Annotated in this window: 312 protein-coding genes, 1 tRNA gene and 4 pseudogenes; 173 read left to right on the plus strand and 144 right to left on the minus strand. The window is 29.3% G+C overall.

Annotated elements, in window-relative coordinates:
* Window positions 1-28: 28 nt before the first annotated feature.
* From Q0731_RS01000 to Q0731_RS01035, 8 genes are all read right to left on the minus strand, one after another.
* Window positions 29-946, minus strand: a complete 918-nt coding sequence (locus Q0731_RS01000) for a tryptophan 2,3-dioxygenase family protein (RefSeq protein WP_299058795.1) — start codon at window positions 944-946, stop codon at window positions 29-31.
* Window positions 947-1,307: 361 nt separating this feature from the next.
* A complete protein-coding gene (locus Q0731_RS01005; protein ID WP_299058797.1) occupies window positions 1,308-1,814 on the minus strand; it encodes a ferritin in 507 nt (168 codons plus the stop codon).
* Between the two features lie 109 nt (window positions 1,815-1,923).
* Window positions 1,924-2,211, minus strand: a complete 288-nt coding sequence (locus Q0731_RS01010; protein ID WP_299058799.1) for a hypothetical protein — start codon at window positions 2,209-2,211, stop codon at window positions 1,924-1,926.
* Between the two features lie 197 nt (window positions 2,212-2,408).
* Window positions 2,409-2,645 (minus strand): NifU family protein, encoded by a 237-nt coding sequence (locus Q0731_RS01015; protein ID WP_299058801.1) that lies wholly within the window; start codon window positions 2,643-2,645, stop codon window positions 2,409-2,411.
* Window positions 2,646-2,650: 5 nt separating this feature from the next.
* The gene (locus Q0731_RS01020; RefSeq protein ID WP_299058803.1) at window positions 2,651-3,790 is read right to left on the minus strand and encodes an Mrp/NBP35 family ATP-binding protein; all 1,140 of its coding nucleotides are present in this window, start codon (window positions 3,788-3,790) and stop codon (window positions 2,651-2,653) included.
* Between the two features lie 148 nt (window positions 3,791-3,938).
* The gene (locus tag Q0731_RS01025) at window positions 3,939-4,274 is read right to left on the minus strand and encodes an MGMT family protein (RefSeq protein WP_299058805.1); all 336 of its coding nucleotides are present in this window, start codon (window positions 4,272-4,274) and stop codon (window positions 3,939-3,941) included.
* A gap of 166 nt (window positions 4,275-4,440) precedes the next feature.
* Window positions 4,441-5,112, minus strand: a complete 672-nt coding sequence (trmB, locus tag Q0731_RS01030; protein WP_299058807.1) for a tRNA (guanosine(46)-N7)-methyltransferase TrmB — start codon at window positions 5,110-5,112, stop codon at window positions 4,441-4,443.
* A gap of 10 nt (window positions 5,113-5,122) precedes the next feature.
* Window positions 5,123-5,344 carry a hypothetical protein gene (locus tag Q0731_RS01035; RefSeq protein WP_299058809.1) on the minus strand — a complete coding sequence of 74 codons (222 nt, stop codon included), beginning with the start codon at window positions 5,342-5,344 and terminating at the stop codon, window positions 5,123-5,125.
* Between the two features lie 41 nt (window positions 5,345-5,385).
* Between Q0731_RS01035 and Q0731_RS01040 the strand changes: the two genes are divergently transcribed.
* The 8 genes from Q0731_RS01040 (at window position 5,386) to Q0731_RS01075 (ending at window position 12,697) form a co-directional block, all read left to right on the plus strand.
* Window positions 5,386-6,315 (plus strand): DUF6427 family protein, encoded by a 930-nt coding sequence (locus Q0731_RS01040; protein ID WP_299058811.1) that lies wholly within the window; start codon window positions 5,386-5,388, stop codon window positions 6,313-6,315.
* Between the two features lie 98 nt (window positions 6,316-6,413).
* Complete coding sequence (locus Q0731_RS01045) at window positions 6,414-7,310, plus strand: DMT family transporter (RefSeq protein WP_299058813.1); 897 nt, start codon at window positions 6,414-6,416, stop codon at window positions 7,308-7,310.
* Window positions 7,311-7,346: 36 nt separating this feature from the next.
* A complete protein-coding gene (locus Q0731_RS01050) occupies window positions 7,347-8,213 on the plus strand; it encodes a YicC/YloC family endoribonuclease (protein ID WP_299058815.1) in 867 nt (288 codons plus the stop codon).
* 94 nt (window positions 8,214-8,307) lie between these two features.
* Entirely contained in the window at window positions 8,308-8,886 is a 579-nt protein-coding gene (gene gmk, locus Q0731_RS01055; protein WP_299058818.1) for a guanylate kinase, read from the plus strand.
* A 186-nt stretch (window positions 8,887-9,072) separates the two neighbouring features.
* Complete coding sequence (gene nadD, locus Q0731_RS01060; protein WP_299058820.1) at window positions 9,073-9,654, plus strand: nicotinate (nicotinamide) nucleotide adenylyltransferase; 582 nt, start codon at window positions 9,073-9,075, stop codon at window positions 9,652-9,654.
* Between the two features lie 48 nt (window positions 9,655-9,702).
* Window positions 9,703-10,569 (plus strand): M23 family metallopeptidase, encoded by an 867-nt coding sequence (locus tag Q0731_RS01065; protein ID WP_299058822.1) that lies wholly within the window; start codon window positions 9,703-9,705, stop codon window positions 10,567-10,569.
* Complete coding sequence (locus tag Q0731_RS01070; RefSeq protein ID WP_299058824.1) at window positions 10,569-12,068, plus strand: GH3 auxin-responsive promoter family protein; 1,500 nt, start codon at window positions 10,569-10,571, stop codon at window positions 12,066-12,068. The genes Q0731_RS01065 and Q0731_RS01070 overlap by 1 nt, the downstream gene beginning before the upstream one ends.
* 179 nt (window positions 12,069-12,247) lie before the next feature.
* Window positions 12,248-12,697: a 6-carboxytetrahydropterin synthase gene (locus Q0731_RS01075; protein WP_299058826.1), complete on the plus strand. Its 450-nt coding sequence runs from the start codon at window positions 12,248-12,250 to the stop codon at window positions 12,695-12,697.
* An 11-nt stretch (window positions 12,698-12,708) separates the two neighbouring features.
* Here Q0731_RS01075 and Q0731_RS01080 read toward each other — a convergent pair whose 3' ends face one another.
* From Q0731_RS01080 to Q0731_RS01100, 5 genes are all read right to left on the minus strand, one after another.
* Complete coding sequence (locus Q0731_RS01080; RefSeq protein WP_299058828.1) at window positions 12,709-13,455, minus strand: hypothetical protein; 747 nt, start codon at window positions 13,453-13,455, stop codon at window positions 12,709-12,711.
* Window positions 13,456-13,461: 6 nt separating this feature from the next.
* Window positions 13,462-13,950 (minus strand): hypothetical protein, encoded by a 489-nt coding sequence (locus Q0731_RS01085; protein ID WP_299058830.1) that lies wholly within the window; start codon window positions 13,948-13,950, stop codon window positions 13,462-13,464.
* A 79-nt stretch (window positions 13,951-14,029) separates the two neighbouring features.
* Window positions 14,030-14,596: an aminoacyl-tRNA hydrolase gene (pth, locus tag Q0731_RS01090; RefSeq protein ID WP_299058832.1), complete on the minus strand. Its 567-nt coding sequence runs from the start codon at window positions 14,594-14,596 to the stop codon at window positions 14,030-14,032.
* A gap of 154 nt (window positions 14,597-14,750) precedes the next feature.
* On the minus strand, window positions 14,751-15,356 hold the full coding sequence (locus Q0731_RS01095) for a 50S ribosomal protein L25/general stress protein Ctc (RefSeq protein WP_299058833.1): 606 nt from the start codon (window positions 15,354-15,356) through the stop codon (window positions 14,751-14,753).
* Between the two features lie 65 nt (window positions 15,357-15,421).
* The gene (locus Q0731_RS01100) at window positions 15,422-16,363 is read right to left on the minus strand and encodes a ribose-phosphate pyrophosphokinase (protein ID WP_299058835.1); all 942 of its coding nucleotides are present in this window, start codon (window positions 16,361-16,363) and stop codon (window positions 15,422-15,424) included.
* Between the two features lie 124 nt (window positions 16,364-16,487).
* Here Q0731_RS01100 and Q0731_RS01105 point away from each other — a divergent pair.
* Window positions 16,488-16,569: transfer RNA gene (locus tag Q0731_RS01105), tRNA-Leu, on the plus strand.
* 172 nt (window positions 16,570-16,741) lie between these two features.
* Here Q0731_RS01105 and Q0731_RS01110 read toward each other — a convergent pair.
* From Q0731_RS01110 to Q0731_RS01160, 11 genes are all read right to left on the minus strand, one after another.
* Window positions 16,742-17,359 carry a PIN domain-containing protein gene (locus Q0731_RS01110; protein WP_299058836.1) on the minus strand — a complete coding sequence of 206 codons (618 nt, stop codon included), beginning with the start codon at window positions 17,357-17,359 and terminating at the stop codon, window positions 16,742-16,744.
* A 13-nt stretch (window positions 17,360-17,372) separates the two neighbouring features.
* A complete protein-coding gene (locus Q0731_RS01115) occupies window positions 17,373-17,696 on the minus strand; it encodes a DUF4325 domain-containing protein (RefSeq protein ID WP_299058838.1) in 324 nt (107 codons plus the stop codon).
* A 48-nt stretch (window positions 17,697-17,744) separates the two neighbouring features.
* A complete protein-coding gene (locus tag Q0731_RS01120) occupies window positions 17,745-18,587 on the minus strand; it encodes a hypothetical protein (RefSeq protein WP_299058840.1) in 843 nt (280 codons plus the stop codon).
* Between the two features lie 62 nt (window positions 18,588-18,649).
* Window positions 18,650-21,595 (minus strand): DEAD/DEAH box helicase family protein, encoded by a 2,946-nt coding sequence (locus Q0731_RS01125; RefSeq protein WP_299058841.1) that lies wholly within the window; start codon window positions 21,593-21,595, stop codon window positions 18,650-18,652.
* Window positions 21,588-22,874: a restriction endonuclease subunit S gene (locus Q0731_RS01130; protein ID WP_299058843.1), complete on the minus strand. Its 1,287-nt coding sequence runs from the start codon at window positions 22,872-22,874 to the stop codon at window positions 21,588-21,590. The genes Q0731_RS01125 and Q0731_RS01130 overlap by 8 nt, the downstream gene beginning before the upstream one ends.
* A 195-nt stretch (window positions 22,875-23,069) precedes the next feature.
* Window positions 23,070-24,977: a class I SAM-dependent DNA methyltransferase gene (locus Q0731_RS01135; RefSeq protein WP_299058845.1), complete on the minus strand. Its 1,908-nt coding sequence runs from the start codon at window positions 24,975-24,977 to the stop codon at window positions 23,070-23,072.
* 6 nt (window positions 24,978-24,983) lie between these two features.
* Window positions 24,984-25,775, minus strand: a complete 792-nt coding sequence (locus Q0731_RS01140; protein WP_299058847.1) for a nucleotidyl transferase AbiEii/AbiGii toxin family protein — start codon at window positions 25,773-25,775, stop codon at window positions 24,984-24,986.
* Window positions 25,772-26,563 carry a type IV toxin-antitoxin system AbiEi family antitoxin gene (locus Q0731_RS01145; protein ID WP_299058849.1) on the minus strand — a complete coding sequence of 264 codons (792 nt, stop codon included), beginning with the start codon at window positions 26,561-26,563 and terminating at the stop codon, window positions 25,772-25,774. Before Q0731_RS01145 ends, Q0731_RS01140 begins: the two co-directional genes overlap by 4 nt.
* A 357-nt stretch (window positions 26,564-26,920) precedes the next feature.
* Window positions 26,921-27,943 carry a UDP-glucose--hexose-1-phosphate uridylyltransferase gene (locus Q0731_RS01150; RefSeq protein WP_299058851.1) on the minus strand — a complete coding sequence of 341 codons (1,023 nt, stop codon included), beginning with the start codon at window positions 27,941-27,943 and terminating at the stop codon, window positions 26,921-26,923.
* A gap of 14 nt (window positions 27,944-27,957) precedes the next feature.
* Complete coding sequence (locus Q0731_RS01155; protein WP_299058853.1) at window positions 27,958-29,106, minus strand: galactokinase; 1,149 nt, start codon at window positions 29,104-29,106, stop codon at window positions 27,958-27,960.
* 60 nt (window positions 29,107-29,166) lie between these two features.
* Complete coding sequence (locus tag Q0731_RS01160) at window positions 29,167-30,165, minus strand: GntR family transcriptional regulator (protein WP_299058855.1); 999 nt, start codon at window positions 30,163-30,165, stop codon at window positions 29,167-29,169.
* A 95-nt stretch (window positions 30,166-30,260) separates the two neighbouring features.
* Here Q0731_RS01160 and galE point away from each other — a divergent pair, with 95 nt between their 5' ends.
* On the plus strand, window positions 30,261-31,292 hold the full coding sequence (gene galE / locus Q0731_RS01165) for a UDP-glucose 4-epimerase GalE (RefSeq protein WP_299058857.1): 1,032 nt from the start codon (window positions 30,261-30,263) through the stop codon (window positions 31,290-31,292).
* A 125-nt stretch (window positions 31,293-31,417) separates the two neighbouring features.
* Here galE and xylA read toward each other — a convergent pair whose 3' ends face one another.
* The 20 genes from xylA to nirB all read right to left on the minus strand — a co-directional run bounded on the left by xylA (window position 31,418) and on the right by nirB (window position 59,101).
* Window positions 31,418-32,734: a xylose isomerase gene (gene xylA / locus Q0731_RS01170; protein WP_299058859.1), complete on the minus strand. Its 1,317-nt coding sequence runs from the start codon at window positions 32,732-32,734 to the stop codon at window positions 31,418-31,420.
* Between the two features lie 216 nt (window positions 32,735-32,950).
* Window positions 32,951-34,438 (minus strand): FGGY family carbohydrate kinase, encoded by a 1,488-nt coding sequence (locus tag Q0731_RS01175; RefSeq protein WP_299058861.1) that lies wholly within the window; start codon window positions 34,436-34,438, stop codon window positions 32,951-32,953.
* Window position 34,439: 1 nt separating this feature from the next.
* Entirely contained in the window at window positions 34,440-35,441 is a 1,002-nt protein-coding gene (locus Q0731_RS01180) for a GntR family transcriptional regulator (RefSeq protein WP_299058863.1), read from the minus strand.
* A 219-nt stretch (window positions 35,442-35,660) separates the two neighbouring features.
* Window positions 35,661-36,455 (minus strand): prolyl oligopeptidase family serine peptidase, encoded by a 795-nt coding sequence (locus Q0731_RS01185; protein WP_299058866.1) that lies wholly within the window; start codon window positions 36,453-36,455, stop codon window positions 35,661-35,663.
* 504 nt (window positions 36,456-36,959) lie between these two features.
* Entirely contained in the window at window positions 36,960-37,142 is a 183-nt protein-coding gene (locus tag Q0731_RS01190; RefSeq protein ID WP_299058869.1) for a family 20 glycosylhydrolase, read from the minus strand.
* A gap of 32 nt (window positions 37,143-37,174) precedes the next feature.
* Entirely contained in the window at window positions 37,175-38,767 is a 1,593-nt protein-coding gene (locus Q0731_RS01195; RefSeq protein ID WP_299058871.1) for a solute:sodium symporter family transporter, read from the minus strand.
* Window positions 38,768-39,456: 689 nt separating this feature from the next.
* A complete protein-coding gene (locus Q0731_RS01200; protein WP_299058873.1) occupies window positions 39,457-40,104 on the minus strand; it encodes an HAD family hydrolase in 648 nt (215 codons plus the stop codon).
* A gap of 137 nt (window positions 40,105-40,241) precedes the next feature.
* Window positions 40,242-41,543 carry a hypothetical protein gene (locus Q0731_RS01205; protein WP_299058875.1) on the minus strand — a complete coding sequence of 434 codons (1,302 nt, stop codon included), beginning with the start codon at window positions 41,541-41,543 and terminating at the stop codon, window positions 40,242-40,244.
* Window positions 41,544-41,655: 112 nt separating this feature from the next.
* Window positions 41,656-42,486, minus strand: coding sequence for an ABC transporter ATP-binding protein (locus tag Q0731_RS01210; protein WP_299058877.1), 831 nt, complete (start codon window positions 42,484-42,486; stop codon window positions 41,656-41,658).
* Window positions 42,486-43,343, minus strand: coding sequence for an ABC transporter ATP-binding protein (locus Q0731_RS01215; protein ID WP_299058879.1), 858 nt, complete (start codon window positions 43,341-43,343; stop codon window positions 42,486-42,488). The genes Q0731_RS01210 and Q0731_RS01215 overlap by 1 nt, the downstream gene beginning before the upstream one ends.
* A gap of 90 nt (window positions 43,344-43,433) precedes the next feature.
* Complete coding sequence (locus tag Q0731_RS01220; protein ID WP_299058881.1) at window positions 43,434-44,540, minus strand: ABC transporter permease; 1,107 nt, start codon at window positions 44,538-44,540, stop codon at window positions 43,434-43,436.
* A gap of 138 nt (window positions 44,541-44,678) precedes the next feature.
* Window positions 44,679-46,064: a CmpA/NrtA family ABC transporter substrate-binding protein gene (locus tag Q0731_RS01225; protein ID WP_299058883.1), complete on the minus strand. Its 1,386-nt coding sequence runs from the start codon at window positions 46,062-46,064 to the stop codon at window positions 44,679-44,681.
* A 708-nt stretch (window positions 46,065-46,772) separates the two neighbouring features.
* A complete protein-coding gene (locus Q0731_RS01230) occupies window positions 46,773-47,501 on the minus strand; it encodes a Crp/Fnr family transcriptional regulator (protein WP_299058885.1) in 729 nt (242 codons plus the stop codon).
* A gap of 10 nt (window positions 47,502-47,511) precedes the next feature.
* Complete coding sequence (locus Q0731_RS01235) at window positions 47,512-48,945, minus strand: rubredoxin (RefSeq protein ID WP_299058887.1); 1,434 nt, start codon at window positions 48,943-48,945, stop codon at window positions 47,512-47,514.
* A complete protein-coding gene (locus Q0731_RS01240; RefSeq protein WP_299058889.1) occupies window positions 48,942-52,463 on the minus strand; it encodes a nitrate reductase in 3,522 nt (1,173 codons plus the stop codon). Before Q0731_RS01240 ends, Q0731_RS01235 begins: the two co-directional genes overlap by 4 nt.
* 218 nt (window positions 52,464-52,681) lie before the next feature.
* The gene (locus Q0731_RS01245; RefSeq protein WP_299058891.1) at window positions 52,682-53,341 is read right to left on the minus strand and encodes a response regulator transcription factor; all 660 of its coding nucleotides are present in this window, start codon (window positions 53,339-53,341) and stop codon (window positions 52,682-52,684) included.
* Window positions 53,342-53,581: 240 nt separating this feature from the next.
* On the minus strand, window positions 53,582-55,393 hold the full coding sequence (locus tag Q0731_RS01250; RefSeq protein ID WP_299058893.1) for a type IV pili methyl-accepting chemotaxis transducer N-terminal domain-containing protein: 1,812 nt from the start codon (window positions 55,391-55,393) through the stop codon (window positions 53,582-53,584).
* 56 nt (window positions 55,394-55,449) lie between these two features.
* A complete protein-coding gene (locus tag Q0731_RS01255; protein ID WP_299058895.1) occupies window positions 55,450-56,034 on the minus strand; it encodes a DUF4202 domain-containing protein in 585 nt (194 codons plus the stop codon).
* Between the two features lie 18 nt (window positions 56,035-56,052).
* Entirely contained in the window at window positions 56,053-56,430 is a 378-nt protein-coding gene (nirD, locus tag Q0731_RS01260; protein WP_299058897.1) for a nitrite reductase small subunit NirD, read from the minus strand.
* Window positions 56,431-56,587: 157 nt separating this feature from the next.
* On the minus strand, window positions 56,588-59,101 hold the full coding sequence (gene nirB / locus Q0731_RS01265; RefSeq protein ID WP_299058899.1) for a nitrite reductase large subunit NirB: 2,514 nt from the start codon (window positions 59,099-59,101) through the stop codon (window positions 56,588-56,590).
* Window positions 59,102-59,324: 223 nt separating this feature from the next.
* Between nirB and Q0731_RS01270 the strand changes: the two genes are divergently transcribed.
* From Q0731_RS01270 to sufD, 9 genes and pseudogenes are all read left to right on the plus strand, one after another.
* Window positions 59,325-59,906, plus strand: a complete 582-nt coding sequence (locus Q0731_RS01270) for a HupE/UreJ family protein (protein WP_299058901.1) — start codon at window positions 59,325-59,327, stop codon at window positions 59,904-59,906.
* A gap of 250 nt (window positions 59,907-60,156) precedes the next feature.
* Window positions 60,157-60,582, plus strand: a complete 426-nt coding sequence (locus Q0731_RS01275; RefSeq protein WP_299058903.1) for a dCMP deaminase family protein — start codon at window positions 60,157-60,159, stop codon at window positions 60,580-60,582.
* Window positions 60,575-62,146 (plus strand): S41 family peptidase, encoded by a 1,572-nt coding sequence (locus Q0731_RS01280; RefSeq protein WP_299058905.1) that lies wholly within the window; start codon window positions 60,575-60,577, stop codon window positions 62,144-62,146. The genes Q0731_RS01275 and Q0731_RS01280 overlap by 8 nt, the downstream gene beginning before the upstream one ends.
* A 361-nt stretch (window positions 62,147-62,507) precedes the next feature.
* Window positions 62,508-62,837 carry an iron-sulfur cluster assembly accessory protein gene (locus Q0731_RS01285; protein ID WP_299058907.1) on the plus strand — a complete coding sequence of 110 codons (330 nt, stop codon included), beginning with the start codon at window positions 62,508-62,510 and terminating at the stop codon, window positions 62,835-62,837.
* 105 nt (window positions 62,838-62,942) lie between these two features.
* Window positions 62,943-63,263 (plus strand): annotated as a pseudogene (locus Q0731_RS01290) (four helix bundle protein); the annotation flags it as partial.
* Between the two features lie 48 nt (window positions 63,264-63,311).
* The gene (gene sufB, locus Q0731_RS01295) at window positions 63,312-64,757 is read left to right on the plus strand and encodes a Fe-S cluster assembly protein SufB (RefSeq protein WP_299058909.1); all 1,446 of its coding nucleotides are present in this window, start codon (window positions 63,312-63,314) and stop codon (window positions 64,755-64,757) included.
* Between the two features lie 116 nt (window positions 64,758-64,873).
* Window positions 64,874-65,623, plus strand: a complete 750-nt coding sequence (gene sufC / locus Q0731_RS01300; RefSeq protein ID WP_299058911.1) for a Fe-S cluster assembly ATPase SufC — start codon at window positions 64,874-64,876, stop codon at window positions 65,621-65,623.
* 38 nt (window positions 65,624-65,661) lie between these two features.
* On the plus strand, window positions 65,662-66,051 hold the full coding sequence (locus tag Q0731_RS01305; protein ID WP_299058912.1) for a four helix bundle protein: 390 nt from the start codon (window positions 65,662-65,664) through the stop codon (window positions 66,049-66,051).
* Between the two features lie 46 nt (window positions 66,052-66,097).
* Window positions 66,098-67,411, plus strand: a complete 1,314-nt coding sequence (sufD, locus tag Q0731_RS01310; RefSeq protein ID WP_299058914.1) for a Fe-S cluster assembly protein SufD — start codon at window positions 66,098-66,100, stop codon at window positions 67,409-67,411.
* Between the two features lie 58 nt (window positions 67,412-67,469).
* Here sufD and Q0731_RS01315 read toward each other — a convergent pair whose 3' ends face one another.
* Entirely contained in the window at window positions 67,470-67,919 is a 450-nt protein-coding gene (locus tag Q0731_RS01315; RefSeq protein ID WP_299058916.1) for a nucleoside deaminase, read from the minus strand.
* Window positions 67,920-68,027: 108 nt separating this feature from the next.
* Between Q0731_RS01315 and dxs the strand changes: the two genes are divergently transcribed.
* Window positions 68,028-69,794: a 1-deoxy-D-xylulose-5-phosphate synthase gene (gene dxs, locus Q0731_RS01320; protein WP_299058917.1), complete on the plus strand. Its 1,767-nt coding sequence runs from the start codon at window positions 68,028-68,030 to the stop codon at window positions 69,792-69,794.
* A gap of 338 nt (window positions 69,795-70,132) precedes the next feature.
* On the opposite strand, the gene glmS is transcribed toward dxs, so the two are convergent.
* Genes glmS through Q0731_RS01335 form a run of 3 tightly spaced genes read right to left on the minus strand, consistent with a single transcriptional unit; the run spans window position 70,133 to window position 74,497 of the window.
* The gene (gene glmS / locus Q0731_RS01325; RefSeq protein ID WP_299058919.1) at window positions 70,133-71,989 is read right to left on the minus strand and encodes a glutamine--fructose-6-phosphate transaminase (isomerizing); all 1,857 of its coding nucleotides are present in this window, start codon (window positions 71,987-71,989) and stop codon (window positions 70,133-70,135) included.
* A 14-nt stretch (window positions 71,990-72,003) separates the two neighbouring features.
* Entirely contained in the window at window positions 72,004-73,677 is a 1,674-nt protein-coding gene (locus tag Q0731_RS01330; RefSeq protein WP_299058921.1) for a DUF4270 family protein, read from the minus strand.
* A gap of 10 nt (window positions 73,678-73,687) precedes the next feature.
* Entirely contained in the window at window positions 73,688-74,497 is an 810-nt protein-coding gene (locus Q0731_RS01335; RefSeq protein ID WP_299058923.1) for a glycogen/starch synthase, read from the minus strand.
* Between the two features lie 96 nt (window positions 74,498-74,593).
* Here Q0731_RS01335 and panC point away from each other — a divergent pair, with 96 nt between their 5' ends.
* The 4 genes from panC (at window position 74,594) to radA (ending at window position 78,331) form a co-directional block, all read left to right on the plus strand.
* The gene (gene panC, locus Q0731_RS01340) at window positions 74,594-75,442 is read left to right on the plus strand and encodes a pantoate--beta-alanine ligase (protein ID WP_299058925.1); all 849 of its coding nucleotides are present in this window, start codon (window positions 74,594-74,596) and stop codon (window positions 75,440-75,442) included.
* Between the two features lie 27 nt (window positions 75,443-75,469).
* Entirely contained in the window at window positions 75,470-75,820 is a 351-nt protein-coding gene (gene panD / locus Q0731_RS01345) for an aspartate 1-decarboxylase (protein ID WP_299058927.1), read from the plus strand.
* Between the two features lie 3 nt (window positions 75,821-75,823).
* Entirely contained in the window at window positions 75,824-76,768 is a 945-nt protein-coding gene (locus Q0731_RS01350; protein ID WP_299058929.1) for a lysylphosphatidylglycerol synthase transmembrane domain-containing protein, read from the plus strand.
* Window positions 76,769-76,969: 201 nt separating this feature from the next.
* A complete protein-coding gene (gene radA, locus Q0731_RS01355) occupies window positions 76,970-78,331 on the plus strand; it encodes a DNA repair protein RadA (protein WP_299058931.1) in 1,362 nt (453 codons plus the stop codon).
* 130 nt (window positions 78,332-78,461) lie between these two features.
* Here the strand turns inward: radA and Q0731_RS01360 are convergent, their stop codons facing one another.
* From Q0731_RS01360 to Q0731_RS13170, 5 genes are all read right to left on the minus strand, one after another.
* Window positions 78,462-78,674, minus strand: coding sequence for a DUF2892 domain-containing protein (locus Q0731_RS01360; protein WP_299058933.1), 213 nt, complete (start codon window positions 78,672-78,674; stop codon window positions 78,462-78,464).
* Window positions 78,675-78,750: 76 nt separating this feature from the next.
* Window positions 78,751-79,377 (minus strand): Crp/Fnr family transcriptional regulator, encoded by a 627-nt coding sequence (locus tag Q0731_RS01365; RefSeq protein WP_299058935.1) that lies wholly within the window; start codon window positions 79,375-79,377, stop codon window positions 78,751-78,753.
* A gap of 95 nt (window positions 79,378-79,472) precedes the next feature.
* On the minus strand, window positions 79,473-80,003 hold the full coding sequence (azu, locus tag Q0731_RS01370; RefSeq protein ID WP_299058938.1) for an azurin: 531 nt from the start codon (window positions 80,001-80,003) through the stop codon (window positions 79,473-79,475).
* Between the two features lie 179 nt (window positions 80,004-80,182).
* Entirely contained in the window at window positions 80,183-80,929 is a 747-nt protein-coding gene (locus tag Q0731_RS01375; RefSeq protein WP_299058940.1) for a uroporphyrinogen-III synthase, read from the minus strand.
* A 16-nt stretch (window positions 80,930-80,945) separates the two neighbouring features.
* Complete coding sequence (locus Q0731_RS13170) at window positions 80,946-81,587, minus strand: DUF4271 domain-containing protein (protein WP_366915391.1); 642 nt, start codon at window positions 81,585-81,587, stop codon at window positions 80,946-80,948.
* Between the two features lie 80 nt (window positions 81,588-81,667).
* On the opposite strand from Q0731_RS13170, the gene Q0731_RS01380 reads away from it, so the two are divergent.
* From Q0731_RS01380 to Q0731_RS01390, 3 genes are all read left to right on the plus strand, one after another.
* Entirely contained in the window at window positions 81,668-82,387 is a 720-nt protein-coding gene (locus Q0731_RS01380) for a polyprenol monophosphomannose synthase (RefSeq protein ID WP_299058942.1), read from the plus strand.
* Window positions 82,388-82,458: 71 nt separating this feature from the next.
* Complete coding sequence (locus Q0731_RS01385) at window positions 82,459-83,799, plus strand: dihydroorotase (RefSeq protein ID WP_299058944.1); 1,341 nt, start codon at window positions 82,459-82,461, stop codon at window positions 83,797-83,799.
* A 1-nt stretch (window position 83,800) separates the two neighbouring features.
* A complete protein-coding gene (locus tag Q0731_RS01390; RefSeq protein ID WP_299058946.1) occupies window positions 83,801-84,280 on the plus strand; it encodes a DUF4296 domain-containing protein in 480 nt (159 codons plus the stop codon).
* On the opposite strand, the gene Q0731_RS01395 is transcribed toward Q0731_RS01390, so the two are convergent.
* On the minus strand, window positions 84,249-85,247 hold the full coding sequence (locus Q0731_RS01395; protein WP_299058948.1) for an NAD-dependent epimerase/dehydratase family protein: 999 nt from the start codon (window positions 85,245-85,247) through the stop codon (window positions 84,249-84,251). The genes Q0731_RS01390 and Q0731_RS01395 overlap by 32 nt on opposite strands.
* A gap of 62 nt (window positions 85,248-85,309) precedes the next feature.
* Between Q0731_RS01395 and tyrS the strand changes: the two genes are divergently transcribed.
* Window positions 85,310-86,602, plus strand: coding sequence for a tyrosine--tRNA ligase (gene tyrS / locus Q0731_RS01400; RefSeq protein WP_299058950.1), 1,293 nt, complete (start codon window positions 85,310-85,312; stop codon window positions 86,600-86,602).
* Between the two features lie 84 nt (window positions 86,603-86,686).
* Here the strand turns inward: tyrS and Q0731_RS01405 are convergent, their stop codons facing one another.
* Window positions 86,687-87,472 (minus strand): alpha/beta hydrolase, encoded by a 786-nt coding sequence (locus tag Q0731_RS01405; protein WP_299058952.1) that lies wholly within the window; start codon window positions 87,470-87,472, stop codon window positions 86,687-86,689.
* A 455-nt stretch (window positions 87,473-87,927) separates the two neighbouring features.
* On the opposite strand from Q0731_RS01405, the gene Q0731_RS01410 reads away from it, so the two are divergent.
* The 12 genes from Q0731_RS01410 to Q0731_RS01465 all read left to right on the plus strand — a co-directional run bounded on the left by Q0731_RS01410 (window position 87,928) and on the right by Q0731_RS01465 (window position 98,883).
* Entirely contained in the window at window positions 87,928-88,767 is an 840-nt protein-coding gene (locus Q0731_RS01410; RefSeq protein ID WP_299058955.1) for a helix-turn-helix domain-containing protein, read from the plus strand.
* Between the two features lie 275 nt (window positions 88,768-89,042).
* Window positions 89,043-89,357, plus strand: coding sequence for a thioredoxin (gene trxA / locus Q0731_RS01415; protein ID WP_299058957.1), 315 nt, complete (start codon window positions 89,043-89,045; stop codon window positions 89,355-89,357).
* 124 nt (window positions 89,358-89,481) lie between these two features.
* Window positions 89,482-89,796 carry a thioredoxin gene (gene trxA / locus Q0731_RS01420; protein ID WP_299058957.1) on the plus strand — a complete coding sequence of 105 codons (315 nt, stop codon included), beginning with the start codon at window positions 89,482-89,484 and terminating at the stop codon, window positions 89,794-89,796.
* A 261-nt stretch (window positions 89,797-90,057) separates the two neighbouring features.
* The gene (locus tag Q0731_RS01425; RefSeq protein WP_299058959.1) at window positions 90,058-90,606 is read left to right on the plus strand and encodes a carboxymuconolactone decarboxylase family protein; all 549 of its coding nucleotides are present in this window, start codon (window positions 90,058-90,060) and stop codon (window positions 90,604-90,606) included.
* Window positions 90,607-90,644: 38 nt separating this feature from the next.
* Complete coding sequence (locus Q0731_RS01430) at window positions 90,645-91,013, plus strand: cupredoxin domain-containing protein (protein ID WP_299058960.1); 369 nt, start codon at window positions 90,645-90,647, stop codon at window positions 91,011-91,013.
* Between the two features lie 138 nt (window positions 91,014-91,151).
* The gene (locus Q0731_RS01435; protein WP_299058962.1) at window positions 91,152-91,940 is read left to right on the plus strand and encodes an alpha/beta hydrolase; all 789 of its coding nucleotides are present in this window, start codon (window positions 91,152-91,154) and stop codon (window positions 91,938-91,940) included.
* A 262-nt stretch (window positions 91,941-92,202) separates the two neighbouring features.
* A complete protein-coding gene (locus Q0731_RS01440) occupies window positions 92,203-93,207 on the plus strand; it encodes a sugar kinase (protein ID WP_299058964.1) in 1,005 nt (334 codons plus the stop codon).
* Window positions 93,208-93,331: 124 nt separating this feature from the next.
* Complete coding sequence (locus Q0731_RS01445) at window positions 93,332-93,697, plus strand: hypothetical protein (RefSeq protein WP_299058966.1); 366 nt, start codon at window positions 93,332-93,334, stop codon at window positions 93,695-93,697.
* Window positions 93,698-93,979: 282 nt separating this feature from the next.
* Window positions 93,980-94,903 (plus strand): hypothetical protein, encoded by a 924-nt coding sequence (locus tag Q0731_RS01450; protein WP_299058967.1) that lies wholly within the window; start codon window positions 93,980-93,982, stop codon window positions 94,901-94,903.
* 4 nt (window positions 94,904-94,907) lie between these two features.
* Window positions 94,908-96,890, plus strand: a complete 1,983-nt coding sequence (locus Q0731_RS01455; protein ID WP_299058969.1) for a TonB-dependent receptor — start codon at window positions 94,908-94,910, stop codon at window positions 96,888-96,890.
* Window positions 96,891-96,919: 29 nt separating this feature from the next.
* Window positions 96,920-97,795, plus strand: coding sequence for an MbnP family protein (locus Q0731_RS01460; RefSeq protein ID WP_299058971.1), 876 nt, complete (start codon window positions 96,920-96,922; stop codon window positions 97,793-97,795).
* Window positions 97,796-97,860: 65 nt separating this feature from the next.
* Window positions 97,861-98,883 carry a cytochrome c peroxidase gene (locus Q0731_RS01465; protein WP_299058973.1) on the plus strand — a complete coding sequence of 341 codons (1,023 nt, stop codon included), beginning with the start codon at window positions 97,861-97,863 and terminating at the stop codon, window positions 98,881-98,883.
* 32 nt (window positions 98,884-98,915) lie between these two features.
* Here the strand turns inward: Q0731_RS01465 and Q0731_RS01470 are convergent, their stop codons facing one another.
* The 4 genes from Q0731_RS01470 to Q0731_RS01485 form a co-directional block, all read right to left on the minus strand.
* Window positions 98,916-100,208, minus strand: coding sequence for an aminopeptidase P family protein (locus Q0731_RS01470; RefSeq protein WP_299058975.1), 1,293 nt, complete (start codon window positions 100,206-100,208; stop codon window positions 98,916-98,918).
* Between the two features lie 486 nt (window positions 100,209-100,694).
* Window positions 100,695-102,014: a DEAD/DEAH box helicase gene (locus Q0731_RS01475; RefSeq protein WP_299058977.1), complete on the minus strand. Its 1,320-nt coding sequence runs from the start codon at window positions 102,012-102,014 to the stop codon at window positions 100,695-100,697.
* Between the two features lie 148 nt (window positions 102,015-102,162).
* A complete protein-coding gene (locus Q0731_RS01480; protein WP_299058979.1) occupies window positions 102,163-103,101 on the minus strand; it encodes an ABC transporter ATP-binding protein in 939 nt (312 codons plus the stop codon).
* A 505-nt stretch (window positions 103,102-103,606) separates the two neighbouring features.
* Window positions 103,607-105,745, minus strand: coding sequence for a prolyl oligopeptidase family serine peptidase (locus Q0731_RS01485; RefSeq protein ID WP_299058981.1), 2,139 nt, complete (start codon window positions 105,743-105,745; stop codon window positions 103,607-103,609).
* A gap of 164 nt (window positions 105,746-105,909) precedes the next feature.
* Here Q0731_RS01485 and trxA (Q0731_RS01490) point away from each other — a divergent pair, with 164 nt between their 5' ends.
* The 16 genes from trxA (Q0731_RS01490) to Q0731_RS01560 all read left to right on the plus strand — a co-directional run bounded on the left by trxA (Q0731_RS01490) (window position 105,910) and on the right by Q0731_RS01560 (window position 119,158).
* Window positions 105,910-106,269, plus strand: coding sequence for a thioredoxin (gene trxA / locus Q0731_RS01490; RefSeq protein WP_299058983.1), 360 nt, complete (start codon window positions 105,910-105,912; stop codon window positions 106,267-106,269).
* Between the two features lie 208 nt (window positions 106,270-106,477).
* The gene (locus tag Q0731_RS01495; RefSeq protein WP_299058985.1) at window positions 106,478-106,816 is read left to right on the plus strand and encodes a helix-turn-helix transcriptional regulator; all 339 of its coding nucleotides are present in this window, start codon (window positions 106,478-106,480) and stop codon (window positions 106,814-106,816) included.
* An 11-nt stretch (window positions 106,817-106,827) separates the two neighbouring features.
* A complete protein-coding gene (locus Q0731_RS01500) occupies window positions 106,828-107,526 on the plus strand; it encodes a hypothetical protein (RefSeq protein ID WP_299058987.1) in 699 nt (232 codons plus the stop codon).
* A gap of 202 nt (window positions 107,527-107,728) precedes the next feature.
* Window positions 107,729-109,948 carry a tetratricopeptide repeat protein gene (locus tag Q0731_RS01505; RefSeq protein ID WP_299058989.1) on the plus strand — a complete coding sequence of 740 codons (2,220 nt, stop codon included), beginning with the start codon at window positions 107,729-107,731 and terminating at the stop codon, window positions 109,946-109,948.
* Between the two features lies 1 nt (window position 109,949).
* Complete coding sequence (locus Q0731_RS01510) at window positions 109,950-110,363, plus strand: polymer-forming cytoskeletal protein (RefSeq protein WP_299058991.1); 414 nt, start codon at window positions 109,950-109,952, stop codon at window positions 110,361-110,363.
* Window positions 110,329-110,547: an AtpZ/AtpI family protein gene (locus Q0731_RS01515; RefSeq protein WP_299058993.1), complete on the plus strand. Its 219-nt coding sequence runs from the start codon at window positions 110,329-110,331 to the stop codon at window positions 110,545-110,547. The genes Q0731_RS01510 and Q0731_RS01515 overlap by 35 nt, the downstream gene beginning before the upstream one ends.
* Window positions 110,540-110,929 carry a DUF6168 family protein gene (locus Q0731_RS13175; RefSeq protein WP_366915392.1) on the plus strand — a complete coding sequence of 130 codons (390 nt, stop codon included), beginning with the start codon at window positions 110,540-110,542 and terminating at the stop codon, window positions 110,927-110,929. Before Q0731_RS01515 ends, Q0731_RS13175 begins: the two co-directional genes overlap by 8 nt.
* An 80-nt stretch (window positions 110,930-111,009) precedes the next feature.
* Window positions 111,010-112,143, plus strand: a complete 1,134-nt coding sequence (gene atpB / locus Q0731_RS01520) for a F0F1 ATP synthase subunit A (RefSeq protein WP_299058995.1) — start codon at window positions 111,010-111,012, stop codon at window positions 112,141-112,143.
* Window positions 112,144-112,267: 124 nt separating this feature from the next.
* A complete protein-coding gene (atpE, locus tag Q0731_RS01525; protein WP_004569351.1) occupies window positions 112,268-112,456 on the plus strand; it encodes an ATP synthase F0 subunit C in 189 nt (62 codons plus the stop codon).
* A gap of 85 nt (window positions 112,457-112,541) precedes the next feature.
* Entirely contained in the window at window positions 112,542-113,042 is a 501-nt protein-coding gene (locus Q0731_RS01530; protein WP_299058997.1) for a F0F1 ATP synthase subunit B, read from the plus strand.
* Between the two features lie 7 nt (window positions 113,043-113,049).
* Window positions 113,050-113,607, plus strand: a complete 558-nt coding sequence (gene atpH, locus Q0731_RS01535; RefSeq protein ID WP_299058998.1) for an ATP synthase F1 subunit delta — start codon at window positions 113,050-113,052, stop codon at window positions 113,605-113,607.
* Between the two features lie 67 nt (window positions 113,608-113,674).
* Window positions 113,675-115,252, plus strand: coding sequence for a F0F1 ATP synthase subunit alpha (gene atpA / locus Q0731_RS01540; protein ID WP_299059000.1), 1,578 nt, complete (start codon window positions 113,675-113,677; stop codon window positions 115,250-115,252).
* Between the two features lie 72 nt (window positions 115,253-115,324).
* The gene (atpG, locus tag Q0731_RS01545) at window positions 115,325-116,191 is read left to right on the plus strand and encodes an ATP synthase F1 subunit gamma (protein WP_299059002.1); all 867 of its coding nucleotides are present in this window, start codon (window positions 115,325-115,327) and stop codon (window positions 116,189-116,191) included.
* A gap of 104 nt (window positions 116,192-116,295) precedes the next feature.
* On the plus strand, window positions 116,296-116,766 hold the full coding sequence (locus Q0731_RS01550) for a hypothetical protein (RefSeq protein WP_299059004.1): 471 nt from the start codon (window positions 116,296-116,298) through the stop codon (window positions 116,764-116,766).
* Window positions 116,767-116,864: 98 nt separating this feature from the next.
* Window positions 116,865-117,812: a hypothetical protein gene (locus Q0731_RS01555; protein WP_299059006.1), complete on the plus strand. Its 948-nt coding sequence runs from the start codon at window positions 116,865-116,867 to the stop codon at window positions 117,810-117,812.
* A gap of 206 nt (window positions 117,813-118,018) precedes the next feature.
* Window positions 118,019-119,158: an ATP-binding protein gene (locus Q0731_RS01560; RefSeq protein ID WP_299059008.1), complete on the plus strand. Its 1,140-nt coding sequence runs from the start codon at window positions 118,019-118,021 to the stop codon at window positions 119,156-119,158.
* 41 nt (window positions 119,159-119,199) lie between these two features.
* Here Q0731_RS01560 and Q0731_RS01565 read toward each other — a convergent pair whose 3' ends face one another.
* The 5 genes from Q0731_RS01565 to Q0731_RS01585 all read right to left on the minus strand — a co-directional run bounded on the left by Q0731_RS01565 (window position 119,200) and on the right by Q0731_RS01585 (window position 123,790).
* The gene (locus Q0731_RS01565; RefSeq protein WP_299059010.1) at window positions 119,200-120,390 is read right to left on the minus strand and encodes a DUF1501 domain-containing protein; all 1,191 of its coding nucleotides are present in this window, start codon (window positions 120,388-120,390) and stop codon (window positions 119,200-119,202) included.
* Between the two features lie 12 nt (window positions 120,391-120,402).
* Window positions 120,403-121,776, minus strand: a complete 1,374-nt coding sequence (locus Q0731_RS01570; protein WP_299059012.1) for a DUF1800 domain-containing protein — start codon at window positions 121,774-121,776, stop codon at window positions 120,403-120,405.
* Window positions 121,777-121,913: 137 nt separating this feature from the next.
* Entirely contained in the window at window positions 121,914-122,258 is a 345-nt protein-coding gene (locus tag Q0731_RS01575) for a hypothetical protein (RefSeq protein WP_299059014.1), read from the minus strand.
* 351 nt (window positions 122,259-122,609) lie between these two features.
* Entirely contained in the window at window positions 122,610-123,311 is a 702-nt protein-coding gene (locus Q0731_RS01580) for a hypothetical protein (RefSeq protein WP_299059016.1), read from the minus strand.
* A 98-nt stretch (window positions 123,312-123,409) separates the two neighbouring features.
* Window positions 123,410-123,790, minus strand: a complete 381-nt coding sequence (locus Q0731_RS01585; protein ID WP_299059018.1) for a hypothetical protein — start codon at window positions 123,788-123,790, stop codon at window positions 123,410-123,412.
* Between the two features lie 81 nt (window positions 123,791-123,871).
* Between Q0731_RS01585 and Q0731_RS01590 the strand changes: the two genes are divergently transcribed.
* Window positions 123,872-124,846 (plus strand): acyl transferase, encoded by a 975-nt coding sequence (locus Q0731_RS01590; RefSeq protein ID WP_299059020.1) that lies wholly within the window; start codon window positions 123,872-123,874, stop codon window positions 124,844-124,846.
* Between the two features lie 25 nt (window positions 124,847-124,871).
* Here the strand turns inward: Q0731_RS01590 and thiL are convergent, their stop codons facing one another.
* Entirely contained in the window at window positions 124,872-125,921 is a 1,050-nt protein-coding gene (thiL, locus tag Q0731_RS01595; protein ID WP_299059022.1) for a thiamine-phosphate kinase, read from the minus strand.
* A 105-nt stretch (window positions 125,922-126,026) separates the two neighbouring features.
* Between thiL and Q0731_RS01600 the strand changes: the two genes are divergently transcribed.
* The 12 genes from Q0731_RS01600 to Q0731_RS01655 all read left to right on the plus strand — a co-directional run bounded on the left by Q0731_RS01600 (window position 126,027) and on the right by Q0731_RS01655 (window position 139,895).
* On the plus strand, window positions 126,027-127,943 hold the full coding sequence (locus Q0731_RS01600) for a M1 family aminopeptidase (RefSeq protein WP_299059024.1): 1,917 nt from the start codon (window positions 126,027-126,029) through the stop codon (window positions 127,941-127,943).
* A gap of 404 nt (window positions 127,944-128,347) precedes the next feature.
* Complete coding sequence (locus Q0731_RS01605) at window positions 128,348-129,112, plus strand: UDP-2,3-diacylglucosamine diphosphatase (protein ID WP_299059026.1); 765 nt, start codon at window positions 128,348-128,350, stop codon at window positions 129,110-129,112.
* Window positions 129,113-129,228: 116 nt separating this feature from the next.
* Window positions 129,229-130,218, plus strand: a complete 990-nt coding sequence (locus Q0731_RS01610; protein ID WP_299059028.1) for a MoxR family ATPase — start codon at window positions 129,229-129,231, stop codon at window positions 130,216-130,218.
* A 68-nt stretch (window positions 130,219-130,286) separates the two neighbouring features.
* Complete coding sequence (locus Q0731_RS01615) at window positions 130,287-131,156, plus strand: DUF58 domain-containing protein (protein ID WP_299059030.1); 870 nt, start codon at window positions 130,287-130,289, stop codon at window positions 131,154-131,156.
* 20 nt (window positions 131,157-131,176) lie between these two features.
* On the plus strand, window positions 131,177-132,097 hold the full coding sequence (locus Q0731_RS01620) for a BatD family protein (RefSeq protein ID WP_299059033.1): 921 nt from the start codon (window positions 131,177-131,179) through the stop codon (window positions 132,095-132,097).
* Window positions 132,084-133,088, plus strand: a complete 1,005-nt coding sequence (locus Q0731_RS01625) for a VWA domain-containing protein (protein ID WP_299059036.1) — start codon at window positions 132,084-132,086, stop codon at window positions 133,086-133,088. The genes Q0731_RS01620 and Q0731_RS01625 overlap by 14 nt, the downstream gene beginning before the upstream one ends.
* Before the next feature lie 167 nt (window positions 133,089-133,255).
* Window positions 133,256-133,621 carry a four helix bundle protein gene (locus tag Q0731_RS01630; protein WP_299059039.1) on the plus strand — a complete coding sequence of 122 codons (366 nt, stop codon included), beginning with the start codon at window positions 133,256-133,258 and terminating at the stop codon, window positions 133,619-133,621.
* A gap of 73 nt (window positions 133,622-133,694) precedes the next feature.
* Complete coding sequence (locus tag Q0731_RS01635) at window positions 133,695-134,741, plus strand: VWA domain-containing protein (RefSeq protein WP_299059041.1); 1,047 nt, start codon at window positions 133,695-133,697, stop codon at window positions 134,739-134,741.
* A gap of 2 nt (window positions 134,742-134,743) precedes the next feature.
* Entirely contained in the window at window positions 134,744-135,583 is an 840-nt protein-coding gene (locus Q0731_RS01640) for a tetratricopeptide repeat protein (protein WP_299059043.1), read from the plus strand.
* 55 nt (window positions 135,584-135,638) lie between these two features.
* On the plus strand, window positions 135,639-137,402 hold the full coding sequence (locus tag Q0731_RS01645; RefSeq protein WP_299059045.1) for a BatD family protein: 1,764 nt from the start codon (window positions 135,639-135,641) through the stop codon (window positions 137,400-137,402).
* Between the two features lie 4 nt (window positions 137,403-137,406).
* Window positions 137,407-138,156, plus strand: a complete 750-nt coding sequence (locus tag Q0731_RS01650) for an SH3 domain-containing protein (protein ID WP_299059046.1) — start codon at window positions 137,407-137,409, stop codon at window positions 138,154-138,156.
* 185 nt (window positions 138,157-138,341) lie between these two features.
* On the plus strand, window positions 138,342-139,895 hold the full coding sequence (locus tag Q0731_RS01655; RefSeq protein ID WP_299059048.1) for a SulP family inorganic anion transporter: 1,554 nt from the start codon (window positions 138,342-138,344) through the stop codon (window positions 139,893-139,895).
* On the opposite strand, the gene Q0731_RS01660 is transcribed toward Q0731_RS01655, so the two are convergent.
* Entirely contained in the window at window positions 139,892-140,854 is a 963-nt protein-coding gene (locus tag Q0731_RS01660; RefSeq protein ID WP_299059049.1) for a sodium-dependent bicarbonate transport family permease, read from the minus strand. The genes Q0731_RS01655 and Q0731_RS01660 overlap by 4 nt on opposite strands.
* A gap of 89 nt (window positions 140,855-140,943) precedes the next feature.
* Here Q0731_RS01660 and Q0731_RS01665 point away from each other — a divergent pair, with 89 nt between their 5' ends.
* Window positions 140,944-141,873 (plus strand): LysR family transcriptional regulator, encoded by a 930-nt coding sequence (locus tag Q0731_RS01665; protein ID WP_299059050.1) that lies wholly within the window; start codon window positions 140,944-140,946, stop codon window positions 141,871-141,873.
* A 142-nt stretch (window positions 141,874-142,015) separates the two neighbouring features.
* Here Q0731_RS01665 and Q0731_RS01670 read toward each other — a convergent pair whose 3' ends face one another.
* Window positions 142,016-142,819, minus strand: coding sequence for an SDR family oxidoreductase (locus tag Q0731_RS01670; protein WP_299059051.1), 804 nt, complete (start codon window positions 142,817-142,819; stop codon window positions 142,016-142,018).
* A 125-nt stretch (window positions 142,820-142,944) separates the two neighbouring features.
* Here Q0731_RS01670 and Q0731_RS01675 point away from each other — a divergent pair, with 125 nt between their 5' ends.
* Window positions 142,945-143,259 (plus strand): helix-turn-helix domain-containing protein, encoded by a 315-nt coding sequence (locus Q0731_RS01675; RefSeq protein WP_299059053.1) that lies wholly within the window; start codon window positions 142,945-142,947, stop codon window positions 143,257-143,259.
* A gap of 95 nt (window positions 143,260-143,354) precedes the next feature.
* On the opposite strand, the gene Q0731_RS01680 is transcribed toward Q0731_RS01675, so the two are convergent.
* A complete protein-coding gene (locus Q0731_RS01680; RefSeq protein ID WP_299059054.1) occupies window positions 143,355-143,870 on the minus strand; it encodes a CvpA family protein in 516 nt (171 codons plus the stop codon).
* 85 nt (window positions 143,871-143,955) lie between these two features.
* Here Q0731_RS01680 and Q0731_RS01685 point away from each other — a divergent pair, with 85 nt between their 5' ends.
* The 3 genes from Q0731_RS01685 to Q0731_RS01695 all read left to right on the plus strand — a co-directional run bounded on the left by Q0731_RS01685 (window position 143,956) and on the right by Q0731_RS01695 (window position 146,235).
* Window positions 143,956-144,309, plus strand: coding sequence for a hypothetical protein (locus Q0731_RS01685; protein ID WP_299059056.1), 354 nt, complete (start codon window positions 143,956-143,958; stop codon window positions 144,307-144,309).
* A 73-nt stretch (window positions 144,310-144,382) separates the two neighbouring features.
* Window positions 144,383-145,738, plus strand: a complete 1,356-nt coding sequence (locus Q0731_RS01690; protein ID WP_299059057.1) for a TlpA disulfide reductase family protein — start codon at window positions 144,383-144,385, stop codon at window positions 145,736-145,738.
* Between the two features lie 26 nt (window positions 145,739-145,764).
* Complete coding sequence (locus Q0731_RS01695; RefSeq protein WP_299059058.1) at window positions 145,765-146,235, plus strand: TlpA disulfide reductase family protein; 471 nt, start codon at window positions 145,765-145,767, stop codon at window positions 146,233-146,235.
* A 6-nt stretch (window positions 146,236-146,241) separates the two neighbouring features.
* Here Q0731_RS01695 and Q0731_RS01700 read toward each other — a convergent pair whose 3' ends face one another.
* Entirely contained in the window at window positions 146,242-147,141 is a 900-nt protein-coding gene (locus Q0731_RS01700; RefSeq protein WP_299059060.1) for a DMT family transporter, read from the minus strand.
* A 124-nt stretch (window positions 147,142-147,265) separates the two neighbouring features.
* Window positions 147,266-147,625 carry a YraN family protein gene (locus tag Q0731_RS01705; RefSeq protein ID WP_299059062.1) on the minus strand — a complete coding sequence of 120 codons (360 nt, stop codon included), beginning with the start codon at window positions 147,623-147,625 and terminating at the stop codon, window positions 147,266-147,268.
* A 244-nt stretch (window positions 147,626-147,869) separates the two neighbouring features.
* Between Q0731_RS01705 and Q0731_RS01710 the strand changes: the two genes are divergently transcribed.
* Complete coding sequence (locus tag Q0731_RS01710) at window positions 147,870-148,556, plus strand: hypothetical protein (protein ID WP_299059064.1); 687 nt, start codon at window positions 147,870-147,872, stop codon at window positions 148,554-148,556.
* 343 nt (window positions 148,557-148,899) lie between these two features.
* Here the strand turns inward: Q0731_RS01710 and Q0731_RS01715 are convergent, their stop codons facing one another.
* Window positions 148,900-149,901, minus strand: coding sequence for an LD-carboxypeptidase (locus Q0731_RS01715; protein ID WP_299059065.1), 1,002 nt, complete (start codon window positions 149,899-149,901; stop codon window positions 148,900-148,902).
* 90 nt (window positions 149,902-149,991) lie between these two features.
* Between Q0731_RS01715 and Q0731_RS01720 the strand changes: the two genes are divergently transcribed.
* The 5 genes from Q0731_RS01720 (at window position 149,992) to Q0731_RS01740 (ending at window position 155,647) form a co-directional block, all read left to right on the plus strand.
* Entirely contained in the window at window positions 149,992-150,594 is a 603-nt protein-coding gene (locus Q0731_RS01720; RefSeq protein ID WP_299059066.1) for a Uma2 family endonuclease, read from the plus strand.
* A gap of 208 nt (window positions 150,595-150,802) precedes the next feature.
* Window positions 150,803-152,857 carry a methionine--tRNA ligase gene (metG, locus tag Q0731_RS01725; protein WP_299059067.1) on the plus strand — a complete coding sequence of 685 codons (2,055 nt, stop codon included), beginning with the start codon at window positions 150,803-150,805 and terminating at the stop codon, window positions 152,855-152,857.
* Between the two features lie 30 nt (window positions 152,858-152,887).
* Window positions 152,888-154,195: an AAA family ATPase gene (locus Q0731_RS01730; protein ID WP_299059069.1), complete on the plus strand. Its 1,308-nt coding sequence runs from the start codon at window positions 152,888-152,890 to the stop codon at window positions 154,193-154,195.
* Entirely contained in the window at window positions 154,188-154,736 is a 549-nt protein-coding gene (locus tag Q0731_RS01735) for a hypothetical protein (RefSeq protein ID WP_299059071.1), read from the plus strand. The genes Q0731_RS01730 and Q0731_RS01735 overlap by 8 nt, the downstream gene beginning before the upstream one ends.
* A gap of 8 nt (window positions 154,737-154,744) precedes the next feature.
* Entirely contained in the window at window positions 154,745-155,647 is a 903-nt protein-coding gene (locus Q0731_RS01740) for a histone deacetylase (protein WP_299059073.1), read from the plus strand.
* 197 nt (window positions 155,648-155,844) lie between these two features.
* On the opposite strand, the gene Q0731_RS01745 is transcribed toward Q0731_RS01740, so the two are convergent.
* Complete coding sequence (locus Q0731_RS01745) at window positions 155,845-155,997, minus strand: PspC domain-containing protein (RefSeq protein WP_299059075.1); 153 nt, start codon at window positions 155,995-155,997, stop codon at window positions 155,845-155,847.
* A 94-nt stretch (window positions 155,998-156,091) separates the two neighbouring features.
* Entirely contained in the window at window positions 156,092-156,523 is a 432-nt protein-coding gene (gene dut / locus Q0731_RS01750) for a dUTP diphosphatase (protein WP_299059077.1), read from the minus strand.
* 165 nt (window positions 156,524-156,688) lie between these two features.
* On the opposite strand from dut, the gene Q0731_RS01755 reads away from it, so the two are divergent.
* The 3 genes from Q0731_RS01755 to Q0731_RS01765 all read left to right on the plus strand — a co-directional run bounded on the left by Q0731_RS01755 (window position 156,689) and on the right by Q0731_RS01765 (window position 159,708).
* A complete protein-coding gene (locus Q0731_RS01755; RefSeq protein ID WP_299059078.1) occupies window positions 156,689-157,684 on the plus strand; it encodes an NAD(P)H-dependent glycerol-3-phosphate dehydrogenase in 996 nt (331 codons plus the stop codon).
* 94 nt (window positions 157,685-157,778) lie between these two features.
* Window positions 157,779-158,438: a hypothetical protein gene (locus Q0731_RS01760; RefSeq protein WP_299059079.1), complete on the plus strand. Its 660-nt coding sequence runs from the start codon at window positions 157,779-157,781 to the stop codon at window positions 158,436-158,438.
* 1 nt (window position 158,439) lies between these two features.
* Window positions 158,440-159,708 carry an MFS transporter gene (locus Q0731_RS01765; protein WP_299059081.1) on the plus strand — a complete coding sequence of 423 codons (1,269 nt, stop codon included), beginning with the start codon at window positions 158,440-158,442 and terminating at the stop codon, window positions 159,706-159,708.
* A gap of 95 nt (window positions 159,709-159,803) precedes the next feature.
* On the opposite strand, the gene Q0731_RS01770 is transcribed toward Q0731_RS01765, so the two are convergent.
* A complete protein-coding gene (locus Q0731_RS01770; RefSeq protein ID WP_299059083.1) occupies window positions 159,804-160,565 on the minus strand; it encodes a DUF547 domain-containing protein in 762 nt (253 codons plus the stop codon).
* A gap of 23 nt (window positions 160,566-160,588) precedes the next feature.
* Between Q0731_RS01770 and Q0731_RS01775 the strand changes: the two genes are divergently transcribed.
* A complete protein-coding gene (locus tag Q0731_RS01775) occupies window positions 160,589-161,293 on the plus strand; it encodes a TIGR04283 family arsenosugar biosynthesis glycosyltransferase (protein ID WP_299059085.1) in 705 nt (234 codons plus the stop codon).
* Between the two features lie 11 nt (window positions 161,294-161,304).
* Here the strand turns inward: Q0731_RS01775 and Q0731_RS01780 are convergent, their stop codons facing one another.
* Window positions 161,305-162,963: a glycerol-3-phosphate dehydrogenase/oxidase gene (locus Q0731_RS01780; protein WP_299059087.1), complete on the minus strand. Its 1,659-nt coding sequence runs from the start codon at window positions 162,961-162,963 to the stop codon at window positions 161,305-161,307.
* A 132-nt stretch (window positions 162,964-163,095) separates the two neighbouring features.
* On the opposite strand from Q0731_RS01780, the gene Q0731_RS01785 reads away from it, so the two are divergent.
* Window positions 163,096-163,530, plus strand: coding sequence for a TerB family tellurite resistance protein (locus Q0731_RS01785; RefSeq protein ID WP_299059089.1), 435 nt, complete (start codon window positions 163,096-163,098; stop codon window positions 163,528-163,530).
* 8 nt (window positions 163,531-163,538) lie between these two features.
* Here Q0731_RS01785 and Q0731_RS01790 read toward each other — a convergent pair whose 3' ends face one another.
* Window positions 163,539-164,078, minus strand: a complete 540-nt coding sequence (locus tag Q0731_RS01790; protein WP_299059090.1) for a pyridoxamine 5'-phosphate oxidase family protein — start codon at window positions 164,076-164,078, stop codon at window positions 163,539-163,541.
* A 119-nt stretch (window positions 164,079-164,197) separates the two neighbouring features.
* Between Q0731_RS01790 and Q0731_RS01795 the strand changes: the two genes are divergently transcribed.
* Genes Q0731_RS01795 through Q0731_RS01810 form a run of 4 tightly spaced genes read left to right on the plus strand, consistent with a single transcriptional unit; the run spans window position 164,198 to window position 166,720 of the window.
* The gene (locus Q0731_RS01795) at window positions 164,198-164,443 is read left to right on the plus strand and encodes an AbrB/MazE/SpoVT family DNA-binding domain-containing protein (protein WP_299059091.1); all 246 of its coding nucleotides are present in this window, start codon (window positions 164,198-164,200) and stop codon (window positions 164,441-164,443) included.
* Window positions 164,434-164,757, plus strand: coding sequence for a type II toxin-antitoxin system PemK/MazF family toxin (locus Q0731_RS01800; RefSeq protein ID WP_299059092.1), 324 nt, complete (start codon window positions 164,434-164,436; stop codon window positions 164,755-164,757). The genes Q0731_RS01795 and Q0731_RS01800 overlap by 10 nt, the downstream gene beginning before the upstream one ends.
* Before the next feature lie 17 nt (window positions 164,758-164,774).
* On the plus strand, window positions 164,775-166,250 hold the full coding sequence (locus Q0731_RS01805) for a Na+/H+ antiporter NhaC family protein (protein ID WP_299059093.1): 1,476 nt from the start codon (window positions 164,775-164,777) through the stop codon (window positions 166,248-166,250).
* A 23-nt stretch (window positions 166,251-166,273) separates the two neighbouring features.
* A complete protein-coding gene (locus Q0731_RS01810; protein WP_299059094.1) occupies window positions 166,274-166,720 on the plus strand; it encodes a hypothetical protein in 447 nt (148 codons plus the stop codon).
* On the opposite strand, the gene Q0731_RS01815 is transcribed toward Q0731_RS01810, so the two are convergent.
* Window positions 166,673-167,068 (minus strand): hypothetical protein, encoded by a 396-nt coding sequence (locus Q0731_RS01815; protein WP_299059095.1) that lies wholly within the window; start codon window positions 167,066-167,068, stop codon window positions 166,673-166,675. The genes Q0731_RS01810 and Q0731_RS01815 overlap by 48 nt on opposite strands.
* Window positions 167,069-167,152: 84 nt before the next feature.
* On the minus strand, window positions 167,153-168,172 hold the full coding sequence (gene pheS, locus Q0731_RS01820; RefSeq protein ID WP_299059096.1) for a phenylalanine--tRNA ligase subunit alpha: 1,020 nt from the start codon (window positions 168,170-168,172) through the stop codon (window positions 167,153-167,155).
* Window positions 168,173-168,380: 208 nt separating this feature from the next.
* Here pheS and gdhA point away from each other — a divergent pair, with 208 nt between their 5' ends.
* Window positions 168,381-169,724 (plus strand): NADP-specific glutamate dehydrogenase, encoded by a 1,344-nt coding sequence (gene gdhA, locus Q0731_RS01825; protein ID WP_299059412.1) that lies wholly within the window; start codon window positions 168,381-168,383, stop codon window positions 169,722-169,724.
* 66 nt (window positions 169,725-169,790) lie between these two features.
* Here gdhA and Q0731_RS01830 read toward each other — a convergent pair whose 3' ends face one another.
* The gene (locus tag Q0731_RS01830) at window positions 169,791-170,456 is read right to left on the minus strand and encodes a hypothetical protein (protein ID WP_299059097.1); all 666 of its coding nucleotides are present in this window, start codon (window positions 170,454-170,456) and stop codon (window positions 169,791-169,793) included.
* A 4-nt stretch (window positions 170,457-170,460) separates the two neighbouring features.
* Complete coding sequence (locus Q0731_RS01835; RefSeq protein WP_299059098.1) at window positions 170,461-171,504, minus strand: LacI family DNA-binding transcriptional regulator; 1,044 nt, start codon at window positions 171,502-171,504, stop codon at window positions 170,461-170,463.
* Window positions 171,505-171,672: 168 nt separating this feature from the next.
* Between Q0731_RS01835 and Q0731_RS01840 the strand changes: the two genes are divergently transcribed.
* The 24 genes and pseudogenes from Q0731_RS01840 (at window position 171,673) to Q0731_RS01955 (ending at window position 194,693) form a co-directional block, all read left to right on the plus strand.
* Window positions 171,673-172,752 (plus strand): isocitrate/isopropylmalate family dehydrogenase, encoded by a 1,080-nt coding sequence (locus Q0731_RS01840; RefSeq protein ID WP_299059099.1) that lies wholly within the window; start codon window positions 171,673-171,675, stop codon window positions 172,750-172,752.
* 4 nt (window positions 172,753-172,756) lie between these two features.
* Entirely contained in the window at window positions 172,757-173,398 is a 642-nt protein-coding gene (locus tag Q0731_RS01845; RefSeq protein ID WP_299059100.1) for a cyclase family protein, read from the plus strand.
* The gene (locus Q0731_RS01850) at window positions 173,398-174,783 is read left to right on the plus strand and encodes a four-carbon acid sugar kinase family protein (RefSeq protein ID WP_299059101.1); all 1,386 of its coding nucleotides are present in this window, start codon (window positions 173,398-173,400) and stop codon (window positions 174,781-174,783) included. The genes Q0731_RS01845 and Q0731_RS01850 overlap by 1 nt, the downstream gene beginning before the upstream one ends.
* Window positions 174,780-176,048, plus strand: a complete 1,269-nt coding sequence (locus tag Q0731_RS01855) for an MFS transporter (protein WP_299059102.1) — start codon at window positions 174,780-174,782, stop codon at window positions 176,046-176,048. Before Q0731_RS01850 ends, Q0731_RS01855 begins: the two co-directional genes overlap by 4 nt.
* Before the next feature lie 10 nt (window positions 176,049-176,058).
* Window positions 176,059-177,087: a Gfo/Idh/MocA family oxidoreductase gene (locus Q0731_RS01860; protein ID WP_299059104.1), complete on the plus strand. Its 1,029-nt coding sequence runs from the start codon at window positions 176,059-176,061 to the stop codon at window positions 177,085-177,087.
* A 78-nt stretch (window positions 177,088-177,165) separates the two neighbouring features.
* Window positions 177,166-177,786: a LysE family transporter gene (locus tag Q0731_RS01865; protein ID WP_299059105.1), complete on the plus strand. Its 621-nt coding sequence runs from the start codon at window positions 177,166-177,168 to the stop codon at window positions 177,784-177,786.
* A gap of 7 nt (window positions 177,787-177,793) precedes the next feature.
* Window positions 177,794-178,633, plus strand: coding sequence for an alpha/beta fold hydrolase (locus tag Q0731_RS01870; RefSeq protein ID WP_299059106.1), 840 nt, complete (start codon window positions 177,794-177,796; stop codon window positions 178,631-178,633).
* 94 nt (window positions 178,634-178,727) lie between these two features.
* Complete coding sequence (gene dinB, locus Q0731_RS01875) at window positions 178,728-179,810, plus strand: DNA polymerase IV (RefSeq protein WP_299059107.1); 1,083 nt, start codon at window positions 178,728-178,730, stop codon at window positions 179,808-179,810.
* Window positions 179,811-179,988: 178 nt separating this feature from the next.
* Window positions 179,989-181,155: an NAD(P)/FAD-dependent oxidoreductase gene (locus Q0731_RS01880; RefSeq protein WP_299059109.1), complete on the plus strand. Its 1,167-nt coding sequence runs from the start codon at window positions 179,989-179,991 to the stop codon at window positions 181,153-181,155.
* Window positions 181,155-181,868 (plus strand): methyltransferase domain-containing protein, encoded by a 714-nt coding sequence (locus tag Q0731_RS01885; protein ID WP_299059111.1) that lies wholly within the window; start codon window positions 181,155-181,157, stop codon window positions 181,866-181,868. The genes Q0731_RS01880 and Q0731_RS01885 overlap by 1 nt, the downstream gene beginning before the upstream one ends.
* A gap of 146 nt (window positions 181,869-182,014) precedes the next feature.
* Window positions 182,015-183,067 carry a type III polyketide synthase gene (locus Q0731_RS01890; RefSeq protein ID WP_299059112.1) on the plus strand — a complete coding sequence of 351 codons (1,053 nt, stop codon included), beginning with the start codon at window positions 182,015-182,017 and terminating at the stop codon, window positions 183,065-183,067.
* Between the two features lie 55 nt (window positions 183,068-183,122).
* Window positions 183,123-183,563, plus strand: coding sequence for a 3-hydroxyacyl-ACP dehydratase FabZ family protein (locus Q0731_RS01895; RefSeq protein ID WP_299059113.1), 441 nt, complete (start codon window positions 183,123-183,125; stop codon window positions 183,561-183,563).
* A 122-nt stretch (window positions 183,564-183,685) separates the two neighbouring features.
* Complete coding sequence (locus Q0731_RS01900) at window positions 183,686-184,963, plus strand: beta-ketoacyl-[acyl-carrier-protein] synthase family protein (RefSeq protein WP_299059115.1); 1,278 nt, start codon at window positions 183,686-183,688, stop codon at window positions 184,961-184,963.
* 355 nt (window positions 184,964-185,318) lie between these two features.
* A complete protein-coding gene (locus Q0731_RS01905; protein ID WP_299059117.1) occupies window positions 185,319-185,570 on the plus strand; it encodes a phosphopantetheine-binding protein in 252 nt (83 codons plus the stop codon).
* Complete coding sequence (locus Q0731_RS01910) at window positions 185,563-186,135, plus strand: 4'-phosphopantetheinyl transferase superfamily protein (protein ID WP_299059119.1); 573 nt, start codon at window positions 185,563-185,565, stop codon at window positions 186,133-186,135. Before Q0731_RS01905 ends, Q0731_RS01910 begins: the two co-directional genes overlap by 8 nt.
* Window positions 186,136-186,157: 22 nt before the next feature.
* Window positions 186,158-186,697, plus strand: coding sequence for a YceI family protein (locus tag Q0731_RS01915; RefSeq protein ID WP_299059120.1), 540 nt, complete (start codon window positions 186,158-186,160; stop codon window positions 186,695-186,697).
* Window positions 186,678-187,136 (plus strand): 3-oxoacyl-ACP synthase, encoded by a 459-nt coding sequence (locus Q0731_RS01920; RefSeq protein WP_299059121.1) that lies wholly within the window; start codon window positions 186,678-186,680, stop codon window positions 187,134-187,136. Before Q0731_RS01915 ends, Q0731_RS01920 begins: the two co-directional genes overlap by 20 nt.
* A gap of 138 nt (window positions 187,137-187,274) precedes the next feature.
* Window positions 187,275-187,568 (plus strand): annotated as a pseudogene (locus tag Q0731_RS01925) (chondroitinase-B domain-containing protein); the annotation flags it as partial.
* A gap of 67 nt (window positions 187,569-187,635) precedes the next feature.
* The gene (locus Q0731_RS01930) at window positions 187,636-188,250 is read left to right on the plus strand and encodes a hypothetical protein (protein ID WP_299059123.1); all 615 of its coding nucleotides are present in this window, start codon (window positions 187,636-187,638) and stop codon (window positions 188,248-188,250) included.
* Window positions 188,251-188,419: 169 nt separating this feature from the next.
* The gene (locus tag Q0731_RS01935) at window positions 188,420-190,282 is read left to right on the plus strand and encodes an SLC13 family permease (RefSeq protein ID WP_299059125.1); all 1,863 of its coding nucleotides are present in this window, start codon (window positions 188,420-188,422) and stop codon (window positions 190,280-190,282) included.
* A gap of 490 nt (window positions 190,283-190,772) precedes the next feature.
* Window positions 190,773-191,447 (plus strand): succinate dehydrogenase cytochrome b subunit, encoded by a 675-nt coding sequence (locus tag Q0731_RS01940; RefSeq protein WP_299059127.1) that lies wholly within the window; start codon window positions 190,773-190,775, stop codon window positions 191,445-191,447.
* Window positions 191,448-191,459: 12 nt separating this feature from the next.
* On the plus strand, window positions 191,460-193,457 hold the full coding sequence (locus tag Q0731_RS01945) for a fumarate reductase/succinate dehydrogenase flavoprotein subunit (protein WP_299059128.1): 1,998 nt from the start codon (window positions 191,460-191,462) through the stop codon (window positions 193,455-193,457).
* Between the two features lie 52 nt (window positions 193,458-193,509).
* A complete protein-coding gene (locus Q0731_RS01950) occupies window positions 193,510-193,887 on the plus strand; it encodes a four helix bundle protein (protein WP_299059130.1) in 378 nt (125 codons plus the stop codon).
* Between the two features lie 65 nt (window positions 193,888-193,952).
* Window positions 193,953-194,693, plus strand: coding sequence for a succinate dehydrogenase/fumarate reductase iron-sulfur subunit (locus tag Q0731_RS01955; RefSeq protein WP_299059131.1), 741 nt, complete (start codon window positions 193,953-193,955; stop codon window positions 194,691-194,693).
* A gap of 374 nt (window positions 194,694-195,067) precedes the next feature.
* Here Q0731_RS01955 and Q0731_RS01960 read toward each other — a convergent pair whose 3' ends face one another.
* On the minus strand, window positions 195,068-195,703 hold the full coding sequence (locus tag Q0731_RS01960) for a ribonuclease H family protein (protein WP_299059133.1): 636 nt from the start codon (window positions 195,701-195,703) through the stop codon (window positions 195,068-195,070).
* The gene (locus tag Q0731_RS01965; RefSeq protein ID WP_299059135.1) at window positions 195,696-196,268 is read right to left on the minus strand and encodes a phosphoribosylglycinamide formyltransferase; all 573 of its coding nucleotides are present in this window, start codon (window positions 196,266-196,268) and stop codon (window positions 195,696-195,698) included. Before Q0731_RS01965 ends, Q0731_RS01960 begins: the two co-directional genes overlap by 8 nt.
* A 172-nt stretch (window positions 196,269-196,440) precedes the next feature.
* Between Q0731_RS01965 and Q0731_RS01970 the strand changes: the two genes are divergently transcribed.
* The 6 genes from Q0731_RS01970 (at window position 196,441) to Q0731_RS01995 (ending at window position 201,315) form a co-directional block, all read left to right on the plus strand.
* Window positions 196,441-196,677: an acyl carrier protein gene (locus Q0731_RS01970; protein WP_004569249.1), complete on the plus strand. Its 237-nt coding sequence runs from the start codon at window positions 196,441-196,443 to the stop codon at window positions 196,675-196,677.
* A 6-nt stretch (window positions 196,678-196,683) separates the two neighbouring features.
* Window positions 196,684-197,937: a beta-ketoacyl-ACP synthase II gene (gene fabF, locus Q0731_RS01975; RefSeq protein ID WP_299059137.1), complete on the plus strand. Its 1,254-nt coding sequence runs from the start codon at window positions 196,684-196,686 to the stop codon at window positions 197,935-197,937.
* 6 nt (window positions 197,938-197,943) lie between these two features.
* Window positions 197,944-198,681, plus strand: a complete 738-nt coding sequence (gene rnc, locus Q0731_RS01980; protein ID WP_299059139.1) for a ribonuclease III — start codon at window positions 197,944-197,946, stop codon at window positions 198,679-198,681.
* Window positions 198,682-198,793: 112 nt separating this feature from the next.
* Entirely contained in the window at window positions 198,794-199,243 is a 450-nt protein-coding gene (locus Q0731_RS01985; protein ID WP_299059141.1) for an IPExxxVDY family protein, read from the plus strand.
* A 2-nt stretch (window positions 199,244-199,245) separates the two neighbouring features.
* Window positions 199,246-200,673, plus strand: a complete 1,428-nt coding sequence (gene pyk, locus Q0731_RS01990) for a pyruvate kinase (RefSeq protein WP_299059143.1) — start codon at window positions 199,246-199,248, stop codon at window positions 200,671-200,673.
* 171 nt (window positions 200,674-200,844) lie between these two features.
* Window positions 200,845-201,315: a CBS domain-containing protein gene (locus Q0731_RS01995; RefSeq protein ID WP_299059144.1), complete on the plus strand. Its 471-nt coding sequence runs from the start codon at window positions 200,845-200,847 to the stop codon at window positions 201,313-201,315.
* Window positions 201,316-201,354: 39 nt separating this feature from the next.
* Here the strand turns inward: Q0731_RS01995 and Q0731_RS02000 are convergent, their stop codons facing one another.
* Window positions 201,355-201,708 carry a hypothetical protein gene (locus Q0731_RS02000; RefSeq protein ID WP_299059414.1) on the minus strand — a complete coding sequence of 118 codons (354 nt, stop codon included), beginning with the start codon at window positions 201,706-201,708 and terminating at the stop codon, window positions 201,355-201,357.
* A 405-nt stretch (window positions 201,709-202,113) separates the two neighbouring features.
* On the opposite strand from Q0731_RS02000, the gene Q0731_RS02005 reads away from it, so the two are divergent.
* The gene (locus Q0731_RS02005) at window positions 202,114-206,265 is read left to right on the plus strand and encodes a hybrid sensor histidine kinase/response regulator transcription factor (RefSeq protein ID WP_299059145.1); all 4,152 of its coding nucleotides are present in this window, start codon (window positions 202,114-202,116) and stop codon (window positions 206,263-206,265) included.
* Window positions 206,266-206,558: 293 nt separating this feature from the next.
* Here the strand turns inward: Q0731_RS02005 and Q0731_RS02010 are convergent, their stop codons facing one another.
* The 7 genes from Q0731_RS02010 to bglX form a co-directional block, all read right to left on the minus strand.
* Window positions 206,559-207,995, minus strand: coding sequence for a T9SS type A sorting domain-containing protein (locus Q0731_RS02010; RefSeq protein ID WP_299059147.1), 1,437 nt, complete (start codon window positions 207,993-207,995; stop codon window positions 206,559-206,561).
* 278 nt (window positions 207,996-208,273) lie between these two features.
* Complete coding sequence (locus tag Q0731_RS02015; RefSeq protein WP_299059149.1) at window positions 208,274-210,901, minus strand: glycoside hydrolase family 3 C-terminal domain-containing protein; 2,628 nt, start codon at window positions 210,899-210,901, stop codon at window positions 208,274-208,276.
* Window positions 210,902-211,072: 171 nt separating this feature from the next.
* Window positions 211,073-212,434 (minus strand): endo-1,4-beta-xylanase, encoded by a 1,362-nt coding sequence (locus tag Q0731_RS02020; protein ID WP_299059151.1) that lies wholly within the window; start codon window positions 212,432-212,434, stop codon window positions 211,073-211,075.
* A 37-nt stretch (window positions 212,435-212,471) separates the two neighbouring features.
* Entirely contained in the window at window positions 212,472-213,632 is a 1,161-nt protein-coding gene (locus tag Q0731_RS02025; RefSeq protein ID WP_299059153.1) for a hypothetical protein, read from the minus strand.
* 17 nt (window positions 213,633-213,649) lie between these two features.
* Complete coding sequence (locus Q0731_RS02030; protein WP_299059155.1) at window positions 213,650-215,176, minus strand: RagB/SusD family nutrient uptake outer membrane protein; 1,527 nt, start codon at window positions 215,174-215,176, stop codon at window positions 213,650-213,652.
* A 24-nt stretch (window positions 215,177-215,200) separates the two neighbouring features.
* Complete coding sequence (locus Q0731_RS02035; protein WP_299059156.1) at window positions 215,201-218,350, minus strand: TonB-dependent receptor; 3,150 nt, start codon at window positions 218,348-218,350, stop codon at window positions 215,201-215,203.
* A 528-nt stretch (window positions 218,351-218,878) separates the two neighbouring features.
* On the minus strand, window positions 218,879-221,161 hold the full coding sequence (gene bglX / locus Q0731_RS02040) for a beta-glucosidase BglX (RefSeq protein WP_299059157.1): 2,283 nt from the start codon (window positions 221,159-221,161) through the stop codon (window positions 218,879-218,881).
* Window positions 221,162-221,556: 395 nt separating this feature from the next.
* Between bglX and Q0731_RS02045 the strand changes: the two are divergent.
* The 3 genes and pseudogenes from Q0731_RS02045 to ssb all read left to right on the plus strand — a co-directional run.
* A pseudogene (locus Q0731_RS02045) lies at window positions 221,557-221,724 on the plus strand (single-stranded DNA-binding protein); the annotation flags it as partial.
* A 40-nt stretch (window positions 221,725-221,764) separates the two neighbouring features.
* Complete coding sequence (locus Q0731_RS02050) at window positions 221,765-222,010, plus strand: helix-turn-helix transcriptional regulator (RefSeq protein WP_299059159.1); 246 nt, start codon at window positions 221,765-221,767, stop codon at window positions 222,008-222,010.
* Window positions 221,997-222,332, plus strand: coding sequence for a single-stranded DNA-binding protein (gene ssb / locus Q0731_RS02055; protein ID WP_299059161.1), 336 nt, complete (start codon window positions 221,997-221,999; stop codon window positions 222,330-222,332). Before Q0731_RS02050 ends, ssb begins: the two co-directional genes overlap by 14 nt.
* A 71-nt stretch (window positions 222,333-222,403) precedes the next feature.
* On the opposite strand, the gene Q0731_RS02060 is transcribed toward ssb, so the two are convergent.
* Together Q0731_RS02060 and Q0731_RS02065 are read right to left on the minus strand one after the other, a co-directional pair.
* On the minus strand, window positions 222,404-223,075 hold the full coding sequence (locus Q0731_RS02060) for a response regulator transcription factor (RefSeq protein WP_299059163.1): 672 nt from the start codon (window positions 223,073-223,075) through the stop codon (window positions 222,404-222,406).
* A 4-nt stretch (window positions 223,076-223,079) separates the two neighbouring features.
* A complete protein-coding gene (locus tag Q0731_RS02065) occupies window positions 223,080-224,936 on the minus strand; it encodes a hypothetical protein (RefSeq protein WP_299059165.1) in 1,857 nt (618 codons plus the stop codon).
* 174 nt (window positions 224,937-225,110) lie between these two features.
* Here Q0731_RS02065 and Q0731_RS02070 point away from each other — a divergent pair, with 174 nt between their 5' ends.
* Genes Q0731_RS02070 through Q0731_RS02085 form a run of 4 tightly spaced genes read left to right on the plus strand, consistent with a single transcriptional unit; the run spans window position 225,111 to window position 233,893 of the window.
* Window positions 225,111-226,166, plus strand: a complete 1,056-nt coding sequence (locus Q0731_RS02070; RefSeq protein ID WP_299059167.1) for a hypothetical protein — start codon at window positions 225,111-225,113, stop codon at window positions 226,164-226,166.
* Between the two features lie 21 nt (window positions 226,167-226,187).
* The gene (locus tag Q0731_RS02075) at window positions 226,188-227,258 is read left to right on the plus strand and encodes a hypothetical protein (protein WP_299059169.1); all 1,071 of its coding nucleotides are present in this window, start codon (window positions 226,188-226,190) and stop codon (window positions 227,256-227,258) included.
* A 3-nt stretch (window positions 227,259-227,261) separates the two neighbouring features.
* Window positions 227,262-231,884 carry an RHS repeat-associated core domain-containing protein gene (locus tag Q0731_RS02080; RefSeq protein WP_299059171.1) on the plus strand — a complete coding sequence of 1,541 codons (4,623 nt, stop codon included), beginning with the start codon at window positions 227,262-227,264 and terminating at the stop codon, window positions 231,882-231,884.
* Window positions 231,881-233,893: a CARDB domain-containing protein gene (locus Q0731_RS02085; protein WP_299059173.1), complete on the plus strand. Its 2,013-nt coding sequence runs from the start codon at window positions 231,881-231,883 to the stop codon at window positions 233,891-233,893. The genes Q0731_RS02080 and Q0731_RS02085 overlap by 4 nt, the downstream gene beginning before the upstream one ends.
* Before the next feature lie 48 nt (window positions 233,894-233,941).
* Here Q0731_RS02085 and Q0731_RS02090 read toward each other — a convergent pair whose 3' ends face one another.
* The 3 genes from Q0731_RS02090 to Q0731_RS02100 form a co-directional block, all read right to left on the minus strand.
* Window positions 233,942-234,451 (minus strand): replication protein, encoded by a 510-nt coding sequence (locus tag Q0731_RS02090; protein WP_299059174.1) that lies wholly within the window; start codon window positions 234,449-234,451, stop codon window positions 233,942-233,944.
* The gene (locus Q0731_RS02095) at window positions 234,438-234,650 is read right to left on the minus strand and encodes a hypothetical protein (protein ID WP_299059176.1); all 213 of its coding nucleotides are present in this window, start codon (window positions 234,648-234,650) and stop codon (window positions 234,438-234,440) included. Before Q0731_RS02095 ends, Q0731_RS02090 begins: the two co-directional genes overlap by 14 nt.
* Window positions 234,651-234,958: 308 nt before the next feature.
* A complete protein-coding gene (locus Q0731_RS02100) occupies window positions 234,959-235,840 on the minus strand; it encodes a tyrosine-type recombinase/integrase (protein WP_299059178.1) in 882 nt (293 codons plus the stop codon).
* Between the two features lie 459 nt (window positions 235,841-236,299).
* Between Q0731_RS02100 and Q0731_RS02105 the strand changes: the two genes are divergently transcribed.
* Genes Q0731_RS02105 through Q0731_RS02145 form a run of 9 tightly spaced genes read left to right on the plus strand, consistent with a single transcriptional unit; the run spans window position 236,300 to window position 240,902 of the window.
* Window positions 236,300-237,400: a hypothetical protein gene (locus Q0731_RS02105; protein WP_299059180.1), complete on the plus strand. Its 1,101-nt coding sequence runs from the start codon at window positions 236,300-236,302 to the stop codon at window positions 237,398-237,400.
* Between the two features lie 19 nt (window positions 237,401-237,419).
* The gene (locus Q0731_RS02110; RefSeq protein WP_299059182.1) at window positions 237,420-237,893 is read left to right on the plus strand and encodes a RadC family protein; all 474 of its coding nucleotides are present in this window, start codon (window positions 237,420-237,422) and stop codon (window positions 237,891-237,893) included.
* Window positions 237,894-237,909: 16 nt separating this feature from the next.
* On the plus strand, window positions 237,910-238,698 hold the full coding sequence (locus Q0731_RS02115) for a DNA adenine methylase (RefSeq protein WP_299059184.1): 789 nt from the start codon (window positions 237,910-237,912) through the stop codon (window positions 238,696-238,698).
* A 21-nt stretch (window positions 238,699-238,719) separates the two neighbouring features.
* Entirely contained in the window at window positions 238,720-238,923 is a 204-nt protein-coding gene (locus Q0731_RS02120; RefSeq protein WP_299059186.1) for a hypothetical protein, read from the plus strand.
* A 15-nt stretch (window positions 238,924-238,938) separates the two neighbouring features.
* A complete protein-coding gene (locus Q0731_RS02125) occupies window positions 238,939-239,154 on the plus strand; it encodes a hypothetical protein (RefSeq protein WP_299059188.1) in 216 nt (71 codons plus the stop codon).
* Window positions 239,151-239,750: a hypothetical protein gene (locus Q0731_RS02130; protein ID WP_299059190.1), complete on the plus strand. Its 600-nt coding sequence runs from the start codon at window positions 239,151-239,153 to the stop codon at window positions 239,748-239,750. Before Q0731_RS02125 ends, Q0731_RS02130 begins: the two co-directional genes overlap by 4 nt.
* A 30-nt stretch (window positions 239,751-239,780) precedes the next feature.
* Window positions 239,781-240,278 carry a hypothetical protein gene (locus Q0731_RS02135; protein ID WP_299059192.1) on the plus strand — a complete coding sequence of 166 codons (498 nt, stop codon included), beginning with the start codon at window positions 239,781-239,783 and terminating at the stop codon, window positions 240,276-240,278.
* Window positions 240,271-240,702: a hypothetical protein gene (locus tag Q0731_RS02140; RefSeq protein ID WP_299059194.1), complete on the plus strand. Its 432-nt coding sequence runs from the start codon at window positions 240,271-240,273 to the stop codon at window positions 240,700-240,702. The genes Q0731_RS02135 and Q0731_RS02140 overlap by 8 nt, the downstream gene beginning before the upstream one ends.
* Entirely contained in the window at window positions 240,699-240,902 is a 204-nt protein-coding gene (locus Q0731_RS02145; protein ID WP_299059196.1) for a hypothetical protein, read from the plus strand. The genes Q0731_RS02140 and Q0731_RS02145 overlap by 4 nt, the downstream gene beginning before the upstream one ends.
* Before the next feature lie 112 nt (window positions 240,903-241,014).
* Here the strand turns inward: Q0731_RS02145 and Q0731_RS02150 are convergent, their stop codons facing one another.
* From Q0731_RS02150 to Q0731_RS02195, 10 genes are all read right to left on the minus strand, one after another.
* Window positions 241,015-241,563, minus strand: coding sequence for a hypothetical protein (locus tag Q0731_RS02150; protein WP_299059198.1), 549 nt, complete (start codon window positions 241,561-241,563; stop codon window positions 241,015-241,017).
* Window positions 241,564-241,603: 40 nt separating this feature from the next.
* Entirely contained in the window at window positions 241,604-242,536 is a 933-nt protein-coding gene (locus Q0731_RS02155) for a DUF1566 domain-containing protein (RefSeq protein ID WP_299059199.1), read from the minus strand.
* A gap of 7 nt (window positions 242,537-242,543) precedes the next feature.
* Window positions 242,544-243,077: a T9SS type A sorting domain-containing protein gene (locus tag Q0731_RS02160; RefSeq protein ID WP_299059202.1), complete on the minus strand. Its 534-nt coding sequence runs from the start codon at window positions 243,075-243,077 to the stop codon at window positions 242,544-242,546.
* 711 nt (window positions 243,078-243,788) lie between these two features.
* Window positions 243,789-246,926: a type I restriction endonuclease subunit R gene (locus Q0731_RS02165; protein WP_299059204.1), complete on the minus strand. Its 3,138-nt coding sequence runs from the start codon at window positions 246,924-246,926 to the stop codon at window positions 243,789-243,791.
* Window positions 246,923-248,287, minus strand: coding sequence for a Fic family protein (locus Q0731_RS02170; RefSeq protein ID WP_299059206.1), 1,365 nt, complete (start codon window positions 248,285-248,287; stop codon window positions 246,923-246,925). Before Q0731_RS02170 ends, Q0731_RS02165 begins: the two co-directional genes overlap by 4 nt.
* Before the next feature lie 66 nt (window positions 248,288-248,353).
* Window positions 248,354-251,434: a TrlF family AAA-like ATPase gene (locus Q0731_RS02175; RefSeq protein ID WP_299059208.1), complete on the minus strand. Its 3,081-nt coding sequence runs from the start codon at window positions 251,432-251,434 to the stop codon at window positions 248,354-248,356.
* Between the two features lie 8 nt (window positions 251,435-251,442).
* Complete coding sequence (locus Q0731_RS02180; RefSeq protein WP_299059210.1) at window positions 251,443-252,648, minus strand: restriction endonuclease subunit S; 1,206 nt, start codon at window positions 252,646-252,648, stop codon at window positions 251,443-251,445.
* The gene (locus tag Q0731_RS02185; RefSeq protein ID WP_299059212.1) at window positions 252,632-254,221 is read right to left on the minus strand and encodes a class I SAM-dependent DNA methyltransferase; all 1,590 of its coding nucleotides are present in this window, start codon (window positions 254,219-254,221) and stop codon (window positions 252,632-252,634) included. The genes Q0731_RS02180 and Q0731_RS02185 overlap by 17 nt, the downstream gene beginning before the upstream one ends.
* 166 nt (window positions 254,222-254,387) lie before the next feature.
* Window positions 254,388-260,765 (minus strand): CARDB domain-containing protein, encoded by a 6,378-nt coding sequence (locus Q0731_RS02190; RefSeq protein WP_299059214.1) that lies wholly within the window; start codon window positions 260,763-260,765, stop codon window positions 254,388-254,390.
* Window positions 260,740-262,002, minus strand: coding sequence for a hypothetical protein (locus Q0731_RS02195; protein ID WP_299059216.1), 1,263 nt, complete (start codon window positions 262,000-262,002; stop codon window positions 260,740-260,742). The genes Q0731_RS02190 and Q0731_RS02195 overlap by 26 nt, the downstream gene beginning before the upstream one ends.
* A gap of 387 nt (window positions 262,003-262,389) precedes the next feature.
* Between Q0731_RS02195 and Q0731_RS13180 the strand changes: the two genes are divergently transcribed.
* The 5 genes and pseudogenes from Q0731_RS13180 to Q0731_RS02215 form a co-directional block, all read left to right on the plus strand.
* On the plus strand, window positions 262,390-262,785 hold the full coding sequence (locus Q0731_RS13180) for a LytTR family DNA-binding domain-containing protein (RefSeq protein WP_366915393.1): 396 nt from the start codon (window positions 262,390-262,392) through the stop codon (window positions 262,783-262,785).
* Between the two features lie 148 nt (window positions 262,786-262,933).
* A complete protein-coding gene (locus Q0731_RS02200) occupies window positions 262,934-263,482 on the plus strand; it encodes a hypothetical protein (RefSeq protein ID WP_299059218.1) in 549 nt (182 codons plus the stop codon).
* A gap of 14 nt (window positions 263,483-263,496) precedes the next feature.
* Window positions 263,497-266,520: a DUF87 domain-containing protein gene (locus tag Q0731_RS02205; RefSeq protein ID WP_299059220.1), complete on the plus strand. Its 3,024-nt coding sequence runs from the start codon at window positions 263,497-263,499 to the stop codon at window positions 266,518-266,520.
* A gap of 63 nt (window positions 266,521-266,583) precedes the next feature.
* On the plus strand, window positions 266,584-268,074 hold the full coding sequence (locus Q0731_RS02210; RefSeq protein ID WP_299059221.1) for a recombinase family protein: 1,491 nt from the start codon (window positions 266,584-266,586) through the stop codon (window positions 268,072-268,074).
* Window positions 268,059-268,238, plus strand: a pseudogene (locus Q0731_RS02215) (single-stranded DNA-binding protein); the annotation flags it as partial. The gene Q0731_RS02210 and the pseudogene Q0731_RS02215, both read left to right, overlap by 16 nt.
* A 97-nt stretch (window positions 268,239-268,335) precedes the next feature.
* Here Q0731_RS02215 and Q0731_RS02220 read toward each other — a convergent pair.
* Entirely contained in the window at window positions 268,336-269,643 is a 1,308-nt protein-coding gene (locus Q0731_RS02220) for a dicarboxylate/amino acid:cation symporter (protein WP_299059222.1), read from the minus strand.
* Window positions 269,644-269,902: 259 nt separating this feature from the next.
* Between Q0731_RS02220 and Q0731_RS02225 the strand changes: the two genes are divergently transcribed.
* The 6 genes from Q0731_RS02225 to Q0731_RS02250 all read left to right on the plus strand — a co-directional run bounded on the left by Q0731_RS02225 (window position 269,903) and on the right by Q0731_RS02250 (window position 276,540).
* The gene (locus Q0731_RS02225; RefSeq protein ID WP_299059224.1) at window positions 269,903-271,144 is read left to right on the plus strand and encodes a PAS domain-containing sensor histidine kinase; all 1,242 of its coding nucleotides are present in this window, start codon (window positions 269,903-269,905) and stop codon (window positions 271,142-271,144) included.
* Window positions 271,141-272,190 carry a response regulator gene (locus Q0731_RS02230; RefSeq protein ID WP_299059226.1) on the plus strand — a complete coding sequence of 350 codons (1,050 nt, stop codon included), beginning with the start codon at window positions 271,141-271,143 and terminating at the stop codon, window positions 272,188-272,190. The genes Q0731_RS02225 and Q0731_RS02230 overlap by 4 nt, the downstream gene beginning before the upstream one ends.
* Before the next feature lie 89 nt (window positions 272,191-272,279).
* Complete coding sequence (locus Q0731_RS02235; RefSeq protein ID WP_299059228.1) at window positions 272,280-273,122, plus strand: universal stress protein; 843 nt, start codon at window positions 272,280-272,282, stop codon at window positions 273,120-273,122.
* A gap of 191 nt (window positions 273,123-273,313) precedes the next feature.
* Window positions 273,314-273,616 (plus strand): HPF/RaiA family ribosome-associated protein, encoded by a 303-nt coding sequence (locus Q0731_RS02240; RefSeq protein ID WP_299059230.1) that lies wholly within the window; start codon window positions 273,314-273,316, stop codon window positions 273,614-273,616.
* Window positions 273,617-273,841: 225 nt separating this feature from the next.
* Window positions 273,842-274,303 (plus strand): (2Fe-2S)-binding protein, encoded by a 462-nt coding sequence (locus tag Q0731_RS02245; RefSeq protein ID WP_299059232.1) that lies wholly within the window; start codon window positions 273,842-273,844, stop codon window positions 274,301-274,303.
* A gap of 20 nt (window positions 274,304-274,323) precedes the next feature.
* Window positions 274,324-276,540 (plus strand): molybdopterin cofactor-binding domain-containing protein, encoded by a 2,217-nt coding sequence (locus tag Q0731_RS02250; protein ID WP_299059233.1) that lies wholly within the window; start codon window positions 274,324-274,326, stop codon window positions 276,538-276,540.
* A gap of 99 nt (window positions 276,541-276,639) precedes the next feature.
* On the opposite strand, the gene recA is transcribed toward Q0731_RS02250, so the two are convergent.
* Window positions 276,640-277,647: a recombinase RecA gene (recA, locus tag Q0731_RS02255; RefSeq protein ID WP_299059235.1), complete on the minus strand. Its 1,008-nt coding sequence runs from the start codon at window positions 277,645-277,647 to the stop codon at window positions 276,640-276,642.
* Window positions 277,648-277,747: 100 nt separating this feature from the next.
* Between recA and dinD the strand changes: the two genes are divergently transcribed.
* From dinD to Q0731_RS02270, 3 genes are read left to right on the plus strand one after another with little or no spacing between them, the layout of a single operon-like run.
* On the plus strand, window positions 277,748-278,587 hold the full coding sequence (gene dinD, locus Q0731_RS02260) for a DNA damage-inducible protein D (protein ID WP_299059238.1): 840 nt from the start codon (window positions 277,748-277,750) through the stop codon (window positions 278,585-278,587).
* Window positions 278,584-279,378 carry an aldose 1-epimerase gene (locus Q0731_RS02265; protein WP_299059241.1) on the plus strand — a complete coding sequence of 265 codons (795 nt, stop codon included), beginning with the start codon at window positions 278,584-278,586 and terminating at the stop codon, window positions 279,376-279,378. The genes dinD and Q0731_RS02265 overlap by 4 nt, the downstream gene beginning before the upstream one ends.
* Before the next feature lie 4 nt (window positions 279,379-279,382).
* Window positions 279,383-279,949 carry a pseudouridine synthase gene (locus Q0731_RS02270; RefSeq protein ID WP_299059416.1) on the plus strand — a complete coding sequence of 189 codons (567 nt, stop codon included), beginning with the start codon at window positions 279,383-279,385 and terminating at the stop codon, window positions 279,947-279,949.
* A gap of 160 nt (window positions 279,950-280,109) precedes the next feature.
* Here the strand turns inward: Q0731_RS02270 and Q0731_RS02275 are convergent, their stop codons facing one another.
* From Q0731_RS02275 to Q0731_RS02300, 6 genes are all read right to left on the minus strand, one after another.
* Complete coding sequence (locus Q0731_RS02275) at window positions 280,110-280,529, minus strand: hypothetical protein (protein WP_299059244.1); 420 nt, start codon at window positions 280,527-280,529, stop codon at window positions 280,110-280,112.
* A 4-nt stretch (window positions 280,530-280,533) separates the two neighbouring features.
* Window positions 280,534-280,974: a GNAT family N-acetyltransferase gene (locus Q0731_RS02280; RefSeq protein WP_299059247.1), complete on the minus strand. Its 441-nt coding sequence runs from the start codon at window positions 280,972-280,974 to the stop codon at window positions 280,534-280,536.
* A 92-nt stretch (window positions 280,975-281,066) separates the two neighbouring features.
* Window positions 281,067-281,501, minus strand: a complete 435-nt coding sequence (rpiB, locus tag Q0731_RS02285) for a ribose 5-phosphate isomerase B (RefSeq protein WP_299059250.1) — start codon at window positions 281,499-281,501, stop codon at window positions 281,067-281,069.
* Window positions 281,502-283,159: 1,658 nt separating this feature from the next.
* Window positions 283,160-283,921, minus strand: coding sequence for a T9SS type A sorting domain-containing protein (locus Q0731_RS02290; protein ID WP_299059253.1), 762 nt, complete (start codon window positions 283,919-283,921; stop codon window positions 283,160-283,162).
* A 375-nt stretch (window positions 283,922-284,296) separates the two neighbouring features.
* Entirely contained in the window at window positions 284,297-285,103 is an 807-nt protein-coding gene (locus tag Q0731_RS02295) for a hypothetical protein (RefSeq protein WP_299059257.1), read from the minus strand.
* A 78-nt stretch (window positions 285,104-285,181) separates the two neighbouring features.
* On the minus strand, window positions 285,182-286,012 hold the full coding sequence (locus Q0731_RS02300; RefSeq protein WP_299059260.1) for a T9SS type A sorting domain-containing protein: 831 nt from the start codon (window positions 286,010-286,012) through the stop codon (window positions 285,182-285,184).
* 315 nt (window positions 286,013-286,327) lie between these two features.
* Between Q0731_RS02300 and rnr the strand changes: the two genes are divergently transcribed.
* The 4 genes from rnr to Q0731_RS02320 all read left to right on the plus strand — a co-directional run bounded on the left by rnr (window position 286,328) and on the right by Q0731_RS02320 (window position 290,892).
* Window positions 286,328-288,553 carry a ribonuclease R gene (gene rnr / locus Q0731_RS02305; protein ID WP_299059419.1) on the plus strand — a complete coding sequence of 742 codons (2,226 nt, stop codon included), beginning with the start codon at window positions 286,328-286,330 and terminating at the stop codon, window positions 288,551-288,553.
* A 440-nt stretch (window positions 288,554-288,993) separates the two neighbouring features.
* Entirely contained in the window at window positions 288,994-289,182 is a 189-nt protein-coding gene (gene tatA / locus Q0731_RS02310; RefSeq protein WP_299059263.1) for a twin-arginine translocase TatA/TatE family subunit, read from the plus strand.
* A 240-nt stretch (window positions 289,183-289,422) separates the two neighbouring features.
* Window positions 289,423-290,361, plus strand: a complete 939-nt coding sequence (locus Q0731_RS02315) for an OmpA family protein (protein WP_299059266.1) — start codon at window positions 289,423-289,425, stop codon at window positions 290,359-290,361.
* A 24-nt stretch (window positions 290,362-290,385) separates the two neighbouring features.
* A complete protein-coding gene (locus tag Q0731_RS02320) occupies window positions 290,386-290,892 on the plus strand; it encodes a hypothetical protein (protein ID WP_299059269.1) in 507 nt (168 codons plus the stop codon).
* A gap of 72 nt (window positions 290,893-290,964) precedes the next feature.
* On the opposite strand, the gene Q0731_RS02325 is transcribed toward Q0731_RS02320, so the two are convergent.
* From Q0731_RS02325 to Q0731_RS02340, 4 genes are all read right to left on the minus strand, one after another.
* Window positions 290,965-291,894: an SPFH domain-containing protein gene (locus tag Q0731_RS02325; RefSeq protein WP_299059271.1), complete on the minus strand. Its 930-nt coding sequence runs from the start codon at window positions 291,892-291,894 to the stop codon at window positions 290,965-290,967.
* A 150-nt stretch (window positions 291,895-292,044) separates the two neighbouring features.
* Window positions 292,045-292,584: a hypothetical protein gene (locus Q0731_RS02330; protein ID WP_299059273.1), complete on the minus strand. Its 540-nt coding sequence runs from the start codon at window positions 292,582-292,584 to the stop codon at window positions 292,045-292,047.
* A 42-nt stretch (window positions 292,585-292,626) separates the two neighbouring features.
* A complete protein-coding gene (gene gltX / locus Q0731_RS02335) occupies window positions 292,627-294,147 on the minus strand; it encodes a glutamate--tRNA ligase (protein ID WP_299059276.1) in 1,521 nt (506 codons plus the stop codon).
* 292 nt (window positions 294,148-294,439) lie between these two features.
* Window positions 294,440-295,279, minus strand: a complete 840-nt coding sequence (locus tag Q0731_RS02340) for a hypothetical protein (RefSeq protein ID WP_299059279.1) — start codon at window positions 295,277-295,279, stop codon at window positions 294,440-294,442.
* 112 nt (window positions 295,280-295,391) lie between these two features.
* Here Q0731_RS02340 and Q0731_RS02345 point away from each other — a divergent pair, with 112 nt between their 5' ends.
* From Q0731_RS02345 to Q0731_RS02360, 4 genes are all read left to right on the plus strand, one after another.
* Window positions 295,392-298,766 carry a DUF4175 family protein gene (locus tag Q0731_RS02345; protein ID WP_299059282.1) on the plus strand — a complete coding sequence of 1,125 codons (3,375 nt, stop codon included), beginning with the start codon at window positions 295,392-295,394 and terminating at the stop codon, window positions 298,764-298,766.
* A gap of 2 nt (window positions 298,767-298,768) precedes the next feature.
* Window positions 298,769-299,185 carry an rRNA maturation RNase YbeY gene (gene ybeY / locus Q0731_RS02350; RefSeq protein WP_299059285.1) on the plus strand — a complete coding sequence of 139 codons (417 nt, stop codon included), beginning with the start codon at window positions 298,769-298,771 and terminating at the stop codon, window positions 299,183-299,185.
* 37 nt (window positions 299,186-299,222) lie between these two features.
* A complete protein-coding gene (gene mnmG, locus Q0731_RS02355) occupies window positions 299,223-301,100 on the plus strand; it encodes a tRNA uridine-5-carboxymethylaminomethyl(34) synthesis enzyme MnmG (protein WP_299059288.1) in 1,878 nt (625 codons plus the stop codon).
* 124 nt (window positions 301,101-301,224) lie between these two features.
* Complete coding sequence (locus tag Q0731_RS02360) at window positions 301,225-302,082, plus strand: class I SAM-dependent methyltransferase (RefSeq protein WP_299059291.1); 858 nt, start codon at window positions 301,225-301,227, stop codon at window positions 302,080-302,082.
* Between the two features lie 142 nt (window positions 302,083-302,224).
* Here Q0731_RS02360 and Q0731_RS02365 read toward each other — a convergent pair whose 3' ends face one another.
* From Q0731_RS02365 to panB, 6 genes are all read right to left on the minus strand, one after another.
* Window positions 302,225-302,623: a DoxX family protein gene (locus Q0731_RS02365; protein WP_299059294.1), complete on the minus strand. Its 399-nt coding sequence runs from the start codon at window positions 302,621-302,623 to the stop codon at window positions 302,225-302,227.
* A 3-nt stretch (window positions 302,624-302,626) separates the two neighbouring features.
* Window positions 302,627-303,073: a hypothetical protein gene (locus Q0731_RS02370; RefSeq protein ID WP_299059297.1), complete on the minus strand. Its 447-nt coding sequence runs from the start codon at window positions 303,071-303,073 to the stop codon at window positions 302,627-302,629.
* Between the two features lie 72 nt (window positions 303,074-303,145).
* Window positions 303,146-303,604 (minus strand): DUF1801 domain-containing protein, encoded by a 459-nt coding sequence (locus Q0731_RS02375; protein ID WP_299059301.1) that lies wholly within the window; start codon window positions 303,602-303,604, stop codon window positions 303,146-303,148.
* 123 nt (window positions 303,605-303,727) lie between these two features.
* Window positions 303,728-304,684: a 2-hydroxyacid dehydrogenase gene (locus tag Q0731_RS02380; RefSeq protein ID WP_299059304.1), complete on the minus strand. Its 957-nt coding sequence runs from the start codon at window positions 304,682-304,684 to the stop codon at window positions 303,728-303,730.
* 26 nt (window positions 304,685-304,710) lie between these two features.
* Window positions 304,711-305,064, minus strand: a complete 354-nt coding sequence (locus tag Q0731_RS02385) for a four helix bundle protein (protein ID WP_299059307.1) — start codon at window positions 305,062-305,064, stop codon at window positions 304,711-304,713.
* A 128-nt stretch (window positions 305,065-305,192) separates the two neighbouring features.
* Window positions 305,193-306,011, minus strand: coding sequence for a 3-methyl-2-oxobutanoate hydroxymethyltransferase (panB, locus tag Q0731_RS02390; RefSeq protein WP_299059310.1), 819 nt, complete (start codon window positions 306,009-306,011; stop codon window positions 305,193-305,195).
* A gap of 177 nt (window positions 306,012-306,188) precedes the next feature.
* On the opposite strand from panB, the gene Q0731_RS02395 reads away from it, so the two are divergent.
* From Q0731_RS02395 to Q0731_RS02405, 3 genes are all read left to right on the plus strand, one after another.
* A complete protein-coding gene (locus Q0731_RS02395) occupies window positions 306,189-306,755 on the plus strand; it encodes a sigma-70 family RNA polymerase sigma factor (RefSeq protein WP_299059311.1) in 567 nt (188 codons plus the stop codon).
* A 3-nt stretch (window positions 306,756-306,758) separates the two neighbouring features.
* A complete protein-coding gene (locus Q0731_RS02400) occupies window positions 306,759-307,022 on the plus strand; it encodes a hypothetical protein (protein WP_299059314.1) in 264 nt (87 codons plus the stop codon).
* A 469-nt stretch (window positions 307,023-307,491) separates the two neighbouring features.
* Window positions 307,492-308,133, plus strand: a complete 642-nt coding sequence (locus Q0731_RS02405) for an O-methyltransferase (RefSeq protein WP_299059317.1) — start codon at window positions 307,492-307,494, stop codon at window positions 308,131-308,133.
* A gap of 286 nt (window positions 308,134-308,419) precedes the next feature.
* On the opposite strand, the gene Q0731_RS02410 is transcribed toward Q0731_RS02405, so the two are convergent.
* From Q0731_RS02410 to mutS, 3 genes are all read right to left on the minus strand, one after another.
* Window positions 308,420-308,701, minus strand: a complete 282-nt coding sequence (locus Q0731_RS02410; RefSeq protein WP_299059320.1) for a twin-arginine translocase TatA/TatE family subunit — start codon at window positions 308,699-308,701, stop codon at window positions 308,420-308,422.
* A gap of 41 nt (window positions 308,702-308,742) precedes the next feature.
* Window positions 308,743-309,207, minus strand: coding sequence for an RNA methyltransferase (locus tag Q0731_RS02415; protein WP_299059322.1), 465 nt, complete (start codon window positions 309,205-309,207; stop codon window positions 308,743-308,745).
* Window positions 309,208-309,351: 144 nt separating this feature from the next.
* Entirely contained in the window at window positions 309,352-311,982 is a 2,631-nt protein-coding gene (mutS, locus tag Q0731_RS02420; RefSeq protein WP_299059325.1) for a DNA mismatch repair protein MutS, read from the minus strand.
* A gap of 125 nt (window positions 311,983-312,107) precedes the next feature.
* Between mutS and Q0731_RS02425 the strand changes: the two genes are divergently transcribed.
* Window positions 312,108-312,638: an RNA methyltransferase gene (locus Q0731_RS02425; RefSeq protein ID WP_299059328.1), complete on the plus strand. Its 531-nt coding sequence runs from the start codon at window positions 312,108-312,110 to the stop codon at window positions 312,636-312,638.
* A 44-nt stretch (window positions 312,639-312,682) separates the two neighbouring features.
* Here the strand turns inward: Q0731_RS02425 and Q0731_RS02430 are convergent, their stop codons facing one another.
* Both Q0731_RS02430 and Q0731_RS02435 read right to left on the minus strand, forming a co-directional pair.
* Complete coding sequence (locus tag Q0731_RS02430) at window positions 312,683-312,925, minus strand: MoaD/ThiS family protein (protein ID WP_299059331.1); 243 nt, start codon at window positions 312,923-312,925, stop codon at window positions 312,683-312,685.
* A gap of 100 nt (window positions 312,926-313,025) precedes the next feature.
* Window positions 313,026-315,470, minus strand: coding sequence for a DUF5686 and carboxypeptidase regulatory-like domain-containing protein (locus Q0731_RS02435; protein ID WP_299059334.1), 2,445 nt, complete (start codon window positions 315,468-315,470; stop codon window positions 313,026-313,028).
* A gap of 236 nt (window positions 315,471-315,706) precedes the next feature.
* On the opposite strand from Q0731_RS02435, the gene Q0731_RS02440 reads away from it, so the two are divergent.
* The 8 genes from Q0731_RS02440 to Q0731_RS02475 all read left to right on the plus strand — a co-directional run bounded on the left by Q0731_RS02440 (window position 315,707) and on the right by Q0731_RS02475 (window position 328,861).
* Complete coding sequence (locus Q0731_RS02440) at window positions 315,707-317,992, plus strand: NADP-dependent malic enzyme (protein ID WP_299059336.1); 2,286 nt, start codon at window positions 315,707-315,709, stop codon at window positions 317,990-317,992.
* A 156-nt stretch (window positions 317,993-318,148) separates the two neighbouring features.
* Window positions 318,149-318,730: a Holliday junction branch migration protein RuvA gene (gene ruvA, locus Q0731_RS02445; protein WP_299059338.1), complete on the plus strand. Its 582-nt coding sequence runs from the start codon at window positions 318,149-318,151 to the stop codon at window positions 318,728-318,730.
* Between the two features lie 4 nt (window positions 318,731-318,734).
* A complete protein-coding gene (gene sprA / locus Q0731_RS02450) occupies window positions 318,735-325,985 on the plus strand; it encodes a cell surface protein SprA (RefSeq protein WP_299059341.1) in 7,251 nt (2,416 codons plus the stop codon).
* A 20-nt stretch (window positions 325,986-326,005) separates the two neighbouring features.
* The gene (gene gcvH, locus Q0731_RS02455; RefSeq protein ID WP_299059344.1) at window positions 326,006-326,386 is read left to right on the plus strand and encodes a glycine cleavage system protein GcvH; all 381 of its coding nucleotides are present in this window, start codon (window positions 326,006-326,008) and stop codon (window positions 326,384-326,386) included.
* A gap of 58 nt (window positions 326,387-326,444) precedes the next feature.
* Window positions 326,445-326,732, plus strand: a complete 288-nt coding sequence (locus Q0731_RS02460; RefSeq protein ID WP_299059347.1) for a VanZ family protein — start codon at window positions 326,445-326,447, stop codon at window positions 326,730-326,732.
* A gap of 63 nt (window positions 326,733-326,795) precedes the next feature.
* Window positions 326,796-327,515 carry an energy transducer TonB gene (locus Q0731_RS02465; protein WP_299059349.1) on the plus strand — a complete coding sequence of 240 codons (720 nt, stop codon included), beginning with the start codon at window positions 326,796-326,798 and terminating at the stop codon, window positions 327,513-327,515.
* Between the two features lie 130 nt (window positions 327,516-327,645).
* A complete protein-coding gene (locus Q0731_RS02470; protein ID WP_299059352.1) occupies window positions 327,646-327,999 on the plus strand; it encodes a DUF1304 domain-containing protein in 354 nt (117 codons plus the stop codon).
* 55 nt (window positions 328,000-328,054) lie between these two features.
* On the plus strand, window positions 328,055-328,861 hold the full coding sequence (locus Q0731_RS02475) for a mechanosensitive ion channel domain-containing protein (protein WP_299059355.1): 807 nt from the start codon (window positions 328,055-328,057) through the stop codon (window positions 328,859-328,861).
* Here the strand turns inward: Q0731_RS02475 and tsaB are convergent.
* From tsaB to Q0731_RS02545, 14 genes are all read right to left on the minus strand, one after another.
* Window positions 328,858-329,535, minus strand: coding sequence for a tRNA (adenosine(37)-N6)-threonylcarbamoyltransferase complex dimerization subunit type 1 TsaB (gene tsaB / locus Q0731_RS02480; protein ID WP_299059358.1), 678 nt, complete (start codon window positions 329,533-329,535; stop codon window positions 328,858-328,860). The genes Q0731_RS02475 and tsaB overlap by 4 nt on opposite strands.
* Before the next feature lie 96 nt (window positions 329,536-329,631).
* A complete protein-coding gene (locus Q0731_RS02485) occupies window positions 329,632-330,963 on the minus strand; it encodes a TolC family protein (protein WP_299059360.1) in 1,332 nt (443 codons plus the stop codon).
* A gap of 115 nt (window positions 330,964-331,078) precedes the next feature.
* Window positions 331,079-331,300 carry a hypothetical protein gene (locus Q0731_RS02490; protein ID WP_299059363.1) on the minus strand — a complete coding sequence of 74 codons (222 nt, stop codon included), beginning with the start codon at window positions 331,298-331,300 and terminating at the stop codon, window positions 331,079-331,081.
* Window positions 331,293-331,832 (minus strand): DUF420 domain-containing protein, encoded by a 540-nt coding sequence (locus tag Q0731_RS02495; protein WP_299059367.1) that lies wholly within the window; start codon window positions 331,830-331,832, stop codon window positions 331,293-331,295. Before Q0731_RS02495 ends, Q0731_RS02490 begins: the two co-directional genes overlap by 8 nt.
* 66 nt (window positions 331,833-331,898) lie before the next feature.
* Window positions 331,899-332,603, minus strand: a complete 705-nt coding sequence (locus Q0731_RS02500; RefSeq protein WP_299059371.1) for an SCO family protein — start codon at window positions 332,601-332,603, stop codon at window positions 331,899-331,901.
* 5 nt (window positions 332,604-332,608) lie between these two features.
* Entirely contained in the window at window positions 332,609-333,274 is a 666-nt protein-coding gene (locus Q0731_RS02505; protein ID WP_299059374.1) for a hypothetical protein, read from the minus strand.
* A 75-nt stretch (window positions 333,275-333,349) separates the two neighbouring features.
* Complete coding sequence (locus tag Q0731_RS02510; RefSeq protein WP_299059376.1) at window positions 333,350-333,691, minus strand: cytochrome C oxidase subunit IV family protein; 342 nt, start codon at window positions 333,689-333,691, stop codon at window positions 333,350-333,352.
* A gap of 88 nt (window positions 333,692-333,779) precedes the next feature.
* On the minus strand, window positions 333,780-334,814 hold the full coding sequence (locus Q0731_RS02515) for a cytochrome c oxidase subunit 3 (protein WP_299059378.1): 1,035 nt from the start codon (window positions 334,812-334,814) through the stop codon (window positions 333,780-333,782).
* A 56-nt stretch (window positions 334,815-334,870) separates the two neighbouring features.
* On the minus strand, window positions 334,871-335,458 hold the full coding sequence (locus tag Q0731_RS02520; protein WP_299059380.1) for a cytochrome c oxidase subunit 3: 588 nt from the start codon (window positions 335,456-335,458) through the stop codon (window positions 334,871-334,873).
* Window positions 335,459-335,533: 75 nt separating this feature from the next.
* The gene (gene cyoE, locus Q0731_RS02525) at window positions 335,534-336,436 is read right to left on the minus strand and encodes a heme o synthase (RefSeq protein ID WP_299059382.1); all 903 of its coding nucleotides are present in this window, start codon (window positions 336,434-336,436) and stop codon (window positions 335,534-335,536) included.
* Window positions 336,437-336,638: 202 nt separating this feature from the next.
* Window positions 336,639-338,723: a gliding motility protein RemB gene (locus Q0731_RS02530; RefSeq protein WP_299059385.1), complete on the minus strand. Its 2,085-nt coding sequence runs from the start codon at window positions 338,721-338,723 to the stop codon at window positions 336,639-336,641.
* A gap of 1 nt (window position 338,724) precedes the next feature.
* The gene (locus Q0731_RS02535) at window positions 338,725-339,297 is read right to left on the minus strand and encodes an acyltransferase (RefSeq protein ID WP_299059387.1); all 573 of its coding nucleotides are present in this window, start codon (window positions 339,295-339,297) and stop codon (window positions 338,725-338,727) included.
* 189 nt (window positions 339,298-339,486) lie between these two features.
* Window positions 339,487-340,227, minus strand: a complete 741-nt coding sequence (locus Q0731_RS02540; protein WP_299059389.1) for an energy transducer TonB — start codon at window positions 340,225-340,227, stop codon at window positions 339,487-339,489.
* A gap of 388 nt (window positions 340,228-340,615) precedes the next feature.
* On the minus strand, window positions 340,616-341,935 hold the full coding sequence (locus Q0731_RS02545; RefSeq protein WP_299059392.1) for a serine hydrolase: 1,320 nt from the start codon (window positions 341,933-341,935) through the stop codon (window positions 340,616-340,618).
* Between the two features lie 100 nt (window positions 341,936-342,035).
* Between Q0731_RS02545 and Q0731_RS02550 the strand changes: the two genes are divergently transcribed.
* The gene (locus Q0731_RS02550; RefSeq protein ID WP_299059393.1) at window positions 342,036-343,250 is read left to right on the plus strand and encodes a cysteine desulfurase; all 1,215 of its coding nucleotides are present in this window, start codon (window positions 342,036-342,038) and stop codon (window positions 343,248-343,250) included.
* Between the two features lie 125 nt (window positions 343,251-343,375).
* Here Q0731_RS02550 and Q0731_RS02555 read toward each other — a convergent pair whose 3' ends face one another.
* Both Q0731_RS02555 and Q0731_RS02560 read right to left on the minus strand, forming a co-directional pair.
* Window positions 343,376-345,103 (minus strand): G-D-S-L family lipolytic protein, encoded by a 1,728-nt coding sequence (locus Q0731_RS02555; RefSeq protein ID WP_299059395.1) that lies wholly within the window; start codon window positions 345,101-345,103, stop codon window positions 343,376-343,378.
* 20 nt (window positions 345,104-345,123) lie between these two features.
* Window positions 345,124-347,793, minus strand: a complete 2,670-nt coding sequence (locus Q0731_RS02560; protein WP_299059398.1) for a TonB-dependent receptor — start codon at window positions 347,791-347,793, stop codon at window positions 345,124-345,126.
* A 198-nt stretch (window positions 347,794-347,991) separates the two neighbouring features.
* On the opposite strand from Q0731_RS02560, the gene Q0731_RS02565 reads away from it, so the two are divergent.
* Window positions 347,992-348,930 (plus strand): bifunctional riboflavin kinase/FAD synthetase, encoded by a 939-nt coding sequence (locus tag Q0731_RS02565; protein WP_299059400.1) that lies wholly within the window; start codon window positions 347,992-347,994, stop codon window positions 348,928-348,930.
* The last annotated feature ends 332 nt before the right edge of the window (window positions 348,931-349,262 follow it).

The following is a 349,262-nucleotide window of genomic DNA, read 5'->3' on the forward strand; positions in this document are numbered from 1 at the left end:
CAACGTTTTAAAATTGAATTTTATGAACTTAAAAAGTTCCCCAATTTTTTAATTCATCTTCATTCCATAAATATGGAAAAAATATTCTACGTTGGTATTTTGGGTGCATATATTTACGCCAACTACTGCCTCCTGTTGCTTCTAAATCTTTCTCTTTTCCTCCTAAATATTTACCTGCAGCATTGTAATGAGCCATTACCCATTTTACATTTACAGTATAATCATAATGACGCATTGCTTTTATTAAATCTTGGTTTTCTTGTACTTTTTTTGGAAGTTGTTGAAATTTTTTAGAAAGATTAATATCATCATAATCTTCCATAAAATCGATAAAATCTCCTAAATATTTTTTTTCAAAAAGATTTAATAGGGTCGATTTTTGACCTGTTGTATAATTTTTACCTGCAGCTTGCCAATACAAATGATTGTATGCATTTTTAAATGAAGAATTTTTGTTGATAGAATCTCTATAACGTACATCTATTAAATTGATGATTTCTGTGGATGCAAATTCAATTTTACGATATTGTGCTGATTGAAAACCACTTGCAGGAGTTAATGTATTTCTAAATTTTAAGTATTGCTCTTTTTCCATGCCATTTGCCATAACGTTGAAAGAATTACACAGCATATCAAAATAGTTGCTAATTCTAGCTAAATGCATAGAAAATTTATCTGCAGAAACTTTAATTGTTTTAGCTACTTGGTCTATTTCCCACAAAACCATTTTAAACAACAACTCATTTACTTGATGATACATGATAAATACCATTTCATCTGGTTGTGTTGTTCTTGGTGTTTGTAAACCTAAAAGAGCATCTGTTTGTATATAATCCCAATAGGTAATTGGTGTACTCCAAAGCAAACCCTCTAACATAGAATCTACAGGAACGCCTAAGGTATCGTACTTTTCTTCTATTGCTTTTAAAATTTCGTCTCTTTTCATTTTACTCTTTTCCTTCTAGGTTTCTAAAACCTAGTTGGTATATTTTTTATAATTGATAAATAATTGTAATCTTTTAAAGGCAATAAAACTACTATTCTTTTTGTAATTACTAAAGTACAAAATAAATAAAGACCTTTTAGTTTTTAAAAATTTGAAAGTCTGAAAAAGAACAAATATGAAATAGAACTCATTTAAGATTACGTTTTATAAAAAATAGTAAAACAACTAATTTATAAATCTTTGAATTGATTTTTTTGAATTAGAAAATTATATAAGAAATGTTTGTTAACCTGACATTAAAAATTGAACAAAAAAAACCGAAACTAAAAAGTTTCGGTTTTTCAATAAGTGAATCAGTAAATTATTCTGTAGGGATTCTTTCATCTATCATTTTTAATGGCATATCTCCCATTAAATCGATCATGCCTAAAATACTTCTTAAAGTGTCTTCTTCTTCTACTTGTTCAGTTACAAACCATTGTAAAAATACTTCAGAAGCATAATCACCTGTATTTCTTGCCGCTTTAAAACATTTATAAATAGACTCTGTAACTTTAATTTCTTGTTCTAGAGAAGCTTCAAAAATTTGTGTTAAACTTTCAAAATCGTTATTTACTGTTGGTATAGATGGAGAAATTGCAGCACCACCTGTTGTATTTACAAAGTTAAAAATTTTCATACCATGTGCTCTCTCTTCTTCTGCTTGGTTATAGAAAAAAGTTTTACTATTTGTATAATCTCTTTGATCGCACCAAGAAGCCATAGCTAAATAAGTGGCAGAGGCATGCATTTCTAATGCTATTTGTTGGTTTAACAAATCCATAACTTCTGTTTGGATTGTCATTTCTTTTCTTATGGCTGTTTTCATATCATTGAGGTATTTAACTACCCAAAGATACAGAAAAATAGTGTTAAAAAGTTGTTATAAAAGTATTTATAGGTAGTCTAAATAAAAAGGAATAGTAGTTTAACTACCTTTAAAGAGAACTGAAACAAAAATCTAATTCTTCTTTTAAATCTATTAATTTTGGTATTTCTAAAAAAAGTAAATGTTTTCTATCTGCTACAAACAACAATACAAAATTTTCATTTTGAATACTATTTTCTAACGCTTCTGAAGTTGTTAATGCTCTTACTTTATCTCTTAATTGTAGTATTTGTGGAAAAGTTAATTGCATAATTTTATCATCTACCTTTAATTGATAGCTGCAAAAAGTATGTTTTTTAAGTTGAATGTTAAAAGTTACATCACATAGTAAATCCATGTTGCAAATATAATTATTATTTAGAATAATTAAAAATAAATATTTGATCAATTTTAACTCTAAATCTCATTAAAATTATAATGTGTTTTTATAATCTCAATATTCGCGTTAGGGATTGAAACGGCATCCTTTTTTTGAGGTACGAAAAAAAAGATATAGTGAAAAGCCCGACCTTTTTAGGGAACGCCCAAAATATTTTAAGCTACGTTAATAACCTCTTCTATTTGTGGTGCATACTTTTTAATGGTTGCCTCAACGCCATTTTTTAAGGTCATTTGGTTTACAGAACAACTGTTGCAAGCCCCAACTAATTGTACTTTTACAATGGTATCTTCTATTGATAAAAGGTTGATATTGCCTCCATCGCTTATTAAAAACGGGCGAATTTCATCTAATGCTTTTTCAACATTACTTAATGTTTCTTGTGGTGTCATAATTTCTATTTTTTCACGGCACTACATCCACTCATTGTTGTAATTCTAACAACTTCTGTTGGAGGTAAATTTTCGTTTCTTTGTATCAACTCTGCAAGCATTTCTTTAGAAATATCATGAAATGACTTTTCTAAAATAGTTCCGTTTTGTAGTGCTACAGGATGACCAACATCACCAGCTTCTCTAATACTTTGTACTAAAGGTATTTCGCCTAAAAACTTGGTATTAATATCTTCTGCTAAGTTTTTTGCACCATCTTTACCAAAGATATAGTATTTATTGTTTGGTAATTCTTCAGGTGTAAAAAATGCCATATTTTCTACAATTCCTAAAACGGGTACATTAATATTTTTTTGTTGAAACATAGCAACACCTTTTTTAGCATCTGCCAAAGCAATATTTTGCGGTGTACTTACTACTACTGCACCATTTATTGGTAAGGCTTGTACAATTGATAAATGTACATCTCCTGTTCCTGGAGGTAAATCTATTAGTAAAAAATCTAACTCGCCCCAATTACCATCAAAAATTAGTTGTTTTAGTGCTTTTGATGCCATTGGTCCACGCCAAATTACAGCTTCGTTAGGATTTGTAAAAAAGCCTAAAGACAATAATTTGACTCCATAATTTTCTACGGGTTGCATTTTAGAACGCCCATCTACTTGTACAGAAAGTGGTTTTGCCTTTTCTACATCGAACATAATATGTTGCGATGGTCCATAAATATCTGCATCTAAAACCCCTACATTAAACCCCATTTTTGCTAATGAAATTGCAAGGTTTGATGTAATTGTAGATTTACCAACACCTCCTTTACCAGAAGCAATAGCAATAATATTTTTAATATTAGGTATTGGTTTACCTTTAATTAAATTTGGGTTTTCTTTAGGAGCTGGCTTTGCTACTTTTACGTTTACTTTTACAGTAATTTGCTCACCAACATTGGTTTTAATTGCTTTGCTAATTTCTGTTTCTATTTTCTTTTTTGCTTGTAAAGTTGGGTTGTTAATAGTCACATCTACCTCAACTTCATCGCCAAAAGTAACAACGTTTGTAACATTATTATTTTCTATTAAACTTTTACCTTCTCCAGGAGCAGTAATTGTTTCTAATGCCTTATATATGTCTTGCTTTTTAAAACTCACGTCTTATTTTTATTTAATCTTGATTGCAAAGATACGTCTAACTATTCAAAAAATAAAGCTTGTAGATTATGATTATTGATGTGTTTATAATTGGAAATTATGGACACTATTTGTGATTATTTGTAAATTTTTAAAAAATTAGGAAATATTAGGGTAACTCCTTTATAGGATCCCAAAATACTGTTTCTAAATCTTGAATTTGGTTATCTATAACAACAATCCCTTCATTTTCTAGTAATTGTTGCATTAAATTAGTGCCATTAAAATGATGTTTGCCAGTAAGTAATCCTTTTTTGTTTACAACTCTGTGTGCAGGAACTTCTTCTAGTTGTGTATGTGAATTATTCATTGCCCAACCCACCATTCTTGCAGATCTTGCTGCTCCTAAATAAGTGGCAATTGCTCCATAACTGGTTACTTTTCCAAAGGGAATTAAACGTGCAACTTGATACACTTTTTCAAAAAAATTATCTGATTCTTTCACTTTGTGAAGATAGTAGTTATTTCTCAGAGATTCAAAGAGGTAAAAAGCAGAATTTCTCGAAGTCTAAAAAAAAGTGACACAGATTTCAAGGAATCTCACTGGTAATTTTATTGGAAAAGAATAAAAATTCATTAATAGATTACTTGGTTCCTAACAATAACTTAAATTAATATTTTAATTTAAATTTAATATAGGTAATTGGCTTATCTACTTCTAAATATTGCTTTTCGTAAAAAGTTTGGGTTTCTGTAACTTCAACGGGTGCTCCTTCGTTTTTATAAACGGTATGATTTGCATACAGAACCTCATGACCTTCTCCATGTAACAAACCTAAAGTATAACCATGCATAAATTCTGAATCTGTTTTCAAATTCATAATTCCGTTTTCATTTAAAATATGATGGTATTTTTTTAGAAAACTAGCATTGGTCATTCTGTGTTTTGTTCGCTGAAATTTTATTTGTGGATCTGGGAAAGTAATCCAAATTTCTGAAACTTCATTTTCAGCAAAAATAAAATCGACCAACTCAATTTGAGTTCTTACAAAAGCAACATTATCTAAGTTTTCTTCAATAGCAGTTTTTGCACCTCGCCAAAAACGTGCCCCTTTAATATCGATGCCAATATAGTTTTTATTTGGATTTTTTTGAGCCAGAGCAATGGTATATTCTCCTTTACCACAGCCTAACTCTACAACAATAGGGTTGTTGTTACCAAAAAAAGAATGCCATTTACTTTTTAAAGAAAAGTTAGTGACAACTTCTTCTCTAGTTGGCTGAATGACATTTTTAAACGTTTCATTTTCTTTGAATCGTTTCAGTTTATTTTTGCTTCCCAAAAGTGTAGTATTATGCTCTGTCTTCTGTACCTTCTTTTACAAATTTTCTAGATTGCCCCATCCAATATGCAAATAAAACTAACAAAACTACTAAAAACCCCCAGTTTACTGCATTAGAAATCCACCATCCAAAATCTGCATGTGCTACACTTTTGCGTAACATATCAAAAGGAAGAAATAATAAATCTGTAAATAAACTACCAATTATTCTAAAAATATTGCTTGCTATCATAACTTAATTATCTTTACAGTGCAAAAATAACAAAAGAAACAATGCTAGCCAATTTTTTAGCGAAATCTAAACCAATCAATTTTATAATTTATTTTATATTATTTCTTTGTTTCTTTTTAATCACAGCTTTTTCATATCTTTTGAATGAGCAATTTGAGTGGTACAAAGTGTTTGAGTGTGTTTCTTACTTTATACTTTTTCTATTTATTTTTTTTATTTATCATCTTTTAGTGTCAAAAAACAGGTTAACATTTGATCATTCTTATGCTTTTTTCCTTTTTATTTTAACAATAACACTTTTTATTTTTAAGTTATTCGATTTTAAAGCCTTATTTGCCCTCTTATTATACTTGTTTTTTTTAAGAAAAGTTTACAACTTACAGTATTCAAAAAATATCATAAAAAAAGTGTTTGACAGTGGTTTTTGGCTTGGTATTTTGTTTATTATAGAACCTTTTTCAATTTTCTTTTTTATTTTAATATTTACGTCCATTTTATTACATCAAAGAGCTACAATAAATACCGTTTTTACTGCTATAGTTGGTTTTGCTTCGCCTTTAATTATATATTTAGCTTATTTATTTTGGAATGATTCACCTGAAAAATTTATACAATCATTTCGTTTAGATATTTTTAATCATGCTATTTTTTATATAGAAAGTTATTCTTTCTGGATTTTTTGCGTGCTTCTTTTATTAACCATCTACTCTTTATTTGCAAAATCTTTACGAGCATTTTCTGTAAATAATTTGTTTAAAAAAAGCTGGCTAATTTTAATTGTAAATTTAATTATTGCTGTTATTTTTACTTTATTCATTTCTCAAAACAATGGATATGAAATTACCTTCTTACTAGTACCTTGTTCTATAATTATTGCAAACGGATTTGAAACTATTAAAAAAAATAGTATTAAAAGCGTATTGATTACTTTATTGTTGTTAGCAACTTTATTAACTTTTTTCTTTTCTTAGTTTTTAAAAAACGCTGAAAATATATTTTGATTTTTTTTACACCCTAGATTAAAATTTATCATCAACTTTGCTTATTATTTAGTAGCTATAAATCTTTTATGAATCAAAGAACATTAGCATTAATTGCTGTTTCTATAGGCACTTTAATTTATGGTGTTAATTATACAATTGCCAAAGAAGTAATGCCTCTTTATTTAAAACCATTTGCTTTTATTGTAATAAGAGTTAGTGGTGCTACAATCATATTTTGGCTTTTAGGTTTATTTGTAAAAAACGAAAAAATAGATAAAGTAGATTATAAGAATATTTTATTTGCTTCTTTTTTTGGCGTTGGGTTAAATATGCTTTCTTTTTTTAAAGGTTTAAGTTTAACTACCCCAATAAGTGCCTCTGTAATTATGGTAATTACACCAATTATGGTGCTTATTTTTTCTAGTATCATAATTAAAAAAGCAATCGGTAAACAAAGAATTTTAGGAATTATTATAGGACTAATTGGAGCAGTTTTATTAATTACTTATGGCAATGCCTCTAATGGAAGTGCTACAAATAGTAACTTGGGTAACTTTCTAGTTTTTGTAAATGCTACTTCTTATGGTTTGTACTTAGTATTAGCCAAAAAATTAATTACAAAATATCATCCTATTGTATTTGTAAAATGGTTTTATTTATTCGGATTAATTTTTGTAATTCCTTTTGGTTTTAGTGAATTAAATGAAGTTGTATGGCAAAAAATACCGACTAATATTTATTGGAATATTGGCTTTGTAATTATTTTTACCACTTGTATTACTTATCTTTTTAACTTGTATGGTTTGTCTAAATTAAAACCAACAACAGTTAGTGTTTTTACTTATTTACAACCTGTAATTGCAACAATTTATGCATTAATTGTTGGCAGTGATTCGTTAAATTTTATAAAAGTTGGGGCAACATTACTCATCTTTTTAGGCGTCTATTTAGTTACCAAACAAGTAGAAAATTCTGTTAAATAAAAACTATATTTGCCCTTCATTAAAAATGTATCTTTTATGATTCAATCTATGACTGGTTATGGTAAAGCTGTATTGCAATTACCAACAAAAAAAGTAACCATAGAAATTAAATCTTTAAACAGTAAAAACCTCGATTTAAACGTAAGAATTCCATCTTACTACAAAGAAAAAGAATTATCTGTTCGTAAAAAATTAGCAAGTGCTTTAGTTCGTGGAAAAGTAGATTTTTCAATTTTTGTTGAAATGACTGCTGATGAAACTTCAACTACAGTTAATAAAAGTGTTGTAAAACAATATATAGAGCAACTTAAAAATACAGTTGAAACTGGTAGAGCATCTGATGTTGAGTTGTTAAAAATGGCCATAAGAATGCCCGATGCTTTAAAAACAGAACGTGAGGAATTAGATGAAAACGAATGGAATAGCATCAACCAAAACATAGATATTGCTATAAGAGATATTGTACAATATAGAGTAGATGAAGCTGCTTCTTTAGAGGTTGATTTTAAAGAAAGAATTGCAAACATAAAAACCTATTTAGATGAAGTAAAAGCGTTAGATGCTGATAGAATTGAAAACGTAAAAACCCGTTTAAGAAAGGCAATTAACGATTTAAAAGTAGATATAGATGAAAATCGTTTTGAACAAGAATTGATTTATTATCTAGAAAAATTAGATATCAATGAAGAAAAAGTGCGTTTGGCAAATCATTTAGATTATTTCTTACAAACTTTAGCTTCAGAAGATTCTAATGGTAAAAAATTAGGGTTTATTATGCAAGAAATGGGACGAGAAATAAACACAACTGGTTCTAAAGCCAATTTTGCTCCGATGCAAAAAGCAGTAATTCAAATGAAAAATGAATTGGAGCAGATTAAAGAGCAAATTTTAAATGTGCTTTAAGCTTTGCTTAAATCAAGCTGAACTTGTTTCAGCTTTTTAGTATTAAATAAAAAAGATGCTGAAATAAATTCAGCATGACAAATAATAAAATTATATGTCAGATTTTAAAGGAAAATTATTCGTATTCTCAGCACCTTCTGGTTCTGGTAAAACAACTATTGTTCGTCATTTATTAAAACAAAAACGTTTTAATTTAGAGTTTTCTATTTCTGCTACTTCTAGACAACCTAGAGGAGAAGAAAAACATGGAGAGGATTATTATTTTATCAATTTAAGAGAATTTAAAGATAAAATTAAAAGCGATGAATTTTTGGAATGGGAAGAAGTATATAGAGATAATTTTTATGGAACTTTAAAAAGTGAAGTAGAACGAATTTGGGCATTAAAAAAACACGTTATTTTTGATATTGATGTTGTTGGTGGATTAAGAATTAAGCATAAATTTCCAAACGAAACACTAGCCGTTTTTGTAAAACCCCCAAGTGTAGACGAATTAAAAATTCGTTTAAAAAAACGTTCTACAGAAAGTGAAGACAAGATAAATATGCGTATTGCAAAAGCTTCTGTAGAATTAGCAACTGCACCTCAGTTTGATAAAATAATAAAAAATTATATTTTAGAAGATGCTTTAAAGGAAGCTGATGATTTGGTTAGTGGTTTTTTAGAGCTGTAAGGAAAACAGAATTAAAAGGAAACTAGAAACAAAAATAAGTTTTTAAAAAGTTTGTCATCCTGAAAAGATCTTTTAATAGTAACATTATTTTCATGTAAATTGTTGTCAAAATTCTGTCAGTTCAAGTGATTTTAACTCTTTTTTGTTGAAATTGTATCGAGCACATTCTGTAATTAAATAATAAAAATGAAAATTGGTTTATATTTTGGCACTTTTAACCCAATACATATTGGGCATTTGATTATTGCCAATCATTTAGTTGAAAATTCTGATTTAGATGAAGTTTGGATGGTGGTTACACCTCACAATCCGTTTAAAAAGAAAAGCTCTTTGCTAAACAATCATCATCGTTTAGAAATGGTTTACAGAGCTACAGAAAAATATCCGAAAATAAAACCTTCTGATATTGAGTTTAAATTACCACAACCAAACTATACTGTGCATACTTTAGCCCATATTTCTGATGTTTATCCAGACAAAGAATTTTGCTTAATTATGGGAGAGGACAATCTAAAAAGTTTACATAAATGGAAAAATTATGAAACTATTTTAGAACATCATCACATTTATGTGTATCCAAGAATTGCAAAAGGAATGGCAGATCATCAATTTAAAAATCACCCTAAAATTCATAAAGTAGAAGCTCCTATTGTACAAATTTCTTCTACAATGATTAGAAACGGAATAAAAGACCAAAAAAATATTCAACCACTTTTAACAAACGAGGTTTGGAAGTATGTTGATGAAATGAATTTTTATAGAAAATAAATGCACTTAAAAATCGTTGTATATTTGCTAAACATCAAATAAATTTTTGTGGGTAAAAAGGATAAAAAGAAAGGAAAACTTAAACAAAAACTAACTGACAAGTACAGATTGGTTGTTTTAAATGAAAACACTTTTGAAGAGCGTTTTTCATTAAAACTATCTCGATTAAATGTATTTGTATTAGGAGGTGTTTTCTCAGTATTACTAATAGCTGGTACAATATTACTAATAGCTTTTACGCCTTTAAAAGAATATATACCTGGATATTCTTCCTCTGCTTTAAAAAGAAAAGCTGCAAATTTAACTTTTGAAGCAGACTCTTTAAAAATAAAATTAGCTATTTTAGAAAATTACACAAAAGCATTGAAACCTATTTTAACAGGAGAAATTGAAGCTGAAAATATCGACTCTGTTCAAATAGAAGCAAAACAACGTTTAATTGATGAAAGTAAATTAAATGCAACCAAAGAAGATTCTATTTTTAGAGAAAAGGTAGAAAGTGAGACGCGTTTTTCTTTGCAAAAAAATGCAGAAAGCACCATTCAAATTGTCTTTTTTGCTCCTTTAAACGGAGGAATTTCTCAAGATTTTGATGCTACTTCTAAACACTTTGCTGTAGATATTACTGCAAAAACAGGCACACCTATTAAGGCAACTGCAGATGGCACTGTTATTTTTTCTGGTTGGACAGCAGAAACAGGTTATGTAATTATTTTAAAACATGCCAAAGAATATATTTCTGTATACAAACACAATGGAAATTTATTAAAAGAGCAGGGTGATTTTGTAAAATCTGGAGAAGTAATTGCTACTGTAGGTTCTACAGGAGAATTAACAACAGGCCCACATTTGCATTTTGAACTTTGGAGCGGTGGTTATGCAGTAAATCCAACAAATTTTATAGATTTTAAATAATGAGTATCAAATCTCTCTTTGCAATTCCGTTTGCTAAAATTGCAACAAAAAAGGTGTTTAAATGGGCTAATAAGCCTCATAAAACACAAGACAAAGTTTTTAAAAACTTAATTGCTAAAGGCAGTAAAACAGCTTTTGGTAAAGACCATAATTTTAACACTATTTCTTCTTATGAAGATTTTAAAAAAGAAGTAAAAGTTACAGATTATGAAGGATTAAGACCTTATGTAGATAGAATTGTTGCAGGAGAATCTGATGTTCTTTGGACAGGTAAACCTCTATATTTTGCTAAAACATCTGGCACAACTTCTGGTGCAAAATTTATACCTATTACCAAAGAATCGATGCCAACACATATAAAAGCTGCAAGAAATGCTTTGTTGTTTTATATCAAAGAAAAAAACGATGCTAGTTTTGTTGATGGTAAAATGATTTTTTTACAAGGAAGCCCTGTTTTAAGTGATAAAAATGGTGTAAAATTAGGTAGATTAAGTGGCATTGTAGCACATTATGTACCTCAATATTTATTAAAAAACAGATTACCTAGTTGGGAAACTAATTGTATTGAAGATTGGGATACCAAAGTAAATGCCATTGTAGAAGAAACCATTAATGAAGACATGTCTGTAATTAGCGGAATTCCTTCTTGGGTACAAATGTATTTTGAAAAACTGATTGAAAAAACAGGCAAATCGGTTTCTGAATTATTCCCGAACTTTAATTTTTTTATTTATGGAGGTGTCAATTTTGAACCTTATAAAAATAAATTTGAAAGTTTAATTGGTAAAAAAATAGATTATATAGAATTGTATCCTGCATCAGAAGGATTTATTGCTTATCAAGATTCGCAAACAGAAAAAGGAATGTTGTTACAGTTAGATTCTGGTATTTTTTATGAATTTATTCCTGCAACTGAGTTTTTTGATGAAAACCCGACTAGAATTTCTTTAAAAGATGTAAAAATTGGTGTTAATTATGTTATTATTTTAAATACAACTGCAGGTCTTTGGGGGTATAATATTGGTGATACTGTAGAATTTACATCAACAAAACCTTATAGAATTAAAGTTACAGGACGCATAAAACATTTTATTTCTGCTTTTGGAGAACACGTTATTGGTAAGGAAGTAGAAAAGGCTTTGAATGATGCTATTAAAGGAACATCTATAAATATTAGTGAATTTACTGTGGCACCTCAAGTAAACCCAGAAAGCGGATTGCCTTATCATGAATGGTTTATTGAATTTGAAAGTGAGCCTGAAAATATAGAAGAATTTGCCACTAAAGTAGATGTTTCTATGCAAGCTCAAAATATTTATTATATCGATTTAATTGAAGGTAAAGTTTTGCGACCTTTAATCATTAGAAAAGTAAAAAAAGGTGGTTTTCATGAATATATGAAATCTATTGGTAAATTTGGGGGGCAAAACAAGATTCCACAATTATCTGATAACAGAAAAATTGCAGATGTTTTACAAAATTTTTTAGTTGAAAAATAACAAAATATACTTAAAATGGGAGGAGATTATTTATTTATAGGATTGGCAATAGGCTTAGTTATAGTTTATTATTATAACAAATTTAGAAATAGACGATAATTTTTTATTATTTAAAATTCTATAAAATTTAAATCAAATAGCTGGAATCACTAGTACTGAAAGCATTAAATTAAATACAAATGAGTACAATTAGAATTACAAAAAAATTCAATTTTGAAACAGGGCATGCTTTGTATGGTTATGATGGAAAGTGTAAAAATGTGCATGGACATTCTTACAAACTTTCTGTAACCGTTTCAGGAAAACCAATAACAGATTCATCTCATGTAAAATTTGGTATGGTGATAGATTTTGGTGATTTAAAAAAAATTGTAAATGAAGAAATTGTAGATATTTTTGATCATGCAACCGTGTTTAATAAAAACACACCTCATGTTGAGTTAGCAAAAGAATTAATGGATAGAGATCATCATGTTTTATTAGTTGACTATCAACCAACTAGTGAAATGATGGTGATAGATTTTGCAGAAAAAATTAAAAAAAGATTGCCTAAAAACATCAAACTGCATTCCTTAAAACTACAGGAAACTGAAAGTAGTTTTGCAGAATGGTATGCAAGTGAGAATTGAATATTTTACTTTTAAAAAGTAAATTCGCTAATTTTTTTAAAGTTTAAAATATCATTTAAATTCAATTCGTATTGAGAAATACTTCCTTCTGAAATAATAAATGCATTGTTATTTCTAATAATGATATCAATTGAATTTGTGGTAGGAATTTCTTTTAAAAACTTTGAATCTAAAGGATTTTTAACATCAAAAATCTTTACACTACCATCACAAACTAATAAAAAATCTGTACCAAATAAACTCAATCCTTTAGGTTGGGTTAAGTTTCTTGTGTTTAGCAGAATAGGATTTTCTATATCTGTAACATCATACGTTTTTAGTTCATTTACAGCTCCTCCACAATTGGCGTTACTATGTAATGTTACATAAGCATTTGTATTATTGGCAACTACAGGGTCACAAGCTCTAAAATGATTTGATTGAGACATTTTTTTTGGTAATTCTGCATTGGTAACATCATATATATACATCGCATTTTGCGATCCAATAAATAAAAAGTCATTGTAACTAAACAAGGTTTCAATATCAAAACCAACATTAACAGTATTTACTTTAATAGGGTTTGTAGTGTCTGTAATATTAAAAACAGACAAATTACTATAATCTACAGTATATAGATAATTTCCCTTTAAAGAAAAAGTAGCTAGAGAACCTCCTTGGCCATCTGAAGATTCTGAATTTTGAATTGAATCGTTTGATTCTTGGCTACAAGAAATTAAGAGTAAAGTAACGGATAATAGTAGTATTTTCTTTAGCATCTTTTCTTAATTTTGAATCCAATTAACTACAACTTTTCCATCTTCTACATAATATTCTCCATCAGGAGAAATCAATTCAGGAAACACATTTTTAACTCTTTTATTAACTGCTACTTTTAGTGTATTAAAATTAAAAGTTAAAGCCACTAAATCTGTTGCTTGATTAATATAAAGTACATTATTTCTAATAGCGATATCTGTTGCCCCAGGTGCTTTTAAAAATTTCTTTTTTATAGGGTTTGAAGTGTCGGTATTATCAAAAATATGAAACCCAGTTCTTTTATCATTAATAAAAATATAATCATTAATAATATAAATTTTAGAAGCCTCAGTGATTTCTTTTTTGTCTAAAATTTCAATGGAATTTTCTAGTTCAGCAACTGTTAAAGTAACAGGTTCAAATCTTGAATATAATGGTTCATCTCCCCTTTCTTGCCAGTTAAAGAAGCAACTGCTTAGAGAAATACAGCAAATAAGTATAATTATCTTTTTCATATCTACTTTTTTACAAATGTAATAAAATATACTTTGTTGGTGTGAAAGTGTAGAGATTGAAAAGAGATACTATAAATTACTATTTTCCATTAAAAGTGTTCATTGTGTTTGATAAACCAGCAATACCAAATGATGTAATTGCTTTTGCAGATATGGGCAAACGTTCTATTAATTGACTCGTTTCTTCTTTGTTCCAGGTACCAAGTACAAAATCTACTTGCCTTCCTTTACTATAATTACCTCCAACGCCAAATCTAAAACGAGCGTATTGTTGGGTATTTAATTTTTCTTGAATGTCTTTTAATCCATTATGACCACCTGCAGAACCTTTTGCTTTTAAACGAATTGTACCAAAATCGATATTTACATCATCTGTAACTATCAAAATATTTTCAAGAGCTATTTTTTCTTTATCCATCCAATATTTTACTGCTTTTCCGCTTAAATTCATAAAAGTACTTGGTTTTAGCAAGATAAAAGTTTTTCCTTTAAATCTAAAGTTGGTAATATCTCCAAGTTTGTCTGTCTCAAATGTTACATTGTGTTCTTCTGCAACCTCATCAAGAATTTTAAAACCAATATTGTGACGTGTATTTGTGTAAGTGTCTCCAATATTTCCTAAACCAACAATTAAAAATTTCTTCATCAACGCTTCTTTAGTTTCCAGTTTTGTTCCAAATATTTTAGAAAATAAGTTCCTTACATTCATTGTTCAAAAATAAGAATAATTATAAAATTCTAAATAAAAAAAGCGTTACAAAAATTGTAACGCTTTTTATACTATAACAGAAGTTTAAAGTCTATTCTGCTGCTGCTTCAGGTGCTGCTGCAGTTTCTTCTTCTTCATCTTCTTCTGCAGTTGCATTACGAGAAGTTCTTACTTGTACCACAACTGTATTATCTGGGTGCATAAAAGTATATTCCTCATTTATTAAAGAAGAAATAGTTAATTTACTACCTATTTTTAATTTAGAAATATCTGCAGAAACAAAATCTGGTAAGTTTACAGGTAATGCTTTTACTTTTAATTTACGATTTGTAAAACGTAAAGAACCACCATTTAATACCCCTGGAGAAGTACCAACTAATCTTACAGGTATTTTCATTGTAACTTCTTTATCATCAAATAACTGATAAAAATCTACGTGTAAAATTTTGTCTGTTACTGGGTGAAACTGAATATCTTGTAATATTGCAGGTATTTTTTGTCCATCAACTTCTAAACTAGCAGTATATACATTTGGAGTAAATACCAAGTTTTTAAACGCTTTTTCTTCTGCTGAAAAGTGTATTGGGTTTTCTCCTCCGTAAATAACGCAAGGAACCATACCAGCATTACGTAAGGCTTTCGTTGCTACTTTACCTACGCTTTCTCTTTTTGATCCTTTAATTGTAATTGATTTCATTACTTTTTATTTATATTAAATTTAACTCATTTTACACACTCACTTTGAGGGTTTTACAATGAATTTTACATTAAAAATTTTCCACTAATTGAAGTATTGTCTTGCACTTTATGCATAACATCTGCAAATAATGGGGCGCAAGATACTACTTTTATTTTAGAAGTCTCCTTTTTCAAAGGAATTGTATCTGATACTATTAATTCTGTTAAACCTGAATTTTGTATTTTTTCATAAGCACCTCCAGAAAGTATTGGGTGTGTACAAATTGCTCTTACACTTATTGCTCCTCTTTCCATCATTAAATTGGCAGCATGTGCTAATGTACCTCCAGTGTCAATCATGTCATCAACCAAAATAACATTCTTTCCTTGAACATCTCCAATTAATTCCATGTGACCAATTTCATTGGCTTTTTTACGTTGTTTATAACAAACAACAACATCTGAGTGTAAATGTTTAGAATAAGCATACGCTCTTTTAGAACCTCCCATATCTGGGGATGCAATGGTAAGGTTTTCTAAGTTTAAACTCTTTATATAAGGTAAAAAAATTGTTGAAGCATATAAATGATCAACTGGTTTTTCAAAGAAACCTTGAATTTGATCTGCATGCAAATCCATTGTCATAATTCTTGTTGCTCCTGCAGATTCTAACAATTTAGCTACTAATTTTGCACCAATAGCAACTCTTGGCTGGTCTTTTCTATCTTGTCTTGCCCATCCAAAATAAGGCATCACTGCAGTAATGTGTCTTGCTGATGCTCTTTTTGCAGCATCACACATTAATAACATTTCCATTAAATTATCTGCGTTAGGAAACGTAGAACCTATAATAAAAACTCTTCTTCCTCTTACGGATTCTTCTAATGCTGGCTGAAATTCTCCATCACTAAAATACGTTGTTTTAACATTTCCTAGTTCTATATTGTATTCTTTTGCAATTTTCTCTGCTAAAACAGTACTTTGCCTGCAGGCAAAAAGTTTTGGTGATAACTGATTTGTAAGCATTTAGTTGTATTTTTTGTTGTGTTGTTGTAAAAATGCAAAAGTAGAAATTATTTATTGACTTTGAGATTTATTTATAGACTTTAAATAAAAAAAAATTATACATTTGCAATCCTATTTAATACTTGCTCAAGTGGCGGAATTGGTAGACGCGCTGGATTCAAAATCCAGTTCTTTCGAGAGTGTGGGTTCGATTCCCACCTTGAGTACTGTAAACCCTTTAAAAACCTTGTTTTTAAAGGGTTTTTTAATTTTTGGGGCTACTTATAGGGCTACTATTATTTCTTATTCAACTTTAAAAAGTATTGATATAAAGCTCTTCTCTTCTTTTAAGAATAAAAATTGAGAAACATTAGAGAAATGGCAAAGAAAAAATAAAGGTTATTTTATAATGCTTTTTGGTATCAAAGTGGCAATATGTTTATTAAGAAGTGTGTCGCTCATAGTAACAACCTTAACATCTTTAACCCAAAAATCCTTGTCATCTGTTACCAAGAAATAGCTTTTCTTTTTACATAAATTGTAATAGTAATAATCGTTAAAATCAAGACTCGTTGGTGGATTAGACATTACGTGTTTAAATTTAAAGGTTGTTCCAAACTCGTCATTAACTAAATCTATTGAAGAATTGAAACTCTTAATATCGTCACAAATTAGATTATATGCTATGCGATAATCATCTGTATTTCTAAAAACATTTTTATAGTAATCACTTGGAAAGTCAATGTTGGGTGTTTTTTTCTTAACTGCTTTAAGATGCTTTTGATAATGAACCTCCCTAATAATCCTATTGATTACTTCTGAAACCACCAAAGCAGGAAGTATAATGCGAACTTTTGTATTATTTACTAGCTTTTCAAAAAATGCTAAATATCCTTTATCCTTGTATGATAGTTTGTTTTTAGGTGCTAATACTTTTAACCAGATATTTGCATCTAAAAAATATTTTTCTTGATTTTTAATAGAATGACTAGATGCCTTTGAGTAAGAATAAGACATAAGGTATAAGGTATTACATTGAAAGAAGAGCGTTATCGACTAATGTGTCGTACTCGTCTCCCATTAAAGCATTTTCAACAACATCTTCAACTTTATGAGAAAACATTTCGTTTCCTACTGGATATTCAAATTTTAATTCTTGAATATTTGATGCATTACTCATTGCGTACTGACCAATACTTTCGTTAAGAAACAAGGTAGATATGCGTCTGATACCTGCGAAGGAAATAGTAATCTCTGAAGGCTTGTAGGATTTGATAACTTCAAAAAGAACACTACCGTCTGTTAGGTTGGTAGCTAATTCTGACTTGATAATATCTAAAACATTGATTTTCATATATAATGATAAATTTTAGAACACAAATTAAGTGGGTACAAATATACTTTATTTGTATTTGAAAAACAAATTTAAAATAGAGCCAACATAAGGGTTAGGAAAATGGAACTTTTTCATTACTGTATTTTCCAATTCTAAACTCCAAAATGTATCACCTGATATAATTTGAAAGTTTCCATTTGTTTGTTCAAAGTACGAATTTAAATCGAATAAACCTAATCCCCCTGGTTTTCCTATTTTAGTTGTGTTCCTTTTTTCCAATGCCCACTTGATAGCATCGTAATCATTATCTACTTCACCTTTTGTTTTATTTTCGATTGCAGGAAGAAAACCAACACCTAAATCAACCATAGAAAAAGTTAATACATCTTGTTGAGGATAATACTGACCACAAACATAAAACGGTTCTTTTGATTTTGAATGAATTTGTATATTACAGAATACTTCTATTAGAGATTCTATAATATTATCTTTTACAGTTTCACTAAAATCTGGCATCCCTCTATGATTCAATAAATCATTTTCAATATAATTTATAAAACCATCTTTATCGTCAGGCAAAAAACTTCTAAATGATACCGTTGATTTTTGTTCATCAGTTACAGTATTTTCAGAACGAAAAAACCCGTTTCTAAATAACACATTAAAATGCTGTTCTAAATACTTTAAATCGGTAGAAAATTTTAAATTATTTTCTTTGGTAAGTTTTGATAAAATACTACCAAATAATGCGCTTAAATTTGCATCAAACCAATTTAAATGATAAAAATCTAAATAAACCGTTTCGTTATAATAGTCTGATGCAGTCCTATAAAACTCAAACAAACGTTTAATACCAGAAAAATTAGTGTAAAAACTATCTGAAAGGTGTAATACTATTTTGTTTTCCATATTATTATTAACTTATAAATCTTTGTGATTTATTTATTTTCACAAAAAAACCTAAACAAATTTTATCCAGCCTGTATTAAATTCTGAATTACTGTTTTTCCAATCAAACTTATAATTCCGCCTTTTTGAACGTACATTGGGTCGTCTAATTTGTCCCATAAGTCACGTTTTATATATTCGTCTTTTACTTCCGATTGTACTCTAGGTTCAGCACTTGTTTTTAAGTAAACTTGATTGTTTTTATTTGCAATAACTGTTTCTTTAGTACTTGTCGTTTCAGATACTTCTTCTACTATTTCCTTTATCAAAATTGCATCTTCTTCGCTTATTTGAAATTTTTCTTGAATATCTTTTATTGCAGATTCAATAGTTGTTCTTGGTATTTCGTGTCCGCCTTTTCCTGTTTTAAGTCCTGTTTTCTTTTTTGGTTTTCCTACTACAGTAAGATTGGTTTTAGTTCCAGTAAACTTTACAGCTCCTTTGCTTAGTTCAACTTTCTTTAGAAACTCTTTCATTTCAGAAGTTTTCCCTTTTCTGATTAAAGTATCACCCATTACTTCTGCAAATACAATAAATTCGTTTAGTTCTGGTGTTAATTCAAAAAACTGAGCGATAAAATAATATAGCTTGGTGTATCTTCTTAATAAAGAAACATAGTTTTTTTGTGCTTCTAATTCTGGAAGTTTCTTTTTGAAAATTGTTCTGTAATCTTGGTTTAGATTACTTAAAATGGCATCAGCAGTTGAGTTTCGTTCTCTAGCTTCTAATTCTGCATCAATAAATGCGTTTACATACAATTCTATTTCTTCTTCGGTAAATACATTAAGATTTACAATTTCATCAAATAAGTCTACTAAAACCTGTTTTTCAGGTTGCTTGTCTTTGTATGGACTTCCTTTTCTGTGCTTGTTAAAAGCATCAAAAATATTTTGAGCATTATTGGTGAAATCAACGACTAATATATCTTCTTGTTCTTTGTCTCTATGCTTTCGGTTTAAACGTGAAACGGTTTGTATGGCATTTACTCCGTTAATAGATTTATCTAAAAACATTGTAGACAACAAAGGTTGGTCAAAACCTGTTTGAAATTTATTTGCAACTACTAAAATTCGATTGCCTTCTTCTGCAAAGACATCTTCTATTAATTTTCCGTTGAGTTGATTTACAGTATTTTCTTCTATTTTCTCGTTTGTAATTGGGTGTGTAAAATCACTAAACGCATACAATACTTTCCATTCTGATTCTTTGTCTTCTAAAATGGTTTTTAGTGTATTAAAATATTTTAAGCCTGCAATACGAGAAGACGTAACTACCATTGCTTTTCCTTGACCTTGAATACTTGGAACTACCTTTTCTTCAAATAGCTTTACAATTACTTCTGCTTTGTACTGAATAATAGAGTCATCTTCATACGCTATATTTTTAAGTAACTTACTTACAATTCCTATTGGGAAATCCTTCTCTGGAATGGCTTCTTTTAGCTTTAAATTGTATAATGTTTCGTACGAAATAATATTATGAGCAACATCTAAAATATAACCTTCTGCAATAGCTTCTTCTTCACTATACACATCAAAAGGTTCTCCAAAGAATGAAACAGTTTTTGGTGTTGTAGTGGCTGTAAAAGCTACAAATACTTGATTACTTATGTTTAGTTTTTGTAATTCTTTTAGAGTTTCGTCTTCGTCTGTTTCGGAAGCTTCTGCTTCTTCATCATTAAAAAACTTACGCATTGTCAAAGCCATTTTACCATCTTGCGAACGGTGTGCTTCATCTATTAAAAATGCGACATTTCTGTTTTTAAGACTTTTATCGTTTTCTAATTTTTCTTGAATGTGAGCAAACTTATGAATAGTTGTAACAATAATATCTCTGTCTTTTTCTAAATATTCTGCTAGGTTTTTAGACCTTTTAGCAAAGTTTATTTTTGTACCCAAATGGGTAAACATTTCTAAATCGTCTTTTACGTTTTTGTCTAAAGCGTTTCTATCGGTTAGGATAATAATATTGTCAAATACTTTTTTTCCGTTACTGGTGTACAAACTATCCAAACGGTCTGCCATCCAAGCAATGGTTAAGGTTTTACCTGCTCCTGCGGAATGATTTATTAAATACTTTTTACCTAATACTTGTTTATTCTCGGCAAACTGTTGTACATCTTCTGCTAAGCTTTTACTGGCTCTAAACTGGTGGTAGCGTGGGAAAATAGTAAACGAAGAAGTCGTTTGCCATTCGCCATCTACTTCTTTTTGTTTGGCTGGAACAAATACCAAATAATGTTCTAAATAATGGCAAATATTTTCTGGCGATAAAGCATATCTGTAAACGTGTTCTACAGGATATTCACCTTTAGTTTCTGCCTTGTTTTGCAAACTAGCATTAAACCATCTAAAGTTTTTTTCTGAATTTGGATTGGTAGCAATTTTGGCTTCTGTATTGCTTAATGCTACATATAAAAACGGATTTTTATAAATTGGATTTTTTAAATCTCGTTTTAAAAAGCTTTCAAAAATGGCATCATTTACATCTTGTCCTTCGTCTTCGTGTTTTAGTTCTAAAACGATAATTGGTAAACCGTTTAACCAAATAGCAATATCTATTCGCTCTTGATTGTTTGGGTTGTAGTAGTATTCTTTTTTATAAGTAAAAGTATTTTTAGCGTAATTTTCTGCTTGTGTTGTATTGGTTGCAGACCTTGGCTTTTGAGCATATAAAAGCACTTTTGTGCCTTTTACGGTTAAACCTTCTCGCATTACTAACCATAATTCTTTTTTTAATAGAGTTAGTTCTAAGGCTTTTATAATTTCTCGGTCTGCATCTGTACCAAAATTTTCTTGTAGTTCTTGGTACTTATTTTCTTGTGTGTTTTTTATAAAAGCAATAAGGTCTTTTTCTATAATATGGTTGGAATTTGTGAGCCTTGAAGCCTCAAAAGTTTCATAGTTATGTTCTGTGCTTAAAAAAGCACACAAATGGTCTTGAAAAAGCGTTTCTTTATTGCTAGGCATAGGCTTGGTTTTTTATGGCAGACGTTACTTGCTTTTTACCTGTAACACATTCGTGAATTAAACTTTTACGATAAGTTTGTAAGGTTTTGATTTGGGATTTGAGGTTAATTTGTTGTTTTTTAGTTGTCTGCTCAAGTTTTACAATTTTATCTAAAATCACTTTTCTTTTAGATTCTTCTTTAGGAAATTTAATTCTCATTTTAGCTAAATTACCTTGTGAAAGTTTAGGTTGAGCAGCACCAGTTATAAAAAGTGAATAATCTAAACTTTCTAATAAATATGTCCAGAATTCAATATCTCCAAATTTTGGTTTTAAAATATGAGCGTGATTATTTACCCAATATTTTCCTTTAGCTATAAAGGCTAAGGTTTTACTCCTTGTCACAAGATTTGCACCATCTTCTCCTATTAAAATAAGTGGTTCATCAAAAATATAATTATCAACTTTGTCAATGACTCCTGAAGCACCATAATAATCATAGGTCTTTTCGGTCATAACTCCTCTTTCTGCTCCACTCAAAGGAATTCTGCGACTATCAAGAAAATCAAGAACAAATTTTAATTGCGTTACTTTCCAATCTTTTGGAACGTAACCTAGATATTCTAAATCATCTTTTTTTATTGATTTACAGTCTTTATCATAAGAAAATAGATGTTCAATTTTAGATTTTTTACTAGCCTTCATCTTAACCAACTGCTCTTGTTTAATAGAAATAATGCGGTCTATTTTGGCGGTGGCTATGTCTAAATACTCGGCTATGGCTTTTTGCTCCTGGATTGGTGGAAATGACATTTCTAAAACACCTGTCTTGGCTTGATTTAAAATAGGTAATGTAGTGTATTGTGCAAATTTTATAATCTCTGTTTCTAACAATTTAAATTGATAAGTTAGATATTCAGGTAATAATTTATGATTTGTCTGTAAAATATTGATTTGTTGATTGCAAGAAGCCGGTTTTGATATAATTCCAACCTTTCCTGCGGTAGCACCAACTGCAACAAAATATACGCTTTTTGCTGGGTAAATTTTGATTTGACCATCATCAACAGCTTTTTGATTAATAAGTTTCTTTGGTTCATCAATCCACAGTGTTTCATTAAAACATTCAGGTGCATACCATTCTACTGAACCATCAAAAAAATATTCAGAAACAGAAGTTGACGGTGTTTTTCCTGTATCAATTTCAGAACATCCTCTTTTAACTTTACCAATATCCCAATGTACAGGAATAACACCTAACCATTCAACTCCGCTTTCTTTATAAGTGTATTTTTCCATCCTATAAAGCTTTTATTTCGTTGAGTAAATTGGTGGCTTCTTCTTCCAGTTCCCAAAATTGCTCTATAAGTTTATCGCTACTTTCTGGCTCTTGGTATTTGTAAAAATACTTGTTAGGTAGTATTTCGTAACCTAGTTTGTTATACTCATTCCAGTCTATTATTTGATACTCTATTTCTTTGGCTAAAAAAGCATTTATGTAGGCTTCTTTGTCTTCGGCTGTTCTGTCAAAAGGTATATATACTCGTTATCTACTATATAATGTCTGTGGTGATAAGTAACGGTTTTTTCTTGGTTTTTAAACCATTTTTTAATATCGTTTAGCTTTTCGTTTTTTAGTTCTGCAACTTTTTCTTTTAGCAAGTTGGCAACTAAAGTTTCAAAAGCGGTTTCACCATCATAATGGATTTCAAATTCTAGTTCGTTTACTTTTAAGTTTACCGTAAAATCGCCATACAAATCAAACTCCTTTTTCATATTGGCGTTATTGATTTGTTTTGTCCAATCTTCGGTAATCCACATTTGTTCGCCATTCTCATCTTCTTGCCAAAACGTTACTTTCACTTTATGAAAAGCAAAGTCTGTAGTATGGAATTTTTTACAATCTTTATTAGCTTCCCAATTGGCAAACTGGTCGTTAATCCATTTGCGGTTGGTGTCCGTTATTTGGTTACGCTTGTTACCAAAAGATTTTGGTTCTTTTTCAGATTGTTTACGAGCATTAATAATCAATACCGTTTCTTCTTTATGCTTTGGTTTGTTGTTGTTTAAAATCCAAATGTATGTGTAAATACCTGTGTTGTAAAACATTTGGTCTGGCATCATTACAATAGAATCTAACAAGTCGTTTTCTAGAATATGACGCCTCATTTCACTTTCACTTTGAGTTGCATCTCCATTACTAAGCGGAGAACCGTTAAACAAAATGGCAATTTTAGAACCGCCTTTGCTTTTTGGTTTCATTTTTTCTAACATTGTTAGTAGAAAAAGTAACGCACCATCATTTGTTGGCGTTATTGTAAACACTCCTTTTTTACTTGATTCCGTAGCCCCAGGTTGGTATCTGCTACCTATTAGTTTTTCTACGTGATGTTTATAATCGCTCCAATCTACACCAAAAGGTGGATTAGAAATCATATAATCAAAACGTTTTCCTGCGTGTTGGTCGCCATCATCTTGAATACTTTCAATATTTGGAATTAAAGAGTTTCCGTGTGTAATATTTGCTTTAGTTTCGCCTTTAATTAGCATATCTGCTTTACAAACTGCATAGTTTTGAGCTAACATTTCTTGACCGTTAAGCAAAATTAAATCTTCGGTATTCGCAATACCTTTGGGTGTTTTGGCTTGGTCAATTAAATGTTCTTTGGCAATGGAAAGCATTCCACCAGTTCCACAAGCTGGGTCGTATAAAGAAATAGCTTTTGTCGCAGTTTCTGGGTCAAAGTCAATTTCCATCAAGTCAACCATTATTCTAATGATTTCTCTAGGTGTAAAGTGCTCTCCTGTGTCTTTGGCATCATCTTGCGAGAAACGTTGCAAGAGATTTTCGTACACATAACCCATTTCTATATTTGATAGTCGTGTTGGGCTAAAATCTTCTTCTGCTACCAATTTTATAATTTGAGACAAACGTTTCTCTTTTACCATTTTGGTAACCATTTGTCGGTATTCAAATTTATCTACAATTTCTTCTATGTTTTCGCTAAAACCATTTAAAAAACTACGGAAGTTGTTTTCTACTAATGTGGTACTGTCGGCAAGAATACTTTTGAGGGTCCAATTGGTTGCATTGTAAAATTCTAGTTTCGCTTTTTCGTATTGCTTTATTCTTTTGGCAAGTTCTACTTGTTTTGCTTTTCCTTTTTCAGCATCTTTTTCGTAAAGTGCTTTTATATTCTCATCATCAAAAGAATCGTCTTTTGAAATGATAATTGATTTGAATTTGGCTCTATTCTCTTCAAGCACACATTCAATTCTACGAATCATTATCATTGGTAGAATAACAGAAGGATAATCTTTAGCTTTAAATTTCCCTCTTAGTTTAATTGCACCTTTCCAAACTTCGTTTGTTAAGTTTTCTAATCTACTTTTATTTATCATTCTTGGTTATATCTTATTTATCAATTCGGTTTTAAGCCACTCAAAGGCTTCATCTTGATTGTATTTTACACCTGTTCTTAATAGAGCTTCCATATCTCCTGTAAAGTCTGGGTCTTGCTCTTTTTCTTCAATATTTAATAAAAATTCTTTTTGACTAGGTGGTCTATTACCTGTAGAAAATGTTGTGTATTCTTTAAAACATTTTATAATTTGGTCTATATCTAATTCCATATTTAATCGAGAATAATCTAAATCAAACAAATCTCTTCCTTTGCTACGTTGGTATAAGGCACGTAATTTTGTACCTAATAATTCATTAATGCTATAGGTTTTAATTTTAGCACTTCCAGAAAACCATTCGCTTTCTACTTCAAAAGGAAAATCTACCCAATCCAAAACATTAAAATGCTCTTTACAATTAATTTCTAATTTTAAGCGCAATCTAATAGCTTCGTACTCTGATGTAAAACGATAGGTTGCTTTTGCTCCGTGTCCTTTTACTTGTGTTCTTCTTGGTTCTTCAAAAAAGGTAACAACCTCTTTAATTCGTTCCATTATTGGCTTTATAGGTCCTGGTTTAATTTGAACCAAATCGATATCTTCAGAATATCTTGGGGCAGGATTTAAATACAACTTATGTAAAGCTGTACCACCTCTAAAAGCTAAATTTTCACGCAAAAAATCATCAGAAAATATTTCTACCAATGCTCTACTAATTACAAGGTCTTGTTCTACTTGATAAAATTGTTTCCAAGGCGCTTGTTCTTGCCATTTTGCTATGTAAGGCTTCGGAATCATAAATCGCTTTCTAATTTAATATTTATATCTACTTTCCAATCGTTATCTACTGCACCTGGTTTCTGTTTTGATTTTGGACTTAATAATACCGGAAAGTATTTCGATTTTTTTAAGTGCTGCATTATTGGTTTTAAAAGAAATTCGTCTACTTGTAATTCTTCTAATAAAAACCCAAATCGTTGTAAAGTACTTTTATGCGGATACCAACTCAATAATTCTTCGATGTCATTTTTAGTGATTTCTTCGGATAATTCTTCCAAAATGGCTAACATTCTATTAATGCCGCCTAACTTATTATGATGATGAATTAAGTCTACTGCTGTAAGTGCTGGACTTGAAATTTTAAAAATCCCTGCATCTGACTTTTTTTCTATAATATTTTTTGATGGCCATTTTGAAGTTGTAAAAAAATGGATATCGTTCCCTTTTTTTGTAATATCTAATAAGGTCGGTTTTATAGTAACTATATATTCTCTTTGTATTTGCTGATGGCTAGCTCCGTGAAATTTTGCAGCGGAATATAAACCTACATAATAGGGTCTATCTATAAACTTAAATAGTTTATTTACATATAATTCAAGCGGTAACTTTCCAAATTTTGAATATCTTGGAGGTATAATTAAATAAAAACCCTTTCGTAAAGAAATTATCTCTCCCTTTTTAACAAGATAAGATAAGTCTGTAGTTAGTTGTGATTTCTCTTTTTGACTAACTAAATGAAGCTCATCCTTTGAAAATGAATATTCTTCAAATGAAAGACGTTCTTTTATAAAATCTGATAAATACACTATTTAGTAATTTTCCGATAAATTTAGTGAATTTTACTAATAATGTCGCATTTTTACTATTTTATTTTCAATAAAACAATTACCTTTTACTATTTCCTTATTTTTTAAAGTCTAAAATATTACTTGTATTTTTTCTATTAAATTCTTCAGGGTTACATACTGAACAATAATTCATATTTAATATCTTATTGTAACTATTTTCTATACTATTTTTTAATTTTGGTGTATAATTTTCTTTGCACATAAATTATAAACTTGAGTACAAATAAAAAACCTCAACTTTTTACAGTTGAGGTTTTTTTATTAGGTACAACATAGGTCAAACAATTTAATTTTCACTTATGTTATAATATTTACCTAAACCAAATCTCTTAATCTTTGTGCAGCTTGTTCTGCAGTAATATCTCTTTGAGCAGTTCCAAACATTTCATAACCTACCATAAATTTCTTAACGGTTGCACTTCTTAATAAAGGTGGATAAAAACTCATGTGAAAATGCCAATGCCCATTATCCTCTCCATTTGTTGGTGCTTGATGTATTCCAGAAGAATATGGAAACGAACATTCAAATAAAGCATCATAGGTTTTTGTTAAAACAGAAATTGCTTCTGCATAAGCTAAACTTTCAGCTTCAGAAAGCTGAATTATATCTTTGTATACTTTTTTTGGAGCAATCATTGCTTCAAAAGGCCAAATTGCCCAAAAAGGAATTAACACAACAAAATCATCATTTTCAAAAATAACACGCTCTTTGGCTTCTAATTCTTGCTGTAAATAATCTCCTAAAAGACTTGAATTATTTTCTGAAAAGTATTTTTTTTGCTGTTGGTCTTTTTTTTGAACTTCATTAGGTAAACTAGATTGGCTCCAGATTTGACCATGAGGATGAGGGTTACTACAACCCATTACTGCACCTTTGTTTTCAAATATTTGAACATTATTTATATCCTTATTTGCCCCTAACAAAGCATATTCTTTTTGCCAAACTTTTACAACCTTATCAATATCTTTTACCTCCATATCTGCCAAACTTTTAGAATGATCTGGACTAAAACAAATCACTTTACAAATACCCGTTTCACTTTCTGCAATTAACAATCCATCATTTACATTAAAAGAAGGAGAATCTTTTTGTAAGGCTGCAAAATCGTTTGTAAAAACAAAAACGTCTTTATAATCTGGATTAATTTCTCCATTTATTCGAGTATTGGTGGCACATAAATAACAACTTTCATCATAAGATGGTCTTTTTTCTGTTGATATTTCTTCGTTTTGACCTTGCCAAGGACGTTTTGCTCTGTGAGGCGAAACCAAAACCCATTCTCCTGTTAAAATATTGAATCTCTTATGCGAGTAATCTTGTAAATTAGTGTTTTCCATGATATATTTTTAAATTATTTTACCAAATGTGTTCCATCAGAAAGTGTTACAAAATAAACTGAACACTCTTTATTAAATTTATTCTTGTATGCTTTCGCCACAGATTCTGAAAATGATTTTGCTTCTGATTTTGCAATTAAATTAATTGTACATCCTCCAAAACCTCCACCCATCATTCTAGCACCTAAAACGTTTTTATTTTTTTTAGCCTGATCAACCAAAAAATCTAACTCATCACAACTTACTTTATATTGATGTTGCAAACCATTATGAGATGCATAAATTAAGGCTCCTAATTTATCTAAATCGTTATTTTGTATGGCTTTTGCAGCCTTTTGTGTTCTTTCTATTTCTTGAATCACATACAATGCTTTTTGATAATTTTCTGGGGTAACCTTATCAATAATTTGCTCTAAATCTTCTTCTGATACTTCTCTTAACGTTTCTACTTTTAATAGTTTTGCAATACTTTCACAAGCAGAACGCCTATCATTATAAGCACTGTCTGATAAACTGTGTTTTACGTTTGTGTTTATTAAAAGTAATTGATGGTCTTTAAAATTAATCTTATAAGGTTTGGCTTTTATAGTTCTACAATCTAATAATAAAGCATTGTTTTTTTTACCAAACATACTTGCATATTGATCCATAATTCCACATTTAACACCCACATAATTGTGTTCTGCTTTTTGTGATATTAAAATCATTTCTGTTTTGGTTAATCCTAAGTCAAACAACTCATTTAAACCAAAAACAACACTATTTTCTAGGGCTGCAGATGAAGACATACCAGCTCCTCCAGGAATATTACCTTTAAAAATGATATTAAAATCTCCTATAATTTTATTTCTATTCTGTATTTCTGCAACTACACCAAAAACATAATTTTCCCAACTACCTTCTTTAGATGGTTTTATTTTAGCAAGTTCAAATTCTATTCTACTATCTAAATCTAAAGCAATTGCAGTACAATGGCCAGAATCGCTTTTTTGCAGAGCAGCTGCAATACCTTTGTCTACTGCTGCAGGAAAAACAAAACCACCATTATAATCTGTATGTTCTCCTATAATATTTATTCTTCCGGGAGAAAAAACTAATAACGGCTCAGTTTTAAAGGTTTTTAAAAAATTTATTTTTACTTCTTTTATTAGTTCTTTACTCATAATAATATATTGTTATCTTTAAATTACTAAAACTTAAAATCTTATTTTTTAAAAAATATCTTACAAAGAATTTCTTTTGATATAATTGCTTGGGTTTTCAATTTTATCATTATTGTTATTTAATAGCATTTCTGCCAACGATTTACCCATAAAGTTAAAATTTGTAGAAATTGTATTAATACCATTTGCTACTACTTCTTTTAAAATAGTATCGTTAAAAGATACAATACCTATATCTTTAGCAATAGCCATTTGCTGTTCTTTTATCTTTTTTATAACTCTAATTAAGTTTTTATCATCCAAAACAAAATAAATTTCTTTCTCAGTAAGTGTTCTATTGTTTAAATTAGAAATAACTTCATTTAAAAAAGAGTGCTGTTTACAAAATTTTAAAAACCCTTTTAAAATACCTTTTGGCTGTTTATCATCAGCATAAACCAATACTAATTTTTGATATTTTTTGACATCTTCAATTCCTTGTAAAAGACCGTTATAAATATCTTTTTCAAAATTTTGATAAATAGCAGGATATTCAGATAATTCTTCAGGGACTTGATCTAAGATAAAAACATTTTCTTTAGGTAAATTTAGAATAGACTGTTTTGTGTCTTTTAAATTTGCAGGCATAATTACATAGTAATTATAATTACCAATATTGTCATCGATTAATTTATTAAAAACCTCTAAATTAAAGTGATGAAAAAAGATATCCACTTGAATATGATCGCCTAAATTATCTAAAAAGGAATTGTATAAATCTTCTTTAAAAGAGTTTAGTTCATCAAAAAGTAAAAATATTTTTTTTTCAATAGCAATTTCTGTGCTAGCAACAAAATACCCTTTTCCTACTACAGAATTTATAATGCCTCTGTTTTTTAATTCGTTAAAAGCAGTTAAAACAGTATCTCTAGATAAAGAATTCTTATTTTTTATAACATTTAATGAGGGTAATTTGTCTCCTTTCTTTAAAATATTATTTGCGATAGCATTTTCTACAGAAGCAACAATTTGCTTGTATTTAGGTATTGAAGGGTCTTTTTTAAGAGCAATTATATCCATACTACAAAGATAGAATATTTTATCTAAAAACAACTAGTAGGTACTGGTATGTTTTTTAATATATTTTTCTTAAATTTGTAACTTAATTATAGTTTATGAAACATAAAGTAATAGTAACAGGTGGTTGTGGCTATATAGGTTCACATACAGTAGTAGAATTAATTGAGAACAATTATGAAGTTGTAATTTTAGATGATTTATCTAACTCTTCAATAGAAACGATTGGCAGAATAGAAAAAATTACTGGTGTAAAACCAATTTTTATCAATATCGATTTAAAAGAGGAAGCAAAAGTAAATGCTGTTTTTAAAGAACATAAAGATGCATTAGCAGTTATTAATTTTGCTGCTTATAAAGCTGTTGGAGAATCTGTTAACAAGCCTATAATGTATTACAAAAATAACTTATACGCTCTATTAAACACCTTGTCTGCACAATTAGAAAACGGAATAAATGGTTTTATATTCTCTTCTTCAGCTACAGTTTATGGTACACCTAATAAATTACCAATTACAGAAAAGAATGAAACACAAAGACCTTTTTCTCCTTATGGAAATACTAAAAAAATAGCAGAAGAAATTTTAGATGATTTCACAAAAGCTACAGAAAACTTTACAGCAATTTCTTTGCGTTATTTTAATCCTATTGGTGCACATGAATCTGGATTGATAGGAGAATTACCAAGTGGAATACCAAATAACTTAATGCCATATATAACACAAACAGCAGTTGGTATAAGAGAAAAATTAATGGTTTATGGTAATGATTACCCAACAAAAGATGGCACACCAATTAGAGATTATATTCATGTAGTAGATTTAGCAAAAGCTCATGTTTTGGCTGTAGAACGAATTTTAAATAAAAAACAAGAAGAAAATTTTGAAATATTTAATTTAGGAACAGGAAAAGGTTTTTCTGTTTTAGATGTAATTAATTCTTTTGAAGAAGTGACCAACTCTAAATTAAACTACGAAATTACAGAAAGAAGACCTGGTGATGTACCAGAATTATATGCAGCAACAGATTTAGCTAAAGAAAAGCTAGGTTGGTCTGCAAATAAAACTTTAAATGAAATGATTAGTTCTTCTTGGGAATGGGAACAAAAATTAAGAGCAAAACTTCAATAAAATAAAATTGATAAAATAAAAACTGTCCTAAAAAAAATTACTTTTTAATAGACAAAGAGAGTTCAATATTTAATAATAAGTTAAAAAAAGCCCCTTTAAGTTTAAAAACTTAAAGGGGCTAAATATTAGATATATTGATTGATAATATTCTCAAACAATTCTTGCTTACCACTTTGCAAGTTTAATTCGCCATTTTCTTGTGCGATTTTATACAAGTCTGATAATTCTAATTTACCAGCTTCAAAATCTTTTCCTTTTCCAGCATCAAAAGAAGAATATCTTTTTTCTCTTAAAGCGTTGTAAGCTGATGATTGCATAATTTTATCTGCTGTAATTAATGCTCTTGCAAAGGTGTCTGCTCCTCCAATATGTGCATGAAAAACATCTTCCATATCTGTTGAGTTTCTTCTAATTTTTGCGTCAAAATTAACGCCTCCACCTTGTAAACCTCCTGCTTGCAAAAATACTAACATTGCTTCTGTAGTTTCTTGTATGTTGTTTGGAAACTGATCTGTATCCCATCCATTTTGGTAATCTCCTCTGTTGGCATCTATACTACCTAACATACCTGCTTTGGCTGCAACTGCCATTTCATGTTGCATGGTGTGTTGTGCTAAAGTTGCATGGTTTACTTCGATATTCATTTTAAAATCTTTATCTAAACCATATTCTTTTAAGAAACCAATTGCAGTAGCAGAATCAAAATCATATTGATGCTTCATTGGCTCCATTGGTTTAGGCTCTATAAAGAAAGTTCCTTTAAAACCTTGAGCTCTTGCATAATCTCTTGCCATGGTTAAAAACTGTGCCATGTGATCTAACTCACGACCCATATCTGTGTTTAACAATGACATATAACCTTCTCTACCACCCCAAAAAACGTAATTTTCTCCGCCTAATTTTATGGTTGCATCTAAAGCCAATTTTACTTGTCCTCCTGCTCTTGCAACGACATCAAAATCTGGGTTTGTAGAAGCACCATTCATATAACGTGGGTTAGAGAAACAGTTTGCTGTACCCCATAATAATTTTACACCACTTTCTGCTTGTTTCCCTTTTAAGTAATCTGTAATAGTGTCTAATCTTTTTTCTGATTCTGCAAAAGTTGCTCCTTCTTGTATTAAATCATAATCGTGAAAACAGTAATAATCGAAACCGATTTTGTTGATAAATTCAAAAGCAGCATCTGCTTTGTCTTTTGCTGCTTGTATAGCATCTGAAGATTGATCCCACCCAAAATTTTGTGTTCCTGGTCCAAAAGGATCTCCTCCTTGACCACAGAATGTATGCCAATAGGCTATTGAAAATTTAAACCATTCACTCATTGTTTTTCCTGCAACTACTTGGTTTGGGTTGTAGTATTTAAATGCTAATGGGTTGTCTGATTCTTTTCCTTCAAATTGAATTTTATTGATTCCTTTAAAATATTCTTTATTTGCCATTTTTATGTTATTTAAATGTTTATTTGTTTTTTTATGATGTTGAACTGTGTAATTGTTTAATTGTGTAATTATTGTATTGAGTAATTTTATAAATTGGTTTTTTTATCTATTTGTGTTTGCGTTAGGGATTGAACGGTTTGTTTGAGCTCTCACGCTTTTTAGCGTGAAGCGAGTAGTGAAAGCCCGACCTTTTTAGGGAACGCCCAAATTATGATGCTACTTTTTATTTAAAATTAATTCTAATTCTTTTTTCCAATTTTTATAAGCTTCTAAATATGGTTTTTTGTCTTTGAAAGGCATAAATGTCATTACATGATCATTGTCCATAATTGCTTTTCCAAAGGCTTTAAAATCTCCATTATGTAAATTTGCTGCTCTTGCTGCACCAATGGCTCCTGTTGTGTTATAAATTTCAATTTCTTGCTCTATTAAAGTAGCTACTGTGTTTGCAAAAATTTCTGAACGGAATAAATTATCGTTTCCTGCTCTGATAACACTTGGTTTAATTCCGTCTGATTTTAGAATCTCCATTCCATACACAAAAGAGAACGCAATGCCTTCTAGAGCTGCTCTACACATATGTCCTTTATGATGATTATTGAGGTTCATGTTTACAATTCTAGTGCCAATTTCTTTGTTATTTAACATACGTTCTGCACCATTTCCAAAGGGAATTAGGCAAACACCATCTGAACCTACAGGAATTTTTGAAGCTAAATTATTCATGTCTTCATAAGAGTTTACTGCCAAGTTATTTAGCAACCATCTGTATTGAATTCCAGCTCCATTGATACACAATAATTTACCAATTCTTGCTGCAGCTCCTTTTTGATAATTTACGTGAGCAAAGTTATTAACTCTAGAACTTTCTTTGGCAGATAAACTGTCTGTTACTGCATATACAACGCCAGAAGTTCCACCAGTTGCTGCTACTTCTCCTGGGTTAAATACGTTTAAAGAAAGTGCGTTGTTTGGTTGATCTCCTGCTCTGTAATAAATTGGAGTTCCTGCTGCGAGTCCACTTTCTGTTTCTCCGTTTTTGTCAACAACAGACTGAATTCCAAAAGTTTCTACAATATCTGGTACTAAAGATGCATCAACTCCATAATATTCTAAAAGAAAATTGGCAACACTATCGTTTTTAAAATCCCAAAAAATACCTTCTGATAAACCTGAAATTGTAGTATTTATTTTGTTTGAAAATTTATAAGCAATATAATCTCCAGGTAACATAAATTTATAAATCTGGTTATAAATATCTGGTTCATTTTCTTTGACCCATTTTAATTTTGATGCAGTAAAATTTGCTGGTGAGTTTAATAATTGTGTGGCACATTTTTCTTCGCCAATTTCAGTAAACGCTTTGTTACCTGTTTCTACAGCTCTAGAATCGCACCAAATAATACTTTTACGTAACGGATTTCCTTTTGTATCAACCAACACCAAACCATGCATTTGATATGAAATACCAATACCTTTTATTTGGGTTCTACTTACATTGTATTCCTTTTTTAAATTTGTAATAGCGTTACAAATATGCAGCCACCAATCATTTGGTTTTTGTTCTGCCCATCCATTTTTTTGAGCATACATGCTCATTTCTTCTTTGGGTTCTTGTACAACACCTAAACTTTTACCTGTTGCTATTTCTACCAATGCTGCTTTTATGGAAGAACTTCCGATGTCTAATCCTAAATAGTACATATTATAATGATTCTCTTAATGTTAATTTTGTGGGAACGTAATATTGCATTGGTTTTTCTTGAATTACAAATTCAGCAGCTTTCGTTCCTAATTCTTTAAAATCTGTTGAAATTACTGAAATTCCTTTGTAAATAAATTTTTTCATAGGTGTTTCATTATAAGATAAAAAACCAACATCTACACCAGGTTCTAAATTTTGATCTTTGCATTGCTCTAAAAAAATGCCCAACATTCTATCGCTAGTACTTATATAAGCTATTTCTTTTTCTACAGAAAATGTATTGGGATTTGTTACTATTTTATAATTAAATTGATACTTATTACAATACTCTTTAAAATAGTTAATGGTTTCTATAGAATGATAGGTATAGGTTGGATATAAAAAAACTAACTCTTTGTATTTTTTAAAAACATTTAAAGCTTCTTTTAAAGCTTCAAAAAAAGCTTTACCAAAATTTTGAAAGACATAATTATTTGAGGAGTTAGAATGAATACTCCAATCTATTAATAATAACTTTTCGTTATCAATATGGGTTAAAACCTTTGGTACATCTTTATGATCAAAAGTCATTACAACATATTTATAGTACTTGCCTTTACTGTTATTTAAAATTGTTTTAAAATTATCTATATTATAATGATGAAATTGTACATCTGTAATAATAGTATTGGGTAAATTATTTACAAAAGAATGATATAATACTTCTTTATATGCCTTAAAGGTATCTAAGATTAATAGAACTCTTTTAGTTTCATTTGCAATATAATACCCCTTGTTGGGTACAGATTCTATAACACCATTTTCTTTTAAAATTGAATAGGCTTTAAATATAGTATCTCTAGATATCTTATTTACTTTACATACTTGGTTTACAGAGGGTATACTATCACCTTTTTGTAATAGATTTTGCCCTATAGCATCATTAATTCCATTGACCAATTGCTGATATTTTGGCACATCACTTTGATGTTTGATAGTGAAAGAAAATTTAGGTTTTTTCATTCTGTTCTGTTCCAGTATGTAAATTTACATATTAATTTTATAAACTGCATAATTAGCTTAAAAAAATATCTTTTTTTTAGACTATTTTTATTAAAAATTGAATACTCACAATAAATTATATTGGCTTGTAAAACTGAATAAAATTATAGAACTTACTATTTGTATTGTAACTAAAAATAACATTTTAATTATAAGAAAGCTTAATCGTATTTTTATGCTTTATTTTTTAATATTTGAAAACAACCAAGGTAATAGTTTTGGTTCTGTAAAAGCAGCATCCCAACTATTATGACTCTGATTAGGATACAATGTAAAAATTGGTTTTCCTCCATATTTTTTAAGTCCTTCAACCATTTCTACTGATGATTGAAAATTTACAACATTGTCTTTTGCTCCATGAAAAACCCAAAGTGGTGTTGTTTTAGCATAAAAAACAGTTGTTTTAGGGTTACCTGCTCCACAAATAGCTATGGCTGCTGCAAACATTTTTGGTTTACGATATAAAATTTCAAAAGTTCCCATGCCTCCCATAGACATTCCTGCAACGTATATTTGATTTTTATTTACAAAGGGTTTTGAAGCAAAATCATCCATTAACATCATTACTGATTTCATTGGTTTTGTTGGTGCATAATTTGTAGGAAAATCTATATTTAATGGATAGGAAGTTCTATCTATTAAAACATTTGCCCAATAAGATTCTTTTGGACATTGAGGAAAAATAACAATCGCAGGAAAATTACGCCTGTTTTTTTTAGATGCAAAAAATTTGCTTCCATGAAGTAACTGAGCCTTATTATCATTACTTCTCTCAGCTGCTCCATGAAGAAATAACAATAAAGGATATTGCTTTGTTTCATCAAAATTATCAGGCATCATGATTCTATATTGTAATGTATCTATTCTACTGGTAAATACTTTAGAATGGTAATATGAATTTTTGCCTTGACTAAAAAAGATTGTTGAAGAAAAAACAAGTAGAAAAAGTGAAAAATATTTTTTAAAAGTATTCATTTTTGGGGGAATAAATGTGAATGAAAATTTTGAAAAGCTGATTTTAAATTTTAAAAACTTAATAGATTATATTTATTATTTTAAAATAGTATCTGTTTTTCTATGGATATTTGAAACCAAGGTACTAATTTTGAAGGATAAAAGTCGATTTCTAAAGCATCTAATCTATCTTTATGCTTTCCTAAACGAACTTTATATTTATCCCAACTTCTTAAAATTGTTGGCTTCTATTCTATTTCTACAATTCCTAGAATTCTAGTAAAGGCTAAATATTCAATATCGTCCATCGTTTCAACAGTCTCTATCTAAAGTAGAGCTTCAACACCAATAATGTTTTCTTTTTCAATCCCTTTTCAAAAGTTTCTAAAACCCAATCATAAACTTTATCAACTTCTATAAAACCAACCCAATCTAAACCAATTCTAGAAAGAGAATCATATTTTATATCTACATAAGCTCTTTTGGCTAGAGACTTTAATATTTTTGCTTCTTTTTAACACGCTTCTACAGCGTTTTCTCCTTTTCTAGAACAATTGTTACAAAACGATCTTGACCATATTTTACTATATCTTTATATTCTTCTTGGGTAAAAAAACCTCCTTGGTTTGTTGTTAATTGCTGTTTCGATAAATCTTTAGGAATCGCTGGTTTTTTAGTTTCACAAGCAATTAAACTAACAAGTAACAAGCAAACCAGTAAAAAATAAGATTATATATTCTTTAATTTGCAAAATAAATATACAGTGCAACTACCAATCCACAAACAATAAACCCAACAGGTTTTAAATATTTCCAGTTTGTAATATCAACTTGTTTTGTATACTCTTGTACATAATCTGTTTCTCTAGGTTTAATTGCACTTACTGCAAACATAATTACCAAAGCTAGCACAAATATCATACCCATTAAATGTAAAAAATGTGGGAAAAAGGTACCATTTTCAATGCTAATAGGCCTCACAACAAACAATGCAATTAAATAAGTTACTACACTAAATAAAATGGCCAAGTTTGCACCTTTTGCAGTAACTTTCTTTGAAAATACACCCACAATTATAATTGCTAAAATTGGCACACTATGTGTACCGTTCAATTCTTGTAAATAGGTAAAAATACCACCTTGAACCCCATATAAAAGTGGTGCTATTGCCATTGAAAATAAGGCTAATAAAATTCCAAATATTTTTCCTGCTTTAACAATTTTAACTTCAGATGCATCTTTATTGATGTATTGCTTGTAGAAATCTAATCCAAATAAGGTAACAGAACTATTTAAAGCACTGTTAAATGAGCTTAAAATTGCCCCAAAAAGAACTGCTGCAAAGAAGCCTATAAATGCTGCTGGCAATACTTTTTTAACCAACATTGGATATGCTTCATCTGCATTTGCAATATCTCCATTAAAAATATAAAAAGCGATAATACCTGGTAATACTACAATAATAGGTCCTAAGATCTTCAAAAAAGCGGCGATTAAAAGTCCTTTTTGACCTTCTTTTAAATTTTTAGCACCCAATGCTCTTTGAATAATGGCCTGATTTGTACCCCAGTAATAAAAATTTACAATAATCATACCTGTAAAAAGTGTCCAAAAAGGTACGCTAGATTCTGGTCCACCAATAATATCGAACTTTTCTGGAAGTTCCGTTGTTAAAGTATTTAAACCTGTAAATACATTTCCATCTCCAATATACATCAACCCAAAAATCGGAATTAAAGATCCTCCAACAATTAAACCAACAGCATTTATAGAATCTGATACTGCTACTGCTTTTAACCCTCCAAAAATAGCATAAACACTACCTATTATACCAATTGCCCAAACAGTAACCCAAAGTGCTTGCTCTGGTCCCATTCCTAAAGCTTCAGGAATATCAAACATAGTATTAATTGCCAATGCACCAGAGTATAATACAGTAGGTAACATTGAAATTGCATATCCTAACAAAAATAATAGAGATACAATAGTCTTTGTTGATTTGTTATATCTATTTTCTAAAAACTGAGGTATGGTTGCAATACCGCCTTTTAGATATTTAGGTAATAATATAAAAGCTGTAAAAACCATAGCAATTGCAGCAAGAACTTCATAAGCAATAATTGGCAAACCATCAGCAAATGAAACACCATTCATTCCTACAATTTGTTCTGTAGATAAATTGGTTAATAATAAAGAACCAGCAATTACAGGACCTGTTAAACTTCTACCTCCTAAAAAATAACCATCAGATGATTTTTCATTTGTTTTACGAGTTGATAAATAAGCAATAATAGCTACTAAAAGTGTAAATCCTACAAATGAGATAATTCCCATAATTTTATTAATTTTTGGTTAGTTAATATGAATTATAATCCGTATTTAAACGTATGATAATATGCTTCGTTAGCATTAATTTTATTTTTAAAATTTTTTATAGTAGTTTGTTTATCTATTGCGAATCATTTAAAATGATAATTAATAGATAAATTTTTCAAAAAATATCTGTTAATAGATAAAACTGCTCACTTCTTGAAAGTTGGCAAAACTTACGATATTTTTGCTAAAACAACAAAGAAGCTCTTAAATTTTCTTTTCGCTTTAAAAAGCGCCTCAAGTTATAACTTTTTTCTTAAACTTCTAATAATTTATTTAAATGAACCTTATCTGCTTGTTTTAAATGTTTTACAAAATTTTTATAAATTAAAAAAACAATATAAAAACCAAAAACCATTCTGAATAATAAATACATCACTGGTAATTTAAGTTTATGGTATCAAATTTTCTACTAAATAGTTTATTTCATTTACTTGTTTAATTACAGTATAACCTTTTTAAAATATCATAATTAAAATAAAGCTTTCTTAAAAAACATCAATATGAATAAAATAGCTTATCTATTTACAAGGATTTACTATGAAGCTTAATATCTTTATAAAATTAGGTTGAATATTGCTATTTTTACTAATAAAGTAACCATATCTCCAAAACCTTAAAACAAATAATATTTGTAATTTGCTAAAACTTTACATAATCTTCATTAAATCTAAAGGATGATTTAGAATATAATCCGATCCAGCATTTACCAACTCTTCTTTGTCTCTAAATCCCCAAGAAACCCCAACAGCAAGCATATTGGCATTTTTAGCCACTAAAATATCTACATCTGTATCGCCTACAAAAATGGTTTCCTCTGGTTTTACTTGTAAACTTTCACATATTTGCAACGCAACTTTTGGGTTGGGTTTTTTATCCTCTTCTTGTTTTAATCCTAAAACTGGCTTTATATACTCTGGCAATAAAAAGGAGCTTATTTTTTTAGTTAAAGTATCCTCTTTATTAGAAAGTACAGCAATTTTAATATTTTTTTCTTTTAATGCTGATAATAAATCCAAAACACCATCATAAGGTTTTGTTTTTTGAGTACAGCATTCACTATAAACCTGCATCATATCTAAAAGACATGCTGCTACTTCTTCTTTAGTAGGATTTGCTTCTGGTAGTGCTTTAACAACCAAGCTTCTAACTCCACTGCCAACAAAAGTTTTGTAAGTAGCATAATTATAAGTAGGATAATTACGTTTTTTAAGTACAACATTCATTGCATCAGCAATATCATTTATAGAATTTACTAGTGTGCCATCCAAATCAAAAATTACAGCTTTATAGGTCATGTTTTTTTTTGATAAAATTACTAATAATTAAGGATTTTAAAACAGATTATAAACGCTTAATTATGATACCAAAAAAAATCCCTCTTTCGAGGGATTTAAAATATTAATTAATAGGTATTTTACTATTTAAACTTCTATTATTTAGTACCGCTTAAAAACTTAGGTTTAATAATTAACATAGCCCAAGCCCAGTTTTGAGTATCATTGGCTACTGGATTTCCTGCTGGATTTGGAAAATCATCACTTTCAAAAAACTGAGAATAACCTGCAACTAATTTAAAACCTTTAAAAGTTTTAGCAACAACTAAATCAATTTCATTCCCTAAAGAATTCTTATTTCTTGATTCTTCTTTAAAATTATGAAACTTAGCAGTTAAATTATATCCATTTGGTAATTTAAATTTAGCTCCTATATTTAGGTCAATCAACCCACTACCAATAGCGTGATTCTCAACGTAAAAACGATCCATTAAACCATTAAATTTATGATTTGTTCCATATAAAGGAAAAAATGCTGCTGAATCATCAGTTGTTCCAGAAATAGATTCAAAACCTGCTAATAAAATTATTTTAGTATTAGCTTTATAAGTTGCATCTAAGCTGAATAATGAAGCTCCTTTAACTTCTGTTTCTCCAATTCTATCTCCACTCTGAATATAAAAATTACCTGCCAACCCTAAAGTTCCTAAATTTAATTTTGCATGAATACCAGCAGTTAATAAGTTAGATTTTGTTTCACCCCAAGAATTGAAGTCATCACCAGCAACAGTTGGAGTTCCAGCATTATTGTTTAAAGTTTGATCATCTTGAAATGTAGTATTCATTAACAGACCACTTAAACTTAATTTACCCATTTTTTTGTTAGCGTGAATAAAAGCTAACTCTCTGTATGTAAATAAAGCTGAATTTCCAAAAACATTATCTCCATTTGTATTTAAAGAATAACCAGCGTCAAAGGCAAAACCACTTTTAGATTTATGTTTAAAAACACCAACATCATGTGTTCTTGCTTGTTGAGCCCATGCTAAACCACCTAAAATTCTTTGATCATCATAAGAAAGTGGCTGACGACCAATTTTAAAACTCCAAGTATCTGCTAATTTAATCTCAGCCCAGGCTTCTTGTACTCTAAAATTGGCATTACCTGAAGCAGAAATTTGTTGTCTGTCTCCAAAGTTAAATACTTCTTGAATACCCAAATACAATTTATATGAATCTGTTGTGTATGTTGAGTTTAATGCTGCTCTTACAGAAGTACCAATAAATGCAGTTGTTCCCTCACGCCCAGAAGTATTACCTCCTTTTGGCTGATATTTGTAATTAAAACCGTTGTTAAATAACTCTGTTCTTGGTCTAAACTCTCCCTCTAAAGTAAATTGTGCACTTGCAAATTGAAAACTTGCTAAAAATAGTCCTAAAATTAAGTATTGTTTTTTCATTTTTTTGGTTTTTATTAATTTGAATTGAGTTAATTTTTGATTGTAATTCTCCTATATTTATGAAAAATAGGTTTCCATAAACAAGATTTTTATTTTAAAAATTTGTTATTTATTAATGTTCTAAAAAGTCTATCAAATGCTTTCTGTAAGCATAATAATCATCGTGTTCTAAAACTGATTTTCGTGTTCTTGGTCTTTCAAAATCAATAGCTAAAACATCACCAATTTTTGCTTTTGGTCCACTTGTCATCATTACTACTCTGTCTGCTAAAAAAATAGCTTCATCAACATCGTGAGTAATCATTACTGCTGTAATTTTTTCTTTATTCCAGATTTCTATTAAGATATCTTGCAATTCTCCCCTTGTTAAAGAATCTAACATTCCAAAAGGTTCATCTAGCAATAAAACTTTTGGTTTAATAGCAAATGCTCTTGCAATACCAACTCTTTGTTGCATTCCTTGAGATAATTCACTTGCTTTTTTATGAAAAGCGTCTTCTAAACCTACTTTTTGTAAATAGTATTTTGCAACATCTTCTCGTTCCTTTTTTGTGGCATCAGGAAAAACCTGATTTACACCTAACAGCACATTTTGCAAAGAAGTCATCCAAGGCATTAAACTTGGCGATTGAAAAATAACGCCTCTATCTGGTCCTGGGCCTTTTATATGTTTACTAAGTACAGAAATACTTCCTCCAGAAATAGGATTTAATCCTGCAATCATAGAAAGCATGGTTGTTTTACCACAACCAGAATGACCAATAATGGTAACAAACTCCTCTTTTTTTATTTGAAGATTTAAGTCTTCTAAAACCACATAATCACCTTTAGGTGTTGGATACACTTTTTTTAAATCTTTTAAATCTAGCATTACATCGCTTGCAGGAAAAATACCATCTCTTGCATCTTTTTGTACGATTTCACTTTTTGTTATCGTGTTCATTATCTTCCAAATTTAAACTGGTTCACAAAATCTTTCGGTTCTAACTCTGGCAAAATATATGGCTCTTTTGCTTCAGATTTACGTTCATTTCCAATATCCATTAAATATTCAATAATCTCGTTTCTAGTCTTCTTAAAATTAGGATTATCATTCATTTCCGTTTTATCTCTCGGGCGTTCTAAATCTATTTTAAACTCAGGACCTAAAGTTGCATTGGGTCCAGGTCTTAAAGGAATAATTCTATCTGCCATATAAATACCTTCATCAACATCATTGGTAATTAAAAGGGCAGTTCTTTTGTCTTTTCCCCAGATATTTAAGATTTCATCTTGTAAATTTCCACGGGTTAAAGCATCTAAAGCACCCAAAGGTTCGTCCATAATTATCATTTCTGGTTTCATTGCCAAAGCTCTTGCCACTGCAACTCTTTGACGCATTCCGCCAGATAATTCATTAGGCCTTTTATTTATTGCTGGGGTTAAACTTACCATCTCAACATAATTGGCAACAATCTCTTGCAACTCCTTTTTATTTTTATCAGGAAAAGCCTCTTTTACTGCCATAAAAACATTTTGCCCAACTGTTAGCCAAGGTAATAATGAGTAGTTTTGAAAGATTACACCACGTTCATGACTTGTGCCATCTACTGGTACACCTTTAAACAAAACTTCACCACTTGTAGGTTTTATCAATCCATTTATTAAATTGACTAAGGTTGTTTTTCCACTTCCTGTAAAACCAACAATAGCAACAAACTCTCCTTCCTCTATTTTTAAGTTGATGTTAGACAACACTTCTGTTTCTCCATCTGCTTGATTGTAGCTTTTGTAAATATTATTTAGTTCTAAATATGCCATTTTTGTTGTGTAAGTTTGTAATTGTTAAACTGTGTAGTTTTTTTGTTTGTGTACAATTACACGATTAAACAAATCAACAGTTAAACCTATTTATATTGCGTCTTGTTTATCAAAAGATACCCAATTTTGTATCATCAACATTAATCTGTCTAATAAAAAACCGATAATTCCAATCACAAACATCGCTACAATAATTTTAGCATTCGAATCGTTTGCACCATTTTGGAATTCCTCCCAAACAAACAACCCTAAACCAGGACTTTGTGCCAAAAGTTCAATGGCAATTAAAACCATCCAAGCAACTGATAATGTGATTTTTAACCCTGTAAATATTAAAGGTAAAGAAGAAGGTAGCACTACTTTAAAAATCTTTTGAAAAGTTCCTAATTTTAAAACTTTTGCTACATTTATATAATCTTTATCAACAGAAGATACTCCCATTGCAGTGTTTACTAAAGTTGCCCACATAGAACATAAACCAACACTTATAAAAGAGATTGTAAAAGAACTGTCTTCTGAAGAACCAATGAGTAAAGTTTTTACAATCATAAAAACTAATAAATACCAAACTACAGGAGATACAGGTTTAAAAATTTGAATAAACCAGTTGAATGCACTTTTTAAAGTAGGACTCAATCCTATAAAAATACCTAAAGGAACTGCAATTAATAATGCAAGCAAAAAACCTGCAAAAACGGTTTGTAAACTTTTAAATATTTGATCTACAAACGATGGTCTACCTGTATACACAATAGCATCCTTACCAGCTGCAATTCTTTTTTCATTCATTGCTGCTGTTTTTTCTATAAAAGCAGCTTTGTCTGCACTAATAATATTGTGATCTCTTAATAAAGATTGAAAAGATTCCCAAACCTGAGAAGGAGAAGGCAATGTGTTTGGCTGACAGCTAGATTCGCCAGAAGCAATACAAGCCTCTAATGCATTTGCTGCTTCTAAACCTTGATCTTGCAACGCCTTTTCTATTTTAAATGTTGCCTCTGTATTGTATAAAGATTTTGCCCCCAAATGCCATAAACCAATAAATAGTAAAATAGAAGCAAGTGGCACAATTGTTTTGCGTAAAAAGTTTTTAAACTCTTCCTTTTCTAGCTTTCCAGTAAACAGGTCTTTTAAAGTTGAAAAGATTCTTAATCCAAGAAAATTAGTTACTTTATTTAGTGTTAAACTTGCACTCATAATTATTTTTATTAATGATTAAACTTCCTGCAAGATTTTTTTTGATTCTTGTAGGTATTTAAAATGCATCTTTAAGATATTAGAAATACCTACAAGGTTTTGGAAACCTTGCAGGAGACCTCTATCTTTTAAACAATATTATTTTTTGTCTTTGTTTCCTATTTTAAAACTATTGATATAACCTATTGGATCTTTAGCATCATAAGTTGTACCATCAATAAAATCTGCAGTTGCTGGTTTGTAACCATCTGTTGCTGGAATATCTGTTGCTGGAATATTACCTTCTTCAACTAATAAATCTGCTGCTTTTTTCCAGATATCTGGTCTGTAAATATCTTTAATAGTAGAACTGTACCAATCTGCTGTTTTAGCATCAGGTATTTGACCCCATCTTCTCATCTGGGTTAAGAACCAGATTCCATCAGAATAAAAAGGATACGTTGCATTGTACTTATAAAATACATTAAAGTCTTCCATATTACGCTTATCTCCTTTTTCGAATTCAAAAGTACCTGTCATTGAGTTTGCTAGTACTTCTACAGGAGCACCCACGTATTGAGACATTGATAATATCTCTACAGCTTCTTTTCTATTTGATGGTTCATCTAACCATTTACCTGCTCTTATTAATGCTTTTGTAACAGCTATTGCAGTATTTGGGTTTTCATTCACAAATTTCTCTGTCATTACAAATACTTTTTCTGGGTTGTTTTTCCAGATATCATAATTTGTTACTACAGGCACTCCAATTCCTTTAAAAACAGCTTGCTGATTCCATGGTTCTCCTACACAATAACCATAAATAGTCCCTGCCTCTAAAGTTGCTGGCATTTGTGGTGGTGGTGTTACAGATAACAAAACCTCAGCATCAATCTGCCCTTGTACATTTTCTGCAGTATACATTCCTGGGTGAATACCTGCTGCAGCTAACCAATATCTAATTTCATAGTTATGAGTTGAAACCGGAAAAACCATTCCCATTTTAAACGCTTTACCAGCATTTTTATAATCTGTAATTACAGGTTTTAAAGCATCTGCTTTAATTGGATGTAGAGGTTTTCCATCTCCTCCTACTGGTACATTTGGTTTCATTTTAGACCAAACATCGTTAGAAACTGTAATAGCATTTCCATTTAAATCCATAGAAAAAGCGGTTACCAATTTTGCTTGTCTACCAAAACCTGCTCCTGCTGCAATTGGCTGACCTGCTAACATGTGTGATCCATCTAACTGCCCATCAATTACTCTATCTAAAACATTTTTCCAATTAGATTGTGCTTCTACAGAAACAAATAAACCTTCATCTTCAAAGAATCCTTTTTCTTTAGCAATTGCCAAAGGAGCCATATCTGTTAATTTAATAAAGCCAAAAGTTAATTGTGGCTTTTCAATAGCTAATGTTTTTGTTGTAGATGTTTTTGCTTCTACAGTAGTCGTTTCTTTTTTAGCTGTTTTACCTCCACAAGCAAATAATAACATTGCTGCTGGTAAAATGTAAGTTGATTTTTTAAAGAGATGTTTCATTCGTTTTAAATTTTAATTAACTAAGTATTAATACTTATTTTTTTGACAAAGATATACCTAGTATTACTTTTGAATCATGTTATTATACATGTTAAAACCTCTTTTTAAAACAGGTTTAAAACTGTTAAAAAACAGGTTTATTTTATAAAAACTTAACAAACAGTATGTTAAAATAAAAAAATATACTTATTTTTTAACTTAGATAGCTACTTAGTATTTTATTTCTGCAATGTTTTGTCTCACTGAAAGGGTCTCACACTAGATGAGAACACAAAGTTGACTCACTTTATGTGATTTCTCCTAAGGTCGAAATGACAAAATTCATGTGGTTAAAAAGAATTTATGTGTAAACACAAAGTTTGTCATTCCGTTAGGAATCTTTAATGGTTCGTTTACTCTTGGCTGAGACCCTTTCAGCGTGAGAAAACTGTGTGGAGAATCAAACCAGAAACTCACAAAACACTAAGTAATTTTATGTCATTTCTCTAAAGCAGAAATGACAAAATTGATGTGGTTAAACAGAATTTGTGTGTGAACACAAAGTTTGTCATTCCTTTAGGAATCTTTAATGGTTCGTTTACTCTTGGCTGAGACCCTTTCAGCGTGAAAACTTTGTGTAATCATTAAATCATAAAAAATTTATAACAAAAAAAAAGACCCTTCAGGCTTTGAAAACCTGAAGAGTCTAAAATTAAATTTTCTATTAATTTAAGAATCTAAATAGAAATTATGTTCACTAATTTCATTTTTTAAGTTTTGAAGATTAGTTATACCAATCTTTTTTCCTTTAGCAGTAATTAAGCCTTCTTTTTTAAGCAAAGAAAATATTCTAATAACCTGCTCTTCAGTTGTGCCTGCATAATCTGCATATTCTTTTCTACTTAATGGAAGGTTTAAATACCCTTTTAATTCGCCAAATTTTCTGTTGATATACAATAAGGTATCAATAACACGTTCTCTAACCGTCATTTGAGAAATAGACTTTACTTTAGATTCACTTCTGTTTAATTCGTTGGCATAAAAGAGCATCATATCATAAGAAAAAGATGGATTGTCTAATAGTAATTTTTGAAGATATTCTTTAGAAAAGTAATATAATTCTGTATCTTTTAAAGTTGTTGCACCAATAGAATAATACTCTTGCGTACCAAAACCACGATGTCCTATAATTTCACAATCGTTTGCAAAACGAACAATTTGTTCTTTTCCATTAATACCTGTTCTAAAAACTTTTACAATTCCTTTTTTAATAAAAAACAAACCATTTACAGGGGCTCCTTCAATAATAAATTGTTGTCCTTTTTTGGTTTTAAGAAGCGTTCTATCTGACTCTAAATTATTAAGGAGTAATTTTTGATATTTATGAACTAAACAGTTTTCATTTTTACATGCTTTTGCTATTTCTTTTGATAATAAGTGGTTCTCTAAAATTGGCATATTTTTAAAACTATTTTACTAAAACTACTTTTTCAAAACTACTTTTAGAGGCTTCACAAAGTGAGCATTCATAGTTTTCTGGTAAATCATTAAAAATTGTTTTTGGAGCAATATTTTGAGTAACATCTCCAAAAGCTTCATCGTAAATTGTAAAACAATCTTTACATTGATATACTTTTAACGCTATAATTTCTTTTTGAATTTCTGGCTCTGCCTCTTTCTCTATTTCACTTCCTAGTTTATCAAAATACAACTGACTTAATTCCATTAACAAACCTGGTAACTCAACTTTATCTACATCTTGAACGTGGGTAATATAATTTCTTGTATTTGGATCAAAATTTTTTGCATACAATAAATTAAAAGTATCTCTTGTTTGAAAACTTTCAATCATTTTTGGTTGCTTATTTTTTTCAACAACAATCGATGTAAAATAATTAAACGCTTTGTTATAATCTGTAATTCCGAAAGTTAAACCATAAGTACTTATATCATTTTGATCGAAATTAGATACTAAATATTTTTTTAAATTTAAAGCTTCTTTATCTGCTACAGGAATGTGCCAATTTAACTCTAACATAGAATGGCGAACATTGATTCCTCTCTTGCCTAAAAACTTTTCCCAAACCAGTTTAGATTCCTTGGGAATCCCTTTTACTACAAATGATTTCCAAGGTGTAATAGAAATTTTACCTATTTTATTTTCAGAGCACAATTCACACATTTCTTTCAAAAAAGAAATATCATATTTATTGTTTCTCCAATACAAACCTAACCAATATTTATCCACTCCAATTTTGTTCATCCCTTCAAAATAAGGAAAAGGATAAAAAGGAACTTCTAAGGGTTTGTCTACAGTTCTATTATTGGTATCTATTGCATCACTAACCAACTCAAAAATGGTTTCTATATTTTCTGGTTCTTCTTGAAGACTGTTTTCAATAGCTATTTCTATTTTTTCTAAATCCCAACTATATATTAATGCAGGATACATTTCTGCTTTTTTCCAATCTGGAAGTCTCACATACAAATACCAATAATCTTCATGTTCTGAAGCAATAAAATTAATGTGCCCAGTAAAAAGCGGAACTAAACGTTGTTTAGGGTCTGTTAAATTAATTTTTAATTTAGATTTTGAGCGAAATTGCTCTAAAAGATATAAATATCGATCGCCTGTTAACCAAGATGTACTTGGAAAAATATCTGCACAGACGTAAGACGAAACAATATTTTCTACACCAAACTCTTCTGTACCAAGAATGGTCAATTTATCAAACTGAGATAAATCTTTTGTTTTTGTTTTTTTTGGTAATAAAATATCTTGTCTAGAGCCAAAAGAAATTGTTTTTAAGCCTAAACTTTCTACAGATTCGCAAATATACTTTAGTTCTCCAGGAGATAAAACACCACCTTTTACAATAATTCTATTTAGTTGATAACTCATACACTTACTTTTGCGTTATTCAATATTTCTCTTACTTCTGTTTTACAGCTTCCACACCCTAAACCAGCACCTGTTTTTTTACATAATTCTGTAAAATTTGTACATCCTTTTGCAATTTCTTCTTCTAGATTACCAACACCAACTTGACTACAAGAACAAACCAATTCACCTAATATTGGTGTATCATTAGAGCTACCTCTTAATAAAGTATCACGTTTATCAGACATTTCAATTTTACTCTCAATAAGTGTTTTAAACTCTGCAAACTCGTTTTTATCACCTACTAAAACAGCACCAATCAACAAATCGTCTTTTACAATACATTTTTTATAATATCGTTTAGAAATATCTGTAAAAATAATTTCTTCGTAACTTGGGTCGTTATCAGGAACTGAAATATCTCCAATACTACACAAATTTAAATCGTTAAATTTTAAAATATTCATTAACACAGAACCTTTATAAGCTTCACTAATATCTCCTGCAATAAAATTAGCTAAAATACCTGCTTGTTCTTCTGCAGCAGAAGTAATACCAAATAATTTATTTTCAAATTCAGCAATTTCTCCAATGGCAAAAATAGCTGAATCTGAAGATTGTAAATGTTGATTAACCTTTACTCCTCGTCCACAAATTATTCCGTTATTCTTCGCGATTTCTATATTTGGCTGAGTACCAATTGCATACACAATTGCATTGGCTGTAATGTATTTACCCGATCGTAAATTAATGGTTAATTCACCTGTTTCTTCATCATCAAAAACAGTACTTACTTCATTATCAAAATAAATTTGAATACCTCTTTCTTGCACATCTAAAGACAATAATTTACTAGAAATTTTATCTAACTGTCTTTCCATTAATCTTGATGCTCTTTGCACAATGGTTATTTTTACATTTTTGTGCTTCATGGCTGCAGCCAATTCTAAACCTAACAATCCTCCACCAACAATTACTACATGTTGTTCTTCTGGTGGTAAACCTGTATTGTCTAAATAATTTTTAAAATTATCTGCATCTGTTTTATTACGCATTGTAAAACGACCTGGCAAATCTATTTGAACATCTTTAGGAATAAATGGCCTACTCCCTGTAGCTAAAATTAACTTATCAAAAGTGTGAATTTTTCCATTAGAATCTGTTACTGTTTTATTTTCTTTATCAATTTTATCAATAATGGTTTCTGAATGAATATTAATATTTAATTTGCTTAATTCTGCATTTTTAATTTTTAAAAGCTGTTCCCAAGAAAGTTCTTCAGTAATATATTCTGGTAACAAAACGCGATTGTAAAACAAGTTTTTTTCCATAGAAAAAACATGAATTTCATCTAACTCATTATTATCTCTATAATTCTGTAAAAAACGAAAAGCTGCTGCACCTGCTCCTGCAATTACTATTTTTTCTTTTTCTTTTTTATATTTAGAGACAGCAACTGCTGTATATTTAAAATCGGGCTCTTTAGATACAGGATCTATATCTGTGTTTGTTAAATTATTGGCTCTATTTAAGTTGCTTTTTAATATTTTACCCCAATGCATTGGTAAAAAAACAACACCTTGCCTAATTTCATCTGTAATTTTTGCACGGACTCTAACAGCACCATTTTTACTTTTTATTTCTGTGATATCTCCATCTTTAATTTTACTTAAAAATGCATCTACAGGATTAATTTCTAAAACAGGTTTTGGATAATGTGTTTTTAAACGAGCTACTTTACCTGTTTTGGTCATGGTATGCCATTGATCTCTAATACGACCTGTTGTTAAAATCAACGGGAAATTATCATTTGTTGGTGATGAAGTATTTTGCAGAGTTGAAGGAATATTAAAAATTGCTTTTTGTGATGGTGTATAAAAAATTTTATCCTCAAAAAGACGTGGAGTTCCTTTACTTCTGTATTCATTTACAGGCCATTGAAAAGTGCCTTCGTTTTTTAAACGATCATAATTTAAAAAAGAAACATCTATGTTTGTGCCTTTTGTCATAGAGGCATATTCATCATAAATTTCATCAGCTCCATTAAAATCAAACCCTCTAAAACCCATTCTTTGGGCAAAATCGCAAAAAATTTCTACATCTGGTCTTGCTTCTCCTGGTGCTTCAATTTCTTTTGGTAGGTAAGAAATTCTTCTTTCAGAATTGGTCATGGTTCCTTCTTTTTCTAACCAAGCTGCTGCAGGTAAAACTAAATCTGCATATTCTAAAGTATCTGCTTTGTGCGATATTTCTTGTACAACTACAAATTTAGATTTTGCCATGGCCTTTTCTATTTGATTAGAATTTGGCATGCTTACCAAAGGATTTGTACTGGCTATCCAAACTGCTTTTACTTTTCCATCTTCTAAAGCATCAAACAATTCTGTTGCTGTTAGACCAGGGTTTGGAGATATTTTATCGACCCCCCAAAATTGTGCAACTTCTCTTCTATGTTCTTCATTATTTAAGTCTTTATGAACTGCTAATAAATTTGCCATTCCTCCAACTTCTCTTCCTCCCATTGCATTTGGTTGTCCTGTTAAAGAAAAAGGACCAGCACCAGGTTTACCAACCTGACCTGTAATTAAAGATAAGTTTAACAGTGACGTATTTTTATCTGTACCAATAACACTTTGGTTTAAACCCATTGCCCACATACTGATAAATCCTTTAGATAAACCAATTATTTTTGCAGCTTCTTGGATCTGTTTTTCTGGAACACCACATAATTTTGATGCTTTTTTTAGAGAAGTTTCGAAAATTAATTTTTTATAGGCATCAAAACCTTGTGTATGATTTTTTATAAAATCATCATCAATTAAACCACTTTTATACAAACATCTACCAATAGCATTTTGTAAAATTATATCTGTTCCTGGTATTAATTGTAAATGTAAATCTGCAAATTTTGCAGAATCTGTTTTACGAGGATCGATTACAATAATTTTAACATCCGAATTTTCCTCTTTTCGTTTTTCTATTCGTCTAAATAAAATAGGATGACACCAAGCAGGGTTTGCACCTGCTATTAAAAAGCAATCTGCCAAATCTATATCTTCATAAGAAACTGGCACACTATCTTCACCAAAAGTTTTTTTATAACCCACTACAGCAGAACTCATACATAAACGCGAGTTGGTATCTATATTATTGGTTCCTAAAAAACCCTTGGTTAATTTATTTGCAATGTAATATTCTTCTGTTAAACTTTGTCCTGACACATAAAATGCTACTGAATCTGGACCATGTTTTTTTATGATGGATTTAAAAACATTCGCTGCTCTATCTAAAGCAGTATCCCAACTTACACGTTCTCTAGGATGAGAACGACTCCAACGCATTTCTGGATATAAAATTCTGTCTGATGTATCATTTGCCACATAATGCAAATTCATCCCTTTAGAACATAAAAGCCCTTTATTTACAGGATGTTCTTTATCTCCTTCAACAAAAACTTTGTTGTTACTATCTTTTTTTACGATAATTCCACAACCAACACCACAATAAGAACAGGTTGTTTTAATTTCATTTTTTATCATTTTAAGACAGTGGTTTTAAATATATTTCAAATTATACGTAACCCAATAAAAAGCGAGATTACAATATCAAAATTAAGTATAAATACTTAATTTTATATTAAAAATACTTATTTTTTTATAAGATTTAGGTATTTGATAATTCCTAAATGATAATTTAAAGAATCCTTAAAAATCTGGTTAAAATATCGATAGAAAGAAAATGAGAAATAATTAAAAACTTAGATCAATTTATATTCTTTAGCTCTGCTAGTCAATTCTTGAAGATTTTTAGCTTCTAACTTTTTCATTAAGTTAAAACGATGCACTTCAGCAGTACGTTTGCTAATAGATAATTCATCAGCAATATCTTTGTTATTTTTTAATTCTAAAACTAAAGTAAGTATTTGTCTTTCTCTTTTTGTTAATTTAAAAGGGAGTTCTTTTAAAGTTTGTTTTGGAGCATCTATATTTATTGTAGTTCCACTCACAAAATTATTCATAATAATGGTTGATACATCGCCTGTAAAATATTTACCTCCAGTAGCAACCTTATTTACTGCTTTTAAAAATTCTTCTTTACTTGCTCCTTTTAATAAATACCCATCAGCTCCTGCTTGTATAGCTTTTACTACATACTCTTCAGAATCATGCATAGAAAGCACTAAAGTTTTTACATCAATTTTATTTTTTTTTATTTCTGCAACTGCCTCAATTCCATTCATTTCTGGCATACGAATATCAATAATTAAAACATGAGGTTTACTTTTTGATATTACCTCTAAAGCTTCTTTTCCATTAGAAGCTTCATCAATCACAGTAATTCCTGTTTGATCTTCTAAAAGTGCTTTTATACCATTTCTTACCAAAACATGGTCGTCTGCTAAAACTATATTTATCATAATAAAAAACTAAAATTATACATACAAAAATAAGGAATTTAAGTAGAACTACGTATTTATTGGGTAGTCTTTGTTACTTCGACCTTTTGGGAGAAATCTCATAATAAAAACACTCTTACTTTAGCACTGTTATGAGACTTCTCCTAACGTCGAAGCGACAAACGTTGTGGGTCAAAAAAAGCAATACAACTAAAACAGGAGCGTTTCTTCCATTAGAGAAGATTAAGATGGTTTTTTTTTCTAAATAGGAATATTCAAAGTAACTCTTGTTCCTTTACCTAATTGAGAGTTTAAGAATAAACGACCTTCAATATATGTAATACGTTCTTTCATAAACGTCATTCCCATTCCTCCATCTCCATTTTTAACTTTTTTAACTTTTGATGGTTCAAAACCGTTTCCATCATCATCAATGTTAATGCTTAACATAGTTGCACTGTGAGAAAGTGAGACTAAAATATGTGAAGAATCTGCATATTTAATAGCGTTGTTAATAGCTTCTTGTACAATTCTATAAATATTAATTTCTACCAAAGAATCTAAACGATTATTAAAATCCGTTTTATTAAAAAATATAATTTCTTTACCAGTTAGCTTACCCAACTCTCTTGTTAATTTGTTAATTGCAGGTACAATTCCATGATCTGATAATTCTGGGGGCGTTAAATTAAAAGTAGCGGTTCTTACCCCTTTTATAATACTGGTTGTTAGCTCTTTTAAATGCTCAATTTTAAAGCTTGTTTTCTCAATATCATCAACATTAATACTTTCTAAATTGTATTTTAAACCAGTAAGCATTTGCCCAATACCATCATGCACATCTTTCGCTATTCTGTTTTGCTCTTTTTCTTGGTTTTCAATAATTTTACTTGATATTATTTTTTGCTGACTCATTTTCTCTTCAAAACTTTCTTTTGTGAGTCTTTCAATTTCTAATTGTCCTGCTTTTCTATCTGTAATTTCAGAGGCAATAATTAATAATTCAAACTTTTCTTCTGTAGGTCTAAATGGAACTATAGACATTTCTAACCAAATTGTTTGCCCCCCTTTTATGGTTGTTTTCACTTCTCCTTGCCAACCTGTTTTTTTATTTTGATTGATTAAATCTTCAATCAACAATTGCTCATTTTCATTGGTAGACAAAACATTCCAAAAGAAATTTTCTTTCTTAAATTTAGAATACCTAAATAAGCGTGAAAATTTTTTACCAATATGAATTAAATTTCCGTTAGAAGAAATTCTTGCAAACAATAACGTTTCATCCATTGCCTGACTTAATGCTCGTAATTCTCTAATTGATTTTTCTTTAGAAACACTTAATTCATCTGCATCAAAAGCCATCATTTTCGCTTTTTTTTCTGCGGATAATAATTGCGTTAATGTTGCCTTTACAGATTTTGCTGTTGGCCAAAAGATAAATAAAAACTCGCCTAAAAGAATTAACAAAGTTAAAATCATTAAAAATAATTCTAACTTTCTTAACCATGCTACTTTTTCATCTGCTTCAATATTGTATTGATTTACAATATCATCCATTAGTAATAAAAAAGAACCTTCATTATTGGTTACTTCTTTTATATAAAGAGTTAAATCATCAATAGCAATTAAAGGATTCTTTTCTAATTTTTGAAGTATTACTGTTGATGCTTTTTCAATGGTATTAAAAACAGGATTAATAGTAACAAACTTACTTTTTATTAAAGCACTATTTTGCTTAGGAAGCCCTAAACTATCATTTCCTTTTTGAAGAGATTTATGGGATATCCTCCACAAATGGAGTGTTTTTTGAATGTTTTTTTTAAGTTGATTTCTTTGTTTTTCATCAACAGAAACAGAAAGAGAAACTATTTCTTTGGTTAATTTCTGACTCAACATTCGCTGTCTACCAGCAACATTTATTACAGTAGAATCACTTTGTTGTTTTTTTAAGTGATTACGAACTAAAACCTGACTAATAATTACAGAAAATGCAATGGTACTTAGAGCAATAATATATAAACGACTTAATTTATTAAACGTTCTTTGGTCTAATGAATTGCCGATTTTTGTCATTGTAAAATAATGGGTTATTCGTTTTTTAAGTCTTTAAAATGGGTTTTAACTATTTATCAAGAAATTGCTTGTTTTACCAATGCCATACCTTTTTCTGAAAATGAAATTTTTAAGGCAGCTTCATGTCCTTTATCAGACATTTTTACCCAAGTTTTTTTAAGAATATCAATAATTTTTTCATCAGTATGTTTTGCAGCAAATTCATCATAATAATAATCTAAAAATACCAAACAAATAATATCTTCTAATGCTTGGGATTCTTCATTTTTTTTGATGAGTCTTTTTAAGATAATCTTTTGAACACGATTTATAAATTGAGCATCAAAACCAACTTGTTCTAAAATTTCTCCAGTAATATTGGCGTGCATTTTCTTTAACTCTTCTCGCCATTTTAAATACCCAACTCTATCCATTGGATATTCTTTTCTGCCAATTTTCCAACGGCAAATATGATGTGCTCTTACCGCAATTTGAAGTGCTTTTGATGCGTTTGGATCAAATTGCAATAATTTTCTTGACATTCTTTGAGAGTACAACAACTCTTTAGAATAGGCTATACCAGCAACTTGATAAGTATTAGGATCTTCAGCATTTTTTATATCAATAAGTGCAATAGCAGTTTCAAATCTTGTTGGCTTCATTTAAAATAATTTGTGTAGTTATTCTGAGAAGCCAATATACACATTTTCTGCTTCTATTTTAACAGGATAGGTAGCAATAGCATCTAAATCTCCATTTAAATTCTCACCCGTTTCTAAAGAAAATGTTTTTTTATGAAGCGGACAAGCCACTTTAGGAACTCCTTTATCGTCTCCTAACATTCCTCTAGACAATACCATTTCCATTTTATGAGGACAAACATTTTGACAAGCAAACCATTGTTTTGTTCTACTAAAATTAAAAACAGCAATTTGTTTTCCTTTATATTTTATACATCCACCACCGTTTTCAAAAAAATCTGACACAGCACCTGCTTTAAACCAAACATTTACATCGTTTATTGCAGTTGTTTTATATTGAGAAAGTATTGTATTCATATATTTATTTTATTTTTTTACTAAACATTAAAAAAAAAGACACAGATTTCTTGAGTTTTACAAAATTTAAAAAACAACTTTAGTTCAATCTAACTACTTATAAAATGGGCTAACCCATTTTTTTGTAACAACTTTTAAAATCCATGTCTTAGTACTATTAATTTTTCCAATGTTCTGGCATTTTTTGATCGCGTAGAGGCACAAATACTAAATTATCATCTCTGTCATCTGAATTTACAAAATGCTGAAAACGTTTTTTTGTTTCTTCGTTTTCTATGGCTTGTTTCCACTCACATTCATAAGCGTCTACTAAAAATTGCATTTCCTTTTCTAAATCTTCAACAATAGAAAGGCTATCATCAATTACTACTTTTTTTAATTGTTCAATACCTCCTTCTAATTTATCTAACCAAGCAGCAGTTCTCATTAAAGGAGCAGCAGTTTGTATGTAGTACATTAAATAACGATCTAAGTATTTAATAACAGTTTCATTATCTATTTGTTCTGCTAATAATTGAGCGTGTCTTGGGGTTGCTCCACCATTTCCACCAACATATAAATTCCAACCACCTTCTACAGCAATTATACCAAAATCTTTACCTCTTGCCTCTGCGCATTCTCTAATACAACCAGAAACGCCTCCTTTAATTTTATGCGGAGAACGCAATCCTTTATACCTATTTTCTAATTCGATGGCAAAAGAAACACTTTCATCTAAACCATATCTACACCAAGTAGAACCTACACAACTTTTTACAGTTCTTAATGATTTTCCATACGCATGACCGCTTTCAAAACCATTATCTATTAATTCTTTCCAAATTGCTGGCAAATCATTTAACTGAGCCCCAAAAAAATCAATACGAGCACCACCAGTAATTTTTGTATATAAGTTATATTTAGCACCAATTTTACCCAAAACAATTAAACCTTCTGGTGTAATTTCTCCACCAGCAATTCTTGGCACTACAGAATAGGTTCCGTTTCGCTGAATGTTGGCTAAAAATTTATCGTTAGTATCTTGTGTAACATCTTCTTTATTTGGTGTTACATTGTATAGACTCGCAAAAATGGAAGAAACTAAGGGTTTACAAGTTTCACAACCATGACCAGATCCACAAGAATCTAACACTTCATTATAAGAAGTTAGTTTTTTGGCTTTTATAATTCCGTATAATTCTTGTCTGCTATAATCAAAATGCTCACAAATAACATTTTTAACTGTTTTACCTAAAGATTTTAAGGTTTCGTTTACCAAATCTGTAACCATTGGCTTACAACCACCACAACTTGTACTTGCTTTTGTTAATGAAATAACACCTGCTAAATCCTCACAAGAACCATCTTTTATTGCACCACAAATTTGACCTTTACTTACATTTTCACAAGAACAAATTTGAGCTTCATCTGGTAAATCTAAGGCACTACCAAAAGCACCACCTTCTGTTGCTGGTAATATTAATTGTGCTGCATCTTCTGGAATTGGCATTCCGTTTAAAAATACTTGGTGCAACATATTATAGTCAGATGCATCACCTACTAAGATTCCTCCTAACAAAGATTTACCATCCAAACTAACATTAATTCTTTTATATAAATGTTGTGTTTTATTTTCAAAAATAACAGAATGTCCTTTAGATGCTGGCATAAAAGGCTCTCCAAAACTTGCTACATCTACCCCAATTAATTTTAATTTGGTAGACATATCAATCTCTGCAGGCATTAATTTTTCTGTATTACCTATAATTTGATTTACTGCAACATCTGCCATATCATAACCTGGAGCCACCAAACCATAAATCATTTGGTTGTACAAAGCAACTTCTCCAATAGCAAAAATAGTTGGATCTGATGTTTGCATTTTGTTGTTCACAACAATTCCTCCTCTAACACCCATTTCTAAACCAGAAACTTTACCCAATTCATCTCTTGGTCTAATACCAGCAGAAACTACTAACATTTCTACATCTAAAATATCATCTTCACCAAACTCCATTCCTATGATAGAATCATCACCTAAAATTTGATTGGTTGCTTTATTTAAGTGAATATTTAACCCAATAGATTCTAATTTTAACTGTAAAACACTACTACTTCTAGAGTCTAATTGTCTTGGCATTAATTTAGAAGCAAACTCAACAATATGAGGCTCTAATCCCATGTCCATAACTGCTTTACCAGCTTCTAAACCCAATAAACCCCCACCTAAAACTGCTGCTCTTGCATTTGGGTTTTTTGCTTTTAATTTAGCAGCATAACTTAACATACCTTCTAAATCTTCTATAGTTCTATATACAAAAACACCTTCTTTTTCTACCCCTTTAATTGGTGGTACAAAAGCAGATGAACCAGTAGCTAAAACTAAGTAATCGTAAGAAAACTCTCTATCTTTTGCTGTTGTAATTACTTTAGATTTTCTATTAATTTCAGAAACTCTTTCATCAACAATTAAATCGATATTGTTTTCTTTGTACCATTCTGCAGGAGCCATTTCTAAAGCTTTTGCATCTTGATTTTCAAAAAATTCGCTTAAATGAACTCGGTCATAAGCAGGTCTGGGCTCTTCACCAAAAACAACGATTTTAAAATCTTTACTTTTTGATTGGACTACAAATTTTTCGCAAAACTTGTAACCTACCATTCCATTACCAACTACAATAATTGTTTTCATAACTACGTATTTAAAATACAAAACTAAGTATATTTACTTAATTATAAGTAATTCTACAAAGAGTATTTACGTATTCATTTAATTATTATTGATTTTTAAGAAGGAATCCTCATAAATTTGATATTATTTAAAATATAGCAATCAGAATTATTAATAGTGTATTTAAATTTTAATTCGATTGCCATTTTTAATATCTTTGAAAATCACTTAATTATTTTTTTTAATGGACGATTTTTTACTTTATTTTGAAATGGGTCTTGATCATGTGCTAGATTTTACAGCCTATGATCATATTTTATTTTTGATTGTTTTGACTGTTGTTTTTAGCTTTAATCAATTTAAAAAAGTGTTTTGGTTGGTTACTTTATTTACAATTGGGCATTGTGCAACCTTGGCTCTTTCTGCTTATGGGGTTCTTAAAGTAAATATGAAATTGATAGAGTTTTTAATTCCTGTTACTATTTTTATCACTGGTTTTATGAACGTTTTAACTGCTAAAAGTTCTGCTTCAGGAAAACAAAATATCAACTTAATTTTCGCCGTATTTTTTGGCTTTATTCATGGTTTAGGTTTTTCTAATTATTTTAAAATGATGATTGGCAAAGAAGAAGACAAACTTTTACCTTTGTTAGAATTTGCTTTGGGTATTGAAGCTGCTCAAATTATTATTGTGTTAGGTATTTTAATAATTGGTACTATTTTACAAAACTTTTTTAGAGTTACCAGAAGAGATTGGGTTTTAGTTTACTCATCTATAGTGATTGGTTTTGCCATACAAATGATGTTGGATAGAGTTTTTTGGTAGAAAAAATATATCTATTTTTATCTTTTATACAATGGGTTTAAACCCCTTGTATTTGTAAACATCTCATTTATTTAAACAAGCTGCGTTAGGGATTGAATCTTTCGACTAAGCTCAAGACAGGCTAATTGTTTGAGGTCTCACGCTTTTTAGCATGAAGCGAGTAGTGAAAGCCCGACCTTTAGGAAACGCCCAAAAAAAATTATCTAATTATTAACGTCTTATTTCTTCAAATCTCTCTAATTTTGCAATAATGACAGAAATAAAGCAATTAAAATACGATAAAGCTTATTTAAAAATGGCTTTTGAATGGGGAAAACTATCACATTGTAAACGCAAACAAGTGGGTGCACTAATTGTTAAAGGCAGAATGATTATTTCTGATGGTTTTAACGGAACACCCACAGGTTTTGATAATTGTTGTGAGGATGAAAATGGAGCTACAAAATGGGAAGTTTTACACGCAGAAGCCAATGCCATTTTAAAGGTTGCGTCTTCTACCCAATCTGCAAAAGGAGCCACCTTATACATTACACTTTCTCCATGTACACAATGTAGTAAATTAATTCATCAAGCAGGTATAAAACGTGTTGTTTTTGCCAATTCTTATAAAGACTTATCTGGCATCGATTTTTTAGAAAAAGCAGGTGTAGAAATTATGCATTTACCTTATGAATAAGAATAACAATCTTCCCATTTATTTTTCTATTGCTGTTGTTATTGGTGTTATTATTGGTGCTTCATTAAACGGAAGTCCAACAAATATAATATCATTAAGTAAAAATGCATCGCAAGAAAAAAAGATAAAAAAACTAATTAATTTTATTGAAAAAGACTACGTAGATACTGTAAATACAGATAACTTATTAGATGGTGCTATAACACAAATGTTAGGTAAATTAGATCCACATTCTGTATATATTCCCAGAGAAAACTTGCAAGCTGTAAAAGAAAATATGCAAGGTAATTTTGTGGGAATTGGTGTACAATTTAGAATGATCAATGATTCTATTACAGTGATTCAACCTATAAAAGGTGGGCCAAGTATTAAAGCTGGCATAAAAGCTGGAGACCGTATTTTAATGGCAAATAAAGACACGTTGTTTGGCAAAAAAATAGTTAGTGATAATGTTCCTAATTACTTAAAAGGAGAACCAAACACTAAAGTTGCTCTTCAAATTTATAGAAAAAGTACAGATTCACTTTTTACAATTGATATTACTCGTGGAAAAGTAAATATTAAAAGTGTTGATTTGGCATATATGATTAACGACTCTGTAGGTTATATTAAATTAGATCGTTTTGCTAGAAACACTTTTAGCGAATTTAAAACTTCTTTAAACACTTTGGTTGATAATGGAATGACCGATTTAGTGTTAGATTTACGTGGAAATGGTGGTGGTTTTATAGACATTGCAAACAGTATTATTGATGAGTTTTTAGAAGAAGACAAACTGATTGTTTTTACTAAAAATAATAAGAATAAAATTGAAGAATCTTTTGCAACTTCTGATGGAGATTTTGAAAAAGGTGGCTTGTATGTTTTAATTGATGAAAACTCTGCATCTGCATCTGAAATTGTTGCAGGAGCTTTGCAAGATAATGATAAAGGAACCATTATTGGACGACGTTCTTTTGGGAAAGGTTTGGTGCAAATAGAAATGGATTTAGGGGATGGCTCTGCAGTACGTTTAACAACAGCTCGTTATTACACTCCAACTGGTCGATCTATCCAAAAACCTTATAATAGTAATGGAAACAAAGAGTATTACACAGATTATCAAAATAGAATTTCTAGTGGAGAATTATTAAATAGAGATAGTATAAAAGTTGTAGATTCTTTAAAATTTACAACTCCTAAAGGAAAAATAGTTTATGGTGGTGGAGGTATAATTCCTGATATTTTTGTTGCAATAGATACAACTTATTACATATCTAATTTCTATTTTAATGCTGTACAAGATTTTGCGTTTAACTATGTTGATAATAATAGAAAATCTTTACAAAAATGGACTATAAATACTTTTGTTGATGCGTTTGATGCTGATGAAAAAATATTAGATACATTTTTATTTGATATAAAAGATGCTCCCAAACCTAAAGCTAAAACAAAACTGAGTGTTAAAAAATATTTAAAAGCATCGATTGCAAATACACTTTTTGGTGATGTTGGATTTTATAGAATTATGCATCAAGATGATAAAATGTTGCAGAAGGTTTTAGAATTAGAAAGTGAAAATTAATATTCAATTTTAACATACTGTTTGTCATCCTGAAAGGATTTTTCATAATAATTAGTAACCTGAAAAAAATCTTTTAGAATGAGAAATTGAATAATTTTTGTCTTTTCGAATTTTTGGGAGAAAACGCATAAAGTTGCTCGGTTTTGTGTTATCAATGTTATATGATTTCTCACACTGTTTGAAATGACAACTTTTTTAGTTTATATGATCCTTTTTTTTATCATTTCATCAAAAAATCACACTTAAAAACCACAATAAATAAAACCAATTCTTTTATTAAGTTTGATAATGAAAGTTTGCTGTTTTTATTCGACTTATATTGTATATTTGTATTCAATTTAGATTTAATCTATTTAAAATTATGATAAAGGTTTCAGACACAGCAAAGAAAAAAGTCATAGAACTAATGACTGATGATGGCTTTAACGCAAGTACAGATTTTGTAAGAGTTGGTGTAAAAAGTGGTGGTTGTTCAGGGTTGTCTTATGATTTAACTTTTGACAATAAAAAAAGTGACGACGATAAAATTTTTGAACAAAATGATGTTAAATTAATCGTTGATAAAAAGAGTTTTTTATATTTAGTAGGAACTACTTTAGAATATTCTGGAGGTTTAAACGGAAAAGGTTTTGTTTTTAACAACCCAAATGCAAATAGAACTTGTGGTTGTGGGGAGAGTTTTAGTTTATAAAGTAGAAAGTAAAAAAGTTTTTAAAGTTGATTGAAAACAAAAATTAAAAAATAAATGGCAAAATTTAGTTCTTTTGAAGAAATTATTTCTTAGCAAAAAGCAAGAGAATTAAACGTAGACATTTATAAAGTAACTAATTCTAACAATCTTTTTAATAAAGATTTTGGATTAAAAGATCAAATAAGAAGAGCGTCTGTTTCTATATCTTCAAATATTGCTGAAGGTTTTGAAAGACAGACTTCAAAAGAATTTATAAGGTTTTTATACATAGCTAAAGCATCTGCTGGCGAAGTTCGTTCACAGTTATATTTAGCTTTTGACATAAAATATATTAGTAAAAATGAATTTGATGAGTTAAAGTTAAAAGTAAACGAAGTTTCTAAATTGATAAGTGGTTTATTAAAATACCTACAGTCAATTTTATAACATCCTAAACTTTACAAACTTTCAACTTTTAAACATTACAAACTAAAAATGAAGTATACTGAAGAACAACTAGAAGAAGAATTAAAAACTCAAGAATACAAATATGGGTTTTATACAGATATAGAAAGCGATACTTTCCCTGTAGGTTTAAATGAAGAGGTTGTAAGAGCAATCTCTAAAAAGAAAAACGAACCAGAATGGATGACTGAATGGCGTTTAGAGGCTTTTAGAGTTTGGGAACAAATGGAAGAACCAGAATGGGCAAATGTGCATTATGAAAAACCAAAGTTTCAGGATATTGCTTATTATTCTGCTCCTAAAAAGAAGCCTAAATTGAATTCTTTGGATGAAGTAGATCCAGAATTATTAGACACGTTTAAACGTTTAGGAATATCTTTGGACGAACAAAAAAAGCTAGCTAATGTTGCTGTAGATATTGTAATGGATTCTGTTTCTGTAGCTACTACTTTTAAGAAAACATTGGGCGAAAAAGGAATTATTTTTATGCCAATTTCAGAAGCAATTCAAGAACATCCAGAATTGGTTAAAAAATATTTAGGAACTGTTGTGCCAACAAAAGATAACTTTTATGCAGCACTAAATTCTGCCGTTTTTTCTGATGGATCTTTCTGTTACATTCCTAAAGGTGTAAAATGCCCGATGGAATTATCAACATACTTTAGAATTAATGAAGGTGGAACAGGACAGTTTGAAAGAACATTAGTTGTTGCAGACAAGGGTAGTTATGTATCATATTTAGAAGGTTGTACAGCACCAAGTAGAGATGAAAATCAATTACATGCAGCTGTTGTAGAATTAATTGCAATGGACGATGCAGAAATAAAATATTCTACCGTACAAAACTGGTATCCTGGAAATAAACAAGGAAAAGGTGGAGTTTATAATTTTGTAACCAAAAGAGGTTTGTGTGAAAAAAACGCAAAAATTTCTTGGACACAAGTAGAAACTGGTTCTGCTGTAACATGGAAATATCCATCTTGTGTTTTAAAGGGTGATAATTCTGTTGGAGAATTTTATTCAATTGCTGTTACAAACAATTTCCAGCAAGCTGATACTGGAACAAAAATGATTCACTTAGGTAAAAATACCAAGTCTACCATTATTTCCAAAGGAATATCCGCAGGAAAATCTCAAAACTCATATAGAGGATTGGTTCAGATAAATGCAAGAGCAGAAAATGCCCGTAATTTTTCTCAATGTGATTCTTTATTAATGGGTAATGAATGTGGAGCACACACGTTTCCTTATATAGAAGCTAAAAATAAATCGGCCCAAATAGAACACGAAGCAACTACAAGTAAAATTGGTGAGGAACAATTATTTTACTGTAACCAACGTGGTATTGATACTGAAAAAGCAATTGCATTAATTGTAAACGGATTTAGTAAAGAGGTATTAAATAAATTGCCAATGGAATTTGCAGTGGAAGCTCAAAAATTATTAGAGATTTCTTTGGAAGGTTCTGTAGGATAAAATTCTATGAATTTTATCTGTTTAATTGTTTATTCGTTGAATCGCTTAAATAGTTAAATTAAAATTTAGAAATACAATTACACAAATAAACATTTACACGATTACACAAAATTATCATGTTAAAAATAGAAAATTTACAAGCAGAAATTGATGGAAAATCAATTTTAAAAGGATTAAATATAGCAGTAAATGCAGGTGAAGTACATGCAATTATGGGACCTAATGGTGCAGGGAAAAGTACTTTAGCAAACATCATTGCAGGAAAAGAGGATTATGAAGTTACTGCTGGATCTATTGAATTAAATGGAGAAGATATTAGCGAATTAGCTCCTGAAGAAAGAGCACACAATGGGGTGTTTTTATCGTTTCAATATCCTGTAGAAATTCCTGGAGTTTCTGTCACTAACTTTATTAAAACAGCCATTAACGAAACGCGTAAAGCCAAAGGTTTAGAAGACATGCCTGCAAAAGACATGTTAAAAATGATTCGTGAAAAATCTGAATTGCTAGAAATAGACCGTAAATTCTTATCAAGATCTTTAAACGAAGGTTTTTCTGGTGGAGAAAAAAAGCGTAACGAAATTTTTCAAATGGCTATGTTAGAACCAAAATTAGCCATTTTGGATGAAACAGATTCTGGTTTAGATATTGATGCACTTCGTATTGTTGCAAATGGCGTAAATAAACTAAAATCTAAAGACAATGCTGTTATTGTAATTACACACTATCAACGTTTATTAGATTATATAGTGCCAGATTTTGTACACGTTTTACACGATGGTAAAATAGTAAAAAGTGGAGATGCTTCTTTAGCTTTAGAATTAGAAGCAAAAGGATATGATTGGATTAAACAAGAGTTGGTTTAAAAATATTTTAAGTTTCTATTGTTTAAAAGTTTCAAGTTTTGGCAACTATAAGAAAATTCGAAGATTTAAAAATATGGCAATTGGCCAGAAAATTATCTCAACAAATTATTCTTATTTCTAAAACTACAGATTTAAAAAATGATTATCGTTTTAAAGATCAAATAAAAGCATCTTCTGGTTCTATAATGGATAACATTGCAGAAGGTTTTGAAAGAGATGGGAACTTAGAATTTAGACAATTTTTATCAATAGCAAAAGGTTCTGCAGGAGAAACACGCTCTCAATCTTACAGACTTTTTGATTCAGAATATATTTCTGAAGAACAATTAAAAAGTTTAATTATTGAGTGTGAAAGTTTAAGTAAAAGAATAGCGAATTTTATCGGCTATTTAAATAAAAAAGATTTTAAAGGAAATAAATTTAAGTAAGCAATAACTTGAAACAAAAAAACTTTAAACCTGAAACTTATAAAAAATGGAATTAAAAGACAAATTATTATCATCATACATTGCTTTTGAAGACAAATTAGATACAAATTCTGATGTGCATGAAGTACGCTCTAAAGCACTACAAAATTTTGAAAATTTAGGTTTTCCAACCAAAAAGTTAGAAGCTTGGAAATACACTTCTTTAAACTCTGTTTTAAAGCAAGATTATAGTTTATTTCCAGATAAAATTGAAGCGATTGAATTATCGGACGTAAAAAAATACTTTATCCATGAAATAGATTCTTATAAAGTTATTTTTATCAATGGTAAATACAGCTCTTTTTTATCACAAACTACGCATGAAAATTATGATGTTTGTTTAATGTCTTCTGCCTTAAACAGTCTTAAATACAAGCCAGTTATTGATAAATACTTCAATAAAATTGCAAAGCAAGACAATTTAACATCGTTAAATACCGCATTTGCAACAGAAGGTGCATATATAAATATTCCAAAAAATACTGAGGTTAAAAAACCAATTCAAATTATTAACTTTACTACAGGTGCACAATCTGCAACAATGGTTCAGCCAAGAAATTTAGTTGTTGTTGGAGAGAATTCTCATGTTCAAATTATAGAACGTCATCAAAGTTTAACAAGTAACGCAGTATTAACAAATGCTGTTACAGAAGTGTATGCTGATACCTCATCAACTGTAGATATTTATAAAATTCAGGATGATGAAATTACAGCTTCTTTAGTTGATAACTCTTATATAGAACAACAGTCTAAAAGTGTTGTTTCTGTGCATACTTTTTCTTTTGGAGGAAATATTACCAGAAACAATTTAAACTTTTATCAAAAGGGAGAATACATTGATTCTATCTTAAAAGGAATTACCATTAGTAAAGGAAAACAACATATAGATCATCATACTTTAGTGCATCATATTGAACCAAATTGCGAATCTCATCAAGATTACAAGGGTATTTATGATGAAAGATCAACATCTGTTTTTAATGGAAAAGTGATTGTAAATAAAGAAGCTCAGAAAACAAATGCATACCAACAAAACAACAATGTTTTATTAAGTGATAAAGCAACGATTAATGCAAAACCGCAATTAGAAATTTTTGCAGATGATGTAAAATGTTCTCATGGTTGTACTATTGGTCAGTTAGATGATGATGCATTATTCTACATGCAACAACGTGGTATTCCAGAAAAAGAAGGGAAAGGTTTACTAATGTTTGCATTTGCAAATACCGTTTTAGAAAGCGTTAGAATACCAGAGGTTAAACAACGAATTACCAATTTAATTGCTAATAAATTAGGGGTTAATATTGGGTTTGACCTTTAAGTTTTGCTCTTTTTTATAAAATTTAAACCACGCTTTGGCGTGGTTTTTTATTGAAATATCAATTCAAATTTCGTTTCTCAATAAAGAAACGTCTTAATAATTGAGAACATTCATTTTCTAAAATTCCTGCAACTGCTTTTGTTTTTGGATGCAAAGTAGTTTTTAAGTTGATAAAACCTCTTTCTGGTTCAGATGCTCCATACACAATTTTACCAATTTGTGCCCAATAACTTGCACCAGCACACATTTGGCAAGGTTCTAAAGTTACATACAACCTACAATCTTTTAAATATTTACCTCCTAAAAAATCAGCAGCAGCAGTAAAAGCTTGCATTTCTGCATGGGCAGTTACATCATTTAAAGTTTCTGTTAAATTGTGTGCTCTAGCAATAATTTGATCCTTAAAAACAATGACTGCTCCCACAGGAACTTCTCCTTTATCAAAAGCAGTTTCTGCTTCTTGATAGGCTTTTTTCATAAAATAAGTATCATCAAAAGGTTGAATCATCTAATTAAATATTTTTAGTAAATTTAAGTAATTTTTTTACGATAGATTTGCAATTCTTAACAGTCCATTTTACAGACACAAAAATTGATGTTGTATTTTTACACTTGAATGAAAAATTTATTAGAAAACATATCAAACCCAACCGATTTAAGAAAATTAAATCCTGAACAATTACCTCAACTCGCAAATGAATTGAGAGCATTTATTATTGATATTGTTGCCACAAAAGAAGGGCATTTAGGGGCAAGTTTAGGGGTTGTAGAATTAACAATTGCACTTCATTATTTATTTGATACTCCTAATGATTTATTAGTTTGGGATGTTGGTCATCAAGCTTATGGGCATAAAATTTTAACGGGCAGAAAAGATGTTTTTCATACCAATAGGCAATTTGGAGGGATTGCTGGTTTTCCATCCAGAAAAGAAAGTAAATTTGATGCTTTTGGTGTTGGGCATTCTTCAACTTCTATTTCTGCTGCACTAGGAATGGCAATTGCATCAAACTTAAAGGGAGCAACAGAAAAACAACATATTGCTGTTATTGGTGATGCTTCTATTGCAAGTGGAATGGCGTTTGAAGCCTTGAATCACGCAGGCGTTTCTAAAGCCAATTTACTCATTATTTTAAATGACAATGCTATTGGTATTGATCCTGCAGTTGGTGCTTTAAAAGAGTATCTAACAAAGGTTAAAACTGATAAAAAGTTAGCAGCACAAAATAATATCATAAAAGCTTTAAATTTTGATTATTCTGGTCCAATTGATGGACATGATTTACCTAAAATTTTATCAGAATTAAAAAGATTAAAATCTGTAAAAGGTCCTAAATTTTTACATATAATCACTAAAAAAGGGAAAGGTTTACAGCAAGCTGAAGATGACCAGGTAACCTATCATGCCCCAGGTAAATTTGATAAAATTTCTGGCGAAAGAATAAAAACAGAAAAAAATGAATACACCAAATATCAAGATGTTTTTGGTGAAACAATTGTAGAATTAGCAACTAAAAATGATAAAATTATTGCAATTACTCCTGCAATGTTAACAGGTAGTTCTTTAAAATTGATGCTGCAAAAATACCCAAAAAGAACTTTTGATGTAGGTATAGCAGAACAGCATGCAGTAACTTTAGCTGCAGGAATAGCAACCCAAGGTTTAGTACCATTTTGTAATATTTATTCTACCTTTTTACAACGTGCTTACGATCAAATAATTCATGATGTTGCTTTGCAAAATTTACCTGTCATTTTTTGTTTAGATAGAGCTGGTCTAGTAGGAGAAGATGGAGCTACACATCATGGTGTTTTCGATTTGGCTTATTTACGTTGTATTCCTAATTTAATTGTTTTTGCTCCAAGAAACGAAATTGAATTGCGAAACATTTTATACACTGCTCAACTAGGGTTAAAAAATCCAATTGCAATAAGATATCCAAGAGGAACAGGTGTTATAATTGATTGGAAAAAACCTTTTGAGAAAATTGAAATTGGAAACGGAGTTCAATTAAAAAAAGGAAATAAAATAGCCATTTTATCTATTGGCACTATAGCTAAAAATGTTTCTGAAGCATTAGAATTAGTTAATGATAATTCTGATTTTTCTCATTATGATATGCGTTTTATAAAACCTTTAGATGAAAAATTATTACATACAATTTTCTCAACATATAAAAGTATTATTACCATTGAAGATGGCACTGTAAAAGGTGGTTTTGGAAGTGCTATTTTAGAATTTTCTGCAGAAAATGAGTATCAAAATAAGGTAAAAGTATTAGGAATTTCTGATGAATTTATTGAACATGGTCGTGTTTTTAAATTACAACAAAAACTTGGCTTAGACGCTAATAATTTAGCGAATCTCTTTAAAAAATTTTAAAGAAATACTTTTTTATATTACATTCATAAAATATCTATAAGAAAAAACGAACAACTAAATTAAAATTTTAACTAATCGTTTTTTTGTAACTTGTCAACGTTAATCAATAACCCAAAAATGAAACCGTGTCCTAAATGCAATTCCTGGTCTAAACTTAGAAGGAAAAGAAGTGCATTTGTTAGATTGATTCCTGGTACAAAATCATATTACTGTGCTAATTGTAATACACATTACACTTGGTTTCCCATAATAAACCGTACTTTAAATCTTTAAAAAAAGCCTCACAAAAAATATTTGTGAGGCTTTTTAATAAATGTGGAATCATTAAAACTTATTAATTACTCTACAGTAACCGATTTTGCTAAATTTCTTGGCTGATCTACATTTTTATCCAACATTACAGCAATATAATATGATAATAATTGAAAAGGAATTGTAGTTAACAGAGGAGTTAAAGCTTCTTCTGTTTCAGGAATTTCAATTACATGATCTGCAATTTCTCTCACTTGAGTATCTCCTTCTGTAACAATCGCAATTATTTTACCAGATCTTGATTTTATTTCTTGAATATTACTAACTACCTTTTCATAATGTCCTTTACTGGTTGCAATTACAAAAATTGGCATATTTTCATCAATCAAAGCAATGGGTCCATGTTTCATTTCTGCAGCAGGGTAACCTTCTGCATGAATATAAGATATTTCTTTTAATTTTAAAGCACCTTCTAAAGCAACAGGGAAATTAAAACCTCTTCCTAAATACAAGCAATTTGTTGCATCTTTATAAACAGCAGCAATTTCTTTTACTTTTTCATCAATTTGTAAAAGTTTTTCAACCTTACTAGGTATCAATTCCATTTTTTGTAAGTACATCCTAAAAGCAGAATCAGATAATGTTCCTTTAGATTTTGCTAACTTTAAAGAGATTAGTGTAAGTACCGTAATTTGAGTTGTAAAAGCTTTTGTAGAGGCAACACCAATTTCTGGACCTGCATGTGTATATGCACCTGCATGTGTTTCTCTAGCAATAGAAGAACCTACAACATTACAAATACCAAAAACAAAAGCTCCTTTAGACTTAGCTAATTTAATGGCTGCTAAAGTATCTGCTGTTTCACCAGATTGTGAAATTGCAATCACAACATCTTTTGGCGTAATTATGGGATTTCTATATCTAAATTCTGATGCATACTCAACTTCAACAGGAATTCGAGCCATGTCTTCAATCAAATACTCACCCACTAAACCAGCATGCCAAGATGTACCACAAGCAATAATAATTATTCTATCGGCATTTAAAAATTTATTGATATTATCATCAATCCCAGACATTTTAATAAGACCTTCATTAGGTAACATTCTACCTCTGTAAGTATCTATGATTGCCTTAGGTTGCTCATGAATCTCCTTTAACATAAAATGATCATAGCCTCCTTTTTCTATTTGATCTAAACTCAGTTTTAATTTCTGAATATTAGTATCAACCTTAGAGTCATCTTTAATCTTATGAACTTTAATAGATTTTCCTATTTTAATAATGGCTAATTCTTCATCTTCTAAATAAATGGCATCTTTTGTATATTCAATAAATGGAGAAGCATCTGAAGCTATAAAAAATTCTTCACTATCTTTTCCTACACCAATAGCAATAGGGCTTCCTAAACGTGCAACTACCAACTCATTTGGTTTTGTTTTATCAAAAACAGCAATGGCATAAGCACCTATTACATTATTTAAAGCAAGTTGAACTGCTTGTCCAAGTTTACAATTTTCCTGCTTTTTAACCTCTTCTATTAAATTAACAAGTACCTCAGTATCAGTATCACTCTTAAAAGAATAGCCTCTAGAAATTAATTCTTTTCTTAAGGTATCATAATTTTCTATAATTCCGTTATGAACAATTACTAAATCTCCAGATTGAGAAACATGAGGATGAGAATTTACATCATTAGGCACTCCATGAGTTGCCCAACGTGTATGTCCGATTCCTATATTTCCTTTTTTTCTTCCTTCTTCATTATTTGTAATAATTTCTAAATCAGAAACCTTGCCTTTAGTTTTAGATAATTGGACTTCTTTTCCATCATACATCATGATCCCAGCACTATCATAACCACGATATTCTAATCTTTTTAACCCATTAATAACAATAGGATAGGCTTCTCTAAAACCTATATAACCAGTGATTCCACACATAACAATTATCTTATTTAATTCTTTTTCTTAGAAAATGATATTTTTAATTGAGTTTTTTCACTACCATTTTGGTTGAATAAAACAACAGATCTTGGATTCCAATTATATTGGAATACATTCTCATTTAATGATCCTGTAATTAAAGGATTATCAGTAGGATTATACACTTTTAATGTTAATGATGAAAAGTCTTCAGAAGATCCATCCATTAAATCAGAAATATAATCTGTAATTTTAAAAGTATAACTCTGTGGCACATTAGACTCACTAGACATTAAATTTCCGTTAAAAAAACTTGCTTCTTCATAAGAATCAGTCAAATGTGTTGGTGTTATACCTCCATTTTCATTTTCTTTATTTTGATAAACATATAGTCTTTGGGGTACTATATCTGAATTGGTGCTTAATGCATCATTTACACCAAAAGTTAAATCTGCATCATTTATCAAAAATCCAAATTCATTATTATCTACATCTCTAATGGATGCTAACTCTTTTAAATCTAAATAATTATTATTGTCTACATCTTTATCAGCATAATTTAGAAGAAGATTTGCTTCTTCTAAATTTGATAAATTGACTCCTAATATTTTAATTTCAGCAGAAATACCAGCAGTACCTTGAATTACAAAACTATTATCTGGAATAGAAGAATTTATAGGTTCTGTTTTATAAATACTGTTTTGAATACCTCCTAAAGGAAAAGAATATACATCTTTTATCACTTCGTTATCTTGTGCCTCTTTTACAACTGTTTTAGAGTATAAGAAATCTATAGTTAAATTTGTATTTGGAGTTAAATTTAAAGGCACTAAAGCTCCATTATCTCCTTCTGCCTCAACTATGATACCTTTAAAGTGTTTTTGAAATTCATCTAAAGAAGAAAATTCTAGATCATTAAACTTATCCCAAAATATTTCTTTCATGGTGGTTAAATTTAGTGGAATTGCTATAAAGGGAACTGATACTGTATCTATTGCTATTGATTGTATGCTATCAGTAACCATATCTGTAGTATTATTTACATCTTTTGTTCTATCTAATCTTTGAAAACGAAAAGTTCTATCTGTAGCTTTTGGAGTAAAAGAAAAGCCATTAGTTTCAGTCAATAATTCTGTTTCTTTATAATCAAAATTAGAAGTAAAAGAATTTAATTTTGAAGGATCTGAAGGATTTAATCTATTTAAAAATGTTGGGTTTCTATACACTTTAAGTTTTGTTGGAACAGAAGTATCTCCTAAAATCGAATCTAACTTGTAAGTGGTTACTCCTTCAGTATTTACTCCTAAAGAAACTGCTGTGTAAGGGATTTTTAAAACAACTTTATCTAGGTTGTAAATTGTATCTGTAACACTAGGTTCAGCAGAATTTCTTAAACTCGAAGGAAGCCCTAATTGAGAAACAAAACCAGCAGTTATTTTTTTAGCATTTGTTTTGTTATAAACTCCCAACCAATATTCTACAGCTAATGATATTGAATTTATAGGCAACCCAATATTATCTGCAGCAATACTCTCAATATCAACAGGTTTTATTTCGAAATCTAAAACTGCTTGTCCTGTTGTAAACTTTGTATTACTTATAACTCCAGAATTAATATCTGTAAAATCTTTTTCGCAAGAAATAACAACTAGAAATACAAATATTAAAGCAGCAACGAATGCACTTTTTCCAAAAAAATTTTTCACTCTATCACAATTATTTTTCTGATATTAAATCAGTATAAAAATTTAAATAACTTTCTTTTAAGTCTTCTGATTGATACGCTAAAACAGGTATTTCTTTTTCATCTAAAAAAGAAGACAATTCTTCTGAAATTGTTTCACTACCATGTATAATTGCATCTGAATTATCAATAGCACTTTTTAAAATGTTTGTAAAACTAGGTGTTTTTAATATAGCAGTTTTAGCATCACTTATTTTATCAAACTTTACTTTATTTTCTAAACCTTCGTCTAAAGTTCCTTCAAAAGGATTATTGTATAATGAAGTAACAATTTTACTTTCTGTAAACAATGGTTCTTCTTTGTAAAATTCTTTTAAATAAAGTGGTAAAAGAGAGGCCATCCAACCATGAACATGAATAATGTCTGGTGCCCAATTTAATTTTTTTACAGTTTCTACAACTCCTTTTGCAAAGAAAATTGCACGTTCATCATTGTCTTCAAACAAATCACCATCTTCATCGCTAGAAACAGCTTTCCTTTTAAAATACTCTTCGTTATCTATAAAATAAACTTGCATTCTTTCTTTAGGAATAGAAGCTACTTTTATAATTAAAGGCATATCCATATCATTAACTACTAGGTTCATACCAGATAAGCGAATTACTTCGTGTAACTGATGTCTACGTTCGTTAATTACACCAAATCTTGGCATAAAAATTCTTGTTTGCACCCCTTTAGAGTGAGCATTTTTCGCAACATTAAATGCAGTTGATGATAATTCTGTTTCTGGTAAATAAGGAACTACTTCCGATGAAACAAATAATATTCTCTTGTCCTTCATGAATCAAACTCTTTTATAAGATTTGCGAAAATACAAATTTTTATGCTAATATCGTGTTAAAATGGTAAGTTTGCACACTTTAGTAATATTTTTAGCATGAAAATAATTAGTAGTAAAAAAGACTTAAAAACCTGTATTTTAGAACATAAGGCAAACAAAAAAAGCATTGGTTTTGTACCAACAATGGGTGCTTTACATCAAGGGCATTTGTCTTTAATTGAAAAAGCAATCAAAAAAAATGATATTGTTGTAGTCAGTATTTTTGTAAATCCTACGCAATTTGATAATCATGATGATTTAATAAAATACCCTAAAACACTAGAAAACGACACAAAATTATTAACTTCTGTTTCTTGTGATATATTATTTACTCCTTCTATTAAAGAAATTTATGAAGAAAACGTTGCATCACAAAAATTTAATTTTGATGGTTTAGAACATCAAATGGAAGGTAAATTTAGAAACGGACATTTTAATGGCGTTGGCACTATTGTAAAAACACTTTTTGAAATTATAAAACCCAACAAAGCGTATTTTGGCCAAAAAGATTTTCAACAACTACAAATCATAAAAAAGCTAGTAAAAAAATACCATTTAAATGTAAAAATTAAAGGTTGTGCTATTTTTAGAGAAAAAGATGGTTTAGCAATGAGTTCTAGAAATAGTAGGCTAACTGAAACCCATAGAAATGCTGCTCCTTTTATTTATAAAACACTTAAAAAAGCACGTAAAAAATTTGGCACAGAAAATGCTACTAGTTTAATAGAATGGGTAGAAAATCAATTTAAAAAACATCCTTTGTTTGAATTAGAATATTTTACAATTGCTGATGAAAAAACATTAGAAACCATAAAAAACAAAGAACCCAATAAAAAATACCGTGCTTTTATTGCAGTATTTGCAGGAGAAATTAGATTAATAGATAATATTCGACTAAAAAATTAGTAATTAAAAAAAACCTATTTTTGCCACATGTTAGTACAAGTTGTAAAATCAAAAATCCACCGAGTAAAAGTTACAGGTGCAGATTTAAATTATATAGGCAGCATTACCATAGATGAAGATTTAATGGATGCAGCCAACATTATAGAAGGAGAACGTGTTCAAATTGTAAACAACAATAATGGTGAGCGTTTAGAAACCTATGCAATTCCTGGACCTCGTGGAAGTGGAGAAATCACTTTAAACGGAGCAGCTGCCAGAAAAGTAGCTGTAAATGATGTTTTAATTTTAATTGTTTATGGTTTTTTAGAATTAGAAGAGGCTAAAAAGTTTAAACCTTCTTTAGTTTTTCCAAACGAAAAAGATAACACACTTACCTAAGTTTTGAATATTAAAAAGATTTTAAAAATAATATTACCTCTCGTTTTGGGAGGTTTTTTAGTTTGGTATTCTCTTAAAGATATCAACACAAACGAATTTATAGGATACTTTAAAAATGCTAATTATTGGTGGATAAGCTTAGGCTTATTTTTTGGTGTTTTAAGCCATTTATCAAGAGCTTATCGTTGGAAATTTATGCTAGAACCTTTGGGTTTTAAACCTAAATTTGCCAATAGTGCAATGGCTGTTTTAATAGCTTATTTAGTAAACTTAACCATTCCAAGAGCAGGTGAGGCATCTAGAGCTGCTGTAATGGCTAATTATGAAAACATACCGTTTGAAAAAGGATTTGGAACCATTGTAGCAGAACGAATGGCAGATTTAATAATGATGCTATCCATTATTGCTATTACACTATTTGTTCAATTCGACTTTATTTGGCAGCTTTTAACAAAAAATTTTAACCCTTTAAAAATAGGTTTCATACTTCTGAGTCTTTTTATTGGTTTTCTGTTTTTTACACGCTACATAAAAAAAGCAACATCAGGTATTGGTTTAAAAATTAAAACCTTTATTAGTGGCCTATTAGAAGGAGTTACAAGCATCTTTAAAATGAAAAACAAATGGGCATTTATTTTCCATACCGTTTTTATTTGGGTCATGTATATTTGCATGTTTTGGGCAACAATCCCTGCAATTGATGGTTTACAAGTTCCTTTTGGGGCAATTTTAATCGGTTTTATTGCTGGTGGTTTTGCAATTGCTGCAACAAATGGTGGCATTGGTTTGTACCCAGTTGCTGTAACAGGTGCTTTTTTATTGTTTAACGTTGCAGAAGACCCAAGTAAAGCTTTTGGCTGGGTTATGTGGACTGCACAAACTGCTATGATTATTATTTTTGGAGGTTTGGCATTCTTATTTTTACCAATTTACAATAAGAATAAATAATTTTTGGGCGTTCCCTAAAGGTCGCGCTTTCACTACTCGCTTTTTTTATAAAAAATAAAAAAGAGCTCAAACATGACGTTCAATCGCTAACGCAAGTGTTTGCTAACTTTTAGAACATTCTTTTTTTATTCATTTTTTAAAAGTTACCTACTTATAAACTTTGTAACTTTGTTACTATAAAACTTTGTAACTTTTTAAAAAATGGCAAAAACCAAAACAACTTTTTTCTGTCAGAATTGTGGCACACAACATGCTAAATGGGTTGGGCAATGTGGTGCTTGTAAAGAATGGAATACCATTGTAGAAGAAGTTATACAAAAAGAAGAAAAACGCGTTTGGAAACAATCTACAACTGCAAAACAAACCGTAAATAAACCTTTAAGAGTTGTAGATATTCAACTAAACCCAGAAGAAAGAATTGTAACCAATAACAATGAGTTAGACACAGTTTTAGGAGGTGGTTTGGTAAAAGGTTCTGTAACACTTTTAGGTGGAGAACCAGGAATTGGTAAATCGACCTTATTATTACAAGTGGCTCTAAATATCAGCCAAAAAGTATTGTATGTTTCTGGCGAGGAAAGTCAGTCTCAAATAAAAATGAGAGCAGAAAGATTAGAAGCCAACAACTCTAACTGTTTAATCCTTACAGAAACCAACACACAAAATATCTTTAAAAATATTGAAGAAACTGAGCCAGAGGTTTTAGTAATAGATTCTATACAAACATTACATACAAGCTCTATAGAAGCTTCTCCAGGTAGTATTTCTCAGATTAGAGAAACTGCAGCAGAACTCATAAAATATGCCAAAGAAACTGCAACGCCGGTTTTATTAATTGGTCACATCAACAAAGATGGAAACATTGCTGGACCAAAAATTTTAGAACACATGGTAGATGTTGTTTTACAATTTGAAGGTGATAGAAACCACACCTACAGAATTTTAAGAAGTCAGAAAAACAGGTTTGGTTCTACCTCAGAATTAGGAATTTATGAAATGCTTTCCTCTGGATTAAGAGAAATATCTAATCCATCAGAAATTTTAATTTCTAAAAAAGATGCAGATTTAAGCGGAACAGCAATAGCATCTACTTTAGAAGGCATTAGACCTTTAATGATAGAAATTCAAGCCTTGGTTTCTACAGCAGTTTATGGAACTCCTCAAAGATCAACAACAGGTTACAACTTAAAAAGATTAAACATGCTTTTGGCTGTTTTAGAAAAAAGAGCCGGTTTTAAATTAGGTGCAAAAGATGTTTTTTTAAACATAACAGGTGGTATTAATGTAGATGATCCTGCAATAGACTTGGCAGTTGTAGCTGCAATTTTATCGTCTAACCAAGATGTAGCTATCAACCCAAATGTGTGTTTTGCTGCTGAAGTTGGTTTGGCAGGAGAAATAAGACCTGTTTCTAAAATAGATCAAAGAATTACAGAGGCAGAAAAATTAGGCTACAAAACTTTAGTAGCATCAAAATATAATAAAATCGCTTCTAAAAATCACGGAATTCGATTGGTTTTAGTGGGTAAAATTGAAGAGGCTTTTGCTACTTTGTTTGCTTAATTAGTGTCTATTAAATTACTAAAAGACCCTTTAGGTTTTGAAAACCTGAAGGGTCTAATAATATTATAACTTATAATTTTTATGGAAAAAATATAAGAACTAAAACTACAAAAAAAAGCTATATTCTAGTTTATTTGTTTTCTTTAATTGAACAAGTGCTAATTTTAAATGGTGCATATAGTGGGCAGAAACTTACAAAGCTAGTTAAAACAAAAACAACTGCAAGAACTAAAAGTACTACCGCTAAAATACCTGAAATTACTCCTGTAAAATAAAGAATTCCAACTATTACTGCTGCTATTATTCTGATTAATTTATCAGTGCTTCCCATATTTTTTTTCATCTTATAAAAATTTAAAATTTATGCATTATTGCTTCACAAAAATAAGTAGTAATATATAAGTATGCAGTGACTAAAGTCACCACTCGTTCATAATTCTTATTCCCTCTTTGTTTTGAATAATTTTTTCATCATTTTCAAGTTTTTTTAAAACCCTAGTAATTACCTCTCTTGCAGTTCCTAATTCATTTGCTATTTGGCTATGGCTCATTTTAACTGAATTGCTTTTTGTTAAACCAGATTTCTTCTTTATGTGATCATAAAGTCTCTTATCCATTTTATCTAATAATAAATGACCAATTGTGTCTAAAAGCTCAGAATAGCGTAAATTAAATTGATTGTAAAATAACTCATTAAAATCTGGATACTCTTTAAGCCAATTTGGTAAGTATTGAACAGGAATTAAAAGAATTTTTGAGTCTTCTTCTGTAGTTGCAAAAACTTTACTTGGCGTATTTTTTAAAGCGGCATAAAAAGTCATAATACAGCTTTGGGCTGGCTCAATGTAATAAAGTAGTAATTCTTTTTCTTCAAATCTTGAGTATACCTTTACAAGTCCTTCTATAACTATTGGTAGTACTTTAACATACTGTTCTTCTCTTAGTATTTCTGTGCCTTTTAAAAACTCTTTTAAAGTAGATTCTTTAATTAATTCATCTATTAATTTTGGTTTTAAAAAAGACAATATATTTTTATCAAACTCCATTTAATCTTTGATTAAGATTTATACAACTAAGAGAGAGAAATTAAAAATATTTTCTCTCTCTCTTAGTTTCAAATATAGAATTAAATAATTTGCTTTTATATAACAATAAATTTTCCTTTCATAGCAGCATAATGTCCAGGAAAACTGCAAATAAATCTATACGTTCCAGCTTCTGGTGCATCAAACTCTATGGTTGTTTCCTCTCCTCCACCAATTAATTTGGTATGTGCTATAACATCTTGTGTGTTTTCTGGTATGTATTCATTAGAAACTGCTTTTGCTGCCTCTTTACCAAAAGAAGCCATACTAACTCCTTTTTTTAGCAAAACAAAGTTATGACCCATAACTTTTTTATTCATTTTACCAGTATGTTTAAAGGTAATCTTTACTTTTTTTCCTCCTTCAACTTTAAGTATTTCTTTGCTGTATTTAGATGCATCATTAGAAGTTAGAAGAATATCATTTGATGCTTCAATATCACTATACAAATCAACTTTTGGTTCTATTTGTTTAGGAGTTTCTATTTTCTTTTTACTACTTGATTCTTCTTTCTTTTTTTCATTACCTCCACAACTTAAAATAGCGAACAAAAAGATAAGTAAAACTGTTAATTTTAATAATTTCATGTTATTTTGTTTTAAATTAATTGTTAAACGTTAAACAAAAATAAAGACTAAATTTTAAGAAAAAGAAGCTAGAATCATAAATTTAAATTAAAATTTTAGAGTTGAAAATAATCTGTAACAAAAAAACCAAGCATTTCTGCTTGGTTTTTATCTGCTTTGTAAAGATTCTAAAATAAATTTTATTTCTTATTTGCTAATTTAATGTATTTATCTAAAGCCATTGTCATAGAAGGTGTTTCTGGCGTTGGTGCTTCAATATCGCACTTTAAACCTGCTTCTGTAGCTGCTTTAACAGTAGAATTACCAAAAACAGCAATTCTTGTATCGTTTTGTTTAAAACTAGGAAAGTTTTTAAATAGCGAATCAATGCCTGATGGACTGAAAAACACTAATACATCATAAAATACATTTTCTAGATCAGATAAATCACTCACAACTGTTCTGTATAAGTCTAATCTTTTCCAAGTAATGCCTAATTTATCTAGTTCTTGAGGAATTAAAGGCTTTAATTTATCTGAACTTGGCAGCAAAAATTTTTCGTTTTTATGCTTTTTAATCAGTTTTGTTAAATCTGGAAATGTTCTGGCACCTACATAGATTTTACGTTTTCTGTACACAACATATTTTTGTAAATAATAAGCTACAGCCTCAGATTGGCAAAAATATTTCATTGCATCTGGCACTTTAAAACGCATTTCTTCTGCTATTCTAAAAAAATGATCTACTGCATTTCTACTTGTTAAAATAATAGCAGTAAAATTATTTAAGTCTACTTTCTCTCCTCTAACTTCTTTTACAGGGATTCCTTCTACATGAATAAAAGGTCTAAAATCTATTTTAACTTTCTGTTTATCAGACAAATCAAAATAAGGAGATGTTTCTGTTTTGGGTTCTGGTTGAGATACTAAAATCGTTTTGACTTTCATACGCTTTCTTTTCTAGTTAAAACATCAATTTAAACAGTATAAATAGGGGTGCTATTTCGAACGTGCAAAGGTATAAAATAAAATAAAACAACTCGCTAAATATCAGCTTTTTATTACTTACCACCTGTATTATAAAACGAAATGAGAATAATATCATTGAAAAATAAATTAAAAAACTCGTATTTAATTGCGAATATTCAACTAAAACGATACTTATAAGCAGTAAAATTGATACAGAATACAAATAAATAGACTTAGAAACTAAATAGAATTTTACCTGATTTGGCAACATAAATACCTTAGAAAGCATTAATTCTAGTATCCTTTTTGCAACAAAATAAGTAAAAATGACTCCAAAAACTTTAAAAAAAGTATTAAAACCTTCATCAATAGCCTCTGAATAAAACACTTCAACTTTGTAAAAAAACAAGGATAAAACAAGCATTTCAAAAATAAAAAACAATCCTTTAAATAGACTAAAAAAAGTGTTTTGATCTTCAATTTCAGTTTCTATAAAACTGTTATTAATCAAAGAAAATGTATGCCCTTTTAACCTTTTAACATTAATTGTTTTTAATAGAAAAACAAAGGCGAATAAGAAAACCAATAAAATGGTAATCCAATTACTATTAATTAGAGATCTTTCTAATGCTTCCATAGTTTTGTTTTGGTAAGATTAACACAAAATTAGTAATTAAATAATGTATATTTGTATACTTACTACATGAAAATTAATTTATGTCAGACGCGTTAGTGATCATCCCAACTTTTAACGAAAAAGAAAACATAGAAGCTATCATTAGAGCAGTTTTTAATCAAAAAAAAATGTTTCATATTTTGGTTGTTGATGATAATTCACCTGATGGAACATCACAAATTGTAGAAAATTTAATTTTAGAATTTCCAAATCAACTTTTTTTAGAAAAAAGAATCGGTAAAAGTGGTTTAGGTACTGCTTATATTGATGGTTTTAAATGGGCAATTGCAAATAAATATGATTACATCATAGAAATGGATGCTGATTTTTCTCACAACCCAAAAGACTTAATCCAACTTTACAATACTTGTAAAAAAAATAACAATGATGTTGCAGTTGGTTCTAGGTATGTAAACAATCAAGTAAACGTTGTAAATTGGGACATGAAAAGGCTATTGCTATCCTATTTTGCTTCAAAATATGTACGTTTTATTACTAGAATTCCTGTTTTTGATACCACAGCAGGTTTTGTTTGTTGGAAAAGAGAAGTTTTAGAAACCATACAATTAAATAAAATTAAATTTATAGGTTATGCGTTTCAAATAGAAATGAAATTTAAAGCCTGGAAACATGGTTTTAATATAAAAGAAGTATCTGTAATTTTTACAGATAGAATTTCAGGAACTTCTAAAATGAGCGGAAATATTATTTCTGAAGCTTTATTTGGAGTTATTAAAATGAAATTAAAAGGTTTGCCTTAAAGTTGATAGTTTTCAATAATGATTAAAAACATAAAAAACGAATCCTTATTTAGATTAAAATAAAATATAAAATGACAAAAGCAACTTTAATAAAAAATGCTAAAATTGTAAATGAAAACACTACTTTTTTAGGTGATGTTTTAATTGAAAACGAAATTATTAAAGAAATTTCTAAAGAAATAAAAGCAACAGAAAATGTTACTATTATTGATGCTAAAGGCAAGTATTTAATTCCTGGTTTTATAGATGATCAAGTACATTTTAGAGAACCTGGTTTAACGCACAAAGCAAATATAGCAACAGAAAGTAGAGCTGCTGTTGCAGGAGGAGTAACTACTTTTATAGAAATGCCTAACACAGTACCACAAGCTACAACACAAGATTTATTAGAAGATAAATTTAAAATTGCTGCAACTGATTCTTATGCAAACTATTCTTTTATGTTTGGTGGTACTAATGATAATTTAGAAGAATTATTAAAAACAGATCCTAAAAAAGTAGCCGGAATTAAATTATTCTTAGGTTCATCTACAGGAAACATGTTGGTAGATAATGAAGAAGTTTTAGAGAAAATATTCTCATCAACAAAAATGATTATTTCTGTGCATTGTGAAGACGAAGCAACCATCAGAAAAAATACACAAGAATTTATAGACAAATATGGTGAAGACGTTCCTTTAAAATACCATCCAATTATTAGAAGTGAAGAGGCATGTTATTTATCTTCTTCCAAAGCAATTGAACTAGCTAAAAAAACAGGAGCAAGATTGCATGTTTTTCATTTATCAACAGCAAAAGAAACACATCTTTTTAGAAACGATATTCCTCTAGAAGAAAAACAGATTACCTCAGAAGTTTGTGTGCACCATTTGTGTTTTTCTGATAAAGATTACGAAGAAAAAGGAACACATATTAAATGGAATCCTGCTGTAAAAACTGAAAAAGACAGATTGGGTTTATGGGAAGCTTTGTTAGATGATAGAATTGATGTTTTGGCAACAGATCATGCTCCTCATACCTTAGAAGAAAAAACAAATGTGTATACAAAAGCGCCAAGTGGTGGACCTTTGGTACAACATGCTGTGATTGCACTTTTAGAAAAAGTGAAAGAAGGAGTCATAACTATTGAAAAATTAGTAGAAAAAATGAGTCATAATCCTGCTAAAATGTTTCAAATAGAAAAACGTGGTTTTATAAAAGAAGGTTATTTTGCAGACGTAGTTTTAATAGATACTAACAAACCTCAAACAGTTTCTAAAGACAATATTTTATACAAATGTGGTTGGTCTCCTTTTGAAGGCACAACTTTTTCATCAACAATAACACAAACATTTGTCAACGGAAATTTAATGTATAATGAAGGTGTTTTTAATGATGAAGTTAAAGGAAAGCGTATTACTTTTAATCGTTAATATGGGTAAAATAAGCTATCTATTAATTATTGGTTTTTTGGTTTCTTGTACAAGTAATACCATTTTTGAAAAACCAAAAAACCTGATTCCTAAAGACACCATGTCTCTGTTAATACAAGATATGATGATTGCTTCTTCTGCAAAATATCTAAAAAATAAAGGGAATCAAAGGAATATTACTTACATGGCATTTATTTATGACATTTATAAAATTGACAGTCTTCGTTTTAAAGAAAGTAATTTTTATTATATAAGTAAAATTGATTTGTATGAAGAAATAATTAATGACGCTAAACTTCAATTAGAAAAGAAAAAAAAATATTATAAAAAAATAAGTAATAATTTAGACTCTATTAGAAATGATTCCATTAAAAAATCTAAAGTATTGCTAGAAAGTAAAAAGTTACTGCAAGATAATTTTGTGCTTAAAGATGAAATTGTTACAGATTCTATTTGGTATAATTTTTACAAACTCTTTTAATAACAGTTTCTATTTTTTCAAATTGAAAATTTAAACGCTCTTCTATTTTTTCTGATGTATATTTAGAAACTGAATGTGCACTTTTAGCAGAATATTTACTTAATAAAGGTGTTTTTCTAGTAATTTTAGAAAGCAACCAAGAAACTCTCCAAAAAATAGCAGTTTGCCATGGCTTAATTTTTATAGAAGGCGTTTTTTTGCCAAAAGCATTTGCCATAGAAAAGAAAATTTCTTTAAACGTTTTATTTTCTGAAACTAAAATAAAACGCTCATTTTTAACAGTAGAATTCATCAACTGAACCATCGCAGAAACCACATCTGTTACACTTACAAAACCAGTAACTCCTTCTGTATAGTAATTAAAACCATTGTAAATTTTAGAAAATAATGTACTAGATCCTTTTTGCCAAAAACCACTTCCCAGAATAACACCTGGATTTACAATTACAACCTCTACTCCTTCTTGGCTAGCACGCCAAATTTCCATTTCTGCTCCAAATTTGGTAATCGAATAATCACTATTTTCATCTTGTGGGTTCCAATCATTTTCTTCTGTAATAATAGCTCCTTTTAAAGAGTCTCCTAAAGAAGCAATAGAACTTACAAAGCAAATTTTCTCAACTTTTACATCAATAGAAAGGTTTGCAATAATTGCAGTTCCATGAATATTTACTTTTCTCATTTCTATATAATCTTTAGGATCAAAAGAAATTAAAGCGGCACAATGATATACTTTTTGAACACCAACAAAAGCAGGAATCATTGCAGGAACATCTGTAATATCTGCTTTAAACCATTCTATTTTAGATGCTAAAGCATCATCATCAGTATAAAAAGAAAAAACTTCTTTTACTTTTTCAATGGTATCTTCAGAACGATAAATAGCACGTATATTTTCATCCATTTGTACTAAATGATACAATAAATGAGCACCAACCAAACCTGTACCTCCTGTAACTAAAATCATACTACGAATTTAGTATATTTTGCTCGATAAAGGTATATTTGCCAACTTATAAACTAATTATAATGACAAATTTTGTTGAAGAACTACGCTGGCGTGGATTATTACATGATATTATGCCAGACACAGAAGACTATTTATTAAAAAATAAAACTGCTGGTTATATTGGTTTCGACCCAACTGCAGACTCTCTACATATTGGTAGCTTGGTACAGATATTTATTTTAAAACACTTTCAAAATGCAGGTCACAATCCTATTGCTTTAATAGGTGGTGCAACAGGAATGGTTGGTGATCCTTCAGGAAAATCTGCAGAACGTAATTTGTTAGATGAAGCTACTTTGGCTAAAAATATTGCTGGAGTTAGAGAAAATTTAGAACGTTTTTTAGATTTTGATGCTACAGCAGAAAACAAAGCAGAATTGGTTAACAATTACGATTGGATGAAAGATATTTCATTAATTGACTTTGTTAGAGATACAGGAAAACACATCACTGTAAATTATATGATGGCTAAAGATTCTGTGAAGAAACGTTTAAGTTCTGAATCTTCTGTAGGAATGAGTTTTACAGAATTTACCTATCAATTATTTCAAGGATACGATTTTTATCATTTATACAAAGAAAAAAATTGCAAACTACAAATGGGTGGTTCTGATCAATGGGGAAATATTACCACAGGTACAGAATTAATCCGTAGAAAAGCACAAGGTAAAGCCTATGCAATTACAGTTCCTTTAGTTACAAAAGCCGATGGAACAAAGTTTGGTAAAACAGAAGGTGGCAACGTTTGGTTAAATGCAGACAGAACATCTCCTTATAAATTTTACCAATATTGGTTAAATTCTTCAGATGAAGATGCTGAAAACTTCGTTAAAAAATTTACATTTTTAGACAAAAAAACTATCGAAAATTTAATTACAGAACATACAGAAAACCCACATTTACGTTTGTTACAAAAAAAATTAGGTGAAGAAGTTACCATTTTAACGCACGGAAAAGAAGCGTATGAAAATGCGTTAAAAGCCTCTAACATTTTATTTGGAAAATCTACAGCTTCTGACTTAAAAGGCTTAGATGAGCAAACTTTTTTAGATGTTTTTGACGGAGTGCCACAAGCAACTGTATCTACATCTGATATTGAAGAAGGTTTAGATATGATTGGTGCATTAGCAGCAAAAACAAACTTTTTAAACTCTAATGGTGATGCAAGAAGAGCGTTAAAAGAAAACGCAATTTCTGTAAATAAAGAAAAAGTAAAAGACGATTTTATAATTTCTAAAAACGATTTAATTGCAGGTAAATATGTGTTGTTACAACGTGGTAAAAAAACGTATTATTTATTAGTTGTAGAATAACTATCTAAAAATAGAATACTTTTTATAAAACAAAAAAGCACTGAATTTTAAAACTCAGTGCTTTTTTATTGTTTAAAAATCTATTTAACATTGCTTCAAAAAATTCTTTAAAATAGCAATTAATTCCACTTTATTTTCAATGTGACTCATGTGTCCATCAGGTAAAACTACAATTTCAGAATTGGTTTTTTTGGCTTCTTCTAATGATTTTTTAACGTCTAAAACAGGGTCTTTTTTTCCAATAATAATCAACTTTTTAAAGTTGTTATCTTTTAAAACGTGATTTGTATTTGCACGTAATTTCATACCTTCATTTGCTGCAATATAACCTTGTACAGAAGTTTGTAAAGCCTGCTTTTTTACAACATCAATTTCCTTTTTAAAGGTTGCTGAATTTTCTGGATTAAATAAATTTGAAATCGACATATTTACCATATTTTCAAAATTATTTTGTGCCATTTTATTGGCTCTATTTCGTATTTTTTTTCGTTCTTCAGAATCTTGTTCAGAAGTTGAGTTTAATAAGCATAAACCCTTTATTTTAGTAGGATTCATTTTGGCATTTGTCAATGAAATATAACCTCCTAAAGAATGGCCAACCAAAATATATTTTCTAATTTTTAAATACTTTAAAACAGCATCTAAAACCTCTGCAAATAAAGCCATAGAATGTACATAACCCAAACAATCTGTTTTTCCATGACCTAATAAATCTATTGTAATGACTCTGTTTTTTTTAGCAAGTTCTGGTACAAAAAAATTCCACATTGTAGAATTCTCTAAAAACCCATGAATTAAAACAACAGCAGTTCCTTTTCCTTGGTCTGAAAAAGCAATGTTTGCATTCTTAAAAGAAATTGATTTTTGCATTACACAAAAATAGAAATAAAATACTGGGTAAATAATTAATAGTACAAATAACAAAAAGGTTTTATTACCCCATTTTTGTAACTAAGAAAAAGTTTTGTAGAAGTTAAAAAGCGTAAGTTTTAACTTACGCTTTTATAAAATAATTGAAATAATTAATTAGGGGAAATTTTAATATACCAATTTACGATTGCAAGGTACATAAAAATATTGATTTATGATTATAAAAATTATAAATTTATGTTAAGAAAAATTTACGTGTTAAATATAATTTTCTAAAATTTACTAACTATAATAATTAAGTCTTATAAATAAATGTATTTTTAATGATTCATATATAATACAAATAACAAAGTTGTAATAAATAAAAACCAAGATTTTAAATTTAAAAAAACCTTACTTTTAAAAACAGTTATAAGTTTATATAATTTTCTACGACCAAACACTAAAACCTATAAATGGCAGTACAAGACATCCTTAAATATTCTTTTAAAAACATATTTTCTGTAAGTGAAGTTCTATTTGAAAAAGCATGTACAATAGATCATTCTGTTCAACAAAACGCCTATTCTATTTATTGGATAAAAGAAGGAAGTGGAACTTATAACATCGACTTTAAAAAATACACCTTTAATGATAATGTGCTCTTCTTTTTATCTCCAGGGCAAGTTTTTACAGTAGATGCTGAGCAAATAAAAACAGCTTACAAACTAACTTTTGTAAAAGATTTTTACTGCATACAAATACACGATACAGAAGTTGCTTGTAACGGAATTCTCTTTAACAATATTTATGAAACTCCTTTTGTAAAACCTTGTGAAAAAGAAACTAAAAAACTAACTTTTATTTTAGAAAGTTTAATTGAAGAATTTCAACAAAATGAAGCTGCACAATATGATATGTTACAAGCCTACTTAAAACAGTTTATTATAAATGCTGTGCGTGTAAAAAAAGAAAATCATGTAATTAAAGAAGACACAGAAACACGTCTTTTTAAAGATTTTAGTTTGTTAGTAGAACAAAATTTTAGAAAAATGCATGCTGTTACAGACTATGCAAACAGATTGGCACTCTCACCAAAATCGATTACCAAACACTTTCAAAAACTAGGGGCAACAACGCCTTCTCAATTTATTAAAAACCGTATTTTATTAGAAGCAAAACGATTGTTAATTTACACCGATAAAACTGTAAAAGAAATTGCTTTTGAACTTGGTTTTAATGATCCTGCTTATTTTACACGTTTTTTTACAAAAGCCATTTCACAATCTCCATTGCAATTTAAAAAAGAGTATTAAAATTAATTTATCTTTTTGGGCGTGCCTTTATCCTGATAACAATCAGGACCAAGTCAGGCTTTCCGTTATATCTTTTTAGTTGTTAACTTCTTCACTTCGTTCTAAGTTAACAACTAAAAAGGATGCCACTTCAATCCTTCACGCAAGCATTTTTGCAAACTTTTTTCCTTGTCCAAACCAAAGGAACTTCTGTCCATTTTTAAAGCTTACTGTTGATTGCATCTTTGCAGTATTAAAAAACAACAACGCTTTAAAAGCAATTAAAAAATAAAAAAATGGAATTACAATTAGAACAAACAAACGCAAACAACATCTTAGAAAATAACAATTATGTAATGCTAGATTTCTATGCAGATTGGTGTGGACCTTGCCAAACTTTATTACCAACAATTCACAAATTAGCAGATGAATTAGAAGACACCATTACTATTAAAAAAGTAAATGTTGATGAAAACCAAGAATTAGCAGCAAAATTTGGAATTAGAAACATACCTTCTTTAATATTCTTTAAAAACGGACAAGTAATAGACAAACACACAGGCTTAATTACAGAGAAAAATTTAAGAAATAAAATAGAAAGATTGCAATAAAAAGCACTGTCCAAACCAAAGGAACTTTTGTCCAATTTTTAAGGTTCTTATCGGTTGTAACTTTGCAGTATCAAAATAGTTAACACAAACAATAACATCGCTTTAAGCGACAAAAAATAAAAAAATGGAATTACAATTAGAACAAACAAACGCAAACAACATCTTAGAAAACAACAATTATGTAATGCTAGATTTCTATGCAGATTGGTGTGGACCTTGCCAAACTTTATTACCAACAATTCACAAATTAGCAGATGAATTAGAAGACACCATTACTATTAAAAAAGTAAATGTTGATGAAAACCAAGAATTAGCAGCAAAATTTGGAATTAGAAATATACCTTCTTTAATATTCTTTAAAAACGGACAAGTAATAGACAAACACACAGGTTTAATTACAGAGAAAAATTTAAGAAATAAAATAGAAAGATTGCAATAAAAAAGCACTGTCCAAACCAAAGGAACTTTTGTCCAATTTTTAAGGTTCTTATCGGTTGTAACTTTGCAGTATCAATTACAAATCAATAAAAAAACAATAATTATGAAAACAATAGCACAAACACAATGTCCAAATTGCTGGGGTTATCAAACCTACGATGAGCAAAATACAGATCAACAAATTTGCGATTGCAAATCATAAAATAAAAAATAAAAAAATCATTAAAAGCTGATAAAATTCAGCAAAAAACAAATAGAAATTATGAGCACATTTAACGTACCAACAAAAAACGAAGTATCAGAAAACAACCAAGCAATATTTACTCAATTAGAAAAAGGTTTAGGTTTTGTACCTAATTTATATGCAGCATTTGCACACAGTGAAACTGCTTTGGGTAACTTTTTAGCAATAGGACAAGGAAAAACAAGTTTTTCTGCAAAAGAAAAAGAAGTAATCAATTTGGCGGTTAGTCAAGTAAACGAATGTATTTATTGTTTATCTGCACACACTGCAATTAGTAAAATGAATGGATTTACAGACGAGCAAATCTTAGAACTTAGAACTGGTAATGCTTCTTTTAACACTAAACTAGATACTTTATCAAAATTTGCAAAATCGGTTGCAATTAACAGAGGAGCAGCAACACAAGAAGCTGTAGAAAACTTTTATGCAGCAGGATATACAAAAGGAAGTTTGGCAGATGCAATTATCTTAATAGGAGAAATTACAATTACCAATTATTTTCATAAAACAACAGATGTTGCAGTAGATTTTCCTGTAGCTCAAACATTAGAACAAGTAGCAATTTAATAATAATCAATTTTAATAATTCATAATAAACAACAATCATGAAAAAAGTAATCACAATTTTAGTAGTAGTATTAGGTTTTGCATTTAACACAAATGCACAAGAAGTAAAAACAGTTTCTTTTGAACAAACAAAAGGAGAGTTTACCCAGAAAGAAATAAAATTATCTGAAGGTACTTATATCTTTGAAGTTTCTAATAATAATGCAGCAGAAGAAATAGGTTTGGTTTTAATAGAAGATGGTAAAGATGGTACAAAACCAGAAAACCATATTAAAAACGCTTATGTTTCTCAATTGGTAAAACATGGTAAAAAAGAATCTTCTAAAGAAGTTGTTTTAAAGAAAGGAACTTACAAATATTTCTGTCCTTTTAATAAAACACCACAGTATACTTTAATAGTAGAATAAATTTAGATTTTAATTAGTATTACAAAGGCGAACAGAAATGTTCGCCTTTATTTGTTTTAAGTAAGATTTTAAAATTACATCAAAAAAAAATAAACTATTTTTGTTTTACTATTTGTTCATCAGAAAAAGATAAAAGCATTGTTAAACTATTATAAATATCCACATTTAACTTCTACAGAATGGGTAACCTTTGTGCATGGAGCAGGAGGTAGTAGTTCTATTTGGTTTAAACAAGTACGTGATTTTAGAAAACAATTTAATGTATTAATCTTAGATTTACGTGGTCATGGAGATAGCAAACCTACCTTAAAAGACACTTTTAAATCTAAATATACTTTTGATTCTATTACAGCAGATATTGTAGAAGTTATTGATTACCTTAAAATTAAAAAATCTCATTTTATTGGTATTTCTTTAGGCACTATTTTGATACGTAATTTGGCTGAAAAAAGACCAGAATTGGTAAAAAGTATGATTATGGGAGGTGCCATTATTAAAATGAATTTCCGCTCTCAAGTTTTAATGAAAGTTGGTAATATATTTAAATCTGTAGTGCCTTATATGCTTTTGTATAAACTCTTTGCATTTATTATTATGCCAAAGAAAAATCATAAAAAATCGAGATTATTGTTTGTTAACGAAGCAAAAAAATTATACCAAAAAGAGTTTTTACGTTGGTTTAAATTAACATCAGAAATAAACCCACTTTTACATTTTTTTAGAACAAAAGATATAAAAATACCTACATTTTATATTATGGGTGCAGAAGATCATTTGTTTTTACCTTCCATTAAAAATATTGTTGCCAAACATGTAACCTCTTCTCTTTTTGTCATTGAAAATTGTGGCCATGTTGTAAATGTAGAACAGCCAGAAACTTTTAATAACCAAACTATTGGTTTTATTACCTCTTTAAAAACATTATAATAACAGCCTTATCTTTTTTTTAAACACTTCTATTTTTGTTTATTTTTACATTAATTGGTTAACCAGTTGATGTAAAATTACGTTTTATTTTCTATTTTTAATTTTTATAAAACATACTTTTAAAAAATAAAATAGCTTAAAACTCTTTGATAGAAAGGGATTTCGATTATTTCATCATCATCAATATCTTATAATAATTCAAAATAAAACACCTTTTTAATCAATTTTTATAAACTATATTTGTTTTATTAAAGTTTTTATTATGAATCAAATAATTACGTTTGGCGAAGTTTTAATGCGTATTTCTCCTCGTGGAAACAAAAAATTTATTCAATCTAACAATGTAGAGTTCTATTTTGGCGGAACAGAGTTAAATGTTGGAATTTCCATTGCAAATTTTGGTGGAGATGTGAAACATATTTCATGTGTCTCTAATGATTTTATAGGTGATACTGCTATTTCATATTTAAGAAAATTTGATGTGAGTACTTCAGCAATTGTCCGTTCTAACAGACCTTTAGGGGTTTACTTTTTAGAAGTTGGTGCAGTAATGAGACCAAGTACCATTTCTTATAACAGATCTCACTCGTCTTTTTCTGAAATTCAACCAGAAATGGTAAATTGGGAAAAATCTTTAAAAAAAGGGAAATGGTTTCATTGGACAGGGATAACACCTGCTCTTTGTAAAGGAGGTAAAGAAACCTTATTAGAAGGATTAAAATTAGCCAGAAAAAAAGGAATGCAAGTTTCAGCTGACCCAACTTACAGAAGTGGTTTGTGGAAATATGGAGAAAATCCAAGAGAAGTTTTATCTGAATTGGTTAATTATTCTACCGTTTTTATTGGTGGTGTTAATGAAATGAATGAACTTTTAGAAACCGATTTTTCTTATTCTAATGAAGATTTTATAGAAGCTTCTAAGCAATTAATGCTAAAATATCCATCCATAGAAAAAGTGTTCGATAAAATTAGAACTTCTATCAATTCTTCTTGGCACAAGATTAGAGCAAGAATGTGGAATGGTAAAGATTTTAAAGAAACCTTAGATATTGATATTACACATATTATTGATAGAATTGGTACTGGTGATGCTTTTGCAGCAGGAATAATACATGGTTTACAAAAATTTGACGATTATAAAACAATGGAGTTTGGTGCTGCAGCTTGTGCCATAAAGCATACTTACTTAGGGGATATAAACTATGCCAATGAAGCAGATGTAATTAGTATTTTAGAAGGAAATACTTCTGGAAGATTAAAAAGATAAGTTTATCAAAATAGAAAATTAAAAGGCAAACCTAAAAGTTTGTCTTTTTTTGTTTTAAGATTTTTCTTTAAAAATATACATATCTAACTTTTCATTTGTTACAAAAAAGTAAGATATTTGCATTGTGAAAACAGCAGCAGTCATCATAGCATTATTCTTGCTTTCTAAGCCCTTACTTCCAATATTGGAGTATGCTGCATTTTACGATTATATTAAAACAGAACTTTGTATTAATAAAGATGTACCTGAATTAAAATGTAACGGTAAATGCCATTTAGCAAAACAATTGGCTAAAGTTGCAGATACTGAAAAAGGGAATGAAAAAAATCAATCTTTTTCAATCGAAATTCCTGTTGTGTATTTTCAAGACACAAATCTAAACTACGCTTTTCATTTACTTAAAGAGGAAAATACCAAAATTCAATCTTCATTGAATCAAATCTATAAATTTCAGTATCTAAATACTGTTTTTCATCCACCACTTGTTTAATTATTACATAAAACAAGGAATCCTTATACTCAATAATTAAAAGTTTTATAAAATTATGTGTAGATTTTAAAGTCTATCTATTTTTTATGAAACCCTTTTTAGCAACTTTATTTTCTTTACTATTTAGAAAAGAAAGTAGCAACATTTTAGTATAAGTTTAATTCCTATTTCTTTTAGTCGCCATAATATTTGATGTATGCTAACCTTCTTTTTTTTAATGAAGAAGCACATCTATATGAGCTACTTTTTTAAGAACAGTTATAATTAAACATTTCAAAAAGAATGAAATATTTACATTTTACGCTACTTACAATATGTATTGTGATGGCTTCTTGTACCATAGAAAAAACAGATTATGGAGCTGAATTAGGCATAGAAACTACTGAATTTATTGAATTCAATGAAGCAATCACTACAAATAGTGGAGATTACAACATTAGTATTGCTGCTTTAAATGGTACTTTTTACAAAGGATATAATGAAATCCGTTTAAAAATTACAAACAGCAATACCAATGAACTCTTAGAAAATTCAGAAATTACTTTTTTACCAATTCTAACAGATGCAAATGGCAATAAATCATCCAGCCCACATCAATACAATTTAACGTATAATGCAACAGAAGGTTACTATTCTGGTTTTGCAGTATTTACCAGCGAAACAAGTACCACTATAAGTTGGCAACTATACATTAATTTTACTGATGGTAATAAAACACATGCTGTAAATGAAACCATTATTGTTGAAGAGCAAACAAATAAAAACCTAAACATCACTGCTTTTACAGGCAATGACAATGCACAATATTTTATTGCATTGGTGGCACCTCAAAGTCCTAATATTGGTCAAAATAATTTAATTGCAGGTATTTACAGGTACAATAAGCCAACAAATGTTGCAGGTGTTTTTCCTGATGCAACTCAGTTTTCATACTCAATTGTAGATAATTATACATTGCTTTTAGACCCAAGAATGCCAGAACCTTCTATGGGAAACCATTCATCACCCAACAATCAAGATTTAACCCAGCAAACTAATGGTTTGTATCAGGGTGTTGTAAATTATACAATGACAGGAAATTGGACGTTGAATTTCATCTTAAAAAATGAACAAGGGCAAACTATAAAAGGAACTGAAGTTTCAACAGCATTTACTCCAGGAATTGTAGGAGCTAAAGGAGAACTTTTTATTGATATTTTATTTTAAAACAATGAAAAGAATCATCATAGCAATGCTCTTTTTATCAACATTTGTAAATGCACAAGTTGTAGAAAAAAAGAAAGATAGTTTAGGCGGAGTTTTAGATGAAGTTGTAATTATTACTAAAAAAAACAAAATTAAAACAGATTTAAAAATGGCTGTTTCAGTGGATGAATTTTTAGCATCTTCAGCAAATATCAGTTTTATTAAACGTGGTGCTTATGCTTGGGAACCATTGTTAAATAATATGAGTACAGAACGCTCTATGATTACTATTGATGGAATGCACGTTTTTGGAGCTTGTACAGATAAAATGGATCCAATTACCTCTTATGTAGATAGCAATAACCTTTCAGATATTGAAATCAAATCTGGCCAAGAAGGTGGTTTGCACGGAGCAACTGTTGCAGGAAGTATCGATTTAAAAAGAAAAAGTACGCCTTTTGATTTTGCTAAAAAATGGAGTGGTGGATATCAAACAGGTTTTGAATTGAACAATAACCAGTTTTTTAACCTTGCCAATGCTTCTTTTTCTGATGATAAATTAGTGGTAGATGCTAGTATTTCTAATAGAAAAGCTTCAAATTATTTTGATGGTAATAATGAAGAAGTAAAAAATTCTCAGTTCGAAAAACTGAATGCTTCTTTAGGAGTTGCTTATAAAACAACTGATTTATCCTCTGTAAGAGTTGATGCTATTTTTGACAGAGCAAAAGATGTTGGTTTCCCTGCTTTGCCTATGGATTTATCACTTTCAAGAGCTTTGATCACCTCTATTGCTTACAAACAATTTTTTGAAAAAGGAATTGTAAAAGTCTGGGATACTAAACTCTATTTTAATGCTATAGAACATTATATGGATGATACAAATAGACCAGAAAACTTAGTACACATGGACATGCCTGGTTGGAGTACCACTTATGGATTGTTGTCTAAAATAAATCTTCAAAAAGGCAATCTATCATCAGAAGTACAATTAAATGCTTATAATAATTTATCGATTGCAGAAATGAGAATGTACCCACAAGACAGAAGCGAACGTACAATGTTTGCATTTAGTTGGCCTTGGGTAACAACAACTTATGCAGGCCTATCAATAAATAATTTATGGGATATTTCAGATACAAGTCAACTTAATTTTGGCGGATCTTTAGGTGTTAATTACAATTTTTCTAAATATGTAGAGTTTAACCGAATTTTTCATCCAAATGCATCACAAGAAAAAATCAGGTTTTTACCAAGTGTACACGCAGGTTATAATTTTGATGTATATAACTTCAATTTTTCTTTTGGAAGTGGTTATGGACACAGAGCTCCTTCTGTTTCTGAAGGTTATGGATATTATATTTACAATAGTTTTGATCGTTTTGATTATATCGGAAATCCGGATTTAAAAAATGAAATTTCTTATGAAGTAAATGCAAGTGCAGGTTATAAAACCAAAAAAGGAAGCATCCATGCCAAGGTAAACTATTTTTATATTGATAATTATATTATAGGAAGAATTTTAAGTTTAGGAAGCCCAATGAATTATCAATCTGTGGGTGTAAAAGGATACACTTCTTTAGACTATGCAACCTTATTTAATTTTTCCATCAATGCAAAATACACACTTTTACAAAAATTACATTGGCAAGGAACGTTAACCTATGCAAGAGGTTTAGATGACACTAAAATGAATTTACCATTTATTCGTCCTTTAAGTTATCAAAGTTCCTTGCATTTTTCGCACAAAAAATTTGGTTTTTTAACCTCACTTAATGGCGATTTTGAACACATTAATTACAGTCCTTTATATGGAGAAGATGAAACACCTTCTTTTAAAAACTTTAATGTTTCAGCAGACTATACTTTTTATATTAAAGATTACAAAACAGTTTTTCAAGTAGGGGCAGAAAATCTGTTGAATGAATTTTACAGCACCTATGCAGATTGGGGAAACATCCCCAGAATGGGACGTAACATTTTTACGTCATTAAAAATAAATTTTTAAAAATAATAACAACCATTAAATTAATACAAATGAACAATTTAAAAAAATACCTTTTCTTATCAATCATCTCATTGGCAATTATATCTTGTGAAGATGATAGCATTCCTGTTGCAAATAATGTAACCCTAGCATTTAACAACACTTTTGGCAACACTACTATTGTTTTAGGCGATGCTACTTCTACAGAAGCAACCCAAAACACTTCATCAGAAAACCAAGTACATCATTTTTCTGAAGCAAAATATATTATCAGTAATATTCGTTTGATCAATAAAGATGGCATAGAATTTCCTTACAATGTAAATAATTTAGATACTGGTGCAACCATTATCGATCAATCCAATCCATCAACATTACAGTATGTTTTAAATGGAATTCCATCTACAGAATACACTCAAATAAAATTTGGATTAGGGGTAAAAGCAGCATTGAATACTTTAGATCAAGAGCTTTTCCCAGCTTTTTATTCAGCAGATAAAAAATTACACTGGTTTTGGGCAACAGGCTATCGTTTTACAAAAATTGAGGGTTTTTATGGCGAAACTAACACTCCTTTATCTGTGCACACAGGTAGTGTTTTAGGTGGCGATAAAACAGATGAAACTACTTGGTCTAGCGAAGCTGCACATGCACGTAATGCTTATAGAGATATTACATTAGATCTTACAACAAATGCAAAAGTGGGTGAAAATGCTCCTAAAATTAACATTAAAGCAGATTTTAATAAGGTATTAAGTGGTACCAATAAAATTACTTTAAATGCTGCAACAGAAGGTTATGTGTCTGGTAGTGCTCCAAGTCATCATACCAGTCCAGAAACAATGGTACAGTTTGTTGATAATATGGGAGGTAATGGAGATACTGATATTACAGGAATGTTTTCTATTGAAAGTGTAGAAAATTAAATCTAAAAATTTTGAGTCAGCTTACATAAAAGGTTGTAAGCTGACTCATTTTTGTAACAAAAAAAATGAAAAAATTACTACTTACTTTTTGTATCTTATGGATGATTTCTTCTTGTACAGAAGAAAAAGTTGATGCACCTTTTATTTTTGATAATCCAGAAATAGCAATCAATATTCCTGCTGATTTTCCAGAAGTAAACGATTCATTTTTTACCAACAAACCAACAAAATATGGGGTTGAATTGGGTAAAAAACTATTTTTTGATAAAAAACTAAGTAGAGATAATACCGTTTCTTGTGCAACTTGCCATATTCAAGAAAATGCCTTTGCAGATCAAAACCCAAAAGGAATTGGAATTGATGGCAAAATTGGATTTAGAAATACACCTCCAATTCAAAATTTAGCATTTATGCAAGTATATAATTGGGATGGAAATAAAACTGCATTAGAAAACCAAGTACTTGTACCCATAATTACTCCAGAAGAAATGGACTCTTCAATCTTAGAAGTAATTGGTAAAATTTCAAATGATGCTACTTATATTGAATTATTTCATAAAACTTTTGGCGATGATACCATAACAGGAGAAAGAATTTTTAATAGCATTGCTCAGTTTGAATACACCCTAATTTCTGCCAATAGTAAATATGATAAAGTAAAACGAAAAGAAGGAGCCATCTTTACTGATAATGAAGCACAAGGTTACCAAGTTTTTAAAAATAAATGTGCCAATTGCCACAGCACAGAATTATTTACAGACCAAAGTTTTAGAAATATTGGTTTCCCTGTAAACCCAAATAGCGAAGAAAAAGGACGCACAAGAGTGTCACTTAACGCTAAAGATTTAATGAGTTTTAGGGTTCCAACTTTAAGAAACATAGCATACACAGCACCTTATGGAAGTTTTGGACAGTTTGCTACTTTAAAAGAGGTTTTAGATTATTTAGACAAAGGTGTAATAGAATCAGATAATTTAGACCCAATTCTTAAAGACAATAATAATAGAATTCCTCTTACAGAAAAGGAAAAAGAAAACCTTATTTCCTTTATGAAAACATTGAGTGATTTAGAATTTATTACTGAATAATCTAATGGCTAAAAGCTCTAAAAAAGCAAAAATTACCCATGCATTAAATCTTCAATTTCATCAGCTTCAATAGGGATGTTTCCCATTAAATTATAAGGAACACCATTTTCTTGTACTACAACATCATCTTCTAAACGAATGCCAAAACCTTCTTCAGGAATATAAATACCTGGTTCTACCGTAAAAACCATATTTGCTTGCATTGGCTCGTGCAACAAACCATAATCATGAGTATCTAAACCCAAATGATGTGATGTTCCATGCATAAAATACTTTTTATAAGCAGGCCAATTTTTATCTTCATTTTGAATATCAGCTTTATCTAATAAACCTAACTTTAGTAATTCTGCAGTCATTATTTTACCAACTTCTGCATGATATTCTTTCAATAAAGTACCAGGTAACAACATTTTTGTAGCCTCTTTTTTAACATAATTTACAGCGTTGTAAACAGCTTTTTGTCGGTCTGTAAAACGCCCAGAAACAGGTATTGTTCTTGTTAAATCAGATGCATAATTTGCATATTCTGCAGCAACATCCATTAAAATTAAATCGCCACTTTTACATTGTTTGTTGTTTTCTATATAATGCAAAACATTGGCGTTATTACCACTACCAATAATTGGTGTATAAGCAAACCCTTTAGATCTATTTTTTACAAATTCATGAATCAATTCTGCCTCAATTTCATATTCCCAAACATTTGGTTTTACAAAGTCTAAAACTCTACGAAACCCTTTTTCTGTAATACTACAAGCATGCTGAATTAAATCGATCTCAATTTTGTCTTTTACAGAACGTAATCGTTGTAAAATTGGGTTACTTTTAGCCACTGCATGTGCAGGATATTTTGCCAATAACCATTTTGTAAAACGAGCTTCACGCGTTTCTGTTTCAACATTAGATTTGTAATGTTCATTGGTGTTTATATAAAAAGTATCAGCATAAGTAGATAGTTCAAACAAGATTTTTTCTAAATCTTGCAACCAAAAAACTGTTTTAATTCCACTTGTTTCAAAAGCAGCTTTTTTGGTTAATTTTTCTCCTTCCCAAATAGCAATATGGGCATTGGTTTCTTTCACAAATAAAATTTCTCGGTAATTTTCATTTGGGCAATCAGGAAACAAAAACAACACACTTTCTTCTTGATCTATACCACTTAAATAAAATAGATCTCTGTGCTGCTCAAAAGGCATTGTGCTGTCTGCACTAATAGGATAAATATCATTAGAATTAAAAACGGCCAAACTATTTGGCTTCATTTGAGAAGCAAAATTTTTACGATTTTTTATAAATAATTGAGAATCAATTTTATGGTATTTCATACAGATGTTTTAATGTGAATACACAAAGATAGCGATTTTAAAGGAAGATTTTTTGGGCGTTTAAACGGGCTTTCCATTGTATCTTTTTTGCTGAAAAAGCAAAAAAGGATGCCATTGCAATCCCTAACGCAAATACGTTCTATTAAAATAAACTAATTAAACTCTAAAAAATTTGTCTTTTATTTAAAAACTCCTTCAACACAACACAGTTTGTCATTCTGTAAGAATCTTAAACGGATTATTTAGGTAGTTTAGAAACGTAATAAAAAATCAACTTTATGTGATTTCTCCCTAAAAAGGTTGAAAAAACAAAACTGTGTAAAAAAGACGAAACCCTACAAAATTGTCACTTCGAACAACGTGAGAAGTCACATAATAATGATCTGAATATCTTTATATAATTTTGTTGAAAATAAAAAAATCCTGCAATATTTTAGAAACCTTGCAGGATGATAATATTTCTATCCAAATTTGTGTAATACGTGTCTAAAAACGCTTCTTTTTAGGAGCACCAGTTCTTCCTCTTCCAGAAGTTGCTCCTGCAGGTTTATTCCCTTTAAAATGTGGTTTTCTCTTTGGTTTATTTTGGTTTGATGAACCTGAGTTTCCACCTTTTTTCTTTTTACCAAAAGAACCTTTACTTTGGCTTGCTGCTCTTTTTGGACCTGCAGTATCAGTGGGCTCAAAACCTTCTACAATAGTAGATGCTATTTTTTCTTTTAGTATTTTTTCTATTTCACTTTGGTACTCACTTTCTTCACTACAAACTAAAGAAATTGCTTCTCCTACAGCTCCTGCTCTACCTGTTCTACCAATTCTGTGTACATAATCTTCTGGCACATTTGGCAATTCAAAATTAATAACGTGTGGCAATAAAGGAATATCTAAACCTCTTGCAGCAATATCTGTTGCTACTAAAATTTTAATGGTATTGTCTTTAAAATTCTTTAATGCTTTTGTTCTTGCTCCCTGACTTTTATTACCATGAATTGCAGCAGCTGTAATACCTGCACTTATCAATTTTTTTGTTAATTTATTAGCACCATGTTTTGTTCTTGTAAAAATTAAAACTTGGTTCCAATTATTATCTTTTACCAACTTAATGGTAAACTCTGTTTTTTTGCTTTTATCAATCTTATAAACTTTGTGAGTTACTTTTTTAGCAGTAGAATTTTGTGGAGCAGTTTCTACAGCAACAGGATTTCTTAAAATTCCAGCAGCTAATTTTTTAATATCTTTAGAAAAAGTAGCAGAAAACATCAAATTCTGACGCTTTTCTGGCATAAAACTAATGATTTTGTTAATATCTCTCACAAAACCCATATCTAACATTCTGTCTGCTTCATCTAAAATTAAAATATCTACTCTTTTAAACGAAACCGCTTTTCTATCGTGTAAATCTAATAATCTACCAGGTGTTGCTACTAAAATATCAACACCAGTTCTTAACGTTGCTATTTGTGGTTTTGCATTTACACCGCCAAAAATAACTGTAGATCTAATGTCTACATATTTACTATATTCTCTTACATTATCATGCACTTGTGCAGCCAATTCTCTGGTTGGTGTTAATACTAATGCTCTTAAGGGTCTGTATTTTGGGTGTTTCGTGTCCGATAAATATTGTAAAACGGGTAAGGTAAAACCTGCTGTTTTTCCTGTACCTGTTTGTGCAGAAGCTAAAATATCTTTGCCTTCTAAAATATGTGGAATTGCCTTTTCTTGTATTGGGGATGGTTTGGTATATCCTTTTTCTTCAACTGCTTTTAAAATTGCTGCAGATAAACCTAAATCTTTAAATGTCATAAATAATATTTAAGAAATCAACTTTATGTAGTTGTTTCAGTTTGCAAAGGTACGTTGTTTAAAGTTGGAGATGAATTTTTATTAAAATTGCTTTTTGATGTTCTCTTTTGATGATTCTATTCTACGACAAAATCATCGTACGATAAATTTATCTTCTCATAAATTCAAGTTGAATTACCTTTCTTTTTTTAATTTCTGTAGCGTGGTTAAAATACACTTTTTGCCCATTAAAATCGGCTTCAATTAACCAATAAGATCCTTTAAAATAAGCATTTAATACTTCGATAAGCTCAGCATCAGTGTCTGATTTTTCAACAACTTGTATTTGATGAGGATATAATAAAACCTTTTTATCATTGATAATAATTTCATTTACATCATCAAACAAAGCAGCAACATATTTTTCTTTTGGATGGTTATAAATATATTTTGGCGAGTTGTTTTCTAAAATTTTATTGTCTTTAATAATAATGAGTTTGTCTGCAAAAGAAAGTGCATCATTTTTATCATGTGTTGCTATAATGCAAGCAATATTTTTTTCTTTTAAATAACTGAATAAATTTCTTCTTAGGGAGTTTTTTTTAAAGTTGTCTATTTGTCCAAAAGGTTCATCTAAAAGCAATAATTGAGGTTCTTTTGCCAAAGCTCTTGCAATTGCCACACGTTGTTTTTGTCCGCCACTTAAATTTTTAACTTTAACATCAGCAAAAGCAGTCATTTGTATCACTTCTAATAATTCTTGTGTACGTTTTTCACTTTCTTCTGGATAAAAACGAGATAAGTATTTTTTAATATTTTCTGATACAGAAATGTAGGGCATCAAATCAAAATCTTGAGCTACGTATTTAAAGTTTTCAAAACCTGGGACTAAATGTTTTTTGGGTCCAAAAATTTGATCATCTTTCCAGAATATTTGTCCTTTATTTATATCTACTAAACCATAAATTACTTTTAAAAGTGTCGATTTTCCAGATCCACTTTCTCCCATTACACACAAATGTTCCCCTTCTTTTAAAGAGAAATTAAAATCGTTTAAAATGGATTTTTTTGGTTGATAGGAAAAAGAAACTGAATCTACTTTTAGCATATAGCAAAAATAAGGTTATTAATAAATACCTACAAGGTTTTTAAAACCTTGCCAAAAAGGAGGACTAATTTTATAGCTTAGTATTATTCTCATCTTTTTACTCTCTACTTTTTGCGACTTCTCATTAAATTCTAAATGAAAAATTTAGAGGTTTTTAGAGTTTATTTACACACAGTTTGTCCTTTCGACCTTTTGGGAGAAATCACATAAAGTTGCTCGATTTAGTCTTTCATTTTTATGCAATTTCTATTTACCCCATTCAGTTTGTCACACTGAAAGGGTCTCACGTAACAATAAACAAACCGAAAAAAATCTTTGTGTGAGATGCTTTCAGCATGACAAACTTCATGGAAATCTTATAGGAAATAAAAAATTTAAAAGATTCAAAAAAATTATAAATAAGCTCGCGTTAGCGATTGAAGCGGCATCCTTTTTGCTTTTTCAGCAAAAAGATACAGCGGAAAGCGCGACCTTTTTAGGGAACGCCCAAATTATTATAACAATTTTACTTTTTTATAGGATTTGGCAATTGCTCAAAACCCATATTGAAAAATGTAAATCCAAAAATATCTGCATATTGGGCAATGGTTTTTGCAACTGGAGTGCCTGCTCCATGGCCAGCATTGATTTCAATTCTTATTAAAACAGGGTTTTTACCAGTCTGTTTTTCTTGCAATTCTGCTGCAAATTTAAAACTGTGTGCAGGTACAACTCTATCATCATGATCACCAGTTGTTATTAAAGTTGCTGGGTATTTTATGCCTTCTTTTACATTGTGTACTGGAGAATATGCTTTTAAATACTTAAACATTTCTTTGCTGTCATTTGCTGTTCCATAATCATACGCCCAACCTGCTCCTGCTGTAAATGTGTGGTAACGCAACATGTCTAAAACGCCAACTGCAGGCAAAGCAACTTTTATTAAATTGGGTTTTTGAGTCATAACTGCTCCTACTAACAAACCTCCATTTGAGCCTCCTCTAATTGCTAAATAATTAGAAGATGTATATTTATTTTCTATTAAATATTCTGCAGCAGCAATAAAATCGTCAAAAACATTTTGTTTTTTTAGTTGTGTACCTGCATCGTGCCATTTTTTACCATATTCTCCTCCACCTCTTAAATTTGGTACTGCATAAACACCTCCTTGTTCCATCCAAACTGCGTTTGCAACACTAAAACTTGGAGTTAAACTAATATTGAAACCTCCATAACCATAAAGAATTGTTGGGTTTTTTCCGTTTAATTTAATGCCTTTTTTATGGGTAATAATCATGGGTACTTTTGTACCATCTTTAGAGTTATAAAAAACCTGTTTGCTAATGTAATTCTCTGATTTAAAATCTATCCTTGGTTTCCAATAAGAGGTGTAAGTTCCTTTTTTTGGGTCTAATTTATACAGAGAACTTGGGGTATTATAATTTGTAAATGAAAAATACAATTCTTTAGCATTTGTTTTTCCACCAAAACCAGCAGAAGATCCAACACCTGGTAATTTTATTGCTCTAATTAATTTTCCATCAAAATTATATTGCAATACTTTAGAAACTGCATCTACCATATATTCTGCAAAGAAATAACCTGCACCAGAATTAATGCTTAATACATTTTGTGTTTCTGGTATAAAATCTGTCCAGTTTTCTGGTGTCGGATTTTTTGCATCAACCAAAACCACTTTTTTATTGGGAGCATTTAAATTAGTGACTACATATAATTTGCTATCGCGATTTTCTACAACTTGAGTATCACTATCAAAATTATCAATAATCGTTTTTAATTGACTGTTTTTTTGTGATAGATCTCTGATAAATAATTTATTACCAGAGGTTGATGTTGCAGCAGAAATTAGTAAATATTTGTTATCTTCTGTTACATAGCCACCAACATATCTGTGTTTTTCTGATGCTTTTTCTCCAAAAATAATTACATCATCTTTTTGCGATGTTCCTAATTTATGATAGTATAATTTGTGTTGGTCTGTTTTTGCTGATAATTCACTCCCTTTTGGTTTGCTGTAACTTGAGTAATAAAAACCTTCGTTTTTGTACCAAGAAATTCCTGAGAACTTTACATCAACCAAGGTATCTTCTTTGATGGTTTTAGAGGCTGCATCCATAATAATTATTTTTCGCCAATCAGAACCTCCTTCAGAAATTGAGTACGCAACAGTTTTTCCATCTTTAGAAAAACTTAATGCACCTAAAGAAGTTGTACCCTCTTCTGAAAAAGTGTTTGGATCTAAGAAAATTTCTGGTTCTGAATCTCCCTTTTTTCTATAGACAACGTTTTGGTTTTGCAAGCCATTATTCTTATAAAAATAGGTGTAATTACCTTCTTTAAAAGGAGTACCAACTTTTTCGTAATTCCATAATTGAGACAAACGTTTTTTTAATGCTGTTCTGTATGGAATGTTATCTAAATACTTAAAAGTAACTTCGTTTTCTGCTTTTACCCAAACTTCTGTTTCTTTGCTTCTATCATCTTCTAACCATCTGTAATTGTCTGTTACAGCAATTCCAAAAAGTGAATCTATAACTGGTTTTTTTGTTGTTTTTGGGTATTCTAAACTCATAATATGTGTGCTTTTACAAGAGGCAAAAATAGCACTTGCTATTAAAACAGTGATGATTAATTTACTTTTCATTGGTACTAAATTTAATGTAACTTCAAAAATATAAAGTAAATAATGACTTTTAAAATTCTAATAGTCAAGGCATTATTATTTTGTAATAGTTGCTAAATAAAAACGACTACTTTTGTAGTATAATTAGATTTAAAACATCCAATTTAATTGAAAAATAATTTAATATGACAATAAATTTAACAAAAGAAGCTTTTTTAGAAAAAGTTTTTAATTTTGAAGAAAGCCAAGAATGGAAATTTAAAGGAAACAGACCTGCTTTAATAGATTTTTATGCAGATTGGTGTGGCCCATGTAAAGCCTTGGCTCCTATTTTAGAGATTTTATCTAAAGATTACGATGGCAAAATAGATATTTACAAAATAGATACAGAAGCAGAGCAAGAATTATCTGCTGCATTTGGCATTAGAAGTATTCCTTCTATGCTTTTTTGTCCTTTAGAAGGGCAGCCACAAATGGCAAATGGTGCATTGCCAAGAGCAGAAATAGAAAGAATAATTGCAGATGTTTTAAAGGTAACAAAGTAGTTTTATTACCAAGTATAAAGCAATCTCTTTTAGTAAAATTGAAATCCTGAAAATTAATTTTTTCAGGATTTTTTTATTAAAAAAATAATACATAAGGATCTAATGCATCAAATATTTATGTATATTTGATTCACAATTAACGTCATTACCAACAAATTGAAGCAATCTGTTAGTTTATTTAAAAGATTGCTTAATTATACATCAAAAAATGGGAAATCAGAAATTATACAAAGGCTCTTTACAAACCATCATTCTAAAATTATTAGAAACTAATAATAAAATGTATGGTTATGAAATTACCCAACATGTAAAAGAGTTAACAAAAGGCGAATTAAAAATAACAGAAGGTGCTTTATACCCAGCTTTACACAAATTAGAAGCCGATGGTTTGTTAGATGTAGAAGTTGCAAAAGTTGGTAATAGGCTTAGAAAATATTATAAATTGACAGAAAGTGGTACTAAAGAAACTGCCAACAAGTTGGATGAAATGCAAGAGTTTTTAAAGACAATGCAACATTTGGTAAACCCTAAATTTAGTTTGGAATAAATATTTTAGCTATGAAACTAACAGAAACCCACATACAAGAACTCTACAAATTTACCAGAAAACATTTTGTAGAACATTATGATGTACAAACAGAATTGGTAGATCATTTAGCCAATGATATTGAAGAAATTTGGATAGAAAACCCTAAGTTAACTTTTGAGAAAGCAAGAGATATCTCTTTTAAAAAATTTGGCGTCTTTGGCTTTATGAATGTTGTAGAAGCCAAACACAAACAATTAGCTAAAAAATACAATAATGTTATATGGACTTTTATGAAAGAATGGTTTTCAATTCCTAAAACACTTATTTCTGCAACCATATTTCTATTTTTTTACACGTTAATGTCTTTGAATATTAGTGAGGATTATTTATCAATTTTATTACTATTTATAGCCATAATTGATTTTTTTCTAATTCATCAACTAATTAAAAAATCAAAAAATAGATTTAAAGAAAAAGGAAAAAAATATTTATTAGAAGATATAATTTACAGAGCAGGTGCTGTTAGCAGTTTTTTAGTTTTTTCAAATATTTTTAATTTAACGCTTTTTTTAAGACATTCAAATGCTGTTTTTATGAAAATATTTGTGTCATGTTTAATAACATTGGCAATTTTATATTCTTACATTACTTTATTTGTCATCCCTGAAAAAGGAGAAAAATTACTTAAAGCAACTTATCCAGAATATAGATTTACAAAAAGTAAATAATAATCTAGTTAAGGTTATTTTTATAAAATGAATAAAAAATATAAAGAATTAGAAACCTATTTTTCTGTATAAGCCCTCTATTCTTAATTTATTACTATTTTTACACCTTTATTTATACTTTTTTTGAAATAAAATAGTTTTAAGTAAAGGTTTTTTATTTTCTTAGCCCTTTAAAATAGTTGTTTAATTAATATTGATTTGTTTGAAATTCTTTAAAAAAATAGCATTAATAGTTATCTTAATTGTTTGTATTCTTTCTTGTAGCACAAAAAAGGATGCATTAATCAATAGAAATTACCATGTTTTAACCACAAAATATAATGTATTATTTAATGGTAAAGAGGCTTTTAATGAAGGTATAGAAAGTATAAATAAAAATTATAAAGATGATTGGTTTAATCAATTGTCAATAGAACCAATTAAATTTGAAGAAGAAAAAATAAAAGCACCTAGATTTGGTCCTAGAATGGGTGTAGGTTTTGGTGCACCAAAAGATACTAAAGAAGCTACAACTCCATTTGATATTGCAGAAGAAAAAGCCGTAAAAGCAATACAAACCCATGGAATGAATATCGAGGGAAAAGAAAGAAATAAGCAAATTGATGAAGCTTATCTACTTTTAGGAAAAGCACGTTATTTCGATCAACGTTTCATACCTGCCATAGAAGCTTTTAACTACGTAATTAAAAACTACCCAAATGCAAGTTTAATTAATGAAACTAAAATTTGGAGAGCAAAAGCAAATATTAGAATAGATAATGAAGAGTTTGCTATAGAATCTATGAGTTTACTTCTAAGAGTAAAAGATACTTTTGAGGTAAATTTACCCGATGAAATTAAAGAGCAAGGATATACTGCTTTGGCAATGGCTTATGTAAAGGCTGATAGTATTCAAAAAGCAAAAAAATGTTTAATTAAAGCAACCAGAACTTTAAATAATGTAGAGCAAGGAGAAAGAAATTTATTTGTTTTAAGTCAGATTTATAATTACGAGAACAAAAAAGATTCTGCTTTATTGGTGCTCAATAAAATTATTAATTACAAAAAAACTCCTTACAAATACAAAATACATGCTAATATTGAGTTAGCAAAAAACTCAACCAACGATTCTACTTCTGCTGCTATTCTAAAGAGAATGCATAAACTAATTAAAGAAAGAGATAACAGAGCTTATTTAGATGAGTTGTATTATCAGGTTGGTTTTTTACATGAAAATAATGATAGTATTAATTTAGCAGTACATTATTATAATAAATCATTAAAAGCAAAATCTGACAACGTTAAGCAAAAAACATATACTTACGAAAGATTAGGAAACATCAATTTTAAAAACTCTAAGTATTTAATAGCAAGTTCTTATTATGATAGTGTTATAAATATTGCTAAAGATGATAAAAGCTTAAGGATAAGACGAATTAAAAGAAAATATAAAAACTTAGCAACCTTAATTCGTTTTGAAGGTGTCGTAAAAGAAAACGATAGTATTTTAAAATTAACATCTCTATCTAAAACTGAACAAGAAACGTTTTTTACTAATTACATAGAAAATCTTAAAGAAAAGGACAAAAAAGCGGCTCAGTTAAAATTAAATCAAGAAGCATTTGGTCCTTCATTTGGGGGAAATTCTTTACAATCTACCAAAAAAGGGAAATGGTATTTTTACAATTCTCAATCTTTAGGTTTTGGTAAAACAGAATTTGAAAAAATTTGGGGTAAAAGAAAATTAGCAGACAATTGGAGATGGTCTTCTACAAGCGCTACATCAACTCCTGGATTAAGCAATATAAAAGAAAATCAAAAAAACTCACGTTACGATTTAGAAAATTATATCAAAAAAATTCCTACCGATGAAAAAGAAATTGAAACTTTAAAAATTGATAGAAATCAAGCTTTATATGAGCTAGGGTTAATTTATAAAGAACAATTTAAAGATCCTGAATTAGCAATTGCAAGATTTGAAAGAGTGGCTACTTTAAACCCAAAAGAAAAATTAATTTTACCTATTAATTGGCATTTATATAAAATTTACAAAAATTTAAACAACAAGAATAAAGAAAATAAGCACAAAGAATTTATACTTACAAAATACCCAAATACTGTTTTTGCAAAAGCAATTAAAAACCCTAATAAAAAAGTTACAGAAGAAATTTCTATTAGTGAAATAGAAAACAAGTACAAAGAAATTTACTATTTGTATAAAGAAAATAAGTATCAAGAAACCGCATCAAAAATTTCTGGAATTTTACCTACCATTGAAAATTCAGAATTAATTCCTAAATTTGAACTCTTAAGAGCTTATGCTTTGGGTAAGTATTCTGATAAAGAAACCTACAAAAAAGCATTAGAAGCCATTGTTATAAAATATGGCAATTCTGATGAAGGAAAGCAAGCAAAAAAAATAGTAACACAATTAAGTAAGTAAGATGTTTAGTAATAAAGACAAAAAAACTGAAAAGATTAAAATTATGGATAGAAATGTTGTCGCAAAAAACACAACAATTGTTGGTGATATTAAATCGGATGGAGATTTTAGAATTGATGGTACTTTAGAAGGCACATTGGTAACAAATGGAAGAGTTATCATTGGTGCAGAAGGATTTATTAAGGGAAAAGTAGAAGCTACAAATGCAGACATAGAAGGAAAATTTTCTGGAGAATTATCTGTTTCAAATACATTAACTATCAAAGCAACAGCAGATATTTCTGGCGATGTTGTAATTGGTAAATTATCTATAGAACCAGGAGCAGCATTTAATGCTACTTGTAATATGAAAGGGGCTATAAAGGAATTGAATGCTACAAATGACAAAAAAAGACGCTCAGAAAAAACCGCTTAATAAAGCCATTGCACTTTCTGGTGCAGGTTTGCAAATGGGGCTAACAATCTATTTAGCATCTTTACTAGGCAAATGGTTAGATCAAAAATTTGAAACTACTTATTTAACCATTACAATTACCTTATTTGCAATTTTTATAGCAACCTATGCCCTTATAAAACAAGCAAATAAAATAAATGATTAAGAGCTTTATTACAAACACAATAACTCTATTTTTTTTTCTCTTTGTTTGCTTTTCACTTCACAATATTATTCTAGAAAATCAGCAAATAAATTTACCTTATTCACTAAAAAAAGTATACATATTTCATTTTGGTTATACGCTACTAGTTTCTAGTAACTTTTTAGTTTTTTGTAAAAATGAAAAATTTTTTGAACAAATAGGCTTTATATATTTAGGCACACTAGCTTTTAAGTTTATTCTTTTTGCTATTGTTTTTTACAAATATATTTTTACTGATAATTTATTAATCAATACTGCAAAAGCATCTTTTATAGTTCCAATGATTATATTTTTAACAATAGAAGTTATTATTGTGGCTAAAATTTTAAAGAAAAAACAATAAAAAACAAATAGTTTTAAAAAAGGTTTGAGATTCTGAATTATTCTTTATCTTTGCCGCGAATTTAGAAAGCGTATTTTACAATGAAGATTGCACAAAAAACAATCCATTTTTTTACAATAGCAATGATGGCTTTTTTTTCGGCTACAATTTTTGCTTCTGGAATAGAAAAAAAAGTTGATAATCAAAAAGATGGAGGTCAAATAAACACGAATAGTGAAGTAAAAGCTTACATTGAACATCACCTTAAAGATTCTCATGACTTTGCCTTATTCTCATATACTTCAGATCAAGGTGAAAGAAAGCATGTTGGCTTTCCACTACCAGTAATTTTATGGACAAGCAAAGGTTTAGTTACTTTTATGTCTTCAGAATTTCATCATAATGATGATGGACACGTAGTTGTAGAAAAGGGAGGTTTAAAATTTGCTAAAATTCATTCTAAGATATACGAATTAGACAATGGTGCTGCAACTGTTTCTTTTGATGAAACACACCACGCAACAAACGCACATAAAACATTAGATTTTTCTATTACTAAAAGTGTAGTTGGTATCTTATTAGCAGGTTTATTAATCTTTTTAGGTTTTTCTAAATTAGCAAAACAGTACAAAACAAGAAAAATACCAAAGGGTATAAGTAGAGTTTTAGAGCCTTTAGTATTATATGTTAGAGATGAAATTGCAAAACCAAATATTGGTGAAAAGAAGTATAGAAAATTTATGCCCTTTTTATTAACAGTTTTCTTCTTTATATGGCTTTTAAACTTATTAGGACTAACACCTTTAGGTTTTAATGTAACAGGGCAAATAGCAGTAACTGTGTGTTTAGCTTTATTAACTATGATTATTTATATAACAAATGGTAGTAAAGACTTTTGGGCACACACTTTATGGATGCCAGGTGTTCCTTATATTTTAAGACCCGTTTTAGCGGTTATAGAGTTGGTTGGTTTTATTATCATTAAACCATTTTCATTATTAGTACGTTTGTTTGCAAACATTACAGCTGGTCACTTTGTGGTTATGAGTTTAATTGCATTAATGATTACTATGAAAGAAGCCTTTGGCCCTGTAGCATCTACTGGTATGTCTTTAGTTTTAGCATTATTTATAATGGTTATTGAAATTTTAGTAGCCTTTTTACAAGCATTTATATTTACAATGTTATCGTCATTATTTATAGGGATGGCAGTAGAAGAGCATGAACATCATTAGTAAAACTCAAAATCTTTGATTTTGTAAGTTGAACTAGTTCTGACAAAAGTCAGTATCTCTGAAAAGAGAATTTAAAGTAGAATTAGAGTTTGTTTAATTAATATTTATTTAAAAATCAATTAGTATGTACAATTTAATTGGAGCAGGATTAATCGTTATCGGAGGTGGTATTGGATTAGGTCAAATCGGTGGAAAAGCAATGGAAGGAATTGCTCGTCAGCCAGAAGCGGCAGGAAAAATTCAAACTGCAATGATCATCATTGGTGCCTTATTAGAAGGTTTAGCATTTGGTGCATTAATCTTAGGGAAATAGTATTTCTCAAAAAAAAAAGAAGCATATCTCTGTAACGATTGGTTACAGAGTATGTTTTTAAATTAAACAAAAAAATATATAAAGAATGGAAACTTTATTAAATGATTTTTCTCCTGGGTTGTTTTTTATGCAACTAATTATCTTAATAATATTAATAGTATTATTAGGTAAATTTGCTTGGAAACCAATCTTAAACTCTTTAGAAGAAAGAGAAACAGGTATTGAAGATGCTTTACAAGCAGCAGAAAATGCTCGTAAAGAAATGCAAAATCTAAATGCAGATAATGAAAGACTTTTAAAAGAAGCTAGAGCAGAAAGAGATGCAATGATGAAAGAGGCTAGAGAAATTAGCGATAAATTAATTGCAGATGCTAAAGAAGACGCAAAAGAAGTAACTACAAAGTTAATAGAAAATGCACAAGCATCAATTCAGCAAGAAAAACAAGCAGCTTTAGCAGAGATTAAAAAGAGTGTTGCAGAATTATCTATTGGTATTGCAGAATCAGTAATTAAAAAAGAATTATCGAATAAGAAAGATCAACTAGATTTAGTTGAAGGAATCTTAAAAGATGTTACTTTAAACTAATAAAAAGATGAAAGACGCAAGAGCAGCAATACGTTATGCAAAAGCAATTTTAAATCTTGCTAAAGATTCTAAAGAAGAAACAGCAGTAAATGACGATATGTTATTTATTTCATCTGTAGTTTCTGAAAATGATGAATTTGAGGTAATGTTAAAAAGCCCTGTTGTTAAAATTTCTGATAAAATAAATGTATTAAATGCTTTATTTAAAGGGAAAGTAAACAATATTACTCTTGGCTTATTTCATTTATTACAAGATAATAAAAGAATTTCAATGCTTCCAGCTATTGCAAAACAATATGCTATAATATATGATTTTGATAAGCATTTGCAAGTAGCTAAAGTTACAACAGCTGTACCTTTATCAAAAGAAATTGAAAAACAAGTTTTAGCTAAAATAGTGGCTTTAACAGGTGAAAAAGCAAATTTAGAAAATGAAATAAATCCAACTATTTTAGGTGGATTTATTTTACGTGTAGGAGATGTGCAATATGATGCAAGTATCTCTAATTATTTAAACGAATTGAAAAAGGAATTTGACAACAGTCACTATATTCCAAAAATATAATAAAAGTAGCCTTTGGCTTTTAGCAGTTAGCTATTTGCCAAAAGCCAAAAGCTAATAGCAAATAGATATGGCAAGTATTAAACCAGCTGAAGTATCAGCAATTTTAAAGCAACAGTTAACAAATTTTGAAGCAAAAGCAACTTTAAATGAAGTTGGAACTGTTTTACAAGTAGGAGATGGAATTGCTCGTGTTTACGGTCTTTCTAATGTTCAATATGGAGAATTAGTAGAATTCGACAACGGATTAGAAGGTATTGTACTAAACTTAGAGGAAGACAATGTAGGTGTTGTATTGTTAGGAGCATCAACTTCTATCAAAGAAGGTTCTAACGTAAAACGTACAGAACGTATTGCTTCTTTAAAAGCAGGTGAAGGCGTTGTTGGACGTGTAGTAGATACTTTAGGAAACCCAATTGATGGTAAAGGACCAATTACAGGTAAAACTTATCAAATGCCTTTAGAGCGTAGAGCTCCTGGAGTTATTTATAGAGAGCCAGTAACTGAGCCATTACAAACTGGTATTAAGTCTATTGATGCAATGATACCTGTTGGTAGAGGTCAGCGTGAGTTGATTATTGGAGATAGACAAACTGGTAAATCTACAGTTGCTATTGATACTATTTTAAATCAAAAAGAATTTTACGATGCTGGTGAGCCAGTATATTGTATATATGTAGCTATTGGTCAAAAAGCTTCTACAGTTGCAGCAATTGCAAACATGTTAGAAGAAAGAGGTGCTTTAGCTTATACAACAATTGTTGCAGCAAATGCTTCAGACCCTGCAGCAATGCAAGTATATGCACCTTTTGCAGGAGCTGCAATTGGAGAATATTTTAGAGATTCTGGAAGACCAGCTTTAATAATCTATGATGATTTATCTAAACAAGCTGTTGCTTACCGTGAAATTTCTTTATTATTAAGAAGACCTCCAGGACGTGAGGCGTATCCTGGTGATGTATTTTATTTACACTCAAGATTATTAGAACGTGCTGCAAAAGTTATTAATGATGACAAGATTGCTAGTGAAATGAACGATTTACCAGATTCTTTAAAAGGAATTGTAAAAGGTGGAGGTTCTTTAACTGCATTGCCAATTATTGAAACACAAGCAGGAGATGTATCAGCATATATACCAACCAACGTAATTTCGATTACTGATGGTCAAATTTTCTTAGATGGAGATTTATTTAACTCTGGTGTTCGTCCAGCAATTAACGTAGGTATTTCTGTATCACGTGTTGGTGGTAACGCTCAGATTAAAGCAATGAAAAAAGTATCTGGTACCTTAAAATTAGATCAAGCACAGTTTAGAGAATTAGAAGCTTTTGCTAAGTTTGGTTCTGATTTAGATGCAGCAACAATGAGTGTAATTTCTAAAGGACAGCGTAATGTTGAAATTTTAAAACAAGCTCAAAATGATCCTTTTTCTGTAGAAGATCAAGTTGCAATTATTTATGCTGGTTCTAAAAACTTATTAAAGGATGTTCCTGTAGATCAAGTTAAGAAATTCGAAAAAGATTATATCGATTACTTAAACGCGAAACATAGAGATACTTTAGACACATTGAAATCTGGTAAATTAACTCCAGAAACAATAGCTGTTTTAGAAGCTGCTGCTTCTGAAATTTCGAAACATTTTAATTAGTAGTTAAGTTTTAGTAGTTAGACAAAAGTCTAACTACTAATTACTAACAGCTAACAACTAATTACTGTAAATATGGCAAACTTAAAAGAAATACGTAATAGAATTACCTCTATTAAATCTACAATGCAGATTACATCTGCCATGAAAATGGTATCTGCTGCAAAGTTAAAAAAAGCACAAGATGCAATTACGGCAATGCGCCCTTATTCATCTAAACTAACAGAATTGTTGCAAAACTTAAGTGCAACATTAGATAGTGATGCTGGAGGTGTATATTCAACTCAAAGAGAAGTTTCTAAAGTATTATTGGTTACAATTACTTCTAACAGAGGTTTGTGTGGTGGTTTTAACTCATCAATTACAAAACAGGTTGCTAATACTGTAGCTGAAAAATACAATAATATTGAAGTAGATTTACTAGCTATTGGTAAAAAAGGTGATGATATTTTATCTAAACAATTCAATATCATTGAATCTAAGAATGAAATTTACGATGATTTAACTTTTGATAATGTAGCAACAATTGCAGAAAACTTAATGAGTTTGTTTGCGAATGGTAATTATGATAAAATTGAGTTAGTTTACAATCAATTTAAAAATGCTGCAACTCAAATACCTCAGGTAGAACAGTTTTTACCAATAAAGCCAATTGAAGGAGGAGACGCAGATGCTGTGAATTCTGATTATATTTTTGAACCTTCTAAAGAAGAAATTGTAGAAGCTTTAATACCTAAATCTTTAAAAACACAATTATACAAAGCTATTAGAGATAGTTTTGCTTCTGAACATGGTGCTCGTATGACTGCAATGCACAAAGCAACAGACAATGCAAAAGAATTAAGAGACGAGTTATTATTAACATATAACAAAGCACGTCAAGCAGCTATTACTAACGAAATTTTAGAAATTGTTGGTGGTGCAGAAGCTTTGAATAATTAAAAAAAACTCTTAGTAATTAATTAGCATTTTTTATAAATATACAAAGCGAACCAATTTGGTTCGCTTTTTTTATATATTAGTATTAGATTTAAAACTCTTGGAAAATGAATAAAATTAAAATTGTATTCCTCTTATCACTAATTTATATTTTTTTACAATGTGGAAGTTCTAAGTCAGAAAAAATTGGTCATCTTCAAATAGAATCATCAGAATATTATAATTGGGTTGGTGGATTAGCTGGAGTTAGTGGTATCAATGTAGAAATTAAGTTAAAGAAAAAATCTAAAATAGTTTTTGATTCTTTATATTTTAGAGGAAAATCTGTTAAAACAGAATTGAAAAAAAATAAAATTATTATTGCCAATTATAGTACTTCTAAAGTAAATAATGATATCATCTTACATACTGATTCAAAAAAAGAAATCAATAATAAACCACCAAAGCAAAATAAGTTTCCTTTTTTTTTGAAAGAAAATGATGCAGTATTAAGTTATCAATTTTCAGGAGAAACCAGATATGTAATTATAAAAGATATTAAAAAAAGAAAAAATAATTTATTTAAAGAAATAGAGTAATTATTTGATATTCAATACAAAACCACTCAGATTTGAGTGGTTTTATTTTTTGGCACGTATTTTGAAAATGTATTAGCATAACCATAAAATACAAGCTTATGAAATCTTTAAAACTACTTTTAACAATATTATTTACAGGAACACTATTAAGTTCTTGTACTACAGTTTATGAAGAGTCATTTTATGATACTGTAAATTATAATCAACAGGCTTCTTTAAATGAAATTGTTTCTCAATATGATTTATGGTATATAGATTACAACAGCACTGTTGGTAATGGAGATATCCCTTATGTTTCTAAAGCATTTACATTATCCTTTATAAATGGCATATTGTATGCTAATAATAATATTGTTGATATTGGAAGAACGGGAGATGGTTTTGGATTAGATGTTGGTACTTATAATGTGTTTAATGGTATCTTAGAAACAAATCATGATTTAGATGGAGTAAATGATTTTGAGGTGACCGTAATTTCTAACAATGAAATTAGATTATACAACTACAGACAAGATGTAAGTTATTTATTAGTAGGATATCAAATAAATCAGTTTGATTATGATCGCTTATTTTATGAAAATATAGAATACTTTTTACAAGAATATATAGGTTGGGAAAAAATAACAACAACTGGTGGTGTACCAAATACTTTTGATGCCGAAAACTATTTAGCTTTTACACCAGAAAATATAACAACTTTTTATAGTTCTCAAGATGCTCTTAACACGCCAATTGATGCTATTAATTGGGATTATGTAGGTGGTTATGAGGTTTTTGATGTAAGTGGTTTTGATGATCTTAAAATTTTAACACTTAATTATGATGGTGGAGATATTGAAGAGTTTGAATTAAGCGTTATTAATGATGGAAGGATTGCACTTTACAATGTAAATTCTGAAACAACTTATGAGTTTTTAGGGAGAGGATTTGTACAGTATTTAAAAGGTGCAAAAACAAAAACATCTGCTAAAGAATCTGTAAGGAATAACAATAGAAAACGTACTAAAGTAGAAAGAAATACAAAAATTAGAAGAAATTTAAAATAAGTTTGGTTAGTTGATTTTTTGATTGGTTAGTTCATAGTAGCCAATCGAAAGGAAAACCGCTCTATTAAGAGCGGTTTTTTCTTGTTTATAATTTATATGAAAATTAAAGTCGTAAAAAGTTTAAAATCAGCATTAGTTTTATAATTTTATAAAGAAAATAAACAACACAACACTACTAAAAAAAATGCCTAAATAAAATTTAAATTGTGATAAACAAACGCCTACTTATCAAAAACTTACTTTCTCAGAATGATGAGAATAGTTTTTATGATAAAAAACAAAAATTATCACTCAATTCAAAAGAAGGAAAAGCAAAGTTTTTAAAGCATATTTGTGCACTTTCAAACTCTAATCCAAATAATAATTCTTACATAGTAATTGGTATTGAAGATGTAGAAAACAAAATTATTGGTGTTGATTTTTTTGATGATAGTAAAATACAAAATTTAGTGAATGCATATCTTTATAACCCACCAAAAATAGAATATGAAAATGTACCTTTTCCTAGATTACCTCGTCATAAAGTAATTGGTTTGGTTACTATCTATCCAAATAACAAAATAACTAAACTTTTAAAAAATATTTGGAAATATAAAGGCGGAACCTCATTTTACAGACGAGGTAGTAACTCAATAACTGCTTTTGAAAATTATGAACTAAAAACTACCAACAAAGAGGCTGTAACAGCCATAGAAATTAATGCACGCAATAATATTAAATTAACTTTAGATGGGGTTTTTGATTTTATAAACAATCATAAACCAGCATACAACCCACAATACAAAGTTTTTAAAGAACAATTTGTGATATGTTGGGCAGGAAAAAAGAAAATTATTGATAACAAAATATTTTTTTCTAGGGTAGATATTGAATTGATAAACGAGCAAGTAAAACTGTTTTTTTCTGCTTTAGATGATGTACAAATTAATTACAATCAACATTCATTTATTATAACAGAATACATTTATTTAGGGTTAGAAAAGCTAGAAAAATTATATCCTTTAGAAAAAACAATTATCAACTTTAAAGAAAACGGCACACACAATATTGTAAAAGAGTTTTTGTTTGTTCCGCCTAAATTTAATAATAAAATTATTGAGACTATCTATAATAGTTGTAACTCAATTATCACTAAAATTGAAAAGAAAACAGTACTTTCTAAACTAGAAAATGAAGCAATTTTACGTTTACCAACCAATTACTTAATTTGCTATTTACATGGTTTTTTTGAGGCAACAAATCAACTTAAAAAGGCTAAAAATTATATTAGAAATTTAGAAGATAAAACTACTTATATAAGTTATAAAGAAGCTTTACGTGTTATTAGAAAGTTGCAGTATGGTTAAAAAAATTATAATCTGATTTACAATTATTTTTGACTAAAACACTACACAAACCCCAATTTAGAAAACGATTTATTTAAAATAGCCACATCATCTACTTCTAACCATTTATCTAAAATAGTTGCGTAAATTTCTCTAAAATCAATTTCATATTTAAGGTTTCCGTTTTTATCTAAATCGCCTAAATTTGGCAAATTGTTATACAAACCTTGTTTTTTTAAGTTTTTTCCCATCACAAAAACATTGTTTGCTGTACCATGATCTGTACCTTTAGATTCGTTTTGTTTTACACGCCTTCCAAATTCAGAGAAAGTTAAAATAAGTACCTCATCAAAAGTGTTGTTTTTTTGTAAATCATCAATAAAAACTTCCATAGTTTCAGCATATATTTTCAACAATCTTTCTTGTGTGATTTGTTGATTTGCATGCGTATCAAAACCACTTAAACCAGCGTAATAAACTTGCGTTTCTATACCTGAATTTATAAATTGAGAAATGGTTTTTAATTGTTTGCCAAAAATATTTTTTGGATATTCTGCAGAAGTACCTTTTGTGTTACTTCGCTCATAAATATGTTTTGCAGAAGATTTTGCATCAATCATTGTGTTGTACAAATACCCTAAATTATGTTCACTTAAATGAGCATCATTATAATTGCGTACCACATTGTTAAAAAAAGGAGATTTCATAGAATTGTAAAACATTTTTGGATCTGTAATTGCCAATCCGTTTTGTGTTTTTCCTTTCATCATTAGTGATAAACTTTCATCAACCTCTATAGCCTTGTAAGGATATCCTTTAGTATAATCTAAGTAACGACCCACCCAACCATTTTGCAAATATTGATTGCTATCACTGGCTGTTTGCCAAATATCTGTTGCTCTAAAATGTGATAAATTTGGGTTTGGATACCCAACATTATTTATAATACTCACAAAACCTTTATTATACAAATCTTGCAAAGGCTGTAAGCTTTTGTGCAAGCCAACTTCATCAGAAATTTTAATTACATCGTTTTTATTTATGGCAATGTTATTTCGTTTTTGATAATAAATATCATTGTTAAAAGGTACCACAGTATTTAAACCATCATTGCCACCTTTTAGCTGAATAATTACTACTTTTTTATTGCTAAATGTTTTGTTTGGTAATTGCTCAAAAGCTTTTAAAAACTGAGGTACAAATAACATACCTGAAGCAAAAGTGGTCTGTTTTAAAAAATCTCTACGTTTCATCTGTATTAAAATTTAGCAAAGTTGATATTCTGGCAAACTCATTAATTGTACAACAAAATTTTGTTTAGAAAGTTGCTCGTTTCTGAGTAACATTTCTGCTGTTCCGTTATTTAATTTTGTGGTAATAATTTGATGTAACAAATCTTTATTAGCCTCTTTTTTATAATTTTCTTCAAAAGCCTGCCAATTTGCAGTCACTTTTATAAACGCTTTTTTGCGAAGTTTTCTGTTATTAAAATCAGTAATCAACGTTTCTTCATCTCCTATTTCTGAATAGGCAATTTGTGCATTATTTAATAAAACAGATGGCAAACGCAAACGTGTAACAATGGTATTGCTATCAATCCAGTTTCTACCTGTTTTCCAACCGGCAACATTTGGTGGTCTTAGCAATATTTGCCCTAATAATCTTTGAACCAATAAAATTTGTTTTGGTTTTTCTATTTTATAAGGTACAATGGTATTGATACCCACTAAAAATTCGATAGGTGATTTTATTTTAGTCCCAATGTTTTCATCAGCATAAAACCATTTAGAAAGCAGCACAAAACGCATTAAATTTTCTATATCATAATCTTTATAGAAAACAGAAGCCATTTCATCTACATGTTTTTTATTAATGTTTTCATTTACAAAATAACTATATATTTTTTCTGATATAAAACGTGCACATTGCTTTTTTTCTAAAATGATATCAATGATATCATCACCTGTAAAATTACCAGATTTTCCTAAAAAGGTTTTTTGGTTTGCATCATGAAGTCTTTCTCTAAATTTAAAAGCACCTGCAATAGTATGGGTATATCCAGTAAATGCTCTTGCAGATTCTTTAATATCTGTTTCAGTATAATGCTCTTGCCCTAAGGTAAAAAGCTCCATTAATTCGCGTGCAAAATTTTCATTCGGACTTTGTTTCTTGTTCTGTTTGTTGTTTAAATAGGTAAGCATTGCTGCTTCTTTAGAAACACTTTTGGTAAAATGTTTAAAATTACCCAAAGCATTTTTGCGTAACATATTATGATAACTTTCTACAAATAAGATATTTTGGTTTTCACAAACAAAATGATTTGCCCAAAACAACGTCATCTTTTCACGTAAAATTTCTGAAGGATTATTTAAGCGATGAAACCAAGCTGAAGAAAGCTCAAACACTTTTTTTCTACTAATTTTCTGAAATTCTCTTCGCTTTTTTTTATCCTTAAAATCTTTTAAACGAAGCTCTTTTAAGAAAGAGGTATCTACTGTTAATTCAGTAATTTTCTTGGAAACAGTAAATAATTCGTTTACAACGTTTTTTTTACTTTTCTTTGACAAACGAGCCAATTCTTTTGGTTGAATACCAAAACCAACTCTGTTATATAAATGTTGTATGTGTGCTGATTTCATAAACGTAAGACTAATAAAACTAAAGATAGTTTAATTAACTACACGTAATATAAAATATTTATATGCTAAAAGTAAAAGATTATATTAAAAAACATGAATGTTCATGAGTAACATCAACATAAAAATAAATTTAAAATTTACAAAGAATATGCCAACCATTCTTCTGGAATGGGTTCTAAATGGAGTTCTACCTCTGTAGATTTTACTTTCTTTTTATAGCCTAATCGAGAGATTACAGGAATTGATAAATTAACATTATTCTTTTTATTAATGAGTAGTAATACTTGCTGTATAGACCTTTTGGTACATAATACCAAGCTATTCATCATTGCATTAGATTCTTTTTCTAAATCGTAAAAATCTACAAAATAGGCAGGTTTATTGTCTTTGTAGATTACACATTGTGATTTTTTTTTGTTTTTTAATTCTATAACCTCTTTTGTACCACTTAAAGTTCTGTATGTTGTAGCTAAAAATTTCATATCCTTTTTTTTTATATTCCCAACAATCAAAAACGTTAAGAACAAAACAAACTTAAAAGATTATCAACTTTTATGTTTATAAATTCGATGAAACACTAAAAAACATCGTTAAAAGGTATATTTAATGCCAGAATATACACCTAAATTAAAAGAAGAAAAACTATTAGATTTTTTTCTAAAAGTATTTAATTGAGCTTTAAACATTAGATTTAAATTTTAAGACCAATTTTTATTTAGAAATAAAGAACTGTAAGCTACTCTAATTTTTATGTTAAACCTATTGATAATATTACTTGTTCTATTAATAAATACAAATAAGTAAAATTACAAATAGTATAATTTTTCACATAATTACAAATTATTAAATAAATATGTAAACCTTGGAAATCCGTTTTTACAAATCACAGTAGCAGGTTCATCAGCTAATGAACAATCTGAATCAATACCGTATTTAATATTAAAGTCTTTTTCTGCTTTGGTATAATTAGCCACTTTTTCTAAAAATGTAACTGTATCTATTTTAGTTGAATAAGCAATATAACCTTGAGGACCTCCACAAGCTTTTGCTCCATAAGCAACAAAAGTCCAGTCTTTTGAATCTTCACATGAAAAACTATTTGACAAATTTTGAATTTCATTAAACAAATCCATTAAATTTCTATGTGCTATTTCTTGTGCTGTCAATTCTCTTTTTACAACTAATTCATTTTTTGTGAGCGATACAATTCTCCAAACATAATTTGTTGGATAATTTTCTGTTTTAATACTAATTAAATTGTTTTTTAACTCAAAAGCACCTTCTATATTAAAAAAAGTTAATGGAGGTGTACCACACCAACCAGAGGTTTTCTCTACAAACGTTCCGTTTTCAGAAAATGAAATTCCATAAGCTTCATTAGGTAATTCATTTGCTCTTTTAAAGGTGGTTGTTTCTCCTTTGTAAATTGGGTTGTCCCAAAAACCTAATAATACGTTTTCTGAATCTATTCTTATTTCATTAGTTTCACAAGAAAAAGCAATGATTAAAGTTAATAAAAGGGCTGTTTTTTTCATGTTTAGAAATAATTTATTTGAGTTTGCCAACCTTTTAAATTTAAAATAATTTTAGGTTGATTTTGTTTTTATTCTTTTGTATTAAAAGTAAAAGGTTTTTAATTACCATATAAAATAATTTTATCAGTTCGTAATTTTTCAAAATCAACACAGGTATTTGCACCTACAATTCCTCCAAAAGTACATATTGTTTCTCCTGCACAGTTGTAAACTAAAGTTTGTCCATCTGAAATTTGATCGCAAATAATTACCTCAAAAACAGTTTCTGAATTATAAGTAAATTGTGTAATAGAACTTCTTCCCCCACAATCTATTGCATCTATTGTGTTTTTAGCATCTTTTAAAAAACCTAAGTCTTGTAAAGGTTCTTGTGTGTTACATACTATAATTACCTCATCATTATTTGTATTGTCATTTTCTTCGCAAGAAACCAAAGTTAAAAAAGCAATAAGCACCGTAAAATATATATTTTTAAACATGGTATTTTATGAATTATTTCTTACAAGATGCAAAAAAAAATAAAAAGGTTGCCTTAAATAATTCTATTTTTGTAAAAGTTTATGATAGAAATAATATTTAACATACAATCTGAAACAGATTTTAAAGAAGTAGCTTTAAAAGTTTTTAAACATCAATTTAAAAACAATAAAGTGTATCGTTCTTTTTGCGATTTACTCTATATTCATCCTTCTGATGTTACTAAAATAGAAGAAATTCCGTTTTTACCAATTCAGTTTTTTAAGAGTAAAAAAGTACTTTCTTCTTTAGATGAAATTCAAGAAACTTTTACCAGTTCTGGCACCACAGAAAGCATTACTAGCAAACATTTTGTAACCGATATAAATCTTTACAAAGAAAGTTATTTAAAGGGATTTGAACATTTTTATGGTAATATAGAAGACTATGTAGTATTGGCTTTATTGCCTAATTATTTAGAGAGAAAAGGTTCATCGTTAGTTTTTATGGTGGATGATTTAATACAAAAATCTAAAAATACAGAAAGTGGTTTTTATTTAAATAATTTATCAGAATTAGCCAAAAAACTTACTGAATTAGACAAAAAAGGAAAAAAAGTACTTTTAATGGGAGTTTCTTTTGCGTTATTAGATTTGATAGAACTGCAACAATTCAACCTAAAAAACACTATCATTATGGAAACTGGTGGTATGAAAGGACGCAGAAAAGAATTGGTTAGAGAAGCATTACATCAACAATTAAAAAACGGATTTGGTGTTGATAAAATTCACTCAGAATATGGAATGACAGAACTATTAAGTCAAGGATATTCTAAAGGAAATGGTATTTTTAAAACACCTCCTTGGATGCATATTTTAACTAGAGATACAGAAGATGCCTTAACAATTCAAACTATAGGAAAAACTGGCGGAATAAACGTAATTGATTTAGCAAACTACAATTCTTGCTCTTTTATTGCTACGCAAGATTTAGGCAGAGTACATAAAAACGATACATTTGAAATTATTGGCCGTTTTGATAATTCTGATATCAGAGGTTGTAATTTGATGGTGTTGTAGTTACTAAAATTTTAAAATCTGTTTCTTACTCGTCTTTCAACCCATTCCAACCCTGAGCTTTTAAACCAATTTCTTGGCTAGCTCTAGTTACTAAATTCAATCCTTGGTTTTCTGCAGTAATATGCCCAATAATAGAAAAATTGGGGTTTCCTTTTATGTTGTCAAAATCTGCAATTGGCACTGTAAACAACAATTCATAATCTTCTCCCCCACTTAAAGCAACCATAGTAGAATCTAACTCAAACTCTTCACAAGCAGAAATTACTTGAGGATCTAGAGGCAACTTCTCTTCATACACCTTACACCCAACTTTACTTTGGGTACAAATATGAAAAAGTTCTGACGAAAGTCCATCAGAAATATCTATCATAGCAGTTGGTTTTACGTTTAATTCCTTTAAAATTCCTGCAATATCTTTACGAGCTTCTGGTTTTAATTGACGTTCAATTAAATATGTATAATTGTCTAAATCTGGCTGATTGTTTGGATCTACCTTAAAAACTTGCTTTTCTCTTTCTAAAACCTGTAACCCTAAATAAGCAGCACCTAAATCTCCAGAAACCACAATTAAATCGGTTTCTTTTGCGGTATTTCTATAAACGATATCTTGTTTATCAGCTTTTCCAATTGCAGTTACAGAAATTAAAATTCCTTTGGTAGAAGATGTTGTGTCTCCACCAACTAAATCTACTTTATAAGTGTTACAAGCCAACTGAATACCTGCATACAATTCTTCAATTGCCTCTAAAGTAAATCTGTTAGAAACTGCTATAGAAACTGTAACTTGCTCTGCAACACCATTCATAGCATACACATCAGACAAGTTTACCATTATAGCTTTATAACCTAAATGCTTTAATGGCATATAACTTAAATCAAAATGCACACCTTCAATCAACAAATCTGTAGTAACTAAAGTTTGTTTTTGAGATGCTTCTAAAACTGCAGCATCATCTCCAATCGCTTTTGCTGTAGATGTATTTTCTACCTTAAAATATTTTGTAATATGATTGATTAAACCAAATTCTCCTAATTCAGCCAACGAGGTTTTTTGTGTATTTTTATCTTCTAACATCTTGCAAAGATAGGTACATTCTAAAAAATTACAGAATTACTTTAACACAGATATTTATTTATTTTAGTTTTTAAATGGTATTTTTGATTGATATAATTATGAATTATGACACGTTTTATTGTAACTCTCTTGTTTATTATCATCAATTTACATAAAACTACTGCTCAAGAAATCTTAAATATTGCCAAAGCAGAAGCAAAAGCTGCACAATTAAAAATTAATTTCAAGACCAATACCAACACTTCAAATTACAATATTACTTATCATAAACTAGAATTTACAGTAGATCCTGTAATTGCAGATATTGCAGGTAAAGTAACCACAACTTTTACTGCTTTGTCAAATCTAAATACTGTTATTTTTGATTTGGATGATCACATGACTGTTACTTCTGTAACTCAAAATGAAAATACACTTTCGTTTTCTCAAAACGCAAATGAAGAGTTGGTTATTACACTTTTAAATACATTAAATCTAGGAGAAACAACCTCTGTAATTATTGAATATTATGGAACACCTGTAAGTTCTGGTTTCGATTCTTTTGAAGCCTCTACTCATGGACCAAATAAAACGCCAGTTCTTTGGACACTTTCTGAGCCTTATGGAGCTTTAAATTGGTGGCCTTGTAAACAAGATTTAAATGATAAAATTGATAAAATTGATGTGTATATTACTGCTCCAAAACAATACACAGCTGCGTCTAACGGATTAGAACAAAGTGCAATTATAAATGGAAATTTTAAAACGACGCATTTTAAACATCAATATCCTATACCTGCCTATTTAATTGCTATTGCTATTAGCAATTATGCAACGTATTCTCATCAAATAAATTATAAAGACAATAATTTTCCTATTGTTAATTATGTATATCCTGAGAGCCTTACATCCGCAGAAAATAGCACATTGGTTACTGTAGATATGATGTATTATTTTATTGATTTATTTGGCGATTACCCTTATAAAAATGAAAAATACGGTCATGCACAATTTGGTTGGGGTGGAGGCATGGAACATGCCACTGTTTCTTTTATGGGAAATTTTAGCAGGGATTTAATTGCACATGAATTGGCACATCAATGGTTTGGAAACAAAGTTACTTGTGGTAGTTGGAAAGACATTTGGCTAAATGAAAGTTTTGCAACCTATTTAACAGGTTTAACCATAGAACACTTAGATGGAGAAACTAATTTTAAAAGCTGGAGAAATTCTAGAATAAATTCTATAACATCTGCTTCTAATGGAGCAGTTTATTTATCAGACATAGATACTACAAATGTGAGTAGAATTTTTAGTGGTAGATTATCTTATAACAAAGGTGCAATGGTTTTACACATGTTGCGTAAAAAATTAGGAGACACCAATTTTTTTAAAGGTCTTAAGAATTATATAACAGACCCAAATTTAGCCTATAATTATGCAAAAACACCAGATTTAATTGCACATTTAGAAACTGCAAGTAGCTTAGATTTATCAGAATTTTTTAACGATTGGGTTTATAATCAAGGCTACCCAAGCTACACTATTAATTGGCAACAAACTTTAGCAAATTCTGTTCATATACAATTAAACCAAAACCAAAGTCATACGTCTGTTTCTTTCTTTGAAGCTGATGTTCCTGTTCGTATAAATGGAACAAATGGAGAAATTTTAGACCTTGTTTTAAAGAACACAAACAACAATCAAACTTTTATAGAAAATGTAAATTTTACAATTAGTGCTGTAGAATTTGATCCAGATTTACATTTAATTTCTAAAAATAATAGTGTTTTAAACTTAGAAGAAAATTCTTTTTTATCAGAAAATATTACGTTGTTTCCCAATCCTGTAAATGATGTTTTAACCATTCAAACATCAGAAAACATCAATATAAAAAATGCTATTATTTATAATACTTTAGGAAAAGAACTTTTTACAACTTCAAATCAACAAATAGATTTAAGTACGTTAAGCAAAGGAGTTTATTTTATTAAAATTGTTACGGATTATGGAGAATTATATCAAAAAATTATTAAAGAGTAGTTTTTTATTTGAAATTTTCTCCATATAAAATTTCTGAAAAAGAAATTTCACTCGAACTGACAGCTACTTCTTTATATGCTGTCTTTCCTGTAATTGTCATTTCGACGCTAGGAGAAATCACATAATATAGAGAACACAAAATTGAGCAACTTTATGCGATTTCTCCCTTTGGTCGAAATGACAAACTGCACCTGATCATTTCTGATTTAATTTTTTTTCTCAGTTCTCAAACTAACAGTTAGAGATAGTACAAAGTTACATCGAGTGATCACGCTTTTCCAGCATCATTATATTGAGATGTTTTTTGACTCTAAAAAACAATAAACCTCTTTCAACCTTTTCAATTCCTTTTACCCGATTATAAATAAGTTTTTCTATTTTTACCGATATAAATAATTCGCCTTTTGATTTCTATAAATTCATCAGAAAATAAAAAAATCTATTTTGCTTCAGACCAACATTTTGGTGCTCCAACACCACAAGCTAGTTTTCCTCGCGAAAAAAAGTTTGTAGCTTGGTTAGATATTGTTAAAAAAGATGCAGAAGCTATTTTTTTATTAGGTGATTTATTCGATTTTTGGTTTGAGTATAAAACAGTTGTACCAAAAGGATTTGTGAGAGTTTTAGGCAAATTGGCAGAAATTCGCGATAGTGGAATTCCTATTTATTTCTTTATTGGTAATCATGATTTATGGATGAACGATTATTTTGAAAAAGAACTCAACATCCCTGTATATCATGAGCCACAAGAGTTTATCATCAACAATAAAAAATTTTTAATTGGTCATGGTGATGGTTTAGGTCCTGGTGATTATGGTTACAAACGCATGAAAAAAGTGTTTACATTTCCATTATTTAAATGGCTATTTAAATGGCTACATCCAGATTTAGGGGTAAGTTTAGGACATTATATGTCTGTTAAAAACAAACTTATTTCTGGGGATGATGATGCCAAATATTTAGGAGATGATAATGAATGGCTGGTACAATATTGCAAAGAAAAACTTACCGAAAAACACTACGATTATTTTGTTTTTGGGCATAGACATCTTCCTTTAGAAATTAAATTACAAGAAAATAGTACCTACATAAATCTTGGTGATTGGATTCAATATTTTACTTACGGAGAATTCAATAATTCTGATTTTAAATTGTTAAAATTCGATTAAATTCCCCTTTAAATTAAACAAAACCTTAAAAAATCTTTAACCTACTTTTAACAATTCGCAAAATGTTAAAAGTGTAGTTTTGTTTTCATAAAAATAATACTTAATACAATATTACAATGGATGTAGATGTAAGAGCTATTAATGAAAAGATAGAAAAAGAAAGTGCCTTTATAGATATTCTTAGTTTAGAAATGAACAAAGTTATTGTTGGGCAAAAAAAAATGATAGAAAGTTTGTTAATAGGTTTGCTTGGTGATGGTCATATCTTATTAGAAGGAGTACCTGGTTTAGCAAAAACCTTAGCAATTAACACACTATCTAAAGCAGTACAAGCTAGTTTTAGTAGAGTACAATTTACACCAGATTTATTACCTGCAGATGTTGTTGGAACCATGATTTATAACATGAAAGAAAACAACTTCGAAATTAAAAAAGGACCCATATTTGCAAATTTTGTATTAGCAGATGAGATTAACAGAGCACCTGCAAAAGTACAATCTGCATTGTTAGAAGCTATGCAAGAGCGTCAAATTACAATTGGCGATGAAACTTTTAAGTTAGATGAACCATTTTTAGTAATGGCAACTCAAAACCCAGTAGAACAAGAAGGAACGTATCCTTTACCTGAAGCACAAGTAGATCGTTTTATGTTAAAAGTGGTTATTGATTACCCAAAATTACAAGATGAGCAAGTAATTATGCGTCAGAATTTAACAGGTGGCTTTGCAAAAGTAAATCCTGTAGTTTCTGTAGACCAAATTATTAGAGCACGTAAAGTTGCAAATGAAGTTTATATGGATGAAAAAATTGAGAAATATATTCTTGATATCATCTTTGCAACACGTTATCCAGAAAGATACAACTTAGCAAATTTAAAAGATTTAATAAGTTTTGGAGCTTCTCCAAGGGGAAGTATCAACCTTGCAAGAGCAGCAAAATGTTATGCTTTTATAAAACGTAGAGGTTATGTAATTCCTGAAGATGTAAGAGCTGTAGTTTTTGATGTTTTACGTCACAGAATAGGAATTACCTATGAAGCTGAAGCAGAAAACGTAACCTCTGTAGATATTATCAATTCTATAATTAATGAGGTAGAGGTACCTTAATCAATTATCAATGAACAATTATCGGTTTTAAACTGATAAATGATAACTGTTAAATGATAATTGAAAAAATGGAAACAAAGGAAATACTTAAAAAAGTTCGTAAAATAGAAATTAAGACAAAACGTTTGTCTAATGATATTTTTGGAGGTGAATACCATTCATCATTCAAAGGACGTGGTATGACTTTTTCTGAAGTAAGACAGTACCAGTTTGGTGATGATATAAGAACAATTGATTGGAATGTTACTGCTCGTTACAACGAACCTTATATTAAAGTTTTTGAAGAAGAACGCGAATTAACAATGATGTTGTTAGTTGATGTTTCTGGTTCTGAACTTTTTGGAACATCTACCCAATTTAAAAAAGATACTGTTACAGAAATTGCTGCAACATTGGCATTTTCTGCAACGCAGAATAACGACAAAGTTGGGTTAATTTTATTTTCTGATGATGTTGAGCTTTTCATCCCTCCTAAAAAAGGAAAAAGTCACGTTTTAAGAATTATTAGAGAATTAATAGAGTTTAAACCTAAAAGTAAAAAAACCAATATTGCTGCTGCTTTAAAGTTTTTATCTAGTGTGATGAAAAAAAGAGCCATTGTTTTTATGTTATCTGATTTTATGGATGATGATTATGAAAAAACATTAAAAATAGCCTCAAAAAAACACGATTTAACAGGCATTAGAGTTTTTGATAAACACGATGAAGAAATTCCTAATTTAGGAATGGTACCCATGTTAGATTCAGAAACTGGTAATATTCAATTGATAAACACTGCATCAAAATCTGTAAGAACAAGTTACAAAGCAAATGCATTACGTTTAAACGATTATTATGTAAATATGTTTAAAAGAAGCGGTGCAGGTGCAGTAAATACTAGAGTTGATGAAAACTACGTAAAAAAGTTATTGGGTTATTTTAAAAATAAAGGAAGGTAGTAACACCGTTACTTTTACAAATGAAAAAACATATTTTATACATATTACTATTTATTTCTACCATCGGTTTTGCACAAAAACCTATGGTAAAAGCAGCAATTGACACCACCAATATTAGAATTGGTGAACAATTTACTTTAAAAATTTCTGTGGATGAAACCCAGAATGTAATTCTACCAAAATTACAACTACAGGGCTTAGAAATTATAGACTCAACTAAAGTTGATACCATTAAAAATTCGTTAATAAGAAAGTATATTTTAACAGGTTTTGATAGTGGAGCTTTTTACATTCCCCAACAACATATTTTTGTAAAAAACCAAGCCTACTTAACAGATTCTTTGTTAGTAAATGTTGCTACGATTGCTATTGATACAACCAAAGTAAAAAAGTTTCCTATAAAATCTATTAAAAGTGAACCTTTAACTTTTGATGATTACAAGATATACATTTACATTCTTTTAGCTGCTCTAGCTATTATTGGTTTTTGGATTTATTGGTTTGTCATCAGAAAACAAAAAGTAGAAGTTGAAGAAGAAACCTATAAAGCTTTACCTCCTTATGAAGAAGCTATTTATAAGTTAAATGAATTAGATGAAAAATTATTGTGGCAAAACAATAAAGTAAAAGAATATTACTCTGAATTAACAGAAATTGTGCGTGGTTATATAGAGAGAGAACTAAAAGTACCTGCTTTAGAAAAAACAACGGATGAAGTTTTAGATATGATTAAAGACTTTAAAAAATCTGAAACGATAGAAACATCAGAAGAAACTATTAGAAAGTTAAAAGATTTATTACGTGAAGCAGATTTGGTAAAGTTTGCTAAATCAAAACCTTTGGCTTTAGAAATAGAAGAAGACAGAAAAGATGCACAAGATATTGTGAGTAATTTAAAACCTAAACCAATTATTGAAGAGAATGATGATGAATTGGAATAATTTTGAATTTAACAATCCGGAGTTTCTGTGGCTGCTCATTTTAATTCCAATTTTGGCAATCTGGCACTTTTTTATGCGTAAAAAAGATGCAGCTGTTTTAATAATGCCAAGTATAAGAGGTTTTAAAACAGACTCTATTTTATCAAAATTAAAACCACTTTTATATCTTTTAAGATTATTGGCACTTATAGCTATTATTATTGCATTGGCTAGACCAAGAAACGTTTCTGTAAGTAAAAAAACGAAGAGTAATAGAGGAATCGATATTGTAATGGCAATTGATGTTTCTGCAAGTATGTTGGCTAAAGATTTAAAACCTAACAGACTTGAGGCTCTTAAAAAAGTTGCCATAAATTTTACGAATAGAAGACCTAATGATAGAATAGGAATTGTTGTTTATGCAGGTGAAAGTTTTACTCAAACACCAATTACAAGTGATAAAGGCATTGTAAAACGCACTATTTCTGAATTGAAATGGGGACAATTAGAAGGAGGAACAGCAATAGGAATGGGCTTAGGTTCTGCTGTAAATAGGTTAAAAGAAAGTACCGCAAAAAGTAAAGTAATTATTTTATTAACAGATGGTGTAAATAATACAGGAAATATTGATCCAAGAACTGCTACAGATTTAGCAAAAGAATTAGAAATTAAAACCTACACCATAGGAATTGGAACCAATGGCATGGCAGATTTTCCTTATAATATTGATCCAAGAACAGGAAAAATAAACTTTATAAAACAAAAAGTAGAAATTGATGAAGCTTTGCTAAAAGAAATTGCTACAGAAACTCAAGGAAAGTATTTTAGAGCAACAAATAACGAATCTTTAAAAGAAATTTATGATGAAATTGACAAGCTCGAAAAAACAAAAATAGAAGAATTTAAATATTATAATTATCAAGAAAAATATAGAATTTTTGTTTTCTTAGGACTTGGGTTCTTGTTGTTAGAATTTTTGTTAAGGAATACATTATTTAAATCATTTATTTAAAATGTTGTGTAACTGTGTAATTGTTGAATCGTTTAATTGTAAAAGACATCATTAATTAATGAAACGAGGAAATTTAAAAAAATAGGTGTCTATTTTATAGGATTTAATCACAATTACACAAATAAACAATTACACAAATAAACAATTACACGATTAAACAAAACAAGATGTATATATTTTCATTTGAAAAATTAGAAGTTTGGAAAGAGGCAATTCAGCTTTCTAAAGAAATATACAAAGTAACTTCTACTTTTCCTAGTGATGAAAAATTTGGATTAATAAGTCAAATTAGAAGGGCTACTAATTCAATTGCAGCAAATTTAGCAGAAGGAACATCGAGAATTACAAATAAAGACAAAGCACATTTTACAACCATCGCATTTAGCAAAACAATGGAAGTTTTAAATCATTTAATATTATCAAAAGAACTAGAATTTATTTCTGAAAAAGAATATTTAAAATTAAGAGAACAAATTTATAAAATATCTAATATGCTTAATGCATTAAGAAATTCACAAATTAAAAAAGTGTAAACGTTTAATTGTGTATTAGTTAAAATGCTACAGTTACACAAATAAACAATTACACGATTACACAATATAATCAATGTACAAAATAGAAGAACCAATTTATTTTTCACTACTAATAATCATTCCAGCAATGATTGTTGTTTTCTTGTTGGTTTTATGGTGGAAAAAAAGAACACAGAAAAAATTTTCTGACATCAACTTGTTGCAAAAATTAGCTCCAAATACATCAACATTTAAATCAGTTTTAAAACTGGTCTTTTTACTTTTAGGAATTAGTTTTTTAATTATTTCTCTAGTAAATCCCAAGATGGGAACTAAACTAAAAACAGTAAAAAGAGAAGGTGTAGATATTGTGTTTGCGTTAGATGTTTCTAAAAGTATGTTGGCAGAAGATATTGCTCCTAATCGTTTAGAAAAAGCAAAACAAATTATTTCTAAGACTATTGATAAATTAGGTAGTGATAGAGTTGGTATTATTGTGTATGCAGGTAATTCGTATCCACTTTTACCTATTACTACAGATCATGGAGCTGCAAATATGTTTTTACAAAACGCCAATCCAGATATGGTTTCTAGCCAAGGAACAGATATCAATGGAGCGTTAGAATTGGCAAAAACGTATTATAATAATGATGAGCAAACCAATCGTTTTTTAATTATTATTTCTGATGGAGAAGATCATCAAGAAGAAACAAAACAAGTGGCACAAACTTTGTCTAATGAAGGTGTAAAGGTTTATACAATTGGTGTTGGTACAGAAAATGGAGGCCCAATTCCTATGCGTGTAAATGGTGCTATGATTGGCTATAAAAAAGATAATAAAGGAGAAACTGTAATTACAAAACGTAAACCGAATGTTTTAGAAGGTATTGCAGATGCTGCAGAAGGGCAATATATTGATGGTAATGTTACAGAAAGACCCGTAAAAATAATTGCCGACATTGTTGCAAATGCTGAAAAAAACGAATTTGAAACCAAACAGTTTTCTGATTACAAAGACCAATTTCAATGGTTTTTAGCAATCGGATTGCTATTCTTACTCATAGATATTTTCTTATTTGACAAGAAAACAAAATGGCTTAAAAAAGTTGATTTGTTTAACGAAGAAAAAACAAAAAAATAATTATGAAAAAATTACCTTACATTTTAGTCGTTTTTTTGATGTTATTTTCATCCAAAGAAATTGTAGCACAGAAAGATTCTATTGCACAACAACGTAAAGCTAGAAAATTGCTGAGACAGGGAAATGAATTATATAATAAAAAACAATTTACAGACGCTTCTGTTGCCTATCAAAAAGCTCTAGGAAATAATACTAAATATGATAAAGCAGCCTATAATTTAGGGAATGCATTGTACCAAAATAGTAATTTTAAAGAAGCTGTACCCCAATATGAATTAACAGCAGAAACAGCAAAAGACAAATTTACAAAAGCAGAAGCATACCACAATATTGGCAATGCAATGATGGAGCAAAAACAATATCAGCCTGCTGTAGATGCTTATAAAAACTCGTTAAGAAACAACCCTAATGATGATGAAACACGTTATAATTTAGCCGTTGCTCAAAAATTATTAGAGAAAGAAAAACAAGATAATAAAGACGATAAAAACAAGGATAACAACAAAGACAATAATAAAGATAAGGATAAAAAAGACAAAGAGGGAAAGGATAAAGACAAAAATAAGGATCAGAAAGACGGAGACGATAAGGACAAAAAACAAGACAAAGATAAAGATGATAAGGGAGATCAAGACAAAGACAAAGACAAAGACAAAAAACAAGACCCTAAAAATAACGAGAAAAAAGAAGATCAAAAGCCAAAACCTCAACAAGGAAAAATGTCTCCTGAACAAGTAAAACAATTACTAGAAAGTTTAAACAACGAAGAGAAAAAAACTCAGAAAAAAATGAATGCTCAAAAAGCAAAAGGAAAAAAAGTGAAACAAGAAAAAGACTGGTAGTTTTAAAATTGTGTAACTCTTTATTCGTTTAAAAGTTTAATTGTATTGAAAATAAATGAAAAGTAAATTAATATTCATATTTCTATTTTTAACAACTATTTCTTTAGTTGCTCAAGATGCTACTTTAACAGCAAAAGTGAGTAAAAATAAATTGGGTTTAAACCAGCGTCTTAGAATAGAATTCACAATTAATAAACAAGGAGGAGATAATTTTACGCCTCCAAATTTTACAAATTTTAAAGTAGTTGGTGGCCCTAGTCAATCTATTAGTCAATCTTGGGTTAATGGAAGAGCTAGTTTTTCTCAATCTTATACCTATATTATTCAACCAAAAAGAAAAGGAGATTTAACTATTGGAGCTGCAAGCATAAAAATTGCAGGAAAAACAATAAAAACTGAGCCAATAAAAATTATCGTTTTGGATGCTGTAGACATTCCAAAAAACCCAAATGACCCTAATTATATTGCAGAACAGAATATTCACTTAGTTGCAGAAATATCTAAATCTAGACCTTATGTTGGTGAAGGTGTTTATGTAGAGTATAGATTATATGTAAGTGAAAACGTTAATGTTTACAATTATGGAGTTTCTGAAGCGCCAAAATATAATGGTTTTTGGCATCAAGATATTAAAATTTCTGGTCAGCCTCAAGTAAAAATGGGTAAGTATAATGGTGAAGATTACAGGTATGTTGTTATGCAAAAAGCTTTATTGGTACCAACAAAAACAGGTAAACTAACCATTGACCCTATGAAAATGGAGGTTGTAATTGGTGTGCCATCAGGCAGAGCAGATTTTTTTGGTAATGCAATTACTAGAAATATTAAAAGAGAATTTGCCTCTGCAAAAAAAATAGTGAGTCCTAGAAGTTTACCTTTAGAAAACAAACCTTTAGATTTTACAGGTGCTGTTGGTAATTTTAAATTTGATGTTTCTTTAAGTAAAGAAGTCTTAAAAGCCAATGAAACTTCTCAAATAAAAGTAGCCGTTTCAGGTAGAGGAAATTTAAAATTATTTGAATTGCCAGAAGTTACAACTCCTGTTGAGTTAGAAAAATATCAACCAGAAAGAAAAGAAAGTGTTAGAGTAAGAGCAAATGGAATTTCAGGTGCTGTGTCAGATTTATACACAGTAGTACCTCAATACAAAGGAAAATATAAAATACCTTCTGTTTCATTCTCGTATTTTAATCCTAATGAAAAAAAATACCATACAATTACCACAGAAGATTTTTTTGTTGATGTTTTAGAAGGAAAAGAATTAAAGCCTACTATTGATGCAGATGCAGTTCAAAAACAAAACGTAAATTCTACAGGTAAAAACTTTAGATATATTCAAACAAAAAGTAATTTAGAACTTTTAGATAGTTATGATTTCTATAGATCAAATTTATTTTATCTTTTATTATTATTGCCTTTGATTGCAATTCCTATCGGAATTTTCATCGCAAAAAGAAATGAAGCAAGAGATAATGATGTTATTGGTAATAAAACTAGAAAAGCAGAAAGATTGGCTAAAAAATATTTATCTGAAGCTAAAAAACAATTGGGTAAAAAAGAACCTTTTTATGAGGCGTTAGAACGTGCTTTACACAATTATTTAAAAGCGAAATTGGGTATTGAAACAGCAGATATCAGCAAAGAAAAAATTACCGAAATTTTAGAAAATAAAAATATTGAAACAACAACAATTCATCAATTTATTGAGGTTTTAAAACACTCTGATATGGCACGTTATTCACAAATATCAACTACAGAAATGGAGGATGAATTTGAAAGAGCAAAACAAGTTATTGTGCAACTAGATAAACAATTGTAATAAGATGAAGAAACTATTTTTTTTATTATTGATAATTACAAATTCTGTTACAGCACAAAATGTAGACAGCTTATTTGTGGCTGCTAATAATTTATACAAAGAGGGCAAATTTGAAGAAGCTATTGAAAAGTATAAAAAAATAGAAGGACAAAAGTTAGTATCGTCTGAACTGTATTATAATTTAGGTAATTCTTATTATAAATTAAACAAAGTTGGCCCAACAATCTATTATTATGAAAAAGGACTGAAATTGAATCCTTTAAATGAAGATATTAAAAATAATTTAGTCTTTGCAAAACGTTTAGCACTAGATAATATTGAACAGTTGCCACAAACTGTTTTACAAAAATTTAATAAAAATTATTTGCAAAAACTATCTTACAATCAATGGGCAATTGTAGTTGTTGTGTTTTCAATATTGGCTAGTTTATTATTTATTTTATTTTATTTTGCTGAAATTCCGCTAAAAAAAAGGTTCTATTTTATAAGTAGTGTTGTAAGTTTTTTCTTTTTAATCGCCTCACTTTTTATCACTTATAATCAATATAATATTTCTAAAAATACAGTTGAAGCAATTGTTTTTGCTGAAAAAACAGATGTAAGAAATGCACCAACTTTAAACTCTGAAGAAGTTTTTACTTTGCATGAAGGTACAAAGGTACTTGTGCTAGATGCTATTGATAATTGGAAAAAAATTAAAATAGCCGATGGTAAAATAGGTTGGATTATTAGAGAAAAAATTAAAGAATTATAGTACTTCAACACAAAAATTAAAACTTATCTTATAAAAATAGTAGAAAATTAATTTTTAATTCTATTTTTAAAATCTCTTATAAAAATATTTATTTTTTTGTAAGTTATTAAAATTCAGTATTTTAAAAACATAGGTTTTGTAAAATTAATTTTATAAATCTATCCTATTACTTTTAAGCGTAAGAAATGAAGTCTTCTAGTATACCAAAAAAAGGGTTTGCAGCATTAAAATCTCATTTTAAATCAGATATTATTTCTGGCTTTAGTGTTTCTTTAATTGCTTTACCATTATGCTTAGGGATTGCAATTGCATCTGGTGTACCTCCTTTAGCAGGTTTAGTTACTGCTATAATTGGTGGTGTTTTAGCCTCTAGAATTTCTGGAACTTTTGTAACTATTAGTGGTCCTGCTGCAGGTTTAATTGTAATTTCTTTGAGTGCAGTAGAAAGCTTAGGATATGCTAATGCATTAGGTACTATTTTAGTTGCTGGAATTTTTGTTGCCTGTTTTGGGTTTTTAAAAGTAGGTAAAATTGGAGATTATTTTCCTTTACCTGCTGTACATGGTATGTTAGCAGCAATTGGAGTGATTATTATTGTAAAACAACTTTTTCCTGCATTAGGAATTCCTTTTGTAAAAGGGAGTGTCTTTTCTTTATTAATACAACTTCCTAAAAAACTAATAGAAACCAATTTAGAATGTTTGTTAATTGCAGTAGGCACTATTATTATTCTTATTGTACACTCTAGAGTAAAAGTAAAATGCTTTCAAATGATACCTGCTCCACTTTGGGTTTTAATTTTTTCTATATCTGCTGCTGCAATTATTGGTACAGAGCATTTAAGTATGGTAGATATGCCAGACAATTTGTTTGGTGAAGAGGGTTTTCAATTTCCATCTTTTACCAAAATAGCATCTAGTGCTTTTTGGGTAGCTGTAATTGGTTTTGCTTTGGTATCTGGTATAGAAAGTTTACTAAGTGCTAAAGCTGTAGATACATTAGATCCTTATAAAAGAGAATCTAACCTAGATAAAGATTTAGTTGCTATGGGCTTAGGGTCTTCTGTTGCTTCTTTAATTGGAGGGTTGCCTATGATTTCTGAAATTGTACGTTCTTCTGCTAACATTTCTTATGGAGCAAAAACACAGTGGGCAAATTTTTATCACGGTCTATTTTTATTAATTTACCTTTTTATTGGTGTTGTAATTATAGAAATGATTCCTATTTCTGCATTGTCTGCTATGCTGGTTTTTACAGGTTTTAAATTGGCTTCTCCAAAAGAATTTAAAGAAATGTATAGCATAGGAAAAGTTCAATTTTTAGTATTTATTACTACACTTATTGCTGTTTTGGCAACAGATTTAATTGTAGGTATTGCTATTGGAATTTTAACCCAATATATATTCTCTTTAATTTATGGTACAAAATTAAACGAGTTATTCCGTTCTAAATTATCAGTAAGTAAAGAAAATGACAAGACTATATTAAACTTAAAAGGAGCTCAAATTTTTTCTAATTACTTATCTCTAAAAAAACAAATTGATTGTTTTTCTAGAGATTGTAAAAAAGTAACTGTAAATTTTACACAAACTTCTTTTGTAGGCCATACAGTTGTAAAACATCTTAAGGCTTTACAAGATAGAAAACTACAACAAGGTGTAATTTTAGAACTTTTACATTTGGATGAATTACAACCAATGTCTAAGCATCCTTTAGCAGATAGAATTAAAAAAAGTTAAAACATCTGTATCACTGCATAATAAATGGGCATTCCTATTGTAATATTAAAAGGAAAAGTAACACCTAAAGCCATTGGTACATAAATACCAGTATCTGCTCTAGGTTCTGCTAGTTTCATAGTTGCTGGTACTGCAATATAAGAAGCACCTGCACCTAAAATTGCAAATAACAATCTATTACCATCACTATCAGTTACATATTGACTTAAATAAGCAACAATTACACCATTTAAAAGAGGAACAACGATACCGAAAACAAATAAGAAAATACCATGTTTTTTAAATCCTTTAATTCTGCTTGCAGTTACCATACCCATTTCTAAAAGAAATAATGATAAAAATCCTTTAAAAATATCTGTTGTAAAAGGCTCAATTCCTCTTGCTTGAGAAGCATCTGCTATTAAACCAATTACCAAACTACCAATTAGCATTAAAACACTACCACCAGTAAAAGAATGTGCTACTAATTTAGGAATTGACTTATTTTTTTTCTGAGTTCTATCAAAAATAACAATTAAAACAACCCCAACAATAATTGCTGGCGATTCCATTATTGCCATAATTGCAACCATGTGTCCTCCAAAACTAATACCTTGGTTTTCTAGAAAAGAAACTGCTGTTACAAAAGTTACAGCACTTACAGAGCCATAAGCTGCTGCAATTGCACCAGCATTTGGTATGCCTACTTTTTTCTTCAATAAAAAGAAAGTATAAATTGGTACAACTACAGAAAGTACAATTGCAAAAATTATTGAATAAATAATTTCTGCATCAAACTCACTATGAGATAGTTCTTGACCTCCTTTAAACCCAATTGCAAATAATAAATAAAGAGAAATAAATTTTGAAGAAGATTCTGGTATTTTTAAATCACTTTTTACCATCGTTGCTATAATTCCTAAAACAAAGAATAGCAAAACAGGGTTTGTTAAATTACTAATTAAAACATCTACATTCATTTTTTTGGTTTTTTTTGATGCAACAAAACTATAAGCAATTATTCATATATTTTTATTTAAATTTGTTATACATAACATAAATAATTTTTATGAACTTTACTTTACATCAACTAAAAGTATTTACCACAATTGTAGAACATAAAAGTATTACAAAAGCTGCTAATGACTTAAATATGACGCAACCTGCAGCTTCTATTCAATTAAAAAATTTTCAAGATCAGTTTGATATTCCTTTATCAGAAGTTATTGGGAGGCAATTTTACGTATCAGATTTTGGAAAAGAAATTTACACAATTGCAGATGATATTTTAAAAAAAACAAACGAAATTCAATACAAAACTGAGGCTTTTAAAGGGCTATTGTCTGGTAAATTAAAAATATCTGTAGTTTCTACAGGTAATTATGTACTCCCCTATTTTTTAAATGGTTTTCTTAAAGAACATCCAAAGGTAGAGTTGGTTTTAGATGTTTCTAACAAAGCACAGGTTATTAAAGATTTAGAACAAAATTTGGTTGATTTTTCTTTAGTAACTGTAAGTCCAAGTCATTTAGATTTAGATGAATTACCAATAATGGAAAACAAACTAGTATTGGTAGCATCTAAAGAAAACAAACTGACCAAAACTAAAGGAGAATCTATTTTTAAATCTACTCCTTTAATTTATAGAGAAGAAGGTTCTGGAACTAGACATACCATGCAAGAATTTTTTAAGAAGGAAAAAATATCGCCTAAAATAAAACTAGAACTAACATCTAATGAGGCAATTAAACAAGCTGTAATTGCAGATATTGGAGTTTCTATTGTATCGCTTTTAAGTATAAAAAATGAGTTACAACAAAACGAACTAAAAATAATACCTGCAAGAGGTTTGCCCTTAACATCTGAGTGGAAACTAATTTACTTAAAAAAGAAAAAGCTTTCACCAGTAGCAAAAGCTTTTTTAAATTATGTTAAAACAGAAAGAGAAAATGTTTTTGGCAATTACTATAGTTGGTTAAAAACAATTGATTTTAGATAATCTATATAAAATAGAGAAAGTTGGCATGTACTTAATATTGGTAAAGTACAAGTCTATTTTTTTAAATTTTATTAGCTAAAATAAAACCAAATCCATAACAAAGCAGTTTCTTTTTTTGTTAAAAGCTATACTTTTTAAAGGATTAAATAAATTTTGAACTATTTAATTCAATAAATTCTTTTGCAGTTATTGGTTTTTTACCTGTAATCATTTCATAATCGTTTGTAGTTTTTGTAAAACTTCCAGCTTCTATAGCTGAATACAAATAACCCATAAAATCTACTAACTCTTTTGGTAAATTATAGCTAAGTAAGGTAGCTTTATATTCATCATTAGTAGGTGAAATATTTGTTATTTTTTTTTCTAAAACATTACTAAAAATTTCAGCAAATTGTTCGTGACTTAAGGACTCACTTCCTGTTAGTGTGTATTCTTTTCCAAAATGTTTTTCTGGTTTTGCTAGAATAGTTTTGCTAGCAGTAGCTACATCATTTACATCTATATAAGCTGTTTTACTGTTTTTTGTAGGTAAATAGATTATTCCGTTTTTAATTGCCTCTGCATCATAATTAATAAAGTTTTGAAATATAAAATTAGGCTTAATTATAGTATAATTTATACCACTTTCTATAATTGCTTTTTCTGTTTTACCAAAAGAATTATTTTGTGTTTTCTCTGCACCATACAATGAAGAGTATAAAATAAATTTCACATTTGATTTTTTAGCCTCTTCAATAAAAGTTTCAACTTTTTTGTTAAAATCAGTAAAATTTGGAGGAGCAATTAAAAAGATTTTCTCAATTCCAATAAGGTTGCTTTTAAATGTTTCTGGTTTATTCCAATCAAATATATCTCTAGATACTGCTCTATTAGCAATTTTGTCCTCTAAAAGTTTATTTAAAACTGCATTTCCAAATGTTCCTGTAGAACCTGTTACTAAAATCATTTTATTGTTTTTTTAAGTTAATAGTTTATATTTGTTACACAAAGAAACTAATAATAGTTTTAATTTGTAACAGTTACCAATTGGTAACAATTATAAATAGTGGTAACTTTTAAGTAACTAAAAAGATGACAGATTTTAAAGAAATAGGCGATTGTCCAATAACAAAAACCTTGGGGTTTATTGGTGGAAGATGGAAAACAATAATTCTTTACATACTTGGTGATAGAACTCTTAGATTTGGAGAAATCTCTGCTCGTATTCCAGCAATTTCTAGAAAGGTACTAACAGAACAATTAAAAGAACTTGAAAAAGATGGCATCTTAAATAGAAAAAAATTTAATGAAATTCCACCAAGGGTTGAATATTCAGTTACAGAATTTGGAAAAAGCCTAAAAAATGTATTAAAAGAAATGGAAAAATGGGGAACAGAAATAGAATAATTAGATTTTACAAAGGATTAATTAAAATAGTGTTTGTTGTTTTTATTGATATAAATTACTCGATAATTATTTTAAATACTTAAAAAAATCTAAATCTACAGAGTTTCTAAAACACTGGTATCTATTTCATCATCTTTAATTATTGAAGGAAAAATAGTTGGAGCGATCTTTTTTACAGGACTATATAAAATAGATTTCTTTAATGTTTCCTTTTCTATAAAAGGAATTGTATCATTCATTTTTCCAAAGAAAATAAAAACTACACTTAAAATTAAACCTATTTTTAAGGCTCCAAAAACACCACCCAAAATCTTATTTATAATACCTAAAGAAGCAAAATCTGCTAATTTTGTTAGTGTTTTTCCTATTAAAGCTATGGTAATAATTATAATAACAAAAGTAATAGCAAAGGCCGCTAAAGAAATATATTCTTCACTCCAAGAAACAGATTCTTTTAAATAATCACCAATAAAATATGAAAATTTTATAGCTCCATAAACTCCACCAATCAAAGCTACTAAAGAAGCAACTTCCACAAAAAGTCCTTTCATTAACCCTCTTACAAACCCAAAAATTAACAATGCAGCTATTACAATATCAAAAGTATTCATGAAAATATTTTTTATCAAACCTACATCTTTTTTTTACAATTTAAAAATGGCATTTGTATCTTTACAACTTCTAAAAAAATAGAACATGCCAAATACAACTACATTAAAAGAAAAATGGGATTTATTAGTTGATAAACTAACCCATCAATTTGCAGATGGAGATGAGTTAAGTATGGATGGAATCATATATTTAGTTGGTGTACAAGAACTTGGTCAGGGTCATAGAGCATTTAAAAAAGATGAAAAAGTAAACTTAATGCACATTGCTATATGCAAATTATTAGAACCTTATGATTATTATGAGTTCGACTATTTTGATGATGAAGGTTGGCCACATTATAAAATAATAACAGAACTGCCAAATTTAAAACCAGGAGAGCAAACTGTTTTAATGAAAGAAGCAATTGTGAACTATTTTGAAACACTAACTTACCTTTAATTGAGAATTAGTACTTTTGGTACACTTATTGAAAACAGTTTACTAGCAACAAAAAAAATCAACTTTTAAAAAGATGAAAAAAATACTAGCTTTTATATTCTTAATTTCTTCATTTGCAAACGCCCAAAATATTGTTAATGCAACAATGTCACCAACCTTAAAAACGGATTGGGTTATTTTATATAAAATTGAAGGAGCAACACAAAAATTTGTTCAAAACTCTAAAATTAAAATTGATACTATTTTTATTGATGGAAAAAAACAAGCTGTTGGAAATTTTAGTTTTACACTCCCTGAAAATACTGAAATTGGAGCTTATAGAGTAAGTTATAAATTACAAGATGCTGGTTTTGTAGATTTTATTTTTAATAAAGAAAACATAAGCTTTCATTTTGATCCAAATAATCCAAACAAATCTGTAGTATTTTCAGAATCTAAAGAAAATATTGTTTACAAAAATTATACAGACGCTGTTACAGAAGCTCAACAAGAACTAAATACAATACAAGTAGAATTTCTAAAAAACCCAAAATCTAAATTAAAAAGTAAGTATCGATCAGCTTTAAAAGAGGTAAAAAAGGTTCAGCAAAAATATCAAAATCTTTCAAATGGTATGTTTGTTAATTCTTTAATAAAAGCATCAGAAAAAAATAATCCTTCAGAAATTATTGCATATACGAATGCATATATGTCTAATACTAAAAATACTTTTTTTGATAACATCAATTTTGCAGACAAAAAGCTTTTAAATTCTCCTTTTTTGGTTGATAAAATCACTGATTATATTTTCTTTATGAATCAGTCTGATAACAAGGAAATGCAAACAAAACTCTATAAAGAATCTATTTATACAGTACTCTCTAAAATTAAAGAATTAACCTTTAAAAAACAAGTAATTGAATATTTAGTTGGTCAGTTTGAATTGTCTAAAAACATAGAAGTAATCGATTATTTATTACAAAAATATAGAGGTTTACCTTACAACATTAAAAATAACTCATTTTTATCAGAAAAAATTTCACTTTTTGCAACAGAAGTAGGTAGAACTGCTCCAGATTTTTCTTGGAGAGAAGGAAATCAACCTTATAGATTGTCTCAATTAAATGGTGCTGAAAATTATATTTTGGTTTTTTGGAGTACTACTTGTTCTCATTGTTTAAGAGAAATACCTAATTTACATGCCTATATAAAAGGAAATAGAAACGTTAAAGTAATTGCGTTTTCTTTAGAAAACGATAAATATGGTTGGGAAAGTTATAAAACAAATTTATATGGATGGCACAATGTTTTAGGACTCAATAAATGGGAAAATAAAATAGCAAGAACTTATAATATTCATTCTACACCAAGTTATTTTATACTAGATGCTAATAAAAAAATTATTGCAAAGCCAGAGGGTTTAAAAGATGTAAAACTATTTTTTGATTAAAATTAATGGTTAAAAGATTCCTTTTTTTGTTCATTTTTTTAATGAGTTGCCCTGTTATTTGTCAGCAAAACTTTAAAATTAATGACGATTTACCAGATTTTAAATTATGGATGTTAGATGGAAGTAGATTAACCAAAAATGACGTTAAAGATAAAGTAGTGGTTTTTAAATTTTGGTTTACATCTTGTATGCCTTGCTTAACAGATATACCAAATTTAAATAAATTTGTAGAACAATTTAAAAACAATAATGATATTCTTTTTATAGCACCAGCTTTAGATAGAAAACCCGTTATAGAGAAATTATTAAAAGTACATCCTTTTCATTTTAAAATTGCTTATTCTGCTATGGATGTTAGTAGCATTTTTAATAAAAAACAAGTGTATCCCTCCTATTTTGTGATTGATAAAAAAGGTAAATTTTCTTATATTGATAATGGCAGTAAAAAATCTGAATTTAAAGATTTAGAACAAGCGGTTTTAAAAGCATTAAAGTAATCGTAACTATTTTTTAGTCTGTTTTAAAGAAGAAAACAGAATGCCTATTATTACTAAAACTGCTCCAAAAAACTGCACTAATGTTAAGCTCTCATTTAAAAAAAATCCCGCTAAAATAATGGTTGATATAGGACCAAAACCAGAAACGATTGCAAAATTAGAAGAATTGATTATTTTTATAGAAGTACTTACTAAAAAAGAAGGTATTACAGTTGCAAAAAACGCAATTAGAAAACCATAACCATAAACTTGCCAAGGCAAATTAAATAAATCTGTTGTACCCATAAAACTAAAGTGGATAAAAACACAAAAACATGAAACTAACATTGCATAAGCTGTAAATTTTACCACACCAAACTTAGGAATTAACCAACCACTTCCTACCAAATAAGAGGCATAGGTTATAGCACTTAAAAGCACAAAAAAGCCTCCTAAATAAACATTGCTTCCTGTAAAAGCAACTTCATCAGAAAAAGCAATTACAATACCTACATAAGATAAAAAGATAGCTAGCGTCTGAAATTTTGTAATTGGTTGCTTAAAAAATAAACGATTTAATATAATTACAATTGTTGGGTATACAAATAAAATAATACGTTCTAAACTAGCTTTTATATAACTTAAACCTTCAAAATCGAAATAACTTGCCAAATAATAACCAACAATACCAAAAAACACCACCCAATAAAAATCCTTTTTTGTAGTGATAACTTCCTTATTTTTATTCCTGTACAAATAGGCGATTACTATATAAAATGGAAAAGAAAAAAGCATTCTTAATAATAACATGGTAATAGCATCTACATTATATGCGTAGGCAAGTTTTACCATTACTGCTTTTGATGAAAAAAGTACAACTCCTAAAATTCCTAAAAAAACACCAAGCCAAAATTTTTTTGTAACCATAAAACTAAAGTAATCTTTAGCATATAGATAGTTCGTTTTCTATTTTTATGATTACGATGTTCAGGGAGATAAATATGCAAATAAATATTTAAATCTTAATTAAGTGTAGAATAACAAAAATTGATTAAAAATGCAGAAAAGCATCTTCTAAATGTTCAATTTTTGTTTTATTGTTTTTGATTAAAATAGCAATAATATCAAAACGAACCTCAACATCTAAATCCTTGTCATTTACATAATAATCAGTAGCAGAAACTATTAATTTTATCTTTTTATCATTTACAGCATCTTGAGGGTTTTCAAAATAATCTGAACTTCTTGTTTTTACTTCTACTGCAACTAAAGTTTCTCCTTTTTTGGCAATAATATCTACTTCTGCTTTTAAATAACGATAATTAGTTTCTAAAATTTTATAGCCTTTTTTTAATAAAAAATCGATGGCTATTTTTTCTCCTTCTTTACCAAGTTCATTATGTTGTGCCATTTTTTTAGTTTTAAGAGGCAGTATTCAGTCATCAATAAAACGCTAAAATTGCCAGTATGTTAAATTACAAATTATTGATTACTTTATACATCATCATAAAAAAAAGGATTATAAACTATAATCTTATCTTTTAACAATCATATTTTTATGTAATGTATAAGCTCAAGATAAAGTATTAATTTTTACAAAAAGTTAATTTTACTAATTTTTAAACATTTAAAAACAGAATCTTTATCTTTACTGTATGACACAGACTACCTTAATTTGTTTTTTTGAATACAAAGGTTTTAAAAATAAATGGCAAGCTTTAGGCAGAATGGGCAGACCACCAATTTCGCTTTCAAACACAAACGGATTAACTTTTTTTAAACCTTTAGGAACAGGAAGTGGCAATGGTTTTTCTATAAAACCAGATTTTTCTACCTTTGGGTTTGTTGCTGTTTTTAAAACAGAAGAACAAGCTAAAAAATTCACATTTTCTAATGATTTAAAGCAATATAAAAAAACGGCAACTAACTTTAGTATTGTGTTTATGAAAACCATTAAAAGTCATGGAAAATGGAGCAAAAAAAATCCGTTTAAAAGTAGTGTAGAATTAAATAAAAGCAAACCTTTAGCAGTAATTACAAGAGCTACCATTAAACCCAAATTAGCGTATAAATTTTGGAAAAACGTACCAGAAGTTTCAAAATCTATGGATCATTACAAAGAATTGGTCTATTCTAAAGGAATTGGCGAATTTCCGTTATTAATGCAAGCTACTTTTTCTATTTGGTCCTCTGCAGATGCAATGTTTAATTATGCATATAGCAACCCAAAACATGCAGAAATGGTAAAAAAAACAAGAGAACTTAATTGGTATTCTGAAGAGTTATTTGCACGTTTTGAACCTTATAAAGTAGAAGGGAATTTAATACCTATGTTTCTTTAAAAGAAAAAAAGTCTGTGATAACATTCATTGAGTTTTCTTAAAATTTAGTAACAAAATAATTCAAGACAAACTCGTACTTGTACATTTCCACAAATTCACCAATTTTAATGCTAAATGATGTTGAATAGCTATTTTCAACTTTAATTTCACAAATAAAGGCCTTTGGTTTTCTAAATTTGTAAAATTATTTTAGACTAAATCATAAAATAATTCGTGAATTCGTGGCAAAATTTTAGAGTGCATCATTTTTTAAAAAGTAGGCGTTTGCTCCTTCAAAAAAACTAATTAAAAGACCTTACACTTTTTAAAAAAACTGGTAAGGTTTAGCAATAGGAAATTACATTTATTCTTCAAAAACAACAGCATACTGATAATTACTTACTTTTAACGCAATATTTCGCCCAAAAATTAATGCTCTATTATCTGCTTCATGACCTGCAGGAAAATCAAAAAATACAGGAATATCTGTTGGCACAACATCTAAAATTAACTGCTCTATAGAACTCCCCCAATTTGTAGAATTTTTTTTAACAGCACTCATATTTCCTATAATTACAGCAGTTACTTTTGTAAAATAATTGGCACGTTTTAAACTTTGTAACATCCTATCTATAGCATATTTATATTCGCCAATTTCTTCAATAAAAAGTATTTTATTTTCTGTTGATAATTGACTCTCAGAACCCAGCATAGAGGTTAAAATTGCTAAATTTCCACCAATTATTTGCCCTTTTATTTCTGTTGATGTAGCTTGTACTGAGTTTGACGAAGTACGATTGTATTTAGAAGAGGTAATTTTATAAGTCAAATTTTTGCCAAAAAGCGCTTTTTTAAAAGATGAAATTGTTTCAATAATTTCTTCTGATTTTTCTTCTAAACTTGTTGCCATCATTGCATGAATCGTTTCAAAGCCTAAATTATGAATATGATTGTGAAACGCAGTAATATCAGAATAACCAATGATCCATTTAGGGTTTTGTTTAAACTTTGTAAAGTTTAATAAATCTAAAATTCTAACAGAGCCATAACCTCCTCTAGCAGCCCAAATAGCTTTTATATTTGGATTGTCTAATGCATCTTGAAAATCTTGGCAACGCTCATTATCAGTGCCTGCAAAATGGTTGTTTTGGTTGAAGATATTTTTGCCTAAAACTACTTTTAAACCCCAACTTTCTACTAGTTTTTTTGCTTTTTTGATGGTTTCTTTTCTGTTTTTTAAAATTCCTGCAGGAGCAACAATTGCAATAGTATCTCCAACTTTTAAATAAGGTGGTGTTTTTAATTTTTCTTGGGCTTTTATAGAAGAGAAACTCATCAATAATAAAAGGAATACAGTCTTTTTCATAGTAAAACTAAATCAGAATTCAAAAATAGGAATATAATAACTATTATGTGCTTATTTAAAAAAATTGTAACTTTATAAAAATTACAAGCCATGGAAAATAGTGTTGAAGAACCAGCAATTGAATACGATAAAATTTATACGTACGCAGATTATTTAAAATGGCGTTTTAAAGAGCGTATAGAAATTTTAAAAGGAAAGGTTTTTAAAATGTCTCCTGCTCCTGCAAGAAATCATCAAGTTACCTCAAGAGAATTGGGTAGAATTTTTGTGAATCATTTTCATAAATCTTCTTGTGAGGTTTATATTGCCCCTTTTGATGTTCGTTTAGTTGATAAAAGAAAAAACTCTACAAAAGACGAAGATATTATTACTGTATTTCAGCCAGATTTATGTGTTATTTGTGATTCTAAAAAACTAGACAAACGTGGTTGTATTGGTGCACCAGATTTAATTATAGAAATTTTATCACCCAGTAATTCTAAAACAGAAATGAAAAACAAATACGAATTGTTTGAAGAAAATGGCGTAAAAGAATATTGGATTGTAGATTATGTGTATAAAACAATTCACAGGTATATTTTACAAAACGGAATTTACATCGGTTTAAAACCACTAATTGCAGAAGAAACTGCCAAAAGTTATATTTTTCCTGACTTACAATTTACAGTTGGAGAAATTTTTGAAGATGAATAATTCCTAAAAAACATGGTTGTTTTGTCGATAAAAAAATCATCAGAATTAAAATTTTAGACCTTTTTTCATCAAAATTAAGTCTTGTTTCTCGGTTCTAATCGTATAAAAATCTATCTCTAGTAAATGTATTTATTTTCAATGTCTTTTAAAACTCGGTTTTTTGTACTTTTGCACTTCAAAAATTAGTAGTAAAAACAAGAGAAATAGGATGAGTACTCCAAAAAGATATACAATTACAGCAGCTTTACCTTACACAAACGGTCCAATACATATTGGGCATTTAGCAGGCGTGTACGTTCCTGCAGATATTTATGCACGTTATTTGCGTTTAACGGGTAATGATGTGGCTTATATTTCTGGTTCTGATGAACATGGAGCTGCCATACCAATGAGAGCTAAAAAAGAAGGAGTTTCGCCTCAAGATATTATCGATAAATATCATGGAATTATTAAAAAATCTTTCGAAGATTTTGGAATTTCTTTTGATAATTATTCTAGAACATCCTCTAAAATTCATCATGAAACTGCCTCAGATTTTTTTACAAAAATGTATAAAGAGGGCGAGTTTGTAGAAGAAGTTTCTGCACAATTGTATGACGAAGAAGCAAACCAATTTTTGGCAGATAGATTTGTTGTAGGAACTTGTCCAAAATGTGGTTTTGAAGAAAGTTATGGAGACCAATGTGAAAACTGTGGAACAAGCCATAATGCTACAGATTTAATCAACCCAAAATCTGCAATTACAGGCAATGTACCTACTGTAAAAGAAACAAAACACTGGTTTTTGCCTTTAGACAAACATGAAGATTTTTTACGCGAATGGATTTTAAAAGGCCATAAAAAAGACTGGAAACCAAATGTGTATGGCCAAGTAAAAAGTTGGGTAGAAGATGGTTTAAGACCAAGAGCAGTAACTAGAGATTTAGATTGGGGTATTCCTGTGCCTTTAAAAGATGCAGAAGGCAAGGTATTATATGTTTGGTTTGATGCACCAATTGGTTACATTTCCTCTACCAAAGAATGGGCAGCAAGAGAAGCTAAAAATTGGGAAGATTATTGGAAAAAAGAGGATACCAAACTGGTACATTTTATTGGAAAAGACAATATTGTTTTTCACTGTATTATTTTCCCTTCGATGTTAAAAGCACATGGAAATTATATTTTACCAGATAATGTACCTGCCAACGAATTTTTAAACTTAGAAGGCAATAAATTATCAACCTCTAAAAATTGGGCAGTTTGGTTGCATGAGTATTTAGAAGAATTTCCAGATCAGCAAGATGTTTTGCGTTATACATTAACTGCAAATGCACCAGAAAGTAAAGACAACGATTTTACATGGAAAGATTTTCAGGCAAAAAACAATAATGAATTGGTTGCCATTTTTGGAAATTTTATAAACAGGGTTGTTGTTTTAACTAACAAATATTACAACGGAATTGTTCCTGTTCCAAACGATTTTACAGAAATAGATGAAGATGTTTTAGCAGCAGTAAAAGAGTTTCCAAACACTATTGGTAAATCTATAGAAAGATACCGTTTTAGAGAAGCAAGCCAAGAATTAATGAATTTAGCAAGATTGGGTAATAAGTATTTAGCTGATGAAGAACCTTGGAAAGTTATAAAAGTAGATGCTGAAAGAGTACAAACAATAATGTATGTTGCTTTGCAAATTTCTGCAGCTTTAGCAGTCGTTTCTGAACCATTTTTACCATTTACTTCAGCAAAATTGAAAGGTATTTTAAATATTGATAAATGTCTTTCTTGGGAAGATATTACTGGTAAAGATGTTTTAATAGCAGAAAATCATCAAATAAACAAAGCAGCATTATTATTTTCTAAGATTGAAGACAAAACAATTGAAGCTCAAATAGAAAAATTACAAGCTACAAAATTAGCAAATGAGCAAGAAAATAAAATAGTAGAACCACAAAAAGAAACTATAGAATTTGATGATTTTACCAAACTAGACATCAGAATTGGTACTATTTTAGAAGCAGAAAAAGTAGCAAAAACTAAAAAACTTTTAAAGTTAAAGGTTGATGTTGGTATTGATACTAGAACGATTGTTTCTGGTATTGCAGAGAGTTTTTCGCCAGAAGATATTATTGGGCAACAAGTGTCTGTTTTGGTAAATTTAGCACCAAGAAAAATACGTGGTGTAGAAAGCCAAGGTATGATTTTAATGACAGATACAACTGATGGAAAATTGGCTTTTGTAGGTCCTACAAAAGAGGTTAAAAATGGGGAGCAGGTAAGTTAGAATAAATCTTTATATTTATTTAATATTATTATGGCAAATAACACACTTTATATAGAAAATTTTGGACCTATTAAAAAGGCTAAATTAAAAGTTAAGGACTTTATGATTTTCATTGGACCACAATCTTCTGGGAAAAGTACTTTAGCTAAATTGATAACAATTTTAAATGATTTTAATTTTAGAAAAAATGATGATTATTCCTTTAAAGATGAGCTTATAAAATATAATATTTTATCTTACGTAAAAACCAATACTGTTATAAAATATCAATCACCATTATTCAACTTTGATTATGACAGTAAAAAAGGTGAAAAAAAACTTGATTATGTTGGAATATATGGAGAATTAAAAGCAATAAATCCTCAAAGCATAAAAGTTGCTAATGCTATTTTAAATGTAATGCTAATTACAATAGCTTTAGATGATAAATTAGATATTCTTAATAGAGAACTTTTAAAGGATAAAAATTTTGGACTAAAAAAGGATTTAATATCTAAATTAAAAGACGATACTAAAAATTTTGCTAAAACTATTCTTGAATTATACGAATTAGACTTTAACTTAGAAAATCTTAATAAACTTTTTTCTCCAATTAATAATTTAATTCCTTTTATAACTCCTTTAGACTCAATGTACATTCCCGCTGAAAGGACACTACTTCCATTAATTAGTGATAATTTAGCAGGCTTACTTAACAATAAAGTAAAATTACCAAATCATATAACTTTTGCTGCTCAAGAATACGAAAAAGCAGAAAAAGAGATAAAGGAATTAGATCTTTCAATTGCAGGAAATTTAAGATTTAAAAGAATAAATAACAAATCGTACATTTATCATAACACTAATCAAAAAATACTTTTAAGTGAAGCTTCATCTGGTGTTCAAACTCTATTACCTCTATTATTAATATTAGAAATTTCTTTTAAAAACAAAAATTATATAAATCTAAATTATGTAGTTGAAGAACCAGAACTAAATCTTTTTCCTGAAGCACAATATCAATTATTAAAACACTTAACAAAAAATTGTTTAGAAACAAATAATAATATAAAATCTAAAAACTTAATAATAACTACTCATAGCCCTTATATTTTAAGTAGTGTAAATAATTTATTATTATCTCACAAAAAGGGTTTAGTTAATAAAGAAAAAATAAATAAAGTTATTAGTTCTAAAAGTTGGGTTAATCCTTTAAATTTTGACGCATATGAGGTTAAAAATGGTAAAGTAAGAAAGATTTTTAATAGTAAAATTGGTTTAATTGAGGATACGATGATTGACGAAGTTTCCGAAATAATAATGGATGATTTTAAAGAAATAGCTTCAATAAATGATTAATCAATTAACAGAAAAATACCCGAATTTAACTAGTGATTCTTGTCATGAAACTCTCAAGGACTCTTTTTTTATTAAAGACACTTTAAATGGAAAATGTTTAACATCATTAAATTCAGAGGGAGCAACCTGTTTTGTTGAAAATACGAATGATGAACAAATAATTTTTGTTGCTGTAGATGCTTGTTTAATTAAAGATACCACTATTAAAAAGTGTGATACATTAGTCACTAAAAATAAAATAATCTGGTTTATTGAATTGAAAGAAATAATTCAATCAGGAACAAGAAAAAAATTTATTAAACGTAAGAAAAATCATCGTAAAAAAGCTTTAAAACAAATAGCTTCAACAATAAATGATTTTAAAAGCAAAGGTATTGATTTTTCGGGATACTTTGTAGCTGGACTAATATGTTTTCCTCCTTTCCCTTCTATTGCTTTACCTACTAATATACCTACAACATCTTCACAAGTTAGAATTTTAGAATTTCAAAAAATATGTGGTTATACTGAACTTCATGAAGGAAATTATATTTCTTTATAAACTCAAAAATGCTAAAAATAGCACATCATTCAATTTATAAGCATCCATTAAAAGAAGGACATCGTTTTCCGATGGAAAAATATGATCTTTTACCTCAGCAATTAATTTACGAAGGAACGTGTACAAAAAAAAACTTCTTTGAACCCCAAATACCTAATAACAAACATTTTTTTACAGTTCATACACCTGAATATTTTTTTGATTTATTAAACATAACTCTTTGTCAAAAAGCAGCAAGAAAAATAGGTTTTCCTTTATCAGAAACACTTATTAAAAGAGAAATGATAATTGCAGATGGCACTCTAAAAGCATCTGAATTTGCATTAAAAAACGGAATTGCAATGAATATTGCAGGTGGAACACATCATGCTTTTTCTAACAAAGGAGAAGCTTTTTGCATTTTAAATGACCAAGCAATTGGTACAAAATATTTACAAAGTAAAGGTTTAGTTGGTAAAGTTTTAATTGTAGATTTAGATGTTCATCAAGGAAATGGTACCGCAGAAATTTTTAAAAACGATGCTACTGTATTTACCTTTTCTATGCATGGCAAAGGCAATTATCCGTTTGTAAAAGAAGTCTCAGATTTAGATATTGCCCTAGAAAATGGAACAAAAGACGCTGAATATTTATCAATATTAAAAGAAACACTTCCAAAACTCATCAACCAAGAAAAACCAGATTTTATTTATTATTTGTGTGGTGTAGATGTTTTAGAAACAGATAAATTGGGTAAATTATCGTTAACTTTAGCTGGTTGTAAAGAAAGAGATCGTTTTGTTTTACAAACTTGTTTTAATTTGCAAATACCTGTAATGTGTTCTATGGGTGGAGGCTATTCTCCAGATATTAAAACCATTATAAATGCCCATGCAAATACGTTTAGATTAGCTCAAGAAATTTATTTTTAATAGTTAAGGTTAAATTCTAAAAATTACTTAATTTTAGAATACAAATTAAATATATGTATAAATAAGATGAAAAAATCTTACCCAAAAGTAAATAAAACTAAGAATTAAAAATTCTATTATAGAGTAAGCAAGTTCTATTAGTTAAGATATTTCTTTTAAGAATCAATGATAATTTCTAAGGATTTATACCCTGTTACCTACTCCCCAGAAAGTACTTTAACCAACCAAAGAATAAAGTAAAAACCAATACCTAAACCACCTAATAAAACTAACAACACAAATAAAATTCTAATATTTTTTGCTGTAAAATTTGTTTTTGTACTCAACCAATCACAAACACCTAAAATCATAATTTTGTTTTTTTATTATTTTTACATTGTCAATTCGATTAATTTCGATGAAAAACTGAAATTATATTGAGATCTAATATACAAGTTAAATTAATTAAACCCCAGTACTTCCAAAACCACCAGAACCACGTTCTGTTTCAGATAAAACAGTAACTTCTTGCCAATTTACTCTTTCGTGTTTTGCAATAATTAATTGAGCAATTCTTTCTCCATCATTGATTATAAAATCATCATTAGATAAATTGACTAAAATTACACCAATTTCACCCCTATAATCTGCATCTACAGTTCCAGGAGAATTTAAAACCGTAATTCCTTTTTTAGCAGCCAAACCACTTCTGGGTCTTACTTGTGCTTCAAAACCAATTGGTAAAGCTATAAACAAACCTGTTTTAACAATGGTTCTCTCTAAAGGTTTTAGTGTAATTGACACATCAATATTTGCTCTTAAATCCATTCCTGCTGCACCTTCTGTTTCGTAATTTGGTGTTGCATGTTTCGATTTGTTAATTAATTGTACATTCATTTATATGGTCTTAATAAATTATATTTTGTGAAAAACTGTAGTCTTTTTACTAAATGTAAATTTTTATAAATAGGTTTTGTAACTTCACAAATATAATAATTAGCAAATGCAATCATCAAAAGATACTAATTTTATTACTTTTGAAATTTTTAAAATATATTTATAATGAGCAATCAGAAAAAAATAGCGGTATTTGGAGGTGGAAGTTGGGCTACTGCTATTGTAAAAATGTTAAGTGAAAACTTAGAGACAGTTGGTTGGTACATGAGAAGTGAACAAGCAATTGAACACATCAAAGAAAATGATCATAACCCTAATTATTTACAATCTGCAGAAGTTTTTGCACGTCAATTAGATTTGTCTAGTGATATAAATTACACCGTAGAAAATTATGATGTACTTATTTTTGCAATTCCCTCTGCTTTTTTAATGAGCGAATTAAAAAAACTGAAGTATTCTTTAAAAGATAAAACTATTTTTTCTGCAATTAAAGGGATTGTGCCAGAAACAGGACTAATTATTGGTGAGCATTTTAATAAAGAATATAATATTCCTTTAAAAAATATTGGTGTAATTACAGGTCCTTGTCATGCAGAAGAAGTTGCTATGGAACGTTTATCTTATTTAACAATTGCTTGTGAAGATGAAGAAAAAGCAAAATTTATAGAAAAATCAATACAAAGTTGGTACATAAAAACCAAGATTTCTGACGATATTATTGGTACAGAATATGCTGCAATGTTAAAAAATATTTATGCTGTTGCAGCAGGAATTGCTCATGGTTTAGGTTATGGAGATAATTTTCAGGCAGTTTTAATGAGCAATGCTGTTAGAGAAATGAAACGTTTTATTAAAAAAGTCCATAAAATGAAACGGAATATCAATAACTCTGCCTATTTAGGCGATTTATTAGTAACAGGATATTCTACTTTTAGTAGAAATAGAATGTTTGGTAACATGATTGGTAAAGGATATACTGTAAGATCTGCACAACATGAAATGAGTATGATTGCAGAAGGCTATTATGCAACAAAAAGTGCTTTTAAAATAGCAAAAGATAATAATGCTAACACACCTATTATAGACACTGTTTATAGTATTTTATATGATAACAAAAATCCAAAAAAAGAATTTAAAAATTTGACAGATAATTTAGACTAATAAGTTTAAAATTCTTAGCTTTTTCTATTAAATGTAGCTAATTGCAATAAATTGTTTATTTTTGAACATTAGTTTATAATATTAAACAATTACAATGAAAACAATACAAGAAGTTGTAGAAAGTACCATTAGAAAAACACCTTTTATTGAAGAAGCTTTAAATGAAAAATTAATCAATGTTTCTTCTTTAGCAAGAATTATTTTACCAGAAGTTTCTTCAGTTTTAAAGAAAGATGTAAAAGTGGGTGCTGTTATGATGGCAATTAACAGACTTTCTCCTGCAAGTGAATTACGCATCAGAAAAAACATAAAAAAATTAGCATTAGATTTAGGGAATGTAATTGTAAGGTCTGATTTGTGTGATTTTACTTTTAAAAATACCACTTCTCTATTAAAAGAAATTGCAAAAATTTTAATGAAATCATCAGAAAGCTCTGATTATTTTTTAACAGTTTCTCAAGGGATTTTTGAAACAAATATTGTTACTAGTAAAAATTTACAACCTTTTGTAAATGATATTTTTGAGAAGGAAACACTAATTTCTAATGTTTTAGATTTAGCTTCTATTACTATAAAACTTCCAAAAGAAAACCAAGCACAATCTGGTATTTATTACTTTATTTTAAAGCAATTGGCTTGGGCAGATATCCCTTTACAAGAAATTATTTCTACCACAAATGAAATGACAATTGTTGTAAAAGAAGAAGATATTAACCAAACATTTGCCATTTTAATGGACATGAAATTGAGTTAGAATGGCTAAAAATGATCCTTATGCAGCACTAAGAATAAAAGAATTCAATATTTTTTTATTTGTAAGATTCCTCTTAGTTTTTGGTTGGTCTATGCAGTTTATTGTTATAGAATGGCAAGTATATTCTATAACAAAAGACCCACTTTCTTTAGGTATTATTGGTTTAATGGAAATTATTCCTGCATTTTCAATGGCGTTATTTGCTGGTCATATTGTAGATCAAAAAGAAAAAAGAAATTTATTGGCACTTTGTACCGCTGCTTTTTCTTTGATTAGTTTGGGATTATTTTTTTTAACATCAGAAAGTATTGTTGGTAATTGGTCTACAAATTCAGTTTTATACACTATTTATGCATTGGTTTTCTTTGGCGGATTTTTACGTTCTTTTTTTGGACCTACAATTTTTTCTTTGGTTGCTTTATTAGTTCCTAAAAAAATATATCATAATGCTGCAACTTGGAGTACTAGTACTTGGAAAACAGCTTCTGTTTCTGGAGCGTTATTTGGTGGTTTTTTTATTAGTTGGATAGGTGTTGATATGACACTTTGTTTGGTCTTTATTCTAGTAATTTTATCATTATTTTTTACTTTTTTTATCAGTAAAAAACCTATTTTAAACACAAAAATTGGCGAACCAGTAATGCAAAGTTTAAAGGCAGGTGTAAAATTTGTATTTAACAACAAGGTAATTTTAGGTGTTTTAAGCTTAGATATGATTGCAGTATTATTTGGCGGAACTGTAGCCATTTTAGCCGTTTTTGCTCAAGATGTGTTAGAAGTAGGTCCTCAAGGTTTTGGTATTTTAAATGCTTCTATTTCTATTGGTAGCATTGTTACCATGTTAATTACAACGTATATACCTATCAACAAAAATACAGGTAAAAAAATGCTAGTTTCTGTTTTTATTTTTGGTCTTAGTATTATTGCTTTTGGTCTTTCTTCTATTTTTTGGGTAAGTTTGTTAGCATTATTTATAAGTGGTGCTGCAGATGGAATTTCGATGGTTATTCGTCAAACAATTTTACAATTAAAAACACCAGATGATATGAGAGGTAGAGTTTCTTCTGTAAACTCTATGTTTGTAGGTTCATCTAATGAGTTAGGTGCTTTTGAAAGCGGTTTAGCTGCTAAATTATTAGGCCCTGTAATTGCAGTTGTTTTTGGTGGAACCATGACTTTAATAACTGTTGTAACTATTGGTGCTTTAAACCCAACTTTAAGAAATTTAGATTTAACTGCTGATATTGAAGCGAATGAAAAAGAAACGTAATTTTTAAAAAATCAATAAGAAACGTAGCAATGGATTAAACATCCAGAGGTAGCTTTAACAGACATTGATTCTTTTTTAATTAATTCACTAACAAATTACTCTGGTATTGTTCTATAATTAGCTAACAAAATAGTCCAATCGTAATTATTAAAATTTATGCATTTTGGTTTTTCTGATGTAATACCGTATTTAAAAAGAATTTTTTTAGCACCACTTTTTCCTCCAAAATCTGCACGAAACCAAGACATTAAAGGAGTAATATTTGCTGTTTTTGTTTCTGTATAATAAGAAGTTTGTTCTTTTAAATATGCAGTAGTCATAAAATCGAATTCTTTATTTAAACTTTCAGAGTTATAGATAGCAACAGGAGGACAGCTTTTTGCTCCACAATTCAGTGCAAAATGAATTCGCCAATCAATATTTTTAACTCTTAATTTACGCTCCCATTTTGGTCTAAACCATTTACGTAAATAACCTAAGCTCAATTTTATTCTCGATTTTCTTAAAATACCATGTTCGATATCATCAAAAGATAATAATTCTCCTGCAATCTTTATTCTTTTAGCACCAAAATAAGTTCCTTTATCTTCATATAATTTAGGATTATCAGAAAGTGAAATTTGTATAAAAGAATTATAAATATTAACCCAAAAAGCTATTTTTTGTTGATCGGTTTTTAATTGACTAACCAACTCATTTAATGTACTATTAGCTAATATTTTTACTTCTTTATCGATAGGTTTTTCATCAATAATTTTTTTTAATAATTCTTGTGAAACTTTCTCGTAGTTTATATTTTTTTGACTGTAAACAAATATGTTTGATAAAAATAATAGTGTTAAATAAAAGGGTTTCATAAAATTTTACGTATGTTTAATTAATGATAATAAGTATAATAATTCCTGTATACAACGAACAAGAAAATCTAGTAAAAAGTTTGTCGTTTTTAAACGAACAAGCTAACAAGTTTCCGATAGAAATAATTATTTCTAATTCACCTGAAACAACAGATCTAAGTAAAGACGTTTGTAATAATTTTGATAAAGTTACCTTTTTTGATAGTAATAAAAAAGGAAGAGCAGTTCAAATGAATTATGGAGCAAGTAAAGCCAAAGGAGATTTATTAATGTTTTTACATGCTGATACAGCATTGCCAGAAGATTTTTATAATCAAGTAAAAGCAGCAGTAAAAAAAGGAAATAAGGCAGGTTTTTTTGCTTATAGGTTTGATAGAGAATCCTTTTTATTAAATATAAATAGTAGACTAACAACAAGAGATGGTATTTTTGCAGGAGCAGGTGATCAATGTCAGTTTTTTACCAAAGAAGTTTTTGAAGATTTGGGTGGTTACAATGAAGATTATTGTATTATGGAAGATTTTGAAATGATAGACAGAATTAGAAAACAAAATATTGCTTATCAAATTATTCAGTCTAAGGCAACTGTGAGTGCCAGAAAATATAATGGTAATTCTTGGTTAAAAGTTAATGCAATTAATGGATATGTTTTCTTGCAATACAAGTTGGGAGTCCATCCTACTAAATTAAGAAAAGCATATAAAAACTTATTGAGAGAAAGTGTGTAAAAATTATTTTCTTATTCAAATGTAGTTGCAACTTTTAATTTTTTTTCAAGCTCTGCTTGATGTTTTATAGCAGTTTTATCATCCCAAGAAAAAGCATTTTTAAACAATGCTAAAACATATTCTTTATACAAGTTTACACTCTTTATATCAAAAAATAAACGTCCAGTTCTTCGCATAAAAAAGTCTGTTGGTGTGCAAGTCATTTCTTGTTCTATAGAGAATTCTACTTCTGCTTTTAGCATCTTTTTACCTTCTCCTTCTTCAGACATTTGTAAAGATAAATCATCATATTTTTGTAAAATAATATCGGTTTGTTTCCCATAATTATATACTAAATATTGAGCATCTTTTTCATCAAAACCAACCTCTGCAATTCTATTGTGTATAGCATCAATGTAACTTTTTACTTCATTAAAATCTGCAAACTCACCACCAGAAAGAGCTATTTTCTCGGTTTTAATTTCTCCAAATTCTTTTTCGTACTTACGTTCGTACTTTTTAGCAACCAAATCTACAATACGTTCTGCCATTTTTCTGTAGCCAGTTAGTTTTCCTCCTGCAATAGAAATTAGTTCTGTATCAGAAACAAAAATTTCATCTTTTCTAGACAATTCACTGGCAGATTTGCCTTCTTCATGAATTAAAGGACGCAAACCTGCCCAAGAACTTTGTACATCATCTAAAGAAATAGAAATGTTTGGAAACATATTATTTACTGCCGATATTAAATAGGTTGCATCTACTAAGCTTGTATTTACATTGTCTTTATCTTCTTGATAATTAGTGTCTGTTGTGCCAAAATAAGTAACTTTTCCTCTAGGAATTGCGAACATCATTCTTCCATCTGGCACATCAAAATAAACAGATTGTTTAACAGGCAATTTTTCATGAGCAACCACTAAATGAACTCCTTTTGTTAAATGCAAACGTTTGCCTGTTTTAGAATGATTGGTTTGACGTAAAGTATCTACCCAAGGACCTGTTGCATTTACAACGTATTTTGCATTTATTTTGTAAGATTCATCAGAAAAAATATCTTTTACAGTAGCTCCTACAACTTTATTATCTTTGTAAATAAACTCAGTAGCTTCTGTATAATTTATAATTTTCGCATCATAATTTAAGGCTGTTTTTAATACTTCTAAAGTTAAACGAGCATCATCTGTTCTATATTCTGCATAATAACCAGCACCATTTAAAATACTTTTAGGTAACAAAGGTTCTTTTTCTAAAGCTTCCTCCTTTTCCATCATTTTTCGTTTGTCTTCTCCTTCAACAGAAGCTAAAATATCATATACCTTTAAACCAATAGATGTTAACCAAGAACCATAAGTACCACCATCAATTAAAGGTAAAAGCATTTTTTCTGGAACTACTAAATGTGGTGCTAAATCATGTACAATTGCACGTTCTGTCCCTACTTCTTTTACCAACCAAAAATCGAATTGTTTTAAATAACGTAAACCTCCGTGAATTAGTTTTGTAGATTTGCTAGAAGTACCAGAAGCAAAATCGTTTTTTTCTATTAAAGCAACCTTCATTCCTCTAGAAGCTGCGTCTAAAGCAATACCTGCGCCAGTAATTCCACCACCAATAATTAGGATATCGAATTCTGTAGTTTGTAAATCTTTAGTAATATTTTCTCTGTTAAAGAATGTAAAGTTGTTCATTTTTATATTTTTAAATACTTGTTTTAAGAATTTTCTTAAATATAATATAAGTATTAAATTTTCTTAAATTTTTCCCTAAAATTACTTTTAAATTTTGTTTATGATGCATTTTCTGCATTTTTATAAAAAACAATGGCAATATCAGATTTATATTCTAGCGGAAAACACAAACAACAAATGGGCCATTTTGCAAATATTGTAAAAATAGCAAAAGCAGATGGAATAATTAGTGATGATGAGAAGGCTTTATTAACTAAAGCTAGTAAAAATTTAAACATTAGTGAAGATAAGTTTACCACTATTTTAAATAACCCAGAAAAATTTCCAATAAACGCTCCAATAAGTTATGATGAAAGATTAGAACGTTTATACAGATTATCTAAAATGGTTTTAGCAAACGGAAAGGTTAAATCTGTTGAAGTTAAATTAATGGAAAAAATTGCCATCGGTTTAAATTTTAAAGTAGAAAAAACAAAACTAATTTGTAAAGAAGCTATTAGTTTAGTCTTAAATAATAGCGATTTAGACGATTTTATAAATGGTATCAAAAAAGTAGATAAAACATAAAAAACGAATTAAACAATATTTGTTGGCAAACCATCAATACTAGTTTGGTTTTTTTCTTCCCAGTATTGTTTAATTCCTTTTTCTCCTTTTTCAGTTGCCCAATCATTTAGCTCGTTTCTTTCGCCTTTATATTCTAAAAACGGAATGGACATTCCACAAGAAGTTAAGGCAGATTCTACAGTAATATCAAAAATTTGACGTGTTCCAGGTGTTTCTGGAAATAGTTTAATTAATTCGTTCCAATTAGCATCACCTTCTTTAATTTCTTTGCCTGTTCCATACAAACGTAAAATATTTGGCGAACCTTCAAAAGCACAAAACATGATTGTAATTCTATTATTTTCTAATAAATGTGCAGCAGTTTCATTGCCACTTCCTGTTACGTTTAGCCATAAAACACGGTTTTCATCAACAACTCTAAAAGAATCCATTCCTTTTGGCGATAAGTTAATTCTGCCAGAAATTGGTGCTGTTGCCACAAAGAATATTTTTTGTTCTTTTATGAATTTTTGAAGTCTTGGAGTAATTTTTTTGTAGAATTTAGCCATAAAATTTGCTTTACAGAATACTAAATTACAAAATTGAGCCTTCTTATGCTTTCCAAAAAATTAATTAATAGGATATATTTAAAAATTGTAATAACTTTGTAATAACAAAATTGATAATTATGGAAGTTTCAGTAATAAAAATTGGTAATTCTAAAGGAATACGCTTTAGTAAAACTATTCTAGAAAAATACAATATTAAAGATAAAGTACAATTGATTTTAGAAAAAGGTAAAATTATAATTCAACCAATATCAACTCCAAGAAAAGATTGGGAAGAATCTTTTAAAGAAATGGTAAAAAATGGCGATGACAAATTACTTTTTGATGATGTTTTTGAAGACGAAATTTTTGAAGAATGGAATTAAAACAATATGAAATTATTTTAATTAATTTAAACCCTACAGTTGGTAGCGAAATTAATAAAACAAGACCTTGTGTAATTATTTCGCCAAATGAAATGAATAAATTTCTAAGAACTATTATTGTAGCACCAATGACAACAAGTTCTAAAAATTACCCAACAAGAATTGAAATAAAACACAACAACAAAGTAGGTTTTATTGTTGTAGATCAAATAAGAACTGTTGATAAAGCTCGTGTTGTAAAAAGTTTAGGAAAGATGTCTAGACCAGAAATTAAAGAATTAAAGTCAGTTTTAAAAGAAACTTTTGTAGATTAAAATTAAATAAATAGTTTATGGAATATGGATTTCTATCAGTAATACCACCAATTATTGCTATCATTTTAGCCTTAAGAACCAAACAAGTATATATTGCTTTGTTATTCGGAATTTGGTTTTCTTGGTTAATTATCAAAGGCTGGAATCCATTAGAAGGCACTTTAGCAATGATTGAAGGAATGGTAAACGTTTTTCAATCGAAAGGAAATACAAGAACCATTATGTTTAGTGCTTTGGTGGGTTCTTTATTGATATTTATTCAATATTCTAAAGGAGTAGAAGGGTTTATCAATATCATCAACAAAAAACTAAAAAAATTAGAAACTAAAAAAACAGGTTTTAGTAGAGTAATGGTGCAAATTTTAGCAGCTTTTACAGGGCTTTTATTATTTGTAGAAACAAGTATTTCTTCTTTAACAGTTGGTACTTTATACAGACCCATTTTTGATAAATTAAAAATTCCAAGAGAAAAATTGGCATACATTGCAGACTCTAGCTCTGCTCCTTCATCTATTTTAATTCCTTTTAATGCTTGGGGAGCTTTTATTATGGGGTTATTGTTAACACAAGAAATAGACAAACCTTTTTCTGTGATGATTTCATCAATCAAATATAATTTTTATCCACTTTTAACCATCGTAATTTTGTTTTTTATCATTCTTTCAAAAAAAGATTTTGGTTTGATGAAAAAAGCCGAAAAAAGAACCAAGGAAACAGGTTTATTAATGAACAAAGGTTCTAAACCCATGATTTCTGATGAAATTACATCATTTCCACCAAAAGAAGGTATTAAAGCCAAAGCTTATAATATGATTGTGCCTCTTTTAACTATGGTTTTAATGATGCCAATTAACTTAATTTACACAGGTTGGGATGCTGTAAAAAGTTCAACATCATTTTTAAATCATGCTTCACAAGCAATTGGAGAAGGTTCTGGCTCATCGTCTGTTTTATACGCAGTAATTACTGCAATTTTAGTGGCAATTACCATGTATTTTATCCAAGGAATTTTAAAACCAAAAGAAGCAATCGATTTAACCTTAAAAGGAATTAGTGAGTTAATGCCTTTGGCTTTATTAATGTTATTGGCATTTGCAATTGGCGACGCTTGTAAAGAATTAGAAACCGGAATTTATGTTGCAAATGCTACCAAAGAATGGCTTTCACCAGAATTATTACCTGCAGTTGTTTTTATCATCAGTTCTTTCATAGCGTTTTCTACAGGAACTTCTTGGGGAACGTTTGCAATTATGTTGGCAATTGCAGTGCCAATGGCAAATATTCATAATGCAGATATTACAATTGTGGTGGCAGCAACTTTAGGTGGAGGAGTTTTTGGAGATCATTGTTCGCCAATTTCAGATACCTCAATTATTTCTTCTATGGCTTCTGCAAGTGATCATATAGATCATGTAAAAACACAGTTGCCTTATGCATTATTTGGTGGTGTAATTACAGTTGTTTTGTATTTGATTATTGGGTTTTTTGGTTGATAGATATAGTTTAAAAAGTGAATATGGAATTAGAACAAGAAGCAAACAATTTTTATAAAAATGCTAAGAAGCTTTTCTTTATAGATGGTGTTGGGGCTATTTTGTCTGCTTTTTTATTGGGTTTTGTTTTGGTAAAACTAGAATCTTTTTTTGGAATACCTCCTTCTGCTTTATATATTTTAGCAATTTTCCCCATCTTTTTTGCAATTTTCGATTTCTACAGTTATCAACAGAAAGATGAAAATAAAATAAAACTATTGTTAAAAGGAATTGCAATGATGAACTTATTGTATAGCTTGCTATCAATCATTCTAGCAATTTTTCATTACCAAACTATTACATTTTTGGGTTGGATCTATATAATTGTTGAAATTATAATAATTGTAGTACTTGCATTTTTTGAACTTAAAGAGGTAAAAAAATTAAACAACCAAAACTCCACGTTTTTTAATCTCTTTAATCATACGTAAAGCACCTTCTTTAATAGTGTTTTCTTTAAAAATAAACGTTTTTTCATACAAGGTGTTTCCTTCAAAAAAAGTTACTTGAAAACGATTGTTTAATTTAAATAATTCTGGCTGAATAAACTCAATCTTAGCAAAAGAATTTGCAGGAAGCTTGTCTAACTTTTTACGAATTAAAGAAGTTGTTTTTGTTTCAGAAAAACCCTGAGAAACAATTACCATCATTTCTAAAGCAACGTTTTTATTATTGATAATATAAACATTCCAATCATCTGTTTTATAAAGGTCGTTAAATTCATAAACAACAGCCATTTCAACGCCTGTAACTTCTGGAATTTGGATATCTTTTTTCATTTTTCTGACACGGATTTCACAGATTTTCACGAATTTTTTTGCAACAATTCCTTCCCTTTAGGAAGGTTGGAATGGGTTTGTTTTTTAAATTACACTCTTAAACTGCTCTAAAAAACGCTTGTCGTTTTCATAAAACATTCTAATATCTGGTATTTGATACAATAACATAGCAATACGTTCTATACCCATTCCAAAGGCGTAACCAGAGTATTTTGTTGGGTCTATATTTGCATTTTTAAGTACATTAGGATCTACCATTCCACAGCCCATAATTTCTAACCAACCTGTACCTTTTGTAATTCTGTAATCGGTTTCTGTTTCTAATCCCCAATAAATATCTACTTCTGCACTTGGCTCTGTAAATGGGAAATAAGAAGGACGTAATCTAATTTTAGATTTGCCAAACATCTCTTTAGTAAAGTATAAAAGTGTTTGTTTTAAATCGGCAAAAGAAACATCAGTATCAATATACAAACCCTCTACTTGATGAAAAATACAATGAGCTCTTGCAGAAATATCTTCGTTTCTAAAAACTCTACCAGGAGAAATGGTTCTAATTGGTGGTTGGTTTTCTTCCATATATCGTACTTGTACAGAAGAAGTGTGTGTTCTTAATAAAATATCTGGGTTTTGTTCTATAAAAAACGTGTCTTGCATATCTCTTGCAGGATGATATTCTGGCAAATTCAAAGCCGTAAAATTATGCCAATCATCTTCTATTTCAGGGCCTTCAGAAACGGTAAAACCAATTCTATTAAATACTTCTATAATTTGGTTTTTTACCAAGGATATTGGATGACGAGAACCTAAATTAATAGGCTCTGAAGGACGTGTTAAATCACCATAAAAAGATTTTTGACTGGTAGTGTTTTCTAAAGATTCACTCAATTCTGCAACTTTGCTTTCGGCAGATTTTTTTAAGTTGTTTAATGCTTGTCCAAAATCTTTACGCAATTCTGCATCTACATTTTTAAATTCAGCAAATAAATCTTTTAAAAGACCTTTACTTCCAAGGTATTTTATCCTAAAAGTTTCTACTTCTTCCTTTGTAGTTGCATTAAATGCTTTTACATCACCAATAAGCTCTTTTACTTTATCTAACATCTTTATGAGAATAATTAAGCTACAAATTTAATCTTTTTTAGAGAGTTTTATGTTGTATTTATTAAGAAAACAATGAGAACAATTAAAATCGATTCAAATAACAGAATTATAACTAAATATTATGATATTTTTAATTTTGTGATATTTAAAATCGGCTATCTTTACAAGATAAGTTTTATTAATATCACAACAAAACATGGATAAAAGCATCAAATCTAAAATTAATGAATTTATGGCAATGGTTAAAACAAGAAATAATCATGAGCCAGAATTTTTACAAGCTGTACAAGAAGTAGCAGAAACTGTAATTCCTTATATTATGGCTAATGATATTTATTGTGGAAAAAATATTTTATTAAGAATGGTAGAGCCAGAAAGGTTAATTTCTTTTCGAGTTTCTTGGGTAGATGATGATGGAGAAATTCAAGTAAATAGAGGATATAGAATACAAATGAACTCTGCTATTGGCCCTTATAAAGGTGGTTTACGTTTTCATCCAACTGTAAACGCAAGTATTTTAAAATTTTTAGCTTTTGAACAAGTATTTAAAAACGCTTTAACCACTTTACCAATGGGTGGAGGAAAAGGAGGTTCTGACTTTGATCCTAAAGGAAAATCCGACAATGAAATTATGCGCTTTTGCCATTCTTTTATGACAGAGCTATTTAGGCATATTGGGCACAATACAGATGTACCTGCAGGAGATATTGGTGTTGGTGCAAGAGAAATTGGCTTTATGTTTGGTATGTACAAGAAATTGAACAATACTTTTACAGGTGTTTTAACGGGTAAAGGTGCTTCTTGGGGAGGTTCTTTAATTAGACCAGAAGCAACAGGTTATGGTACTGTGTATTTTGCAGATAATATGTTAAAAACAAAACAAAAGTCTTTTGCTGGTAAATCTGTAGTTATTTCTGGTGCTGGTAACGTGGCTCAATTTGCCGCTGAAAAAGCTATAGAATTAGGTGCAAAAGTTTTAACCTTATCTGATTCTGGTGGATATATTTTTGATGAAGAAGGGATTGATACAGAGAAGTTAGAATTTGTGATGGATCTAAAAAATAAAAAAAGAGGACGAATTAGCCAGTATGTTGATAAATACCCATCAGCAAAATATTTTAAAGGAAAAAGACCGTGGTCTGTTAAATGTGATATAGCATTGCCTTGTGCAACTCAAAATGAATTAAATGGCGAAGAGGCAAAAATTTTAATAGATAATGGTTGTATGTGTATTTCTGAAGGTGCAAATATGCCTTCTACTCCAGAGGCAATGCATACTTTTCAAAAATCAGGAATTTTATTTGCACCAGGAAAAGCAAGTAATGCAGGAGGTGTGGCTACTTCTGGCTTAGAAATGAGTCAGAATTCTTTGCGTTTAAGTTGGTCGCGTAAAGAAGTAGATGAAAAACTAAAAGATATTATGGAAGATATACATGATTCTTGTGTTAAATATGGTAAAAATGATGATGGTTCTATTGATTATGTAAAAGGAGCAAACATTGCTGGCTTTGTAAAAGTTGCAGATGCCATGTTAGCACAAGGAATTATTTAGTATTCATCAATTTTAATAAAAAATAAAAAAGCTTAAAGAATTGTTACTTTAAGCTTTTTTTGTTAGTTAATTTTTGTTTCTTGGATTGAAGTTTATATCTGTAGTCATTAACCACTCATCCATTTCAAAGCCATCTTCTCGCATACTAAATTGAATGGTATGCTCTCCAGCTTTATCAATATCTAAATAAATAGCATTTTCAATACCACAATGCACTTCTTTAGTTCTTTGTTTGCTTTCCCAATACCAGGTTTTTTTTCCTTTGCACCATTGCAAACGTTTTCCAGAATCTGGCCATTTTCCATTTATACCAACATGAACACCATTATCTTCTGGACCTGTGCTAAAAGCTTTTGCCCAAACATAATATCTACCAGGAGTAGAAATTTTTACTTTATAATGCACAACAGCCATTCCAGGATTATTATTAAAATTTTCTTTTCGTATTAATTTATCATTATGCGTTTGACGCGTGTCTGGCAAAATTTCAATGTATCTATTTTTACTTGCAGATTTTGAATGAGGAGCATCAGCATCTTTTAAATTACTTTTAAAATTTTTATCAATTATGTACCATTTTCTGATACTATCGTTGGTTTGATGGTGAAAATTTTCTGCCTCAACTTTTAAAAAACCATCTTTTTCTATAAATGATTTTTGTGATGCACATCCAAAAAATATCAACAGTAAAATAACAGAATAAATTGTTTTTGGTAAAGAAAATATTTTCATAAGATTAAATTTTATTTTTATTGGTTGAATTGCGTATGACTAAAAAGGAATTTAAAATTTTCTTTTCAAAAAGAATACTTGGTTTTTTTAATTCGTTTATTAATAATTGTGCAGCTTCTTCACCCATTCGAAATCCGGGTTGAGAAATACTTGTTAAAGATGGATTTATTAATTCGCCAACAGGTTCGTTATTAAAACCAATAATAGACAATTTTTTAGGAATTTCTATTCCTCTTTCTTTAGCAACTAACATAACTGAGATGGCAATTTGATCGCTAAACGCTAAAATTCCATCAGGATGAATTGGAGAAAATAACAATTTACGAGCCGCAGAAAGAATGCTTTCTTTGTCAAAATTACTATATACTAAATCATCATCAATAATTTCTAAATTGTTGTTTAACAGCGCTTTTTTGTATCCTTTTGCACGATCCCTGTTAATTTGTAAAACTTTGGGGCCACCTAAATAAGCAATACGCTTACAACCAATAGTTATAAGGTGATTTACAGCTTCTAAAGCAGCTCTTTCATTATCTATAGTAACTTTGTTAGCAACAACATCATTACATTCTCGATTAAAGAAAACAACAGGAATTCCAGATTTTTTTGCTTTTTTAAAGTGATGAAACTCTTTAGTTTCACTGGCTAAAGAAGCAATAATACCATTTACACCAATTGCAGAAAGTTCTTCAACCAAACTTTTTTCACGTTTATAGGATTCATTTGATTGACAAACAATAATGTGCATTCCATTAGCTTCAGCCACTCTTTCTATACCACTAATAGCCATAGCATATAAATAGTAACTTATTTTAGGCACAATTACTCCAATTAAAGTAGAGTTTTTCTTTTTTTGTTCTTCTAATAAATCAATAGATAAATATCCCAATCTAACAGCAGTTCTTTTTACCTTTTCTTGGGTTGCTTTACCAATTCTAGGGTGGGATTTTAATGCTCTAGATACTGTAGAAACAGATAACTGTAACTCATTAGCAATATCTTTTAAAGTGACGTTGTTTAGTTTAGAAGAAAAATTGTTTTTGGCCAAAATAAAATTGATTATTGTGCAAATATTTGCGCAAAAAATTAATTATACATAATTATTGCATTAAAATATTACATATTTTTGTTATTATAGATATATTTTTTAATAAAAATAAACTTAATACTGTGCAAAAATGCACAAAAATTAAAATTAATACAAAAATAAGTTAAAATGAGTAAAAGTTACAAGATTGCAGTAGTTAATGGAGATGGAATTGGGGCAGAAATAGTACCTGCAGGAGTTTCTGTTTTAGATGCAGTTGCTAAAAAACATGGTTTTAAAATTGAAAAAGAATCTTTTCCTTTTGGAGCAGGATATTACAGAGACCATGGCAAATTTATGTCTGATAATGCTATAGAGACATTAAAACAATTTGACGCTATTTATTTTGGAGCTGTTGGTTTACCAGAAATAGATGATACTTTGCCAGCAAGAGATTATACTTTTAAAGTACGCTCAGAATTAAAACAATATGTAAACTATCGTCCTGTAAAATTATTTTCAGGATTAAAAAGTCCCTTAAGAACAAAAACAGAAGCAGATATTGATTTTGTAGTAGTTCGTGAAAATAATGAAGGGGAATTTGTACAAAGTGGTAAAACTTTTTATCCAGATGATGCTCATGGTTTTGCAACTGACACCAGTGTTTTTACACGTTTTGGTATTGAAAGAATTGCACACTATTCTTTTAAATTGGCAAGAAAACGTAGAAGTAAAGTAACTAATGTAACAAAATCGAATACGTTAATTAACAGTTTGGCCTACTGGGATAGAGTGATTGAAGAGGTTGCCAAAGAATACCCAGATGTAGCGTTTAATAAAATGTATATTGACAACGCATCTGCAAGTTTTGTGTTAAGACCAGAGGTGTTTGATGTAATTCTTACCACCAATCTTTTTGGTGATATTTTATCAGATTTAGGAGGTGCAATTATGGGAAGTTTAGGTCTTGGAGGAAGTGGTAACATCAACCCAGAAAAAGATTTTCCATCAATGTTTGAACCAATTCATGGTTCTGCTCCAGACATTGCTGGTCAAGATATTGCAAACCCTATTGGACAAATTTGGTCTGCAGCAATTATGTTAGAACATTTAGGAGAAGTTGAAGCGGCTAATGATATTGTTGCAGGTATACAAGCAACTACTGCAGAAGGTAATTTAACTGTAGATTTAGGAGGTAATTCTTCTACATCAGACATTGCAGCACGTGTTGTAAAACATATAGAAGCAACAAAATTAGTTACGGCTTAATTTGATGTTTAATAAAAAAATAATTGATTTAACGCTGCCCATCAACAATAAGATGGGTGGTGTTACTATTACCCCTGCTAAAACTTTATCTGTTGATGGTTGGAATGCAACCACATTAAATTTATACTCACATAGTGGGACTCATATGGATGCTCCATTGCATTTTGGAGTCAATGACCAAACCATAGATAAACTACCTACAGAACGATTAATTAGTGAAGCTTGGGTAGTAAATCTTACACATATAAAACCCAAAGAAGAAATCTTAATATCGCATTTAGATGTTATTACTGATGACTTTAAAGCAGGACAAAGTATAATTTTACATACAGGTTGGAGTAAAAAAGTGGGCACAAGTGCTTACAGAAATGATTTACCAAGAATCAGCTCAGAATTGGCAAATTGGTTAGGAGAAAAAAAAGTAAATATTTTAGGAGTAGAACCACCATCTGTAGCTGATGTTAATAATATTGATGAGGTTACAGAAATTCATCATATTTTAATGAAAAACGATATTATTATTGTTGAAGGTTTGTGTAATTTAGAACAAATTACCAAAACAAAAGTTACTTTAATCGCGTTGCCTTTAAAAATTGAAGGAGGAGATGGATCTCCAACAAGAGCAATTGCTTTACAAGATTTTTAATGCTAAAAAACAACATCATATCATCTATAGAATCTGGAAACAATCACAAAGGTTTCTTAGAAGAAATACAAAAAGAAATTATAACAACGCCTAAAACTATTGTTATCTTAGATGATGATCCTACAGGCACACAAACCGTGTATAATGTACCTGTTGTTACCAGTTGGAAATCATCAGTTTTAGAAAATGAAATTATTAACAGTCCTGTTTTTTTTATTTTAACAAATTCTAGAAGTTTACAAATAAAAGAAGCAAATGATTTAGCAGAATTATTGGGCTCTAAACTAAAAATACTTTCCAAAAAACATAACAAACAACTCATTTTAATTAGCAGAGGAGACTCAACTTTAAGAGGTCATTATCCCAACGAAGTTGATGCACTTGCAAAAGGATTAGAAACTCCAAATGCAAAACACATTCTCGCACCAGCTTTTTTTGAAGGTGGACGTTATACATTTAATAATGTTCATTATGTTAAAGAGGCAGACAATTTTATTCCTGCCAATGAAACACCGTTTGCAAAAGACAATACATTTGGCTACAAAAATGCTAATTTAATAGACTGGATTGTAGAGAAATACGAAGGAAATATTGATAAAGACGCAATTGAAAGTCTTTCAATAACATCTTTAAGAACAAAATCTACAGAAGAAATCATTGAAAAGATAGAGTCTCCCAACAAATCACATATTGTTGTAAATGCAACAAGTTATTCTGATTTAGAAGCAGTTGCAATCGCAATTTTAAGAAGTAAAGAATCTTTTTTGTTAAGAACATCAGCATCATTTGTTAATGCTATTACAGGTATTGCAGCCAAAGATTGTTTATCAAAAGAAGAAATTTTAATCAATCAAAAAAAAGGAGGTTCGTTAATTGTAATTGGGTCTTATGTGCCAAAAACTACAGCACAATTAGCAGTTTTAAAACAACATTCTGAAGCTGTTTTTTTAGAACTGAATGTATCTAACGTAAAAAATGATGTACTTTTTCAAAAAGACATCAATCAATTATCTAATAAAGTAAATCAACATTTAAAAGAAAATAAAAACGTAGTATTTCATACCAGCAGAACTATTATTAAAGGAGAAACAAAAGCAGAAAGTTTAGCGATTGTAAATCGAGTTTCAAATGGTGTAATTGAAATTATTAAACAACTTAAAACACAACCTAAATATATTGTAGCAAAAGGAGGAATTACTTCTAGTGATGTTGCTACAAAAGGCCTAAATGTAAAAAGAGCTTATGTAATAGGTCAAGCCTTAAAAGGTGTACCAGTTTGGAAATTAGATAGTGAAACTAAGTTTCCAAATATGCCATATATTATTTTTCCTGGTAATGTGGGAGATAACCAAGCATTATATCAACTAACTAAACTTTTAAAATGAAAAAACAGAGCTATTTCCCAAAACGTTATCTAATGGTAACTGGTACTTTTCTATTAGCATTATTATTGTATGTAGATCGTATTTGTATTTCTGTTGCCAAAGACCCTATTTCTGAAGCCTTGAGTTTATCAGACAAACAAATGGGTTGGGTATTGGCCATTTTTTCTTTGGGTTATGCATTTTTTCAAACACCATCAGGAATGTTGGCAGACAGACTAGGACCAAGAAAAGTATTGGCAAGTATTGTAACTATTTGGTCTATTTTTACAGCCTTAACTGGGTATGCTTGGAATTTTATTTCTTTATTAATTGTTCGTTTTCTATTTGGAGCAGGAGAAGCAGGTGCCTTTCCTGGTATGACAAGAACTATTTACAACTGGATTCCGTTAAAAGAAAGAGGCTTAGTAACGGGTATAAATTTTTCTGGATCAAGATTAGGAGCTGCCTTTGCGTTGCCTTTAGTGGTTTGGATGATTGACAGTTTTGGATGGAGAGCGTCCTTTTTAATTATGGGAATTGTTGGTGTACTTTGGGCAATAGCTTGGTATGTTTTTTTTAGAGACAATCCAGAAAATCATGCAGCACTTTCACAAGAAGAAAAAGATTTTATTTTAGCACATAGACAAGAAAGAAAAACAGACGTTGCTAAAGAAAAAATACACTTTGGATTACTTATAAAATCTAAAAACATGTGGTTTGCAATGGGCCAATATTTCTGCAGTAATTTTACATTTTTCTTTGCTTTAACTTGGCTATTTCCTCACGTAAAAACAGAATATGGTTTAAATACTTTAGAGGCAGGTTTTTATACTTCTATTCCGTTAATTTTTGGTGCGTTAGGAAACTGGTTTTCAGGAGCTTTAGGAGATTATATTTTTAGAAAAGGTTACTGGAAAAAATCGAGAGTAATTCCTGCAGCTATTGGATTTGCATTTGCTGCAATTGGTTTAATTGGTAGTATTTATATGGATACTGCAGTAAGTGCAATAGCATTTTTAAGTATTGCTATTTTTGGTGCAGATATGACCCTGCCTTCTTCTTGGGCATTTTGTGCGGATATTGGTAAAGAACATTCAGGTGCAGTTTCTGGAACAATGAATATGGCAGGTAACATTGGAGCATTTATTACAGCATTAATTTTTCCATATTTACTATCTTGGACCGGAAATACAAATTTATTTTTTATAGTGGGAGCTGTCTTAAATGTAATTGCTATTTTCTTATGGCTTCAAATGAAACCACACAAACATTTTTCTGAATATTAAAAGAAGTACAATGAAAAAATTAAGAGGTGTTGCAGTAGGTACAGGCTATTTTAGTCAGTTTCAATATGAAGCTTGGAACAGAATGAAAAACGTAGAAATTGTTGCGGTTTCTAGCAGAAGAATGGAAAAAGCACAAGCCATTTGTGATCAATTTGGCATTCTAAAAGCTTATGATAGTTTTGAGGAAATGCTTATTGCAGAAAAGCCCGATTTTGTTGATATTATTACACCACCTGAAACACATTCTTTGTTTTGTAATATTGCTATAAAACACAATATTGATATTATTTGCCAAAAACCATTAGCACCTACTTTTAAAGAATCAGTGGCTTTAGCAAAAGCAATTAAAGATTCTGGAATTAGAATGATGGTGCACGAAAATTTTAGATTTCAGCCTTGGCACAGAGAAATTAAAAAACTTTTAGATGCGAATGTTATTGGCGATAAAATTCACAGCATTAATTTAAGAATGCGAACAGGAGATGGTTGGCAAGAAGATGCGTATATGAATCGCCAACCCTATTTTAGAGAAATGCCTCAATTGTTAATTTATGAAACAGGTGTACATTTTATAGATGTTTTTCGCTATTTAATGGGTGATATTTCTCAAGTGTATTCAAAATTAAGAACCTTAAACTCTAATATAAAAGGTGAAGATTTTGCTTGGGTGCAATTTGAATTTTCAAACGGAACATTAGGCTTTTTAGATGCCAATCGTTTTAACGAAAACACAAGTGAAGACCCAAGATTAACTTTTGGTAACATCTGTTTAGATGGCAATAAAGGCACAATCCGTTTGTTTGATGATGGTACAATTAGAATCCAAAAATTAGGAGAAAAAGAAGAAAAACACGACTATGCTTTTGAAAAAATAAACTTTGCAGGAGATTGTGTGTACAATACACAAGTACATTTTGTAGATTGTTTGCGTTCTGGAAAACCTTTTGAAACGGATGTTCAAGATTATTTAGATAATATTATTGTGCAAGATGCCGTTTATCAATCTAATCAAACAAAGCTTCCTGTAAACATTAGCTAACGATATTTAAAACTAAGTTTTTTTAACCAATTTATTGCTGTTGAAATTGTACTATATTTGTTTTTCAAATAGTATATATTGATTTTTATTTCACTTGTTTTCTTCGGATTTTTCTTTTCCTTTGTAGGATCTATTACTCCAAGTATGTTAAATATGACTGCTTTAAAAATAAGTTTAGAAAAAGGATTAATTGCCAATAAAAAATATGCTTTAGGTGTTTCAATTATGGCAATTCCACAGGTTATGATTGCCATTTTTGTAACTAAATATATTGCTAAGAATCCTACAATTTTAGAAACTTTAGAAAAAGCAGGAATAGTTATTTTCATTTTATTATCATACTATTTTTATAAAGAATCTAAAAAAAGTAAAATTAAGTTTGATGGATTACCATCTGAAGATAAAAACCCTTTTTTAATAGGAATTACATTGTCGCTTTTAAACATGTTTGCCATTCCTTTTTTTAGCGGAACTATCATTACGTTACAAGCTTTTGATTTATTTAATTTTGATGTTATTTCTGTCTTGTTTTTTACTTTGGGTTCTTTTATTGGTACATTTTATATCCTTTTCTTTTATGGTAAATATGCTAAATGGATTCAACAAAAAACAGGGAAATTAACAAAGGATATTAATATAATATTATCTATATTAACAGGTTTTGTAGCTGTTTTTACAGTAGTTAAATTATTTTTTTAAAGAGAAAATGAAAATTATTAAAAATTTTATTATTGAGGGAAAACACCAAAAACCCATTGTAACCGATGTTTTTTACAAAGAAAATCATCAACCCAAAAAAGTAATTGTTTTTTGTCATGGTTACAAAGGTTTTAAAGATTGGGGTGCTTGGAATTTAATGGCTAAAGCGTTTGCAAAAGCAGGATTTTTCTTTGTAAAATTCAATTTTTCTCACAATGGTGGAACTGCAAAAAACCCAATTGATTTTCCAGATTTAGAAGCTTTTGGAAATAACAACTATACCAAAGAATTAGACGATTTAGAGAGTGTTTTAGATTGGTTTTCATCCGAAGAAAAATTTAACAATGAAGTTGATTTAAATCATATTTCATTGATTGGTCATAGCAGAGGTGGAGGCATTGTGTTGTTAAAATCGAATGAAGATAAACGCATAAAAAAAGTTATTACTTTGGCAGGAGTTTCTGATTATAAGAGCAGATTTCCAAAAGAAACAGCTCTAAAAGAGTGGAAAGAAAAAGGCGTTTATTTTGTTAAAAACGGAAGAACACATCAAGAAATGCCACATTTTTATCAGTTTTATACAGATTTTGAAAAAAATGAGCATCGTTTAAATATTCAAAAAGCGACTCAAAACTTACAAATTCCGAATTTAATAATTCATGGAGATCAAGATACTTCTGTTTTAGTTAACGAGGCAGAAAAATTACATCGTTGGAATCCAAAAAGTGCGTTTACAATTATTAAAAATGCCAATCATGTTTTTAATGTTTCTCATCCTTGGGAACAAGAAAATATGTCTAAAGAATTAGATGAAGTCACTCAAATTTGTATTCTTTTTTTAAATTAATTGTTATTTTGAGGAACTAATCAATCTCAAGATAATAAACAGATTGCTTTGTTCTTAGCTATGACAAATAAGTTCTTTTCCGTATTTTCGAAACATGGAATTACAACCTCCTTTTAGAAAAATAATTCATGTAGATATGGATGCTTTTTATGCATCTGTAGCAGAATTAGACAACCCTGAATTAAGGGGAAAAGCCATTGCTGTTGGAGGTGGAGGAGATAGAGGGGTTGTTTCTGCTGCAAGTTATGAAGCTAGAAAATTCGGCGTAAAATCTGCTATGAGCAATGTATTGGCAAAGAAAAAATGTCCTCATTTAATTTTTGTTGATAGTAATTTTGCTCGTTACAAAGAAATATCAGCAAAAGTTAGAGAAATATTTTTTGAATATACAGATTTGGTTGAGCCACTTTCTTTGGATGAAGCGTATTTAGATGTTACAGAAAATAAAAAAGGAAATCCGTCTGCAAATGATATTGCCCGAGAAATTCGTAAAAAAATTTATGATGAAACTGGATTAAGAGCATCTGCTGGTATTTCGATTAATAAATTTATTGCAAAAGTAGCTTCGGATATTAACAAACCCAATGGACAAAAAACAGTGCATCCAGAGGAAGTTTTGCAGTTTTTGGAAGATTTGCCAGTCAATAAATTTTATGGAGTTGGTAAAGTTACCGCTGCAAAAATGTATAATTTGGGTGTTTTTGTTGGCAATGACTTAAAAAAGAAAACTTTAGAAGAATTGGTAAAATTGTTTGGAAAATCTGGAACGCATTATTACAATATTGTTCGTGGAATTCATAATAGCCCAGTAAAACCTAATAGAATTAGAAAATCTGTTGCTGCAGAAAGAACGTTTATGGAAAATATTTCTTCGGAAATTTTTATGATTGAAAAGTTAGATAAAATTGCTGATGAATTAGAAAGACGCATGATAAAGTCTGATACAAAAGGAAAAACCATTACGCTAAAAATTAAATATTCTGATTTTACACAACAGACAAGAAGTAAAACAAAAACGAATTTTATGCAAACAAAAAAAGAGTTTTTTCCTTTGGTAAAAGAGTTGTTATTTCAAGATAAAATTCCAAATTCTGTACGTTTGTTGGGCTTGTCTTTTGGTAATTTAAATACAGAAATTAAAGAACCTGTTTGGGTGCAATTACAATTTGAGTTTTGACGCTAAGCGTCTTTTTGTATTTTACAGAATTGGGTTCTTAAAACAGGAAAAAGACAAGCAAATACAGTTAGTTTCTATAATAAATGTGGTTATAAAGTGATTGAAAATTACGGTCAATAGGTAGATACAGAAAACAGTGTTTGTTTTCAAAAGAATCTTTATAAATTAATAGATTAGAATGAAAAGCCCTTCTTACAGAGATATTAATGATAAGAGCAACTTAGTTGCTTTTGATGTAATTATAATTGGTGGAGGTTTAGCTGGTCTTTGCAATGCAATTCATTTATCAAAATTTGGTAAACGTGTTTTGTTAATAGAAAAAAATAGCTATCCAAAACACAAAGTTTGTGGAGAATATATTTCTAATGAAGTATTGCCTTATTTAGATTTTTTAGACATTAATCCTTTTGATTTTGGAGCAGTAAAAATTGATAATTTTCAGTTATCAACCACAAAAAATAAGTTAATTTCTGCAAAATTACCTTTGGGCGGATTTGGAATTTCTCGTTTTCAATTAGATTTGGTTTTATCAGAAAAAGCCATAGAAAACAGCGTAATAATTTTACAAGATTCGGTTTTAAATATCAATTTTTCAGATGCACTTTTTACAATTGAAACAAAAGAAAATAAAACTTTTACATCAAAAATAGCTATTGGTGCTTTTGGCAAACGTAGTTTATTAGATGTAAAAATGGAACGTAGTTTTATCCAAAAAAAATCGCCTTATTTAGGTGTAAAAATTCATGTAAAAGGAGAGTTTCCTAGAGATTTAGTGGCACTTCATAATTTTAAAGGCGGTTATTGTGGCGTTTCTAAAGTAGAAAATAATGCCATTAACTTGTGTTATATTACAAACTATTCAGTTTTTAAGGAGTATAAGAATATAGAAGATTTTCAAGAAAAAGTAGTTTTTAAAAATAGGTTTTTAAAAGAAATATTTAAAAACTCTAACCCAATTTGGGACAAACCACTTTCTATAAGTCAGATTTCTTTTGAAACCAAAAAGCCAGTAGAAAACCATGTTTTAATGTCTGGTGATGCAGCAGGAATGATTCATCCACTTTGTGGAAATGGAATGAGCATGGCAATACAATCTGCACAAATGGCATCTAAACTCATTCTAAATTACTTAAATGGTAAAATTGACTCGAGAAACGAACTTGAAAAGCAATATATTAGACAATGGAATAAAAAATTTAGTTTGCGTTTAAAAGCAGGTCATTTTATAGCAATGTTATTTAGAAAAGATAAAATAGCATCTATTTTGTTGCAAATTTTAAAGAAATTGCCCTTTTTATTACCAATAATTATAAAATTTACACACGGAAAACCGATGAAAATATAATGCCTTTTTTAGTAGATACTACCAAAAGATCTGACCAAGAAGAAATGATGGACGATTTTTCTATTGGTGGCGATTTATTGCGTGATGTTTTAGACAAATTAGAAAATATAAACAGGTGGTTGGGTGGTAATTTAGTAACTGTTAATTCGCTTAAAAAAGTATTAAAAAACCATCCAAAAGAACAAGAAATAATAATTGCAGATTTGGGTTGTGGACATGGAGATATTTTAAGAGATGTTGCCAAGTTTGGCAAAAAAAATGGGTACAAATTCAAGTTGATTGGTTTTGATGCAAACCCAACTGCAATAGCATATGCTAATGAATTATCTAAAGCATATCCAGAAATATCTTTTATGGTAGAAGACATTTTTTCTGATGCTTTTAAAAAACGAAAATTTGATGTGGTTTTAGCCACCTTATTTTTTCATCATTTTAAAGAAAAACCATTAGTTACTTTTCTAGAGAAAACTTTAAATCAAACTAAAAAAGCAGTTATTGTAAACGATTTGCATAGACACAAATTAGCCTATTATTTGTTTAAATTATTATCCGTTTTTATCAGTAATAAAATGATTATTAACGATGGATTAATTTCTGTTTTAAGAGGATTTAAAAGAAAAGATTTAGAAGTAATATCCAATAAATTAAAAGTAAAACCTCAAATTTCTTGGAAATGGGCTTTTCGTTGGCAATGGATTCTTAAAAAAGTTTAAAATTTTAAGTTTTTAATTCAAAGTTGAACTAAACTAAAGTAATATAAATTACAAGCATCTGTGAAAATCAGTGAAATCCGTGTCTAAAAAACCTCTTAGAAACTCTGCGAAAAAACTCTGTGATTCTCTGTGAAATAACAAAACATATGAAAGTAAAAATAACATCCGTAGCAAAACAGCTTCCAAAATATTATAGAGAAACCAAAGATATTATACCCTTTGTAAAATTATGGATGCAAGGACAAGAAGATCGTTTTCAAAGAAAAGTAATCAAACTTTTTGAAGGAGCAGCAGTAGATAAACGCTACTCTATTATGGATCCAGAAGAAGTTTTTACAGCTACTTCTTTTGAAGAAAAAAATGATATTTATGCAAGAGAAGTTGTTCAATTGGCAGAAAAATCATTGAAGAAATCTTTAGAAAAAGCCAATTTAAAAGCAACAGATATTGATTATATAATTACTGTAAGTTGCACAGGAATTATGATTCCTTCTGTAGATGCTTATTTGATTAATTCTTTGCAAATGAAACAAGATATTGTGCGTTTGCCTGTAACAGAAATGGGATGTGCAGCAGGAGTTTCTGGCATTATTTACGCGAAGAATTTCTTAAAAGCAAACCCAAATAAAAGAGCAGCAGTAATTGCAGTAGAAGCACCAACTGCAACGTTTCAGTTAGACGATTTTTCGATGACAAATATTGTAAGTGCCGCTATTTTTGGCGATGGAGCATCTACAGTTATTTTGTCTTCTTATGAAGAAGATAAGGGGCCTACAATAATAGACGAAGCAATGTATCATTTTTATGATGCCACTTCTATGATGGGTTTTAAGTTGGTAAATACAGGTTTACAAATGATTTTAGACAAGGAAGTTCCGCAGAAAATTGCAGACCATTTTCCAAAAATTATTCATCCTTTTTTAGAAAAAAATAAGTTGAGTATTGATGATATTGACCACCTAATTTTTCATCCTGGAGGTAAAAAAATTGTACAAACTGTAGAAGATTTATTTGGTAAATTAGGCAAAAATATAAACGACACAAAAGAGGTTTTACGTTTGTATGGCAATATGTCTAGTGCCACTGTTTTATATGTTTTAGAAAGATTTATGGACAGAAACCCTGCAAAAGGAGAACGTGGAATTATGCTAAGTTTTGGCCCAGGTTTTTCTGCTCAAAGAATTTTATTGGAATGGTAACGGATTTAAGACCTCACAGGTTTTTAAAACCTGTGAGGCCTTTTAAACTCAACAAATGAATCAAAAACAAATCATAAAAAATCTCCCTTATCAAAAACCTTTTTTGTTTGTTGATGAAATCACAGAAATATCAGAAAACGGAGTTACAGGAAATTATACCTTTAAAGAAAACGAGTTTTTTTACGAAGGTCATTTTAAAGATAACCCTATAACTCCAGGGGTTATTTTAACTGAAACTATGGCACAAATTGGTGTGGTTTGTTTAGGTATTTATTTGTTAAAAGACGCTATTTTATCCGAAGGAAAAACAACAAAAATTGCTTTAACTTCTAATAATATCGATTTTTATTTGCCTGTTAACCCAAATGAAAAAGTGACAGTTGTTTCAGAAAGAGTGTATTTTAGATTCAATAAATTAAAATGCAATGTAAAGATGATAAACTCTAAAAACGAGTTGGTTTGTAGAGGAACTATTGCTGGAATGTTAGTGATTTAGTAATTAGATAAATTTAAAAAATCATACAGAGTTTCAATGATGAGATTTGTGAAATTCGTCTTTAAAAAAACGGATAAATATTAATATGTATCAGTGAAAATCTGTGTCAAAAAAAGAGGTCCATGTCTAAAAAAAGAGTCGTAATAACAGGTTTAGGAGTTGTATCGCCAAATGGCGTTGGTTTAGCAGCATTTACAAATGCCATCAAATCTGGTACATCTGGTATTACCTTTCATCAAAATTTAAAAGACAAAGGTTTTTCTTGTTGTATTGGAGGAATCCCAGAAATATCCGAAGAAAAAAAACAGGAATATTTAACACCTTTGCAACTAAGAGGTTTTAATAGTACAAGCATTTTATATGGTTGTATGGCAGGAATAGATGCTTGGAAAGATGCTGGTTTTTCTGTGGATGAAAACTCAGCATTAGATTACGATGCTGGTTTAATTTTTGGGACAGGAACTTCTGGAATTGAAAAATTTAGAGAATCGATTTATAAAATCGACGATCAAAATGTAAGACGTTTAGGAAGCACTTCTGTAGTGCAAACAATGGCAAGTGGAATTTCTGCTTATTTGGGCGGAATTTTAGGTTTGGGCAATCAAGTCACTACAAATTCATCTGCTTGTACAACAGGAACAGAAGCTTTGTTAATGGGATTTGAACGTATTAAAAACGGAAAAGCAAAACGAATGTTGGTTGGGAGTTCTAGCGATAGTAGTTTGTATACTTGGGGTGGTTTTGATGCCATGAGAGTAATGAGTTATAAGCATAATGAGAGTCCAGAAAAAGGCTCTAGACCCATGTCTGAAACAGCTGCAGGTTTTGTTCCTGGAAGTGGTGCAGGAGCCTTAGTTTTAGAATCTTTAGAAACTGCTTTAGCAAGAAATGCAACTATTTATGCAGAGGTTTTGGGTGGAAATATTAATTCTGGCGGACAAAGAAATGGAGGAACACTAACAGCTCCAAATGCTGAAGCTGTGCAGAAATGTATTACAGATGCAATTTTAAATGCCAATATTTCTGCTGATGAAATTGATTTGATTAATGGGCATTTAACAGCAACTTCTAAAGACGCTTTAGAAATAGAAAACTGGACCAAAGCATTACAAAGAAAAGGCAATAATTTTCCATTAATTAATTCTTTAAAATCTATGGTTGGTCATTGTTTAGCTGCTTCTGGTGCAGTTGAATGTGTTGCTTCAGTTTTGCAAATTAAAGAACAATTTGTTTTTCCGAATATCAATTGTGAAGATGTGCATCCAGAAATTTTAGCATTGATTTCTTCGGATAAAATTCCAACAAAAATGATTGAAAAAGACATTCATATTTTAGCAAAAGCAAGTTTTGGTTTTGGTGATGTTAATGGTTGTGTTATCTTTAAGAAATATTTAGAATAAGTCTTCGACAAGCTCAGACAGACATTGTTAGTATGAATTGTATTTGATATCTAGTTATAAGAGTGATGAATTTAAATTTAACTATTTTTAAGGTTAGCTAAAAAACAATTAAAATTCGAAATGTCACACTGAGCTTGTCGAAGTGCAATACAGCATATATCTGAAAAAGTCTTCGACAAGCTCTGACTGACATTCATTGTTAGTATGAATTGTATTTGATAGTTAGTTTTAAGAAAGATGAACTTAGAATTTAACTATTTTTAAGATTACTTAAAACACAATTAAAATTTGAAATGTCACACTGAGCATGTCGAAGTGTTATGAGTATTTCGTATAAGAATAAAAGAGTCGTAAAATGAATAAAGAACAAATCATAGTAAAATTAACAACTATTGTAAAGCCTTACATTCAAAATGAAGAAGGTTTTAAAAACATGTCTGAAGAGACCGATTTTATAAACGATTTAGAAATAAATTCGGCAAACTTAGTAGATATTATTTTAGATGTAGAAGATGAGTTTAAGATAGAAATAGATAATGATTCCATGGAAAAAATGTTGTCTGTAAAAGCTACCATTGAAATTATTCAAACAAAAATGAATGCTTAGAATTGGCAATGATATTGTAGATTTAAAACTGGCTAAAACTCAAAGTAATTGGCAAAGAAAAGGGTTTTTAGAAAAACAATTTACGCAAAAAGAACAGCAAGAAATTTGGTGTTCTAAAAATCCGTTTTTTAAAGTTTGGCAATTCTGGAGCATGAAAGAAGCTGCTTACAAATGTTACACCCAAAAAGTAGAAAAACGTTTTTTTGCACCTCAAAAATTCGAGTGTTTTTTATTAGAAAAAGAAAAAGGGTTTGTTGTTTTTGAAAATAGTAAATTTTATACGACTTCTTTTTTAGATGAATTTTATGTGCATACAATTGCGTCAGATATTTTACTAGGAAACAACACTACATTATTTTTAGGAATTGATTTGCCAAAAAATATAGGAAATAATATAAAATTAAAACTTTCAGAAAAAAAAGGAATCGTTTTTGAAGAAATTGAAAAAAGAAAAACAGTTATTGGTGCTCCACTTTTTTATCATCAAGAAAAATTATTAACCAACTCTTGCTCAATTTCTCATCATGGAAATTACGGAGCTTTTATATTTACAGCAGCAAGTTAATTTTTAAAATTTCAAACAATATATGAAGTTTAATTGTTTTTTTTTAATATGCTTTTTTAGCACTTTTGCCTATTTTTCGCAAGAATTAATTCAGGATAAAAACGCATCTACAATAAGCTTTAAAATTAAAAATTTTGGACTTTTAGTTGATGGTAACTTTAACGATTTTAAATTTAGTAGTAACTTTCATTCAGAAAACATAAAAGAGAGTTTTATCAATGCAGAAATTGATGTTGCATCAATATTTACAGACTTTAAAAGTAGAGATGAGCATTTATTAAAATCAGACTTTTTTGATGTTGAAAAATATCCAAAAATAATTTTTAAATCATCAGAAATAACTAAAAATACAAGATCTAATTATATTTTAAAAGGTACTTTAACAATAAAAGGCATTCCTAAAAAAGTAGCAGTTCCTTTAGAAATTAAACAAGTAAAAAAGGGGTTTGTATTTTTAGCTAATTTTACTTTAAAAAGAACTGATTTTAATATTGGAGGCAATAGTTTTGTACTTTCAAAAAATGTAAATATTACAATGAAATATGTTGCAACTAGAAATTAAAGAAGCCCTTTTTAAGGAATGTGAAGGTTTTGTAAACAATCGTTTACAAAATGTTGAAAGTGTAATTTCATCAAACCAAAAAGCATTGCAAAGTGAAACGAAAAGTTCTGCTGGTGATAAGCATGAAACTGGTAGAGCAATGTTACAATTAGAAATGGAAAAAGCGGGTCAGCAACTTTCTGGCATCAAACAAATGAAAGAAACTTTGACTAGAATTGATATTTCTAAAATATCAAATATTGCACATTTAGGAAGTATTATTGAAACAAATACCATCAATTATTTTTTGTCTATTTCTGCAGGAAAAATCACAATTTTAAATAAAATATATTTTGCAATTTCGGTTTCATCTCCCATAGGAAAACTTTTATTGGGCAAAAAAGCTCCTTCATCCATTGTTTTTAATGGAAAAACATTTGATATTCATCAAATTTTTTAAATTTTAGTCACTCTTTTTATTTGTAATACAAAATCCCAAACAGTTTTAACAAATAATACAGAATTACAAACTGCAATTTGATCAGCTTTAGCTGGTACATAAATTATTTTATCAAACGGAGTTTAGAACAACCTAAAACTTAGTATCAATAAAAACGGAACGGCTACAAACCCTATTATTATTAAAGCACAAAATGATGGATTGGTTTTTATTAAAGGGAATTCTACTATTAGTTTAGGCGGAAGTTACATTCATTTTAATGGTTTTGTTTTTCAAAATCTTGCTAACTTAGTTTCTAGTGGAAGTAGAATAGAACCCATTATTGAGTTTAGAGATACCAGTAGTTCATTATTAGAAAAAATAGCAATTGAGCATCTTTCATCAGGTGTTTATTTGATAAAAGGTAATTTTAGTAAATTTATTAAAAACTAAAGTTCTAAAAAGGTTTATTAAGAAAGTATTATTTTTGCAAATACAAATCTATTTTACATCCTTTTTAATGAAAAAAACACTATTTATTTTAACATTGTTATGTACACTTCAAACATTTTCTCAATCTAAATTTAAAGGTTTTTCAAGTATTAGTAATCCTACTAAAGTTTGGATATTTTTCCATATTTTTAAAGCGAATAGATCTTTAAAAGTATCTATAGAAACTAATAAAGTGTCAGATTCTATTAAAAGAACAAAATTATTAGATGGTGATGGAGCTGGAGGTCAAGTAGATGCTTTTAGGCATGCTTATTGGATGGCACGTTTACGTCAAGAAATTGGTGAAAAAGCTGCTCGTTCTCTAGGAAAAGCACATGAAAAAGGAAACTATTTAACTTTTAAAAAAATGCAATTAGAAGATGGAGTTGTGCCTGATGAAATTTCATCGGAAATGGATTTGCATAACAATGAAGAAGGATTAAAACTTACTTTTAAAAGAAGTAATATTACTAGAAAAGAATTGATTTATAAAATTGTAAATTCAATTAAAAAAGGGAATATGAGAATTATCAAAAAGGATGACAAAGGCAATTTTTTAACTTGTGATGATCAAATTATTTCTAAAGAATCTTTAAAAGGAAAATGGAAAAACAACAAGTGTTTGGTTACATCAAAAAAATAATAAAAATTTACCTAAAATAATATAATTTACGATATCGTATTCGTTCAACTAACTTACTACCTATAAAGGGCATCAATTAAAAAACCATAGTATTAATAAGGTCTTATTGATAATTATCATGTTCTTGTGTTATTGTACAATCTAAATTTGTTGCTTCAAATAACAAACAATGACAAGTACATTTATTATTTTAGGAATTACAATTATACTTTTTGTATCAGGAAAAATAAGACCAGACATTGTTGCTGTTATGAGTATGATGGCCTTAAGTATGGCTGGTATTTTAACAGTTAATGAAACCTTTTCTGGCTTTAGCAACTCAAGTATTATTTTAATTGCTGGTTTATTTATTGTTGGTGAGGCAATGAGTAGAACAGGGTTAACTTCTTGGCTTGGAAATAAAATTATTACGTTATCAAAAAACAATTCTAACAGATTATTGGTTTTAATTATTATTGGTTCTGCCATTTTATCTGCATTTATGAGTAATACAGGTACAGTTGCTTCTTTAATGCCAGTAATTATTGCAGCTGCTTGGAGGTTAAAAACCCCAGCTTCTAAAATGTTAATTCCTTTATCTTTTGCTGCTGCAACAGGAGGCTTATTAACCTTAACTGGTACACCTACTAATATTGTTACAAACCAAGCAATGATAGATGCAGGAATACCTGAATTTGGATTCTTTGAATTTGCATACATTGGTTTGCCTTTATTACTGCTAACTGTAATTTACATGCGTTATTTTGGAACAAAACTTTTACCAAATAACCAATCTAGAAAACTAGAAGATATAGATGAATCAATTCAAAATATTGAAGATTCTTACCAATTATTTGAAGGCTTTTGGAGAGTTAGAATTAGACCTAATTCTTCTGTAATTGGTAAAACCATTAAACAAATAAAATTAGGAGTTTCAATGGGAGTTACGATTATTAAAATTATTCCTCACGAAGACAAAACAACAACAATTCTAAAAAAAGTAGGCTTTCATAAAGACGATTTAGATGAATTTCCAAATCTTGATAGAGAGTTGCATGCAGAAGATGAATTGATTGTAAATTGTAGTGAAAACAGAATCAATAGATTTATTCAAAAACACAATGTTGCAGCTACCAAGTTAGAAGAAATAGATGGAGAGTTTATGAAAGATAATGTACTTTCTGATGAAGTTGGTATTTGTGAAATGATTGTAGCTCCAAAATCTAGCTATATAGGCAAACATATTAATACAGGTAGGTTTGGCGAAAAATACAAACTACAAGTAATGGCATTAAACAGACACAATAAAAGAATTAGAGGTAGAGAATTTGATTTAGAAGAAGGAGACGCTATTTTGGTTAGAGCTAAATGGGAGGATATTAAATCAATTCAAGAAGAAAGTAGAGATTTTCTAATTATTGGTTCTCCAGAAGAATTATCAAAAGAAATTGGAAAAGTAACCAGAAAAGGAGTGATTTCTATTTTGGCAATGGTTTTTATGGTAACTATGTTTATTTGGGGACCATTTTCATCAGCAATAACAGTAATATTAACTGCTTTTATTATGGTTTTAGGTGGATGTATCAATATGAATCAATCATACAGAGCTATTAATTGGAACGTAATTATTATTATGGCAGGTATGATACCAATGGGAGTTGCACTCCAAAAAACTGGAGGTGCAAAATACATTGCAGATTCTATGATTACTATATTAGGTGATATGCACCCCACCTACTTTTTAGCAGGTATTTTCTTAATTACATCATTTTTAAGTCAGGTTATGAGTAATACAGCAACTGCTATTTTAATGGCACCAATTGTATTGGTTGCTTCTTTACAATTAGGGTATTCTCCCCTACCTTTTATGATGGCTTTGGCAGTAAGTGCTTCCACTGCTTTTTTAACACCTTTTGGCACACCAACAAATACAATGGTAATGAATGCAGGGAATTATAAGTTTACAGATTATCTAAAAAGTGGTGCTATATTATTATTTATATTTTTTGTAGTTAGTATTGTATTGATTCCTATAATTTGGCCTTATCATTAATAATATCAATTCAATAAAAATAATTGTTGTTTTATTGATTTTTATGAGTGTTTTAATTATTTTAAATGGAATTATTTACAGATTAATAGACTAATAATCATAATATTAAACTCTTTGTTAAAGCGATTCTAAATAAATATGAAAAGGCAATTTTTTAACTTGTGATGATCAAATTATTTCTAAAAAGTCTTTAAAAAGAAAATAATAAATGTCTCGTTTTATCTAATCAATTAAATGGTAAAAAAGTTGTATTTACAATTGCGAAAAATTAAAGAAATAGTTAAAAAACAATAATACTTAATTTAATACGTATACAAAATACTTAGTTTTGTTAAAATAATTAACATTAACTCTAGTAATTCATTAGGTTTATCCTTCTAAGTAGTTTTTATTTAAAATAGTTCTAAATACTATCGAAAACGATGTAAATTCTTTGTTTACAAAACTCTTTAGCCGTATTTTTGTCAAACAATTTTAATTAAACTATACAATGAGCGGGTTTTTCAAATCTTCAATTGGAAGAAAGGTGTCTATGGCACTTTCAGCATTTTTTTTAATGTTCTTCCTGTTACAACATTTATCAATAAATATCTTATCGGTTTTTAGTCCCGAACTTTTTAATGAGGTTTCTCATTTTATGGGAACAAACCCAGTTGTGCAATTTGCATTGCAGCCTGTTTTAATTTTTGCTGTAGTTTTTCACTTTGTAATGGGTTTTATTTTAGAAATTAGAAACAACAAAGCAAATGGAGCTAAATATGCCAAAAATAACGGCGCAGCTAATTCTACTTGGTTTAGCAGAAATATGATTTTAAGCGGAATTACCATTTTAGCATTTATTCTTTTACATTTTATAGATTTTTGGTTTCCAGAAATCAATACCAAATTTATACAAGGAGATTGGTCTGGTACTATGCCAGGTGTAGATGGCTTTAGATATCATGAAGAATTAGTGCACAAGTTTACAAACCCACTTAGAGTTGGTGCTTATGTTTTAGCATTTGTATTCTTAGGTTTGCATTTAGCACACGGTTTTACATCAGCATTCCAATCTGTTGGAGCAGCATCTTTACGTAAAAAATTAGAAAAAGTAGGAATAGTGTATTCAATTTTAATTCCAGCAGGTTTTATTTTTGTAGCAGTATATCATTTAATCAACCATTAATCTTATAATATTATGGCTTTAGATTCAAAAGTACCTCAAGGTCCACTTAAAGACAAATGGACAGATTATAAAAACAAAATTAATTTGGTAAATCCGGCAAACAAACGTCATATAGATGTTATTGTTGTAGGTACAGGTTTAGCAGGTGGTTCTGCTTCTGCAACTTTAGCAGAATTAGGCTACAATGTAAAAGCATTTGCTTACCAAGATTCTCCAAGAAGAGCACATTCAATTGCTGCACAAGGAGGAATTAATGCAGCAAAAAATTATCAAGGAGATGGAGATTCTACCTACAGATTATTTTACGATACTGTAAAAGGTGGAGATTACAGATCTCGTGAAGCAAACGTATATCGTTTGGCAGAAGTTTCTGCAAACATTATAGATCAATGTGTGGCACAAGGTGTTCCTTTTGCACGTGATTATGGTGGTTTGCTAGACAACCGTTCTTTTGGTGGAGTTTTAGTTTCTAGAACTTTTTACGCTAAAGGGCAAACGGGTCAGCAATTATTATTAGGTGCATATTCTGCAATGAACAGACAAATTGCACGTGGAAAGATTGAAATGTTTAACAGACATGAAATGTTAGACGTTGTTGTTGTAGATGGAAAAGCAAGAGGAATTATTGCACGTAACTTAGTTACAGGAGAAATAGAAAGACACTCTGCACACGCAGTTGTTATTGCTTCTGGTGGTTATGGAAATGTATATTTCTTATCTACCAATGCTATGGGTTCTAACGTAACTGCTGGTTGGAAAGTGCATAAAAAAGGAGCATATTTTGCAAACCCTTGTTATACGCAAATTCACCCAACATGTATTCCACGTTCTGGAGATTATCAGTCTAAATTAACTTTAATGTCTGAGTCTTTAAGAAACGATGGTAGAATTTGGGTACCTAAACATTTAAAAGATGTTGAAGCTATAAAAGCAGGAACTTTAAAGCCTACACAATTAAAGGAAGAAGATAGAGATTATTATTTAGAAAGAAGATATCCTGCATTTGGTAACTTAGTACCACGTGATGTTGCTTCTAGAGCAGCCAAAGAACGTTGTGATGCTGGTTATGGTGTAAATGCAACTGGTGAAGCTGTGTATTTAGATTTTGCTGCGTCTTTTGTACGTTATGGAACAGAACAAGCAAAAATTCAAGGAATTAACAATCCTTCTGATGCAAAAATAAAAGAACTAGGGCAAGAAATTGTTAGAGCAAAATATGGAAACTTGTTTCAGATGTACGAGAAAATCGTAGATGAAAATCCGTATGAAACGCCAATGATGATTTACCCTGCAGTACACTATACAATGGGTGGTGTTTGGGTAGATTATAATTTAATGACTACAATACCTGGTTGTTACGCAATTGGAGAAGCAAACTTCTCTGATCATGGAGCAAATAGATTAGGAGCATCAGCATTAATGCAAGGTTTAGCAGATGGTTATTTTGTATTGCCTTACACTATTGGAGATTATTTATCTGATGATATTAGAACAGGAAAAATATCAACAGAAACTCCAGAATTTGAAGCTGCAGAAAAAGAAGTTAAAGAAAGAATTGACTTTTTTATCAACAATAAAGGAACGCATTCAGTAGATTATTACCACAAAAAATTAGGAAAAATTATGTGGGATGAATGTGGAATGTCTAGAAATAAAGCAGGATTGGAAAAAGCGATTCAAGAAATTTCTGATCTTAGAAAAGATTTTTGGCAAAATGTAAACGTTCCTGGAACCGATACTGAATATAATGAGCAATTAGCAAAAGCAGGTAGAGTTGCAGATTTCTTAGAATTAGGAGAATTGTTTGCAAAAGACGCTTTAGTAAGAGAAGAATCTGCTGGTGGACACTTTAGAGAAGAACACCAAACAGAAGATGGAGAAGCAAAAAGATTGAAAGAATTTCAATTTGTTTCTGCATGGGAATATAAAGGTGAACCTAAAGATGCTGTTTTGCATAAGGAGGCTTTAGAGTATGAGAATATAGAAGTTAAAGAACGTTCTTACAAGTAATTGGTTATTAAGTTAATGTGTTATTAAAGTTATTTAGGAAAAATGTTATTTAATGGGTAGTTTTAAATCTTTTGAAGAGTTGACTTGTTGGAAAGCAGCTAGAGAATTAAGATTGTTTGTGTCCAAATCAATAATACCAAATTTTCCTAAAGATGAAAGATATGCTTTAACAGACCAAATTAAAAGATGTTATCGTTCTGTAAGTAATAATATAGCAGAAGGGTATGGAAGGTTTCATTTTCAAGAAAACATTCAGTTTTGTAGAATAGCTAGAGGCTCTTTATTTGAAACTTTAGATCATGGAATTATAGCTTTTGATGAAAATTATATTTCTATTGAAATATTAGAAGAATTAAGAAAATTGCATAATAAAACACTTTTGATTTTAAACGGATACATTAAGTATTTGAAAAGTCAGAAATTAAAATAAAAAGTTAGTGTTGTTTGGTTTTACCAAAATAACTAAATAACTAATAACAAAATAACACATAAACTATGAATCTTACATTAAAAATTTGGAGACAGAAAGACGCTAATTCTGAAGGTCAAATGGTCGATTATCAAATATCAGACGTTTCAGATCACATGTCTTTCTTAGAAATGATGGATGTTCTAAATGAACAAATCATTAATAAAGGAGAACAACCTGTTGCATTTGATCATGATTGTAGAGAAGGAATATGTGGTATGTGTTCTATGTATATTAATGGAGAAGCACATGGCCCAGACAGAGGTGTAACAACTTGTCAATTACACATGAGAATGTTTAATGATGGAGATACCATTACTATAGAGCCTTGGAAAGCAGCTGCTTTTCCTGTAGTAAAAGATTTAGTAGTAGACAGATCTGCTTTTGATAGAATACAACATGCAGGAGGTTATATTTCTGTAAATACATCTGGTAATACCCAAGATGCAAATTCAATTCCAATTCCTAAACAAGATGCAGATACAGCAATGGACGCAGCAACTTGTATTGGTTGTGGTGCTTGTGTTGCTACTTGTAAAAACTCATCTGCAATGTTATTTGTTGGTGCAAAAGTATCTCAGTATGCTTTATTACCTCAAGGACAAGTAGAAGCTGCAGATCGTGTTAAAAACATGGTTGCTCAAATGGATTTAGAAGGGTTTGGAAATTGTACAAATACAGGTGCTTGTGAAGTTGAATGCCCTAAAGGAATTTCTTTAGACAACATTGCTCGTATGAATAGAGAATTGATGAAAGCTTCTATTTAATAAGTAATTACAAATAGTAGCGTAATAATTTATTAGCTAAAAGTGCTAAATAATATTACTTGTTACAAGTAAGAAATATTAAATTTTTACTCATAATAAAATAAAAAACCCAAAACAAACTTCGTTTTGGGTTTTTACTTTATATTTAAATATAAATATTTGAAGCTAAACTCCCTCATAAAAATTAACGTTACTTGAAAGTGACAAGTAAAATCTTTTTGTAAGCTAGTAATTTTTTTACTCACAACATTTTCTTTTAGTAGAAGGAAGATTTCACAATCGATTATACAAAAGTTTATGCAAGCTAATTGTAATTGTTAGACTTCTTTTTTCAATCGAAGTAAAAAGTTGTCATTTTAACAGAAGCAACTTAATTATTTCCTCCCAAAATCCGCAGGAATTTCTCCCCAAACTTTGGTTTCCCATTTTAAAATTGGATTTTTATAAGTATTTTCTTTCAGCCATTTTTCTGCTCTTTTTATCAACTCTAATAAATCTTTGTTCGAAGCATCAAAATGCATATTGGTTTTACATCTTTTCTGTTTAACCCAACTTATGGCAATTTTAGAATCAGAATAAATAGGTATATTTTCTTTGTTTTTACTTTTTAAAAGAGCAATGCCATGCACTAAAGCTAAAAATTCGCCAATATTGTTAGTCCCTTTAGCAAATGGACCTTTTATAAAAAGTTGTTGTTTATTATGCGTTAAAACACCTCTGTATTCCATTTTTCCAGGATTTCCAGAACAAGCAGCATCCACAGAAATACTTTCTAAATTAGGTCTGCCTATTTTTTCTTTTTGTTCAGATGATAACATAGGTTTTTTTGTGTTTTTACCAACATAATCATCATATTTTCCTTTGGATGCAATTTCAGCTTCCTCTAAATTGGCAAAAGATTTGTACTGTGCTCCTTCAAAACCATCAATTTGTCTTTTACACACTTTCCAAGAAGTAAATACCCCTTTTTTATGTCCTTTCCAAACTACGTAAAACTTTTTTTTACTCATTTATTTCTAAAATTATATCTTCAATAATTCTAGGAAAGTAACGTTGTTCTAAAATGTGAATTTTTTCAGCAATTTTTTCAGGTGAATCTTCTGCTAAAAGAGCTGTTTTTGCCTGAAAAATGATAGCACCTTCATCATAATTAGCATTAACATAGTGAATTGTAATACCAGTTTCTGTTTCTTTATTTTCCTTTACAGCTTTATGTACATGCATTCCATACATTCCTTTTCCACCATATTTTGGCAATAATGCAGGATGAATATTAATGATTTTATTAGGAAATGCATCAATAATTTTGGGTGGAATTTTCCATAAAAAACCTGCTAAAACAATATAATCAGCCTCTTTTTTTAAGGTATTTAATATTTCATCCGAAATAAAAAAAGCTTCTTTATTGAAGTGTAAACAATTGACATTTAGATTGTTGCACCTTTCAAATACTTTGGCATGTTCATTGTTACAAAACACACTAGTAACCTTAGCGGTTTTAGTATGATTAAAAAACTTAATAATGTTTTCTGCGTTCGTTCCAGAACCAGATGCAAAAATAACAATACGCTTCATAACTTACATTCTAAGCTACAAAAAAAAGAATAAATATTAACAAATTGATTAATTTAAGTAAAGATTAAAAAAAATTATTTACTTTTAAGAATCATTTTTGGGACAAATATTAGTTTTAATTGCTAAGATTTGTATTTTTGCCCCGATTAAAATTTTAAAAACAAACAAAATTATGTCAGACATTGCATCAAGAGTAAAAGCTATTATCGTAGACAAATTAGGAGTAGACGATAATGAAGTAACAACAGAAGCTAGCTTCACAAACGATTTAGGAGCAGATTCTTTGGATACTGTTGAATTAATTATGGAATTCGAAAAAGAATTCGATATTCAAATTCCAGACGATCAAGCTGAAAACATCGGTACAGTTGGTCAAGCAGTAAGCTATATTGAAGAAGCTAAAAAGTAAATTTATATGCAGTTAAAACGAGTTGTAGTCACTGGACTTGGCGCATTAACGCCAATTGGTAATAATATTGAAGAATATTGGGAAGCATTAGTTAACGGAGTTAGTGGTGCAGCACCTATTACACGTTTTGATGCTGCCAAGTTCAAAACTCGTTTTGCATGTGAATTAAAAAACTTTAACGTAAACGACTTTATTAATAGAAAGGACGCACGTAAAATGGATCCATTTACGCAATATGCAATGGTAGCTTCAGATGAAGCAATTGCAGATGCAAAAATAGATTTAGAAGTAATTAACAAATTTCGCGTTGGCGTAATTTGGGGAGCAGGAATAGGAGGTTTAGAAACTTTTCAAAACGAAGCTATTAATTTTGGTGCTGGAGATGGTACTCCAAGATTTAATCCTTTCTTTATCCCAAAAATGATTGCAGATATTGCACCTGGTAATATTTCCATTAAAAATGGATTTATGGGACCAAATTATACTACAGTTTCTGCATGTGCATCCTCTGCAAATGCAATGATAGATGCTTTAAATTATATTCGTTTAGGTACTTGTGATGTAATAATAACTGGAGGTTCTGAATCTGCAGTTGTAATTTCAGGTATAGGAGGTTTTAACGCCTTACAAGCTTTATCTACAAAAAATGAAAGCCCAGAAACAGCCTCAAGACCTTTTGATGCAGAACGTGATGGTTTTGTCTTAGGAGAAGGAGCAGGAGCTATTGTTTTAGAAGAATACGAACATGCAAAAGCCAGAGGAGCAAAAATTTATGCAGAGGTTATTGGAGGAGGAATGTCTTCTGATGCTTATCATATAACAGCTCCACATCCAGAAGGAATTGGTGTAGTTGCTGTAATGGAAAATTGTTTAGAAAATTCTGGCATTAAACCAGAAGATGTAGACCATATCAACACTCATGGTACTTCTACTCCTTTAGGAGATGTTGCAGAATTAAAAGCAATTTCACAAGTTTTTGGTGATCATGCCAAAAATATTAATATCAACTCTACAAAATCTATGACAGGTCATTTGTTGGGTGCTGCAGGAGCTATAGAATCTATCGCTTCAATTTTAGCTATGAAACATGGTATTGTGCCACCAACTATTAACCATGAAAATATAGATGAAAATATAAATCCAGAATTAAACTTAACATTAAATAAAGCTCAAAAACGCGACATTAAAGTGGCTATGAGTAATACGTTTGGTTTTGGTGGTCATAATGCTTGTGTAGCATTTAGAAAGCTAGAAGAATAATTTTTTATGAGTTTTATTCGTAACATAGTAAAACCTCTCAATAAAGAGGATGTACAATTGTATATCGAACTAAAAAAAATTCTTAAATTCTCTCCAAAAAAGTTAAATAAATACAAAAAAGCATTTACACACAGATCTCTGCAAATTACAGACAAAAAAGGGATTCCTATCAATTATGAGCGTTTAGAATTTTTAGGCGATTCTATATTAGGTTCAATAATTGCTTCTTACCTATACAAAAAAGTACCTACAGGTAGTGAAGGGTATCTTACACAAATGAGATCTAAGATTGTTAGTAGAGAACATCTAAATGAATTGGGTAAAGATTTTAATTTAATCCGTTTTGTAAAAAGTAATGTAGACCAAGCTAACGTAAGTGATAATATTCATGGTAATATTTTTGAAGCCTTAGTAGGAGCTATTTATTTAGATAAAGGCTATAATACTTGTCAAAAATTTATCTATAAAAATGTAATTATACCTTATGTTGATATTGAAAAACTAGAAGGTAAAATAACAAGTTATAAAGGACTTATTATAGAATGGTGCCAAAAAGAAAAGAAAAAATACATTTTTGATACTTATGAAGATACTGGAAATGAAACCATTAAACATTTTAGTGTTAAAATAAGTATAGATGGGCAGCAAATTGCAAAAGGAAGAGCTACTTCAAAGAAAAAAGCAGAAGAACAAGCTGCAAAACGTGTGTTTTTTACTTTCCAAAAAGAAATAAATTTAAACTAATTCACGATAACGTTTTCGTTAAATTAACACTAAAACTCATAAACAATTAGTAATTTAGCTAACTCATAAAAACTTTTATTAGTTATAATTTATGCAGGTACACGCTTTAGAAATGGACGATTTTTCCAAAGAAGAATATTCTTTAATAGGAATCCATTCTACATTAGAAGATTATAAACTTGCCTACTTATTAAATAAAAATCTTAACACAAGGTTTTGTAAAACAAAAGAAGATTTAGAATTTATAATAGAAAAAAAGAACGCTTCTTTTTCTGTTTATAATTATGAGAATTTAGAATATCATATTGATTGGTTGTTAATTGCAAATAGTTATAGAGAAGAAAATCAAACAGTATCTAATCAATTATTACTAACATCAGAAACAAAAACACACCTAATTCCAGAAAAGAAAAAGGTTGATTTCTTTATAAAAATTTATGGAGAATTTGAAAATGAGTTTGTTTTAAAAACAATAAATAAAATTAAAAGTATTGATAATGTCATAACAGCATATTCAATAGATAAAAACACACTAAAGTCAAAAGACTTTTTAATATTTTAAATATGGGAGAATACAAAAAAACCAAAATAGTTGCAACTTTAGGTCCTGCTACAGATAGTAAAGAAAAGTTAACAGAATTAGCCAGAGAAGGTGTTAATGTATTTAGAATTAACTTTTCTCATGCAGATTATGAAAACGTTAAAAAAACTGTAAAAACCATTAGAGAAATTAATGAAGAGCAAGGGTATAACGTTGCTATTTTAGCAGATTTACAAGGGCCAAAATTACGTGTTGGTGTTATGGAAGATAATGTTATTTTAAATGACGGAGACTTATTTACATTTACAACAGAAAAATGTATTGGAAATAAGGAAAGAGCATTTATGACTTATCAACGCTTTCCTAAAGATGTAAAAGTTGGCGAAAACATTATGGTTGATGATGGTAAATTGCTTTTTGAAGTTGTTTCTACAGATAAAGACAAAGCTGTAGTTGTAAAAACAATTGTTGGTGGTCCTCTAAATTCTAAAAAAGGAGTAAACTTACCTAATACAGCTATTTCTTTACCTGCTTTAACAGAAAAAGACAAAGAAGATGCTGTTTTTGCATTGGGATTAAATGTAGATTGGATGGCACTTTCTTTTGTAAGAACTCCTGAAGATTTAAGAATGCTACGTGATTTAATTGATAAACATTCAGAGTATAGAGTACCTGTAATAGCTAAAATAGAAAAACCAGAAGCTGTTGCAAATATAGATGCTTTAATACCTTATTGTGATGGATTAATGGTTGCTCGTGGAGATTTAGGAGTAGAAATTCCTATGCAAGATGTTCCCTTAATTCAGAAAAAATTAGTGAGACGTGCTAAGAGAGCAAGAATTCCTGTAATTATTGCAACTCAAATGATGGAAACAATGATTGAAAATTCTGTACCAACAAGAGCAGAAGTAAATGATGTTGCAAATTCTATTATGGATGGTGCAGATGCTGTAATGCTTTCAGGAGAAACTTCTGTAGGTAAACACCCTGTTAGAGTAATTCAAAAAATGGCAGAAATTATCAAAGCCGTAGAAAACTCTAGAATGATTAAAGTACCACATGAAGCACCACATATTAGAACGAATAGATTTATAACAAAATCTGTTTGTCATCACGCAGCATTAATGGCAAATAACATAGATGCAGCAGCTATTTCTACACTTACTAGAAGTGGTTATACTGCTTTTCAAATATCTGCTTGGAGGCCACAAGCCAAAATATTAGTGTTTTCTTCAGAAAGAAGAATTTTAGGAAAACTAAATTTACTTTGGGGTGTAAAAGCATTTTATTATGATGCAAACTTAACTACAGATGAAACAGTTGTTGATATTAATAAAATATCTAAAGAAAAAGGATACGTTAAAGAAGGTGATTTAATGATTAACCTAACCTCTATGCCTGCAGAAGCTCAAGGAATGGTTAATACTTTAAGAGTTTCTGAAATAGAATAAAACTATTTTTTTATATAATACAAAAGCATCTTGAGAAATCAGGATGCTTTTTTTATGCATCAATTTTTATTTGTTAAAAACTACTTTTCCTAATTTGAAAAAAAAACTTGCTGTTAAGTTTGTGTAAAACAGAAAAATCGTTAAATTTAAAGATAACTAAAAATAAAAATTATGGCCATTAAAAGCTTCCAAGGAAAAAGAGACGCAAGTCAGGGAAAAGAAGATGCACAAATTTTAGTGTCTGATTATATGACTAAAAAATTAATTACTTTTAAAGCAGAAGATTCTTTACACCATGTAATTAATCAATTAATTACCAATAAAATTTCTGGTGCACCTGTTGTAAATGATAAAAATGAATTGATCGGAATTATTTCTGAAACAGACTGTATCAAACATATTTCTGAAAGTAAATATTACAATATGCCTACAGATATTAATAATACAGTAGGTAATAATATGGTAACTGCTGTTGACACTATTGATAAAGATATGAATATTTTTGATGCTGCATTTAAGTTTATTACTACGCACAGAAGAAGGTTTCCTGTTGTAGAAAACGGTAAATTAATTGGCCAATTAAGCCAGAAAGATGTTTTAAAAGCTGCAATTACCGTAAAAGGAAATACCTGGAATGGGTAACTTATTTACAACAAAGGAATATATTCCTTTGTTGTAAATTTATCTTTCTTTTCTTATAAGTAAAAAAGTTTCATTTTCTAGAGCTAAATAACCTTCATCATAAATGTAAAAATAGGTATTTCCTGTTTTTGTTTTGTAAATAGATGTAAAAAACTGAAAGTCGAAACCTTTATCATATAACTTGGTTCTAGATACTTTAGTTTTACCTGTTGGGTTTAATTCTGATAAAATTTTATAATTTTTTCTAAGACGATTATTAATATTTCTTATCAGATTTTTACTGTCTTTATTTACTCGATTATTGTAAGCATTTCTGCAATAATCTGAACAGAATTTTTTATCAATTCTTCCTTTTACAGCTTCTTCACATTCTAAACACTTTCTTTTTTCCATAGCATTATTGGATTTACTAAGTCCTAAAGTACTCATAATTTATCCGTTTTTAAACGGTTTTTTATCAAAATTTAAACATCCATAAATATTAAATAGTATCATTACCACTAATTTAGATTCACTTAATACTAATTATATTATAAACAATAACTCAAGCTATTATCTATACTAAAAAAACATAATGCTTCAAAAGTTTTAAAAACATATCAAAATATGTTATTAATCATGCTACAAAAGTTATAATATTGAGTTTGTAAAAAACAAATTGTAATCAATAATTAGTATATATAATTAATGTCTCTAAATAAGAAACATCTATTTTCTTTTCATTAAATATTAAATTTCTAACGTTTTTATTTCTATTTTTTTATCAGAATAACAAAATTTAAAAAATTACATTTAATAATGATTCTTAATTTTAAAAATATCAATTCTTTTTTTATTTTTTTCTTATTGTCTATTGGTTTTATAAACTCACAAACAGTCACTAAAGATTATATTTTTGTAAATAAAGAAACCGTTACAAAGAGAGCTATTACAAGTATTATAGAAGACCATAAAGGCTTTATTTGGATGGGAACCAATGGTGCTGGTTTACAAAAATACAATAGTTTTGAGTACACATCTTATCTTCAACAAAAAAACAACCCCAACTCTTTAAGTAGTTCTATTGTAAATTGTACTTACATAGACCAATCTAAAAGATTATGGATTGGAACTGAATCTGGTTTAAATTTATACAATAGAAAACTAGATATATTTCAGCAAATCGCACTACAAAAAAAATCAAACCAAAGTATTCATGTCTATGCAATTTTAGAAACCAAAAATGGTGATTTATTGGTTGGAACGCATGAAAATGGTGTTTTTTTAATAAACAAAACTACTTTTGAGAGTAAACAAGTTATTTTTGGAAATAGAACTACGTTTCCAGACTTACTCATCAACCAAATTGTAAAAGACAATAATGGTAAAATATATATAGCAAGTAATTTAGGTTTGTTTTATTATAATGATGCAGAAATGAGCATGACTTTGGCTGCTTTTGATACCAAAAATGGTATCGATCATGTAAAAAATGCTATTGAATCTCTTGTAATTGATAAAGATGGTGCTATTTGGATTGGAACACTTGCTAGTGGTTTGATTAAAGTTTCTATGGGAACAAATTACTACTATAACATTGAGGTTTTTAATATTACAAGTAAAAGAATACTTGCTTTATTGATAAACGACAATCAAAGTATTTTTTGCGGAACAGAAAACGATGGTCTTTTTCATGTAAACTCTAATGGCAAGATCTTAAAAAATTATAAGTACAATAAATTTGACAAAAACAGCATTAAGTCTAATTCTATTTGGTCTTTATATAAAGACAGTGCAGGTAGAATTTGGGTTGGTTTTTATAATAATGGTGTAGAAGTATATGATCAATATTATGATAAATTTAATGATATTGAAAGCTTACCTAATATGCCAAATTCTTTGCAATCTAAATCGGTTACAAGCATTGCAAAAGACAATTTAAACAGACTTTGGATTGGAATGGATGGAGGAGGTTTAGATATTTACAATCTAAACAACAAGAAATTTTCTCATATTACAGACCAAATAAGTTCTGCCATAAAAGGTTTAGCGGGTTTAGATGTGCAAACTGTTTTTATAGATAGCAAATTTAATGTTTGGATTGGTACTTGGAATACAGGAATCTATTTTCTTAAAAAAGGAAGTAATCAATTTATCAATTACAATGTTAGCAATACCAATGGCAATATTACATCTAATAGAATTTTAAGTTTCGCTGAAGATAAAGAAGGCATTATTTGGATAGGGTCTTTTTTAAAGGGATTGCATTCTTACAACTTAAAAACGCAAGAATTTAAATATTATAATAGCCAATCATTTGTAAACCATAAAATAATTTATAGCAATATACGTAGTGTTTTTGTAGATTCAAATAATGCTGTTTGGTTAGGCACCACAAGAGGTTTGTATAAAGTTATTAAAGATAATAAAGACAGAAAAGTTTATGCTATAGAAGACTTAATTTCATCAGAATCTGAACATGAAATTAAAAATTTGACTTCAATTTTATCTTTGTATGAAGATGCTAATAATAATTTATGGATTGGAACAGATGGAAATGGGTTATTTCAATTTAACTTAATCAATAAAAGAGTTAAAAACTTTGGGAAAGATGAGGGCTTAAAACTAGGAACAGTGGCCTCTATTATTCAATCTAAAGATGGTAATTTATGGCTGGGAGGAAATAAAGGATTGTCTAAATTAGAGGCTAATTATACATTTATAAATTACACTGTAAATGATGGTTTATTGAGTAATGATTTTAATAACAACGCCGTTTTAGAAGATGAAAACGGAATCTTATATTTTGGTAATTATGCTGGTATTAACTATTTTAATCCAAAAGAAATTATAACCAACCCTTTTGAGCCTTCAATATATTTATCTGATTTTAAGCTTTTTAATAAATCGGTATCTATTAATGATAAAAATTCTCCTTTAAAAAGTGTCCTTTCAGAAACATCAGAAATTACACTTACACACCAACAATCTGTTTTTACAATTTCTTATGCTGGTATTAACTATACAAGATCAGAAAATAATAAATATGCCTACTATTTAGAAGGTTTTGAAAAAGATTGGAATTATGTAGAAGATATTACTGCAGCCACTTATACAAATATTGGTTATGGCGAATATCTTTTTAAAGTAAAAGCAGCAAATAATGATGGTGTTTGGAACAAAAAACCTGCAACTTTAAAAATTACAATTCTTCCACCTTGGTGGATTTCTCCTTTGGCAATATTCTCTTATATACTATTTATTTTACTTGTTAGTTATCTTGCTTACAAAATTATAAATGTTAGAATTCAAGAAAAACGTTTAATTAAATTTGAACGCGATAAAAGGTTACAAGAAGATGAATTAAACGATAAAAAAATTCAGTTTTTTACCAATATTTCTCATGAATTTAGAACGCCTTTAACATTAATGTTGAATCCGTTAGAAGATATCATTAAAGATAAAACATTACAATTACCCGATTATGTAAAAGAAAAACACAATATTATCTACAAAAACACAACGCGTTTAACAAGATTAATTAACGAGTTGATGGATTTTAGAAAACTACAATTTAATAAATTAACAGTTAATGCTTGTGAAATTGAAGCTGTGGCATTTATTAACGAAGTTTCTAGTTACTTTAAAGAAGAAGCAGAGCAGCAAGACATTAAATTTTTCACAAAATCTAATATTAATTTCCTAACAGTCTGGGCAGATCCTGGTATGTTAGAAAAAATATTGTTCAACATTCTTTCTAATGCCTTTAAAGTAACTCCAGAAAAAGGCATGATAACAATTGAAATATCTATTCCTGAAGAGAAAAAAATATTACCATTAATTGATTCTGAAAATCCTATTTCCGTAATTGAAATTTGTATTACAGACACAGGTTCTGGTATTAAACAAAAAGAAATAGACCAAATATTTGAGCGTTTTTACCAAGTAAAAGAAATGAATAGCCAATATTATGGTGGCACAGGTATTGGTTTAGAGGTTGTACAAAACTTTACCAATTTGCATAAAGGAAAAATAGAAGTAGAAAGTACAGAAGATGTGGGTACTACTTTTCATATTTTTTTAGCTCAAGGAAATAGTCATTTTGCTCCTTCAGAAATTTTTATACCAAGCAAGCAAAATAATAATTCAAAAACAACTCCTATAAATCATAATTCAAAAACAACTCAAGAAATCAAAGATGAAATCATAAAAAAGAAAACAGTTATGATTGTTGAAGACAATGTAGAGCTTAGAAACTATTTAAGTAACGAATTAAAAAATGATTATAATATTATAGTTGCAATAAATGGATTAGAAGCTTTAAAATTAAGCGATAAAAAAGCTCCTGATGTAATTATTTCTGATGTAATGATGCCAAAAATGGATGGTTATGAATTTTGTAAAAAATTAAAAGAGAATATAAAAACAAGTCATATACCTGTTTTAATGCTCTCTGCAAAAACAATGACAGATGATTGGATTAAAGGAATTGAATCTGGGGCAGACATTTATATGAACAAACCTTTTAAAACCGATATTTTAAAAACTCAATTAAAACGATTGATAAATAGTAGACAAATTTTATTTGATAAATATGCTAGTGGTACCAATGCTTTTAAAACACCAACACATACCTCTTCTTTAGACAAAGAGTTTATTGCTAAAGTATTAAAATATATCAATAAAAACCTACAAGACAGTCAATTAGGCGTAGAATCTTTAGCCGAAGAATTAATTTTAAGTAGAAGTCAACTTTACCGAAAAATTAAAGCTCTTACTGGACAAACTGCTAATGAATTTATACGTAAAATACGCTTGCTTAAAGCCAAAGAATTAATTGAAAATGGGTATGATTCTATTGGAGAAATTGGTTTTAAAGTGGGCTTTTCATCCCCATCTTATTTTACCAAATGTTTTAAATCTGAGTTTGGTGTACTGCCAACTGAATTAGAAAGACCACAGAATTCTTAAAATAATTAATCTATAAGGGTTTAATTATTTTAAGAATCATTCATATTAAGTAAGGTTATTTTTATGTATGATATAAAACTTACTAATACAATTGTAATAATATGTTTTGTTTCTTAAATTAAGCATTAAAAGCTCTTTTTTAAAAGACTATTTTAAAAATTACTTATAATTTTTCTGCTTTAAAAACACCTTGTAATTTTAAGTGAAAAATCATTCTTTTCGTTTTAAAAAAAATAAAAAAACCAGTCTAATTGAATTAGACTGGTTTTTAAAATTATAAAATTTTTAAGTAATTATCGCTTTAAAAATTTAAAATACTTTGCTTCAGATTTTACAATATAAATTCCTTTTGCTAAAGAAGAAACATCTATTCTAGAACTGTTTTTAGCGTTGCTAATATTCAATACATTTTTACCTGAAATATTATAAATTTGTAAAGATTTAGCCTCCATATTTTCTGTATTAATTTCTAATGTTTTAGCTGTAGAGTTATAAAAAATAGTATTTGCATCAAAAACATTATTTTTTAAGCTTAATGTTGCCACTACATTTGCTTGAGGATAAGGAGAAATGTATTCAATATCATTTGTACCATCTGTTATTTTACCAAAAAGACCCCAGGCAACTGCAGGACTTTCCAAATCTGCAGTTAATGTAATATCATCTGGTATTGACATAGAAACTGTTATTGGAGTTGCTGTTTCATTTACTGCAATTGGTGCAGAAGCAAATGCTTTATTTTCCATACTCCAAACTGGCTGACCATCTTCACCCATTGGTATAAATTGTAATTCATAAACCCCAGTTACGTTAGACGTGTATTCAAAAGTTACATCAAAAGTGGCCCCTTTTGCCAATTCTGTAGGAAAACTTAGAATAGAAATCGTTCCTGCAGGATTTACTACTTCTCCTCCACCTGATCCAGTTTCAGTAACATTTACTAAAGGATAAGAAGGTGCATAGGCAATATCTCCACTACTGTTTGCTATTTTACCAAAAAGACCCCAGGCTACAGCAGGACTAGCCAAATCTGTAGTTAATGTAATATCATCTGGTATAGACATAGAAACTGTTACAGGAGTTGCTGTTTCATTTACTGCAATTGGTGCAGAAGCAAATGCTTTATTTTCCATACTCCAAACTGGCTGACCATCTTCACCCATTGGTATAAATTGTAATTCATAAACTCCTGTAACGTTAGATGTGTATTCAAAAGTTACATCAAAAGTAGCCCCTTTTGCTAAATCTGTAGGAAGAGTTGTAAAAGCAATAGTTCCTGCAGGAGTTACCACTTCTCCTCCACCATTACCTCCACCAGAACCAGCAGCAATCACATTTACTTTTGGATAAGGTCCTAGATATGCAATATCTCCAGCACTACCTGCAATTTTACCAAATAAACCCCATGAAACAGCAGGGCTTGTTAAATCTGCCGTTAATGTAATATCTTCTGGTAAAGTTATAGAAACGGTAACCTGTGCAGCTGTCTCATTTATTGCTGTTGGTTCGTTAGTATACGTTACATTTTGACCCCAAATTGGTTGATCATCTGCTCCTAATGGAACAAATTGTAGTTCATACGTTCCAACAACATCAGATGTGTATTCAAAAGTTACGTCAAAAGTTTGTCCTGGATTTGCTTCTGTAGGAATACTTACAATTGATATGCTACCTGATTGTGCATTTGCAAAAGCAGTGAAAAATAGAAATAAAAGTAATAGTTTTTTCATAATGTAAAGTTTTTTAAGATATGTCAAATTTTCGAATGCTTTTTTATTAAAATCGAAAATACATACATGATTAATTATTGATTTAAAAGTATTGCTAATTAGATTTGTATACTATAAATATTGTAGCAAAGAATGATAAAAATGTTGAATTTATATCAAAATTGTAAATAAAAACAGCTTAATTGTTTGATAATTAATGTTTAAGTGTTTTAATATATACTTGTTTTTAAAATTTAAATAATCTTAACTACCTAAAAATATTAAGTAATAAAAACTATTTATTGAATGGTTAAATTTTTACTTATAACAAATCCTTTTTGCTCTCTTTCTAAAGAATATTGAGCACCTCCAACAGAAATTTTATAGATTCCTGGCACAATTACTTTCTCCCCTTCTTTATTTACAGAGGTTAATTGATCTTTATCAATTTTAAAAGTTAAAACCTTTTTTTCTTTAGATTTAAAAGCAACTCTTTGAAATTCTGCCAATGTTTTATGCGGGTTGTATTGATCTGTATTTAAGTTATGAATATAAACCTGTGCTACTTCTTCTCCATCAAAATCGCCAACATTTTCTACTGTTACATTTACTGTAAAATCTTCATTTATATTTATGGTTTTTGCAATTTGCAGATTTGTGTATTTAAAAGTTGTAAAACTTAATCCGTAACCAAACTCATATAATGGTTTTCCTTTAAAATATCTATATGTTTTTCCTTGCATTTTATAATCGCTAAAAGCAGGTATATCATTAATATCTTTATAAAAAGTTACAGGCAATCTACCTGCAGGGTTGTAATCTCCAAAAATTACATCTGCAATCGCTGTTCCACCAGCTTGTCCAGGATACCAAGCTTCTATAATTGCTGGTACATTATCATTTTCCCAATTAATAGACAACGCACTTCCGTTTAATAAAACAAGAATGGTTGGTTTCCCTAATTTTATAATTTTTTTAATTAAATCTGTCTGAGTCTCTGGCAGTTTTGTGTGCACACGATCTCCGCCTCCAAAACCTTCAACCTTTACCTTCATTTCTTCACCTTCTAACAGAGGGCTAATTCCCATACATAAAACAACAACATCTGCATCTTTAGCAAGTGTAATTGCTTCTTTTTCTAAGTTTTCTTTAGGCGATTCCCATAACAATCTCATAATAGAATGTTCTGTATTGTTTTGTACACATTCAAATTTAATTTGGTATTTTTTACCAGCTTTTAATTGAATATATTCATAAACTTTTTTGGGATGATGCTGATTATGAAAAGTAATCATTGGTTTTCCGTCTAAATATAATTTCATTGATGAAAAAGCTTCGCCACCTAAAGCATAATTACCTGTTTTATCTACAGCTAATGTACCTGTCCATCTTACAGAGTATTTGTCATAACTCATATCATTAAAAGGAGGTGTTGTTCTCCACGTAAAATCTACCGTTTTATCTATTCTTGTATGTTTTGGTGTTCCTTCAAAAGAAATATTATCAAAATACTCTCCTTTTAAACCCTTCATTTTTAAGGAATTATCAGTAAACAAAACACTTTCTGGCATTGCTTCAAATACAGGTAAACCTTCTGCTAATTTGCTACCCACTGCAAATGAAACTTCTGCATTGGGTAATTTACGTTTAAGACCTTCTAGTGGAGTTATTGGGTCTGTTGGGTATCCATTATAGTTTCCTAAAAGTACTTCTAAATCGTCTGAATTAGAACCAATTACAGCTATTTTTTTGATTTTATTTTTATCTAAAGGAAGTAAATTTCCTTCGTTTTTTAATAATACCATCGATTTTCTAGCAGTTTCTAAAGAAGCTAATCTATGCTTTTCAGAATCTACAACATCATAGGATATGTTTTCATATTTTACATCTCCTTTAGGAGCAAATAACCCTAATTTTAAACGTGCAACAAATAGTTTTACAAGAGAAACATCTAATTCTTGTTCTGTAATTAAACCTTCTTTTACTGCTTCTACTAAAGCAGGATAAGAGTTTCCGCAATTTAAATCTGTACCCGCTTTAACTGCAACTGCAGAGGCTTCTTTGGCGTTTGCACTAATTTCATGAGCTCCTTCATCATAAAAATCTCTCACTGCCCAACAATCAGATACAATATATCCATCAAAACCCCAATCTTCTCTTAGTAAATTACTTAAATCTTTGTTGCCACAACAAGGTTTTCCATTAAAACTATTATAAGCACACATAATAGAATATACTTTAGCTTCTTTTACAACTTTTTCGAAATGAGGACTATAGGTATTTAAAAAATCTTGTGGACTTGGAGTTGCATTAAAACGATGACGATCTACTTCTGGTCCACTATGTACTGCAAAATGTTTTGCAGTAGCTACTAATTTTAAATAATTAGGATCATCTCCTTGCAAACCTTTAATAAAACGCACTGCCAATTCTCCTGCTAAATATGGGTCTTCTCCATAGGTTTCCATTCCTCTTCCCCATCTTGGATCTCTAAAAATGTTAATATTTGGTGTCCAGTAGGTTAACCCTTGATAAATACCTCTTTTTCCTCTAGAAGCAAATTCGTGATGTTTTGCACGTGCTTCATCAGAAATAATAGTTGATATTTTAGATATTTGATCTCTATCAAAAGTTGCAGATAAACCAATTGCTTGTGGAAAAACGGTTGCTCTTCCTGCTCTTCCAACTCCATGTAAACACTCATTCCACCAGTTATATTCTGGTATATCTAATCTATCTATTGCAGGAGAAGCATGACTCATTTGAGACACTTTTTCTTCTAAAGTCATGGCAGCAACCAATTCTTTGGCTTTTATTTCAAAATTTATAGTTTCTACTTTTTTTTCTGGAGCATTTTTTGCGCAAGCAAAAAAGAATAATATACTAACAGCAAAAAGGGCAATCTTATTAAAATTTATTTTTATCATACTTTTATTATCATAAAACATAAAAACTAGTACTAGAAGGTTTTCTCTCTAAAAAATCTAGTTTTTTTAATTACTTATTTAAGAGTAAGGTTTTTTATGGATGTACCTTTGCATCATATTAAAAAAAAATAGTAAATCTACAAAAGTTTTAAGCTTCTGCGGATTTTATATTTATTGTAAACCTTCTATAAAACCAGAGTAGGCTTCTTTTTTACCAAACTCGTTATCAAATAATAAAGGCCAATCTAAAACATTAAACCTTGGTGTAATCCAAGAATCATCATCTTTTAAACCCCATAAAGTTAAGGCGTATTTATTGGCATCTGGTATGCTATTATACACTCTTGTTACTTCTCTAACCTTATCACTTTGTGCAAAAGATCTTTGTTCTGTAAATGTTGTACTTTGTCCGTTTAAATTTGTTCGTACATCTAACTCAGAATAATGAATTAGTACATTTCTACTTACCAATTCGTTAGTTGCTGTTTGCATTTCTGCTTCACTTGGGTTTTCTATGTTAATATGCATTTGGTACCCTACACCATCCAATAAATTACTAGCAATTAATTTATCGATTTCTCTTAATGCACCAGATCTTTTTAAAGGATCTGTAACCATATTATAATCGTTATAAAATAGTTTTACATTTGGGTCTGCATTTCTGGCAAACTGAAAACATTTTTCTAAATAATTTTCTCCCATTTTTTGTCTAAAAATACTAGCTCTTAAACTGGTTGAATTGTCTATAATAGCCTCATTAACAACATCCCAAGAATCTACTTTATCTTTATATCTTGTTACAGTAGTGGTTATATAATCTTCTACAATAGCCTCAAATTGTGCATCTGTTCCTGTAAAGTTTGTTAGAGCATTTGGTACACTTTCATGCCAAATTAATGCGTGTCCATGAATGTTCATTCCTTTTTCTTCTGCATAGTCTACAATTGCGTCTGCTTTAGACCAATCGTAACTAATATTCATCATAGCATCTATACCAGTAATTATATTTGCCATTTTCATAGCATTTTCTGCAGTTACACTATTAAATTCTCTTTCATATACTTCCATATACTGAGAATCTGCTATTCGATCTGGATTAACAGCCACTCCTACAAAAAAGTTAGATGCACTAGATTTTAAGGTAATAACTTCATCTGGTATAAAACGTGTTACAACACTAACTACATTAGAATTTTCTGTTGGTACTCCGTTTAAAAGACCTCTTACTCTGTAAAAATACCTTGTGTTATTTGATAAGTCTGTAATAATTTCTTGAAACCCATTAATTGATTTTGAATTATAGCCTGATACAAATGTTGAAAATGTTTCGTCTAAAGATACATCTAACTGATAACCAGAAGATCTAAAAATAGGCTGCCATGAAATTCTAAATTCTGTAGGTCTAATATCTAGTGCTTCGTTTGCAACTGGTATTGTATCAAATTCAATTTCTGCGTCTTCTTTTTCACAAGAATTAAAGCCTAACGTAAACATTAAGGTTATCAATAGGTATATAGTTCTGTATTTTTTCATTAGATATTCTTATTTAATGATTTTTATTTTTACTGATTTATTTTACAATTAAGGTTACATTATCAAACTGAATACTTTGCTCAGCAGGATCTCCATAAATGTTGGTACTTGCTTTTATTCTTAAAATGTTTTTAATATTTATTTTTCTATCTAAATTAGATGGGTTGTATCCATAACCAAATTGACTTAAATTCACTTCAATAGTTTCCCATTCACAGGTTTCTTTTAAGAAAGAATATTGCCAGTTTACATTTCCGTCAGAAGAATCGTTTGGACCATCTACAATAATAAAGTTTAGAGTTGTGTTTGGTGTGTTTCCACAATTTACATCAATTCTTAAAAACACATCGTTTACTGTTTTACCCTCTAAACTTTCTGAAGGAATAAGAGGTACAAAAGAAGCATCTGATTGAGATACAATAAAGCCAGATGATAAATCTCCATCCCATACTAATTCATAAAAGTCTCCATCACTGTCTGCATCTCCTTCAATTACTGCTTCAGAAGCTACATCACCAAAAGATTGCCAAGGGTTTGATAGAATACCTCCACCATCAAAGTCTGTTACTAAAAATAATTCGAAACCTAAATCGAAATTAATAGTTCTATTTACAACTCCTCCAGAGGTTGTTAAGGTTAAAGTTCCTCTAGGCTCAGTAATTGTTTCTGGTATTACTAAAGAAATTCTAGAACCATCTAATTGTGTAAATGTTAAAGGAGTTTCTTCAAAAAGTATTTCTGAAGTATTATGTAACCACTCACCTTCTATGATTACCACCTCACCTACTAATGGAAGTGCTGGTATTGTTTTTAATATTTCTGGTTCTGGTTGAAGAATTGTAAAAGTATGGCTTACAGACTCTTTAGACTTAAAAGAAAAGTTGACTGTTTGTTCTCCAAATCGGCTTCCTTTTTCTTCATCAAAAGGAACTGTAAAAAAAAGAGCAACATCAGAATTAAGAGCAGGATTGTAGACTGTTGTTACAGTATTATCAAATACAATAGCATTTAAATCACTTAAATCCATTCCTTCTGCCGTTATTAAATCTCCAGGAAAACCAGTGTTTAAAGTAATTGCAGTGTCTGAGGTTTGTGCTATTAGAACTGCAATTTCTGGCACAGTATCTTCATCTTCACAGGAAACTAATAATGTAAATCCTGAAATTAATAGCGTTAAAAAATAAAATCGTTTTAACATAATAGTTGTATTGTTAGTTAATTAGCGTAGAAATCTACAGGTTCATCTTTGGATATAAAGCTTGCATCACCTGATGGAATTGGAAATAAAAAATCGCTTTCACTAGGTGTTATTTTATTAGAACTTACTTGGTTTGGATTATCACCAATGTTTACGCCCCTTTCTTGATTAGAAATAATGCCTATTGCTTTTGTTCTATCAATTCGTTGTAAATCAAACCAATATTTACTTTCTAAGGCTAGTTCTATTCTACGTTCTTGTAAAATATCATCTAATGTAATTACTGTTTTTACTGGTAAACCGGCTCTTCTTCTAACCGTGTTTATGGCACTTAATGCATTTGGATCTGTTGTAAAATCTCCATCATTTAAAATTGCTTCTGCCTGTATTAATAAAACTTCTGCATAACGCATCATGTGTGTAGGTAATTCTGTACGCATAAAACATACATTTGCAAATTCATCTGGAGAGCCTGCAATGTATTTTCTAAAACCTGCTATTGTAGATGTTAATCCAGAAGCTGGTACAACATATCCTCCATTTGCTGTATCTAGCTCCTCATAACTACTGCCAGGTTCCATTAATGTCCAATAACGTCTTTTATCTGAAGTTTCATAAGCTCTTTGTAAATCTACACTAGGTTGGCAAGTACCCCAACCATCGCCAGATTTTGTAATAGTTCCTGATGCTGCAAAATAGGCTTGGTTTGTATTTTGAGTTCCCCAAAGAGAGCAGTTTACAAACCATTGTAATGCAAATATAGATTCGTTATTAATGTTTTCGTAAGTTGGATCTACAAATTGCTGATGATATTCTGTTTCTAAAGCATGTAAACCACTATTAATTACTAGTTCTGAATACGTACGTGCATCACCATAATTTTCTAAGGTTAAGTGTAGTTTGGCTAAATAAGACCATGCTGCTGTTTTACCAACTCTACCTCGAGTAGCTTGCTCTAATGGAAGCAATAGTGCTGCCATTTCTAAATCTTCTCTAATAAAACGATGTATACTTTCTACAGTATTTTTTTGTAATGGATCATTATTGTCTATTGTTATTTTATCTAAAATTGGTAATGGTCCCCATAAACGAACTAAGTGAAAATATGCAACCGCTCTCATAAATAAAGCTTCTCCTTTTGCTGTATTTTTTGCTTGTTCTGTAACTTCGTCACCTAAACTTTCATCTATTGCTTTTAGTACAGAATTAGAAACGGTAACAACTACCCAGTAAGATTCCCAACCTTCAATCATATAGGTATTGTTAGGGTTCATTGCAAAATTTACAAATTGCACAAGATCTTCAAAGCTACCAACAGAATTACCTGAATAAGAATCTCCCATTGCCCATCTAAACTTATCATTATAATAAAACCAAGGTCTACCATATAATGCTGCACTTGCACTTAGTAATTGATCGTCTGTATTGTAAAAATTATCAGAAACTATAGCGTCTTCTACAGGCTGTTCTAAAAAATCTTTAGAGCAAGAAACTGTCACTAAAATAAATAATGACAACAATAAAATTTTGTAAATACTTTTCATCTTTAAAATATTTTAGTTTTATAATTAAAATTGAACATTAAGCCCAAGAGTTATTGTTCTAGGTACAGGATATCTAGCAAAATCTACCCCTGTTAACGTGGCAGATTGATTATAAGAACCAACCTCAGGATCAAACCCAGAGTAGTTTGTAAAAGTGTATAAATTTTGTACTGTACTATATATTCTTAATTGGTTGATAAATGATTTTTTTCCAAAAAAGGTACTTGGTAAAGTGCATCCTAATGAAACATTTTGTATTCTTAAATAAGAAGCATCTTCTATAAAACGGTCTGATATTCTGTTATTTCCATTAGGATTTCCATTGATATATCTTGGTAATATTCCATTTGGGTTAGCTGCAGAATAACGATTGGCAACAGCTGCAACTTGATTATTAGAAGGCAAAGTCATACCTTCTGTAATACTTCTAGTCCAATTATAAACTTCATTACCCTGAGAGCCTTGTAAGAAAATAGAAAAATCAAACATACCCATTTTAAAATTATTTGTAATACTGTAGGTAAAATCTGGATGTGGACTACCAATAAAAGTTCTGTCTTCATCAGTAATAATACCATCGTCTTTTAAATCTTTAAATCTAATATCTCCTAGCCAAGTTCCATTTACTTCTGGTTGACTACTATCTCTAGTTTCTATAGGGATTGGACCATTGCTTAATTCTTCTTGTGATCTAAATAAACCATCTGTTACAAAACCATAAAACTGACCTATGGGTTGCCCAACAATCGATCTTGTTAATTCTTGCCCAAAGGCAAAGAAACCTGAAATAGCGTCTCCTTCATTTACCAATGCTCTAATTTCGTTTTTGTATGCAGAGAACACAAGATTCGTTGTCCATTCTAATTTATCATTTGCTATATTTCTAGTTTTTAAACTTAAATCGATCCCTGTATTTACCATTTCACCAAAGTTTATTGTTGGAGGACTTACCCCGAGAAAAGCTTGTGAGTTATGAGTTCCAAAAATACTTGGTAAAGGTTCTGGTGCTAAAAAGTCTTTAGAAACTTTTTGATACAAATCTACTTCTAAATGAATTTTATCATCTAACAAACCAAGCTCTATTCCTAAGTTAGGAGAAATTAACGTTTCCCAACCAATGTTTGGGTTTGCAAAGTTTTGTATTACAAAACCACTACCAAAAGCTGTTGGCACGTTGGTTAACGATTCTAAAAACAAATTATTTCCTACACCTTGATTTCCACTGGTTCCATAACCAGCACGTATTTTTAGCCAGCTGATAACATCATTATCCTTTAAAAAAGATTCTTTACTAACTACCCAAGCACCAGATACAGATGGAAAATAATCAAACCTGTTGCCGTCTGCAAATTTAGAAGAACCATCATACCTTAAAGATGCAGAAAGATAATATTTAGAATCATAATTATAATTAACTCTTCCAAAATAAGAAACAAGACTATTTCCGTTTTCAACTGATGAAGCTACAGATGTTTCAACATCACCTGTATTTAAACCCGTTAAATCATTATTAGGAAAATTTGCTCGTTGACCTGTTAGCCCTTTATATATTCCTTCTTGCGCTTCCATACCTAATAAAAAATTAAAAGAATTTTTGCCGAAATCTTGGTCGTAAGTAAAGTAGTTTTTAAATAACCAGAAAAAAGATTCTCCTAAAGATTTAACAGATGTATTTACTTCGTTTATAATTCCACCAAACTCATAAGTAGGATTAAAAGCTTCACTTCTAGATGTATTAAAATCATATCCCATATCAGTTCTAAAAGTAAGGCCTTCTAAAAGTTTTGCCTCTACAAAGATATTTCCATTAATTTTAAAACGTTCTAAATTAGTTTTTCTAATATCTGCCCATGCCACTGGATTTACTGCTTCATCTGTACCTAAACCTAATGTTTGGTTTGGTGCACCAAATGTACCATCAGATAAACGAACTGGTATGTCTGGTGATTGTTGCAATGCTGTTGCAATAATTCCATTAGCAGCATCATTTAGCACCACATTTTCTAGAGAATTACTAAAATTAATGTTGTTACCCATTTTAAATTTATCACTGAATTTATGGTCTAAATTTAGACGCATACTAAATCTTCTAAAATCTGTATTTATAACGATTCCTTCTTGTTCAAAATAATTAACGGATGTGTAATATTTAGTACTTTCATTACCACCTGTAATAGATAATTGATGGCTTTTAATTGGTGCTTGTCTAAAGATAGCATCTTGCCAATCTGTACCATCGCCCAAAATAGCAGGGTTTTTAAATTGTGGTAGCGGTTCTAAACCTATAGTAGCTCGTGCTTCATTGGTATATTGTGCGTATTCTCTTAAATTCATTAAATCATAAGTACGAGGTACAGATTGCATACCTGAATACGACTCTAAAGTTATTTTTGCAACCCCAGCTTTACCTCTTTTTGTAGTAATTAATACCACTCCATTTGCTGCTTGAGAACCATAAATTGCAGCTGCAGATGCATCTTTTAAAATTTGAATTGATTCTATATCTGATGGGTTTAATGTAGAAAGAGGACTTACCTGTGTTTGACCTCCAGCACCACCAAATTGTGAGAAGTTAAAAGAGCTGCTTCCAGCAGAATTAACCTGCACTCCATCAATAACATACAAAGGTTCATTACTACCAGTTATAGAAGTTACCCCTCTAACCCTAACAGATACTGCTCCTCCTGGTTGCCCAGATGCACGTGTTACTGTAATACCAGATACTTGTCCTTGTAACAATTGATCAACATTTGCAACAGGTTGTTCTTCTATGGCTTTTGCTTGTATAGTTGAAACAGCACCTGTTAAATCTTTTTTACGAGCTGTACCATAACCAATCACAACAATTTCATCTAAATCTGTTCTAGATTCTTTAAGTATCACATTAATAATAGTAGCTTCTCCAACAATTTTCTCACTGGTTTGATATCCTATAGAAGAAAAAATAAGAATGTCTCCTTTTTTAATATTTTTAATAATGTAGTTTCCATCAAAATCTGCTACTTGACCATTACTTGTATTTTTTACTACAATGCTAACACCAGGTATTGGCTGACCATCAGTTCCGTTTACTTGACCTTTAATAGTTAAGCTGTTTTGTGCATTACTGAATTGTGGGATAATCAGTAACATAATAAAAATAGAAAATCTTAAAATTAATTGAATGTTTTTCATCAAAATTTAGTTTAATGCTTCATTAACGATATAAATAGTTGTTTTAAAAATTAACGCAATGTTAACAATCTTGGTTCAAAGATATTTTTGATTGCTAAAAATGTTTAGTGTTTTTGATGCAATCAATATAAATTTTGATGCAAAATTTTTAAATATGATATATTTACCCCTTTAAAATTAACAAATTAATAAAAAATCATTAATAAAATTGATAAAAGTATTTTTAGGTTTCTTATTCTTGGGTTTAATTACAACAATGAGTCTTAATATATTTAACTTTCTTAATTTTTAAGTAGCTAAACATAGCTGTTTACTTTAAAGTAACATCAAACTTTGTTTGAATTCAACTAAAAGGTACAACTTTACATAGCATTTTTTATTTTTAACTACTAAACAACTATTTTACAAAGAATTGTATTGTTAACATTATTTATTAAACCTTTAAAAAGTAATTTAAAGAAAGAAAGGGGCTATATCTGATAAATATCAAAAAATAGCCCCTTTAAATTGTTTAAAATTGATGTTAAATTACTTTAACTCAAAGTTAGATTTTAAATTAGCGTTAGAATCTCCACCAACAAAAATTTCAAAATCTCCCTCTTCTATAATAAATTTTCCTTGATTATTGTAAAATCCTAATTCAGCTTTCGCTAATTGAAAAGTAATTGTTTTCGTTTCACTCTTTTTAAGTGGTACTAATTTAAAGCCTTTTAATTCTTTAACGGGTCTTGTAGTGCTACCTACTTTATCTCTAATATATAACTGAATAACTTCTTTACCATCATAATTTCCTGTATTGGTAATATCTACAGATACTTTTATAGTTTCATTTAAAGAGTAAGTAGCTTTTTCTAACTGTAAGTTTTTATACTCGAATTTAGTATAACTTAAACCATAACCAAATGGGTATAAAGGAGTATTTTCTACATCGCTATAATGAGACCAGAAAACATTGTTTTCTCTATTACTACCTCTACCTGTGCTTTTATAGTTGTAATAAATAGGAATTTGCCCTACGTTTCTTGGAAACGTCATTGGTAGTTTTCCACTTGGGTTATAATCTCCATACAATACCTGTGCTATTGCGTTACCTGTTTGAGTACCTAATTGCCAACCCATTAAAATTGTAGGTATATTTTCTTTTGCCCAGTTAATTGTTAATGGCCTACCAGCTTTTAAAACCAAAACAATATTTGGGTTTACTTTATAAACAGCCTCTAGTAACTCTTGCTGCAAACCAGGTAAATCTAAATTAGTTCTACTTCTTCCTTCGCCGCTTTGAAAACCATGTTCTCCTAAAACCATCACTACAACATCTGCATTTTTGGCAGCTTGAATTGCTTGTTTCATTCCCTCTTTATTGGTTGTATTTACTTTTACTTCATCAACAAAAGCTGTTTTACCAATATAAAAATCTACCCCTTTTTCATATTTTAATGTATTGCCCTTATATGCTTTCATTCCTTCTAAAATCGAAATAGCAGTATGATCATCAGAAGCCAATCTCCAACTACCTAAAGGACTATTATCATCATCTGCCAAAGGGCCAATTAATGCTATTTTTTGTCCTTCCTTTTTTAAAGGAAGCAATTGTTTTTCATTTTTTAATAAGACCACAGATTTTTTTGCCATGTCTAAAACCGCTTCTTGATGTGCTTTATTTCCAATTTCATTTTTCTCTCTTTCTTCATCACAATACTTGTATGGGTCTTCAAAAAGTCCTAGTTCAAATTTTACTCTTAAAATTCTTCTTACAGCGTCATTTATTGTTGTGATGTCTACTTTTTTCTCATTGACCAATTTTACCAATTCATTTACATAAACATATCCTTCCATATCCATATCAGAACCAGCAGTTGAAGCTAAATAAGCAGCCTCTTTTTTGTCTTTTGCTTGTCCCCAGAAAATAGCTTCGTTAATAGAAGCCCAATCAGATACTACAAAACCATCAAACTCCCATTCTCCTTTTAGAATATCACGTTGTAAAAAATTATTTGTACTAGCAGGAATTCCATTTAAATCATTAAAACCATTCATAAAAGTTCTAACACCTGCTTCTTTTGCAGCTTTAAAAGGAGGTAATACAGTATTGTATAATGTATTTGTACTAATGTCTACAGTATTATATTCTTTACCCGCTTCAGAAAAACCATAACCAGCAAAATGTTTTGCACAGGCTGCAATTGTGTTTACATCAGCAAGATTATCTCCTTGAAACCCTTTCACTCTTGCTTCTGCAATTTTGCTTCCTAAATATGGGTCTTCTCCTCCACCTTCCATTACACGTCCCCAACGTGGATCTCTAGAAATATCTATCATGGGTGCAAATGTCCAATTAATTCCTGCAGCTGCAGCTTCTGTTGCTCCAACTCTTGCAGATTTTTTAATAGCTTCTAAATCCCAACTTGCAGATTCTGCAATAGGTATAGGACTTAATGTTTTAAAACCGTGAATTACATCGAAACCAAATAATAAAGGAATACCAAGTCTAGTTTCCTCAACTGCAATTTTTTGTAAGCTTCTTGTTTTGTCTACTCCTCTTACATTTAGCATTGCACCAACCCAACCTTTTCTTAAATGCTCGTACTTAGTTTTTGCATTTCCATCTTCTGGCACAGGTCCTGTTGCGTCCCAAAACCCATTGTAGAGATTCATTTGCCCAACCTTTTCTTGTAAGGTCATTTTAGCAATTAGGTTATCAATTTTGTTTTCATAACTATCAATTTTATTTTCTTGTTTTTGTTCTTTAGAACAAGTAGAAAAAAAGAGTATTATAAAACAAACTGATATTATTTTTTTAATAGTTTTCATGAAAATTAGTTTTTTAAAAATTTAATATAACCAATTTAAACATTGTTTTCTTTAGCAAAAAAAATAAACACATTAAAATGATTCAATGCAACATTATAGTTAGATTGATGCATCATTTGATCTATATTTTCTTTTGTTTATTCGATTTCATAATCAATTTGATACATCCTATTAAAGAATTCTTATGTTAATTTTTTAATTATTAAAATTAAAAAGTAGTTTGTTCTAAGGATAATTATTCGTTTACAAACGTTTACAAGTAATTACAACCGAAAGTAATTGTTTCGAAACCGAATAAAGGTTTACTTGTGTCGCAACTTTGCAGTGTTGAAAAACATCAACAAAAAATAATTATAAACTTACACTTAAAATAAAAGTGTTTAAAAACTTATCTTATGAATACGTTAAGAAACAAAGTACAATTAATAGGTAGATTAGGTCAAGAGCCAGAAATAGTAACCTTTAAAGATGGTAACAAAATGGCAAAATTTTCTATGGCAACAGATGATAGTTATAAAGACAAAGCTGGTAACAAAGTAGAGCGAGCTTATTGGCACCACGTCGTTGACCATATGCGAAATTCGACTTCTCGCCCAAAAGCCCATGCCTAGGGGGTATAACATAAATCCAGTTACCATAGGAGACTACCTAAAACAGTATAGATTACAAAACGGTTATACAACTTTTGAGCTTTCATTAGAGCTAGATGTTTACCAAACCACTATCTATAAATGGGAAAATAACGAATCAAATCCGAAAGGAAAAAACTTAAACAAACTCATAGAATTTATGGGTTACGACCCAAGAATTCACAAACCAATAAACACAAAATATTATGAACTCAATTAGAAACAAAGTACAGTTAATAGGAAATTTAGGAAACAATCCAGAAATTATAAACCTAGAATCAGGAAAGAAATTAGCGAAATTCTCTCTTGCTACAAATGAAAGTTACACCAATGCATCAGGAGAAAAAATAGATAAGGTCGAATGGCATAATTTAGTAGCCTGGGGAAAGACTTGTGACATTATAGAAAGGTATTTAACCAAAGGAAAAGAGGTCGCTATTGAAGGTAAATTAACTTCTCGTTCTTATGAAACCAAAGAAGGTGATAAAAGATACATAACAGAAGTTGTTGTGAACGAACTTTTGATGTTGGGGAATAAGTAATCAATTAAACCTAAAAATCTGGAGTTTTAGCTCCAGATTTTTTCGTGTATTTTCTAAAGATTTAGGATGATTTATATTTCTTTTGCTTTTATCAATTCATCATAAAATTCTGCACAAAAAAAAGCAACATCTTTTCTATGGTTTAGTTTTAGTTTACTAGTAATGCTCTTAAAATAAGTGTCAATTGTATAAGGGGTATTCCCCATAATTTTAGATAATTCTTGCCTATTAGTTGTGTCTTTTGAAAGTAAAGTAAGTTCCAATTCTTTTTTACTTAAATCAGAAATACCATAAATAGAATCACTAAAAATAGAACGTGTAAATTGATTTCTACTTTTATATAATTTATGCATTGTTGTAGATTTGTATGTCCCATTTTCAACAACATTTAAAAGCGTTTCTTCAAACTCTTTGATACTGCATCCTTTATCTAAAAAACTTAAAAACCCACTTTTTATAGCCTTTTTCATAATTCTGTAAGAATTGTAATTGGTATAAGCAATGGCTTTAATTCTTGGCTCAAATTTTAAAATACTTTCAATTATGAAAAAACCATCGTTTTTTGAATCATTATTAAACTCTAAATCACATAAAATCAAATCGACTTTTATTTCTTGAGTTTTAGCGATAGCAGTTCTAACATTATCAGCAAAACAGCAAATAGCATCAGGAAATACTTTTTTAACTCTTTTTGTTATTCCTTCTTCAAGAATTTGATGGTCGTCAATAATTAAAACATTCATAGGTTTAGTTTTTATAAGGAATAGTAATTCTAACAGTAAAACCACTGTTTACATCAATAGTTAAATCACCCTTTAAAAGTGTAACTCTATCTTCTATACTGTTAAGCCCATTCCCCTTTTTTAAATCTGAAGAACCAATTCCATTATCCGAGTAATTCAATTGTAGATAATTATCATTTAATCTAATCTTCACAATTGTTTTTGATGCTTTGGCATATTTTAAGTTATTGGTAAATAACTCCTGAGATATTCTAAACAAATGTGTGCTATAAGGTTCTTTCAATTCCAGATAAGGAGGTTCAATTTGTACTTCAAAAAGTTTGTTTTCGGTGTTTTTCGGAACAATTTCATAGAGTCTATCCATAAAAACTTCGCCGTGAATAGGAGTATTATTCAATTGATGGGATAGATTGCGTATTTCTGTATAAGAATCTAACAGTTTATGTGAAGTCTCTACATCTTTGGTTTCAAAATCGTGAGCTAGTAACCTTAACTTACTGGCAATACCATCGTGCAAATCTTTACCTATTCTAATTTTTTCTAGCTCACTACTTTTTATAGACTCTTCAAGTAGTTTGAATTTTTGGTCTTTCTTTCGTTTTCTTAAATACAATCCTCCTCCCAAAACAACTAGAAATATACTGGCTATGGCATAATTGGTTTTTGTTTTTGATTGCTGAATTAGTAATTCTTTTGCTTGGCTTTCATTTTTTAGTTTTAAAATCTCGTTTTCTTTTTGTTGCGCTTCTTGATTAGACTTATACTTAGATATTCTATTTGAAAATTCTACAGACTTAATACTATCTGTAATTTGCACCCACTTTTCCTTTGCTGTAAAAGCTTCTTCGTATTTTCTCTCAGCTAAAAATAGATTACTCTTTAATAACAATAATTGTGTGTCTGTAGTTTGTGCAACAAAGCTATTAGCTAGCTTTAGTAATTCAATTTCTCTTTCTACCTGAAGAATTACTTTATTTGCTGAATTCAGATTTTTCGTTGCCAATTCTAGTTCAGCTAAACTGAGTAAATTCTTTATCTTAGTATCAGGGGTGTTGACTTCTTTTACCAGTTCAAGAGATTCTTGTATGTGTTTTCTAGCTTCCGCAAAGCGTTTTAACTTTACTTTTATATAACCTAAATTTCCTAAAATAATAGCTTCATCCAATTTATTAGATTGTTTCTGAGCGAGTACTAATCCTTTGTTAAACACTTGTAAACTTTCTTCTTCCCGCTTTAAATCTATCAAGTTTAACCCTATATTATTATAAACTCTGGGTAAATATTCTTGATTTTTTAAATTCTTTAAAATATGTAAAGCTTTTGTATTTTCTTCGTATGCTAAATTATATTCTCTTATCGTATTGTATAAAATAGCAATATTAATATGTGTTTTATAAACTTGAACAGAGTCTTTTTTAGCTAGAAAATAACTGTTACCATTAGTGTACTTTTTAATAGCATCATTGTAATTGCCTTTGTTACTTAATAAAATAGCCAAATTACAATTGTTCTTTGCCCATAATAAAGAATCTAAAATCAGCTTATCAGAAACTAAGGTTTTTTCTATAAAATATTGTGCACTGTCAAGTTTACCTTTGTACCAATAAGCAATTGCTAAACCTGTTAAAGATTCTGGCAGTAATTTATGTTTTGCTTTTTCTGATATTGAAACAGACTTTTTTGCATAAAACAATGCACTATCTATATTCTGTCTTTGATATAACACGCTAATCTTGTTTAAAACAGCTACATTGTTGGTTGTACCCTGTAGAACTTTTTTTAGACTATCAATTTTCTTGTTGGACTGACCAAAAGCACAAAAAGTAATTAAAAATAAAGCTAGTAAAGTAAGTTTCTTCATCATAGTTCTTGTAGTTTCCTCAAAAATAGAAAATTAATTATAACTAAAACCCTAATATGGTTAGGTTAAGAATTGCTAAACCAATTTATATTTGAAATCAAAACAAGAAGTAACACTTATAGACTAAATATATTTTAACTATATTTAACACAATTAATTAAAACCAAAATTTCTATGAAAAATCTCTGCCTTCTGGTAGCATTTTTTGTTACAATCATCTTACCTGCCCAAAGTACTTACACTGTAGATAACAAACCCAATGCAAAAGCAGATTTTAGTAATTTACAAACTGCTATTAACACTGTTACTACTGGGAGTATACTTTTAGTTCAAGGCTCTTCAACTAGCTATGGAGGAATTACAATAGAAAAAAAAATTACAATTAAAGGGACTGGGTATTTCTTGGGGGAAAATCCTAATACGCAAAAAGACTTTTCAGAATCTAAGGTGTCAAGTATTTCTCTAAAAGCTGGCTCTTCTGGTTCTACAATATCTGGGCTTTATGCAACAAGTTGGTTTAAAATATTTGATGGAGTATCTAATATATCCTTTATTAGAAATAGAGTACTGTATATTTCTCATTCTGGTGCTGCAAGCACAAATAATTTAGTTAAGGAAAATTATATCATTGGCTATTCTCAAAGTAACTGTTCAAGTTGTATAAGGGTAGCTATTGCATTAAATGACTCTGAAATAACTGGAAATTATATTGGGAATTCTAATTTTATCCAAGGAACTAACCTTAATATAATTAATAATGTTTTACAACAAAGTATAGCTGTTGCACCTAGTTCTAATTTCTATTGTAATGCCAATGTAAAAGACTCTTTCATTCAAAACAATATTATGAATAGTGCTGCTGCTATTCCAACGAATTATAATTCCTCAGCAGTAAATAATTGTGGTAATTCTTTAAGAAATAATATCTTTTATCATCCTAGTAATACCTCTCAAGAAACAGATAACTTCAACAACAAATTGGTAATAAAAAGTCCTTTCGTAGATAATTCTGATAATCAATACTCCACAGATGGCAAATATATACTCTCTTCAGATTCACCAGCAAAAGGGGCAGGTGTTGGTGGTGTAGATTGTGGAATGTTTGCTGGGGGTTACAAACTTTCGGGTATCCCAGATATACCCAACATTTACGAATTTAATGTACCAATTACTGGCTATAGCAACAGCACTGGTATTCAGGTGAATGTAAAAGTAAAATCTAATAATTAAACACATCAAATTACACAGAAAATGAAAAAACTGTTAATACTTATTTTATTCAGTATTCCTACCATTGTTCTTGCACAATCTACGTATACTGTAGACAACAAACCCAATGCAAAAGCTGATTTTGATGATTTACAAACTGCCATAAATACTGTTGCTGCTGGGAGTACGCTTTTGGTTTCTTCTGGAAGTTATAACAATGTTACTATAGAAAAACGAATTATCATAAAAGGGACTGGTTATTTTTTAACTGAAAATCCGAATACCCACGCGGACCCTGTAAGTTCCATAGTTTCTGGAATTACTTTTAAAAAAGGTTCAGAGGGTTCTGTTATTTCAGGTATAAGTTCTAATGGATTTGCTTTTTCAGAAAGCGTTTCAAATATTTCTTTTGTTAGAAATTATGTAAGAACAATTGGTTTTTATAATACCCCAGCAAATAGAGGTATAGAAGTTACAAATATTAATATTTTTCATAATTATATATACGGAGAAAGAAGGTATAGTAGTTCGTCAAGTTCATCTTATGATTATTCTATTAGAGTAGGAAGCGGTTCTTTGATAGAAGGTAACTATATAACCTCTTCAAATTTAGTAAAGGGAAGTTATTTAACAATAAGAAATAATGTATTATGGAATGGATTGCCAATAGGTATTGGATTTAGAAGCCAAGGTAGTGATATATCTAAATCTACAATATCAAATAATATTTTTAGACTTGGTTCATTTTTTATAAATAATGATGATTGGGAAAATAATATTAAAAATAATATTTTCTTCCATACTTCAGTAACTTCTCCCACCGCAGATGATAACGACAACAAATTAACCAATACAAACCCATTTATAGAAGATACAGATGATAGATACTCTACAGATGGCAGGTATATACTTTCTTCAGGTTCACAAGCCAAAGGTGCAGGAGTTGGTGGTATAGATTGCGGAATGTTCTATGAAATTGATGGTAAAGACGCTGGGTATAGGTTATCAGGTTTACCAGACATACCCAATATTTACGAATTTAATGTGCCTACCACTGGCTATAGCAATAGCACTGGTTTACAAATAAATGTAAAAGTAAAATCTAATAACTAACAAATGGTACACAAAAAAATCATTTGCTTAGCAATAGTACTGTGTAGTCTTATTGGTTATGGGCAAAGTGTAGAATATTTCTGGGATACAGACCCTGGTTTTGGTAAAGGTACAAGCTTAGGTTCTGGTTCTAATATAAATGCAACAATACCGCTTACTGGTTTAACTACAGGTGTACATAGTTTATATGTACGTGGTAAAAATGCCAATGGCTGGGGTTTATACACCAAACGAAATGTGTATATAGTTAGTGGTAATGGAAACACACCTAACATTAGTAGGTTAGAATATTTCTGGGATACAGACCCTGGTTTTGGTAAAGCAATTCCATTAACTATAAGCTCACAAACAGGTACAATAGAGAATAACTTTTTAGTTAGTCTCAAAAATTTATCTGTTGGTGTGCACAGTTTATACATAAGAGCCAAAGACCAATTTGGTAAATGGAGTTTACAAACCAAACGTAACGTATATGTGGTAAAAGGTGATGGTACTTTACCAGATATTACAGAGGTAGAATATTATTTTGATACAGACCCTGGTTTTGGAGCAGGTACTTCTTTACCATTAACTGCTAACAATACTATTGATAAAGATTATATTATTCCATTAAACAATCTTACAGGTGGTGAACATCAATTGTATATAAGAGCAAAAGATGAATTTGGCAAATGGAGTTTGTACAGCCAAAACACCATTACCATTGGCGATTGGAACTGTGCATACAATGATGCACCAGCAGGTCATTACGCACACGAAGCTGTTACCAATTTATGTACGAAAGAAATATTAGATAATGATGGGATGTGTGAGCCCAATGAAACGCTAAACAGGGCAGAATTGGCAAAAATCACCTATTTAAGTATTGGTTTACAAAATAATCCTACAGCAGATGACTTCCCTTCTCCTTTTAACGATTTACAAAGCAAAGAAGATACTTGGTATTATTCCTATGCGAAAAACTTATCTTATTTAGAATTTGATGATGCTACAGCACCTTTTGATAGAAACTATTTCAACTTTAAACCTTCAGATGATATTTCTTTAGCCAATACCTTAAAAGTATTACTTGAAGCTTGGAATATTGATGAAACCAATAATTCTGGCACAACACCTTTTATAGACGAAGGTTTAACTGAACATTATGGCTACAATTATATTGTTAAGGCTTATGATTTAGGTTTAATTTCTGATACAGCAGACCATTTGATACATCCTGATGGGTACATTAAAAGAGGTACTGCTTTTGTGATTTTACATAAAATGTTAGAAACACTAACTCCACCAACCATTTCAGATACCGACTTTTTTATTCCTGGTAATTATACACCCACCAATTTAGCTTCATTTGCTGGTATGCATAGTGGTAATTTTAACCATTATACCAAAACAAGTTTTGCAATTGGTAGTGTTGGTATTCCTTTAGGTTTTGAGCATACCTATAACTCGTATTTATCAGAAATGCCAACGTCTTTAATTCCATTACAGCCTTTAGGTAAAATGTGGAATCATACGTACAACAGTTATATTACAGAGATTGTGGGTGATGTAAAAAGACCTGATGATTATAGAGTTATTGTTGCGTTACCCAATAGTGGTTTCCATATTTATCAAAGAGATGGAGGAGGTTTTAAAGCAGTTACACAAGGTGTTTATAATACTTTGCAAAGACCAACTGCTGATAAATTTACCATTATTACAAAAAATCAAATTGTATATACCTATCAAAAGTTTGAAGGTACTGATGAAATTTTCCCATTTGTGTTAACGCGTATTCAAGATAGAAATGGAAATACATTAGCGGTAAATTACGAGGATGCAAAAAATCCTAAAACCGAAAACTACAAACGTATCAGTGAAGTGGTAGGTACTTCAGGTAGAAAATTACAGTTTGCATATCACCCAACATCAGATTTGGTAAAAGACATTACTGACCCTTCAGGTAGAAAAATTTCATTTACTTTCAATTCAGATGATGAGCCAAAATTGATCTCTTTTACAGATGCTAAAAATCAATCTTCAACCTATAATTATGGTGCAGATGCTGAAAAAGATTTGTTAATGACGATTACCTTGCCAAAAGGAAATACAGTTACGAATTCTTATGAAGGCAAAAAGTTGATAAGTAGTCAAACCAATGCCAATCAGCCAACACAATATACTTACGATAGAAATTACGGACAAACTGCCAATGATAATTTTACAAAAACCACAGTAGTTGACCCAAATAATCAAACCACAGTTGTAGATTATAATAAAAACGGAAATCCGAATCATATTAAAAAAGACAACAATACCAATGTTGATATTACTTATGATGCCACACAAACACACAAACCATCAGGCATTGATGTAAATGGAAAAAAAGCAGGTTTAACCTATGATGATATGGGTAATGTATTATCGGTCAATTTACCTTTAGGCGTTTCTTATAGTTATGAATACAATAGTAGAAACGACATTACAAAATATACAGATGCAAATGGCAAAAATTACACCTACAGTTACAATGGTTCAGGTAATTTAACCCAAACAAGTACACCAAGAGGAAGTACTAATTTTACAGTAAACAGTAAAGGTTTGGTAACTTCGGTTACAAATCCTGCTGGTATTACTACTTCTTACACCTATGATGCTTATGGAAACGTCATTAAAACTGATGCGCCTGAAGGGATTTCTACCAAAGCAAGTTATGATGTAATTAGTAGATTATTGTCATTTACAAATCCTAATGGGCAAAGTATGTCCTATCAATATGATGCAAATGATAATTTGTTAGAAGAAACATTTAATAATAAATCTACCAAATACAATTTTGATCCAAATGACAATCTCACAAAAATCATCAATGCAAATAATGGGGCAACAACTATGGCGTATGATTTTGACAATGACTTTTTAACCTCTGTTAATTTTGGTAGTGCTACTGATGCCTATACCTATTTTGATGATGGAAAAGTAAAAACCTATACTAACCCAAAAGGTACTGTATTTACCTATAATTATGATAGTGAAGGAAGATTATCTAGCGTTAGTACAACAGGAGATACTGTAACCTATACTTATGATACGCATAATAACATCACTGCTATTGCAAACTCAAAAGGAACTATTAGTTATACATATGATGCTTTAAACAGGGTAACCAGTACAATAGATTATTTTATGAATACTGTTGGGTATAGTTACGATCCTAATAGTAATGTGACTAAAATTACCTATCCAGATAACAAAGTTGTAAACTATACCTATTATGATGATAATCTATTAAATACAGTTACAGATTGGAATGGCAATACCACAACATATACCTATAGAGCAGATGGTTTGTTAAACGGAATTACCTATGCCAATGGAACGAACTGTACGTATACGTATGATAATGCTGGTAGAATGACAGGCTTATCTTGGAAAAAAGCAGATACAACTATTATTAATGCATATGCTTTTACACTAGACCCAATAGGCAATCATTTAACCGAAACCAAAACAGAACCTTATACTGCAAGTGCATTAGCAAATACGGATGTTTCTTATTCTTATAATGCTACCAACCAAATACAAAATGCAGGCAATGTTACTTTTTCACACGATACCAATGGAAATATAACCAGTAAAACAGGAAGTACCTATACTTTTGATGTATATGATAGACTCACAGGAGTTTCTGGAGGAATAACAGCACAATACGAATATGATGCTTCAGGTAAAAGAAGAAAAAGTACTGTAAATAGTGTAGAAAAAAGATATGTATTAGATATTCTTGGAATGAGTAGAGTTTTGATAGAAACTGACAATGCTAATACACCACAAAACTATTATGTATATGGCCTAGGATTGATTTCTAGAACTAATGCCAGTAATCAAACCCATTATTATCATTACGATTTTAGAGGAAGTACTATTGCAATGACAGATAAAAATGAAGCCATTACCCACAAATACCAATACAACGATTTTGGACAACTTTTAGAAAGTGATGAAGCAGACACAAACGCATACAGGTATGTAGGTAAATATGGAGTAGCTTTTGAAGATACAGAACTCTATTTTATGAGAGCTCGTTTTTACGACCCAACAACTGGGCGTTTTTTAAGCGAAGACCCTATTTGGGCTACAAACTTATATCCTTACGCAGAGAATAATCCTATTGGGAATATTGATCCTAAAGGAGAAAAAGCTTTGCACGGAGCAGTGTTTGGTAGTGCTAGTACAGCAATTTTGGAAAGTCCAAAATTAATCAAAAACGTAACACTTGGAATTACTGGAATAAGTGCAGGTTTTTATTCAATCATTACAAATGATGAGGAAATGTTTATAGCTTCTATGATAGCTATGGACGATGCAGGTGACGGTCTTGTAGAGTATAGTAAGAATGTAACAAAATCGGGAGTAAAAGGGGCTATTTCTGGTAAATTAACTTCTGGGATGGGATTTAGTTCAAAGGGTGGTCTAGGAACTACCAAGTTATTTGGTAAAACAGGTTATTTACCAATTGGTGTTGATTTTAGAATGGTAGAGGGCAGAGCAATAAAAGATATTGGTCATTTAGTTTATGAGGGAGCAAAAAATGAATTAACTGATTTTATAGAAGATCAACTTAAAAATAAAGTCTTACAAAAGTGAAAACAATAAAATTAATACTAACAATAAGTGTCATTTTCATAGTAAAGCAAGGCTTTTCACAAGATACACATACTTATCAATACGATACAGAAAGTCGTTTGATAAACTCAAAAGATGGGATAAAAACACAAACTTACCAATATGATAAATTAGACAATCGTTTGGGGTATAAATTAACAAGTACTGTGGTTTTACCAGATTTAACTATTTCTGCTATAAATAGTTCTGCTATTACATTAACACAAGAGCAAGAAACAACAGTTATGGCTACTATTAATAATAGTGGTTCAACTATAGTACAAAGTAGTATTTTAAAAGTCTATTTGTCTGCCACAGCAACTAATACAGATGTAGAGGTAGGTAGTTTTGTAGTGCCTACTATTAATGCTAACTCAAATAAAGAGGTTAGTTTTAAAATAAACATACCTAACAATGCAACTTTAGGTAATCGTTTTTTGGTATTTTATATAGATGCTATTAAAGCAATACAAGAAACAGATGAAACTAACAATACAAACAATATTGTTGTTACTATAAATGCACCAGATGTTGCAGAGTTAAATATTCAAAATGCCGCATTAAATAATACAACTGTAGTTGCAGGAGATAATTTAGAATTAACAGCTAGTATTTTCAATTCAGGTACTGCAAATGCAAGTGTAGTAACTGTAAAAGCTTATTTATCTTCAAACACTACTTTAGAAGTCAATGACATACCACTTACAGATGCTAATGAAACTATTTCTGCCTTAAATGCAGGTACTAATTTAGGGTATAATAAGACAGTTGTTATTCCTTCTAATTCAGTTACAGGTAACTATTATGTACTTTTTGCAGTAGATAAAGAGAATACTGTTTCAGAATTAGATGAAACCAACAATGTGGTTGGAGTTCCTTTAACCATTAAAAAAGACACTGCTTTGCCAATTGCCAATTTTAGTGTAGAGAGTCAAACCTTATCAGCTTCGAATTCGGTGCAATTTACAGACCAAAGTATAAATGCACCTATAAGCTGGGTTTGGTCTTTTCCTGGAGGTACACCAAGCACATCAACCTTACAAAACCCATCAGTAACCTATAATACAGAGGGAGTTTATGATGTTACATTAAAGGTATTCAATGCAAATGGAGAAGCACAAGAGTATAAAAATGAATACATTACAGTAACTACAAATACAGCCAGCTTGACCTATGTGCCAGATGATAATTTTGAGCAAGCCTTAATCGATTTTGGTTATGATTCTGGAGCGTTAGATGATTATGTACCCACTACAAATATTACTGCTGTAACTAGTTTAGACATTGCTTCAAAAAATATCACAAACTTAACAGGTATTCAAGATTTTCAGTCATTACAAGTTTTAGATGTTAGCAATAATCAAATCACTAATATTAATTTATTAGTAAGTAGTGCTCTTTTAGAAGAGTTCAATTGTTCAAATAATAATTTGAATGCATTAAATATCAGTTCTAATGTTAACTTGAAAAAGTTAGATGCAAGTAACAATCAGTTCACAACTTTAGACGCAAGTACTAATGTAAAACTGACAAGTGTTTTATTGAATAATAACTTATTAGAAAGTTTAAATATTAAGAATACAACCAATGCTATTATTTCTGAATTTAATGTTATAAATAATACAACAAACTTATGTATTCAAGTAGATAATGCAACAGATGCATCTAATGGCACAGGAAATTATGCTACTTGGCAGAAAGATGTTTCTGCACAATATTCAGAAAGTTGTGAGGCATTAAGTGTTTTACAAGAAGAATTGATAAGTAGTATCTTGGTGTATCCTAATCCTACTAAAGCATTTTTAAAAATACAGGTTAATGATAGTTTAAAAATTAATAAGGTAATAATTTATGATGTATTAGGTAAAGAGATTTTAAAACGAACTAAAAATTATAATCTTATAGATATTTCTAAATATTCTAATGGAACCTATTTCTTAAAAATTAAAACAGATAAAGGTTCAGTGATTAAAAAGATAATCAAAGATTAACTTATAAAAGCGTTAGCTTTTATGTCAGCACAAAAAACAAAGAGACAACTATAACCAGTTGTCTCTTTGCATTTGTTTACGTTGTTGTTCTTGTTTAATTTGCTCTATTCTAACATTATCAGGAATTTTGTCTTTTGCATTGTACTTTGGTAAAGAAATTTCTTTTGTAGGGCGCAAATTTTGCGCCTTTGTTTGGTCGTTTTTTGCGTTGGTGGGTGCATTATTTTCAATGTTATTAGTGATTGAATAAAAGATGCGTTGTGCTTGTTTACGTTGTTTAGGTGTGGTTAAATCATTTCCTGAATAATCCGTAAGTGTAATGAGGTTTTTTTCTATTAATTCATCTAGAGCATTTGTTACACTTCTATTTGATAAACCAACTTTAGAAAACTGAGAATGTGAAATCCAATCTCGGTTTTTAGGATTTCCATTTTCATCTCGCCAACCAAAAGTATTTCTGATTATTTTTAAATACACTCTTACTGCTGAAGAAGATAAAACAGACATAAGAGAATCAAAAAAAATATTTGGTACAGGCGTAGTTTTATTCAACCTCATTGTTATCAAAATTAATAACTGGTAACTCGTCATTATGGTTTGGGAAGATTAAAAAATCAGTTTCTGGTTGATGGTATAATTGTAAAAACCAACCACCATTTTCTGTCACTTTTACAACGCCAACCTTGTGGTAAAATTTCTTTTCTCCATTAATCCCATTAATCGTTTTTCGAGTACAAACATTATAAAATTTTGTCATATTTATATTTAGTTTACGTACTTCAACCTTAGGGACAAACCCAATATTATTAAAAAATTACATCGCTTTTTTATATAAGTTTTGCGACAAGTATGTCAGACAAGAGGTATTGTGCGACGTTACATATATTTTTTATACAGCCCTATTCTGGGCTGTTGTCATTGCTTATATAAATAGTGGTAACCTAAATATAAAGTTTTTACTTTATAATAAAACAACCTAATTTATAACAATATTCATAGTTGAAAGTACTGACATAATTATATTCTCAATTTATAAAAAAAGCAATCATCTAGATTGCTATTTTCTTATGCAGTTTTAAGATATCTACTTGCTACACTTTTATATCGTTCTCTGGAGAGTTGCATATAATGGAAACTAGATTCTGGTTTAACGTGCCTTAGTATTGCAGAAACATCTCGAACACTTCCCCCTTGATCTAAAATATAATTTGCTTTTCCATGTCTAAAGGAGTGAGGAGTAATATTTTTCTCTAACGACGCCATTTCTGAGAGTTCTTTTATCCATCGTTGTAAACTCCTCACATTAAATGGTTTTCCTGTTTTTCTGTTTACAAATAGTTCTTCTGAATTTGTTTCCACGCACAATCGAATTCCTAAATAACGATTTAATAATTCGTTTGTATCATACCCCCAAACCACTATATTATAACGCATACTTTTTCTACTCCTTACTTTTGCAGTTCTTAATCCATCTTTACTTTGAGTACTTATTGATGATAATTTTAAATCTATCAATTCGCTTACTCTCATGCCAGTGTCCCATAATAGATTTAAAACTAATTTTTTCTGTAAATCGCATAAATAATTTTCATCTAGTAAATCATTCATATCTTCAAAATCTTCAAAAGTTACGATGTCTTTATCTGGGTTGATAAAACGTATGGGAATGATTTCTTTAGGGTTAAAATTAGTTTCTCTTCTACCATGCCAGAAATAAAAGAAGTTTCTCAAAATTCTTGCAGAGTAAGCTATGGTTGCAGCACTATAATTTGGTTCCATACTCTGATGATAAGCTACAATATCATCACCGGAAACATCCTGTAAGCAAGATTTTGGCATAATAAAATTAATAAAATGTTCTAATCGAACTTTGTATCGCTTGTAAGCTACTGTTGTGTGTGATTTTTTCCAATCTAAATAAATCTGTATTGCTTTGTTTATTGTCATATAACATAAAAGACCCACCAAAAGCAATCTAGTGGGTCTTTCATATAACCTAAATCAAAAAAGAATAGGTTTTATGAATACTCCACATTGTTGCTTTAGTCTGTATTTAAAAAACAGACGACTCTTTCGAGCAATGTTGGGATATCTCTATATTTAAGTTACCACTGTTAGTGTATATCATAATAAAATTCTAGGCAAGGTTATCGATATTTCCCTACCGTTTTAATACTACTGGTAAGAGTTTAACAAAAATGTTATAATAGGTGTAAGAATAGATATTTTTTCTAACCAGATAGTCTTTTAAGCGTATCATAACTCCTTATATAGCAATAGTTCTTTATCCACAATTTAATAAAACCTTATTTTAATTAATAACCCTTCCCTTTTATGTATTGGCATCATTCAAATTTGTATGACGTCAGTTATTTTGCTCGCACAAATTTTAGAACAGAAAGAACAATGTTTGGTATCAAACAAGCAGACCGAATGTTTCATTTTTATTGTTTTGGAAAATCTGGTGCTGGTAAAACGTCACTCCTCAAGTCTCTTATGGTTCAAGATGCAGAAGCTAATCGTGGATTTGCTTTTGTTGATGTGCATGGAGACGCTTCTCGCGAGATTAATGAAAGACTAAAAGGCCGATTTAGAAATCGTACTATCATTTATTTTGATATTACAAATCCCGAACTTGAACTTGGATACAATCCTTTACGCTCGGTTTCTCCCTCTAAACGTTCTTTGGTAGCTTCTAATATTTTAGAAATTTTTCAACGTAACTGGAAATCGGCTTGGGGTATGAAAATGGAACACATTCTCAGAATGATTTTGCTCACATTATTGGATCAGCCAAAAGCCCAGCTTTCGGACATCCTAAAACTTTTACATCAGAAATCATATCGAGATGAATGTTTAATCCATATTCAAAACCAAGACATCAAAACTTTCTGGTTAAAGGAATTTCCGAAATATAAACCAAACGATTTATTACCTATAATGAACAAATTAGGAGGCTTTTTAAGTCATACTATTGTTCGAAAAATTTTAATCGAAAACAAAAAACAATTGTCTTTAAGACAAATTATTGATAATAAACATATACTCATTATCAATCTAGCTAAAGGACAAGTAGGAGCTGATGTCTCTAATATTTTAGGAGGTTTGTTATTGACTTCGTTAGCTTCAGCCTCTTTTTCTCGGATTGATATTTTAGAAAAAGACAGAGTTCCCTATTTTTTATATATAGATGAATTTCAAACCATTTCTGGAACAGAATTGATTGCAGAATTACTGGCACAAGTCAGAAAATTTAAAGTAGGATTAATATTAGCAAACCAATTTTTGTATCAACTAGACCCCAATGTACGTGCAAGTGTTTTGGGTAACGTAGGTACTATTGTCGCCTTTCGATTAGGAATTACGGACGCCAAATTAATGGCAAAAGAATTTTATCCTGTTTTTAAAACTGAAGATTTTATCTCTTTAGCAAACTACTCTATTTATCTAAAACTAATGATTGATGGAAAACCTTCCATTCCCTTTAGTGCAGATACCATTCTCTAATATTTTAAATTTTTTACTTATGAAAACTAAATTACAGAGATCTCTATCAGAGATGTCAACATTTAATGAAGTACAAATTCATTATGAACGACCAATTTTTAATACGAATCGGGTTGTAAAATGTTCTGAAGATTCAGAAAGAATTCTTCGAGAATTTTTAGACAACAAACGTATTGATTATAAAGAATTCTTTTGGATACTATTACTGACTAATGCGAATCAAATATTGGGTGTTAGTGAAATAGGTATTGGCAATACAACTGGAGTTGCTGTAAACGTAAAAGAAATATATCAACTCGCTCTATTGTCTAATGCATCAGCTGTTGTGGTGGCGCACAATCATCCTTCTGGAAAATTGAAACCTTCCACAGCTGATAAGGTTTTAACTCAAAAGCTAAAAGAGGCTTTTAAATTACTAGACATTACTTTACTAGACCATCTCATTCTCACTTCAGAAGGATTTGTTTCTTTCTCTGATAGTGGATTGATGTAAATCACTTCCCTTTTCTATGATAAAAACACCCATTACGTATTATGGAGGAAAACAGAATTTAGCCAAAATGATTGTGGATTTAATTCCAGAACATTCTACATACACAGAAGTATTTGCTGGTGGTGGAGCTGTTTTCTTCTTAAAACCTAAAGTGCAAAATGAAGTCATTAATGATATTGATTCTTTTGTAACCATTTTTTATAAAGTATTACACGAAGATTTCGAAGCCTTAAAATCTAAGATTAAGGTAACTGCCTATTCTAGAGTTGTCTATAATGTAGCACTGAATATGTACAAACATCCTGTTTTCTTTACAGACTTACAACGTGCTTGGGCCTTTTTTGTACTCACAAATATGGGGTTTTCTGGACGTATTGGTTCCTTTGGTTGTTATACCAAAGGAACCAAAGCTCTAGGTTGGGAGAGAAAAAAAGAACTACTGACTCCAGCTTTAAAAAAACGTTTAAAAGGAATTCAAATTGAGTGTTCTGATGCGTTAAAAATTTTAAAACTGCGTGATAGTATTTCTACCTTCAATTATATTGACCCTCCCTATTTCAATTCGAATATGGGACATTATGGAAATTACACTTTAGAAGATTTTGAAGCTTTATTAAAAGTTTTAGAATCATTGAAAGGTAAATTCATATTGAGTAGTTATCCTTCAGAAATTCTTACTGAGTTTACCAAACGAAATCACTGGCATACCAAATCAATTGAACAATTGGTTTCTGCAAATCAAACAAAATCTAAGAAGAACAAAACAAAAACGGAAGTGCTGACCGCAAACTTCCCTTTAGAATAATATCAACATTAAAACAAACAAATGAATACAACACACAACAAAATGATTGACTTCGATTTTCGAGGTTTTACAGGATCTACTCAAGCTATTTTGGAACTCTTCCAACAGCTAGCTAAAGAAGAAGGTTGGACTATAGAAGAAATACAAAATGTAATTGATAAAGCCACCAAACACAATGATGAAGATCATTTAATAGCAACAATTCTTGAGTACTCTAAATATTAACTTAAATGAATAAAAATGAAAAAAGTAATTGACAAAACCGTCAACCTAGACTTGGTTGGCGTAAACGGAAACGCTTTTATGATTATGGGTGTTTTTAAACGACAAGCTAAAAAAGAAGGTTGGACACTAGAAGAAATAAAACAAGTAATAGATGAAGCTAAAAGTGGCGATTATGTTCATTTATTAGCGACTATTGAAAACCATTGTGAACCTAAAGATGAAGAAGAATGAATTTAAAAACCTATAAACGAATTCTATTTTTTCTGAATGACTTATCCAATTTTATAGATACTCCAGGAAACACAAAACTATCTAAGGAATTGATGAAACATTTTACAGACAGTGAACTGCGTAAAATGATTTACTGGTTGTATAAAGATGTGTGGAGTAAAAATGCTCTAGGATTTATGGAACGAGATAAACTTCTTGAATTGATTAATGGTGATGCTGTAGTGCTAGATTGGACGATACACGATCTAGAACAACAAATGACAGCTATTTCTGATTCTTCTCAAGAAGAAGTGGATTTATTTTTTAGAAAAACACAAAACGAAATCCATTACTTAGCTTCTAAGCCCGTCGAAAACTGGGATGAATATGATACTTCTAACTATAGAAGTTTACTTCTTAAAACGGGCAAAGCAAAAAAAGTGTATGCCATTTTTACAAGTGATGTATTAGCTGAGGATGTTTATGCTGTAACTACTAAACCTTCTTACTTTTTCGACACCAAAGAAGAAGCAGAAGCTGAAATAGACAACATTATTATTGAAGAAAAATTTACTCGAGATGAACTCGTGATACATAGCCTTTGGCTATTAACTTAAACTAAATATTAATTTTAAAATTGAATACTTATGAATGCTACTATTGTAGATGTTTTAATTGAAAACATTAAAACAGACCAAAGCCTTCTGGAACAAACAGAAGCACAAATTGAAACTGCTAAAGAAAACAAGAAAAATGTAGTTGACCGTTTAAAAGATTATAGACGCGATGTTACAGTACTCTTAAAATATGCAGATGATGAACAACGTAAACGTATTGAAGAACTTGGTTTTGACTTTTCGGAGTCGGAGAGAGGTTTAAATCCTGTTGCTTCCTTAGTGTTGGATATTATTATGAAAGCCAAAGACAATCAGCTTACTAACGAGCAATTGTATGAAGCTTATGTAAAAACATTCAAGAGAAAAGAGGATGCTTTTAATTACACTGAGTTTAACATTAAATGTCGCTCTTTGTTCAATACGCAGCGTTTATTGCGTAAAAAAGGTAAAGATGCTAAGTCTTCTAGAGAAGATATTATTTCATTAAATGGAAGAGTAATCCCTAAAGAAGAAAAGCAAAATGGATAATTTCTATTTAGATATTTTTTCTTCTCAAGAGAAAGCAATTCATCATTGTCTTTGGCTCAACTTTAAATATAGAATTGCTAAAATTACTTTTGGAATCATTAATGGTCCTGATAATAATTTTGCAGTTGTTGAAGAAGCCACAGCCAAAGAAATGGAGATGTCATTTTTGGATATTCTTCCTAAAGATTATTCAGATATGAATTACGATGATATCCGAAAAATAAGAATGGATGAAGAATCTGCTCCTCATTTGGAAGAATTATTTGCACAGTTTACTACTATGGATGGAGAAATTTTACGATTTATCCTTCAAAGTAAAATACCTATTGAAAAAATAATTCGATTTACACTTGCTGAACGTGGTTTCGATAAAAACCATCACTGGTGTGGATTTAGCAAATCTTTTGAGATATGGTTAAAATGAAAAATTTAAAACAAGTCAGAATTATTACCAAAAAAGATTATGATTATTATTTGAAGGATTTTGGTGAAGAACCTAAAAGCTTTCAAGAGTATGTTAATCTTGAACTTGGATTACTTTTTGACGAGAATTATACGATTATTTCAGTTGATTTCCTTAAAAAGAAAACCGTTGTAATTGTGTATGAAATGAAAATTAAATAACACAAAACACTCAAAATTTTTGAGTGTTTTTATTAAAATACTTTTATAATCTACTGAGCTCTTAAATTAGATATGATAACCTCTTATAGGTTACTATAATTTAAAATATGAATTAATTATATTTTATATTATTTATTCTAACGGTTACTGGATATGTTTTAAGATTCCAAAAAGAATTATTTGGTGCAAGTTTAGTAAAAGTATCTCCAGGTGCTAAGTTTTGAATAAAACCTTGAGTTGATCTAATTTGCCCATTTGCATTTGATTGAATTAAATAATCAAAAGTTACTGTTTTGTTTGTTACATTTTTGAAAGAAGTATAAAATTCATTTTCTTCTTTAATACAATAATCTTGTTTATACCAAGTAACATTAAGAGTTGAAAAGACTTGATTAAAGTAAGAGGAAGAAGGGTTTAAGTCAAAAAGATTTACATCTATTGATTGAAATACCGAACTATTTTCAATAGTATTTCCACTGCAATCTGAACAGAATGTACATGAACCATCATCTTCTGTTGCAACTGGTGCATAATTACAAGCATTTATTTGAGTACACCCTAGTACAGGTTCTTTTTCAGGTGTTTTTGTGCCAGAATCTCCACAAGAACTAAATAATATTGTAATAAATAATACTGCTATTAATAAGATTTTTTGTTTCATTTTTTTTTAGATTTAATTTGCGCCATTATTATTTATTTTTTTAAAATGACCTAATAGGTCTAACGAATGTCGATGTGTTTTTTTGTTTTTTAAATTGATTAGTTGGTTCAACAAAATCTTGAGCCCAAGCTAACTCTTCACCAAACTCTGTTGAACTCCAATATCTTAAACTAAGTTTCATACCGTTATTACTAATAGCTGTTGAATCTACTATATCCTTGTTTATATATAATAAATTCAGTTCATCTTTTGAAGGTACATACCAATCACTGTAGATTGAACCATTAAACAAACCATAAAATGAGCAAGCCTGAGCTGCTGTTACTTCACTGTCAACATTAGTGAATTCAACCCTAGACATTATGACAGATGTGTTAATCTTACCTCCATAAATACCATTTCGCCAAGATAAAGATCGTTCAGGTTTTTCTGATGGATCCCACATTACTACTCGACCATCATTAGCATCTGTTTTTGCACAAACTAGTCCGTGTTGCCTTGATTCATCCAACCAAAAAACAATTCCACCATGTGCAAAATCTCCGATCTTATATGTTTTAATATTACCAGCTGTTTTAGCGTGTAATGCGTATGGTACACTCATTAATTGGCTTGTTGCTGTAATAGTATAATTACTCCCACCTTCAGGGTCTATTTCACTCTTGATAAAGTATTCTCCATCTCCCCAATTTAAAGTGGTAAAATCTCCAACATTAGCAGTACCGGTTCCAATTTCTAATGTTAATAATCCATTAGCATTAGTTGATGGACTTGGATTATATGTCTCTTCAAAAACAATGGTTCCAGACACGCTATTTTTCAAAATACTAATTTTAACACCTACAGTTTTATTCTTGATAAGTTCATTGCTGGCGTTTCTTATTACTGCTTGGTAATTCATTTTTTCTGGACTTTGCGAAAAAGTAAGAAATGTACCTAAAAATATAAATAGTATAGATATTGAGTATTTCATTTTAAATTTATTTTTTAATTATTTTAAAAGTTTTTATTTTTTTTCCATTTTTTACTATTTGTAAAAAATACACAGCTGGTTTATAGTTAGGCATACTAATAATAGTTTGATTTTTATTAATAATATTATTTTTTAATTGTTTACCATTTATATCTACTAAACTAAAGTAGCAATTGGTAAAATCGAATCCTTTTATGTCTAACTTTAAAAATTCAGGTACAGGGTTTGGGAAAATGCTTAATTTTAAAAGGTCTTTAGTTTCTGTTATGCTTAATATTTCTTGAATTTCAAAAGCCTGTTGCACACCATGATTAATGGTTATATTTTCTTTTGAAACCTGAGTAGTTAGCAATTGCCCAATTGAATAACTAATATTACTACTTGCAGTATTTGAATTAGCTGAAGCCACAAAACTGCTTTGACCATTGGCTATAAAGGATAAAAAACTAAATATTAAAAATAAAATTTTGTTCATAATACGGCTATTAAAATTTATTTGAATGATTGTGTTAATCAAGTTTTTCAAATTATTACATTTCATTATTATGTTTAAAACTTAAAATGATAAATCTTTTCCAAATGTGTTTAACAACAATTTGTAGTGTTTTATTAAACTTTAATTAATTTATGCTAAAACTTACTTTTTATCTTTTAACCCTTTTTCATTCAAGGATTGAATAAGTCATCTAATTTTTTCTAAACATATAATTTATTGAGATTAGATATATTTCTGACAAAAGTGTAAAAATTATTATTTAAAAAAATACCTATAAATAGGTATTTTAAAGAAGATTCTTAAGGTGTTCTTCTATCAATTTTAAGGTTATTTTCAATTTGAATTTAAAAGAATTCTAGTTGTTTTGCTTTAACTAAGATTTGACTAGCCATATTTATTCTTCTCTATTTTTTTGATAGCTTTATTTCTGGATAAATCAATTTAGAGTTTTTATAAATAGTTAAAAATCAATATCTATCTAAACTATAAGTTGCATTCACTTCTGTTAATTTAACTCAAATCTTTATTGATTTTTGTGTTTTATAACTTATGTTTTAATATTATCTATTCTCTTTTGAAAAGCATAGGAATAGAGTTCTAAAATCATTAGGGCATTTTTCTTTTCGCAATAATTTTTTTTGTGTGTTGAGGGTTCTTTTAGTTTAAAAATTCTTTTTTGAATCAATACTTCATTTTAATGATTCTGAAACCACTAGAGCAAGACTTATTCAATTCATAATTCAATACCAAGAGTTTCTAATTATACTTCTTAAAATTCTCAGCTTGTTCAAAAATTTCCTTGTAAACTTCATCTCTATCAACTGGAGGATACCCATTTTCTGCTAAAAGAATTATTAAGTCTACTTTCAACTCTGCTTTTAAGTCTGCACGTTTACTCCAATCTGTATATTTAGCTTTATCATCTACTACCGTTTTTACTTCTTTGGCAAGATGGACTAATTTGTCCTCTGGATATTCAAAATCATATTTAATCGCCAATGCTTTTAAAATGTCATAGAAGGCTTTTTCTTCAAAATCGATTCCTAGGTCTTGAAAGGAATCTTTTTCTTTTTTAAGTTCGTAAAAAAGGTCAATAATTTCATCTGTAAAATCTTCTAAAACTTCACTTCGCAACACATCACTTTCTTTTCGTTCGTTGTATTTTTCTACTAGATCTTTCATTTTCTTAGAAAAATCGATTCCTTTTATTTTGTTTACTTTTTTAAGTTCACCTATGGCTTTTGCTAACAGTTGTTGCAGTAGTTTTATCTTGGTGTTTGGTAGCTTAATTTTTTGAATTTTAGCTAAATAATCTTCATCAAAAATATCAACTTCTTTTTCATCAGAATCGCCCATTTTAAAGATTTCTTCTACACCATCACTCTGTATAGCCTCTTTAATCATTTCTCTAACTCTGGCATTCATTTGTGCAGCATCTGGTGCTGTTCCTTTGGTTAATTTGAATACAATTGAACGAATTGCTAAATAGAAATGAATTTCATCTCTTTCTTTGTTGGTAAAAGCATCTGTTCCTGCGCAGATATCATAAGCTGCTTTAAGACGTTTTACCAAGTCCATAAAACGAAGTTCTAACTCTTGTGTAAGTTGCACAAATTCAGCACCTTTATTTAGGGTTTGAAGCTGTTCTAATGGAGTTCCATTAAAATAATTGTTGGTGTCAAATTTGTGGAATATTTTCCCCAATAAATTCAAATGGTCTTTTACAACAATTACTGATTTTTCAACTTCCTCTATATTTTGCCCATCTTTTTTACCAAATTCAGCCAACGCCAAATTCATTTGCTTTTTAATACCAATATAATCGACAACTAAACCTTTGTTCTTCCCTTTAAATTTTCTGTTTACACGAGAAATTGTCTGAATTAAATTATGTCTTTGAATCGGTTTATCAATATAAATCGTATCTAGAAAAGGCACATCAAAACCTGTTAACCACATATCTACTACAAGGGCGATTTTAAAGTTAGATTTAGCATTCTTAAACTGTCTATCCAATTCCTTACGATATTCTTTTGTACCTAACATATCATAGAGTTCTTTAGGGTCGTCTTTTCCTCTGGTCATAATCATTTTGATACGCTCCATAGGTTTGATTTCCTTCTTTTCCTTGCCTGTTAGTTCACTTCCCTCTTCAAATGCCTTTATTTCTGCCCATTCAGGACGTAAAGCAATAATTTCTTTATATAAACTGTAAGCAATAGTTCTGCTACTTGCTACAAACATTGCTTTACCTTTTACTGTAGCTCCTTCTGAAACTCTTTTTTCGTAATGATTTACAAAATCTGAAGCGACTGCTTTTATTCGATCTGGGTCACCAATAATTACATTCATATTGGTTGTAGCTTTTTTACTTTCTTCTACTTGATATTCACTAGCGCCTTCTGCTACACATTGGCTATAATAACTTTCAATTTCTTGTAGCTTTTCACTTTGTAACATCACTTTAGCTGCACGTCCTTCATACACCAAACGCACTGTAATTTCATCTTTTACAGATTCTGTCATTGTATAACTATCTACAATCTCTCCAAAAACATCTAAAGTGGCATCAATTGGTGTACCTGTAAAACCAACATAAGTGGCATTTGGTAAAGAATCGTGTAGGTATTTTGCAAATCCATAAGTTTTAGTAACTCCTTTTTCTATTACTGTAACTTTTTGGTCTAAATTGGTTTGACTTCTATGTGCCTCATCAGAAATACAAATTACATTGGTTCTATCAGTAAGTAGCTCTGTATCCTCTGTAAACTTATGAATTGTCGTTAAAAAGACACCTCCACTTTGTCTTCCTTGTATCTCTTTACGCAAATGTTCTCTGCTTTCTACACTGATGATATTATTATCGCCAATATACCCTTTAGCATTGGTAAATTGTCCTGAAAGTTGATCGTCTAAATCGGTTCTATCCGTAATTAAAACAATGGTTGGGCTACCAAAATGAACGCTTTTCATTAAAAGACGTGTTAAAAACAACATGGTAAAACTTTTACCACATCCTGTTGCACCAAAATAGGTTCCACCCTTACCATCTCCTTTTGGTTTTTGGTGTTCTTTTATGTTTTCATAGAGTTTGGTGGCTGCATAGTATTGTGGATAGCGACAAACTATTTTTTCATCTTTTTTTGAGGAATCTGGAATGTAAATAAAATTACGAATGATGCCACGTAAATCATCGTGGTTAAACATTCCATGAATTAGTGTAAACATCGCATCTATGCCATCTACATCCTTATTTAAGCCTGATACTCTTCTCCAAGCATAATAGAATTCATAAGGAGCAAAAAATGAGCCTGCTTTGGTGTTTACACCATCACTAATGACACAAAAAGCATTGTATTTGAATAACTCTGGAATATCTCTTTTATAACGAGTGGTTAGTTGTACATACGCATCATGAATGGTTGTTTGTTCTCTTATCGCTGTTTTAAATTCAAAAACTACCAGAGGTAAACCATTAATGTATAAAATTCCATCAGGAATTCTTTTTTCGTAACCTGTAATTTCTAATTGATTTACGAATTTGTAATTGTTTTTATTCTCTTCTGAATAATCAATTAAATAAATCCAAATGTCTTTTTGCGAACGATCTTCTCTTTTAAAAGAAAAACCATCTGCAACCAACTTCATAATCGATTTATTACTTTCGTATAAATCTGAAGCGGAAAAAGTTTTTAGCTTTCTTATAATTTGATTTGCTTCAATTTCTGTCAACTTTTCATTTTTATATTGTGCTAATAGAAATGATTTTAAATCTTCTTCAATTAAAACTTCTTGAATATCTCTTGAAATGGTTGCGCCATTAACATGCGGAATTTCTTCCGTTTGTAATAATTCTATAAATGCTTTTTCTAATTGATATTCTGTAAATTTCATTGCTTTTTGATACTTTTTCCTTTTGGTGTTAAGCGGTATTTTTGTTTTGAGCTTTTCGGTTTATCTGGAATTGTTAACTCTACTAAACCACTTTCTATTGCTGGTTGCAAGTAATTATATAAAAATGTTGGTCTATGTTTTAAACCAGACAAACTCATTAACTCTGCGCCACTATGCTCATTTTTTATAAGTTTAATAAGTTGCTCTACTTGTTCGGTAACTTGTTCGGTGACTTGTTCGGTGACTAGATCGTTAACTGGGTCTGAGACTGGGTCGGTAACTTGTTCGGTCGCAGTAAAAACAAGTCGTAAAAAGTTTTCTGAAAATTCAAAAGATTCTTGAGGGTAGGCATCTAAAATTCTTGGAATTCCAGAACCTAACTGCTCTACTAAATCTAAGTCTTTAAAAATACGGATAAGTTCTTTGTTTCTAGGAATAGAAAACCCTTTAAAAAACTCTTTTTCACTTAAACCATCTACTAAACTGCCAGCAGAAGTAATTTCTATTCGATCATTAAAAATCTCAAATTTTGGTGGTACTTCTCTACTAAAATCATTGTGAACAAAAGCATTGATAACTGCTTCACGTAAGGCTCTTGCATCCCACAAACGTTTTTCTTGTCTTGTTTTTGAGGTAATTGTGGCAAGTGTTCTGTTTTCTAAATCTAACTTATCTAATACTTGCTTACACGCTTTAATAAGCGAGGTATAACCATACTCATTGGTTTCTATTAAGTCTACTCGGTTTCTACCTGAATATTTAGCGACTTTAATTGAAATATTGTTAATATCTGACAGTAAATAACCTGCATAATTCCAAACGCTCTCTTCTGTTACCAATTCTAAATTAGTGGCAAATTGAGCGTTTAAAGACTTTCCTTTTTCTTGATAATAAATATGTAATTGTTCAAAAGATAACTTTTGTTTTGGTGATACGATTTTACTTATAGTATCTCTAGTTCTTGATGCGTAGAGTCTGTCTATGGTTTTCTGTGGCATAGGTTCTGATGCTGTACCAACTCGCATATAACACCCTTTTTCGCTCATCCCATATTTCTTTTTAAAATAAGGTTTTTCGCTACCGCTAGCAATGGTAACTTTTACCAGTTGTTTACCTTCTTGCGCTACAACAGAAATATCAAACAAACCCATACAAGATGGATGAATATTAGTTTTTAAACGGTCTTTAATACGCAACATCGTATCATCTACGTCTGCAATACCTACTACTTTGTCTGAATTATTGACTCCAAAAATAACTGCACCACCAGACCCATAGTTTAAAAAAGCTATGACTTCTTTTTCGATGTCTAGATCTTTAGTGAGGATTTCTTTATATTCTAATCTGTTGGTTTCGGTCATCTATTTATTGTACAGGTTGTTGGTTTGTTTTGTAAATATCTGAAATATATTTTTGAACTGTTATATTTATTTTGGTTCGTAATATTTTTGTTTTCTTTTATTAAATGCTGGCATTGCACCCTCAAGAACTCTTACAATACTGTCATTTATTTCTCTGTTTTCTATGCTTCCAGAAATAGCTTTAAACTCTAAATCATTTTCCTTATCTAAATTCACATAAATTATTTGTTCTGCATCAGAAACAACTGCTAAATTGGGGTTATGAGTTACCATAATAATTTGTCTATTATTTTTTGCGATTTTAATAAAAGGAACTAAAATATTCGCTACACTATGATTATCTAAATTATCTTCGGGTTGGTCTATTATTAAAGGAATATCTTCCTTATCTAGTAATAAATAGAATACAAGTAATAATGCACCTTTTTCTCCAGGAGATAATTGTTCTAAAGTTTTATCACCTTGTTTTAATTGATAATTATAGTCTAAGAAATCTAGTGAGAATAAATAATCATATAACTCATTAGCATCTTTTAATTGCTCATCAATATATCTATCTGTATTTTTTTGGTCACTTCTTTTATCGAAAGAAATTGCATCAACTAAATTATTTAAAAACTCAATAACCTCTTCTTTTTTATCAAAGTCAGTTCCATTGTAAATTTTATTTAGTTGAAGCTGACCATTTTCTTTATTATAAAATGTTCCTAATACGTTTTGATTAATAAAACTAAAGAATTTATCATTAAAACTAGGCTTTAAGGTAAGAGCTGCGTTTATATTTATTTTATAATCCTCAACTAAACTTGTATTATCTTTAATAATAGAATCAATATCAGATTTTATTTTTTTATAGATTGAAATTATAGCCTGTTTTTTGTCAAAAATCTTACTTGAAATTTCATTTCTTTTAATCTTGAGTTCACTCAATTTATCTAACAAATTATCTGTTAAAAACAACAACTCTTTTTCAAAGAATTTAAGTGTATTTACTTTGTCATCGCTACCTATAATTTCTCCTTTTTTATTTTCCCATTCCTTCTTCTTTGTTAAATATATTTGATAAGCTTTTTGAGGTCCATCTAATTTACTTTGCTCAATTTTAAGTTCTTTGCTAAGAGTCTCTAATTTTGCTTTTAAAGATTTAAAATTTGGGTCTTTACTATCTTCTTCTCCTAAATTAATTTTTAATGTAGAAAATTCTTTTTCTTTTGCATTAATTAAATTATTTAAAGAGTCTAACTTTAGTTCTAGTTTAAAAATTGTATTAAAAGACAATCCATATTTTAACAAGATTGGTTCTTTTTGAATTTTAAAATCATCAAATTCTCTTTTTCTAAATTGAACATCTTCTTTTGTAATATTTAGTTCATCAAGTTCATCAATTAAAACTTTTTTCTGTTCTACATTTTTTAGAATAGAGTCTGCTATTTTTTGACTTTGTTCATTTATCTTTCCAATTTTATCAAGAATAATTTTATTTTCAGAAACATTATTAGGGTCAGAGTCAGGGTTAGAAACTACTTTGGGTTCGTTAAGCGCTTCTAGTTCATCCTTTTTTAATTTTATATTGTTTTCAATTTTTTCTTTGTATTTACTGTTTCTCTTTTTTTCAAGATTAATTATTTCTTGATTAACTAACTTTAGCTCCTGCTTAATTAAATCTATTTCTTGATTAGAAATATTTTTTTTATGTCTAATTAGTTCATCAAAAGATGTAAAACTACCTTTATCATCAATATTGATATGGGTAAATACAACATTTTCTATTTCGTCCTGAAACTCCTTAATAGTAGAAATTTCATTAGTTAATCTTTCAAAGTATCCTTGAGGTAAATATTTTACCATTTGAATATCTTCCCCAATCTCACTATTTAAAGTTTTAGTAGAAGTAACATCGCTTTCCCACAACAAAGTAGCTTCAAAGTTTTTTGAAATTTTGTCACCACCAGATCTAAATTTTTTCTTATTCAAAAATGAAAAATCATCCGCTTTAATTTTTGCATTTCCACACAACCCAATGATATCAGCAATGGCACTTTTACCACTTCCTTTATTACCAATAATTGCTACTAATTCTGGATTTAATGGAATATCTACATCATTAAACCATTTTCCATAACCTCCACCATAACCAGAGATAGGTTTTAATGACAAGCTTTTAATATATTTTGTTTTGTTGGTGGAAACCCTGTTTTTAATTAAAGGAATTTCACCTATAAAAATTCGTTCTTTAGGCTCGTTTAAAACCTGTTTTAATCCTTCAAAATTTGGGTCAGCTTTAATCCATGTATAACAATTACCAATTCTGTCTTTATCTGTAGAACTAGATAAATAATGTGCATCACTACAATCTAGTAAGAGATCGTTAACTTTTTGATTTGTTAATTGTGCTTTTGCATTATTATATGCTTCAATAGATTTTGATGCTGTAAAAACTATATCAGCTTCATTAATTATAGATTTTTTGGTAGCAATTGATGCATCAGTCCACTTTAAATCTGCCCATTCAGTTTTTCCTATTGCTATTATAAACTTATCTTTAAAACAGTCTTTATTTAGTGATTTAAAAATTTGTTTCTCATCTATGTTAAGATTATTGAAACCTTCATCTAAATCTGAACCATAATGTTTTAATTCCTCAGGAGCTACTGATTTTTTTATTTCAGCACCTAATTCCGACACACTTTCTTTTGTTATTGCTCTTGTCCACTTCTCACCATTAACAATTGAATAACTTTGTTCTAAGGTATTTAAAAACTGACTTTTAATAGTTTCAATTGTAACTTCATCGGAAAAAATTACATGTAAATTAATTCGTTTAAGGTTTTTAAAGTCAACTCCAGCAAATTTTTCAATTCTAAATTCAACTACAGGAAGTAGCTTAATGTTTTGTAATCTATTATTTGCAGTTTGTTCTTCTTTCAGTTTTGTATAACCATCTAAAAAAAGATAATCATTTATACCTAAAACAGCATAGTCATTTGGTAGATTTTCTAGATCAGAAATATATGTTTCCCAAGTTTCTTCGTTATCAGCGCCAAATCTTTGGTAAATTGATGCAGGAGTATGTACATGTAAATCCCATTTTCTCCATTCAGCTCCTTTCGGATGTTTTTTTATTGTATTTTTTTCTTCTTTTTTCATAGTTTTTTTTAGCCCTTAGTCATTCTTGCTAACAATAATTGTTTAAGTGTTGAAAGCTCCATTATTAGCCTTGAATTATTTTCTTTATTCTCAATAATATTTTTTAGAAAATAGGTATTTAGATTCTTAGGTATTACTAATTTAATATTTTCGATATAATCTTTACTTAAATTTTGTTGAGCTCCACCAATTGCTTGTGAATGATTAAATTTTTGGTTTACGACAAGGTGATAGTATAAAAATGAAGCATCATTTAAGTCCTTACAAATCATACCGCAACAAGCTTGATTTGTGGAAGATTCAATTTTAAGTAAACCTACTTCTCCAGCATTTGCTCCATACATAGACATTAGAACAGTATTTATTGGAAGTAATTTTGCTGAACTGTTTTGTAGTCCTTTAGATGATATAAATTCTTTTGTTGAAAGAATTATATTATTCTTTATTTCACCCGTTTTTAACCAAGGAACATCATTGTTATTCCAGAATTTAACATTAGTTCTACTTGGTGTTCCTCCAGATTTCATATCTAAACAAAAATCTTTGATAGTTTCAACACTCCAACCTTTCGGAATCTCCATATCCAATTCTTCATTATAAACCATTTCACCACCAGAAGATTTATAAGGTTTCCCTTCTTTATTTGGAAACTCAAAATCTACAAACCAATGTTTGTATAATGCTTGCGCAGTTTCTTCTAATTTTTGGTTAAGTTTTTCGTTTAATTGAATTCTATTAACAACAATATTATATTCTTTTACAATTTCTTTTTGTTTTTCTATACTTGGTATTGGTAATTCTGTATCACATAATTCTTCCCAATCAAAGATTTCTCGAACACTTCCGTGAGATTTATAACGTGCATATCTATCAAATTCTGGTCTTCTAAACCACATCATTAAATATTCAGGATTTAGCAGTTTTGTGTCAATGATTTCAAAAACAACATAGGCTTGAGAAATAATTGCTTCATCAAAATCTTCTAGTAAGGCAATAGAAATTTTATCCCCATTTCTTGAAGTTACAGGACCATAAGCAAACTGATGCTTTTTTATAATCTTGTAGGTTTTCATATTTGTACCTACAGTATTGGCAATAGAAGGCATTAATACCTTTCTAATACTAACTCCCAAAAGCCTTTTAACCTTTAAATCTTTATTTCTTATGTTTATGGGCTTAATATATTGCCCAAGTTTTTTATAATTTGATGTCATAACCTAGGTTTTTAAAAACATCTAATAAATCTTCTTTAGAATCAGCTTCTTGTTTTAGTAAATCCGCTATTTCTGTTTGAAGGGTTTCCATTTTCTCTTCAAAATTGATGTTTTCATCACGGTTTACAAACTCAATATATTTACTGGGTACTAATGAGAAATCTTTCGTTTTTACTTCTTCTAGTTTTGCAGAATAACAAAACTCTGCAACATCTTTGTAGGCAGATTGCTTCACTCCGTTCGCAATGACGTTAGTTTGCCAATTATGATAGGTGTCTGTTATTGTTTTTATATGATTTGGTGAAAATTGCGTAAACTTCTTTTCAAAAGGCTCTCCAATTTCTCTTAAATCCATAAATAAGATTTCATCTTCTCTGTTTCTATAATTACGAGTGGTATCTGGTAACTTTACCGTTCGTTCTTTTTTATTATTATTCAAAATCCAGAGCGTAACTGAAATATCAGTTGTATAAAACATACTCCTTGGCAAAATAACAATTGCCTCTACCAACTTATTTTCTATTAATTTTTTACGAATCTTATATTCTTCGCCACCACCAGATAAGGCACCATTAGCCAAAATAAAACCAGCCACACCATTTTGTGAGAGTTTAGACGCCATATTTAAAATCCACCCATAATTGGCGTTGCTTTTTGGTGGTACATCATAACCTTTCCAACGTGGGTCGTCTGTTAATTCATCACTTGCGCGCCAATCCTTTTGGTTAAAAGGTGGGTTCGCCATGATAAAGTCGGCTTTTAAATCTTTGTGTTGGTCTTTAGCAAACGTATCAGCAGGAACATCACCCAAATTTGCAGCAATACCACGAATGGCAAGATTCATTTTTGCCAATTTGTATGTAGTAGAGGTGTATTCTTGCCCGTAAATAGAAATGGCTTTTTTATCTCCATTATGCGCTTCAATAAACTTCATAGACTGCACAAACATTCCACCAGAACCACAAGCAGGGTCGTAAATGATGCCTTTGTATGGTTCTATCATTTCTGTAATTAGGTTTACAATACTTTTTGGTGTGTAGAATTCTCCTTTCCCTTTTCCTTCAGCAAGTGCAAACTTGCTTAAAAAATATTCATACACTCGCCCAACAATATCTTGCTCTTTATCTTTTAGTGTATCTATGTTGTTTATGGTGTCTAGTAACGCTGCCAATTTGCTCACATCCATATTTAGGCGTGAAAAATAATTGTCTGGCAACGCGCCTTTTAACGCAGGGTTATTTTTTTCTACAGTATGTAATGCAGTATCTATTTTTAGTGCAATATCGTCTTGTTTAGCGTTTTCTATAATGTAGCTCCAACGTGAAATTTTAGGCAAGAAAAAGACATTTTTCATATTGTAGAATTCTTTCATTTCTAAATACTTTTCTTTTCCTTCTACAATGAGTTCTTGTTTTCGTTCTTCAAATTTATCACTCGCAAATTTTAAGAAGATTAAACTCAACACTACGTGTTTATATTCAGAAGATTCTACTGTTCCACGCAACTTGTTTGCGGAATCCCAGAGTGTTTCTTCAATAGATTTTTGTTTTTTGGTAGTTGTTTTTTTTGCCATATATAGATTGTTGCTACTGGTATATTTATAGTTTACCAAATATAAAGGTTTTGTCAGAGAGCAAACCTTTAATTGAGTAGTTTTGAAACGAAATTTATAGAAGTAGCTTTTTTTGTTAAATGTACTAAATAAAAAAACTCCAACGAAATGTTGGAGTTTGGATATTTTAGTTTTTCAAAAATTTCTTCTTCATCAAAACTTTATCATTCTCGTCATAAACAGATATGAAATAAAAACCAGAAGGTAGTTTGCTAACGTCAATAGCTATAGTTGTTTCGAACTTATCAAATAATTTAGAATGAACTTTCTTTCCATTGGAATCAAAGATTACTAATTTATTGCTTTTGTTTTGTAAACCTTTAGGAATGCCAACCTTTAATATTGTATTTGTTGGGTTAGGAAATAAAGAGTAGTCTTCAAAAATTATTATTTCATCAATGAAAGTATCATCACAAAATTCGTAGTGTTGCACTCTTAAGATATTTACACCTTTATCTAAATTTAATTTCACTTTATCTACAGTATTATTAAATCTAACTTCAGTTAAATAATTACCAGTTTCTTGGTCAAAAAGATCAACTGAATAAGGAGGAATTCCGCCAGATATACTTAATTCTAAATAAGGGTTTTCCGTATTGTAAACTTTTCGTTCAACTTTAAACTCAGGCATATCATCCAAATAAATAGGATAACAAAAAGAGTTACTAAAATCACTATTTCCTTCCACACAAACTTTCATATTTTGATATTTATACCCTCCTCTTGTTCCATAGGTGGAATTTTTTATAAAAGTTTTATATAATCTATCATTTTTATCATAAACTTTTATTCTATAGTCAACCCCTTCATCTGGGATGTCTATTTTAATATGTGGATTATTAGAATTACAATCTATGTAACCAATAGCACTAAAAACATTTTCTATAACAGAAAAAGTAAACTTGTATTCATATTTTGAAGTTGGAACATCTCTAAATGTTATTGTTGCCTCATAATCACCTAAAGCAAGATTATCTATTGATATACTTCCATCAAAAGTATCGGAGTAACTATAAGTATTGTCCGTTTTTTTGACATCTATATTATACAAATCACAGACAACATTTTGGTTTGGCTTAATAGTTAATTTTCCAGTAGTTTCAGATTCAGTTTCCACATCAATGTCATAAGAATAACTGTTAAAGAAATGCGTACATCTTATAGTTATGGGTTTAGGGTCTGATAAATTATCGGACTCTATATTTTCTTCAAAATCATTTTCGCTATCAATTTTTGCAAATAAATAAGCATTCCCAAGAGGAATACTTAAAGGTATTTTATAGTTTGCATTAATTACAACCACATCATTTGATCGAACATCCTTCCCCCAAATACCAGATTCTATTTCTACTACATTTTGAGAATCAAAAACATTTGATTTTGAGTAATATAATTTCCACCTTACATTATTAGTTGTTGAAATTCCCTTATTAGAAAAGTTTAATTGAAAATTAGTATTTCTATTTCTTGTGATACTACTACTCGATGAAAGAGTATTTAATTTAATATCATATTGAGATTTTACATCTATTATATTACTGGTAGTATTGTTATCATTTTCATTATACTCTAAAAGGTTGTTTTCTGGATCGAGAATAAAATGAATATAATATGAACCAAGTGTAAAGTCTTCCGAAAGATTTACAGGAATTTTAAATGTTTTTTTAATACCTAATGAAATTGGATTCAATGAAAAATCACTTAATAAAGTTGCATTATTTGTATTAAAAGTTGATGAAGGTGAAATATATAATTTTCCATCAACAACTTTAGTTATATCAATTGTTCCTGTATTTTCAATTTCTATTATGGATTCATAGTCAACTGTTCTTGTTAACAAATTAGAAATAGTTATTGAATTTACTTTATAGTCTTTAGCAAACAATTTACATTCAGATATTTTTTCACAAGAACCTTTTATTATTTTTACAGCATAATTCCCATAAGCAGATGGCGTAAATTCTTTATTTGTTGCACCTGCAATTGGAGTATTTCCATTATCACAATCTAACCATTGATATTGAGTATTTTCTTGGGTTGCAACTAGCGAATTTCCATTTAGAGTAACCTCAGTTGTAATGTTTTCAATTTTATTAACAGTGAAAGTTTTTTCAAGAGTACATCCTGAAATATCGGTTACTTTAAGTGTATAATTTCCTGCTTCTGTTATCTCAAGTAAATCTTGAGTGGTTTCTCCATTAGACCAAGAATAAGTATAAGGTGGAAATCCTTTTTGAACCTCAACATCGATATTACCATTGGTAAAACAATCAATATTAGTCACAGATTGTGAGGAAAAACTCATTTTAATAGATTCATCCAACTGATCACAAGGTCTCGCTTCTTGTATAAATTCAAAAACTTTACCATTTATGTTAATATGACCAATTCTAGGAAAAGGATAAGGGTTTTCGTTTTGTAATGATAGATATACAGTGCCATTACCAGTTATTTGATAATTAATTGGACTTTTTATCCAGTCTTCTACTCCATTAGCTGTCCAATTGCAATTCTCTTCAGTTTTTACATCAAATAACGATAAAGAAGTTTTATCAAAAGGAATTGTATAAATTTCATCATCAAAATTATAATAACAGTCAACTGATGTTAAATTGATTGGCACATATGTTATATTATTTTCTCTGCTGTATTCTATAAAAATATCACCTTCTTCGTCTGCGACAGCAAATAGGTAATTTATACCAGTTTGATTTATATTGCCCTGTAAGCCACTATCACTCCTTAAGTAAGCTTTCATTTGGATAGGTGATGACTCTCCAGGGTTTAGAATTTCTGTAAAAGTGATATCTCCATCATCAACTAACTTGTGGTCGTTAAAAGTTCTTGTACCTCCATCTCCGTGGAAAATTTCATCTTCTGAAAAATATAATTCAATATCAAAGTTAGATACAGGAGCATCACCTATATTTGATATTTTTAAATCCACTGTTATATAATCTCCTAATTTAGAGCTATAAGGTGTATAGTTTTCAATTTCAATTTTTATATCAGGATATTTTGTGTCAATACAATTAACAAAAGTTATGGGTATTGCTTTTACATTATTTTGTTCATTGAGTTCATCGACTTTAAAACTATCATCAGCAATAAGCAGGAGATAATAATCTCCAGGTGAAATAGCTTCCCAATTATTATTATCACTGGCAGTTACAATATCACCTACATCATATGCAGCAGCAGCGTTACTTCTACTGTCAAAGAAAATATCTGTACCATCATAAAATTGATCTTTTGAGATAACGGCTCTATTAGAAACCTGAAAACCTCCAGAGATATCAGCATTACCAATGTTTGTAATTTCCCAATATAATTTATATTCTGTATCTAAACATAAATTTTTGGGGTCTGCTTGAGTTGTGGTGCCATAAATTTCCCATTTAATAAAATTACAGACCAAATCAGGTTTTGCTGGGTTAATGGTAGATATGGTTACATTTCTATCTCTATCATTATTATTTTCATCAGTTTCTGTAACATCGTTATTTATATCTGCAATAACGATTACTTCATAATTACCAGTACTCGGTATGTTTGAAGGTAAAAACATTCTTCTGCTTCTTTCTTTTTCTTCATCAGCATCAATAGAACCAAAACTGAACTCTCTCATTAATTCATTCTGGTCAAACTTACCATCATCATCAATATCTAAAAAAACAAGAACATCAAAGCTATCTGCATCTTTATTTCCTTTGTTTTCTATTTCTATTTCAACTTCTACTTCTTGGTTTGGTGCTAAATTTGTTCTAGGTGTTATAGATAAACCTGTAACATCTAAATCAGGACCATTTTGAATTACTTTTCCTATATAAATAGGATAGACATTTATATTGTTATCATAATTGCTTTCATTGATTAGCCCTAAATAATCTACAGCGACAATAAGATAATACTGACCATCATCTACATTTGGAATTGTAATTCCTTTTTCTTTTGAAACAGTTTCATTTGGTGCAATTGTTTGAAGAATTATATCAGCACCAAGAAATTCATCACTAGAACCTATAGATTGATTCTTTGATAGATAAAAGCTGATAGTTGGTAAAGCTCCAGTATCAGTATCTCCAATATTGGAAACTTCATAATCAACATCTAATTTATCCCCACTGTCAGGATTATCATTGCTAACTTTTGTAATAGTACTAGTTAGATCAATTCCATTACTACTTGTTGCATTATGAGTGACACAAATATCAAAAGTTGGAGAAGATGGAGGGTCTCCAGAATAATTCCATTCAAAAACTCTTATGTAATATGTTTGTCCTATATTTAAATCGTTCCATGTTCTGGTAACTGATGACGGTTGTCCGGTTGGGTCATAACAACTAATAACATTACTAGAACCTAATGAACACGAAGTACGTAGTTCAATTACAGCATCAAAGTCACTTGAGTAATTATCTATTTTAACAGTATGGCTAGTTGCAACAGCTTTAAATTTATAATACACATCATGATCATCTGGAGATGTACAACTACAACCCAAACAATTGTTTGCACCAACAGATGGTGTTGCATCTTTAACTGTGCCATTTACTGTATTGCAAGAGGTATTACTTGTAAGTAAAGTAGCATTGCTACAATCATCATTACTTGGAGCATTACCTCCATTTGTTCCATTTACATTGACGGTTACAGTATCTGTATCTGTACATCCATTTTCTGTAACAGTAAGTGTGTATGTGGTTGTTTCTGAAGGCGATGCTATTGGATTCCAAATATTTGGATTACTTAAACCAGTAGTTGGTGACCATGAATAGCTTGAACCTCCTGAGCCTTGAAGTTGAATACTTTCTCCTTTTTGGATGGTTTTATTTGTGCCTGCGTTAGCGGTTATGTTGCAGTTTTCTTCACTATTTAATTTATGATTTCTATCAAATCCAACTGAATTATTCCTTTTTTGTAAGGCTGATTTATTGGAAGATGATCTATCAATTAAATGATTTGATATATTTGCAATATCATTTAATAATCCATTATTATTTAAATCTAAGCCTTTAAACTCTAGTTGTTTCTCTTCGCTGTTGCAATTATCGCAACTATAATTAATGTCTACTTCCCAAGAATTTTTACCAATGGTTCTCGCTTTCATTGGTAAATCAATAAGAGAAGTACCTATTATAGAAACTGTCACTTCTTTCATTGGTTCACTTGTTCTAAGAGCTATTTTAATTTTCTCATTCTTTCTAAAAATTTTATTTTTATTGTTGGAAATAGCTTCTAAATAATTAGAATCTTTTCTTTGCCACCATTTTTTGTATAATTCATTATTCTCATGTATATATAATACTCTTTCAATGTATGGATTAAAGTTGTCAATAATCACTGGGGCAGTAATTTCAATCGATTTATTACTCTCTGTCCCTAATTGATTACTGATATCACCAACTGATGCCTTTAAATAATATATATTATCAGAATAATGTGCATCAGAATTTATTTCAGCATTTATATTTGGCTCTTCTGAGGTATTCCATAAGGTTGGATCTATTGTTTTTTTTAATCTAGTGTTCCAATACCTATCGTGAGGTTTGTTGTGCGGATTAGACGTTAATATATATACATGTTGACTTCGTGTTGATCTATAATTATCAAAAATAAATTGAGCAACATTATTATTAGGTACTTTATTAAAATCATAACCATACTCATGGTTATCAATATTTTGATTTAAATAATTAAATATCGAAAAATTAAGAAAATTTACACCATTATTCCCTGAACTTCCACCACCACTTCCATCTGATAAAATATGCTGATCTTTTGCTTTTAAAACAACATCAACTTTATCATATAAAATCCTATAGTTTTGAGAATTTATTACAACAGAATTATCTATTTTTTTTGTTACGTTTGCTTTTTTAGGATTAACACTCTTAAATCCATTCTCTCTAAACTCAATAGCTAAGGGGTTGTTTGCTTTTAAAACCTCGCCATTACTTTCTAAAGGATATAAAATTTCTGGCGATTTTTCATCATTAAATGGATTTAATATATTGTTAAGGTAATTTCTATTTTCATTTCCAGGATAGTCATTTATATGCACATGCAAAGCACAACCTCCTGAAGTAAACATAACTCCAATAAAATCACCAGCTTTAATAAATCCACTATTATTTGTTAGTGAGTCTTCAATAATATTAGGTGTATCAGGATTATCTCCAGGTCTAATATGTTTATATTGAACATTGCCTATTTGAATAATAGCAGTCCAACAATTTTCACTATATGTTATATTAATATTACCATCATTAATGGCATAGACAGCTCTATTATTGCCGTTTGTTAAATCCACCCCTCCATGAAATCTAGCTCCCTCGTTAGCACTATTAGTTGAAGATCTAAAGTCAGATACAGTACCAGTTATTTTTCCTCGTTTATTATCTTTAAAAGGCCATTTTTTCTCCTGTGAGATAGTTATTGTTGCTATAAAAAAGAAATAAAAAGAAATAAAAATTCTTTTAAAAATTATAAACTTGTATTTCATCTTTAAATACAATTTTTAAATTATTATCAATAACAAAGAAACTTAATATTTCTTTATCTTTTCCGAGATTAAGTTTTCCTAAAAAAACTCCATTTTCTAGCATATAAATCAAATGTTCTTTGTTTGATTTATTTTCTAATAAAAAGAAGATTTTATTCTGGTAAATTTTTAAATCAATTATTTTTAATTTAGAAGAAGGTTCTCTATTTACTGATTCTATTCTTAAAAGATCAATTCTTGAAATAATTTTTTCTTTTTCATAATTATAAATAATTAAATTCCCTTCATAATCTAAGTTATATAATATTTTTTCAAAATTATTAATATTACTTTTTTCAATACTTGTCAGGGATTTTACTTCTCCTTTGAAATTTAACATTTTGTCATAAATAAGTATTGAATGTTTATTGTTCTTTAATAAATGGTTGAATGCTCTTATAACAACAACATCTTTAAAAACATCTATTTTATTTATAAAATAACCATTTTTATTGACATTTATTTCTTTTATTAGGTTACCTGTCTCATGATTTATCTTAACTAATTTTGGGTTTTCATTTTTTTCATATGGGGTTACTGCTAAATAACAATAATCTTCACATTTTAATACAGAACTATGAAATTCCTTGTTATAAGGGTTATATTTATTAATTTCATTTCCATTTTTATCATAAAAAATATATCCATAAATGTTAGAATCTTCTATCTCCTCTTTTAAAACATTTCCATTATCTAAGAGGTAAAGACTTCCCACTGATGAATGTAATAGGTAGTTGTTTTTATAAATTGAATTGTGTTCAATAGTTAAATTATTTTTTTCTATTTTATATCTAGAAAAACTAACTTTATTTGTAATACTATCACTTTTATAAGATTTTAAGGACGAATCATTAAGTTCAATAATTTTTTGATTTTTCTTTAAATTAAAAGAAGTTCCATTTTCAAAAAGTAAACCTTCAAAAGTTTCAGTATTTGAAAGGATCTTCCTAAAAGCCAATACTATCTTTTTATCTATCAGAGCTGTTTTCAATATCGTTAAGTCAGTATCAATTTTTTTTCTGCTTATTAAACTAAAACTATTGTTATTAGAATTATTCTTTAATGTCTTCTCAGTTTCTGTTTTTTTTATTTCTTTTTTCCTTTCTATATTTTGGAGGTCAGATAAAAAAAATAAAAATACACTCCCGACAATGAGTAGTAAAAGTATTCCAGTAATTAAAAAATATTTTTTCTTCATAAATTAAATTATAACCAAACAACACAATAATTGTCAAGACTTATTAGTAACTAAAATTTGGTAGATTTTTTATTAAATTTCAAAATGATTTAGAAATTTAGGCTCACTTGAGATTAACAATTTTTTAGTTCTCTTTCTTTGTTAAAAATAAAAATATTTATTATTAGTAACAAAGTATTTGATAATTAATTTGTTAGAAATTTTAATGTTTGCAACAATATTAATATTTTTACTATCAATAACAGACACGTTCTTTGAAAGAAGATAATATACAACTCAAAAAAGAGTTGATTTTATATATTAATTTTTAAACCACATTGCCTATGGTAAAAATTGTAAGATGTAAAGTATTTAATAATTCAGTCGCTCTGAATATTAAAGAAACACATGTTAGAAAGAACATCTAAGAAAGATGATTGTTGGGTATTTATAGAACCAACTCAGACAACGTGCTTAGTAGATAAGCAAAGCGGAAAAATTACCGCAAACATATTCAAAGTTCCACTTAATAGCATACTGTATATAACCAGTTGCAACGTAAAAAAAGGTTATATAAAATTTTTAAGTAGTAAAGGAACGGAATATTATAAAAGATTATCATTAATAGAGATTGTTAACGCTAATGATAATTTTGTTTTTATTAAAAAAGATACGGTCGTTAATGTATCGCATGTAGACAAAAGGTGTGAATGGCTCTTCCTGTGGATAGGAGACCACCAGTTGAAAATATCGCGCCGATTTAGAAAAAAATTACAACAAAAGTTTGAGTCTTTTGTTTTGTAATACATACCGCCAACTGGCGGTATTTTTGTTTTTGAGAACATCTATATAACCGCTTGGATTATCAAATCATCCCCATAGCGCAAAGCCATATATTTTTATTCTTTTAGCATCTATTTTTATTGTTTTTATTAATCTAAAAACAATAAATATGGTAATTATTTTTGCACTTCTACTCATCATCGCAATCTTTTCTTTTTTAAAAAAAGGAGTTCCAACACTCAATGCTAGTTGGAACACTTTAATCGACAATTTTGAATATTCCACCAAAGACTTCTATAAACTCCTTACGGAAGAATTAGAATCTCATGGAATAAATAAAATCAAAATTCAAGAAAAATATATTAGTACTGGAAATAAGCTTTCAGTTAAGCGATTGTATCTAAGAGTAAAATGGAAGAACTACACCTATGATTGCTGTCTAGCTCCTTATGGAAATGGCACATTCGTGTCTTGGTGGATGTTTACTGAAAAAACTGGAATGGAGTTACTCATTTCTAAAATACCATTTGTTGGTAATTATTTGGTTAAAGCATTCTTCCCTGTGACCTATTATTCCATGGATACTGCTAGTATGTTCAGAAGCTATGCACAATCATCTGTTTTAAAAGTAATAGATGATATTACCAACAATAAAGGAGTTCGTGCTTTAAGCGAGGCTGAACGTAAGCCAGTTTTAAATAATATTTTTCAACGTTAGGTTAATTCTGTTTAATGAATTTCAACGAATTAGCAACTCTTAACTTCTATCAATGGGAGTATATGCATCGTGGATACTATCACTTTGATGCTCCCATTGATATTGAAGTCCCGTATGTTCCCTTTCAACATAAATCTCCAACTGATACACAAATTGTTGATGATGGAAAAGCACCATCACTTTTTAAAACAATTTCTGATAATTTTCTACCAGCAGCTAAGATAGAAAGGGAAACAGAAATTGAAGAAAGAGAAGTTACTGCACATTATTTACCCTTTGAAAACAAGCCGACTTTAGTTGGTTTGTCTCTTTCATTTCCAAATGGTACAGAAATACAGCCCAAAAGAAATGTTGAACTTCTTAATATGCTTTCTTTTTCGCAGCACCTTCTTTCTTTTGAAATTATTGGAGATTGTGAAAATATTACTATTCAAATTGTATGTTCAACCGAGGATGTTACAAGAGTAGAGTCCCATTTTCAAGCATATTTTCCCATCGCAATTATCCGCAACATTGAAATAACCGATTTCGGTTTTGTAACAAATAGAGATATTGCAATTGCTGATTTTGGATTACATGATGAACACGTGAGAAGTATTGCAACTGTTGATTCTTTTGCAATAGACCCTCTAACATCAGTCATTGCAACAATGGAATCAATACAACAAAGTGATGTTGTAGTTTTCCAAATACTCTTCAAAGGTATCACTTCCCCACTTGCAAAAGATATTACCTACGCTGTTTCAGATGGTGCTGGTGGTTCGTTTTTTGCTGATGCTCCAGAGATGGTAAATTGTGCAAAAGAAAAAATATCAAACCCACTATTTTCTGTGGTTATGAGAATTGCGACTCAAGGAAATACCTATTATAGGAGTCAGTATTTAGCACAGGAATTAGCTAGAAGTATTACGTCTATTTCAACATCTGAATACAACAAATTAATTCCTCTTTCTAATGAAGGATATAGTTATGATTTTCATAATTACAACCTCCACAATCGTTTAAGTAATAGATTGGGATTTATACTCAACACCAAAGAACTTACTACCTTTCTTCATTATCCAAATAAAACGATTGTAAGTAGTAAGTTGGCTTTAGGAAATAATAATACCAAAAGACAGAAAGATATATCAAAAAAAGGTATTTATATAGGAGAAAATATCCATCAAGGAGAATCTTTTCCAGTGTATCTAGATAAGGAATCTCGCCTTTCACACACCCATATTTTAGGAGCTACAGGTGTTGGTAAATCTACATTAATAGCAAAGATGATGCTTGAAGATATAAAACAAGGTTTGGGTTGTGCTCTTTTTGACCCACATGGAGATATTTGTGATGATGTTTTAAAACGAATACCTGAAAATCGAATAAACGATGTTGTCTTAATTGATCCTTCCGATATTGACTTCCCTATTGGATTTAACCTACTTGAAGCAAAAACAGAAGCAGAGAAAATAGTACTAAGTTCAGATTTAGTTTCCGCATTCAAAAGACACGCAACTGCGTGGGGAGATAATATGACAGCTGTGCTTCAAAATGCAGTAAATACCATTTTAGAGAGTTCTCGTGGTGGAACCTTAATAGAGTTAAAACGATTCCTTATTGAAGAACAATTTAGAAACCAATATTTAGCATCAGTTGATGACCCATCGCTTCATTACTATTGGAAAAATGAATACCCAATGGTAAGAAAAGGTATTGCTCCCCTCTTAACCAGAATAGATACTTTCTTGAGACCAAAATTAGTTCGATATATGTTAGCTCAAAAGAAAGGAGTTGATATTAATGACTGTTTGAAGCATAACAAAATTGTACTTCTCAAATTATCACAAGGTTTAATAGGAGAACAAAATTCTTATTTATTGGGCTCATTATTCTTGGCAAAGTTCAATCAATCAGCTTTAGCCAGACAAAATCAAAGTAAAGAAAAACGGAGTCCATATATGCTGTACTTGGATGAGTTTCAAAATTTCATTACACCAAGTATTGAACGAATATTAAGTGGTGCAAGAAAGTATGCATTGGGTATTACACTGGTGCATCAAGAATTGGGTCAAATACAAGATACTTCCCTTTTAAATTCTCTCTTATCAAACCCAAAAACAAGAATATGTTTTAGGCTTGGTGATTCTGATGCAAAACGTTTAGAATCTGGTTTTTCATATTTTGAACAGTCAGATTTACAAAGTTTAGAGAGAGGAGAAGCTGTAATGCGAATTGGTTCAAGTACAAATGATTTTAATCTTTCAACAAAAAAGCTTTCTGAAGTTAACACAAATTATACTGATAAAATTATTGATTTAGTTAGAGAAAAATATGCAACACAAAAAGCGGAGGTGGAGCAACTTTTATTAGAAATGCTTCCATCACCTAAAGAAGTAACCAAGAATAACAAAATTATTAAAACTGAGGATAAAAAGGGTACATCAAAAGAAATTGCAATCACACCTAAACCAAAAGAAAAGGAAGTTCAGGAAGAATCAATACAGGAAACTAAAGAAATTACAGAAACAGAAAGGGAAAAAATTATTGCCGCTGAAAATGAATCTATTGAATTGAGAGCGCATACCTACCTTCAGTCTATGATTAAAAAGTTAGGTCAAGACAGAAATTATAAAGCAACAACCGAATATTTAACAAAAGATGGAGGTAGAATAGATGTTGTTTTAGAACAAAATGGATTAAAAATTGGCTTTGAAATTTCGGAAACCAATAAACCCACTTATGAGGTTCAGAACATTAAAAAATGTTTAAAAGAAGGATGTATTCCTGTAATTATGGTTTCTAAAAACAGAAATCATTTGAATGTTATACAAAAATTGGCGGATAAAGAATTATCAAAAAAGGATAGAAATTTAGTTCAATTTATACAACCAAATGAAATATCAAAGTTATTAGAAGAATTTGCTGTCCTCCCTCAAAAACAACAAGAAGTTATAAAAGGATTTAGAATTGTTACTGAATTTGAAAATGATGATAGTACTCAAATAAAGAATATTAAATCTAGACTTGCTAAGATATTTAAGAAGAAAAAATAAAGTTTTGTATTGTCTTTGAATTGCTTTTTTGAAAGGTTATTTTAGATATAAAACACTGTAAATATGAATGTTGCAATATTTGTAAGAGTAAGCACTCTTGACCAAAAAAACAACACTGATTCTGTAGAAAACCATATTGAGAGAGGTAAAATGTATGCCAAATCTAAAGGCTGGAATGTGGTTAAAATATACAATTTAGCAGGTGTCTCTGGTAAAAGCACCATAACACATAAACAGACACTTCAAATGTTTGAGGATGTGAAATCATCTAAAGTGCAAGGAATAATAATTAGTTCTTTAAGTAGGTTAGCACGAAATACATCAGAGCTTTTAGAGTATAGCAAATTTTTTGGGGCACATAATGCAAGTCTCATTTCTATCAATGAATCTTTAGATACTTCTACTAGTGGAGGAAAATTCTTTTACACGTTACTTTCTGCTCTTACCACTTATGAAAGAGAAATTACTTACGAACGTCAAATAGCAAGTCTTAACTACAGAAGGAGTCAAGGAAAATTTACTGGCGGACAAGCAAGTTATGGTTTTAAGATTGTGAATGCTCAACTAGAAATAAATGATGAAGAAGCACCTATTAGAAGATTGATTTATGATTTATTCATTAAACATCAAAGAGCATCAGCTGTAGCTAGATTATTAAATAATAAAGGGTATCAAACAAGAAAAGGAAGACCTTGGAGTGATATCACTGTTAAAAGATTGCTGAAAAACACTGATGCTAAAGGAATGCGAAAATTTAATTATAGAGGTCAGAAAACTAAAGATAATCCCACTGGGATTAAACCGCAATCTGAATGGCAATATCTTCCCTGTCCTGTTTTAGTTGCTGAGGAGGTATGGGAGGAAGCAAATGCAATTATTTTAGAACAAGAAAAAAGGACAAAAGTGTTTAGGCAACCTCTAAACAAAAGAGTTCATTTATTTACCAGTTATTTAAAATGTGAGCAAGGTCATAAAATGAGCATTAAATCTAAAAGTGATAGATATACTTGTAAAGAATGTAGATATGGAATACATAAAGAGGATTTAGAAGAAGTTTTTTTATCAAGAATAAAACAGTTTTTAATATCTGATGAAGAACTTTCTGAATACAATAAATCTAATATTCAAGAATTGAATTTAAAAAGCGATGAAATAGAATTTGCAAAATCAGAATTAGTAAAACTAGAAGCTAAATTGGATAGACTCATTGATTTGAATATTAAAGGACAAATACCAACTAAAGGTTTTAAAAAACATTATGACCCAGTTTTTGTAAGAAAAGAAAACTTAGAAGCTAACATTAAAAGTTTAGAACTTGAATTGGAACAACTGGAACAAGCTAAATCTTCGTTTCAAATCATTGCAAACAAGTCTATTGATTTTTATGATAATTGGAAAAATCTAGATAGAGGACAAAAAAGAGATGTGGTAGAAATGATAACCAATGAAATTATTTTCGATAATAAAACCATCCTATTTAAACTAAAACAGATAGCTCCACTATCTTTTCTGGAATTGAGCCCTAATGGGCAACAACGTGGCACAACATTGTAATTACTGGTGGCTTAGTTAAAGTTGTAGAAGGTTATGTAAAAAAAGGACAAGAAATTGCTGTAGAAGGCAAATTAACCAACCGTTCTTATGACACTAAAGAGGGAGATAAAAGATATATTACTGAAGTTATGGTAAATGAGTTGTTACTTTTGGGAGGGAAATAGATTTGATATTTTTAACAGAAAAAAGCATTAGATTAAGTTCTAATGCTTTTTTTAATTTTATTAACTTACTGATAAAAAAATATTTATTATCTAAAATCTATTTTACAGTATCATATTGATCATCCCAGTTTTTAACTTTGGGTTTACCTAATTTACCAATTGATTTTGCTACTAGTATAGAAACTGCTGCATCACCAGTAACATTTACTACAGTTCTACACATATCTAGTGGTCTATCTACAGCAAAAATTAAAGCTAAACCAGCCTCAGGAATACCTGCATATCCTAAAACACCAACTAACATCACCATTCCTGCACCAGGAACTGCAGCAGAACCAATAGATGCTAGTGTTGCAGTAGCAATAATGCCTAATTGCGTTCCAAAAGTTAAATCCATTCCAAAAGCTTGGGCAATAAAAACGGCAGCAACTGCTTGGTATAAACTAGTACCATCCATATTAATTGTAGCACCAATTGGTAGTACAAAACTGGCAACTTCTTCTTCTACACCAATATGTTCTGTAACTCTTTCCATAGTTACAGGAAGTGTTGCTGCACTTGAACTTGTTGAAAATGCTAATAGTTGAGCAGGAGACATGGCTTTAAAAAATGATGTTGGATTTATTTTAGTGAAAATATTCACTAAAAGAATATACATAAAAACCATAATTGATAAACCTATTAGTACTGTTATTGCATACCAGCCAAGTGCTTTAAATAAATCTAAACTTGGCGATTCTACTACTAAAGCAGCTAGCAAAGCAAATACACCATAAGGTGCAGCGAGCATTATTAAATCGACCATTTTAAGAATAACTTCATTAAAACCATCAAAGAACTTTTTTACAACTTCTCCTTTTTCCTCAGGAATTAAAATTAATCCAACACCAAAAAAGATTGCAAAAAATATAACTTGCAACATATTTCTATTACTAGTTGCTGCTTCAAAAATATTTTGTGGTACTAAGTCTTCTAAAGCTTGTAAGGGTCCACTTTCTTTTTGTTTTTTTGCAGTTTCTTTATATTTTATAGCATTTTGGCTATAATTAGCAACCATTTGTGTTCTTGTAGTTTCAGTAATTGAATTTCCAGGTTTTACAATATTTACTACAAGCAAACCTATAGAAACAGCAATTACAGTGGTGGTAACATAAAGCCCAATAGTTCTGCCTCCCATTTTAGAAAGTTTAGAAATATCTTTTAAGTCAGAAACACCCTTAATTAAGGCTGCTAATATTAATGGAATGGCAATCAATTTTAAAGAATTGATAAAAATTTTACCAAAAGGTTTTATCCAATCTTGCACAAATTTCATTCCCCAATCAAAATTGGTCATTAAAATACCTACAAGAACCCCTAAAAACATTCCTAATAATATTTTCCAATGTAATGCTAGTTTTTTCATATTGATTATATCAATGGGAAAGGTAAAAAAAGTAAATAACTTTATTAGATCCTTTTGTAGAAATACTTAACTCAAATTGTTAATCTAAATATCCATTTGTAAATTTTTTAAAATAAATACTGATAAAAGCACTTATTAAAAAGATGTATAACTAAAATTATGATTTTAATAAGTCTTTACATTAATTGGTAATATTTATCGTTTTTGGCTAAAAAACACTATTTTTATTCACTTTTAAACCCAAAAATTATTCTATAAAATGCTTAACAAAGAGCAAGATATTTTTAATGCCCTTTTTGAAGGTGTGTCTGAAGGTGTTTTAGTTGTAAATACAAATCAGAAAATAGTGTCTGTAAATTCTTCTGTAGAAAAAATGTTTGGTTATGATAATGGAGAGCTTATAGATCAGTTACTTCCTGTTTTAATTCCTAAAAATTATCATGCTGGTCATGGAGCTCATTTTGATGGTTTTATGAAACAGAAAGAAAAAAGAAAAATGGGAGTTGGACGCGATTTATTTGGTGCTAAAAAAAGTGGAGAAATATTTCCTTTAGAAGTAGGTTTAAATCCTTTTAAAATTGATGAGACAACCTATATAATGGCTTTAATAGTAGATGTTTCTGTTAGAAAGCAACAAGAAGAACAAATATTACTATTAAACGAACAGCTAGAAAAAAAGGTTAAAGAAAGAACAAAAGAGCTAAGTACTTCTGTAAAAGAATTAAAGGTTTTAAATATTGAATTAGATAAAGAAAATAAAAAAAGAATTGAAGCAGAAAATAAAACGAAAGATGCCTTAAAAAAAGAAAAAGAGTTAAACGAGTTAAAAACTAAGTTTTTGTCTTTAGTTTCTCATGAATTCAAAACTCCTTTAAGTGGTATTTTAACCTCTGCAATGTTGTTAGGCAAATATAAACTAACTGAGCAACAACAAAAAAGAGACAAACATCTACAAACAATTACCAATAAAGTACATTATTTAAACAATATTTTAAATGATTTTTTATCTCTAGAAATCTTAGAAACGGGTAAAGTAAAATACAAATTTTATACATTTAGGCTTAGTAAAGTAGTAAATGAGGTTGTTTATAATGCAAATATGCTTTTAAAAGAAGGGCAAAGAATTAAATATCCAGAAGATATAGATGAAATTTCTTTAACTCAAGATGAAAAAACAGTAGAACTTGCTTTGTCTAACTTAGTAAACAATGCTATAAAATATTCGCCTGTAAATACAGAGATTATCATCAACATTAAACAAGGTAAAAAATTTACAACGATTACTATTAAAGATAACGGAATTGGGATTCCAGAAGCAGATCAAAAAAATATTTTTAATCGTTATTTTAGAGCAGAAAATGCTTTATTATCAGAAGGAACGGGTATTGGTTTAAATATTATTAAAAATCATTTACAAAATTTAGGAGGAACACTTACTTTTGAAAGTGAAGAAAACGTGGGTTCTACTTTTACCATGAAAATAATGAACATAGCAAAATGAGAAAAATATTATTAATAGAAGACGATGTAGTATTAAGAGAAAATACTACAGAACTTTTAGAATTATCTGATTACCAAGTTATAAATGCACCCAATGGAAAAATAGGCGTAGCAACAGCAAAAGAAACCTTACCAGATATTATTGTTTGTGATATTATGATGCCAGAATTAGATGGCTATGGTGTTTTAGAGGCACTGACTAATAATGAAAACACAAAACATATTCCTTTTATTTTTTTATCAGCAAAAACAGAAAGAAGTGATGTTAGAAAAGGAATGGATTTAGGTGCTGATGATTATATTACAAAGCCTTTTAACGAAGAAGAATTAATTAGTGCCATAGAAAGTAGGTTGGCAAAAGCTGCTATTTTAAAAGATGTTAGAGAAAATAAACTAGCCCAAAAAGAAGATACTGAACAAATAAGAAGTCTTAACGACCTAAAAAATTACTTTGATGATAATGGTGAAACGTTTCATTTTGCAAAAGAAGCTATTATCTATAAAGAAGGAAATAACTCTAATTATATTTATTTAATAATTAGTGGCCTTGTCAAATGCCATAAGTTAGATGAACAAGGAAAACAGCTTACCACAGCATTATTTAAAGAAGACGATCTGTTTGGGTACACTTCTTTTACTCAAAATTTAGCGTATCAAGAATCTGCAACTACAATTAAGGAAACAGAGTTAGTAGGGCTCTCTAAAAAAGCATTAACCAATGTATTAAACAAAAATCATAGGGTAACTTTAGAGTTAATTGAGTTGTTAACAGAAGATTTAGCAGGTGTAAAAGACCAACTTTTACAAATGGCTTACAGTTCTGTGAGTAAAAAAACAGCCAGTACAATTTTATTATTTGCAGAAAAATTAAATAGAAAGCCAGAAGATCAAATAAAAATTTCTAGAAACGATTTAGCAAGTGTTGCAGGTATTGCAACAGAAACGTTAATAAGAACAATGTCTAGCTTTAAAAAACAAGGTTTTATAGAAATTGAAGGTAGAACTATTAAAATTTTAGATTTAGAAAAATTAAAAGAAATTTGTTGATTTTTATGCTTTTAAACTAAACATGACCAATATCATTTTTAAAAAAGTTTTCTTATTATAAGTTTGCATTTATAGTAAGATAAATTTTAATGAAAACGATTTTATTACCAACAGATTTTTCAGATAATTCATGGAATGCAATTGAATATGCTATTAATTTTTATAGAGATTCAGCTTGTACCTTTTATCTTTTACACGTTAATAAATTAAATAACGATGTAATAGATGATTATTTGTTTGCTTCAAATTCTAACACTATCGTTAATGATAATTCTGGTAAAATAAAAAATCAACTTAAAATATTTTTAAAAAAAATAGCCAAAAAGTATCCTAATTATAAAAACCATCACTTTAGCACCATCATAGAAACCGATTCTTTTATAGAATCAATAAGAAAACATACATTACAAAAAAAAGTAGATATCATTGTAATGGGTACTAAAGGAGCTTCTGGCTTAAGCAACTTTATTATTGGTACAAATACAAGTGATGTAATTACAAAAGTAAAAAGTACCATTTTAGTAATACCAGAAAACGCAAAATTTAAAAAAGTAGAGGAAGTTGCTTTTCCAACAGATTTTTCTTTGTCAAATAATTTACAACTATTACAACCAATTACAGATTTACTAGAAAAAAATAGTTCTTCACTAAGAATTTTAAATATCAGTAAAAAATCGCTATCGTTGGACTCATATCAACAAAAAAGAAAACAATTGCTCGATGATTATTTTTATTATTATAAGCATAGTTTTCATTTTTTAACCAACGAAAAAGTAGAGAATGCCGTACAATCTTTTGTAAAAAGTAGTGCTATAGATATGATTGCCATGGTTGCAAAAAACCTTAATTATTTTCAGCAAATATTATTTCATAATAAAGTAGAAGAAATCAGTTATCATACAGACATTCCTTTTTTAGTGCTACATGAGTAAAAATTATCAAATTATAGAATTTGTATTTTAAGATATGTAAGTTCTTTTTTTATGAAAAAAATAAAGCTTAAAAAAGGATTTAGAATGATTAAATTTTAAGAATAATTTAAATATTGCTATTTTCTAATAATTCTATATTTGTTAAAAACGGATTATTTATCCTTATTCATTCACTTAAAACATCGATAAAAATGAAAGTAAACATCCAATTTGTAAAGATGTCCACAAGCGAAACTATAGAGGCTTACACAATAAAAAAGTTAGATGGTTTGATTAAAAAATTTGATACGATTATAAATACACGCGTCTTTTTTAAAAAGGAAAACAACGCTAAAGACAAAGGTGTAATTTGCGAAATGGAATTAAGTGTTCCTGGTCCAAGAGTATTTGCTTCATCCGATGAAAAAAATTACGAACTAGCAGTAAAAAACACTATAAAAGATCTAGAAATACAATTAAAAAAAAGAAAAGCAATTTTAAAACCTCACTTGTAATTTAATATAAAAATAGATCACTTATTAGTTATGATAAATTATTATTCTACTTCTTAAATACTTCCTTTTTAAGTATTAAAATTATAAACAAACATCTGTCCATTTTAGTGGCAGATGTTTATTTTTTGTTTAAAAACTACTTAAAAATAATTTCAATTAATAATTACTTAAAAAGTAGCAACTATTTTTATGTAACTTACAGCATCAATATTAAACCACTTTTTTATGCCAAATTATACACTTCATATCAATGGAAAAGAACGTTCTGTAAATACAGATGCAGACACACCTTTACTTTGGGTTTTAAGAGACGAACTGAATTTAGTAGGTACAAAATTTGGTTGCGGTATTGCACAATGTGGAGCTTGTACAGTACACATAGATGGTATTGCTGTTAGAAGTTGCCAAATGCAAGTTGCTGTTTTAAATGATGTAAAAATTACAACTATAGAAGGTTTGTCTGTTGATGGAAAACACCCTGTGCAAGAAGCTTGGAAAGAAATTGATGTTCCTCAATGTGGGTATTGCCAATCTGGTCAAATTATGACTGCTGCTGCATTTTTAAGTGAAAATAAAAATCCATCAGAAACAGAAATAAGAGAAGCTATGCATGGCAATATTTGTAGATGTGCTTCTTATAATAGAATTGAAAAAGCAGTGAAAATTGCCTCAAAAAAAATGTCTTAACCACAAAATAACTTCACAAAATGGAATCTACATTAAACAATAAATTTAGCAGAAGAAATTTTTTAAAGACCTCTTTTCTAGCAAGTGGTGGGTTATTAATTGGTTTTAATTTGCTTACTGCCTGCAAACCAGATGCAGTAATGCCAACAGATATAGAAAGCTTAAATTTTAACGATTTTAATGCCTTTATTAAAATTTCTGATGAAGGTTTTATTACCCTATTTTCTCCAAATCCAGAAATTGGTCAAGGTGTAAAAACAGCAATGCCTATGATTATTGCAGAAGAATTAGAGGCAGATTGGAGCAAAGTAAACGTTGCACAAGCTATTTTAGATACTAAAAACTATAAAAGACAAGTTGCAGGAGGAAGCCAATCTATTAGAAAAAATTTTACAGCCTTAAGACAAACAGGTGCAACTGCAAAACAAATGTTAGTAAACGCAGCTGCTATAAAATGGAATGTAAAAGCAGCTACTTTAAAAGTTGCCAAAGGTATTATAACTAACCAAAATGGTGATCAATTAGGTTATGGAGATGTTGTTAAACAAGCTGCTTTATTAGAAATTCCAGAAAATGTAAAACTAAAAGAACCAAAAGATTTTACAATTATTGGCAAAGATGCAACCAATGTAGATATTGATAAAATTATTACAGGAAAACCCCTTTTTGGACTTGATTATAATGCAGAAGGGATGCTAATAGCATCTGTTTTAAGACCACCAGCTTTTGGACAAAAATTAGAAAGTTTTGATGCTTCTAATGCTTTAAAAGTAAATGGCGTAATAGATGTAATTACCATTGGAGATAAAGCTAGAAATTACAAAAAAACAGTTAAAAAAAATTGGACATTTAACTTATCAGATTCAGATAAAGTTGTAATAATCGCTACAAATACTTGGGCAGCAATTAAAGGTAAAAAAGCACTTTCTGCTATTTGGAAAACCGATAGTAAATTAGAATCTACAGAAGATCATCATAAAGAATTAACTGCTATTTTAGATAGTAACAAACTAAAATCTAGAAGAGAAGATGGAAATGTAGAAAAAGCGTTTGCAAATGCAGATAAAATTATCGAAAAAACATATCATTCGCCATTTTTACCACACAATTGTATGGAACCCATGAATTTTTATGCAGATGTAACTCCAGATAAAATTCACTTAGTAGGACCTGTACAAACACCAGAATTTGCAGTAGATGTTGTGGCAGATTTGTTAGATGTTGATAAAGAAAAAATCCATTTAGAAATGACAAGAATGGGTGGAGGTTTTGGTAGAAGATTGTATGGCGATTTTGTGTACGAAGCAGCAGAAATATCTGCACTTATAAAAAAACCTATAAAAGTAGTTTCTACTAGAGAAGATGATATGACTACAGGTATTTACAAACCTTCTGTAAAATACCGTATAAAAGCTGCAATTAAAGATGGTAAAGTTACAGGATATCACCTCAAAGAAGCTGCAATTAATGGAAATATGTATGGTTTAATACCTAATTTTTTTCCTGCAGGCTGCATTCCTAATTATAAAGTAGAAACAGGTAATTATAAGAGTACTATTACCACAGGTGCTTGGAGAGCTCCTTTTACTAACTTTTTAGCCTTTGCAGAACAAAGTTTCTTTGATGAATTGGCAATAGCATTAAATATAGATGCTATTCAATTACGTTTAGATTTATTACAAAACGTAAAAAACACTTCAGATAAAAGGATTCAGTATTCGGGTAAAAGAATGGAAGACACTATTAAATTAGTTAGAGAAAAAGGCAACTGGGGTAAAACAAAAGAAGGCGTTTATCAAGGCTTTGCAGCATATTACAGTCATAATACCCATGTTGCTGAAATTGCAGATATTGAGCTAAAAAATGGTGTACCTATTATTAAAAAAATAACAGTAGCTGTAGATTGTGGTATTGTGGTAAACCCAACAGGAGCAAAAAACCAAATTGAAGGTGGAGTTTTAGACGGAATTGGACATGCCATGTATTCAAATCTATCTTTTAAAGAAGGCAAACCAACTTCTAATAATTTTGATACTTATAGACTCATAAGAATGCAAGAAACCCCAAAAGTTGAGGTATATTTTGTAGAAAACGGATTGGCTCCAACAGGTTTAGGAGAACCAGGCTTACCTCCTGTAGGAGGTGCAGTTGCCAATGCAATTCATGCTGCTTTGGGGCAGAGATTGTACAAACAACCCTTTATAAATGAGTTAGAAAAAAGTACTATTTTAGGATAAAAAAACTGCTATAGATTAATTACTTCTATAGCAGTTTTATAATAACTTTTAATTTAATAGGTAAAGATTCTGCTAAAAAGCAGGATTCGTTTAACTAACTTACTCTTGGTTTTCAATAGCAACTTTTATTTTTCCTTCTAGTTCTTCAGCCAATTCAGGATTGTCTTTAATTAAACCTTTCACAGCATCTCTACCTTGGCCTAATTTTGTTTCTCCATAACTAAACCAAGAACCACTTTTCTTTACAATACCCAATTCTACACCAATATCTAAAATTTCTCCAACTTTAGATATTCCTTGACCATACATAATATCAAATTCTGCAATTTGAAAAGGAGGTGCTACTTTATTTTTTACAATTTTTACCTTGGTACTATTACCAATTACTCTATCTCCATCTTTAATTTGTGTTCTTCTTCTAATATCTAAACGCACAGAAGCATAAAACTTTAATGCATTACCACCTGTTGTTGTTTCTGGATTACCAAACATCACCCCAATTTTTTCTCTTAATTGGTTTATAAAAATAACCGTACATTTTGTTTTAGAAATAGTACCTGTTAATTTACGTAATGCCTGTGACATTAAACGTGCATGAAGCCCCATTTTAGAGTCTCCCATTTCTCCTTCAATTTCAGATTTAGGAGTAAGTGCAGCAACAGAATCAATCACCACAATATCTATTGCACCAGAACGTATTAAGTTCTCAGCAATTTCTAAAGCTTGCTCACCATGATCTGGTTGAGAAATAATTAAATTATCGATATCTACCCCTAAATTTTCTGCGTAAAATTTATCAAATGCATGTTCTGCATCAATAAAAGCTGCTATTCCACCCGCTTTTTGAGCTTCTGCAATTGCATGTAACGTTAAGGTAGTTTTACCAGAAGATTCTGGACCGTAAATTTCTATAACTCTACCTCTTGGATAACCACCAACGCCTAAAGCTAAATCTAATCCTAAAGAACCCGATGAAATTGCATCAATATCTTCAGTAACTACATCTCCTAATTTCATTACAGAACCTTTTCCGTATGTTTTATCTAACTTGTCTAGAGTAAGTTGTAATGCTTTTAGCTTTGCTATTTTTTCTTTATCTGTAGCCATTAATAGTGTTGTTTTTTATAATTTTATTGGGTGTACAAGTTACAAAAAGAGTTTGTTTTTATACATATCTTTTTTTGTATTTTTATAAAAAATTGAAAAGATGAAAAAAGAAATTATTCAAAACCTTGCCCATAATTTTGAAGACCATTCTCAAACTACAGAAAATGGTATAGAATTTTGGTTTGCAAGAGATTTACAACAACTTTTAGGATATTCTGAATGGAGAAATTTTCAGAAAGTAATTGTAAAGTCTAAAATTACTTGTGAAACAACAGATAATTTAATATCAAACCATTTTGTTGGCGTTAACAAAATGGTACCAATAGGCTCTGGAAGTGAACGAGAAATTGAAGATATTATGTTAACAAGGTACGCTTGTTATTTAATAGCTCAAAATGGAGACCCAAGAAAAGAAAGTATTGCTTTTGCTCAAAATTATTTTGCAATGCAAACAAGAAAGTTCGAATTAATTGAACAAAGAATTAAAGACTGGGAAAGGTTAAATGCAAGGCAAAAATTAACAATATCAGAAAAAGATTTATCAGAACTAATTTATGAAAAAACAGGTAATGACAGGAATTTTGGTCTAATAAGAAGTAAAGGAGACCAAGCTTTATTTGGCAGATCCACGAAACAAATGAAGACTAAATTAGGAATTCCTAATAATAGAGCATTAGCAGATTATTTACCAACCATAACTATTAAAGCAAAAGATTTTGCAACTGAAATAACTGTTTTTAATACTAAAGAAAAAGATCTAAAAAATGAAAGAAGTATTTCTGCAGAGCATATAACAAATAATCGTTCTGTTAGAAAAATATTAATTGAAAGAGGTATTAAACCAGAAAATTTGCCTGCAGAAGAAGATATCAAAAAATTAGAAAGAAGAGTAAATTCGGAATCTAAAAAGCTTGGAAAAAATCCTGATAAATTAAAATGATACAAAATTTTATAAAACTATCTACCAAAAATAGCATAGTAATCATAGAAAAAGGAGAATTAATCTCTTTTAAGTTTGATAGTAAAGAATACATCCATCAAAAAGGAAGTAAAGGTTGGCGAAATTCTGACGATGAAATGTTTCCTGTAATTGGTCCAACATCTAAAAATAATTATAGAGTACATACCAAAAATGGCGATGCTATTCTAGATCAACATGGTTTGTTACGTGAATTAGATTATGTTTTAGTTTCTTCGGATGAAAACAGTGCTAAATTTATTAAAAAATATAAAAAAAATACACTAGTTAAGAATAGTAAGTTTCCAAAAAAATCTACTGAAGAAAGTTTAAATTGGCCTTTTGATTTCTCTTTTGAAAAGATTTTTACTTTAGAAAATGATGTGTTAAAAATAGAATTTATTATCAATTCTGAAGCAGGAATGCCTTTTATGTTAGGCTATCATCCTGCATTTATGTTGTCTAATACTGGTAATGAAACTTTAGAAGCTAATAATGAAACTTTTACTTTATCAGATGTTTATAAAGCGGGTTCTAATGCTTTTCCAGTTTTAGGAACAGATAAAATCATCTTAAAAAATATTGATAGAAACAATTTAGAAATTAGGACTAAAGGTTTTAATAATTTTATGTTGTGGACAGAAGTTGATAACATGCTTTGTATTGAGCCAATTACTCAATATACATCTTACACAGATCAGAAATTTTCTGAAGAAAATATGAGTTTATCCGAAGTAAAAAACACTTTTTCTGTTTCTATAAAAATTTTATAGTTTGATAAAAAAACACCATCATTTTATTATACATAAACCTTGGGGAATGATTTCTCAGTTTGTAAATCCTGCAAAGCGTAAGAAAAAATTATTAGGTGATTTATATAATTTTCCTGCTGGAACAATGGCAATTGGTAGATTAGATGTGCCTTCTGAAGGATTACTTTTATTAACAACAGATGGCAAAGTATCCGCAGAAATAAGAAGTCATAAATACGAAAAAGAATATTATGTGCAAGTTGATGGAATTGTCACTGAAAAAGAAATAGCACAGTTAAAAAATGGTGTAGAAATAGGTTTTAATGGTAAAAAATACATGACAAAACCTGGAAAAGCATTTATAATTGAAGATCCTAAATTTCCTTTACGAAGTATGAAAATTAGAGATGAAAGACATGGCCCAACAAGTTGGATTTCTATCATTATCACTGAAGGAAAATTTAGACAAGTTCGTAAAATGACAGCTGCTGTAGGTTTACCAACTTTACGTTTAATTCGTGTTAGAATTGGTAAAATTAAATTAGAAAATTTAGAAGTTTCTGGTGTAAAAGAAGTACCAATACTAATGTGATATTTGTCACAAAAAATAAAAATTTAAGTTGTTAATTTTGACTTATGAACAATTCTAATACTACTTTATATATAGTTGCTGCAATCATCATTTTTCATTTTATTGCTGGTTTTGGTTATTTAATTTATAAAATGACTAAAAAAAGTGATACAAAATAGTTTTAAGTCAATTTAGCAATATCTCTATCATAATATAGTAACTCATAGATAAAGACTTCTGATGATTCTTTTATTTCAATTTCTGTAATACTATCAAAAGACTTATTTTTTAAAGTTGATTGTTTATTTAATCCTATATACACCAATTTTTCTTCTTTAAACAAATAGTAAATAGAATTTTTAAATTTTAACATTTTTCTATTTTCAGAATTTTTTGTGATAGAATAAAAAGAAAGTAAATTATATTTTTTTTTATTAAATTCTTCTATAAATAATTTTGCAGTAAACTTTTCTATATAATCAATTCCATTCTTTTCTTTTAAAAGGAATAATCCTTGAAAATTTTTTATCAATAGTTTTTTAAAAATAGTTGGTGAAACTTTTAAAAAATCTAATAAAATATACAATTCAACATATTCCATCATATTAGTTTCTATGCATTCTTATATGTGGTATTCCATCTTCTAAATACTCGGCTCCTACTTGAATAAATTGATGCGTTTCGTAAAACTTTTTTAAATATTTTTGTGCAGAAACTGTAATTTTATCAACTTTAAAATGTGTTTTTACAGCATGTATAGAAGCTATCATCAAATCATTACCTAAACCATATTTTCTCTCTGATGCTACTACTACTACCCTACCAATACTTGCCTTTTCAAAATAATCTGCAGGTTTAAAAATACGTGTGTATGCTATTATTTTATCATTTTTAACACCAAAAACATGTAATGCTTTTTGATCTTTAAAATCGATGTCTTGATACACACAATCTTGTTCTACTACAAAAACTTCAGAACGTAATTGAAGTATATTATAAAGTTCTAATGTAGTTAATTCAAAAAAAGATTTTATTTTGAATTCCATATTATTTATTAATTCATGTCATTAATAATTTACGAAGCAATCTTAATTATTAACAAAGAGATTGCTTCATAAACTCAGAATAACATATTTTTCTAACCAGCACAAGAAATCTTTCCAACTCTGGTTTGATGTCTACCTCCTTCAAATTCTGTATTCAAAAATACATCTACAAACCCAATTGCTTGTTGTAAAGAAACAAAACGAGCAGGAATGGTTAATACGTTAGCATTATTATGTTGTCTTGTTAAAGCAACAAGTTCATTATTCCAACAAAGTGATGCTCTAATACCTTGGTGTTTGTTTGCAGTCATTTGTGCTCCATTACCAGAACCACAAAGAATAATACCTAATGTTGCTTCTCCACTTTCTACAGCATTTGCTGTTGGATGAATAGCATCAGGATAATCCATAGAATCATTTGTATCGGTTCCAAAATTTAAAACTTTATATCCTTTTTGTTCTAAATGTTTTATAATTTCGAATTTATATTCTGTTCCTGCGTGATCGTTGCCAATTGCAATAGTCATAATAGATTGATTTTAATTTAGTTGTATCGTGCAAAAATACAGAAACAAACGGTTATCAACAGTTATAAACAATCAAAAATATAGTATTTTTAATAACAGTTTAATTTTAAACTATTTAGCTATATTATCTAAATGTTAAGAAATATCAGTAATTTTTTAAAAGTAAATTTGGTTAACCAAATTAATTTTACAATACAATGGAGAGTATCATATACACAACTTTTTTTATGAGTTTTTCATAATAGTTTATAAACATAAAAAACACAATTAATTTACATTTAATACTTTTTAAATATTAAAAAAGTAACGTTAATTACTGTTTATAATATTGTTTATAACTACAAATTTAAGTTGGTTTTAAGCGACTTAAATTACTTATAAAATGTAGATAATTTTTAATAAGTGAAACTAAAAAGAAAAAAGGTAAAAATTTATAGTAGCTATTCACACACTATTATAAACATCATTGTTTTTTAAAAATTTATAAAAGAATAATTAATATTATATAGAATGTTAATAAGTGTTCATTCTAAAAATAATTTAAAAAATAAAATTAGTTTTATTATATTTAAAATGGATAAGAACTCAATTATAAAGTGTTTTTTATGATGTTTCTTATACTCTAGTATCATTCTACTAGGCACTATTATTGTTATTATAATGCCTCCTTTTATTATTTAAAATGGATGTTGAAGTGCTAAATTCTTAGCTAAGAAAAAAAATAAAATCCAATTGTTTTTTTTAAAATAATTGTGATAATCCTAATAATTTACTATGTTTAAATGACAGTAATAATGCTTTTAATAGAGGTTATTTAATTTTTTTTTAAAACTATTTTCTGATAAAATAATTCGTAATTATTACAGTTAATTTTCTTTTAAAATTTATCAAGTTTTACCATCATTTTATAATTAAATACTACGTCTGTAAATTAAAAAAATACAATTCCTTTTTATAATTTGTAAAAATTACATTAAAGATTTTATTACTATTTAATTTTGAAAAAAATTGAAGTTAAATATTTATCTCTAAAAAAATATTATTAGTTAGAATTTGAATTTTAAAGGATGTAAAAATTAATTTTTTTAAAAAAATATAAATTTTAATTTTATTTCTACTTTTTATGATCACATATTTAAATAGAAAAAATCGATTTATACTTTATATTTATATCAATTTAAATTATAACCATTAAAAAAAGGATTTATATAAGGGTAATATTAGTGATTATCTTTACTTTTTAATACTATCGTATAAAAATAGATTAATATGCGATTTAAACACTTTAAAATGGATATTTTTTTAAAAAAATCTAAAATAATCTTAATTTTATTTATCAATTTAAATTTTAAGAGTAATTATTACTTTTTATAAACTAATAATAAATAAGAAGTAAATTTTGCCAAGTTTTTTTTAATTTTTATTTTAGATAGATTTCTTTGAATTAAACACACTTAAAATTTACATAGTAGTTTTTCTTTAATTATATCATTATAATTAAAACCAATTTTATTTTAAAAATAATCAATTATACTTATATTTTAAAAAAACAAATAATTACGTATTTTTTTAAGAACTTAAACTAAACAAAAAAAACCTCTAAATAAAATTTAGAGGTTTCTGTTTAAAAAATATAATATAATTTTTAAAAAATAATATTATTTCTTTAAAATTTTAATACTATTCGTAGCTCCACCATTTGAAGTTACTTTTAATAAATAAACAGCTGCAGGTAAATAATCAATATTAAAAGAAATATTATCTAGGCTAGTATAATTTTTAGTCATTATTGATTTTCCTATAATATCAAAAAGTTCTACTTTAGTATCTTCACTGTCTTGTAATTTAATATTTACAATTCCTGTTGTAGGATTTGGAGTAACTTCAAACAATAAATCATTTAAATCATTTACTGCTAAAACTGAAGCATCAGTATAAGTAAAAGTTGAAGCATTTCCATCAGCATTTGTATTTGCATCATTTGCAGTAATAGTTGCATCAATTCCATTATAAAATTCTTCTTTACTAGAATTTTGAGTAACTTCTATTGGAAATTCTACAGAACCAGACCAATCTGCAGGGATGTTACTATTTTGTTCAAATGTTAGTAAATTTGTTGAGATATTGTAAACAGGTGTAAAATATTCTAATAAAGAACCTGTAACCATACTAACATCAAATTTTTGTAATTGTAAGTATTGTAAATTAACTTCTATATTTACATTTGCTTTTCCAGATGTTAAATAAGGTACTTCCACACCAGAAGATTCAGTAAAACTAAAACCAGCAGTTGAACTTCCATTATTTTCTACTGTGCCAATTGGGCTGTTTGTTATGTATGCTTTTGGTAGTGATACAGATTGTGCGTTAATGTTATATGACAATGCACATAAAAATAAAGCTGAGTATATTCTTTTCATTTTTAAAAGATTTAATTAATAATTTTAAGTGAGTTTGAATGGTTGTATTTCATTCATTTAGGGGACTATAAAAGTAAATAATAAAACCATTCAAAACAAAAAAAACGTAATTTTGTTTTGAATGGTTTTATTTTAACCCAAAAATTAAACTAATAATTAGAAAAAAATAGAAGTATTTTATACAATTATAAAATTTAAATAATTGATTTTTAATTAGTTATAATAAATTATTACTTGTTAATAAAATTTAATAAACTAAATTTTATTTTTTAAAAATATATATTATTATAGCAATTACGTGTGTTTTTTAGCCCAATAATGGGTTAAAATTGTGTTTGTATACACACACAACATCTTAAAAAAAGTCATTTTTGATTATTCTAAAACTATTTCTTCAGTATTTACTGTATTCTTATTATTAGTATTAGAAGTTACTTTTACTGAATATTCACCAGCTGGTAAATAATCAATATTAAAAGAAATATTATCTTGATACTTATAATATTTAGTCAAAATAGATTCTCCTTCATCATTAATAATTTCTACAGTAGTATATTCACTATTTTCTAAAGTAATATTTACAATTCCTGTTGTAGAATTTGCACTTATTTCGAATGTTAGATCATTCAAATTTTCTTCACGTAAAATTGAAGAATCTACATACTTAAAATCAGAAGTATTACTTTTTGCTCTTTCATTTCTTTTTACATTTCCTTCTGGGTTTGTTTCTGGGTTAGCTTTTACGTCACTTGCATTAATAGTTATATTATCACCATTATAAAGTTCTGCCCTACCAAAATCTTCAGTAACTTGTATTGGAAATTCTATAAAACCATACCAAGACCCAGGAATATTACTTTTTTGTGTAAATAATAATGTGTTTGTAGAAGAATTATAAGTGGGAGTAAAATGTTGTAATAACGGACCATTAAGTGTAGTTATATTAAAATCTTTTAAAGGAATATATTTTAAATCTACTTCTATAGTTACATTTGGTTTTCCATCTATTAAGTAAGGTACTTGAATACCAGAAGATTCAGAGAAACTAAATCCTGCTGTTGTTATTCCCTTGATTTCTAAAGTTGCAATGGGACTACAAGATAAATAATCTTGTGTTACTGATTGTGCATTAAAATTACTTGATAAAGTGCATAATAATAAAATTAAAAAAAAAATTTTCATCTTGTTTTTAGGGGGTTTATTTAAGTAATAAATACTACTTAAAATTTAATATTTATGAGTAATTTACTATAATTCTTTTTACTTCTTTAATATTTTAACAGTATTTGTAGCTCCTGTATTAGAGGTAACTTTTACTAAATAAATAGCAGCAGGTAAAGAATCTATATTTAAAGAAACTTTATCAACATTAAAATATTTTTTAGTTAGAATTTTTTTACCTAAAATATTATAAAGTTCCACTTTTGTATCGTTAATATCTTCTAACTTTATATGAACAAGTCCAGTTGTTGGGTTTGGTGATAATTGAAACAATAAGTTATCAACTTTGTCAATTGATAAAGAACTATCTGTTTCTTCCTCTTCCTCATTATTCTCTTCTGTATTATTACTTTCTAAAGCATCAGGTATCGATGCATCTGTATAAGTAAAACTAGATCCACTTCCTATTGCATTTGTATTTTTGTCTACGGCTGCAATATTTATATTAAATCCATTTAATGATTGGTCTTGATTAGAATTTTGAATTACGTCTATATCAAATTCAACAGAGCCAGAAAAATTTGCAGGTAATTCAGTATTTTGTTTAAAAGAGAGTGAGTTATTAATTGAGCTATAAGTTACATCAAAATAATTTAATAAAACACCAGTAATATTTGCTATATCGTCGTCTTTTAACTTTACATACTGTAAATTAACATTTATAGACATATTGGGTAAATTTGCAATTGCAGTTGCTGGTACTAAAACACCTGAAGATTCAGATAGTGTAAAACCAGCTGTTGATGTCCCATTATTTTCAACAGTTCCAATAGGACTTGAAGTTATATAAGACTCTGTAACAGAAACAGATTGTGCATAACTAATAAAACTAGTTACAATCAATAATAAAATTAAGTTGAATTTTTTCATTTTAGAGGTTTTTCATATTAAGATGATAATTTTGTTAAAAGTAATTAATAATTTGATGTAAACCAATTTTTTTTTCTTATAGTATAATTTTAGCTAGAATTGTGCTAAACATTTACAGTATTGCTTGTTATAATTATTTCTACACATATTGATTAGTGTAAATTTATAATCATAATAATTTATTAATAACTTTCAACTTAATAAATTGTATTTTGCAACCAATAAAAATATCATTTGCAATAACATATATAAATGATATATATTACTCCATAGAAAGAATGTTTTATGTAGTAAATGAAAATAAATAAACACTTAATGACAAGAAAAAAGAAAAAAATATATAAAAAGAAAGGGAACGTTGTAAAAGACATTACCAGAAATATATTTAAAATATTAAAAGAAGACAGTGATAAAGTATACAATTATAAACAAATTGCTGCAAAATTAAAGATTTCTGATACTGATGGTAAAACTCAGATAATTAAGAAATTAGCAGAATTAACTGCTACAAAAAAAATAAAAGAAGTACAAAGAGGCAAGTTTCAAGTAAATGTTGATAGAAAATATTCTATTGGTACTTTAGATGTTACATCTACAGGAAATGGGTATTTTATAACGGATGATTATGAAGATGATATTTTTATACCAAACATCAACCTGGGTAAAGGTTTACATAATGATACTGTAAAAGCTTATGTATATAAAAGACGCAGTGGAAAAAAATATGAAGCAGATGTAGTTGAAATTATAGAACGTGCAAAAACAGATTTTGTAGGAGTTTTACAAAAAAATAAAAACAAGAATTTTGGTTTTGTTGTGCCAGATAATAATAAAATGTATGCAGACATTTTTGTTTCTGAAGGCAAATTAAATGGAGCTTTAGATGGAGATAAAGTACAAGCCACTATTGTAGATTGGCCTAAAAACTCTAAAAATCCGTTTGGTAAAATTACTACAGTTTTAGGCAAACCAGGAGATCATAACACAGAAATGCATTCTATTTTATTAGAGTATGATTTACCTTATGAGTTTGAACCAGAAATAGAAAAAGAAGCCCAAAATCTTCCAATAGAAATTACAGAAAAAGAAATTGCAAAACGTAGAGATATGCGTAAAGATTTAACCTTTACAATAGATCCTAAAGATGCAAAAGATTTTGATGATGCTTTATCATTTACAAAATTAGAAAACGGTAATTTTGAAATAGGAATTCATATTGCAGATGTTTCGCATTATTTACAACCAAAAACTATTTTAGATGATGAAGCTTATAAACGTGCAACTTCTGTATATTTGGTTGATAGAGTAGTACCTATGTTGCCAGAAATGTTAAGTAATGGTGTTTGTTCTTTAAGACCAAATGAAGAAAAATTAACCTTTTCTGCTGTTTTTGAGCTGAATAAAAAAGCACAAATTGTAAATGAGTGGTTTGGAAGAACAGTAACCTATTCAGACCAACGTTTTGCGTATGAAGAAGCACAATCTATTATAGAAAACTGTAAAATTTCTGATGATATTCAGCCTTATTTAATGCCTGAAGATATTTCTATTATTGATAAAGTATACTCTGTTACTCCAGAAATTGTAGAAGCTACTTTAAAGTTAGATGAATTGGCTAAAACTCTTCGTAAAAAAAGAATGAAAGAGGGTGCTATTTCTTTTGATAGAGTAGAAGTTAAATTTAATTTAAATGAAGAAGCAAATCCTGTAGGTGTTTTCTTTAAAGAATCTAAAGATGCTAATAAATTAATTGAAGAATTTATGTTATTAGCCAATAGAAAAGTAGCTGAGTTTATTGGTCGCCATAAAGGAAAACCATCAAACAAAACATTTATATATAGAGTACATGATGAACCTGATGTAGAAAAATTAGCTTCTTTAGAAAATATAGTTCGTAAATTTGGATATAAAATTAATACAGACACCAAAAAATCGACTTCAGATTCTTTAAATCAGTTGTTAAGTGATGTTCATGGTAAAGCAGAATCTAATATGATTGAAACCTTAACCATCAGAACTATGTCTAAAGCAGTATATACAACTCAAAATATTGGACATTATGGATTGGCTTTTGATTATTACAGTCATTTTACATCGCCAATTAGACGATATCCAGATGTAATGACACATCGTTTATTACAACATTATTTAGATGGAGGTGAAACTCCCAAAGCAGATAAATACGAAGAAAAGTGTAAACATTCTTCAAATAGAGAAGAATTGGCATCTAAAGCAGAAAGATCATCTATAAAATACATGCAAGTTAAATACATGCAAGATCATAAAGATGAAATTTTTGATGGTGTAATTACAGGTGTTACAGAATGGGGTATTTATGTAGAAATTTCTTCTAATAAATGCGAAGGAATGGTAAGATTAAGAGACATTAAAAGCGATCATTATATTTTTGATGAAAAACAATATGCTATTATTGGGCAATCCTCTAAAAATATGTATCAATTAGGTGATGATGTTAAAGTTAGAGTTAAACATACAGATTTAGAACGTAAACATTTAGATTTTGCGTTAATTGAAGAGTAATTTTAGCATTTTTATCACCATTTATTAATGTAAGTAAAAGAGAATTTATTTTTTATAAATAGTAAATAAGATCCTGTTTATGTGTTAAATATGGTATTATTCAAATAAATTCTATTAATTATTTTTTACCTAATTTATTGTTAGTAAACTTTAAAATGATTAAAAATTAGTTTTACATTTGTTACTTAAATAATTAATTTATAGTTATTTAGATAATTTTATAAGTCTACAATACCATAGAACTAAAATTATAAATTATCAGAGAAAAATTGAATGATAAAATAAGTTTTTAAGGTTCTATTTTTACAAAGTAAATCCATAAATTTTACTAGGTAAAAAAGTAGTTGGAGGTATTATTAAAAAAAAATGAGCAGTCTTTTTTAAAAATAATCTCTTGTAATAACCTTTTTTGTATCTTTGCCATACTAAAAACTAGAAAAATGAATAGCTTATCAATATATTTTGGAATGATTGGTGGACCTCAAATTATAATTATTGTTGTGGTAATTTTATTATTATTTGGTGGTAAAAAAATTCCTGAATTAATGAGAGGTATTGGTAGTGGAATTAAAGAATTCAAAAACGCTGCTAAAGATGAATCTTCAGAAAAAATAGAAGAAAAAAAATAATTTTTAACTTTATTAACATTTTTAATCTAATTTGTTAACAACATTGTTTTTTTTTATTAAATTGCGCGATATTTCAAGTATCGAACTTCCCTAAAGAATTACTTGATAAATATAATTTCAAGTGTAAAATATCCCTACAATTATACTTTTTAAAATTTTTATAAATTATTTTTTTGTATTGATTATTTTCTAAATATCTAGAGCATAATTACTACTAAATAAATTTTTAACAAGTACAAAATGAGTAAAAAAGCGAGTTATCTTTTAGGTATTTTTATTACAATTGTTGTAGGTGTAATTCTTTATTACATAACTGATAGTCATAAATTTAATACTTCTTATCCTTCAGATAAATTAGAAATAGCTAATTCATCAAATATACCAAAATACCCCTTTTTAATTTCTGATGAAAAAAGTGGGTTTAAAGCAGAAGTGGCAGATAATTTTAACTTTTTAACTTCTGATGCTGCTTTTATTAAACCAGTATCTAATGGTGTTTTAGATGTAATTTCTAAACTAAAAGAACAACTTTTAAAAAATCCTTCTCAAGTTTTAGATATTACAGGCTTATTTAAGGTTGATGAAACGAATACTACAGATTTTGAAAATTTAGGATTGGCAAGAGCCAATTCTATAAAAGATTTTTTAATTTCTTTAGGCGTTTCAGATAAACAGTTAAGTACTTCTTTTAAACTAGATAACAACCTTACTGCAGATGATAATGATATTATATATGGTCCTTTAGCTTTTAATTTAGTAAGTAGTGATGATGCAAATTGTAGTTTACCTAATACAGATAATGCGTCTTTTGATGAAGCACAAATAGCAGCTTACAAAAAGCTAATTGGTGCATCTTTTGTTATAAATTTCGATTTTGCTAGATCATCTACAAAACTAACAAAACTTCAAAAACAAAAATTAAAAGAAATTTGTAATGCTGCAAAAGCATTAGGTTTAAAAATTACAGTAACTGGTCATACAGATAGTGTTGGTACCAATAGCTCTAATTACGTTTTAGGAAAGAAAAGAGCCAATTTTGTAAAAGATCAACTACTTAAAAGTGGAGGTTCAGATACAGAAATACAAACTTCTTCTAAAGGAGAAAACCAACCAATTAGTAGCAATACTACAGAAGATGGAAGATCTCAAAATAGAAGAACAGTCATAACAATAAGCTAACAAACAAATAAAAAAAAGAAGATTATGAATTGGTATATGTTAATTCCAATAGTTGTAGGTATCATTTGTGCAATTTTTGGATATTTAATAGGAAGATTAAGTAGAGGAAATAATGAAGATGATACATTTTCTTATAAAAAAATAATTTCTAAACTAGAGTCAGATTTGGCTGCTTGTAAAGCTAATAAGTCATATTTAAACAACTCAGTATTATCAGAAGCATCTTTTGTGCCTGTATTTGATGCTGCTGCTGCAAAGGCTGTATTTGGTAAAAAAATTGTTCAAGACGATTTAACAATTGTAGAAGGAATTGGTCCTAAAATAGCAGAGTTATTTATAGAAAATAATGTTAAAACTTGGAAAGATTTAGCTGATACATCTATAGATAAATGTAAAGAAATTTTAGATAGTGGAGGAGATCGTTTTAAAATACATACACCACGTACTTGGCCAAAACAAGCAAAGTTTGCTCACGAAGGTAAATGGGAAGTATTATTTAAGTGGCAAGGAGAATTAGATGGTGGTAAATAGCATTTAATTAAACCATAAAAAAAAGAGCTAATCATTTTTGATTAGCTCTTTTTTTGGTTTAAAGTGAAAAGTTTATTCCTTTAATTTTTTAGGTTTTGCACTCTTCATAGCTTCACCAATTTGGTTACTTGCTGTAAAACTAGCCACCATATCATTTAACATTTGACTACCTGCTTGAGGCGAATTTGGTAACAATATTAAATTACTATTAGTTTCACTACCTATAGATTGTAAAGTGTCATAATGTTGCGTTACAACGATTAATGCAGAAGCTTCTTGACTGTTTATACCAACTCTATTTAAAACATCTACAGATTCTTCTAAACCACGTGCAATTTCACGTCTTTGGTCTGCAATACCTTGTCCTTGTAAACGTTTACTTTCTGCTTCGGCTTTTGCTTTTTCAACAATTAAAATACGTTGAGCATCCCCTTCATATTGTGCAGCTGTTTTTTCTCTATCTGCTGCATTAATTCTGTTCATTGCTATTTTTACTTGTGCATCAGGGTCAATATCTGTTACTAAAGTTCTAATAATATCAAATCCATAATCTAACATGGCATCATTTAATTCTGTTTTTACAGCAATAGCAATGTCATTTTTTTTCACAAAAACATCGTCTAATTTCATTTTTGGTACTTCTGCTCTTACTACATCAAAAACATAACTTGTTATTTGTTCATGTGGGTAATCTAGTTTATAAAAAGCATCATAAACTTTGTCTTTAATTACTTTGTATTGTACAGAAACTTTTAACTTAACAAATACATCATCTAATGTTTTTGTTTCAATAATCACATCTAATTGCTGAATTTTTAAGCTTAATCTACCAGCAATTTTATCTACAATAGGAATTTTCATTTTTAGACCTGATTGACGAATACTTTGAAATTTTCCAAAACGCTCAATAATAGCAGCAGTTTGTTGTTTCACCATAAAAAATGCTGAAAATATAATAATTCCAATAATAACAATGGGGATAATAAGTGTAGTAGGTATCATAATAATTTTTTTGATTAATAATTGTTTAAGGTAAAGATACTGAATTTTATAGTTTTTTTAAGGCGTTGATTTTTTTAAGAAATATTTATAAAAAAAATCCTGTAAAAATTATTTTTTACAGGATTATTATTGGTGTTATTTTTTTAAATTTTATTCTTTTTCTTTCGGAAAAACTTTATATAATCTTCTATTATATTTTATCCATTTGCTGTATTGCTTTTCTGTAAGTAACTCTTTTAGGGTTGCATCTAGTTTTCTATCTTCATTTTTAAGTGTTTCCAACAAAGGTTTTAGGTTATCTGCCATTGTTTTTTGAACCTTTTTCTGATTCGAAAAATCTCCTGTACTTCTTGATGTTTTCTGAAAATTTTCAACCATTTCTTTGGTACTTCTTAATAAAAAAGAATTAATTCTTGTAATATCTTTTATATCTTTATTGTACTTGGTTAGTATTTTAGTAAATTCTTTTCCTTCTTTAGAAGAACTTTTTATATTTGATTTTTTTGCTGCTTTAGGAATGTTATAAACCACAATTCCCATATACTTTTCTATTTCAAAATTTGGTTCTGGAGCTTTTTGTTCTGCTTGCATAACAGGACCTCTTTGGTTTCTTAAACCACCATTACCAAATTGAGCTTGTATTGTATTGAATGCTAATGTTAAAAGTAAAAGGAGTATTATTTTTTTCATAATCTTGTTTTATTTTTTTGTTAGTCATTAATAATTGTTAACCTATAACTTTTCAATAGCGTTTTTAAGCCTTTTAACAGTTTCTTCTTTACCAATCATTGCAATGATGTCAAATAAATGTGGTCCTGCCAATTTACCTACTAAAGAAAGTCTTAAAGGTTGCATTATTTTACCAAAACCAATTTCCATGCCAGTAATCCATTCTTTTATTTCTTTCTCTGTATTTTCTGATGAAAAGTCATTAATTGAAGAAATTACGTTAATTAATTTATTCATCAAATCTGCAGTTCCTTCTTTCCAGTTTTTCTTTGATGCTTTTGCATCATATTCTGATGGTGTTTTAAAAAAGTAGCTTGATAAATCCCAAAAATCGTTTACAAAAATTGCTCTTTCTTTGATGGATGCAACTACTTTTAAAACATATTCTTTGTCTTTTGTAATTCCTTTATTTTCTAAAATTGGTAGGTATAAATCTGTCAATTCAACATCAGACTTTGTCTGCATATATTGTTGATTGAACCATTTTGCTTTATCTGGACTAAATTTTGCACCAGATTTACTTACGCGTTTTAAATCGAAAGTTTCAATTAATGCTTCTAAAGAAAAAATTTCTTGTTCTGTTCCAGGATTCCATCCTAAAAAAGCCAACATATTTATAAATGCGTCATTAAAATAACCATCTTCTTTATAACCACGAGAAACATCGCCAGAAATTTTATTTGTATATTCTAAAGGAAACACAGGGAAACCTAATTTGTCTCCATCTCTTTTGCTTAATTTTCCTTTTCCAACAGGTTTTAAAATTAAGGGTAAATGAGCAAATTTAGGAGCATCCCAATTAAAAGCTCTATACAATAAAACATGTAAAGGCATTGAAGGCAGCCATTCTTCTCCACGAATTACGTGGCTAATTTCCATCAAATGATCATCAACAATATTTGCTAAATGGTACGTTGGCATTCCATCGCCTTTAAACAAAATTTTATCATCTAAAGTATTGGTATCAATTTTAATATCTCCACGAATTTCATCTTGCATTCTTAGCACTTCATCTTGTGGAGTTTTAAAACGAATTACATAATTATCGCCAGAATTAATTCTGTTTTGTACTTCTTCATCCGTTAAAACTAAAGAATTTACCAAACGTCCTTTTTCACGATTGTGCCAATTGTAAATAAAGGTTTTACCTTCTGCTTCATGTCCTTTTCTATGTGTATCTAACTGTTCTGGAGTATCAAAACAATAATAAGCCCAACCCGTTTCAATTAGTTGATCTGCATATTTTTTATATAAATCTTTTCTTTCTGATTGTCTGTAAGAACCAAATTTTTCGTTTTTTCCAGGACCTTCATCAAAAGGAATATTACACCATTCTAGAGCATCAATAATATATTGTTCTGCATTGGCAACATAACGTGTTTGATCTGTATCTTCAATTCGAAGCACAAAAGTTCCGTTGTGTTTTTTTGCAAATAAATAATTATATAAAGCTGTTCTTACACCACCAATATGAAGTGGTCCTGTAGGACTTGGTGCAAAACGAACACGTACATTAGATTCCATTTTTGTCTTTTTTTAGAGTTGACAAATATAGTTTTTAAAAGAGAGAATAGAAATTAGAAAACATATTTTCCATACAGTTTGTCATTTCGTAGAAATCTTATAATGATTCTTAATTTTTAAGGGTTTCTTTCAAAAAGATAAACTTTGAAGCTATGGATATGTAGACCCCAATTTTGTAATAATAAATACCTTTTAAGTTTTAATACTTAAAAGGTATTTATTTTTTTTGTTTAAAAATTTAATTTCTCCGATTTCTTGAGAAAATTCTTTTATAATTTTAGTGAAACAACCCCTAAAACTTATGATACAACCCAAAAGTTAAAGCAGCCTGTTTAGCTACATTGTTACCAAAGAAAGCACCACCAAAACTAGAATTTACTCCAAAACTTTCTGTTACTTCATAAATTCCTTTAAATCCAAATGCTCCATATTCTTGGTCATTTACATACAAACCTGTTAGTGTATTTGTTGCTGGTAAATTAATATCTCCATTTTCTAACGATTTTACAATATCTATAAAACCTATTAACCAAATTTGTTCTGTAATTTTTTTTCCATATTCTCCACCAACTTTAAAGTTAGCACTGTAGTTATTTGTTCTAATATTTGCACCAATAAAAGTTTGTAAATAAGCATCTTTATAGCCTCTTCCTGCTAAAAAAAGCGGTGTAAAAGTAACTGCATCATAGCCTGTTCTTATTCCTGTTTCTGCATCAAAATTACCTGTATTTGCTTCTATTGATAATTGACCAGACAATAGCCAGTCCTTTTTATAAAAATTGTGTTTTAAACCAATTTCTATGTTTCCTAATGCAGTTTCAGATGCTTCTTTTGTTGATGTAATAATATCATTTGCATTATTATTAAATCCTTCTGTGTTAATTAGTTTTAAAGGAAGATTTACTATCAATGTAGTTTTACTTGTGAGTCCATATTCTCCATAAAACTGCATCGTATTATCTGTTACATTTCTTTGTAGTATATATTCTGGATCTCCAAAAAGTGTATTATAGTTAGATATTGTTGTAAACGATAGTTGTGTATAAATTTTCCCTTTTTCTTGTGTCCAAGGGCTTTGAGAAAACATAGAAATACTTAACAATACAAATATAAAGGTAGTTATTTTTTTCATTATTTAATATTTTAAAATCTTAGTTGTAAAACAAGTTTAAACCTTACAAAATTGGTTTTAACAATTAATTGATTGCAATTTAATGTAAAAAGAGTATTTTTATTAGTTAATTATGAGGGGATTTAAAAGCATAGCACAAAAGTTACATCAATTTACACGTAAATATTACATGAGTGAATTGATAAAAGGAATAATTTTATTTTTCTCTTTAGGTATATTATACCTTTTTTTTACCTTGTTTTTAGAATATTTTTTATGGCTAAAACCCACTGCAAGAACCATTTTATTTTGGTTGTTTTTAATTGTTGAATCTTTTCTGTTAATTAGATATATTGCCATTCCTATTTTTAAATTGGTTGGTTTAAGAAAAGGAATTACCAATGAACAGTCTGCTAAAATTATAGGAATGCATTTTCCTGAAGTACAAGACAAACTTTTAAATGTTTTACAATTACAACAAAAGGACCATCAATCAGATTTATTATTAGCTAGTATTCAACAAAAATCAGAAGAATTACAACCTATTCCCTTTGTAAAAGCGGTAAATTTTAGTAATAATTCTAAGTATTTAAAATATGCAATTATTCCCGTTTTAATTTGGTTAATAACTTTATTATCAGGCATTAATATCGGTCTAACTCAAAGCTTACAACGTGTTGTAAATCATAGAACTAGCTTCAATCCTCCAGCACCATTTTCATTTTATCTATCCAACGATAATTTAAATGTTATTCAGGGTAAATCAATTTCAATTTATATAAATGTAAAAGGGAATGTGCTGCCAAATGAAGCAAAAATACATTTTAACAATCAAGAGTATTTTTTACAAAATAGTGGCAATGCTTCTTTTTTATATACTTTTTCTGATGTTCAAAAACCCATAGATTTTTACATTCAAGCAAATGGTATTCAATCTAAAGTTTATAACATACAAGTGATTAATACACCAACTATCAACAATGTTTCTTTACATATTAAATATCCTAAATATGTTGGTAAAAAAAATGAAATAATAGAAAATTCTGGGAATATTATTGTGCCTGAAGGAACGAATATTGAATGGAATGTTAACACCAATCAAACTGATTCATTGGTTTTTATCAACCAAGAAAAAAGATTATTTTTTGAATCAATTTCTAAGGATAATTTTAAATTCTCTAAATCTATTCTAAATTCAATTAACTACCAAATTGCATCTTCCAACAGTAAACTAAAAGATTTTGAAAATTTACAGTTTTCTGTGGATGTTATTAAGGATGAATACCCTTTAATTTCTGTGCAATCTAATATTGATAGTATTTCTCGTGGAACATCAGAATTTGCTGGTCAGATTTCTGATGATTATGGCATTCATAAATTAGAAATTGTTTATTATGATGATGAAAACCCTGCATCAAAAAGTACTTTTGATTTACAGATATCTAAAGAGAATATTCAAACTTTTTTTTATCAGTTTCCTGATGGTTTAAATTTAAAAGAAGGCACTAATTATCAAGTTTTTTTTCAAGTATATGATAATGATGTAGTTAATGGTAGTAAAAAAGCGAAAAGTAAGATTTTTACCTATCGTCAGAAAACAGAAGTAGAGGTAACTCAAGAATTGTTTCAAGAGCAAAGAAATACCATAAACAATATAGAAAATTCTATTCAGAAGCAACAAAAGCAAAATAAAGACTTAGAAAAAGTTCAAAAAGAATTACAAGGAAAGAAAAATATCAATTGGAATGATAAAAAGAAGATTCAGAAGTTTGTAGAGCGTCAGAATAATTATAACAAAATGATGCAACGTCAAACTGAAAAGTTGCAAAATAATTTAGAAGAGAAGAAAGAGCAAAATGAGAATCTTAACAATAAAAAAGAAGAATTAAAAAATAGATTAGAAGAACTTAAAAAATTAGACAAACAACAGAAGCTATTAGATGAAATTCAGAAAATGGCTGAAAAGTTGAATAAGGATGATTTGCTAAAGAAATCTAAAGAATTAGCCCAACAAAATAAACAACAAGAACGAAGTTTAGAAAGAATTTTGGAGCTTACAAAACGTTTTTATGTGGAACAAAAAACAATGCAAATTGCGGATAAAATTGAAAAATTGGCGAAGAAGCAAGCTGATATTCAAAATGAAAACAACAATGTATTACATGCTCAAAAAGAAATAAAAAAAGAGTTTGATGCTATTAAAGAAGAATTAGATGAGCTTTCTAAAGATAATGAAAAATTAAAAGAACCTATGGAGCTTCCAGATCTGGAAGATGAAAAAGAAGATATTGATTCAAGCTTACAAAAATCAGAAGAAAATCTTTCTAAACAAAATAGTAGTGAAGCAAAAAAGAATCAAAAAAAGTCTTCTAAGAAGATGAAAGAAATGAGTGCCAAAATGCAACAAGCTATGATGGAAATGGAGGGAGAATCCATTGAAGAAAACATGGATGATTTGCGCAAAATTTTAGAAAACTTAGTCACTTTTTCTTTTCAACAAGAAAATTTAATGGATAAATTAGACGATGCCACAACTTCTCATCCAGATTTTGGAAACGATTTAAAGCGTCAGTTTCAATTAAAAACCTATTTTGAACATATAGATGATAGTTTATACGTTCTCTCCATGAGATTACCTAAACTATCATCAAAAATCAAAGATAATCTTTCTACTGTCCATTATAATTTAGATCAATCCTTAGAAAACTTTTCTGAAAATCGTTTCTCAAATGGACTTTCAAATCAACGTTATGTGATTACATCTGTAAATACCCTAGCAGATTATTTAAGTAATATTTTAAATAGTATGATGAATCCTCAATCCATGAAAATGGGCAAAGGGAAAAAAGGAAAAGGTAGTGGTTTTAGTTTACCAGATTTGATTAAAAAACAAGGAGATTTATCTGAGAAGATGAAAGATGGAATGCAAAAGGGTAAAAAACAAGGTCAAGGCAAAGAAGGAGAAAAAGGTGAGAAAGGAGAAAAAGGTAAATCTGGAGACAAAGGAAATAAAGGTAAAGGTGATAAAACTGGTGAAGGAGGGAAATCAGGAGGCAAAGGTCAAGGAAATTCTGACGATTTAGATGGAGAATTGTATCAAATTTATAGAGAACAGAGTTTATTACGCCAAGAATTACAAGAACAGATTCAAAATACTGTAAATCAAGGAAATAACTCAAGTAATGATGCTAGAAAAGCATTAAAAAAAATGGAAGAATTAGAGAATGAAATCTTATACAAAGGTTTCAATCAAAATACACTTCAAAAAATGCAAAACTTGAATCACGAATTATTAAAGTTAGACAAAGCTATTTTAGAACAAGGTAAAGATAAAAAGCGTAAATCAGAAACAAGTTTTAACCATTTAAGTAAAAAGAATATAAAAGCAATAGAATTCAAAAAGCAGTTTTACAATCAAACTGAAATATTAAACAGACAATCCTTACCTTTGCAGCAAAATTATAAAACAAAGGTTCGTGAGTATTTTTCAGATCCTGTTAAAGAATAACTATGATTACTTTTAATTACGAAACAGCTTTTAAATTAGATACAGAAAATTTTTTAGAATATTGGATTGATTCTGTTGTTTGTTCTAAAGGTTTTGAAATTGGCGAAATCAATTATATTTTTTGTGATGATGAATATCTCCACAAATTAAATGTTGAGTTTTTAGATCATGATACTTTAACTGATGTGATTAGTTTTGACTATACATTAGGAAAATTAGTTAGTGGTGATATTTATATTTCTGTTCAAAGAGTAAAAGATAATGCAAAAGATTTCAATTCTTCTTTTACAGACGAATTACACAGGGTTATGATACATGGAGTATTGCATTATTTAGGTCACAAAGATAAATCTAAAGAAGAAAAAGAAAAGATGAGAAGTGCTGAAAATTTAGCATTATCTAAATTAATTATTAGTTAAATAAATATAAAGTTTCACGTGGAACAAATTTAAAATAATGAGTTTATTTTCAACAACATTTGATGTAATTGTAGTAGGAGGAGGTCATGCAGGTAGTGAAGCAGCAGCTGCAGCTGCAAATATGGGTGCACATACTTTATTAATTACAATGAATTTGCAAAATATTGCACAAATGAGTTGCAATCCTGCAATGGGAGGAATTGCAAAAGGACAAATATTAAGAGAGATAGATGCTTTAGGGGGTTATAGTGGTATTGTTACAGACAAGACTGCTATTCAGTTTAAAATGTTGAACAAATCTAAAGGACCTGCAATGTGGAGTCCAAGAGCTCAATCTGATAGAATGCAGTTTGCAGAGTGTTGGAGAACTATGTTAGAGCAAACAGTTAATCTAGATTTTTATCAAGATTCTGTAAATGGATTGTTGTTTGATGAAGATAAAATTATTGGTGTAAAAACTGCCTTAGGTTTAGAGATTAAAGCTAAGACTGTAATTATAACTGCTGGTACTTTTTTAAATGGATTGATTCATATTGGTGATAAAAGTTTTGGTGGAGGTAGAGCAGGTGAAGGTGCTTCTACAGGAATCACAGAAGATTTGGTTGCCAAAGGTTTCGAAGCTGGAAGAATGAAAACAGGAACTCCTCCAAGAGTGGATGGACGTTCTTTAGATTATTCTAAAATGATTGAACAACCTGGTGATGAAATTACAGAAAAGTTTTCTTATTTACCAACAACTAAACCACTTCAAAAACAACGTTCTTGTTGGCTCACTTACACCAATTTAGAAGTGCATGATTTACTAAGAGAAGGTTTTGATAGATCGCCAATGTTTAATGGTAGAATACAATCTACTGGGCCAAGATACTGTCCTTCTATTGAAGATAAGATAGATCGTTTTGCAACCAAAGATAGACATCAAATGTTTATTGAACCAGAAGGTTGGACTACCTGTGAAATGTATGTAAATGGATTTTCTACTTCTTTGCCAGAAGATATTCAAGACAAAGCGATACGTTCTGTAGCTGGTTTTGAAAACGTAAAGTTTTTAAGATACGGGTATGCAATTGAATATGATTTCTTTCAGCCAACTCAATTAAAACACTCTTTAGAAACCAAGTTAATTGATGGTTTGTTTTTTGCAGGTCAAATCAATGGTACAACAGGTTATGAAGAAGCAGCTGCACAAGGTTTAATGGCTGGTGTAAATGCAGCCTTAAAAGTGCAAGGTAAAGAGCCATTTATCTTAAAAAGAAATGAAGCTTATATTGGCGTTTTGGTTGATGATTTAATTACAAAAGGTACAGAAGAACCTTATAGAATGTTTACTTCAAGAGCAGAATATAGAACTTTATTAAGACAAGATAATGCAGATTTAAGATTAACTCCTATTGGTTTTAAGCTTGGCTTGGCTTCTCAAGAAAGATTAGATAGAGTTTTAGAGAAGCAAAGAAAAGCAGATTTGTTAATTGCTTTTCTACAAAAAACAAGTGTAAAGCAAGAAGAGATGAATCCTATTTTAGAAGCTAAAGGATTGGCTTTAATTAATCAATCTATGAAGCTTTATAAAATTGCTGCAAGACCTCAATTAGACTTTTCTGATTTCAAAAATGTCACAAAACTAAATACGTTTTTAGAAGATAATCAAATCGATAAAGAAGTAATTGAACAAGCAGTGATTCATTTAAAATATGCTGGCTATATTGAAAAAGAAAAGAACAATGCTGATAAATTAAATAGACTTGAGAATGTATCTATTCCTTCTAAATTCGATTATCAAAAGGTTAAATCTTTATCTTTTGAAGCAAGGGAAAAGTTGACAAAAATACAACCAACTTCAATTTCTCAAGCAAGTAGAATTAGTGGAGTTTCCCCAAGTGATATTTCTGTTTTATTAGTTTACATGGGTAGATAGTTTTTGATGTTTTATGTTTTGTTCCACGAGGAACAATTGAATATTTTCACTAATTTTTATTGTTTCCTTTTTTAAAATAATCTTAAAAATAACAAAGTGTTCCACGAGGAACAATTCAATTTAAATGAAAAAAGAAATAGATTTTTATCATAATTTAGAACCCTTTTTAAGCTGTAAAGATTATACAGTTTCGAATGAAGATTATAAAGTAATGATCAACAAAGAATATGATATGTTGGTTACAAATCCTATTCCTAAAAATTTAGCAGATTATTACAAAAGCGAAAATTATATTTCTCATACAGATTCTAAAAAATCACTGATTGATAAAATTTATCAATCAGTAAAAAGTATTACTTTAAAAAGAAAATTAAAACTGATTGATTCTTTTGAAACTATTTCAAAAAACATTTTAGATGTTGGAGCAGGAACAGGAGATTTTTTAAAAGTATGTCAAAATAATTCTTGGAAAGTTTTTGGCATCGAACCAAGTTTAGATGCAAGAAATATAGCCAAAGAAAAAGGGGTAATTTTACAAGAAGAATTAAATAACTTTAAGAATATTAAATTTGATGTAATTACTCTTTGGCATGTTTTAGAACATGTAGAAAATTTACAAGAATATATTTCTACGTTAAAAAGTCTACTTAGTGAAAAAGGTAAATTAATTATTGCAGTGCCAAATTATAAAAGTTACGACGCAAATTATTACAAACAGTTTTGGGCTGCTTTTGATGTGCCAAGACATTTATGGCATTTTTCTCAAACATCAATTTCTAAATTATTTTCTGAAGAAAAAATGATTGTTGAAAAAACCATTCCAATGAAATTTGATGCCTATTATGTTGCTCTTTTAAGTGAAAAATATAAAACTAGAAAAATGAATCCTATCAAGGCTTTTTATAGAGGTTTTGTATCAAACTTAAAAGCAAGAAGCAGTTCTGAGTATTCTTCTTTAATTTACGTATTAAAAAAGGACTAAAATCGATTTTAAAACATGTTATTTTTACTTATGGCTATTAAATAGTTAAGTTGTTTACAAAAATTTAAAAAGCTCTTAAAACGTCTGTTTTAAGAGCTTTTTAAATAAATATTCCTTATTATTTATTTTAAATGTATCAATTTTAGCTATTTAATAAATAAACGCCACAAATTGTAATAATAAAATAGACACCTAAAGACATCGCTCCTGCATAATCTTTTGCCAAACGTTGCCCTATAAGCATAAAAATTATTGACATCGCAGAAAGCGTTATTCCTAATAATGCAATTTCTTTTATTGTTGATGTGTATAATTGATACACACCAACCATCATTAAAACACTGGCAACTATTTCTAGTATAAAAAGAATTCCTAATAAAAACGGAACACAACTCTTTAACGGCGAATTCTTAAAATGTATCTTTATATAAGATACACTTCCTTTCCAATCGCTTATTTTTTCATAAGCAGAAATTACATAGGTAACTATTAAAAAAAGTAAAATTAATATTTCTGTAGGGTAGTTAGAGAGTAGTTTCATCTCTTATTTACCAAATAAACGTTGAAAAAAGTTTTTCGACTTTTCTTTAATCTCCTTAATTTCTTCTTTTGCATCTTCAGCAAAATCAGCCAAATGCTCAGCTGCTTCTCCTACCAATTCAGATCCTTTTTCTGTAATGTCTTCTAAAGTTTCTTTCGCATCTTCTGTAAATTCTGCTGCCTTTTCTTTTGCAACTTCTGTATATTCCCCTGCTTTTTGTTTTACTTTTTCAATGTTTTCATCAGAGATTACCTCATTTACTTTTTCTTTAGCATTCTCTAAAACCTCTTTAGCATCGCCTACAAATTCAGCCGCTTTTTCTTTGGCTACATTTGCATACTCATTGGCTTTTTCGGTTACATTATCTAAAGTTTCTTTAGCTTCATTGGCAACAGAATTGGCTGTTTTTTTAAGGTTATTTTCTGGATTTTCATTTTTAATTTCAGACATAATGTATTGGTTTTAAGTTATTTGTGTAAATTTAAATAATTTTTACAAAATAAGTGATTTATAAAGAGCTTTTTATTTTTTTTGGATATTCATTTCATATACATCTATCCATTCTTTAACAGATAATTTTTTACATAATTGCCCAATTAAATCAAAAGGAATTTCTTCTATTTTTTTAAAACGGATGCAACTTTTTCCCATGTCTAATTTACGAGAACAATGTTTTGGATATTCTTTTACAAACCAATTATATATATCTGGAATGGCATAAATGCCCATATGATATAAATTTATAGAATTTTTCTGAGATGCAAAACTCATAAAAGGCAAAGGTTCTTTTGTATTGCAATGATATCCATTTGGGTAAATTGAATGTGGTACATAATAGGCAATCATGTTGTATTGCATACCTTCTTTAAAACCATCTGGTAAGTTTTCTTTAATAGTTTTACGTAGTTTTTCTAAAGCTTCCTTTCGTTCATCTGGAACTTGATGTATATAATCTTCTGGAGAAGAAGCTTTGTATTGCATAATTTTAATAGTAAAACAATTTAGTTTATAAATTAATAAAAATTCCCACACAGTTTGTCATTCTGAAAGAATCTTTTACGGTTTGTTCATTATTATGTGAGACTCTTTACAGGGTGACAAAAGTTATGAAAACCTCGCTTTGATTTTATCTACAATAGTTTGTGCTAATCTCTCTTTACTTTCAACAGTCCAACCAGCAACATGAGGAGATAATAAAACGTTTTCTGCATTGATTAAATATTGAAAAGCTTCTGGTGCTTCGTCATCGCTCAGCATTCCATTTTTTTTGAATAAATTTTCAAAAGAGGTTTTTTCATATTCTAAAACATCCAATCCTGCACCTAAAATTTTACCAGATTTTAATGCAGCAACCAAATCTTTGGTTACAACAGATTTTCCACGAGCAGTATTTATCAACCAAAAAGGCTTTTTAAATCCATTTATAAATTCTGAATTTACCATATTTTGAGTCAATTCAGTTTGAGGTGTATGCAGACTTAAAACATCACTTTTTGCTTGTAATTCTGCCAAAGAAACCTGTTTACAATTTTTATCGCCTACATTTTTTTTGAGATCATAACAAAGTACATCTACATCAAAACCACGTAATTTTTTTGCGAAAGATTTTCCCATGTTTCCATAGCCAATTAAACCAACAGTTCTGCCATCTAATTCAATTCCGCGGTTTTCTTCACGCAACCATTTTCCGTTTCTTACTTCTTTATCAGCCTTATTCAATTTGTTAAATAGCGATAAAAGCATTCCTAAGCTATGTTCTCCAACTGCGTTTCTATTGCCTTCAGGAGCAGCAATTAATGCAATTTGGTTGCTTTCTGCATAATCACAATCAATATTTTCTAAACCAGCACCAACTCTACCAATAAATTTTAGGTTGGTTGCTTTATCTAAGAATTTTTTATCAATAGAAAACCTGCTTCTAATAATAAAACCATCGTATAAATGGATTTTAGCTTCAATTTCTTGCTTTGAAGAAGTATAATCTTCATCATTTGTAAAACCTAAATCGGTTAGTTGGTTTATTAAAATTGAGTGATTTGAATCTAGGTGTAGGATTTTCAAAATTAGATTGTTGGATTTTTAGATGGTTAGATTTTTAGAGTGGAAATAAACTTAGACATCATTTTTATAATTTGGTCTAAAATATTTTGAAGATTTTCTAATTGTTTTTGCTGGATAAAACCTAAATCAAAAGAAATTAAAAGTTGAGTTTCAATTTCATAGGAAGAACCTAGAGAAATAGTAAGAAATCTTGCGAAGTCTTTGTTAGATTTTCTTGATGCACCTTCTGCAATATTAGAAGGAATAGAAACAGAAGCTCTTCTTAGTTGAGAAACTAATCCAAATTTTTCTGAATCAGGAAAACTATTTGTAATCTGATAAATATCCTTACAAAAAGTTCTACTTAACTGCCAAAATTTTAAATCTTTATAGCGATGCATATTTTAGATATTTAGATTTCTGGTATGTTAGATTTTTAGAATATAAAGATTGTATTATTAGAAGTATTAAATAAAAATTTTTTCACAAAGAGAGAAATCTAACAGTCTAAATATCCAAGAATCTATAATTAATACTGCTCCTTTTCATTAGGGAAATCGCCACTTTTTACATCCTCAATATAGCTTTCAAAAGCACCAGTCATATCTTTAAATAAATCTAAATATCTACGTAAAAAACGTGGGTGGAATTCATGTGTCATTCCAATCATATCATGAGTTACTAACACTTGTCCATCAACGCCATTTCCTGCTCCAATACCAATTACAGGAATTGAAATAGCTTCTGCAACTTCTTGGGCTAATTTTGCAGGTACTTTTTCTAAAACAATGGCAAAACATCCTAATCTTTCTAACATCAAAGCATCTTCCATTAATTTTTCTGCTTCTTCTTCTTCTTTTGCTCTAACAGTATAGGTACCAAACTTATAAATAGATTGTGGTGTTAAACCCAAATGACCCATAACAGGAATTCCTGCATTTAAAATTCTTTTTATAGATTCCTTTATTTCTTTACCACCTTCTAATTTTATAGAATGCCCACCAGATTCTTTCATAATTCTAATGGCAGAACGCAACGCTTCTTTTGGGTCTGATTGATAACTACCAAAAGGTAAATCTACCACCACCAAACACCTGTCTATTGCTCTAACTACAGAACTTGCATGGTAAATCATTTGATCTAGTGTAATTGGCAACGTAGTTTCATGACCCGCCATAACATTAGAGGCAGAATCGCCTACTAAAAGTACATCAATACCAGCACCGTCTAAAATTTTTGCCATGGTAAAATCATAGGCAGTTAACATAGAGATTTTTTCTCCATTTTTTTTCATATCTACCAAAGATTTTACGGTAACTTTTTTATATGCTTTCTTTACTACTGACATACTTTTTTGTTTTTTTAGCGATGTAAATGTAAGGAAAAGCTACCACTATTAAAAAGTTAATAATTTAGAGTACTTTAAACGTTCTGCTATTTATTTAGGTGTTATTTGAAACAAAGAAATTTGAACTTATTAAAAATTAAAAAATAGCATTATATTTGGTTTTTATTTTTTTGATTTATGGCAGAAGAGCAAATTGTATTAAATACCGATAAATGGATAGATAATTATGCAGATTATATGTTTAATTATGCTGTTGTGCGTGTAAACAATAGTGATTTAGCCAAAGATTTAGTACAAGATACTTTTTTTGCAGGTTTAAAATCGGCAAAAAACTTTCAAGGAAAATCTACCGAAAGAACTTGGTTAATTTCTATTTTAAAAAGAAAAATTATTGATCATTATAGAAAAATAAATTCTATTAAAGGACAGGCTGAAGTTAGAATGAATTTTTATAATGATGGAGAAAATGAAGGAAATTGGTTGGAAGAAAGAGTACCACAAAGTTGGGACAATCAATCTGAAAAAGCCATTGAAAATGAAGAATTAAAAAGCCAGATAGAAACTTGTATAGATGCTTTGCCAGAAAAATATGCAATGGTTTTTAGAATGAAAACAATTCAAGAATTTGAAACTGAAGAAATTTGTAAGGAATTAGATATTACATCGTCTAATTTATGGGTTATTATTCATAGAGCTAGAACACAACTTAGAAAATGTATGGAAGATAACTGGTTTAATATTTAAAAGATGTTTAAAAATTTAAAAATTACTTGTGATCAGGCTACTACTATATGTGATAAAAATCAATATGGTGAGGCAACTATAGCAGATAAATTGAAGTTAATGCTTCATTTTTTAAGCTGTAAAATTTGTTCATTATACACAAAACAGAACAACACACTAACAAAGATTTATAAAAGCCATTCTAAGAGTTGCAAAAAATCTATACCTTGCTTAAGTGAAGAAGAAAAAATGGCATTTAAAATAAGTTTACAAGAAAAGAAAGGATAAAATATTTTCGTGATTTTTAGAAAATCACAATTTTTGATTTTTTGTTAGATTGAAACGGGATTTATAGCAATATAGATTCCGTTTTTTTACACAGTTTTGTCATTGTGAGAAACAAAGCAATCTCTATTTTTTTATCTAGATAAATTTGTTGTTTTGACGTAGGATAAATTACCAAAAGCTGCTCATTTTTGTGGTCTCACTATCATGTGACTTCTCATTATATTCCAAGTGACAAAGTTATTTAACGGATACTTTTGTAATTTTAAATAGAAAGTTGTCGATACAAAATTTCTGAAAAATAAATCTTATTCAAACTGACAGCAAAGTATTATTAGTTTCTTATTCCATAATTTTACACTGAGTGATTTTGCATTTTCGCAAAATTGTATCGAGATGTTTTTTGTACTTTTGATGAACTCACTGTAAGGTTTTAAAAAACTTTTAGGCATAAATATTAATACAATTAAACATGCATTTTTTACCAGAAAATATAGATAGTTACGTTGTAGCACATTCACAACAAGAACCTAAAATTTTACAAGAATTAACCAAGGAAACTTGGCAAAAAGTACTAAACCCAAGAATGTTGAGTGGTGCTTTTCAGGGAAGGTTATTGTCTATGCTGTCAAAACTTATTCAGCCAAAAAATAGTTTAGAAATAGGCACTTATACAGGGTATTCTGCATTGTGTTTAGCAGAAGGTTTATCATCCGAAGGAAAAATTTTTACGATTGATAAAAACGAAGAATTAGAAACTTTACAGAACAAGTATTTCGAAAAATCTGGTTATAGAAATCAAATTAAACAGTTTGTTGGTAATGCTATAGAAATTATTCCTACAATTGATGAAAAGTTCGATTTGGTTTTTATTGATGCAGACAAATCGAATTACATCAATTACTTTCATTTGATTATTGATAAAATGAATTCTGGAGGCATTATTTTGTCTGATAATGTGCTTTGGAGTGGGAAAGTAGTAGAAAAATTAGACCCAAAAGATAAAGATACTAAGGTTCTTTTAGAGTATAACAAGTTGTTAAATGAAGACGCTAGAATTGAAACTGTTTTATTGCCAATTAGAGATGGATTGACTTTAAGTAGAGTAAAATAAACGTTATTTTTATTCATAAAATAGTGACATTTAAACTTATCATTTAGAGGTTAAACATTCCGTTAAAGATTCTTTCAGAATGACAAAACTGTGAGGAAATTCTGTGATAAAATAGCTTACAAAAATTTAAAACAATTAATATGCGTAAAATTTGTCACGCTGAAAGCGTCTCAAATCAGTTTTAACAAATTGTTGTAAGAGATTCTTTTAAATTGACAAAACTGTGTCAAAATTGCTGAATAATTGTAAAGTAAATAGAAAAATATAACTTAAAAAGAAGAAAGACTTACATACTACGTTTTATAGGCCCTGTAAGATCATCAATATCATCTTTAACACTAGAAATTTGTTTATTGATATCTTTGGCAATATCAGTGTCTATATTGTGTTTTTCAGAACTATCTTTTATCTCTTTTTTAATATCATTGGTAGCGTCTTTAACCTGACGCATTCCTTTGCCCAAACCTCTGGCTATTTCAGGAATTTTATCGGCACCAAAAAGCATGACCACAATTAACATGACCACCATAATTTCTGGACCACTAATAAATAAAAGAATCGAATTCATATTGCAAATATAATCACTTTTTAATCAATATTCATTTAATTTTACAAAGCCTTAAAATTTAACTTTGCTTGTCTATCATACATAATAATACTCCCTGCTACAGCAACATTTAAACTTAATTCTGATTTGAATTTTACCAAATAATGCGATTTTTCAATAGCAACATTTAGTAATCCATGATCTTCTGCACCTAACAAATAAACACAACGTTTTGGATGTGTAAAAGTTTCTAATTGAACGGCTTTTTCATGTAATTCTACACCAATTAACATTGCACCTTTGGGTAAGTTGTTAAAGAAATCATCAAAATTTTTATAATGAAAGTAGGGCATTGCACCAATTGCTTTATGAGTATCACAAGCTTGTTTAGCATAACGATTGCCAATGGTAAAAATAAAACTAGCCCCCATGTTTTGGGCAGAACGCCAAAGGACACCTAAATTTTCTGGAGTTTTACCATTCTGAATTCCGATTCCGAAAAAACCTTGTTCTAAATTGTTTACCATTGTTTTTAATTTCTGTAAATCAGTACTTTGTGTTTGTTCTTCAAAAAAAGATCATTTTTATGTACTACCAAAAATAAATCTTCGAAAAGCTTAGATTGACATTTGTATATGAAATTGATTGCAGTTAAGAGTTTTAAAAATTTCTTATTTCTTAATCAACATTCTTTTAATCTCATTCAATTTCATTAAAGCTTCAATAGGTGTTAACGTATCAATATTTGTGGCTAAAATTTCTTCTTTAATGTTTTCTAATAACGGATCATCTAACTGAAAAAAGCTCAGTTGCATTTCTTCTTCTTGCGTTTGTTTTAGAACATCTTTAACTTCAGCATTTTTATTGTTTTTTTCTAATTGAGCTAATATTTTATTTGCCCTATGAATCACCATATTTGGCATTCCAGCCAATTTAGCTACATGAATACCAAAACTGTGATTAGAACCACCAGAAACCAATTTACGTAAGAAAATAATGGTGTTTTCTAATTCTTTTACAGACACATTAAAGTTTTTAATACGTTTAAAAGTAGTGGTCATTTCATTGAGTTCATGATAATGGGTTGCAAATAATGTTTTTGCTTTGGATGGATGTTCGTGCAAAAACTCAGAAATTGCCCAAGCAATTGAAATACCATCATAAGTAGAGGTTCCTCTACCAATTTCATCTAACAAAATTAAACTACGCTCAGAAACGTTATTTAAGATAGAAGCTGTTTCATTCATTTCTACCATAAAAGTAGATTCGCCCATAGAAATATTATCACTTGCTCCAACTCTGGTAAAAATCTTGTCTACAATACCAATTTTTGCATTTTGAGCAGGGACATAACTACCCATTTGTGCCAATAAAACAATGAGTGCAGTTTGACGCAAAATAGCCGATTTACCAGACATATTGGGCCCAGTAATCATAATAATTTGTTGCTGATTTCTGTTTAAAACAACATCATTTGCAATATAGGTTTGATCTATTGGTAACTGCTTTTCTATAACAGGATGTCTTCCATTTTTAATGTCTAAATCTGTGCTTTCATCCATAATCGGACGTACATAATTGTTATCAATGGCTAAAACAGAAAAAGAGAGTAAACAGTCAATTTTTGCAATAATTTGCGCATTTTCTTGCACAATTTGAACAAACTGAATGATATACTGTAACAATTTAGAAAAAATTTCTTGCTCTAATTTGGCAATTTTTTCTTCTGCACCTAAAATTTTAGTTTCGTATTCTTTAAGTTCTTCAGTAATATAACGTTCTGCATTAACTAAGGTTTGTTTTCTGATCCATTCTTCAGGAACTTTGTCTTTATGCGTATTTCTAACTTCTATATAATACCCAAAAACGTTGTTAAAAGCTATTTTTAAACTGCTAATTCCTGTGCGTTGTGTTTCACGCTTTAGCATATTGTCTAAATACTCTTTTCCAGAGTTAGAAATGGCACGCAAATCATCTAATTCTTGATGAACTCCAGTTGCAATTGCATTTCCTTTACTGATGTTTACAGGAGCATCATCAAACAGCGTTTTATTAATTTTTTCAATTAAATCGTTACAAGTATGAAGTTGATTTCCGAGTTGTTTTACTGATTTATTTTTACTTTTTTCTGATGCTTCTTTTATGGGTAAAATTGCTTTTAGAGAATCTTTTAACAATACAATTTCTCTTGGAGATGCTTTACCTGTGGCTACTTTAGAAATCAATCTTTCTAAATCAGATATTTGTTTTAATTGATAGGTAACTGTCTGAGAAAAATTATCAGAATCTATAAAAAACTTTACCAATTCATGACGATTTTTAATTTCGTCTATATTTTTTAAAGGCAATGCCAACCAACGTTTTAACAATCTTCCTCCCATTGGAGAAATGGTTTTATCAACAACATCTAAAAGTGTCACTGCATTTACAGAATTGGGATTGTACAATTCTAAATTACGAACAGTAAAACGGTCCATCCAAACATAATTATCTTCTGCAATTCTGCTAATGTGCTGAATGTGTTTTAGTTGATTGTGTTGTGTTTCTGATAAATAATACAATACTGCACCAGCAGCAATAATTCCGTTTTTAACATCCTCTATTCCAAAACCTTTTAGGCTTTTTACTTCAAAATGATTTTGTAACGTTTCGTTAGCATATTCCTTTTGAAAAACCCAATCATCTAAATAAAAAGTATAATATCTGTTTTCAAAAAGCTCTAAAAATTGTTGTTTGTTTTGTTTTTGAACCAAGACTTCACTTGGAGAGAAATTTTGTAACAATTTATCAATATATTCTGCAGTTCCTTGAGCCACTAGATACTCACCTGTAGAAACATCTAAAAATGAAATACCCAGTTGTTTATTTTTTGCTGAGCTAGAAGAATTATGAAAGTGAACAGCAGCTAAAAAGTTATTGGTTTTGCTTTGTAAAACTTCATCATTTAAAGAAACTCCAGGTGTAACCAATTCTGTAACACCACGTTTTACAATGGTTTTGGTCATTTTTGGATCTTCTAACTGATCACAAATGGCAACACGCATTCCTGCTTTTACTAATTTTGGCAAATAGGTGTTTAAAGAATGATGAGGAAAACCAGCCAAAGCAGTTTCTGAATCTGAGCCAGCACCACGTTTTGTAAGTGTAATACCTAAAACCTTGGCAGCTTTTACTGCATCTTCACCAAATGTTTCATAGAAATCTCCTACTCTAAAAAGCAACATTGCATCAGGATATTTGTTCTTGATGGCATTGTATTGTTTCATTAAAGGAGTTACCTTTTTTACTTTTGGTTTTGCCAATGTTTTTGGAAATTTTCAGTTAGTTTTGCGAAGATAGAAAAAAGTCTTTAGCCTTTAGCTCTTAGCCATTAGTTTTCATAGTAAACTAACTAAAAGTAAAAAGCAATAAGCCAAAAGCTTTAAACATGCGTAAATTAAAAAATAATGAATTAGGTAGAATTTCTGTTGATGAATTTAAATCCATAGAAAAAACACCCATAATTGTAGTTTTAGACAATATTAGAAGTTTAAACAATATTGGTTCTGTGTTTAGAACCAGTGATGCTTTTTTGATTGAAAAAATTTATTTGTGTGGCATTTGTGCAACGCCACCAAATAAAGATATTCATAAAACTGCTTTGGGTGCAACAGAATCTGTAAATTGGGAATATGTTGAAAATACTTTGACGTTAATTGAAAAACTAAAAAGAGAAAATGTAAAAGTTTTGGCGATTGAACAAGCAGAAAATAGCACAAAATTAGATGCTTTTTATCCGACGAAAGGAGAAAAATATGCTGTAGTGATGGGTAATGAAGTTAAAGGTGTACAACAAGAAGTTGTAGATGCTTCTGATTTATGTATTGAAATTCCACAATTAGGTACAAAACACTCTTTAAATATTTCTGTAACTACAGGTGTTGTTATTTGGGATTTGTTTGTGAAGTTAAAAGCATAAAGACCTAGTAAAGATAAAAGTATCAAAAAAATGAGTGCAGTATTTTAGCCCCCACTAACAGGTGGAATTACAGCAACAACATCTGCTTCTTTTAAAACTACATCATCTGTTGCATAACTTTCATTGACTGCAATAGCATAAGAATTAATGTTTTTTAATTGCGGATATTCTTTTGATAGCAAATTTTTAAAATCTACAAGAGTAGAAGCTTCTGAAAGAACTAAATCTAAGGTTGATGTATTTACCAAATCTGTTGTAATCCCAAAAAATAAAACTTTAATTTTCATTTTTCAAAAATAAGGTTTTTTATATCAAAAGAATCAATTTTAAGAGTGTGCTTTCATCAGAATAACAATTATTAATGAAGCTTAAAAGAGCATTTTTCAATTAATTAAATAAACTTAATCTAAATAGTAAACCATCGTTTTTAATTCCTGCATGAAATGATTTTACATAATCTATTCTTAAAAAACGCCATTTACCAAAACCCATGTTAGCTAAACCCATAGCATATTCTGTGTATGAATTTTTGCCTGCCATAAATAGCGTTTTTGCACCACCAACTAAATGGAGATTTAACTTATTTAATAACGGAACCAGATCTAAAATAGTTCCTTTAAAATTATGCTCAATATGAGCTTCTGCATATTTATCATTTGTAAAAAATTTGTAATATTCTAACAAACCAAAACTATTTAATTGATTGTCTGTTAAAAAAGTTAATTCATTTCCAATAACTTGTAAATTATCCATAAAAGCAATGTTTTTCTTTTTCAAAAAAACACCTCCTCTAATATTGTACTTTAAATCGCCATAATTACCAGCAGATACTTTTTGTTTTATATTGGCTACAAATAAATCTGAATTTAGATTTGTATTAGAAGCACCAAAAGTCTTTTTATAATTTACATAAATAGTAGGGTATTTATCATTACCAATATTTTCTTTTTTATTAGGATAAGATAAATATTTTTGATTGATTATAAAAGTTGCACCTACGTTTAAAGTGGCTATTTTATGTGCTGTAAAACCTGCTGGGTTTTCTGGATTATTAGGTGTATAAGGATCGTTTTTACTTTGCCTTGCAAAAGAAAAATTAGTAGTATTAAATAACGGTTTTCTATTGGCATATTCTAAAGAAGAAGAAAAATAAACACCATTTTTAACTTCTTCTGAATAACTAATTTTGGCAAATTCTTTTTCATAAATTTTTAAATGATTTTCTCTTAATAGTAAGGCACGAATCATATTGTTCATTTTAGAAATTGGCTCTCTTTCATTAAATTGTGCAGTTGTAACTCCAGCAGAAATTGTATATTCTGGTTTAGAAATGTCATTCTTTTTTTTACTAAAAAATAAAGTGGGTCTTACACGTTTATCAGCAAAACCATAATTAGCTTTTACACCAGCTTTCCACCATTTACCTTTATCATTTACCTTTTTTGAGTAATTAAAACCTAAAGAAGTATTAAAACCTTGTACTGTATTAAACCCAAAATCTTCTAATAACCCATTATAAGAAACAGCCCATTTTTTGTACGAATTTTTGTATTTGTAACCAGCTATTGAAGAAATTAAACGAAATCTATTTTGCTTATCGTTTATAGAATCTAAATATTTTTTAGAGTTTTTAATAAGTTTTATACTGTCTTTTATTTTGTAATCCTTTATTTCTTCTATTGTTAATGGTACAGGTCTTAAATTATTCCAATAAAGAGCTTTTTTATTAGTTGCATCTTTTTCAAAAGAAAGTACTTCATTTGTAAATGTACTTTTAGAAAAATGATATTCAGAATAGGCAGATGAAAAGCGTCCATCAAACTTAAAACCCAAGGCATCTACTTTAAAATCTATATTTTGACTTATTAAAACCCAAGCATTATTTTCTGATGAGTAATTATAGTTTTGTTTCAAATTTAAAACCTTTAAAATAGGCTTATTTATTTGTGCACCTGTAACAAAAAAATCGACTCCATACAAAGCCCAATCATCTTCAACAATATAAATAGAACCACTAAAAACTTTATCATTTTTACGTTTAGGTAGTACTTTTATTTTGTTGATGAGTTTTCCGTTTTCACTATAAAAAGTTCCTTCTAATTGATAGGAGTAATAGCTAAAGGCATTTGTAGATAGAGGAGAAATCAAATCATTTCCAAGTGTTACATTATTGTCATAAAAGTTAATGTTTGCATCTTTTGCTCTGTTAAAACTAATGCCATTATCCTTACCAGAAACCTTAGAAGCAATAATTTTTTCTTGAAATTGTCTTGGTTTTTTTTGAAATTTAATTTCAGAAATAGTTTCCGATAAATAAATAATTCCACTTCTTGTAGTGTCTAAACCTCCTCCAAAATCTCCCAATGTTTTTCCGATAAACTTTTTTGGAGCATTTTTTATTTTATACAAACCTTTAGCGTAAAATTTAGCAGTGTAATTTGCAAATTTGTCTGTGTTTTTTTCTTTGTGTGCAATTACATTTTTAATAATTTTGTGTGCAAAATTGTCTTTTGTAGAAATTAATACTTCGTTTAATTGTATACTTTCTTCTGTCAATTTTACATTCAATTCAAAAGGAAAAGAAGTAATATTTACTTCTTTTTTTAAGGTTTTATAGCCTAAAAACTGATAAATAAGCGTGTAATTTCCTGTTTTATTAATTTTCAAAACATAATCACCATTGTTGTTAGAGGTAGTGCCAGTAACACTATCATTTAAATATATACTAACAAAAGACAAAGGTGTGTTTTTAGAATCCGTTATTTTACCTTTTACTTGCCCAATAATTATGGGAGGTATAAATAGTAAAAGTAAAAAAAGAATTTTTTTCATAAATAAGGTTTGCTAGCTGCAAAATTATAATTTCTATTTTAGGTAAATCTTTAAAATTTGTTAAACAAATAATGTTAATTTTTAATCATTAAAGTTCAATGTTTAATTTATAATGATTGTTTAGTACATTTATAAAAATATTCAGAACTTTAAGTTCCTAAAAACCAAAATATTTCAGTTACACTTTCATTGAAAAGTCTATATTTGTAAGCTAAAAATTTAGCAAACTACCATTTATGAGTGATTCTAAAAAAAGACACGAAGCTTTACTTTATCATGCAAAACCAAAACCAGGTAAAATTGAGGTTATTCCTACAAAAAAATATGCTACACAACACGATTTAGCATTAGCATATTCACCAGGAGTTGCAGAGCCTTGTTTAGAAATAGCAAAAGATAAAAATAATGTATATAAATATACTGCAAAAGGAAACTTAGTTGCTGTAATTTCTGATGGAAGTGCCGTTTTAGGTTTGGGAGATATTGGTCCTAATGCCTCTAAACCAGTAATGGAAGGAAAAGGATTGCTGTTTAAAATATTTGCAGATATTGATGTTTTTGATATTGAAGTAGATGCTACTGATGTAGAACATTTTATATCTACAGTAAAAGCAATTGCCCCTACTTTTGGTGGAATTAATTTAGAAGATATTAAAGCTCCTGAAGCTTTTGAAATTGAAAGGCGATTAAAAGCAGAGTTAGACATTCCTGTAATGCATGATGACCAACATGGAACTGCAATTATTTCTGCAGCAGCATTAAAAAATGCTATTGATATTACAAATAAAGATTTTAGCAAAATACAAATAGTAGTTAATGGAGCAGGAGCAGCTGCAATTTCTTGTACGCGTTTATACTTAAAGTTAGGTGTAAAAAGAGAAAATGTTGTGATGTGTGATAGCAAAGGTGTTATTAGAAAAGATAGAGGAAACCTTAGTTCACAAAAAGCAGAGTTTGCAACCGATAAAGATTTAAATACTTTAGAAGAAGCAATGCACAATGCAGATGTTTTTATAGGCTTGTCTAAAGGAGATGTTGTTACGCCAGAAATGTTAGTTTCTATGGCTAAAGACCCTATTGTTTTTGCAATGGCAAACCCTGTTCCAGAAATTAATTACGATTTAGCAATTGCCACCAGAAAAGATATTATTATGGCAACTGGTAGATCAGATCATCCTAACCAAGTAAATAATGTACTTGGTTTTCCGTTTATTTTTAGAGGAGCTTTAGATGTTAGAGCCACCATAATTAATGAGGAAATGAAAATGGCAGCAGTTTTAGCTTTAGCAGATTTAGCTAAAAAATCTGTACCAGAACAAGTAAATATTGTTTATGATGAAGTAAGTTTAGCGTATGGAAAAGAATATATAATTCCCAAACCATTTGATCCTCGTTTAATTTATGAAATTCCACCAGCAATTGCAAAAGCTGCTATGGATTCTGGTGTTGCTCTACAACCCATAAAAGATTGGGAAGTGTATAGAGAAGAGTTAATGGCACGTTCTGGTTCTGGTAGTAAAGAAATTAGGTTGTTACATAACAGAGCAAAAAGCAACAGAAAACGTATTGTTTTTGCTGAAGCAGATCATTTAGATGTACTAAAAGCTGCACAAAGAGTTCAAGAAGATAGCATAGCAAATGTTATTTTGTTAGGTAGAAAAGAAGTTATTTTAGCTTTAAAAGAAGAAATTGGTTTTACAGCAGAGGTACCAATTATAGATCCAAAGACAGATCAAGAAACAGCACGTAGAGAACGTTTTGGAGCTAGTTATTGGAAAAATAGACAACGAAAAGGACGTACTTTATCTGAAGCAACAAAATTAATGCGAGAACGTAATTATTTTGCAGCTATGATGATTAATGAAGGGGAAGCAGATGCTTTAATTACAGGGTATTCTAGACCTTACCCAACAGTTGTTAAACCTATTTTAGAACTGATAGAAAAAGACAAAGGAATTACCAAGATTGCAGCCTGTAATTTAATGCTCACAAAACAAGGGCCTTTATTTTTAGCAGATACAACGATTAATATAAATCCTTCTGCAAAAGATTTGGTAAAAATTGCTCAAATGACTGCAAATTTTGTAAAAATGTTTGGTATGAAACCAAATATGGCAATGGTTTCCTTTTCTAATTTCGGATCTTCAAATGCAGAAACTTCTAAAAAAATTAGTGAAGCTGTTTCTTATTTACACCGTCATTTTCCAGATACAGTTGTAGATGGAGAAATTCAAGCAGATTTTGCTTTAAACCCAGAATTGTTAGCCAAAGAATTTCCTTTTTCTAAATTAAATGGTAAAAAAGTAAATGTTTTAATTTTTCCTAACTTAGAATCTGCAAATATTACTTACAAATTATTAAAAGAATTAAACCAAGCAGAATCTATTGGTCCAGTAATTTTAGGACTCAGTCAGCCTGTACATATTTTACAATTAGGTGCAAGTGTAGATGAAATGGTAAATATGGCTGCTTTAGCTGCTGTAGATGCTCAAGAAAAAGAAAAAAGAGAGAAAAATAAATAACAATTTTAAGTAGTAAAACAGAATTTCATAAGGGGTTATAAATTTATGAAAGTCTGTTTTTATTTTTCTGATATTTGCTCTATTCTGTTAATAAAAATTGATAGTACAACAAAAATAAAATAAATTATTACTTTAGTCGCCCAGTAAAAAAAGTTTATGATTACACAAGTTAGAGGAAGATTAGTAGAAAAAAATCCAACAGAAGTTGTTGTAGATTGCAATGGTGTTGGGTATTTGCTTCATATTTCCCTAAATACATTTTCTAGTTTACCTGCAGATGAAAATGTTGTTTTATACACACATTTGTCTATTAGAGAAGATGCACACACACTCTTTGGCTTTATTTCTAAAATGGAAAGAGAAGTTTTTAAGTTACTAATTTCTGTTTCTGGTGTAGGCCCAAGTATTGCAAGAACTATGTGCTCTTCTATGACAGCAGAAGAAATACAGCATGCAATTGCTTCTGAAAATGTAGCATTAATACAATCTGTAAAAGGAATTGGTGCAAAAACAGCACAAAGAGTTATTGTAGATTTAAAGGATAAAATTTTAAAAACCTTTAATATTGATGAAGTTTCTGTCTCTACAAGCAATACCAACAAAGATGAAGCGTTATCTGCTTTAGAGGTTTTAGGTTTTAACAAAAAACAATCAGAAAAAACAATTTCTGTTATTTTAAAAGAACAACCAGAAGCTTCTGTTGAAAATTTAATAAAATTAGCCTTAAAAAATTTATAATAAATTGAATAATTTTTTAAAATATACGTTCTTATTTTTTGCTTTTGCTGTTGTATCAAATACTTCTCTATCAGCACAAACAAAGGACGAAAATGATGCTACATCCGTAAAAAAAGATAGCATCAAATTAAGATACGACTTTAAAAAAACCCAAACAGGTGGTTTGTATTTAGATTATTTAGCAGAAAAAGAAATTATTTATGATAAGGGTTTAGACCAGTATGTTATCATAGAAAAAATTGGTGATTATCAAACAAGAACACCTGTATATCTTTCTCCAAGTGAATATGCTCAATATCGTTTAAAAAGAGATATGAGGCAGTACTTTAAAGACAAAGTAAGTGCAACAAATCCAAAGAAAAAAGGTTCTCAAGAAACTCAAAAAAATCTACTCCCTACCTATTATATAAATTCTAAATTTTTTGAAACTATTTTTGGTGGTAATAGTGTAGAGGTAACAACTACAGGTAGTTTAGGTTTAAAATTAGGAGGAATTTATCAAAATACAGACAATCCACAATTATCAGAACAAAACAGAAGTAGTTTTACTTTTGATTTTGACCAACAAATAAATGCAAGTATACAAGCAAAAGTTGGCGAAAGGCTAAAATTTATTGCAAATTATGATACACAATCTACATTCGACTTTCAGAATGTTGTAAGAATGGAGTTTATTCCTCCATCACTTTCTGATGTTAAATATGGTGAAGATGGCATTATACAGGGTATTGAAGCAGGTAATATTGCCATGCCAATAAAAAACTCATTAATTAATGGTGCACAGAGTTTATTTGGGTTAAAAACCAATTTAAAATTTGGTAATACAAGGGTTACTGCTGTCTTTTCTCAACAAAATTCAGAGAGTACATCAGTAGTTGCAGAAGCAGGAGCTTCTATACAAGAGTTTGAATTGCAAGCTACAGATTATGATAACGATCGACACTTTTTCTTATCACATTATTTTTTAGATAATTATGCAAACTCACTTAAAAATTATCCATTAATTAACAGTCAAGTTAGTATTACAAGAATAGAAGTTTGGGTTACCAATACAAACGCAAGCACAGAAGATTTTAGAAGTATTGTAGCTTTTGCAGATATTGGTGAGTCTGACATAGATGTTTTAGTAGATGATAATAATAGAGTTTTAGATCGTTCTATAGTTCAAGCTGAAGCTTCTGGTGGTAACTTGCCTTTTAATGGTGCAAATAAAATAGGTACAGATGCTTTAGAAAATGAAAACTTAAGAAATATATCTACAGTAGAAACGTATTTAAGAAATGATTTTCAAATGGAACCTGGTACAGATTATTCGATGCTAGAAAACGCCAGAAAATTAGATCAGAATGAGTTTACCTTAAATTCACAATTAGGTTTTATTTCTTTAAACAGAAGATTAAATGATGGTGAGGTTTTAGCAGTTGCTTATGAATATACAATAGCTGGAGGTGTTAATGGAAGTACAAAAACTTCTTTTAAAGTAGGTGAGTTTTCTAATGATGGAATTCAATCTCCACAAAATTTAGCCGTAAAATTATTACGTAGTGAAATTTTACAAACTAGAAAAAAAGAAAATGGCGTTACCATTCAAGAATCTTTTCCTACATGGCGTTTAATGATGAAAAACGTATATGCTTTGGGTGCATATCCTTTAGCAGAAGAAGGTTTCCGTTTCGAAATTCAATATAGAGATGATGAAACTGGTATACCCTCTAACGTTTTACAGAACGCTAAAACTCCAGGAATACCTAATTTACCATTATTACAAGTCTTAAAATTAGATCAATTAGACCAAAGTCAATTTAAAGAACCCGATGGATTTTTTGATTATGTAGAAGGAATTACTGTAAACTCGCAAAACGGATTTATCTTTTTTCCAGAACCAGAACCTTTTGGTAATGATTTAGTGCAAAAAAATACAAATGATGTAGGTTTAGATGAAAATCAAGATGAATTCTTTTTGTTCAAACAATTATATTTAGATACGAAAATCAATATTAAAAACAACTTTCAAAATAAAGACAAATACTTTTTAAAAGGATATTTTAAATCAGAAAATGCTGGTGGAATTCCTATTGGAGCATTTAATGTACCTAGAGGTTCTGTAAATGTAACTGCAGGAGGTAGACAGTTGGTAGAAGGTGTAGATTATGTAGTAGATTATCAGTTAGGACGTGTACAAATTATAGATCCAGGTTTGCAAGCTTCTGGTACACCAATTAATGTTTCTACAGAAAACAACGCTGTATTTAATCAACAAAGAAAAACCTTTATGGGAGTTGATATTCAACATGAATTTTCTGAACAATTTGTTGTTGGTGCAACCGTTTTAAATGTCAATGAAAGACCATTAACACCAAAGGTAAATTTTGGTGCAGACCCTATAAATAATACCATGTTAGGGCTAAATATAGATTATGCTACAGAAGTACCTTATTTTACAAAATTAGCCAATAAACTTCCTTTTGTAGATACTGATGCACCTTCTAACTTATCTATTAGAGCTGACATGGCTTATTTATTGCCAGGAACGCCAAGTGGTATAGATGTTGCAGGTGCAGCCACAAGTTATATAGATGATTTTGAAGCTTCACAAACACCTATTAGCTTATTATCTCCTTTAGATTGGCACGAAGCAAGTACACCAAGATATGAAACAAATGATCGTTTTAATGGAAATAGTAGTGCACTAGCTTACAATTATAAAAGAGGAAAATTAGCTTGGTATAATATAGATCAACTTTTTTATGGTGCTGGTGACACACCAGATAGTGTAGATGCAGATGAACTTTCTAGAGCAGAAACAAGACAAATAGATTTTAGCGAATTGTTTCCTAACGTTCAATTAGATATTATACAACAAACCTTAGTAAGAACCTTAGATTTAGCGTATTTCCCTGCAGAAAGAGGTTCTTATAACTTTAATACGGGAGCTGGAGTTAATGAAGATGGAACTTTTACAAATCCTGAAGAAAATTGGGGTGGAATTATGCGTTCATTAACAACCAATAATTTTGACCAAGCAAACGTGGAGTTCATGCAATTTTGGATCAAGGATCCTTATGAAAACTACTCATTAACAAATGAAGAGGGTTTGCCAGTTGGTATGGATCCTCAAAATCCATCCAACCAAGTTGGAGACTTATACATTAACCTAGGAAATGTTTCTGAAGATATTGTAAAAGACAATCGTAAAATGTATGAAAATGGGTTGCCAGAAAGTGGAGGAGAAATAAATACAGATACAACAATTTGGGGTGCAGTGCCTTCTAACCCTTCTATAATTTATGCTTTTGATGATAGTGATGAATCTAGAGCTAATCAAGATGTTGGTTTAGATGGTTTAAATGACGCTAATGAACGCTTAAAACTTGCTGAAAACTTAGGAATTGATGTACAAAATTTGCCTTCTTATTTAGTTGATGATCCAGCATCAGACAACTTTCAATTTTTTAGAGGAGGTAATTTAGAGCAAATCAATGCATCTATAATTACCAGATATAAAGATTTTAACAATACACAAGGTAATGCTCCAACAATTAATCAATCTCCAGAAACGTTTCCTACTTCTGCAACAGCATACCCAGATGTAGAAGATATTAATAGAGATCAAACCATGAATACTGTAGAAAGTTTTTATGAGTATAAAATTTCTATGAATAAAAATGATTTAGAAGTAGGTAGAAATTTTATTGTTGATAAAAAAACAACGCAACCTCGTTTAGAAAACGGCGATAATACCAAAAGTACAACTTGGTATCAATTTAGAGTACCTATTAGAAGTGGAGTACCTGTAAATGGAATCTCAGATTTTAATAGTATTCGTTTTGTAAGAATGTTTTTAACCAATTTTAAAATGCCAGTTGTAATTCGTTTTGGTGAGTTAGATTTAGTACGTGGAGATTGGAGGCGTTATACAAAAACAATAGATCCAAGTGTAAATCCATCAGAAGATTTAGATGCTAATACAGACTTAAGTAAATTTGAGGTTGGTGTAGTAAGTATAGAGCAAAATAATGGTAGTTACCAAACACCTCCAGGAATAGAAAGAGAACGTTTGCAAGGTACTACTACTGTACAACTACAAAATGAACAATCGGTAACTTTAAAAGTAACAGACTTACCACCAAATAATGCAAGAGCAATTTTTAAAAATATTAGCATCGATTTAAGGCGTTTTAAAAATTTAAAAATGTTTATGCATCTTCAAAAAAATGAAGGTGCTGCTGATATTAATGATAACGATTTTGCAGCAATTATTCGATTAGGTACAGATTTAGATGATAATTATTACCAAATAGAATTGCCTTTAAAGGTATCGCAAAACGGAACTACTGCCCTAGATATTTGGCCAGAAGAAAATAACTTAAACGCATTCTTAGAAACTTTTGGACAAGTAAAACTAGAGAGAGACAGAGCAGGAATTTCCCCTATAGAAGAATATTTATCTACAGAGCAAAATGCATCAATTCCTTATAAAATTTCTGTAAAAGGAAATCCTACTTTGGCAGATTTAAGCACTATTATGTTAGGTTTAAAAAATAATACAACTGCCCCAATTAGTGGAGAAATTTGGTTTAATGAATTACGTTCTGCAGATTTTGATAACGATGGTGGTTGGGCAGCTGTTGTTAATGCAGATGCAAATTTTGCAGATGTTGCTAATGTATCATTAGCAGGTAGCATTTCTACCATTGGTTTTGGTAATGTAGAGGACAGAGTTAACCAACGTAGTTTAGAAGATAGTAAACAGTATGATATTGCTACTTCTATTAATTTAGGAAAAGTGTTGTCACCAAAAGATTGGGGGCTTCAAATACCAATGAGTTATAGTGTTGGAGAGCGTTTTATAGACCCAAAATTTGATCCTCAAACACAAGATGTTAAATTTGCAGAGGCTAAAAGTTTCCATGAAAATAGACCTGCAGGTGAGGAAAGAGACCAAGATTTAGAAAACATCAATAATGCACAAGATTACACCAAAAGAACAAGCATTAGTTTTATCAATGTAAAAAAGAATAGAAACCCTAATTCTACCAAAAAACCGAGATTTTACGATGTAGAAAATTTAGCAGTTTCTTATGCTCATAACAATGAATTTCAGAAAAATTACAATATTCAAAAACAAATTAATGAAAGTGTTAGAGCCTCAGCATCTTATAACTATAAATTTAATTCTAAACCAATAGAACCCTTTAAAAACACTAAAATTTTAAAAAGTAAATACTTAAAATTGATTAAAGATTTTAACTTTAACCCAATTCCTAAAACTTTTGCAGTTAACTCAAGCATCAACAGAAATTACAACGAGCAACAATCTAGAAATTTAATAGCAGGTTTGTCTGAGCAGCCAGAATTAAAACAACGTAGATTTTTATTTGATTGGGATTATACCATTGGTTTTGATCTTACAAAATCATTGCAATTAAACTTTAATGCAACCAATAATTATCTGTATGATACTTTTAACAATGATAATGAAGATTTGCAGGTTTTTGATGATTTCTTTAACACAGGTAGAGCAAATCATTACCATCAAAAGTTAAATGCAACGTATGATTTACCTTTAAATAAAATTCCGTTTTTAAAATTTATAAGAGCAGATTATGGGTATACAGCAGATTTTGATTGGCAAGCAGCACCACAAAATACGGTTACAATAAATGATATTGATGTTCCTTCTGTAGATCTTATTGGTAATGTTATTCAGAATGCAAATACGCATAATTTAAATACTACTTTTAATCTTACTAGTTTATATAAAAGTACCGGTTTTGAAAAATGGGCAAAAACAGAAAGAGTTCCTTTACCTCTAGAAAAAGCTCCAATATTGCCAGATACTTTGGCAAAAAAACCTAAAAAAATAAAACAAAAATACAAAAGGGTTAATTATGCTAAAGATAAAACACCTATTGAAAAAAGAATTTTAAAAGGTATTTATACTCTGGTTACTTCAGCAAAACAAGCTAAAATTAGCTATTCAGAAAATAATGGGCAATTATTACCAGGTTACAATCAAAATATTGGGTTTTTAGGAGGAGCACCTACCTCTTTTGCATTTGGTAGCCAAGTAGATATTAGAAATACAGCTTTAGAAAATGGATGGTTTGTTGGCAGAAATGCAGCAGAAGATTATTATAGTAAAACATACAGTAGAACACATTATAATAAGTTAGATTACACTTTTACCTTAAAACCAATAAAAGATTTAAATATTGATGTTAGAGGAAATAAGATACAAACAAGAGACTTATCTCAACAATTAGATCTTATTAATGGAAGTAATCAATTTGAAGCAACTCCATTCTTTGAATCAGGAAACTTTAGTACTAGTTACTCTATGATTTCTACTGCATTTACAGATGGTGATGCCTTGTTTCAAACAATGAGAGATAACAGAGCCATTATTTCAAATAGATTGGCAAATGAAAGTGGAGCTCCTGCAAGTGGTTATGGAGAAAGTAGCCAGCAAGTTTTATTACCTGCTTTTATGGCTGCTTATTCTGGTAAAGATCCAGAAAAAGTAAATACAAGTTTGTTTAGAGATATTCCTATCCCTAACTGGACTTTACGTTATAACGGATTGATGAAGTTTGATTTTTTTAAGAAAAATTTTAGCAATTTTGTAGTTTCTCATGGGTATAGATCTTCTTACACAGTCTCTAATTTTACAAATAACTTACTATTTAACCCTAATAATGATGCTAATAGTTTAGAACCAAACTTAAATATTGCAGGTAATTACGAACCAGAATTATTAGTTTCTGCTGTTACTTTGGTTGATGAGTTTTCACCATTGATTAAATTAGATATGAAAATGAGAAATTCATTCTCTTTAAGAGGAGAAATTAAGAGTGACAGAACTTTAACAATGAATTTTAATAACAGTACTTTAACAGATATTGTAGGAACAGAATATATATTTGGAATGGGTTATTTAATTAAAGATGTAAAATTTAAAACAAGTTTTACAGGTACCCAACAAACCTTACAAGGTGATGTAAATATAAGAGCAGATGTTTCATTAAGAGATAATTTAACGCAAATTAGATCTGTAGATGAAGATAACAATCAAATTAGTGGTGGTCAAAGATTATTTTCTATTAAATTTACTGCAGATTATAGATTAACACCAAACTTAACAGCGGCGTTTTACTACAATCATCAAACATCAAGATATGCAATATCAACCACTTTCCCTAGACAAGCAATAAATGCAGGGTTTAACATTGTATACAACTTAGGAGGAAATTAAAATAATTTAAAATAAAGGAAATGAATTTACCATCAGACTTAAAATACACCAAAGATCATGAGTGGATTAAAATTGAAGGAAATATTGCTACAGTTGGCATTACAGATTTTGCTCAAGGAGAGTTAGGAGACATCGTTTATGTAGATGTTGACACTTTAGATGATACTGTAGAAGAAGGAGAAATTTTTGGCTCTGTAGAAGCCGTTAAAACAGTTTCAGATTTATTTATGCCATTAACTGGTGAGGTAATTGAATTCAACACTGAGTTAGAAGACGATCCTGAGTTGGTAAACTCAAATCCTTATGATAAAGGATGGATGATTAAAATTGAAATTTCAGACCCATCACAAATAGAAAATTTATTAGATGCTGAAGCGTATAAAGAGCTTATTACTGCATAATTCAGTATTTATAGCAATTATAATAACAATTGCTATTGCCTATTTAAGCTTAATGAAAATGCCAAAAGTAGAAGTACATTTTGGCAATTCTGATAAGTTATATCATATAATTGCTTATTTTTCATTGGCTTTTTTTTGGTTATTTACTTTTTATAAAAAACCATCATTAAAGTATTTTGTAATTATTGCATGTATTATTTATGGCATTATTATTGAATACTTGCAAAGTACAATAACTGTTTATAGAACAGGCGATTTTAGAGACGCCATTGCAAACACAATAGGTATTCTGTTAGGATTGATTGTTTTTACTCAAATTTTAAAAAAAATTAAGGTTAATTCATAGTAAGACTTGCTACTAAACCAATAATTTAATTAAATTAGCGAACTATTAAAAAAACTTTTTAAAATGGAAATAAAGAAAAACCCAAAGTCAAACTTAGAAAATTACAGCAAAATTTTTATGCAAATAGGTTTAGTTTTAGCCCTTTTTATAACTTATGTTTCAATTGAAAAGAAAACTTATGAAAAAGAAATTGCTGCTTTTGCTGATGTAGTTATGAATGCAGTAATGGAAGAAGATATTCCTATTACTCAAAGGGTAGAACCAGTAAAGCCACAAACACCTCCACCTCCAGCTCCTGAAAAGATAGAAATTGTAGAAGATGATAAAGTTGTTGAAGAAACCGTAATAGAATCTACAGAAACAGATGAAACTGAAGCTGTAGTAGTTGATGAAATTGTAGAAATTGCAGAAGTTGAAGAAGTGATTGAAGATGTAAGTTTTATGATTATTGAAGACGTACCTGTATTTCCTGGCTGTAAAGGAAATAAAAAACAACTAAGTGATTGCTTCAACAAAAAAATTCAAAGACATTTTACAAGAAAGTTTGATGCTAATTTACCTAATGAAGTAGGTTTAGATTCAGGTAGAAAAAGAGTATTTATTCAATTTAAAATTGATAAAAGTGGTAATGTTGTAAATATACAAGCAAGAGCTCCACACCCAAAACTTAAAGATGAGGTTATTAAAGTAATGAAACAATTACCAAAAATGAAACCTGGTAAACAAAGAGGTAAGCCAGTTGGTGTAAAATATAGTATTCCTTTTACTTTACAAGTTGAGTAAAATACTAAAAATAATACAATTAAAAACGTTTAGAATTCTATTTCTAAACGTTTTTTTGTTTTAAACATAGTCTTAAAATTATTGATTTTTAGTTCTTAAAAAAAATAACATTCAAATAAATTAATTGTACATGAAAGTTTTAAACATCATCTTAATAGGTTTAGTTGTATTGATTCATATTTATATTGTATATCTAGAAATGTTTATTTGGACATCCAATAAAACAATTAAAGCTTTTGGATTAAAAGACAAACAATTTGCCCTAGAAACTAAAATAATGGCAGCAAACCAAGGCTTGTATAATGGGTTTGTTGCTGCGGGTTTACTATGGTCTTTAATTGCTAGTAAAACAGATGTTGCCTTATTCTTTTTAATTTTTGTTACAATTGCTGGAATTTATGGAGCTTACTCAACAAAACAAATTCGAATACTGTATATTCAATCTGTGCCTGCAATTTTAGGCATTATATCTATACTTTTATAAGTATTTTAAAGATTAAGATATTACTTTTGTATTTCATAATTATAAAAAAACAAATATGGAAGATTTTATTAAAACAATTAAAGATTTTACACTTGAAAACGCACCAAATGTTCTAATAGCATTAGCAATACTAATTATTGGTTTGTTTGCTATTAAAACAATTGTAAAAACATCAAAAAAAGTAATGAATAAAGGTGGCTTAGACATTACTTTGCAAAAATTCTTAGGCAATTTATTAGGTTGGGCATTAAAAATAGTATTATTTATTGTTGTAATTTCTAAGCTAGGTATAGAAACCACCTCTTTTGCAGCAATATTGGCAGCAGCAGGTTTGGCAGTAGGTTTGGCTTTGCAAGGTTCTTTGGCTAATTTTGCTGGTGGAGTATTAATTATGATTTTTAAACCTATTAAAATAGGCGATTTAATTGAAGCTCAAGGTGAATTAGGGGTTGTAAAAGAAATTGAAATTTTTACAACAAAACTAACAGGTTTATCTAACAGAGAAATCATTATACCTAATGGATCTTTATCTAACGGAACTATAATAAACTACACAACAGAAGGTACACGTAGAGTAGATTTAACAATTGGTGTGTCTTATGATGCTGATATCAAAAAAACAAAAGAAGTTTTAATGAACGTTTTAACTTCTCATCCAAAAGTTTTACAAACTCCTGCACCAACAGTAAATGTAGCTGAATTGGCAGATAGCTCTGTAAACTTTGCTGTTAGACCTTGGAGTACTTCAGATGATTATTGGGACGTATATTTTGGGATTACAGAAAATGTTAAAATAGCTTTAGATAAAGCAGGTATTGAAATTCCTTATCCACATTCTGTAGAAATTCATAAAGAAAATTAAACTTTCTTCTTTTCAGGAATGGCAACAAAATCTTTTAAATAAAAAGGTTCAAAATAAGCGACATTTTCAATGTCGTTTTTTTTGTATTTATTAAAAGATAAATTTGCCATTTCTTTAGCTGAAGGGAATTTATCATCCACAAAAACAGCATTTTTATGGGTAATAACTTCTTTACATTTTTGAGCTCCATCGCCTAAAAAATATACAGTTCCTGCTTCTAAATATTCAGCAAAAGAACTTTCATCAATTATCTTTGCTTTTGTTTCTTCTATTTGTTGATGATTCTTATCAAAAACAGCAGCATATACTTCCATTCTTCTGGCATCTAACATTGCTACAATAGTTCCTTTATCAATAGAAATAGATGTTGATAAAGATTTTAAGGTATCAACAGCAATTAAAGGCTTGTTAAAAGCAAAACAAAGCCCTTTTGCAGCAGAAACTCCAATTCTTAGTCCTGTATAAGAACCTGGACCTTTACTTACTGCTACAGCGTCTATTTTATCAGAATTAATGTTTGCAGTTTTTAAAACATCTACTATAAAAGGGTGTAAAACTTCTGCATGAGAATAATTGCCATTATTCAGCTCTTTTAATGCAATAATTTTTCCCTCTTTTGCAATGCTTACAGAACAATTTTTTGTTGCGGTTTCTATGTTTAAGATAAATGCCAATTTGTGTATTTTTCTGCAAAGATAAGGATTCAATAAAAAAAGGCTTCCGCCAAATTTTCTTTTAATGAAAACATTTATTATAAAGTAATAAAAGGCTTAATCTAACACCAAATCGCCAGAATAGAATTGTAGTACTTTGGTTTTAAATACATAATCGTATTTAGAACGTATCATTGCACCTTGTGCACTTATTAAACGAGTTCTTACTAAATCAAAATCAAACAAAGTCATTGTACCATAATTATAACTTTCTTCTGCATTTTTAAATGCTTCTTTTTGTGCTTCTAAAGAAATTTTTGCAGCTTCATAGGTTTTTAAAGCCGTTTTAACATCTAAAAAGGCCTGTTCTATGGTTTGTTTTAAGTTTAATTTTTCATTTTCTAATCGTGTTTCAGAAACTTCTTTGTTAATAAGAGATTGTGCAACTCTATTTTTGGTTTGAAATCTATTAAAAATAGGAATATTTAGTGAGGTACCTGCTCCATAATTAAAACGGTCATTTAATAATTCAAAAAAAGGAATATTTCTTTGACCTTGTCTTAAATTGTTAAATTGGTAAAAAAATGAACTTCCCAAATTTAAAGAATATGAGAGCGTTGGTAAATAAGCCCCTTTTGACAATTTTATATTAAAATCTGCATTCTCAATAGCTAATTTTGCTCTTGCTATTTCTGGCATTGTTTCTAAAGATTTATTGTATACAGAAGAAGACGTTTTGTAGAATAAATTTGCAGATGGTGTGCTCACGTTTATTGGTGCAACATCAAAATTTTCTACATTTTCTTGTAATAATTGTGCTAATGTTAATAGTGCAATATCTAAAGTATTTTCTTGAGTTACTAAAGTTTGTAAATCATTAGCAGCAGTAGATTGAAAATTTAATAGATCTCCTTTGGCAATTACTCCTGCATTAAATCTTGCTTGGGCTGCTTCAATTTGTTTTTTACTAATTTCTGCTTGTACTTTAGCAACCTCTAAATTTTCTTTAGCAAATAATACATTTAAATAGGTATTTACAACTCTTAAAGAAACATCATTTTCTATTTGTTTTAAATCATATAAACTACTTTTTACGCCTAATTGTGCTTGTTTGTAGGTATTTGTGTTTCTAAAACCGTTAAAAATTATACCTCCACTAGACAATCCAAAAGAGGCGTTAAAATTCTTCGTATTTGTTAAAACACCTTGTTCGTTTGGAGATAATCCTTCACTATAACGTCCAGAAGAAGAACCACTAAGGTTTGGCAAAAAATTACCCTTGGCTATATCTACATCTTTTTTAGCAAGTGCTACACTTAGTTTATTTTGCTGAATTGAAATGTTTTTTTCTAAAGCTTGATCCACACATTCTTTAAGCGTCCATTGTTTTTGTGAAAAGCTAGTTATAAAAGAGAACAGTGTTGCAAATAATAGTAGTTTAGTTTTCAAAACGTGTGATTTTTGTTTTATAAATTACAAATTTTAAATAGTAGAAAAAAAATGATAGTTTATATAAGAAAGCTAAAAGTAGTATATGTTATAAGAGCCTCCTCTTATTTAAATGTTAATTTTTGTAATTCTTTTTATATCTGTAGACTGCAAAAAATAAAAGACCAATTAAAAGATAAGGAAAAACCATTAAATAAGTTATACCATTATTAACACCTTCTGCCATAGAAGTATCACCATTTTCTACAACAGCTTTACACATTGCACATTGTGAAAATGAAGCTTTAGACGTTAAAAACATCCATAAAAAGAATACTAAAATGTGTTTTTTAAACATAATAAGGTGCTATCATTAAATAAACCACTACACCTGTAACAGCAACATATAACCATAAAGGAAATGTAATTTTGGCTATTTTTTTATGTTCTGGAAACTTACCCAGTTTAGCTCTCATAAAGGTAATTAAAACAAATGGTATTATTATAATAGATAAAATAATATGCGTTATTAAAATAAAATAATATACATATTTTACAATTCCTTCTCCTCCAAATTTTGTAGAATTAGAAGTCATGTGATATGCAATATACATCAACAAAAAAGCTAAAGAACATCCAATTGCAAAAGTAGTTAATTGCTCATGTAATTTTTTATTGCCTTTTTTTATTGCAACAACTGCTGCAACCAATACAATAGCTGTTAGAGCGTTAATTGAAGCATAAATTGGTGGTAAAAAAGTAAGTGGTTCAACATCAAAACCTAATTTTTTTAAATTAATACCAAACAAGGCTGCAACAGCAATAGGAATTACAATTGATAAAGCGGTAATAATCTTTTTATATTTTTTTTCTAGTGATAAATTAGCCATGCAAATAAAGTTATGATATTAAATTAATCAAATAATAAATACAAATTTAGTCGATAATTTTAAGACTTATTCATTGCTTAACAAAATTTTAATATCTTCTTTTAATTCTTCTATTTGATTTGGAAAAGTTTGCTCTTTTAAAGCTCTGTAATACATAATAGGGTTTCCATATTCATCTTTTCTAGATCTAATATTTCCTTTTTTATCAACCAAAGCAAATAAGCCAGAATGTTCAAAACCTCCATGATCTTCATTTCCTTTCCCTGCAAATAATTTAAAACCTTGGTTAGATAAAGCATACACAATTTCTTCTGATTGCCCAGTTAACAAATGCCAATTAGTACTAGTAATGTTATTTCTAAGAGCATATTCATTTAAAATTTCTGGAGTATCAATTTCTGGAGTAATAGAAATAGATGCAATTCCGAAATTAGAATTCCCCTTAAATTCATTTTGAATACTGACCATTTGTTGATTCATTAATGGGCAAATAGTAGGACAGGTAGAAAAGAAAAATTCAACAACATATACTTTACCATAATAGTCTTTATTGGTAATTATTTTTCCTTTTTGATTCACAAATTCAAAATCTGGTACCTTATTAAACGTATGTAAACTAGATGCTTTTCCAGATTTTTTATCAACTTTATTCAATCGATCACCTTGAACAATATCGTTCTCATTTATTCTTCTATCTATGTTTCTTACTACATAAATTCCGAATAAAAGAATGATAAATGAAATGCCTATATAAGAATGTTTTTTTTTCATAATTATTAAACTCCTACTTCTTTTCTATCTGCTTTGTTTTTGTTTTTCTCTTTAAAAGCTGCATAATATTCATAAAAAAGCACTAATATATCGTCTTTCATAATTTTATTAAGCTCAGAAACAGAATTTAAGTTGTATCCAAGTGTTTCTCTATTTTTCTTATCTAAATCATCTGCACGTGCTCTTAAATTACCGTTTTTATCTACTAGAAAAGTTTTAAAAGTATAAAAGTTAGTCAATTGTTCTTTTGATTTAAAACTAGCGTGTAAATTAGTTATTTGTTCTTCAGAACCTGCAATAAAGTTCCAATTTACCATATTTGTAAATGCACTAATCTGTTTTTTTAAACTAGCTGCTTCTTCCTCTTTTCCTTTCGGATAAATAGCAATTATTTGAAACTTCTTATAATCGATAAATTTCTTATAAATCTTTTCATTTAAATTTAAAAAACCACCTTTGTGAGTATTCATATCATTCCCTAAAAAACACACTACAGAAATATGATCTTTAAATGTTTTTGAAGGATTTATGGTAGAAATGTCGACTACATTTTTTGTTGCCAATGGTAATTTTGTAAAATTATTTTTTCCTGTTGATAAAATTAAAAAACAGATCAAAGGAAAAATAAATAGTAAAAATAATACAACTCTTTTTTTTGTAAGTTTCATCATTTGTATTTTATTGTAGTACATAATTAAATGATAAGCAAAAAAAAAGGTGGTTAAAAAACCACCTTTATCTTTTAATTACCATTTTACAAGTGGCGCTAATGTGCTATGTAAATAACCTCCTTCTATTAAGAGTAAGGTCATTAAATAACAAATTAAAAAAACTGCGGTCCAAACTATTGAACGTCTTAACCATTTTTTTTCTCCTTCTAAATGCATAAATGCCCAAGCAATATAATAGGCTTTTACAAGGGTTAATATAATAAATATCCAGTTTAAAGGACTTGTTCCTAAAAACCTTGTTAGGTGTAAAGCATCTGGTTTTATAATACCTAATATAACCTCAACAGTTGTTAAAAGTGATAAAATCACTAAAACTATCCAAATTCTTTTTGTGTTTGATTCGTGTGCGTGTGCCATTTTAATCTTATTTTAAATTCCTGCTTTTTGCAGGAAAGACCATTTTATTTCAAACCTCAACTAATTATTTAGAGGTAATTATTTTTAATTATACTAAGTAGAAGAATGTAAATACAAATACCCAAACTAAATCTACAAAGTGCCAGTATAAACCAACTTTTTCTACCATTTCATAATGACCTCTTCTTTCATACGTACCAAGAATTACATTAAAGAAAATAATGATGTTTATTATAATACCAGAAAATACGTGAAAACCGTGGAAACCTGTAATAAAGAAAAAGAAATCACCAAAAATGGTATTACCATATTCATTTACTTTTAGATTTGCCCCTTCTACAACTAATTTTGTTTTGGCTAATTGTGCCATTCCTTTTTCTCTAGAAAGAATTATTTTTTGCTTAGTTGTAGGATCTATTCTTTCTGAACGTATTTGAACATTTGAATTCGCTTTGTAAGCGTTTTGAACTTGAGCAACAGAGTAGGTTGCAATGGTTTCTTCTGCTTCAAACCATAATCCGTTTTTTCTAGTATGTTGCACTCTACCATCTGTTCTTTCATCAACAATAAAATCTGATAATGCAATTTGTTCAAAAACTACTTCTCCTTTATCGTTAAGCACTTTATTTCCTTCTTCATCTAACTTAGGTTCAGCAAATTGTAAAATTTTTCCATCAGTAGTTTTAACAGCTCCATAAGAACCATTGATAAAGTTTTTCCATTCCCAAGCTTGAGAACCAACAAATATGATTCCGAAAATAATAGTAGCAAACATGTACCAAGCTACCTTTTTTTGTTTCATTTGATGCCCTGCATCAACAGCAAGTACCATTGTTACAGAAGATACAATTAATATAAATGTCATTAAAGCTACATAATACATTGGTGCATGTACACCATGTAAACCAGGAAAGTGGGTAAACACCTCATCTGCAATTGGCCAAGAATCTATAAATTTAAAACGTGTTAAACCATAAGCTGCTAAAAAGCCTGTAAAGGTTAAAGCATCAGAGAGGATAAAAAACCACATCATCATTTTACCATAACTTGCTCCAAGTGGTTTTACAGCACCACCATTCCAAGTTTTCTCTCTGTTAGAAGGTATAGCAATATTTGCTTCCATATTGTATTTTCTGTTAATTTGTTCTTAATTAGTTTTGCAAAAATAACTATTTTTCATCACCTAATAAAATAGAAAAAGAAAAATAGATAAATCCACAGTATATCTACAAAATGCCAAAAGATTGCACCAAGTTCAAACCCAAGCATATTGTCTGATTTGTATTTGTATTTAAAATGATTATAAATAACAACTAAAAGCACTATAAGACCTGCTAACAGGTGCAAAACGTGCATAAAAGTGATTCCTATAATAAAAGATGTAGATACTGTACTTTCTGGGCCTGTAAAAAATAGTCCAACACTTTTTAGTTGATTAAAGCCAACGTATTGCTGATAAACAAAACCTACTCCTAGTAAAAAAGTAATCACTAAAAATATAAAAGAGAGCTGTATTTTATCATTTTTTAAAAATCTTTGAGATAAGAAAAGCGTGATGCTACTTGCAACAATAAAAAAAGTGCTAACGTAAAATGCCATTGGCAAATCAAAAGACACCCAATCGTCTCTTTCCATGCTTATAACATAGGCACTTGTTAAACCTGCAAAAAACATTACCATACTAATCATAGAAATCCATAACATTGGTTTTCCAGATTTTTTCTTCCCTATTTTTAATTCTGCTTCTACTAATTCTGCTTGTGTCATCTTTAAATTTGCTTTTAGCTGTTTATATTTAGCTATTTGCTACTCTTTCTTTTTTGTTTTTAAACCACTGAATAATTAGTGTAAAAACTTATCTACTACATATATTATTGGCACTAAAGTGATAAATAAAATACTTGACAACATTAATTTTCTAGCATCTGTATTTTCTTCACTTTTATGTAATTTAATTCCAAAATACAACATATATATCCCTAATAAAGCCACAATTACAGCAGTTATTGGATGTATATAAAATGCACCAGATACTTTTAAAACAGGTGCAATAGATACTAAAATCATTATGATGGTATAAAAAATAATTTGTTTTACTGCCCCTTTGTCTTTTGTATTCATTGGTAACATATTAAAACCTACTTTTTTATACTCTTCATCTTGTAACCAACCAATTGCCCAAAAGTGAGGGAATTGCCAAAAAAACTGAATCATAAATAAAAAACCTGCTTCGATACCAAATTGATTGGTTGCTGCAACCCAACCCAACATAAAAGGAATTGCACCAGGAATTGCACCTACAAAAACGGCTAAAGGAGTAACTGGTTTTAATGGTGTGTAAACACTAGTATATAGAAAAATAGAAATTGCGCCAAACAAAGCTGTTTTTGGGTTAATGCTATATAAAATAGCAAGCCCTAAAACTGTAAATAAAATAGCTATAAAAAGAGCTGTATTTACAGACATTCTCCCTGTTGGCAAAGGTCTGTTTTGAGTACGTTTCATTATAGCATCTGTATCTTTTTCTATAATTTGATTATAGGCATTAGAGGCACCAACCATAAAAAAACCTCCAATTCCTAACAAAACCAAGGTAAAATAGTTTACAGTGTCTACAGCCAATAAGTAACCAGTAACAGAAGTAAATACCACACTTAAAGACAAACCAACTTTTGTAAGTTGTTTAAAGTCTGTAAACATAGTTTTCATAGATGTTGCTTTCTCTGTAGTTAATGTTGCTGCCATTGTAAAAAATAATATGCAAAGATATTTGATAATTATGACTTTACCATATTTTTTAGATGGCTTTTGTAGTAAAATAAAAAAACCCACTCAATAAATTGAGTGGGAAAATTGCTATGAAAAAGAAAAAGTGTGACTGGTAAACCAAATCACACTTCAAATGTATAAAGAATATTTATAATATCTCTTAAAAAAGTATTAAAATTTAAAAATCAAAATACCAATTAAACAAATCTGCTCTTATACCTACTGAAAACCAGGTGTTTGTGCCTGAAGGATTATTTGTTAAATTTGTCTCAGATGAAAAGTCTCTGAGTGATAAACTAGCAAATAAGTTTGTATTGGTAGATGGGTTAACCAAATAATTGGCTTGTACATTAGCAATAAAAACATTTGCTGTATTTCCTTGACCCAACTCAATACCTGTATCACTTAGGCGATTATCGTAAGATTGATAAATATCACCACCATAACTTACTACTTGATCATTAAAATCAAAACCTTTTTTACCCATTACTACTTTAGCACTTCCGCTCCATCTGTCTTTTTTATATCTAACAACTGCAATTGCTTCCCAGAAGTTAGCTCCCCATAAATGTGCAAGAGGCTGACTGTAATTACCATAATTTAAAATAGGCGATTTATGTGCAAATGTATAAGGACGAGCTCTATTGTATTCTAATTGTAAAAATAAATCCTTTACATTAAAGGCATCAAAATATTTTGTACCTAATTGATAGGCAAATTTGTGTTTCCAATCTGTCATATCACTAAAATTATTAACAGAAAATTCATCTATTACTAATTGAGAGTATAAAGAAATGTTGTTTGTTAATTTATATTTACCTGTTAAACCTATAATTGCATTTCCTGCGTCTTCTCCTCTACTAAACTCTAAATATCTATAAAATAAAACAGGATTTAAAAAACCTGCATCAATACCATTTTCTCCAGCAGAAACTGCAGTTTCAAAAAGACCTAAATTTAGTTTGTCTGTTACATTAATACTTAAATAATGAGCAGCTATATATTTTCTTGCATGTTCATTTGGGTCTGATGCAGAGGATATAGAAGGTTCTGTATTCCACATCCAAATATTAGTGTATTGAAATTTCCATAAATCTACCTTCATTTTTAAATAGGTAGTTGGTGATGAAACATCAGACAAAATAAAAGATCTATATCCATCTCCAATAAAGTTTTTTCCGTTTCCAAATTGAAATTGCATATACTTGTTTGGGGTATATCCTAAATAAGCTTCAGCAACAGGGTAATCATGACCATCTGTTTTAAATCCTTTTGTTTTTCCTCTTCCAGGAACTAATCCTTCAGAATTTTTAGGTTTAAAGTTTGCTGCAGGATTGGTAATGTAATTATTTACATATTCTGCAAACCTACCTTGACTTTCATAGTAGGTAGTAGAAAACGAAAAATTACCTCCAATTTCTCCATTCACATTTATAATTCTAGAATTATTATATGTATAAGGTATATCAGAATTATCTTTTCCTAATTGAACATCAAACAAAACATCTACTGTAAACCAATAATCTTCTTTTTTTACTTCTAATAAATGTTCATTCCAAACTTTTTTGCCTAACCATGTATTTTTATTCGGCTTTAAAAGCTTATTTTTTTCTTCTGTTAAATTATAATGTTCATTAATAGCATTGTAAGTATAAGGTTTAGAAGCTGTATGTGTTCCTTTTGCTTTGTGCAAAGCAAATTCATAATCTACATAATTTCTATGCACAAAAGGAATATTTAATTGACTAGTATGTTCTGAAAAAGTAGCCTCTGCTATTTTATTTTTTTCTACTACTTCTATTAAACTTTCTGTTTTTACTTTTTTTACAGGTTTTTTTGCTTCTTCTTTTACAATATCATTTGCAAGTTCTTCTTTTGTAATTGGAAATGAAATAGGCAGTTCAAACTTCATTTCTATTGGATGATTATTGTACCAACCAGGTGTAATTTTAGGCAATTTAGTAAACGCTCTTTTTACTTCTTCTTTTACTTGCTCAAAAGCAGTATCTACATATATTAACCTAAATTCTCCTTCTTTAGTAACTACAAAAACAGTATTTGCTGTTCCTTTAAAGTTTTCACTTTCTACAATTGTAGGAGTTTTAAATTCATCAAAAAAAAGTTTTTTTGATGTTTTATAAAAACAGTCTTTTTCAGAGGCAGAATCTGCTTCTTTACAATTATCGAAAACTGGGTATTTTTCTATTTGTGCAAAAAATATTGAAGGAAATAATAAAACTAGAAATAAGTGTTTTTTAATCATGTTATAATTTTATAACGCTGTTATTTTTTAATTGATATTTTTGATGACTCTCTTTGCAAGTTGCAATTCCGTTTTCGTTAAAGGCTAATCGATGACCAAATTCACCTACCCAACCAATTTGTTTAGATGGATTACCAACAACCAATGCATAAGGTAAAACCTCTTTAGTAACTACAGCTCCTGCACCAATAAACGCAAATTCGCCAATAGTATTGCCACAAACAATAGTTGCATTGGCTCCAATACTTGCTCCTTTTTTTACCAATGTTTTTTGATATTCATTTTTTCTTTTAATAGCACTTCTTGGGTTTATAACGTTTGTAAAAACCATAGAAGGACCTAAAAAAACATCATCTTCACAAATTACACCTGTATAAATAGAAACGTTGTTTTGTACTTTTACATTTTTGCCTAAAATTACTTGGGAAGAAACTACCACATTCTGACCAATATTACACTGCTCCCCAATAACACAATTAGACATAATATGACTAAAATGCCAAATTTTAGTATCTTTTCCAATACTGCAATTGTTGTCGATTACAGCAGTTTCATGTGCAAAAAAATCTTTCAAAATTAGGTTTATGAATTTGAGTTACATTAATACCGTCTATGCAAAACTACAATTATTTCTTTGTTAATGCAGTAAGTTCAATTATGCAGTTATAAACATATTATCAATTCAAAAAAAAGTTTATCTTTTATTTAAACGATAAAAACAGCTGTAAATAAAATATCCAACCATAAAGGTTGGATGTCAATACTATTCTACTCTAAAAGATATTGGTAATGCATATCTTACTTTTACGGGTTTATTTCCTTGTATTCCTGGAGTAAATTTAGGTAGCTTTTTAATAAGTGTTTGTGTTTCTTTGTCTAATTTTTTGTGAGGTGATTTAATTTTAATATCTACAACATTGCCTTTATCATCAATTAAAAATTGCGAATAAATTCTATGAATGCCTGAATGCAACCCTAATTCATTTGCTAAATTAACATCAAAATTACGTTGTACAAATTGTTTCATCTTTTTATCAAAACAAATTTTATTTTGTTTTTTTGATAAACCTTCACATCCTTTAAAAATTGGTGCGTTTTCTATGCTAATAAAATCAACATCTTCAACTATCTTATCAGGTACTTTTATTTCAACCACATCATTTATATCAATAATAACAGGAATTTCTGAAGGATCAACATCAACAACCTTTTCTATGATATCATTATTTCCTTTTACAACCTCATCAACAATAAATATTTGGTCTTTTACAATTGATGCTTTTGGAATAATTTTAACTTCTTTAGTAAAAAGAATTTCTGTAGTGGGTTCTATATAAACTATTTTAGATTCATCATTGAAATTACAACTGATAACAGTTTTCTGTTCGGTTTCGTGTTCTAGCGTTACATAAACAACAAAAAGGACTAAAACTAACCCTAACTGCATAAAAATATTTGAGAATTTTTCTAATTGTTTGTTAGGTAATTTTTTTAAATTTTTCATAATTAGGCTGTTTTTATATGTTAAGACTTTGTTAAACCAAAGAACATGCCATAAAAATATCTAATTAATCTTAGTTGTAAAGTTTCTTGTTTTAAAAACCTTTTTGTCAATTTGTATTCAGGGCAAACTCATACTTTTAAATTTCCACGAATTTTTAATCCTCAATGATGTTGAATACTTATTTTCATCTTTAATTTCGCAAATAAAAACCTTTGGTTTTCTAAATTTGCGAAATAATTTTAGACCAAATCATAAAATAATTCGTGAATTCGTGGCAAAATTTTAGAGTTTATCATTTTTTAAAAAGTGTGTGTTTTCCCTAAATTGTTATTGTCTTGTTTCCTGTTTCCTAAAGCCATAAATTAGTACCAGTAAAATCATCAAAAAATTACTCAATACTTTCTAAAACTCGTTTTAAAAACTCATTTTCATCAAAGTTTTTTAATCCAAAACGTACAATTACCATTTCTTGATCTGGTAAAACATAGATTCTTTGTCCTTGAAAACCATCGGCAAAATACATGTTTTTAGGTACATCTTTCAATTCTTTTTTTGTATTCAGCCAAAACTGTGCTCCATAAGTTCCGTTAGAACCTTTTGATGGAGTAGTAATATAATTTACCCAATCTTTGGTAAATAATTGATCTCCATTCCAATTTCCATTGTGCAAGTATAAAAGTCCAAATTTACCCCAATCTCTAGCAGTTGCCCAAGAATAAGAAGAACCTACGTAATTACCACTTAAATCGGCTTCTAAAATCATTGAGTTCATTCCTATTCTGTCAATCAAATCACTATACCAAAAATCTAAATATTCTTGATGCGTTTTAAAGTGATTTCTTAAAATACCAGATAATAAATTGGTTGTTCCAGATGAATAGTTAAACATTTCATTGGGTTTGCCAACCAAAGGTTTGTTTTCTTGCATTTTAGTCATATCTCTTTCTAAAAAGAGCATTTTGGTAACGTCAGAAATTTCATCATAATTTTCATCCCATTCTAAACCAGAATTCATTTGTAGTAAATTATTGATAGTAATTTGCTTACGTTCATCATTCTGCCAAGAGGCAATTGGCGCTAAATCTTGTACATTTATTTTATGTTGATGTTGTAAAACTCCAAAAACAGTACTTAAAATACTTTTGGTCATAGACCAACCTAAAATTTTAGATTTTTTACTAAAACCAGCTGCATATTTTTCTGATATAATTTGATCTTTATAAATAACAACAACTGCTCTTGTTTGGTTTATTGAATCAAACAAAAAATCTACCGACTTCTTTAATTTTTGATAATTTACATTCGCAAAAACAGTGTCTTTTTGTGGTAAATTTCCATAAGGATAAGCAGCAGAATTATCTAATTGAACTCTTTTAGGAGTTAAATAAGTAGCAGTTTCATCTTCCTTTTCTAAGGTTAAAACAGCTCCTAATCCTTTTCTAATAATTGCTTTTCTGGTTAATAATCCTAAAACAGATGAAGTTGCGGTTTGTTGTTTTGTATCAATTTTATTGGAAGCTAAATTAACTGGAGGAAAATTATTGTCTGTACTATCTGTAAATGCCAAAGTTCTATCAGCTATAAAAACAGAAGAAGCAGTATTTTTTGCAGAATACCCAGCCAAAAGATTTAATTTTGGATAATTAAAAACAACTGCAATTATAATAACAACTAATAGTAAAAAGAGAATTCGTTTGATAATTTTCATCAGAAATAGATTTTTGTAACGTAAAAATAAGAAATTCATATTGAGTTTATTACCTCTTTAAAAAAGCAACGTTTATCTTTGCACTTTAAATTGATTTTATATGATGAATGTTGATAAAATTCGAGCAGATTTCCCAGTTCTAAAAAGAACAGTTCATGGCAAACCTTTGGTTTATTTTGATAATGCTGCCACTTCACAAACGCCACAAATTGTTATTGATGCTATTGTAGATTATTACAGCAATTACAATGCAAATATTCATAGAGGTGTGCATACTTTAAGTCAGGAAGCAACTGATAAGTACGAAGAAGCACGTATTAAAATTCAGCATCATTTTAATGCCAAAGAAGCTTATGAGATTATTTTAACCTCTGGTACAACAGATAGTATTAATATGGTTGCTGCAGGTTTTGCTTCGCTTTTAAATAAAGACGATGAAATTATCGTCTCTGCTTTAGAACATCATTCTAATATTGTGCCTTGGCAAATGTTGTGCGAAAAAACAGGAGCTATTTTAAAGGTAATTCCAATGAAATTGGATGGCTCTTTAGATATGGATACTTACCATAAATTGGTAAATAAAAAAACAAAATTGGTTTTTTGCAATCATGTTTCTAATGCTTTAGGAACTATAAATCCTATTGAAGAAATTATAGAAGTTGCACATAAAGTAAATGCAGCTGTTTTAATAGATGGAGCACAAGCAACCCCTCATATAAAACCAGATGTTCAGGCTTTAGATGTAGATTTTTATGTAGCATCAGCTCATAAATTATGTGGGCCAACTGGCGTTGGATTATTATATGGAAAACAAGAATGGTTAGAAAAACTACCTCCTTACCAAGGAGGAGGAGAAATGATAGCCACTGTTTCGTTTGAGAAAACAACCTATGCAGGCTTGCCCCATAAATTTGAAGCAGGAACTCCAAATATTTGTGGAGGAATCGCTTTTGGTGTTGCTATTGATTATCTAAACTCTGTAGGTTTTGACAACATAGCATCTTATGAACACGAACTTTTAGAATATGGTACACAAGAGCTTTTAAAGATAGAAGGTTTAAAAATCTATGGAACATCTAAAGAAAAAACAGCGGTCATATCTTTTAATGTCAATGAAATTCATCCTTATGATATTGGTTCAATTTTAGATAAATTAGGCATTGCTGTAAGAACAGGTCATCATTGTGCACAACCCATTATGGATTTCTTTCAAATACCTGGAACTATAAGAGCATCTTTTTCTTTTTACAATACAAAAGACGAAATTGATGTTTTGGTAGCTGGTTTAAAAAGAGCTGTAATGATGTTGTCTTAAAATGGATTAAAGTTATTTTATCATTGAGAAGAATATTTATGATTTCTTTCCTGATAAAATTATATAAAACAAAAAAAGGTTGCATATCTATGCAACCTTTTTTTGTTATTAAATTCTATAAATTATTATCTAAGTGCTGGAGAATAATTTGTAGGGTAATCAACTGCTTTTGCTAAACCATTGGTAGCTGTCGTAAAATTAGAACCAAATTCTGCATCTATGGCACCTAAAATTTTATTAGCCATTAGTGCATAACCTCTACTCGTTAAATGTATACCATCTAAACTAATTAAACCACCAGTAACTAAGTTGGTTGTCATTAAACCATCATCAAACATTAGACCTGTTGTAGACGCTTCAGTTAATATGCTATTTAAATCTACTAAGGCAACATTTGGATTTGCACTAGCAACTGCTGTTATAGTTGTATTGTAAGCATCTGTAGCTGTTTTTATTAAAGCTTGTTCTTGTGGCGTTAAAACCCATTTATCTGCTAATGGAAGTGTAATTCCTTCTGCAGAAAATTGCCCTGCTAAAGTTTGTGGCAAAAGACCTCCACTTAACGTTATTAAATTTCCTACATGAGTTGTATTAACGGTCCCTATAACGCTACTACTAGGTAAAACAAATAAATCGTTAGCAGTTGCAGCTCTTGCTTTACCATATTGTTGCCCTAACAAGCCAGCAACTAAAGGTGCTGCTGCTGCTGGTAAACCTAAAGTTTGTTGGACAAAAGTAGCAAAAGTAGCACTTGTAGCTAAAGTATTTGTAATTGGTGTTGTTAAATCTGTTGCATCTTCATCATATATAACCACAGGATTTGTTACAGTTGTAGAAAAAACGATAGAACGTTCTGGTTGTCCTGCACCAGCATATATTTGATTTACTGCTGCAAATACAGAGTTTAATAGAGGAATTTGAGCTTTAAATGCTGGTCCTGTAACTGCATCATTTGGATCTAAAGGATTATATGGCACCGATGTAAAATGAGCTAAATCTGTAATATATGGTACATTTGCTACCACACCTTTCACATTATTTGTTCCATTTGCTGTTAAAGCATTAACCATGTTAGAAAATACAGATGCAAATACATCAACATTTGTAATGTCGTTACCTCTATAATCTGAAGGACTAACTGTGTTATCTGATTGATAGATAGCATTAGCAGCAGGAACTGCAGCACAAAAAGGTGTTGCTTCAACCGCAGAATTATAACCTCCTGAAGTTGCAAAACTTAAAACATCATTTCCTCCTATTTCAGACAATGTAAAGAAAGTTGGTGCTTGAGCTACTGCGTCTCCTAAAACGGTAGCTGTTGCACTTGTAGCCATTCTAGCATAATATGGGTTTGCCAATTGGCAAGGAACTCCTGCTAAATTTCCAAAACCAGGTGCAACTAAATGAAAACTTTTTGCTCCCGGAATTCCGTAATTATTAAAACCACCAGTAAGCACTGTTGTGCCTTCTGTAGTTGGTGTTGCAGATAAACGTACAGGTCCAGCTCCATTAAAAAAAAGTCTTGGTGCTTGTATCACTGTACTTCCTCCAAAAGCCATCCCTCCAATATTATCATTCATTAAAGGTTGTTTAAAAGTATTTGCTACCCCAAATTTACTTGCTAAAATACTTGGGAAAGAGTTTTCTTGGGCAGCTTTAAATAAAGCACCATCTGTAAAACCAGATGTAAAGGAAGCTCCAATTGCTACATAGTTAGAAAAATCTAATCCACTTGTATTTAAAGCTACTTGTGTTTCAGCTGGGTTTGTAATTGTATCTAAGTCATTGTTTACATCACAAGACACAAAGCCTAATGATAAAAGAAACAATCCTATATTTTTATAATTTTTCATAAAGTATTGTGTATGTATTATTAGTTATTAATTGTCCAAGCAAGGTAATATTGAGACCCAATTGCTCCTACTCCAGGTGCACTTCTAAATTCTTTTCCTGATAAATTTGCACCACCTAATTTAAATACCGATTTAATTGCTGGAACAGAATAGTTAACTTGAGCATCAAAAACAGTTCTTTCTTCTACAATACCATCTACAAAAGATGATTCCCAATAGAATTCATCTTGCCATCTTGCATTTAGATTAAAACCAAAGTTTTTGAATAAATTTGCTTTACCAAATTGTAATTTAAATTTATTTTCTGGGGTATTAAAACCTGCTTCAAATTCTGGGTCTGAAGTCTGATCAAAATCAAACTTTGCATAAGTATAATTAATACCTAAATCAAAATCATTAAAGATTTTAGTATTCAATCCTAAAGAAGCTCCATAAGAACTAATATCAGAATCTGTATTGGTGTATACCTGTACTACTTTTAATTGATTGTTGCTACCACGAGCTAACACATTTTTATTAGCAATAAAATCTTCATATTGGTTATAATAAGCACTAAAATCTACAGTAATTCTAGAGTTTCCTGTTGGAATTAAACCACGATAACCAACTTCATAAGCTGTTACTTTTTCTGGTTTTACAATATCAATATCTATTGATGCTGTTCCTCCACTTGCAATTGAGAAAGCATTTTCATAAGCGTCTCTTATTAATAATGAATGTTCAGTACCACTGTCATCTAAATATGCAATTCTTTTATCTAAATTATCTGGTGCAGAACCTACCAATATTGCAGCACCTGCATCTAAACCTATGTATTGATCTTGAGTAGTAGGGTTTCTAAAACCTGTTTGGAATGACACTCTAAAATTATCATTTTTGTTTTCTCCTGCAGCAAATGCTAAAGAGACTCTTGGGGAGAAATTCCCTTCAAAATTTTGTGCCTTGTCATAACGCACAGAAGTTGTTAATTTTAAGCGATCCTCTTCTAAAAATTTCTTTTGTAATTGAGTATAAACACCATATTCATCATAATCAATAGGGCCATCAGCATCTGTAAAAATATTTCCAAAAGAATTTAAAGAATATCTTCTGTAAGAGGCTCCTACTTGAATTTCAGCAAAATTAATCATTTCTTTAAAATTATAATTTAAATCACCATGATATAGCTTTGTTTCATCCTCAAACTTTGCTCCGGTTAAAAGGTTTGAGTCGTTAGTAACTTGATTAAAAGCAGCTTTAAAGCCATCAGAACCTGGTAGTAAACGATTTCTATCTGCAAAAGCTCTAGCTGCAGTATGTTTTTCTGCTTCTGTGGCAGCTGTAGATGTTAAATATGCACCTGCATACTCTCTAAACCAGTTTTGATTACTACTCCATATATTATTAATATTTAAAGCTGCGAATAAAGAATTGTAAGAATCCCCTGCATTTTCACTAGTGGTGTATCCTCTAACCATAAAGTTTTTACCTTTCAACTCTAACTTATGCTGTTGTAACGTAAAGTCATTAATAGCGTATCTTTGTGCTCCTTGGTAAATAGTATTACCGCTACCAAATTTAGAGTTCCAAATTACTTCTAAACGATCATCTCCCCAAGGTCTGTAATGTAAAGCTCCATTTAATTTTGTGCTTTTTGCACTATAATCTAATAAATCTACTTCATCATACCCTGTTCTACTAACAGTACCAATTGCACCAATTGCATCTGTAGAAGCTACGTCTCCATAAACATTTACACCGTTATAATTTTTATCTGAAGCTCTATTGCCAGGAGCATATATTGCTCCTCTTATAGACTCTGTAGTGTTTCTATAATCTGTAGCATGCCATTCTGTACCATCTAAATAAGAAAAGGTTGCTTTTGCTGCAAATTTGTCTGAAAAAGCATGTGCTACTCTAACATCAAATTGGGTAACAGGATTATCTCCTCCAGCTTCTTGACTTGTAATACCTGTTTTATTTGAGAAGCTTACTCCTTGATGATCAAAAGGATTTTTACTTGTCATAAACATAATTCCGTTAAACGCATTTGCACCATATAATGCAGAAGAAGCTCCTGGCAACAATTCAACAGTATTTACATCTAAATCAGACATACCTAATAAGTTACCAATCGCAAAGTTTAATGCTGGTGAAGAATTATCCATGCCATCTACTAGTTGCATAAAACGTGTATTTGCAAATGTTGCAAAACCACGTGTATTTACAGATTTAAAGGTTAAACTACTTGTATTTACATCTACCCCTTTTAAGTTTTCTAAACCTTCATAAAAAGAAGGAGAAGTGGTGTTTTTGATTTCTCTTGCGTCCATTCTTTCAATAGTTACAGGAGACTCCATAACACGCTCTGGTGTTCTAGAAGCAGAAACTACAATTTCATCTAAAAAAGTGGCATTTTCTTCTAAACTAGCAACAACTTTTTGGTTGTTTTTTGTGATTTTAACTTTTTTTGTTTCATATCCTAATACAGATATTTCTATTGTAAAAGGAGGTGTGTCTGAAACTTTTAAGACAAAATTTCCATCGAAATCTGTTGTAGTTCCTACAGCTTTGTTTTCAATTTTAATGTTGGCTCCAGGAATCAATTCTCCTGATTTTGCATCATTAACAGTACCTGTTATAGTGGTTTGTGCAACCATAGCAAAGCTGCTAATAGCGATACATGCAGTTAATAAAATTTTTTTTATCATAATTTGAATTAATTTGTTAAGTATATGCAAAATACAATTTTTTTTGAATAATTTAATAAAACATTAACTATTTTATGTTTTTAGCAATATTGACACCTAAAAATTATCATATTTAAATTAAAAAACAACATTGTTTTCTCATCAATAAAAAGAGTAGTTATTGTACATTTGTAATTACTTTTTTAATTTTAATTTTACTTGAATACAATTCTTAATATTTCTAATTTTTCTTCTTCAGAAAAGACATTTGTTACCATTGGTACTTTTGATGGTGTTCATTTTGGGCATCAAAAAATTATTGAAAAGTTGGTGTTAGAAGCTAAAAAATCGCATAGAAAATCGGTTTTACTTACTTTTTTTCCTCATCCAAGAATGGTATTGCAAAAAGACGCTAAAATAGAGTTGATAAATACTATTGAAGAACGTAAGCATTTGTTAGCAAAAACAGGTTTAGATTATTTAATTATCCACCCTTTTAGTAAAGATTTTTCTAGAACAACTGCCCTTGAATTTGTGCGAGATATTTTGGTAAATAAACTCAATATTTCTAAATTAATTATTGGTTACGATCATCATTTTGGGAAGAATAGAGAAGGAAATATCACACAATTAACAGAATACAGCCATTTATATGATTTTGTGGTTGAAGAAATTCCGGCGCAAGATATTGATGATGTTTCTGTAAGTTCTACAAAAATTAGACGTGCGCTAGCTTCTGGAAATTTAAAAACGGCCAACAATTATTTAGGGTATCATTTTATGCTTTCTGGCATTGTTGTAAATGGCAAACAATTGGGAGGTAAAATTGGGTTTCCTACAGCAAATATTGATGTTAAAGAAGCGTATAAACTAATTCCTAAAACGGGCGTTTATGTTGTAAAAGCTACAATTGACAAAAAAGTGGTTTTTGGTATGATGAATATTGGAAATAGACCTACTGTTAATGGACATAATCAAACGATAGAAGTCCATTTTTTTGATTTTAACCAAGATTTGTACAATCAAAATTTAACCATAGAACTACTTTATTTTTTGCGTGATGAAGTAAAATTTGCTTCTGTTGATACTTTAGTGCTTCAATTGAAAAGTGATGAAAAAACTGCTAGAGTTTATATAGAAAAAAATAGTCCTTTTTAATTCCTCAAAAGCGAAAACGTTTTTGTGTTCTCTTGTTTATGCGACTTCTTACTTTGTTCGAAGTGACAATTGCTATGGTTTTGTTTGATTTACATTAATACTTTTACACATAATTTAATTTTATACAGTTTTGTCTTTTCGACCTTTTGGGAGAAATCACATAAAGTTGCTCTATTTTGTATTCTCTTCTTTATGCGACTTCTTACTTTGTTCGAAGTGACAATTGCTGTGGTTTTGTTTGATTTACATTAATAATTTTACACATAATTTAATTTTATACAGTTTTGTCTTTTCGACCTTTTGGGAGAAATCACATAAAGTTGCTCTATTTT

The organism is uncultured Polaribacter sp., assembly GCF_947497695.1.
GTDB lineage: Bacteria > Bacteroidota > Bacteroidia > Flavobacteriales > Flavobacteriaceae > Polaribacter.

What these genes read in the sequence shown, in the direction of transcription:
- Q0731_RS01660 (WP_299059049.1), bottom strand. Translation starts at nt 140,854, where the DNA reads ATGAATGTAGATGTTTTAATTAGTAATTTAACAAACCCTGTTTTGCTA.
- Q0731_RS01455 (WP_299058969.1), top strand. Translation starts at nt 94,908, where the DNA reads ATGAAAAGAATCATCATAGCAATGCTCTTTTTATCAACATTTGTAAAT.
- Q0731_RS01885 (WP_299059111.1), top strand. Translation starts at nt 181,155, where the DNA reads ATGCCTTTTTTAGTAGATACTACCAAAAGATCTGACCAAGAAGAAATG.
- Q0731_RS02265 (WP_299059241.1), top strand. Translation starts at nt 278,584, where the DNA reads ATGATACAAAATTTTATAAAACTATCTACCAAAAATAGCATAGTAATC.
- pyk (WP_299059143.1), top strand. Translation starts at nt 199,246, where the DNA reads ATGGGAGAATACAAAAAAACCAAAATAGTTGCAACTTTAGGTCCTGCT.
- Q0731_RS01890 (WP_299059112.1), top strand. Translation starts at nt 182,015, where the DNA reads ATGAAAGTAAAAATAACATCCGTAGCAAAACAGCTTCCAAAATATTAT.
- Q0731_RS01585 (WP_299059018.1), bottom strand. Translation starts at nt 123,790, where the DNA reads ATGTTTAAAAATATATATTTTACGGTGCTTATTGCTTTTTTAACTTTG.
- Q0731_RS02495 (WP_299059367.1), bottom strand. Translation starts at nt 331,832, where the DNA reads ATGGCTAATTTATCACTAGAAAAAAAATATAAAAAGATTATTACCGCT.
- Q0731_RS02080 (WP_299059171.1), top strand. Translation starts at nt 227,262, where the DNA reads ATGGTACACAAAAAAATCATTTGCTTAGCAATAGTACTGTGTAGTCTT.
- fabF (WP_299059137.1), top strand. Translation starts at nt 196,684, where the DNA reads ATGCAGTTAAAACGAGTTGTAGTCACTGGACTTGGCGCATTAACGCCA.
- Q0731_RS02290 (WP_299059253.1), bottom strand. Translation starts at nt 283,921, where the DNA reads ATGAAAAGAATATACTCAGCTTTATTTTTATGTGCATTGTCATATAAC.
- Q0731_RS01220 (WP_299058881.1), bottom strand. Translation starts at nt 44,540, where the DNA reads ATGAGTGCAAGTTTAACACTAAATAAAGTAACTAATTTTCTTGGATTA.
- Q0731_RS02005 (WP_299059145.1), top strand. Translation starts at nt 202,114, where the DNA reads ATGATTCTTAATTTTAAAAATATCAATTCTTTTTTTATTTTTTTCTTA.
- Q0731_RS02320 (WP_299059269.1), top strand. Translation starts at nt 290,386, where the DNA reads ATGAATTGGTATATGTTAATTCCAATAGTTGTAGGTATCATTTGTGCA.
- Q0731_RS01565 (WP_299059010.1), bottom strand. Translation starts at nt 120,390, where the DNA reads ATGAAACGTAGAGATTTTTTAAAACAGACCACTTTTGCTTCAGGTATG.
- Q0731_RS02020 (WP_299059151.1), bottom strand. Translation starts at nt 212,434, where the DNA reads ATGAAAAAATACAGAACTATATACCTATTGATAACCTTAATGTTTACG.
- rnc (WP_299059139.1), top strand. Translation starts at nt 197,944, where the DNA reads ATGAGTTTTATTCGTAACATAGTAAAACCTCTCAATAAAGAGGATGTA.
- Q0731_RS02185 (WP_299059212.1), bottom strand. Translation starts at nt 254,221, where the DNA reads ATGGCAAAAAAAACAACTACCAAAAAACAAAAATCTATTGAAGAAACA.
- Q0731_RS02405 (WP_299059317.1), top strand. Translation starts at nt 307,492, where the DNA reads ATGCATTTTTTACCAGAAAATATAGATAGTTACGTTGTAGCACATTCA.
- Q0731_RS01955 (WP_299059131.1), top strand. Translation starts at nt 193,953, where the DNA reads ATGAATCTTACATTAAAAATTTGGAGACAGAAAGACGCTAATTCTGAA.
- Q0731_RS01870 (WP_299059106.1), top strand. Translation starts at nt 177,794, where the DNA reads ATGAAAATTATTAAAAATTTTATTATTGAGGGAAAACACCAAAAACCC.
- Q0731_RS02330 (WP_299059273.1), bottom strand. Translation starts at nt 292,584, where the DNA reads ATGAAAAAAATAATACTCCTTTTACTTTTAACATTAGCATTCAATACA.
- Q0731_RS02510 (WP_299059376.1), bottom strand. Translation starts at nt 333,691, where the DNA reads ATGGCACACGCACACGAATCAAACACAAAAAGAATTTGGATAGTTTTA.
- sufC (WP_299058911.1), top strand. Translation starts at nt 64,874, where the DNA reads ATGTTAAAAATAGAAAATTTACAAGCAGAAATTGATGGAAAATCAATT.
- Q0731_RS01575 (WP_299059014.1), bottom strand. Translation starts at nt 122,258, where the DNA reads ATGAAATTTTTAGCTACAACATACAGAACTTTAAGTGGTACAAAAGAG.
- Q0731_RS02155 (WP_299059199.1), bottom strand. Translation starts at nt 242,536, where the DNA reads ATGAAATACTCAATATCTATACTATTTATATTTTTAGGTACATTTCTT.
- Q0731_RS01495 (WP_299058985.1), top strand. Translation starts at nt 106,478, where the DNA reads ATGGGAAATCAGAAATTATACAAAGGCTCTTTACAAACCATCATTCTA.
- Q0731_RS02360 (WP_299059291.1), top strand. Translation starts at nt 301,225, where the DNA reads ATGAAAAAAGAAATAGATTTTTATCATAATTTAGAACCCTTTTTAAGC.
- Q0731_RS01710 (WP_299059064.1), top strand. Translation starts at nt 147,870, where the DNA reads ATGACACAGACTACCTTAATTTGTTTTTTTGAATACAAAGGTTTTAAA.
- Q0731_RS01375 (WP_299058940.1), bottom strand. Translation starts at nt 80,929, where the DNA reads ATGAAAGTCAAAACGATTTTAGTATCTCAACCAGAACCCAAAACAGAA.
- Q0731_RS02010 (WP_299059147.1), bottom strand. Translation starts at nt 207,995, where the DNA reads ATGAAAAAACTATTACTTTTATTTCTATTTTTCACTGCTTTTGCAAAT.
- Q0731_RS02325 (WP_299059271.1), bottom strand. Translation starts at nt 291,894, where the DNA reads ATGATACCTACTACACTTATTATCCCCATTGTTATTATTGGAATTATT.
- Q0731_RS01210 (WP_299058877.1), bottom strand. Translation starts at nt 42,486, where the DNA reads ATGAACACGATAACAAAAAGTGAAATCGTACAAAAAGATGCAAGAGAT.
- Q0731_RS01895 (WP_299059113.1), top strand. Translation starts at nt 183,123, where the DNA reads ATGAATCAAAAACAAATCATAAAAAATCTCCCTTATCAAAAACCTTTT.
- Q0731_RS01135 (WP_299058845.1), bottom strand. Translation starts at nt 24,977, where the DNA reads ATGATAAATAAAAGTAGATTAGAAAACTTAACAAACGAAGTTTGGAAA.
- Q0731_RS02540 (WP_299059389.1), bottom strand. Translation starts at nt 340,227, where the DNA reads ATGAAAAATTTAAAAAAATTACCTAACAAACAATTAGAAAAATTCTCA.
- Q0731_RS01530 (WP_299058997.1), top strand. Translation starts at nt 112,542, where the DNA reads ATGGAAACTTTATTAAATGATTTTTCTCCTGGGTTGTTTTTTATGCAA.
- Q0731_RS01810 (WP_299059094.1), top strand. Translation starts at nt 166,274, where the DNA reads ATGGAATTAGAACAAGAAGCAAACAATTTTTATAAAAATGCTAAGAAG.
- Q0731_RS01465 (WP_299058973.1), top strand. Translation starts at nt 97,861, where the DNA reads ATGAAAAAATTACTACTTACTTTTTGTATCTTATGGATGATTTCTTCT.
- Q0731_RS01245 (WP_299058891.1), bottom strand. Translation starts at nt 53,341, where the DNA reads ATGATAAATATAGTTTTAGCAGACGACCATGTTTTGGTAAGAAATGGT.
- Q0731_RS01515 (WP_299058993.1), top strand. Translation starts at nt 110,329, where the DNA reads ATGACAAAAAAAGACGCTCAGAAAAAACCGCTTAATAAAGCCATTGCA.
- Q0731_RS13180 (WP_366915393.1), top strand. Translation starts at nt 262,390, where the DNA reads ATGTTAGAAAGAACATCTAAGAAAGATGATTGTTGGGTATTTATAGAA.
- Q0731_RS01625 (WP_299059036.1), top strand. Translation starts at nt 132,084, where the DNA reads ATGAATTGGAATAATTTTGAATTTAACAATCCGGAGTTTCTGTGGCTG.
- Q0731_RS01630 (WP_299059039.1), top strand. Translation starts at nt 133,256, where the DNA reads ATGTATATATTTTCATTTGAAAAATTAGAAGTTTGGAAAGAGGCAATT.
- Q0731_RS01440 (WP_299058964.1), top strand. Translation starts at nt 92,203, where the DNA reads ATGAATCAAATAATTACGTTTGGCGAAGTTTTAATGCGTATTTCTCCT.
- Q0731_RS01430 (WP_299058960.1), top strand. Translation starts at nt 90,645, where the DNA reads ATGAAAAAAGTAATCACAATTTTAGTAGTAGTATTAGGTTTTGCATTT.
- Q0731_RS02275 (WP_299059244.1), bottom strand. Translation starts at nt 280,529, where the DNA reads ATGGAATATGTTGAATTGTATATTTTATTAGATTTTTTAAAAGTTTCA.
- Q0731_RS01000 (WP_299058795.1), bottom strand. Translation starts at nt 946, where the DNA reads ATGAAAAGAGACGAAATTTTAAAAGCAATAGAAGAAAAGTACGATACC.
- metG (WP_299059067.1), top strand. Translation starts at nt 150,803, where the DNA reads ATGAGTACTCCAAAAAGATATACAATTACAGCAGCTTTACCTTACACA.
- atpH (WP_299058998.1), top strand. Translation starts at nt 113,050, where the DNA reads ATGAAAGACGCAAGAGCAGCAATACGTTATGCAAAAGCAATTTTAAAT.
- glmS (WP_299058919.1), bottom strand. Translation starts at nt 71,989, where the DNA reads ATGTGTGGAATCACTGGTTATATAGGTTTTAGAGAAGCCTATCCTATT.
- panB (WP_299059310.1), bottom strand. Translation starts at nt 306,011, where the DNA reads ATGTCAGTAGTAAAGAAAGCATATAAAAAAGTTACCGTAAAATCTTTG.
- panC (WP_299058925.1), top strand. Translation starts at nt 74,594, where the DNA reads ATGAAAATAATTAGTAGTAAAAAAGACTTAAAAACCTGTATTTTAGAA.
- ybeY (WP_299059285.1), top strand. Translation starts at nt 298,769, where the DNA reads ATGATTACTTTTAATTACGAAACAGCTTTTAAATTAGATACAGAAAAT.
- Q0731_RS01680 (WP_299059054.1), bottom strand. Translation starts at nt 143,870, where the DNA reads ATGAATACTTTTGATATTGTAATAGCTGCATTGTTAATTTTTGGGTTT.
- Q0731_RS02175 (WP_299059208.1), bottom strand. Translation starts at nt 251,434, where the DNA reads ATGAAAAAAGAAGAAAAAAATACAATAAAAAAACATCCGAAAGGAGCT.
- Q0731_RS01590 (WP_299059020.1), top strand. Translation starts at nt 123,872, where the DNA reads ATGATAGAAATAATATTTAACATACAATCTGAAACAGATTTTAAAGAA.
- Q0731_RS01390 (WP_299058946.1), top strand. Translation starts at nt 83,801, where the DNA reads ATGGGTAAAATAAGCTATCTATTAATTATTGGTTTTTTGGTTTCTTGT.
- Q0731_RS01460 (WP_299058971.1), top strand. Translation starts at nt 96,920, where the DNA reads ATGAACAATTTAAAAAAATACCTTTTCTTATCAATCATCTCATTGGCA.
- atpA (WP_299059000.1), top strand. Translation starts at nt 113,675, where the DNA reads ATGGCAAGTATTAAACCAGCTGAAGTATCAGCAATTTTAAAGCAACAG.
- Q0731_RS01580 (WP_299059016.1), bottom strand. Translation starts at nt 123,311, where the DNA reads ATGAAAAAAACAGCCCTTTTATTAACTTTAATCATTGCTTTTTCTTGT.
- sufB (WP_299058909.1), top strand. Translation starts at nt 63,312, where the DNA reads ATGAAGTATACTGAAGAACAACTAGAAGAAGAATTAAAAACTCAAGAA.
- Q0731_RS02200 (WP_299059218.1), top strand. Translation starts at nt 262,934, where the DNA reads ATGGTAATTATTTTTGCACTTCTACTCATCATCGCAATCTTTTCTTTT.
- Q0731_RS01380 (WP_299058942.1), top strand. Translation starts at nt 81,668, where the DNA reads ATGTCAGACGCGTTAGTGATCATCCCAACTTTTAACGAAAAAGAAAAC.
- Q0731_RS02060 (WP_299059163.1), bottom strand. Translation starts at nt 223,075, where the DNA reads ATGAATGTTTTAATTATTGACGACCATCAAATTCTTGAAGAAGGAATA.
- Q0731_RS02470 (WP_299059352.1), top strand. Translation starts at nt 327,646, where the DNA reads ATGAAAGTTTTAAACATCATCTTAATAGGTTTAGTTGTATTGATTCAT.
- pth (WP_299058832.1), bottom strand. Translation starts at nt 14,596, where the DNA reads ATGAAGAAATTTTTAATTGTTGGTTTAGGAAATATTGGAGACACTTAC.
- Q0731_RS01855 (WP_299059102.1), top strand. Translation starts at nt 174,780, where the DNA reads ATGAAAAAACAGAGCTATTTCCCAAAACGTTATCTAATGGTAACTGGT.
- Q0731_RS02000 (WP_299059414.1), bottom strand. Translation starts at nt 201,708, where the DNA reads ATGGAAAAAAGAAAGTGTTTAGAATGTGAAGAAGCTGTAAAAGGAAGA.
- Q0731_RS01195 (WP_299058871.1), bottom strand. Translation starts at nt 38,767, where the DNA reads ATGGGAATTATCTCATTTGTAGGATTTACACTTTTAGTAGCTATTATT.
- dxs (WP_299058917.1), top strand. Translation starts at nt 68,028, where the DNA reads ATGAAAAATTTATTAGAAAACATATCAAACCCAACCGATTTAAGAAAA.
- Q0731_RS02125 (WP_299059188.1), top strand. Translation starts at nt 238,939, where the DNA reads ATGAAAAAAGTAATTGACAAAACCGTCAACCTAGACTTGGTTGGCGTA.
- Q0731_RS01250 (WP_299058893.1), bottom strand. Translation starts at nt 55,393, where the DNA reads ATGACAAAAATCGGCAATTCATTAGACCAAAGAACGTTTAATAAATTA.
- Q0731_RS01665 (WP_299059050.1), top strand. Translation starts at nt 140,944, where the DNA reads ATGAACTTTACTTTACATCAACTAAAAGTATTTACCACAATTGTAGAA.
- Q0731_RS01160 (WP_299058855.1), bottom strand. Translation starts at nt 30,165, where the DNA reads ATGGATATAATTGCTCTTAAAAAAGACCCTTCAATACCTAAATACAAG.
- Q0731_RS02430 (WP_299059331.1), bottom strand. Translation starts at nt 312,925, where the DNA reads ATGAAAATTAAAGTTTTATTTTTTGGGATTACAACAGATTTGGTAAAT.
- Q0731_RS02165 (WP_299059204.1), bottom strand. Translation starts at nt 246,926, where the DNA reads ATGAAATTTACAGAATATCAATTAGAAAAAGCATTTATAGAATTATTA.
- Q0731_RS02230 (WP_299059226.1), top strand. Translation starts at nt 271,141, where the DNA reads ATGAGAAAAATATTATTAATAGAAGACGATGTAGTATTAAGAGAAAAT.
- Q0731_RS02365 (WP_299059294.1), bottom strand. Translation starts at nt 302,623, where the DNA reads ATGAAACTACTCTCTAACTACCCTACAGAAATATTAATTTTACTTTTT.
- Q0731_RS02345 (WP_299059282.1), top strand. Translation starts at nt 295,392, where the DNA reads ATGAGGGGATTTAAAAGCATAGCACAAAAGTTACATCAATTTACACGT.
- Q0731_RS01880 (WP_299059109.1), top strand. Translation starts at nt 179,989, where the DNA reads ATGAAAAGCCCTTCTTACAGAGATATTAATGATAAGAGCAACTTAGTT.
- nirB (WP_299058899.1), bottom strand. Translation starts at nt 59,101, where the DNA reads ATGAAAACAATTATTGTAGTTGGTAATGGAATGGTAGGTTACAAGTTT.
- Q0731_RS01730 (WP_299059069.1), top strand. Translation starts at nt 152,888, where the DNA reads ATGGCAAATAACACACTTTATATAGAAAATTTTGGACCTATTAAAAAG.
- Q0731_RS02220 (WP_299059222.1), bottom strand. Translation starts at nt 269,643, where the DNA reads ATGAAAAAACTAGCATTACATTGGAAAATATTATTAGGAATGTTTTTA.
- Q0731_RS02140 (WP_299059194.1), top strand. Translation starts at nt 240,271, where the DNA reads ATGGATAATTTCTATTTAGATATTTTTTCTTCTCAAGAGAAAGCAATT.
- Q0731_RS01830 (WP_299059097.1), bottom strand. Translation starts at nt 170,456, where the DNA reads ATGAAAATATTTTCTTTACCAAAAACAATTTATTCTGTTATTTTACTG.
- Q0731_RS01775 (WP_299059085.1), top strand. Translation starts at nt 160,589, where the DNA reads ATGATAATAAGTATAATAATTCCTGTATACAACGAACAAGAAAATCTA.
- Q0731_RS02150 (WP_299059198.1), bottom strand. Translation starts at nt 241,563, where the DNA reads ATGAAACAAAAAATCTTATTAATAGCAGTATTATTTATTACAATATTA.
- Q0731_RS01080 (WP_299058828.1), bottom strand. Translation starts at nt 13,455, where the DNA reads ATGCTAAAGAAAATACTACTATTATCCGTTACTTTACTCTTAATTTCT.
- Q0731_RS01735 (WP_299059071.1), top strand. Translation starts at nt 154,188, where the DNA reads ATGATTAATCAATTAACAGAAAAATACCCGAATTTAACTAGTGATTCT.
- Q0731_RS02560 (WP_299059398.1), bottom strand. Translation starts at nt 347,793, where the DNA reads ATGATAAAAAAAATTTTATTAACTGCATGTATCGCTATTAGCAGCTTT.
- Q0731_RS01760 (WP_299059079.1), top strand. Translation starts at nt 157,779, where the DNA reads ATGAAAACAATACAAGAAGTTGTAGAAAGTACCATTAGAAAAACACCT.
- Q0731_RS02030 (WP_299059155.1), bottom strand. Translation starts at nt 215,176, where the DNA reads ATGAAAAGTATTTACAAAATTTTATTGTTGTCATTATTTATTTTAGTG.
- Q0731_RS01555 (WP_299059006.1), top strand. Translation starts at nt 116,865, where the DNA reads ATGAAATCTTTAAAACTACTTTTAACAATATTATTTACAGGAACACTA.
- Q0731_RS01285 (WP_299058907.1), top strand. Translation starts at nt 62,508, where the DNA reads ATGATAAAGGTTTCAGACACAGCAAAGAAAAAAGTCATAGAACTAATG.
- Q0731_RS01070 (WP_299058824.1), top strand. Translation starts at nt 10,569, where the DNA reads ATGAGTATCAAATCTCTCTTTGCAATTCCGTTTGCTAAAATTGCAACA.
- Q0731_RS02015 (WP_299059149.1), bottom strand. Translation starts at nt 210,901, where the DNA reads ATGATAAAAATAAATTTTAATAAGATTGCCCTTTTTGCTGTTAGTATA.
- trxA (WP_299058983.1), top strand. Translation starts at nt 105,910, where the DNA reads ATGACAATAAATTTAACAAAAGAAGCTTTTTTAGAAAAAGTTTTTAAT.
- Q0731_RS01910 (WP_299059119.1), top strand. Translation starts at nt 185,563, where the DNA reads ATGCTTAGAATTGGCAATGATATTGTAGATTTAAAACTGGCTAAAACT.
- Q0731_RS01900 (WP_299059115.1), top strand. Translation starts at nt 183,686, where the DNA reads ATGTCTAAAAAAAGAGTCGTAATAACAGGTTTAGGAGTTGTATCGCCA.
- Q0731_RS02530 (WP_299059385.1), bottom strand. Translation starts at nt 338,723, where the DNA reads ATGATTAAAAAACACTTATTTCTAGTTTTATTATTTCCTTCAATATTT.
- Q0731_RS01755 (WP_299059078.1), top strand. Translation starts at nt 156,689, where the DNA reads ATGAGCAATCAGAAAAAAATAGCGGTATTTGGAGGTGGAAGTTGGGCT.
- Q0731_RS01995 (WP_299059144.1), top strand. Translation starts at nt 200,845, where the DNA reads ATGGCCATTAAAAGCTTCCAAGGAAAAAGAGACGCAAGTCAGGGAAAA.
- Q0731_RS01175 (WP_299058861.1), bottom strand. Translation starts at nt 34,438, where the DNA reads ATGTACTATTTAGGATTAGACATCGGAAGTTCTTCCATAAAAGCAGCA.
- Q0731_RS01385 (WP_299058944.1), top strand. Translation starts at nt 82,459, where the DNA reads ATGACAAAAGCAACTTTAATAAAAAATGCTAAAATTGTAAATGAAAAC.
- Q0731_RS02245 (WP_299059232.1), top strand. Translation starts at nt 273,842, where the DNA reads ATGCCAAATTATACACTTCATATCAATGGAAAAGAACGTTCTGTAAAT.
- Q0731_RS02340 (WP_299059279.1), bottom strand. Translation starts at nt 295,279, where the DNA reads ATGAAAAAAATAACTACCTTTATATTTGTATTGTTAAGTATTTCTATG.
- Q0731_RS01745 (WP_299059075.1), bottom strand. Translation starts at nt 155,997, where the DNA reads ATGATTTTAGGTGTTTGTGATTGGTTGAGTACAAAAACAAATTTTACA.
- Q0731_RS01915 (WP_299059120.1), top strand. Translation starts at nt 186,158, where the DNA reads ATGAAGTTTAATTGTTTTTTTTTAATATGCTTTTTTAGCACTTTTGCC.
- Q0731_RS01860 (WP_299059104.1), top strand. Translation starts at nt 176,059, where the DNA reads ATGAAAAAATTAAGAGGTGTTGCAGTAGGTACAGGCTATTTTAGTCAG.
- gmk (WP_299058818.1), top strand. Translation starts at nt 8,308, where the DNA reads ATGTCAGATTTTAAAGGAAAATTATTCGTATTCTCAGCACCTTCTGGT.
- Q0731_RS02415 (WP_299059322.1), bottom strand. Translation starts at nt 309,207, where the DNA reads ATGGTAAACAATTTAGAACAAGGTTTTTTCGGAATCGGAATTCAGAAT.
- rpiB (WP_299059250.1), bottom strand. Translation starts at nt 281,501, where the DNA reads ATGACTATTGCAATTGGCAACGATCACGCAGGAACAGAATATAAATTC.
- Q0731_RS01845 (WP_299059100.1), top strand. Translation starts at nt 172,757, where the DNA reads ATGTTTAATAAAAAAATAATTGATTTAACGCTGCCCATCAACAATAAG.
- Q0731_RS01280 (WP_299058905.1), top strand. Translation starts at nt 60,575, where the DNA reads ATGAATAAGAATAACAATCTTCCCATTTATTTTTCTATTGCTGTTGTT.
- Q0731_RS01155 (WP_299058853.1), bottom strand. Translation starts at nt 29,106, where the DNA reads ATGAGTAAAGAACTAATAAAAGAAGTAAAAATAAATTTTTTAAAAACC.
- Q0731_RS01965 (WP_299059135.1), bottom strand. Translation starts at nt 196,268, where the DNA reads ATGAAGCGTATTGTTATTTTTGCATCTGGTTCTGGAACGAACGCAGAA.
- Q0731_RS01785 (WP_299059089.1), top strand. Translation starts at nt 163,096, where the DNA reads ATGGCAATATCAGATTTATATTCTAGCGGAAAACACAAACAACAAATG.
- Q0731_RS02130 (WP_299059190.1), top strand. Translation starts at nt 239,151, where the DNA reads ATGAATTTAAAAACCTATAAACGAATTCTATTTTTTCTGAATGACTTA.
- Q0731_RS01255 (WP_299058895.1), bottom strand. Translation starts at nt 56,034, where the DNA reads ATGAAGCCAACAAGATTTGAAACTGCTATTGCACTTATTGATATAAAA.
- rnr (WP_299059419.1), top strand. Translation starts at nt 286,328, where the DNA reads ATGACAAGAAAAAAGAAAAAAATATATAAAAAGAAAGGGAACGTTGTA.
- Q0731_RS01670 (WP_299059051.1), bottom strand. Translation starts at nt 142,819, where the DNA reads ATGATTTTAGTAACAGGTTCTACAGGAACATTTGGAAATGCAGTTTTA.
- gcvH (WP_299059344.1), top strand. Translation starts at nt 326,006, where the DNA reads ATGAATTTACCATCAGACTTAAAATACACCAAAGATCATGAGTGGATT.
- Q0731_RS01405 (WP_299058952.1), bottom strand. Translation starts at nt 87,472, where the DNA reads ATGCAAAAATCAATTTCTTTTAAGAATGCAAACATTGCTTTTTCAGAC.
- dut (WP_299059077.1), bottom strand. Translation starts at nt 156,523, where the DNA reads ATGAATGTACAATTAATTAACAAATCGAAACATGCAACACCAAATTAC.
- Q0731_RS02460 (WP_299059347.1), top strand. Translation starts at nt 326,445, where the DNA reads ATGCCAAAAGTAGAAGTACATTTTGGCAATTCTGATAAGTTATATCAT.
- recA (WP_299059235.1), bottom strand. Translation starts at nt 277,647, where the DNA reads ATGGCTACAGATAAAGAAAAAATAGCAAAGCTAAAAGCATTACAACTT.
- Q0731_RS01920 (WP_299059121.1), top strand. Translation starts at nt 186,678, where the DNA reads ATGTTGCAACTAGAAATTAAAGAAGCCCTTTTTAAGGAATGTGAAGGT.
- Q0731_RS02520 (WP_299059380.1), bottom strand. Translation starts at nt 335,458, where the DNA reads ATGACACAAGCAGAATTAGTAGAAGCAGAATTAAAAATAGGGAAGAAA.
- panD (WP_299058927.1), top strand. Translation starts at nt 75,470, where the DNA reads ATGTTAGTACAAGTTGTAAAATCAAAAATCCACCGAGTAAAAGTTACA.
- Q0731_RS13175 (WP_366915392.1), top strand. Translation starts at nt 110,540, where the DNA reads ATGATTAAGAGCTTTATTACAAACACAATAACTCTATTTTTTTTTCTC.
- Q0731_RS02435 (WP_299059334.1), bottom strand. Translation starts at nt 315,470, where the DNA reads ATGAAAAAAATTCTTTTTTTACTTTTACTATTTATACCTCCCATAATT.
- Q0731_RS01200 (WP_299058873.1), bottom strand. Translation starts at nt 40,104, where the DNA reads ATGACCTATAAAGCTGTAATTTTTGATTTGGATGGCACACTAGTAAAT.
- Q0731_RS02295 (WP_299059257.1), bottom strand. Translation starts at nt 285,103, where the DNA reads ATGAAAATTTTTTTTTTAATTTTATTATTATGCACTTTATCAAGTAAT.
- Q0731_RS02225 (WP_299059224.1), top strand. Translation starts at nt 269,903, where the DNA reads ATGCTTAACAAAGAGCAAGATATTTTTAATGCCCTTTTTGAAGGTGTG.
- Q0731_RS02315 (WP_299059266.1), top strand. Translation starts at nt 289,423, where the DNA reads ATGAGTAAAAAAGCGAGTTATCTTTTAGGTATTTTTATTACAATTGTT.
- Q0731_RS01675 (WP_299059053.1), top strand. Translation starts at nt 142,945, where the DNA reads ATGACAGATTTTAAAGAAATAGGCGATTGTCCAATAACAAAAACCTTG.
- Q0731_RS02160 (WP_299059202.1), bottom strand. Translation starts at nt 243,077, where the DNA reads ATGAAATGTAATAATTTGAAAAACTTGATTAACACAATCATTCAAATA.
- Q0731_RS02105 (WP_299059180.1), top strand. Translation starts at nt 236,300, where the DNA reads ATGTTTGGTATCAAACAAGCAGACCGAATGTTTCATTTTTATTGTTTT.
- Q0731_RS01685 (WP_299059056.1), top strand. Translation starts at nt 143,956, where the DNA reads ATGCCAAATACAACTACATTAAAAGAAAAATGGGATTTATTAGTTGAT.
- Q0731_RS02035 (WP_299059156.1), bottom strand. Translation starts at nt 218,350, where the DNA reads ATGAAAAACATTCAATTAATTTTAAGATTTTCTATTTTTATTATGTTA.
- Q0731_RS01470 (WP_299058975.1), bottom strand. Translation starts at nt 100,208, where the DNA reads ATGAAATACCATAAAATTGATTCTCAATTATTTATAAAAAATCGTAAA.
- Q0731_RS02180 (WP_299059210.1), bottom strand. Translation starts at nt 252,648, where the DNA reads ATGACATCAAATTATAAAAAACTTGGGCAATATATTAAGCCCATAAAC.
- ssb (WP_299059161.1), top strand. Translation starts at nt 221,997, where the DNA reads ATGAACTCAATTAGAAACAAAGTACAGTTAATAGGAAATTTAGGAAAC.
- pheS (WP_299059096.1), bottom strand. Translation starts at nt 168,172, where the DNA reads ATGTTAGATAAAGTAAAAGAGCTTATTGGTGATGTAAAAGCATTTAAT.
- Q0731_RS01700 (WP_299059060.1), bottom strand. Translation starts at nt 147,141, where the DNA reads ATGGTTACAAAAAAATTTTGGCTTGGTGTTTTTTTAGGAATTTTAGGA.
- Q0731_RS01225 (WP_299058883.1), bottom strand. Translation starts at nt 46,064, where the DNA reads ATGAAACATCTCTTTAAAAAATCAACTTACATTTTACCAGCAGCAATG.
- nadD (WP_299058820.1), top strand. Translation starts at nt 9,073, where the DNA reads ATGAAAATTGGTTTATATTTTGGCACTTTTAACCCAATACATATTGGG.
- Q0731_RS02505 (WP_299059374.1), bottom strand. Translation starts at nt 333,274, where the DNA reads ATGATGAAACTTACAAAAAAAAGAGTTGTATTATTTTTACTATTTATT.
- Q0731_RS01235 (WP_299058887.1), bottom strand. Translation starts at nt 48,945, where the DNA reads ATGAGTTATCAACTAAATAGAATTATTGTAAAAGGTGGTGTTTTATCT.
- Q0731_RS01010 (WP_299058799.1), bottom strand. Translation starts at nt 2,211, where the DNA reads ATGGATTTACTATGTGATGTAACTTTTAACATTCAACTTAAAAAACAT.
- trxA (WP_299058957.1), top strand. Translation starts at nt 89,043, where the DNA reads ATGGAATTACAATTAGAACAAACAAACGCAAACAACATCTTAGAAAAT.
- Q0731_RS01005 (WP_299058797.1), bottom strand. Translation starts at nt 1,814, where the DNA reads ATGAAAACAGCCATAAGAAAAGAAATGACAATCCAAACAGAAGTTATG.
- cyoE (WP_299059382.1), bottom strand. Translation starts at nt 336,436, where the DNA reads ATGGCAGCAACATTAACTACAGAGAAAGCAACATCTATGAAAACTATG.
- Q0731_RS02090 (WP_299059174.1), bottom strand. Translation starts at nt 234,451, where the DNA reads ATGAGGTTGAATAAAACTACGCCTGTACCAAATATTTTTTTTGATTCT.
- dinD (WP_299059238.1), top strand. Translation starts at nt 277,748, where the DNA reads ATGAAAAAAGAAATTATTCAAAACCTTGCCCATAATTTTGAAGACCAT.
- Q0731_RS01715 (WP_299059065.1), bottom strand. Translation starts at nt 149,901, where the DNA reads ATGAAAAAGACTGTATTCCTTTTATTATTGATGAGTTTCTCTTCTATA.
- Q0731_RS02425 (WP_299059328.1), top strand. Translation starts at nt 312,108, where the DNA reads ATGCGTAAATTAAAAAATAATGAATTAGGTAGAATTTCTGTTGATGAA.
- Q0731_RS01800 (WP_299059092.1), top strand. Translation starts at nt 164,434, where the DNA reads ATGGAATTAAAACAATATGAAATTATTTTAATTAATTTAAACCCTACA.
- Q0731_RS01935 (WP_299059125.1), top strand. Translation starts at nt 188,420, where the DNA reads ATGACAAGTACATTTATTATTTTAGGAATTACAATTATACTTTTTGTA.
- Q0731_RS01600 (WP_299059024.1), top strand. Translation starts at nt 126,027, where the DNA reads ATGACACGTTTTATTGTAACTCTCTTGTTTATTATCATCAATTTACAT.
- Q0731_RS02395 (WP_299059311.1), top strand. Translation starts at nt 306,189, where the DNA reads ATGGCAGAAGAGCAAATTGTATTAAATACCGATAAATGGATAGATAAT.
- Q0731_RS01635 (WP_299059041.1), top strand. Translation starts at nt 133,695, where the DNA reads ATGTACAAAATAGAAGAACCAATTTATTTTTCACTACTAATAATCATT.
- Q0731_RS01150 (WP_299058851.1), bottom strand. Translation starts at nt 27,943, where the DNA reads ATGGAAAACACTAATTTACAAGATTACTCGCATAAGAGATTCAATATT.
- Q0731_RS01705 (WP_299059062.1), bottom strand. Translation starts at nt 147,625, where the DNA reads ATGGCACAACATAATGAACTTGGTAAAGAAGGAGAAAAAATAGCCATC.
- Q0731_RS01615 (WP_299059030.1), top strand. Translation starts at nt 130,287, where the DNA reads ATGGAAACAAAGGAAATACTTAAAAAAGTTCGTAAAATAGAAATTAAG.
- Q0731_RS01130 (WP_299058843.1), bottom strand. Translation starts at nt 22,874, where the DNA reads ATGGAAAAATACACTTATAAAGAAAGCGGAGTTGAATGGTTAGGTGTT.
- Q0731_RS01100 (WP_299058835.1), bottom strand. Translation starts at nt 16,363, where the DNA reads ATGCTTACAAATCAGTTATCACCAAAACTTTTTGCCTGCAGGCAAAGT.
- Q0731_RS01315 (WP_299058916.1), bottom strand. Translation starts at nt 67,919, where the DNA reads ATGATTCAACCTTTTGATGATACTTATTTTATGAAAAAAGCCTATCAA.
- Q0731_RS01770 (WP_299059083.1), bottom strand. Translation starts at nt 160,565, where the DNA reads ATGAAACCCTTTTATTTAACACTATTATTTTTATCAAACATATTTGTT.
- Q0731_RS02240 (WP_299059230.1), top strand. Translation starts at nt 273,314, where the DNA reads ATGAAAGTAAACATCCAATTTGTAAAGATGTCCACAAGCGAAACTATA.
- Q0731_RS01095 (WP_299058833.1), bottom strand. Translation starts at nt 15,356, where the DNA reads ATGAAATCAATTACAATTAAAGGATCAAAAAGAGAAAGCGTAGGTAAA.
- tatA (WP_299059263.1), top strand. Translation starts at nt 288,994, where the DNA reads ATGAATAGCTTATCAATATATTTTGGAATGATTGGTGGACCTCAAATT.
- Q0731_RS01740 (WP_299059073.1), top strand. Translation starts at nt 154,745, where the DNA reads ATGCTAAAAATAGCACATCATTCAATTTATAAGCATCCATTAAAAGAA.
- Q0731_RS01985 (WP_299059141.1), top strand. Translation starts at nt 198,794, where the DNA reads ATGGACGATTTTTCCAAAGAAGAATATTCTTTAATAGGAATCCATTCT.
- Q0731_RS02170 (WP_299059206.1), bottom strand. Translation starts at nt 248,287, where the DNA reads ATGACCGAAACCAACAGATTAGAATATAAAGAAATCCTCACTAAAGAT.
- Q0731_RS02075 (WP_299059169.1), top strand. Translation starts at nt 226,188, where the DNA reads ATGAAAAAACTGTTAATACTTATTTTATTCAGTATTCCTACCATTGTT.
- Q0731_RS01115 (WP_299058838.1), bottom strand. Translation starts at nt 17,696, where the DNA reads ATGAAAATCAATGTTTTAGATATTATCAAGTCAGAATTAGCTACCAAC.
- Q0731_RS02235 (WP_299059228.1), top strand. Translation starts at nt 272,280, where the DNA reads ATGAAAACGATTTTATTACCAACAGATTTTTCAGATAATTCATGGAAT.
- Q0731_RS02545 (WP_299059392.1), bottom strand. Translation starts at nt 341,935, where the DNA reads ATGAAAATTATCAAACGAATTCTCTTTTTACTATTAGTTGTTATTATA.
- mnmG (WP_299059288.1), top strand. Translation starts at nt 299,223, where the DNA reads ATGAGTTTATTTTCAACAACATTTGATGTAATTGTAGTAGGAGGAGGT.
- Q0731_RS01120 (WP_299058840.1), bottom strand. Translation starts at nt 18,587, where the DNA reads ATGGAAAACAAAATAGTATTACACCTTTCAGATAGTTTTTACACTAAT.
- Q0731_RS02410 (WP_299059320.1), bottom strand. Translation starts at nt 308,701, where the DNA reads ATGAATTCGATTCTTTTATTTATTAGTGGTCCAGAAATTATGGTGGTC.
- Q0731_RS01780 (WP_299059087.1), bottom strand. Translation starts at nt 162,963, where the DNA reads ATGAACAACTTTACATTCTTTAACAGAGAAAATATTACTAAAGATTTA.
- Q0731_RS01940 (WP_299059127.1), top strand. Translation starts at nt 190,773, where the DNA reads ATGAGCGGGTTTTTCAAATCTTCAATTGGAAGAAAGGTGTCTATGGCA.
- radA (WP_299058931.1), top strand. Translation starts at nt 76,970, where the DNA reads ATGGCAAAAACCAAAACAACTTTTTTCTGTCAGAATTGTGGCACACAA.
- thiL (WP_299059022.1), bottom strand. Translation starts at nt 125,921, where the DNA reads ATGTTAGAAGATAAAAATACACAAAAAACCTCGTTGGCTGAATTAGGA.
- Q0731_RS01950 (WP_299059130.1), top strand. Translation starts at nt 193,510, where the DNA reads ATGGGTAGTTTTAAATCTTTTGAAGAGTTGACTTGTTGGAAAGCAGCT.
- trxA (WP_299058957.1), top strand. Translation starts at nt 89,482, where the DNA reads ATGGAATTACAATTAGAACAAACAAACGCAAACAACATCTTAGAAAAC.
- Q0731_RS02465 (WP_299059349.1), top strand. Translation starts at nt 326,796, where the DNA reads ATGGAAATAAAGAAAAACCCAAAGTCAAACTTAGAAAATTACAGCAAA.
- Q0731_RS01335 (WP_299058923.1), bottom strand. Translation starts at nt 74,497, where the DNA reads ATGAAGGACAAGAGAATATTATTTGTTTCATCGGAAGTAGTTCCTTAT.
- Q0731_RS01765 (WP_299059081.1), top strand. Translation starts at nt 158,440, where the DNA reads ATGGCTAAAAATGATCCTTATGCAGCACTAAGAATAAAAGAATTCAAT.
- Q0731_RS01125 (WP_299058841.1), bottom strand. Translation starts at nt 21,595, where the DNA reads ATGCCTAGCAATAAAGAAACGCTTTTTCAAGACCATTTGTGTGCTTTT.
- Q0731_RS02550 (WP_299059393.1), top strand. Translation starts at nt 342,036, where the DNA reads ATGATGAATGTTGATAAAATTCGAGCAGATTTCCCAGTTCTAAAAAGA.
- ruvA (WP_299059338.1), top strand. Translation starts at nt 318,149, where the DNA reads ATGATTACACAAGTTAGAGGAAGATTAGTAGAAAAAAATCCAACAGAA.
- Q0731_RS13170 (WP_366915391.1), bottom strand. Translation starts at nt 81,587, where the DNA reads ATGGAAGCATTAGAAAGATCTCTAATTAATAGTAATTGGATTACCATT.
- Q0731_RS02120 (WP_299059186.1), top strand. Translation starts at nt 238,720, where the DNA reads ATGAATACAACACACAACAAAATGATTGACTTCGATTTTCGAGGTTTT.
- atpG (WP_299059002.1), top strand. Translation starts at nt 115,325, where the DNA reads ATGGCAAACTTAAAAGAAATACGTAATAGAATTACCTCTATTAAATCT.
- Q0731_RS01570 (WP_299059012.1), bottom strand. Translation starts at nt 121,776, where the DNA reads ATGAAATCAGCACACATACAACATTTATATAACAGAGTTGGTTTTGGT.
- Q0731_RS02490 (WP_299059363.1), bottom strand. Translation starts at nt 331,300, where the DNA reads ATGTTTAAAAAACACATTTTAGTATTCTTTTTATGGATGTTTTTAACG.
- Q0731_RS01550 (WP_299059004.1), top strand. Translation starts at nt 116,296, where the DNA reads ATGAATAAAATTAAAATTGTATTCCTCTTATCACTAATTTATATTTTT.
- Q0731_RS01365 (WP_299058935.1), bottom strand. Translation starts at nt 79,377, where the DNA reads ATGGAGTTTGATAAAAATATATTGTCTTTTTTAAAACCAAAATTAATA.
- Q0731_RS01690 (WP_299059057.1), top strand. Translation starts at nt 144,383, where the DNA reads ATGAAAAAAATACTAGCTTTTATATTCTTAATTTCTTCATTTGCAAAC.
- dinB (WP_299059107.1), top strand. Translation starts at nt 178,728, where the DNA reads ATGGAATTACAACCTCCTTTTAGAAAAATAATTCATGTAGATATGGAT.
- Q0731_RS01720 (WP_299059066.1), top strand. Translation starts at nt 149,992, where the DNA reads ATGGAAAATAGTGTTGAAGAACCAGCAATTGAATACGATAAAATTTAT.
- Q0731_RS01180 (WP_299058863.1), bottom strand. Translation starts at nt 35,441, where the DNA reads ATGAAAAAACCTAAATTTTCTTTCACTATCAAACATCAAAGTGATGTG.
- Q0731_RS02555 (WP_299059395.1), bottom strand. Translation starts at nt 345,103, where the DNA reads ATGAAAAATTATAAAAATATAGGATTGTTTCTTTTATCATTAGGCTTT.
- bglX (WP_299059157.1), bottom strand. Translation starts at nt 221,161, where the DNA reads ATGAAAACTATTAAAAAAATAATATCAGTTTGTTTTATAATACTCTTT.
- Q0731_RS02370 (WP_299059297.1), bottom strand. Translation starts at nt 303,073, where the DNA reads ATGTCTGAAATTAAAAATGAAAATCCAGAAAATAACCTTAAAAAAACA.
- Q0731_RS01275 (WP_299058903.1), top strand. Translation starts at nt 60,157, where the DNA reads ATGACAGAAATAAAGCAATTAAAATACGATAAAGCTTATTTAAAAATG.
- atpE (WP_004569351.1), top strand. Translation starts at nt 112,268, where the DNA reads ATGTACAATTTAATTGGAGCAGGATTAATCGTTATCGGAGGTGGTATT.
- Q0731_RS02440 (WP_299059336.1), top strand. Translation starts at nt 315,707, where the DNA reads ATGAGTGATTCTAAAAAAAGACACGAAGCTTTACTTTATCATGCAAAA.
- Q0731_RS01410 (WP_299058955.1), top strand. Translation starts at nt 87,928, where the DNA reads ATGGCAGTACAAGACATCCTTAAATATTCTTTTAAAAACATATTTTCT.
- Q0731_RS02280 (WP_299059247.1), bottom strand. Translation starts at nt 280,974, where the DNA reads ATGGAATTCAAAATAAAATCTTTTTTTGAATTAACTACATTAGAACTT.
- Q0731_RS01140 (WP_299058847.1), bottom strand. Translation starts at nt 25,775, where the DNA reads ATGATTCCGAAGCCTTACATAGCAAAATGGCAAGAACAAGCGCCTTGG.
- Q0731_RS01205 (WP_299058875.1), bottom strand. Translation starts at nt 41,543, where the DNA reads ATGAAAAAACAATACTTAATTTTAGGACTATTTTTAGCAAGTTTTCAA.
- Q0731_RS02400 (WP_299059314.1), top strand. Translation starts at nt 306,759, where the DNA reads ATGTTTAAAAATTTAAAAATTACTTGTGATCAGGCTACTACTATATGT.
- Q0731_RS01270 (WP_299058901.1), top strand. Translation starts at nt 59,325, where the DNA reads ATGGACGATTTTTTACTTTATTTTGAAATGGGTCTTGATCATGTGCTA.
- Q0731_RS01395 (WP_299058948.1), bottom strand. Translation starts at nt 85,247, where the DNA reads ATGATTTTAGTTACAGGAGGTACAGGTTTGGTTGGTGCTCATTTATTG.
- Q0731_RS01035 (WP_299058809.1), bottom strand. Translation starts at nt 5,344, where the DNA reads ATGATAGCAAGCAATATTTTTAGAATAATTGGTAGTTTATTTACAGAT.
- Q0731_RS02190 (WP_299059214.1), bottom strand. Translation starts at nt 260,765, where the DNA reads ATGAAATACAAGTTTATAATTTTTAAAAGAATTTTTATTTCTTTTTAT.
- Q0731_RS01075 (WP_299058826.1), top strand. Translation starts at nt 12,248, where the DNA reads ATGAGTACAATTAGAATTACAAAAAAATTCAATTTTGAAACAGGGCAT.
- Q0731_RS01815 (WP_299059095.1), bottom strand. Translation starts at nt 167,068, where the DNA reads ATGAAAAAAGATATCCAAATTCCAGAAGTTACAGGCGTTGAAATGGCT.
- Q0731_RS02145 (WP_299059196.1), top strand. Translation starts at nt 240,699, where the DNA reads ATGAAAAATTTAAAACAAGTCAGAATTATTACCAAAAAAGATTATGAT.
- Q0731_RS02050 (WP_299059159.1), top strand. Translation starts at nt 221,765, where the DNA reads ATGCCTAGGGGGTATAACATAAATCCAGTTACCATAGGAGACTACCTA.
- Q0731_RS01610 (WP_299059028.1), top strand. Translation starts at nt 129,229, where the DNA reads ATGGATGTAGATGTAAGAGCTATTAATGAAAAGATAGAAAAAGAAAGT.
- Q0731_RS01510 (WP_299058991.1), top strand. Translation starts at nt 109,950, where the DNA reads ATGTTTAGTAATAAAGACAAAAAAACTGAAAAGATTAAAATTATGGAT.
- Q0731_RS02515 (WP_299059378.1), bottom strand. Translation starts at nt 334,814, where the DNA reads ATGGAAGCAAATATTGCTATACCTTCTAACAGAGAGAAAACTTGGAAT.
- Q0731_RS02110 (WP_299059182.1), top strand. Translation starts at nt 237,420, where the DNA reads ATGAAAACTAAATTACAGAGATCTCTATCAGAGATGTCAACATTTAAT.
- sufD (WP_299058914.1), top strand. Translation starts at nt 66,098, where the DNA reads ATGGAATTAAAAGACAAATTATTATCATCATACATTGCTTTTGAAGAC.
- Q0731_RS01640 (WP_299059043.1), top strand. Translation starts at nt 134,744, where the DNA reads ATGAAAAAATTACCTTACATTTTAGTCGTTTTTTTGATGTTATTTTCA.
- Q0731_RS01240 (WP_299058889.1), bottom strand. Translation starts at nt 52,463, where the DNA reads ATGATAAAAAATGAAATTAAAACAACCTGTTCTTATTGTGGTGTTGGT.
- Q0731_RS01015 (WP_299058801.1), bottom strand. Translation starts at nt 2,645, where the DNA reads ATGACACCACAAGAAACATTAAGTAATGTTGAAAAAGCATTAGATGAA.
- Q0731_RS01840 (WP_299059099.1), top strand. Translation starts at nt 171,673, where the DNA reads ATGAGTAAAAGTTACAAGATTGCAGTAGTTAATGGAGATGGAATTGGG.
- gltX (WP_299059276.1), bottom strand. Translation starts at nt 294,147, where the DNA reads ATGGAATCTAATGTACGTGTTCGTTTTGCACCAAGTCCTACAGGACCA.
- Q0731_RS01945 (WP_299059128.1), top strand. Translation starts at nt 191,460, where the DNA reads ATGGCTTTAGATTCAAAAGTACCTCAAGGTCCACTTAAAGACAAATGG.
- Q0731_RS02070 (WP_299059167.1), top strand. Translation starts at nt 225,111, where the DNA reads ATGAAAAATCTCTGCCTTCTGGTAGCATTTTTTGTTACAATCATCTTA.
- Q0731_RS02500 (WP_299059371.1), bottom strand. Translation starts at nt 332,603, where the DNA reads ATGAAAAAAAAACATTCTTATATAGGCATTTCATTTATCATTCTTTTA.
- Q0731_RS02300 (WP_299059260.1), bottom strand. Translation starts at nt 286,012, where the DNA reads ATGAAAAAATTCAACTTAATTTTATTATTGATTGTAACTAGTTTTATT.
- Q0731_RS02210 (WP_299059221.1), top strand. Translation starts at nt 266,584, where the DNA reads ATGAATGTTGCAATATTTGTAAGAGTAAGCACTCTTGACCAAAAAAAC.
- Q0731_RS02025 (WP_299059153.1), bottom strand. Translation starts at nt 213,632, where the DNA reads ATGTTAAAACGATTTTATTTTTTAACGCTATTAATTTCAGGATTTACA.
- Q0731_RS01795 (WP_299059091.1), top strand. Translation starts at nt 164,198, where the DNA reads ATGGAAGTTTCAGTAATAAAAATTGGTAATTCTAAAGGAATACGCTTT.
- Q0731_RS01790 (WP_299059090.1), bottom strand. Translation starts at nt 164,078, where the DNA reads ATGGCTAAATTCTACAAAAAAATTACTCCAAGACTTCAAAAATTCATA.
- Q0731_RS02100 (WP_299059178.1), bottom strand. Translation starts at nt 235,840, where the DNA reads ATGACAATAAACAAAGCAATACAGATTTATTTAGATTGGAAAAAATCA.
- Q0731_RS01620 (WP_299059033.1), top strand. Translation starts at nt 131,177, where the DNA reads ATGAAAAAACATATTTTATACATATTACTATTTATTTCTACCATCGGT.
- Q0731_RS01475 (WP_299058977.1), bottom strand. Translation starts at nt 102,014, where the DNA reads ATGACATTTAAAGATTTAGGTTTATCTGCAGCAATTTTAAAAGCAGTT.
- Q0731_RS01215 (WP_299058879.1), bottom strand. Translation starts at nt 43,343, where the DNA reads ATGGCATATTTAGAACTAAATAATATTTACAAAAGCTACAATCAAGCA.
- Q0731_RS01050 (WP_299058815.1), top strand. Translation starts at nt 7,347, where the DNA reads ATGATTCAATCTATGACTGGTTATGGTAAAGCTGTATTGCAATTACCA.
- Q0731_RS01085 (WP_299058830.1), bottom strand. Translation starts at nt 13,950, where the DNA reads ATGAAAAAGATAATTATACTTATTTGCTGTATTTCTCTAAGCAGTTGC.
- Q0731_RS01450 (WP_299058967.1), top strand. Translation starts at nt 93,980, where the DNA reads ATGAAATATTTACATTTTACGCTACTTACAATATGTATTGTGATGGCT.
- Q0731_RS02095 (WP_299059176.1), bottom strand. Translation starts at nt 234,650, where the DNA reads ATGACAAAATTTTATAATGTTTGTACTCGAAAAACGATTAATGGGATT.
- Q0731_RS01650 (WP_299059046.1), top strand. Translation starts at nt 137,407, where the DNA reads ATGAAGAAACTATTTTTTTTATTATTGATAATTACAAATTCTGTTACA.
- Q0731_RS01905 (WP_299059117.1), top strand. Translation starts at nt 185,319, where the DNA reads ATGAATAAAGAACAAATCATAGTAAAATTAACAACTATTGTAAAGCCT.
- Q0731_RS02135 (WP_299059192.1), top strand. Translation starts at nt 239,781, where the DNA reads ATGAATGCTACTATTGTAGATGTTTTAATTGAAAACATTAAAACAGAC.
- Q0731_RS02065 (WP_299059165.1), bottom strand. Translation starts at nt 224,936, where the DNA reads ATGAAGAAACTTACTTTACTAGCTTTATTTTTAATTACTTTTTGTGCT.
- Q0731_RS01185 (WP_299058866.1), bottom strand. Translation starts at nt 36,455, where the DNA reads ATGAATACTTTTAAAAAATATTTTTCACTTTTTCTACTTGTTTTTTCT.
- Q0731_RS01040 (WP_299058811.1), top strand. Translation starts at nt 5,386, where the DNA reads ATGCTAGCCAATTTTTTAGCGAAATCTAAACCAATCAATTTTATAATT.
- Q0731_RS01480 (WP_299058979.1), bottom strand. Translation starts at nt 103,101, where the DNA reads ATGCTAAAAGTAGATTCAGTTTCTTTTTCCTATCAACCAAAAAAATCC.
- Q0731_RS02475 (WP_299059355.1), top strand. Translation starts at nt 328,055, where the DNA reads ATGGAAGATTTTATTAAAACAATTAAAGATTTTACACTTGAAAACGCA.
- Q0731_RS01960 (WP_299059133.1), bottom strand. Translation starts at nt 195,703, where the DNA reads ATGAGTAAAAAAAAGTTTTACGTAGTTTGGAAAGGACATAAAAAAGGG.
- Q0731_RS01425 (WP_299058959.1), top strand. Translation starts at nt 90,058, where the DNA reads ATGAGCACATTTAACGTACCAACAAAAAACGAAGTATCAGAAAACAAC.
- galE (WP_299058857.1), top strand. Translation starts at nt 30,261, where the DNA reads ATGAAACATAAAGTAATAGTAACAGGTGGTTGTGGCTATATAGGTTCA.
- Q0731_RS02385 (WP_299059307.1), bottom strand. Translation starts at nt 305,064, where the DNA reads ATGCATCGCTATAAAGATTTAAAATTTTGGCAGTTAAGTAGAACTTTT.
- nirD (WP_299058897.1), bottom strand. Translation starts at nt 56,430, where the DNA reads ATGAATACAATACTTTCTCAATATAAAACAACTGCAATAAACGATGTA.
- Q0731_RS01655 (WP_299059048.1), top strand. Translation starts at nt 138,342, where the DNA reads ATGAAGTCTTCTAGTATACCAAAAAAAGGGTTTGCAGCATTAAAATCT.
- Q0731_RS01970 (WP_004569249.1), top strand. Translation starts at nt 196,441, where the DNA reads ATGTCAGACATTGCATCAAGAGTAAAAGCTATTATCGTAGACAAATTA.
- Q0731_RS02375 (WP_299059301.1), bottom strand. Translation starts at nt 303,604, where the DNA reads ATGCAATACAAAGCTTCTTCTCCAGAAGATTATATACATCAAGTTCCA.
- Q0731_RS01805 (WP_299059093.1), top strand. Translation starts at nt 164,775, where the DNA reads ATGGAATATGGATTTCTATCAGTAATACCACCAATTATTGCTATCATT.
- Q0731_RS01485 (WP_299058981.1), bottom strand. Translation starts at nt 105,745, where the DNA reads ATGAAAAGTAAATTAATCATCACTGTTTTAATAGCAAGTGCTATTTTT.
- Q0731_RS01110 (WP_299058836.1), bottom strand. Translation starts at nt 17,359, where the DNA reads ATGTCTTATTCTTACTCAAAGGCATCTAGTCATTCTATTAAAAATCAA.
- Q0731_RS01930 (WP_299059123.1), top strand. Translation starts at nt 187,636, where the DNA reads ATGAAAAAAACACTATTTATTTTAACATTGTTATGTACACTTCAAACA.
- atpB (WP_299058995.1), top strand. Translation starts at nt 111,010, where the DNA reads ATGAAGATTGCACAAAAAACAATCCATTTTTTTACAATAGCAATGATG.
- Q0731_RS01360 (WP_299058933.1), bottom strand. Translation starts at nt 78,674, where the DNA reads ATGAAAAAAAATATGGGAAGCACTGATAAATTAATCAGAATAATAGCA.
- Q0731_RS02195 (WP_299059216.1), bottom strand. Translation starts at nt 262,002, where the DNA reads ATGAAGAAAAAATATTTTTTAATTACTGGAATACTTTTACTACTCATT.
- Q0731_RS01645 (WP_299059045.1), top strand. Translation starts at nt 135,639, where the DNA reads ATGAAAAGTAAATTAATATTCATATTTCTATTTTTAACAACTATTTCT.
- Q0731_RS02205 (WP_299059220.1), top strand. Translation starts at nt 263,497, where the DNA reads ATGAATTTCAACGAATTAGCAACTCTTAACTTCTATCAATGGGAGTAT.
- Q0731_RS02115 (WP_299059184.1), top strand. Translation starts at nt 237,910, where the DNA reads ATGATAAAAACACCCATTACGTATTATGGAGGAAAACAGAATTTAGCC.
- tyrS (WP_299058950.1), top strand. Translation starts at nt 85,310, where the DNA reads ATGACAAATTTTGTTGAAGAACTACGCTGGCGTGGATTATTACATGAT.
- Q0731_RS01230 (WP_299058885.1), bottom strand. Translation starts at nt 47,501, where the DNA reads ATGCCAATTTTAGAGAACCACTTATTATCAAAAGAAATAGCAAAAGCA.
- Q0731_RS02250 (WP_299059233.1), top strand. Translation starts at nt 274,324, where the DNA reads ATGGAATCTACATTAAACAATAAATTTAGCAGAAGAAATTTTTTAAAG.
- xylA (WP_299058859.1), bottom strand. Translation starts at nt 32,734, where the DNA reads ATGGCAAATAAAGAATATTTTAAAGGAATCAATAAAATTCAATTTGAA.
- azu (WP_299058938.1), bottom strand. Translation starts at nt 80,003, where the DNA reads ATGAAATTATTAAAATTAACAGTTTTACTTATCTTTTTGTTCGCTATT.
- Q0731_RS01500 (WP_299058987.1), top strand. Translation starts at nt 106,828, where the DNA reads ATGAAACTAACAGAAACCCACATACAAGAACTCTACAAATTTACCAGA.
- Q0731_RS01045 (WP_299058813.1), top strand. Translation starts at nt 6,414, where the DNA reads ATGAATCAAAGAACATTAGCATTAATTGCTGTTTCTATAGGCACTTTA.
- Q0731_RS01850 (WP_299059101.1), top strand. Translation starts at nt 173,398, where the DNA reads ATGCTAAAAAACAACATCATATCATCTATAGAATCTGGAAACAATCAC.